We start from the raw sequence: 461,373 nt of genomic DNA, 5'->3' as shown, positions 1-461,373 counted from the left end.
CCAACGAAACGCCCGAGCTGATGCCGGCGCCGATTTTCTACGCGCACCGGCTGGTCGAACAGCAGACGCGGCTGCGCAAGCACAAGGACAACCCGCTGCCCTGGCTGAGGCCAGACGCCAAGAGCCAGGTCACGCTGCGCTACGAGGACGGCAAGCCGATTGCCATCGATGCAGTGGTGCTGTCGACCCAGCACGATGACGGCGTTGAGCTCGACGAGATTCGCGAGGGCGTTCGCAAGCACATCATCGAGCCGGTGCTGCCGGCAGAGTGGCTGCACGACAAGACCCGATTTCACATCAACCCGACCGGCAAGTTCGTCATTGGCGGCCCGGTGGGGGATGCCGGCCTGACCGGACGAAAGATCATCGTCGATACCTACGGCGGGATGGCCCGCCACGGTGGTGGCGCGTTTTCCGGCAAGGACCCGTCGAAGGTGGATCGGTCGGCGACCTATGCGGCCCGCTACGTGGCCAAAAACGTGGTCGCCGCCGGTCTGGCCGACAAGTGCGAACTACAGGTCAGTTACGCCATCGGGGTTGCCGAGCCCACATCGATTTCGGTGACCACCTTCGGCACCAACAAGATCGCCGAAGAGAAAATCGAGGCGCTCGTTCGCGAGCACTTCGATCTTCGTCCCTACGGCATTCTCAACGCGCTTGACCTGCTCCACCCGATGTATCAGGCGACCGCGACCCACGGTCATTTCGGCCGCCATCCCGAGGAAACGTCGGCCCGGGTGCGCCGCGACGGCAAGGAGGTGACCGATTATTTCACCACCTTCAGCTGGGAGAAGACCGACAAGGCCGAGGAACTGAAAAAGGCGGCCGGAATCTAGGGACGAGTGCCCGCGCTTCGGGCAATGACCCGGACTCATACGAAACCTGCGGTTTCGAAATCCCCCGCGTCATCACCCGAAGCGCTGCGAGGACATCGTGGGTCGGGGTCATATCCCCGACGCAGCAAAGCCGAAAAATCGACGAATTCACTAATGAGCAAACCGCATTGAGGACTGAAACCATGAGCGCCAAGGCAGAAGATGTAAGACAGGGTGTGCTGTTCGACGACAGTATCGCCTCGACGGAAAACAACTTTTTCATCGCCGATCCGAGCCTTGCCGGTTTCGGCCGCAAGGAAATCTCGATTGCCGAGACCGAGATGCCGGGCCTGATGCAGACCCGTGCCGAGTACGCCGACGCCAAGCCTCTGGCGGGCGCACGCATCGCCGGCAGCCTGCACATGACCATTCAGACTGCTGTGCTGATCGAGACCCTGATCGAGCTGGGTGCGGATGTACGCTGGGCCTCGTGCAACATCTACTCGACCCAGGACCACGCCGCTGCGGCCATGGTCGAGCGCGGCGTACCCGTTTTTGCCTACAAGGGCGAGAGCCTCGAGGAGTACTGGGAGTTTACCCATCGCATCTTCCAGTGGCCTGACGGCCAGACCGCCAACATGATCCTTGACGATGGCGGCGACGCGACCCTGTTGCTCAATCTCGGTGCACGTGCCGAGCAAGATCCCAGTGTGCTCGACAATCCGGGCAGTGCCGAGGAGCGGGCTCTGTTCGCGTCCATTGGCAAGCGGCTGGAGTCGAATCCGGGCTGGTATGCCAGCGCACTGTCGAATATCCAGGGTGTGACCGAGGAGACGACAACCGGTGTCAACCGACTCTATCGCATGCAGAAGGAAGGCACGCTGAAGTTTCCGGCGATCAACGTCAATGATTCGGTGACCAAGTCGAAGTTCGATAATCTCTACGGCTGCCGCGAGTCGCTGGTCGACTCGATCAAGCGCGCCACCGACGTCATGATTGCCGGCAAGACTGCCATCGTGTGCGGCTATGGCGACGTTGGCAAGGGCTCGGCTCAGTCGCTCAGAGCCCTGTCGGCCAACGTCTGGATCACTGAAGTCGATCCGATCTGCGCCCTGCAGGCGGCCATGGAAGGGTACAAGGTGGTCAACCTTGAAGACGAGGGCGTGGTCGAGGCCGCGGACATCGTCGTGACGGCCACCGGCAACTACAACGTCATCGATCACCACCACATGGAGCGGATGAAGAACGAGGCCATCGTCTGCAATATCGGCCACTTTGACAACGAGATCAATGTTGCCAGTCTCGAGAACTATGAGTGGGACGAAATCAAGCCGCAGGTCGACCACATCACCTTCCCCGACGGCAAGAAGATCATCCTGCTCGCGCGCGGCCGTCTGGTAAACCTCGGCTGTGCCACCGGCCATCCGAGCTTCGTGATGTCGAACAGTTTTACCAACCAGACCCTGGCCCAGATCGAGCTGTTCAAGCATGGCGATCGTTACGGCAACGAAGTCTACGTCCTGCCCAAGCATCTCGACGAGAAGGTGGCGCGCCTGCACCTGGAACGGATCGGGGTGCGCCTGACCGAGTTGACGCCCGACCAGGCTGACTACATCGGCGTTTCGGTCGAAGGGCCCTACAAGCCGGAGCATTATCGCTACTAGGCAAAGAAGGTTTCAGGGTTCAGGGTTCAGGTTTCAGGAAAGAGTGAACCGGGGCCCGCCCTGAAACCTGCAACCTGCAACCTGAAACCTTATGAGTGATTCGCAACTGAGTTTCGAGTTCTTCCCGCCCCGCAGCGATGAGCAGGTCAAGGCGTTTGGCCTGGCCCGGGACCGCCTGGCCGAGCTCCAGCCGGATTACATGTCGGTGACTTTCGGGGCCGGCGGATCGACCCGCTCGCGGACGCGCGAGACCGTGCTCGCGATCGAGCGCGAGACCCGGGTGCCGGCAGCGCCCCATATTTCGTGCATGTCCGAGGACACCGACAATATTCGCGAACTGCTCGACGACTATAGCCGGGCCGGCGTGCGAAGACTGGTGGTGTTGCGCGGCGACCGGCCTTCTGGCGGCGGGTCGGGCGTATTTGACTATGCCGTTGATCTGGTGCGATTCATACGCCAGCACTACGGTGACCGGTTCGCCATCGAAGTGGCCGGATATCCGGAGCACCATCCGGAGTCGCCGTCGCCCGAGAGCGACCTGCGTCACCTTGCCGACAAGGTCAGGGCCGGCGCCGACGGTGTGATCACCCAGTACTTTTTCAACGCCGAGGCCTACTTCCGTTTCGTCGACGAAGCACACGGGCTGGGTATCACCGTGCCCATTGTGCCGGGCATCATGCCGATCACCAACTACTCACGTTTGGCGCGATTTTCGAAGATGTGTGGCGCCGAGATTCCGCTGTGGATCCGCAAGCGGATTCAGGCGTGGGAGAAGGCCGGAGATCGTGACTCCCTGCTTGGATTCGGTGAACAGGTGATCACCGGTCTGTGCGAGCGGCTGCTCGACGGCGGCGCGCCAGGCCTTCACTTCTACACGCTGAACCGGTCTGCTCCCTCGCTACGCCTGTGCCGCAATCTGGGCCTGGGCGGACAGGCCGCCCGTGATGGCGTGCGCAAAGCCACGGCCTGAGCCGAATCTGAACCCGGCAGAGCTGCGGGAGACCGACGGGTCAGTCGCCTTCGCGGCGCACCCGCGGCGCGGAATCGGCCTCGGCCGGAACCTCGATCTCGATCGGGCTGCAGCACACGCTGCAGTCCTGGATCAGGATCTGACCGGCTTCGCCGGGATCGTGCTCCAGATCATTGGTGCTGCCACACCAGGGACAGCTGAACTGAAGGGGGTCAGTGAGCATCCGTGCCGTCATCCTCGCGATAGAGAAGGACCTGCAGCTGCCCGTCACGGTCGATGGCGGCGCGGTACATGCCGGTGGTGTTGAACGGCATGCTGATCTGGCCGTCCGGGTCGATCGCGATGACACCCCCGCTGCCGCCGGCGTCCACCAGCACCCGGTTGATCACTTCGTCAGCCGCCTCGGCCAGTGAAACCCCCTGGTAGCGCTTTCTGGCACAGATATCATGCGCGACGGCGTGGCGAATGAAAAACTCGCCGTGGCCGGTGCCCGACACCGCACAGCTTCGGTTGTCGGCATAGGTGCCGGCGCCTATGATCGGCGAGTCACCGACCCGGCCCCAGCGCTTGTTGGTCATGCCGCCCGTCGACGTGGCGGCGGCCAGATTGCCGCGCGAGTCCAGCGCAACGGCCCCGACCGTGGAAAACCAGCTCTCCGACAGCCGGGTGGCGGTTTGCGATTCAGCCTGAATGGATTCGAGTTCGCGCCGCCGGAAGTCGGTCATGAACCAGTCCTGATCCATCATTTCCAGCCCGGCCCGGGCCGCAAAAGTGATTGCGCCCTCACCGGTGAGCATGACATGGGGAGAATGCTTCATCACGGCAACGGCCGCGTCGATCGGGTGGCGAACGCGCTGTATGGCCGCAACCGCACCGGCTTCGAGCGTTTCGCCGTTCATGATCGAGGCGTCCATCTCGATGGTGCCGGTGTTGGTCAGCACCGCACCGCGCCCGGCATTGAATTCCGGCGCGTCCTCCAGAATGTGGATGGCGGCAACCACTGCATCCTGGCTGTGGCCGCCGTGGGTCAGCACCTCGTGCCCGGCACGGACCGCGCGCTCAAGCGCGTCGCGAATGGCTGCCTCACGCTCCGGCTCGAGCTGGTTGGGCGCAATCGTGCCGGCACCGCCGTGGACGGCAATGACCACGCGACCCTCAGCCATGGCCGCAGCAGACAGCACCAGGACGGCACAACAAACCAGCATTCTGTACATGAACCGACTCCTGCATGGACTGAACAATCAGCAACGTCGAGCGCAGTCTATCACTGCCGGTGAGCAAGCGCCCCGATTCGGTCCCGGCACGCAGGCTATACTGCATTCCCGTGCAAAACCTTGGAGACCGGGCCGATGCCGTTTGCCGCCACACTGTTTTATGCCGGACTGCTGGGCTTGATTCTGCTGGCGCTGTCCGCTCGCGTGGTCCGGGCACGCCGTTCCCTCGGTGTCGGGCTCGGTACGGGCGGCGACCGGCACCTCGAGTGCCTGATCCGTGCCCAGGCCAACTTCTGTGAGTATGTGCCGCTGACGGTGCTGCTGTTGCTGCTGCTGGAGGCATCGTCGCGGCTGCCCGGAGTGGTCATTCACATCCTCGGCAGCGCGCTTGTCGCCAGTCGCGTCCTGCACGGTTTCTGGGGGCTCAATCGCAGTGCCGGCACGTCGTTTGGCCGCTTCTGGGGTACCGCGCTTCACTGGCTGGTGCTGATGATTGCTGCGATTCTGGCGGTGGTGCTGGCGGTTTCGGGCTGAAGGCTTAATCAGCCCTCGGCCAGCATCGCTGCGACCAGCCGGGCGTAGAGCCGTTCGCGCAGGGATTGCGGCCGGCGCAGCCCGAGCTGCTCCAGTTCGTGGCCAAACATTGCCGGCCGTCCCTTGAGCAGCGCGCCGACAAGCCCCAGGCGGCTGTTCGAGCGTCGCTTCAGCCGCTGCAGGGCGCCAATCAACCGTTGTTCAACCGCAGTGAAGTCACTGCCGAACGGGTAGTCAGGAAAACGGTCCGCGGTCGCCGCCAAAGCAAGGTCGAGTCGGTCTGGCAGGTTGTGCCGGGCCTGATCGGGTATCTGCCAGGCCTTGTCGAGCTTGCCGGCCTGTTTGGCGCGCTGGACCAGCTCTTCCTGGAAGCGCGCGTCCGTGATCCCGATCAGCGCACGGATGCACTCCTCGTCGGTGCGGCCTCTGAGATCGGCGATGCCGTACTCGGTCACGACCAGGTCACGCAGATGGCGGGGAATGGTGGTGTGCGGATACTGCCAGACGATATTCGAGCTCGTCCGGCCATCGCTGCCGGTGCGCGTGGACCGCAGCATCAGCACCGATCGACCGTCGTCCATGGCATGCGCCATGGCGACAAAGTTGTACTGCCCGCCAACGCCGGATACGACCTGGTGGTCGGCCAGCCCGTCGGAGACTGCCGCGCCGGTTGCCGTGACCATCATGCAGGTATTGATGAAGCGCGCCCGCCTGCGCTGTGCGATCTCCAGCGCCTCCGATCCGCCGTAGAGCTGGTTGATTCGGCCGACGCCATGCATCCGGAAGCGCGGGCGTTCGCAGTCGTCGAGCTCGCGCAGGAATCGGTAGAAATCGCGGCTGCCCAGAAAGAACCCCCCATCCATGATCGCGCCGGTCCCGGCCGCGTCGACCGGTTTGCCGGCATTGGCCTGCTGCTGGCGCGCCAGGTCGTCGAACACTTCCCGTTTGAGGATGCCGGCACGGTACAGATGCATGAAACCATCCATGAACATCTCGCTGGCACCGTACAGACCCTGGTCGAGCGGCGCGCGGGACTCCAGCGGCAGCTCAGCCCCGCCGATTGCGCTGACCGCCTGACGGTAATCGGAATTGCGCTGATGGCGGAGGATCAGGGCGTTGACCAGGGCGTCGGACAGCGAGCCAATGCCGATCTGAAGGGTGCCACCGTCGGCAACCAGCCGACTGGCCTGTATTCCCACTGCGTGATCCTGCCTCGAAACCGGTGTGCGCGGGACGCCGAACAGCGGTTGTTGCGGATTGTCGTCAATGACCTGGTCAAAGAAATCGGCTTCCACCACTGCATCGCCGTACATGAACGGCAGGTCCGGGTGTCGCTGGCCGATGGTCATCCAGGGCCAGTCGGCCCGCTCGGTCAAGGCAGCGCGCAGGTCGAGAGTGACATCCGGGTTGCACGACAGGCTGTAGCGGCCGTCCTGCGGGCCGGCGACGAGCTGCAGCAGCAGGTTGATTCGGCGGTCGACCAGGTCGCGGGCCACGTGCGTGTAGTTAGAAGAGATGTAGCGACGCTGCATCAGCGGCTGACCCAGTGCGGCGCCGGACTGGAAGTAGAACTCGGTGACGGCGATGTTGTCGGGCAGTTGTCTGCGCTTGAGGTCGACCAGGTATTCCAGACGCGGGTAGTCCGGCCCGAAAAGACGTTCGACAATGGGAGCCATCAGGCGCTGTTCGAGCCAGTGGCCGGCCTCGGGCAAATCGAGCGATAGCGCGGTCACGATTTCCAGGCGAACCTCGGGATCTTCGCATGCACGCCGGTAGAACGCGTTGACGAGCCGGTTGGGTTTGCCGAGTCCCAGCGGCAAGCCCAGGACGATGCGGCGTCCGATGCGCGCGATGCTGCGCTCGACGAGTTGCTCATACCCGGTGTCGCTGCTGGTGTTCATGTTCACGCCGTCTCCTGGTTGCAGCCCCAACCCTGGCCGGGGCGGCAATTGTCACTGCCCGGCACGCCCGCCGGCCTGCCGAGGCGGTCAACCGTCGCCATGTCGCTGCGCCTGAAAACGAGCTTCAATGGTCACCCGCTGACCCGGACAATACGCTACCATCATTCGCGCGCCGGAAATCGCCTGCCGGCGGGTTGCTTCGGCGCACTGCTCCCCATGAACCGGATCACGGGATTGATTGCATGAGCTACTACCCGCTATTGAAGCACGCCCACATCATGCTGGCTTTGATCAGCGGGCTGGGTTTTGCCCTGCGCGGATTCGTGCAGGTGGTACTCGATCGTCCGGTGTCGCACCCGGTGATCCGCGTGACGCCCCATATCATCGATACCCTGCTGCTGGCATCCGGCATCACGCTGTGGCTTCTGGTTGGCTGGCCTTTCTTGTCCTGGCTTGGCGTCAAAATCACCCTGATCGTGGTCTACATCGTGCTGGGCATGCTGGCGTTTCGCGGCGGCCACACGCCCCGCGGCATTCTGCTCTATCTGCTTTCGCTGGTCGTATTCGTCACGATTGCCGTCATTGCCGTTCACAAACCGGCGCTTTACTAATGCGGTCACTAATCAGCAGACACTCAGTCGATTAGTGACTGCATTAGTAACCGCTGAGCAATGACCTATCGGCGCCGCCGGCGCCGCCGCACCATCGACGAGCGCATCGGGCGGGCGCGCTGGCTGTTCGAGTCGTCAGAGCCCGGGCCGGATTGGCGGGCATCTTCTGGTGTTTGTCCCGTTCGTCGCTCATCCCGGGGAGACGCTGCGGCGTCGTCCGAGATGCGCGGGTTTTCGGCCGGTCGAGTGCGGTTACCGGAATCCGTTTCGGTGCCGGCGGGGATACGATCGTCCGCCGAGCGGCCCTGAGCCGGTTTGCCTGCCGCTGCCTCGGCCGCGATTTCCGGCGCTGGCTCAGGCTCTGGCTTTGGCTCAGGCTGGCTGGCGCGATCGGTGGCACCGTGCGCAGGTCCGGCGCTGCCATCATCGTTTGCCGGTGGATCCCCGGCGCCGGGTACTTCCTCGCGGTCATCGGCTGTCGGCTTATCCGGTCCCAGTAGTGAACGCCCTTCAATGACGCAGTCGACGATGGTCTCGACGCCGCGTATCGCAACCAGGGCGTCGATGATCGCGCGCGGATCACCCAGGCTCTCGTCCGTGTCAGCCAGCAGATCGAGCCGATATCGACCATCGTGCTTGACCGGCTCGAGGTGATGACTTCTGAACGTCAGACCGGCGCGCGTGAGCGCCGAGACGGCCGCGGCCAGGATTCCGGAGCGGCGGCTCAGGGCCAGTTTGATGACAACTTCCGTCATGTGCGCATTACCCGTACATGGTTCAAACAGATTCGTTTATGGATCGGCCGGTGCCCGGGCAGCTGTAGCGCCTCGATGTTCCGCCCCCCTGGTGAATCTCGTCCGGCGGCTCGGGCTGGCCGGCTCCCTCTGTCGGCCGAATGCAGCGATTTCGATGCATATCCGGTACAAGTATAGGGTTGCTCGCGCGCGATTGCACGCTGGCCGATCGCGTCACCTCAGCCGAAAGCCTTCCTTTGCAGCCTGTTTTTACTTACAATCGTCCGATTTTCCGGGGTCGACCCAGCGTCGATCCCGGCCGGGCCTGCAGCTGCCCGGATCACCGTTTCTCAACCGGTCCGATTTTGGAGCAAAAATGAACCAGCTAATGATTCCCCCGGTTCTCGGGGTCGTGGGTCTGATCGTGGCCTACATTCTCTACCGCGTGGTGATGAGCTACCCGGCCATGGAAGGCAAGCCCAGCCAGATCGCCGTGATGATCCAGCAGGGCGCCTCGGCTTTCATGCGCCGCGAGCTGATCCTGATCGGCCTGTCGGTCGCCGTGATCTTCGTGGCCCTGTCGGTTTCGGGGCTGGGCATCCAGACCGCCGTATCCTTCCTGGTCGGCGCGGTCTGCTCGGCCCTGGCCGGCTTCTTCGGCATGTACGCGGCCACCCGCGCCAACGTGCGCACGACGAGCGCCGCCCATGAGTACGGCGCAGCCAAGGCCCTGAGCGTGGCCTTCTACGGCGGCTCGGTGATGGGCATGCTGGTCGCCTCGCTCGGCCTGCTCGGCCTGGGCACCCTGTACGTGGTGTTCGGCGCCGATCCCGAAACCGCCCATCGTATCCACGGCTTCGGCATGGGCGCCAGCGTCGTCGCGCTGTTCTACCGTGTCGGCGGCGGCATCTTCACCAAGTCGGCCGACGTCGGCGCCGACCTGGTCGGCAAGGTCGAGGCCGGTATCCCCGAGGACGACCCGCGCAACCCGGGCGTGATTGCCGACAACGTCGGCGACAACGTCGGTGACGTGGCCGGCATGGGTTCGGACATCTTCGAATCCTACTGCGGCGCCATGATCGCCACCGTGGCCCTGGCTACCGTGATGGTGCAGCAGGCCGGCGGCGGCTACGTCGAGGGTCTGGGCGAGGGCTCGGCCATCATGGCCCTGCCGCTGCTGCTGGCTTCACTGGGCCTGGTCTGTTCAATCGGCGCCATCGGCCTGGTCAAGGCCGCCTCCGGCAAGAGTCCGGAAGTCGCGCTGCGCACCGGCACCATGTCGGCCGCCATCGGCTTTATCGTGCTGGCGTTTTTCCTGATCCAGTACCTGGGCATCGAAACCGGCGTGTGGTTCGCCGCGCTGATCGGCGCGGTCGGCGGCATCGTCATCGGCCTGTCGACCGAGTACTTCACGGCCGGCAAGCCGGTGCGCGAGATCGCCCGCGCGGGCGAGACCGGCTCGGCCACGGTCATCATCGCCGGCCTGTCGACCGGCATGCGCTCGGTCGTCATACCGGTGCTGTCGATCTGCGTGATGATCTTCGTGGCCAACCAGAGCGCCGACCTCTACGGCGTGGGTATTGCGGCCGTTGCCATGCTCGCCACCGTCGGCATGACCATGGCCATCGATGCCTACGGCCCCATCGCCGACAACGCCGGCGGCATTGCCGAAATGGCCGGCCTGGGCGAGGAGACGCGCAAGATCACCGACTCGCTCGACGAGCTGGGCAACACCACGGCGGCCATCGGTAAGGGCTTTGCCATCGGCGCCGCCGCCATGGCCGCGCTGACCATCATCTCGGCCTACATCGCCGAAGTCGCCCATCGCCTGCCGGGCTTCGCCCTGGAGATCTCCGATCCGAACGTGCTCATCGGCATGTTCATCGGCGGCATCTTCCCGTTTTTGGTCGCGGCCATCACCATGACCGCCGTCGGCGACGCCGCCTTCGAAATGATCACCGAAATCCGCCGCCAGTTCCGCGAGATACCGGGTCTGCTCGAGGGCAAGGCCGAGCCGGACGCGCCGCGCTGCGTCGACATCGCCACCACCTCGGCGATCAAGCGCATGCTGCTGCCGGCCGCCCTGGCCGTGCTCGGCCCGGTCGTGATCGGCTTCGGCCTGGGCGCCGAGGCACTCGGCGGCATGCTCGGCGGCGCCCTGCTCGGCTGCGTGCTGCTGGCGCTGACCATGGCCAATGCCGGCGGCGCCTGGGACAATGCCAAGAAGTACGTCGAGAAAGGCAACTTCGGCGGCAAGGGCTCGGACACCCACAAGGCCAACGTAGTCGGGGACACCGTCGGCGATCCGCTCAAGGACACCTCGGGCCCGTCGATGAACATCCTGATCAACGTCATGGCCATCGTCAGTCTGGTGATCGCACCGCTGCTGACGCACTGATCGGGTAGGTCAGATTTGGTGCATTGGAAACGCGGCCGCTGGCCGCGTTTCCTTGATGTGCGGGGTGATGACGCAGAACAGAACGAACGCAGCGCGTCAGAAGATTCCAGATCTCAAGCATCCGGTCACAAACAGATTCCAATGACCCAATCGAACAGCGAAGACGTCCGTAGGTCGGGGTCGCATCCCCGACGGACGAGGCCAGGGTTCCGTTCCATCATTCAATCATTGGACCCTGGTCATTCCGGGGAATCCGGTCAGCTTGCAGTGACCCAATCGGGAAGGCGATGCCAAACGGTCTTGAGTTCGCGCATGTGCCGGCGATAGTCGGGGCAGAGTTCGGCGACGCGTTGCCAGAAATCCGGCGAGTGATTCGGATGCTCGAGATGGACGAGCTCGTGGATCAGAACATAACGGCAGGCTTCGGGGGAGCAAAACAGCAGCCGGGCGTTAAGTGAAAGATTACCCTTCGAGGAGCAGCTGCCCCAGCGTGATTTCTGGTTGCGAAAGCTGAGCCGACCGTAGGTCATGCCGTGCGCCTGCGCCAGTGCTTGGATCCGAGGGGTCAGCGCATGGCGCGCGCGATTTTTCAGCCAGCCATGAAGCTGCCAGACGACAGCTTCGATGGGCTCGTTCGCGGGCAACTGCAAGAGCAACTCCGCTGTATCGGGGCCCTGGCCACAGAGCTCGCCGCTGGCCTGCCCATGCACCACGCGCCAGGTCTCTCCCACTGCCGGCAAGTCAATACGCGCCGGGCGAAGGCTGAAGATGGCCGGGTCGCGTCCCGCCCTGGCGCGGGCCAGACGCTCGCGCACGGCCCTGATCCAGTCCTTGCGGGCCGCCACGAAGCGGTCGATCTCACTGTGCCGCAGGTGCTTCGGTGCGGTGACCACCAAGGAACCGTCGCACTCGACACGCAGCCTCAGACGTCGGGCTCGGGGATGGCGGAGCAGGCGGTAGGACATCGGGGAGGTTTCAGGGTCCAGGGCCATGATCAGGGTTCAGGTCGGCAGCCGATGGGCGGTGGGGGCGGCTTGGTCGCGCAGCCGGAATCTGCGTAGGTCGGCGTCGCATCGCCGACGGACGACCTCTCGGATTTGCACACGCATCAGACGGCCTGGAGGATTTGTACACACATCAGCTACGCGCGTTCAAGGTTGATACGTTGTCCGTCGCGGATGCGACCGCGACCTACGCGTGTTCAAGACTGCCTTTTTGTCCGTCGCGGATGCGACCGCGACCTACGCACGCCGTGCGGGAACATCGCGCGGCAGGTTGGCGTCAAACTGGCGACCGCAACCTGCGCGGGTCACATCTGGCGGGACTGCGATACCATACCGCCAAATCAAGACCTTTGCGCGTTGAAGATTACCTTCTCGTCCGTGCGTTTTTCCTGAACCCTGAACCCTGAACCCGTCTTGTCATTCTGAATGATCCAACTCTCAGGCATCACCCTGCGCTACGGACCCGAGCCCTTGCTGGCCGACGCCTCGGCCACCATCCATGCCGGCCAGAAGGTCGGACTGGTCGGCGCCAACGGCAGCGGCAAGTCCAGCCTGTTCAGCCTGCTGCTCGGCGACCTCACTGTGGATCAGGGCGAAGCGTTGGTGCCCGATGACTGGACCATCGGCTGCATGGCGCAGGAGATCGGGGACCTGGACCGACCGGCCCTCGAGTATGTGATCGACGGCGATCGACGCCTGCGCGCCGCCGAGGCCGAGCTCGAGCAGGCCGAAGCCGACGGGGACGGGCACGCCATTGCCGAGGCGCATGCGCTTCTCGATGAGACAGCCAGCTACACGGCACCGGCGCGTGCCGGATCGCTTCTCAACGGACTGGGTTTTCCTGCCGATGTGCACGACAGGCCGGTTCGGAGTTTCTCGGGCGGCTGGCGCATTCGATTGAGCCTGGCGCGAGCCCTGATGTGCCCGTCGGATCTGCTGCTGCTCGACGAGCCAACCAACCATCTTGATATGGAGACGGTGATCTGGCTGGAGGACTGGCTGAGGCGCTTTGCCGGAACCCTGGTGGTCATCTCGCATGATCGCGATTTTCTCGACAACGTGGTCGAGCGTATCGTCCATATTGAGCATCGGCGGCTGCACAGCTACAGCGGTGGGTACAGCGATTTCGAGCGCCAGCGCGCCGAGCGCATGGCGCAGCAACAGGCAAGCTATGCCAAGCAGCAGCAGCAGATTGCGCATATGCAGCAGTTCGTCGACCGCTTCCGCGCCAAGGCGACCAAGGCGCGCCAGGCCCAGGCCCGACTGAAGGCCATCGAGCGCATGGAAAAGGTCGCGCCGGCGCATGCGGACTCGCCCTTCGATTTTGTCTTTCCCGAGCCGCCGCGGGCGGCCAATCCGCTTGTGCACCTGGAGAACGCGAGACTGGGTTACGGCGATGTGATCGTGCTTGACGAGGTTTCGGTCGGCCTCGGGCCAGGAGACCGTGTTGGCCTGCTCGGAGTCAATGGCGCGGGCAAATCGACACTGGTGCGTACGCTGGCCGGCGAACTCAATCCTATCAGCGGCCGACTGACCCGGGCCCGAAATCTGCGCATCGGCTATTTTGCGCAGCATCAGCTCGAGCAGCTTGACGCCGGCGCCAGCCCGCTCGTCCACCTGCAGCGGATTGCCCTGGAAGAGCGCGAACAGAACCTGCGGGACTTTCTGGGCGGATTCGACTTCCGCGGCGATACGACGACCGATCCGGTTGGCCCGCTGTCAGGTGGCGAGAAAGCGCGGCTGGTTCTGGCTCTGCTGGTCTGGCAGGCCCCCAACCTGCTGCTGCTCGACGAGCCAACCAACCACCTCGATCTCGACATGCGTCACGCCCTGACCGTGGCCCTGCAGGGCTTCGAGGGCGCAGTCGTGACCGTCTCCCATGACCGCCATCTGTTGCGCCACAGCGTCGATGACTACTGGCTGCTTGCCGATGGCCGGGTAATGCGCTTTGGTGGCGATCTCGACGCCTACCGCGGCTGGCTGCAGACACGCTCGGCAGAGGCTACCAAGTCTCGCAGGGCCGATACCGACGGCCTCAGGGGCCGGCGAAGTCAGGGGCGAGAGCGTGAACAAATCAAGCCGCTCAGAAACCGGGTTGACCGGCTTGATCGCGAGACCAGCCGTCTCAGCGGCGAGCTGGCCAGGCTCGAAGCCATGCTTGGGAATCCGGAACTCTACGCGCCCGGTCAGCAGCAGCGGCTCGATGCCCTGATTCAACAGCAAACGGTCCTGAAACAGCAGCTTGGAGCGCTCGAAGTCGAATGGATGGAGGCCGCCGAGGCGCTGGAGATGGCCTTGGCCGAGCAGTAACCGGAGCGGGTCTGCTTGTCTGCCCGGCATTGATCCTTTATGTTGAGCCGTCGAATCGCCGAGCGTGAACGGATCCGCGACTGATTGACATGACGACCCTGCTTGCCATTGGCGACCTGCACCTCGGTCGTCCCAGCGTCGCGCTGCCGAGCGATCTCGGTCAGCGTTCGGATGAGCTGGGTCCGGAGGTTGCATGGAAACGCTGTGTCGACCTGGCCATTGACCGGCGAGTCGACGGCGTCTTGCTGGCCGGTGATCTGGTCGACCGTTCGCGTGATTTCTTCGTCGCCTATGGCCAGCTCAAGAAGGGGCTCGAACGCTTGCTGGATGCGGGCATCCCTGTGATCGCGGTTGCGGGCAATCATGACACCCACGTGTTGCCGCGCCTGGCCGGCGAGCTGCCGGGCCTGAATGTGCTCGGTGCCGGCGGACAATGGCAGCGCTATCAGCTTGATGATGTCATCGTCCTTGGCTGGTCGTTTCACGAATCTCGGGTCAGGCACAGTCCTCTGAAAAGTTTGAAACTCAAGCCCGAAAAGGGGCCCGTAGTGGGGCTTCTGCACTGTGATCGTGATCGTTCCGGCAGCGTGCACGCGCCGGTCTCGAGCGCTGAGCTCGAACAGGCGCCGGTCGATGCCTGGCTGCTCGGACACATCCATCAGCCCGACCAGCTGGATGTCGATCGCCCAATCGGCTACCTGGGTTCGGCCACAGCGCTGCGTGCTTCGGAAACCGGAGCGCGTGGACCATGGCTGTTTCACATCGGCGGGGGCGCCATTGCCGCTGATCATGTGGCGCTGGCGCCCTTGCATTACGAAGCGCTCGATATCGACTGCTCCGACCTGCCCGGTCCTGAAGCGCTGTCGGAACGCCTGATTGGCGTGTGTCGGGAAACCGTCAGCCGCCTGCAGGAGCGCGAGATGCCGCCGACAGCGCTCGGGCTGCGCGTCACGTTGAGCGGGCGGCATGATGATGCCGCAGGAATGGCTGACGAAGCCGGGCGCCTGGCAGAAGAGACGCGCCATTGGCAGGAAGCAGAGACAGCGTGCTTTGTTCAGTCGATGAGCTGCGCAGTGCTGCCGCGCATCGACCTCAGACGCCTGGCCAGCCAGGACGACCCCTGCGCGCTGCTGGCCAGGCGCCTGCTGGCTCTGGAAGATCCCGAATGCGAGGAATACGCGCGCCTGGTTGAGCTTGGCCGCAGGACATTGGTGCCGGTGGTCCGCTCGCGCGAATTTGCGGCGCTAGGACAAGACCTGGACGACAGCGCCGTTGCCGCCTGGCTGGAGCGGGCAGGGCGGATCGCGCTGGCACGCCTGCTCGGGCAGCGGCGAGCGACACGATGAAGCTTGAGCGCATCGATATACGCAGCCTGGCCGGACTGGATGAACCGGTCGCCATTCGCTTTGCCACAGACGGCGTCAATTTCATCACCGGCCCGAACGCATCGGGCAAGTCCAGCATCATTCGCGCCGTCCGTGCCCTTCTCTATCCCGAGCTGACCGAGGACTTTTGCCAGGTTCGAGCGCGCTGGCACATAGGCGAGGCGCTCGTTGACAGTGAGCGCCATGGACGGACCGTGACCTGGACGGATGGCACCCGCCCGATGCCGCCGCCCCAGCTGCCCCCGGCCGAAAGCATCGGAGCCTATCTGATCAGCTCCGAAGACCTGACCCATCTCGGTTCCACGGACAGTCATATTGCGGCCGCCATTCGCACCATGCTGGCCGGCGGTTATGACCTCGACGAACCCGTCGCCACGCCGCCCCTGGCGCCCGCAGCGCGCCCGCAGAAGCGCGCTCGGGAGCTGGCCGAGCTTGGCCGGCGCATCGAGGAAAAGGAGCGGGAGTACGAACGACTCACGGAGGCGGTCGACAGTCTGGCCACATTGAAAGACGAGCTCAGGCGAACCGCGGAGGCAGCGCGCCGGCTTGAGGCCTGTGAAGACGCGCTTGCGCTGGCTGATGCCGTGGCCAGACGCACCGCGCTCGAGCATACCCTGATCGAGGAGTTCCCGGGCGGCATGGATCGCCTGAGCGGTGACGAGCTCTCGCGTCTGGACCAGGCGGAGGAGCGAATTGCCGAGCGCCGCGGCGAGCACGAATTGGTACAGACCGCCCTGACGCGTGCGTCCGGCAAGCTCGAGCGCGGTGGCGGGGTCGATCCGCAGCAGCTTGAAGCGGTGCAGTCGGAGCTGGCCTCTGCCCGCGACCAGCTGGCCGAACTGGAGCGGCGGATCGAGCAACAGGCGGTCGCACTCGAACGTGCCGATGAGGAGCGATCGATCGCCGCAAAGCGGCTGGGTGCGCGCAAGATCACGGCGCTGCCCGAGATCTCGCAGCAGATCCTCGAGGAGATCGAGCGCTATACCGATCGGGTGCTGGCGCGGCGCGAGAAGATCCGTGCGCTGTCGGGAGAGCTTGCGCGCGTCCATGCCCCGGTCAGCGACCAGGGGGTGCTGCCGGACGCCCTGCGGCAGGCACGCGACGCGCTCGCCGACTGGCTCGAGCTGAGCCGCCTTTCGCCGCTTGAGGGCGTGCTCTGGGGCGGGTTGACCGTGTCATCCGGGCTGGCTGGCTGGCGTCTGCTGGGACCGCAGGATGTGCCGGCGCATCCGGAGCTTGTGCTGCTGATCCTGGTTGCGATGGGGGTGCCGCTGGGATTGAGCATTCGTTTTGTCATGCGATTCCGCGCGCTGGGCCAGGCCCGGGCGCAGTTTGAGCAGACCGGTGTCGAGGCGCCGCTGGGATGGAGCGAAGGTGAGGTTGAAACGCGTCTGGAGCGGCTCGAAAAAGAGCTCGAGCTGGCCACACACCAGGCCGTGCAACGGGAACGAACAGCCGATATACGCGAGCGGCTCAATCAGGAACGCGATCTGTTCGAGCAGGCGCGCAAACGGCTGGAAGAATGCACGGGAAAGCTGGGGCTTGATCCGGACAGCCGGCTGGAAACCGGGTTTTTGCTGTGGGCGCGGCACCTGCAGGACTGGCAGCAGGCCGATTGTGCCTTCAGACAGCATCGGGACGAGCTGGCTCGCGCGCGCGAGCAGCATGCGGCCTGCCGCCGGCGCGTCGGCGAACTGCTGCATCGCCATGGCATCGAAGATCCGTCCGAGATCACCAGCCGCAACCTGTCTTCACTGATCCATCAGCTGGCGCCCCGCATTCGTGCCAACGCCGAGTTGCACAATGAGATCAAGGCGAGCAGGCACCGACTCAAGGAACTGGAAGCCGATATCGAGACCCTGCAGGGCCGGGCGCGAGCCGTCTATGAGCAGGCCGGTGTCAAACCCGGGGCACGACGCACTCTGATCGAGCGTCTGGAGAAATTCGAGGAGTGGCGCCAACTCGAGCAGCAGCGACGCGAGCTGTCGACCGAAATCACCCGTCTGGAACAGCGCCTGTCAACGGATGGCGAGTTGCTGGAGCAAGCCCGCAGTCAGCAGCGCGAGGCGTTATCGGAGCGACGTGACGGGTTGGCCGCCGAGGCCGCAACTCGCGATGACATCAATCGTCAAATTGCCTCGATTCAGACTCGCCACGAAGACGCCATCGAGCGACACGAGCTGACCGCGCTGACGCACCAGTATGAAAGCCTGCGCCTGGCGCTTGGCGCCGAGCTCGAGCGACACTTGCTCTCGGCGGCCGGCAAGGCCTTGCTCGATGATGTGCGTCAGGCCCATCAGGCCGACAACGAGCCGGCGGCGCTGCGCGCGGGCGCGCGATGGTTTCAGCACTTTACACACTATCGCTATCGGCTGTTGTTCGAGCAGGGCCGTTTTGCCGCGTTCGATGCGCGCGCTGAACGCGCTGTGGACCTGGCCGAGCTGTCCACGGCAACTCGAGCGCAGTTGCTGCTGGCGCTGCGCCTGGCGTGGATCGAACAGGCCGAACGCAATCGGGAGCCGCTGCCGGTGTTCCTGGATGAAGTATTGACCACCTCCGATCCGGATCGCTATCGTCAGGTGGTCGAGTCGATACAGGAGATTACCGCTGCGGGACGCCAGATGTTCTACCTGACCGCGCAGCCTGGAGAAGCGGCTGCCTGGTCGGAGTGGCTCGGCGAATCTGCCGCGCCCTGCGTGATCGACATGGCCCAGGTGCGACGCGATCAGGTGGCGCCGCTCGAATTGACCATGCCCGACAGCGAAGCACGCCGTCGCGACGTGCCGCAGCCCAACGGCCAGTCGCCTGTCGACTGGGCGCGGCAGGCCGGCATCAACCCGATCAATCCATGGCTGGGCACGGGCGAAGTCAGCGTGTTTCACCTGTTGCACGATGATCTTGCGCTGGCCGCACGGCTGATACGCCTGGAGCTGGGGCGTATCGGCGAACTGACCGGCTACCTGGAAGCCGATTGCGATGAGGCCGTGCTTGACGCCGCAACCCGGAAGCAACTGGGGCAGCGCTGCCACGCCGCAAGTCGGGTGCTCGACGACTGGCGTCGTCGCCATCACCGGCCGGTCGACGCCGGCGCGCTCGATGCATTCGGCCAGATCAGCGATACGTTCATGCCGCGCGTGCTCAAGCTGCTTGAGGCAGTGGGCAATCATCCGGTTGCGCTGGTCGAAGGGCTGCGCGAGGGTCGGGTGGCGCGCTTCCGCTCCGACGTCACCGATGCACTCGAGCAATGGCTTGAGGAAAACGGCTACCTGGCCACAGTGACTGATGACCCGGCCATCACTGCCGCCGAGCTGGCCAGCCTGGCCGGACTCAAGCCTGAAAAGGCCGCCGAGCTCAGGGAGTGGATCGTCAGCGCCATCGATGACCCGCTCTCGGGAGTCGGCGACTGAAACGGTCTGCGGCCGCGTGGCCAAGAGCTCCAGCGCCAGGACATTCTGAACCCGTCGACCGGTGCCGGATCAACAAGGATCAAAGGTTCCGCCCGTAGAACAACTCCTGCATTTCCTTGCGCAGGCGCCGTTCAATCCGGTTGCGTTCGCGCTTTTCGAGCTGGTCGGCGTCGATACCGAACAGGTAGTTGTCCAGGTCGAAGTGCTTCAGTCTCATTTTGGTGTGGAACAGGTTTTCCTGGTAGACGTTGACATCGATCATCTCGTAGGCCTTCTTGGTATCGCGACTGAAGTAGTCCTGAATCGACGTGATCTTGTGATCGATGAAATGCTTGCGTCCACGCACGTCCCGGGTGAATCCGCGCACGCGGTAATCGACCGTGACGATGTCCGACTCGAAACTGTGAATCAGGTAGTTAAGCGCCTTGAGCGGCGAGATCACGCCGCAGGTGGCCACGTCGATATCGGCCCGGAAAGTACAAATGCCGTCGTCGGGATGGCTTTCCGGATAGGTATGAACGGTGATGTGGCTCTTGTCGAGATGACCGACCACCGATTCGGGCAGCGGTCCGGGTGCGGCCAATCCGGCGTCGATGCTGTTGTCGACCGGCTCCTCGGCGATCAGCATGGTCACACTGGCGCCCTGCGGCTCGTAATCCTGGCGGGCGATGTTGAGAATATTGGCGCCGATGATGCCGGCCACGTCAGTCAGAATCTGCGTCAGACGTTCGGCGTTGTAGGCCTCATCGATGTAGGCGATGTAATCCTTGCGCTGCGCTGCGGTGGTTGCGAAACACAGATCGTAGATATTGAAGCTCAGTGCTTTGGTCAGATTGTTGAAGCCGTGGAGTTTGATACGACGTAAGACCATGGTGTGGGGAACCTGTCGCGCGGCTGAAGCCGGTCATTATCGACGATGGAACGGGCTTGTTTCCAGTCCACCCGACATGCGAAACCATGCCGGTAAACTGCGCCTTCGTTTGACGTATGTCACAGACAGGGGCAGAATTGTCCCATTGAAAGGATTTCTGGCACCTATGCCGGCTGATCAAACCACAACAAGACCGATAACAATGCGCGAATTCCAGTTCTATCCGATCGATCGTGAGGCCATGGATCGATTTCTCTCGATCTGCGAGCGTCACCAATACCCGGCCAAGACCACCATCATGCGCCCGGGCGATTCCGGTGAAAGCCTGCTTTATCTCATCGAGGGGTCCGTATCCGTTTCGACTGAGGGTGAAGACGGCCGTGAGCTCATACTGAGCTATCTCAATCCGGGTGACTTCATTGGCGAAATGGGCCTGTTCATGAAGCCGACCCAGCGCGAATCACTGGTGCGCACCCGCACGCGCTGCGAAGTGGCCGAGGTGTCCTACGCACGCCTGCGCGACGCGCTTGACAATGCGCTGCGGTCGCATGCCATCGACATCCTGACCGCGATTGGCTCAAAGCTGGCGCAGCGTTTGCTCTACACCCGGCGCAAGGTTTACCACCTCGCCTTTCTCGATACCCAGGGGCGTGTAGCCAAGGCGCTGATTGATCTGTGCGGAGAGCCGGACGCCATCTCCCACCCCGAAGGCACCCAGATCCGGGTCACACGACAGGAACTCAGCCGAATTGTGGGCTGCTCGCGCGAAATGGCCGGGCGAGTGATGAAGAATCTCGAGGAAGAAGGCATGATCCGGGCATCAGGCAAGACGGTTGTGGTGCTCGGGACCTACAAGGGTCCGCCCGGCTGATTGCGCTGCCGCATCGGGATCGGTCAATGCGGCGGGATGGCCGGCCATTCCCGCCGTAATGCCTCACCACAACAGCAGGACCACCACTGCTGCCACGGCAGCCAGCCCGACCCATGGCAGCCATTTCTTCCAGCTGGCCGCGCCGCTTTGTTCGCCGGCGTCGGGGTCGTGAAAAATGAACTCGACGCGCCCGAACCGGATTCGGTCACCGCTGCCGACGGGCGCATTGGAGACCTTTTCGTCGTTGACGAAAGTACCGTTGGTCGAAAGCAGGTTGACCACGTGCCAGCCGCGGCTGTCCTGAACGAGCCTGGCGTGTTCCGACGAAACGCTGGCGTCATCCAGGCGGATGTCGCAGCGTTCAGCGCGCCCGACCAGCACGCGTGCCGATGGCAGCCTGATTGACTGACCGCTGACCGAGGCACTGACGCCGGTCAATTCGGCGCTGCGGCCGTGCCCTTCACCGGCGCTTGCCTCGCTGATCAGCTTGTCGACTTCATCACGGCTGAAGACCTGCGTGCCCTGAGGCCCCTGGTCCTTGCCGCGCCGCTTTTCCGGTCTTTCATGCTCACTGTTCACGATCATTCCCTCCATGCTTCCAGAATTTCAGACCGAACGGCCAGCGCCGGCGTTGCCGAGCCATCTGCAGTTGTTTCGGGGCATCGATCACGACGACCGAGACATTGTCGCGCGCACCGGCGGCCATTGCTTCGTCGAGCAGCTCACGCACGATGTCCCTGGCCGACGGCTGTTGACGGATGATGGCGGCGATTCGGCCGTCCTCGAGCTCTCCGGACAGGCCGTCGGAACACAGGACGATGATGTCATCCGGCTGCCAGCGTCCACGCGTCATATCGATTCGTGGATCGTCCGAGCCCGACAGCCCGAGACAGTCGGTGAGTACATGGCGCTGCGGGTGACGGGTGGCCTCATCGGGCGTTAACGCACCCGAGGCAACCAGAACGCCCGCCACGTTGTGATCGTGGGTCAGTCTCTCGAGTCGCTGGCTGGCCGGTGCGTAGCGATAGGCACGGCTGTCGCCTACCCAGCAGATCTCGTACTCCTGGCCCTGTTCGGCCAGGGCAACGATCGTGGTGCCCATGTCATTGAGCTCGGGGTGGTCGCGCTGCTCTTCTCGAATGGCCTGGTGAGCCGCCATCACTGCTGTTTGCAGCCCATCGCCGGCGACAAAGCGCTGGTGCACGGTGTCGCGTGCGATCGCGCTGGCCCGGGCGCCGCCCGCGTGCCCGCCCATGCCGTCGGCAACCAGCCACAGCCCCAGTGTTTCGTCGGCCAGGACAGCGTCCTGATTCTCGAGTCGCACCTTGCCGATGTCGCTGACCGATGCTGATCGCGCTAACGGTTGTTGTGCGGAACGGCCTGTCATCATCTATTTATAGCGTAAAATTCTGATCAAAAGCACCACATGCCGGCAACTTTCGCCCGGACTTCGTCCAGAATAGCCGATTTAGGCAATCGGCAGCCAGTGGCCGCCTGACTTCGGAGCAGTGATGACCCAGCACTTTCGCGCTTGCCAATCGGGCTTGCCGGCCCGCGTTCCGGTGCCCATGCCGCGCGCGGGATCTGGTTTTCGGGGTCGGCCGGCTTGTCCCGAATTGCTTGCGTGATGGTTGAGCAGGCTGCAGGAAGCGATCGCGGCTCGGCTTGGCATGTCTGCAAGTTCGGCGGCAGTTCAGTGGCGGAGGCGGCCAACTGGCCCCGAATCGCCGAGCGGGTGCGGGAGGCCCTGGACCGGAAGCAGCGAGTGATTGTGGTGGTGTCGGCCCTTCGCGGCGTGACCGATCTGCTCCAGACGGCGGTTGATACCCGTGATCCGGCCATGCGATCTTCGATTGTCGATGAGGTGCGGACGCGTCACCGCGCGCTGCTGGCCGAGCTGTCCTTGCCGGAGACATTGCTCGATCGCCGGATCAACCCGTTGTCGGATCGACTCGAGCAAGCGGGTTCGAAGGCGCTTTCGCCGGCCGATCAAGCTCATATTCTGGCGGCCGGCGAACTGCTCGGCAGCCGGCTGGCCGTTGCCGTGCTGGAGTCGTCCGGACTGCCGGCGTGCTGGCTGGACCCGGGTGAGGTGCTGACTGCGCAGACGGTGCCCAATTGCAGCGAGCGGGCAGCCTACCTGGCGGCCCGGTGCGCGGCCGGGCCGGACTGGGCGCTGTCGGTGCGACTGGCTCAGCGCCCGCCGGTGCTGGTGATGCCGGGCTTTATCGCCGCCAACCCGCAGGGTGAGCTCGTGCTGTTGGGTCGTGGTGGCTCCGACATCTCGGCGACCACGGTCGCGGCGATGCTGGATGCGGGCCGAGTCGAAATCTTCTCCGACGTGCCCGGTCTGTTCTCGGCCGATCCACGACGTGTACCGGGCGCACGTCTGCTCAGGCAGATCGGATTTCGCGAAGCCCAGGAACTGGCTGCCATGGGCGCCAGAGCCCTGCATCCGGCGGCCCTGATTCCAGCCCAGACCCACGGCATCGAGATCCGGATGCGTCAGACCGACCGGCCCGACATCCAGGGTACTTGCATCACGCCCGCCGCCCGCGATCACGGCGCCCAGGTCAAGGCCATCGTGCAGCGCAAGCCGATCACGCTGATCTCGCTCGAGGATATCGGCATGTGGCAGCAGGTCGGCTTCCTGGCCGCGGTCTTCGAGGTATTTCGCCGCCTGGGCTTGTCGGTCGATCAGGTCTCGACCTCCGAATCCAATGTCACCCTGACGCTTGATCCGGGCGCAAACGTGGCCGATCCGGTCACTCTGGACGTGCTGTCGCTCGAGCTCGGCAAGTTGTGCAGGGTCGAGATTCTGCCCGACTGCGCGACGGTCAGTCTGGTCGGTCGCGGTATTCGTACCATTCTTCACCGCCTTGGCCCGGCCCTGGAGGTGTTCGAACAGCGTCGGATTTTCCAGGTCAGTCAGGCGGCCAACGATCTCAACCTGACCTTCGTCGTCGAGTCGCGTCATGCCGAGCGCCTGGTGCAGCAACTGCATCAGCAGGTCATACCCGGTGGCGTCGGCGGCGACTCGGTCTTCGGCCCGACCTGGGAACAGCTGTTTCGCAACGACGCGGCAACGGTGCGTCCATCGCCGTGGTGGCAAGCCAAGCGTGGGCGACTCATCGAGCTGATGGAGGGCCGAGACAGCGCCTACGTCTACGATCTCGAATCCGTACGCGGCGCCTGCGAACGTCTGTGTTCGCTCCATTCCGTTGACCGTGTGCTCTACTCGATGAAAGCCAATGCCCACCCTGCCATCCTGCAGACGGTGATCGACAGCGGGCTGGGCATCGAATGCGTATCGCTGGCCGAGGCAAAGCACGCGCTCGGCCAGGTCGAAGGGCTCAAGCCGCGCGACCTGCTGTTCACGCCCAACTTCGCACCGCGCGAGGAGTACCGCCAGGCCGTGGCAATGGGTCTACCGCTGACCATCGACAACCTCTACGTGCTCGAGCACTGGGGGGCAGACTTCGCCGGGCAGTCCGTCTTTTTGCGTCTCGACCCCGGCTCGGGCCTGGGCCATCACAAGCTGGTGCGCACTGCCGGCAGCCATGCCAAGTTCGGCATTCCGCTGGCCGACATCGAGCGCGCCAGCCGGCTTTGTCGGGCCCATGACATCCGAATCCGCGGCCTGCACGCCCACACCGGCTCGGGCATCATGCATCCCGACAACTGGCATCGCAGCCTGGAAACGCTCGGCGAAGCGGCGCGGCAGCTCGAGGAGGTCGAGATCATCAACCTTGGCGGTGGCCTGGGCGTGCCCGATCGCCCTGACGAACTGCCGCTGGACACCACGGCCATGGATGGCGGACTGGCGCAGCTTAAAAAACAGCTGCCGCGCCCGATCCAGATCTGGATCGAACCAGGACGTTACGTGGTCTCGCCGGCCGGCGTGCTGCTGGCGCGTATCACCCAGACCAAGGGCAAGGGCGAGGTGCGCTACATCGGTGCGGCGACCGGCATGAACTCCCTGATTCGGCCCGCCCTTTACGGCGCCTGGCACGAAATCGTCAACCTCACCCGCCTGGACGAACCCGGCGACCAGGTCTACAACGTGGTCGGGCCCATTTGCGAGACCGGCGACATTCTCGGGCTCGACCGCCTGTTGCCTGAATCCCGCGAGGGCGACGTGCTGCTGATTGCCAATACCGGCGCATACGGCGCGACCATGGCCTCGAACTACAACCTGCGCGAGCCGGCCGGAGAGATCATTCTCAACTGATCCGCTGACCCGGCGCACGCCGGGTCGATCTGCCGGGACCGCCTGCCGCGAACTGTCCGGGCAGTCGGGCCGGCGTGATGATCGCACCCCGTCATCCCCGTCATCACGAGAGCGCTGCCAGCCTTCGATTGAGTGAAGTCCATCACGGGTTTTTCTGAGCGTCACCAATGAGTCAGAAGCGTGACATCTGCGCTGTATAGGCTGCGCGTCCTGCAACTCGAGCAAGGGGATCGACGCCATGCAATCCGATGGACAGCGACGGGCCCAACTGGTCGCGGCTCTGTGGAACCTCAAACAGGCGGTCAAGAAACACCCACTGCCCGGGATTCCTTACATCCACTTCAACACACTGCTGCGTCAGCCCTCCTACCGGCGCGAAATCCTGGATGCCGCCAATCGCGCCGACAACGAAGAGCTCCGCAGGCTGGCCGCCGAAGCCGAAGCACTCGACACCAACGACTCGACCCTGCTCAACCCAGACGACAAGCGCTGGCTCGAACAGCGTGACCGCGAGATCGCAAGCGCCTATACCGAAGCGCTGGACAAGGCCGGCCGCATCAAGCGCCGCTATGCACTGCTGGCCGGTAGCGTCGTCCTGTCGGTGGTGGTCACCATCGCGGCATGGGTCGCCTGGCAGCAGCTCAATCGCGAGCATATCGTCAGCGGCTCGATTGCGGGTGAAGTCCGGTGGACGGCCGATAAGCGCAGCTACACCCTGGACGGCGTGGTCATGGTCGAACCCGGCAGCCGACTGACGATAGACCCGGGCGTCGTGGTCAAGGGCCGCCCCGGATCGGCGCTGATCGTGGCCCGCGGCGGTTTTCTGCACGCCAAGGGAACGCGTACCCTGCCCATCGTGTTTACCAGCGCCCAGGAACCGGGCATGCGTCAGCCCGGCGACTGGGGCGGCGTGGCTCTGCTCGGTCGTGCACCGATCAATGCCGGCGCGTCGATTATCGAAGGCTTTCCCTCCAGTGACCCGCGCGGCGCTTACGGCGGCAGCGATCCGGGTCATGCCTGCGGCGTGCTCGAGTACCTGCGCATTGAGTATGCCGGTTTCGAGGCCTTTGCCAACAACGAACTCAACGGTCTCACTCTGGGCGGCTGTGGCTCCAACACCGTGATCAATCACATCCAGGTCCATCGCGCGCTCGATGACGGCGTCGAGGTCTTCGGCGGCACCGTTGATCTCAGTCATATCCTGGTCAGCCAGGCTGCCGACGATGCGCTCGATTGGGACGAGGGCTGGACCGGCCGCCTGCAGTTCTTTATCAGTCAGCAGACCGATTCTGGCGACAACGCCTGGGAGGGCGACAACCAGTCCAACAACTCGAATGCCACACCCCGTTCATCACCGACCATCTACAACGCGACGCTGATCGGGGGCAACCGCGGTGCCCAGCGTGCGATGACGCTCAGGACCGGCACCGGCGGGCACTTTGCCAATGTCATCGCCAGCGGGTTCTCGCTGGAATTCGCCGATCTGCGCGGAACAGTGACGCCGTCGCTGATCGATAGCGGCGAGCTGACCTTCGATACTCTGCTGGTGCACGATATCGGCGACACACACACCAGCAGCGGCTTCACCGACGAGTCCGGCGACAGCGATGACGACGGCGGCTTCAACGAAGCCGACTACTTCCTGAATCAGTTAGAGCACTTCTACCTGCGTTCATCCCTGCGCATTCCGACCGCCAGTCGGTCGGCCCGGCAGCCCGCTTTCACGCCAGACGGGCAATTCGAAGGTCGCGCAGCATCACCGCCGAAGGGCGAATTCTGGGACGAATCGGCCGTTTATCCGGGGGCCGTGGCACCAGGCAACGAACAGCCCTGGTATGACGGCTGGACCGCGTTCCCGACCGAATAGCGTCAGGACGGAAAGACCCAAAAGGTCACGAACAGGTAAACCGCGTAGGCCAGCAGAAATGTTGCGCCCTCGATGCGACTCAGACGGCGGCCCGTCCACAGCATGACCAGGACGGCCACGCTGCTGGCCAGCAGGACCCACTGGTCGAAGACCACCAGTCTGCGAGGGAAAGGCAGGGTCTGGAGCAAGGAAGAAACGCCGAGAATCCCGAGCAGGTTGAACAGGTTGCTGCCCAGGATGTTGCCGACTGCCACGTCCACCTGGCGCCGGATGACGGCCAGCAGCGACACGGCCAGTTCGGGCAGGGAAGTGCCCACCGCCACCAGGGTCAGGCCGATGACGGCTTCCGACACGCCCAGGTCGCGCGCCAGGGCAACCGCGCCGATCAACAGCACGCGCGAGCCGGCGATCAGCAAGACCAGGCCGCCGATGATGGCGAGCGTGATGTAGGGCACTGAATGGTCGGCGCTCCCCGGTACGGCGTCCGGGTCGACCTCGCGGACGTTTTCGGCTTCCAGGCGCTTCTCGCTGCGATACGCCCAGGCCAGGTAGGCGGCCAGGCCGGTCAGCAGGATGAGTCCGTCGACTCGTCCCAGGGCGACGCCTCCGGCCAGCAGGATAAACAGGCCGCTGACGGCCACGCCCGAGACGCCGTCCCTCGACAGGCCCAGCGGCGTGACCGGCAAGGGGCGCACGACCGCGCAGAGGCCGAGAATCAGCAGCACGTTGGCGATGTTGCTGCCGATCACGTTGCCCAGGGCGATGCCCGGCTGGTTGATCAGCGCTGCGTCCACACTGACCACCAGTTCGGGCATGGAGGTGCCGAAGCCGACGACCAGCAGACCGGTGAGCAGGGTGCTGATCTGCAGGCGGCGCGCAAAGCCGAGCGCGCCGCTGATCAGCAACTCGCCGCCGGCGGTAAGCAGCCCGATTCCGAGGAGCACCAGGAACAGGTCAAACCACATCGTTCATGCTCCGGTTTCAGTTCAGAAAGCGTGGCGTCACCTTTCGCCCCGCGCCACGGCGGGCGGCCGGCAGATCAGGCGATCGAGCCATGACCGGCGCCATCTGGCCATACTTGAAACCAGGACCGTTAGGGCACTCAGCGTCAGGGTGATTGATACGGCTCGCTCCTGTTCCAGCGCCCAGCATTCTACACTGCCGCAGTGTCCCACCTTGAAGCCGGCTGCCGATCAGAGCTATTCTCTCCAGGACAATCCAATTCAATGAACTGCCGCCAAGAAGCAGCCAGGAGGGAGCAATCTCATGAACCAGCCAGATTCCACCGGGCCATCCCCGGCGTCTCGAACAACGCTCGAGTTTCGCGGCGGCAAGGCGCTGAGCGCCCTGCCGATCCTGTTTTTCATCTTCTGGGCCATTTTCCAGTCCGGCCTGCTCGGTATCAGCGCCACCGGCGGGCTGATCGTCGGCATGCTCGTGGGGCTGATCCTGGGCATGCTGTTTGTCAAGGGCGACTGGAAGGGCTATGCCGACACGGTCTTCGAGGGCATGGCCCAGCCGGTGGCCGTGACCGCGATCGTGGCCTGGTTGTGGGCCGGGATGTTCGCCGGTACGCTGCAGGTTGGCGCCTTCGTCGACGGCCTGGGATGGCTGGCCGTGGCCGCGGGCATCGGCCCGCTGCTGTTCCCGGCCATCACCTTTCTGCTGGCGGCGCTGCTGGCGACCGGGATTGGAACCGGGTACGGTACGGTGATCGCTTTCGTGGCCCTGTTCTTCCCGGCCGGCGTGGCGCTTGGCGCCGACCCGATTCTGATGTTCGGCGCGATCCTCTCCGGCGCGGTGTTCGGCGATAACCTGGCGCCGGTCTCGGACACCACCATTGTCAGCGCGGTCACGCAGGATTCGGACGTCGGCGGCGTGGTCGCCAGCCGCTTCAAGTACGCCATCATCGCCGCGGTGCTGTCGCTGATCGCGTACGTGATCGCCAGCGCCATGTTCAGCGGCAGCACCATTGCGCCGGAAGTCGCTGAAGCCTTCCGGGCGCAAACCGCTCCGGCCGGATTGCTGCATCTGTTGTCCATGGGCGTGGTCATCTTTACCGCCATTGCGGGGCGACACATCATCGAGGCCATTTCCTGGGGCCTGATCGTGGCCATCATTGTCAATCTGGCCTTCGGCCTGGCGCCGGGCACCGACATGCTGGTGTTCAACGTTGCCGCGGGCGGCTGGGCGGCCGAAACCTTCGGTGGCTGGCCGCTGGTTGAAGTGGTTGCTGCGGCCGATGCAGGCGTCGGCGGCAGCCTCTACAGCGGTGCGCTCGGTTTCGCCGAACTGGCCGTGCTGATCCTGCTGGTCATTGCCGGCGCCCAGATCATGATGCGCGGCGGCGCCTTCCATGCGCTGGAAGCGTGGCTGCTGCGCACGGTGGCGAAAACCGTGCGGTCGGCCGAAATGGTCATGGTGACGGTGACCGCTTCGATCAATGCGGCGATTACCATCAATACGGCCGCCCAGATTGCGGTCGCACCCTACATCGCCACGATCGGGAAGCGCTTCAATCTCAATGGCTACCGACGCGCCAATATCCTCGATGCCAACACCTCGGCTCTGGGCTATATCTTTCCCTGGGCCGGGGGGGTGCTGGTTGGCTATACGCAAATGGTGGCGCTGGTCGACCAGTACGACTGGTTTACCAGCGACATGGTCGTCGCGCCTGTTCAGGCCTGGCCCTGGGTCTTCCACGGCTGGCTGCTGGTCATCGTCTTCCTGGTGTCGGCCTGGACCGGTTTCGGCCGCGAGTACACCACCGACCGCCTGAGCAACCGGAGTAACGAATCATGAGCAAGGGATTGTTCGCCAACTGGCGCTTTCGCACCTCGACCCCGTCATTCGAGCCGGGAGATCTGGTCGAGGTCTATCTGACCGCGTTTGATGCCTCAACGGGCGAGGGCGAGGCCCGCATCGGCGACAGCGTGCTGAAGGTCAGCGGCGCCACAGCCGACCAGGTCGACCGGCTGGTCACGCTGAGAGTCGCTTCATTCGACCCTCAGGGTGCCCGGGGTACGGCAGCAATGACCGGCGACTGAGGCCGTGCTCCCGCGGTGCGGCCGCCGGAACAACCTGAAACCGGGCCCGGCAAATGGCCATTCGGCAAGGCCGGCTGCAGCCCGCCACGGTCACGCTTCAGTCATGACGCTGGCCGGCAGGCAGTCCTGTCTGCCGGTCCCGGCAACCGGCGTGCCCTGATGAATGGATCCTTCCAGGACTCTCCGCACCCAGTCGGACGCAATGGCATGATGCGGCACTGGCGGCCACCGCGCTCGATCGGGCTGGTTCCGACAGGGCTGTTTGCGCTGGTCGTGCTCCTGACGTATGTAGCAACAGCGATTCTGGCCCGACAGCTGGTCGGCGCCGGGCCGCTGGCTACCATCTGGCCGCCCGCGGCGGTGGCGTTTTGCGCGCTGCTGATGGGCGGCTGGTGGATGGTGCCGGTGCTGGTCGTTGCCGATATGCTGGCCATGCGCCTGACCGGCCTGCCGCTGCTGCTGCTGGCTCATGTCGGGGGGATTGCGGGCCCGGTCATGGGCGTCGTGCTGTATCGACGATTGATCTCGCGTGCACCGGTTCCGCAGCGTCTTGGCGAAACGGCGCGCCTGATCTTTCTGGTGCTCCCGGCCATTGCCATGATCACAACCGTATTTGGCGTGATGGCGCTTCGCATGGGCGAGATGCTGGAACGCTTCCCGACCACCCTGGTGACAGCGGCCTGGCTGCTTGGCGATCTGCTTGGACTGATCGTGTTCACGCCACTGCTGATGGCGCTGTCGACGCGCTGGTGCGGGCTAGGTGGAAGCTTCGATACCAGGCGTCGCGGCCACCGCTGGGAGCCGGTCGTGGTCAGCGGGTTGGCCCTTGGGGCGCTGCTGGCCACCTGGCATCGGCCGACACTGGGACAGCTTGGCTGGCTGGCCGGATCGCCGGCGCTGGAGGTTGTTCCGCTGCTCCTGCTGATGTTCGTGCTCATGCTCTGGAGCGCGCTCCGGCTGTCGTCCCTGACCACGTTCATCATCGTTCCCTTGCTGGTGCTTGCAGGCCTGCGCATGGGCGTATCGAGTATCGCGCCGCTGGCCTCGGATGCCGTTATTGCCCAGTGGCTGCTGCTGCTGCCCACGCTGCTGGTCATGAGCGCCACCGCCTTGGTGATTGAAGCCGGTGATCGGGATCGGGAACAATATGAGCGGCGCTTGCGTTACCAGTCACGACACGATCCGCTGACTGGTTTGCTGAATCGAACGGCATTTGCCGAACAGGCGCGGGCCCGGCTGCAGGCGGATAATGGATCATCGTGGCTGCTGGGCTACATGGATCTCGATCAGTTCCAGTCGATCAACGATACCCTGGGTCACGGCAGCGGTGACGAGATGCTGACTGAGCTGGCCGGTGTGCTGCAGAAAACCCTGAATTCCGGCGATTGCCTGGCGCGACTGGGCGGCGATGAGTTCGGGCTGATCGTCCAGGGTGCCTGGGGCGGTGACGGGGAAGCGCGCATTCGCAGGATCCAATCGCGCATCGGCGAATTCAGGTTCGTTCGCGCCAGCCAGCACTTCTCGGTACGCGCGACGGTGGGCGTGACGCCGCTGGCCGGCGATCCGGAGGATTACGAACGCCTGCTGGGTACCGCCGATCTTGCCTGCATTGCCGCCAAGGAGAGCGGCGGCAACCGGATCCTGTTTACCTCGGGACCGGATCGCATCTATCGCAGGCTGACGGAAATGAAGCGCATTCCCCTGATTCAGCAGGCCATCGATGCCGATCGGATCTCGCTGTGTGAGCAGCCGCTGGTGTCGCTGTCCAACCCGGGACAGAAGCAGATGGTCGAGGTGCTTTGCCGTCTGCGCAACGACGACGGCGTGCTGCTGATGCCCGAGGCCTTCATTCCGGTGGCCGAACGGTTCGGGCTCATGCCCGCGATTGACCGTCTGGTCGTGCGCAAGACACTGAGCTGGCTGGCGACCACGCCCGATCCGCCGCAGCGCTGCTTCATCAACCTGTCGGCGGCCTCGGTCAACGATCCGGAGTTCACCGAATTCCTGTTTGCCGCCCTGGCGGCTCCGGGCGCCGACCCCGCCCGTCTCGGCTTCGAGCTGACCGAAACGGTGGCGATCAGTCATTACGCCACGGCCAGCAAGCTGATCGACCGCCTGCGCGCACTGGGTTGTCTGGTTGCGCTCGATGATTTTGGCACCGGCATGTCCTCGTTTGGTCATCTGCAGCAGCTCAATGTTGATATGGTCAAGATCGATGGTCAGTTCGTGCGCGACCTGACGGTGCGCCCGATCAACGAAGCCATCGTTCGGTCGCTGGCCCAGGTCGCCCGTAGTACCGGAATCTTGATTGTGGCCGAATGGGTTGAGTCCGCCGAGATTGCCGCCAGTCTGGATGAGATCGGAATCGACTACGCCCAGGGGTACCACTTCGGACGACCGGTCGGGATACGCTGACCCGACTGATCGAGCGGTCGTGGCCATGCCGCTGGTGTTCTGGGTTACTCTGCGCCCATCCATGGTTGCAGCGACAGTGCACAGACGATGACCAGTCAATACCAGGCGTCCGATATCGAGGTTCTGCAGGGCCTGGAGCCGGTCCGGCGGCGGCCTGGCATGTACACCGACACTGCGCGGCCCAATCACCTGGTTGCCGAAGTCGTCGACAACGCCGTCGATGAAGCGCTGGCCGGCTACGCCAGACACATCGAGGTAGTCCTGCACGAGGACGGTTCGGTGGAAGTGGCCGACGATGGCCGGGGGATGCCTGTCGATCCCCATCCGGAGCACAAGCTGCCCGGCGTGGAACTGATCCTGACGCGCCTGCATGCCGGCGGCAAGTTCTCCGGCAAGAACTACAGGTTTTCAGGCGGGTTGCACGGCGTCGGTGTGTCGGTTGTCAACGCGCTGTCGAAAAAGCTGGTCTGCCGCATCAAACGCAACGGGGAAGAACACGAGATCGCCTTTGCCGGCGGCGAGACCGAAAAACCGCTGAGGGTCATCGAATCAGTGGGCAAGCGAAATACCGGTACTCGCGTCCATTTCTGGCCGGATCCGCAGTACTTCGACTCGCCCAACATATCCCGTCCACGCCTGAAACACCTGCTCAAGGCCAAGGCCCTGCTCTGTCCGGGGCTGGAGGTCAGACTCGACGACCGGGCCGGCAATGAAACCGAAACCTGGCAATTCGAAGACGGTCTGCCCGACTATCTGACCGAGAGCCTGGACGGTCTTGAGCGGCTGCCCGAAACGCCCTTCACGGGTGATTTTTCCGGTGCCGATCAGGAGGCCGAATGGGCGCTGGCCTGGGTGCCCGAAGGCGAGCTGGTGCAGGAGTCCTACGTCAACCTGATCCCCACGCCGGCTGGTGGCACTCATACCAACGGTCTGCGCACCGGACTGATCGAGGCGCTTCGCGAGTTCTGCGAGATCCGCAGCTTGCTGCCTCGCGGCCTGAAGCTCGCGCCGGAGGATGCCTGGGAACGGCTGAGTTTCCTGCTATCGATCAAGCTTTCGGATCCGCAGTTTTCCGGGCAGACGAAAGAGCGGCTGAGCTCGCGCTCGGCGGCCAGTTTTGTCTCCGGTGTGGTCAAGGACGCGTTCACGCTCTGGCTCAACAAACACGTGGATTCCGGCGAGGCGATTGCGAAGCTCGCCATTGATAATGCACTCAGGCGACACCGGGCCAGAAAGAAAGTCGCGCGCCGCAAGGTCACACAGGGGCCGGCGTTGCCGGGCAAGCTGGCCGACTGTGCCTCGACCGATCTGGAAGAGACCGAGCTGTTTCTGGTCGAGGGTGATTCGGCCGGCGGCAGCGCCAAACAGGCCCGGAACCGGGAATACCAGGCAATCATGCCCTTGCGCGGCAAGATCCTCAATACCTGGGAGACCGATCCGGCCCAGGTGCTGCAGTCGCAGGAAGTGCACGACCTGGCGGTGGCGATCGGTGTCGATCCCGGTTGTGACGATCTGTCCAGGCTCAGGTACGGCAAGATCATCGTGCTGGCCGACGCCGATTCCGACGGCCTGCATATCGCCACTCTGCTCTCGGCGCTGTTTCTCAAGCACTTCCGTCCGCTGGTCGACGCCGGCCGGGTGTTCGTGGCCATGCCGCCACTGTACCGCATTGACGTTGGCAAGCAGACCTTCTACGCGCTCGACGCCGAGGAGCGCAGGGGCCTGCTGGCGCGCATCGAGGCCGAGCAGATGAAGGGCAGAATCACCGAGACCCGCTTCAAGGGGCTCGGTGAGATGAGTCCGCTGCAGCTCAGAGAGACCACCATCGACCCCGATACCCGCCGCCTGCTGCAGCTGACGGTTGATGACCCGGCCGGGACCGATGCGGTCATGGACATGCTGCTGGGCAAGAAACGCGCAGCCGACCGCCGCGCCTGGCTGGAAGAGAAAGGCAATCTGGCCGACGTGTCCTGAGCGATGCCGGTATCGTCCCGGGTCGTGGCGACAGTCAGCGGCTGTCCGGAGGCACGTCGGGCGCGAAGTCGAACGAGTCGTAGAACAGGCGCTCCTCGGGCAGACCTGCGCTCAGAAAGGCCCCGCGAGCCGCCCGGATCATGGCCGGGGGCCCTGACATGTAGACGTCATAGCCGGACAGGTCGCGATGGCGGCGCAGGACGGCTTCGTGCACCAGACCGGTATCACCGGTCCAGTCGGCATCGGGCTCGGTCAGCACGGGCACGTAGCTGAGACGCTGATGTGATCGCAGCCATTGTTCGATCAGGTCGGCGGCGTAAAGGTCAGCGCTGCAGCGCGCGCCCCAGAACAGCTCGATCGGGCGCGGATCGCCGGCATCAATCAGTTCTTCGATCATCGACTTGAGCGGGGCAAAGCCGGTGCCGCCGGCCATGAGCAGCGCGGGCCGCGGGCTGCTGCGGCGGAAAAAGAACGTGCCCAGCGGGCCCTCGAAGCGCAGAATCTCGCCGGTTTGCATGGTGTTGAAGACATGGCCCGTGAAGCCGCCCCCCTCGACGTGCTTGACGTGCAGTTCGATGAAATCGGGCTGCCCCGGTGGCGAGGCGATCGAGAATGCCCGGCGCTTGCCCTGCGCCAGCAGCACGTCGATATACTGACCGGCGAGGAACTGCAGGCGCGCCGCTGCCGGCAGCTTGAGGCGCAGGCGCATGACCTGCGCCGTGAGCCGATCCATGGATTCGACGCGTGCCGGCAGCAGTCGTACCGGGATTTCCTCGATCTGTTCGATTTCGCGCGCATCGATAACGACATCGCCTTCGGCGACGGCCTGGCAGCTCAGTATCTGGGCGTCGAACAGCTCGTCTTCGGTCAGCGCCTGCGGCGGGTTGAACGGATAGCAGACCCGGCCGTCGAGCAGCCTGCACTTGCAGCTGGCGCAGGTGCCGTTTCTGCAGCTGTAGGGCAGCACGATGCCCTGGCGCAATGCCGCCGCCAGTATGGTTTCGTTCCGGCCGGCCCGGAATCGGCGCTGGTTACCGGTGATGGTGATTTGTGCTGATGATCTGTCGTTCCTCACGCCAACGGCCTGTCCGGTTGATCGTCTCGCCATGATGCCAGATTGTGCGTCGAGACCGGATCCGGTGTCCTGCTGTGCTACGCTTCGCGCGGATCAAAAGGACAGCCAGAGTCTTGGAAAAGTGGGTCAAGCTGGTAACGGCCGATCATCCGGTCGAGGCCGGCTTTGTGCGCGGACTGCTCGAGGCGCAGGATATCGAGGTCCAGCTGCGCAGCATGGAGCTGTGGACGGCGGCCGTCGAGATCTACACGGCCGAGGGCGCACGCCCGTCCGTCTGGGTCAGGCCCGCCGATCTGGAGCGGGCGCGCGCGGTGCTCGAGAAGTCCCCAGCCGATGCAGGATCACCCTGGCACTGTCCGCGCTGCGGGGAGGCGCTGGAGGGCCAGTTTACCGCCTGCTGGCAATGCGGCTGCAGGCGCGAGGCAGAGGAATGACCAACGCGGCTGATCGCGAGCCGCCGTTTCGCGGCACCTGGCGACTGATCTGGCGCCTGCCGCTTTTTGGCCTGCACGCGCTGTTTGGGTTGCCGCTGACGCTGTGTTGCTTTTTGCCGGTGGTCCGGGGTCTGCCGGCTGGTGGCATGCCGCTCAGGCTGCGTGCCCACATGACCTGGCAGCGTTGGACCCTGCGTCTGTTCGGGGTTCGACTGCGCGTGACCGGTCGCCTGCCAGAGGGGCCCTGCCTGGTCGTGGCCAATCACATCAGCTGGCTGGATATCGTGATGTTGCAGTCGCTATGGCCCATGTGGCTGGTGGCCAAGTCCGAAATCCGTCGCTGGCCGCTGATTGGCTGGCTGGCCGAGCTGGGCGGCACGCTGTTCATCGAGCGCGGGCGTCTGGATTCGCGCCGGCGCGTTGGCCGACGCATGGCAGCCTTGCTGCGGCGCGGTCACACGATCGGCGTGTTTCCCGAGGGTGGAATTCGTCCCGAGCCGGGCGTTGGCCGCTTTCATGCGCCGCTTTTTGCGCCGGCTGTGCGCACGCGCGCCGCGGTGGTGCCGGTGGCCATTCGCTACCAGCGGGATGGCCTTGACCTGCACGAGGACGTGGTGTTTTCCAGCGGCGAGAGCTTTCCGCGCAATCTGCTGCGGCTGCTGGCCCAGCGGCCGCTGGACGGTCGTCTGTCGATCGGGACTGCCCTGCACGACTGCGCGCGCGGCCGGCGAGCGCTGGCCGAACAGTCCGCGGCAACGGTGAGGCGCCTGTATGCCGAAGGCTGAAGCACCCTTCGAACCGACCGGTCTGCTGGCCAGCCGCCACGTGCAGTCGGTGCTGACGTCGGGTCCCTGGCGTCGTCTCCGGGTGCGGCGTCAGGCAGCGGCCTTTCTCCATCGTTCGCAGCGCTGCATCGTCGAAACCCGGGATGGTACGCGTCTGCTCGGATTTTTCAATCATGCCCGGTCCCACCGTCGCGATGCCCTGGTGATCCTGCTGCATGGCTGGGAGGGGAGCGTCGAGTCCAATTATCTGCTGTCGAGCGCGCTGGCTTTCGACCAGGCCGGTTTCGACACCTTTCGCCTCAACTTCCGTGACCACGGTGAGTCGCACCATCTCAATGAAGGCCTGTTCCACTCCTGCCTGCTCGAGGAGGTTCTCGATGCCGTGGCGCAGATTTCCGCCCGCTATCGGCCGGGTCGCCCGGTCTACCTGGTCGGGTTTTCACTGGGCGGCAACTTCGCGCTCAGAATTGCACGGCAGGGCCCGGCCCGTGGCTTGTCGCTGCCTCGTGTGGTTGCGGTCAGCCCGGTCATTCGGCCGCGTCATGTGCTGGACGCGCTCGAGCGCGAACTGTCGATCTACGAGACCTATTTCGTGCGCAAGTGGCGGCGCTCGCTGAAGATCAAGCAGGCATTGTTTCCCGAGCGCTATCGGCTGGATGCTTGGTTCAAGCTCAAACGGCTGCGCGAGCAGACCGAGTGGCTGGTTGAACAACTCACCGAATTTTCCGATCTCGAGGCTTACCTGGAGGGTTATTCTGTCGCCGGCGACTATCTCGAAGGGCTCCGGACTCCGACGCTGATCATTACCGCCGAAGACGACCCGGTGATTCCCGCGGCGGATTTTCTTGGCCTGCCGCGCCTGCCGGCACTCGATCTGGAGATGCTGCGGCACGGCGGGCACTGCGGGTTTCTGGCCAACTGGCGACTGGACAGCTGGATCGAGCAGCGACTGACGGAAGAGCTATGCACGCTGACGGACAAATGATCAACGAGGCACGGCGCCTGTTCGAGGCCCGGCGCTATGACGAGGCAGAGCGCGCGTTGGGACAGGCCGCGGACCAGCTGGGTCGTCGCGCGGAGCTCGTGAGCATGATGGGCGTGTGCCGACACCTGAAGGGTGATGCAGACGGCGCCGTGGCGCTGCTGCGCGAGGCGGTCGAACTGGATGCCGATCAGCCGGAGAGCTGGTTTCAGCTCGGTCGCGTGCTGTTCGAGCAGGACCGACCCCACGAGAGCCGCGAGGCGCTGCTGCGCTGCGTTGATCTGGCGCCGAATCATGCGCGTGCCCGCGTTGCCCTGGGTCAGATCGCGCTGGCTGAAGGCCGCACGGACGCCGCCCTGGATGCGCTGCGAACGGCCCTGCGGGCCGACCCGGATAACGTTGTCGCCATGAGCCTGCTGGCGCGGCTTTTGACCGTGGACGGCAAGCTCGAGCAGGCGCACGAGCTGGCGGCGCGCGCGGTGCAACTCGATCCGGACGATGCCGGGGCGCAGCTTGCCATGGCGCAGGTGTTCAGGGCTCGCCGGCATCTCGATTTCGCCGAGCGCTGCCTGCGCAATGCGCTGGTGCAGCGACCCGGTGATGCCGAGATCCTGGTCGAGCTCGTCGGTGTGCTGCAGCAAGGTGGACATGACGGCGAAGCCTTGGCGCTGGTGGCCGGCCTGTCGGAGGCGCTGCGGCAGCGCCCGGACATCGTGATCAGCGAAGTGCGTAGCCTGCACCGCACAGGACGGCTGGGACCAGCCCGTGCCCGCCTTGAGGAACTGGGCCAGCGAGCCGAACTGCCGCCGCAGGCACGTGCCCTGCTGGCCGAGCTGCGGCTGGCCGGCGGGGATATATCCGGTGCGCTGGTGCTGGCCGCTGAGCTTGCGCCTGACCGGCCCGACCATGCCCGGCTGATCGAGGCCCTGGCGGCCGAGCGGCAGGCGGCCCACGATGAAGCCCTGGCGCTAGCCGAGGCACTGCTCGACAGCGAAGATCGGCACGTCAACCGCCAGGCCCGTCTGCTGCTCGGCCGCTTAGCCTTGCGCGGGACCGCTCATGCCCCGGGCCTGAACGCGTTGCGGCCCCTGGTCGATGCCGATCCCGGCGATTGGGCTGCCTGCTGGATACTGGCGGATCTGTACCAGCGCGCCGACGATCCTGCCGCGGCCGCAGCGGTGCTCAAGCGCTGGCTGCAGTCCGACAACCGCAGTGATCGAGTAACCCGGCAGCGTGTCCGAAACCGGCTCGGCGATCTGCTGGATCGCCTGGGGCAATATGAAGCAGCCGCCGAATGCCTGGTCGACTGCGGCTGGCGGCCGGCCCCCTTGGTTCACCAGCCTCAGCGCATCGCAAGTCACGATCTGGCCCGGGCGTGGATGGAAATCACGGCCTGGCCGTGGTCGGTCGAGCCAGTCGGGGACGGGCGCAGCGCGCCACTGTTCGTGGTTGGCTGGCCGGCCGGCGGACGTGAGGCCGTGCTTGATATCCTGGCCGCGCACCCGGGGACGGCGCTGCTGCCGGCAGCCGACGCAGACCGTCGCCTGCAGGTCCTGGGCGCAGCCGCTGATCCCGAAGCCCTGGCTGTGCTGGATGAAACGGCACTGAGGCTGGGCCGCAAGCGCTATCTTCGAGCTGCCCCGGTGCCGGATAGGCAGCGGGTCGAACCGGCCTGGCTGCAGGCGGCGGATCTGGCCGTGCTTGCCCGCTTGTTCCCGCAGGCTGCGGTAATCATCGTGCAGGCGGGCGCTGATGATCTGGAGCTGGCCTGGCGCCTGGCGGGATTTGACAACATCGAACAGATGCGCCGGGCGCAGGAACGCGATTCGGCGCTGCTGGCGCACCTGGCCGGACTGCTGCCGCTTGACTGGGAGTGGATCGAGCGTGCCGAGCTGGTCAAGGCGCCCGGCAGCGTTGCCCGACGCCTTGCGGCGCGGTTCGACCTGGGGCCGGTCGATGGCCTGACCGAGCGTCTTGGCCCGGCCGTTGCCGCCATGCGCCCCGATGGCCACTGGCGGCACTATGCCGGGCTGTTGCCTGCCGGCGATGCATGAGATTGTGTCGAAGCGTCACGCAAACGTCATGCCCGATAATGCCCGTTTCCGCTAACATGGGCCGGATCCCAGGCATGGTAATCGGCTTGCGCAATCTGCTGTCCGCTGTCCTGATCCTGCTGCTCGTATCGTGCTGTCCCGGACAGTCGGTTGACGAACGCGGCTGGCCGACCGAACTGGTGCTGGGGCTGGTGCCGGCGCTGGAGGCCGAGGCGCTGGTCGACAATCTCGAGCCGTTGACCGAGCATCTCGAGGCCGAGCTGGGTGTGCCGGTCAGTTCGTTCGTGCCGCAGGACTACACCGGCCTGGTCGAGGCACTGGGTTCGGGCCGGGCCGATATCGGCATGCTGCCGCCGTTCGCAGCCATGCTGGGTCAGCGGCGCTACGATATTGAAACCATCCTTGTTTCGGTGCGCAAGGGCGAGACGGGCTATCGCTCGCAGTGGTTTACCAATGACCCGTCAGTGTGTGCCGATGTTCCGGTCCTGACCGAGCGACGCTGCGAAACCCGGGTCAAGGGCAGGGCGGCGCGGACCGTGAAGTTTGCAGAATGCAGCGGCCACCTCGAGGCGATGCGCGGATCGAGCGTGGCGTTCGTTGATCCGAACTCCACGTCGGGGTTCCTGTTTCCCGCCGTGCAGCTCAAGGATCGGGGTATCGACTACAGCGACGATATCGAGAGCCTGTTCGTCGGCGGGCACGACGCCGCGGTGCTGGCGGTCTATGCCGGCGATACCCGCTTCGGCGTCAGCTACGATGATGCCCGCAACATGGTCTGTGACCAGTACCCCGACGTCGGTGAGCAGGTGATCGTCTTCCACTATGCGCCCATGCTGCCCAACGACGGCGTGCAGGTCCGGCCGGGGCTGCCCGACGATCTGGTCCAGGCCATCCGGAATGCCTTCATCGGCCTGGCCGAATCTCAGGCGCATCTGCCCGATGACCAGAAGGTGTTGTGGGTGCTCTATGAAATCGATGGCTTCGCGCCGCCGACCGAAGGCATGTACGAACCGGTACGCGCTGCCTACGAACTGATGCGTCAGTGAATCGAATTGCGTGGAGCCAATGATGCACAGCACTGAACAGGGTCGGGGCGCCATTCGCTTTGCCGGCGCCGGCGTGGTCTATCCCAACGGCACCGTCGGGATACAGGCGCTCGATCTCGAGATTGAACCGGGGGAATTCGTGGTCATTGTCGGATCGTCGGGGGCCGGCAAGTCAACGCTGCTGCGTGCGGTCAACGGACTGAACCGGCTCACGGCCGGCGAGGTGACGATCGACGCTGTGCCGGTGCCGCGGCGCAACGGGCGAGCGCTGCGCGAGCTGCGTGCTCGCGTTGGCATGATCTTTCAGGACTTCCGGCTGGTGCGCCGCATGACCGTCATGTCAAACGTGCTCATCGGCCGGCTGGCTCACGTGCCCGGCTGGCGTTCCATGCTTGGCCTGTGGCCGGCCGCCGACCGCGAGATTGCCCTGGATGCGCTCGAGCGTGTCGGCATTCCCGACAAGGCCTGGGTCAAGGCCAGTCAGCTTTCGGGAGGACAGCAGCAGCGCGTCGGCATTGCCCGGGCGCTGGCCCAGCAGCCCGCCATTATCCTTGCTGACGAACCGGTGGCCTCGCTCGACCCGGTCACGACCCATCAGATCATGAAGGACCTGGTGCGCATCAATCGCGAACTGGGTATCACCACGCTGGTGAACCTGCATTTTCTCGACCTGGCGCGCCAGTACGGCCAGCGACTCATCGGTCTAAAGCAGGGGCGGCTGGTCTACGACGGTTCGGCCCAGTCAGTCACCGATGATGATTTCCGTACCATCTACGGTCGCGAGTTCACTGCCGACGATGTGCTCGACGAGGACGCCGTGTGATGCCCGATCGACCGACACGCAACTGGTGGCTGATCGGTTTCGCGACCGCTTTTGTGATGATCATGACCGGGTGGTCGGCGCACGGCATTGGACTGTCGCTGACCAAACTGCTGTGCAACATTGCCGGCGGCAGCCGGCTGCTGCAGGAGTCCTGGCCGCCGGATTTCGCCTTCCTGCCGCGCCTGGCCGGTCCGTTCATGGAGACGATCAACATCGCCATCGTCGGCACCGTCATCGGCGCCATCCTGTCGATCCCGGTCGCCGTGCTGGCTGCGCGCAACCTCACGCTTGGCCGTATCGTCTGGTTTGCCGACCGCAACTTCATGAACGTGCTGCGCACGCTGCCGGATCTGTTCTGGGCCATGCTGTTTGCCACCGCGGTCGGTTTCGGGCCGGTGGCAGGCGCGCTGGCGCTGTCGGTGTTCACGATCGCGGTCATCTCCAAACTGTGGTCGGAGTCGCTCGAGGCGATCGATATGGGTCTACCCGAGGCGGTGCGTGCCGTCGGCGGCAGCTGGCTGCAGATGCTCCGGTTCGGCGCCATCCCGCAGGCGCTTCAGCACTACGTCTCCTACGCGCTGTATGCCTTCGAGCTCAACGTGCGCGCCTCGATGGTGCTTGGACTGGTCGGGGCCGGCGGCATCGGCATGATCCTGGAAACCCAGCGCGCCAACTTCGAATACGAACGCGTGACCCTGATCATCCTCGCGGTGCTGGTGGCGGTATTGATCATCGAGGAAATATCCGAGCTGATTCGGAAGCGGCTGACGTGAGTACGGTATCGATCAGGCCGCCGCGGCGCGTTGGCTGGGCCACCTGGGCGACGTTCATCGTCGCCGCCCTGTTCGTCTGGTCGCTGGTCGTCATCGAGTTCTCGCCGGGGCGCATGATCCAGGTGCCCGGCCAGGTCGCCCGTGTACTGTCGTTTTTCTGGCCGGTCGACATGGCCTATGGCTGGGACCGCGTGCTGCCGGCGATCATTGAGTCGATCCAGATTGCCTGGATCGGCACGCTCATCGCCGCCGTCCTCTCGCTGCCGCTGGCGCTTCTCGGCGCGCGCACTCTTTTTCCGCGCGTGGCCCGGGTTGTCAAACTCGTCTCGGCCACCGCACGCGCCTTTCCCGAGATTCTGCTGGCGATCTATTTCGTGCCCATTGTGGGTCTGGGCGCGTTTGCCGGCGCGCTGGCCATCGGCATTTCCTCAGTCGGTATGCTGACCAAACTGGGCGCCGAGGTTGTCGATTCGATCGACTTCGGGCCGGTCGAGGCGGTCGAGGCTGCCGGCGGCTCGCGTATCCTTGCGCTGCGCTATGCCGTGGTGCCGCAGGTGCTGCCCGAGATCGTCGCGCACTGGCTGTTCCGGTTCGAGCTGAACATCCGCGCCTCGGCGGTGCTCGGCGTGGTCGGTGCCGGGGGCGTCGGTGGCGTATTGCTGAACACGCTGCGCTATCGGCATTTCGAAAAGGCCGCTGCCGTGCTCATCCTGACCATCGTCGTCGTGCTGGTCATCGACATGATCTCCGGGGAAATCCGGCGTCGCATCATTCGCGGGTAGCCGGCGATGGTCCGTTGACCGCGGCTCGTCACCCGATGAGTATAATCAGGCCAAATCCCACAGGAACACGACACGATGCAGCGTTGGGTGATGCTGATGGCCGGCTTGCTGGCCACCTGGTCGGCCTTTGCCGAGTGGACCGGCGAAGGTGAGCTGGGGCTGGTGCTGGCGCGCGGCAACAGCGACAACGAGACCGTCAACGCGCGCCTGAAGCTGGTCTGGGAACGTGAGCAATGGGTCAACGAGACGATCCTGAGTGCCGTGCACTCGAGCGAGAGCGACGAGACCACTGCCAGCCGCTATGTGTTATCAAACAAGACCGACTACACCCTGAACAAAACAAGCTATCTGGCCGGCGTGGTTCGTTACGATCGCGACCGGTTTTCCGGATTCCGGTTCCAGTCTTCGGCTGCCGTTGCCTACGGGCGCCGCCTGATCGACAGCGAGGCGCATCGCCTGCGCGTGGAAATCGGGCCTGGCCTGAAATACGCCGAAAGCCGCGCCACCGGCGAATCGACGAGCGAGGCAATGCTGCGCGGCTACACGCAGTACACCTGGGTCATGTCCACGACCGCGAATCTGGACAATCGTCTGCTGGTTGAGGCGGCCTCGGACAACACTTTCGCCGAAAACGAACTGGCCCTGGAAGTGGCTATCAACGATCGCCTGGCGCTCAAGGCAGGCCTGGCGGTGCGGCACAATACCGATGTTGACCCCGGTCGCGAAAAGACCGACACACTGACCACGGCGAACCTGGTCTACCACTTCGGGCAGTAGGCCGGCCCCGCCGACCCCCGCGGCCATGAGCTACTATCGCTATCATCTGTTCTTCTGCACCAACCGTCGGCCGGATGGGGCTGACCGTCCGTCGTGCGGTCGCTGTGACTCGGCTCGCCTGCGCGGCTACGCCAAGGCCAGGCTCAAGGCGCTTGGCCTGACCGGCCCGGGCGGTGTGCGGGCGAGTACGTCGGGCTGTCTGGATCGCTGCGAGGAGGGTCCTTGCCTGGTGGTTTACCCGGAAGGAGTCTGGTATGTCTATATCGACGAGTCCGATCTCGATGAAATCATCGACTCGCATATCGTCAACGGCCGGCCGGTCGAGCGGCTGCGGCTGCCGGATGCCCCGGCCTGACTTGCCGGTTGCGGCAATCCTGACTCTGCTGTAGAATTCCCGCTCTTTGCTACAGTGTTTCTAGAGCGAGCGATTGCAGTCATGAGAACATACAGCGCCAGCGCGCGGGACGTGCGCCGTCAGTGGCATCTGGTCGATGCCGACGGCAAGACGCTTGGGCGGCTCGCCACCGAGGTGGCGCGTCGGCTGCGCGGCAAGCACAAGCCGGAGTACACGCCCAATGTCGATACCGGCGATTACGTCGTGATCATCAACGCCGGCAAGATTCGGGTGACCGGCCGCAAGATGAGCGACAAGGTCTATCACCGCCATACCGGTTATATCGGCAACCTCAAGTCGATCACGCTAGAAAAGCAGCTGGCCAAGCGGCCGGAGACGGTCATCGAGCTGGCGGTCAAGGGCATGATGCCGCGCGGTCCGCTCGGGCGTGCCATGCTCGGCAAGCTCAAGGTCTACGCCGGACCCGAGCATCCGCACGCGGCGCAGCAGCCGCAGCCCCTGGAACTGTAAAACGGCAGGACATTGGAAATGGCAACAGAACAGTATTACGGCACTGGTCGCCGCAAGACCTCCAGCGCCAGGGTCTTCCTGCGGCGCGGTAGCGGTCAGATCACAGTCAATCGCAAGCCTCTCGACGAGTTCTTCGGTCGCAAGACGGCGCAAATGATCGTGCGACAGCCGCTGGAGCTGGTTGAACTCGGCGACCGCTTTGACGTCAATGTCACCGTACGCGGCGGTGGCACGACCGGACAGGCCGGGGCCATTCGCCTTGGGCTGTCGCGTGCGCTGATGGAGTATGATGAAGCCCTGCGCGGGCCGTTGCGCAAGGCCGGGTTCGTGACCCGGGATGCGCGTGCGGTCGAGCGCAAGAAGATCGGGCTGCACAAGGCCAGGAAGGCCACCCAGTACTCCAAACGATAAGTGCGGAGGCGCCTCGATTCTCGTTCGTTGGGGATGCGACCCCAACCTGCGGGCACCGAGGCTGTCCGGGCGGCGCGAACGATCTCTTGGGGGATCGTCTAGTGGTAGGACTACGGACTCTGACTCCGTCAGCGGGGGTTCGAATCCCTCTCCCCCAGCCAGATACGGAAAAACCCGCCTCGAGCGGGTTTTTCCGTATCTGGCGGGGGGAGGGGCCCGATTCGTGAAATCCGATGACCTGATTTGGGACGGAATTACGCTTAATAGGGGTAGGGAACACCGAAACAGGCGTTTTCCGGATGCATTACGTCGGTCCACCGGCCGCGCCAAGGCGCGCTGACAAGCGCTTGCGGGTGGGTGGTGAGTACGCTACACTCGCCGTGCAAACGTTGACCGTAGCGACTCTGAGAAAGTTCCGGCGCAGCCGGAGGGCGTCGGTCGGCGTTCCGGTTCGAGGGTCGGCGAGCGGGCTGACACTGTCGGAACATCGACTTCGGTGCGCCAGGAATCGAGAGCTTCGCGCCGTCACATATCAACAAAGAGGTAATTGAACATGAACGTGATTCGCAACGGGTTCAAGCCCGCTTCGACTGTCAAAGCCCTGCTCGGCGGTCTGGCCGCGTCCGGCCTGCTTGCCCTGTCGCTCAACGCCCAGGCGCAGACCTGCGTGGTGACCAACTGGGATATCCAGACCAACCTGACCAACACCGATACGGGTACCCCGGCTGCCGGCAACCGCCGCTACGGCGGCCCCTGCGGTCTGCGTGTGCCGGTTGACGGTACGGCGCGCTTCCTGACCGACGAGTCACCGACCGCCGAGTCGACCTACATCGCGCGTTTCTACGCGTTTCTCGACAGCGCGGGCGCTGACCCGATGATCATTTACGCGGCCGGCGATGGTTCCACGGACCAGATCCAGGTCTGGTACAACTTCCCGAATGCGGGTGACCTGACGCTGCGCGTCAAGGACAGCACTGCTGGCAACAACGACCTGACCTTTAGCAGCGTTGGTACCGGCTGGCACTCGGTCGAGTTCGTCTGGGAGTCAGACGCCAGCGCAGAGGTTCGCTTTGCGGTCAATGATGACGACCCCCTCAATGACCAGACGATGACCGTCGACACCAGCGGGATCAGCATTGCCGAAGCCTTCCTGGGCAATCCCGGCGGCGTCAACACCGGCGGCACGATCGATTTCGATGATTTTGATTCCCGTCGGATTTCACGCCCCGGTCGTTTGTGCCGCGGCGACACTGACGACAACGTATCGATCAGCCTTGCCGACTTGAATGCGGTGGGCAACGAGGTGATTTCAGGCGGTACCGTGATTTCCGGTGGCCAGCCCGACTATGACGAGAATGGCGTAGTTGGGTTCTCGGATCTCAATAACATCTTCACGAACCACGTTCAGATCGGCAATTCCACCTGCGTATTCTGAGCCTGAAGCGTGCGGAATATCGGATTTTGATACCAATAGATGTTGGAGTAAGAAAAATGTTAAACGCTAATTTCAAGAGCTTGCAAGCCGCTTTCGCGGCCGTTACAGCCACCGGTTTCCTGCTGGCGGGGTCTGTGGCATTTGGCCAGGCGGAAATCACGGTGGGTACTGGCAGTGGTCCGGCTGCTGGAACCGCAGTGACGTCCATCGACTGGGTCGCTGGCAACAACGTCTCGGAGTTGCAGATCGAGATTCTCTACGACGATGCTGTCCTGACGCCCCAGAACGGTGGCGGCTCGCCGGCGCCCGTTAACGGATGTCTCAGTGGTCTGTCCGCACCGCACTCGTCATCCGCATTTACCGCATGTGTTATTGCCCCGGCGGGTCGCATCGTGCTGACGGTTCACAGCAACTTCACGCTTGCTGCGCTTCCGACAACGAACATTGGAACCATCACCTGGGATATCGCCCCTGGGGCCACTGTCCCCTCGACCGAGGTGCTTACGGCCAACGAGCTCGATGTGACCTTGACCGATAACACCAATCCGCCGCCTGCTACCGTATTCACTGCCATCAATGGCGAAGTGAACATCGTAGCCGTATCGGCCAACCTCAACGTCCAGCCGCCCAATCTCAACTTCGGCAACCAGCAGACCGGCACCTCGTCGGCGCCGCAGAACGTGACCATCTCCAACGACGGCACCGACGGAGTTGATCTGCAGGTTTCCGGCCTTGCGTTCGCCACGGGTACCCACTACTCCTGGGCTGACGTGGACTGCGGTCCCATCCCTTTTACGCTTGCCGACAGCGAGAGCTGTGATGTTGCGGTGACCTTTTCCCCGACGGCCGACGGTAACCATCTCGATACGCTGACGGTGACCAGTGACGCCGGAACGGTCACCAACGACAGCGTTGCGCTGGACGGCACCGGTGTGCCGGGTCCGCAGTCGACTCTGTCGGTCAGCCCCAGCCCGCTGGCCTTCGGGACCGTCGATCTCGGTGACATGCCCGACACCGGGACGATCACGGCCGAGAATACGGGTGATGCCGGCTCGTCCCTGACCATCAGCAGCGTCGGCTACGCCGGTGACACCCAGTTTTCGATTCTGACCGACAACTGCACGAGCGCGACCCTGAATCAGGGTGACACCTGCACCGTGGATGTCCAGTTCAACGCCGGCAGCAACGGCAGCTACTCCGGTACGGTCAGCTTCAGCAGCAATGCCGATACCAACCCCAATCCGGCCGTCAACGTGACTGGCACGGCCGATTCCGTAGCCAGCCTGAGCGTCAACCCGCCGTTTGGCCCGGTCAATCTGGGCAGCGGACCGTCGGGCTCGGCGCTGACCGCCAACGGCTCGATCACCAACTCAGGCTCTGCCTCCGGTGGTTTCTCATGCTCGCTCGGTGGTCCTGACGCCGCGATCTTCTCGACCAACCCGAGCCCGCTGAGTGGTACGGTGCCGGCCAGCGATTCGGTTGATTTTTCGATCAGCTGCAACCTGCCGGCCGGTGCGGCGGATGGCACGACATACAACGCCACCCTGACCTGCAGCAGCCCCGATGACCAGACCTTCAGCGGCACGCACGATCTGTCCTGCTCGGTGCTGAACTTCGTCGCCGTTCCGGTGCCGACCCTGCACAACTGGGCGCTGATCCTGATGGCCATGCTGATGCTGATCGCAGGCGGTCTGGGCATTCGGTTCTTCCGCGCCTGACCAGAGTGTGGGTCGAGGGTGAGTCACCCTCCGACCTGATCTGCTCGTAACGAAACCGCCGGGCACCGCCCGGCGGTTTTTTTTGATAGCACGGTACCTGCACGCCGGGTTGATGGTGACCTGTGGCCCATGTGTCCCGGTTGGAACAGGTTTAGAATCGGCGTCATGGCAATCGAGGCTTTATTGGAACGAGTCGGCAAGCTGGCCGAACTGCGTACGATTGAATGGCTGCGCTATGTCGGCGTGATGATCTGGCTGCTGGCCGCGCTGCCCCTTCTGCTGCTGCCCTGGCTCTGGCCGGCGCCCGAGCCGCCATCGGTTTACCGGATCACGGGCTGGTGGTCGGCAGCGCTGGTGTTTCTGCTGGCGCTGTGGCATCCGGTCGTGCGCCTGGAGCGCGCCGGACCATTCTGGAAGCGTGTCCTGGTGTTGCTGATCATGTCGGCTGCAGCGATATCGGTCAGCTATTTCACCGGCACGGGCATCGGCAGTCTGCTGATCATGCTGGTGGCCGCCTTGCTGCCGTGGATGTTGCCGATGATCATCGGTGTCATCTGGATCATGCTGATGGCCGTGGTCTCCAGCGTCTGGGTATTTCTCACGCCCTCGGCCAGCTGGCTGCTGGCGCTGGTGTTCTTCCTGATGAATCTCGGACTGACCTCCTTTCCCTTTATCGCCTCCCTGCTGGCCCTGCAGCAGATGAAGGCGCGGGCGGAGCTGCGTCGCGTCAATTCCGAACTGCTGGCGACCCAGTCACTGCTGACCGAAAACACGCGGATTGCCGAGCGAGTCAGAATCTCGCGCGAACTCCACGACCTGGTCGGACACCACCTGACGGCACTGACCCTGAACCTGGAAGTGGCCAGCCATGTCGGTGAAGGAAAGGCTCGTCGCCACACCGAGCAGGCCGCATCGATTGCGCGACTGCTTCTGTCGGATGTGCGGGAAGTGGTCAGTGACATGCGCCGGGACACCGAGGTCGACTTCCGTTATGCGCTGGAGACCCTGGCCTCGGGCGTTCCCGAACTGAACATTCACCTCGATATTCCGCCGGAGCTGTCCCAGACCGATCCGAAGCGAGCGCAGATTCTCCTGCGCTGCGCCCAGGAGTTGATCACCAATGCCGTGCGACACGCCGCGGCGCGCAATCTCTGGATCAGCGTGATCCAGGCCGACGACGGCCTGGTGCTGCGCGCCCGGGATGATGGCCGGGGTTCGACCAACCTGATCCCCGGAAACGGCATCATCGGCATGCGTGAGCGTCTCCGGGAACTGGGCGGCCGGCTGGATATTGCCACCCGGCCCGGGGCCGGCTTTCAGGTCAAGGCCTGGCTCCCGGCGGAGCAGGGCGGATGATCCGGGTCATGCTGGTTGACGACCAGACCCTGGTGCGCCAGGGCGTGCGCTCGCTGCTCGAGCTGGCCGACGACATCGAAGTGGTCGCGGAAGCCGCCGATGGGCAGGCGGCCATCGAACAGGTTCCGGCGGTCGGGCCGGACCTGTTGTTGCTCGACATGCGCATGCCCGGCAAGAATGGCCTGGACGTCCTGCAGGCGCTCAGCGCTGTGAATCGGTTGCCGCCAACCATTATCCTGACCACCTTCGACGACGACGATCTGGTGCTGGCCGGCGTGCGGGCCGGCGCCCGCGGCTATCTGCTCAAGGATGTTGCGCTCGAAGAACTGCTTGAGGCGGTACGCGCCGTGGCCGAAGGAAAAACGCTGGTCAAGCCGGCGGTGACTGAACGCCTGATGAAAGGTCTCGGGCAGATGCGGACCCGGTTCACCAGCCTGCCGCAGCCCGATCCGCTGACCGAGCGCGAAACGGAGATTCTGCGTCTGATGGCCGGCGGCTATTCAAACAAGGAGATCGCCGGTGCGCTGAACGTGGCCGAAGGTACGGTCAAGAACCACGTCTCCAACATCCTGTCGAAAATGGGCGTTCGTGACCGCACGCGTGCGGTGCTCAAGGCGCTCGAGGACGGCGTCATCTGACACGGGGCCTCCCGCCGCGCCGAGCGCCGGCGTTACAATGCTGCCACTGGACCGCACTGGAATCATCATGATCCGAAAGTTCCTTCTTGTCATTGGCCTGGCTGCTTTCCTGGCCGGATGCGAAGCCAACGATCCCGCCACTGGCGAAACCACCGAATCGGTGCCCCGTCAGGCGCCTGCGAGCGACTACGATGCCGGCCCGGAAGCGGTGGACCTGCCGACGCTGCCTGACTCCGGCCTGAACATCCAGCGCCTGCGCGACTGGATATCGACCCTGGCCTCGGATGAGTTCGAAGGGCGCGCACCGGGCACGCGCGGCGAACGTCTGACTGTCGATTTCCTGGTCGAGCAGTTTCACGGCATGGGTCTGCAGCCCGGCTACGGCGAGAGCTACCTGCAGCCGGTGCCGATGATCGAGCTGACCAACGCCGAGCGCAGTGATCTCGAGGTCAGTTTTGGCGAAGACGAGATGACGTTGAGCTACCCCGAACAGATGGTGATCAATTCACGTCGGCTGGGAACCGACCCACACGCCATCGAAGACTCGGAGATCGTCTTTGTCGGCTATGGAATCGTGGCCCCGGAGTATGACTGGAACGACTATGCGGGGCTGGACGTCGAGGGCAAGACCGTCGTGATCCTGGTCAACGATCCGGGCTTTGCCAGCGGCGACGAGAACCTGTTCAACGGCCGCGAAATGACCTACTACGGTCGCTGGACCTACAAATACGAGGAGGCGGCGCGACAGGGCGCGGCCGCCGCCCTGGTGGTACACGAGACCGAACCGGCCTCCTATCCCTGGCAGGTGGTGATCAACTCCTGGTCGGGTGCCGAGTTCGTGCTGGCCAGCGACCGCAATGCGCCGCGCGTGGCCCTGGAGGGCTGGCTGACCGTTGAGGCTGCGCGCGAGCTCTTCACAAGGGCAGGGCACGACTACGACGAGCTCAAGCAGCGTGCCGGTCAAGCGGGATTCGACTACGTCAGCCTGGATGCCGAAGCGAGCGCCCGTGTTCGCAACAGCGCGCGCTCGGGCACGTCCTACAACGTGCTGGCGCTGCTGCCGGGCCAGCAGCGCCCGGGCGAGGCGCTGATTTACATGGCCCACTGGGATCATCTCGGCCGCAACCTGGCACGTCCGGGTTCGGACGGGATTTACAACGGTGCGGTTGACAACGCCTCGGGCACGGCTGGCCTGCTGGAGCTGGCCCGACTGCATGCCGAGGCCGGCGCGGCGGCGCGATCCGCCCTGTTTGCCGCAGTCACGCTCGAAGAATACGGGCTGCTCGGCTCACGCCACTATGCCACGGAGCCGGTTTTTCCCCACGGCCAGACGGTCGCAGCAATTAACCTCGATGCCATGTCCGTGCTTGGACCCACGCATGACGTGACCGTGATCGGATACGGGTCGTCCGAGCTCGAGGACCTGCTCTCTCTCGCCGCCCGGCGGCAGGGCCGTCATATCGAGCAGGAACCCAGCCCGGAAGCCGGTTACTACTACCGTTCTGACCATTTCAACCTGGCCAAGGTGGGCATTCCGGCGCTTTATGCCAAGGGCGGCGTCGATCATCGCGAGAAGGGCCGGGAGTACGGTCTGCAGTGGCAGGCAGAATATCGCGCAGAACGCTATCACAAGACGGCCGATACCTACAGCGAGGACTGGGACCTGCGCGGCGTGGCCGAGGACCTTGAACTGTTCTACGTGGTCGGCCGTACAGTCGCCGACAGCGAAGCCTGGCCGGAGTGGTATGCGGGCAACGAGTTCAAGGCGGTTCGCGAACAGAGTCGTGAGTAGGTCGGGGTAACATCCCCGACGGACGAGATGCGAGGTTTGAACACACGTAGCTACACATGTACAGATCTTCTACGTCGTCCGTCGGGGACATGGCCCCGACCTACGCGGGCTGACGGGCCCGGATCATGGCCCGAAAATACGCCGGGAGCGACGGGATCGGTGACAGAGTCTACGCTCGCCCCACGTCGGAGTCCTGCGGCGAGTGCAGATATTCGCTGTCTTCGGCCGACTGCATGACCAGGTTGACCAGTTCCTCGACGCGTTCACGGGCCGTGGTCAGGTCTTCGTCGGTTGGCGGTTGCTCGGGCTGGCGCGCGTACAGCCAGAAGTGCACGGCGCCGGCGATCAGGCCGTCGGCCAGCGCCCAGGGATCGGCGTCGGTATGCGCCTCGGCCAGTTGGTTGCCCAGATCGACCACGGCATCGGCGGCCGCGTCGAACAGCTGGTCGTCATCTTCCAGCATGATGTTTCTCCAGTAGTTGCCGGTCGCGCGCCGGATCGGGGTGACGGCTCGTATTCAGCGCGGTGATGGCCTTTTCGGCCCGCTGCTGACCGTAATCAATCACCTCCCGGGCACGGTGGAATTCGTGTACCAGGCAGGTGTTCTTGGGAATCGTGATGACCAGATCGGAGCGGAAGATCGCCATGTGATGACGCGCAATGGCCGCCTCCATGATGTCCAGCGCCCGCATCATCACTGCCATCAAACCCGGCCGCGATGCGTTTTCGTCGTCCTGCTTCTTGTTCTGATCACTGTCGCGCCAGCCGTTCATGAATTCACGGACCCGTGCCATCATGCCGCTGCTGTCGTCGCTGTCCCTTTCCGCTTCGGCCTCTCCGAGCGGAGCAGGATACTCTGACGGACCATTGACGTCCGTGACCACCGTCCATTGATTCATGGCACGCAGGGTCGGCGCAATCGGTACTGGATTGAGAATCCCGCCGTCGACCAGCGTCCGCCCGCGATAGTGATGTGGCCTGAATACTCCGGGAATGGCGATCGACGCCCGGATGGCGTCGAACAGCGGACCGCGATCGAGCCAGACCTCACGACCCAGATCCAGATCCACCGCCACGGCCGTGAAATCGATATCGAGCTGTTCGATATCAAACTCGCCGATCATATCCGAGAGGTGGTTGATAATCTTGCGGCCCTTGATCAGTCCACCCCCGGAAAAGGTCCAGTCGACCAGGCCAAGCACGTCCGACTGCTCCAGGCCGCAGACCCACTCCTCATAGGCATCAAGGCGTCCGGCCGCGTAGATTCCGCCGACTAGCGCGCCCATCGAACTGCCGGCCACGGTGCGTATTTCGGCCCCGGCCCGCTCCAGCGCCCGGATCACACCGATATGCGCCAGTCCGCGCGCGCCGCCGGAACCAAGTACCAGCGATATGCTCGTGTCCTTGAGCGGCCGCTCGTTGGCCAGATGGGTGTCAGGCGCGTCCATGGTCGGGTTCTAGTGTACCGGAGCGGGCCCGCCCGGGGTCAGCTGTGTACTTCGGGCACATCGAATGCCTGCCGCACCCAGGCCAGGTAGGCCTGGTCGGTCGACACGATCTTGCCCGGTGAGTCGGACAGCTTGACCACCGGCTGGCCGTTGCAACCGGTCATCTTGATGACGATGTTGATCGGATCGACGCCGGTATCGTGGGTCAGGTTGGTACCGATGCCGAAAGAGACATTGGCCCGATCGCGGAAGCGTTGCCAGATTTCGGCCGCCCGCGGAATGTTGAGCGAATCGGAGAAAATCAGGTTACGGGTCCTCGGGTCGACACGGTTGTTGCGGTAATGCTCGATCATGGCTTCGGCCCATTCGAACGGGTCGCCTGAGTCCTGTCGTGCCCCGTCGAAGAGCTTGCAGAAATACATGTCGAAGTCGCGCAGAAAGGCCTTCAGGCTGTAGGTGTCCGACAGCGCGATGCCGAGATCACCCCGATACTCGCGCGCCCAGACCTCGAAGGCGAAACGCTGTGTCTCGGCCAGGCGTGGGCCCAGCGCCTGACAGGCCTGAATGAACTCGTGCGCCATCGTGCCGATCGGTACCAGGTCCAATGCGCGGGCCAGGCGCACGTTGCTGGTGCCGCGCAGGCTGCCGGGGATTTCGCGGGCCAGGGTGGTCACCACCTCGTCGTGCCACTCCCGCGAGAAGCGCCGGCGGGTGCCGAAGTCGGCGAAGACGAACTCGTCCGGGCGGTCGAGGGCGCGCACCTGCTCGATCTTTTCGCTCAGGCGCCGACGGCCTTCTGTCAGATTGTGGTCGGCATAGGCGTGGCGGCTGTAAAGCTCGCTGATGATCGCCAGCAAGGGCACCTCGAACAGAATGGTGTGCAGCCAGGGACCGCGGATTCGAATCGCGAGCTGGCCATCGGATTCGCCGATGTCGACGAAGCGGGACTGCAGGTGGAACAACCGCAGGAATTCAATGAAATCGCTCTTGATGTAGCGCTGGCTGGCCAGGAAATTGAGCTCTTCAGGTCCCAGCCCCAGCGCGCACAAATGCGCCAGCTCGCGTTCCAGGTCCTGCTGCAGGGGCCGCAGGTCGACGTCATTTGTCCGGCACTTGAAGTGATACTCGACCTCGGCCCCGGGAAACTGGTGGAGCACGGCCTGCATCATCGAAAACTTGTAGAGGTCCGTGTCGAGCAGCGACTCGATGATCATGCCGCCGGTTCCAGATCGCCAACGTCATGGATGGTCTCGATGCCGGCTTTGCGCATGATCGCGAGCGCCTGGCTGACCGAGTCCTTGGCGATGCCGCGGGTCGCCGCCAGATTAAGAATGACCCGGAAGCCGGCTTCTCGAAGCTGCAGCGCGGTGGCCTTGACGCAGTAGTCGGTGGCCAGCCCGCCGACCAGCACATGGCTGATTTCGCGCGTCTGCAGCCACTCGATCACGCCGGTGCTCATCCGCTCGGCAATATCGTGGTAGCAGGCACCGTAGGGGTGCATGTCCAGTTCAACCCCTTTCCAGACGAAGAAGTCATAGTCGGCCGGACGCGGCAGGCCGGGTACCAGCTCGAAGCCCTCGGTGCCCGGCACGGCGTGAACCGGCCAGTGCTCCTCGACGTTGTCGCCTTCCACGCCCGGCCGGCCGATTTTGTCGGGATCATCGGTGACCCAGACCGCCTCCGGGCTGTGCGAATCTTTCGAGCCCAGGCGCCAGCCGGCCATTTGCGCCTGGCGGTTGAGTTCGGGGCCAATGGTGTCGCCCTCCTCGACGGGTAACTCGTCTGGACACAGCGGGGTGAAAGTACGCTGTGCATCGACGTCGAAGCTGGCCACGTATCGTTTTTCGGGCAGTTTCATGGGCGTGTCTTGGTTTACGGGCTGTTACAGGCCTAGATGCGGTTGCTGGGTCCGCAAGCCAAGCCCTGCGCGGACTTCATTTCCGGCAAGCATGCCGGCCGCGACCGGATGGCGCAGTCCGGAAACCCGATCGCTAATGTCTTTGTCTCATTTCGCGCATCAGGGCTTGATTGCGCCGCTGGCCCCGGGGATCCTCACAAACAGTTCTTCCTGGCAGTCGGCGTAGTCGATCGGACAGTCGATCAGGTCCACGCCGGGACGGTCGATGCATTCGGCCAGCAGCCCATGCAGGTGATCGGCCGACTCGACCCGATGGCCTTTCGCGCCGTAGCTGTTGGCGTAGGCGACGAAATCCGGATTGCCGAAGCCGAGGCCGTAATCGGGCAGGCCCATGTCTTTCTGCTTCCAGCGAATCATGCCGTAGGCGTCGTCTCGCAAGACCAGAACCACCAGGCCGAGCCCCAGGCGTACCGCGGTCTCGAGCTCCTGGGAGTTCATCATGAAACCGCCGTCGCCGCAGATGGCCAGGACCTTGCGGTTGGGGTGTACGAGGCGTGCGGCCATGGCCACCGGCAGCCCGGCGCCCATGGTCGCCAGCGCGTTGTCGAGCAAAAGGGTATTGGGCCGCGTGGTGCGGTAGTTGCGCGCAAACCAGACCTTGTACAGACCATTGTCGAGGCTGACGATGCCGTCTTCGGGCATGGCCTCGCGTACGGCGTGGACGACCCGCCGGGGATGAACCGGAAACGGGTCCAGGCCGCGTCCGCGATCCAGGTCCTCGAGCATCGCGGTTCGAACCCGGTGGGCGAACTCGAAATCCCAGTGCGCCTGAACCTCAAGGCTCCTGTCGATCTGCCAGACGGCATTGGCGATGTCGCCGGTGACCTCGAGCTGCGGGAAGTAGACCGGATCGACCTCGGCGGAAAAGAAGTTGACGTGAATGATGGTGCGTCGGCCCTCGCGCATGAAAAACGGCGGCTTTTCGACGACATCGTGTCCGATGTTGATGATGCAGTCGGCATTTTCGATCACCCGGTGGGCATAGTCGCCTTCCGACAGCGCCGCCGTGCCCATCCAGCAGTCGGTTTCCCCGACCACGCCCTTGCCCATCTGCGTGCTGACGAACGGGATGTTCGTATGGTCGATGAGGCGGCGCAGCATGCGCGAGGTGAGCTTGCGGTTGGCGCCGGCGCCGATCAACAGCAGCGGCCGCCTCGCCTTCTCGATCGCGGCCACGGCCCGCTCTATGGCTTTTTCCTCGGCGACGGGACGGCGCGTAAGGCTGGCCTGGACCGGCAACTCGTCGGTCTGTTCCTCGGCCACGTCCTCGGGCAACTCCAGATGCGTGGCGCCCGGTCGCTCTTCGGCGGCCTGACGGAATGCCTCGCGCACCCGTGACGGGATGGTGGCCGCCGAGACGATCTGGCGCGTATACCGGGTCACCGGTCGCATCAGGTCGACCACATCGATGATCTGGAAGTGGCCCTGTTTGGAGGTCTTGATCGGCTTTTGGCCGGTGATCATCACCAGCGGCATGGCGCCGAGTTCGGCGTAAGCTGCCGGGGTGACCAGGTTGGTCGCTCCGGGCCCCAGCGTTGACAGGCAGACCCCCGGTTTTCCGGTCAGGCGGCCGTAGCAGGCGGCCATGAAGCCGGCACCCTGCTCGTGGCGGGTCACGATCAGCCTGATACTGGATTCGCGCAGGGCTTCGAGCAGCGCGAGATTCTCCTCGCCGGGGACGGCGAAGACATACTCGACCTCCTCGTTTTCCAGGCAGCGGACGAACAGTTGCGCAGCATTCATAAGTCTATGGTGCCCGATCGCGCATCAATTCGCCAGTGGGCCATGCGGCTAAATGGCATGGACCACTAGCTCGTGGCTTCGGCCTCTTTTCCGGCAATCATGCCGTGGCTTTCGCGTCCGGTGATGCGCTGCATCATGCGCACGAAGTCGTCGCCGATCAGGTAGAGGATGGGGATCAGGCCCAGCGTGATGACCGTAGCGAAGAGAATGCCAAATGCCAGCGACGTGGCCATCGGGATAACGATCTGCGCCTGCAGACTGGTCTCGAAGAACACGATCGGCGCCAGGCCCAGGAACGTTGTTGCCGAGGTCAGGATGATGGCGCGGAACCGGGCGCGGGCGGCCTTGATGGCGGCGTCGATACGCGATTCGCCGGCCCGGCGGTGGCGATTGACGAAGTCAACCAGAATCAGGCTGTCGTTGACCACGACACCGGCCAGCGCAACGATCCCGAAAAAGCTCAGCATGCTGACCGGAATGCCCAGCAGCCAGTGTCCGACGACCGCGCCCACCATGCCAAAGGGAATCACCGACATGATCAGTAGCGGCTGCAGGTAGGAGCGCAGCGGAACGGCGATCAGCGCGTAAATCAGAAACAGGGCGAGGCCAGTGCCCATGAGCAGATCATCGCGCACCTCCTGCTGGCTGCGCGTCGCGCCCGATACCCGGTAGCTGACGCCGGGATAGCCGGCCAGGATCTCCGGAATGTGCTGCTCCTGCAGCTCGGTCGTGATCCGGCCCGGTTCGGCCACGTCCTTGTCGACCCGGCCGGTCACGCTGATCGAACGCAGGCGGTCGAAACGGCGAATGACCGACGGGCTGCTGCCGACCCGGATGTCGGCCACGGCGCCGAACGGCACTTCCGAACCGTCGGCAGCGCGGATTCGCATGGCCTCGAGATAGCCTTCCGAGGTTCGCTGCTCGCGCGGATAACGCACCATGACGCGAACGTCGTCCTGGCCGCGCTGGATGCGCTGGACTTCCTCGCCGAAGAACGCCTGTCGAACCTGGCGGGCCAGGTCCCGCTGGCTCAGGCCCAGCACCTCAGCCTCCGGTTTGATTTCCAGCTGCAGCTCCTTCAGACCGCCCTCGAAGGAATTGCGTACATCGTACGTGCCCTCGAACCCTCGAACCCGGCGTTCCAGCTCGGCGGCGGCCGCCTCGAGCTGGCCGAGATCGTTGCCGACCAGCTGAAATGAAATGTCCGGCCCGCCGCCTCCAGGTCCGCCGCCGGCATTGCCGATGCGCAGCGCACGCGCGCCGGGGATCTGGCCGACGGCTTCACGCCATTGGCGCTGGAGCTCGTTGATGGTAACCGGACTGTCTTCCCGCTTGGTCAGTTCCACCAGCATGCCGCCTGAGGTATCCGACCCGGACCAGGCAAACACGGTGCGCACAAGTGGTGCGGCAAGCGCATACTTGTCCTGCAGTGCCTGGTCTGTGGCGGCAAGCTTCTCGGCCAGATAGTCGATGTTGGCATGTGTCACGTAGGCGGGCGTGCCTTCGCTCATCTCCAGTTCGACCTGCATGAAGTCACCGGCGAAGTCGGGGAAGAACACCACCCGCATGGCGCCGCTGACGATCAGGCCCAGCGACAGAATCAGGATGGAAATAAAGAGCGCCAGAGACAGATAGCGGTTGCGCAGCATCGCCCGCAGCGCCGGGAGATAGAAGCCGTCGACAAAGCGGAACAGACCGTCGGAAAACCGGCGCTGGAAGCGGATGAAACGGTTGGTCGTATCCGGCTCGAACGCCTTGACCCGCATATGTGCCAGGTGAGCCGGCAGGATCAGCTTGGACTCGACCAGCGACATGAACAGGCACAGCACCACCACCCAGCCAATGGCGGCGAAGAACTGTCCGGAGATTCCGGAGATCATCAGAATGGGCAGGAAGGCGGCAATGGTCGTCAGAACGCCGAAGGTAGCCGGAATGGCGACCTTGTAGACCCCGTTGACCACGTTGTCGACCGAGTGTCCCCGTTCGCGAATCTCGGTATAGGCCGACTCGCCCATGACGATCGCGTCATCGACCACGATACCCAGCACGACCAGAAAACCGAACAGGCTGATCAGGTTGATGGTCACACCGAAGGCCGGCAGCGTCCACAATGCACCGAGAAAGGCGATCAACAGGCCGACCATCACCCAGAAGGCCAGCTTCAGTCGCAGGAAAAGCGCCAGAATCAGAAACACCAGAACGGCGCCGGCGACCAGATTCTTGCCCATCATCTCCATGCGGCCTTTGAGGTAGTAGGAGATATCGGCCCACCAGTCAACGCTCAAGCCCGGTGGCAGTTGCTGCTGCTTTTCTGCAATGTAGGCGCGCACCGCCTCGGACACGGCCAGGGCGTTCTGCTCGCCTACGCTCATTACCCGGATTGCCGTGGCGGGCTGGCCGTTATGGCGGGCATAGCGTTCGCGCTCGACGAAGCCGTCGCGAATGGTGGCGATATCGCGCACCAGTACGCGTGAACCATCAGGGTTGGAGCGAACCACGATATCCTCGAAGTCACGTCCCACATAGGCCTGGCCGACCGTGCGAACCAGCACATCGCCGCCAGCGGTCTCGATCCGTCCGCCGGGCAAATCCAGCGAGGACTCACGAATTGCCTGGGCAACTTCGCCCAGCGTGAGATCGTAGGCGCGAAGTGTTTCCTCGCGGACTTCGATGCCGATCTCGTAGGCCCGCGTGCCGACCAGTTCGGCACGGGTGACATCTGGCAGGGCGATAATCTCGTCGCGAATCTGGCGCGCCGATTCCTTGAGCGTTCGCTCGTCGACATCGCCGAACACCGAGACCCAGATGACTTCCTGGGTCCATGTGTTGCGCTGGTAGACCGGGCGTTCGGTTTCGGCCGGAAAGGTCGATATGGAGTCGACCCGGGTCTTGATCACGTCGAGCACCTCGAGCACGTCGAAGTCCTGATCGACCTCGATCTGGACGCTGCCGGATCCCTCCCGTGCGGTGGCCACCATTTCCTTGATGCCCTCGACGTCCTGGATGGCCTCCTCGATCTTGATCAACACCCCCTGTTCCACGTCCCGGGGCGTGCCGCCGCGGTAGGGAACGCTGACGGTGACGTAATTGGTTTCGATCCTCGGCTGGATTTCCTTGGTGATGGTGAACGCCGTGGCGACACCGCCGAGCAGCAGGCACCACATCAGCAGATTGGCCGCCACCGAGTTGTGAGCGAACCAGGCGATGATGCTGCCGTACCAGTTACGTTCAGATTTCATGCCGGCCCGCCTGTTTGCGCAGCGACCTCTGTTTCCTCCCCGGCCGGCAGGATCCGCAGTTCCGGGTCTGTTCCGGTGCTCTCACGCACGTTCAGGCGGGTGCCCGGAACCGGCGTGGTGATGGCGGTCGTGATCACCCGTTCATCGGATTCGATGGAATCAGCCAGGTAGACGCGTTGTGGCGTCTTGCGAACGACCGTGACCGGCCGGATCTGCAGGCGATTTTCAGCATCGGCAATGAACAGCCGATCGCCATCGCGAAGCGCTTCGCGCGGCAGCTCGATCAATCCGGCAGCCGATCGCCCTTCTATTTCGGCGCGCACGTAGGTGCCCATCGGCAGCGGTACCGGCTGGTCGCTGCCCAGCAGGCCGTAAGGGTCTTCGATGCGCACGACCGCATAGGTCAGTCGTGTGGTCTCCTCGACCACGCCTTCCGTGCGCACCACTTCACCGCGCCAGCTGCCGCGCTGACCGCCGACCTCGGCGAACAGCTCAACGCTCGGACCCGGCTGGTCATCACGGCCCGGCCGCGGCAGGTTGACGAACGACAGATCCCGATCGGGCAAGGGCAGTCGCACCTCTGCCACGTCGACAGCAAACGCCTGCCCCAGCGTGCTGCCGGCCGTCACGTACTGACCGGTACCGACCGAACGCGATCGCACCATGCCATCGTAGGGCAGGCTGATGCGCGTTCGCTCGAGATTGCGTTCGGCCCGGGCCGTGGCCGCCTCGGCAGCCAGAACGGCGGCCCGCGCCTGATCGAGCTGGGGAATGCGCAATACCAGGGTCGGGGGGTCGCGATCGCTGCCATGCATTTGTTGCCAGTCGCGTCGTGCCTGTTCGGAGCGGGCCTGTTCATCGGCCAGTCGGGCCCGGGCGGCAGCCAGGTCGGCCTGGGCCTGCTTCAGGGCCGTTTCGTAATCGCTGGGATCGATCTCGACCAGCACCTCTCCGGCGCGGAAGAAGCCGCCGGCCACGAAGTCCTCGGAGATCGCGATCACCTTTCCGCTGACCTCGGAGACCAGGCTGGTTTCCGTTCGTGGCTGCACCGAACCCTGGGCCTGCACGGTAAAATGCGCACCGGCCGGTTCGGGGACAATGGTGTCGACGGGCATGGCCGTTTTCTCAGACTCGCGCTCGGGCGGCGTGGGTCGGTTCATCGCCAGTACCATGACTACGGCGATCGATACGACAATGAGCGCCGGCGGCAGCAGGATTCGGAGCAATTTCTTCATGGCAACGGCGCGTTCCTGATCACGATAGTTTGAGGCAGGGCATCCATCAGCCTGCAGTCTGCCATTGCGCGTCGGCGGCACACACGTGCCAAAAGGCATGGATTGTGGCTGCCGCGCATTCGCGGCCTCGCGATGACGGGCTTTCGGTTAGACTGATTCAGGTTGACTCCATTTTGGTTCATGAATCATCAAGTCCACATCAAGACCCCCGGCGAGATCGAGGCCATGCGTGTGGCCGGCCAGCAAGCCGCCAGCGTGCTGGCCATGATTCGCGAGCACGTGCAGCCGGGTGTGAGTACCGGCGAACTTGATCGCATCGCGCATGAATACATCGTCGACGAACTCCACGCCGTGCCCGCGCCGCTGAACTACAAGGGGTTTCCCAAGTCGATCTGCACTTCGGTCAATCACGTGATTTGTCACGGCATACCCGGCGAGAAGGTGCTCAAGGACGGGGACATCATCAATATCGATGTGACCGTCATCCAGGACGGCTGGCACGGTGATACCTCGAAGATGTTCTATGTCGGCGCCCCGTCGGTCAAGGCGCAGCGCATCTGCGAGGTGGCGCATGAGGCGCTGGTGCGCGGCATTGATACGGTTCGCCCCGGCGCGACGCTCGGTGACATCGGTCATGCCATCCAGGCCTACGTCGAAAACCAGCGCTGCTCTGTGGTACGCGAGTATTGCGGTCACGGAATCGGGCGCGGCTTTCATGAGGCACCCCAGGTGCTCCATTACGGGCGCCCGGGCGAGGGCCTGCGGCTGGAACCGGGCATGACCTTTACCATCGAACCCATGGTCAATCTCGGCAAGCGCGACACCCGGCTTCTGCCTGACGGGTGGACCGTCATTACCCGCGACCGAAGCCTGTCAGCCCAGTGGGAACACACCATGGCCGTCACTGACGACGGCGTCGACATTCTGACCCGGCTACCCGACGATCCGCTGTGAAAGACCGGCTCAGCGCGGTCCCCGCCACCCGCAACTGTCTTGATCTGGCCGCGCTGGTGCGCCTCGACGCCGATCCGACCACGCTCAGCGAGGCGCTCGACCGGGCGCGTGCCGCGGCCGACACCGAGCTGCACCGATTGTTCGACCAGGGTACGGAAATCGGGGAGCTGGTTCACGCTCGCGCCTGGGTTGTCGAACAGCTTGTTCTGAATGCCTGGGAGCGCCTGGCGCCGGCTGACGGTGGTCTGGACCTGTGCGCTGTCGGTGGGTTCGGCCGCGGCGAACTGCATCCGCACTCGGACGTCGATCTGCTGGTGTTGCGCGCGGACGGCGATGATGCGCCGGTCGAGGCGCTGGAGCGCTTTGTGCGCGTGCTCTGGGATGCAGGCTTTCACCCCGGCCACAGCGTTCGGAATGTGGCGGAGTGCGTGGAGGCGGCCGGGCAGGATGTGGGCGTGGCTACCAACCTGATGGAGTCTCGCCTGATGGCCGGCGCGGGTCAGTTGTACGCGCGCATGCGCGAATTGACCGATGCGCCGGCACTGTGGCCGGCCGAGGCTTTCTACTCCGCCAAGGTCGAGGAGCAGGAAGCGCGTCACGCCCAGTTCGAGGACACCGTATACAACCTCGAGCCCAACCTCAAGGAAGGGCCGGGCGGGCTGCGTGACATGCAGATGATTGCCTGGGTGACGCGCCGTCATTTCGGTACGTCGACGCTGCACGGCCTGGTCGAGCACGGGTTCCTGAGCGAGCGTGAGCACGAGGACCTGGTCGCCAGCCGCAATCACCTGTGGAAGCTGCGCTGGGCCCTTCATCGGGCAGCCGGACGAGCGGAGGAGCGCTTGCTGTTTGAATACCAGCGCCGGCTTGCCGAGCGCTTCGGCTTCGGTGACTGCAGTGACGATAACCGACCGGTCGAACAGTTCATGCAGCGCTATTACCGCAACGTCATGCAGGTCGCCCGACTCAACGAGCGTCTGTTGCAGACCTTCGACGAGGAACTGCTGGTCGGCCGGCGTCACCTCCCATCGGCGGAAATCGATCATCATTTCCGGATCCACCATGGCTACCTCGAGCTCAAGGATGCGCATGCCGTGGTCCAGGATCCCTCGCTGCTGATGCGCATGTTTCTGGTGCTGTGCGACCATCCGGACATCCGCGGCGTGCGGGCGACCACGATCCGCACTGTCCGCGAACACCTCTATCTGATCGACGAGCAGTTCCGCAGTGACCCGCAGATCCTCGACCAGTTTCTGGCGCTGCTGCGGCGCAAGCGTCGCGTCTACAGCCAGCTTGCGCGCATGAATCGCTACGGCGTGTTAGCTGCGCTGCTGCCCCCCTTCGGCCAGATCACCGGGCGCATGCAGTTCGATCTGTTCCACGTCTACACCGTTGATCAGCACACCCTTTTCGTGATTCGCAATCTGCGTCACTTTGCCCACGCCAGGCATCCGGATCGGTTCGCGCGCGCCATCGAGATCTTTGGCAACATCGAGCGGCCCGAAGTGCTCTACCTGGCAGCGCTGTTTCACGATATCGCCAAGGGACGCGGCGGCGACCACTCCGAGCTCGGTGCCGGGGATGCGCGTGAATTCGTTGAGCGGCTGAGCATGCCCGAGGCCGATCGCGACCTGGTCGTCTGGCTGGTCGGCAAGCATCTGCTGATGTCGCGCACCAGCCAGCGTGAGGACATTTCCGACCCGGAGGTTGTCAACGCGTTTGCCAGCCAGGTTGGCGACCAGCGTCATCTCGACCATCTGTTTGTACTTACCGTGGCCGATATCGCCGCGACCAGTCCCAAACTCTGGAACTCCTGGAAAGACAGCTTGTTATGGGAACTCTATACCGCCGCCACCGCGGCACTGCGGCGGGGGCTGGAGCACCCGGTCGATCGCCAGGCCAGCCTGGACGAGACACGTGCCGAGGCGCTGGCCGGGCTGACGGATCAGGGCCATGAATCCAGCGCAATCGAGGCGCTCTGGCGCGGGCTGCCGGATCGCGCCTTTCTGCGCCTCGATGCCGACCAGCTGGTCTGGACCACTGCCCGTGTACTGGACGATGACCGGCGGCCGCTGGTTGCCTGTCGCGAGCTGGCTGACAAGGAAATCACCGAGGTCTTCGTGCATGCCGACGACTTTGCCGGGCTGTTTGCGGTGGTTGCGCGCGAGCTCGACCGCATGCAGCTCAACGTGCTGGCAGCGCGGGTGGTCACCACCGCGGATGCGCGCAGCTGGGATATTTTTCAGGTCATGGATGCGAACAACCAGCCGCTCAACCGCTCGGATGCCGAGCGCCTGCGCTGCACGCTGGCCGAACAGCTCGGCACCCGTCAGGTTCGCCCGCTGCCGCCGCGCCCCGTACCGAGGCGACTTCAGCCGTTCATGGGCCGGGCCGAAATCAGGCTCTCGGCCGGCGAGCGCATGACCGAGCTGGAGATTGCCGCCACCGACCGGCCGGGGCTGCTGTCGGCCATTGCCGAGGCGCTGGTGGCGCAGCACCTGCGCCTCCACGACGCGCGCGTCGCGACCTTCGGGCAGCGCGTCGAAGACGTGTTCACGATCACCACCAGCGATGGCCGGCCCCTGGATCGAAACGCCTGCGATGCGCTGGAGCGCGAGCTGCGCGGGCGGCTGGATGTATGACGGGAGGGTAGGCGACAGGCGACAGGTGGTAGACGGTCATCGGTGGAGTATCATGATGATGACCACAGACGCATGGACGAGGTACGGAACCGGCATATGCGCCGTGACATCCGCCGACCCGTCGCGAATACGATCGCGGCCTGGGCCCGTGATTCCGTAGGTCGGGGCCGCGTCCCCGACGGACGGGGTCCGGAACCGGCAAACGCGCCGTGACATCCGCCGACCCGTCGCGAATACGATCGCGGCCTGGGCCCGTGATTCCGTAGGTCGGGGCCGCGTCCCCGACGGACGGGGTCCGGCACCGGCAAACGCGCCGGGACATCCGCCGACCCGTCGCGAATACGACCGCGGCCTGGGCCCGTGATTCCGTAGGTCGGGGCCGCGTCCCCGACAGACGAGGTCCGGAACCGGCAAACGCGCCGGGACATCCGCCGACCCGTCGCGAATACGATCGCGGCCTGGGCCCGTGATTCCGTAGGTCGGGGCCGCGTCCCCGACGGACGAGGTCCGGAACCGGCAAACGCGCCGGGACATCCGCCGACCCGTCGCGAATACGATCGCGGCCTGGGCCCGTGATTCCGTAGGTCGGGGCCGCGTCCCCGACGGACGAGGTCCGGAACCGGCAAACGCGCCGGGACATCCGCCGACCCGTCGCGAATACGATCGCGGCCTGGGCCCGTGATTCCGTAGGTCGGGGCCGCGTCCCCGACGGACGAGGTCCGGAACCGGCAAACGCGCCGGAACACCCTACGGACACACAGACACACAGACACACAGACACACAGACACACAGACACACAGACACACAGACACACAGACACACAGGCGCAGACCCCCGATGCTCAACCAACCCGACAAGCTCAAGACAGCCATCGAGACGGCCTGGAACCGGCGGGCCGAACTCGGTCCTGCCACCGCCGGCAGCAAACTGCGCGGACAGATTGATGCCTGTCTGCAGGGCCTGGAATCCGGCGAGCTGCGCGTGGCTGAACCGGGCGCGCACGGCTGGGTCGTCAACCAGTGGCTCAAGCAGGCCATTTTGCTGCATTTCCGCATGACCCCCAATCGGGTGATGGACGGCACGGTAAGCCATTACTACGACAAGGTAGACCTGCGGTTTGCCGATGAATCGGACCGGCCGGAGGCAAGCGGGGCGCGCATCGTGCCGACGGCCACGGTGCGCCGCGGCGCACACATCGGCGACGACGTCGTGTTGATGCCCAGCTACGTCAATATTGGCGCCTTTGTCGGCGCGGGCAGCATGATCGATACCTGGGCCACGGTCGGCTCCTGCGCCCAGATCGGTTGCGGCGTGCATATCTCCGGCGGCGCCGGTATCGGCGGCGTGCTGGAGCCGCTGCAGGCCAATCCGACCATCATCGAGGACGGCTGTTTCATTGGCGCGCGCTCGGAGGTGGTCGAGGGCGTGATCGTTGAGAAAGGGGCGGTGATTGGCATGGGGGTGTTCCTGGGCCAGTCGACGCGCATCTACAACCGTGAGACCGGCGAGGTCACCACCGGCCGGGTACCGGCCGGGTCGGTCGTGGTCGCCGGCAGCCTGCCGGCCCAGGATGGCAGCCATAGCCTGTATGCCGCCGTCATCGTCAAGCAGGTCGACGAGAAGACGCGCTCGCGCACTTCCGTCAACGAGCTCCTGCGTAGCGTCTGACACGGTCGATCAAAATCGCATGGCCCGTTTTCCGGGCCGTTTGCGCACGCATGAACAGGACCACGAACGGAACCTGTCGGAATGCGTACCCCCATCCTTGTTGCGGCGCTGGGCGCTGTCCTGTTCTTCCCTTCCGCCCGGGCGGCCGAAATCTGCGCGACGTCGAGTGCGGGTCTGGAGTTCGCCCTCGCGGCAGCGGCCGGAAACGGTGAGTCCGACACGATTCGCGTGACCACCGGCACCTTCGATACGCCTGCGGGCGGGTTCGAGTACCTCGCGGCCGCGACGGAAAACTTCGACCTGACGATTTCCGGCGGCTGGAGCGAGTTCTTCGGCAACGACTGCGGGCAGCAACTCGAGGGGCCTCCGAATACCGTACTCAACGGACAACTGACCGATCGGATCCTGAGAGTGGATCTGGCCAGCAGCGGGGACTTCACGGTATCCCGCTTGCGTTTCGTGAACGGCTTCGCCGCAAACGCGGCGCGAGGCGGCGCGATGTCCGTGCGCGCGGATACCGGCTACAGCGGTACAGTTTCGATCGAGCGCAACCAGTTCTTCAACAACGAAGCGCGGCTGGGTGGCGCGGTCGAGTCCGTCATCTCGGGGACCGGCGCAGTCCAGGTGCACGTCATCAACAACCTGTTCCGCCTCAATCGCGCCCGCGAATCCGGAGGCGCCGTGGATCTGTCCTTGAGCGGGGGCGATGCCGGGCCGTTTCTTGCCCGGCTGACCTTCGTCAACAACACCGTGGTCGACAACTTCTCCGACGAAACGGGCGTTTCCCAGGTCGGCGGCGTCCAGTTGCTCGGCGACGTGCCGGCCAGGTACATCGTCAACAACAATTTCTGGGGAAACGAGGGCTACGATTTCCGGATCTTCGGCGAACCGACCTTTGTCCTTCGTAACAATAACTATGGCAATGCCGTTTTCGGCCCGACCAGCAGCGAGGGCGGCAATATCAGCACCACTCCCGCCTATGAGCCCTGTGACGGCTTTCTCTGCTTCAGCGGCGTGCCGCTACCGGATTCAGCGCTGCATGACGGCGGGCGGGAACCGGCCATGCTCTCGCCCTGGACGCCAGGTGCCGCGGACTACAGAGGTCTGCCGCGTATCAATGAAGCAAGTGTCGACATTGGGGCTTACGAGTCTCACTCGCGGCTGTTTGCCGATCGGTTCGAGCCATGAGGGCTGCACTGCTCAAACTGGCCGCGGCAGTCGTCCTGCTCTTCGCGTCTTCGTTCGCGTCCGATGCGTGCGCCGTTCAGTTCTGCGTCGATACGGAGGCCGAACTGAGCGGCGCGCTGGTGGTGTCGCAAATAAACAGTCAGCAAAACGAGATTCGACTGGTCAGCGGCAGCTACACCATGCCGGATGGTTGGTCGAATTCCGGCACCAGCCCATTTCCGCAGGCGTTGAAGCTTTCGGGAGGTTGGAACAACGACTGCAGTACGCGCGTAACTGTCAACCCGTCTTCGACCACGATTCAGGGCCAGTCCAGCAGCAATTCTCGCTGGCTTTTCACGGCTGAAGCATCGCTCATCATCGACGGTCTCAGTTTCGTCCAGACTGCCGGCCTTGTGCTTGCTTCGCCTTTTGACTGCACACCATTCGGCCAGGAATTCCTCATCCGGCGCGTACGTGTAAGCAACAGCATTTCGGGTGTCGGTCTATGGTCGTCGATGACTGCCTTTACATCCTGTCACGACGTTCGAATCGAGAACAGCCTGGTCGTCGATGGTGCACTCAACGGCATAGAGATCCAATGCTTCAATAACGCCCTGGGCGACTATCGCCTGATCAACAATACCGTGCGCGATCACGGCGGCGTTGATTTCGTGGCAACGTATGATTCGCAATCCTGCGCCGGCAACTCGATCGGGGCGGATTCGCTGCACAACAATGTATTCGGCAGCATCCAACTGGATGCGAATACGCCGCGTGCACACAACAACATCTATTCATCGCTTTCAAGCTTGAACGGTGGTGGCTTCTTCTCCGGATCCTCGGACAACCTGGTCGGCGATCCGCAGCTCGATCCGGTCAACTATCGCCCTGTCGAACCCGGCTCGCCGGCGATCAACTCCGGCACCTCGAATGTGCCGGGCGGCCTGCCGGCAGCGGACATTGCAGGTGACCCACGTACCATCGGCGGCATTCCGGATCGGGGTGCTTACGAATCCTCGGTCGTGCCGCCGGGGCCGTTCGTCCTGACCGTGACCAGCAATGCCAACAGCGGCACAGGAACGCTGCGTGAAGCCATTGGCCAGGCCAACGCAAGCCCCGGCCTGAACCTGATCCAGTTCGACATCCCTGGCACCTGCCCGCGCTTGATCACGCTGGCCGCACCCCTGCCGGACCTGACCGAAGACGTGATCATCAATGGCTTCAGCCAGCCCGGCTCCGCCTGGAATACGTTCGATTTCGGCAACAACGCGAACCTTTGCATCGGCGTCGTGGGCTCGCAGCTTGTCGAGGTGCCTTACGCTTTGCGCGTGCCAGCCAACTCTTCGGCCACGCTCAAGGTGCGTGGCATCGGCTTTGGCGGGTTCGACGACGGCGGCGGATTGTTTGGCGAGGCGGCGATCTACCTTCAGGGTGGCAGCGGTCACGAGATTCAGGGCAACCAGTTCGGCGGGCCCTTCCACGCCACCACGCTGGCCGGCAACAGCGAAGGCATCCGGCTGATGAACAATGCCACCTCGGCGCTGATCGGCGGGTCCAGTCCGGGCCATCGCAACACGATTTCCGGCTCGTCGCTTGCCGGTGTGCACGTCATAGGCTCGGCCAGCGGCGGCCACCAGATCGTCAACAACTACATCGGCACCAATCCGAGTGGGGTGTCCGCCGTGGGCAATCTCGACGGCATCCGGCTGGTGCAGAGCGCCGACAACGACATACTGGACAATCTGGTTTCGGGCAATACCCGCGACGGCGTGGTCATCGTCGGTGAGCAGGCCACCTCGAACCTGGTCGCCGGCAATCGTATCGGCGGGCGAAGGGGCGGGTTCTACCTGTGTGGTGTGCCGCCCCTGCCAGCGTGCCCGCCGACGATGACCAACCGCAAGGGTATTTTCATTGACAGTGGTGCCAGCAATAACACGATCGGTGTCGGTGGGGTGGACGGTGCGCCCAACCAGATCCGGTTCAGCACCCAGCACGGGATCCGGATCCTGTCGGGCACCCGCAATCGCATGCTCAGTAATACGCTGTGGGACAACGGCTCCGTGGCGTCGGAGTATGAAATCGACCTCGGTTCGTTCGGCTTCGATCCGGTTGACGCCGACTGCGGCGCGGTCGCCGATGCAAAGGCCAATCGCGGCCAGAACCGGCCGGTGCTCGAGTCTGCGCTGGGCGGCGCGTCCGAACAATCGGTCGTTTTCGCCGGCGAGCTGAGTTCCTGCACGCACGATGGCGGCTTCAGCTCGGTCTACCGCATCCAGCTTTTCGCGAGCAATGCGTGTGACGGCAACGGGGCCGGTCCCGGGCAATACTTCCTCGGTGACGTCAACGTCGTCATGCCCGGCCCAGTGCAGACCGACACGACCGTTGCCTTCAGCGGTGAACTCGAGCATCCCTGGCTGGATCTCGAAGGGAAGTACATCACGGCAACCGCGACCGACCTGCTGGGCAACACCTCGGAGTTTTCGCAGTGCGTCCAGGTCCAGGCCCCGGATGCACTGTTCCATGACCGCTTCGAGCAGTAGCATGGCGGCCGCTTGCCTCCCCAGCGCGCCGGGCGTAGTCTGGTGCCAACAAGCCGGTCGGGGCCTGAGCCGTGAATGGATCGAACTCCTCTCGTGCTTCGTTGACGGAGCTTCTCGACGACACCGTCAGCGGTCGCCGGGAGTCCTTCGACGAAATCTTTGCCGCCGTCTACGAAGAACTGCGGCGTCTCGCTCATCACCAGTTGATGGGCGGTTGGCGCAAGTACACCCTCGACACCACGGCCCTGGTCCACGAGGCCTACCTGAAGCTGATCGATTCCGCTACGGTGACAGAACGTCACCGCGGCTACTTTTTCGGCGCGGCCGCACGCGCCATGCGTCAGGTGCTGGTCGACGCCGCCCGGCGGCGTCAGCAACTCAAGCACGGGGCCGGGCGCGACGACCTGACCTACGATGACGAGATTTCTGGCACCGAGGCCTTCGCGGCGGAGCTGATCATGCTCGACGACAGCCTGGAAAAACTCGCCGACAGCTACCCGCGCCAGGCGCGGGTCGTTGAATGCCGGTTTTTCGGCGGTCTGACCATCGAGGAGACCGCCGTCGCGCTCGATCTTTCCCGTCGCACCGTGATCCGGGACTGGGAGCTGGCGCGCGCCTGGCTATTCCGTCACGTCGGAGAAGGTGCCTTTCCGGAGTTGGTCAATGATGGCCCCGGACGACCGGCTCGCTGAGCTGTTCGCCGAGCTGAGCCACCGGGATGCGGCCAGCCGCACCCGTGCAATCGACGATATTCGCGCGCGCGAACCCGGCCTGGCCGCCGAACTCGAGTCGCTTCTGTCCGCGCACGATACGGCCGACGGCTTTCTCGAGCCGCTGGATCAGGATCGGGTGGCCGGCCTGATGCGAATCAGCGAACGGCTGGACACGCCCGAGGCAGCCGGTCCATTCCGCTTGGTTTCGGAGATCGGCAGGGGCGGGCTGGGCGTGGTGTACCTGGCCGAGCGCGAGGGTGCGGATTTCGAGCAACGCGTCGCCGTCAAGCTCCTCAAGCGCGGCATGGACAGCGACCTGATCATCCGCCGCTTCCAGGCCGAGCGGAGAATACTCGCCTCGCTGGATCATCCCAACATCAGTCGACTGATCGACGGTGGCGTGCTCGCCGACGGCCGCCCGTGGTTTGCCATGGAGTACATCGAGGGCACACCGCTGACCGAATGGTGCGATGCGCGATCCCGGCCCGTCGAAGCCCGCGTCGAGTTGTTCGAGCAGGTCTGCCGCGCCGTGCAGTTCGCCCATTCGAGACTGGTCGTTCACCGCGATCTGAAGCCGGCTAACATCCTGGTCACCAGAGATGGCACGGTCAAGTTGCTGGATTTCGGCATCGCCAAGCTGCTGGACGAGGATGGCGGTACAACCGACCTGACCACCGCCGGAATGCGCGCCATGACGCGGGACTACGCCGCACCTGAGCAGATTCGGGGCGAGCCCGTGAGCGTGGTCACGGACGTACACGCACTCGGTGTCGTGCTCTACGAACTGTTGGCCGGAACCCACCCTTACCGTCGGCCCGATCAGGGGCGTGAGGCGTTGACCCGTGCCATCTGCGATACCGAGCCAACGCTTCCTTCCGCGGCCGCGCGCCCTGGCTCGTCCACGCGGTCACTGCGCGGCGATCTCGACGCCATCATCATGACGGCGATGGCCAAGCGGCCGGCCGATCGATACGGATCGGCCGAGGCCATGGCCGAGGACCTGCGGCGTCACCTCGACGACCTGCCGATCCGTGCCCGGCACAAGACCGCAGGCTACCGGGCGGCACGTTACCTCCGGCGTCATCGCTGGGGCGTGTCTGCGACGACGGCCGTGGTCGTAGCCCTGGGCGTCGGCTTGTTGATCGCCGCCTGGCAGGCGCATGAGGCTCGCGAACAGGCAGCCAGGGCGACTGCACAGGCCCAGCGTGCCGAACAGGTCAGCAATTTCCTGACCGAACTGTTCGAGGTCAATGACCCCGATATCAATCGCGGAGAACGGATCACAGCGCGGGAACTGCTCGAACGGGGTGCCGAACGGATCGATACCGAGCTGGACGGGCAACCCGCGCTGCAGGCCGAGATGGCCGGTCTGATCGGTGACATCCACCTGCGGCTGGGAGAATACGACCGCGCCGAGTCGTTGATTGACCGGACCCTGACCCTTGTCGATCCGGATGAAGACCGACTTGTCGCAGCACAGTGGCTGCGTCTGCGTGGCCTGGTCGATCAAAGACAGGGCGAGTACGAGAAAGCGCTGCAATGGTATGACGAGGCCGAGTCAAGGCTGAGGCCGGACGACGATCCAATGCTGTCGATCGGCTTGCATTCCGATCGGGCCTCCACACACATGGAACAAGGCAACCTGGCTGCGGCCGAGGAAAGCTTTCGTTTGGTCATCGAAAGAATGGAGGCGGAACTGGGTCCCGATGCGGTGGAATTGGCCACTGTGCTCAATAACTATGGCTACTTGCTGTGGAAACAACTGGACCGGCCCGGCGAGGCGGGTCCGGCGTTTGAACGGGCCCTGCGCCTGTCCCTGGAGCACAACGGCGAGATCCACTCCCTGACGGCTAGCATTGCCTACCAGCTGGGTTGGTATCTCTCGGAGCAGAGCGAATTTGATCGGGCCGAGGCAATGCTGAGCCGCAACCTGGAGGTCAAGGCGCTGCTATGGGGGGATGACAGCGAGAACTACGCGCATACCCTGGTGGCCTATGGAAACTTCGAATCGGACCGCGGCCGGCCTGAAGCGGCGATCGAATCCTACCAGCAAGCCCATGAGATTTATCTCGCGCGTCGGGGTCCGGACCATGTCTATCCGTCCTATCCGCTGCACAATATCAGCCTGCGATACTACGAAACGGGCGATTTCCAGAAAGCGTTGGACTACGCCGATCAATGCCTGCAGATTCGACGCCGCGCCCTGGATGAGGGCAACATCCTGATATCGAGTGCGCTGCACGCACGGGGCCGCGCGCTGGCCGGGCTGGAGCGCTACCCCGAAGCTCGCCTGGCGTTCACCCAGGCGCTCGATATTCGCCAGGCGCAGCTATCCGACAGCCACCGACAAACGCAGGAAACGAGGCTGGAGCTGTTGCTGGCCGACATTGCCCTGGACGGGCCTGACCAGCACACGGCAACGGCAAGAGGGCTGTTGGCCAGCCTTCCGCCGGACAGCACCGTGCTGAACGAAGCGTCCGACCGGCTCCGGGCGGCCGGCATCAGGCTCGACTAGTTGGTCACGCGGAGGCGCTGGACGGGGTTCGGGGCGGGCCAACGGTGAGGCCGGGATTCACCGCAAGCGTCAGTCAGTCTGGACCTTCCGGTCGCCAATGAACACGTAGTAGAGCAGCGGAACCAGCAGCACGGTCATCACCGTCGACACCGCCAGGCCGAAGATCAGCGAGATCGACAGGCCGTTGAAGATCGGGTCGGGCAGGATGAAGGCCGCACCCAGCATGGCCGAGATCGCGGTCAGCGCGATCGGCTTGAGCCGTACCACGCCGGCCAGCACCACGGCGTTCTCGAGTGATTCACCCTCGTCGAGCAGCTGCCGGATGAACACTACCAGCAGGATGGAATTGCGCACGATGATGCCGGCCAGCGCGATCATGCCGATCATGCTGGTGGCGGTGAACTCGCGCCCGAGCAGGGCGTGGCCGGGCAGGATGCCGATCAGGGTCAGCGGAATGGGCGCCATCACGATCAGCGGGATCAGGTAGGCGCGGAACTGCGCGACCAGCAGCAGGAAGATGACGAACACGCCGACCGCGTAGGCCAGGCCCATGTCGCGGAAGGTCTCGTAGGTGATCTGCCATTCGCCGTCCCATTTCAGCGCCGGCGTGCCCGGCCAGTCGGGCTGGTTGATCCAGTACTGCGCCGGTGCGTCGGCCTGGTCGTGGAGTTCCGAGGCCAGGGCGAACATGCCGTACAGGGGCGAATCGATCTCGCCGGCCATGTCGGCGGTGACGTAGGTGACCGGCAGCAGGTCCTTGTGCTGGATGATGCCCGGCCACTGTGACGATTCGATCGTGGCCACGTCGGCCAGGCGGATCATTTCACCGGCGCGGCTCATGACCGGTAGCGACATCAGGGCCGCCGGCTGCGCCTTGTCGCCCTCGTCGAGGATCACGCGGATCGGCACGGCGTGCTTGGCGCCGGGGTCTCGCAGGTAGCTGATGCTGCGCTCGCCCAGGGCCACGGTCAGGGCGTCGACCACCTGGGCCTGGGACACGCCCAGGGTGGCGGCGCGGTGACGGTCGACGATGACCTGCCAGCGCTCGGTCGCCGCGGTGACCGTGGTGTCGATGTCGACCAGGCCGTCGATGCCCGCCATCTGCCGGGCCAGGGACTCGGCCACTTCGGCGCGCGCCTCGGGCGTGGGGCCGTAGACTTCGGCGACCACCGGCGAGAGCACCGGCGGGCCGGGCGGGACCTCGACGATCTTCACGGCCGCCCTGAAGCGCTGGCCGATTTCGGCCAGCGGCGCGCGCAAGTCCAGCGCGATATCGTGCGATTGCCGGTCCCGATCCTCGACCAGGTTGATCTGCAGGTCGCCGTGGTAGGGCTCGCCTCTGAGGTAGTACTGGCGCACCAGGCCGTTGAAGTTGATCGGCGATGCCGTGCCGGCGTAGGCCTGCCAGTCGGCAACTTCATCGACGTCGGAAAGATAGTCGCCCATGTCCATGAGAACGCGCAGGGTCTCTTCCATGGGCGTGTGCTCGGGCATGTCGATCACCACCTGCAGCTCCGACTTGTCGTCGAAGGGCAGCATCTTGAGAACCACCGCCTGGAAGAACAGCAGCAGGGCCACCAGCAGGGTCAGCCCCACGACGCCGCCGGCCAGCAGCCAGCGGTTTTTCCGGTTGTCGCCGAGAACGGGGTGAACAGGGTCGAAAAGATGCCGCGCAGGCGCGGGTTGACGCCCTCGGTCGAGCTTTCCTGGCGCTGGTCTTCGTGCCCGTCGGATCCGTGATCGCGCCGCAGCAGGCGCACGGCCAGCCAGGGCGCGAGCACGAAAGCCACCACCTGCGAGAGCACCATGCCGGCCGAGGCATTGATCGGGATCGGGCTCATGTAGGGGCCCATCAGGCCGGTGACGAAAGCCATCGGAATCAGCGCGGCCATGACCGTGAGCGTGGCCATGATGGTGGGCGTGCCCACCTCGTCGACCGCCGCCGGGATGACCTCGCGGATGGGCCGCTTCGAGATGCTGATGCGGCGGTGGATGTTCTCGACGATGACGATGGCGTCGTCGACCAGGATGCCGATCGAGAAGATCAGGGCAAACAGCGACACCCGGTTGAGCGTGAAGCCCCAGGCCCAGGAAAACACCAGTGTCACGAGCAGGGTAACCAGCACCGAGATCCCGACGATCATCGCCTGGCGCCAGCCCATGGTGGCCAGCACCAGCAGGATCACGGCGACGGTGGCCGAAACCAGGTCGCGGATCAGCGAGCGGGCCTTGTCCGAGGCGGTTTCGCCGTAGTTGCGGGTGATCAGCACCTCGGTGTTGTCGGGAATGATGCGGCCTTTCAGGATGTCCAGCCGGTCCTTGACGGCGTCGGCAATGTCGATCGCGTTCTCGCCGGGTTTCTTGGCCACGGCCAGGGTCACGGCCGGATACACCTCGCCCGGCTCGCCGGCGCCGCCCGGGCCGAAGCCGAGCATGACGCTCTGGTCGGGGACCGCCTCGCCGCGACGCACCTCGGCGACGTCGCCGAGGCGAACGGCGGTGTCGTCGTGCATTCCCACCACCAGTCGGCGCACCTGTTCGGCGGTCTCGAGCAGGCTGCCGGGCTGCAGCGGAATCGATACCCCGTCGCGCACCACGCGCGACTCTCCGCCAGCGCTGTTGGCCGCCTGGACGGCAGCGCGAATATCGGCCAGGGTCAGTCCGTAGCCGGCCAGCCGGGCCGGGTCGAAGACCACCTCGACGCGGTCGGGCACGCCGCCGACGGTGTAGACGTCGCGCGTGCCCGGCACGCGCTTGAGGGCGACTTCCAGGGTGTGGGCCAGGCGGGTCAGCTCCTCGCCGCTCTGATGGCCGTCGGGATCGTAGAGCGTGAGCGTCACGATCGGGACGTCGTCGATGCCCTTGGGCTTGACCACCGGTTGCCCCGCGCCGAGGTCGGCCGGGAACCAGTCGCTGTTGGAATAGACCTTGTTGTAGAGGCGGATGAGGGCATCCTGCCGGGGAATGCCGACCTCGAACTCGACGGTGATCACCGCCTGGCCCTGGCGGGAGGTCGAGTAGACGTGTTTGACGCCCGAGATCTCGTCGAAGATCTGTTCGCCGGGATTGGTGATCAGGTACTCGACTTCCTCGGCACTGGCGCCGGGAAAGGGCACGAACACGTCGGCCATGGTGACGTCGATCTGCGGCTCTTCCTCCTTGGGCGTGATGGCCACCGCGAGCAGGCCGGCAATGACGCCGACGGCGGCCAGCAGCGGCGTCAGGCGCGAGTCCTGGAACGCGCGCGCAATGTGTCCGGACGGGCCCATGCCGGGTTTCTGCCGGCTCATTGCGAGCGGCTTCGGGCGAACAGCGTTTCGGGATCGAGGGCGACTTGTTCACCCTCGGCCAGGCCCGACAGCACTTCCAGGCGCTGGTCATGATCATCGCCCTGGCGCGCGCCGATGCGAACCTGGCGCAGCCGGGGCTGGCCGGAGTCGGCGCGCACGAACACCGCGCGCAGCTCGCTGCGCCTCAGCAGGCTTGCGGCCGGAATCCACAGGGCTTCGCGCCGCTCGACCGGTAGCAGGACGCGCACCAGCTGGCCGGGGTAGGCCCCCAGGTCACCATTGTCGATCGTGATGCGAACCGTCACGCCGTGGCCGGGTGCGCTGGCGAAGGGGAAGCGGGTGATTTTGCCCAGCGACAGTTCCCGGCCGTCGTCGAGCAGGACGCGCGGGTCGCTGCCCTTCTCGTCGATCCGGTCGACGTAGCGCTGGGGCACCGAGGCGACGACGCGCAGGGGATCGAGCGCGAAGCCGCTGAGCAGCGCCTGGCCGGGCCGCACCGACTCGCCGATCTCGACGTGGCGGGCGGTGATGATGCCACCATAGGGCGCGGTGACGCGCGTGTAATCGAGCTGCTCGCGGGCCTCCCCGATGGCGCTGCGGGCGCGCGCCACGCGTGCGCGGGCGGCATTGAGCGCGTTGCGGGCCTGGTCCAGGTCGGACTGCGAGGCGACGCCGCGCTCGGCCAGGGGCTCGATGCGCTGGTAGCGCTGGCGCGCGTCCTCCAGGCCCGATTCGGATTCCTCCAGGTTGGCCTGCGCCTGCTCGAGCCGGGCGCGCTGTTCCGTGTCGTCGAGCCGGGCGATGAGTTCACCGGCCCCGACAAGGTCGTCGACGTCGTAGGGCAGCTCGACGATGGTGCCGGCGGTCTGGGCCGACACGGTGCTTTCCTGGACGGCTTCGATCCGGCCGTCGAGCCGCACCGACTCGACCAGGCTGGCCCGCTCGACCGTGACCCATTCCATGGCGGCGGTCGGAGCGGCGTGGGCCGCCGCCCAGGCGGCCATCGCGGCGATTGAAAGAAAGCGGCTTTTCATGACGGACCCCATGCGACAGTGCTCATATATTAGCATTATACGATATAGTGACACCCCCGCGCCGATCAAGCGTCTGATAATCGAAATCGACGGTCGGTTGCTGGTGAGCTTCGACGAATCCGTGAAGCCGGCGTTGTAAACTGGGAGAATGAAAGCGATCACCGAGCGACCGATGCTGGGCGCGGTCACGCGCGAACAACGCCAGGCGCGCGAACGCGAGCTCTCGCCGCTGGCAACGCGTTCGGTCGACAGTCGCGGCCGTGCGCTCGACGAGGCGCCCGATCCCTACCGCACGGAATTCGAGCGTGACCGCGACCGCGTCCTGCACTCGAAGGCCTTTCGCCGGCTCAAGCACAAGACCCAGGTCTTCATCAATCCGGAAGGCGATCACTTCGTCACCCGCATGAGCCACACGCTGCAGGTCACCCAGGTGGCGCGTGCGCTGGCCGTGGCCCTGGGCGTAAACGAGGTGCTGACCGAGGCCATCGGCCTGGGTCACGATTGTGGCCATACGCCGTTCGGGCATACCGGCGAGGCGGCGCTGTCAGACTACGTCGCCGACGGCGAATGGTTGCATTCGGCTCAGGGCGTGCGCATTTTCGAGGTGCTCGAGCCGCGCAACCTGAGCTGGGAGGTGCTCGACGGCATTCGGGCGCATACCTGGCGGGTCAAGCCACCGCCGCATACGCCCGAGGGCTGGGTTTGCCGCTTCGCCGACCGCATTGCCTATCTCAATCATGACCTGCACGACGCGCTGCGCGCCGGGGTGATCAGCGTCGCGGATCTGCCGCTCGGCATCACCGAAGTGTTCGGCCCGCTGAACGGCCGCAGCTGGATCAACGTCATGATCGAGGCAGTCATCGATGAGTCGTGCAAGCGCGGACGAGTGGCGATGCAGGCCGATGTGCTGCTGGCCATGCAGCGATTCCGCGAGTTCATGTTTGAGCGCGTCTACCTGCGTCCCGAATCCCAGGCGCAAAACGATCGGGCCCGTGGCGTCATTCACCAGCTGGTCGAGCACCTGCTGGCCCATCCGGACCAGATTCCCGACAGCTACCGCATCAACGACGCCGATCCCCTGACGCAGGTGCTCGACTACGTTGCCGGCATGACCGACCGCTACGCGCTGAATTTGCACGACCAGCTGTTTCGCCCGCGCGGCCTGGTCTGAACCCTGAACCCTGAACCCTGAACCCTGAACCCTGAACCCTGAACCCTGAACCCTGAACCCTGAACCCTGAACCCTGAACCCTGAATCCTGAACCCTGAATCCCTCCACTATATTGCCTACGGCTCCAACCTTCACCCGATGCGGCTGGAGCAGCGCCTGGGATCGTGCCGGCTACTCGGCACGCTGCGCCTGGAGGGCTGGCGACTGGTCTTCGACAAGCGTGGCGCTGATGGCTCGGCCAAGGCCAACCTGCGCCCGGCTCCAGGCAGTGATCACGCCGCCTGGGCGGCAGTCTATGCCGTGGAGCGTGATCGCCTGGAGCTGCTGGATCATTTCGAAGGCTGCGGCCGCGGCTATGAGACGGTTCGTTTCGAAATCGACATGGGGCGTCAGACCCTGGAGGCGCTGGCCTACCTGACGCCGTCGCAGTGGACCACGCGTGCGATGCGGCCCTATCGCTGGTATCGTGAACTGGTTGCTGCGGGTGCGCGCTTCCACGGCTTTCCCGCCGACTACGTCAGCCGGCTCGCCGGGCAGCCGGTCTCTGATGATCCGGACTCGCAGCGTGCCTCGGCCCGGCAGGCGCTGCTCAGGCAGATCAATGACCACAGGCGATGAATCCGGACTGCCGGCATGGGATCGCTGGCGACGCGCGCAGCGCCCCAGGCTGATTGCCGCGCGCAAGGCACTGCAACCGGACGACCGTCGTGACCGTGACCGGAACATCGATCACTGGCTGGCCACCGGTTTCGGTCCGGTTTCCGGACGTACGGTCGGATTCTGCTGGCCGTTTGCGGCCGAGCCCGAACCGCGCTTTGCTATTCGCCGCTGGCGCGCCGGCGGCAGCCGCGCCGCACTGCCGGTGGTGCAGGCGGCGCGGCGCCCGTTGCTGTTTCGTGAATGGTGGCCCGGTGTAGCCATGGCCCGCGGCGTCTACAACATTCCCTATCCGATAGACACCGGGCCGGTCACGCCCGAAGTCATGCTGGTCCCGGTCAATGGATTTGACGCCGGGGGCTATCGCCTGGGTTACGGCGGTGCATACTTCGATCGAACCCTGGTCGCCATGCGCGCACGTCCGATCTGCATCGGGCTGGGCTATGAAACCGCGCGGCTGGAGAGCATCGATCCGCAACCCCACGACATCCCCTTCGACTTCATCGTCACCGAGGCGGGGATCGAGCGGCGCGAGGGCGGGCGACTGCATCCGGTCACACCGTCGCAAGCAGAACAGTTTCTGGTCGCGCACGGAATGGTCGACCGGACGCCAGTCTGATAGGTTGACCCCAGGTTGAGCGGGATACCAGCAGGCATGGGCGCCAAGATCATCGACGGCAGGAAGGTGGCCGGAAAGATCCGGTGTCAGGTCGGGCAGGACATCGAGACCTGGATGGCCGATGGGCATCGCAGACCGTTTCTCCAGGTCATTCAGGTCGGATCGGACCCGGCGTCAACGGCGTACATCAGCGCCAAGACGCGGGCCTGCGGGGAGGTGGGTATTGCGTCGGCCACCTGCCGCCTGCCCGATACCGTATCGGCCCGCCAACTGGTCGACACGATCGAAGGCTTCAACCAGGACGAAGACATAGACGGGATTTTGCTTCAGCTGCCTTTGCCGGGGCATATTCAGTCGCATGATGTCATCGAGCATATTGACTTTCGAAAGGACGTCGACGGCTTTCATCCGATCAACCTGGGCCGGCTTTCCATCGACCGCCCGACCTTTCGTTCCTGTACCCCGGCTGGCATTCTGGAGCTGCTCAGCCATTACTCCATTCCGGTCAAGGGCCAGCACGCGGTCGTGGTCGGCGCCAGTCATATTGTCGGTTCGCCCATGGCAGTGATGTTTTCGCGGGAAAACAGCACCGGAAAGGCCACCACGACGATTTGTCACAAGTTCACGCGGGATCTGATCCGGCACACCGTGATGGCCGACATCCTGGTAGTGGCGGCCGGCCAACCCGGGCTGGTTCGCGGCGAGATGGTCAAGGAAGGCGTGGTGGTCATTGATGTCGGCATCAATCGCGTGACCGACGCATCCAGGAAAAAGGGTTATCGCCTGGTCGGCGACTGCGACTACGGCAGCGTGGCCGCCAAGGCCGGCTGGATGACGCCGGTTCCCGGCGGCGTTGGTCCAATGACGGTCGCCATGCTGATGAAGAACACGCTGCTGGCAGCCCGCCGCTCGATCTATCCGGACAGCTGTGCGCAGGCCCGGCATGGCATGCTTTGATCCAGATCTGACGTGGTCCATTCAGCAGGTGTCGCTTTTGGGCAAGTTCGTGCTTGTTTCGCTCTCTAGTATTAACCCTGAGTCAGCCTTTCTTTGAGGCTTACGTTGCGCGGACCGGGTGACCTGCGCCAGCGCGCATGTCAAACGGCAATTCAGGTGGACAACCGGGCCATCGTTCAAGATCGAGGTAGACAGGCATGATCAAGCTCAAAGACCGAAACGTTCCCGTCAATACCCGCAACAGCGGCGACGACGGAATGCGCATGTTGATTGATACGCGCATCCGCAAGTCACCGTTCTGGCACAAGTCGCTGGAAGCCGGCTGCTGGTGCTGCACGGTGTACAACCACATGTACCACCCGCGGGCCTATGCCAGCCCCCAAGAGGGGGGACTGATGAAGGAATACGAACACCTGACCAAGCATGTGTCGATGTGGAACGTGGCCGTCGAGCGCCAGATCTGCGTCAAGGGACCCGACGCGATCAAGCTGGTCGACTACGTGATCACCCGGGACGCCTACAAGAAATTACCGGTTGGCAAGGCACGCTACGTCATTCTGTGCAACGAGCAAGGCGGCATCATCAACGATCCCGTGCTGCTGCGCGTGGATGAGGACGAGTTCTGGTTCTCGATTTCCGACACCGACGTGCTGTTCTGGCTGCAGGGTATCAACGTCGGCGGGCGGTTCGATGTCGAGATCAAGGAGATCGACGTTTCGCCCCTGCAGATACAGGGGCCGAAATCCAAGGACATGATGGTCGACGTGGTTGGCGAAAAGGTGCTGGAAGTGCCCTACTACGGGTTGATGGAGGCCGAAATCAACGGTGTCAGCGTGGTCATTTCGCGCACCGGGTTCTCGGGTGAGGTCGGCTACGAGGTTTACGTGCGCGAGGCAACCGAACATGCCGAAGCCATCTGGGACCACCTGCTCGAGGCCGGCAAGCCCTACAGCATCATGGTCATCGCACCAAGCCACATCCGGCGCCTGGAAGCCGGGATTCTCTCTTATGGCCAGGACATGGATATCGAGACCAATCCCTTCGAGGTGGGTCTGGACTGGCAGGTTGATCTCGACAAGGGCGACTACGTCGGCAAGCAGGCCCTGGCCAGGCTCAAGAACGAGCCGCGCGAGCAGCTGCTGGTTGGCATGCGCGTCGGCGGCGAGAGGATCACCTGGTATAACGAAGATTACTGGCCGATCATTGACGGGTCCGGCAAGGAAGTCGGTTTCGTGACCAGTGCCTTCTATGCGCCGCAGAAAGAAAGCAACATCGCCATGGGTTTTGTGCCGCCCGAGCTGGCTGCCATGGGCACCAGGCTGACCGTTCGACTGCCTGAGAAGTACGGCGGTGACGCCGACGCCGAAGTGGTGCAGAAGCCCTTCCTCGATCCGGAGAAGAAAATTCCGTCGACGCGATTTACCCAGGTGGCCGCGGTGTTCTGACGCGAGCCGACGGGATGTTTGCAGCGAGACAGGCCGGAGCTTTCCGGCCTTTTTCGTATCCGGGGCCGGTGCGGCCGCACCGGCTACAGACTAGTGTACCCCGTCACTCATCTTGTAACTTATAGAGCGCCGTACAAGCCCGAGCGCAAGGCGGCGCTCGCCGGGAAGGGTGGTCACTTTGCAAGAGCGCCAACGCCGCGATCGGGCTTGTACGGCGCTCCCTGTCGGGCGAGTGCCTCAGGGGCCATCTGCGGCGTTGCGATTGCTTGACGTAGCCCCACTATGCCGGCGCAGTCGCGCCTTGCATCTGGCCCCTGAGGCACTCGCTATAAGTCACAAGATGAGTGACGGGGTACACTAGGCCAAGGCCCTGTCCAGCTCGTCGAGCGCCTCCGACCAGTCCTGGACCAGGCCGTAGTCGGCAATCTGGAAAATCGGGGCCTCGGCGTCGTTGTTGATGGCGACAATGACCTTCGAGTCCTTCATGCCGGCCAGGTGCTGGATGGCGCCGGAAATGCCAACGGCAATATACAGGTCGGGCGCCACGATCTTGCCGGTCTGACCGACTTGGTAGTCGTTGGGGACGTAGCCGGCATCGACCGCCGCGCGTGATGCGCCGACTGCCGCGCCGAGCCGTTCGGCCACTCGCTCGAGCTTGTCGAAGGCGTCGCTGCTGCCGAGACCGCGTCCGCCCGAAATCACGATTCTTGCGCTGGTCAGTTCGGGCCGGTCACTGATGGTGAGATCCTCGCTGCCAAAGGCAATGCCCTCGACCTGCGGCGGGGTGAATTCGATGGCCGCAATATCCGCCTGCCCTCCCTTCGCTGCAGGCTCGAAGGCGGTGCCGCGGACGGTGATCAGCTTGATCGAATCGTGGCTGCGAACCGTGGCAATGGCGTTGCCTGCGTAGATCGGGCGCACGAAGGTGTCGGCATCGACAACACCGGAAACATCGGAAATCGGCTGGACATCGCGCAGGGCGGCGGCGCGCGGAATGATGTTCTTGCCCCAGGTCGAGGCCGGCGCGAGGACATGGCTGTAGTCGCCGGCCAGCTCCGCGACCAGCGGTGCAAGCGTTTCGGCCAGGCCGTGATCGAACTGCTCATGGTCGGCCAGTAGCACCTTCGAGACCCCGGCAATGCCGGCCGCCGCCTCGGCCGCGCGGCGACAGTCGTGCCCGGCTACCAGTATGTGCACTTTGTCGCCGAGCTCGCACGCGGCGGTTACGGTCGGCCATACAGCGGCGGCAATCGAGGTGTTGTCGTGTTCGGCAAGAACCAGCATGTTCATTTCAGCTTCCTAATGCGGGGCGCAGGTTTCAGGACAGTCATATCGTTCCGGCTTCCCTGAGCTTGTCGACCAGTTCACCGATGCTGCCGACAAGCTCGCCCCCCTGGCGCTCGGGCGGCCGCCTGACCGAGAGCGTCACGTAGCGCGGCCTGATGTCCACACCGAGCTCGTCCGGGGTGCGCTGCTCGATCGGTTTGCGCTTGGCCTTCATGATGTCGGGCAGCTTGGCAAATCGCGGTTCGTTGAGCCTCAGGTCCACCGTGATGACGGCCGGCAGGGAGAGAATCAGCGTCTGCAGCCCACCGTCGATTTCGCGCGTGGCCGTTGCCCTGCCGTCGTCGATCTCGAGTTTCGATACGAACGTGGCCTGCGGCCAGCCGGTGAGGCCGGCCAGCATCTGTCCGGTCTGGTTGTGGTCGCCGTCGATGGCCTGCTTGCCCAGGAGAACCAGGTCGGGATCCTCGGCCTCGATGACTCGAGCCAGCAATTTGGCAACCGCCAGCGGCTGCAGTTCATCGCCTTCGTGGACGATATGGATCGCCCGATCGGCGCCGACGGCCAGGGCATATCTGAGTGTGTCCTGAAATGCCTGTGGTCCGGCCGAGACGGCGATGACCTCTCCGGCCATCCCCGCTTCTTTCAGTCGCACGGCCTGCTCCAGCGCGATTTCACAGAATGGATTCATCGCCATCTTGACGTTTTCGGTCTCCACGCCGGTTTCGTCGCGCTTGACGCGGACGTGGACGTAAGGATCGATGACGCGTTTGACGGGGACCAGGATCTTCATGTTCGTTCCTCTGTTGCAGGTGCTTATTCCATCAGGCCACGAGCTGCTCCGGCGGCCCCTGACCGCGACAAGCACAGCAGGGCACCGGACACCGCGGGCGTTCGACAAGCCGTGGGCGCCGAAATGCAGCCCCTTCTGGCCAGGATCGCCAAAGCCGACTGCTTAAGAAACTCCTTAAACATCGCGCAGCTTCCGGTTCTCGGGGTCGTACGGGCTTTCCGGAATGATCGTGACCCGATGACGATTTCCGAGAATATCCATTTCCAGCTCGGTGCCGACCCCGGCCAGGGAAGGCCGCACCATGGCAATGGCGTAGGACTGGTCCAGGCGATAGCCGTAGCCGCCGGTGGTGGCGCGACCGACCAGTTCACCGTCCTTGTAGATCGGATTATTGCCGACCGGATCGGCGTCCTCGACGTCGTGGACTTCCAGCATCACCAGCTGGTTGTCAAAGCCGCGCTCCTTCCATTTGATCAGCGCATCGCGGCCGATGAAGTCGCCCTTGTCGAGCTTGATGAAGCGATCGAGCCCGGATTCCAGCGCGGCGTATTCGATCGACAGCTCGTGGCCGGGCATGCGGTAGGTCTTTTCGATGCGCATGCCCTCCATGGCGCGGATGCCGAACGGTCTGATGCCGAGCTCGGCGCCGGCTTCCATCAGCGCGTCGAAGACGTGGTTTTGCATTTCGATCGGGTGGTGCAGCTCCCAGCCCAGCTCGCCGATGAAGTTCACCCGCAGCGCCTTGACCGGCGCCATGCCGATGATCACGTCGCGGCCGGTCAGCCAGGGGAATGCTTCGTTGGAGAAGTCGTCGGCCGAGACGCGCTCGAGCAGTTCGCGGCTGTTCGGGCCGGCCACGACCAGCGTGCCGAGCTGGGTGGAGAGATCGTCGAAGCGCACCGAGCCATCGTCGGGCATGTGCTTCCTGACCCAGTCGTGATCGATGCGGGTGTAGACGCCGGCCGAGACGGCGTAGTAGCAGTGGTCGGCTTCCTTGTGCAGCGTGAACTCCGAATGCACGCCGCCGTGCTGGTTGAGCGCGTGGCACAGTGCAATGCGGCCGTCTTTTGTCGGCACCTTGTTGGCCACCAGCCGGTCGAGGAATTCGCAGGCGCCTGGCCCGGAGATGCGCGCCTTGGCGAACGCGGTCAGATCCAGCAGCCCGACGTTTTTCATCACGTTCTGCGCTTCGTTGCGCGCGTGCTCGAACCACTTCGAGCGCCGGAACGACCAGTGGTCTTTCTGTTCCACGCCTTCCGGCGCGAACCAGTTGGGCCGTTCCCAGCCGTAGCGGGCGTGGAACACGGCGCCGAGCGCCTTCATCCGGTCATAGCACGGCGCAGTCTTCAGCGGCCGACCGGCCGGTCGTTCCTCGTCGGGATAGTGAGTCGTGAAAACGTTCTCGTAGGCTTCCTCGTTTTTTCTGATGAGATAGTTGCGCGTGGCATAGGGGCCGAATCGGCGCGGGTCGACGCCGAGCATGTCAATGGTTGGCGCGCCCTCGACGATCCATTCGGCCAGCTGCCAGCCGGCCCCGCCGGCAGCGGTGATGCCGAAGGAATGACCCTCGTTGAGCCAGAAATTGGGCACGTCCCAGGCCGGTCCGATGATCGGGCTGCCGTCGGGCGTGTAGGCAATGGCGCCGTTGTAGATCTGTTTGATGCCGGCCTCGCCGAAGGCGGGAACGCGATTGATCGCCGACTCGATATGCGGCTCGAGCCGCTCGATGTCGTCCTGGAACAGTTCATACTCGGCATCCGGGTCAGGACCATCCACGTAACAGGCCGGCGCGCCTTTCTCGTAGGGGCCGAGCAGCAGACCGCCGGCTTCCTCGCGCATGTACCACGAGCCGTCGGACTCGCGCAGCACGCCCATCTCCGGTTCGCCACGTTCGTGTCGGGCCTGAATGTCGGGATGCGGTTCGGTGACGATGTACTGGTGCTCGACCGGAATGACCGGAATGTCGAGCCCCACCATGCGCCCGGTCTGGCGGGCGAAGTTGCCGCTCGCCGAGACCACGTGCTCGCAGGTGACCTCGCCGGCATCGGTGATGATCGTCCATTCACCCGAGGCCGAGCGCTCAATGGCCTTGACCGTCACTCCACGGTTGATTTCGGCGCCGCCGGCGCGCGCCAGCCTGGCAAAAGTCTGGGTCAGGTCCGAGGGCTGGATGTAGCCGTCGTCGGGATGCCGAATGGCGCCGATCAGGCCGTCGGACACGGCCAGCGGCCAGATGTCGATAACCTCCTCTGGTGTGAGGAACTCGACCTTGACGCCGATGGTCTCGGCCACCCCGGCGTACTGGCGGTATTCGTCCATCCGGTCCGGGGTGGTTGCCAGTCGGATGTTGGACACGCGCCTGAGGCCGAGTTCGTGGCCGTCTTTTTCCTGCAGCGCGGTGTAGAGTCTGACCGAATACTTGTGGATCTGGCCGACGCTGTAGCTCATGTTGAAAAGCGGCAGCAGCCCGGCGGCGTGCCAGGTCGAGCCCGAGGCCAGCTCGCGGCGTTCGAGCAGCATCACGTCCGACCAGCCCTTGAGCGTCAGGTGATAGAGGGTGCTGACTCCGACGACGCCGCCTCCAATGACGACCACGCGTGCGTGTGATTTCATGATTCGACTCCGTGCGTGTTTTCGTGAATGACCCCGATGTCGTACTCGAGTCCGGCATCGAACAGCCACTTCAGCGCGTACTCGGCGAAGGAGCGGCGCATCTGGATGGCATATCGCCTCTCGCCGCTGCGGTGCAGCATGACGTCGGCCTGGGCCAGGCGGGTCAGCGCCATGTCGCCAACGGCGAAGGCGCGTGGGTGCAGGTCCAGCGAACAGCCTTTCATCAGCACGTCGACGGCCCGCTCGCCTTCGAGCAGCAGCGTCGTGTAGTAGTCGCTGAGGTCGACCAGGCTCGAGTCGCCGTCGGCCAGCGCGTCGTCAAGGGCGGTAATCAGCGCCTCGCGCCGGTCGTCCGGGGCCACAATCAGCCAGTGATCGACGCGCTGCCAGAAAACGGTCAGGTTGGCGCTCTCGGTTGCGCGATTGGGTGTGTCGTCCAGGGCCAGACCGAGCAGCGGCCCGATGCGCCGGTTAAGCGCATCCAGCGGTTCGATCGCACGCAGCATGAGGCGCGCGGCAAACGGTGATTCCGACAGCCTCGGTCCGGCACCCGCGCTGTGCCGCGCGGCCAGTTCGGCCAGTGCGCCAGCGAGCTGACTGTGCGGCCTGAGTGTGGCTTCAGCCATGCAGGCGCTCTCCTTCCGGGTCGAAAAAGACCGGGTCGACGACCTCGACTTCGGCGCGCCCGTCGCCGGTGTCGACCACCAGTCGCTCACCCTTGCGCGACAGCCCGCCGGCGACCAGCGCCATGGCGAAGCCGCGCTCGAGGTTGGGGCTGTAATAACTCGAGGTCACATGACCGAGCATCGGTACCGGCGGCGTCGTGGTCGCGCCCGGCTCGAGCACATGGGCGCCTTCCTCGAGCACCAGGTTCGGATCGCCGGGGTAGAGCCCGACCAGCTGCTTGCGGTCTTCACGCAGCATGTCGGCGCGATACAGTGAGCGGCGGCCGATGAAGTCCTTGTTCTTGCTCACCACCCAGTCCATGTTGAGATCAAGTGGCGTGATGGTGCCGTCGGTGTCCTGGCCAACGATGATGAAACCCTTCTCGGCGCGCAACAGATGCATGACTTCAGTGCCGTAGGGCGTGATGTCGAACTCGGCACCGGCGCTCATCACCGCTCGCCACAGCGCCAGCCCGTAGCGCGCCGGCACGTTGATCTCGAAGCCCAGTTCTCCGGAGAAGCTGATTCTGAACACGCGGGCCGGAACGCCGCCGCAGACATGACCCGAGGTCCAGGCCATGAACGGCATGGCATCTTTGGATACATCGATATCATCGACGAGCTTTTCCATCACCCGGCGCGAATTCGGCCCGGCCATGCTGGCCACCGCCCACTGGTCGGTGACCGAGGTCATGCGCAGCTTCAGCCTCGGCCATTCGGTCTGATGCCACTCCTCCAGCCAGGCCATGACCCTGGCTGCGCCGCCGGTGGTGGTGGTCATGTGGAAATGGTCTTTGCTGATGCGCGCGGTCACGCCGTCGTCCATCACCATGCCGTCCTCGCCGAGCATCAGGCCGTAGCGGCACTTGCCCGGCGCCAGCTTCAGCCAGGCGTTGGTGTAGATGCGGTTGATGAATTCGGCCGCGTCGGGGCCGCGGATGTCGATCTTGCCCAGCGTCGAGCCGTCAAGCACGCCGACCGATTCGCGCACTGCCCTCGCCTCGCGCTGCACGGCAGCGTGTTCGCTCTCCCCGTCACGCGGGTAGCAAAACGGGCGTTTCCACTGGCCGACGTCTTCGAACACCGCACCGTGTGCTTCGTGCCAGTCGTGCATCGGCGTCTTGCGCACCGGCGCGAGGAACTCGCCGGTGTTGCGCCCCGCCAGGGTGCCGATGGTCGCGGGCGAGTAGGGTGGCCGGAAGGTGGTAAAGCCGATCTCGGGCACGTCGAGTTGCTGCTGGCTGGCCAGGATGCCCAGCGCGGTAACGTTGCCGACTTTACCCTGATCGGTGCCCATGCCGGTGGTGGTGTAGCGCTTGACATGCTCGACCGAGCGGTAGCCCTCTGTCAGCGCCAGCTTCAGGTCCTTGGCGGTGACGTCGTTTTGCAGGTCGACCCAGGCGCGCTTGTTCTTGTCCGGTACCGACGAGGGCAGCTCCCAGGCCGGCTCCAGGTCGAGTCGGTTTGCTGGAGTTCCGGGGGCGGCCGGGATTGCCAGCGGCGGTCCGTCGAAGCCGGCCGCGCGCGCCGCGGCGAGACCGACATCGGCAGCATCGACCAGTGCCTCGGTCAAGTCGAACAGACCGCGCGCACCCCCGGTCGGATGCAGGCCGCGTTGCTCGGCCGCAGCCGGCACAAAGCTGGCCAGGGTTTTATCGAATCGAAGTGGCCCTTGCAGATGCGAAAACAGATGCACCACCGGGTTCCAGCCGCCCGAAGCGCACAGCAGATCGCAACGGAGGGCTTCGCCACCGCGTCCGGGCTGGCCGTTAGCGCCGACCGGCTTGACCTCGACGGCCCGAATACGACCGCGGCCGCAGGTGCCCACGGCAGTGTGTCCGGCCAGCACGCGGATGCCCTTTGACTGGGCCCGCTCGACCAGCCTCAGCGGCGGCTCTGGGCGGGTATCGATGATCGCCGCGACTGTCGCCCCGGCCTCGGCCAGGTCGAAGGCGGTCTGCCAGGCGCTGTTGTTGTTGGTCAGCACAGCCGGCTGGCAACCGGGGAGCACCCCGTAGCGGTGTAGATAGCTGCGCACGGCGCCGGCGAGCATGATGCCGGGCCGGTCGTTGAGGTGGAACACCAGGTGACGCTCGTTCAGCCCCGTCGCCATCACGGCTCGCGCCGCCCGCACCTGCCAGAAACGCTGTCTGGGGACGTGCTGCGGCCGCTGTGCTGGCGGCAGGTGATCGGTCACTCGCTCGACCAGGCCGAAAAAGCCGTCATGGTAGGCGCCGAACACCGTGGTGCGCGACAGCAGCGTGACGTTGTCGCGCTCGGCCAGTGAGGCGATACGCCGGGCGATCCAGTCATCGGTTGCCGGCTCGTCAAGCAGACGGCCGCCGAAGCGGTCACGCTCGTCGGCGAGGATGACGCGGGCGCCGGTTCGCGCGGCTGCCTCGGCGGCAATCAATCCGGTCGGCCCGCCGCCGGCCACCAGGACCTCGCAGGTCTGATAGCGGTGCTCGTAGCGGTCGGGATCCGGGCCGGCCGGCGCTCGCCCCATGCCGGCGGCGTGCCGGATGATTCGTTCATAGAAGTTCCACAGCGCCGCCGGGGCCATGAAGGTCTTGTAGTAAAAGCCGGCCGGCAGCAGTGACCAGAACCAGTCGTTGATCGATTGCAGGTCGAAGTTCAGCGCCGGGCGGGCGTTCTGCGAGCGCGCGACCAGACCGTCGTAAAGCTCGACCTGGGTGGCGCGCAGATTGGGCTCGGTGATCGTTTCATCAGGCCCGACCTGCACCAGTGCGCTGGGCTCGGTGACGTCGGCGGTCAGGATTCCGCGCGGCCGATGGTACTTGAAGCTGCGTCCGACCAGATGGACGTTGTTGGCCAACAGCGCGCTGGCCAGCGTGTCGCCAGGATGGCCGGTCAGCCGCCGCCCGTCGAACGTGAATTCGACGCATCGCTCGCGGTCGATACGGCCGCCGCTCTTGAGCCGGTTTTCCTGGCGGGAGAATTGCATGTCAGTCTCCGTGCGCCCCTGGCGGCGTTTCATCCATGCGGTAGACCGCCACGAACTCGTCGGTGGCGGTGTTGCGCAGCGCGTTGAACCACTGGCCGCAGCCGTGCACGTGCACCCAGCGTTCTGCGTGCACGCCGAGCGTGTTGCTGCGCATGAACAGGTAGTCGGCCCACTGCTCGTCGCTCATGGTTTCGCTGTCGGTCGGCCGCACGATATGCGCTTCGCCGCCGCAGCTGAACTCGCGCTGGTCGCGCTTACCGCACCAGGGGCACTCAATCAGGAACATACAGGCGCTCGTTCAATCGAGGCTTGGACAGCGCACGAGACGTTGTTTTTTCGGAATACGCCATGCTGCGATGAATGGTGACTGTGGCGACTTCGTGGCCGGATCGGATGGCGATCACTCGCTTCGGTTCGACGCGTGGCGAGGCCCTCTGCGAGTGATCGCCACCCGATCCGGCCGGCATTGAGCCACTTCTGGGCGACCGGGGTTCCGGTTGGCGCTATCCCGGTCGGATGCGATCGGGGTTCTTGCGTGTTGCGAGATTCGAACATGATTGGCTGAACCTTCAGTGCGCGACCGCCGCGGCGCCGTGCTCGGCGACCAGCGCGCCGGTCGAAAAGCGCTCCAGCGAGAACGCAGCGTTTTTCCGGTGCGGCTCGTCTCGGGCGATGGTGTGGGCGAACAGGTGGCCGGAGCCGGGCGTGGCCTTGAAGCCGCCGGTGCCCCAGCCGCCGTTGACGTAAAAGCCCTTGACCGGCGTCTTGCAGATCAGTGGCGAGGCATCCGGGCACACGTCGACGATGCCGGCCCACTGGCGCATCATGCGCACCCGGCTGACGATCGGGAACATCTCCTTGAGCGCGCAAAGCTGCTCCTCGACGATGTTGAAGCCGCCGCGCTGGGTATAGGAGTTGTAGCCGTCGATGCCGGCGCCGATGACCAGTTCACCCTTGTCGGACTGGCTCAGGTACACGTGTACCAGATTGGACATGACCACCGTGGGCATGACCGGTTTGAGCGGTTCTGAGACCAGCGCCTGCAGCGGGTGAGACTCGATTGGCAGGCGCAGTCCGACCATGCCGGCCAGGACGGAGGTATGCCCGGAGGCAACGATAGCGACCTTCTTCGCCCGAATCCTGCCGCGGGTCGTATCCACGCCCGTGACCGCGCCGTTTTCGCGGAAGATGTTGGTGACCTCGCACTGCTGGATGATGTCGACGCCCCGCTCATCGGCGCCGCGGGCATAACCCCAGGCCACCGCGTCGTGGCGTGCCACGCCGGCCGATTTCTGGTAGCTGCCGCCCTGGATCGGGTAGCGAACGTCGCGGGAAATATCGATGATCGGACAGACGGCCTTTACGCCGTCGGCGTCCAGCCACACCGAATCGATGCCGTTGAGACGATTGGCGTGCACCCGGCGCCTGATGTCCCGGGCCTCGTTCTGTTCATGGGCGAGATTGATGACGCCGCGCGGGGAGTACATCACGTTGTAGTTCAGCTGCTGGCTGAGTGTCCGCCACAAATCGAGGGCGTGGTCGTACATCTTTGCGCTGGCGTCTTCGAGATAGTTCGATCGGACAATCGTGGTGTTGCGCCCGGTGTTGCCGCCGCCGAGCCAGCCTTTTTCGAGCACGGCCACGTCAGTGATGCCGTGTTCCCTGGCCAGGTAGTAGGCGGTGGCCAGACCGTGGCCACCGCCACCGACAATGACAACCTCATACTCGCGCTTCGGCTCGGGATGCCGCCAGACTCGCGGCCAGTTTCTGTGGCCCGTCAATGCGTGGCGAAGCAGCGTTAGCGCGGAGTAGCGCTTCATGACTCAGAACAGGCCGATGATCTGGTCGGCATCATCCAGGCCGATCACGTTGGCAGCCGGCTCGCGCGGCAGTCCGGGCATGGTCATCATGTCGCCACAAACGGCCACCACGAATCCGGCACCGGCGCTCAGCCGCACTTCGCGGACGTTAATGACGTGGTTGACCGGTGCGCCTTTGAGATTGGGGTCGGTTGAAAAGCTGTACTGGGTCTTGGCCATGCACACCGGCAAATGGCCGTAGCCGACGTCCTCCCACTCCTTGAGCTGGCGCACCACGCGGGCCGGTGCACTGACGCCGCTGGCGTGATAGAGCTCGGTGGCGATCGTCGAGATCTTGTCGAGCAGTGGTGTATCGTCAGGATACAGCGGGCGGAAGCGGGCTTGTCCACTGTCGGCCAGTTCGGCGACGCAGGCGGCCATTTCCTCCGTGCCGTGGCCGCCCTCGGCCCAGTGCCTGCAGATGAAGGCTTTGACTCCCAGGCGCTCGCAGAATCCGGTGATCGAGGCAATTTCCTCTTCGGTGTCGCCGCTGAAGTGATTGATAGCCACCACCGCCGGCACGCCGAACCGCTTCAGGCTCTCGATATGGCGGCCGAGGTTTTCCAGGCCCAGGCTGACCGCGTCCACGCTGGGCTTTGCCAGGTTCCTGGCCGTCACTCCGCCGTGCATTTTCAGCGCCCGCACGGTGGCGACCAGCACTGCGGCCGCCGGTTCCAGACCCCCCTTGCGACACTTGATGTTGAAGAACTTCTCCGCTCCCAGGTCGGCACCGAAGCCGGCCTCGGTAACGACGTAATCCGACAGTCGCAGCGCGGTTTCGGTTGCCATTAGCGAGTTGCAGCCATGGGCGATGTTGGCGAATGGCCCGCCGTGAATGAAGGCCGGGGTGTTCTCCAGGGTCTGGACGAGGTTCGGCAACAGCGCGTCCCTGAGCAGCACGGTCATGGCCCGGTGCGCCTTGAGATCGCGCGCGGTGATCGGCTCGCGGTCCCGGCTGTAGCCAACGACGATGTTGCCCAGCCGCTCTTCCAGATCACGCAGGTTGCGGGCCAGACAGAAGATCGCCATCACCTCGGATGCGACCGTGATATCGAAACCGGTCTCTCGCGGGTAGCCGTTGCCGACCCCGCCCAGCCCAGAGACGATATGGCGCAGGTTGCGGTCGTTCATGTCCATCACGCGTTTCCACGTCACCCGGCGCACATCGATGTCGAGCGCGTTGCCCCAGTGGATATGGTTGTCGAGCACGGCGGCGAGCAGGTTGTGCGCCGTCGAGATGGCGTGGAAGTCGCCGGTAAAGTGCAGGTTGATCTCTTCCATCGGAACGACCTGGGCATAGCCGCCGCCGGCTGCACCACCCTTCATTCCGAAGCAGGGACCGAGACTGGGCTCACGCACGCAAATCATCGACTTCTTGCCAATGCGCGACAGACCATCACCCAGCCCGACGGTGGTCGTGGTCTTGCCTTCCCCGGCCGGGGTCGGCGTGATGGCCGTGACCAGAATCAGCTTGCCATGCGGTCGGTCCGCGAGCTCACGCAGGAAGGTATCGTCGATCTTGGCGATATGGTGACCGTAGTGACGCAGTGCTTCCGGCGGAATGTCGAGTTGCTCGGCAACCTCCTTGATCGGCTTCTTGTCGGCCCTGCGGGCGATTTCGATATCGCTGATCACCTTGTGGGCCTCGGCTGGCGCGTCAATGCCTGCGACTTCCTGGGCCAGGCTGAATACCTGGTGGTTGGCTGCTTCCTGGGTCATGTCGCCGCCTCATGTGTGGATGCTCGTGTACTTGTAATCTGTCACACCCGGGTCGGCCAGTGCCGTCCGCCGGCGACACGTTGTTTTCTATTTGCGACTTCGTGCGCAATTCTTCATACTGACCCGAACGGAGGATGCCGGCGTGCTGCGGCAGCGGTCGAGTACCGAAAACCGGACCCTGCACCGGGCGCTGCCGGTGACCTGTTCAACGGCCGGGTCGTTGCGGCCCGGTACCGACGAATGCCCTTGAAGGGTCTGGAGATCGAATGGATGTCGCAGCCGGGAGCTGAAGTTCGACAGTCGCGCAGGGGCACGGGCTCGAAGAGCCTGTCGGCGCGCCTGGGTACCGGAAAGGCCAGCCTGCAGCGGGCCAGATTCATCGCGTTCTACCTCTATCCCAACTTCTCGATGATCGCCTTTGCCTCGGCAATCGAGGCGCTGCGTCTTGCCAATCGGGTCGTCAAGAGTCAGCTCTATCAATGGGCCATCATCAGCACCGAGGGCGGCCAGGTGCAGGCCAGCAACGGCACGTTGATCTGCGTTGACCAGTCTGCCGCGGAAAGTCGCATTACGCCCGGGAAGGATGTGGCTTTCGATTATGCCTTCGTGGTCAGTGGGCTGGGCGTGCAGAACTTCAGCGACAAGGCGGCCGAGAGCTGGCTGCGCGTTCAACAGCTTCAGGGCTGCCGGATCGGTGCCCTGTGTACCGGTGCCTATGTGCTTGCGCGCGCCGGTTTGCTCAGGCACCACAAGTGCGTCATTCACTGGGAAAAGCTCAACCTGTTTCGCGAGCACTTTCCGGACGTCGACGTGTCGGCCGATCTCTATGAGGTCGACGATCGTGTTCTGACCTGTGGCGGGGGGACCGCATCGCTTGACCTGATGCTTTACCTCATTCGCGAAGAGCACGGTCAGGATCTGGCCTGGGCCGTCTCCGAGCAATGTCTGATCGATCGCATGCGCAACCCGCATGATCATCAGCGACTGCCGCTACAGGCGAGGCTGGGAATCCAGAATAACAAGGTGATTTCCGCCATCGAGATCATGCTGGCCAACCTGCAGGAACCGCTCAGCCTGGAGGCACTGGCCGAATACATCGGCCTTTCACGACGTCAGATGGAGCGGCTTTTCGAGGCCCACATCGGCCAGTCGCCGGCCCGCTATTACCTGAGCATGCGCCTGGATCGGGCCCGACATCTGCTCTACCAGAGCGATATGAATATCCTCGATATTGCCCTTCGTTGTGGCTTTGTTTCGGCCTCGCATTTTTCCAAGTGCTACAAGGAGATGTACGGCAAGTCGCCGCGCGAGGAGCGCAAGCTGGCGATGGGGTAGTGTCTACCCGGTCACGCGAAAGCCGGTCCCGAAGCGGTTCATCTCGAAGTGGCCTTTCTCGATGGCGTTGAGAAAGCGCATCGTCTGCTTGATGCCACCGAAATTGTAGAAATGGGCGCGGGTGATCGGGCAATCGGGCGTGTCGTGGTAGTAACGTGCCAGGGCGGTGATGATGCCGTCGGGTGTGCTGATCGAATTGGCGCGCAGCAGATTGAGGCCCTGCTTGCGCAGGAAACGCAATGAGCGATTGACCCCGCACATGCGTGAATACCTCAGCAGTGTGTTGATCCTGGCCGGTCCCGGGAAGCCGATATTGACCGGCAGCTGATTGCCCCATTCGCGAATCTGCTCGAGCCATCCCAGGACAACGGCATCGTCCAGCGTGAACTGGGTAACGATGTACATGTGGACGTTGTTGTGGCAGGCAAAGCTGTTCTTGTACTGGAGCGCCTCGCGGATCTTCTCGTCCGGGATGTCGTTGTTGCCGCCGGGATGTCCGGCCACACCGATCGAGCGCAGCTCGAAATGCTGAAACAGGCCGGTGCCGAGCATGTCGATGGTTGATTCGAATTCGCCGATTGGCCTGTCGCGGCTGCCGCCGACCAGGAGTACGTCGCGTACATCGGCCTCGTGACGCAGGCGCGCCAGGGTGTCGTGCAACTGCTCCGGCCCGGTCAGACTGCGCGCCGCCAGGTGCGGAATCGGTTCCATGCCGTCGCGCCGCAGGTCAATGGCCGACTGCACGATCTGGTCGGTGGTGTTGTTGGGCAGGTGGGTAATGAATACCCGGCGGCCGTAGTTCATGATGTCGGCGAACGAGTCGATCTTGTTGAGGACGCCAGCCGTCAGCTCCAGTGACGCATTGGTCACGAAGTACTGGACCTGTGCCTTGAGCGCGTCGTGATCGGGCAGGAAATGGGTCGCCAGGCTCATGGTCGCCACTATACGCAGGACCTGCCAGACAAAGCATTCCGAAAGCGTCTTTGGCAGGGGCAGGCGTGACGGAAAAAGGCAAGTTGCAGCTTTCGCCGCGGTTGTTTTGCGTCCGGTCCCGGGCTGTGATAGCGTCGCCTGCAGGGCGATCTTCACGCATCGCGAAGCACCTGGAGAAACGGGCATGAAGACAAGAGCCGCCGTGGCCTTCGAGGCCGGCAAGCCGCTGGAAATCGTTGAGCTGGATCTGGCCGGGCCGCGCCAGGGCGAAGTGCTGGTTGAACTCCGGGCGACCGGCGTGTGCCATACCGATGCGTTCACCTTGTCCGGCGATGATCCGGAGGGGTTGTTCCCCTCGGTGCTGGGTCACGAAGGCGCCGGCATCGTGCGTGAGGTGGGGCCGGGCGTGAGCAGCGTCAGGCCCGACGATCACGTCATCCCGCTCTACACGCCGGAGTGCCGGGAGTGCGAGTACTGCCTGAACCCGAAGACCAATCTGTGCCAGGCCATCCGCGAGACCCAGGGCAAGGGGCTGATGCCCGACGGTTCCAGCCGCTTTTCGCTCGACGGCAAGCCGATCCATCACTACATGGGCACCTCGACCTTTTCCAATTACACGGTGCTGCCGGAAATCGCGGTGGCCAGGATTCGCTCCGACGCGCCGTTCGACAAGGTCTGCTATATCGGTTGCGGGGTGACGACCGGTATCGGTGCGGTGGTCAACACCTGCAGGGTCGAGCCGGGCAGCACCGCCATCGTGTTCGGCCTCGGTGGCATCGGCCTCAATGTCATCCAGGGCCTGCGCATGGTGGGGGCGGCGCGCATCGTCGGTGTCGATCTCAATCCCGACAAGCGCGACATCGCCAAGTCCTACGGCATGACCGACTTCGTCAACCCGGACGAGGTCGATGGCGATCTGGTCGGCCATCTGGTCGAGCTGACCGGTGGTGGCGGCGACTACACCTTCGAGTGCATCGGCAATGTTCGGACCATGCGCCAGGCGCTCGAGAGCGCGCACAAGGGCTGGGGCATGAGCTGCATCATCGGCGTGGCCGGTGCCGGGCAGGAAATCTCGACCCGTCCGTTCCAGCTGGTCACCGGCCGGCGCTGGGTCGGTACCGCCTTCGGCGGCGCCAGGGGCCGCACCGATGTGCCGAAAATCGTCGACTGGTACATGGACGGCCTGATCGACATCGACCGCATGATCACCGCCAAACTGCCGCTCGATCGCATCAACGAGGCGTTCGACATGATGCACGAAGGCAAGGGCGTGCGGACGGTGATCGAGTATTGAAGGATCGATATCCGGCCGGCGCTGCGCTTCTCGGCTGCGTCAAGGTCGCACCCTCGCGATCCGGCCGGCCGCTCGGTACGAATCGATCACCGTTGAATGGGTTGGGAGAGTAAGCATTGCAAACGATCAAGCAGCACAAGGTATTCGACGGCTGGCTGAAAGTATGCCGGCATGATTCATCGGCCACCGGCAGCCCGATGGAATTCGCCGTCTGGCTGCCGCCGCAGTCCGAAGACGGTCCGGTGCCGGTGCTCTACTGGCTGTCGGGCTTGACCTGCACCTGGGAAAACTTTGCCGCCAAGGCCGCCGCCTTCGGCCCGGCGGCCGAGCACGGCATTGCCATCGTCATGCCTGACACCAGCCCGCGGGGGTTGGGTCTGCCCGGCGAAGATGGTGACTATGACTTTGGCAGCGGCGCCGGTTTCTACGTCGATGCCACCGTTACGCCCTGGGCCGATCACTACCGGATGTATACCTACGTAACCGAGGAGCTGCCCGGCCTGGTGGAATCGCAGTGGCCGCTGGACGGCAAGCAGCGCGGGATCTTCGGTCACTCCATGGGCGGTCACGGGGCGCTGGTGTACGCGCTGCGCAAGCCGGATCGATATCGCTCGGTCTCGGCGTTCGCGCCCATTGTCAATCCGGTCGACGTGCCCTGGGGACAGAAGGCTTTTTCCGGATATCTCGGTGCGGATCAGTCAGCCTGGGCGGCCTGGGATGCCTCGCGCCTGATCGGCAATTCGTCCTGGGACCGGCCGATCCGCATCGATCAGGGCGAAGCCGACGACTTCCTCGGCGAACAATTGCAGCCGGAAGTCTTCGACAAAGCCTGCAGCGACGCCGGCGTGCCGCTCGAACTGCACCGGCATGACGGCTACGACCACAGCTACTACTTCATCGCCACGTTCATGGCCGACCATCTCGCCTGGCACGCCCGCCAACTCCAACCCTGAACCCTTAACCTTTCATAACCTCGTAACGGCCTCGCGCACCAGCGCATGGAGCTGCACGGCCTCGTCAGTACCGGCAAACTCGATCAGCTGGCCGCGCATGGCTGGCGGCCAGAATTTCTTCAGGTGGTCGGCAACGCCCTCGACCGCCTGGGTGTGCGGGTAAGGCTCGAAAAACAGCGCAATCTGATTGACCTTGTGCACCAGGCGGTCGTCGTCGAGCAGTTTCGTGGTCGGGGTCATGCCTGCAGCGATGCCTCCATGAAGACCGGATCGGCCACACGATAGCCATGACAGAACACGGTAAAGGTGGCCTGCCGGGCCAGGGCCAGCAGGGTCAGATTGTGGCGTTCGGCCAGATCGACAGCGAAGGTGGTTGGCGCCGAAATCGCCGCCAGCATCGGCATGCCCATCTGCACGGCTTTCTGCACCATCTCGTAGCTGCAGCGGCTGGTGATCAGGCAGAAGCCCTCGCCAAACGACAGCCCGGCGCGGGCCATGGCGCCGATCAGCTTGTCGAGCGCGTTGTGCCGGCCGACGTCTTCACGCACGATCCGGATCGCGCCGTCGGGCGTGCACCAGGCCGCCGCGTGAACCGCGCCGGTCGCGCGCTTTTCCGGCTGAAACCCGTCAAGTCGCTCGAACGCGTCGTAGACCGCTGCGGGCTGGACGACGAAGTCGCTGTCGGGCACCCGCGGCAGCTCGGGCACGGCCTGGTCGAGGCTCTCGACCCCACACAGACCACAGCCGGTACGCCCGGGCAGGTAGCGGTGCTGGTCGAAGATCGCCTGGAAGCGTTCGTGCGGAATGGTCATGCGCAGCACGATCCCTTGGTCGGCTTCCACGGCTTCGATCGACTTCAGCTCCCCGGCTGACGTGAGGACGCGCTCGCTCAAGGAAAAGCCCAGTCCGAAATCGGCCAGGTCAGCGGGCGTGGCCATCATGACCACATGCGACAGGCCCTGGTAGACCAGCGCGACCGGCGTTTCCACCGCCACGGTGTGCGCGCCCTCGATGGCGTCGTCACCGCGGTGGCGGCGGATCGGCAGCGTGGCGTGGGCCGGCTTGATCGATGTCATGACTTCAGGTGGTCTCCGGCTCGATGGCGGCGGCGTGCGCGAGTTCCGCCTCGCTGAAGTAGGTTCTCTGCCATTCGGAGTAGCCGACGGCGGGAGTCACTTCGGCTGCAGTGACCTTGTATTCCGGGCACTCGGTGGCCCAGTCCGACAGCTCGGTGGTGACCACGTTGGCGCCGGTTTCGGCGAAGTGGAAGGTGGTATAGACCACGCCGGGTTGCATGCGGTCACTGAATCTGGCCCGCAGCGTGGTCTGGCCGATGCGGCTGGCCAGCTCGACCAGCTCGCCGTCGCGGATACCGCGCTGCTCGGCGTCGTGCGGATGGATTTCCAGGATGTCCTCACTGGCCCACAGAGCGTTGGGCGTGCGCCGGGTCTGGGTGCCGACGTTGTACTGCGACAGGATGCGACCGGTGGTCAGCAGCAGCGGATACTTGCGCGATGTGCGCTCGGTCGTCGGCACGAAGGCGGTGATCATGAACTTGCCCAGGCCGCGCACGATCCGTTCGACGTGCATCACCGGCGTGCCTTTCGGTGCCTGGTCGTTGCACGGCCACTGCACGCTGCCGAGTTCATCGAGCTTTTGGTAGCTCACGCCGGCAAAGGTCGGTACGGTGCGGGCGATCTCATCCATGATCTCGGACGGATGGCTGTAGTCCATCGGGTAGCCGAGGGCCCCAGACAGCGCGCAGGTGGCCTCCCAGTCGGCCTTGCCGCCGAGCGGCTCGAGCGTCTTGCGCACGCGGTTGATGCGGCGTTCGGCATTGGTAAAAGTGCCGTCCTTTTCCAGGAACGACGAGCCGGGCAGCATCACCCGGGCAAAGCGCGCCGTTTCATTAAAAAAAATGTCCTGGACGATGACGCAGTCCATGGCCTTGAGACCGTCGATGATGTGCTGGGAGTTGGGGTCGGACTGGACGATGTCCTCGCCCTGGATGTAGAGCGCCTTGAACTGACCGGCAATGGCGGCATCGATCATGTTGGGAATGCGCAGTCCCGGCTCGGGATCGAGCTCGACGCCCCACTCGCGCTGATAGATCCCGCGCGTGGTCTCGTCGCTGACGTGGCGGTAGCCCGGGTATTCGTGCGGGAACGAGCCCATGTCGCACGAGCCCTGCACGTTGTTCTGGCCCCTGAGCGGGCTCACACCGACGCCCGGGCGGCCCAGGTTGCCGGTGGCCATGGCCAGGTTGGCCATGCCCATCACCATGGTCGAGCCCTGCGAGTGTTCGGTTACACCCAGACCGTAGTAGATGGCCGCGTTACCGGCGCTGGCGTAGAGTCTGGCAGCCTGGCGCACCTGATCGGCTCGTACGCCGGTATGGGGTTCCATCGATTCCGGCGAGTTTTCCTCGCCGGCGATGAAGTCCTTCCAGACCGCGAAGTCCTCGCGATCGCAAAAGCGTTCCACGTAGTCTTGATCGACCAGGCCCTCGGTGACCACGACGTGGCCGAAGGCGTTGATCATCGCGACGTTGCTGCCCGGTTTGAGCGGCAGGTGATGATCGGCCTTGACGTGCGGGGTGCGCACCAGATCAATGCGCCGCGGGTCCATCACGATCAGGCCCGCGCCCTGGCGCAGGCGCCGCTTCATCTGCGAGGCGAACACCGGGTGGGCGTCGGTCGGATTGGCGCCGATGACCATGATGACGTCGGCGTGCCGGACCGAATCGAAGTGCTGGGTGCCCGCCGAGGTGCCAAAGGCGGTTTTCAGGCCGTAGCCGGTCGGTGAGTGGCACACTCGCGCGCAGGTGTCGACGTTGTTGGTGCCGAGCGCGGCGCGCACCATCTTCTGGACCAGGTAGGTTTCCTCGTTGGTGCAACGCGACGAGGTGATGCCGCCGACGGCATTGCGGCCGTAGCGCTGCTGCGCTTGCTTAAGCTCGCGAGCGGCGTAGTCGATGGCCTCGTCCCAGCTGACCTCGCGCCAGTCCTCGTCGATGGCGTCGCGGATCATCGGCGATGTGACGCGATCGGGATGGGTGGAGTAGCCGTAGGCGAAGCGACCCTTGAGGCAGGAATGGCCGTGATTGGCCTGGCCGTCCTTGTAGGGCAACATGCGCACGATCCGGCCGTCCTTCTTCTCGGCCTTGAACGAGCAGCCCACGCCGCAATAGCCGCAGGTGGTGATCACGCTTTCGCCGGGCATGCCCGCCTCCTCGATCGACTTCTCCAGCAGGGCATCGGTCGGGCAGGCCTGCACGCAGGCGCCGCAGGAGACGCATTCGGAGTCGAAGAAGGAATTGTCCTGGCTGGCGACGATCTTGGAGTCGAAGCCGCGGCCCTGGACCGTCAGGGCGAGGGTGCCCTGGACCTCGTCGCAGGCGCGCACGCAGCGCGAGCATACGATGCAAGCCGCCGGGTCGAAGCGGAAGTAGGGGTTGGAGTCGTCGACTTCGGCATTCTGGTGATTGCGCCCGTCGCGGCCGTAGCGGATTTCCCTGATCCCCAGCTTGCGGGCCAGCTCGGTCATCTCGCTGCGGCCGTCGTCGGGCAGTTCCTCGGGGTGGTCCGAGAGATACAGCTCCATCACCCCGCGCCGGAGTTCGGTGAGCCGATCGCTTTCGGTCGACACCACCATGCCGTCGTCGACTGGCGTGTGGCACGAGGCGGGATAGCCCCGCTGACCCTCGATCTCGACCAGACACATTCGGCACGAGCCGAAGGCCCGAAGGCTGTCGGTGGCGCACAGTGCCGGCACGTCGATGCCGGCCTCGCGTGCCGCGCGCAGTACTGACGTGCCCGCGGGGACGGTCACGCGGTGCCCGTCAATGGTGAGATTGACCGCCTTTTGTGCGCTTGACGGCGGGGTGCCGTAGTCCGTCTCGATCAGCCTTGCCATGCTCTCTCCTCCTGCCCGCGAATATCGCTTGCGGGACTTCAGGCGTCGGCGGATTGCGTCGACGCGTTGACCGCTTTATTACTAATGCGGTCACTAATCAGCAGGCTCTCAGCTTGCCTCTCAGCGTTCGTGGCAAGGCGTCGGTGCGCAGGTGTAGCGGGCTCTACATCAAGCACCGACAACACAGTCCACGGACGCTGAGAGGCAAGCCCTTCGGGAGCTTCGTAGCCGGTCACCGACTGCGTTCCACTCGCTTGACATAGGCCCACTATGCCTGCGCTCGCGCGCCTTGCCGGTGACCGGCTACGAAACTCTGGGTGTCTGCTGATTAGTGACCGCATCAGTAATAAGACCGAAATCCTCGGGAAAATGCTCCAGTGCGCTGAGCACGGGATACGGAATCAGGCCGCCGTGGGCGCACAGCGAGCCGTGAATCATGGTGTCGCACAGGGCTTTGAGCAGCGCCGTGTTGCCGGACCGGTCGGTCCCGGCGATGATTCTGTCGATGGTCTCGACGGCGCGCGTGGTGCCGACGCGGCACGGCGTGCACTTGCCGCAGGACTCGACGGCGCCGAATTTCATGGAAAAGCGCGCCATGCGCGCCATGTCGACGGTATCGTCAAACACCACCACACCGCCGTGACCGACCATGGCGCTGGAACCGGCGAAATCCTCGTAGGTGATCGGCAGGTCGAGCCGGTCGGCGGAAAGAAACGGGCCCAGCGGCCCGCCGCACTGGACCGCGCGCACCGGCCGGCCCGAGGCGGTGCCGCCGCCGATCTCCTCGATGAGTTCACGCAGCCCCAGGCCGAAGTCGAGTTCGTACAGGCCGGGATAGCGGATGTTGCCGGCCAGCTGGATGGTCAGCGTGCCCAGCGACTTTTCGCACCCGAACCGGGCGTAATCGGCAGCACCCTTCTCGAAGATCACCGGTACGGTGGCCAGGGAGATGACGTTGTTGACCACCGTGGGCTTGCCGAACAGGCCCTCGATGGCCGGCAGCGGCGGCTTATATCGGATCATGCCGCGCTTGCCTTCCAGTGACTCCAGCAGCGCGGTTTCCTCACCGCAGATGTAGGCCCCGGCACCCATGCGCAGCTCCAGCTCGAACGCCTGGCCGCTGCCGGCCACATCCGGGCCGAGCCAGCCGGCGTGGTATGCCTTGGCGATGGCGGCGTTGAGTACGTTGCGGGCGTGCGGGTATTCCGAGCGCAGGTAGATATAGCCCTGGCTGGCACCGGTGGCCAGTGCGGCGATGATCATGCCCTCGATCAGCGAGAACGGATCGCCTTCCATGATCATGCGATCGGCAAAGGTGCCGCTGTCGCCCTCGTCGGCATTGCACACGATGTACTTCGGTTCGGCCTGGCAGTCGAGCACGGTCTGCCACTTGATGCCGGTCGGGAAGGCCGCGCCGCCCCGGCCGCGCAGGCCCGATGCCTTGACTTCGTCGACGCGTTGCCGGGCGCTCATGCTTAAGGCCCGATTGAGGCCGATGAAGCCGCCGTGGGCGCGGTAGTCGTCGAGATCGAGCGGATCGATCCAGCCGCAGCGCGCGAAGGTCAGGCGATTCTGCCGCGCCAGGGCCGGAATCTGTGCTGTCGGGCCCAGACACAGCGGATGATCGCCCGGGAAACCGCGCTCGACCAGCCCGGAGACGTCGTCGATGGTGACCGGTCCAAACGCGATGCGCCGGCCTTCGCGTTCGATTTCGACCATCGGCTCGAGCCAGAACAGGCCGTGGCTGCCGTTGCGCACGATCTTTGCTGCGGGATCAGCCACAGCCAGCGCCCGGGCGAGCTCGTCAGCGCCCAGCGAACAGGCCGAGGCATCGCCTGGCACGTACAGCCGGGTGGCGACGCTCATGGCGTATCGTCCTGGTTGCCGATGAGTGCATCGAAGCGCGCTGGCGTCACGCGCCCGTGCAGGGTCTCGTCGATCATCACCGCCGGTGAGCAGCCGCAGTTGCCCAGGCAGTAGACCGGCTCCAGGGTGAAGCGGCCGTCACTGGTGGTTTCATGCCAGTCCACCCCGAGCCGCTCGCGCGCGTGCTCCTCGAGCCGGTGACCGCCAACGGCCTGGCAGGATTCGGCGCGACAGATCCTGACCACGTGGCGGCCGGGCGGGGTGGTCCGGAAGTCGTGGTAGAAGCTGATGACGCCATGAACCTCGGCGCGCGACAGGTTCAGGCTTCGGGCGATATCGGCAACGATGGCCGGGTCGACGTAGCCAAAGCGGCCGACCAGCGCGGTGAGGATGGGCATCAGTGCACCCGGCCGGTCCTTGAGTGCGTCGATCATCGCCCGTGCCGTTTCGGCGTTCCAGGGGATGAAGGGCGTGGCGGCGAGCTCCTGTGACATAAAGCTGTGCCCTTCAGTGGTCCAGTCAGAGCGAGGGTAAAACAAAACATATCCCGAGGGAAGGGCAGTGGGTCGAATCCCCCAGGGGGCGGGTTCGTCGGTCCGGGACGACCGCAGAGTGAACTTTGCGGTGACTGATCGCCAGTCGTTTCGGCTTCTCGGTTGCCGCGAATGGTCTGATCTGGTAAGGTTTTTTTAACACTTTCGGCGCAACAGAGGGAGGAACGCCCAGAATCAGGATCCTGACACGTTCGGTCGATCAAGCTTGACCATATTACGGCCGTTCCTCTGTCTGGCAGGCTAACTCGTGTATTCAGACCACCAGAACAGGAGAACAATCATGAATATGAAATGGTGCAGCTGGCTTTCCGCTGTCCTGTTGCTCGGTGCGGTTACGACCGCGCAGGCATCGGGCAGTGATGAAGAGGCTGAAATGCTGAAGCGTCAGATCGACGCCATGCAGCAACAACTCATCGAAATGCAGCGGCAGCTCGATCAGCTGCGGGCCGAGCGCGATCAGGAGGCCCGGGAGCGCGAGCAGATGGCCTCACGCATTGCCGACGTCGAAGCGCGCGAAGCCGACGAGGAAGAGGTGCGCGAGATTGCCGCCGCAACCTATGACGAGAAAAAGGCATCTCAAATCAATGTAGGCGGCGCGGTCCGATTCCAGTACGTGCTGGAGGACTACAATGACACCAGCAAGGACCAGGAAGGCACGTTCGAGATGGATACCGTTCGCCTGAACTTCGACGGCACGGTTGGCGACGTGATTCTGTCTGCCGAATGGCGCTGGTACCAGTACATGAACGTCATCCACCATGCCTGGGCCGGCTACGATTTCTCCGACACCCTGCAGGGTCAGGTCGGCGTTCACCAGGTGCCCTTTGGCGTGACGCCATACAACTCCCACAGCTTCTTTTTCAGCTCCAACTACTACCTGGGGCTTGAAGACGACTATGATTTCGGCATCAAGCTGATCCACGATGACGGCCCGCTGAATCTGCAGGGCGCGTTTTACTGGAACGACGAGCTTGGCGGCTCCGACAGCTACCTCGGCTTCGATTTTCTTGGTGGCTCCAGTCTCGACTCGCCGTTTGGCCTGAACGATCGCTACTCCTATGACATCGTTGGCGTGCGCGCCGACGGCGAAGGGACCTTTGCCAACCCGGGCCAGTTCGCATTCGATTCCAACATCCTCAACCTGCGTGGCGCCTACACCTTCGGTCATGACACCGACTACAACACCGAAGTCGGCGTGTCGCTGCAGTATGGTGATGTCGTAGACGGCACCAGCAGCAGTATCGGCGATCAGTCGGCCTATGCGGCCCACCTGGTCGGCAACTACGGCGCCTGGAATCTCCAGCTGCAGGCCACCAAGTACGAATACGACATGGACAACGGCGCCACTCGCATGGCCGTCGGTGCCTACGACTTTTTCGACACGATTGCCGCCGAGGCGACGACCTATACCGCCAACGTGGCCTACAACATGCCGGTCGAATGGGGTCCGGTCAGCTATGTCACCTTCTATAACGACTACTCGCTGATCACCGACAAGTCAGGTGGTCTGGAAGATACATGGATGAACGTCACCGGTGCCTCGGTCACCGCTGGTGGCCTGTTTACCTACTTTGACTTCATTTTTGCCGAGAATCAGCCGTTTGTCGGCGGCACAATGGACTCGACCACGGATCCCGGATCCAACTTCCGCTTCAATATCAATTTCGGCTACTACTTCTGACCGGTCGTGAAGTACTCGGGCCCAGCGCGTCAGCGTCGACTCGTTCAGGTCGGCGCGATCGTTGGGCCCTGTGCTTTTGACGGGAAACAAGAAATGCAGGGAGAACGAAATGACAAACCCACATGATCCGAACAAACCGGACGAGATCCGGCAGATCGAAGCAATCTACGACACCGACTATCAGGTTGGACAGGACAATGTCTCGGCGATGGGGATGGATCTTCATCATCCCGTTTTGCCATCAGTGCTGCGCTGATTCTTCTTTTTGTCCTGCTCTCCCTGGTCTTTCCGGACGTCTCCAACGAAACGCTGAACGCCACGCGCGTCTGGATTGGCGAGCAGTTCGACTGGCTGTTCCTGACGGCCGGCAACATCTTCGTCTTGTTTTGCCTGGCGTTGATCATCTTGCCGGTTGGCAAGGTTCGGCTCGGCGGACAGGACGCAACGCCTGAATTCAGCCTGCTTTCCTGGTTCGCGATGCTGTTTGCGGCCGGCATGGGCATTGGCCTGATGTTCTGGGGGGTGGCCGAACCGGTGGGCTACTTCACCGACTGGTTCGGAACCCCACTCAACGTTGGTGGCGGCGATGACACGGCCGCACTGGGTGCAACCATGTACCACTGGGGTCTGCATCCCTGGGCGATGTACGGAATCGTGGCACTGTCGCTGGCCTTCTTTGCCTACAACAAGGGCATGCCGCTGACCATCCGTTCGACCTTCTATCCGCTGCTCGGCGATCGGGTCTGGGGCTGGTTCGGTCACCTTATCGACACGCTTGCGGTGCTCGCGACGCTGTTCGGTCTGGCCACTTCGCTTGGCCTTGGCGCGAAGCAGGCCGCCAGCGGCATGAGTTTTCTGTTCGGCGTGGACAGCGGGCTGATGACTCAGGTTGCGATCATCACCGGTGTTACGGCCGTCGCTGTGATCTCGGTCGTGCGCGGTATTCACGGCGGCGTGCGCGTGCTCAGCAACATCAATATGTTCGTGGCGCTGGTGCTGCTGCTCTTCGTGATGTTTGCCGGCGGTCTGATCGCGTTCCTGTCCAATGCGGGCACGACCATTTCCGGCTACCTGCAGTACCTGCTGCCGCTGAGCAACCCGATCGGTCGTGAGGATGACACCTTCTACCACAGCTGGACGATCTTCTTCTGGGCCTGGTGGATTTCCTGGTCACCGTTCGTCGGTATGTTCATCGCCCGCGTGTCCCACGGCCGTACCGTGCGCCAGTTCATGACTGCGGTGCTGATCGTTCCGGTCATAGTAACCGTGATCTGGATGACGGCCTTTGGCGGGAACGGAATTGACCAGGTCAAGGACGGTGTCGGTGCCCTGGCTGATGGCATCGGTGATTCCTCGATGGCCCTGTTCCAGATGCTCAATGAAATGCCAATGGCCTCAGTCACCTCGTTCCTGGCCATCGTGCTGGTGCTGGTGTTCTTCATCACCTCGTCGGACTCCGGTTCCCTGGTGATTGACTCGATCACCGCCGGCGGCAAGCTTGATGCCCCCGTGCCACAGCGAATTTTCTGGGCCGTAACCGAGGGGGTCGTGGCCGGCGTGCTGTTGGCCGTCGGCGGTGATGCGGCGCTGAATGCCTTGCAGGCCGGAGCGGTCAGTACCGGGCTGCCTTTCGTCGTGATCCTGCTGTTCATGTGCATCAGCCTGGCCAAGGCACTCAATCACGAACTGATCCTGATCAAGCACGGCTCGCCTGCGGCCGCCTGAGCGGGTTACGACTCGAAAAACAGCCAACAATACAAGTACAACAACAGGCGACTCGAACCCCGTGCACTGCGCGGGGTTCTTTTTTCCGACGTGCGCGACGACGGCACGGGATTGCCAGTCGTCGCCGGCCGCGCTAGGATACGAACTTGCGGCGGGCGTCGTATAATGGCCATTACCCGAGCTTCCCAAGCTCGTGATGAGGGTTCGATTCCCTTCGCCCGCTCCAACTCCTGCTTTCCGATGCCGTCTAGCCCGCATTATTCATGAATCGCCGCGATGATTGCGCAGGGGATTGTTCGCACAGCGGATTTTCCGACCGAGCGGAATACCAGGCTGTATTTCCGAGGGAAGAAAATCCGCTGTGCGGACATGGCCCACTAGGCCAACGCTTCCCCAAACGCCAGCACGCTCTCCTCGAGCCCCTTGAGGTCGTAACCCCCCTCCAGCGAAGCGACCAGGCGGCCCTTGGCATGTCGGTCGGCCAGTGACTTGAGTTGTTCACCGATCCAGTAGAAGTCCTCGTCCTTGAGCTGGAGCCGGGCGAGCGGATCCCGCCAATGGCCGTCAAAGCCCGCCGAGATCAGGATCAGTTCTGGCGCAAAGGCGTCGATGGCCGGCAACAGCTGGGCCAGCCACGCCTCGCGAAACTCGTTGCTGCCCGACGCTGGCGGCAGGCCGGCGTTGACCACGTTGCTGGCTGCTGGCTGCCGCGGGTCGCCAGTGCCTGGGTAAAGCGGCCACTGATGGCTCGAGGTCAACAGCATGCGAGCGTCTCCGGCAAGGATGGCCTCGGTGCCATTGCCGTGGTGGACATCGAAATCGCACACTGCAACGCGCTCGATCGCGTGCGCTGCCAGTGCATACGCGGCAGCGACCGCCACAGAACTGTAGAGACAAAACCCCATGGCGCGGCCCGACTCGGCGTGGTGGCCCGGCGGACGCACGAGTGCCAGCGCTGCTGAATGCGTGCCGCTGGTTGCAGCATCGACGCCTGCGCAGACGGCACCGGCAGCCAGTCTTGCCGCTCGCAGGGATCCGGGCCCGAGATGGGTATCAGGATCCAGAGTCATCGACTGACCGGCCGCGTCGGCCGAGTTCAGGCGATCGAGGTAGCTGCGGGTATGCACGCGCTCGAGCTGCTGTGTGCTGGCTTCGACCGCGTCGCTCCAGATGGCGCTGGCGATCTGTCGGGCGCCCCGAAGTGCTGCTTCGAGACGTTCCGGTCGTTCCGGGTGACCCGGAGGCGGCCGGTGCCTGAGGCAGTCGGAGTGGCTGATAATCAACAGCGACATGGCTGGCTGCGGTTCAGGCGTGCTTGCGCTCGTGATTCCAGAGCACTTCTCCAGCGCCGCTGGCACGCGCCAGCGTGCGGGCAATCACGAACAGCAGATCGGACAGTCGATTGAGATAGCGAATGACGGGCGTGTTGACTGGCTCGCAACCAGCCAGTTCAATGACGCGTCTTTCGGCGCGCCGGCAGACGGTTCGCGCCAGATGTGCGTTCGCTGCCGCCACTGATCCACCGGGAAGAATGAATTCCCTGAGCGCGGGCAGGTCTGCGTTCAGGCGATCCAGTTCGGATTCCAGTCGACCGACATGATCGTCGTTCATCATCTCGCTGCCGGGAATGCACAACTCCCCGCCGAGGTCGAACAGATGGTGCTGAACGTCGAGCAGCAGGCTGCTGATTTCCGGTGCGGTTTCGATGCTGGCAACGACCACGCCGATCACCGAATTGAGTTCATCGACGGTTCCGTATGCCTCGACGCGCAGACTGTCCTTGGTGGTGCGACTGCCGTCGCCGAGCCCGGTCGACCCGTCATCGCCGGTACGCGTGTAGATTTTCGAGAGCCGATTACCCATCGCTGCATTATATCGTCACTGATCACGGGGCGGCAGCCACGAGACATCCCGGCCCCTTCTGCGTTACTCTCATGGTCCTGTCCCCGCCTCGCCAAAGGAGTCGTGTCATGTCCCGGACTGCGTATCCCTATTATCTGGCCAACCAGGCCGTGTTCGCCAACGAGGACCTGGAAGTCACCGACAAGCACACCGGCGAGGTTGCCTACCGCGTTGCGCTGGCCCACGACGAGGAAGTTGACCGGGCGGTCGCCGCAGCGCTCGAGGCGACACCGGCCATGGCGACGCTGCCCGCGCACCGGCGACGGGATGTGCTCAGGCACTGCGTGCAGCGCTTTCGTGAACGCCGCGACGAACTGGTCGAGGTGCTGATCGTCGAGGGAGGCAAGGTCATTACCGACGCGAAAGGCGAGGTTGGCCGTTTGATCGAGACTTTCGAAATCGCGGCTGAAGAGGCCACCCGCATTGGTGGCGAAGTGCTGCCGATGGACATCACCCCGCGCGCGGAAGCGTTCATCGGGATGTGGAAGCGCGTGCCGATCGGACCGGTCTCGTTTATCACGCCGTTCAATTTCCCCTACAATCTTGTCGCGCACAAGGTGGCACCGGCGATTGCGGTCGGCTGCCCGTTCGTGCTCAAGCCGGCCGAGAAGACGCCTGTCGGCGCGCTGCTCATTGGCGAGATCCTGGCCGAGTGCGATGATCTGCCGCCGGGCGCGTTTTCGATTCTGAGCGTCAATCGTGACGAGGCCGCCCGGTTCACCGAGGATGAACGGCTGAAGCTGATGAGCTTTACCGGGTCCGACAAGGTCGGCTGGATGCTGAAGTCGAAGGCCGGCAAGAAGCCGGTGGTCATGGAGCTCGGCGGCAATGCCGCCTGCCTGGTCGATGCCGATGCCGATCTGGCAGATGCGGTTGACCGCATTGTTTTCGGCGCTTTCTACCAGTCCGGCCAGAGCTGTATCTCGGTGCAGCGTGTGCAGGTCCACCAGTCGATCTATGACGATTTCCGCGACCGCCTGGTTGAAAAGGTTGCCGCCCTGAAGGGTGGTGATCCACGTGACGAAGATACCTTCATCGGCCCGCTGATCAGCGAAGATGATGCCCGGCGGGTCGTGGAGTGGATCGAGGAGGCAGTCGATGCCGGTGGCCGGCGCCTGGTCGGCGGCGAGCGTGAAGGATCGGTGGTGCGTCCGGCGGTTCTCGAAAACGTCCCTTCGGAGTGCAGGGCCTACAATGAGGAAGTATTCGGGCCAGTCGTTGTGCTCGAGCCTTTCACCGATTTCGATGCCGCGCTCGACAAGATCAATCAGTCGCGTTATGGCTTGCAGGCCGGCTTGTTCGTTCGCGATATCGGCAAGATTCGGCGCGCCTGGGACAGCCTCGAAGTTGGCGGCGTCGTCATCAACGATATACCGTCGTTCCGCGTTGACCATATGCCCTACGGTGGGGTCAAGGACTCCGGGCTGGGCCGCGAGGGGATCCGTTATGCCATCGAGGACATGACCGAAATCCGCATGCTGGCCATCCGCGATGTCTGATTTCGGCCGGATCGAAACCCACGTAGGTCGGCGTTACATCCCCGACGGACGACATTTCATCAACCGCCACCCGGCTCTCATGCGTGTCCTCCGCCTGGACTCAAAGGACGTGTAGATCCCGGTGGAGACAACCGAAGCCTCGTCCGTCGGGGTTTGATCGACCTTTCTACACCTGGCCGGTTGATTCCGGTCTCGAGCGACCCCACTCCTGTGGATAACTCGAATATCAGCAGGGGAGTCAGCCTCTTATGCGAATGGACAAGTTGACTGCACGGTTCCAGCAGGCCCTTGGCGACGCGCAGAGCCGAGCGCTTGGAATGGACCACAATCTGCTTGAGCCGGAACACGTGATGGTGGCCCTGCTCGACCAGGAAGGTGGCGGCGTACGCGGTCTGCTGGCCCGCGCCGGTGCGCAGGTCGATCAGTTGCGTTCTGCTCTGGGCAAGAGACTCGATGGTATGCCCAGAGTCACCTCAGACCAGGCCGGACAGATCAATCTGTCCAATGATCTGGGCCGGCTGCTCAACCTGACCGACAAGATCGCGCGGGATCGGGGTGATGCCTATATCGCCTCCGAGCTGTTTGTGCTGGCTGCCCTCGAGGCCAAGGTCGAATTGACCAGGCTCCTGCACCAGGCCGGGGTCACCAATAAGGCCGTGGAGGAGGCCATCGAGTCGGTGCGCGGTGGCGAGACGGTCGACGATCCCAACGCTGAAGACACCCGCGAGGCGCTGAATAAATACACCATTGATCTGACCGAGCGCGCCGAGCAGTCGCGCCTGGATCCGGTCATCGGCCGCGACGAGGAAATCCGCCGCACCGTCCAGGTGCTGCAGCGCCGCACCAAGAACAACCCGGTGCTGATCGGCGAGCCCGGCGTGGGCAAGACCGCCATCGTCGAGGGCTTGGCCCAGCGCATTGTCAACGGCGAGGTGCCCGAGGGCCTGAAGAACAAGCGCGTGCTGATGCTCGACATGGGCCAGCTGATCGCCGGCGCCAAGTACCGCGGCGAGTTCGAGGAGCGGCTCAAGGCCGTGCTCAACGAGCTCAAGCGCGAGGAAGGCAGGGTCATCCTGTTCATCGACGAGATCCACACCATGGTCGGCGCCGGCAAGGCCGAGGGCGCGATGGATGCCGGCAACATGCTCAAGCCCGCGCTGGCCCGCGGCGAGCTGCACTGCGTCGGTGCGACCACGCTCAACGAATACCGCGAGAACATCGAGAAGGACGCCGCGCTCGAGCGCCGCTTCCAGAAGGTGCTGGTCGAGGAGCCCAGCGTCGAGGACACCATCGCCATCCTCAGGGGCCTGCAGGAGCGCTACGAGGTCCACCACGGCGTCGATATCACCGACCCGGCGCTGGTGGCCGCCGCGACCCTGTCGCATCGCTACATCACCGATCGCAAGCTGCCCGACAAGGCGATCGACCTGATGGACGAGGCGGCCAGCCGCATCCGCATGGAGATCGACTCCAAGCCCGAGGTCATGGACCGGCTCGAGCGCCGGCTCATCCAGCTCAAGATCCAGCGCGAAGCCTTGAAGAAGGAAACCGACGAGGCTTCGAAGAAGCGTCTGGCTGATCTGGAGGAGGAAATCAACGAGCTCGAGCGCGAGTTTGCCGATCTCGACGAGGTCTGGAAGGCCGAGAAGGCGTCGGTGCAGGATGCCACGCACATCAAGGAAGAACTCGAGCGCGCCCGCGCCGAGCTCGACAACGCCCGTCGCGCGCAGGATCTGTCGCGTATGGCCGAGCTGCAGCACGGGCGTATTCCAGACCTCGAGCGTCAGCTCCACGAGGCTGAATCGAGTGAGGCGACTGACCACTTTCAGCTGTTGAGAAACAAGGTCACCGAGGAAGAAATCGCCGAGGTGGTCAGCCGCTGGACCGGCATCCCGGTCTCGAAGATGCTCGAGGCCGAGCGCGACAAGCTGCTCAAGATGGAAGCCGCCCTGCACGAGCGGGTCATCGGCCAGGACGAGGCGGTCAAGGCCGTCGCCGACGCCATCCGGCGCTCGCGTGCCGGCCTGGCCGACCCCAACCGGCCCAACGGCTCCTTTCTGTTCCTGGGCCCGACCGGGGTGGGCAAGACCGAACTGTGCAAGTCGCTGGCGAACTTCCTGTTCGATACCGAGGACGCCATGGTGCGCATCGACATGTCGGAATTCATGGAAAAACACGCCGTGGCCCGCCTGATCGGTGCACCACCGGGCTATGTCGGCTACGAGGAGGGCGGCTACCTGACCGAAGCCGTCCGCCGCCGGCCGTACTCGGTGATCCTGCTCGACGAGGTCGAGAAGGCCCACCCGGAAGTGTTCAACATCCTGCTGCAGGTGCTCGACGACGGTCGGCTCACCGACGGCCACGGCCGCACGGTCGATTTCCGCAACACCGTGATCGTGATGACCTCCAACCTGGGCTCGGATCGCATCCAGGCGCTGGCCGACTCCGAATACGAGGCGATGAAATCGGCAGTGATGGACGTTGTCGGCCGGCACTTCCGGCCGGAGTTCATCAACCGCGTTGATGAGATCGTGGTCTTCCACCCGCTCGACCGCGCCCAGATCCGCGAGATTGCCGCGGTGCAGATCCAGTACCTGGAGAAACGCCTGGCCGACCGCGAAATCGGATTCGAGATCAGCGATGCGGCGCTCGACCTGCTTGGCGAGGCCGGCTTCGATCCGGTCTACGGTGCCCGGCCGCTCAAGCGCGCGATTCAGAACCGGCTTGAGAACGCCCTGGCGCAGAAGATCCTGGCCGGCGAGTTTGGTCCGGGCGACAACATCCGGGTCGATGCCCTGGAGGGTGAGCTGCAGTTTTGCCAAACAGCCGGAGCGGAGGCTGCTGCAGCGGGCTGAGACCGCCCTGAACAGCCGCCATCGAATGCTTGCCCCGCGTGAGGACGGGTCGGGCGTCGGCTGAGCCCGGAAGACTGTCGGGCCGACGCTATAATGTCGACTCTTTCACGGCTGGTGCGATGGAGGCGTCTGATCATCGGCAGGCTGAAGATTCTGACGCCGCTACTGCTGGCGGCCATGGTCCTTGGACTGACCGGTCGATCGGTGGAATTGACGCTACCGATGGTCCTGAGCAGTGCGGCTGACGCATTTGCGCTGACCAACCGCCAGCTTGGGCTGTTCGCGATGGCCGAAGTGCTGGGCGTCACGCTGGCTTCTGCCAGTTCAGTCTGGTGGCTGCGCCACACCCGCCCCGCACAGCTGGCAATGATCGGCGTGCTGGCTTTTGTGGTCGGCAATGCGATCACGCCGTTTGTGTCCCCCGACTGGTTGATTACTGTGCGCTTTCTCACAGCGCTCCTGGGGGAGGGTGCGCTGCTGATTGTCGCTACCTCGCTGTTGGGCAGCGCTGCGCAGGCCAGCCGCGTCTATGCGCTCTACATGGCCGCACAAATGGTGCTGGGCGCACTCCTGCTCGGCCTGCAGGGAGAGCTGGCCAGTCGATTCAGCCTGCTCGGGGTCATGGCAAGCCTTGTGGGACTCGGCCTGATCACCTTGCTGGCATTGCCTGGCGTGAGCCGCGCCAGTAACCGGGATCCGGATCAACCAACCGGTGCGTGGCACTCGGGTCAACCCACGCGCCGTGCGACACTGCTGCTGGTGGCGATGGGTTTGTTTCATGTCGGCGTGGGCGGCGCCTGGGCGTTTCTGCAGCAGCGCGGCGTTCAGCTCGGTCTGGATTTTGGCACCGGTGGCTGGATGATGAGCTTCATCATGTTCAGCGGTCTGGCTGGAACCGGCCTGGCCGCGCTCGGCGGCTCCGCACTGGGCTACAGACTGCCGTTCTGGCTGGGCTCGATCGGTCTGGCCGTGGGCAGTGTGCTGGCGGGTCTGGTCGACAACCTGTTATGGTTTGCCGCCGGAGGCACATTGATCATGGTTGGATGGAACCTGGTCGTTCCCTACCAGATTGCAGCGCTGGGCCGGCGTGGTCCGGTCGCCGGGCAACTGGCGCTGGTGCCGGCCTGCCAGGGCGCCGGTCTGGCGGCTGGACCCATGCTGGTCGGGTGGCTGGCCGGTGACGGCCACTTCGCGGCCATGGCCGGCGTCAGTGCCATCAGCGCCGCTCTTGCGTTGATGGCCGGTATCGGAGGATTACGCATGATCTTGCCGGATGAAGAAAAGGGCACGTGAACGCCGGATTTTACGAACTGCGACTGGCACCGATTGTCAGCGACCTCAGTCAGGTCGTTGTCTCGCTGGGGCTGATCAGCGTATCCGCAGGGTACGTCAGCGCGATCATCGGCGATACCTCGCTATTGCATACGCAGGCGTTCTGGCTGCGGTTGGTCTTATTGCTGGCCACCGTGAGCTTCACCTGCTATGCCCTGCTCGGCTACGTCGCCGACATGACCGCTGGTGCCAATACCACTTGGGCAGCCGACACCCGTTCGCCGGCGCGTATCATCGTGCTGTTTCTGGTCGATCTGGTCATGCTGGGGCTGCAGGGCTGGATGTATGGGGTGTTGCTGGTCATCGACATCGCCGATATCGGAACGACCGAAGTGGCCCGGTCATTCGACTTCGAGCTTACCCACCTGGTGATGCTTGCGGGGTTGGCGGCAGCCTGGCATGCCACAACCTTCCTCTGGCATCTGCTGGCCGGATCCCCGATCCGCGGTCAGCTTTCGCATCTGTTGTTTCTGCTCGCCTTCGGCGGCCTTGCCCTGGCCGCTGCGGGCTGGGAACTCGCCGAGCCGGACGGTCAATGGATCTGGGCGCTTGCCTACACCGCCGTTGTGCTGGCGCTGTTCTTTACGCGTGGCCGGACGCTGGTTCGCCAGGCGCTTGAAAGTGACAGGCGGCACCCGGCCGAGAATCATTACCGATGAGCGCGTTTTGTAGCCGACATTCAGACCTTCCGGCGCCGCTGCTCACGGCGGGCTGCTGATTGAGGTTTTCTTCAAGTATGCCTTTGCCAGCCGGCTGCGATTCATTACACTGAAGTACTGCGCACGATGACTGAACGTACTGAAACCCAGCCCATCCGCTATGTCGAGCCGGTGTTCCGCCCGCCCAGCGAGGCCCACTCGCTGATTCTGCCGGTGACCGACGGCTGTTCGTGGAACCGGTGTACGTTCTGCGACATGTACACGGCGCCGCAGAAAAAATTCCGGGCGCGCAACGAGGCCGAGGTGCTGGAGACCATCCGGCGCTGCGGGGAGCAATTCGGTTCGCGGGTGCGGCGGATCTTCCTGGCCGACGGCGATGCCCTGGTGCTGCCGACCCATCGATTGATGCGCATTCTCGAAGCGATTGCCGAGCACATGCCCTCGGTCGAGCGGGTATCCAGTTACTGTCTGCCGCGCAATCTCAAGCGAAAGTCCCTGACCGATTTGACCGGCCTGCGTGAAGCGGGTTTGCAAATGGCCTATATCGGTGCCGAATCCGGCGATGACGAAGTGCTGGAGAAAGTCAACAAGGGTGAAACCTTTGATTCCACCCGCGCCGCACTCGACCGGCTTGGCGAGGCCGGCATCATGCGCTCAGTCATGATTCTTAACGGACTGGGCGGTGCGGTCATGTCGCGTCAGCACGCCGAGCACTCGGCCCGGCTGGCCAACGCCACGCAGCCGGAGTACCTGGCTACACTGGTCGTCAGCTTTCCGATGGGTGAGGAACGCTTCCGACAGGGTTTTCCCGAGTGGGAGCCACTCGACCGCGTCGGGCTGTTTCGGGAGATGCGCCGTTTTATCGGCGCACTCGAACTCGACAACACCGTGTTTCGCTCCGATCACGCCTCCAACTGGCTGGTGCTCAAGGGCAGGCTCAATGCCGACAAGTCACGCCTGCTCGAACAACTGGAGCAGGCCATTCAGCAGCCCGGGCGCGCGCCGCTCCGGCCCGAGTGGGCGCGCGGACTGTAATGAAGCGGCTTGTACTCATTGCTCATGATCCTTCACCAAACACTCGGGCGATGGTGCAGGCCGTGCTCGAAGGCGCTTCGGATGGCGCTATTGACGGGGTCGAAGCCCATCACGTTCGGCCACTGGACGCGAACGCCGATTTTGTAATGGGTTCGGATGCGGTGATTTTCGGTACCACCGAGAACCTGGGCTACATGAGCGGCGCGCTGAAGGACTTCTTTGACCGCTGTTTCTATGATCTGATCGACAAGACCGACGCGATGCCTTATGCGGTGTTCATCCGGGCCGGCAAGGACGGCACCGGAACTCGTCGGGCGATCGAGAGCATCTGTGGCGGGCTGAACTGGAAGCCGGTGCAGGATTCGCTGATCTGCCGCGGCCAGTGGGACGACGCGTTTCTCGACCAGTGCCGGGCGCTTGGCATGGTCATGGCGGCCGGCCTTGAAGCAGGCATCTTCTGACCCGCTCAACAGTGTTGCTGCCAGCCCCCGCTCCCGTCTTCGGCCCCTTCCCCTTCCCCTTCCCCTTCCCCTTCCCCTTCCACCTTTCGCCTTTAGCCTTTAGCCTTTAGCCTTTAGCCCCCCACCTTTAGCTTCCTACGATTTACCATCTCCCCATGTGCCTGATCGCTTTCGCCTTTACACCCGGACAGGATCGTCACCTGCTACTGGCGGCCAATCGGGACGAGTTTCACGCGCGGCCGACCCGGGCCATGGCGTGGTGGGACTGGCCGGACGGGCCGCTGGCCGGGCGTGACGAGCAGGCCGGTGGCACCTGGCTGGCCGTGAGCCGGGACGGGCGCTGGGCGGCGGTGACCAATTTTCGTGATCCGCGCGCCGATAACGGTCAGCGCTCGCGCGGCGAGCTTCCGGCCGACTTCATTTCAGGTCATCGCTCGGCTGAAGAGAATGTGAAAGCCGTCCACGACCGGCGTGCCGACTATGGGCCATTCAACCTGCTGGCCGGCGACCCTGGGTCCTTGTGGTACTGCTCGACCCATGCAGAGCCGAGAGCCGTCAGTCCGGGTGTGCACGCCTTGTCCAACGGCCTGCTCGACGAGCCCTGGCCCAAGTCCCGGCACGTGGCGACGGCGCTTGGGGGCTTGCGGCCCTCGGCTGAAATCGATCCGGGTCGCCTGTTCGACCTGATGGACGACCGCGCCATCGCGCCAGATCGTGAGTTGCCGGAAACCGGTGTGGGCGCCGAGCTGGAGCGTTTCCTGTCGCCTGCGTTCATCGTCGGCGAACGTTACGGGACCCGCTGCACCACCATACTGTCGCTGGCCCAACGCAGTCTGGCGGCCGAGCGCAGTTTCAGCGCCGGTGGTGGCGCAGTTGGCGAACTGCGTTACGGGTTCGGGAGATAACGGCTCGGACACGCGGTCGCACGGATGGGCGAACCGACGCGCTACAACGCCTCCGAGGCAAAATCAGCCAGTCTGGAACGTTCACCACGTTTGAGCGTAATGTGACCGGCATGCGCCCAGTTCTTGAAGCGGTCAACCGCAAATGTCAGCCCCGACGTGGTTTCGGTCAGGTACGGTGTGTCGATCTGTTCGACGTTGCCGAGGCAGACGATCTTGGTGCCCGGGCCGGCGCGTGTGATCAGCGTCTTCATTTGCTTGGGCGTGAGGTTCTGGGCCTCGTCGATGATCAGGTAGCGGTTGAGGAAAGTGCGTCCGCGCATGAAGTTGAGCGAGCGGATCTTGATGCGCGAAGACAGCAGTTCGCTGGTGACGGCGCGCCCCCATTCGCCGCCGTGGTTGTCGACATCGGTCAGAACCTCGAGGTTATCGGTCAATGCCCCCATCCAGGGCGTCATTTTTTCCTCTTCAGTGCCGGGCAGATAGCCGATTTCGTCGCCCACCGAAACGGTTGCGCGGGTCATGATGATCTCGCGATAGAGCTTGTCATCGAGCGTTTGTGACAGGCCGGCGGCCAGTGCCAGCAGAGTCTTGCCGGTACCGGCAGTGCCGAGCAGGGTGACAAAGTCGATGTCGGCATCCATCAGGAGATTCAAGGCGAAGTTCTGCTCCGGGTTTCGCGCATGGATGCCCCAAACGCCGTGCTGGGAGCGCCGGAAGTCGCGCGCGACCTCAAGCACGACCTCACGGCTGCCGACGCTGCGGACAATAGCTTCCATGCCGTTGCTGCCGTCAAGCCGCAGGCACTGATTCGGGTACCACTGGTCACCGTCAAGCTGCCCGATGCGATAGTAGGTTCGTCCGTTGTCGGTCCAGGAATCCTCGGTGTTGTGCGCTTCCCAGAACGAGTTGTCCAGTTCGCGGATGCCGGAGTAGAGCAGGCTGAGGTCGTCAAGGGCCCGGTCGTTGTAGTAGTCCTCCGCGGTGATGCCGTGGATCGCCGCCTTGATGCGCAGGTTGATGTCCTTTGAAACCAGAATGACCTGAACATCTTTGTGCTTGCGCTTGAGGCTGAGGGCGGCGAGCAGGATCTCGTTATCGGCCAGCGAGCGATCGCCGACCAGTTCCTGGCCGTTTTCGAAGCGCTCGGTCTGGAAGTGCAAGCGGCCGGTACCGACGTTGAGCTTGAGCCCGTCCGGTTCGACCAGCGCAACGCCCTGTTCCAGGTCACTGCCCGGCGACATCATCTGTCCGATAAAGCGGCTGACCTGGCGGACGTTGCGCGCGACTTCGGACACGCCCTTCTTGGCCCGGTCGAGCTCCTCGAGCACGATCATCGGCAGAAAGACATCGTGCTCTGCGAAGCGGAACAGGGCAGTCGGATCGTGCATCAGCACGTTGGTGTCAAGCAGGTACAGGCGCCGGCAATCAGCCATGGTGATGGCTCTCCTGGTGGTGGACGGTGGGGCTTCGGTCAGCGCAGCGAGCGGACGGCTTCGAGCACATCCTCAACGTGGCCGGGCAGGCGAACCTTGCGCCATTCCCCGACCAGTTTGCCGCTGGCGTCGAACAGGAACGTACTGCGCTCGATACCCATGACCTTGCGACCGTACATGTTCTTTTCCCGAATGACGTCGAAATGACGACATAACACTTCGTCCGGGTCGGCGATCAGCGGAAACGGAAAGCCGTGCTTGGCCGCAAACTTCTCGTGGCTGGTGAGGGTGTCCCGTGACACTCCCAGAATTTCACAGCCCAGCGAGCGGAACGTGTCGTAATGGTCGCGGAAGGCTTCACCCTCCCGGGTGCAACCCGGGGTGTTGTCGCGCGGATAAAAGTAGACGACGAGCGGTTTCCCGATCTGTTCCTCGAGACGGATCTGACGGTTGCCGGTGGCGTCGAGAGGGGGGGATGACAAGACGATGGTGGATTCGGTCATTGAACGTAAAATATTTGTTTAATCAGCGATTTGTGGTTTTTGAGCGGCCCGATCCGGGCGCCTGATGCGTTACACTACCAAAAGGCCCACGCCCGGACGCGGCGCGCGCTGCCATTGTCGCACAAGGAAGAATGCGAAATGTTCAAGGGTTCCCTGGTTGCCCTGGTCACGCCAATGCAGCCGGATGGCGCAATCGATTTTCCGGCCTGGCGGCGGCTGATCGACTGGCACCTGCAGTCCGGTACCGATGGGCTGGTCGTCGGCGGCACCACCGGTGAGTCGGTCAACCTGACCGGCGAGGAATTCAGTCAGCTGCTGGCCACAGCCGTTGAGCAGGTCGCCGGCCGGATTGCGGTCCTGGCCGGTACCGGCAGTTCCTCGACCGAACAGACCGTGACGCGAAGCCGCCTGGCCGCAGACCTGGGAGCCGATGCCGCGCTGGTGGTCACGCCGGCCTACAATCGTCCCACCCAGCGTGGACTGATCGCCCACTTCACCACCGTGGCCGACAGTGCCGGACTGCCGATCGTGCTCTACAACGTGCCGTCGAGAACGGCCGTGGACCTGCTTCCTGAAACCGTCGCAAAGCTGGCCGGGAATGCCGGCATCGTTGCCATAAAGGAAGCCGTCGGCGACGCCGGGCGACTGGCCGCACTGCTCGATACGGGGCTGGCGGTGTTGAGCGGCGATGATCCAAGCTGCTGTCAACGCATGCTCGAAGGCGCCAGCGGCGTCGTGTCGGTGGCGGCCAATGTCGTGCCGGAAGCTGTAGCGGAGCTGTGCGCCCTGGCGCTGCAGGGCCGGGAGGACGGGGCGCGGAGAATCGACGGCGGTCTGCGCGAGCTGTACGCGTTCCTGGCAATCGAACCCAACCCCGTGCCGGTGAAGTGGCTGCTGGCTGAAAGCGGCTGGATCCCGCCGGGCCTGCGCTTGCCTCTGGTGGTGCTTGATCGGCCGTACCAGGCGCAGGGGCAGCAGCTGATCGAACAATTGGCGCTGGACGCCAGGCCGGATCTTGCCTAAACTGCGGGGCTGTTTCACCGACTGCTACGTCTGCACTGGCCTGTACCCGTGCATGACGGCCGCCTGTGCGGATTCGGTAGCCGAGCCTTTGTCATGAAAACCGCATTGAAGGGGCATATGAACCCAGTTCGACCTGCATACATCCTGCTTGCGCTGTCGCTGATTGCGCTGCTGGGCGGATGTTTCAACCGTGACCGCCAGCCGGTTTATGTCGCCAGCCAGGAGGTCAAACCGATTGAAGTGCCGGACGATTTGAGCGCGCCGGACACGCGGCGGCTGTTCGAGGTGCCCGGCTATTCCTTGCCGGAGCTGGCCGCACAGGGTGACCAGGAAGTGCCGCCGCGCGTGTTGTCGAGTTCGGAAGCCGAGCGCTCACGCTCGCACATCCGGTTTGGACCGACCGGGCTGTATCTCGCCGTCGAGGATGAGGTCGACAGCGTCTGGCGGCGGCTCGGTTTTACGCTCAACCGGGCCGGCATGAGCGTTCGAGAGGTTGACGAGGCGCAACGCCGCTATCGATTCCGGCTCGATCACGAACCGATCGTCGCCGAGCCCAGCGGGTTTGCACGCCTGGCCTTCTGGCGCAGCGACGAGATAATCGACTACAGCGGTGAATACATCGCCGAGGTGGAAGGCGAGAGCGCCAGCCGCACCCGGGTGCGGCTACTCAATCCCGACGGCAGCGTGATCGAGATGGAGCGTGCGGAGTTTGTCCTGGACAAGCTTCGCGAACGCCTGGGGTGAGTGGGTCATGCTGCCCGGGGACGGGCCGGCATTCAGCGCTCCAGGTACTGCAGCTTGTCCGGAACATCCTCCCACTGGCCGGCGTCATCCGGCGGCGGCTTCATTTCCGTGATGACCGGCCACTGCTGGGCCAGCTCCGCGTTGATCTCCAGAAACTGGCGCTGGTCGTCGGGTACGTCGTCTTCAGGGTAAATGGCCTGGACCGGGCATTCCGGTTCGCACAGCGTGCAGTCGATGCACTCTTCCGGGTCGATGACCAGGAAATTCGGGCCTTCGTGAAAGCAGTCGACCGGGCAGACTTCCACGCAGTCGGTGTACTTGCACTTGATGCAGTTCTCGGTCACAACGAATGTCATGGCGTGATTGCCCCGCTCGGTGGCGGCCGTGGCGGCCGCAGGATGCTAAACTACTGGAAACGATGATTGATTCTATCAGTTCGTTTCAGTCTTGTTGACCGCTCGAATCGGTCCGGGCGAACACCGACACCAAAGCTGGAATCCCGCATATTGCCCTCTGACCAGACCAACACCATCCCCGAATCCGTTCACGGTATTGTTCCCGGTCGCATCAGCCCGGGCGCCATCAAGGTCGTCGAGCGGCTGCAGCAGGCCGGATATCATGCCTACGTGGTTGGCGGCAGTATTCGCGATCTGGTTCTCGGACATGAGCCGAAGGATTTTGACGTGGCCACCAGTGCCACCCCCGAGCAGGTGCGCGAACTGTTCAGAAACGCGCGCCTGATCGGTCGGAGGTTTCGCCTGGCGCATGTGCGCTTTGGGCGCGAGATTGTCGAAGTCGCCACCTTTCGCGGCGGTGGCGACGGCAGTGATGACGAACACCGGGAGGTCGAGCAGGGCCGGCTGGTGCGCGACAACGTCTGGGGCTCGGAGGTCGAGGACGCTCGGCGTCGCGATTTCACCGTCAATGCCCTGATGTATGACCCGCAAACGGCCACCATACGCGATCATGTTGACGGCTATGCCGATCTTCAGCGACGGCGTCTGCGCCTGATTGGGGACCCGGTCACGCGCTATCGGGAAGACCCGGTTCGTTTGCTGCGAGCCGTGCGCTTCGCGGTCAAGCTCGATCTCGAGATGGATCCTGCCACCGCCGAGCCAATCTCAGGCATGGCCGGATTGCTTGCCGATATTCCGCCCTCGCGCCTGTTCGAGGAGATTCTCAAGCTGTTCATGGGCGGATGTGCCTGGCCGACCTTCCAGGCGCTGGTTCGCTACCGCCTCTGGCAAGAGCTGTTTCCCGGGCTGCTCGATGATCCGTCCAGTCCGCCGGTGCTCATTGAGCAGGCGCTGCGAAATACTGATCAGCGCGTGCGCGATGGCCTTCCGGTCACGCCGGGTTTTCTGTTTGCCGCGCTGCTGTGGCCGCGCGTGCGCGTGCGTGCCACGACGTTGATTGATGGGGGCGTGCCGCCGGTCGAGGCGCTGGCAGAAGCCGGTGAGGGTGCCATCGTGGCTCAGGCCGAACGCGTTTCCATACACCGACGTTTTTCCGGCATGGCCAAGGAGATCTGGTGCATGCAGCCGCGTTTCGAGAAGCGCCGCGGCAAGCGTGCCCTGCGCCTGATGTCGGAACGGCGGTTCAGGGCCGCCTATGACTTTCTGTTGCTGCGTGCCCTGGAGAATCCCGAACTGCAGGAGCTGGCAGACTGGTGGACGGAGATTCAAGAGGCCGGTCCCGAGGAAAGCAAGGCCGCGGTCCATCCTGCGGGCAGTCGCAAGCGACGACGGCCGCGGCGCCGCAAGGTGGCCGGTTGACGCGCGCCTGGATTGGACTGGGTGCCAACCTGGGCGAGCGTGGCGCTGCCATTGCCCGCGCGCTGGCAGCCCTGGATCAGACGCCGGCCATTGCCGTTGCAGTGGCCTCATCGGCCTGGCGAACCCGGCCCTGGGGCGATCCGGACCAGCCGGATTTCATCAACGCGGTGGCCGCGGTGGACACAACGCTGAGTGCACACGAGCTGCTGGCCCGGATGCAGTCGATCGAGCAGGCACTGGGCCGAAAGCGCTCGGTCAGACGCTGGGGTCCGCGGGTGATTGACCTGGACTTGCTGCTGTTCGGTCGGCAGGTCATCGACCGCCCCGGTCTGGTCGTGCCCCATCCGCGCCTGGCCCAGCGTGCTTTCGTGCTGATCCCGCTGGCCGAACTGGCCCCGTCGCTGCGGGTTCCGGGTCAGGGGCGGGTTGACCGGCTGGCCGCAGCACTGGACGATAGCGAGCGGGCAGCGGTGGCGCCGGAACCTGCGCTCGAGCTGCCTTTCAGACACCAAGCACGGATCGATTCTCATGGATGATAGCCACAAAGTAACCGTTCCCGAACTGGCCCGCATGAAGACCCGGGGGGAGGCAGTGGTCATGCTGACTGCCTACGATGCCAGTTTTGCCAGTCTGATCGATGCCGCCGGTGTCGATTGCGTGCTGGTCGGTGATTCCCTGGGCAACGTCATTCAGGGACGCGACTCGACCCTGCCGGTAACGGTCGACGACATGGCCTACCACGTCTCGGCTGTCGCGCGCGGCCTGCAGCGGGCCCTGCTGATCGGCGATCTGCCCTTTCTGAGCTACCACGATCACCGCAGCGCCATGCGCTCGGCCGGTGCGTTGATGCGCGCCGGAGCCGAAATGGTCAAGCTTGAAGGGGGTTCAGCGGTGGTGCCGGTGGTCAAGGCCCTGGTTGAACAGGGCGTGCCGGTCTGTGGGCACCTCGGGCTGACGCCGCAGCATGTCCATCGCCTTGGCGGCTATCGCGTCCAGGGTCGAGATGAAGCGCTGGCCAGCGCCATGAAATCAGATGCCCGGGCGCTGGTCGAGGCGGGGGCCGGCATGCTGGTTCTCGAGTGTGTGCCGACGGCGCTTGCCGGAGAGATTGCCGGCTCGCTGTCGATACCGGTCATCGGAATTGGCGCCGGGGACGAGGTCGACGGCCAGGTGCTGGTGCTCTACGACGTGCTTGGGATATCCGGCGGCCACCGGCCGCGCTTCGTCAAGGATTTCATGACCGATAGCGGCAGCATCCCGGCAGCGCTGAGCGCCTATGCCGAGGCCGTCCGGCAACATCGTTTTCCCGGCGCCGAACACGCCTACACGTGAGCATCACGGTTGTTGACACGCTGACCGAACTGAGAAGGCGGCTCGCAGTCTGGCGTGATAGCGGCACGCGTATCGGCCTGGTGCCGACCATGGGTAATCTGCATGACGGCCATCTGACCCTGGTTGAACACTGCCTCGATCTGGCTGACCGCAGCGTGGTGAGCCTGTTTGTCAACCCGACGCAGTTCAATCCGGGCGAAGACTACGAGGCCTATCCGCGAACGATCGAGGAGGATCTGGCGGCGCTTGAGCGACAGGGCTGCGACCTGGCCTGGATACCGTCGGTTGAGACGATGTATCCCCTGCCCGAGGCATTTCGCCTGCACGTACCCCCAGCCCTGGCCGACTGTCTGTGCGGTTCCAGCCGGCCGGGTCATTTCGACGGCGTCGCCACCGTGGTGCAGCGGTTGTTCAACCAGGTTCAGCCGGACCTGGCGGTGTTCGGTGAGAAGGACTATCAGCAGCTGCTTGTCATCCGCCAGATGGTACTCGATCTCGCGGTCCCGACCGATATCGTGGGCGTTGCCACCGTACGAGAGCCTGACGGGTTGGCCATGAGTTCGCGCAACGGCTATCTTGACGAGCAGCAGCGCCGCGCCGCGCCGACGCTCTACCGCGTTCTCGCAACGATGGCCGCGGGGCTGGCCGCCGGCAAGGAATTCGAAGCGCTGCAACAGCGGGCACTGGAAGAGCTGCAAGCGAACGGCTTGAGACCGGATTACCTGGAATGGCGCTCGGCCGCGGATCTGGGCACGCCCGGGCCGGATGAGCCAAGCCGGGTATTTGGCGCCGCATGGCTGGGGAAGGCCAGACTGATCGACAACGTTGCGATCCCGTAGGTCGCCGTCGCATCCCCGACGGGCGAAACTAGTGGTCCTTCAACCTGATAATTTAGGGTTCAGCGTTCCTGTAGCGCTCCACTGCAAGGCGCGCCGCGCAGGGAATGGCCGTAGCCCTTGCCAAGCGGCGGAACGCAGCAGCGGAGCGCTACAGGAGCGCCCGAAGGGTTGGCCTGTCAGCGTCCATGGCTGCGTTCCGGCTCTTGTAAAGGGCTATGGCCATTCACTGCGAGCCGCGCCTTGCCCTGAACGCTGACAGACCAACTGAACCCTAAATTATCAGGTTGAAGGACCACTAGTGTACCCCGTCACTCATCTTGTGACTTATAGAGCGCCGTACAAGCCCGAGCGCAAGGCGGCGCTCGCCGGGAAGGGTGGTGCCCTTTGCAAGAGCGCCAACGCCGCGATCGGGCTTGTACGGCGCTCCCGGTCGGGCGAGCGCCTCAGGGGCCATCTGCAGGGCAGGCGAAGCCGCATGGCGGCATTCGCGAAGCGAATAAAGCCTTGCGAGCGCAGCCGTCGCCCGTGTTGCGATTGCTTGACGTAGCCCCACTACGCCAGCGCAATCGCGCCTTGCATCTGGCCCCTGAGGCACTCGCTATAAGTCACAAGATGAGTGACGGGGTACACTAGCCCGCATTATTGATGAATTCACTCGCGCCCTTGCTTGCGCCTTGTCCGCACAGCGGATTTTCCTCCCTCGGAAATACAGCCTGGTATTCCGCTCGGTCGGAAAATCCGCTGTGCGAACAATCCCCTGCGCAATCATCGCGGCGATTCATGAATAATGCGGACTAGAGAGCCTGGGCACACGCAGTGACGCGTGTACGAGTCCGGGATGTCGCCGCCGGTCAATCCGGATCAGGACCCGCCCAGTGCCGCCAGAGATCGCTGAGCAGATCCGTCAGCCCTTTCCCAGCGAGCGTCGGCTCCTGATCCAGGCAAGAATGTCCTCCCACTGTTCCCAGTCAACCCAGGCCAGATACGGAGGCAGATCGGAGACCGACAGCCCGCGCTCGAAGGCGCGGACGTAGTTCATCGAGTCACGCAGCTGGCCAACGACCGGCACCCGGAATCCGTCCATGAATCCAGTCAGTTCCCGATAGACGATGGTCTGTGGGCGAACGCGATTGGCGATCAGCGCGACGCGGCAGGCTCCGTCCTGAATCGGCTTGAGCTCCAGCAGGTGATCGAGAAATCGCCAGGCCGCGCGCATGTCAACGTGCGAAGGCAGAATTGGCACCAGCAGACTCTGCGATCGCCGAACCACATTGCCAAGCTCGTTTCCGACGATGCCGGCCGGCGTGTCCAGCACCAGGGTATCGATTCCGGTCGGGGCACGCAGCTGGCCCCGGTGCGGCTCGGCGGCAACGATTTCCGGATAGTCTTCCGATCGCAGACCCAGCCATTCTCTGGCTGATTGCTGCGGGTCCATGTCGCCCAGCGCAACGCTGTGGCCCTCCCAGGCCAGGGCGGCCGCCAGGCCGGTTGCGATGGTGGTCTTGCCGCATCCCCCCTTGGCATTGACAACGGCGATTGTGCGCATGTCTCAAGCCCTCCGTGATGAGTCTTTAGAGCGGTGTGATCAGCGCCGTCTGGGGTCGGGCAGTCCCGAGTGCAATAGCCAGCGCTCCCGCTCGGCGTCATAGCGCCACTCCTCCACGTGCAGGATGACGCGTTCCCGCAACGTGTGGTTATGATACAGATGGATTCTGACGCTTCGCTGGATCACCAGATTGTCGGCATCGGTCAGGACCTGCTCGACGCGGTACTGGCTGACGCGAAACTGCTTGAGCCGTTCAAGGTCGATTCTGGGGATGGGATGGGCCGCCAGCCATTCGGGATGCATCAGATCAATCAGCGAATCATACTGGCTCCAGCGCACCAGCGATTCCCAGCGATCCATCGCGTGCTGGCCCTCGCGCATCACATCCTTGCTGCCGCCGCAGGCGGCAAGGCCGATCAGCGCCAGCGCAACGACGAGAACAATCTTGCGGTTCATGGCACCACCCCACGTGGTCGATCAGGATCTGAGTGCAGCATACTTGGCTGAAAGCGTTGCCGCCACCTGGCCGCGAAACACCGCCTCCGGCTGCAGCGTCATACCGGCGCGATCGCTTGCTTCCAGCTTCCGGACAAAGCCGTCGGCAACCGCCGCGTTCGGCCAGTGACACCGCACCTCGAAATCACCGTCGACCGGCAGCAGAAAGCGCAGCTCGCAGTGGCCGATGACCAGGTTGGCCGCGATCCCGGCCCGGTGAAGCAGCAGGCGCGGCAGGGACCACCCCGCCAGGATCAGGGCCGAGGCCAGCGATCCCCCGAATGCCGTACCTTTGTCGTTGATATTGGGCGGCAGCGGCAGGGAAAGCGCAACGCCGCACTCGTCGAGCTGCACGACCTGCAGCGCCATCGCCCGGGCAAGCGGAATACTGCCGGTCAGCACCGATTGCAGCCAGCGTTGATCGTCGTCGTATCGGCCACCGTCGTTCATGCCGGCATTGTACCCGGCCTGTCTGCCTGCTTACGGTGTGGGTGATCGTTGACCGGGCTCACGTAGAATAGGTGCCATGCCATTTCTGACGGCCAACCGACCCGCGCTGCCATTCGTGGCGCGTACGCTGATGCCGCGTGAGGTGGCGACCAATGCCGGTATGGCCGTGGCGCTGGGCGCGCTCGAGGGGGGACTGGTGGGGGTTGTGGTCAAGACCCAGTTTGACGGCGTGGCCCACTCGGTCTGGGTCAACCTGGCCGTGGCCCTGGTCGCCGGCGCGCCGGCGTTCGCCAACGTCGTGAGCCTGTGGATTTCCGGCCTCGCCGAGGGCCGCAACAAGTCCACCTGGGTCGCGGTGCTGATGGCAATGACGTCCGGTTTCCTCATGCTCATGGCGCTGGCGCCGGACTCACCGGCCGGCCTGGTGCTGGTGACTGCAGCCATGATCATGGCGCGCCTGGCCTGGGCCGGCGTGATCACCCTGCGCGCTGCAATCTGGCGCGCCAATTTTCCACGCCAGGTTCGTGCCCGCATCACCGGCTGGATTACGATCATCTACTCGCTGATTATCGCGGCCGTTGCTGCAGCAATCGGTCTGCTGATGAGCTGGTGGCCGGAGGTCTGGCGTCTGGCCTTTCCGCTGGCCGGACTGGCCGGCCTGTTCGCCGCCTGGCGCTATCAGGCCACCCGTGTGCGCCAGGGCCGGCGGCTGCAGCGAGAGGAGCTGACGCAGCGCAGCGGGCGGATCGGTGGACAGCTGCGTGCGGCACTGACCATCCTGCGCAATGATGTCTGGTACCGTCGCTACATGCTGACCATGTTTGCCTTCGGTAGCGGCAATCTGATGGTCATTGCGCTGCTGGTCGTGCTGCTCAACGAGCAGTTCGGATTCGGCCGTTTCGAGCAGGTACTGATCACCACTGCGCTGCCGCTGATCACCCTGGCGATTTTCACGCCGATCTGGGCCAGGCGGCTCGACGCCGCGCATATTCTGGACTACCGGGCGCGGCAGGCCTGGATGTTCGTGATGGCCCTGCTGCTGTTCATGTGCGCGTCCATGGCCGGACTCGACATGCTGTTCTGGGCCGGGGCACTGGCGCTGGGCATGGCATTTGCCGGCGGAAAGCTGGGCTGGAATCTGGGCCATAACGACTTTGCCAGCGATGAACAATCGACGCTTTACATGGGTATTCACGTCACCCTGACCGGTATTCGCGGCCTGCTCGCGCCCCTGATCGGTGTTGGAATCTATCAAGTGCTTGAGGGCACAAGCGAGGGTCTGGGTCGCTATGTGCTGGCGTTTCCGTTTCTGCTGACCTTCGGTGGTGCGGTCACGTTCGTGCTGCTGGCACGGCGGTTTCGGCGCGAGCGGTCGGTCGCATGATGCTGCCCGGCTCGATGCTGCTGGCGCTGGCTGCCGGATCGCCGCTGCTGGAGCCGGTTCGGGTCGTCGCCCGCGACATCCGGCCAGAGCGGATGCAGGCCACCGCCGTCCTGGACGAAGGCGATATCGCGGCGCTCCGACCGACCCATCCCGCCGAGGTGTTTGCCCGCCTGCCGGGAACCTGGATCACGCGCGGCAGCGGTCAGGAGCACCTCTCCGCGGTCCGTTCGCCGATTCTGTCCGGCGCCGGTGGATGCGGCGCGCTGCTGATTCTCGAGGAAGGCGTGCCGATCCGGCCGCCGGGGTTCTGCAACGTCAACAATCTGTTCGAGGTCAATCTGCTGCAGGCTGCATCGATCAGCGTGCTGCGCGGGCCTGGCGGCCTCGGCCATGCCTCGGGCGGGCTGCACGGCGTGATTGACGTGCGCACCCGCTCGCCGCAGGCGGGACTGCACAACGCGGTTCGAGTCGAAGCCGGCAGCGATGATTACTATCGGGGCGAACTGCGGCTGACCGCGCCGCTCGGCGGCGGTGAGCTGGCCATTGACGCCAATCTCACCGAGGCCGGCAGTTTCCGTGTTGACGAGCGCTACGAGCACCAGTTCCTGACCGCCCACCACGTTATCCCGATCGATGGCGGGCAGTGGTCGACGGTCCTCTCCGTCGCACGTCTGGATCAGGATACCGCCGGTTTTATCCTGGGCGAACGCGTCTATGCCGACCCGGATCTTCGGCGGCAGAACCTGAATCCCGAAGCCTTTCGCCGGGCCGATGCCCAACGCTTGATCAGCCGCGTCGACTGGTTGAGCGCCGACGGGACGGAGTCCCGGCTGACCGGTTTCGCGCGGCGCTCGGACATGGATTTCCTGCAGCATTTCCTGCCTGGCAAGCCGCTTGAGGAAAACGGCCAGGTCTCGGCCGGCATGCAGTTCGACCGCTCGAGCCCGGCGGTTTTCGGCGAGTTTGAGTGGGGCGCCGACGCCGAGTTGTTCAACGGCTTTCTTGATCAGGCCCAGGCCGGTCCGGCCGAGGGTGTGCCCGAGCCCGTGGCCGCCATTCGCCCGTCGGGACGGCACTACGACTACGACGTCGACGGTCATCGACTTGGCGGCTACCTCGCCGCCGCTTTGGAGCCGGCTTCGCGCTGGTGGCTGCGCGCCGGGGTACATGCGGACTGGATTCGTTACGACTATGATAATAATCTGGAGCCGGGCAACCTGACCGACACCGGCCAGGCCTGCGGATTCGGTGGCTGTCTGTACAACCGGCCGGCTGACCGCAGCGACGACTTCTTCGAACTGGCCCCCGAATTCACCCTCAGCCGTGACTTCGACGGTGGCCGGGCCTGGCTGCGCATCGCGCGCGGCTTTCGTGCGCCCCAGGCGACCGAGCTCTATCGCCTGCAGCGCGGTCAGGACGTTGCCGATCTTGATCCTGAAACGCTTGACGCCGTCGAGCTGGGCCTGCGCGGTCGCACTGCGCAGCCCGGCGGGCTGAGCTGGGAGCTGGTCGCCTTCTACCAGCGCAAGGACAATTTCATCTTCCGCGACGCCGAGGGCTTCAACGTCAGCGATGGCCGCACCGGCCATCGCGGCATCGAGTTCGAGCTTGCCCAGGCGCTCACGCCGGCGCTGACCGCGGCCGCCCGAGGAACCTACGCCATTCACTGGTACCGCTTCGATCGTGACCTCGGCGGCGAGCGCATCATCCGCGGTCGCGACATCGCCTCGGCGCCGCGCGAGCTGGCCAGTGCCGATCTGACCTGGCGGCCCGACGAAGGCTGGCTGGCGCAGCTGGCCGTGGAAGTCAACGGCGGCTACTGGCTCGATGCCGAGAACATGCGTCGCTATGGCGGCCACACGCTGCTGCACGGCTTCCTCCAGCGTCGCTTCGAGGAGCGCTGGACGGTTTCGCTTCGGGTGCGCAATCTCACTGACCGTCGCTATGCCGAGCGCGCCGACTTCGCCTTCGGCAACTTCCGCTATTTTCCCGGACCGGGGCGCAGCGCCTTCGTGTCGATCGAGCGCGGCTGGTAGCAATTCAGCCGTCTGCGCGTCGATCGGGACGCCTTCGAGTGGCGATGAAGTGTTCAGCAAACCTCTGAACAACGCTGCGCGGGCGCATCTGCGCCGCTTCGGCAGAGGGCGGCACGGGTCGGTGAAACCCCGTATAGCCGGGTGAACGGTGGCGTGTTACAAACACCGCATGATCGAAACTGCGGGTGAAGCCTGATGCGCGAGCGAGAAGTGGACGTGGCAGTCATCGGCGCCGGTACCGCCGGACTCGTTGCCTGGCGGCAGGCGTCCAAATACAGCGAGGATGTGGTGCTGATCGAGGGCGGCCCCTACGGCACCACCTGTGCGCGAGTCGGCTGTATGCCCAGCAAGCTTTTGATCGTTGCCGCCGAAGCCGCCTTCGAGGCAGCGCACGCCGATCGCTTCGGTATCCGCGTGGGGCAGGTCGAGGTGGACGGCAAGGCCGTGCTCGATCGGGTTCGGGTCGAGCGCGACCGTTTCGTCGGTTTCGTGCTTGACTCGGTCGACAGGATTCCGGCCGGGCAGCGCATTGAAGGCCTGGCACGCTTCGAGGACGACGAAACGCTGATTGTCGGTGACCATACGCGCGTGCGCGCCGGTCGTATCGTCATCGCCACCGGCTCGCGCACCCATATCCCGGGGTTTTTGGAGCAGGCCGGCGAGAGGCTGGTCACCAGTGACGACGTCTTCGAGTGGCCGGACCTGCCGGAATCGGTGGCGGTGTTCGGCCCTGGAGTCATCGGTCTGGAGCTCGGTCAGGCGCTGTCCAGGCTGGGCGTTCGCGTTCGCATGTTCGGCGTTGGCGGCGCGGTCGGGCCGATCCAGGACGACGAGATCCGGCGCATCGCGCTGGAGACCTTCAACGAGGAGTTCCCGCTCGATCCGGATGCACAGGTCGATGCTGTCGGCGAGACGAACGACGGTGTCGAGATTACCTTCACCGTTAACGGAAAGCCGCGCACCGAATGCTTTGAGTACCTGCTGGCCGCCACCGGCCGCCGCCCGAACGTCGATGAGCTGGCGCTCGATAAGACCTCGCTGGAGCTGGACGAGCGCGGCATGCCGGGCTTTGATCGCTTCACCATGCGCTGCGGGGATTCGCACATTTTCATCGCCGGCGACGCCAACAGTGACCTGCCGCTGCTGCACGAAGCCGCTGACGAGGGGCGTATTGCCGGAACCAACGCCGGCCGCTATCCTGACGTCCGCGTCGGTCATCGGCGTACGCCGCTGGCGGTCGTGTTCACTGATCCGCAGATCGCCACGGCCGGTCGCACCATCCAGCAGACCGCCGAGCATTGCCGCGGCTGCTTCGAGGTGGGCTCGGTGGATTTTGCTGATCAGGGCCGCAGCCGCGTGATGGGCCGGAACCGTGGCCTGCTGCGGGTCTACGGGGAGCACGGCACAGGGCGTTTCATGGGGGCGGAAATGTTCGGGCCGGCCGCTGAGCATATCGGCCACCTGCTCGCCTGGTCGGCCCAGCAGCGGCTGCGAGTCAGCGATATGCTTGACATGCCCTTCTACCACCCGGTGATTGAAGAGGGGCTGCGCTCCGCGCTCCGGGATCTCAACCACAAGCTCAGAATCGGCCCGGCCATTGAAGACCGCTGCCTGGAGTGTGGTCCGGGCGACTGAGCACCTGCCGAGGAGAACAAGCGCATGCCGTCGAATTCTTTTTACTTGCTGGTGCTCATCATGCTGCTGACGGCGGTTCAGGCTGTCGCCGAGGATGACGATCAATATCCGCTGGCCATCGATGGGTACAGCCCCGTGGCTTACTTCACCGAGGGTGAGGCATTGCGTGGATCGGCGGAGTTCGTGGCAACCTACAACCAGCGCAGGTATTATTTTCGTAACGCCGAAGAGCGGGCTGCCTTCAAGGCTGACCCGCGTCGCTACGAACCGCTGTTTCCCGATCACTGCCCCTACAACCTTGCATTGGGCCGCGCGGTGGCGATCGACCCGACGCGCTTCAAGATCACTCATGGGCACCTGCTGTTGTTCCACCGTTCCGACGAAATGGACGGGCTGGAGCAGTGGAACGAGCACGAAGACGAGGCCGCACTGATCGAGCGGGCCCGCGGCAACTATGAGCTGTTTCGGTTCTGATTGATGGTCGCCGGGGGTGCGGGCGAACGGGCCTCGCCGGGCGCCGGTTTTCAACACGGACGTTCAAGAGCCGCTAAACTGTGATGTTAGCCGGTGCGGCTGAAGCCCGTTCCGGCGTAACCGACGCGGGAATCAGTCGCTTGAAAGACGGGACCGACAGGGATACTGACGCCGAAGACCGGACGATTGCATGCTCCAGGAATCGGCCGGACGCCGAGACGCATGACGCCTGCCTGGTGGTCATCCGCGGTGCACGGCTGGGTTCGCGCCTGGTGCCGGACAGCGAGTCCCTGGTCATCGGTCGTGACATCACGGCAGATTTTCAGATATCCGACCGCAGTATCTCCCGTCGACATTGCCGCATCGTGCGCGACGATGGCCGTTTCTGGGTCGAGGACCTGGGTTCGACCAACCACACCTATCTCAACGACGAGCGCATCGAGCGCGCGCCCCTGCGCGACGGTGATCTGGTGAGAATCAGCCAAACGGTGCTGAAGTTTATCGATGAGTCCAATATCGAGGCGGGCTATCACTCGGAACTGCATGAGAGCACGATCCGTGACGCGTTGACCGGTCTCTACAACCGTCGGCATGCCATGGCGGTACTCGACACCGAAATTGCTCGCGTGAAGCGTGACCCGGCCCATGAGCTCTCGCTGGCGATTCTCGATATTGACCTGTTCAAACGGATCAATGACGAGCACGGCCACCTCACCGGTGATGGCGTGCTGCGAACCATCGCCCGGCTGGCGGAAAGCCGTGTGCGGGCCAGCGACACGATGGCGCGCATCGGCGGGGAGGAGTTCATCCTGATCCTGCCGGATACCGGGCGGGACCAGGCCGTGCAGCTCGCCGAGTCGGTGCGTCGGACGGTGGAAGAGGAACCGTTCGACATCGGCGGAACACCAACCACCATCACCCTGTCGGCAGGAGTCGCCCAATGGCAGGCGCAGATGTCGGCGGTCGGCCAGCTGCTCAAGGCGGCCGACGAACAGCTCTATCGCGCCAAGAGCTCCGGTCGCAACCGGGTCTGCGGCCCGGAGTAGCACCTGCTGCCCGGCAGCCGGGCACCCGGTCAGGGACGTCGGGCCGGCGGGTCAGGTGGCAATGCCGTAGGCGTCGAGCAGCGGATCGATACGGGCCTGACGGCCGCGGAAGGCGCGCCAGGAATCCCGCATCGGTCGACTCGATCCAACGCCGAGGATTTCCCGGCTCAGCCGCCGACCTGTTTCGGCGCTGAACAGGCCGTTCCGCCGAAACAGCCCAAAGGCGTCGCGAGCCAGCAGCTCGGCCCACAGATAGCTGTAGTAGCCAGCGGCATAGCCGCCGTCGAACAGGTGGGTGAAGCTCATCAGGTAGCGATTGTCGTCGGGCATGGGCAGCACCGCGATCCGGTCGTGAACAGAGCGCATGACGGCCAGCGGATCCTCGCAGGGCTGCGTGTGCAAGCTCAGGTCAACCAGCGCAAACTCGATCTGGCGCAGCAGCGTCAGCGCGCCGTGGAACCGGCGGTCGGCGAGCAGGCCGGAAAGCAGCTCGTGCGGCAGTGGCTGGCCGCTGTCGACGTGATGCGCGAAGCGCTGCAAAGACGCCGGTTCCCAGCTCCAGCCTTCCATGAGCTGGCTCGGCATTTCGACCGCGTCCCATTCGACACCGCTGATTCCGGCCACGGCCGGAATGTCGATACGGGTCAGCACGTGGTGCAGGCAATGGCCGAATTCGTGAAACAGCGTGACGACATCGTCATGCGTGAGCAGACTGGGGCGGCCTGCGGCGGGTGGCGCGAAATTGCAGGTCAGGAAAGCGACCGGTCGCTGCAGCTGACCGGCCATGCGCATGCGCGATCGACACACATCCATCCAGGCGCCGCCGGACTTGCGCTGACGGCTGTAGGGGTCGAGATACAGACCGGCAATGGTGGTGCCGTTGGCGCCGATGACGTGGTAGTAGCGCACGTCCGGGTGCCAGGTCTCGATGGACGGATCAGCCCTGAAGCGAAGCCCGAACAGCCCGGCGGCGATGCCGAACAGGCCGTCGAGGACCCGACCGAGCTCGAACCATGGCCGGAGCATGTCCTGATTGATGCCCAGCTGCCGATGCCGCAGCTTTTCGCTGTAGTAGGCGATATCCCAGGCTTCAAGCGGTGCAGGCGCGCCCAGACCGGCGGCGAACCGGTTCAGCTCGTCGAGCTGTGCCTGCGCGCTCGGCCGCGCGCGTTCGGACAGTTCAAGAAGAAAGGCTTCGACCTGCCGTGCGCTGGTGGCCATTCGCCGGGTCAGGCGCATGCCTGCATAGTGTTTGAAGCCCAGCAGGTTCGCCTGCTCATGCCGCAGGGCCAGCATTTCGCGGATGACCGGGCCGTTGTCGAATTGCCCGGCGTTCGGGCCGGCGTCGGAAGCCCGGCCGGAATGGGCGCGGTAGTAGCGTTCACGCAGACCTCGATCGTCGGCATAGGTGATGATGGCACGGTATGCCGGCCAGGACAGATCGGCCAGCCAGCCGGGCTTGCCGGCGGCCCGCGCCATGCCAGCGAGCAGTTCGAGCTCCGATGCGGGCAGGCCGGCGAGTTGCCCGGCGCCGGTGAAATGCTCGCTCCAGGCTTCGGTGGCGTCGAGCACCTGGTTGCCGAAGCGGTTGCCAAGTTCGGACAGGCGCAGGCTGACTTCGCCGAAGCGCCTGCGTTCGGTCTCGGGCAGATCGACGCCGCTGAGGTGGAAGTCTGCCAGCTCGTGTTCGATGGTTGCTCTCAGGGCGGCGTCCTGCTCGGCGAAGTCCGGTCGCTGAGACAGTGCGTTGTAGGCCGCCCACAGTTTGCGGTTCTGGCCGCGTTCGGTATGAAAGCGAGTGAGCGGTTCCAGGCAGGACTGGTAGGCGGCGCGCCACTCCGGTGTGCTGTTGACTGAGTGCAGGTGCGAAACGGTCGACCAGGTGTTGGCCAACGCGTTGTCGGCCCGCGACTCGGTTTCGACCACGCCGGCGTAGTCGACCGGGTCCCCCGGTGACTCGACCTGCGCGATGGCCCTGCGGTATTCGTCCAGCCGCTGTTCGAGAGCCGGCAGCGCCTGTTCCGGGCGGATACGGGAAAAGGCCGGCAGTCCGTTTTTCAGCAGTGGATTGGCATCGGTTTCGGTATCGTTCACCGAACGGCCCGGATGCGCTGCGGCTCGTCGGCGAGTTCCTCGAGCAGATCCTCGATGCGTTCGAAAGCCTCGGTGAGCTGTTCGGCCTCGGGCAGCAGGGTGATCCGGAAATGATTGCGTTCGGGGATATTGAAGCTCGAGCCGGGCACGATCAGAATATGCTTGTGTTCGAGCAGTTCGGCGGCGAATCGGTGGTCGTCGAAGTCGCCGAAGGCTTCTGTGCGTACTGAGGGGAAGGCATACATCGCACCCATCGGTTTGACCAGCTCGAGGAAGCGGCTTTTCTCGCACGCCCCGATAACGGCCTGGCGCGATTCAAACAGGCGGCCGTCCCGTCCGACCAGATCGGCGATGGACTGATAGCCACCAAGCGCTGTCTGCACCGCCCACTGCCCCGGCACGTTGGCCGAAAGCCTGAGCGCGGCCAGTTTTTCGACCGCGAGCATATAGGCCTCGGCCCGCTCAAGTGCGCCGGTAAACACCGCCCATCCCACGCGCCAGCCGCAGGCGCGGTAAACCTTCGACAGGCCGCCGAAGCTCACGCACAGGGTCTCCGGCGCGAGCGGCGCCATCGGCACGAAGCGCGCGTCCTCGTAGCAAATGCTGTCGTAGATCTCGTCGGAGAAGATGATCAGGTCGTGGCGCGTGGCCAGATCGGCCAGGGCCTGCAGGGTCTTCTCCGGATAAACCGCGCCGGTGGGGTTGTTGGGGTTGATCACCACGATCGCACGCGTCTTCGGCGTGATCTGTTCCCTGATTCTTGCGACATCGGGGAGGAAACCGTCCGCTTCCCGGCACTGGTAATGGACCGCCTTGCCGCCGTTGAGAACGACGGCGGCGGTCCAGAGCGGATAGTCCGGTGCCGGCACCAGCACCTCGTCGTTGGGCTCGAGCAGCGAGCGCAGGGTCAGATCGACCAGTTCGGACACGCCGTTGCCGACCACAACCTGGTCGTAGCGGGTGTCGGTCAGCCCGCGCGACTGGAACTGCATGGCCACCGCCTCACGGGCCGGGAAGATGCCGGCCTGCGGACCGTAACCCTCGGAGAAGGGCAGGTTGCGGATCACCGCGCGGCGCATGGTCTCGGGCGTGCGGAAGCCGAACGCGCCGGGGTTACCGATATTCAGGTGCAGGATGTCATTGCCCTGCTGCTCGAGCTCACGCGCACGCCGTGCCAGCGCGCCGCGAATCTCGTAGCGCACCGCCTCGAGCCGACCGGCGGTCTGGAATGACGGTTTCATGGAGACAATCATACCGTTTCAGGCCGCTTGCCGGAATGTGGGATGGTGTCCGGGGGTGGAGGGTCTGTCCTGTTTTCAGGATTCAGGGCAGAAAGTAACGCGTCGGTGCGGATGCGTTAATCTTTGCGGTCTGAAATGTCATTACGCACCGAGGAATCTCCCGATGACAAGAGCGCTCCTGCTGGCCGTCTGCCTGACGCCGCTGGCGCTGGCCCAGAGCCAGACGCCTTATCCCGCTCCCGTGCCTTCGCCGCTGGCCGGGCTGGAGTATCCGCATTCACTGTTTCCGGGAGCGGCTGAACACGATCCGGATATTCCGCTGCCGCGCTCCGTTTTGGGTTTCCCGGTGGGAAAGCGGGTGGCGACCTCGGCGCAGATTCTCGAATATGCACGACGGGTGGCTGAAGCCTCGGTTCGGGTCGAACTGGTTGAATACGGCCAGACCTTCGAAGGGCGGACGCTGGTCTACCTGGTCGTCTCCTCGCCGGACAACATCGCGCGCATCGACGAGATCCAGGCCGGCATGGCGGTGCTGGCCGACCCGCGCGACTCGGATCCGGCCGAGCGCGAGCGTCTGATCGACGAACTGCCGGCCGTGGGCTGGTTTGGCTACTCCATTCACGGTAACGAAAGCTCGGGTTCGGACGCTTCGCTTGCGGTCCTCTACCACCTGGCCGCCGATCGCTCCGAGTCCACACGCTCGATGCTCGAGGATCTGGTCGTCGTCATCGACCCGAACATGAATCCCGACGGGCGCGAGCGTTTCGTCAATGGCGTGACACAGACTCGCGGCGGGCAGCCGAGCGTGGACGACCAGTCACTGGTGCACACCGGCTACTGGCCCTACGGGCGCGGCAACCATTACCTGTTCGACCTCAACCGCGACTGGCTTTATGCCCGCCAGCCCGAAACGCGCGGCCGCATTCCACATATCATCGACTTCAAGCCGCTGTTGTTCGTCGACATCCACGAAATGGGCTCGCAGGACACCTACCTGTTTTCGCCGCCGCGCGCGCCCTACAACCCGCATCTGCCGCACCAGGGCAGCGATATGGGCAACCGGTTCGCCGAGGATCAGGCCGCGGCTTTCGATGAATTCGGCTACCCCTACTACTCGGGCGAGTGGAACGAGAACTGGTTCCCGGGCTACTCCGACGCCTGGGCGGCGCTGCGCGGCGCCCACGGCATTCTCTACGAGCAGGCGCGCGTCGCGGACGACGGCGTGCAGCGGCCGACGCACTTGCTCAGCTACCGCCAGTCGGTGCACCACCAGGTGCTCTCGACCCTGGCCAACCTCCAGACCCTGCTTGAGCATCGTCGCGACATGCTGGTTGCATTCGCCGAGGACAAGGCCTCGCTGGTCGACCCCGGCGCGCCCTATGGCAACCGCAGCTTCGTTTTCCTGCCGAGCGACAATCAGGGGCGGATGAACGACCTGCTGGCGTTGCTCGCAATCCAGGAGATCGAAACCCATCGCCTGACCGAAGCGGTCCGCGTGGCGCGCGCCACCGATCGTCTGGGCCGCGAGCAGCGCGAATTGACGCTGCCGGCCGGCAGCATCGTCATTCGCAATCGCCAGCCTGAGGCGCGTCTGGTCGCGGCCCTGTTCGAGTTCGATCCGCACATCAGCGAATCGGCCCTGAAAGCCGAGCGCGAGAGCATCCTCAAGCACGGCCGCAGCACGCTCTACGACACCACCGGGTGGAACATCCCGATGGTATTCGACCTGGAGGCCTACAGCGTGCCCGAGCATCTGGCACGCAGGCTCGAGCGCATCGATCCGGCTCGCGAAACCGGCTTGGCCGAGACGCGCGAGGACGCCATTGCACTGGTTGCATCCGGCCACGACGACCGTAGCGTGGCCCTGGCCGCCCGACTGATGGAGCGCGGCATTCACGTGCGCGCCAATACGCGCGAATCCGAGCTCGACGGTTTTGCCTTGCCGATCGGGTCGATTGCGATCACGCGAGACGATAATCGCCAGGCGGAGCACTGGCAGGACACGGTCTCCGCGGCGGCAGGCGAACTCGGTCTGGCCGTGCAGGCCGTCGGCCATGGCCGGGCGCCGGGTGAGAAGGCCGATCTCGGGGGCGGCTACTGGCAGCTGCTCGAGCAGCCGAGAATCGCCCTGATGGGCCGTGGCAGCACCAACATGCTGGATTTCGGAGCGGTCTGGTACCTGCTCGATCATCGCGTCGGCATTCGCCACAGCCATCTCGACGAAAATCGTGCTGGCCGGGCCGACCTGCGTCGCTACAACGTCATCTACCTGCCCGACCGCTGGGGCGATGCGCTGCCCGAAGGACTGCCGGACGAACTGGCCGAATGGGTCAAGTCGGGCGGCACCCTGGTGGCTGCCGGCAGTGCGGTACGTGCGCTGAGTGCCGGCGAGGAACCCATGGTGTCGGTGCGCAGGTTGTCGCAGGTGGTCGCAGACGATCTCTCGGGCTACCAGGACGCACTCCACCGCGAGTGGCTGGCGGCCAGGAGTGCTCTGCCGGCCGATATCTGGGGTCACGCCGCAGACGGCAACGCCGACCATCCCTGGCAATCGATCGAGGCCGACTGGCCCGCACCCGAAGAACGCAAGCGACGGGATGAATGGCAGAAACAGTTCATGCCCTCCGGGGCATTGGTGGCTGCCCGCGCTGACGCCGAACACTGGCTTGTCGCCGGGACTGGCGGGTACCTCACCGGGCTGTTCTCCGACTCGCCGGTGCTGATGAGCAAGCCACCGGTCGAAGCGCCGCTGCGCATTGGCGTCTACTCGGATATCGACAGGCAGTCGCGCCGGATTGGCTGGGCACCGGTGCCAGCGGGACAGGAGCTCAGGGTTCGCGCTGGCGGTCTGCTGTGGCCCGAAGCCCGTGAACGAATCGCCAGCGCAGCACTGGTTGTGCGGGAGCCGGTCGGCGACGGGCAGGTCATTCTGTTTGCCCATCCACCGGCGTTTCGAGCGGTGCAGCTGGGCGCCATGCGTGTGCTCGAGAACAGTCTGATCTACGGCCCCGGGCTGGGCGCCCGTCAACCCCTGAAGCTCTGATTGCCGTTGGCTGTCGGTCGAGCCACAACGTGAAAGCGGATCATGACCGGATCAGCCACGCGCAGCGCACCACCCGCAGCACTGAATGGTTCGATGTCGAAGTCGCTTTGCCGAATGATGATGCGCCCGGTCGCGCTGAGTGCCTGATCGCTGATGTGCAGTGCCACCGGCACGGTCAGTTCGCGCGCCGTTTCCTTGATGGTGACCTGCAGCCTGATGTCAGGCTGCCATTTCGGGCCGCTCAATGCCAGGGCGCGAACCCGGATGAACGGATGGCTGGCGGCATCGAGCTGTTCTCGCGCGATCAGGTTGCGGCGCGTTGCTTCTATGGCATCCGGGTCGATGTCCGGATCGAAGCCCTCGGCCAGTCGCCAGTCCGGCCGATCCAGCTCCATGGCGCGGACGTCAATCGACAGCTCCAGCGCCGAAGACTCGAAGGGCTCTGCCAGCACCACTCGGCCGTCGACGACGTGACCGCCAATGACATGCGGATGGCCCAGGCGGGCCATGGGTCCATCCGGGTAGACGACGACACGGATCTCGGAGTGTCGGCTATCAACCACGAACTCGCGTCCTGCAGGCAGCGCAGGTCGACCGTGCCCGGCCGGCCGGGTCTGCGCGGCCGGCTCCACGGGCGAGGGCAGCGTCTGACAGCCTGTCAGCAGCAGCACGCTGGTCGCCAGCACTATTAACCCGGCAGCAGTGCGCATTGCTGCCGGGTGAACAAATAAGCCTGTCTGCGAGAAAATGACGGCGGCTTCATGGCCATACTATAGTCTGCCCCCCGGGGCCAGGAGAACACAATGCCGGTGCCGTTTCGCAACACCAAGAGCGCATATGGCGTGATCAGCCAGACGTTTCACTGGCTGATCGTGGCGCTGCTCATTGTCCAGTATGCTTGGGCCTGGCGCATTGACGGGGTCGACGGCATTCGGGCCCGGCTCGAGCTGGTCACGCAGCACAAGACCATCGGGATGAGCGTTTTGATACTGGCCGTGCTTCGCTTGCTCTGGCGGATGTTCAATCGACCGCCGCCGCTGCCGGCCGGCATGCCGCGCTGGGAATCGTTGGCGGCCCGCGCCGGTCACTGGATGCTCTATGGCTTGATTATCGCGGTGCCCCTGTCGGGCTGGGCCTATTCCTCGGCGGCCGGTTACGGCGACTACTGGTGGGGGCCGGTGGATTTTCCCGGCATTGCGCCCACCAGCGAGGCGCTGGAGGATCTGTTCCACGAGATCCACGAGTGGCTGACGACGACGCTGGCGGTGGTGGCCATCGGCCACACGCTGGCCGCGCTGAGACATCACTTCTGGCTCAAGGACGATGTAATGACAAGGATGCTGCCGACATGGCGAAGAAACTGATGGTCGCGGGGCTCACCCTGCTGATGCTGCCGGGCCCGGCCCTGGCCGATTGCTTTCGTGCCGACCAGGACAGCGGCCGAATCGAGTTCACCGGCGTGGTCGAGGGCCATGCCTTTACCGGCGAATTCGGCGAGTTCGAGGTGTCGCTTTGCATGAGCGGCCCTGACCTGACGGCCGCGGAGATCAGAGTCGTGGTCAAGACCGCATCGGCCGACACCGGTAACCGCCAGCGTGACAATGAGCTGCACGGCGAGAACTTTTTCCATGTCGAGAAATACCCGGAGGCCATCTGGGAAAGCGACACGATCAGAGCCGGGACCGAGGGTTTCGTCGCCGACGGCACGCTGACGCTTCGCGGCATCACGGCTGACCAGGCGGTGCGTTTGAGCCTGTCCGACGGCGCGCCACCGATCCTCTCCGGCAGCGCCGAGGTCCTGCGCCTGGACTGGAATGTGGGTACCGGCGACGAGGACTTCGAGGACACCGACTTCATCGGCAACCGTGTCGATCTGGCTTTCGAGCTGCAGTTCGTCGGGGATGCGACCCCGACCGACTGACCGGTCGCCTCGAGGCCTGTTCGAAGCGGGTTCGTCGGGGATGCGACTCCGACCTGCTGACCGGATCCCCGGCCTACTCTTTGGCCACGCCAAGCCGCTTGTGCATGATCGGCGAGGTTGTGGTGTACTGCACGAACTGACGGGCTTCCGGGTAGATGTATTTTTGCGCTCCGAAAGCGGCCAGTGCGGCCTCGTGGAAGCCCGACAGGATGAGCTTCTTCTTGCCCGGGTAGGTGTTGACGTCGCCGATGGCGAACACCCCCTCGATCGAGGTCTGGAACCGCTCGGTGTCGACCGGCAGGTGCTTTTTTTCCAGCGCCAGCCCCCAGTCGGCGATCGGGCCCAGATCGGGTGCCAGGCCCCAGAACACCAGCACCTCGTCGCCGGCGACGGTGAACTCGTTGCGCTCGAGGTCCATCAGGTCGAAGCTGACAAACCGGCCGTTTTCGCTGTTGACCCGCGTGATAATGCCCTGACGCTCGCGCACCCTGCCTTCGGCGGCCAGCGCGCGCACCTTCTCGGCGGAGGCCGCCGCACCCCGGTACTCCTTGCGCCGGTGGATCAGCTCCACCGAATCGGCGATCCCGGCCAGGTCCATCGTCCAGTCCAGCGCCGAATCACCGCCGCCGAGAATCAGCAGGCGCTTGCCGCGAAACCGCTCGCGCTCGGTGACCCGGTAGTGAACCTGGCCGCTGGTGACTTCATCGATGCCGCGGGCCCGGAGCTTGCGTGGCAGAAACGCGCCCAGTCCGGCGGCGATGATGACCGCGCCGGCGTCGAATTCCGTGCTCTTCGAGGTCACTACGGTAAAGCGCCCGTCCTCTCGTTTTTCGAATTTTTCAACGCGCTGGCCCAGATGGATGCCGGCGTGGAAGGGCTCGATCTGCTGCATCAGCTTGTCGATCAACTGCTGTGCGCCGATCACCGGCCAGCCGGGAATGTCGTAGATCGGTTTTTCCGGATAGAGCTCGGCGCACTGGCCGCCGACCTGCGGCAGGGAGTCGACCAACTCGGCCTTCAGGCCCAGCAGGCCGAGCTCGAACACCTGGAACAGGCCGACCGGGCCGGCGCCGACGATGACCGCATCGGTCTGGATTGTCATGGTTGGCTCCGGATGTGTGGCGGTGGATTCTGGATTCGGGATCCTATGATAACCGCGGTGGGTAAGCTTTCCGGTTCCCGGTTCCCGGATTGCGATATGCTGCCGCCCGGAACCCGGAACCCGGAACCCGGAACCCGGAACCCGGAACCCGGAACCCGTAAACCGTAAACCGTAAACCGTAAACCGTAAACCGCCCAACCAATGCCCGAGCAGCAACGCGATATCCAACTCCACCCGGAATGGCTCGAAGTCCTGGGCGCCGAATTCGATCGCGACTACATGCAGCGCCTGCGCGCTTTTCTGCTCGAACGAAGCCGGGCCGGGGCGACGATCTATCCGCCGGGGCGACAGATTTTCAACGCGCTCGATTCCACGCCGCTGTCGCGGGTCAAGGCGGTGATCCTGGGTCAGGATCCCTACCATGGCCCCGGCCAGGCGCACGGGCTTTGCTTTTCCGTGCGCCGGGGCGTTCCTCCGCCGCCCTCACTGGCCAATATCTTCAGGGAAATCGAGTCCGATCTCGGCTACCCGCCGCCCGGGCATGGTTGTCTTCAGGCCTGGTCCGAGCGCGGGGTGTTGTTGATCAATGCCGTCCTGACCGTCGAGCGAGGCAATCCCGGTGCCCACCAGGGCAAGGGTTGGGAGTTGTTTACCGATGCCGTGGTCAATGCCGTCAACACCCGGCGCGACAACGTCGCCTTTCTGCTCTGGGGCAGCCACGCCCAGCGCAAGGGCGCCGGCATTGACACCGGCCGGCACCTGGTTCTCAAGGCCCCACACCCTTCGCCGCTCTCGGCCCATCGCGGTTTCTTCGGCTGTCGCCACTTCTCGAAGGCCAACGAGTGGCTGGAAAGCCGTGGCGTGGGGCCGGTCGACTGGCGCTTGTAGCGTCGGTCCGGTTCAGCCCAGCCTGCGACGGGAGGCCGAGCGAAAGCCGAGATAGATGCCGACCAGGGCGAGAATGATACCGGCCAGGTCCAGGGCGTCGAGCTGCAGCCCGAACCAGAGCAGGTCCCATACGACGGACGCCGAAGGCTGGATCAGCAGCAGCAGCCCGACGATCCCGGCCGGCAGCAGCGGCATGCCGCGGGTGATCAGCAGCCAGCCAATGACCTGGCAGAACACGCCCAGGCCAATCAGCGACAGCAGCGACCCCGTATCCGGTATCGCAAATCCATGTCCCTCGCCAATGTTGACCGCCGCCAGGATGATGCCGCAGCACACGGTGACCTGGGTCAGTCGCGCCTCGGCTCGGACACCGGGATGACGAATCTGAAAGCCACGCAGGCTGAGAAGGTACAGGCCGTAGGCCAGCGCGGTCAGCAGCCCGAAGATGACGCCGAGCCGGTAGTCGCCGGACAACTGGCCCCAGTCACGACCGAACAGCAACCACAGTCCCAGCATCGCCAGCCCCAGTCCGCTGGCAAAGCGCCATCCCAGGCGCTCGCGCAGCCAGACTACGCCAATGGCGGTGAGCATGAAGACCTGGAAGTTGGCCAGGAGGGTGGCCAGACCGGGACCGATATAGGCGATCGACTGGTGCCAGAACCAGATATCGAAGGCAAAGAAAACGGCGATCAGAAGCGAGCCGGTCCAGTTCTCGCCCAGCCCCCGGCGCATGTTCGGGCGCAGCGCCAGCAATAGCGCCAGGGCGACGGCGCCAAAGAACATGCGGTAGAAACCCGACGTCGTCGGGGCGACGTCGGCCAGGCGTACGAACACCGCTGAAAAACTGATCAATACGGCACCAGCGGTCACGTAGAGCGCGGATTTCAGCGGTGATCGGCTCATTGCCTGTCCTGACGTGCAATTCTGGGGGCGTCCGTGCCGATGCCGCAGGCGCGTTGCACCAACGTATCGTGCAGCGGCCTTAGCCGTTTGGTCAACGAGAATCCCAGTCCGGCCAGTCGTCGACCGTAGCCGTTGCGGGCGGTCAGCTCATTGATGGCGTGCAGGCTGCCGCCCATCAGCCGGCCGTCAGACAGCCGCCAGCGTTCATAGCGATCGAGCGCCGGGAACGGTGCCTTGGTGGCGTTGGTGTGGTCGAACACCTCGGCCAGCGCCGCGGCATCGGCCAGCCCCAGGTTCAGCCCCTGACCGGCCAGCGGGTGGACGCTGCGCGCTGCGTCGCCGAGCAACACCAGCCGGCCACTGACCAGTCGTCTGGCCTGACGACGCACCAGCGGCAGCGCGTGGCGCTGGCCGGCCGAGGTGATGTTGCCCATCGGACTGTCCTGGACCGCGTTGAGTTCGGCCACAAAACTCCGTGAGCCAAGTGCGCGCAGCTGGTCTGCGCGGCGGTGGTCAACTGACCACACGATCGATGAGCGACCATCCGGCAGCGGCAGCAGGGCCAGCGGACCTGCCGCGCCGAAGCGCTGCCAGGCCAGACCCGGATTGGCGCGTTCGGTGGTGACATGGCAGACCAGCGCCTGCTGGTTGTAGTGCCACTGAGCGGTATCGATACCGGCCAGCTGTCGCAGCCGGCTGCGCGCGCCATCGGCAGCAACGAGGATCTCGCAGCGAATCTCGCTTCGTTGACCGGCAGTGGCCTCGCCCAGCGTCAGACGCATTCCACCGTCGCACCATTCGTGGGAGACAACCCCGGCCGGGTGCTCAATGATCGTGACGCCGGCCTGCCGCAGGCCCTGCCAGGCTGCATGCTGAAGGGCCGGTATCTCCACGATCCAGCCGAGCTGATCGAGCCCATGTTCGCTGGCCAGGAACTCGATCTGCCCGGAACCGGCGCGCACCTCCATGCGGCTGAATGATGCGATGCGTTCGCGCGACAGGTGGTCCCATATTCGCGCGGCCGCAAGGATGCGTCGGCTGCCCGGGCTGATGGCGACTACGCGCGGGTCGAGTGCCTCGCCGGCTGGTGGCATCGGGGCCCGGCGCTCGATCAAGGCAACGGAAACACCACGGTGCGCCAGCAGCGCCGCCGCGCACGCACCCGCCGGCCCGCCGCCCACAATCACGAAGTCGTAACGGTTCACGAACTCATCAATCGCTCGATTTCGACGCGCTCGCGGGTCATGGCGCGCGTCAGGACCTCGGGCGCCTGCGCGCTGACGCGAATGTCGTCCTCGATGCGGATCCCGGTGCATCGAAATGCGGTCGGGATATCGTCGCCGTCATCGATGTAGAGTCCGGGTTCGACGGTCACCACCATGTTCTTCTCGAGCAGGCGCGGCTGCTCTTCGATGCGGTAGTCACCCACATCGTGCACGTCCAGGCCAAGCCAGTGCCCGGTCTTGTGCATGTAGAAGCGACGGTAGGTTTCCTGCTCGAGGTGAGTTTCAAGACTGCCTTCCAGAATTCCAAGCTGTATCAGGCCGTCGGTCAGGACCCGCACAGCGGCCTGGTGAAAGGCGTCGTACGGTCGCCCCGGACGGACTTCGTCGATGGCGGCGGATTGGGCGGCCAGGACCACATCGTAGAGGTCGCGCTGCGCTCCGGAGAAGTGCCCGCTGACCGGAAAGGTGCGCGAAATATCGGCGGCGTAGCCCTGGAATTCACAGCCGGCATCGATCAGCACCAGACCATGGTCGGGCAGGGGGGCGCGGTTGTCGATATAGTGCAGGATGCAGGCGTTGGGGCCGCCGGCGACAATGGGCAGGTAGGCCGGCTCGCAGCCGTTTCGGCAGTACTCGTGGAGCAGCTCGGCCATCAATTCGCACTCGTTCATGCCAGGCCGGCAGAATCGCATGGCGCGCTCGAGGGCGCGGGCGGAAATATCGGCGGCCCGGCGCATGCAGCGGATCTCGTCGCGCGACTTGATCAGGCGCTGCTCGTGCAGCAGCACCTCCAGCGACACGATCTCGACGGGTCCACGCGCACCCTTGTGAACGGTGCGCGTTCGATTGCGCCAGCTGATGATGCGCTGATCAAAGGTGGCGTCTTTCCCGACCAGATGGTAGATGCGGCTGCAGCCCTCCATCAAGCCGGGCAGGATCTCGTCGAGATCGTCAATCGGAAAGGCATCGTCCATGCCCAGCTGGTCGCGGGCGCCTTCGAGACCCAGGCGCGGGCCGTCCCAGCGCTCGCGCTCGGGATCGCGTTCGCGCGCAAACAGGAGCTGTTCGCCCGCTTCGCGGCCCGGCCGCAGCACCAGCAGGGCATCCGGTTCGTTCAGTCCGGTCAGGTAGTGAAAGTCGCTGTCCTGACGGTAGCGGTAGGCGCTGTCACCGTTGCGGCGCCGTTCGGGTGCAGCGGCCAGCAGCGTGATGCTGCCATCGCCGGTCTCCAGCATCAGACGCCGACGACGCCTGGCGAACTCATCCTGCCCGATCATGACCGGGTCAGGCTTTCCTCGCGCAGCAGCAAGACGGCCACTCGCACGAATTCCACCAGTTCAGTGTAGGCGCCCTCTTCGGCTTCCTGGTCGGATTCGGGGTCGGTGGCCGCGCGGGCGATCTGCTCGATCATGCGCAGTGCATCGCCACCCTCGTCCGAGCCGACGGTTGCGCCGGCCGCACCGAAACCGGTCAGAAACCCGGCGCACCAGTGGGCCAGGCACTGGGTGCGTTCTTCGAGCGGACGATCTTCCGTGGGCAGGAGCGGCTGGAAGGTCAATTCGCTGGATGCGAGTTCGCTCTTGAGCTGATCGAGTGCCGGGCCGAGCTGGTCGAGAATGCGATGAGAAGTCCAGTCGCCAACCTGCAGTGCCGCCAGGTGGCCGGCCAGTTCGTGCCGGTCCTGGTGCGGTCTGGCGGCCAGCAGGCCGGTGACGACGGCGTGCGTCTCGGCCACGCTGGCTGGATTGCGATCCGCGGCCAGCGCCAGCAGCCAGGCCAGTTTGGATTCCTGTTCCGTGGTCATCGTTCGCGGCTTGACAGTCGAGCCCGCAGTGTATCACTGTGGTTGACAGACGGGATCCGCACGACGGTTGTGCAACCACTACATAAGGTTCTATGATTAAACCCTTGTAAATACGGGAATCAGGGAACATGGATTCGCTGGAGCAAACGAGCAACATGCTGGATCGGGTGCAACAACGCATCGGGGAACTGATTGCAAGGCTCGATCAGCTCGAACAGGAGAACAATTCCCTGCGTGCCCGCCAGGAGACGCTGGTCGCCGAACGCGCGACGCTGGTTCAGCGCAACGAGGAGGCCCGATCGCGGGTCGAAGCGATGATCGAGCGCCTCAAGACGCTCGAAAACACGGGATAGCAGGCGATGAATGAGGCAGTACCCGAACCGGTCACGGTCCGTATCCTCGACCGTGAGTATCGCGTCATGTGCACCCCGGAGCAGCGACGCGAACTGATGGAATCCGCGCTCTTCCTCGACCAGCAAATGCGCGGCATCCGCGATTCCGGCAAAGTGTCTTCGATCGACAAGATCGCGGTCATGGCGGCACTGAATCTCGCCGAAGAGGTGCTGAAGCTGCGTCAGTCGCTGCTCGACCGGCGAGAAAGGGTCGATCAGCGGGTGCGCGATCTGGCCGATCAGCTTGATAGCGCTCTTCAGCGGGACTAGACTAGGAGGCAGGCGCTCTCTGCGGTGTTCGCCAGCAGGAACGTAATATGCCTTGTCCCTACGTATTGACCTCGGGATGGCGACTTTTCGGCTGGTGTGCATATTCGCTTTACCGCGAATCGCCTGAAGGCTGGAAGAGCCAACCCACCTGAACCTCTGGTTCAAGGTCACCGACCTGCAGCGGCACAGGCGGAGAGCGCCGCTTCCCTGTTCTGGAGTCGCCATGCCTGGCGGCAAGGCCGCTCGAATAGCTGTCTGGCGAGCGATGCATCGACCCATGGACCAGAATACAGATCCGGCTGACCGCAAGGCCAGGCTGCGCCAGCGTCTGATTGCCGAAAGACGTCGGCTGCAGGAGCCGCAGCGGCGTCAGCTCGATCGCCGCATCTGTGCCCATCTGCTGCGCCTGCTTGAAGACCGGGATGTGGTGGACCTGGCAGCCTTTGTGCCGGCCAACGGCGAGCCTGACCTGATGCCGGCGCTGTCTGCACTGCATCATGCCGGTCGGCGCATCTACCTGCCGGTCGTCGAAGGCTCCGACATGGAGTTTCGGCGCTGGCATCCGGGTGTGGTGATGCGCGCGAATCGTTACGGCATACCTGAGCCGCTGGATGGCGAGATCTGCCCCAACGATCGCCTGGAGCTGGTGCTCCTGCCGCTGGTGGCTTTTTCAGCTACCGGAACCCGGCTCGGAATGGGTGCCGGGTTCTATGATCGGGCCTTCGAATTCTGCATCGAACATCCCGAGGCCGGCCCGCTGCTGGTCGGTGCCGCGTACAGTCTGCAGGAGATCAACAGCCTGCCAGCGCAGCGCTGGGACGTGCCGCTGCACGCAGCCATCACCGACAAGGGACTCCGGTGGTTCGCGTAAAACGCTTCGGCCGTCGGAATGCGATCTACAATCGTGCCGGGTTACTATCTGGCCGAGGCACCACTCATTCGGGGAGACGATGAATTGCTGGCTGATGAAATCCGAACCCGACGCATTCAGCATCGATGATCTGAAGGCGGTCGGCACCGAGCCCTGGGACGGCGTGCGCAACTACCAGGCGCGCAATTTCATGCGCGACGACATGTCCCCGGGTGACCCGGTGTTGTTTTACCACTCCAACTGCAAGGAGCCTGGCGTCGTCGGGATCGCCGAGGTGGCCAGCAGGCCGTATCCCGATCCGACCCAGTTCGACCCGGAATCAAAGTACTTCGACCCCGGGAGCGATCCGGACGATCCGAGGTGGATTCTGATCGATGTCGCCTACAGGCGCCACCTCAAGCGGGTGATTGGGCTGCGCGAGATCAAACAGCACGCCGACGCCCTCGAGGGTCTGCCCCTGATCAGGCGCGGCAATCGCCTCTCGGTCATGCCGGTTGCGAGGCACCACTGGGACTATATGCTCGAACTGGAGAAGCCATGAACCAACAGAAACTCAAGAGTGAAGCGGCACGTGCGGCCCTGTGCTACGTCGAAGACGGCATGCTGCTCGGCGTTGGTACCGGCTCGACAGTCAATGCGTTCATCGATGGGTTGGCTGCTTCCGGCATTCGCCTCGAAGGGGCGGTATCGTCTTCGGAGGCGACGACCCAACGTCTGCAGGCCATTGGAGTGCCGGTCATTGACCTCAACCAGGCTGGCGATCTGGCGCTGTATGTCGATGGTGCTGACGAAGTCGACCCGCATCGGCGGCTGATCAAGGGTGGGGGTGGGGCATTGACCCGTGAAAAGATCATTGCCGAGGCCAGTCGGAAGTTCGTCTGCATCGTCGATGAGAGCAAGTGTGTCGACGTGCTGGGCGAGTTTCCGCTGCCGGTTGAAGTGATTCCCATGGCGCGCGCCCTGGTTGCCCGCAAGCTGGTCGCTATGGGGGCGCGCCCGGATCTGCGTGCGGGGTTTACGAGCGATAACGGCAATCCGATCCTCGATGTGCGCCGCCTTGATCTGGTTGACCCGCTTGGCGTGGAAAGCGAGATCAACCAGTTGCCTGGCGTGGTCACCTGCGGGCTGTTCGCGCGCCGACCGGCCGATGTCGTGCTGGTTGCACGCGAGTCCGGCGTGGAAACCCGCGTGGCCGACGACAGGGCCTGAACGATGGGGCCTGAAAGCGCCTGTGACCTGGACGGGCTGCGGCGGTTTCTGCGTCAGGCCGGCATGCAGGGCCTGATCAATCCGGCCGCTGCCCGCTCCCGACTCAATGCTGTCGATCAGCTGGCCGCCGGTCTGACGGCCGACGAGCGCCGTGATCTGCGGCAGGTTGATGTCGACGCGCTGGTCGCTCGTTTTCACAAGCTCGAAGGGGAGAGCATCCGGCCGGAGGCGCTGGATATCTATGCCCAGCGTCTGCGTATGGCGCTGACCGATTTCCTGACCTGGCTGGAGCAGCCGGACGGGTTTGTCAGCGTCGGCCAGGAGCGGGCACGGGCCACCCCGCGCCGGGCCCAGGAGCCCGGCAAGGCCGATCCGACCCAGGATGCTGCCGAGCGCATCGTGCTGCAGGCGACCGAGAATCCGACCAGCATTGTTCCGGTTCCCATTCGTGATGACGTGACCGTGTACGTCGCCAATCTCCCGATCAACCTCAGCCCGGAAGAGGCTGACCGCATTGCCCGCATCATTCAGGCGTTTGCCCGCACTGATTCGGATGAGCCGTCGTCGTGAACCGCTTCCTGCTGGTGTTGCCGATGGTACTGTTCGGCGCTGCCGCTGCCGGGCTGTGGTTTTATCTGATCGCAGTCGAGGCCAGCGGTCCGTTTCACGACCAGCTGCTGCCCGAGCTGATCGGCCTGTGCCTTGACGGGTTTATCCTGGTCGGGTTGCTGACCCTGGTTCAGCACGTGCGCGAGGCCAACCGCAAGCGCGAACTGCGCCTGAGCCTTCGCGGTTCGTTTCGCAGCCTGCTGTCGCGACTCGATGTTGCCTTCCTCGAGCCCTACCAGGAGCCGGTATCGGCTCGCCGGCTCGAGCGCGACATCACGCTGGTCAGCGAGCTGCTCGAAGCCCTGGCGAGAAAGCGCCCGGATCTTGATAGCCTCGTCGCCCTCAAAGGCGATGCGCGTGAAGTCTTGCCGCTGGCCCGTGACCTGGTTGCAGTCGCCGCCCAGCTCAGCGTGATGCACATGAATTGGTGGGTGGCCATCGTCGACGCCATTCGCGCTATCGCCGAGGCCCCGGACCGGCAGGCGCTGGAGCGGGCGGTCCACGACCTGCTGGTCAATATCCAGGAGTTCGATCGGCTCGAATACTGAGGCCGGGGTCAGCCGTCGTCGATTATGACGCAGTCGCGCCCGGCTTTTTTCGCCCGGTACAGTGCGTTATCAGCCCGCGCCAGCCATTTCGACCAGCCTTCTTCCGGGTTCAGCACGGCAGCGCCGGCCGAAAAGCGAAGCGGTCCCTCCGGGCCCTCGACGGTGCCGCTGAGACGTCGATGCAGGTCGGGCAATGCGGTGCTGGCCGTCCGGGCGTTCATGCCGCGCAGCAGCACGACGAATTCCTCGCCGCCCATCCGGTACAGACCGTCTTCCGTGCGCAACGCTGCCGAGACACTGGCCGCGAAGCGTTCCAGAGCCCGGTCGCCGGCCTCGTGGCCATGGTTGTCGTTGATCTTCTTGAAGTGATCCAGGTCGAGCACCATCAGCGTGCTTTCGCCGTCATTGCGACGATGCTCTGCAATCGTGGCTTCGAGGTGATGCTGCATCAGCCGGCGATTGCCGGCCCCTGTGAGCGGATCGAGCGTGGCCAGCTGTGACAGCTGGCGGCGCTGGCGTCGAAGCTGGCCGGTGAAGACCAGCCCGAAACCGCTGATCAGCACGGCGACTGCCAGCCAGCTGACCTGCTGCAGCATCGACTCGAACAGCTCAACCTGGACACCCAGGGTGACGATCAGGGCGGCATTGAGGGTAACGGCAAGCCACCGGGGCAGAAGCAGAAAATTCACCCACAGCACCAGGTAGCACCAGAGCAACCCGTTGGTGCTGACCAGCAGCGCGCTCATCAGGCAGGCGGCGGTGGAGACGATACCGAACAGTATCAGCGCGTACCTGGCGTAGCGCCGGAAGCGGCCCAGCACCAGGGCCGATGCCAGCATAAGCACGATAATGGCGTTGGTCAGGCCGCCACTGTAGTCGCCAGTGACGAACCGATAGACTGAAAAGGCAGCAACCACCACGGCCGTGGTTCCGCCGATGTAGTTCATTACCGACAGCTCGATGCTGCGGGGCCCGAGCCCGGACGGCCAGCTGCTCTCGTCGCGGTGATTCGTCGATTCGTGGAGGATGTGTTTCAAGCGCCGCCCCCTGGTTGGCTTCTAGAAGCGGCAACGGCAACCGCCTCTGCACTGCAATATGCCATAGCGCAGTTGAACCGGCAACTGCCTGCAGGGGGCACCAAGCAGCGCGCGCCTTCAGGATTTCCGGCTATGCCGGCAAACCGTCCAGGTACTGCCGCCGGATGGGTCATGCGAACCTGCGGCACGGACATCGAGACAGACGGGGTGTTTTAGAATGGCCGCCATGAGCGTGTATGACCACCGGCTGTGCGTGGCGCCAATGATGGACTGGACGGACCGCCACTGCCGCTATTTCCACCGCCTGCTGGCCCCGACGGCCTTTCTCTATACCGAGATGGTCACGGCTGATGCCGTCCTAAACGGCGATCGCCGGCGCCTGCTGGGCTTTGATCCGGCCGAGCGACCACTGGCGCTGCAGCTCGGCGGCAGCGATCCGCGCACGCTGGCGGCCAGCGCCGCAATCGCTGCCGCCTATGGCTATGACGAGATCAACCTCAACGTCGGCTGTCCCTCGGACCGCGTTCAACGCGGGCGCTTCGGTGCCTGTCTGATGAAAACGCCGGCGCTGGTCGAGCAGTGCGTTTCGGCCATGCAGGCAGTGGTAGCCCAACCGGTGACCGTGAAGACGCGCATCGGGGTCGATCAGTACGACAGCGAAGCGTTCCTGCTCGACTTCGTCGGCCGGCTGGTCGAAAGCGGGCTGCAGACGCTGATCGTGCATGCTCGCAAGGCCTGGCTGGAGGGTCTCAGCCCGAAGCAGAATCGCGAGGTTCCGCCGCTCGATTACGAACGCGTGGCGGCCGTGGCGCATGCCTTCCCGGATCTGGAGATCATCCTGAATGGCGGTATTCGCGACGTCGAGCTGGCGCTGGCGATGATGCAGCGCTTCGACGGCGTCATGCTCGGGCGTGCGGCCTACCGGGATCCCTGGATTCTGGCCGAGCTGTCTTCGCGGCTGGGTCAGCCGGCACCACCCTCGCGCGGGGCGGTCGTGGCGGCGATGGTTGGCTATGCCCGCGACCACCTGGCCGGTGGCGGTCGGCTGCAGCAGATCGTCCGTCACATGCTCGGCCTGTTTCGCGGCCAGCCCGGTGCCCGCCGCTGGCGCCAGGTGCTCAGCCAGAACATGCATCGCGCCGACGCCGGGCCCGAGCTGCTGTATGCGGCCTGCCCGGAGCCGTCCGGGGGCGCCGGCCCCCGCAAACCCGGGGAAGGCAGTCGCGCCCGTGCCGAGTCGTTCAGCGGTTCCCTGGCCGAATGACCGGTTTGCAGTCGATCGCTCAGAAAAAGGGGATTTGAACTGGCGCGCAAGTGGTCTAACATTGGCAACCTTTTTTGTTTTCGGGAGTAGTCCTGTGATTGTTCAGGATGCCGCAGAGTTTCGCGCGCAGATCGATGCTGGCTGGCTGAACAACGACAGCCTGGCCGTGCCGCGCGCGGTGTTTCTGGTCGAACCGACCGACTTCAGACTCAGCCGGCAGTCTGCGCGCGACAACACCTACATGGATCTCAGTGTCGACGTCGATCCGGCCCGTGCGCTTGACCAGCATCGCCGCCTCAGCGAGCGCATTTCCGCCTGCGGGGTTCCGCTGATCCGCTTCCCCGGGTTCGCTGAGACCCCCGATGACGTCTTTCCCAACAACGTCTTTGCCACGCGGCCGGGCCGGCTGATCATCGGCGCCATGCTTTATCCGGAACGGCAGCGTGAAGCGGCGCGTACCGACATTCGCGCGTTTTTTCGCGACCTGATGGGCTACGAGGAGATCGACCTGTCCAACCGTGACCTGGTTGCCGAACTGACCGGAGCGCTGGTGCTTGATCGGTCGCACCGGATTGGTTATTGCGGTCTCACCCGGCGCGTCGATGAAGCAGGCTGTCTGGCCATGCATGAGGCGTTCGATCTGGCCCTGACCTTCCGGTTTGACCTCAATCCGGACGAATACCACACCAATGTGGTCATGGCGATACTGGCTTCCCGGGCGCTGGTGATCTGTCCCGATGCCTTTGTCGACCCGGCTGTGCCCGAAGCCATCGCCTATGCCTACCCCGGTCACGTTCTCGAGCTGAGTGCGGCTGAAAAGGAGGCGTTTGCCGGCAATTGCATTGCGGTCAATTTCAGTGATCTGTTCCTGAGTCAAACGGCCCTGGATGCGCTTGCGCCGGAAAAGATCCGGGCGCTGGAGCGCTGGAACTTCAAGATTCACGGCGTCGAGCTCGACGAGATCGAAAAGGCTGGTGGCAGCCTGCGCTGCTGCGTTGCCGAGATCTATTAAGGAGCCTCTTACATGGACACCGCCCATTTTGCAAACGCCGTTGATCTGGAAGAGGAAGGTTCGATTGCACTCTTACATCCGGCCTGTAGTCGGGACTGATATCCCTGGCCCCTATGGTGTTCGCCGACGGGTCCCTATCTGAATAGCGAAGTCTTGGCTTCAAGAGGTTCCTCGGGTTTGGCCCGTCGCGGTCCGACCTGTCTTTCCATCTCATCGGTGCTGGCAATCGTGGTGGTGAACTCTCCTGTGTTTTTCCTCGGCCCGGGTAGTGGGGGCGCTGCTAGTGTACCCCGTCACTCATCTTGTAACTTATAGAGCACCGTACAAGCCCGAGCGCAAGGCGGCGCTCGCCGGGAAGGGTGGTGCCCTTTGCAAGAGCGTCAACGCCGCGATCGGGCTTGTACGGCGCTCCCGGTCGGGCGAGCGCCTCAGGGGCCATCTGCGGCGTTGCGATTGCTTGACGTAGCCCCACTACGCCGGCGCAATCGCGCCTTGCATCTGGCCCCTGAGGCACTCGCTATAAGTCACAAGATGAGTGACGGGGTACACTAGAGCGCCATGGGGCGATATCGTTCCTGACGGGTCAGCAACGCCCAGGCTACACGGGCATTGTGATTGGCCAGGGCGACTGCGGCCACATTGGGATGGCGTCGCTCCAGAAGTCTCGCCAGCCACGGGTTGCCGGGTGGTTTTCCGGCGGCCGTTCGCGCTCTCAAGTGACGCACGACGGCCCGGGCACCGTGGATCAGCAGTGTCCTGAGGTAGCGATCGCCCCGTTTGCTGATCCCCAGTAGTCGCTGGCGACCACCGGATGAGTCCTGCCGAGGCACCAGACCCAGGTAGGCGGCCAGTTCCCGCCCGTTGCGGAACGCTCGCCCATCACCAATCGCTGCCGCCAAAGCGGTGGCGGTCATCAGGCCAATGCCGGGGATCTCGGCCAGGCGTCGGCTGGCGTCGCTGTTGCGATGCCAGGTCTCAATCTGGTGTTCGAGTGCTTCAATGCGCTCATCCAGGGCTTGAAATTGCTCTGCCAGGGTGGCCAGCAGGTTGCGCGCCATCATGGGCAGCTCGTTGTCCCCGTCTTCCAGGACCTCCGGCAACCGCCGGCGCAGCACGTTGGAGCCAACGGGCACGGTGATGCCGAACTCCATCAGCACCCCACGTATGTGGTTGATCAGTGCGGTGCGTTGACTGACCAGCAATCGGCGGCTGTGGTGCAGGTGCAGTGCGGCCTGCTGCTCGGGCGATTTGGGCGTGACAAAGCGCATGCTGGGTCGCTGCACCGCTTCACAGATCGCCTCGGCATCGAGCGCGTCGGACTTGTTGGACTTGAGGTAGGGCTTGATGAAGCGTGCGGCCATGGGCCGGACCTCGTGACCGAGCGCGGTCAGCTTGCGAGCCCAGTAGTGCATGCCGCCGCAAGCCTCCATACCGATCAGGCAAGGCTGAAGGCGAGCGAAGAAAGGCAGGACCTGCGCCCGCCGCAACTGCTTGCGGCAGACCACCTGCCCGCCGTCATCCACGCCGTGTACCTGAAAAACGTTCTTTGCCAGGTCCAGACCGACTACGGTAATCTTGTCCATGGACATCGTCCTCCTGCGTGAGTTGATTGTTACCGACCCAACTGTGGCACATCGCGATGCCGAAGTCAGGAGGGCGGTGTCCATACCATCTGAACAACTCTGCGCGGAGTTGTTCAGAGGCTCCCTAAATCGTGACGCCGTTCCGGATTGCGGGACCTGGACTCGGCCAATTCAGCACCGATTAATCCCGCCGCGCTAGAATCGGTGCCTGACTGAACGATATGCTGCCATGAGCCGACTGCTCCGAAATGTCCTGATCGCGATTTCCCTGGCCACCGCGCTGGCCGTGTCAGCCTGGGCCATCACGCTGGAGGAAGCTGCCGCGCGCGTGGCCCGCGAGTACGACGCAAAGGTTGTATCCGCGCAAACGGTCGAGCGTGACGGGAAGCGTATTCACGTGATCCGGATTCTTACTCGCGAGGGCGTGGTGCGCACCATACGCGTGCCTGCCGACGAGGATTGAGGCAATGCGCATACTGGTCATCGAGGACGAAACCGAACTGCGCGAACTGCTGGGCCGGGCGCTCAAGCGCCAGGGCTTTGCCGTCGATCTGGCCGCCAACGGCATCGACGGGCTGCACCTGGCCACGGAGTATCCGATTGACCTGGCCATCATCGATCTGGGCCTGCCTGATCGCAGCGGCATGGAGATTGTCGATGAGCTGCGCCGGATGGAGCGCAGCTATCCGGTGCTGATTCTGACCGCCCGCTCGGAATGGCAGGACAAGGTCGAGGCGCTCGAAAAGGGCGCCGACGATTACGTCACCAAGCCGTTCCGGATTGAAGAGCTGATGGCGCGGGTGCAGGCCCTGTTGAGGCGCTCGGCCGGGCTCGCCAGCCCGAACGTCACTCTCGGCCCGCTGAGCGTCAATCTGTCCAGCCAGGACGCACGCGTCGAGGGACAGCGACTGGAGCTGACCGGTTTCGAGTACAAGGTGCTCGAGTACTTCGTGCTGCACCCGGGCCAGGTCGTCTCCAAGATGGAGCTCAACGAGCACCTCTATGACGAGGACGCCGATCCCGACAGTAACGTCATTGAAGTGATTATTGGCCGGTTACGGCGCAAGCTGGACCCGGACGGCCAGTGGCAGCCGATCGAAACCCTGCGCGGACGCGGCTATCGATTCCGGGCCGATGCCGGCTGAAACCGGTGGCCGGGGCCGGCGACGACTGGCCGCCACACCGCTGTTGTTCCGTCTTCTGGCTGGCGCTGGCCTGGCGCTGCTGCTGGCGCTGGCAATTACGGGCCTGGCCATCGACCGTGCCTTCGTGGGTGCTGCAGAGGACGCGATGCGCGAGCGTCTCGAGTCCGTGGTCTATCTCATCCTGTCGACGGTTGAAGTCGACGCGACCGGCCGACCGCACAGTCCGGAATCGTTGGCGGAGCCGCGCCTGAATCGCCCCGGGTCGACGCTGCATGGCGGTGCGCGCACCCCGTTCGGTTCATGGTCATCACCATCGCTGGTTGGCGTTGTCGACCCGCCGCAGGCGCCCCTGCTGGGGCGCAACGAGACGATTTTCAGCGGTCTTCAGGAAGGCGGCGCCTGGCACATATTCGCCCTCGGGCTGGGATGGGAGCAGGTCGACGGTCGCATTATCGAACTGACAATCTGGGCGGCCGAGGATCCCAATCGGCTGAAGATGCAGCTGTCGGGCTTTCGCGCGGACCTGGGCCGCTGGCTTGGCCTGGCCGCGGCCCTGATCATTGCCGTGCAGGGCGTTTTGCTGTGGCTGGTGCTGCGCCCGATGCGAAGGGTGGCCAGTGAGATTCGCGAGGTCGAAGCCGGCCGTCGCGAGCGTCTGGGCGGCGTCTATCCGCCCGAGCTGCGGCCGTTGACCGATAACCTCAATACGCTGCTCGACAGTGAACGCGACAATGCGCGCCGGCATCGTGAGGCCCTGGCGGATCTGGCCCACGCGCTCAAGACGCCGCTGGCCGTGGTGCGCGCCCGGCTGGAATCGTCCGCCGCTGCCGTGCCGGAGCTGTTCGAATCGCTTGACGATATGGATCAGATGATTCGTCGTCAGCTCGAGCGGGTTGCGCGCTCGACCCGTCGCGCGCTGCCGCCGGCAGTGCCGATCGTGCCCGTCGCCAGGCGCCTGGCCGGCTCGCTGCAGCGTCTGCATGTCGCCGACGGGCTGTCGATCGACGTCCAGGGCGACGAGACCCTTGCGGTGCGCATCGACGAGCGCGATCTGTGGGAACTGTGCGGCAACCTGATGGACAATGCCGCCAAGTACGGCCGTGGACGCATCAAGGTCGCCGTTCGGGGCGGTCCCCCAGGTTGCGGAGGGGATGGCGTGATTCTGGATATCGAGGATGATGGCCCTGGCTTTCCCGCGGGCCAGTTCGAGCAGTTGAGCGAACGCGGAAGGCGCGGTGACGAACGGCGGGACGGCCAGGGGCTGGGCCTGGCCATCGTCCGTGAGCTGGTCGAGGTCAATGGCGGTCGCATCGAGCTCGGCAGCAGCCGGCTTGGCGGTGCTCGGGTACGAGTGCGTTTTCCGCAAACGCGCTATGCTTCCCGCCCATGAGTGAGCGAGACGCCATGGGCAGACTGCTGGACATCATGATCCGGTTGCGTGACCGGCAAGCCGGGTGCCCATGGGATATGCAGCAGACCTTTCGCACGATTGCGCCCTACACCATCGAGGAGGCGCACGAGGTGGCCGATGCCATCGAGCGTGATGACCTTGAAGGTCTGCGCGACGAGCTGGGCGATCTCCTGTTCCAGGTCGTCTTTCATGCCCGCATGGCCGAGGAGCAGGGGGCGTTCACCTTCGACGACGTAGCACGGGCGATTGCCGACAAGCTGGAGCGCCGTCATCCGCACGTGTTCGGTGAAACTGAATATGCCTCGGCCGAAGTCCAGACCGCGGCCTGGGAAGACATCAAGGCCGCCGAACGCAGCGAGCGGGGCGAAAACGACGACAGTGCCCTGGCCGGCGTTTCCCGCGGCCTGCCGGCGCTGCGGCGCGCGGTCAAGCTGCAGAAGCGTGCCGCGCGCGTCGGCTTCGACTGGCCTGACATCGAGCCGATCTTCGGCAAGCTGGCCGAGGAGTCGGCCGAACTCCGGCAGGCGATTGCTGCCGGCGACGAGGACAATGTCGAAGAAGAGATCGGTGATCTGCTGTTTGTCATCACCAACCTGGCACGGAAACTCGAAGTGGATCCGGGCGGCGCGCTGCGGCGCAGCAATTACAAGTTCGAGCAGCGCTTTCGGCGGATGGAGGCTCTGGCGCAGGAGCGCGGGCTGACGCTGTCCGAGCTCGATGCCGGGGATCAGGAACAGCTCTACCAGGTTGCCCGGCGTCAGCTCAACCAGGCCTGACAGGCGACTTCGGTCCGGACCGCCGGGCCAAGGGATGGACGCCTTGGCGCTGCTGCCGGAGTTGGTGTATCGTCCGGTCATGGACCGGACAGCGACCCCAATGTGAGCAGCGAGCGCGACCGGCAGGCCACCGAGCTGGTCCGGGAGCTGGCCAGCCTGGAGCCGCGTCAATGCAGCGAGCGCCTGGAGTCCATTCGTCGCGACGATCCGGGGCTGGCCAACGCCGTGACTTCGCTGATGAACAGTCCCGAAGGTGACCACGCCCGGCAGTCGGCTTCAGTCCCGGATGGGCAATCCTGGATCGGGCGGCGGCTCGGGCCGTGGCTGCTGGTGCGGCGGATCGGCCAGGGCGGCATGGGCGAAGTGCTGCTCGCCGAACGGGCCGATGAGCGGTTCAGTGCGCGTGCCGCGATCAAGCTGGTGCGCATCGGCCCGGGCAAGGAGACGCTGCTGCAGCGGTTTCGTGCCGAGGGTCAGATTCTGGCGCAGCTCGATCACCCCGGCATCGCCCGCCTGCTGGATGCCGGCGCCACCGAAGAAGGCTGGCCCTACCTGGTCATGGAGTTCGTTGATGGCGAAACCATCGACCGCCATTGTCTGCGCACCGATTGCTCGCTGCGGCGCCGCCTTGACCTGTTTCTTCAGGTGTGTGATGCGCTGGAGCACGCCCATGCCGCGCTCGTGATTCACCGCGACCTCAAGCCGTCGAACATCATGGTCACCAGCGAGGGTCGCGTCAAACTGCTCGATTTTGGTATTGCCAAGCTGGTTCAGCCGACCACCGGAGAAACCGGCCATCGCACGGAAATGGCACTGACGCCGGCCTATGCCAGTCCGGAGCAGCTGCGCGGCGAGCCGACAACCACCGCGACCGATATCCATGCGCTCGGCCTGCTGCTGTATGAACTGCTGGCCGGTCGCAGCGCCTTTGCCGGAGCGGCAGACGGGACGGCGAGCTGGGCCAGGCGCATCGTGGCTGAAGCGCCGACGCCGCCGAGCAGCGCACTTGAGGGGGATCCTTCGCGAGCCCGGGCTATTCGGGGGGATCTCGATGCCATTGTGCTCAAGGCGCTTGAGAAGAAACCGGAGAAACGCTATCGCTCGGTCGAGCAGATGGCCGCCGACCTGCGCCGACATCTTGCCCGCTACCCGGTCCTGGCGCGCCAGGGTAACGCGCTCTACAGGCTGCGCCGCTATGTTTCGCGCAATCGTCTGCCGCTGGCGGCCGCCTGTGGCGTGGTCGTGCTGATTGCGGCGAGTATGCTGGCCGTCGTTCATCAGGGCCGAGTTGCGCAGGCCGAGCGAAGCCTGGCCGAACAGCGCTTTTCCCAGGTGCGGACCCTGGCCAACAGCATGCTGTTCGATATCTACGACGAAATAGCGCGATTGCCTGGCGCAACCCGTGCCGGCGAAAAGCTGGTCAGCCAGGCGCTGAGCTACCTGCAGTCGCTTGCCGAACACTCCAGTGACGATATCGAGCTGCTTCGGGAGCTGGCCTACGCCTACGAGCGAGTCGGCAATATCCAGGGTAACCCCTATCTCAACAATCTGGGTGATACCGCCGGCGCGCTGGCAAGTTTTCGGCAGGCGCTGGCCATGCGTCAGCGGGTCGTCGATCAGATTGAAGCCGTACCGGCCGGCGAGCGCCGCGAGGTCTACCGTGAGTTGGCCAGCGCACATGACCGCATCGGCGAGGTGCTGGCCTGGACCGGTGACCCGGGGGGGGCCCGGCAGGCGCATCTGGAGGCCCGCACCATTCGCGCCGAACGCCTTCCGGGCGCCGATGAGGATCCGGTTGTGGTCCGTGACTTGGCCACCTCGGATTTCAAGCTTGGCCAGCTTGAGCGCAACATGGGCAATCTCGAGCAGGCCCGGGCGTACCTTGACCGGAGTGCAGCAGGCTTCCGGCGCCTGCACGGCTACGATCCCGACGATGCGCATGCCCTGGGCGCCCTGAGTATCGTGCTCAATCAGCAGGGCGATCTGGCGCTGGCCGCGGGCGAGGGCGAGCGCGCCCATGAACTGTACCAGGAGTCCTATCGGCTCGGTTCACTGCGTGTGCAGGCCCGGCCTGACGATGCCGAAGCAGCGCGGGACCGCCTGATCAGCCTGTCGCGTGTCGGTGATGCGCTCACCGTTATGGGTGAGCACGAGCGCGCCCTTCGCGTTCACGAACAGGTCTACGAGCAAACGCGCCGGATGCTGGACAGCGACCCGGACAGCCGTCGGCTGCGGCGTGATCTGATCGTGGCCGACAACAAGCTGGCTGCCACCCACCGCAGCATGGGGCAGCTGCCGCAGGCGGCGGCCCGCATGTCGCGGGTCATCGCCAGTTCCGAGGCCCTGGCAGCCGGGGACAGCGCCAATCTGGCGGCGCAGATCGAGCTGGCGCGGGCGTTGCGCCGCAGCGCGGAGATTGCCGTCGAGGCCGAGAGCACCGCTGTTGCGGTCGACTTTCTCGAGCGTGCCGCAGCCCTTCTGGAGCAGCAGCGAACCCTGCACCCGGACAGCGAAGAAGTCGACGCTGAACGGATGGAGGTGGCTCGTGTTCGGCGTCGAATCGACTGAACCGGCCGCCTGCCGACGATTGGCGTCGGCCGGGGTCAGTGCCGTGACGGGCTGCCGCGCCCGGTTACCAGGCAAATGATCTCCTCTGCCAGATGGTCGGTATCGAGCGGACCGTCGGGCCGGTACCAATAGATGGTCCAGCCCAGTGCGCCGGTCAGCAGGCGACGGGTGATGAATGGGTCGGCCCTGATCAGGCCGGCCGCGCGCGCCGCCTCGAGCGCCTTGAGCCAGATCCGCTCATAGTCCTCGCGCAGCGCCAGCACCCGCGTCTGGTTCCCTTCTCCCAGGCTGTGCCACTGAAAGAACGCCACGGCCACGCCGTCGCGGGTGTCGCCGTGGAGCAGGTCCAGCTCGGTCCGGACCAGTGCGCGCAGGCGTTCGAGCGGAGCAGTTGCCGAGCAACCTGCCGCCTGCAGCCTTTCGGTCATGGCTTCGATGGTGGTGGTCATGACCGCCATCAGAATGTCTTCCTTGCTGGCGAAGTGGTGGAACACGCTGCCGGACAGAATGCCGACGGCGTCTGCCAGCTGGCGCACCGAAGTGCGCTCATAGCCGCGCTGGCGAAACAGCCGCGCGGCGGCGGCAATCAGCCGGTCTCGGCGGTCATCAAGGCGCGGTGTTCGATTCATGGTCCAGCTTGCCGACGGGCTTCCAGCATGGCGCAATTCTAGAGGATGCTTGTCAACCAAGCAAGCGCTTGGTAGACTAGCGCCACCATCCTTGTACGGCACCGGCATAGCGCATGGCTCACGACCGCACGATTCGAATTGGCTGCGCCTCGGCGTTCTGGGGCGATTCACAGACCGCCGCGGCCCAGCTGGTGGATCAGGGCGATCTTGACTACCTGGTGTTCGACTACCTGGCCGAAGTCACGATGTCGATCCTGGCCGGCCAGCGCATGAAGGATGCCGGTGCCGGGTATGCGCGCGACTTTGTCGACACCGCCATGACACCGCTGCTTGGCGAGATCGCCGGGCAGAAACTGACCGTGATCGCCAACGCCGGCGGCGTCAATCCGCTGGCCTGTCGTGATGCACTCGCCGCAGCCTGCGATCAGGCCGGCGTCAGGCTGCGCATAGCCGTCGTGCTCGGTGATGATCTGTCCCGGCGCCAGGACGAACTGCGCCAGCTGGGGCTGCGTGAAACGCACACTGGCCGGGAACTCCCGCCGTTTCTGGTCAGCGCCAACGCCTACCTTGGAGCGCAGCCGGTCGCAGCCGCGCTGGCTGAAGACGCCGATGTGATCATCACGGGGCGAGTGACCGACTCGGCGCTGGTGCTGGGTGCGCTGGTGCATGAATTCGCCTGGGAATGGGACGACTTTGATCGCCTGGCCGCCGGTTCGCTGGCCGGCCACCTGATTGAATGCGGCACCCAGGCCACTGGCGGCAATTTCACCGACTGGGACGACATTCCCGGCTATGAGCAGATGGGTTTTCCGATCGTGGAAGTCGCCGCCGACGGCCAGTTCGTGGTCACCAAGCCGCCGCAGACCGGTGGCCGGGTCACGCCGGCGACCGTCGGCGAGCAGCTGGTCTACGAAATCGACGATCCGCGTGACTACCGGCTGCCCGACGTGATCTGTGATTTCAGTGAGGTGACGCTGACCCAGGCGGGCAAGGATCGCGTGCAGGTCTCGGGCGCGCGCGGCCGTGCACCGACCGATACGCTCAAGGTCGCGGCAACCTGGCCGGACGGCTATCGCTGCGTAGCGCTGTTCATGATCGGTGGGCTGCAGGCAGCGGCCAAGGCGCGGCGGGTCGCGGAGGCCATTGTCGCGAAGAGTGAGTCGCTGCTGGCCGCTCAGGGTTTCGCGGGCCTGTCGGAAACGAGTATTGAGGTGCTCGGCTCGGAAGCGACTTACGGTGCGCGCGGTCGTCGCGACGATACCCGGGAGGTGGTCGTCAAGATCGGTGTGCGGCATCCTGAAAAGCGTGCGCTGGTGCTGTTTACGCGCGAAATTGCCCAGGCCGCGACCGCGATGGCGCCTGGCATCACCGGCTACGTCGGCGGTCGCCCGCAGGTCCATCCCCTGATCCGTCTGTTCAGCTTTCTGCTCCCGTCCGACCGGGTCCGGCCAACCGTGGTGATCGATGACCGGGAGCAGCCGGTGAAGCTGGTCGCAACGGCTGCCGTGACGGCGCTTCCCGGGGCCCATCCTCCGCCGCAGCCCGAGGGCAGCGCAGATGCCAGCGTGCCGCTGATTGCGCTGGCCTGGGCGCGCAGCGGCGACAAGGGCAATCATGCCAACATCGGTGTTATTGCGCGCCGGCCGGACTACCTGCCCTGGATCGCGGCAAGCCTGACGGAGCGAGCAGTTTCAGAGTGCTTTGCCCACCTGCTGGAAGGCCCGGTCCAGCGCTGGTACCTGCCGGGTATCAATGCGCTCAACTTCCTGTTGACCGACTGTCTCGGTGGCGGCGGCGTCGCCAGTCTGCGCATGGACCCGCAAGGCAAGGCATTCGCCCAGATGCTGCTTGACTGGCCGATTGCCGTTCCCCGGCACCATGCCGGGCAAGTCGAAGAACTGACCTTGAGGAAGACATGAACTATCGAAGCGTGTTTCGCGCCGACCTGTTTGCCGGGCGCACCGTGGTGGTGACCGGCGGCGGTTCCGGAATTGGCCGGTGCACGGCCCACGAGCTGGCTGCCCTGGGCGCACAGGTTGTTGTAGTCGGTCGCCGCTCCGCCCCGCTGGAGGCTGTGGTCGCCGAGATTGCCGAAGACGGCGGTCGGGCCGATCTGGGGGTCTGTGATATCCGCGACGCCGACGCGGTGGCCGGCATGGTAGCGGACATCATCGAGCGGCACGGAGCGATTCACGGCCTGTTCAACAATGCCGGGGGTCAGTTTCCCGCCCCGCTGGAGGAAATCAGCCCGAACGGCTTTGAGTCGGTGGTTCGCACCAACCTGACCGGCGGATTCCTGATGATGCGCGAGGTTTATCGTCGCTCGATGCAACGTCACGGCGGCGCCATTGTCAACATGCTGGCCGATATGTGGTCGGGCATGCCCGGCATGGCGCATTCCGGGGCTGCCCGGGCGGGCATGGGTAATCTGACCCGGACGGCCGCCGTGGAGTGGGCCCGGAGCGGAGTGCGGGTCAATGCCGTGGCGCCGGGCTGGATCGCATCCAGCGGCCTGGACACCTACGAGGGCGCGGCCAGGGCCCTGATACCCATGCTGGAGAAGTCCGTGCCCCTGAAACGCCTCGGCCGGGAGGACGAAGTCAGCGCGGCCGTGGTGTTTCTGCTCAGCGATGCCGCGGCTTTCATCTCCGGAGAACTGATGCGCGTTGACGGTGCCGGTTCGCTGGGCGGGCGTGTCTGGCCGCTGGCCGATCATGACCGCTCAAAGCCCTTCGATGCCTTTCACCGCGGCGAGCTGCCGGAGGTCCTCAAGCCATGACCGCGCTGCAATCGACCATCGATACTCGCGGCGATGAGTTTGTCGCCAACCGTGAGCAGATGCTCGAGCAAATTGGCCGGATCAAGGCGATACGAGACGCGATAGGCGAACGCGAGGACGGCGCTCGCGAGAAGTTTGAGCGGCGCGGGCAGCTGCTGCCGCGCGAACGTCTCGGCCTGCTGCTCGATCCCGGTGCCGCGTTCATCGAGCTGTGCGATCTGGCCGGTTACCGCATGTACGACGACCGCGACGGATCGACTGCCGGTGGTGGTTCGATCGCCGGCATCGGCGAGGTCGCCGGCATGCCGGCGGTAGTGACGGCCTCCAACAGCGCCATCAAGGGCGGCACGATTTCGCCGATCGGACTGAAGAAGGGGTTGCGGTTGCAGCAGATTGCGCTGGAAAACCGCCTGCCCATGATCAGTCTGCTCGAGTCCGGCGGCGCCAATCTCAACTACCAGTCCGAGCTGTTTGTCGAGGGCGCCCGGTCGTTCGCCAACCAGGCGCGACTCTCGGCGGCCGGTATCCCGCAGATCACTGTCGTGCACGGCAACGCCACCGCTGGCGGGGCCTATGTGCCCGGCCTGTCGGACTATGTGGTGATGGTTCGGGATCGCGCCCGCGTCTACCTGGCCGGGCCGCCGCTGGTCAAGGCGGCCACGGGAGAAGCGGCCGATGACGAGTCGCTGGGCGGAGCGGACATGCATGCCACCACCACCGGCACCGCCGAGTGGACCGCGGTTGACGATGCGGATGGTATTCGTCAGGCGCGCCTGATCGCCGGAACGCTCGTGCCGCGCTTTGGCAAACGGCTGTCCAGGCCGGATGCCGAGCCGCCGCTGTTCGATGCCGGAGAACTGCTCGGTATCGTACCGACCGACCCGCGACGGCCCTACGATGTGCGTGAGATCGTGGCGCGCCTGGCGGATGGTTCGATGTTTCTCGATTTCAAGCGCAGCTACGACGAGCAGACGGTGTGTGGCTTTGCGGCCATAGAGGGTCATGAGGTCGGCATGATTGGTAACAACGGCCCCATCACCACCCATGGGGCGACCAAGGCCGCACAGTTCATCCAGCTGTGCTGCCAGTCCGGCAGGCCGCTGGTCTACCTGCAGAATACGACCGGCTACATGGTCGGCAGTGACGCCGAGCAGCACGGCATCGTCAAGCATGGCTCGAAGATGATTCAGGCGGTGGCCAATGCGACGGTTCCCCAACTCACCGTGCTGGTCGGCGGCTCGTTTGGTGCCGGCAACTACGGCATGTGCGGACGCGGTCTGGACCCGCGCTTCATCTTTGCCTGGCCAAACGCGCGCATTGGTGTAATGGGTGGCGAGCAGGCGGCCCGGGTCATGGCCATCATTACCGAACAGAAGCATGCCCGCGCCGGTGAACCCGTCGATCCGGCCGTGCTGGAGATGATCACCGGGCAGATCCGCGACAAGATCGATGCCGAGTCGAGCGCGCTGTTTGCCACCGCCCGACTATGGGATGACGGCATCATCGATCCGCGCGACACCCGCCGCGTGCTCGGGCTTTGCCTGAACCTGTGTGCCGAAGCCGCCGTGCGCGAGCTTCGACCCAACAGCTTTGGCGTGGCGCGGTTTTGAGGTTCAAAAAGGCGAAAGGCGAAAGGTGAAAGGGAGAACTGGCAAACCTAATGAGTCAACGAACATGAAATGGACTGACGAACATCGCGAGCTGCGCCGCACCGTGGCACGCTTCGTGGAATCCGAAATCAACCCCCACGTTGATGCCTGGGAAGCGGCCGGCCGGTTTCCGGCCCATGAGCTGTTCGGGAAACTGGGCGAGTTGGGTCTGCTGGGCATTACCAAGCCCGAAGAGTACGGCGGCATGGGCCTGGACTTCAGCTATTCGATCGTGATGGCCGAGGAGCTGGGGGCCGCCCGCTGCGGTGCGGTGCCCATGGCCATTGGCGTGCAGACCGACATGGCAACACCGGCGCTGGCCCGCTTTGGATCCGCCGAGCTCAAGCGCGAGTTTCTCGCGCCCACCATTGCCGGTCGGATGGTGGTCGGTCTGGGCGTGAGCGAACCGCACGCCGGCTCGGATGTTGCCAATATCAAGACCACGGCCAAGAAAGCCGATGATGACTACGTTATCAACGGCACCAAGATGTGGATGACCAACGGCCTGCAGGCCGACTGGATCTGCCTGCTGGCCAAGACCGGCGGCGATAGCCGTCACAACGACAAGTCGCTGATCGTGGTGCCGACCGATGCCGCCGGAATCACCCGCTCCAGCCCGCTGGACAAGCTTGGCATGCGCTCGTCGGATACCGCACAGGTTTTTTTCGATGATGTGCGGGTGCCGCAGCGCTTCTGCATCGGCGAGGAAGGTCTGGGGTTCATGTACCAGATGCTGCAGTTCCAGGAAGAGCGCCTGTGGGGCGCGGCCAGCACGCTCAAGGGCCTGGAGTTGCTGATCAACGAAACGATCGACTATACCCGCAGCCGCACTGCCTTCGGCAAGCCCGTGCTCGAAAACCAGGTGGTGCACTACCGCCTGGCCGAACTGGCCACCGAAATCGAGGCGCTCAGGGCCCTGGTCTATTCGGCCTGCGAGGTCCACGTCGGCGGCGGTGATGCCACTCGCCTGGCGTCGATGGCCAAGCTCAAGGCCGGTCGCCTGTCGCGTGAAGTCGCCGATGCCTGCATGCAGTACTGGGGCGGTCAGGGTTACATGTGGGAGTCGGTGGTCGCGCGCGCCTATCGCGACAACCGCCTGGTCTCGATCGGTGGTGGCGCCGATGAAATCATGCTGGCGATCATCTGCAAGCAGATGGGCATTCTGCCGAAAGGCTAAAGGCTGAAGGCGAAAGGTTAAAGGGTGAACGGGATGGGGGTGGAAAGTGGAGGCGAGAAGTGTTTGGGGGCGCTTTGGGTTCGGGCCGGTTGGTTGGAACCCGCAGGCTGCCTTTGAGTGCCGTAAACCGTAAACAGTAGAAACAAGCCATGAAGACGTTGAAAACCCGGATTGAAAACGGTTGTTTTTGGATCACGCTGAATCGCCCGGAAGCGCGCAATGCGCTGTCGCGGCAGATGGTTGCCGAGCTGGAGCAGGCGATTGAGCAAGCCGAGAGCGACGGGGCCGTGCAGACCGTCGTGCTGGTCGGGGCCGGCGGGCACTTCTGTGCCGGGGCCGATCTGGCCGACATGGCTGCCGCACGGGTCGAGGCCGGCGACGATCCCGAGGCCATGGCGGCGATCAACCGCAGGTTCGGCCGTCTGATCGAAAGCCTGGATGCCAGCTCCAGGACGGTCGTGGCTGGCGTGGACGGTTCGGCTTTCGGCGGTGGTGTAGGGCTGGCCTGTGTGGCCGATGTCTGCTTGATGACGCGCCAGGCCAGACTCGGCCTGCCCGAGGTCACGCTGGGACTGCCGCCGGCACAGATCATACCTTTCGTCGTCGGTCGGGTCGGACTGTCTGAGGCTCGCCGCCTGGCGCTGACCGGCACGCGTATCCATGGCGACGAGGCCTTCCGCATCGGCCTGGCCCATGTCCTGGCCGACAACAGCGAAGCCCTGGAGCTCATGTTGACTCAAACCGTGGATCAGATCCGGCGCTGTGCGCCGGACGCCTCGCGACAGACCAAGGCGCTATTGCGCGCCACCGTCGACAGCCCGACCGCCGAACTCCTCGACCGGGGTGCCCGCATCTTCGCCGAAGCCGCAATGGGCGCGGAAGCCATCGAAGGCACTCGCGCATTCATGGAGAAACGCCGGCCCGACTGGCTGGAGGCGAGAAGGAAACCCGAATCCTGATGTCCTTTCATACCATCCTGATTGCCAACCGCGGCGAGATTGCCTGCCGCATCATCCGCACGGCGCGGGCGCAGGGTTACCGCACCGTGGCGGTGTACAGCCCGGCCGATGCCGATGCGCCGCACGTGCGACAGGCTGATGTGGCCGTTGCACTTGATGGCAATGCGCCGCGCGACTCCTATCTCGACCGTGAGCAGCTGCTGGCTGCCGCCAGGCGGTCCGGTGCCAACGCCGTCCATCCCGGCTACGGTTTTCTGGCCGAGAATGACGCCTTTGCCCGGGAGGTGATCGAGGCCGGGCTGGTCTGGATCGGACCGCCGCCGGAGGCCATTGCGGCGATGGGCAACAAGCGCCAGGCCAAGGCGCTGATGGAAGCCGCCCGGGTGCCTGTCATCCCCGGTGCGCGCGTGGCCGGTGACGATGCCGCAGCGCTGGAGCAGGCAGCGCTCCAGACCGGACTGCCGGTGATGGTCAAGGCGGCTGCCGGCGGCGGCGGCAAGGGCATGCGCCTGGTCGACGTCGAGGCCGATCTGGCCGAGGCCCTGCGTGCAGCGGCCAGCGAGGCGCGCAGCAGCTTCGGAAGCGATGAATTGATCATCGAGCGGGCGCTGGTTGATGCCCGCCACGTGGAAGTCCAGGTCTTTGCCGATGCGCACGGAAACGTCATTCACCTCGGCGAGCGGGACTGCTCCATGCAGCGTCGCCATCAGAAAATCGTCGAGGAGTGCCCGTCGCCGGCAGTCGATGCGGACCTGCGCCAGGCCATGGGTGAGGCAGCTATAGCTGCAGCGCGCGCGATTGGCTACGTGGGTGCCGGCACCGTGGAGTTCCTGCTCGAGTCAGATGGCCGGTTTCACTTTCTGGAGATGAACACCCGGCTGCAGGTCGAGCATCCGGTGACCGAACTGGTGACGGGTCATGACCTGGTCGCCTGGCAGCTCGACATCGCGACGGGCCGGGCGCTGCCGGTGGATCAGGACGACATCGTCATCCAGGGGCACGCCATCGAGGTGCGCCTTTACGCCGAGGCACCGGAGCAGGGTTTTCTGCCCCAGACCGGGCGGCTGCTGGCCTGGCGGGTGCCCGCCAGCGATGGCGTGCGCGTTGATTCCGGTGTGGCGGCCGGACAGCTTGTGGCGGCCTACTACGACCCGCTGCTGGCCAAGATCATTGCCAGCGGCCCGGACCGGGAGACTGCCCGGCGTCGCCTTGTGCGGGTCCTGGAAAGGACCGTAGCGCTGGGTTTGCGCACCAACCGTGCCGGATTGATCCGGGCCCTGAACCATCCGGAATTTGTTGCCGGAACCGTCACCACCGCGTTCGTCGAGCGCTATGGCCATGCCGTATTCGATGAACCGGATGCCGGCGAGATGGTCGCCGTCGGCGCAGCACTGCTCAGCGGCGCGGGCCGATCCGCCTGGGCAGCCGCCCGCGTGTCCCGTCGGCTCCGTCTGATCGTTGATAGCGGCAGCGGGCCGGTCGAGCGCATCGTTCGGGTCACGGGTGAAGGCGGCTGCCTGGTCGTCGAGCTTGACGACCGCCAGGTCGTTCTTGACGCGATTAGGCGGTCCGGTGGGCAGGTGGAGTATGTCACCGACGGCTGTCACCGGCGTTGCCGGTTCGTGGAGACCCGCCGGGGCGGCTGGCTGGCCGCCGACGCGACCGATGTGTTGCTGCATGATCTGACGCTGGCGCCACCGGACACGGCCAAGGCGCCGTGCGGGGAGGGACGGCTGGTCGCGCCCATGGACGGCACCGTCGTTGCAGTACTGGCCGAGGAGGGCGAGACGGTCTGTCGGGGCCAGCCGGTCGTGGTGATGGAGGCGATGAAGATGGAAACCACCTTGCGCGCCGATATCGACGGGCAACTCGCCTCACTCGGCCTGTCGGCTGGCGACAGCCTGCGCAAGGGCCAGACCGTCGCGGTGATCGAATCGGAAGCGGACCGCCATGACGACTGAGAACCGGATTCGATGGTCTTCGCTTGTCCGCGGCGCCCTGCCGCTGGTGGGTCGTCTGCCGCAGGTTGTGCGCGGACACCGGCTGACCAACACCGGAGCGGTCGACCGTCGTTACTCGATCGGCTCGGTGCTCGAGGACAATGCCCGCCGCCACGCCGACCGACCGGCGCTGCGATTCGAAGGCCAGGACATCAGCCACGCCGAGCTTAACGATCGTGCCAACCGTATCGCTCACCGGCTGGCCGAGGCCGGCATCGGCCACGGTGACCGGGTGGGCGTGCTGATGGAGAACGGCCCGGCGCTGATTATGTCTGTTGCCGGCATTGTCAAGCTGGGTGCGGTTGCAGTCGTGCACAATCACCGCCTGCCGCCGCCGGCGCTGGCGCATTGCCTGAACCTGGCGCCGGCACGCGTGATGATTGTCGGCGCTGACGCCGTGGGCACCTGGCAAGCCAGCGCTGACTTGGTCCGCGCGAGCTCGCCGGAAGCGCTGCTGTGGGTGGCGGACTGTCCGGACGATCGCCCGCCCGAAGGCTGGCGTGATTTGCTGGCGGAACTGGACGGCTATCCCTGCGTCAATCCGGCCGCAACGGCCGCGGTCCGGCTCGGCGATGAATGTTTCTATGTGTTTACATCCGGAACCACTGGCCTGCCCAAGGCTGCCGTCATCCGCCATATCCGCTGGATCAAGGCCATGGGCGCGTTCGGGTACATGGCGCTGGGTCTGAAACCCGGCCAGGCCCTCTACAACGTGCTGCCGTTCTATCACAACACTGCCCTGGCGGTTGGCTGGTCGGCCTGTGCCGCGACCGGCGCCTGTCTGGCCATCGGGCGACGCTTTTCGGCCTCGGGTTTTTTCGATGAGATGCGCGCCAACCGGGCCAGCGGTTTTGTCTATATCGGCGAGCTGTGCCGGTTTCTGCTCAATCAGCCGACCTCCGCGCGGGATCGTGATCACGCTGCCCGTGTCATGGTGGGCAATGGACTGCGGCCGGATATCTGGTGCGAGTTCAAGCAGCGATTCGGCATCGAGCGGGTCTACGAGCTCTACGGCGCCAGCGAGGCCAACATCGCTTTTTTCAATATTTTCAACCAGAACCGCACCGTGGGGTTCTGCCCAGCCGACTACGCACTGGTTGCCTGTGACCCCGAGACCGGCGAGCTGCGGCGCACGGCCGAGGGTTGGCTGATTCGGGTCGGGCCGGGCGAGGTCGGTCTGCTGATCGGCAAAGTGACCGAGTCCTATCCCTACGACGGCTATACCGATCAGGCGGCCAGCGAGGAAAAACTGATTCGCAATGCCTTCGAGTCAGGCGATGCCTGGTTCAACACCGGCGACCTGCTCATGGACCTGGGATTCCGGCATGCGCGCTTCGTCGATCGTCTCGGGGATACCTATCGCTGGCGCGGGGAGAACGTGGCCACGACCGAAGTCGAGTCGGTCGCCATGGCGCTGGCTGAAATCGAGCAGGCGGTCGCCTACGGCGTTGAAGTGCCCGGCGCCGAGGGTCGTGCCGGTATGCTCGCCTTCCGGCTGGCCCCTGCGGTCACGGTCGAGCGGGTCATCGCTGGCCTGGCCGAGCAGTTCCGCAACCACCTTGCTGATTATGCCATTCCCGTGTTTCTGCGCCAGGTCGAGTCGCTCGACGCCACGGGCACGTTCAAATTCGTCAAGGCCGATCTGAAGCGCGAAGGCTTCGATCGCGCGCAGGTCGAAGACCCGCTCTGGATCCGCCTGCCCGGTCACGACACCTACACGCCCCTGACTGACGAGCACGAGCAGAACCTGAAAAATGCCGACCTGGGATATTGAAGCGCTGAGGCGCAACCCCTGACCCTTAAACCGGAGAACCTCATGAACTATCAAACCGCAACCGCACTGTTCAACGATCTGGAAAACCGCTTCCAGGCTGGCGCAGCCGAGACTCTGGAGGCAACCTTCCAGTTCCATATCACCGATCTCGGAGACGACCAGCCGGCCGACTGGCTGGTGAAAGTCGATAACGGCAAGTGCTCGGTCGAGCCGGGGCAAGTCGACGAGCCAAGCGTCACGCTGACCATTGCCGAACCGGTGTGGCTGGAGCTCGGGCGCGGTGAAAAGGGCGCGCTGTCGGCTTTCATGTCCGGACAGATCAAGGCTGGCGGCAACGTCATGCTGGCGCAAAAGCTCGGCCCGGTATTCGGTTTCAACCTCTGAATCCGGAAAATGCACGGAGCATAAGGAGCCTCTGAACCACTCTGCGCGGGCGCGACGGGTCTTTGCGGGATGACCCGGTGTGGCTTCGGCGAGCGTGGTTTGGTCATTCCAAATGAGTGAGCCGAAACGCAGCGGGTTGCCCGCAAAGACCCGTCGCGCAGGGTTTCGTCGCAAATGCCGCATCTCGCGCGTTGCGCCCCTCGGCCGTAGCTACGGCTACTGTCACTCGAGTCGCACCACACGATCTGCGGCATTTGCGACAGAAACGCGCTCCGCGCAGAGTTGTCCAGAGGCTCCATAACTGGTTGAGCCGATCGCCAGAGTTGGCTATCATTGCCGGCTTGCTGTCGTCGGGCCGTTAGCTCAATGGTAGAGCAGTAGGCTTTTAACCTATTGGTTGAAGGTTCGAGTCCTTCACGGCCCACCATTCCCCGCTTCTGACTGACTATTAGTCCGGTGCCTGTTCAGGCGCCGACATGGTCGTGCGCGGGCCATGAATATGACGGTGACATGACACTATTGTTACAATGCCCCGCGATTTCGCCGCTGCCGTCAGCGGCAGCCTGTCAGAAGGGATCGTCCAATGTGTCCAACCGGCTACATCTCGCGGGTGTTCGGAAAATCCCCGGTGCGCCCGCTGCAGCAGCATTTCGAACAGGCGGCGTGCTGTGCGCTGGAACTGCCCAATTTCATTCAGGCCACCTACGCCGGTCAATGGGATGAAGCCGCCGCAAGCCGCAAGCGCATCGTCGAGCTCGAGCATGCCGCCGACGATCTCAAGCGTGAGCTGCGACTGAATCTCCCCAGCGGTTTGTTCATGCCGGTCGCCCGCACCGACGTGCTGGAAATGCTGTCGGTTCAGGACCGCATCGCCAACAAGGCGCGCGATATCTCAGGTTTGATGATGGGCCGCCGGATGCGGGTGCCCGATGCGCTTCAGGGCCTGTATCTGAGTTTTGTCGAGCGCAGTCTTGATGCAGTCCAGCAGGCGCGTAAAACCGTCAACGAACTCGATGAGTTGTTCGAGACCGGCTTTCGCGGCAGTGAGATTGATCTGGTGATGGGCATGATCAAGGAGCTCGACCAGATCGAGAACGACAGCGACAGCCTGCAGGTCGAGCTGCGCGCCCGACTGTTCGAGATCGAAAAGACGCTCCCCTCGATCGACGTCATGTTTCTATACAAGGTGATCGACTGGACCGGTGATCTCGGCGATCTGGCTCAGCGGGTTGGCAGTCGCCTGCACCTGATGATTGCACGCTAACTTGCATGGAGCGTGCACTTCAAATGTCCTCGGCGGTTCCTTGTTCGGGCCAAAAGCCGTTCCCGGTCAGCTCTGCAGCCCGTTCCCGGAGTCGGTCAGGAATCGCCTCCTTCCGATACCCGCCCTTGCGGCCATCGAGCGAACGCCTCAAGCATGCGGGATAGCCGATCACGCAAACCCGCGGCCCATGCACAGGAGTGGCCGAGACCCGAGCCGACAGGCCCGGCGCAGCCTGCCGGAGTTGCGCGGCAGGCGGGCGAGAATCGTGGTTCGGCCTGGAACGGCCCCGGGCCTTCCGGCATCATCCGGATCCGCCGCGCCAGCGGTTCCAGGCTCGGGGACGGCTGATGGAACTGGCCCTTCTCTATATCGGGCTGGCGGCTGCGTTTGGCCTGTTCATGGCCTGGGGTATCGGCGCCAACGATGTCGCCAACGCCATGGCGCCATCGGTGGGTTCCCGGGCCATCACCATCTGGCAGGCGATCCTGATTGCCGCCATGTTCGAGTTCGCCGGTGCCGTGCTGGCCGGCGGTGGGGTGACCAGCACCATTCGCAAGGGCATTGTCGATGCAAGTTTGCTGCACGACCAGCCCGAGTTGCTGATCCTGGGAATGCTGGCTTCGCTGCTTGCCGCCGGCACCTGGCTGCTGGTTGCCTCTGCCCGCGGCTGGCCGGTTTCCACCACCCACACGATCATCGGTGCGGTGGTCGGATTTGCGGCCATCGGAATCGGTGTGTCGGCCGTGCAGTGGGACCAGGTCGGACGCATCGTCATGAGCTGGGTGGTCAGCCCGGTCCTGGCCGGCGTGATTGCCTGGCTGCTGTTTACCAGCGTTCGGCGGCTGGTGCTCGAGCGCGCCGATCCGCTGCTTGCAGCGCGGCGCTACGTGCCCGCATATATCTTCCTGGTCGGTTTCTTCATGACCCTCGTGACCGTCTTCAAGGGCCTCAAACACATCGGCATCGAACTGACCGTTGGTGAATCCTACCTGCTCGCGACCAGCATTGGCGCCCTGATTGCAATCGTCGGTGCCGTCGTGATCATCCGTATCCCGGCGGTTGATCTGCGTGACACCGATTTCCATTTCTACACCGTCGAGCGGATCTTTGGCGTGCTCATGGTGGTCACCGCCTGCTCGATGGCCTTCGCGCATGGTTCCAACGATGTGGCCAACGCCATCGGTCCGGTTGCCGCCGTGGTCAGCATTGCCTTGAACGGCAGCGTCGAACAAAGCGCCATCGTGCCGGTATGGATCCTGGTGCTTGGCGGCGTTGGAATCGTGCTGGGACTGGCGACCTATGGCCACCGGGTGATCGCCACGGTTGGTAACAACATCACCGATCTTACGCCCAGTCGCGGCTTCGCAGCCGGACTGGCGGCCGCCGCCACAATTGTCGTGGCATCGGGAACCGGGCTGCCTATTTCAACCACCCATACGGTGGTCGGCGCCATTCTCGGTGTGGGCATGGCCCGCGGCATTGCCGCCATCAATCTCAAAACCGTCGGTTCGATTTTCATGTCCTGGATTGTGACCATTCCTGCCGGCGCGCTGTTGTCGGTTGCCTTTTTCGCGCTGCTGCGCATACTGTTCTGAGTCGCCGCCGGACACGCCGGCAGCCGCCACTACAGGGCTGGTCTTCGGGCATGGCATCAGCAGTCGCAAGCAATCAAGACGACATCCACCCGCGGCTGGTCTCGATCGTCCGCCGGCACATGGCCACCCGGTGGCGTCAGCCGATTCGCGCCCATACTCGCCAGGCCTTTGAGCAGCTGGCCCTGGGGATCGATGTCTCGCAGCCGGTCATTCTCGATTCCGGCTGCGGCACGGGCTGGTCGACGGTGCGGCTGGCGCGCGTTCATCCCGAGGCAGTGGTGGTCGGAGTCGACAAGAGCGAAGTTCGTCTGCAGCGCCACCCGCATCTCCCGGACAATGCCAGGCTCGTGCGGGCCGAGCTCGCCGATCTATGGCGCCTGATTCGGGCCCGCGGCTGGCCCGTGAGCCGCCACTGTCTGTTCTACCCCAATCCCTGGCCGAAGGCGGCCCATATCGGGCGCCGTTGGCATGCCCACCCGGTTTTTCCGATCCTGCTGCAACTGGGCGGAGAGCTGGAACTGCGCACGAACTTCGAGATCTACGCGCGTGAGTTTGCCCGCGCGCTGGCGCTGGCCGGAACCGTCGACGTGAGGGTGGTATCGTTCGTCCCTGATGAACCGGTCAGCCCGTTCGAGCGCAAGTATGCGCAGCGCGGGCACCGGCTGTTCAAAATTCATGCCGATCTGGAGGAAGTGCAACGATGAAAACAATTCGACTGCTCAGTGGCGGACTGGTCGCCACGCTGCTGGCCTCGCCGGTCCTTGCTGACGACCGACTGCAACAGGTGATCGCTGATCCCGACCGTCCCGAGGTCATGTCCGAACGGGATCCGTTTCGTCATCCTTACGAAACGCTGATGTTTTTTGGCATACAGCCGGACATGACAGTTGTCGAAATCTCCCCGGGCGGGGGCTGGTACACCGAGATCCTCGGCCCCTATCTCAAGGATGACGGACAACTGATCGCGGCACACTGGAACATGGAAGGCGACATTCCCGATTTTTACCGCGAGATTCGCGCCCGCTTTGACGCGCGCGTTGCCGATGCTGATCGATTCGGCGAGATCGATGTCATTGCCTTCGACCCGCCCGAGCTGGCTCGACTGGCCGAACCGGGCACGGCCGATATCGTGCTGACGTTTCGTAACGTGCACAGCTACATGGGTCGCGGTACCTGGAATGATGTGGTCGACGCCGCGCACGCGGCTCTCAAGCCCGGCGGCGTGTTTGGCGTGGTCGGGCACCGGCTGCCTGAGGATCGGCAACAGGATCCGGAGGCCGACTCCGGCTACGTCAAGCAGAGTGTCGTCGTTGGCAGCGTCGAATCGCGCGGGTTTCGCCTGGTCGAAGCCGCCGAGATCAACGCCAACCCGGCCGATACGGCCGACCATCCCAACGGTGTCTGGACCCTGCCGCCAGGCCTGCGCGTGCCGGACGGTGAAGATCAGGAGAAGTACCGCCAGATCGGCGAAAGCGACCGCTTCACCCTGAAGTTCGTCAAGCGTTAGAAGGACGGCTGCGGCGGTCAGGATTCGGGACTCCCGCGCCCGGTTCCTGATCGCCCGGCCGGCGGCCGCCACCAGGTACAAGGCAGCTATCCGCAGGCCCGACACGATGCCTGGCTCGTATCAGGCCGACATGACCGGGGCGCCGGCTGACGATATACTCGGTCTTCGAGACAGCCAGCGCTGCAGGCCTCCAAGAGGGCGACGATGAGCGATCCGGGCAGCAAACCACCGCCGGACGAAGGGACGTCGACCGAGGCTATGGGCGAGAACTCGCAGCCGGTCATTCCGCGCTGGATCGGCACCTACCATGTGCTGTCACTGTTGGGCGAAGGCGGCTTCGGAGCCGTCTACCTGGCCGAGCAGACCGAGCCGGTGCGACGGCGGGTTGCGTTGAAGGTCATCAAGCCGGGCATGGGCTCGGCAGCCGTGCTGGCGCGTTTCGAGGCAGAGCGCCAGGCGCTGGCCGTGATGGATCATCCCGGCGTTGCCCGCGTGTACGATGCCGGTTCCACCGAAAAGGGACAGCCCTACTTCGTGATGGAGTACGTCCGGGGCGTGCCCATCACCGAGCACTGTGATCGGCAGCGACTGGGTCTGAAGCAACGCATCGCGCTGTTCATTCAGGTCTGCGAGGCGGTTCAGCACGCCCATATGAAGGGCGTCATTCACCGCGATCTCAAGCCGGGCAACATCCTGGTCGAATATCAGGAGAGTTCGGACGGACTGCGCGTCATGCCCAAGGTGATCGACTTCGGCGTGGCCAAGTCCCTGGACCGGCCGCTCACCGACAAGACGCTGCATACCGAGATCGGACAGCTGATCGGCACTCCGGAATACATGAGTCCGGAGCAGGCCGGTACCAGCGGTCAGGATGTTGACACCCGGGCCGATATCTACTCGCTCGGTGTCGTGCTCTACGAGTTGCTGGCCGGAAGTTCGCCGTTTCTGTCTGGCACGTTGCGCAATGCCGGATTCGGCGAGGTGCTGCGCCTGATCCGCGAGGTCGAACCGCCGCGCCCGAGTACACGCCTGAGCGCAAGCGGGACGCGTCAGGGGCTCATGCGCAGAAAGACACAGGTGAGGTCCGATGCCGTGCAGGCACGGCTTGCGCATATCGCCCGTCAGCGCCGTACCGATGCGCGCAGCCTGCATCGGGCCCTCAAGGCCAATCTGGACTGGATCGTGATGAAGTGTCTGGAGAAGGACCGGGCAAGGCGATACGAGACCGCCAACGCACTGGCCATGGATCTCGGCCGTCATCTTCGGCACGAGCCGGTACTGGCCGGACCGCCGCGAATAGCCTATCGGCTGGGCAAGTTCATCCGCCGCAACCGCGTTCCGGTGGCGGCAGTGTCGGCCGTGCTCGCGTCGCTGGCCGTGGGGCTCGTCGGTGTTGCAATGAGCCTGGCCGAGGCCAACCGCCAGCGTGAATTGGCTGAAGCCGCGCGTGCGGAAACGGCGCAGAAAGCAGCCGAGCTTGAACAGGTGGTCGAGTTCCAGGCGAGCATGCTCGGGGACCTCGATCCGGAGCGTGTCGGCCGATCCCTGCTCGGTGAGATGAATCGCCAGCTGCGCGGGGCGCTTGAAAGCGAGGAATTGCCAGCCACTGAGTCGATCGTTATGGCCGGGGAGTTCGACGCTGCGGTTCGCTACCTCAATCCGACCGATATTGCCCGATGGCTGCTTGACGAGATGATTCTCGCCAGTGCTGTCGATGCCATCGATCGTGGCTTTCAGAATCAGCCACTGGTGGCGGCCGCGCTGCGCCAGACGGTTGGTGATGTCTATCGCGGTCTGGGCATGCTCTCCCCGGCGCGGGCGCAGCTCGACGCGGCGCTGGCGATTCGGACCGAGCAACTCGGGCCGTCGCACCCCACCACGCTTGCATCGCGCCGGGCACTCGGCGAGTTGATGCTCAACACCGATCAGCTTGACCAGGCCCTTGGTCATTTGATGGCCGCCGCCGAGGGCTTCCGGCGCCATGGCGGACAGACCGACCCCCAGGCGAACGCGGCGGCGATCAGCCTGGCGATGGTACTGCGGCGCCTTGATCGGCTCGACGAGGCGTTGGCTTATACCCGCCACGCGCTGGAGGGTTCGCTCGAGCGCGGCGGCCTGGACGATCCCCTGGCGCTGACCGCGACCAACTACCTGGGCGTGCTCTACGAGGCCATGGGAGACTGGCAGCAGGCAGAGACGCATTTCATTCGCGCTCTGGAGGGTCGTCGGCGCGTGCTGGGCGAGTTCGTCGGCGATACGCTGGTCTCCTACCAGAACGTTGGTCTGAACCTGTGGCGCCAGTACCGCCTCGAGGAGGCCAGTCCCTACCTCGAAAAAGCCGTCAGGCTGGCGCGCCGAATACACGGCGAGGACCATCCGGTCACGCTGCAGACAGCCACCAGTCTGGGTGCGCTGCTGCAGAGTCAAGGGCGTCTGGACGAGGCCGAAAGGCTGCTGGCACGAACGCATGAACTGTATCAGCGCACCCTGGGTGAGCAACACTACGAAACCCTCAAGAGCCTGGCCAATCTGGCGGCCGTGCAGCACAAGCAGGGCCGGCTGGCAGAAGCCGAGCGCACCTATCGACAGGCGCTGGCGGGATTTCAGGCGACCGTCGGCGCCGACGATCGCCTGACGCTGATTCAGTTGGGCAACCTCGGCGGCCTGCTGGCCGATCAGGGGAGATTTGAGGAGGCGGAAGGGTACCTGAAGGAAGCGGTCGATCGCGGCTTGCGCGCGCATGGCGCCGTTGATGATGTCGTGGTCTGGATCAACAACCTGGCCAGCATCATGCGTGACCAGGGCGAGTATGATGAGGCTCTGGGGCTGGCGGACCTGGCGATCACCAAGGCCCGGGAAAGTCTGCCGGAGGCTTATCTGGGTCGATTTCTCATGACCCGGGCGCGTATCCTCGGCGGTCTCGGGCGCTGGGCTGAGGCCACCGAGACCATGGAGGAAGCACATCAAATCATTTCCGGGGCGATGGGCGTCGGCAACGAGTGGGCCAGGGAGGCGGCCACGAACTTGGTCGAGTACTACCGGCAGTGGTCGATGATCGACCCGGCTGGCGGGCATGAGCGAAATGCCCTGCGGTGGCGAGCGGTTCTTGACGGGCGCCGCGCCGACGCCGAAGAGTAGCGACCATGTTCCTGATTGTCTCGCACGCGTCTGCATCTTCGGCGACAATTTCGACCCATGAGTGAAAAGAACATGATTTCCGGCGAATTCGAACAGCAACCCCTGCGCACCTACGCCGAGCGCGCCTATCTCGACTACGCCATGTACGTGGTGCTCGACCGTGCCCTTCCCAGCGTGTGCGACGGTCTGAAGCCGGTACAGCGGCGTATCGTCTACGCCATGAGCGAGCTGGGGCTTTCGGCCGCCTCCAAGCACAAGAAATCCGCCCGCACCGTCGGCGACGTCATCGGCAAGTTCCACCCGCACGGCGACTCGGCCTGCTACGAGGCCATGGTGCTCATGGCCCAGCCCTTTTCCTACCGCTACCCGCTGGTTGACGGACAGGGCAACTTCGGCTCGCCCGACGATCCCAAGTCTTTCGCCGCCATGCGCTATACCGAGTCGCGCCTGGCCCCGTACGCGAAGACCCTGCTGGCCGAGCTCGGGCAGGGCACGGTCGAGTGGGTGCCCAATTTCGACGGCACGCTGAAAGAACCGAAGCTGTTGCCGGCGCGCCTTCCCAACGTGCTGCTCAACGGCGGGCAGGGCATCGCCGTGGGCATGGCCACCGACATTCCGCCGCACAACCTCCGGGAAGTCGTCTCGGCCTGTATTCGCCTGCTCGAGGCGCCGAAGAAGACCACCGTGGCCGAACTGTGCGAGCACATTCCCGCCCCGGACTTTCCCGGCGGCCCGGAAATCGTCAGCTTGCGTGAGGATTTGCTGACTCTCTACGAGACCGGATCGGGCGGCATCCGCCAGCGCGCCAAGTGGGAACGAGATGGCGAGGAGCTGATCGTCACGGCGCTGCCGCACCAGGTTTCGCCGGCCAAGGTGCTCGAACAGATCGCCGGCCAGATGCAGGCCAAGAAGCTGCCCTGGGTCAGCGACCTCAGGGACGAGTCCGACCACGAGCATCCCACCCGCCTGGTCATCGTGCCCCGCAGCAACCGGGTCGATCTCGATCAGCTCATGGACCATCTGTTCGCCACCACCGACCTGGAAAAGAGCGCGCGCATGAACCTCAACGTCATTGGCCTGAACGGCCGGCCTGGCGTGCGCAATCTCAAGGACCTGCTCATCGAGTGGCTCGAATTCCGCCGCCGGACGGTGACCCGGCGCCTGGAGTTTCGTCTCGATCAGGTGGTCGATCGCCTGCATATCCTCGACGGCCTGCTGATCGCCTACCTCAACATCGACGAGGTCATTCATATCATCCGGAACGAAGACGAGCCCAGGCCCGTTCTCATGGAGCGCTTCGGCCTGACCGGTACCCAGGCCGAGGCCATCCTGGAACTGAAGCTGCGCCACCTGGCCAGGCTCGAGGAAATGAAAATCCAGGGCGAGAAGGACGAACTGGAGGCTGAGCGCGGGCAGATCCAGGATGTCCTGGACTCGCCTGGGAAACTCACCCGCCTGATTCGCGACGAATTGCTTGCCGATGCCGAAAAATACGGCGACGAGCGCCGCTCGCCGCTGGTCGAGCGCGCCGCCGCCCAGGCCCTGAAAGAAACCGACCTGGTGCCGTCCGAGCCGGTCACCGTGGTGTTGAGCGAGCAGGGCTGGGTGCGCTCGGCCAAGGGCCACGACATCAATCCGGAAGAGCTCAACTACCGCGCCGGTGACGCCTTCCTGTCAGCGGCCCGCGGCCGCAGTACGCAGATGGCCTGTTTCCTCGATTCCACCGGACGCAGCTACTCGGTGGTTGCCCACGAACTGCCCTCGGCGCGCAGCCTGGGCGAGCCGCTGACCGGGCGGTTCAGCCCCAGGCCCGGCGCTGTCTTTCGCAGCCTGGCCATCGGCGCGCCGGACGATCGCGTGCTGCTGGCCTCGGATGCAGGATACGGGTTCCTCACGCAGCTTGAGAACCTGCACACCCGCCAGAAGGCCGGCAAGCAGATGCTGACCGTGCCGGCTGACGCCGACGCCCTTCCCATTGCGCTGGTCAGTCAAGACGAGGAGGCCGTGATTGTCTGCGCCACCACCGAGGGCTACCTGCTGGCCTATTATCTGACCGAACTGCCGGAACTGGCCAAGGGCAAGGGTAACAAGCTGATCAATATCCCGCCCAAGGCGAAGAAGGCCGGCGAGAAGATGGCCGGCGCGATCGTCATCAGCAAGGGCGAAGACTGCCTGGTCTGGGCCGGCCAGCGTTACCTCAGAATGAGCTGGAGTGACACCGAAAACTACTGGGGCGAGCGCGCACAGCGCGGGCGCAAGCTGCCGCGGGGGTTCCAGAAGGTCACGCGGCTGTCGCTGGCCGATTGACATACAGGCGGCCGGCCCGCTAGAGCAACTCGACCTCCAAAAGCGCCTTGCGGGCCTGCCAGTCCGGTATGACGCGCTCCAGAAACGCGTGGAACTCGCGACCGTGGTCGTGATCTACCACGCGGCAAAGCTCGTGCATCTCGACCTGCTGGATGCACCGGGCCCGTCGCCCGGCCACGAACACGACCCGGTCCTCGAGTCGGCGTTTGACCTGCCGGCTGAAATCATCCAAGGCATCAAGGTCAGCCCGCCGGTGCTCAGGTCGATGCCCATGCTGTTATGCAACCGGTCGTGCAGAGCGTCGCCCCGGGCTATACTCGGCATTGCTGAAAGGGATTGGCTTAGTGGTACAGGGCCTGACCATGCATCGAATCCTCCTTGTTCTCTGGCTGATCTGCGGCTTTGGCGTGACGCAGGCGCAGACCATGCCGACCCACCCGGATCTGAGCTACGCGGTCGTCGGCGGCCGTGATCTGATGCTCGATCTGTACCTGCCGGCGAGCGGATCGACGCCCTTTCCGCTGCTGGTCTGGATTCACGGCGGAGGTTGGAGTGGCGGCGCCCGCTTCCCTGTGCCTGGCGCCGCCCTGGACATGCGTGACCACGGTTTCGCCGTGGCCTCGATCAGCTACCGGCTCAGCGGCGACGCGGCGCTGTGGGGCGGTGCGCCGGTGACTTTTCCGGCGCAGATACATGATGTCAGGGCGGCGATCCGCTGGTTGCGCGCGAGCGCCGCGCTGTACCAGCTTGATCCACAGCGCATTGCGGTCTGGGGCGCGTCGGCGGGGGGACATCTGGCCGCACTTGCCGGCACCTCGGGCAATGATCCCGAGCTCGAAGGCAGCGTTGGCGTTCATCTGGACCAGTCCAGTGAGGTACAGGCGGCGGTTGACTACTACGGCCCGACTGATCTGTTCATGATGAACGCCGACGTCACCACGCCTCCCGGCAGCACGATTGACCATGATGCGCCGAATTCTCCGGAATCACGCCTGATCGGCTACAGCCTGCCCGGTCAGGGCATCGGCGTGCTGCGCGCCAACATCGACAACCCCGCGCCGCCGTTCCCGGCGCTTGTGCAGAAGGTCGTTCAGGCCAATCCGCAGACCTGGGTCGATGCCGATGATCCGCCGTTCATGGTCGCCCACGGCACCGCCGACACCCTGGTGCCCTTTGGTCAGAGCTTGCGTCTGCTGAGCACGCTGAGTGCCTTCGGCCACACGCCAGTGTTCGTGCCGGTGGAGGAAGCCGGCCATGGTGGTTTCCCACCGCTCGTGGCCGACCAGGTCCATGCCTTCCTGCTGACGGTCTTGCAGCCGGAGGTGTTTGCGGATGGATTCGAGCCGTAGTCGCTTGGAACCCACTATTGCATAAAGGCTTTGCGGGTCAGTCTGAGCGTTTCGCGTTGTCTGGAAGAGATCAGCAGTCCATCAGGGCTGGCTCAGGATCAGCTCAGCGCGCGTGATAGTATTCTTGCTCAGGCCAGTGGTGAACGCGCATTGTCATGCCAGACGCCTTCAAGCTCGATGACATCGTAGTCATTCCTGACGAGCTGACGGTCTGCCGCTCCGGTCAACGCGTTACCCTCAAGCCAAGGTCCATGTCCCTTTTGTTGGTGTTGGTCAGCGAGCCTGGGCGCGTATTCAGCCGTGGCGAGCTCCTCGATCGCGTTTGGGGGGCGGTGGAAGTCTCAGATCAAGTGCTGACGAACGCCGTCTGGGAGCTCCGCCAGGCGCTTGGCGACTCGACAAAATCGCCGCGTTTTGTGTGTACGATTCCACGGCGCGGGTACAAGCTGCGATGCAAGCCGCAATCACTGACCGAGGTGGCCACCACCAACCGTCGACCCATGCTCCGAGCGACGGCGCTGGTGTCTTTGCTGTTACTCGCAGGAGCGATGCTGGCTTGGTGGTGGGCACAGCTTCAGCCAGGCACTCAGCCTCACCTCGACGTGGATCCGAAACTCCAGGCCTGGCAGTTCAAAACCGGTGGCGAGGTTCATACAGACCCTGTCGTCATCGACAACGATCTTGTCATTGGCTCCTATGACGGTTTTGTCTATCGCCTGTCCCTGACCGGCGAGGAACGCTGGCGTACCGATGTCAGTGCTCGCATCGAGCAGAATCTGGCCAGTGATGGCGAGCGCGTGTATGTCGTCGCCCTGGACGGCTACTGTTATGCCCTGGACTTGAAAAGCGGACGCGAACTGTGGCGCCGCAAGGTTGAATCCAACTCGCCGCCTGCGGCAACGCAATCCGGCGTGCTCATTGTCGGGCACGACCATGTGTTATGGCATCTGAACGCTGAAAGCGGCGCCAGCGAGCCCATCATCAGAAGTGTGGGTGTCGTACTGGTCAAGCCGCTGATGGTAGACCGGACCGCGATCCTGATCGAGGAAGACGGTCGCATCAGTGCCGTTGACCTGCAGGAGAGACGTCTGCGCTGGCGCAAACAACTGGAGGGCGCCGCGTCCAGCGCTCCCGTCGAATCCGAAGGCGTCATCTATGTAGGCACCGGCCGGGGCTACGTTTACGCGCTTGATGTGAAGCGTGGCACCGAGCTGTGGCGAGCACGCGTCTCGGCTCGCAATGCCAGCGGCATCGAGGCCAGCGTTCAGGCAGGTCGTGTTTTTGCAAGCTCGGGCGAGGGCGATCTGGTGGCAATGGATATGGCCAGCGGCGATGAGCTATGGCGGATTCGCGGTGACGGCTTTTTTTCGCCGCCGCGGTATGCCCATGGCGCGGTATTTGCTGGCAACGGTGATGGGCTGGTGTACGCTCTGGACGCCGCCGATGGCCGCGTTCTCTGGCTGTCTGAGGTTGGCGCCTGGTTGCTGACCCGTCCGGCCGTAGTCGGTGGCATGGTCATGATCGGTGATGCCGCCGGATACCTCAATGGATTGCCGCTGTCAGGCGGTCATCTATCCGTCAGGGGACGGCCGACGCCGGAGCCGCCAAAACCGGAATTGCTATGGTCTTTGAACCTGGGGGATCCCATCACGATTGCACCCACACATCATCAAGGCATTCTTTACGTGGCGGCTGGTGCATGGCTGGTAGCCGTGGATGCCGAGAGCCGCCAGGAGCTTTGGCGCTATCCAGCCCTGGGCGCCATCCACAGTCAGCCGGGAATTGGTGGTGGTCGTGTCTGGTTCACCACGCGCGCGCAACAGCTCATCGGGATTGACCTTGAAAACGAACTGGACGTCATTGAAGCCCGGCTGCCCGCGAACTCCATCAGCGGCCCCCTGTGGCTGGGCGACGGCGTGGCGTTTGGGGATCAATACGGCAACGTGCACCGTTTTGACGCCAGCGGCAGTCGCCGCTGGACGGTGCGGGTCTCGGAAGGATCTCATCCGGTTAACGCCGATCCTCTGCTGGTCGATGGCATGATCGTGGTCGGCTCATGTGATGGTCACATCTACGCGCTGGACGCTGGAAGCGGTGAGGTTGTGTGGCGCATTCGGTCAGGCGATTGCGTGGTCGCCGACACGGTTGCCGGTCTGGATCTGCTCTACACCGGCGACTACAACGGCCAGTTCGTGGCATTTGACCGCGAAGGCATGGAGCGATGGCGCTTTTCGACCGATGGCGAGATCTGGTTCCAACCCGCGGTCGCCGAGGGCCTGGTTGTCTTCGGCAACGGTGACTATCACGTCTACGCCCTGGATGCTGAAAGCGGCGAAGAGCGCTGGCGCTACCGCGCCGGAAACAGGACGCTGAGTGACGTTGTTCATTACCCCGGCCTTTTCATCGTCGGCAGCTATGATGGCTGTCTGTATGCACTCGCTGCCGAGACCGGCGAAGCCGTCTGGCGTTTTTGCAGCAAGCGTGAGCTGATCAATCCAATGCTGGTTGACGACTCCGTGATTGTCGGTGGCGATGATGGGGTGCTGTACGCGCTGCGTGCATCAGTCGATTGACCGCCGGAGGGAAACAGCAAGACACTCCGCGGTGCCTGCCAACGAGTGACGGCGGCCGCTCGCCGCTGGAATCGGCTCCAAATCATGCCCTGAGCATCTCCTGATGAAATCCTGAGGTCTTGGGCTGCGCTATCCCTTGAATATCAACCCAGTGCCCATTCAGGGGCAGAGCGTGGGGCATGTCGAATGAATGCAACGCACACGCAATCCGGGCCGAATCCGGGAGGAAAAAGACCAATGATCAGGGTCATTGCCTGCAGTCTCGTGATTCTGAGCTGCATTCCTGCCGCGGTGGTGGCTGATACGTTTACCTATCAGGGCAGGCTGGAGCAATCCGGTACGTCGGCAAACGGCGTGCATGATTTCCAGTTCGAGCTGTGGACGGCGCTCAACGCGGGTGATCAGGTCGGTGCAACGCTATTGGTTGAGAATGTCCCGGTCGTTGACGGGCTGTTCATGGCGGAACTGGATTTTACCGATCCGGCCGCGTTTGACGGTAACCGGCGCTGGCTGCAGATCTACGTCAAGGCCGATGCCGAGGCAGTCTACACGCCGCTGTCGCCGCGACAGCCCATCCACACAGCACCGTATGCCATTCATGCCCGGACGGTGGGCTGGGTTCCGGATACTGCCCTGTTCGGCACCTACAATGGTCAGCTCGAATTGACGCATCCGCTCAACTCGTTTTACGGCAGCGGTGCGGGACTGACCACGCTCAACGCCAGCCAGTTGACCACAGGCAGCGTTCCCGGCGGCGCACTCAACGGGACGTATGGCAATCCGGTAACGTTTACCAACGGTACGTTCATAGGAGACGGAGCGGGGTTGATCAACCTCGATTGGGGCAACCTGGTGAATGTGCCCGCAGGATTCGCAGACGGCGTCGACAATGATTCGGTGGTATGGCTACAAAATGGCAGCACTGCATACTACAGCGCCGGCCATGTGGGCATCGGGACCAGCGCCCCGACCCATTCACTCACGATCGCTGCGCCAAGTCAGAACGCTTTGCGGCTGATCGGTCCTCTCGGCAGTTTCGGCCACGGCGCCCGCCTGAACTTCGGCGACGGCGATTTTGCCTATATCGAAGAAGATCAAGACGACCGCCTGAAGTTCCGGTCCAGTCGTTTTGCCTTTGAGAATGGTTCTGTTGGCATTGGCACCGATTCGCCTTCGCAGCTGCTGCACATCATGGGCAATATGCCTTCATTGCTGATCGAGAATACGGCAGACACTCAGACATCATTACAGTTCCGGCGGCCCAGCGACGGTCCCGATGACTATTCGATCTCGGTCGGCGGGTCCGGCGAAATGACGACAAAGGTTGCCGGTTTTGAGGCCATCACCATTCGCCCGAGCTATCGTGCTGTCGGCGTTGGTGTGACGGCGCCCGCCGCCCAGCTGCATGTCGAGAACAAAGACCTCTCCAGACCGAGTCTGCTTGCCTATCACCAGTCCTGGTTCAACGACGTCCCGGCGATTTTGGGTGTCAACCGGCAGCAGAATGCCTACGGCGTGGGTGTCGAGGGCCGGGGAGCCTCGATTGGCGTGCTGGGCAGTGGCACAGGGTCACTTGATGTCGGTACGCAAGGCGGGACTCGCGTCGGCCTATGGGGCGAGACGTCTGTCCAGAATACGTACAACTATGGAGTCTACGCCTGGGCTGACAGCGGCACCGAGAACACCGGCATCTATGCCTATGCACCCGTCGGCGTCGGCTCAAGGGCGGCCTGGTTTGACGGCACGGTGATCACCAACGGTTTCCTTGGAACCTCCGGCGCTTCGCTTCGGATTGATCATCCTCTCGATCCGGAGAACAAGTACCTTTCCCACTCGGTTGTCCAGTCGCCGGACATGATGAACGTCTATAACGGCAACGTGACCACCGACGCCACCGGATACGCGGTGGTCACCCTGCCCAACTGGTTCAGCGCCCTCAATGGCGACTTCCGGTATCAGCTCACGACCATTCGTTCGTTCTCGCGCGCCATGATCGCCGAGGAGCTCGACCCGGCAACGAACACCTTTGTTATCCGGACCGAGGAGCCCGAGGTCAGCGTATCGTGGCAGATCACCGGCGTGCGGCAGGACGCATGGGCCGAGGCCAATCGCATCCGGGTGGAGGAAGACAAGGCCACGGCCAACCGCGGGCTCTACCTCGCTCCGAAGGCTTTCGACCAGCCGCCTGAAATGGGCATCGGTTGGCGCCATAGACGGGAAGCCATGGAAGCGTCCAGGCAGGCCTTGGCCGAGCAAGAGCAATGAGCCGGCCCAGTTCAGCAATGACGGTCCAACGAACGCCACACCGGAGGCCAAAGCGATGAGTCACTTAGCTGCCAGAATAATTGCCGCCGCCAGCACCCTTCTCGCCGGGCTGTTGATGCCTGTGCGCGGGTCTGCCCAGCTCGCCGAGAACCTCTCGCAACAGGAGCGCTGTGCCCGCTACGCTGAAGAGAGCCTTCACCAGGTCCATCGGGCCAGGGAAATGAACTGTGACGATGGTGGGCCGCGCTGGCTGGCTGACTATGACGCTCATTACGCATGGTGTCTGAGCCAGGACACCAGCACCCTGCAAGACGAGCTTGAATTCAGAGACAATGAGCTTGTGCGTTGCGAAACCGGTCGCAAGAAGGGCGAGGTGAAAGCGGCCCCGCCACCGACCATGGCGCCGCTCGACGAGGCCCGGATGATGGAGGGTGCCCTGGAAGTGGTGCCGCCAGCAGAGCTGAGCGCCAGCGCCCGTTGCCAGGCCTATACACTCACTGCCGTTGCTCAGCAGCGGCAGAACGAGTTGGAGCGCTGCGGTTACACCGGTTCAGCCTGGAGCGCCGATGCCAACATGCATCGCGCCTGGTGCGCCGATCAGGTTCCGGCCACCCTGGATGGCGAGACCCGGGCTCGCACGGCGGCCCTCCAGAGCTGTCTGGGCAGCGAGCCGGCCGTTGGCGGCAACGCACGCTGCACCGCCTATGCGGCCTCTGCCGTCGATCAGGCGACGACCCAGCAGACCCACAATTGCAACTTCTCCGGCGCGCGCTGGAGCACCGATTTCCTGCTCCATTACCGCTGGTGCCTCAAGCAGCGGGCGACCCAGCCTGAGGACCATCAGGCAGCCCGCAACCGGCAGCTCGCCGACTGTGGCGTGTCTGCCACGCCGATTCCTATTCCAATAATAAGCCCCTGAGCGAAAGGCAATCGAGTCTGCCCGAAGGAGCTGCATCATGAACAAGGTCGATTTCTCGATAAGCGTCGACCGGTCTGTTGGCGCCGGTCCCATGCTGCTCGTGGCAATGCTCCTGTGGGCAGCACCCAAGGTTGCAGCGGATCAGCTCCACCCGGGGTGCGAGCGCTACGCAGCAGCGGCTGTCGGTCAGCAGCAACAGAACCTGGAACTGGGCTGCGGTCTTTCCGGCCCGGCCTGGAATGCCGATCACAGGTCCCACTACAACTGGTGCATCCACGGAGAGAACTATGAGCGCTTCGCGGCCGCCGAGGAGCGTCGACGTGCCGAGCGGCTGGCCAGCTGCCGTTCGGCCGCGACGCCGCCCGGGCGCGTCCAGGATACGGCGTGCACCGACTACGTCGAGACCGCCGTGGGTCAGCATCAGGAAAACCTGGACCGGGACTGCGGCTTCACCGGGCCGCGCTGGAGCAAGGACATTCAAAGCCATCGCAATTGGTGCATGCGCGTCTCAGAGACCCAAAGGCGGCAGGAGCAAATGGCGCGTGAGCTGGCTCTTCAGCAACAATGTGCGCGTCGAATGGATCCAGGCCCGCCTGTTGTGGACGGATCGGATGTAGAGGGTCCTGCGGCCGGACGTCAGCAGGTTCGCTACGCGGGCCCTGCGCCGGAAGTGGTCGAACCCGGGAAAAACCAGTACGCCGCCATCTTTGTGCCCGTGGTGATGTACTACCTGGAGCGTTACTACGCCGGTACCCCGAACCAGTCGGATACCGACCGGGAAATCGCCCTGATCCTGAACGCCCAACCCAACGCCCGGATGCATCTCGAGCGGGCGCTGCAACGCTTCAAGGCACTGCCTGAGCTCACTCGCCAGTCCCTCTTCGACGAGGAGACGCTTGCGCTGACCTCGAACGCGGCCTTGCCGCTGGATGTCGGCGCCGTGCAGCAGCGGTTCAATAGCATCGTGGCCCCGCTGACAACCAGTCCGCCCGCATCACCGGGCCCGCTGGGCGCCCGGAATGCCTCGAAGTTTGCCAACCCGGACATCCCCGGCACTGAAGCCTATCAGATCGCGCTGAGTTGGCAGGACCGGGCCGACGACGAACACGGATACATGATCTACCGGGCTTTCAAACCGCGAGACAACCGTCAGCAGGCTGACGCCACGATCGAAATCCTGGACCGCGTGGGACCCGGCGTGACGACCTACGTCGACGTGCTCGCCAAGCCTGCCGACCAGGAAGATCAGTACTGCTATCAGGTGGCGTCGTATAAGCGAAGTCCCGTATCGCTCAGCGGGCAGCAACCGCAGCTATTGATCTCGGAGCGATCGAACATCGCGTGTGCGCCTTACGACCCCCTGCTTGCGCTGCCGCCGCCGGCCAAGGACACTGACGGCGACGGTCTGGTGGACCCGATCGACGAATGCCCATTTGTTCCCGGCAAGGCCTTGCACGGCTGCCCCGATCTCGATGATGACGGCATCCGCGACACGGTTGACCAATGCCCGACTGAGCCTGCCGATCCACCGAGCGGCGCCTACCCACCGAAGGCTGGATGCCCGATTCGGTACAACCTCCGCTGGCTGGGCATGAAGGTGTTAAACAATTCAATTTCGGCAAACCGTCCGAAACACTTCCACTATAACGAGCCACGCAACGACAGCCTTGGAGCTGGCGAGGAACCCTACCTGCACTTCGGTCTCCTGAACGGGCATCATCAGGGCATCCCGGCCTATGGCTCGACCCAGTGGTGCTGTGGTGAAGGCATCGATGTCGATAACAGGGCTGATTTCGAGCCGGATTCCGATATCAGTGGCGAGCAGCATCCGGCTGCGCTTGACACCTTGCGGCAGAACGGTCTGCAGGTCTTTCCCATTCATCCGGGCGTCCGCTTTGCACCGATCGACACGTTGGGCATGGTTATGACTGTCACGCTGATGGAGCGCGATGGAACGATCACCGTTTATCCATCTGCCGACAGCGACGCCGCCGGGGCAATTCTCAAGGTTGGCGGTTCGGTGGCTGGTGCGGTGGGAGGGTGCATGACCGGCGCCGGTTGCCTGGCCGGAGTCGCCGCTGCCTTCAAAGGCCTGATAGACACGGTATTCGGCTTTATGGCATCGGACCCGAAGCCGGTCGAAGTCGCGGATGAAGACGACTTCATGGGCAGCGATGTCTGGGTGATCACCCGCGCTGAAGCCCAGCAACGAACCAGCCAGAACGGCGCCTACGCTTTCCACTTCGTGGAGCTGCCAACGACGCAGTGGAAGCTGTGCAGCTACAAGCCCTGTGGCGCGGGCGGCGGCAGGATTGCAACCATGCGCGCGCGCCTCGATTTCTGCCTTTATCGGGAGGGGATCCCGGAACGCGAAATCCGCCAGCGTTGCCGCCCGTCATCCATGGTGCTTCCCTGGCCAATGGTGGGGTCGTCGCCTTAGCGTAACAACGGGAGCCCCGCCGGGCCGGGTCTTTCAGAGCCCGTGGCCAGCGCAGGCGAGTCTGCCCGAAGGAGCTGCATCATGAACAAGGTCGATTTCGCGATAAGCGTCGACCGGTCTGTTGGCGCCGGTCCCATGCTGCTCGTGGCAATGCTCCTGTGGGCAGCGCCCAAGGTTGCAGCGGATCAGCGCCATCCGGGTTGCGAGCGCTACGCAGCAGCGGCTGTCGGTCAGCAGCAACAGAACCTGGAACTGGGCTGCGGTCTCTCCGGCCCGGCCTGGAATGCCGATCACAGCGCCCACTACAACTGGTGCATGCACGGTGAGAATCATGAGCGCTTCGCCGCCGCCGAGGAGCGTCGACGTGCCGAGCGGCTGGCCAGCTGCCGTTCGGCTGCGACGCCGCCTGGACGTGTCCAGGATACGGCGTGCACCGACTACGCCGAGACCGCCGTGGGTCAGCATCAGGAAAACCTGGACCGGGACTGCGGCTTCACCGGGCCGCGCTGGAGTCCTGATTTCCAGGGGCACTACGCCTGGTGCCTGGACGGCGACAACCTCGAGCGCTTCGCGCCCGCCGAGCAGAAGCGGCGAGCCGAAGCGCTGGAAGCTTGCTCGACCGGCGGTGGCCTTGACGCACCGAATCCTGCAGCCCCGGCGGCGGGCCTTGTCCGGGTGTGGAACTCGAGCTGGGAGGAGGCTTGCAAGGCGCACTGCAGCGAGGAGCTTGCACCCGGGATCGTCTCCGCCTGCCTCGCTGACCAAGCGGCAGTCAACGGGGGCGTGGACTGTGCTGCAGAGGCCCGCGCGTTTTCCGGGCGATGCGCGCTGGAAAGATGCCGCCCGTTTCCTGATCTCGACAGCGCTCAGCTACTCAGATTGGCGCGGGCTGCGGCCTTGGAGTTTGAGGCGGTGCCGCTCCAACCGTGGGATAGCTTTGACTACCTGGGCCCGGACGGCAAGCCCGGCAGCCGCCTCGAGGTCTTCACCACGCTGCCCGGCGTCCCCGGCCGCGAGAAGATCGCAGCTCTGCTGTCGGCCGGCAAGACGGGATGGAACGGTTCTCGCTGGGAGGATCTCTTCCGCGCCGTCGAAATCGGCCGTGGCGACCTGTTGCCGCCGGTGCTGGGCTTTTGGCAGGGGCTACCGGCCGAGCTGGCTCTGGAAGCGGAGGCGGTCGGGCACTTGCAGCGCGAACTGGGCGCCACGGCACCGCAGCTAACGCGCCGTCACGGCACGGCGCTGTTTCCGGTGCTCGAGTTTTCCGACCCGAGCGGCCCCCTTTTCTTCTATACCTCCAGCGTGCGTTCCAGCCGCGTCCTCGAAATGTTGCCGCTGGTGACTCCGACGCCGACCCGGGAGGTCGTCGCCAAGCGGGTTCAGTTCCGTGGCGACTGGAACCGGCGCCTGGACGAGATTGACTGAGAGGGTTTGACCGATGAAACGAAGCCTGCCATGCCTGATCCTGCTTTGGCTGATCGCATCGACAGTCACAGATCCGGTCTGCGCACGCTGCATCCTCCATGAGCACGGCCCGAAAATGATCATCGACGGTGTTCAGTACCGCTACATCCGGGACTCCCTGGACAGCAGTCGGCAGATCGTGCTGGAGGCGGGTACACCGAACTACGCCCAGTCAGACTTTGCTGGCGACAACGACTGCGGACCGACGGCAGCCGCGATGCTTCTCGGCCACTGGGATGCCAATGGCTGGCCCTGCATGATCCGCGACGACGGACCGTACATCAGATCCGACCCGCAACCCGACAGCGGACTCGCCCGTCTGGTCCGGGCGCTACAGAAGGAGCTGCCCTACAGCGGTAGCATCGGCACACCGCCAGCGCGCGGCCTGGATCTGGTCAGCAGCGGCCTGCAGGAGGTTGTGCGCACCCGCGCCCCCGGCGCCAGCTGGCACACCGACGAAGACGAGTTCATCTCCTACTCCGACGTGCGTGCGGCGATCGACGCCGACCGGCCACTGATGTTCCTGGTGCGCGTTGGAGGCTGGGAGCTCTGCTGCGGCACGAACGCGCAGTGGGATGGCGCCGGCGGCAGGATTGGCTCGAAGTTCATCGACTGGCACTGGATGACGACGATCGGCTACCGTCACATCGTCGAGGGGGAACGCGTCTTCGGTGACTGTGTCGACTGGCTCAATGACGACGAGTTCTGGTTCATCAGCCGCGGCGGCTGGAATCGCGGCGGTGACTCCCGGATCTGGTACCACACCTACTTCTGGGACGCGGCGGATCTCTATACCGTCGAGGTGACGCCGGGAGGAGACGCCTCCACCTGTACAGACCCGGAGGACGAGGATGGTGACGGGCATGCCACAACCTACCCGAGCGTCGGGCGTTCCGCAGGCGACGATTGCGACGACGCACGAGCCAGCGTGTACCCCGGGGCGCCGGAGATCGCCGACGGCCTGGACAACGACTGCGACGGTTGGACCGAGACCGGCGCCTGGACCGGTGCCGGACCCTGCCCGGGCGGGCCCGAGGACGCGCGGTTCAGTCGCGGCAGCCCCACAGACCTCGACGCTCACGAGAACGGCGTCTACCTTTCTCGCCGTGCCGACTCGCCCCTGGCCATGGCCGTCGACTCCGTCCGGGGCTTCGTCGTCTCCTGGTGGGGGGACGGCGTGGCCACGACCGGGGATGCCAAGAACCTGCACAAGGTGAGCGATCACAGCGGCCCCCTGACATGGAAGCCCGCCGAGGGAAAACGACGCGAAGACCTCCTGGCCGTAGGCATGGGGACCTTCTTCCGGGTCTGGGCCTACTACCGGGACGGGACATTCAGTCACGGCACGCCGGAAGACCTTGGAGTTTTTGAGGCGCCCCGTCGCTACATCCTGCCGCGGGGCAAATCGCCCGATGACATCGTCGCTGTGGCCTACGATCCCGGCACCGGGCGAATGCGGGCCTGGTACCGGGACGGAACGATCAGTGAAGGCACGCCAGAGGATCTCGGTGCTTACTTGGAGGCAGCTCCTTACCAGACACCGAGCGGCCTTGGGCCGGCTGACATCATCGGTGCTGGGGGGCGGGGCGAGGGGATCACGTTATGGTACCGGCGCAAAATCTGCTGAGGAAGCAGATGGTGGACCCTGGCGAGCCGAAGCCCCCCGCGTGCAATCGCCACCCCTAAGCCACATGCATTCTATCTTGTTGCAGGCTTGCTGAACCAAGCAGCCGCACAACGCCGATTGGAACGCCAGTCATTCAGGACTGCTGTGCGCTTCAGATCTGTTGTTGCGCTGCTGGCGTTTCAGCCCGATTAGTCCGCCGGGACAATGTCGATTTTCCGCGACCGCTTTGAACGCTTTTTCATTTTGTTCGTCGAATGGACATGAGTCATACAAAACCCCGTCTGGTCACCGAGAACGTGACCTTCTTCGTTCTGATTGTCCTTCTTGGACTCGTTGCCGCGCCATTGTGGTGGTTTTTCCAGGGTTTCAGTGCCTGGACCTGGCTGGCTGCCGGCGTCTTCTGGGTGGTCAGCGGTCTGTCGATCACCGCCGGCTACCATCGTTTGTGGTCGCACCGCACCTACCGGGCGGGCAAGCCGCTGCGCGTGTTCTTTGCGATTTTCGGCGCTCAGTCGCTGCAGAATTCCATCCTGGTCTGGGCCGCGCGCCATCGCGTGCACCACCGCCATGTCGATGACGTCGAGCGGGACCCGCATTCGATCAGAAGGGGTTTCTGGCACGCTCACATGGGGTGGATGTTGCGCCACTGGCCGACCAGCAAGATCGACTATGAGGTTGTGCGCGACCTCAAACGTGATCCGGTGGTGATGTGGCAGCATCGCTGGTACTGGCCGCTGACCTGGTTCATGAACCTCGGGCTGCCCCTGATCCTGGGCTGGCTGGTCGGCGACATCGTCGGCATGGTGCTGCTCGCTGGCGCCTTCCGGCTGGCGTTTTCCCAGCAATGCACCTTCTTTATCAACTCGCTGGCCCATACCCTCGGTCGCCGCCATTACAGCATCGACAACTCCGCCCGCGACAGCGGCGTGGTCGCGCTGCTGACCTGGGGTGAGGGCTACCATAATTTCCACCACGCCTTCCAGACCGACTACCGCAACGGGATTCGATGGTGGCAGTTCGATCCCGGCAAGTGGCTGATCCGGTCGGCGGCCTGGTTGGGGCTGGCCGGCGGTTTGCGGCGTACGCCGGCGTTCAAGGTCCGTCGGGCGCGGCTGCAGGTCGAGTTCCGGGAACTGCAGGAACGCCTGGCCGGCAATCCGGCCGCGATGAACTGGGCCGATACGCTCGACCGCGAATACCGTCAGTTTTGCGAGACCGTGGCCCAGTGGCAGGCTGTTCAGGCTGATCGCTTCGCGGCCGGCAAGGCGGCACTGCGCGACCGGTGGTGTCGCACCGAGCTGGCTACACGCTACCGCGAGCTCGAATATCGACTCAAGATGCAGGCCCGCCGCCTGGCGACTCTCCGCCGCGTGGCTGCTCTCGCCTAGTGGGCCATGCGGCTAATTAGGTAACGCTCAGAGCCGCTGTGCTGGTGCGAATCAAGGCGCGTTTCGCAGGGAATGGTTGTTCCCTTTCCAAGAAACGCAACGCCGAGTCGCGCCAGCACAGCGGCTCCCGAAGGGCCGCCGCACAAGCGCCGTGGGCGGCGTTGCACTCGCTTGAATTGGCGATGGCCAGTCCTGCGCTCGCGCGCCTTGCCCACAACGCTTGTGCGACGGCTGAGTGTTACCTAATTAGCCGCATGGCCCACTAGCCGGACCATTCAGCATCCGGGTATTGGCGCTCCAGACTGAGTCATGAGCAGTCCGGTCCTGTGGGCCAGGCAACCCCGCGAGACAAGCTCCATGAGGCAATACTTCTGATCGTATTCGCAATAGTGCCGACTTGATGCTGGACAATTCTTGGGTTGACCATCTGAGGTTAGACTGACTCCTTGCCCAACTGGTGGGGCGAGGGATTCTTCCAATGCCCAGTCAAGATACACGGCGTCTGGTCCTGGCCGTTTCGATTGCGCTTGCTGCCTGGCTGATGCACGCAGCCAGTTCGCTCAGCCAGCAGCCGGCTGAAGCGGAGTGGGTGTGGGCGGCGGATGGTGACCGGGTGGTGTTCGAATTCGCAACCCCGCTGCTCGATCTGCACGGCATACGGGTCGGGGGCGAAAACGGTGCAACGGGGCGACTCGCGCTGCCGCTGGTGCCAGGCGGTGCTTTGCGCTACCAGACCGTTGGCGCCTCGTTCGAGTTTTTTATCGACGGCGGGCTGGAGCTGGGTGCCGGCGTGATGCTTTCTGTCGCCGATGCCGGCAGCGTCGAATTGGGCCGCCTGCGCCTGGAAGCGGCACCCGGACGGCTTCGGCTGCTGACCGCCGCCGGCCAGATCGCTTTCGTGCTGGTCGAGCCGCGGGTTCGAGTGGAACCGCAGTCGGGCCGTTTCACCCTGGACGGTGCAGGGCTCGAGTTGACGCCCTGGCTGGCCGGACGGCTGCGCAGCCCGTCGCTGTCTGGTGCGCAGATCGGGCGACTGACGCTGGCGGCACATACGCGCCAGAACAAACGCAGTGAGCAGCCGCTTGGCGCCTGCAGCGAACCAGTATGGCCTGGCACCGAGGGTGAGACCACAGACGTCGCGCTGGTCAGCATGGGCACCTATGCGCCCAACTGGGGCTGTGACGCAGGCTGCACCGGAAGCTCAACCCGCGCCACGACCTGGTGGTCACCCAGCGCCACGCTGGAAAACCAGGGCAGTACCGACGTGCCCTGGTACGACTGGCTGGGCAGCGGCAATAGCGCGCCCGAGCCACCCTACAACAACCGCCAGCATCCACTGCTGGTCTGGAATCTCTACCGCATCGATGCCGACAACCGGCTGGAACAGATCGGTGCTTCGGGAATCAAGCACGGCTATTACACGACCAATGTCTCGTGCACCTGTCCGGGTGGGCATGTGCTCTGGTCGGCCGGCAATACGCCCAATCAGGTCGGTTGTCGCGACACATACTCGGCCAGCAACAACAATGAGAACCGGCGTCTCGGACCGCGCAGCGACAGCCTGCCGGCCGAAGCGGTCTGGGGCCGATGTCGCTCCCTGTGGGATCCGGACTGTGACGGCAATACAACGGACCATGGGCTGGCGGCACCGTCCAATCGCATGACGGTGCGCGAGTCTGACCTGGCTGAATGGCTCAATCCCGAAGCCAGCTACTTTCTGGAAGCGTGGTATTTGATTCGTGACGACGAGGTGCCTGCCAACAACATGCGCCATGTCGAGGTCACAACGAGCTGGAACGGTAGCAGCTGGTCGGCGCTGTCGTTCGAAGGCGCGCAGTCTGCCGGCCCGTTCATCAATCGATGGGTTGCCCCGGGGATGACGGCCCTGGCGGCCAATCAACTGCTTGAAACCGCCAACGGTCGCGCCAGGCTGGCAGTGCGGGTCCGCCATCTCGAAGGGAACTGGTATCGCTATGACTATGCCTTGATGAACCTGGACTTTGCCGTCCCGGAAACGCAGGGTACCGAACCGGACCTTGAAGTCGTGAGCAATAACGGCTTCTCCGGTTTTGCCGTTCCCGTCACTGACGGCACGAACCTGAGCGATATCGAATTTGCCGATGGTATCCGTGAGGTGACCGAGTGGGCCTTCGGTCACACCGGGGGACAGGCAGTCTGGCAGGCGCCAGGGACGGCTGACACGCTAAACTGGGGTCGTCTTTTCCGCTTCGGTTTTTCGGCCGATCGGCCGCCGGTTGCGCTGCAGGCGCTGCTGACCACGGGTGCGGAAAACGATCGCTCCACCCATGCGGTCATGACGCTCGGGCCGGCTTTCGGTCTGATCTTCGAGGACCGCTACGAGGCCGAATAGACTCAGTGAGCCATCTGTTGCTGCGCCGTCCGGGCGCGGCGCGAGTCGGCCATGGCCGCAATCAGGGCCGGGTCGCCGGGTCGGGCCGTGCGGGCGCGTTGTAACAGTCGATCGGCCTGGTCGTACTCACCGCGAACCAGGTGCAGCCAGGCTCGCCTGAGCGGTATGTGCGGCCAGCGTGCCAGGCCCAGGCCGCCGTGATTCCAGGCATCGGCCTGTCGGTACCAGAACAGGGCATCCTGTGCGTCCCGCCGAACCGCGCCGGGCAGGAATTCAGCGCTGCCGCTGAGCACGATTTCCATCGGCACGGTAATGCGCCGGTCCAGCATTTCGGCGCGTTCCAGCGCCAGTCGCACCGTCAGCGAGTGAGCCAGCAGCAACATGGCGGCGGTAATGACCAGACTCCAAGCCATGCCCGCGCCAGTCTGTTGGCCGGACGCCTTGAGCGTGCGACCTGCAAAGCGCAGTCCGGGCCGATGCGCCAGACGATAGCCGAGCACGGCAAGAAAAGCCCCGATTGCGCCCAGCGTGACCGCCAGCAGCAGCGGAATCTGGCCATACAGGCCGCGTGTGCCGACTGCAGTGACCAGCATCACAAGGGCCGCCAGACCCTCCTCGCCCGCGGCCAGATCATAGTGGCGAATACCATCGCTCGGGCCGCGTGCCGCGGGCGGTCGTCCCGGCTTGAGAGCCAGTGCGTCGTGTGGACAGACATCAACGCAGTCGAGTGTTCGCATGCAGTCACGGTTGACCACGATCCCGTAGGTGCTGATCTCGTCATGCACGCGAACGCCTGCCGTGCACGCCGCTGTGCACAGCGCGCAGTCGTCGCAGCGGTCGCTGTCGACCGTGATGGCGACAGGCGAGAACCGGGCCGTCTGCTGAAACAGCCCGCCGTAGGGGCAGCCGTACCGGCACAGGCCGCGTGTGCCCAGGAAATAGACCATGGCAAAGCCGCTGAGCAGCAGGAACGGGATGGCGACCCAGATCGAAGGCAGCCCGGACCACAGTTCGCTTGTGCGCCAGCTTGCCGACCAGCCCTCGAACGGCGCGACCGGTCCAAGCCAGTCGGCAAGTGCCGGCCAGCTTGGCCTGATCAGCGGCAGCAACAGCTCGCGTTTGAACAGCGGCCAGACGAACAGGTAGAGGGCCAGCACCAGCGGGGCGTAACCGATCAGGCGCGCATTGAACTGTCGCGGCCGAATGCCGATGCGCCGAAGCAGCCAGCCGCAGGCGTCCTGCAGCGCCGCCATGTGGCAGGCCCAGCCACAGAAGAAACGGCCGAACAGCAGGGTGACCAGCAGCGCCAGGGCAAACAGCACGAAACCGGGGTTGACGACGCCGCGCTCGAGCGTGTGGGCGGCGTCGTCGAGCACGAAGCGTGCCAGACTGTCGCCGGTCAGCCACCAGTGCAGAACGTGAATCACGATCAGCGCGTTGACGCCAAACAGGGTCAGCGCCCGCCAGCGCCAGATCCGTGTGCCCGGCTTGCCTGGCATGGCCGGTTCAGGTCATGCCCGATTCGCGCCAGGCCAGGCCGAGCAGCCCGGCCAGCAGCAGGGTCAGGGCCAGAATCGCCCCGGTCGGTCCCGACAGGCTCGGTACCGATACCGCGCCCGCGGCACCCAGCAGACACACCATGGGACGGGGCGTTGCGCCGGGGCCGGGCCACTGCGCGTCGAGGCTGTCGAAGTCCTCGCAGGTCACGCGGCCGTCACCGGTAAAATCGCCGATCAGGCAGCGATCGGTCACGGCTGTTTCGGACTCGAAGCAGGCCAGCATGGATTCGGCATCAGACGGATCGAGCGCGCCGTTGTCGTTGAAATCACCGCGCACGAACGGGCTGGTTGCGGCCGCGACCTGACCCATGATCTCCGGTGGTGAACGGCCGGATTCCTGCCACAGGGCATAGAGCGTATCGCCCCAGTCATCGCTGATGTTGTTGTCGCGCAGCTCCTCGATGTACTGGCGTGTCGCGGTCTGGTACCAGGCGGTGACCTCAACCCGGTCGGCGCCGTCGGGAAGACGGAAATAGACATCGTCCCAGTACTGCCCGTCGGCATAGTCGCGCCCGACCACCGGAGCGCCACCCAGCTCGAAGTCGCTGCGGTCGAATCCGCGCGGGGGTATCCGGGTGTCCTTGACGATCGTGTCGGCCAGGGCCATGTGCCCGGTCGGTCCGGGTGCCAGCCCGGTCACTGCGGCGGCATCCTCGGACAAGCCGACGACCATCTCGTAGACCATGGTCCATTCGGTATCGAGCTCAGCCTGGAGTGGATCGTAGCCGCCGTACTCGATGAGCAGTTCATCGCTGGCGTTAAATACCCGCACGTTGAGCCAGGCGCGTCGTCCCTCGATGTGTCCGGTCGGGAGCTTGTGACCGGTTTCGTTGAACAGTCGCACGCGCAGCGCGCCCCCGACTTCCTCCAGCGCCAGCGACGCGGCCCGTCCAAGCATGTCGCGCGAGCGTGCCATGCCGGCTGCGATGGCCTCGGCATCCACGTCCGGATCATCGGCGAAATGCCGGCCGATGATGTCCAGCGTCCAGACCGATGCGCCGGCGAATTCGTGCGTGCGCAGGTCGGATCGTTCCGGACCCATGATGGCAGCCCGGCCGGCAGTACGCGGCATGTGACAGTCCTGGCAGCTGGACACCACGCTCACTCCGTCTCCGCCAAAGCGCCCGCCCATGTCGACGCCGCCGTCGGCGAAGGCTGACAGTTTCCATTCCGTGTAGGTGCGCTCGAGCGGAAACTGCATCCAGGGATCTTCGTCATCGACCGGCGTATCCAGGGCGTTGTAGCGCCAGGTTCCGTCGCCCTGGCGCGAGACGGCAACGTTTCCGACGTCATGACAGGTGCCGCACAGCGCGCTTTCGGTGTGAAACGGCGACAGCTCGCGCTCGTGGTAGGGGGAGGCGTCGGGTCGTGTCCCTCGGCGCACGCCGTCGGGGTCGATCACGAACATGGCGTTGGCATAGTATTCCGGCACGGACTCGAGCGCGGCCAGCACGGTTTCGTCGCGTACAGGGCTCTCGCCGGCCACGTAGTCGGGGTTGACCAGCGAATGACAGAAGTGACAGTCCACGCCCTGGCGGTCGCTGTCGCTCAGAGCAGCGCTTTCGCTTGCGAGCGCGTTGCCGCTGATCACCGATTTGGGCACATGGCAGCGCAGGCAGTAATAGCCGACGTTTTCGGCGTCCTGGTTGGCCGTGGCCAGCTGCGCGAAGAACAGCGGATTGCGGCCGGCATGCGCCATCTTGCTGCCGCGCCAGCTGTTGACCGGGGCGGTGTCCTGTTCGCTGATCTGGTGGCAGGATGCGCAGTGATCGGCCTCCAGAAACGCGCCCGGGTGTGCGTCGCCGACCTGTGTGCCGGAGACTTCGAAATCGGTCAGAGTGGTGGGAATCGGTGTGGCCTGCAGGACGCTGCCGGCCAGCAGCGCGGCAAGCCCCCCCAGGCGAAGCCAGCAGCTGACAGGAGTGGGCTGCCGGTTGATTGCGCTGGATTCAGTGGACATCATGAATCGGCTGTCTCGTTGAAGTCAGATACGCTCATTATGACCGCCCGCGGCGCAGCGGTCACCTCTGGCGAGAACCGGCATGCTGGCCGATTGCGTCCGGGGCCACTGGGGCACGGTGTCGGGAGAATCTTGGTAACATGTCAGAAAGGTACGTGCCGAGGCGCACGGATCGCCGCAAGGGGCCGGATTCAAATGCGGGAAGACCCATGACAATGAAAGCAATCTGCACGACTTCAGCACAACTCGTCACACTCACCCTGCTGATGGCGGTGGCAACGGCCTCGGCCGGGCAGCCGACAGCCAGGGACGATCGGCTGGCTCTGGCTGCACAGCTGGTCGAACTGCAGCGTCTTGAGGCGTTTTATGAAGCCGAGTGGGAGTTCCAGATGGAGTTGATGGAAGGCGAAATGCAGGACCAGCCGGAGGTCGATTGGGGCATTCCCGAGGGGTACATGGAGGTGCTGCGTGAGCAGCAGGTCGACGGACAGGTCAGTGACTGGATCGAAGCCTGGGCACAGGCCCTGGACGCCGAGCAGCTCAGACAGCGCATCGTGTTCCTGCAGCAACCGGACGCCCAGGCCTGGGTTGCCGACCGGCTCGAAGCTTATCCGTTCTTTCTCGAGGCGATGGCCACGCGCGCCGAGGCGGTCATGGAAGTGCTGGTGGAAGATGCCGCGGGAGCGGTCGCTGACGAGGGCAAAACCCCGATGGCGCTGGCCGATCTGCCGCCAGTCGTTGACACCGGGCTCGATGAAGTACTGTCATTTGTCCCTGGTGCCCGGGTCGAGGCAAGCCTCGACAGCGAATACGGGGAGCGGGTTCGCGTGCCGGCAAAACATGCGGCCATTGTCGAGGTGTTTGCCGATCTGGAAGTCCAGCTGGTGCCTGACGGCCAGGAGAACGCACGCGTGTCCCGGGTGACCGGCGAGCGTGGGTTTGCCGGCACGCGTGCCTGTCAGGAGGCGCTGGCCGGGCTTGAAACGGCCCTGGTCAAGCATTTCCCTGACTCCGAAACGACCGATTGCGGCACGGTTCGCTACCTGGCTGCCGGTGGCGATATCCGGATGAATCTGTCTTGCCGCGACCAGAAGGCGCTCGGCGGCAGCCGTCTGCGGTTGTCGGTGACCCACCAACCGACCCAGGACGCCATGCACCAGCGTTTCATGACCCAGGTCGAGCGCACCAGCGCAGACGCGGGAGCGGCTGAGACTGATCCGGCCCAATCGGCTGAGGACTGAGGTTCCCTGGGCGCGGCTTCACGGTCTGACAGCACGGCTCGCCCGGCGCGCTCGGGCCGTATCAGCCTTCGCCGACCAGTCGCAGTTCGCCGTGCCGCGGCAGGTAGATTGCGGTTCTGATGTCGCTCTCGCCCATCTGCTCGAACAGGCGCCTGTAAGTTTCCAGCTGCGCGCTGTAGCGTCCGGCTTCCTCGCTGAGGAAGTCCTCCAGGTCGCTGCCCTCGTGGTAGCCGGACTTGTAGTCGATGATCCAGCGTGTGCCCTCGGCGTCGATGAAGGTGCGGTCGATGACGGCGTTGACCAGCTGGCCGTCGATCACGCCTGAAAGCGGCAGTTCACAGGCCGCCTGGCGATGGTGCGCGCTGAGAATCCAGCGGCCGGTTTCGCTGTTAAGCGTCCGCTCGAAGGCCTCGCGGATGGGGCCGACGGTGGTTTCGAGATCGCGACTGCCGGTGCCCATTGCCCTGAGCAAGCCGGGGATCCGATTGCGCAAAGAGGCATGGTGCTGCTCGTCGAGATTCTCGACGCCGATTTGGCCGACGCGTTCGAGCAGGCGATGGAGCACCGTGCCCATACGCCGCACCTGGATGCCGGCCCAGTTGAACTCGACTTCGACTTCGCGCTCGCGCGGCGGCAGGGCTGGGCGCCAGGCCAGGCGATCGCCGATCGGCGGCTGCCAGTCGCTGCGGATTCGGCGCAGAAACTGGTCCGGCAGCTGGCCGGCATTCGAATCGCTGTCGGCCGGTTCCGGTGAACGTTCAAGCGCGCTCAGGAAATCCTGGCTGCAGGTCGGCCACAGATCGGCGAGCAGGCTGCCCGAGCCCGGCTTGATTTCATCGCGCGTGGAATCGAGCGTGGCCGAAAGCACCAGCCGTTCGCGCGCCCGTGTTGCGGCGACGTATAGCAGGCGCTGGTGCTCGTAGGCTTCGCGCTGCTTTTGTTCATCGCGGATCAGTTTGATCAGGTTGGTGTTGTCGTCCTGGTCGGACGCTCTCAGCGGCGCGATCAGCACGCGCTCCTCGCCGGACTCCGGGGTAAAGGGCAGCCAGTAGAGCAGCCCGCGGTTGCTGCCGCCGGTGCCGCGGTCGAGACCGGGCAGGACCACCAGGTCCCATTCCAGGCCCTTGGCGCCGTGCATGGTCAGAATCTCGAGCCGGATATCGTCCCGCCGCGGATCGCCTTCGGTGTACTGCTCGTCGAGCAGTTCCATGAAGGCGTTCCAGTCGGCCAGCAGGCCTTGTTCTTCGGCCGCCGACAGGGTGTCGAGATAGGCGGCGGCATCGCGCTGCTCTGACGCCGGCCGTTTTGTTGCCTGCGGCCCGCCCAGCCGCGTCCAGGCGCCCTCCACCAGATCGCGCATGGAGCGCTTGCGCCACTGGCCGCTGGCGCGCTCGAGCGCTTCGAATACCCGTTTGGCGCGGCGCTGACCGTCTCCGGACAGGCGCTTGAGGGCGTCGGCGTCGTCGGTGGAACGGCCGTCCCCGGCGAGGGCGTGCAGGTCGGCAAGCGTGAGTCCGCACACCGGCGAGCGCAGCACGGACAACACGGCCGCGGTGTCGGCCGGATTGGCGATGGCGCGCGTGATGGCCAGCAGGTCCTGCACCACCGGCCGGGTCAGCAGGGGGTCGAGCTTGACGGCTCGGTAGGGTATCGCGTGGCGCTCCAGGGCCGGCAGGATGTCGGCTAAATGCGAGCGTGCCCGCACGATGATGGCCGCCGAAAAGTCCGGGTCGTCGCGGCGGTCTTCGAGCGCTGCGGCGACGGTTTGGGCCACGGCCTCGGCTTCGCCGGCCCGGTTGGGTTGGGCGAGAACGTCGACCCGGCCGCCGGTATCGCGGCCCGCTTCTGAAGGGGCGTAGCTCACCGCGCCGGCCGAAATGTCCTCGGCTTCGGGAAAGATCGGGCCGAGCGATGTGTTGACCCAGTCGACGATCTCGGCGCGCGAGCGGAAGTTTCGCGTCAGACGGCAGGACTCGACGGTCTGAGCCGCGATGCCGCGCTCGCGCGTGCGCATGAACAGCCCGACTTCGGCCTCACGGAAGCGATAGATTGACTGCATGGGATCGCCGACCAGAAACAGGCTGCGCTCCTCGCCGGCCTGCCAGCCGCCGACGAGCTTTTCCAGCAGGTGGTACTGGCCCCAGTTGGTGTCCTGGTATTCGTCGACGAGGATGTGTTTGATTCTTCGGTCCAGGTAGAGCGCCAGGTCGGTATAGCCCGTCTCCTCGTCGCCCAGGCCGCGCAGGGCGGCCGCGCCGATACCCGCGAAGTCGCTCTGGCCGGTCTCGGCGAACACCAGCTCGAGTTCAGCGGCGGTGGCTTCGAGCACCCGGACCAGCGCGGCAAGTACGTCCCACTCGGTGTCCCCGTAGCGCGGCTCGGGCAGGGACCGGGCGCGGTCGATCCAGCCGGCGAGCCCGTCGTCGTTGCGCAGTGCATCGAGCATGGCCACGATACGATCCTTGTGCTCGCTTTTGGCCGGGAATCCCTGTTTCTTGTTGGGCGCGGCGCGCCAGCCGCCATTTTTAGTCAGCAGGGTAAAGCCCAGAGCGCGCCAGCCCGGCAGGTCATCCGCATCAGCGCCGGGCAGGTCGGTCAGGTCATTGCAGTCATCGAGGGGCGAGGCCACGCCCTCGGCCTGCAGGCTGGCGGCGGCATCGCGCAGGCACTTGAGCAGTGATTCGGGGACGATTTGAGCCGCAAGCAGCCCGTTCTCGAGAGCACCACGAGCCGACTGGAGCTGATCGGCTACCACTTCGTGCAGCGTCCGCTCGAAGACCTCACGTTCGGGCCGGCCGCTCATGCCCAGTGCGCGCAGCCACTGCTCACGCTTGCCGAGCAGTTCGACCAGCAGATCCTCGATATCTTGGCTGCGGTTGTCGCGCCAAAGCAGCAGGTGCCTGACGTCCTCGGCCAGCTCGTCGCGGCCTTCGGCGCGCACCAGCAGGCGGCGTGCGGCCTTGCGATACAGCACCCGGGCGTTTTCGGCCGGCGCGGGCACGGGGCCGAGCTGGCTGGCCACCGGCATGGTCCGGGCCAGGTAGTGGTTGAAGCTGTCGATAGTGCGAATGAGCAAACGCTGCGGATTATCCAGCAGGTCCCACTCGGCCACCTTGTCGGCTACGGCCCGCGCCTTGGTCAGCGCCGCTTCCTCGTGGGCCCCGCCGGCCTCGTAATCGGGTTCGAGAAACTGCAGGATGCGCTCGCGCATCTCCGCGGCGGCCTTGCGCGTGAAGGTGATTGCCAGTATCTCTTCTGGCGCCTCGACGACGCCGAGCAGGCCGAGGTAGCGCTCGACCAGCAGGGTCGTTTTGCCCGAACCGGCCGGGGCCTGAACGATCACCGAGCGCTCCGGTTCGACGGCCAGCTGGCGCGCTCTCGAGTCACTCATCGTCGGCCTCCGGCAGGCTGACCCGCTCGTTGATGCGGCAAAGGGCGTGGAGATGGCAGTATTTGCAGACCTGGTTGTCGCGCGGATGGACTTCGGCCCGACCGGTTCGGAACCCGGCAGCCAGGGCCTCGAGCCGTTCGCGCCAGTCGTCGACCAGCGACGACCAGGATTCGACGTCCCGGAATTTCGACCGGCCCCCGATCTCGCCGACGACGTGCAGGCCCGGAATGCCGGTGTCGGTCCCCGCCAGGCCGTCAAAGCCCATGCTGTCGGGCCGCAGGCGGGCGAAGGCGATGGCAACCGGGTGCGGCTGAAGGCCAGTGGCGTAGGCGGGTAACTGCACGTCGGCCAGACGCGCCTGCGGTGCCCACTTGCCGTGCCGGGCATCGCCGGTCTTGTAGTCGAGCACGATGGTACCGCCGTCCTGGATCTGATCGATGCGGTCAATCTTGCCGTTCAGGCGGAGGTGGTCGAAGATCAGCTCGATATTCGCCTCCCGCGCCGCGACCGAAAATGCCCCACGCCTGATTTCGATGGCCAACCAGCGGCGCAGGGAACGGTCCAGGCACTCGGCTTCCAGGGCCCGGCCCGCTTCACTGAGCACCAGTGGACTGCGCCGTTCCAGCCTTGCCAGGGCCGTGTCGCGGGCGGCGGCGATGCGCCCATCGAGTTCCGTCTCGTCAAGGGCGTCAAGCGCGGCGAGGCCGTCGAGATCGCTCCAGAAGTGCTCCAGGGCCCAGTGCACCAGACTGCCGCGGTCGCGCGCGTCAAGGCCTGGGCGCGGCGGCGTCAGGTCGCGCGCATTCAGTCGCGTTTCGGCGAACGCCTTGAACGGGCAGTCGGACTGGCGCTGCAGCACCGAGATACCGCCACGGACCTTGCCGCCCGGGTGCTCCGGAGCCATGACGTCCTCGATGGGTGCTTCCATCTGCGCCGGCTCGATCGATCGGACTTCAGCGGTCTCTTCCACACAAGTGCCGGACAGCAGCGGAGTGAGATGGCGCCTTTCGTCGTCGTTGCCGCGGCTGAAGCTGCCGGAGACTGCCGGTGCGGCCCGCATCAGGCCGGCCAGCTCAGCGCGCGCCCGTTTGAGCGCGCCTTCGGCGGTTGCGGCGGGCACAGCATCCTGGAGGATGGCCGGTATAAAGGGGTCGCGCCTCGTCGGCCCCGGCCAGGCCTGGTGATCCAGTCCCGTCACCCGGACTGCGTCGAAGCGCGAGCCCAGCGCTTCCTCCACACCCAGGATTTCAACAGGCGCACCCGGATTGCGCTCGCGAAACGTTGCGGCGCTGGCGCGCTCGCTGAGCTGGCGCAAGGCTTCGATACGTGCGAGCGGCCGCTCAACGACCAGGTCGAGTGTGCTGAAGTCCTCGAGCAGGTCGTGGAAGCGCTGCAGGACCTGGTATTCGCGGCTGTCGAGTCCGCGTCCACGGCCGAATCCGAGCGCTTCGAGTTCCTTCTGGAAGCGCGCCACCCACTCGGACGGCAAGCTCCTGTCGTGGTGTTTTCGGCGCAGCAGTTCCCACTCGGCAAGGTGAGCCGAAAGCCGCTTCGCGCCGCTTTCGCCAGCCTGCCAAGTTAGTTGGCCGACGCGCAGCCAGTAGGGTTGGTAGCGGATGGTGGCGGCCAGTGCGCCGGCACGGGAGCGAGACTCGACTTCCCAACCGCCCAGGAACGGGCATCGAATCACTTCGGCAACCTGCGGCTGGCTGATGCGGTGCGGGTCGAGCTTGAGCAATGACAAGGCGTCAGCCACCAGCGGCCAGCGCGCCAGGGGCGGTCCAAGCGACACGTGCCACGGTTCGTCGCGGTCGGCATCCAGCGCGAAGCTGCCGGGGGCGAAGGCCCGGCGGAAAACCCGCTCGACCGTAGCGAGTTGCTCGCGCAGTCCCGGCACGACAACGGCAATGCGCTGGTCGGGACCTGCTTCCAGCCGGCCACGAGCCCAGGCTGCTGCGGCCAGCAGTTCGTCCGCCTCCTCGGTGTGGGCGGTCACTTTCTCGGGCAGTTGCGCCTTTCCGGGCGGCGGGTCGCGGTGGATGTGCGTGCCGGCTGCTTCGGCCGCGTCCAGTATGGCGCGCTGCAGCGGCGTCAGCGGCAATTCGAAGCCTGACAGCCGGATGGCCGCCGGCAGCGCAATGTCGCCGGCCTCGATCAGGGCAGGCAATTGGCTGGCGAAGCGCCATTCGTCGATCAGGCCCTTTTGATCGCACATCTCCACAAACCGGCGGGTCCACGCGCGGAAATGCCGGCTGTCTTCGCTGAGCATCAGATTAGGCCAGTCGGCGGGCGCGTCGATGCAGTATTCGTGAATGAGCCGCCAGCTTGCAGCGGCCATCTCGGCTACCCTGGGTTCACCGATGAACACGTCGCGATCGATGACCGACTGCCACAGCATCAGCGCGTGGTCGGCCGTGATTGGCACCCGCTCTTCCTCGCCGGCCAGGAACGCGTCGTTGCGCAGCTGCGCCAGCCAGGCCGGAAAGGCCAGCACCGGCGGCCGCAGCCAGGCGCTGGCGCCATCGGCGATCCGCACACGCGCCAGGCGCAGGTTTTCGGACCGGGCCAGGCGGGTGGTGGGCGTCAGGATCGTGGAATTGGAAGCCGGCTCGCCACTCATGACCCGGCATTATGCCTAATTGATTCTCAAAACCCGAGAACCGCAGCAGCAGGATAGGACAGGGTTATGAACGGGTCAGCTTTTCGATTCGAGCGCGACTGGCCGCAGGCGCGTACGCTGCGTCTTCGCCTCGATGACCGGCCTTGAGGTAACGTCTGCTCGCTATCCGCTCTCCATCGTGAAAACCGATGGAGTCAGCGCAGTGATCCATGGCGCGTTGAACAGGGGATGGGTTTGACGGCGCTTACGTTGGACGGAATAACCGCGGCTGGAAAAACGTCAGACATTACAGTGTGTGTACGATTGTCCCACCAGCCAAACCGTGGCAAGGCCATGAAACGATTGATGACTCAACATTTTCTCGCGCTCATGTTGGCCCTGTCGATGGCGGGACCCGCGTTCGGCCAGGTCGGGTGGTCGCAGGACTTCAACCGGCCGGGCCTGAATGGCCGGGTGTTCGCGCTGGGCGTCCACGACGGCGAGCTGATTGCCGGCGGGCTCGAGTTCGAGGCGCGCGGGAGTGCGCTTTCGCACGTGGCGCGTTACGACGGCCAGGATTGGCGCCCGCTGTCAGGCCCATCGGGCGAAGGGGTCAGCGGACTGGTCCGGGCCATGGCAAGCTACCAGGGCGAACTTGTGGTTGCCGGTCGTTTCAGCGCCGCCGGGGGGGTTCCGGCCAGCAGCGTGGCGACCTGGAACGGCACCTCGTGGCGCGCGCTGGGCGATGGGCTGGAGCTGAGCTGGGCGGCCGAGGCCACGGTGTTCGCACTTGAGGTTTTCGACGGCGAACTGTATGCCGGCGGGCTGCTGGATACCGCCGACGGCCAGCCGGTTGCCGGAATCGCGCGCTGGGACGGCACGTCCTGGCGGCCGGTCGGCGACGGCGTACACGGCGGATTTGAACCGAAGGTGCTGTCGCTGGAAGTCGATCCTGTCGCCGGAGTGTTGTACGTGGGCGGCGAGTTCGAGAATGCTGGCGGGGCGTCCTCGGTTGCCAACCTTGCGGCCTGGGACGGTACCAACTGGACTTCCGTCGGGACTGGCATCCCGGGTCCGGCGGGAACGGGCGTCCACGCGCTGAAGCTGTTCGAAGATGCGTTGTGTGCCGGCGGCAACTTCCACCTGTCCGATCCGCCGACGGCCCGTCGGGTGGCCTGTTTTGATGGTCTGGCCTGGCAGGGACTGGGCCAGGGTATTCCGGACTGGGACATCTCGGCGGATGTGTCCTCGCTGGAAGTTTTCGCCGGCAGCCTGTATGTCGGCGGCGACTTCATCGAGGTTGACGGACAGGGCGGGGTGCCCAGCCGAGCGGTGGCGCGCTGGGACGGGACCAACTGGCACAGCGTTGGCGGAGTTGACGGCAGCGACCTGTCGACCACGGCCATCGCGATGACCGTGCATGACGGTCGGCTGGTCGTGGGTGGCGAGTTCAAGTGGGCTGGTGCGGCGCTGCCGCTGGATTACGGTACGGCCACGGTCAGCTGGAACATTGCCGCCTACGATGGCGGGCAGTGGCAGGCACTTGGAACCGGGCTGGGCCTGTTGTCCGGGCCGACGAAATTGATCGAGACACCCTATGGGCTGATCGGGATGGGCGCGTTTTTTACCGCCGGCGATCAACTGGTCGGGCGCATCGCGCGCCTGGGGTCCGGCGGCTGGGAGCAGTTCGCGACCTTCGACAATGCCGTGTGGGACGCCACGATGTGGAACGGCGACCTGGTCGTGACCGGCGACTTCACCGCGGTCGATGGCCAGCCGGTCACGGCCATCGCGCGTTATGATGGCGCCGATTGGCATGCCATCGGAAACGGCAGCGGAGGGGATGCCGTGGCGGTCTTCGACGATCAGCTCTATGCCGGCGGGCTGGGCGGCGTGCGCCGATGGAACGGTAGCACCTGGGAGAGTTTCGGTCCCCAGTTGTTCGGCCAGATCAACACGATGCGTGTCCACGCCGGGCGCCTGTTCATGGGTGGCGACTTCGGGGACGGAAACGGCATTTATAGCGATGTCGCGGCCTGGGACGGTGCCGATATGGACGACCTGGCCGGAGGGATGAACGGCGGGGTTTCAGTGCTCTATAGCCGCGGCGACGAGCTGCTGGCCGGCGGCTATTTCTCCGAGGCCGGCGGGCAGCCGGCCGAACGGCTGGCGGTCTGGGACGGGAACGTCTGGAGGCAGTACCGCGACGGCGTGGCCGGAATGTCGGTGGAAGCCCTGATTGACTATCAGGGCATGCTCTACGTCGGTGGCAATTTCACGACCTTCTGGGGCCATCCGGCCAGCTTCCTGCTGCGCGACAATGCCGGCACCTGGGAAGGGCTGGGCACGCTCGACGGATTCCCGCGCGATTTCCTGATCGACTCTACTACCGGCCAACTGTGGATGGCCGGGGTGTTCGACGCCATCGATGGAATTCCCAGCCACGGGTTGACGCGTATGACTGACAGTACGACCGACCCGATCTTCCACGCTGGCTTCGAGGCTCTTGTGTCCGGCCGTTAGTGAGTATTCACCCGATGCGCAAGTGGACATGCCGGGTTGGCAAGCACGCTTGATCCATGAGTTTCTAGCAACGCTGCGCCTGCGTGGCGTCAACAGCCCCGAGCAACTGATCGGCCTCTGCGATCGTATTCGGCCAGTGCGGCGAGAAGCGCAGCCAGCCGTCGGGGCTGGCGCAGCTGATGCCGTGCTCGGACAGGGCTCTAGCCCACGCCGGTGCCTCCCCTGGGTTGGCCGGACGCACGCTGAGGATGCCAGAGCGCCCCGACGGATCGGTCATGCGCGAGCTCTCTAAGCCGCGCTCGATCAGACCGGGCTCGACGCTATCGTGCCAGGCCTGGACATGGTCGAAGATTGCCGGAACGCCGAGCTCGCTGATCAATGCCAGGCTGGCTTCCAGCCCGGCCGCGGCCAGGGTGTTGGGCGTACCGGCTTCGGCCATGCGCGCGCCTTTGTGAAAGGGGCGGTCGTAGCGCAGGTGACCGGGGCCCTTACTGAGGAACGCAAACGCGTCCTGGTGACTGAGCCATCCGGCGACCGCCGGCTGCAGGCGTTCGGCCGCGTCCGGCCGCGCGTAAAGGGCGGCCAGTCCTTCCGGCGCCATCAGCCACTTGTGACTGCCGGCGGTCAGGTAGTGGATACCCATCTTTTCGACATCCAGCGGCACGATGCCCATGGCCTGGATGGCATCGACGAACAGCTCGCTGCCGTGGCGGCGGCAGAGCTCGCCCATGCGCGCCAGCGGCATTCGCTGACCCGTGGTGAACTGCACCGCGCTGACGGCAACCAGGCGCACGCCGGTGCGGAGATGATCCTCCAGCGCCTCGAGCGCGGTGCCGCGATCGACGCGGAAGGCCTCGGAATCCATCCACACCAGCTCCAGCCCGTGGCGCCGCGCGGCCTGCTGCCACGGAGTGATGTTGGTGGGAAACTCACGGTTGAAAATCAGCACCCGATCGCCGCGCTGCCAGGGCAGGCTCAGCGCAACCGCCAGCACTCCGGCCGAGGTGTTGGGCACCAGCGCCACGTTGGTGGCGTTGGCGCCGATCAACCCGGCAAGCTTCCCGCGCAAACGCTCGCGCCGTGCGGTTTCTTCGCCGTACCAGGCCATGCCCCGGCACGCATAACCGTCCAGGGTGGCCTGCACGGCCTGGCGAACCGGGAGGCTCGGCGGCGACAGGGAGGCGTGGTTGGCGTAGACCGTCGGCTGGAGTTCGGGAAACAGTTCGCGACTGCCGAGTTCGGCACGGTATGCATGATCGGGTGTTGCGGTCACTGGTGGTGCCTCTCCGGTGCAGTGTGTGGGTTGGTCTTGATACCGGTCTGTGCCTGAACCGCCCCTGGACGCATTCCTTGCCGGATGAGTTGGCTCAGGCCTGCGGTGCTGTCGCCCGGTCCGATCAGGGTGCCACCGTTGACGCGAAGCCGCCTCGAGCGGACCGGCCAAAAGGGACGTGGCAATGCCCGCTGCCGCAGGAGGTGCCATACTTCAGACAGAGTTCTTACCACGGACTCAAGCTGCGATGAAAATGATGATGATAACCGGCCCACTGGCTGCGGCGTTCTGGCTGTTTGGCACTGGTGCAGTCATGGCCCAGAATCTGGACGACGTCGAGAACGGTGTCGAGTCGCTGACCGAATCGGTCCACATGCTGACCGGGGCCGGCGGCAACATCGGCCCGGTCGCGGGCGATGATGTCGCCTTTCTGATCGACGGTCAGTTCGCGCCGCTGACCGACAGGATCCTCGAGGCGGTGCGTTCGGTGACCGACCAGCCGGTCAGGTTCGTCCTCAACACCCATTTCCACGGTGATCATGCCGGGGGCAATGAGAACATGGCAGAAGCCGGTGGACTGATCGTCGCTCACGACAACGTGCGTGAACGACTCTCGACCGAGCAGGTCAGCGAGTTCTTCGGTCGCACCACGCCGGCGGTGCGGATACGCGGATCATTCCCGGTCACGGCCCGATGATTGGCCGCGCACAGTTGATGGAGTATCGCGACAGGCTTGCGACAGTGTAGCGGCGATTGATTGCACGCGTCGAGGCTGGGGAAAGCCTGGAGACCCTTCCGGCCGCCGGCATTACCGCCGAGCACGACGAACAATGGGGGCGGGGCTTCATATCGCCGGAGCGCTGGGTCGCGCTGCTTTATCGTGACGTGCAACGCCAGGATTAGCGATCTGGTCGCTGCCCCCGTCAGACGGCCAGGAAGCAAACGGGAAAATCCCTGAATGTCGCGGTCGATCCGTGAAACTGCTCCAAGAGCCATCTCAGGGGTGGCTCAAACCCGGTGAGCGGCAAGGCAAGTCAAATCAAATGCTTCGAAGGTGGTCGCCGCAGGTTGCTCGGCCAGCATGCGGTCGGCGACGAGCGGGGCGAGTAGCCGATAGGCCGTGGCCGCCAGGTTGGACTCGAGCTAGGGTCTGGACCCGCATTGGAAGCACTCACGCAGCCCTCGGCCTGCCCGAATTCGTTTGGGCGCCGGCGTGCTAAGCTTTTGGTGGATACACAAATAGAGTCTTGATGTTCAGGGGAGTGGTCATGAATCGTTTTTCCGTGGCGCTGTTGCTGCTGCCGTTGTGTGCGTTCGTGCAGGCCCAGGACGCTGCCGAACCTTCACCGATCGTTTTCATCTACGATTCCAGCGGTTCGATGTGGGGTCAGATCGACGGCAAGGCCAAGGTCGAGATCGCCCGCGAAGTCATGGCCAATACACTCGGTAATCTGGCCGATGGGCAGCGCGTGGGCCTGGTTGCCTACGGCCATCGCAGCGAGGGTGACTGCCAGGACGTTGAAACCCTGCTGAGCGATGCCGAGCCGTCGGCGATACCGCCGGCGCTGACCGCCATTCGCCCGCTTGGCAAGACCCCGCTGGCCTGGTCGGCCACGCAGGTCATCGAGCGGCTCAAGCAGAACCGGGAAAAGGCAACGGTCATCCTGCTGACCGACGGCATCGAGTCGTGCGGAGGCAATCTGTGCGAGGTGGTGGGCGAGGCCAGGGACAATGGCATCGAGTTCATCCTGCATATCGTCGGCTTTGGCTTGCAGGCCGACGAGACCGAGGCGTTGCGTTGCGCGGCGCAAGCCGGCGGCGGGCGCTATTTCGATGCCGACAATGCCGAACAGCTTTCGGCCGGCCTGGACGAAGCCACGGCCCAGACGGTGGATCTGGTGGCCAACGTCAGCGTGAAGGTGAGCAAGAACGGTCAGCCGCTCGATGCCGCAATCAAGGTCTTCTTGCCCGGCGAAAGCAAGCCCGTCGAGCATGCACGCAGCTATCACGACGGCGCCTCGTTTTTTCTGCCGGCCGGCACATACGACCTGGAAATCCATGCTCTGGAGAATACCGACTTGAGACCGATCTGGCTGCGCGGCATCGAGATCAGCGAGGACGAAATCAGCGAACACGAGGTGCGCTTCGATGCCGGAACGGTCCGCGTCAACGTGCTCAATAACGACCAGGGCTGGGATTCGTTGGTCAAGCTGCTCGATGGCGATGAGGTGGTCGCCCAGACCCGCACCTACGGTCGTCCGTCGGACATGCAGGTGCCCCCGGGGCGCTATGCCATGCACATCAAGGCTTTGACGGTGGAAGGCACGACAACCACTTTCGATCGCAGCGGCATCGAAGTCCGGGCCGCCGAAATCAGTGAAGTGGTCCATGCCTTTGCCTCGGGCATCGCGATGATCGGGGTCAGCATGGGCGATGAGTTGGTAGACGCGGTGGTCACCATCCGCGACCAAGACAGCGGCCAGCGGGTCGCCGGCTCGCGCACCTACACCAGCGCCGGCTCCAATCCGCGCCAGTTTGTTCTCACCCCGGGAACCTATACCGTCGAGTACTCGACCCTGGGCAAGCACAAGGGCCACAGCGATTCGTTTGAGATCTCGGTGCTGCCCGACGAGACCTCCGAGCGCCTGATCGAACTGCAATAGCCCTAGCACGCATTATTCATTAATTCACTCGCGCCCACGCAGAGTGGTTCAGAGGCTCCCTAACGCGCTGATCGATCGGCCGAGCCGCTTCAGTCCTCGGCCAGGCTCTCCAGCAGTTGGTCAATGGCCGTGATCCAGGCCGGATCGACCGATGTGGCCCCTGCGTAGATGGTTCGCGCCTGGCCGGCATGGGCGCGGGCTTCGGCGTGCCGACCGGCTTGTTTGAGCACGATCGCCAGGGCCTCGTGCGCCTTGCCGATGCGGGGGTGACCCGCTTCGTATCCGTTTTCGGCGACCTCCAGTGCCAGGCGGGCGTTGGCTTCGGCCAGTTCCAGGTCGCCGTTGAGGGTTTGCAGCCGGGCCAGGTTGAATAGCGCGGTGGCCGTTTGCGGATGAGACGCTCCCAGCGTTTCGCGGCGGATGGCGACCGAGCGCTGCATGGCCGTCAGCGCGTCGTCGAGTCGATCCATCCGGTAGTAGAGTAGCGCCAGGTTGTTGAGCACGATGGCGTAACTCGGATGGTTTTCGCCAGTGGCCCGGCGCTGCAGCGCCATGGTGTGTTCGAAGGCGTCCAGTGCCGCTTCGTTCTGCTCGAGACCTTCCCGCGCGGTCGCCAGGGTCGACCAGATCGCCGCCCGGGTCTCGATGCCGGTCTCTTTGACCGTTTCGGCCAGCGTTCTTGCCTGTTCGGCCAGGGCTTCGCTTTGCTCGTAGTCGCCGGCGTCGATCAGCATGGCCGCCCAGTTGGCCAGCACGTTGACCCGCAAGACCTCGGCGCGGTTGCCATCGACGCCCTCGAGCAGTTCCAGCGCCCGTTCAAAATGCGCGGTGCCGGTCTCGAAGTCGCTGCCCCACCAGGCCACGATGGCCAGGCCGTCGTGGGCCTCGGCGCGCTCGACCGGGCCGCCGTGGGCGCGGCGCAGGGCCAGGGCTTGCTGCAGTTGTTCGCGGGCCGTGTCGATCTCGCCGAGATTCTGCAGCGCGTAACCGATCGCGTAGCGCATATCCGCCTCGAGTGCCGGCTGGCCGGCAAATCGTTCATCGATGCTCTCGATCGCCAGCTTCAGCGCGCCGGCCAGGGTTGGCGTCTCGGCGTTCTCGAACGGATCGGCGCGCTGGATCATCTCGGTCAGGAACTCGGTCGCCGACGCGGCTCGCCGGGCCTCGAGCCGGGCCAGTTCGCGCTGTCGCTCGACCGCGGCCAGTGCGGCGAGCAGCAACACGAAGGCCGCCGCCGTGACCGACACCCCGGCGCGGTGGTGCGAGATGAAGCGTCCGGTGCGGTACAGACGCGAGGCGCCCCGCGCGTGCACGGCCTTGCCCGACAGAAAGCGTTCGATGTCCTCGGCCAGCGCGTCGGCTGACGGGTAACGCTGCGCGGGTTCCAAGCGCAGCGCCGTCATGATGATGCGGTCGACATCGCCGCGCAGCCGGCGCTTGAGGGTCCGGGCCGGCGGCAGGCCGGCCGGTGGTGGCGATTTGCGCCGGGCCACCAGGGTGCTGGGATCCTGCGGCACGGTGGTGCAGACCGTGCGCTCCATCTGGCCGGGCGAAAGCCCGGCGATCTGATAGGGCCTGGAGCCGGTCACCAGTTCGTAGAGCAGTACGCCGAGCGAGTAGACGTCGGACACCGGGCCGATCAGTTCGCCGCGCAGTTGCTCGGGGCTGGCGTACTCGGGGGTCAGCATCTGTGCGCCGGCGCGGGTCTGCGGCAGGTCGATGTGGTCGAACGCAGCGTGTTCCAGGATCTTGGCGATGCCGAAGTCGATCAGGTGCGGCTGTCCGGCTTCGTCGACCAGAATGTTGCCGGCCTTGATGTCGCGGTGCACGACGCCGCGGCAGTGCGCCAGGTCGAGCGCCTCGCACACCGACTGGATCAGCTGCAGGCGACCGGGGAGGTCGATGCCGTGGCGGTCGCAGTAGCGGGTGATCGGCTCGCCGCGCACGTATTCCATGACGACGTAGGCGGTGCCGTCGTCGGTTTCGCCGCCGTCGATGACCCGCGCGATGCCGGGGTGGTCGAGTGCCGCGAGAATTCGTCGCTCGGCGTCGAATCGTGCCGCGGCGTGGCGGTCGAGGTGGGCGGCGTCGTAGAGCTTGACCGCCACCTGCTGTTCGTAGGCGCCGTCGGCGCGGTGGGCCCGGTAGACCCGGCTCATTCCGCCAATGGCGATTTCCTCGTCGAGTCGCCAGGGACCGAGCCGCTCTCCCACACGCTCCGGGCCCGGCAGCGCCGGGCCGTCTTCGAGAAAGCCGCCGCTGTCGCGGTCTGCGGACAGTAGCGCGAGAACGCGCTCGCGTACTTCGGGCCGGTCCGGGCATCGAGCCGCCAGCCATTCGAGGCGACTCGATTCCGGCTGCTCGAGGCAGTCGGGCAGGAGCCTGAGGGCAGCCGCGTCCGGATCGTCCGGCAGGTCGCGCCCGTGCCCCGAATCGCTCACGCGCCGCCCCCGGGCTCCGAGTGCTTGCCCAGTTCGAGGAACAGCCAGGAACGGGCGGCACGCCAGTAGCGATGGACGGTCGCCGGCGAGATATCCATGACGGCAGCGATCTCATCGCTTGTCAGGCCGCCGAAATACTTGAGCTCCACGATTCGGGCCTGTTTCTCATCAAGCTGCTCAAGACGGGTGAGCGCCTGGTCGAGCGCCATCAGATCGACGGACTGGTCGGCTTCGCCCATGGCCTGCAGCAGCAGTGTCGGCGACTCCGGTGCCTGGCGCTTGGCTGCCTGCCGGCGCCGGCCGCCGTCGATGATGATCTGGCGCATGGCGCGCGCAGCCACGGCAATGAAGTGGGTCCGATCCTGCCAGGAAACGGCTTCGCCCTGCACGATCTTCAGGTAGGCCTCGTGAACGAGAGCGGTGGGTTGGAGGGTATGGCCGGCACGCTCGCCGGAAAGGCGTACTTGCGCCACCTGGCGAAGCTGCGCGTACAGCCGTTTCATCAACTCGTCGCCGGCCGACCGGTCGCCCTGCGACCAGCGTTGCAGCACCTGCGTGATCTCACCGGGTCTTTCGGCCACGTTTTCCAGGCCGTCGGCCTGCCCCTTCATTTTTCGTAGTCGTCGAGCCAGTCTAGCTTCGTGGCTGGTCCGCGACAAGCGTTGTCGCGGACCTGTTGGTCCTGATGGCCGTGACAGAAAAGGCCCGGCCATTGCGCTTTTGATGGTAGGTAAGCTGGACTTGAGTCTGCCGCCATCATTGAGCAGGGATCAAGTCATGGCGCGCGACCTAAGCAACTTCGAGGGCTGAACAGCCCCAGCAAGCCGGAGCCGCAGAGGCGGTTCTTTGTAAAGATGCGAACCATCCGACAAAACGGCACAGAGAGGTCGAATGTATGCCCGCAAACCGGTGGGTTCTCGTCACGTCAGCTATAGTCACAATGCTGCTCTCGTCAGCGAATGCCGGTGAGGGCTGCCGCTGGGATGACGTATTCAGCGACAACGCGCCCGACAACGTTGTGCGGGCGATGGCAGTTCACGACGACGGCCGCGGGCCGGCGCTTTACGCGGGCGGCGGATTCAGCCAGGTGGGCGGTCAGGCGATGTCCCGCATCGCCCGCTGGGACGGCACGGCATGGGAAACACTCGGCGACGGCGTCAATGCCGATGTGGAAGCCCTGGCCGTGTGGGACGATGGCACCGGTCCGGCACTGTATGTCGGCGGCCGCTTTACCGAGGCCGGTGGCGAGCCGGCCAATCGCATCGCGCGCTGGGATGGCAGCACATGGACGGCGCTCGACAGTGGTCTCGACGGCGACGTCCTGGCACTGGCGGCCTATGATGATGGCACCCGCTCCAGGCTGTACGTGGGCGGTCGATTCACCGTGGCAGACGGCCAGCCGGCAACATTTCTGGCCGCGTGGGACGGAACCGGCTGGTCCCCGGTCGGCGGCGGAACCAACGGCTTCGTGTTCGCGCTGCAAGCGGCGGACAACGGCTTTGATCCCGTCACCGAAGATACCGATCACCGCTTATGGGTCGGCGGGCTGTTCCAGCAGGCGGGCGAGACAGCAGTCAGCAATATCGCCGAGTGGGACGGTGACCGCGATCGCTGGTTCGGGCTTTCCACCGGGACTGACGACATCGTCCGCGCTATTACCCAGCGCACCGAGGGCGACGACGAGGTGCAGTACATCGGCGGCGATTTCAACCAGGCCAATGTGATCGCGTTCCACATCGCGAAATATGCCCTGACTCAATTCATCGAGCCCGGTGACGGCACCCTGGGTGATGTCAATGCGCTGAGTGTCTTCGATGATGGCACCGGCCCGGGCGTCTACGCGGCCGGCGAATTCCAGAGCGCCTCGGGGACCAGCGCCAACCGGATTGCTCGCTGGGATGGTACCGCGTGGTCGGCACTGGATGCCGGCCTGTCGGGGGATGTACTCGCCTTGGCCCCGTTCGGCAGCGGCAGCGAGCGGTCGCTTTACGCCGGCGGCTGGTTTCTGTTCGCGAACGGCCAGCCCTCGCCCCGGATCGCCCGTTGGCTGTGCGCCGACCCATTGATCTTTTCAGACTCGTTCGAGGCCCCGCAGGACTGAGCCAAGTTGCCCGCTTTCAGCCTGTTGGTCCGGGCTGCTGCGACTCTCAAAGCAAGGATTCTCGCCAACCGATTGACAGTAACGGCGCAGCTTTTTCGCTTCTGTGAGTGAATGTATCTCCACGCGGAGGAACGATGATGTGCTTTCGTTTTTCTTCTATCGCGCACGTTGGTGCAATGGCCGTGCTGGCAGCGACCTGGCTCCTGTTCGACGGGTCAGCGGCCATGGCGCAGATCGAACGCGTCAGCACCGCGCTGGACGGCACGGAGGCCAACCACAACAGCTACGAGGCCGCGGTCTCGGATGACGGGAGCGTCATTGCCTTTCGATCGAGTGCCGACAATCTCATTGCCGGTGACGACAACGATTTGCCCGATGTCTTCGTTCGGGACTACGGCCTTGGCACGCTCGAATGGGCCAATCTCGACCTCGACGGGACGCCGACCAACACGGCGCTCTACCGAAACGCCTTCTTCCCCTCGGTGTCCGATGACGGCTCCCGCGTCAGCTTCAGCATCTATCCGGGCGTGACCCATCTGAGCATCCGCGATCGGATCGCGGACGCGACGACGGAAATCCTGATGGGCGGTTCCGGCCGCGAGCGCGAGGAGCCGCAGATTTCGGGCAATGGACGGTTTCTGGTCTTCCATAGCCAGGTCGACTTCCAGGGCGTGGAGCCGGCCACGGTCAGACCGCTTGACGACAACGACAATGCCGCCTTCGACGTTTTCCTCTATGACATCGATGGCGCCGGGACCATCGCACTCGAACGAATCAATCGCCCGGACTTCAGTTCAGACCCTTCCTGCATCGGCGCCGTGCCGCCGGATTGCCCCGAGGGGAACGGAGACTCAATGTCTGCGAGCGTATCGGACGATGGCGCTCGAATCGCCTTCTATTCCTACGCCACCGACTTGGTCCCCGATGACAGCAACGGCCTGGAAGATGTGTTCGTCAAATTCCGATTCGACGGCCAGGGCATGCCCGTCGGCATTGCCGGCCCGCTGATTCGCGCCAGCGTCGCCAGCGACGGCACCCAGGCCGACGGGGACAGCTACGATCCCGTACTGTCCGGAGACGGTGAGTTCGTGGTCTTTCGTTCCCTGGCGAGCAATCTGGTGCTCGGCGACACCAACGGGGTCTGGGACATCTTCGTCCACGAAATCGCGACCGGCCTCACCCAGCGCGTCAGTGTGGCGTCTGACGGTACCGAGGCCGATCGCGGCAGCTTCTCGGCACAGATATCCGACGACGGCCGATTCGTGGTCTTTCGCTCCAATGCGTCCAATCTCGTGGCTGACGACAGTAACGAGCGCTTCGATATTTTCGTTCACGATCGCGATACGAATCAGACCGCACGCGTCAGTATCCCGGCCGGTGGTGGGGAAGCCGACAACCACAGCTACCTGCCCGCCATCACCGGCGACGGCCAGTGGATCGTGTTCGAGTCCGACGCTGCGAATCTCGTCAGTGGTGACAACAATCGCGCCCGCGATATCTTCCGCGCAGCCAATCCACTTGCCACTGCGCTGGGCAATGCTACGGAGGGCCGCTGATATGCGCACTTTCCGATTTATTCTTACAACGCTTGCCGTGGGCGTGTTGTTCGCGGCCCAGAGCGCTTCGGCGCAGATCGAGCGGCGCTGTGTGCTGAAGGTCGATCGCTTCGAGGACCCGACGAATCTGCCGCAGTTTCATCCTGTTTTTGACCAGGTGCTGACCGCCGACGGCTTGCTGCAATTCGATATCGACACGAGTTCTCCGATCGACCAGGCCGGGCTGAATTTCCGCTTGGTCCAGGCCCCGCCCGGCATGACCATCGACACGGCCACGGGTGTGGTGAGCTGGCAGCCCGACGAGCTGCAGGTCGGCGTGATCTCGGCCACCGTGCTGGTTACCGACACCGACCAGCGGCGCAATCGCCACACCTTCTGCGTTGAGGTCATCGATGACTCGGCCGGTCCCCTGATCGACGACATCGCCGATGCGAGCATCCTGATTGATGAACCCTTCAGCGTCGATGTCGACGCCACGGACCCCAATCCCGAAGATCTGCTGACCTACAGCCTCGACCAGGCGCCGCCGGGCATGACGATCGACGGCCTCAGCGGACTCATCGTATGGACCCCCTCGATCGCTGATATCGGCGTCAACAACGTGGTGGTGCGGGCCACGGACGACAGCGGCCAGCTCGACACGGAGACCTTCGCCCTGAATGTGCTGCTGGCCAACGCATCGCCGGTCATCGATCCGATCGACGATCGCGGTGCTCGACCGGGTATCAACGTGGCCATCCAGGTCACGGCGAACGACCCCGATGACGTGGTCCTGACCTATCGATTGCTCGTTCGTCCGGCCGGGATGCAGATCGATTCCGACAACGGGCTGATCGCCTGGGTGCCCGTCGGCCAGCAGCTCGGAAACCACGCGGTCACCGTCGAGGTTAGCGACCCACAAGGCTTCAGCGATCAGACCAGCTTCGAGATCTTGGTGGACTTCAATCGCCCGCCCATAGCGGTCGATGACGGCGCCTATCGGGTCGAACGTGGCGAGACGCTCAATGTTCCCGCACCCGGTGTGCTGGGCAATGACGTCGATCCGAACGACGACGCACTGGCCGCCCAGCTCGTCACCGGGCCGACGCAGGGTTTGCTGACGCTGAACGCCGACGGCTCCTTCGACTACACGCCGAATGTACCAACGGGAACGATCGGCTTCGTCGCCGCACTGGAGTTCATGACCCCCAACAACGGGGGGACGCTTGCGCCGCCGCTGGTCGCAGACGTGAACGACGACGGTCGTACGGACGTGGTCACCCAGGTCAGCAACGGGGTTGCCGGCAGGAACATCTTCGTGATCAGCAGCCCGGACACGGGCGAACTCATCGCGACCAGCCCCCCGCTCGATCGCGGTGTGGTTAACTATTCCGGCAAGGCCGTGGCGGACATCGACCTGGACGGCTATGTCGAGATCATCTCGATCGGCGGCGAAGGCTCGGATCTTCCCCCGGACATGAACAAGATCTTCGCCTTCGAACACGATGGCACCTTCAAGTGGGAAAGCGAGCAACTGGCGGAACGGTACTTCGTCGAAGGCATTCGCGCGGTCCACGGCGACGGGAGAATCAACGGGGCGCAACCGACCATTGCCGACCTCGACCAGGATGGCACGCCGGAGATCATCGTCGGTCATGGCGTCGATGCCGACGGCACGAGCCAGGACGGCGTCGCGGTGACCGTCTTCGACAACCAGGGCATGAAGCTGTTCACCAGCTATGCCCGCGGCATCCGTCGCGGCGGCGACTTCATGCGCGCCGAAGTGGTCGACCTGGATCTCGATGGAGACCCCGAAATTCTTGTTGGCTCGGCCGCGTTCTCTCATGACGGCGCATTGCTCTGGAAACTGAACGACATCGATAACTTCCAGCGTCGGGCCACACCCACCGCGGCCAACCTGGACAGTGATCCCTACCCGGAATTGGTCATGGCCGGCACAAGCACTTCTGAGACGGTCGCCTCGAACCACGACGGAACGCGGCTCTGGACAGCGCCTACGGTCTTCAACTTCCAGACCTTCGAAGCCGAGCTGGTCGTCGCCGACGTCGACGACGACGGTCTGGTCGAGGTGCTGGTCGTCGGCAACAACGGGTTTTCACCCGCGAAGCTGGAAGTCCTCAATGGTCATGACGGCTCCCTGAAGTGGGAGTATCCCAGCGATGGTAGTGGATTGAGTCTGGGGACGGTTTTGCCGACCGTGTTCGATCTGGACGGCAATGGCGAAACGGAAATCCTGCTGTTCGGTTTCCAGCCAAGGTTATTGTGGGTGCTGGAAGGCGAGACCGGCCAGCTGATCCAGGCGTTCGATCTCGGCCTCGGCAACCCGCCGGCCGGGGAAACCCCTTTCTTCGCCGATGTCGACAACGATGGCGCCTCCGAATTGTTGATGAACGGCACAAACCGCTTCGGACCGAGCTCGGCCTACTGGGTCTTCGAATCCCCCGGTGACAACTGGGCGCCGACGCGTCCGATCTGGAACCAGTGGAACTACCACGTCACCAACGTCAATCCCGATGGCACCATTGCTCGCTTCGAACAAGCGCACTGGCTGCTGAACGGCCTGAACCAGAATCGCCTCAATGGCAGGCTCCCGGAAGAACGCGTCGAGGAGAGCGACTTCTTCGAGTACGCCGCCTTCGACGGCGAGCTGACCTCCAACGTGGCTCGCGTCGACATCGATGTGTTGCCGCCGAACGCGCCGCCGCGCATTCTGTCGACACCCTTGAGGTTGGCCTCTCCCGGCTTCGATTACGTTTATCCGGTGCTGGCCGTCGATGCCGATCCAGGCGAAGTGCTGACCCTGTCCATTGCCGAAGGGCCGAGCGGCATGTCCATCGATGCGCTGAACCAAGTGATCTGGACGCCCGGCAGCGGCGACCTCGGTCCCCATGTGGTGGTTGTGGATGTGGTCGACTCGATCGGCTCTCGTGCCAGCCAGAACTATGTGCTGGAGGTGGTACCGCCGGTGACCGTTCCGAACGTGGCGGGCCTCACGGAAGCGCAGGCCGTGACCGACCTGCACGATGTCACGCTGGAGGCCAGCCCGATCCAGCCCGTCTTCAGCGACACGATCCCGGCGGGTGCTGTGGCGGCACAGCTGCCTGCAGCGGGCAGTACCGCGGCGGCGGGCAGCCGGGTTCGAATCGACGTTTCCCAAGGTCCGGTGCCGATCAACGTACCGCGCGTTCTGGGGCTGACTGAGGCGAATGCGCTGGACAGTCTCGCTCAGGCCGGATTGAATGCGGGCATGGTGGTCTGGGTCAACGATCCCCTGATTCCGCGCGGCGTGGTCGCGGCACAGGACCCGCCACCGAACGCACCGGTGCCGCCGGGCAGCGCCATCGACCTGACCCTGTCCGGTGGACCGCGCGCGAGTCTGGTCGTGGATCCTCCCGTGATTACCGCCGGCGACACCGCCACGGTTTCCGTGGAAGTACGCGATATCGACGGCACACCGCTGGATCCGCAACCGGCGGTCAGCCTGTCGCTGGTGATCGATCCGGAAACCAACTTCGGCACGCCGCCGTCGCTCGCAGGCTCGTCGATCCTGACCGCGCCCGATACGCAGGGCGGCTTCGAACTGGTGGCCAGTTACAGCGTCCGTGGCGGTGAGTCGATCAGCACGCCGGTGGCTGCACTGGCACCGGTCAGCGAGGGTCCCAGCGGTGATCTGTATTCGAATTTCGCTCGGCAGCTCGACGAGTTCGGGGACCTGGTCACGGCACTGCAGGCCGCCGTACTGGCGAACGACCTGCCGACGATCGTTCTCATCGATCAGGCCCTGGCCGATTTGGAAGCCGCCATCGACCTGCGCCGCCTGCGCACCATGACCGTGATCGCCCCGGAAGGCGGCGTGCCGCCCACGCCAGCCCAGGCCATCGACGGCGGCCTGCCCGTGTCGGCCGAGGACGGCGCCTATGGCGAGGCGAGCCTGGATCTGTTGGGCGCTGCTCGAAACGCTGGATCAAGTCATGCGCGAAGGTACCGCCCCGGACCTGGTCATCAACCAGCTCAATCAGGATCTGATGCAGACCGCAGCCGCCCTGGACGCGCTCGATCCCTCCGTGCCGGGCGTGCTGGGGGCTTCCGGCGCGATCATCGCGATCACCGGCACCTTCACGCCACGACTGCTGGTGGCCGATATCCGGGCACTTCGCCAGGAACTGGCCGATGCGGGACTGACGGGCGAGAACGCCATCGGCGCGCCGCGCTTTACCCTGCTCGGCCTGATGAGTGCCACGCGAATCCGCAACAACATCATCAAGGATTTCTACGTCCCCTACATCGTGGACGTGGCCACCTCCATGGGCTCGATTATCGCCGCCGACTTGTTACAGAACTGGGTGAATGATTCATCGGTGGTCGGCATCATCACGGGTTCCAGCCTGGCCATCCACGTCTTTGAAATCCCCAATTCGGTGATCGAGGGCTTTGGCTTCGATCCGACACTCAGCCCCAACAATTCGGTGACCATGATCGGCCCCAGTCTGCTCGATGCGGCGCAAAATGCGGCATCGGGCCTGTCCTCAGCGTCCGACCTCAAGCAAGCCAACACGGCCATGGACTTTGTCCAGGGCGTCCTCGATGATGCCGACGCGCTGGAGCAGGCCTGGAACGACGCCAACTCGATTCCCCGGGGTGTGGCCACGGGCTGCATCCTCGACCTGACGCCCGGCTGCGGCCAGTTGCGATTCCCGGACGGCTTCACGAGCGTGTACGAATCCGATGGTGGGCTGAGCCTCCCGGCCTCCGTGCTGATCATCACCCGCAACCTCAAATCGGGTGGGTCGGCGGTGATTACCGCCAACTTCGTGCCGACGCAGGCGGAATAAGGATATCGGCACATTGTTGGTATGATCATGGCCGGTCTTGAACCTGAAGAGTGATCGGCATGATTCGACGAGTTGTCTGGCCGGCCCTGGCTGCCGCATTACTGTTTGCCGCCCCCGGGGCGGCCGCGCAATCGATGGATGAGGTCGAGATCGGCGTCGAATCGATCAACGATGGCGTCCACATGCTCACCGGCCGTGGCGGCAACATCGGCCTGGTGGTCACCGAAGACGGCGCCTTCCTGATCGATGACCAGTACGCGCCGCTGACCGACAGGATCCTGGCCGCGGTGGGCTCGGTGACCGACCAGCCGGTGAAGTTCGTGTTCAACACCCACTGGCACGGCGATCACACGGGCGGCAACGAGAACCTGGCAGAGAAGGGCAGCCTGGTGGTCGCGCACGACAACGTGCGCGAGCGCATGTCCACCGCACAGGTCATGGAATTCTTCGGCCGCACAACGCCGGCTTCGCCCGATGCCGCACTGCCGGTGGTCACCTTCAACGACGAAGTGACCTTCCACCTCGGCGGCCACACCATCAACGCCTTCCACGTGCCCCATGCGCACACCGACGGCGATTCGGTGGTGCATCTGCCCGAGGCCAACGTCATCCACGCCGGCGACACCGTCTTCTACGGCCTCTATCCCTTCGTCGACGTCGACTCCGGCGGCAGTCTTCCGGGAATGATTTCGGCGGTCGAGCGCATTATCGAAATGGCCGACGAGAACACCACGATCATTCCCGGGCACGGCCCGATCATCGATCGCGAGCAACTGCTCGGCTACCACCAGATGCTGGTCACGGTCCGGCGAAGGCTGGATGCGGCCATCGATGCAGGCAGGAGCCTCGAGGACATCCAGGCGGCCGGTATCACTGCGGAGTTCGACGAGCAGTGGGGCGGCGGCTTCATTCCGCCCGACCGCTGGGTCGAGCTACTCTATCGCGGTGCGACGGAAAATCCCTGATCGCCCGGTAGAATGCCACCAGGGATTGAAACCCGGCACTTGGCAAAGTGCTATGGTCGCGGCGATGCCATTGCGTGATTTTGCGCATGTTGCCCGGAGGGCCGCAGAATGGACTATTCGAAGCACACCGTGTTACTGCCATTCCTGGTGCTGATATTCAGCCTGGTCGGATGCGGCGAGGACGCCCCGCAGGAAGGTGGGGACCGCGCACAGGCACAGCAGGAGTCAGCGCCGGCAGAGGCTTCTGAAACGCAGCCGGATACGGTCGAGGGGAAGGCCGAAGTCGTGCCGCAGGCGAGCGGGGAGCGATTGATCGACGTCATCGCAAGCGACTTCTCCATCGAGGCACCCGAAACGCTGGATACTGGCTGGTACACCATGCGCCTGGACAACCAGGGCCGGCAGACCCACTTCGTCATCATGTACCGGCTGGTCGAAGGCAAGACCATCGGGGACCAGCGCCGCGAGGTGGTGCCGGCATTCGATGAGCTGATGGCGGGCCTTCGTTCCGGGGAGATCGAAAAACAGGACATCCCCGCCTTCCTGGGCGAGAACATTCCCGAGTGGGGGCTCCAGATGACTTACGTGGGCGGCGTGGGTCTGGTGGCGCCGGGCAGGACGGCACAGTCCAGTTTCATGATTCCGGAGCCGGGCACCTACCTGCTGGAGTGCTATGTCAAGTCGCCGGACGGAAGCTGGCATACGTCCATGGGCATGCTGACCCAGGTCGAAGTGGTCGAGCCCGGCGGCGAAGGCACCGAACCCGAAGCCGACACCACGATCGCGCTCTCGAATGACGGAATCGAGGCGCCGGATACGCTGTCTCCCGGTAAAAGGACCATCCGGGTCGATATCGACGCTCGTTCCGACCCGTTCACGCCCTATGACGTCCACCTGGCGAAGCTGGACGACGGGTCCAGCCTGGACGATATCGTGTTCTGGATGGACTGGCGCAATGTCGGAGGCCTGCGTGCACCCGCTCCGGTGGAATTTCTCGGCGGCGTCGAGCGCATGGAAGCCGGACGCCATGGCTACATGAGCGTTGACCTCGCGCCCGGCCGCTACCTATGGATATCGGAAATCAACGCGTCGGACATGCACAGGGTCTTTACGGTCGAGTAAGGGGAACGGTCGTCCGTCGCGGAAGCCGCCGCGACCTGCTCGATTTTCGAAGGGGCGTGCCGTACAGCGTGGATGCCGCCGCGGCTGTCGCGCGGTAGCGGTTTCGCGTAGCATTAAGGCATGACGCTGTCCTATACCGCAAGGGCCGACAGCGACATCCGCACGGTCGCCCAAACCCGGCCGGGCGACTGGAAGCCGTTATCCGTCAAAGCGTATCGTACCGATGGTGCTGTCGTTGTCGACGGGACGATCACGCTGTATGTCGTGGAGAAAGCCAAGAAAAAAATGATGACCAGGATCCTTCTGACCGTGGCGATTGTGGGGTTGCTCGGTGCATTCGGCGCCGCGGCGGCGCTCATGCTGGCGACCGACTGGCTGACGCCGTGGTGGGGCTGGAAGCCGCTGCCGGACCGAACCGCCCCGACGCACCAGACCTTCGAGCCCGAGTACCGGGGGTTCGCCGCGCTAGCGACGCAGGCGCTGGTCGAGGAGCGCGCGCGCATCGGCGCGCCGTCGCTGTCGGCGGCCGTGGTGCTGGAGGACTCGCTTGTCTGGGCCGGGACTGCCGGTTGGGCCCGAGTTGACCCGCCGGAACCGGCGACGACGAAAACCGTCTATCGGATCGGCTCGACATCCAAGGCCGTGACCGCGACCGCAATGGCCCGTCTGGTAGCAAGCCGACAGCTGGACCTCGATGCGCCTATCGAGCGCTACGTGGAGACCGTACCGAACCCGCAGTGGGCGAGCCTGACCCCGCGCCAGCTTGCCTCGCATACGGCCGGGCTGCCGGGCTACGCCGAGAACCGCGACTTCCCCGGCGTTTGGCAGACGATCCGACTGGCGCGTTCGTTTGGCGGCGTCGAAGAGGCGTTATCGGTTTTCGACGGCACACAGTTGCTGTTCGAACCAGGTGCCGGATTTCATTACTCGTCGTTCGATACCACGGTCAACGCGTGGGTCATGGCTTCGATTACCGGCCACCGTTATCCGATGCTGTTGCGCGAGCTGGTGCTGCACCCGCTCGGGCTTATCGATACCGGCGTCGAGCGCGCGGGCGACCTGCCCGATACAATCGCGAGTTTTTACCGAGTCGCCGGCGGCCGGGTTCGCCCATGGCGCGACGTCGACCTGAGCCTGAAGTGGCCGGGCGGCGGACTGCTGTCGACGTCCACCGATCTGGCACGGCTGGGAAGCGCATGGCTCGATGAGTCGTTTCTGCCAGCGAGTTTGCGCGAGGATTTCTGGACACCGGTCCGGCTGGTCTCGGGAGAGGTCAACGAGCAGTCCTATGCCATGGGCTGGCGGGTAAACCGGTCACGGCGAATCGAGCTCGACGGTGGGCCGGTACGCGAGGTCCACCATGGTGGCGTATCCAAGGGCGCGATGAGCTGGCTGGTGGTCTACCCCGATTTGGAACTGGTTGTAGCAATCAACATCAACGCGCGCGCCGAGTCGTTTGGCGATTTTGCTGCAGCGGAAACCCGGCTGACTCGACTGGTGATCGCGCACATGCTGCAGCCGGAACCGGCACCCTGAATCGCTTGTGTGACGGCATTGCCTGTGACAAGGTGAATCCATGGGCGGGAACCCGCAAGACTGGAGCCGAGCAGCGCGACCAAAGCCGCGGTCGCGACCCTGCGGGCTTGTTCAGAGGTTCTTTGAGCGATCACTCGCCCCGGGTACCGAACCAGATGAAGTGCCGCGCCCCCTTGCCCTTGCGATAAGGGCGCACCACGCGCTCGTCGACGCGGAAACCGGCCTGTTTCATGCGCTTGACGAACAGCCGGTCGGGCCCGGCCGACCACACCGACAGCACGCCGCCGGGCCGCAGCGAACGCGCGATGGCCGATAGTCCGGCGGCCGAGTAGATCCAGTCGTTCTCGCGCCGGATCAGCGCCTCGGGCCCGTTGTCGACATCCATCATGATCGCGTCGAAGCCCGACTCGGGCTTGCGGATCAGGTCGCTGACGTCGCCGACGTAAACCGTGGCTCGCGGATCGGACAGGGGGTGCCCGGCGGGCTCTCCCATGAAGTCGCGATTCCAGTCGACGACTTCCGGTACCAGTTCGGCGACCACCACTTCAGCATCGGCCCCGGTCGCCTCCAGCGCCGAGGCCAGCGTAAAGCCCATGCCCAGGCCGCCGATCAGCAGGCGCGCATTCTGCGTGCCCTTGATTCGCTCGCAGGTCAGCTCGGCCAGCGCCTTTTCAGAGCCGTTGACGCGGCTGTTCATCAACTCGCCCCGACCGGGAATGGTGATCGAGAACTTCACGTCGTGCCGGTAGAGCAGCATCTGCTTGTTCGTGTCCGGGATGGTGGCGGTGCCGAGGAGGACGGAAGGTTTCATGCTGCCGTGCGGATGCGCTGAGTGTTTGCTGATTAGTGACCGCATTCGTAAGTATAGTCGACCCGGAGCAAGCACGCCCATCCAGCCTCTCGGCATCGTCGATGGGGCCTGTGCCGCACGGGTTGACAGTCGTTGGAAAGTCATGGCCTGCAGCGTGTAACCTGTAGGCCGGCTTCAGAACTCGACGATTGACCATGCCGCGATTCCCGAACATCACCGAGTCCGCGCAGGGCGTGAAAGGCTCGGTTTATTCCGGACTGAAGAACAAGCCCGCCTCAGGCAGGCCCCCGGTGCCGCTGCATATCGGCGATACCTGGATGGAGCCGGCCGAGGGTTGCCGGATGCAGGATCTCACCGTCAATGACCATCCGGGCATGCACCGCTACTCGCCGGTGCCGGGCTACCCCGAGCTGCGGGATCGCATCGCCGAGGTCCACGGCGAGCGCAGCGGCATCCGGACCGAATACGGCCAGGTGCTGGTCACAGGCGGCGCCACGGCTGGCCTGGCCGCGATGGTCGGCGCACTGGTCTCGCCCGGTGAGGAGGTGCTGCTGGTCGCTCCTTACTGGCCGCTGATTGCCGGCAGCGTCAGAGCCTTCGGCGCCAGGCCGGTGGACGTGCCGATGATGACCGAAGTGAAAACTGCCGAAGAAGCCGTAGAGCGCCTTGAGCAGGCGCGAACCGAGAAGACCGTGGCGGTCTACTGGAACACGCCGCACAACCCCACCGGTCGCCTGCTGCCGCGCGACTGGCTGGATGCCATGTGTGCCTGGGCGCGAAAGCATGATCTATGGGTTTTCTCCGACGACGTCTACGAGGACTACGTCTACGAGGATGCGCACGTCTACACCCGCTCGATCTCGCCGGCCAACACCATCTCGGTGCATAGCTTCTCGAAGGCCTTCGGCATGGCCGGCAACCGCTGCGGCTATCTGACCGGCCCCGATGAAGCCATTGATGCCATCAAACGCATCATGACCAATATCAACTACTCGGCCTGCTCGGCCTCGCAGCTGGCGGCGCTCAACGCCCTGAACGGCGCTGCCGACGACTGGGTTGCCGGCGCACGCGCCAGGTACGCCAGGCTTGGATTCGACGCCGCGGCCGCCCTTGGGCTGCCGGCACCGGAAGGCAGCACCTTCCTGTTCGCCGACGTATCCAAAGCCCTTGACGAGCGTGGCCTCGGCGGTTTCCTCGGCGACCTGGCCGAGGCCGGTGTCCTGGTCGCGCCTGGCCCGAGTTTTGGCCCATACCCGAACCATGTCCGAGTCTGTTTCACCGCTGCTGCACCCGCCGAGATCGAGCGTGGAATCGCCATTCTGGCCGAACACGTCCAGCGCTGATCAGCCGCTCTGTCCGGCGGGGGATGTCGGGCCGGACGGCTGGGAAAAAGGAAGCCGGCGGTTCGCGCGGCTTCGTGGTTGGAGCCCGTAACGGGCGTGTTGCCAACGCCAGTCGGCTTTCGCTGCGTCTCTTGAGGCCTGTCAGACCGATGGCGGGTGCCGGCGGCACCGGGCGTGCGCCGATCAGGACACTGGCGGCGGGTGTCTGCGGTCGGCAACTGGGCATCGGTCCGTGGAATCATCGGGTCCTGACCCTGTTCTGTCACCAGTCGCCAGAATCTCTCAGCTGATGTTTTAACCGGATGCCAGGGTCGTGCCGGACAGTACAAAACCGGCCCAGTAATAGGGGTGTGCGGTACGTCTGTCGCGACGCATTTCGAGCTGGGCGGCCGCCAGGGCAGCAGCCGGGCTGTGATTCCCGGCCAGGAGATGTTCGTAAAAGGATTGCATGAACAGAGCGGTGCGCTGATCGTCGATTTTCCACAGGGTGCTGATCACTTCGCCTGCGCCGGCCACCAGGAAGGGGCGCGCCAGGCTCAGTGCGCCCTCACCGCCGCTGATCGGTCCCAACCCTGTTTCACAGCCGCTGAGCACGACCAGGCGAGCGTCCAGCTCCAGCTCGGCGATTTCCTGCGGCCTGAGCAGCGCCGGACCCATGCTGCCTTCATCAGCCAGGAGCAGCGCTGACAGCGAGGGGTAGCGCAGGTCGACCAGGCCGTGTGTGGCGATATGCACCGTCGGGTAGCCGCGAAGCCCGCCCTGGCTGAGAAACTGCCGGGACGCCTGAATGCCGGTGAGAACCCGGACCGAGGTGTCTGCCGTTTGAAGACGACCCAGCGTTTCGGCCTCGCGCGCGGTCCCCGGCAGCCGGCTGAGCAGGTTGTCGCGTACCAGGCGACCCAGCAGGCTGTCGGCGGGCAAGCCGCCGTATCCGGGGCTGCCGCGCTGCCAGCCCGGATCCGCCAGAACGAGCAGCCGCTGCTGTGCCGGCGATGAGTCGTCTGGTGGGCGCAGGGCGGGGGATTCAGCGGCCAGCAGCGTGCGGACCGAAGCCTGGTCGATCAGGATGCCGTCGCCAAGCGGTAGTACCGCGAACGGCAGGGCATGCAGCACGCCGTGCGGGCGAATCAGCACCTGGTCGGCTTGTTCGAGGGCCGTGGCCACCGGTTCGAGCAGGCGGTTGCCGAGACTGCCGGCCAGCCGGTCGATGGCGCCCAAGGCCTGGCGCGGGTGGCTGACACGCCCAAGGAGCTCTCTTGCTTGCTGCTCGATCCCGGACGGGTCGGCCAGCTCGAGCAGCTGCCGGTCACTGGCGCTCACGGCCCACAGCAGCAGGCGATCAGGCAGCAGATAGTAGTCGAGCAACAGCTGACCGTCCTGCAGCTGCCGCTGAAGGGCCGTGATCGGCGGCATTGGCTGGACCGGCTCGGTCTCGAGCAGCTGGCGCAGGCGCGTTTCGACCCGGTCGATTCGAAGCTGGAGCGCGGTGGCGGTCTCGTCAGCACGGGTGCCGGTCTGGTTGCCGGACAACCGTTGACGGTGCAGGCGGGACACCAGGTCGGCGTGCTTGTCGAGCAGTTCGCTGCGCTGTGCCTCCGAGCGACTGCGCTGGCGTGCGCGAATCAGGTTGAGCAGCGCCCCGGCCTTGCTGCGCGACACGGCAAGCCAGGCCTCGTCGGCCCGTCCGGCGGCGACCAGCAGGTTGACGTGGCGAGCATCGATGCGCGCCAGCGTGGCACCCAGACCCACTTGCCGAGCGTCGGCCAGCGGCTGGTGCCGCAGCGTCTGGGCGCGCTCGAATGCCGCGTTGCTGAATCGCAATCGGACCTGCATATTGTCGGCGTGGACCTGGTCGAGCGCCTCGAGCGACAGCAGCTCGTAGAACACGTCTTCGGTGTCGCGGAAGACCTTGAGTGCCTGCATCAGCAGCGGTTCGGCTGCTTCCGGCTCACCGCTGTGTACGAGCGCCAGCGCCAGGCGGTAGCGCACTCTGGCGATTGCGCCGATATCGTCTTGTCCGGTGATTTCGGCGTGGACCGCCTGCTGGGCCCGCAGCGCCGGGCCGATCTGTCCGGCCATGAGCCGGGCGTGCGCACGCTGGCTTCGCGCAAGCAGGAATTTCAGTCCGTCCGGGTCGTTTTCGACCAGGGCCAGCGCATCGTCGAGCGTGTCCACCGCTGCCGGGTAGTCGCCGGCCAGATGGAGCAGCTCGGCCAGGTGCTGATGGCTGCGCCAGCGTGCTTCGAGATCCTCCGGTGCCAGGTCGATCGCCTGTCGGGCCAACTGGTGCGCGGTGTCGCGATCGTTCAGATGCGAATAGAGGTGGCTCAAGCGGATGCGCACCTCCGACATCCAGCGGCGCGCCCCGACCGCATCGAATTGCTCCTTCGCTTCGAACAACAGCAGCAGCGCCTTGTCCAGCCGACCCTGCCGCAGCATCAGGTGGCCCAGGTTCTGGCGGGCCTGGGCAGCGCCGAGCGCACGGTCGGTATGCCCCTCGAGGGCAAGGTAGTTGTTCCAGTAGCGCTCGGCCAGATCGACTGCGCCCTGGCGCCGGCGCACGATGGCCAGGTTGTTGAGCGTATTCAGCGCCCAGGTCAGCTCGGCCGCATCGTCGTCACCGGCCATTGCGGCGGGATTCGGGTCGGCCGCCCGCAGGTCGACCGGCCCCTGCAGGATGCTGAGCGCAGAATCGAGGTGCTCGGCGGCCCTGTTCAGTCGATTCTGGCGCAGATGCAGCAGGCCCAGATTGTTGTTCACCGCCGCTACGGAATGGCGATCGTCGAGCTCGAGATACATTGGCAGCGCGCGGTCGAACCACCCGGCAGCCTCCTCGAGCTCGCCGCGCCGCAGGGCGGCCAGCCCGAGCGAATTGCTGGCCGCGGCACGTCCGGCGAGGTCCCCTGTGTCGGCAAAGCCCGCAAGTGCGTGCCGGTAGTGATCGCTTGCCTCGGCCAGCCGGTCGGTGGCCCGGGCGTAGGACGCATATTCGAAGTGCGCTACGGCCTTCCAGCTGCTCAGCCCGGCGTCCCCGAGCGCCTCGATGGCCTGTCGGAAATGATCGGGCAGTGCCGCCTCGTCGCCGCCATGCTCTCCCAGGTAGTCGGCCAGGCGCGCGTTGATCGCGGCGGTCAGCGCATCGACGGCGTCGGCGGGCATCGGGTCGGGACAGACCTCGAGCGCGACATCCTGCGGTTCGACGGGCCGGTCCCCGAGCGCGCGGAAGCGAATGCTCAGGCCATCCGAGGCCGGAGGCCTGAGCAGGTAGCGGCCGTCGCGGCCGAGCCAGCTGCCGGCCCGCCAGACGATCCGGCCATCATTGTCGACGTACTCGGCAATCGCGTCGAGCCCCAGATTGCGGGCGCTGAGGCAGATGATACCGGGACCGAACCACTGTTCGGTATCGATCGTGAAGCCCGATGCGCCGGCAGGGGCAAGAGCGGCTGCGGCCGCCAGGGCGATCGAGCAGTGACGACCAGCTCGCGGCATCCGCTCAGCCCGCGCGGGGCGCTGGCGGCCCACAGGGGACGGATCGGGCGGTTCCGAACGCCATCACGGCAAGCTGCCGCGGCTCAGCCTTCGCCGTCGCTGCCGGTGCCGTGACCGTCGCCCGGCGGTGACATGATGCGCCCATCGTCCGCATCCGGATTAATGGTCTGGATGGACCAGTAGACCAGCCGGTCGAGCGTGCACTGCGCCTTGATTTCCGCCTCTTCCAGCTTGTTTGGCGCGGCAGATTCGGAAAACCAGCTGGCGCAGGTGCTGGCGGGGTCGCCGGATTGGCCGGCGTGGCGCAGCAGCACCAGGTGCAGGTTCTTCATGCCATCGAAATCCTCGAAGCTGGCGGTCAGTTGCGGAAACTGACACTGGCCGGATCGCTGACACAGGCTGATTTCGCGCAGGGGAAACTGCAGAAAGACCGGCGGGTTTTGCTTGTGGATACTCAGCACGAGATCGCCGTGCTGGTTCAGGTCAACGCTGAAGCGGTCCGGCGGCACCAGATCCTGCGTGCTCTGGCAGCGGGCACCGGTGATGTTGCTGCGGCAGATTTCGACCACCCAGGTGCTGCCGAGCAGGGTTGAGTCGGCCCGGGCGGTGGCGAACAGGCCCAGGCAGGCGGCGCAGGCCAATAGCTTGATCGAGTGATTGAGCGGCATGGGTCATTCCTCCTTGGCGCTATAGGTTTTGAGCAGTTGTCCGTCGCCGGAGCGAACGTGGATGGCCTCGATGCTTTCAACCTCTGGCAGCAGGATGGTGATATAGCCGCGTTCATCGGGTTGTTGCCGATCCCAGGTCATCGAACGTGTCGCGGTGATCAGTTCGAGCTGAAAGTCATGGCCGGTGTAGAGCGAAACATCCAGTTCAATCAGGGCCGGCCCGCTGTGCCGGCTCAACGCAGCGCCGAGATCGGTCTCGGCGGCCAGCACCGAGCGCTGCTCGAACAGCGTCACGACCGGGATATCGATCTGCGGTGCGCGCAGTTGGTCGAGCTGGTGCTTGAGCGATAGCGCATAGGCGCCCAGACCCAGTGCCGCCGAAGCCAGGGTGGCTGCCAGTGGCCAGTGAACGCGGTTCGACCCGCTGCGGGCACCGGACGTCGAGCGCTGCCGGGGCGATCGACTCAGGTCAAACCGATGGGACAGGCCTTGCTGCAGTAATTGCTCGATCTGGATCCGCTCGAATAGCTCATCGTCGTCGAGCAGCGCGATCTCGATCTCGCGAACCGTTTCCGGGTCGGCCTGGCCGCGCAGGTAGTCGCGCACCTGGCGATCGGATATGCGGTGCCGCCGGGTCATGGCGTACTCCGTCCGGGTGTCTTGACTGTTACTGTCATGATCGCCCTCGTTCTCTCATCGAATGGTCAACTGCTGGCCCAGGCGCTCGGTGAGCAGCTGGCGGAAACGCTGCCGGGCACGGAAGAGCACGCGATCGAACTGGGCGGGCTTCAGCGACAGCGCGGCGCAGATCGAGGTTTTGGGTTCCTCGCCGAGATAAAAGCGGCGCAGGATGTCGCGGTCGCGTTCTTGTCCCAGTTCTTCGAGCAGGCGCCGGACCAGTGCGGCGAGCTCGTCGCGCTCGATGCGATCGGTCAGCGGACAATCGGCCGTTGCCGCCCGCTCGATTGCGTCGACGTCGGGGTGGGTGTTGCGGCGGAAATAGGTGCGTGCTTCACCGCGCGCCAGGTTGATGGCGGTTTGATGGAGAAAGGCGGCAAGCCTTGTCGGGTCGTCCAGGCCGCTGTTGCGCAGCCGTTCGATGACCACCAGCAGCGCTTCCTGGCGGAGATCGGCAGCCAGAGAGGGCTCGCGCACATGGCGTCGCAGAATGAACTCGAGCCGGGGGCCGTAGCGGCGCGCCAGCGCTTCTTCGGCGCTCCGGTCTCCCTGCCGGATTCGGAGAGCCAGTTCGATCGGCTCCGGCTCGGCCTGCTGTGAATCGCTCACCCGCCGTTCGTTCCTGCTTCAGATGCCCGCATGGTCCCTCAAACGCAAACGGTATGCATGTTTGAATCCTATCACGCGACTCGATGACTGCAGCAGCCGATCTGCCCGTCATGACCGGATCCCGGCAGAAACAGGCTGAATTCAGGCAGCGGCTCGCTGGAGGCGATCATGAACTGCCGCCCAGCCGGGACCGTCGGGCGGACGCTGGACCAGAATGCGTTCGGCACCGACCGCATCGAGCGCGCGCAGTGACGCATACAGCCCCCGCGCATAGGCTGCCGGATCGGACGGCAGCGACCGCCAGGCACGGAACTCACCGGGATCGGTCGTGCTGTCAAGCGCCAGGACAGCGGCGCCCGAATCGGCCCGGGACAGCACAACAGCGTCGACCAGTTCGATGCGGGTCTCCGGCGCATAGTGCGAGGCCAGTCGGCCTGATGCCCGCGGGCCTTCCAGCGGGTCGGCGACCCGGGGCGACATGCCCAGAACCCGGCTGATCTGTTCGATGCCGATCATGCCGGGCCGGAGGATGCGCGGGCGCGCGGTGCTGCAGTCGACGATGGTCGATTCGACCCCAACCGGACATGGCCCGCCGTCAACGACCGCGGCAACCGCATCGCCGTCCGAGAACTCCGCGACGACATGATCGGCGCTGGTCGGGCTGATGCGGCCGAAGCGGTTGGCTGAAGGTGCGACCACGGCGCGACCGAAGCGTCCGAGCAGGCGCAGCGCGATCGGGTGGCCGGGGACGCGCACGCCGACCGTGTCCTGGCCGCCGGTGATCATGTCGGCAACGCCCCGCGTTCGCGGCAGGATCAGGGTCAGCGGGCCAGGCCAGAATGCCTGCGCGAGTTGTCGGGCCGTGGCGGGTATCTCGGCTACCCAGGTATTCAGGCTGTCGATGTCGGGCAGGTGGACGATCAGCGGATGATCGGCCGGGCGCCCCTTGGCGGCAAAGAGGCGCTGTATCGCCCCGGCATTGGCGGCATCGGCGGCCAGGCCGTAGACCGTTTCGGTGGGAATGGCGACCAGTTCGCCCCCTCGCAGCAGGGCGGCTGCGCGATCCAGATCATCGTCACCCGTACCGAGCCGGATCACGAGGAGAACTTCTGCGGTCGCAGCACTTCGACGTCGGTCAGCGTCAGAATCATGGCGTAGTTGTCGTAGTAGCGCTCGCGCAGATGCGCTGCGATCCGGCGTGCTGTGGTCTCGTCGCAGATGATCTCTACCCGAATATTGCTGTCGGCCTCCCAGCCGGCCTTGCGCACGCCTCGCTGACCCCTGCCGCGGGCGTTGGCAATGGTGTAACCGGGTGCGCCGAGCTGCTCCAGGTCGCGGGTCAGGTGAGTCTCCAGCGCGGCTTCGGTGATCACGGTCAGCAGTTTGCGACGGAATTCGGGGTCGGTCGTCATGGCCGGGAGCCTCCTAAAGGATCTGGTGAATGTAGTTCGACAGCCGCCAGTAAAGTGGAATGCCGACGATGACGTTGAACGGAAATGTAATGCCCAACGATGCAGTCAGCGACAGCGTTGGATTGGCTTCGGGCACGGAAATGCGCATGGCTGCGGGCACGGCGATATAGGAGGCGCTGGCGATCATCACCGCCATCACCATGGTGCCGCCGGCGGTAAACCCCATCAGTTGTCCGGCCAGCGCGCCCACCAGCGCGCCGAACAGCGGCATGATCAGACCGAAGCCGACCAGGAACAGACCGTAGCGGCGCAGGCTGCCGGCACGCGCCGCGGCGATCAGTCCCATTTCGAGCAGAAAGATGGCCAGAATGCCCTTGAACAGATCCACGAACAACGGTTCGATGGACACCAGCCCCTCGGGATCGGACAGCCAGCCAATCAACAGACCACCGATCAGCAGCACGATCCCCTTGCCCAGAAAGACCTCGTGGGCAACCTTGCCCCAGCGGGTGTCACGTGTGAAACCACGCGCCAGCACGATCCCGACCAGAATGGCCGGAATTTCCAGGACGACCAGCAACAGCGGCATGTGTGGCTCGTAGGGAATGTTGCGGGTGGTCAGCCAGGCGATGGCCACCGCGTAGGTGCCAACGCTGACTGAACCGTAGTGAGCGGCAATGGAAGCGGCATCGGGGCGGGCAAATCGGCCCACATGACGCAGCAGCGGAAATGCAACCAGCGGCAGCACCAGGCCGATCGCGATGGTGACCAAGATGTCGGGCGCCAGTTCCAGAAACGGCTGCCGCTGGAGCTCCATGCCGCCCTTGAGTCCGATCGACAGCAGCAGCAGGATGGACACCAGTTCGTAGACGGCCGAGGGTAGCCGCAGTTCCGATTTCAGCAGTCCGGCGGCCAGGCCCAGCAAGAAGAACAGGATGATCGGGTCCATTGTCGCTCAATGGGTAAGGAGTCGATGGGGAAATTCTAGTGTACCCCGTCACTCATCTTGTAACTTATAGAGCGCCGTACAAGCCCGAGCGCAAGGCGGCGCTCGCCGGGAAGGGTGGTGCCCTTTGCAAGAGCGTCAACGCCGCGATCGGGCTTGTACGGCGCTCCCGGTCGGGCGAGCGCCTCAGGGGCCATCTGCGGCGTTGCGATTGCTTGACGTAGCCCCACTACGCCGGCGCAATCGCGCCTTGCATCTGGCCCCTGAGGCACTCGCTATAAGTCACAAGATGAGTGACGGGGTACACTAGCCCACTAGGCCGCTGACGAATGGGCACCGGGCGTGGCTTTTCTGCGCAGCAGCAGCGAGGCTGCGGCCACGCCCACCAGGCCAATCATCGCGCCGGGCATGGCGCCCTGGACCAGGGCCGCGCCCAGGCCGGCCAGCAGCACCGTTCCGCCCGCGACAACGGCGAGGGTTGAATCGGCGCCAGGCACTTTCGGCCTGCGGCGTGTTTCGATCCATGCCACCGCGGCCAGCACTGGAACGACCATCAGCAGGCACAGGCCGATCCACCACAATCGACCGGCCCAGAAACCGGCTGCGCCAGGCAGGCCGGCGTCAATCGGCGCGCCGATTGTCTCGCCCAGCCAGGCAGCCGGCAGTTCAGCCAGCTTGTGCCACAGATAAAGGGGCATGCCGAAGGCGCCAAGAAAGGCAACCGTTCCGGCCAGGCGCTCGCGGTCGAGCAGCCAGCGTGCCGGCCGCTCGCACAGCAGGACCAGGCCGACCTGAAGCCACATCACGCCGATCAGCGCCAGGGTTGGCGGCAGCATGTTGCTGTTGCCGTCCAGATCGACGCCGACCATGCCAACCGGGTATCCGCTGAGTATCGATCCGTACAGCCAGCTGCCACCCAACAGGACCAGCCCCAGGCCGCACAGCGCGCCGCGAAAGCGTTGCCTGTGCCAGGCGATACCAAGTTGCTGCGGCAGCAGCCAGACGACAATCGCGTTGACCCAGCCGATGCCACCGTCGGTGCCCGTGACCCGCGCACCCAGTGTCGGCCAGAGTGTCGGCCAGTAGGCCCCGGCGCGAATGACGTCCACCGCGCCGGCAATAAGGATCAGACCGATAACGGCGCCAAGCCCGAAGCGCCGATCGGCCCGGATGCCAAGCGGCAGCAGCGCCTGGATGACCAGCAGCATGATCAAAAACCACAGGTGGATCGTCAGCGATTCGTTGAAATTGCCCAGTAACCGTCCGCCTGAGAACCTGGCCAGGACTGCAAGCAGGGTCAGGGCGACGAGGTAGGTCACGGTTGGCCGTGCCAGCCGCAGGGCTCTGTTACCCCACCAGTGCAGCTGCGAATGCCCGTGGGCCAGGCGCCGCGCGACGCCATCGGCGCTGACCGCGGCCGACACGAACACGAACAGCGGCACCACCTGCACTGCCCAGGTCAGAAAGCCGGCGGCAGGCCAGAGCTTGAGCAGGTGATCAGTGGCTACCAGGGTTCCGCCCTCCATGCGCGGCAGAGTGGCGATCCAGTGGCCAAAAACGACAACGGTCAGCGCCAGTGCACGCAGCGCGTCCGGATAGATGTCGCGGCGATCATCGCTACCAGGCGATGCCATAATCCTCGCCGAAATCGCTGGCCGCGCCCTGCATCGTGCCGTTGTCAGAATCAAACCAGATGGCGGTGGTCGGGTTGTAGACGCGATCGACCACTTCGACGCGGTAGCCCATCTTCTCGAGCTGTTCGCGGGTGTGCGGTGTGGTCATCTCGCGCGGGACTTCCAGCCGGCCGGGTTCGGCCTGGTGCGCGCCGAAGCTGCTCTGCATCTGGTAGCTCATGATGTTGCCCCGGCCCTCCGCGGCCTGCTGGACGTTCATGTCCCACTCGACCATCGCAAGGAAGAACTGGAGCAGATTCTGATCCTGGGTATCGCCACCCTGGACCGAGAACGCCAGCAGCGGCTTGCCGTCTTTGAGCGCCATCGACGGCGTGAGCGTTACCCGCGGACGCTTGCCGGGCGCGACCACGTTGTAGGGATTGAGCGCCTCGTCGAGGACGAAGCTCTGCATGCGCTGGCTCAGGCCAATGCCGGTCTCGCCGGCGATGAAGGCCGGTATCCAGCCACCCGACGGGGTGACCGAGACCACCCAGCCGTCTGCGTCCGCGGCCTGGATCGAGGTGGTGCCGGCGCGAAAGGCTTCATCCGCAGTCAGGATGTTTGCCTGCTGAAAGCCTTCTTGTCCCGCGGCATCCGCCGCCGGCGGGTTGAGCCGCCAGTTACGCCGCAGCGCCTCATGCGGGTTGTCGCCGGCCTGGAAGCGATAGGGATCGCCCGGGATGTAGTCGGTCAGGTTGCGATCGGCCGGTATCAGCTTTCGTCTTGCGGCGGCGTATTCTTTCGACAGCAGACCTTCGACCGGTTCTGCCGGCGGGGTGTAGGGATCGCCGTAGTAAAAGTCACGGTCTGCGAAGGCCAGGTTCATGGCCTGGTAGAGCGTGTGGATATAGCGCGTGGAGTTGTAGCCCATGGCCTTGAGGTCAATGCCCTCGAGAATGTTGAGTGCCTGCAGCATGACCGGGCCCTGCGTCCAAACGGTGAGCTTGTAGACGTCGATGCCGCGGTAGCTGGTGGATACTGGCGCCTCGAACTTCATCTCCCATCCGGCCAGGTCTTTAAGGGTGAACAGGCCACCTGCCTCACGCGTAGCGCGCACGATTTCCTCGGCGATATCACCGGTATAGAAGCGGTCGTAGGCGGCCTGGATGGCCGCCTTCCGGGTTTGGCCCGTTGCCAGGGCTTGCTGCTCGGCCTCGACCAGTTTTCGCAGCGTCGCGGCGAGGTCGGGTTGGCGGAAAATCTCACCCTCGCGCGGGGCGGCGCGCCGATCCGGGTTGTCCGGGTCGTGGTGGGGCAGGAAGACCCTGATCGAGCTTGGCCACCGCTCGATCACCTCGCGGCGACGCTCCATGTTGTCGGCCTGGGACTTTTCGATCGGGTAGCCGTCGGCCATGTCGATGGCCGGCGCCAGCACCTCAGCGAGGCTCAAACGCCCGTATTCGGCGACCATCTGCATCAGCGCGCCGGGCGTGCCCGGGGTGGTGGCGGCGAGTGGCCCGAACTCGGGCGGGTAAAGCATTCCCTGCTCACGGAAAAACGCCGGTGTTGCGCCGGTTGGCGCGATGCCGAGGCCGTTGACTCCGATCACCTCGCCGGTCTCGGGGTTGTAGATCAGCGCCTGGGTTTCGCCGCCCCAGCCAAGCGTGTCCCACATGGTGGCGGTGGCCGCGAGCATTGCGGCTGCCGCATCCACGGCGTTGCCGCCGCGCTCGAAGATCCTGGCGCCGGCAGTAGCGCCCAGCGGCTTGCCGGTAACTGCGACCCATGCCTTGCCATGCAGGATCGGCTTGGCGGTGTTCTGGGCGGCGGCAGGTATGGCGAGAGTCAGCGCAAAGAGGAACACGGCAAACGTGTGCTTCGGCAACGATATGGAAGCGGGCATGATGATCTCCGGCTGGTGCAGATTCGCTGATCTTAACCCGGCGGGATGGCACAGACAGGCGATTCGGCTGCCAGCAGGATCGGCCGGATTCAATCTCCCCCGAGATGGTCCGGACCGTAGGCATAGTGGTCCTCGACCGCATCGAGCGCGCGCCGGTAGGCCGGGCGGCGCTGAAAGCGGCGCACATAATCGGCGATGTGGGGATAGTCTTCGGCCGGAACGGCGCGTCCGAGCGCGGCTTCAAGCGGGAAGCTCATCTGGATGTCTGCAGCGCTGATGGCATTGCCCAAAAACCATTTGCGATCGGCCAGGTGGGCTTCGACAAAGCGGCAGTGGGTTCGGATCTGGCCGCTGGTGAATGCCTTGTCGACCTGATCGGCGATGCCGGCAGCAATCGGTCGGACGAAAAACGGAGCGCTGCTGCGTACCTTGCTGAAAATGAGTTGGACCAGCAGAGGTGGCATCAGTGAGCCTTCAGCATAATGCATCCAGTAGTCGTAATCCCAGTAGTCGGCGTCCCCCGGATCGCGGGTCCATGGATCGTTGCCGTAGCTGCGGGCGAGGTAGTCGATGATGGTGCCGGATTCGGCCAGTGTTCGTCCGTTGTCGGTGATCACCGGAGACTTGCCGAGTGGATGAACCTCGCGCAGTTCGGGCGGGGCGAGGTTGGTTCCGGGGTCGCGCTGGTAGTAGTGAATCTCGTAGTCGACGCCCAGTTCCTCGAGCAGCCAGAGCACCCGCTGCGAGCGCGAGTCCTGGAGATGATGCAGTACGATCATGATGATGTCCTCGAGTCGGTCACGCCTGGCATGGTAGCGTGATGTGATGGAACGTATTGCGAAATTCGAAAGCCGGTCCGAGGCGGAGGAGCGCGCGGCCTTCCTGCGTTCACGCGGCATTGCCGCGCACGTTACCGACATGACATCGCTACGGCTCAATCTCGCCCACCAGGGGCGCTTTCGGGCAGCTCTGTGGGCGATTCTCCCGCATCAGTACGAGGATGCAGCCGCGCTGCTTGCTGATCCCGAGCATCAAGTGGAAGCACCCCTGAGTGCCGAAGCACTGGCCCGGCTCGAGGACCAGGGTGGAGAGCGTGCGCGACGAGCGATGCTCCGGGGACTGCTGGTGATTGCTGTCGTGCTGTCGGCGCTGGTGGCGCTGGTCGTTCGTTTCGGCGGTTGATGAACAGTTTCAGCCGGTATCTCGGCGCCCGGCGGTGCTTCACGGGGCCTGGCCTTGCGCCAAATCCAATGAGACCCTATAATAGCGAGCTCGATTGCGGGGTGGAGCAGTCTGGCAGCTCGTCGGGCTCATAACCCGAAGGTCGCAGGTTCGAATCCTGCCCCCGCTACCAGGTTTCTGGAGAAGAAGAAAGCCCCTGGTACCAGGGGCTTTTTTCGTTAAGAGCTGCAGACGTCACCGCGGCAGCGTTGCTGGAGGATGCTTGTGGCCGTCACCGACAAACTGGAAACGCTGGTCGTGCCGCTGATCGAGGATCTCGGCTACGAATTTGTCGGGCTGGAGTACCTGTCCAATCCGAAGAATCGGCTGATTCGCATCTATATCGATCGGCCGGACAGCGGCATTGGCGTGGATGACTGCGAGCGCGTCAGCCATGAGGTCTCGGCGCTGCTCGACGTCGAAGATCCCGTCAAGGGCCAGTACACGCTGGAGGTCTCTTCGCCGGGCATCGAGCGGCCGCTTTTCGAAGCGGCGCACTATCTTCGGTTTGTCGGCGAGGATGCGCGCGTCGTGCTGGCTGTGCCCATGGCCGGTCGGCGCAAGTTCAATGGCCGGATTGTGGGTGCCGACGACCAGCAGGTCAGACTGGAGGTTGACGGCGAGATCGTGGCGCTGCCGCTTGAAGATATTCAGCGTGCGGCGCTGGCGCCGGATTTGGATGCGTTGCTCAGACAGCAGCGCAAATCGTGACAGCAAATTCAATTGGATTGCGGAACCAGGCAGAGATGAACAAGGGCAAGGAAATCCTTCAGGTCGTCGAGGCCGTCTCCAACGAAAAGGGCCTGAGCCGGGAGACGATCTTCGAGGCCATCGAGGCGGCGCTGGCTTCGGCAGCACGTCGCCGGCATCCCGAAGATATCGATGTGCGTGTTGCCATCGACCGCGACAGCGGACAGTACGAGGCCTTTCGGCGCTGGGAGGTGATCTCGGACGATGAGGATGAAGCCGAGCTCGAATCGGAAGATCGTCAGATTCGCTTCAGTGAGGCACGCAAGCTCGATGCCGATCTTGAGGTTGGTGATTTCATCGAGGAACCCATGGAGCCACCCGAATTCGGCCGTATCGCGGCGCAGGCTGCCAAGCAGGTTATCGTGCAGCGTGTACGGCAAGCCGAGCGCGCCCAGGTCGTCGAAGCCTACCAGCATCGCATCGGCGAGCTGATCAACGGCCAGATCAAGCGTATGGAGCGAGGGGGGATCATGCTGGACCTGGGCGAGAACGCCGAGGCCTTCATCCCGTCGCGTCATACCATTCCGGGTGAAACGGCGCGCATCAACGACAGGGTGCGCGGCTATCTCTACGAAGTGCGACCCGAGGTACGCGGGCCACAGCTGTTTGTCAGCCGCACGATGAAGGAATTTCTGGTCGAGCTGTTCAAGCTGGAAGTGCCCGAGTTTGGCCAGAATCTGATTGAAATCAAGGGTGCGGCCCGCGATCCGGGTCGGCGTGCCAAGATTGCCGTGCACGCTCTGGATGATCGTACCGATCCGATTGGAGCCTGTGTCGGCATGCGCGGTTCGCGGGTACAGGCCGTTTCCAATGAGCTGGCCGGCGAGCGGATCGACATCATTCTGTGGGATGAGAACCCGGCGCAGTTCGTGATCAACGCAATGGCCCCGGCCGAGGTGCATTCGATTGTCGTCGATGAAGACGCCGGCTCGATGGATATCGCCGTCGAAGAGGAGAACTTGTCCCAGGCCATTGGTCGCGGTGGACAGAACGTGCGCCTGGCATCGGAGCTGACCGGCTGGACGCTCAACGTCATGACCATCGAACAGGCCGAACAGAAGAGCGAATCCGAGACGCGGACCATTCTCGAGATGTTCAAGGAGAAGCTCGATGTTGACGAAGAGGTGGCATCGATTCTGGTCCAGGAAGGGTTCACCAACGTTGAGGAAGTGGCCTACGTTCCGGAGTCTGAACTGATCCAGATCGAGGAGTTCGACGAAGCGGTGGTTGCCGAATTGCGGCAGCGCGCCCGGGACGCCTTGCTCACGCAGATGATTGCATCCGAGGAGGAGCTTGAAGAGCACCGCCCGGAACAGGATTTGCTGGAACTCGATGGCATGACCGAGCAGCTCGCGTTTCGGCTGGCCGAACAGGGCATCCGCACGCGGGACGATCTGGCAGAATGCGCGGTTGACGAACTGGAAGATATCAAGGATCTCGACCCAGAGCTTGCCGCCGATCTGATCATGAAGGCGCGTGCTCACTGGTTTGCCGAGGAATAAGAGAGGATCGAGGAAGGAGCACATGTCTCAGGTCACTGTTACGCAACTGGCTGAAGTGCTGGGTGTCGACGTCGAACGCTTGCTTGCCCAGCTCAACGAGGCCGGCATTCAGGTCGATGATCCGGATGCCGCGGTGACCAATGACGACAAGATCAAGCTTTTGTCGTACCTGCGCTCCAGCCATGGCAAGGGCGACGTCGAGGAATCGACCCGGCCAAGCAAGGTGACGCTCAAGCGCAAGAGCATCAGCGAGCTACGGGTGCCGACTGGCGGTGCTGGCCGGACGCGCACGCGGGGCGCGGCACCGTCACGAACCGTCAACGTCGAGGTACGCAAGCGACGCACCTACGTCAAGCGAAGCGATATCGCTGAACAGGAACGCGCTGATCCCGAGCGTGAGGCGGCTCAGCAAGCGCTGGAAGCCGCCCGCCGTGAACGCGAGGAAGCAGAACGCCTCGAGCGCGAGGAAGCTGAGCGCAGACAGCGCGAGCAGGAGGAGCAGGCGCGCGCGGAAGAGGAAGAGCGCAAGCGGCGCGAGGCTGAGGAAGAAGCCCGCCGCAAGGAAGAGGAACGGGCCCGCGCTGAAGCCGAAGCGCAGCAGCGTGTCGAGGAGAAGGTGGCGCGCCAGGCCGCGGAGAAGGAAGCCGAGCGCAAGGCCGTCGGGGAGCGCACTGGCGCAGAAGAAACGGCGACTCGTTACGGCCGCAAGGAATTGCACATCGCGCCAAAAAGCAAGCGGCGCAAGCCGCGCCGCAAGGGTGGGCGGGGCAAGATGGCCAGTGTCGCTACCGAGCATGGCTTTCAGAAGCCCACCGCGCCGGTCAAACGCGAGGTCGAAATTCCCGAGACCATTACCGTGGGTGAGCTGGCCAAACTGCTGGCGGTCAAGGCCGGCGACCTGATCAAGGTGCTCATGAACATGGGCACGATGGTGACGATCAATCAGCCGCTCGATCAGGAAACGGCCATTCTGGTGGTCGAGGAAATGGGTCACGAAGCACGGCCGGCCGAAGAAACCGACATCGAACAGGAGCTCGCGGCAGAAGACGAGGCGGCTGAAGGTACTGAGGTCCCCCGACCGCCGGTCGTCACGGTCATGGGGCATGTCGACCACGGCAAGACATCGTTGCTTGACTACATCAGACGCAGCCGTGTGGCTGCCGGAGAGCAGGGAGGAATCACCCAGCACATCGGCGCCTATCACGTTGAAACCGAAAACGGCGTGGTGACCTTCCTGGACACGCCGGGGCACGCGGCATTTACCTCGATGCGCGCGCGCGGGGCGCAGGCGACCGATATCGTCGTGCTGGTCGTGGCTGCCGATGACGGGGTCATGCCGCAGACCAAAGAGGCGATTCAGCACGCTCGCGCGGCAGGTGTGCCGCTGATCGTGGCGGTCAACAAGATGGACAAGCCGGAGGCCGATCCGGACCGCGTCAAGTCCGAACTGGCCGCCGAAGAGGTGGTGCCCGAGGACTGGGGCGGTGAAGAGATCTTCGTGCCGGTTTCGGCGGTCACCGGCGAGGGCATCGACAAGCTGCTTGAGTCGATCCTGCTGCAGTCGGAGGTGCTCGAGCTCAAGGCCGTGCCTGATCGTCGCTGTCGCGGCGTGGTGGTTGAATCGGCCCTGGACAAGGGGCGCGGTCCGGTGGCGACGGTTCTGGTTCAGGACGGCACGCTCAAACGTGGTGACATGATACTGGCCGGTGAGGAATACGGTCGCGTTCGGGCGATGTTTGACGAGACCGGTGAGGCGATCGAACAAGCCGGCCCGTCGATTCCGGTCGAAGTGCTGGGTCTGTCGGGTGTCCCCAACGCCGGTGATGACGTCATCGCCGTGGCCGATGAACGCAAGGCCCGTGAGGCAGCCGGGCAGCGCAAACAGACCGCGCGTGAGGGGCGGCTGGCGGAAAAGCAGGCCGCCAAGCTGCAGAACCTGTTCGATCAGATGGGCGAATCCAGCGGCGAGGAACAGGCAGTCAATCTGGTGATCAAGGCCGACGTCCAGGGGTCGGTCGAGGCCTTGAGAGATGCCCTGACCCGACTGTCGAACGAAGAAATCAGGGTCAACGTCATCGCCTCCGGCGTGGGTGGTATTACCGAGTCGGATGCAAGCCTGGCCCAGGCCTCCGGTGCCATCATCATCGGCTTCAACGTGCGCGCCGATGCCAGTGCCCGCAAGATCATCCAGGAAGCCGACCTGGACCTGAACTACTACAGCGTGATCTACGATGCCATTGACGACGTCAAGAAGGCCATCTCCGGGCTGCTGGGTACCGAAACCAAGGAGCAGATCATAGGTCTGGCCGAGGTCAAGGACGTCTTCCGCTCGTCCAAGCTGGGCGCGATCGCCGGCTGTCTGGTCGTCGAGGGCGCGGTCAGGCGCGCCAACCCCATTCGCGTACTGCGTGACAACGTGGTGATCTTCGAAGGCGAGCTCGAATCGCTGCGACGCTTCAAGGATGACGTCAGCGAAGTCCAGGCCGGAACCGAGTGCGGGATTGGCGTCAAGCAGTACAACGACGTCAAGCCGGGCGACCAGATCGAGTGCTTCGAGCGGATTGAAGTGCAGCGTACACTGGACGAATGAACCATTCCCGCAGTGAGCGCGTCGCCGGGCTGCTGCGGCGTGAAATTGCAGAGATCCTTCAGGGCGAGTTCGAGTACGAGCTGCCGGCCGGCCTGATCAGCGTGACTGACGTCGAGGTGTCGCGGGATCTCTCACACGCCAAGGTTCACGTCGCCGTACTCGAGATCGAGCAGGCGCCGGCGATCATCGCTTTTCTCAACGAGCACACCGGTCAGGTACGTCACCAGCTGGGTCGGCGAATTCGCCTGCGGGTGACGCCGACGCTGAAATTCCTCCACGACACCTCATCGGAGTCCGGCGAGCGGATCGAGCAGTTGCTGGCCGCATCGAAGCGACGCGGCTAAGAGCTAAGGAGCCTCTGAACAACTCTGCGCGCCGGCGCAGAGTTGTTCAGAGGCTCACTAAGGGCCCGCGCATAGTTGTTTCGGGGCTCCCTAAGGGCAGCTGGCCTGCTCGGTGTCGTAGACCCGCATGATGTCGTAGGCGCCGGCGCCGAAGCCGGCCAGCGAATTGAACGTGACGCGGCCCCCGCCGCAGTCCTCGAACACGATCGTCAGCGTGCCCCAGGACTCGGTGATCACATCGGCAGGTGAGAAATCGGGCCCGAAGCTGGGGCCGGTGACCCGACTGAGCGTCATGTGCGCGCTGTTGCCGCTGAAATCGGGATCCGTGCCGATCAACCACATCTGATTGCCGTCGAAATCGTAGGTGAACCAGATCACGACCAGCGTGCCGTCGTGCTGGGTGACGTCGATCATGAAGCCTTCGCCGTCATGGCCGACGACCGACCAGTTGCCGCCAATGCCGCGGATGCGTGTTTCCGCCTCGATCGTCACCGCAACCCGATCTTTTCGGACCGTGTCCAGCGGCGGCGTCGTGCCTTCGGTCTGGACGATATCCGCGCAGGGTCCGTCTCCGAGGTTGTAGAACAGACTACCGCTGGGCGAGTCGAGCAGCTCCTGGCTAAAGGTGACCGTCGACCCTTCGGTCACGGTTGCGCTGCCGAAGTCAAAGGTGATCTCGGCGCGGGTTCCGCCGGTTCCGGTATTGAAGGTCCGGGTTCTGGGGCCACCGATGATGCGCCCGTCATAGGTGTTTTCCCGCGCCGTCATGCGGACCGTGTAGGTGCCGGCCGCTGGCATGTGATAAGTCATTGTCACCTTGTCGAGCTCGCGCGCCGGGAAGTTCTCGACGTAGAAACCGCGGGTCAGGTTATCGCCAGAAGAAGAATTGGCAGGACAGTTGTAGAGCGGCGCGATCACGCCGGATCCAGAGACAAGCAACAACTGCGTCACGAGCCCGCGCGTGGCGACCTGATCGGCCGTGCTGCTGGCGTGGTCCCAGGCAACGGCGTGGCCCAGCCCGCGGTTGTCGGCGTCGAACTCTGCGCTCACGCCGGGCGGGCAGTTTTCGGCGGTCAGCTCGATCAGCAGGTTGCCGTCGGCCGGATCGAAGTCGAACGGTGCCTCGATGGGGATCTCGAAATCGAACGCGGTCGGGGACCCGCCGGCGGTTGCGCTGGCCACCAGGTCGCCGGTGAAAACGACGGTCGTGTCGGCACCGAGATTGTTGTCGAACACGCTGCTGATCGTTGTCGGGGACGCAGCGGTCGACGCCAGCCGCACCATGCTGCCGGGAAACGTCAATGGCCCGACGTCGCCTGGCTCGGAAGCGTCCAGGCGAAATGCGATGGCGCTGATGCGACCGCCACCGACGCGATCGCCCTCGATGACCTGCTGGTACCGGAACCCGTCGGCGCACTCGGAACTCGCTCCGAAGGGGGTGGTGGTGGCGCGGTTGCCGTCACTATCAATGGCTTGGTCAGGAACCACGGCGATAAACGCAGCGCCGAACGCCCAGCCGGAAAGCAGCAGCAGTAATACGGCTGCCGGCAAATAAAGGCCTGTCATTCGCTTCAAGAGGTGTGGATTGTGTTGCCTGGCGTGCATCCGTTGCATGTGGATCGACCTCCATGATGTCGTATCACATTAAACTGTTGCCGCCGCAACCGCCGCTGATGCAGGCTGCCGGACGGCTGATTCGGTCAAGTATTCTGCCCCCACCCGGCGCATCCTGATTTGTGCTGCTTATAACATTTTGTATCAATTGATGCAAACCAGTCATCGCCCAACTGGCGCTGATCGCGCGCCGCATGGCAACGATTATTGCGGTTCTGCCAGACACTGCGCATGCTATGCTCTGCGGCCCGTTTTCAAGGCGCGCATCCTGCCCAGTCATCCGTGATCGGCGCATCGCCAAACGACGGCGCCGGCCCATGCGCCGGCGGGGCAGAGCGGTGCGGGCGAGCGTCGCTGTTTTCGCTGAGGCCGGTCGGGAGACTACCGTGACGGATCGACGAGAAGAACTGCTGGGGTTTCTTGCTGCACTGGGTGCCTTTGGCGTCTGGGGCCTCGCGCCGCTTTACTTCAAGCTGCTGGGACACGTCCGCGCCGATGAGATTATCGCCCATCGTGTGATCTGGTCGCTGCTCTTTCTGGCGCTGTTGCTGTTGCTGCGTGACGGCCGCCGTGCGCTGAAGCGGTTGCACGTGTCACGCCGGGTGCTCACCGCGCTGGCAATCAGCGGCACCCTGATTGCCGTGAATTGGCTGACCTTCGTCTACGCCGTCAATACCGGCCGGGTCTTGTCGACCAGTCTGGGTTACTTCATCAATCCGCTGGTCAATGTCGTGCTGGGCATGATCGTGTTCCGGGAAACACTCGGCCGGCTGCAGTCAGCCGCTGTCGTGCTGGCGGCCGTTGGCACGGTCTACATGACGGTGCGCGTTGGGCAGTTTCCGTGGATTGCGCTGACTCTGGCCGGCAGCTTTGCCGCCTATTCCGTGGTTCGAAAAAAAACCGATGTCGGGCCCATTGTCGGACTGTTCTGGGAGACACTGATCCTGGCGCCGTTGGCGCTGGTCTGGCTCTACGGGCTGGCGGGACGGCTTCAGCTCGAGTTTGATCCCGCAGATATCGCCGAGACCGCGCTGTTGATCGGCACCGGTCTGATCACCCTGGTGCCGCTGGTGCTGTTTGCCGCCGGCGTGCGGCGCCTCAGGCTCAGTACCATAGGTATCATGCAGTACCTGGCACCAAGCATGACGTTCTGCCTGGCCGTGTTTCTTTTCGGCGAGCCGTTTACCGTTGACCACGCCATTACGTTCGGCTGTATCTGGACTGCGCTGGTCATGTTTTCCTGGGCCGGATGGAGCCAGGCCAGACGGGCCCGCATACCCGTCTAGACGCGGTCAATAATTGTGTAACGCGATTTGAAAGTGGAGGTCTCAGTTGATACTCGAGCAATACCCGCCAATTCTCGTTTGCTGCGCGGGTCGGGAGCGTGCCGGTGACTGACGCCGATCAACGGCCTGCGTCGCGCCAGTTCAGCTCGCTGCGGTCCTTGCGGCCATTCGTGGCGCGTTATCGACTGCAGATCGGCCTGGCCGCCCTGTTCCTGCTGATATCCGCAGCCGGTGCACTGGCCATTCCGGCAGCGGTCGGGCAGGTGATCGATCGCGGCTTCATGGCTGATGACATCGCCCGGATCAACCGCTGGTTCTGGCTGCTGTTCGGCGCTGCGGCAACGATGGCCGTCGGCGGCGGGCTGCGTTTTTACTGGGTCAGCTGGCTTGGCCAGCGGGTCGTGGCGGATATTCGCAAGGCTGTCTACCGGCGGGTACTGGCCATGAGCCCGGAGTTCTTCGCCACCACGCGCACCGGTGAGGTGTTGTCGCGGCTCAATACCGATACCACTCTGGTCGAGACGCTGGTCGGTTCGACCGTGTCGTTCGGCGTTCGCAATCTGGTCATGCTGGTGGCCAGTGCCATTGCACTGATCGTGACCGCGCCTTCGCTGGCCGGCGTCATCGGCCTGTTGATTGGCATCATCATTATGCCGGTCATGGTTCTGGGCCGCTGGGTGCGCCGCCTGTCGCGCAGCGCCCAGGACCGGGTTGCGGATTTCTCGGCCATCGGTGATGAGTCGATCAACGCGGTCCAGACGGTCCAGGCATTTGCCCAGGAGGCGCGTGAACAGCAGCGCTTTTCGTCAGCCGTTGAGGCTGCTTTTGCCGCGGCACGCCGCCGGATCGGCGCCAGCACCCTGTTGATCGTATTGATCATCCTGATGACTTTCGGTGCCGTTACCTTCGTGCTGTGGCTGGGTGCGCGATCGGTGCTGACGGGCGGCATGAGCCCCGGTCAGCTCGGCCAATTCGTGCTGTATGCTGCCATTGCGGCGGGATCGACTGCCAGCCTCAGCGAAATCTGGAGCCAGCTGCAGCGGGCCGCAGGCGCAATGGAGCGACTGGCGGAGCTGCTCGATGCCGAGCCGGCCATTCAATCGCCGAGGCAGGCGGTTGCGCTGCCGGCTGGACCGCTCGGTGTCTGTTTTGATGCGGTGAGTTTCGCCTATCCGACGCGCCCGCAGGAGCCGGTGCTTGACCGCCTGTCGCTGAGCATACCGCCTGGTGAAACGGTGGCGGTCGTCGGCCCGTCAGGTGCCGGCAAGTCGACGCTGTTCCAGCTGCTGCTGCGTTTCTATGACCCGGATGCAGGTCGCGTGCAGGTTGGCGGTATCGATGTGCGCGAACTCGACCTGACGGTGCTGCGTCGCAGCGTTGGCATTGTGCCGCAGGACGTCGTGGTGTTCTCGGGGTCGGCCGCCGACAACATTGCCTACGGGGTTGAGCAGTTCGATGACGCGTGCATTCGCGCCGCGGCCCGGGCCGCACATGCTGACGAGTTCGTCGAGCGCTGGCAAGACGGGTATGCCACCTTTCTTGGTGAGCGCGGCATTCGGTTGTCTGGCGGCCAGCGACAGCGCATTGCCATTGCCCGTGCCCTGATCAAGGAGCCACCGCTGCTGCTGCTCGACGAGGCCACGGCCAGCCTGGACGCGGAGAGTGAACGCCTGGTTCAGGAAGCCCTCAACGATGTCGGAGAGAACCGGACCGTATTGGTCATTGCCCACCGGCTGGCCACCGTGCGCCGCGCTGACCGCATCATTGTTCTCGACCAGGGCCGGGTGGTTGCCGAGGGACGCCACGACCAGCTGGTCGAGCAAAGCCCGCTGTATGCCAGACTGGCGCGACTGCAGTTTCTCGACGGGACCGTCTCGGAGAATGTCGCTGGTTGAGCTTCTGTCCTCGCAGCAGCGCGGGTGGTGAATCAGGCGGGTTTATAACGACCAGTAGCGAAACTTCTGGCCGCCGACAGTGGCTTCGGCCATCAAGCCGCCGCGCGACATGATGAACACGGCCACGCCGCGTTCATAGCTGGTGGTTGCTGCTGCGCCAGCCGTGGCGGCGACGGCGGTTGCCTGGGCCGAAAACTCGAAGTTCTCGCGCTGAAAGCTGCGCAACGCCGATTCATCGCGGAAAAAAATCACCTGGCTGTAGGACTGTGCGCCGATCTGCGCACCGATGGTTGCCTGGGACACGCTGGTGCGGCCCACCGGCTTGCCCTGTTCGTACACGATGCCCCGGCCGAACCCGCCGCCAACCCAAAAGCCACCTTTGCCGATATCGGGGAAAACCGCGTAGCCGTAGGCCTGATCAACCCAGCGCTGCAGGTCGGGGTCACGGTCGACGAAGCGCTGCAGCGCGGCGCGTGAGTCGGTAATCAGAGAGTCGTTTGACGGGCTCGTGGCACAGGCGGCTATCAGCCCGATGGTGAACGCCGTAAGCGCGAGGCGAAGCATGGAAATCGACTTGAACATGAGCGATGACTCCGGATGAGACCAAACCGGTTCGTGGTCGGTGCCACGGGCGATGATAACGACTTGCAGACGTAGTATAGTAAATCCTCGGGCCGAGTCGATCGTGAAAGTTCTTCCCGGTCAAGGGGCCCGGGGGAGTGAAGCCGATGAAGTTGACCGGCAGCTATGCGCTCAAGGTGGCGATGATATATGCCGCTGCGGGCGCGCTGTGGATATTCTTCAGCGATGCCGCGCTGCGTGCGATCACTGACGATCCCTTCCTGATGACCACGCTGCAGACCTACAAGGGCTGGGTGTTCGTGCTGGCCAGTGCCATTCTTGTGTTCTGGCTGAGCTGGCGCGCGCTCGAGGATCAGGCTGGCCTGATTCGCCAGCTGCGCCAGAGCGCGGTTGTGTTCGAGCGCACCCACGATGGTGTGATCATCAGCGATCATCGACAGCGCGTGGTCTCGGTCAATCCCGCGTTTCAGGCGTTGATCGGGCGTTCCCAGCGTTCGCTCGAGGGCATGGAGCTGTCCCTGCTCATGTCAGATCGGCACGATCGGCGTTTTTTCGCGCGGATCAACGGCGAGATGGCCGATTGCGGCTACTGGAACGGCGAGATCTGGATGCAGTCCGCCGACGACGGCGAGCGCCCGTTCCTGGCTACGGCGACACGTATTGGCAGCGATGATCTCGGCAATAACCGCCATGCATGGATCTTTACCGATATCGAGGACCTCAAGCGTGCTCACCGCAGGATGGAGCGCCTGGCCTATCATGATGCCCTGACCGGCTTGCCCAACCGCCTGCGCCTGCAGGAGACGCTGCGCGGATTGCTGGATCGTGAACCGGATGATGATCGTGTGCTGGCCGTTTTCTACATTGACCTTGACCGGTTTCGCAACGTCAACGACAGTTTCGGCCATCCGATCGGTGACGATTTGCTGGTGTTGGTGGCGCGACGACTTCGCAACGGTTTGCCCGCGGCTGCCGGCTTGGCGCACCTGGGTGGCGACGAATTCGTGATGTATCTGGACAATGCCGGCAATGCCGGCCAGATCTCGGATCTCGCGGCCGCGACGCTTCGATCCATTTCCGAGCCCTTCCTGCTGGCCAACCAGGCTGAGGTTTACGTCAGCGCCAGTATCGGAATATCCCTGTTTCCGAAGGACGCATCGACGGTTACCGAGCTGCTGCAATACTCCAACGCGGCCATGTATCAGGCCAAGGAGTCGGGCCGCAACACCTGGCATTTCTTTTCATCGGGGCTGGTCAAGACGGCCAGTCGCCGTTTGCAGCTCGATGCACATCTTCGCAGCGCACTGGACGCGGGTGAGTTTGTCTTGCACTACCAGCCGATCATCGGCGTTTCGGACGACTACCGCGTCGGCGGGGTGGAAGCCCTGCTGCGCTGGCAGCCGGCCGGCGGCGACCTCGTTCTGCCGTCAGAATTCATTGCCGCCACCGAGGAGAGTGGACTGATCGTTCCGATCGGAGACTGGGTGCTGCGCGAAGCCTGCCGGCAGGCAGCCGACTGGCAAGCGACCCTCGGGAGATTGCCGGTTGCGGTCAATCTGTCGGCACGGCAGTTCCAGACCGGCAGGCTGGTCGATCATGTCGAGCGGGTGCTGGCCGACACGGGTCTGGATCCCGGATTGCTGCATCTCGAGATTACCGAGTCCATGCTCATGGAGCAGCTGCGCGCCGGCCGTGACGTGATCAAGCGCCTGCGTGCGATGGGGGTTCACGTCTCGCTCGACGATTTTGGAACCGGCTATTCCTCGCTGGCTTATCTGAGAACGCTGGATCTCGATACGCTCAAGATCGACCGCTCGTTCATCCGGGACCTGGTTGTCAACACATCCAATCGCGATCTGGTCTCGGCCATCATTCGCATGGCGCACCGGCTGCGGCTCAAGGTGGTTGCCGAGGGGGTCGAAACGCTCGAGCAGCTCGATATTCTAACCGCTGAACGCTGTGACTGTTTTCAGGGTTATTTCTTCAGCCAGGCCGCACCGGCAGAAGAAATCGCCGGTCTGGTGGTCGACCCGATCCGGTTCAGGCAGATGCTGCAATCACCTGGGTCGTGACGGCGGCGAAATGACAAGCACTGCCGCCGAGAACAAACAGGTGCCAGACGGCATGCGCATAGGGCAGGCGGCGCGCATGGTAGAACAGGGTGCCGGTGGTGTAGAGCAGGCCTCCGCCGATCAACCATGCCAGAGCGGCCGGTGTCAGGGCCTGGGCCAGGGGTGCAAAGGCGATGATGGCCAGCCAGCCCATGCCGATATAGGTCGCCGTCGACAGGCGCTGATAGCGCCCTGTAAAGAACAGCTTGAGGACGATGCCAATCACGGCCAGCCCCCAGATGACGCCAAACAGGGACCAGCCCCAGCCGCCGCGCATCGCCGCCAGGGTAAACGGCGTATAGGTGCCGGCAATCAGCAGAAAGATGGCGCAATGATCGAGTATTTTAAGGCGTGATTTCCAGCGTGCTGAACGCGCCGAGTGATACAGCGTCGAGGCGGTGTAGAGGAGCACCAGCGAAGCGACGAAGATCGATACGCTGATGACCTCCCGCACGCCGGCCATCAGTGAAGTCAGCGTGATAAGTACGGCACCGCCACCAATCGACAGGATAACGCCAAGCCCGTGCGTCAGCGCGTTGGCGATTTCTTCGCGATAAGTCTGCGGCAGCGGGTTCATGGGCGAAATGATAGCAAAGCCGACGGCTGCTGCCCATCTGGAGTAGGATGCCAAAACACGATTTGTGAGGGAAAGATCCCATGCGACTTGTAAGCCTTGCGGGCCTTGCCCTGTTTGTCCTGGTGGCCTGCCGGCAGGAATCACCCGTTTCCGGCGCGGCAGGGCCGGCTGGCCAAGCTGATTCGGTCGGGCCGGATGTGAGCACGGAGCAGGCGGCACCGGCGCACCCCGAGGCTGCTTTCGAAGTGCTGGCGCAGTCGCTGATTGACGACATGCTGACGCTCAATCCGGAATGGGCGATCTATCAGGGTGACTACGCCAAGGCCGATCGGCTGACCATTCCAGACGCTGAATATCGCGGTCGCGCTGATGCTTTCCTGAGTGACGCGCTGGCTCGGCTTGCCGACTTCGATCGCCTGGCCCTTTCGCCGCATTCGAGGGCGGACTACGACCTGCTCGAGAATCACCTGAGATCGATGCAGTGGTACCTGAACACCTATCGTGGCTGGGAGTGGCAGCCGTCTCGCTACAACGTAGCCGGACCGATCGGTGTGCTCCTCAATACCGAGTTTGCGCCACTCGAACAGCGACTGGTTCTGATCGGGCGTCGGCTGGACAACGTGCAAGCCTACTATGACGTGGCCCGGCGCAGCCTGCAATCACCGACGTTGCAGCACACCGAGCTGGCCATTCGCCAGAACCAGGGCGCACTGGCGCTGTTTGAATCAATCGCGACCCGTGCCGCTGCCGCCGAGCTGTCAAACGAGCAGCGCAGGACGCTGGATGAGCGCATCGCCAGCGCCCGCAGCGCCGTCATCGACTGGATTGGCTGGCTTGAGCGGTTGCGCGATGAGCTGGCCGATGCCGGTCATGCGCGTTCGTTTCGGCTTGGGGAGATGCTCTACGAGCAGAAGTTTGCCCTGGATATCCAGTCTGCGTTCAGTGCAGCGGAGCTCTATCAGCGCGCGCTCGCCGAAAAGGCGCGTCTGCACGCGGAAATGGACGAGCTGGCGGTTGAGCTGTGGCCGCGCTATTTTCCGGATGAACCGCTGCCCGACGCACCCCTGGAGCGCATCTCCGGCCTGATTGAGCGGCTCTCGGACGAACAGGTCCCGCTCGAGGGATTCATCGACGAGATACGCCGCCAGATCCCCCGGCTGGCTGAATTCGTGCGCGCCAACCGACTGCTCGAGCAGGATCCCGACAAGCCGCTGGTGGTGCGAGAGACGCCGGAGTACATGCGGGGCACCGGCGCGATTGCCTCGGTCAGCGCGCCGGGGCCGTTCAACCCGGGCGCTGAAACCTACTATAACGTGACGCCCCTTGAGTCCTATGGCCCCGATCAGGCCGCGAGCTATCTGCGCGAGTACAACCAATGGATGCTTCAGATACTCAATATCCACGAAGCCATCCCGGGGCACTACACCCAGCTCCTGCACGCCAACCGGTCACCGAGTCTGGTCAAGAGCCTGTTCGGCAACGGGGCGATGATCGAAGGCTGGGCGGTCTATGCCGAGCGCATGATGCTTGAGCAGGGCTGGGGCGACCATGCGCCCGAGCTGTGGCTGATGCACGGCAAATGGCTGCTGCGGGTGGTGTCCAACGCAATACTTGACTACTCGGTCCACGTGCTCGGCATGGAGCGCGATGAGGCCCTTCGCATGATGCAGGAAGAGGCGTTCCAGGAGCGCTCCGAGGCAGAGCAGAAGTGGCTGCGCGTCACGCTGAGCCAGGTTCAGCTGACCTCTTACTATGCCGGCTACGCAGAGATACGGGACCTGCGGGAGCGCCGCCGGCAGATCGAGGGCGATGCGTTCGACCTGGAAGCCTTCCACAACGAGTTTCTGAGCTTCGGCTCGGCTCCGGTGGCAACCATTGCCGAGCTGATGACCGACTGAGCATCCGCCTGTCCGGGCGCGGGCCGTGTCGGGCGGCTCGAAGCCGAGTGGCTCCCTGTGGTCGACAAAATTCCGGACCTGGTCCAGGGTCTGGAGCCCTTGCGTTGTGAGAGTCACGATCATCCTCCGATGATCCCGGACCCCGAATCGCCTTCAGGCTCACTTCTCGTTGGAAACGCGTGCCCCGTTCAGGCTCATGTGTCATTGGACAAGGCTACACCTTGAAAACCGGTCCTGGCCGGCGTAATCTGGAAAAGGCAATGGTTTGAGCCGGGCCGGGAGGCCGGTCCGGGTGGCAGTCAGGGTTCCCGCCGGGGGTGGGGAGGGAGGCGCGGTGTTCCGCTCGCTCGATGCGTTCACATTGGTATTCGTGGCGGCGCTGTGCGCGCTGTTTCTTGCGGTGGTCATGACCGGCATCCATCTGGCGGGCAACCGCGAGCGCGCGGTGCGCGACTGGGCGCTGGCCGGCGTGTTCTTCTGTGTCGGGCATCTCGTCGGACTGCTGACCATGGTGCCGGCGAGTCCGGCCGTATCGGTGATCGGGCTGGCCCTGGCCAATGGTGCCATTGCGCTGGGACATGGAATGGTGCTGCTGGGCATCCAGGATCACCTGCGCCGGGATCGCTCGACACGGGCGGTCGTCCTGCTTGGCCTGCTGGTCGTCCTCCTGATCCTGACCGTTCCACTGATGCAGCACAGCGTGTTGCTGCGCGTCGGTTTGATTTCGATGCTTTACACGGCGATCGCCGCGATGTCGGCATGCTGGTTATTCCAGGGCGACGATCGGCCGCTCAGGCGCTATCGGGCAGCGGTCGCCGCAGTGCTGATTGGCTATGCCGGATTCCTGTGCCTGCGCTTCGCCTATCTGCTGCTCGACTACGATCTTGCCGGGCAGCCGGAGCGCAGTCCGGTGCTGGCGCCAGTATTTCTGGCCAGCGTGCTGTTTTACCTGGGCCTGGCCGGTGCACTGGCGCTGCTGCTGTTTCGCTACAAGGAGATTCACCTGCAGTATCTCGCGCGACACGACGCCTTGACCGGGCTGCTCAACCGCTACTCGCTTGAAGACGTCGCTGAGCGTGAGCTGATTCGTGCCTCGCGCAGCCAACGGCCGCTGTCGGTGGTTGCGCTGGACCTGGACTGGTTCAAGCAGGTCAATGACGGCCATGGCCACGCTGCCGGTGACTTCGTGCTGCGCAGTGTCGCCCGCCGCCTGCGTGCCACGGTGCGGGATGCCGATATCGTGTTTCGCATCGGCGGTGAGGAATTTCTGGTGCTGTTGCCGGACGCCGGCATGTCCACAGCCCGGCAGGTTGCCCAGCGCCTGCGCCATGCGCTGGCCGAGCATCCGGTGGAATTCCGCGGGCGATCCATTGTGGTCACGGCCAGCTTCGGGATCACGACCCTGCAGCACGACAGCGACGATTGGGACGCCCTGCTTCGGCGTGCCGACCGGGCCGTTTACCGGGCCAAGGAAAACGGTCGCAATCGTGTCGAGACGGAAGGCCGGTCGTCGGTGACCACGCTGGCATCGGCCTGATCCGGCGATGCGAGCCTCAGGTGCCGGGCGGTGCTTGGATGAGTGCGCCGAGTTCGTCGGTCCTGGCCCTCAGCAAGGCAGTGTCACCGCGGGTTTCGACGTTGAGCCGAATCACCGGTTCGGTGTTGGATGTGCGCAGATTGAAGCGCCAGCGGGTGAACTCCAGGCTGATGCCGTCGGTGCGGTCGACATCGGGATGTTCGGCCTGGTAGTGGGTCAGCACCCGATCGATCACGGCCCCGGCATCTTCGACCTGGAAATTGATCTCGCCGCTGCAGGGGTAGGCCGCAATTCGTGCGTCAACCAGGTCGGCCAGTGACTGACCAGTCGTGGCGATGCGTTCGGCCAGCAGCAGCCAGGGAATCATTCCGCTGTCGCAGTAGGCAAAATCGCGGAAGTAGTGATGGGCCGACATTTCGCCCCCGTAGAGCGCATTCTCGCGCCGCATTCGCTCCTTGATGAAGGCATGGCCGCTCTTGTTGATCAGGGCGCGACCGCCGGCGGCAGTCACTTCCTCGAGGGTGTTCCAGGTCAGTCTGGGATCGAGAATGATCGCTTCTCCCGGCGAACGCTCGAGCAGCTGGCGGGCGAACAGGCCGACCAGGTAGTAGCCCTCCACGAAGCGGCCGCGATGGTCGAAAAAGAAGCAGCGATCGTAGTCGCCGTCCCAGGCAATGCCAAGATCAGCGTTGTTATCGACGACCGCCCTGGCCGTGATGTCCCTGTTTTCCGGCAGCAGCGGATTGGGTACGCCGTTGGGAAATCGCCCGTCGGGCCTGTGGTGCAGGCGCACGACTTCGAACGGCAGGCCTTCGACGATGGCATCGAATGCCGGACCGGCACAGCCGTTGCCGCTGTTGACAACCAGCCGCAGCGGCCCGAGACGCTGCCGGTCGATCATCGAACGCACCCGCCTGACGTAACCGCTGAATGCGTCGAGCGGCCGGTGGGTGCCTCGACGGCCGGTCGAGCGGAATTTCTCACCGGCCGCCAGCAGGTGCTCGATATCACCCAGTCCGGAATCACCGCTGAGCGGAATGGCGGACTCCCGCACCATCTTCATGCCGTTGTAATCGGCCGGATTGTGGCTTGCCGTAACCATGATGCCCCCGCCCATTTCCTCCAGGGATGCGGCGTGATAGACAACTTCGGTGCCGCACAGGCCGATATCGCGCGTATCGACACCGGCTTGATTGAGGCCCTCGGCCAGCGCCGCGGCCAGGGCTTCGCTCGACGGGCGCATGTCACGACCGATGGCCACCGGGCCGCCGGGGCGGACGACGTGCGCATACGCCTGGCCGATTCGGCGCGCCAGATCCTCGTTGAGCTGATCCGGAACGCGACCGCGGATGTCGTAGGCCTTGAACGGCGAGTCGGGCAGGGTGAGCATGTGATCGGGCAGGGGGTGTGTGAAACGACGCAATCCTAACCGAATTGCAGATCCCGGGGTTACGGTTTGGTTAATATGGTCGCTGAAAGCAGGAGGTGTCGCCATGTTCGCACGCAGCTATCCGTATATCGACGAAAAAGGCCGGCCGGCGGAATATGTTGACCGCAAGCGCAGCCTGTGGCTGCTTTCGGTCGTCTACCCGCTGTTTCCGGTGGCTGCCGTCTGGCTTCATCACGTCACCGGCAGCGAGTGGCTGCTGATTGCGCCGATCATCTTCAGCTACGGACTGGGTCCGCTGCTGGACTGGGCATTCGGTGAGGACCAGAGTAATCCACCCGAACAGACGGTACCGGCGCTCGAGAACGACTACTACTATCGTGTGCTGACCTGGTTGACCGTGCCCCTGCATGTCATCTCGCTGGTCGTCGCAGTCTGGTGGGCGGCAACCGCGGGGCTGAGTCTGCCGGGCTGGCTGGCGCTGGCGGTGGTTGCCGGACTTGCTTCCGGGCTGGCCGTCAATACCGCACACGAAATGGGACATAAGCGCAGCGCAATCGAGCAGTTGCTGACGCGAATCGCGCTGGCCGTTCCGGCCTATGGCCATTTCACGGTCGAGCATAACTTCGGTCACCACAAGCATGTCGCCACGCCGGACGACTGCGCCAGCGCCCGCATGGGTGAGTCGATCTATCGCTTCGCGCTGCGCGAAATACCGGGCGGACTGCGGCGCGCCTGGCGCATTGAAAGCTGGCGTCTGCGTCGCCGCGGCCACCGGCCATGGGGCCTGCGCAACAGCATCATTCAGTCATGGCTGTTGAGCGTGCTTCTGCAGGGGTCGCTGATTGCGGTGTTTGGCGGCACGACCCTGCTGTTTTTGCTGATTCACAATCTGGTGGCCTGGTTCCAGCTCACCAGTGCCAACTACGTGGAACACTACGGATTGCTCAGGCAGCGACGTCCGGACGGCAGTTACGAACGCTGCCAGCCGCATCATTCATGGAACAGCAATCACATCTTTTCGAATCTGCTGCTGTTTCATCTCGAGCGTCACTCCGATCATCACGCCAATCCTGTTCGGCGCTACCAGTCGCTGCGTCACTTCGATGACCTGCCGCGCCTGCCGACCGGCTATTTCGGGATGTTCTTGCTGGCCTACGTGCCGCCGGTTTGGTTTCGGGTCATGAATCCGCGTCTGCTTGCCTTGCCCCACGTGGCCGGATGTCTCGATCGGGTCAACCGCTGAATTCCGGGATTTCGCAAGCGCGGCCAGTGATGGGCAGTATCAACCGGTCAGGGGCCACGGGAACGGCCCGGCCCCGTGATGTCGCTCCTGCAAAGGGCGCCACCCTCCCCGGCGAGCGAGGCCTCGATTCGAGCGATTCCCGAAGTCTCGGAGTGCAATCTAGTGTACCCCGTCACTCATCTTGTGACTTATAGTGAGTGCCTCAGGGGCCAGATGCAAGGCGCGATTGCGCCGGCGTAGTGGGGCTACGTCAAGCAATCGCAACGCCGCAGATGGCCCCTGAGGCGCTCGCCCGACCGGGAGCGCCGTACAAGCCCGATCGCGGCGTTGGCGCTCTTGCAAAGGGCACCACCCTTCCCGGCGAGCGCCGCCTTGCGCTCGGGCTTGTACGGCGCTCTATAAGTTACAAGATGAGTGACGGGGTACACTAGATTACCGCCGGGCCAATAATGATGGTGATACCATTGACAGGTTTTCAAAACGGGCAACGCACCAGCATGTTTGACCAGAGCTTTCAGATTTCGGGATTCGATGACGAGCTGGCCGACGCGCTGCGCGCCGAAGCGCAGCGCCAGGAAGACCACATCGAGCTGATTGCCTCGGAAAACTATGCCAGCCCCCGCGTCATGCAGGCGCAGGGATCGGTTCTGACCAACAAGTACGCGGAGGGCTACCCGGGCAAGCGCTACTACGGCGGTTGCGAATACGTCGACATCGCCGAGAACCTGGCCATCGAGCGCGTCAAGAAGCTGTTCGGCGCCGGTTACGCCAATGTCCAGCCGCACTCGGGCTCGCAGGCCAACCAGGCGGTCTACCTGGCCCTGCTCGAGCCGGGCGACACGATCCTGGGTATGGATTTGTCTGAGGGTGGTCACCTGACCCACGGCTCGCCGGTCAACTTTTCGGGCAAGGTCTTCAACGCCGTCCACTACGGCCTGAATCGCGGAACCGGGGAGATTGATTATGAGCGCATGGCTGAGCTGGCCCGGGCGCATCGGCCAAAAATGATCATCGGTGGCTTCTCGGCCTACTCACGGGTGGTCGACTGGGCGAGGATGCGCGAGATTGCCGATGCCGTTGGTGCCTGGTTCATGGTCGACATGGCGCATGTCGCCGGTCTGATTGCCGCCGGCGTCTATCCCAATCCCGTGCCCCATGCACATGCTGTGACTTCGACCACGCACAAGACGCTGCGTGGACCGCGAGGCGGCATCATCCTGGCCTCGGGCGAAGACGAAAAGCTGGTCAAGAAGTTTCAGTCGCTGGTTTTCCCGGGCTGCCAGGGCGGGCCGCTGATGCACGTGATCGCCGCCAAGGCGGTCGCCTTCAAGGAGGCGCTGTCTCCGGAATTCAGCGACTATCAACAGCGCGTCGTCGACAACGCGCGCGCCATGGCGGGCGTGACGATGGACCGGGGATACCGGGTCGTGTCCGGCGGCACCGACAACCACCTGTTTCTGATCGATCTGATTGAGACCGACATCACCGGCAAGGATGCCGAGGCCGCGCTGGGCCGGGCCAACATAACGGTCAACAAGAACACCGTGCCGGGCGAGCCTCGTTCGCCGTTTGTCACCTCCGGTCTGCGCATTGGCACCCCGGCCTGCACGACACGCGGCTTCACTGAAGACGACTGCCGCGAACTGGCCGGCCTGATCTGTGATGTGCTCGACCACATGGGCGATGCGGCGGTTGAAACGCGGGTGAAGGAGGCGGCACTCGAGCTGTGTCGGAAGCATCCGGTTTATGGCTGAGCCCGGTGTCCGCTTTCCGGTTGACGGTTTCAGGCACTACGCCGGGGAACGACGGGCAGACCTGGCCGGATGCGGGCCGTGCCTGGCTGCTGCGACGAGAGACCCTGCCTTCGGCATGTTGTGCGGATTCCGCGGCAGGGCCGTTGGTCAACGCCTGATGGCTGCCGCCCGGAAACCGGAAACCGTAAACCGGATGGCGTAGCTGCATGTGGTGCCCTTTCTGCAATCACACCGAGACGCGTGTCGTTGACTCACGACTGGCCTCTGACGGCTTTCAGATTCGCCGCCGGCGTGAGTGTGCCGGCTGCGGCGGGCGTTTCAATACCCTGGAGGTGCCGGCGCTCAAGGCCCCCAACGTGATCAAGGCCGACGGGTCACGCGAGGCTTTCGATGAAGAAAAGCTTCGGCGCGGCATGCTCAAGGCGCTCGAGAAGCGCCCCGTGGAAACCCAGCAGGTCGAACGTGCCATTCGCCGGCTGGTGCGCCGGATCCGTACACTGGAAGAGCCCGAGGTATCAAGTCAGCAGCTGGGTGACTGGGTGGCCAGCGAGCTGTCCCGACTCGATCAGGTCGCCTACGTCCGCTTCGCCTCGGTTTATCGCCGCTTCGAGGACGTCCAGGCGTTTCGCGTGGAAATCGAGCGCCTCGAGCGCGAAAACCCCGGCATGATCGATCGCCGCCAGATATCCCTGCTCGAAGATGGGGATTGATCACGCTGCGCTGCCGGGCGCCCGGGCTGTCGATCCGGGGTCGGCCGGTCATCCATGAGGTTTTCTGCCAATGATCACCGCTTCATGGCCGAAGCGCTGCGTCTTGCGCAGCGCGGGCGACTGACCGCTGACCCGAATCCGGCTGTTGGATGTGTGATCGTCGCCGGAGACGAGCCGGTGGGTCGCGGCTGGCACCGCTCGGCCGGGGAGCCTCATGCCGAGACGCTGGCCCTCCAGCAGGCCGGCGAACGCGCACGAGGCAGCAGCGTCTACGTCACGCTTGAGCCATGTAGCCATCAGGGCCGGACACCACCTTGCGTCGAGGCGCTGGTCGACGCCGGCGTCGCCGAAGTGATCACGGCCATGACCGATCCGGACCCGCGCGTGTCCGGTGCCGGGCACGCACGGCTGGCACGCACCGGTATTCGCGTCCGCAGCGGTCTGATGGAGGCCGAGGCCCGTGAGCTCAATCCCGGATTCATCAGCCGCAATGAACGCGGGCGGCCGTGGGTGCGCGTCAAGCTGGCCGTCAGCGTTGACGGGAGGACTGCCGGCGCGGATGGCCAGTCACGCTGGATCACTTCGCCGTCGGCACGCGCCGATGTTCAGTATTGGCGAGCGCGGTCATCCTGCATCCTGACCGGCATTGGCACGGTACTGGCCGATAACCCGCGTCTTAACCTGCGTCTGCCGGGGGTAGAGCGAACGCTGTTGCGCGTGGTTGTCGACTCCGCAGGCCGGTTGCCCGCTGATGCAAGACTGTTCGGATTGCCTGGTCCGGTGATCGTGGCCAGCCTCGTGCCGAAACCTGATCCGGCGGTCAACGCAGAATGGTGGCAGTTGCCCGGCAGCGACCAGCAAGTTGAACTGGAAGAGCTGCTTCGGGCTCTGGGCGGGCGCGGCGTCAACTCCGTCCAGGTCGAGGCCGGTCCGACCCTGTCCGGCGCGCTGATGGCGGCCGGCCTGGTCGACGAGCTGCTGATCTACCAGGCCGCCTGCGTCATCGGGCCGGGTCGACCGATGCTGACGATACCGGGGATGGAAAAGTTCACGCAGCGCCTCCATCTAACGGCCATCGAAAGCCGCCGGGTCGGGCCGGACTGGCGGCATCGTTTCCGACTGATCGATCAACCCAGCGCAGACGCATGTTCACCGGAATAGTTCAGGCCATCGGCCAGGTCAGCGAAATCGAGCCAGGACAGGACGGCCGCCGCATCGTTGTCCGTTGCCCGCCGCTACACCCCGACCGGTGGCAGATTGGCGATAGTGTTGCCGTGGCCGGGTGCTGTCTGACGGCCGTGGCACTGGCGCCGGACTCGTTTGCCGCCGAGCTGTCGGCCGAAACACTGGCGCGCAGCAGCCTCGGCGGACTGAATCAGGGAGACCCGGTCAACCTGGAGCCGGCGCTGGCGGTCGGTGAGCGCCTCGGTGGACACCTGGTCAGCGGTCACATCGATGGTCTGGCCGAGGTGGCCGATCGGCGTGACCGGGACGGCCATGCGCGTCTGCGCTGTCGCGTGCCGGCACCCCTGGCCCGATTTCTTGTGGTCAAGGGATCCGTGACCGTCGATGGCGTCAGTCTGACGGTCAATGCCGTTGACGGTTCGGAATTCGAGGTCAACTGTATTCCACACACCCTGGGGTCGACCACGCTGGGCCGACTGCGGACCGGCGATCCGGTCAACCTGGAAGTCGACCTGGTGGCGCGCTACCTGGATCGACTGCTGCAGCAGCGAGGCGCCGATGAGCTTTGATTCGGTTGAAGCGATTCTTGCCGACATCCGCGATGGCCGGATGGTGGTGATGCTCGACGATGAAGATCGCGAGAATGAGGGCGACCTGGTCATGGCCGCCAGCCTGACCCGCCCCGAAGATATCAATTTCATGGCCCGCTACGGGCGCGGTCTGATTTGCCTGTCGCTGACTCGAGAGCGCTGTCGCCAGCTGGGTCTGCAGCTCATGGTGCGAGAGACCGATCGCCACCACCAGACCAATTTCACGGTCTCGATCGAGGCGGCAACCGGCGTGACCACCGGCATCTCGGCCTATGATCGCGCCCATACCATTCGTACGGCAGTCGCGCCCGACGCCCGGCCGCAGGATCTGGCGCAACCCGGCCACGTATTTCCCCTGATGGCCCAGCCCGGCGGCGTGCTTGCGCGCGCCGGTCACACCGAAGCAAGCATGGATCTGGCCCTGCTGGCCGGGCTGGAGCCGGCCGGTGTTCTGGTCGAAATCCTCAACGAGGACGGCACGATGGCCCGCCGTGCCGAGCTCGAGCGGTTTGCCGCAGGTCATGGTCTGAAGATGGGCACGGTCGCCGATCTCATTCGCTACCGTCTGGGCACCGAGCAGAACATCGAGCAGGTGCACTCGCAGCGGGTCGGAACGGCGCACGGGGATTTCGATCTGCGGGTATTTCGCGACCGCATCAATCGTCGTCTGCACTGGGCGCTGCTGCGCGGCGGAATTCGGCCCGATGAGCCGTTTCCGGTGCGCGTGCACGTACCCGAGCTGCTGGGCGATGTGCTCGGCATCACACGCCCCGGATTCGGCATGCCGCTCGATGCCGTACTGGCCGACATTGCCCGACGTGGTCGTGGCCTGGCGCTGGTGCTGGGCTATGATGAAGACGACCAGGCTCGTCTCGACGGCTTGGTCGGCGGCAGTCGGGCGACCGACGGCGAGCCGGCGAGTGGTCGGGATCGTGCTGCGCGCGAGCTGCGCAGCTACGGCATCGCGGCCCAGATCATTGCCGAACTGGGTATCCGTCGGATGCAGGTCTTTGGCGCGCCGAAGCGACTTCACGCGCTCGATGGTTTCGGCCTGGAAATCAGTGAGTACGTCGTGCCCGAAGGCGAGGAGTAACCAGCTGACATGAACGATCCCGAGCACCCTGAACTGCCGGCCGATGTGCGCGTTACGCTGGTCGTGGCGCGCTTCAACCGCTCGATTACCGACCATCTGATGGCCGGCTGCCGTGAGGCGCTGCTGGCAGGCGGCGTCGACGCGTCCCGGGTGCGGGTGCTAAGGGTACCGGGTGCCTGGGAGTTGCCCCTGGCCTGCCGGATGCTGGCCCGGCAGGGAGGGCAGGACGTAATCGTTGCGCTTGGCGCAGTGGTGCGTGGTGAAACCGCGCATTTCGATTTTATCAGCGCCGAGTGCGCGGCTGGCCTGCAGCGGGTGATGCTCGATACGGGCGTGCCGATTGCGTTTGGGGTGCTCACGACTGAAAACGGCGAGCAGGCCATGGAGCGGGCCGACCCCAAGCGCCGGAACAAGGGGCGCGAGGCGGCTCTGGCGGCTCTGGAGATGGTGGCTCTGGGGCGCAGGCTGTCGCCGTGAGCGGTCGGCGGCGGTCGGTACAGCGGACCTTCGAGCCGCGGCGCCGAGCACGCCGGCGCGCGCTGCAGGCGCTTTACCAATGGCAGCTCAACGACGACTCCTCGTCCTCGATCATTGCCCAGTTTCGCGAAGAGCAGAACTTCGACGGCGTGGACGTTGACTATTTCGAGTCCCTGGTACACGAGGTCGTCGCCAATCGCGAGGCGCTGGATCGCAAACTGGCGCCGTATATTGCCCGGGTCGATGCCAGTCTGGACCAGATGGAACGCGTGATCCTGAGGCTGGGTGCCTGCGAGCTGGCCCATCACCCGGAAGTGCCGTATCGGGTGGTGCTCGATGAGGCGATCGAGCTGGCCCATCGTTTCGGTGCCGAACAGGCCCATACCTTCGTCAACGGCGTACTCGATCGACTGGCGGCCAGCGAGCGACCCGCCGAGCATCAGCCAGATGCCGGAGATGGGTGAGTTCGGTCTGATCGAACGGATTCGCCAGCGCAGCCGGGATCAGTTCGGCGCGGTGGTCGGCATCGGTGACGATGCTGCCGTGCTCAGGCCGACAGCAGGCTGCGATATTGTCGCGACCACCGACAGCCTGATCCCGAAACGCCATTTCATGCCGGACTGGCCGGCGGCCGATGTGGGTTACCTGGCGATGCAGTCGAATCTCAGCGACCTGGCGGCGATGGGTGCGACGCCGCGCTGGGCACTCTTGGCCCTGACTCTGCCAGAATACGACCGGCACTGGCTCGATGCCTTTCTCGATGGCTTTCTGGAAGCGGCACAACCGCATGCCGTGGGGCTGGTCGGCGGCAACCTGGCGCGCGGCAATCTCAATGTTTGCACGCAGCTGATCGGCGAGGTTGATCAAGGCCGGGCAGTCACACGAACCGGTGCCCGGCCAGGCGACCGGCTGGTCGTCACCGGAACGCCGGGCGATGCGGCTGCGGCGCTGGCGCTTGGCCAGCGCAGCCCTCGTGGACTGACTGAACGGCTGCGACGGCCGACCGCACGGATGATGGCCGGTGCCGTGCTTGCCCGGCAGGCCCGGGCGATGATTGATCTGTCCGATGGCCTCACTGCCGACCTTGGCCGTCTTCTGACGCCGCCGCTCGGCGCCGAGCTGCGGCTCGATCAGTTGCCGGCTTCGCCTGCCCTGGAGCGGGCAATCAATGATCCCGAGCGTCGCCGTGAGCTGCAGCTGGCTGGCGGCAGCGACTATGAGCTGCTTGTCGTCTTGCCTGGCGATCTCGACATGAACCTGGTCGAGCTGTCGCATCAGGCCGGCGTGAGTCTGACCGAGATTGGCCGGGTCACCGATTCCGGCCGCCTGATCGGTTTGCTGTCGGGCCAGGCCCCGGTCGAGATTGCCGGTCGGGGCTGGGACCACTTCCGCGATGAATAGGATGCAGACCCGACGCGTCGCCCTCGGGAGTCTTGACGGCTGGCTGGCATTCGGTTTTGGCAGCGGGCTGTCGCCGGTTGCGCCCGGCACGGCCGGCAGTCTGGTCGCGGTTGTTCCCGCGCTGGGACTGGCCTGTCTGCCGATGCCGCTGGCCCTGGCCTGTGTTGCGCTGGGGTTCGGGTTCGGCGTCTGGCTGTGTGCCCGGGTGGGCCGCCGGCTCGGCGTGCACGATCATAGCGGCATCGTCTTCGACGAGTTTGTTGGTCTGTGGCTGGTGCTGGTCCTCTTGCCCTTCGAGTGGCCGTGGTGGCTGGCCGGGTTCGCGCTGTTCCGCCTGTTCGATGCGGCCAAGCCATGGCCCATCGGCTGGCTCGACCGCCACGTGCACGGCGGTCTTGGCGTCATGCTCGACGATGTGCTGGCCGCGCTCATGAGCCTCGCGCTGCTGCTGCCGGCAGCGGCCTGGCCGAGCGCGGGCTGATCGGCCCAAGTGCGATCATGCGGTGCCGGCGCGTTGGCGTCAGCCTCATCCGGCCTCGAAAGCCCCGGGGATCCAGCGCAGCGCGTCCGGCGTGTCGTCGATGCCGACTACATCGAAACGACAGGCGTGGTTCTGCCATTCGGGATGGGTCATCAGGAAATGGGCGGCCGCGCGTATCAGGCGCTGCTGCTTGCGATAATCGACGCTGTCAATACTGTCGACCCGTGCGCCAGGGCCGCGCAGGCGCACCTCGACGAATGCCAGCACCCGGGTGTCGGGCGCCGTTGGGTCGAGCATGACCAGGTCGATTTCGCCGCTGCGACAGCGATAGTTGCGCTCGACGAGTTCGAGGCCGCGGGCGAGGAGATACGCTTCCGCCGCCCGTTCGCCGCGCTGGCCACTGTGCTGTCTGGACATGCTTGCCGGTTTATGGCCAGGGCTGCGCCCGACCGCTCCGGATCTGGACCGGGCGGACCTGGCGCTGGATGTGGACGCCGTCTGCCAGGTTAAGGCGGCCGAGCATGCCGGGCAGATAGAGCGCCGGATCGGCCTGCATCAGATCGAGCCAGGGGACCAGCGCCATCGCGTCGCGGCCGAGCGCGTGCAAACGTGACAGGGTGGCGTTGTCGAGCTCCGGAAAGAGAGTCAGGGCGCGCTGGCGCAGTGCGCCGGCAGCGGTGGTATCGATAAACCAGGGCGGCAGGGGCGTGACAATCCCGTCGAGATCGCCGTCGCGTCCGGGCTCAGGTGCCCCGTCGACGATGTATGAGGGCGCCATCACGGTGATGTCGGCCGCGCCAAAGAAATTCAGCTGCGGACGAATCTGGCGACCATCCGAGGCGCGCGCGGCCAGAAAGATCAGGTCAATATCGGTGCGCCGCTGTTCGACCGCCTCGAGTTCGCCGATGACCCGCTGCAGCCGCGCAATACGAGCCTCGGAACGATCAATCTGCAGGGCATCGCGCAGCAGGTAGGAGTGATCGGATGCGGCGGGGTCGTAGATGCGATCCTCCACGACGGTTCCGCCTCCGAGCGTAAACGTTTCAGAAAATGCGCGCGCGACCCGCTCGCCCCAGTCGCTGTACTGGGCCAGGATGACTGCGCGACGATGACCGGTCGCCAGCGCTTCGATGGCCAGCATCTCCGCTTCTTCCTCTGGCGGCAGCGCCAGCGTGTTCAGGCTGCCGAACGGCAGATCGTCTGTTCGATCCGGGCGGTTGAGCAGCAGGGTCGGAATCAATCCGGCGTCCGGCATGGCCCACAGCGTGTTGACGTGCCTTCGGTCGAGCGGTCCGATCAGAAAATCCGCGCCCGTCTCGCGGGCATCGAACCAGACCGGGATGACCGCACCTTCAGCTGCCGGCAGTGCATGGAACTCAAGCCGCGGTCGTCGAGTTGGCGGTAGCGCCAGCCATCCGGCAAGCAGGCCCTCACGCACGGCCTGGCCCGGCGCGTGCAGCGGCGAGTTGCGATCGGGCAGCATGACGGCGATTCGCTCGGGCAATGGTCGGGTCTGGCGCCAGGCGGCAATCCAGCGGCGGGCTGCAGCTGCGTCGAATGCCGCGTCCGGCCAGCGCCGCTGCCAGGCGGCCAGCGCTTCGCCGAGCCGGTCGTCATCAAGCAGCACCTCGCGGGCGCTGATGACCAGGTCGAACCAGGGCATGGCCTCGGTATGCCCGGCAACATCCAGCAGGGTGGTTTCAAGCTCGGCCAGCGGATGTTCGATCAATAGTGCGAGTGACATTTCCGGCTCGAAGTGGCCGCTGTCGATGGCCTCGAGCAAGGCATTGACCGAGGCCCGCGCCGGCTGCGCCTCCAGTCGGGCCAGCCTGCGTTCCAGCTCGGCGTGGCGCTCGGTCAGTTCCGGGGTCAGATGTTCGGCGCTGGCGGCCAGTAACCAGCCGGCGTTGGCCAGGCGTCCGCGCATCATGGCCAGTTCGGCGCGAGCCAGGTCGAGACGGGCCCGTTCCGACAGCTCCAGAGATGTGGTATCGATGTTTCGCAGCGACTCGGCCGCCGCAGTATCGTCGCCGGCCTCGAGCCAGGCCTCGGCAGCGAGAATGCGCAGCAGAGCGGCCTGGTCGGGCCTTTGCTGCACCAGAGCGAGATAGGCCCGGGCCGCTTCGGCGTGTTGCCCGGCCTGGCTCAGCGCTGTGGCGGCGGCCAGTGCGGGGTCTTCTCCGGGCGTATCCGGACGCAGCTCGGGGGCGGTCGGCGCGCAGGCCGCGGTCAGCAGCAGCAGGGCAAGCACGGGGCCGAATCTGAACGCCATCATGCCCGGCATGATAAACCACCCGTTGAGCGGGCAGGCTTACAATGCATGTCATGAGTGACCAGCCTGAACAAAATGATGGCCGCGGCACGCTGTGGATCGTCGCCACGCCGATCGGCAACCGGGCCGATCTGGGCGATCGGGCGCGGCAATTGTTGTCCGGGGTGGCGGTGATTGCGGCCGAAGACACGCGCGTCAGCCGGCGCCTGCTGGTGCCGGGAAGCACCAGTGGCACGATGGTGAGTCTGCATGAACACAACGAGACCCGGATGGTGCCGGAGCTGATCGAGCGACTCGCCAGCGGTGACGATGTCGCGCTGGTCAGTGATGCCGGAACGCCGCTGATTTCCGATCCCGGTTATCGGCTGGTCAATGCCGCGCACGACGCCGGCCTGAGGGTTCGCACGGTGCCCGGACCGTGCGCGGCGGTGGCCGCGCTGTCGGTATCAGGCCTGGCTTGCGACCGCTTCTACTTCGAGGGGTTTTTGCCAGCGCGTAGCGCGCGCCGCCGCCGCCGCCTGTCCGAACTGGCCGGCCAGCCCGATTCGAAGATCTTCTATGCGCCAGCGCGTGATCTGGTTGCCGTCCTGGCCGATCTGGCCGACGTGTTCGGCCCCGAGCGACAGTGCTGTCTGGCGCGTGAGCTGACCAAGCGGCATGAAACGGTTCAACGCCTGCCGCTTGGGGCGATGGCGCAATGGGTGGCCGACCATGACCAGCAGCAGCGCGGTGAGGCCGTGCTGGTTGTTGCCGGCAGCGAGCGTGCCGATCCGGCGGTCGATATTCGACGACTGGCCGCGGAACTGAAAGAGGAGCTGCCGCCATCGCGCGCCGCCCGGGTGCTTGCACGCGCAACGGGGCTTGATCGCCAGGCGGCCTGGACCCTGATCGAGGCCGGCCGGGTCGATGATGGCGCGCAGTCGGCCGGTGTTGCCGGAAAGCCGTCCGGCTGATCCGAATACCCCGATTGTCATATGCATCTGCTCATCTTGCTGATTGTCCTCGCCGGCGTGATCGCCCTGCCGCAGTGGTGGGTCAAACGGGTGCTGAAGCGGCACCTGCAGCCCCGCGACCGCTATCCAGGCAGCGGGGCCGAGCTGGCCCGCCATCTGCTCGACCGGCTCGGACTGGATGCCGTTGGCGTTGGGCGCGCGCAGCCGGGACAGGATCATTACGATCCGCACGAACGAATGGTGCGTCTGAGCCCGGAACACCATGATGGACGATCTCTGACCGCCGTGACCGTCGCCGCGCATGAAGTGGGTCATGCGGTGCAGCATGCCGACGGCTATCGGCCCTTGCTGTGGCGCACCCGATTGGTGGAGTGGTTACAGCGGTTCCAGCGCATTGGCGTTGTATTGCTGGCGCTGGCGCCGGTTGCCGTGATTGCCCTGCGACTACCTCGCGCCGGGCTGGTTATGCTGGTGCTGGCCGCAGCGGCACTGGCCTCGGGGATTGTCGTTCATCTGCTCACGCTGCCTGCCGAGCTGGATGCCAGCTTTCGACGGGCGTTGCCGCTGCTCGATCGCGGCGGCTATCTGCGCTCGGAAGACCGCCGGCCGGCTCGCCGGATTCTGACTGCTGCGGCCCTGACTTACGTGGCTGGCGCGCTGGTCGGGCTTGTCAACTTCTGGTGGTGGCTGCGTCTGCTGCGGCCCTGACTGATGCCGGAATGAGGCCGCACGATCATGCCCGGCTTTGGGTGTTGCGTCGTTCGGAACAAGTGGGAGCCGGCCGGTAAGCCGGGTTCTGTCGTGGGCAGTCATTCGTCTGGGACGACTGTCGCCAGTCGCCTCTAGCGGCCTACCCGGATGCGGCGCGGGCCACGCCATGGCATCCCTATTTGGCCTTGCTTCGGGTGGGGTTTGCCGTGCCGTCACTGTTGCCAGCGACGCGGTGCGCTCTTACCGCACCTTTTCACCCTTGCCTGTGCCTTGCGGCCATCGGCGGTGTCTTTTCTGTGGCACTTTCCGTCAGTCCGGCTACGGACTGCCCAGGCGTTACCTGGCACCCTGCCCTGCGAAGCCCGGACTTTCCTCTGCCCCGCTACCCCATCCCGCCGGACCTGGTGCTGCCGGCGGGATGGGGTAGCGGGGCAGCGACTGCCTGGCCGGCTCCCGGTCGGATTATCTCACCTTTCAGGAGTGCCTGACCACAGACCGTTCAACGGCCGCGCTGCAGGCGATCGCGCGTGAGGTGCTCGGCGATCAGGGAGCGAAAATCCTCCATTTCGATGCCGCGGGTATAGCGATATCGGCCGTCGTCGACCGGCGCCAGGAAATCCGATTCGATCCTGCGTTCGCGCTGGATGCTGGTCATGTCGTCGAGATCCACGAAGGCGCCTGGCCCCTGGAAGTCGAATTCCCGCACCAGCGCTTCAGCCTCGTTGCCGAGGTCGAATTGCCGGATTGGCCAGCGCACCGCATAGCGGTTGTCGGCGGTAATCAGCACCGGCAGTGAGCAACCGTCAGGGTGACCGCGCAGCTCGCCTTCGTCCTCAACCAGAAACAGCAGATAGCGCGGCAGCTCGTTCCACAGCTTGGCTTCGTCGAAGTAGCACGTGCCTTCCCCGAAACCTTCCTCGGTGACTTTGAGCCGTTCGGCCGGCTGCGGCACCTTGTAGGGCAGCAATACGTCAAACCAGGTCTCGCCGGATACGGGAATGCCGCGCCGCTGCTCGTAGTCGAAAACGTTGAGCTGGGCCAGGACGATCCAGTCCGATTCGGCAGCGACTTTGGCAAGCGGGCGCGGCGTTTCGTCAGCCGGGCCTGGCGCTGACGCGGTCAGTAGCGCCAGCAGCGCAAGATAATGGAAGATCGGCTTCATGCCTCTCAGATTGTGGCATGACCGTGGGAGTTCAATCGCCATTGTGCAGGACAGAGCGATCCTCGCGCCCGGTCAGGGACTGGCCGGTCAGGATTCGCTGGCCGGTATGCAGGTCGTCGCGCCAGGACGGGAACGAGCCCGGGACGAGCAGAATGACGGTTGAGCCCCAGTGAAATCGACCCAGCTCATCGCCGCGCCTGAGCGCCAGTCCGTTGATACGTCTGACGCGCACCTTGCGCCCCGGCCGTCGGTCGCCGAGCCCCCCCCATACGGTTTCGATGCCCGATACCAGCATCGCTGCGACCATGACAACAGCGACGGGTCCGTGATCGGTTTCGAGCATGGTGACCATGCGTTCATTGCGCGTGTAGAGCCCGGGAATGACCCGTGCCGTGGTATCGGAGACGCTGAACAGCCGGCCCGGAATGCGCACCTCCTCCACCACCTGTCCGGAAATCGGGGCGTGCACCCGGTGGTAGTCGCCCGGGGCGAGATAGATGGTGATGAAATGACCGTCGGTGAATGCGGCCGCGCGTTGTTCATCGCCGAGCAGAGCCGTCGCGGTGTAGTGCTGTCCCTTGGCCTGAACGAGCGTGCTGCCGTCCAGCCGTCCCCTCTGGCTGATGGTGCCGTCGCAGGGGCTGATCAGCCGGTGCCGGCTGTCGGCCAGGGGACGCGCGCCGCGTTTGAGTGCGCGGGTAAAGAAATCATTGAAACAGGTGTAATCGTCAGGGTTGCGTCGCTCGGCTTCGCCCAGGTTGACGCCGTAAAGACGCACGAACAGCCGCACGAACGGCCGGTACATCCAGCCAATGCGGCAGGTCGACAGAAACCAGGCCATCGCCGTGAGCAGCTTGTGCGGCAGCAGATATTGGGGCCACGCCACCAGACGATCTGTCAGCGCGGGCATCATGCGTGATGGTTCCGGATGCAGCGAGTCACCGCGCCAGCGAAAACAGATCGGCCGCAAGCCGATCCTTGTCCAGCGGCGGGGGGAAGCGCCCCCGCAGACGGCCGCGAGGATCGATGACCATCACCGAGGCGGAGTGATCGACGCTGTAGTAGCCGCTGTCCGGGTCCGGCTCGCCGAGAAAGTAGACTGCGCCGAGGCTGCGTGTGAACTGCTCGAGCGCTTCCTTGGTGCCGGTCACGCCAACAAAATCCGGGTGAAACCAGCTGACGTAGTCTTTCAGTGTATCGCCCTGGTCGCGTTCGGGGTCGACTGACACGAAAATTACGCCGGGCGGTTTTTCAAGTCCCATGGTGTCGAGATCCCGGCGGATTTCAGCCAGCAGGGCCAGAGTATCCGGGCAGATGTCGGGGCAGTTGGTGAAGCCGAAAAACAGCAGCGACCATTCACCCAGCAGGTCGTCCGGCACGAATCCGGTGCCGTCGGCTGTTGTCAGTTCGAACGCGCTCAGCTCACGCGCCTCTGGAAATGGTTGAAAGGCCAGGAATTCCCGGGTGCGGTCCATCAGGACCGACGAGACGGCGATTCCGGCGGCGATAGCCAGAATCATCACGGCCAGCAGCATCAGGACTCGACCGTGAATGCGGTGGTGGGCTGGGGCATTGATCATGGCGACATTATACGTCCATGCGGCGTTGATGCAGTGCTGTCCATCCGGCAGGCGGCGTGAGCAAGATTTGCTGCAGTCTCCACTAAAGCCGCCTTTCGCTGCCCTGGTGCCGGGGCGCCCAGCACGGCTGAATGCGATCTGCATTGCTGCCGGCTTAATATGACTGCAGCTTGTCGAGCGTGTTCCGGTCGAGCATGAACACGCCGTCGCCGCCGTGCTCAAACTCCAGCCAGGTCAGTTCATGGGCAGCGAGCATGCGGTCGACGGCTTCGGCCGCCTCCCCCACTTCGCAGACCAGAATGCCGGTCTCGGCGAGATGCTCCGCTGCCTCGGCAAGAATGCGACGGACCAGGTCGAGGCCATCGTCGCCGGCGGCCAGGGCGATCGACGGCTCCCAGCGAAACTCCGGGGCCAGCGTAGCCATCGACGCCTGCGGTACGTAAGGCGGATTGGCCAGGATGAGATCGTAGCGTTGCCCGGGGAGCGCCCTGAACAGGTCCGAGTGAACGGCCCGGACGCGCTTGCCCAGGCCATGCCGGCGGATATTGCGTTCAGCGACAGCAAGCGCATCGGTGCTGATATCGACCGCGTCGACGGTGACCTGCGGCCAGTAGTGGGCCAGTGCAACTGCCAGACAGCCGCTGCCCGTGCCGATATCCAGGGCCCGTCGCATACCGGCCGGATCCAGCCATGGGCGAAATCCGTCCACAATCAGTTCGGCCAGCGGTGAGCGTGGTATCAGCACCGAATCATTGACGGCGAAGGACAGGCCGGCAAACCAGGCTTCATGGGTCAGATAGGCCAGTGGCTTGCGGCTGGTGACGCGCGCGTCGAGCAGCTGGTGAAAGTGGCTAAGCTCCGGTCCGGTGACCGGCCGGGAAAACTGCCCGGGGTCGAAGTCCGGTGCCAGCTTGAGCGCCACCGAGGCCATCCAGCAGGCCTCATCAAAGGCATTGTCGGTGCCGTGGCCGAAGACCAGGCCGGCCGCTTCCATGCGCTCTGCTGCCTGGCGAACCAGCGTTTCCAGGTGGATGCCGGAATCGTTCATGCTGGCGTCGCTCCTGTTGCCGGGGGATTACTCGACCGTGACCGACTTGGCCAGGTTGCGGGGCTTGTCCACGTCGGTGCCCTTGAGCAGCGCCACATGGTAGGCGAGCAACTGCAGCGGAATCGTTGCGATGATTGGGCTGAGCGGATTGTCGAGGCCGGGTACGCGCAGATTGATGATGCCGTCGCCATCGTCGAAAGCCAGGGCCTGGTCGATGAAGTTGATCAGGCGGCCGCCGCGCGCATGCACTTCCTGCAGATTGGCCCTGAGCTTGCCGAGCAGGTGATCGCCCGGCGCGACAGTGACGACCGGCATGTGCTCGTCGACCAGCGCGAGTGGCCCGTGCTTGAGCTCGCCGGCCGGGTAGGCCTCGGCGTGAATGTAGCTGATCTCCTTGAGTTTAAGGGCCCCTTCCAGGGCTACGGGGTAGTGTGCGCCCCGGCCGAGGAACAGGGCGTGATGCTTGTCCTGGAAACGCTCGGCCAAGCGGCGGACCTCCGGTTCCAGGTCCAGCGCTGCGGCCACCCGGCCCGGCAGCTCGCGCAGTCGCCTGACCGCAGTGCGTTCGTCTTCGGCCGGCAGGACATGGCGTGCCCCAGCCAGCGCCAGAGTGAACCAGTACAGCGCCGCCAGCTGGGTGGTGAAGGCCTTGGTCGAGGCCACGCCGATCTCTATGCCAGCTTGGGTCAGAAGTCTCAGTCCGGCCTCTCGCACGAGCGTGGAACCCGGCATGTTCGACAGCGCCAGGGTTTCCAGATAGCCGTTGTCGCGGGCGAAGCGCAGCGCGGCCAGGGTGTCAGCAGTTTCCCCGGACTGCGAGATGCCGATAAACAGAGTGTTTGGCGGTGCGATCGGCGTGCGATAGCGGTATTCGCTGGCAACCTCCACAGTGACTGGCACGCCGGCAATGGACTCCAGCCAGTAGCGGGCAATCAGTCCGGCGTGATAGCTGGTGCCGCAGGCCACGATGTGAATGCACCCGATGCGCGGCAGCACGTCGACTGCTTCGGGGCCCAGTGCTTCGGCAAGGACCCGGTCGTTGCCGATCTTGCCGGCGAGCGTATTGGTGATCGCCTCGGGTTGCTCGTGAATTTCCTTGAGCATGAAGTGGCGGTAGTCGCCCTTGCTGGCGATCTGGTCCTCGTGAGCGTAGAGTTCGATGGGGCGTTCGCGCGTGTTGCCCTGACGATCAAATATCTCGATCCGGTCGCGGTCGACGCGGGCCAGGTCGCCGTCTTCGAGGTAGATGAAGCGATCGGTGACTTGCAGGAGAGCCAGCGGGTCGGAGGCGACAAAATGCTCCTCGCTGCTGACGCCGATGACCAGCGGTGAGCCGATGCGCGCCAGGTAGATCGCTTCCGGGTCGACCGGGGCAATGCAGGCGACCGCGTAGGCGCCCTCGAGTTGTCCGATGGCACTGACGAATGCACCGCGAAAGTCGTCGATCCGGTCCAGTTCACGGGTAATCAGGTGCGCGATGACTTCGGTGTCGGTCTCGGAATGGAACTCGAAACCGGACTCGATCAGCCCGGCACGCAGTGAGTCGAAATTCTCGATAATGCCGTTGTGCACAAGGGCCAGCCGTGCCCTCGAGGTATGCGGATGGGCGTTGCACTCGCTTGGCCGACCGTGCGTAGCCCAGCGGGTGTGGGCGATTCCAGTGTGGCCGTGCAGCGGCGATTCATCCAGCGACCGGGCCAGCGTCTCGACTTTGCCGACGCAGCGGCGAAGCGCGATCTGCCCGTCCTCGAGAACGGCGACACCGGCCGAGTCGTAGCCGCGATACTCCAGCCGCCGCAATCCTTCGAGCAGGATCGGCATGATATTGCGTCGGGCAGTTGCACCTGTGATTCCACACATGACCGTCAGACGACTTTTCGCACGCAGTCTCGGGGCACTTCGATCTCCTTTTCCCGATTGAGCAGACTCATCAGCACGATGACCCGCTCCTTGCCGCTGCTGGCACGAAAAACAGCTCTCATCCCGGCCAGCGCGCCGTCAGTGATCTCGACGGGATCATCAGGCTTCATCTCCTGGACGCCGGTGATGTCGACAGCCCCGGCGGTGGCGTGTTTATCCCGGAGTGCTGCCACGAAATCATTGGGCACAACGGGAAACTGGTCGCCGAAACGCACCAGTCCGATGACGCCACGGGTCGAGCGAATGGTGCTCCAGTCGTCTTCGAACGCGGCCAGTGAAACAAACAGATAGCGCGGAAACATCGGCTCGACGCGCACGCTTGAATGCCCGTGCCGGCGCCATCGGGTGCGCACGCGCGGCAGAAAAACCTCGAATCCCTGGTTTTCCAGATGCGCCTCGGCGCGACGCTCTTCCCGCGCCTTGCAGTACACCGCTCTCCACGCAGACTGTGCCATGTCCTCCTCGATATAGCCGCATCTCCGATTCATGAATTCTAACGCATTGCCTGTTGCCGCCGGCAGTCAAGGCGTCAATCGGCGCCGATTGCCTGAAGCGTACGCGGAATCCCGTGATCAGCACGCAGTATATTGTTCAGGAAAGGGATTTCTCGATGACGCGCAGCGGCCGGCAGCACGGCCAAGGGGGACAAATCTGCGGGCGGCCAGGCGACAAGTGAGGGTGCGCGCAATTCCATGGGATGTTCGGGCTAGAATAGTACGCTCAACGGCACATCTGTTTCAGGACAATGGCGATGAAGATTCTGGTCACCCTCAAGCGGGTGGTGGACTACAACGTGCGCGTTCGCGTGAAGTCCGACGGCTCGGGCGTCGAAACCGAGGGCGTGAAGATGTCGATCAACCCATTCGATGAGATCGCGCTTGAAGAGGCGCTGCGCATCAAGGAGGCCGGAAATGCCGAGGAAGTCATCGTCGCCTCGATCGGGCCGGACGAAGTGCAGCAGCAACTTCGCACCGGACTGGCGATGGGCGCAGACCGCGCCATCCAGGTATCGAGCAATCAGGCTGTTTCGCCGTTGACGGCAGCGCGTGCGTTTCTGAAACTGGTTGAACGCGAACAACCCGGTATCGTCTTTCTGGGCAAGCAGGCCATCGACGATGACAACAACCAGACCGGTCAGATGCTGGCCGCGCTCTGGGACCGGCCGCAGGCGACCTTCGTCTCGAAAGTCGAGCTGGCCGACGGCAAGGCTGCGGTCGCGCGCGAGGTGGATGCCGGGCTGGAGTGGATTGAAGTCGACCTGCCGGCGGTCATGACCTCCGACCTACGTCTCAACGAGCCGCGCTTCGTGAAGCTGCCGGAGATCATGAAGGCCAAGCGGAAGCCGCTCGATACGTTCTCGCTTGATGAACTCGGCGTCGAGCGTGTGGCCGATATCGAAAGCACTCGCTTCGAGCCGCCGCCGCAGCGCGGTGGCGGCAAGAAGGTCGAGAACGTCGACGAGCTGGTGGCTGAACTCAAGAACAAGGGACTGTTGTAATGTCGAGAATCCTGATCATTGCCGAGCATGACGGAGAGACCCTCAACGCAGCCACCGCCAAGACGGTCACGGGCGCCCGGGGTTTCGGCATCGACAGCATCGATGTGGCGGTCTTTGCCAAAGACCCCGACGCGGTAGCCGGACAGACCGCCCGGCTCGAGGGCGTGACCCGGGTGCTGGCGATTGCCGATGCGGACTTTGAGCGGCCGCTGGCCGCACGCCTGGCGCCGGAAATCAAGGCCCTGGCCGGCGACTACACGCACCTGCTGGCGCCGTCGACCACCTTCGGCAAGGACCTGTTGCCGCGGGCCGCGGCGCTGATCGGGGTCAACCAGGTTTCCGATATCCAGGAGGTGATCGACGAGCGTACCTTCAAGCGTCCGATCTATGCCGGGAACGCCATTGTTACGGTCCGGGTGAACGGTGACGGCCCGGTGGTCGCGACCATTCGTACCGCCTCCTTTGCCGCCGCCGGCGAGGGCGGGTCGGCCGATATCGTTTCGCGTCAGTCACAGACCGGCAATCCGGGCCATACCCGGTTTCTGAAGCTTGAGGGCGGTGACGGCGAGGGCCCGGATCTGGCCAGCGCCCCGATCGTGGTCTCTGGCGGGCGCGCGATGGGGTCGAGCGAGGGCTTCGAGATCATCTACTCGCTGGCCAAAACGCTGGGCGCGGCCGTGGGTGCCTCGCGTGCCGCGGTCGATGCCGGCTATGTACCCAACGAGTTGCAGGTCGGTCAGACCGGCAAGATCATCGCTCCGGACCTGTACTTTGCGATTGGCATCTCCGGCGCCATCCAGCATCTGACCGGCATCAAGGATGCCGGCACCATCGTGGCCATCAACAAGGATCCGGAAGCGCCGATCTTCGAGGTCGCCGATCTGGGTCTGGTCGGTGACCTGTTCGAGATCGTTCCGGCGCTGGAAAACGCGCTGTCTGACTGAAAACGATGACAGTCGGCCGGTTGGCTGCTGCACAAAGCTGGGGTATGGTTATACCGGAGGGTTGATCGGGGGAGTGCGGCTTTGCCGGATACCGGAGGTCGGTGCTTGTCGATCTGGATTCGAATAGTCGTTGTGGTCATTGGCCTGGCGCCGATGCCGCAATGGCTGGGTGGCGCGACCGTGCAGGCCCTGACGCCGGACAAGGCCTTTCACCAGTACGTGAAAGATGTCTGGAGTATCGAGGAAGGACTGGCCCAGATTACCGTAGCAGCGCTCGCCCAGGGTCCTGATGGCTATATCTGGGCCGCCACACAGGCAGGCGTGGCCCGGTTTGACGGGGTCCGCTTCACGACGTTCAACCCGGGCAATACGCCAGCGCTGCCGGGCATGCTCGTGCAGGCATTGTTTTTTGATCGCCAGCAGCGTCTCTGGATCGGCACCTACAAAGGCGTGGCGCTCTTTGATGGCGCCGGGTTTCAGCGCATCGAGCGGAAATCCGGAGAGACAATTGACGTATTCGGTTTTGCCGAGGACCATGTCGGACAGCTGTTCGTAGCATCCGATGCCGGTCTGCTGAGGTTTGACGGCGAACAGCTCGTTCGGCGGTCGGATGATCCGCAAGCCAGCCTCAGGTCGGTGTTCAATGATGGTCAACGGCTGTTGGCGGGCGGTTACGGCGAGGTCTATGAGCAGCGCGCCGGGCAATGGCAGCGCCAGCCTCTGTCAGAGTCACTGTCATCGGCGCTGGTGACCGGGTTTTTCCGCTACGACGGCCGCGTGCTGGCGACCAGCACGCGTGGACTGCTGACGCTCGAGCAGGGCAAGTGGTCGCGCTTCGAGCTGTCGGGAATGAACAACGATCGCGTGATCGAAGCGGCCTATGTCGACCGTGACGACAACCTGTGGCTGGCCACCGTTGCCAACTTCTACCGCGTGCGTGACGGCCGGATCGTGGAGGTTGTTTCCGATCGGGCGCCCTTTGCGCACAAGAACGTTTTGGCGATGCTCGAAGACCATGAAGGCAACCTGTGGCTGGGCTCGCGCTGGGATGGCCTGGCCCGTCTGTGGAATGGATGGGTGTTTCGCTATGATCGTCCGGAAGGGCTGCATAGCAGCCTGGTCTGGTCGGTCGCGCGCGATGATCAGGGCAACATCTGGACGGGCACCATGGACGGCCTGGCGGTGTTCAGGAACGGGCGGTTTGAACAGCTGACACGAGGCCGCGATCAGCCACACCCCCATGCCTATACGCTGCTGCCCGAACCGGAGCGCGTATGGGTCGGCACCCGAACCGGGCTGTTTGTCTGGAATCGCCTTGAGCGGCGCATGGAGCAATGGCCGGAATTCGCAGCCCTGGCCGGGTCACAGATCAACGGCATCCTGCATCGCCGAGACGGCAGCTACTGGCTGGCAACGACCAGCGGTGTCTGGCGCTTGCACGACGGCACGCTCGAGGCGGTGCCGGCCATCGATGAGGAACGCTGGAACGACGCCCGTGTGCTGCTCGAGGGGCGTGACGGTGTGCTGTATGTAGGCAGCCGCCGCGGCGTTTATCGACACGTCTCTGATGAAGGGCTGCGCCGCGTGCCCGGCGCGGCTGAAGGTCAGGACGTGACCGCATTGCTCGAGCTCGAGGACGGCAGGCTCGTTATTGGCACCATGGACGAGCGCCTTTGGATCGGGCGCCCCGGCGACTGGCAGGAGTTCGGTACCGAGCACGGGCTGCCGGTCAATAGCGCGTTTGCGCTGTTCGCTGACCGAGGCACTCTGTGGGTTGCCGGCATCCGCGGGATTTACGAGCTGTCACTGGACGCCGTTGATCAATGGCTCGACGGGTCGATTGGCCATCTGCCGGCGCGCATGGTGCTCAATGAACGCGGAGACGTGCCGGGCGCGCAGAAGGGTTACTGCTGCAACGGTGCCGGCAACGCCAAGGGTTTCATGCACCGCGGTGAAATGTGGTTGCCAACCCGCGGTGGTGTTGTTCATCTGGTGCCGGATCGTATCGAGCGTAATCCCCATCCGCCGGAAATCCGGATCGATCGCGCTCGCGTTGCCGGTCGCTGGCAAAACCTGTCACCCGGACAAACACTGCAGCTCGATGCCCGGCAACGTGATCTCGCCTTCCAGTTCGCCGTGCTCAGTTTTCAGGATCCCGTCAGCATACTGGCCGAGTTTCGCCTGCTCGGCTACAGCAATCAGTGGCAAAGGCTCGATCAGCCGATGCAGCGCCAGATTGTCTACACCAACCTCCCCGGCGGCGATTATCGCCTGCAGGTTCGAGCCAGCAACAACGCCGGTGTCTGGTCGGACGGAGCCGCTGAGCTCGGTTTCCGCATCGAACCCCTGCTGTGGGAGACTCGCGCGTTCCAGTTCGGTCTGCTTCTGGCGTTGTTGCTTTTGATCTGGCTGGGATTCAACTGGCGCCTGGGCAAACTGCAGCGCCAGCGTCAGCGGCTTGAGCAGACCGTAACCGAACGCACCGAGGCCCTGCGACAGGCCAACGACAGTCTGCGCGACTACAGCCGGCGACTCGAGACCGCCAGCATGACCGATGCGGACACCGGCTTGTTCAATCGTCGCTATCTGTCGGCGCAATTGCCTTCGGATCTATCGCATTTTCACCGGCAGCTGTCGAGTGACGGCGCGGAAGACCGGTCGATCGTTTTCATGATGCTGACCGTCGATCAGGCCGATGCCAACAACGCGTCATCGCAAGCTGCAGCCTGTGAGGACACCCTTCGACAGTGTGTCGCCTTGATCCGCGAACAGGTGCGCAATGCTGACTACCTGGTGCGCTGGAGCGAGAACACCCTGCTGCTGGTTCTGCGTCCGACACCTGCAAGGGAGTCGACGCGTATCGCAAGTCGGCTGCTGACGGCCATCCGCACCAGCGAATTGATCGCCGCGCGCGGAATGGCATCGACACCGACCGCTTCGCTCGGACTGGTGGAATATCCGGTCTTTCGCGATCATCCTGCAGCACTGGACTGGGAGCAGGCGGTGATGCTGGCCGGCAAGGCACTCGACCATGCCCGCCGCCAGGGTGGCGATCGGTGGTGCCGGTTGCGCCCGACGTCGCTGATCGAACCGGCCACGCTGATCGATCGTCTCGGCGAGGCTGCAGATGTGCTGCAGTCCGCTCGTCAAGTCACGCTGGAGACCGGATCCTGACTCGCGCGCGCCTGTATCTGCTGGCTGCCGTGTCGGCCATTATCGTCCTTGGGCTGGCCGCCTCGGTTTTCGTCTACAACGCTGCTCAGCGGGTGGGCCAGCGCAACCAGGATCTGCCCCAGCGATCAGTGGTTGACCTTGGCGAACTGGCCGGACTCTGAGACCCTGCTCGGCGAGGCCAACGCTGCCTTACAGTCCACCCACCTTGAGCGCCTGGGCTGCCCGATGGCGCAGGTTTACCACTACGCCCGGCCGATGCCTCGGGGCGAGTTCGAGCAATGGGTTCGCGATCGGCATCCGTCCGGCGGCGAGCGTTGACGCGCGTTTTCGCGCCTGCCCGCTTCAGTCATCACCACCGAATCCGCCGCCGCCCGGGGTGCGAATCACGAAAAGGTCGTCAGCTTTCATGTCGGCGTGGTCGCTGCCGGTCAGCTGGTCTGTGCTGCCGTCGCCGCGCTCGATCCAGGCCTCACCCGTGACTCCGTCGCCACCGCCTTCGATGCCGGACGGGGCGATCACGCGTGAGTTGGCCAGCACCGCCACGGTCATCGGCTCGAGGAAGCGGATACGGCGCTCCGCGCCGTGGCCGCCGCGCCATTTGCCCTTGCCGCCGGAGTTGTCGCGCAAGCCGAATGATTGCAGCCGCACGGGAAAGCGCGTCTCGAGGATTTCCGGATCGGTCAGTCGCGAGTTGGTCATATGCACGTGCACTGCGTCGGCACCGTCGAAGCCGTCACCGGCCCCGGCGCCGCCGCACAGGGTCTCGTAGTGCTGGTAGCGTTCGTTGCCAAAGGTCACGTTGTTCATGGTGCCCTGGCTGTTGGCAAGCACGCCCATGGCCGCGAACAGGGCGTCGGCGACGACCTGGCTGGTTTCGACATTGCCGGCGACCACTGCTGCCGGGTGGACCGGGGCAAGCAGGCTGCCCTCGGGAATGACCAGGTCGATCGGCTCGAGGCAGCCGTCGTTGAGCGGTATGTCGTCGGCGACCAGGGTGCGGAGCACGTAAAGCACGGCGGCGCGAGTCACGGCACGCGGGGCGTTGAAGTTGTCGGCGGTCTGCTCGCTGGTGCCGGTGAAGTCGATCCTGGCTCGACGTGACCCGCGATCCACGCTCACGCGCACTTCGATGCGCGCGCCGTTGTCCATGTCCTTGCGCCAGTGCCCGTCGTCGAGCCGGTCGATGACGCGCCGGACCTGTTCGGCGGCATTGTCCTGGACGTGGCCCATGTAGGCGCGCACCACCCCGAGGCCGAACTGTCCGACCATGGATCCGAGCTCTCGAATGCCGCGGTTGTTGGCGGCGAGCTGGGCGCGCAGGTCGCTGAAGTTCTGGTCGATGTTGCGCGCGGGGTGTTCGGCGCCGGTCAGGCGCTCGCGCAGCGCGTCTTCGCGGATGCGCCCGCCGGCCATGATTTTCATCGGCGATATCAGGACGCCTTCCTGGTCGATGTGGCTGCTGTGCGGCGGCATGGAGCCGGGCGTGATGCCGCCGATATCGGCGTGATGGGCGCGGCTGGCGGTGTAGAATAGAAGCCTGCCGTCGTCGTCGAAGCAGGGGCTGACCACGGTGAGATCGGGCAGGTGAGTGCCGCCGCGATAGGGGTCGTTGAGCAGCCAGGCATCGCCCGGCGCCATGTCGTCGCCGAAGGTCTCGATGACGGCGCGCACGCTCTCGCCCATCGAGCCCAGGTGCACGGGCACGTGCGGGGCGTTGGCCACCAGTGCGCCGTCGGCATCGAACAGCGCGCAGGAGAAGTCCAGGCGCTCCTTGATGTTGGCCGACCAGGCGGTTTGCTGCAGGGTCGCGCCCATGTGCTCGGCGATGCTCATGAACAGGTTGTTGAAGACTTCCAGCAGCACCGGATCGGCACGGGTGCCGGGATCGATCGTGGTTTGTGCCTGCCCGGCCCGGCTGACGATGAGATGACCGCGGCGGTTGAGTTCGGCCGCCCAGTCCGGCTCGACGACGACCGTGGAGTTGGCCTCGATGACGATGGCCGGGCCGTCGATGCGCTGGCCCGGCAGGAGCTGATCGCGCTCGAAAACCGGCGTGTCGGGGCGTGGTTTCCCGGCCATAAAGGTCTCGACCCGGGCCATCGGTTGGGGCGATGAATCATCGCCGTCGGCGAGTTCGGGTTCGTCGCCGAGCGCCTGGCTGCGACCGATGGCCTCGACCACGCCGGCCTCGACGGTCAGTTCGCGATCGTCCATGGTGAAGCCGAACTGCTGCTTGTGCGCCCGGTTGAAGGCTTCGGCCATGGTTGCGGCGGCGTCGAAGTCGACCAGCAGGGTGGTGTCGGTGCCGGCATAGCGCACCTGGCAGCGCCGCCGGATGGCCACGGCCTCGTCATCAATCCCCTGCTCGGTCAATTCACGCAGCGCGTCGGCGCCGGCTTGTTCGAACGACTGCTTCAGCGGGTCGATCAGTCCCTCGGCGAGCCGCTTGTTGACGCTGAACTCGCGCATGGCGGTGATATCGGCCAGTCCCATGCCATAGGCCGACAGCACCCCGGCGTGGGGGTGAATGAGCACGCGCTCGATGCCGAGCTCGTCGGCCACCCGGCAGGCGTGCTGGCCGCCGGCGCCTCCGAAGCAGTTGAGCGCGTAGCGCGTGACATCGTGGCCGCGACGCACCGACACCTTCTTGATGGCGTTGGCCATGTTGGCCACGGCGATTTTGAGAAAGCCTTCAGCGACCTCGACCGGCCGGCGCTCGTCGCCGGTGGCCTGGTGAATCTCACGGCACAGTTGGTCGAACTTTTCGCGCACCACGTCGGCATCGAGCGGCTCGTTGGCTTCGGGTCCGAACACGCGCGGGAAGAAGTCGGGCTGGAGCTTGCCGAGCATGACGTTGCAGTCAGTCACCGTCAGCGGCCCGCCGCGGCGGTAGCTGGCCGGGCCGGGGTCGGCGCCGGCCGAATCCGGGCCGACGCGGTAGCGCGAGCCGTCGAAGTGCAGCTTCGAGCCGCCACCTGCGGCCACGGTGTGGATTTCGAGCATGGGCACGCGCAGGCGCACGCCGGCGATGACGGTCTCGAAGCTGCGCTCGAGTTCGCCGGCATAGTGCGAGACATCGGTCGAGGTCCCGCCCATGTCGAAGCCGATGACGCGCTCGAAGCCGGCCAGCGTGGCCGTGCGCGCGCAGCCGACGATGCCGCCGGCCGGGCCCGACAGGATGGCGTCCTTGCCGGCGAATCTGGTCGCCTCGGTCAGTCCGCCGTCGGACTTCATGAACTGGAGCCGCACCTCGCCGAGCTCGCCGGCCACCCGGTCGGCGTAGCGCTTGAGCACCGGCGACAGGTAGGCGTCGACCACCGTGGTGTCGCCGCGGCCGATGAATCGGATCAGCGGGCTCGCCTCGTGCGACAGGCTGATCTGGCCGAAGCCGAGCTCGCGGGCGATCGCGCCGACGCGCGCTTCGTGCTGCGTGTAGCGGTAGCCGTGGACGAAGACCACGGCAAGCGCCTTGATGCCCGTCTGGCGCAGTGCATGGAGTTTCCGGCGGACCGAATCGTCGTCGGGTTCGACGATCACGCTGCCGTCGGCATCGATTCGCTCGTCGATCTCGACGACGCAGTCGTAGAGCTGCTCGGGGCGGCGAATGTCAAGCGCGAAGATCTCCGGACGCGTTTGGTGGCCGATAAACAGCGCGTCGCGAAATCCACGTGTGGTGATCAGGGCGGTGGGCTCGCCCTTGCGCTCGAGCAGCGCGTTGGTGGCCACGGTAGTGCCCATGCGCACGTGCTCGATGCACGCATCCGGCATCGGCTCGCCGTCGTCGAGCTTGAGCATGCGGCGGATGCCCTCGATGGCCGCGTCCTCGTACTGCTCGGGGCTGTCGGAGAGCAGCTTGGCCGAGCGCATTTCACCGTCGGGCGCGCGCGCGACGATGTCGGTGAACGTGCCGCCGCGGTCGATCCAGAACTGCCACTGCCCACGGGTTGTGGCGGTCATTGCGGGCTTCCTCCAAGGCTGCGGCCTTCCAAGATAACAAACCGGAGAGCGGGTCGGGCTGCATCCGGCTGACCGACCGCGGGACGGCTTATTGCCGCGACTCGCCGGCGCCAGTCACCCACGGTGCGTCCACCGACCGCAACGCACTGATCGTCCCTGCAGCCCGCGGAAATACTGCTCTCCGGGCTTTCATCTCCGAAAAGGTATGCAACGTTGGGGTTTACTGGTTGACCAGGTGTCTGCGGACTCAGGACTTGAGCTTGTATCCGGTCTTGACCATCCGGCCGATCAGCGTCAGGCACACGGCGATGAACACCATCAGGGCAGTCAGACTGATCCAGATGCTGACATCGCCGGCGCCGAAGAAGCAGTCGCGGAAACCGGAGACGATGTCAATGATCGGATTGAACGGCGTGACTGTCTGCCAGGTTGCTGGCAGCATGTCGATCGAGTAGAACACGCCTCCGGGAAAAGTCAGCGGGGTGACCACCAGCATCGGAATAAACTGCAGCGCCTCGAAGCCTTCGGCCCAGATGCCGATGATAAAGCCGGCCAGGCTGAAGGCGAAGGCGACCAGTAGCAGAAGGCCGACCGCTTGGCAAGTCCGCCGATAGTCGCCGACGATGTCGTGTCCGCCCACGAGCACGGTGTCGGCGGTCGGGGTGACGATGCCGCAGATGATGTTGATCAGGGTCGTCTTGCCGGCGCCGTTGGGGCCGAGCAAGGCAAACAGCTCACCAACCCGCGCTTCGAGATTAACTGCCTCAAGCGCGACCAGGCCGTCGCCGTAGGACTTTCCGAGCTGGCGAATCGAGAGCATGAAACGTGCCTGGCGCCATTCTGGGACGCGCTGATTATACGCGTCGCGGTAGCCTGGATTGACCGCTGATCGAGCTTCAAGGGAACCGGCACCATGCCGATGTCGACCGCTGCGGATTCTCATGTTTTGAGAACGGCCTGTGAAACGCTGACTTGGATGAGCGCCTCTCCGATCCGCATGACGCTGGACCGCTGGTTTGCCGAGACGATCGGCACGCCGACCTCGATACAGGTCGCGGCCTGGCCGGTGCTGCGAACAGGTCGCGACGCCATGCTGGTCGCAGCGACCGGTCAGGGCAAGAGCCTGGCGGCCTGGCGGCCCCTCGTCGAGCGCCTGGTCCACTACCAGCCGCGCTGCCGTGGCGTCAGGGGACTGCATATCGCTCCACTCAAGGCACTGGCGCGTGACATGACCCGGAATCTCGCGCCCCTGCTCGAAGCGGCGGTGCCGAGCGCTGGCCGTCTGCTGAATATCGCCCTGCGCTGCGGCGATACCACGCGAGGAGAGCGCGAGCGACAGCGGCGCGATCCGCCCGATATCCTGTCGACGACACCGGAATCACTCTACGTGCTGCTTGGCAGTCGCGCCGGCCGGGAGATGCTGGCCCCGGTCGAGGGCGTGGTCGTCGACGAGCTGCATGCCTTGGTCGGAAGCAAGCGCGGCGCGCATCTCACGCTGTCGCTGTCGCGCCTGGATGCCCTGACTGGACGGCCCGCGCAGCGAATCGGGCTGTCGGCCACGGCCTGCCCTGACGATGAGCTGGCTGCGTATCTGACCGGCGGGCGCCCGGCGGCAGTGATCGCGCCGGACAAGCCCGGCAGCGTGTGTCTCGAACTCGAGCTCGGCGGACCGGCGTTGGGGCCGTATCCGACCGCCTGCCTGTGGGAGTGGATCCATGAGCGGATTGCCGAACTGGCGCAGGCTCGGGGTTCACTGCTGGTCTTCTGCCAGACCCGTGCGCGGGTCGAGCGCACCGCTGCGGCTCTGGATGAGCGCCTGGCCGCTGCGGGGCTGGTCGGGCAGGTCGGGGTGCATCACGGCAGTCTTGATGCGGGCCACCGCGAGACGGTCGAAGGGCGGTTCAAGGCCGGCCAGCTCAGGGTCCTGGTCAGCAGCGCGTCACTGGAGCTCGGACTGGATCTCGGGCGGGTTGATCGGGTCTGCCAGATTGGCGTGCCGGGCTCGGTCAACCTGGTCCGTCAGCGCGCCGGACGCAGCGGTCACCGACCGGGGCGACGGCCCTGCATGCACCTGTTTCCGTTGACGCTCAACCAGCTCGTCGAGACCCGGGCTCTGGCCGATCTGCTCGAAGACAGGCAGGTTGAAACGGTTCCCATGCCGAACGCGCCGCTGGATGTTCTGGCTCAGCACCTGGTGGCGATGATCGCATCCGGAACCGATCGCGTGTCCTCACTGCACCCGGTGGTCCGGGCGGCCTGGCCGTATCGTGGTCTGCCCGGGCGGATGCTGGACCAGTTGCTGGGCATCCTGGCTGCGCGACTGGACTGGATGCCGGAACCCCAGCACAAACCACTGATCCGGCGCCGGTCCGATGGCGGCTGGGCGGCGGAATCGGGCGCCGCGCGGCTGGCCCTGGTCAACGCCGGCACCATTCCCGAGTACTTCGAGTACGCGGTCGTTCGCGCCGACAGCGGCGATCGCGTCGGTCGTCTCGACGAAGAGCTGTGCTTCGAGTCGGTCCCGGGCCAGGTCATTCAGCTCGGGTACCGGCCGTGGCGGATCCTGCGCATCGAGACCGGCCGCGTCGTTGTCGAGCCGGCCGATCAGGAACCGGCCGGGCTGCCGTTCTGGCTGGGGGAAGGGCAGGGGCGCACGCCCGAGGTGGCATTGGCCATGCAGACCTTGCCCGGGTGTCCACGAAAGCTGCACCCGCAGGCGCGCCAGATGCTGGCCGAGTCGCATGCGCTGCTCGGGGCGCTGCCGTCGCCTGACCGGCTGATCATCGAGCGGGTCATCGACCCGGGCGGCGACGGGCACGTCATGCTGCATACATTTGCCGGTGCGCGCATCAATCGCGCCTGGGGGCTGGCGCTTAGAAAGCGCTTCTGCCGGCAGTTCAACTTCGAGCTGCAGGCCGCAGCCACCGACGACGGCGTCCTGATCTCGCTGGGTGTGACCAGCCGTTTCGAGCTGGCCGAAGTGGCCGGCTTCGTGCGTTCGCATCACGTTGTCGATGTGCTGACCCAGGCGCTGCTGGATACGCCGCTGTTCGTCACGCGCTTTCGCTGGTGCGCCAACAATGCACTGGTGCTGCTCCGGCACGATCTGGATGGTCCGCTACCGGCGCAGCGCCAGCGCAATCAGGCCGAGAACCTGATCGCCTGCGTGTTTCCCGATCAGCTGGCCTGCCTGGAGAATCTCTCGGGGCCCCGACAGGTGCCTGATCATCCGCTGGTGCAGCAGGCACTGGCCGACTGTCTCAACGACTACATGGATGTGACGGGCCTGCAGCATCTGCTGAGACGCATCGAGACCGGCGATCTGCGTATCCACGCCGTTGATACGCCGCGGCCTTCGCCCCTGGCCGAAGCGCTGATTCATGCCCCCGGCGGCAGCTACCTCGATGAGGCCGACGCCGAACTGCGCCGGACGCGCAGCTTCGAGCGTCCGGCCTCTAGCGCCACCATCGGTTGGTCCGTCGCGGGCGGTTCGCCGACGGCCCGCGATCAATCCGTATTGCCACCGCCCGATGCCTGCAGGCTGGCCGTTCGGCAGCCCTCGTGCACAGCGCTGGAGGCCTTGCTGGTTGAAGCTGGCTATCTGACTTGTCGCGAGGGTGAATCGGGTGTCGGGCTGCGCAGCCCGGTGCCCGGTGGTGGCTGGACACACTGGTTTTCGCGCCTGCTGCGTGAAGGACGTGCGGTAACGGTGACCAGCCGCCTCAACGCGCAGCGGTTATGGGTGGCGAGCCGACGACTGGACTGGCTCCGGACGCTGGACCCTGGGCTGCGGCCATGTCCGGCCCCGACAAACCTGCCCGGTGACCCGATTCCTGTCAGGCATGCTGATATTCGCGCCTGGTTGCTCGCCGGCCGCAGTCAGATCGACGGCGATCAGGCGACCGAAAGCATGGCCGCGGGTCTCTGCCCGCCGCCCGAAACAGGTGTCCGCGATTCGCGCCGGCGGCAGTATTCGGGTTGATCATCTGACGCTGTCGGCGCCCGGTCATTCAGCCTGACTTCAGGCAGATTGCGGTACAAAGGTCGCGCCAGGCCCCGTTGGGGCCGCAAGGAGACCACATCATGAACATGTACCGCGCCGTAATAATCGCCGTTTTGCTGGTTGCAGGCCTGGCCGTTTCCAACCGGGCAACAGCCGAAGAGCCGCTGTTCACCCAGGCCGAGCTCGACCAGATGCTGGCACCGGTTGCGCTCTATCCCGACTCGGTGCTGTCGCACGTGCTGATTGCCGCCACTTACCCCCTGGAAGTGGTGCAGGCAGCGCGCTGGCTTCGGGAACGCCCCGGGCTGCGAGGTGAAGAAGCCGTCCGTGCGGCCGCGCACATGGGCTGGGACGCCAGCGTTCAGGCGCTGACTGCGTTTCCCGAATTGCTGGCGCGGATGGATGCCGACCTGGACTGGACTCAGCGTCTGGGCGATGCGTTTCTCTACCAGGAACAACAGGTGGCAGACAGCGTGCAGTACCTGCGTTCCCAGGCCTATGCCCAGGGGCATCTGCGCTCTAATGACTACGTGCGGGTGGTGCGCGAGACGCGCTACATCTATATCGAGCCGGCGCAGACCCGTGTGGTCTACGTGCCGTACTATGACCCGCGCGTGGTCTACACACACTGGCGCTGGGCCGCCTATCCGCCGGTTTGGTGGCACCGCCCCTCTGACTACGTGGTAAGGTTTGGCTTCTATTGGGGGAGCGGTCACCTGGTGGCCACCAGCTTCTTCCATCGCGCCTTTCACTGGCCGCGTCGGCAGGTGGTCGTGCACCACCATCACCACCATTACGATCACAGCGCCCGCACCATCCACTCCGGCCGTCAGCTGGTCCATGCTGCCGAGGTGACGCGTTGGCGTCATGATCCGCAGCATCGGCGCGGCGTGCAGTATCGCGCCGAGGTCCACACGCAGCGGCTGGTCAGCCGTGACCAGGGCGTGGGCCGCGGCAGCAGGGCGTCGATCCGGCACGCCGCTGGCGGTGACAGCCAGGTGCGCGCTACGACTCGCAATCGTGCATCGGCTGCAGCCAGCCGCGCGTCGGCGACTCGCATCCGAAGCGCTGCTGCATCGGCCTCGGCGCGTCAGCGAAGCAACGAAAGGAGTTCGGCACGCAGCTATACCTCGTCGACGACTGCCCGGCGGTCGTCGCAGACGGGCCGGGCCGTGCGGGGCGACAATCGACCGTCCCCGGCCGTAAGTCGCCAGCAGTCGTCTCGGTCGCGGCATTCAACGGACTCGGCCGACCGCAGCACGTCAACCAGGCGCGGAAGCCGGCAGCCGTACACTTCGGCGCGTTCGGCGCCAAGGGATGGTCTCGATCGCTCGATCGGTGAGCGACAGGGAGCGGCCTCGCGCGGCGGTTCGAGTCGCGCTGCCGTGCGACCGGGAAACGGCACGGTTGGCCGGACGCCCGGCCAACGAGCCCCGTCCCGATCCGTTGAGCGTATCAGCGCCCCGGTTGGCGCAAGGCCCGATTCCGGGCCGGTGCGGCGAAGCGCTCCACGCGGCAGGTCGTCCGGTCCGGCAACCCGTGTCCGTGAGCGCGTTGCGCCGCGGTCGGGTTCCGGGCACCGGGCGACCGCCAGCCGGCGCTCGTCAACCAGCCCGGCTCGCGCAGCTGCAGCGCCAAGGCAGGCACAATCGGCACCGGCGACGAACAGGCGGTCATCACCGGAGCGGTCGTCCTCGCGGTCGATCGGTCGGGTCGGTGCAGGATCGGCGAACGCCAGTGCGCGATCCGCACGCGGCTCGAACGAGCGACGGCGGCGCTGATCGACGGCTATGAACAGTCTGCGCCGTCGGCCAGTGTCAGGCGGCTCACCGAGACGCTGCCCTCGCCGTGGGTCGGCGAGCTGTAGCTGAACTGACCGCTGCTGCAGTCGTTGAAGCGCACGGTCAGCGTGCCCCATTGTTCGAATTCGCCAACCGGTGGAGGCATCAGAAATCCGACGCCGTCGCCGATGCCCGGATGGATCAACATATCGAGGGTGACCTCGGTTGCTCCGTATTCGAAGGCGGCAATTCCGATCATCCAGATCTGCCGATCCTCGCCGAAGTCGTACCAGTAGACGATCAATAGCGGGCCGTCGCCGCTGGACGCGTCGTTGGCAATTTCGACATTGAAGCCAACTCCCGGATTGGCGCTGTCGAACCAGGACGCCGTGTGCAGCGGCATCAGCGGAAACCCTTCGCCGTCAATCTCGACCGCGCGGCGGATCGCCGGCGGACTGACCGGAGCATCGCTGAAGGTGCCGTTGCTCAGGCTCTTGACGCCGGTGCGCAGCTGCTCGATGGCGGTGACGGTGTTCGAGCCCGACACGACGTGGCCGAAGACGGTGAAGTCCCCGTCGAGGAAATCGTTGACTGCGGTGTTGATGTAGAACTGGGCCTGGGCCGAGTTGACGTTGCCGCCAGCCAGCGCCATGGCAATGGCGCCGGGCTCGTTGAGCAGACCGTTCCCGGCTTCGCTCAGGATGGCCGGGTGGGTGGGTGCGCGATGCACGAATTCGCGGTCGAAGCCCCCGCCCTGGATGACGAAGTCCTCGATCGTGCGGTGAAAGACCAGGCCATCGTAGAAGCCTTCGTTGACGTAGGTCAGGAAGTTGCCCGTGGTATTTGGTGCCAGGGTCGCGTCCAGCTCCAGGATGATCGGGCCGAGGTCGGTATCGAGCCAGACGCGCGGGTTCTGGGCGCTGACGCTGCTGGCGGCAATGGCAAAGCTCAATAGCAGTGCAGAACGGAGTGCTCTTGTCATGACGTATTGCAGGTCCTGTGAAGGCAGACGCTGCAATCTAACCGCTTTTCCGTGTGTCTGTCGAGTGGTGCCCTGATGTCCCGGTTCGGGGCCACCGTCGTGATCAGCAAAAATCCCGCGATGCCGGGGCAAGGTTCGGCAATCGGTGATCCTCGCAGGCAATCTGCCGGGCGATCAGATGCTGCGTGTGCCGGGCGTTTTGCAGCCGGCCCACGACGCGCAGAATGCGCCCCGCAAGCACTTCTCGGCGATAGCGCTCGGCCAGCTTTGGCCACACGATGACGTTGATGATGCCGGTCTCGTCTTCCAGCGACAAAAAAATGACGCCCGAGGCGGTTCCGGGTCTCTGGCGATGGGTCACCAGACCGGCCGCCTCGATACGACTGCCGTCGCGAATGGCCGGCAAATCACGGGCCAGGCGCAGGTGCCGGCCGAGCTGCGGTCTGAGCAGGGCCATCGGGTGATGGTTCAGGCTCAGCCCGAGGCTGATGTAGTCGTCGGTCAATTCCTGCCGAGGCTGCGGCAGGCGCAGTTGCGGCCGAGACTCCGCGATTGCCGCCCCGGCCAGCAGATCGCCCTGTACACGTGCGCCCAGTGCCGCCCAGCGTGCCTGATGGCGGTGGCCGGCCAGCCCCCTGAATGCGCCGGCATCGGCCAGGGCACGCACCTGACCGCGGTCGATGCCGGCACGTTCGACCAGATCATCGACGTCGCGAAAGACGCGTTCGGACCGAGCCGTGACGATGCGTTCAGCGGTCTCGACTTTCAGTCCCTTGACCAGCCGCAGGCCCAGGCGAACGGCCGGACAGGGCATTGGTTTGTCGGGTGATGAACGGGCTGAAGTTCCAGCCTCGTTGGGTGAGGCCTCCAGTGCGCAGTCCCATTGGCTGCAGCGGATGTCGACAGGGCGCACTGCAACACCGTGGCGGCGGACATCGTTGACGATCTGTGCCGGGGCATAAAAGCCCATCGGCTGGCTGTTGAGCAGCGCGCAGGCGAAAGCGGCCGGGTGATGGCACTTCAGCCAGGCCGAAAAATAGGTCAGCAGGGCGAAGCTGGCCGCGTGTGACTCGGGAAATCCATAATCACCGAAGCCGCAGATCTGGCGGTAGAGCCGTTCGGCGAACTCGCGCGTGTAGCCGCGTTCGAGCATGCCGTCGATAAGCCGGTCGCGAAACGGCTCCAGTCCGCCCCGGCGTTTCCAGGCGGCCATGGCCCGCCGGAGCTGGTCGGCCTGGCCGGGGCTGAAGCCGGCGGCGACGATGGCGATCTGCATGACCTGTTCCTGGAAGATGGGAACGCCCAGCGTGCGTCGGAGTACCGACTCCAGTTCCGGTCCCGGATAGGTGACCTGCTCAGGATGAGCGCGGCGTTCCAGATAGGGATGGACCATGTCACCCTGAATCGGACCGGGCCGAACGATGGCGACCTCGATGACCAGATCATAGAAGCAGCGCGGCCTGAGCCGCGGCAGCATGGCCATCTGCGCGCGCGATTCGACCTGGAAGACGCCGACGGCATCGCCGCGACAGAGCATGTCGTAAGTCTCGGGGTCTTCCCGGGGGATTGTGGCGAGGGTCAGGGCCGGGGCCGCTTGCGTGACGGACGCGGCCTGGTGATGCCGGTTTACCAACGCCATGGTCTTGCGGATGACCGTCAACATGCCGAGCGCCAGACAGTCGACCTTGAGCAGACCGAGAGTCTCGAGGTCATCCTTGTCCCACTGGATGATGCTTCGTCCGGCCATGGCGGCATTTTCAACCGGCACCAGATGATGCAGGGGCTGGTCGGCGATGACCATGCCGCCGACGTGCTGCGACAGATGGCGCGGCAAACCGACCAGTTCGCGGGCCAGCGTCATGAGCTGCCGCGTGACGGGCGCTTCAGGGTTGAGTCCGCAGTCCTGAAGATGTCGGGGCCAGTCGGCAGGCGTATCCCACCAGGCCAGGGAGCGCGTCAGGCGATTGAGTCTGGCCGGATCCAGTCCGAGCGCGCGCCCGACGTCTTTCAGCGCGCTCTTCGGCCGATAGCGGATGACGGTAGCGGCCAGCGCAGCGCGTTCGCGCCCGTACTTTTCATACACGTACTGCAGCACTTCCTCACGCCGCTCATGCTCGAAATCCACGTCGATGTCCGGCGGCTCATCGCGCTCTTTCGAAATGAAGCGCTCGAACAACAGCTGCTGCCTGGCTGGGTCGACCTCGGTAATGCCCAGGCAGTAGCACACCGCCGAGTTGGCCGCCGAGCCGCGCCCCTGGCACAGGATGCCGCGTGAGCGGGCAAAGCGGACCAGATCGTGTACGGTCAGGAAGAAGGCCTCGACACCCATCTCCCCGATCAGCTTCAGTTCCCGTGCCACCAGAGCACGAACCGCATCGGGCACACGCTCACCGTAGCGGCTGCGCATCCCGGCCAGGGTCAGCTGGCGCAGATGCCGGGCCGGGCTGAGCGGTGGCGGCACCAGTTCCTCGGGATAACGGTAATCGAGCTGATCGAGCGAAAACTCGCAGCGCTCTGCAATATGCAGGGTCTCGGCCAGCCATCCGGACGGATACAGCTTTTCCAGACTGGTGATCGGCCGCAGATGACGTTCGCCATTGGCGGCCAGGGCCAGGCCGCATTCGGCCACCGGGCGACCCTGTTCCAGGGCGGTCAGCACATCGAGCAGCCGCTGGCGCGATCGATCCGGCATGCGGATATCGCCGCAGGCCAGGCAGGGCAGCGCGTGGCTGCGTCCAAGACGCATGAGGCGATCGAACCAGTCCCGTTCGCCGGGTACCAGCAGACGGGTGGCGCCGATCCAGAGGCGGTCCCCGAACAGGCCTTTCAGATGGCTGGCGCATTGGCGTGCTGCCTTGTCTGTTTGCCGGAAGTGCGGTTTCCAGATGACGCAAACCTCATCAAGCGCGTCTTCCAGGTCTTCGGGCAGCACCCGGTACTGTCCCTTGGGCGCGCGCCGGCGGGCGCGGGTGATCAGGCGGCAGATCTGACCATAGGCGCTGCGGGTGGGTGCCAGCAGCACCAGGTGGGGGCCATGGTCGACCTGAATTTCGGTGCCGATGATCAGGTGCAGACCGCTTTCCCGCGCGGTTTCATGGGCACGAACCACGCCGCCCACTGAGCAGGTATCGGTCAGGGCTAGGGCCCGGTAACCGAGTCGGGCAGCGCGTGTCACCAGCTCGTCGGGACGCGCTGCGGCGCGTCGGAAGCTGAAGGCTGACAGGGCATGCAGTTCGGCGTAGGCAACCATGGATTGATTATATAAATTTACAGTTACTCGGGGGTGCTGCCTGCCGGTGCGTACTTTATGGCGCTCTATAAGTTACAAGATGAGTGACGGGGTACACTAGCGACAGTGCCGGATTCAGGAGTTGTCGTGACTGAACATGCCCGGGCGGCGCAGACCGAGGTGACGGAATTCCTCGCCGAGCTGAAAGGTTCGCCGGACCTGATGGATCACATACTTCCGCTGGTCTATGACGACCTGCGGGAGATTGCGCGCTGCCAGCAGGCCCGGTTCGGAGCCACGCCGACGTTGCAGACTACGGAACTGGTCCACGAGGCCTTTCTCAAGCTCCGCCATTCGGCGACCGACAGCATTCGTGATCGCAAGCATCTCAAGCGTCTGGTCTCCATGGTCATCCGGCAGCTGATTGTCGATCATGCGCGCAGCAAGCTCGCCGCCAAGCGTGGTGCCGGGCAGAGACACCTGACCCTGAACGAAGAGCTGGTCAGCGACACCAAGACCAGCGCGCAGACCGTGCTGCTCATCGAGGATGCGCTGGGTCGGCTCGAACAAGCCGATCCTCAGCTGGCCGAGGTGGTCACGGCCCGCTTTTTCAGCGGCATGACTTCCGACGAGATCGCCGACATGCTCGATGTCTCGGTCCGCACGGTACAGCGCTACTGGGATCGGGCGCGCGCCTGGCTGCTCGTCGACATGCAGGACTGATGGCCCGCCGCATAGCCCGCTTGCGCCTGACTGCCGCGCGCCGTCGCCTGCTCGACCGCTTGCTGGAGCAGGCGCTGGATCTTGACGGCGAGGCGCGTCGGCGATTCGTCGAGCAGTGTCAGGCGCGCGCACCGCGCCTGGGCAGATGGCTGGAGAAACTCCTCGATGCGACCGATGAGCCGGCAGGAGCAGTCGATCGTTCCGTCGCTCACTGGGCCGATCAGGCCCTGGCGACGCGTCAGGCCACCGGCGCAGAGCCCTTGGCTGGTGGTACGCGGCTCGGGCCGTGGCGGCTGCTCGAGCAGGTAGGGGTCGGCGGCATGGGCGAAGTCTATCGGGCCGAACGCGCAGACGGCAGTTTCGACATGCAGGTGGCGGTCAAGCTGATTCGCTCACGTTCGGAATTGCTCGCGCGCCTGCTTTCATCCGAGCGTCAGACCCTGGCTCGCCTCAATCACCCGGGGATCGCGCGCCTGCTCGATGGTGGCACAGCCGGCGACGGGCGGCCTTATCTGGTCATGGACTGGATCGAGGGCGAATCACTGAATCAATGGCTGGAGGATCATCAGCCATCCCCCGAGCGCTGCCTCGAGCTGTTTGCGGACATCTGCGATACCGTCGCCGCGGCGCACCGCGAGTTGATTGTCCATGGTGATATCAAGCCATCCAATATCGTGATCACGCCGGACGAGCGTGTCTGCCTGCTTGATTTCGGAGTCGCGCGCTTGCTCGACCAGCGCGAGGGCATCGATCTGCCGATGGCCTTGACGCCGGGGTTCGCCGCGCCCGAGCAGCTTGAGGGCAAACCGATATCGACGGCGGCTGATATTTATTCGCTCGGCGCGCTGCTGCACTCGATCGTTTTCGGGCAGACGCCCGGAAAAGGTGAGCGCAGGCTGCAGCCGCCCTGGGATCACTATCCGCGACATCGTGATCTGATTGCCATCATCGACAGCGCGATGACGGCCGATCCGGCCGACCGCTATGCCACGGCCAATGCCCTGGCCCTTGAGCTGCAGCGCCTGGGATCGGACTGGCCGATCCGCATGCGGCGCGCCGGCCCGCTTGAGCGGCTGCGATGGTGGAGCCGCCGGCATCGCGCTGCCGCGCTGGCCGGTCTGGCGCTGATTTTCAGCGGGATTGCCGGCGTCTCTGCAGTCGCCTGGCAGGCGCGTGTGGCATCGGTGGAGCGGGACCTTGCCCAGGCCGAAGCGGCACGCTCGGAGGCCTTGCGCGAGCACCTGACGCTGCTGTTTCGTGAAGTGGGCAGCCTGAGCGAAGATGCGGAGGAACTGACCGCCCGCGAGCTGCTTGATCGCACGGCGCAGGTGGCCGACGACTGGCTGGCCGACGATCGGGCGCTGCGTCAGCAAGTCAAGATCGTGCTGGCCGAGATCATGATCGCGCTCAACGACTACTCGGCCGCCGAGCCCCTGCTGGCCGGTTTTCTCGACGGCGATCAGGAACAGTTCGATCCGCTGCTTCGTTCCATTGCGCTGCAGGATATGGCCCAGGTCCATCATCGTCGCGGTGAAGTGAAGGCGGGCCTCGATCTGGCGGACCGTGCCGTGGAGATACTCGAGTCGTTTCCGGGCGCACATCCGGCCCGCCTGTCGGATGTGCTGCAGGTGCGTGGTCGCCTGTATCGCGATCTGGGACGTCTGCAAGAGGCGCTGACGGACCTGAGCCGCGCACGTGAGCTGGCGCTGCAGGTCTCATCCAGCCCGCGCCCGCTGATGGCGCGAGCCGAGAACAACCTTGCCATTACGCTGTTGATCGGGGGGCAGACGACCAAGGCGATTCGCCACCTCGAAGCGGCCGAGGCGCTCTGGCTGGCGCTTGGGCGAGAGGAATCGAGTAACGCTCTGGCGGTGACAGCCAATCTGGCATCGGTGCTCAACCGGATCGGGCGCAGCCGCGAGGCCGAGCAGCGACTGCGCCGGGTGATTCGGCTGCGTCAGGCGCATTATGGTGAATCGGCGGCCATGGCCGCCGCCCGACTGGCGCTGGGGCGTCTGCTGGTGGTTCGCGGTGCGCTGGATGAGGCTGAGCAACAACTGCGAGGCGCGCAGGATATCTTTGCCCGCTTCGTCGGCGAAGGCACGCCCGACTATGCCGCAGCACTGCTCGGTCTGGGTGAGCTGGCCGAAGCGCGCGACCGTTTTGGCCAGGCGCGCGCCCATTTTTCGGCGGCCGACGATATCATGCGTTCGCTGCTCGGTGATGCCCATCCCTACACGTTTCAGACCGAGTTGTCGGGCCTGCGTGCAAGCCGGTTGGCGGGCCATGCGCTGGATGCCTCGGCGCTCGATGAACTGGTCGAGCGCACGGCCCAAGCTGGCGGACTTGGGCAGACCGCCCACGCCGAAGCGCTGTGCGAACAGGCTGGTGCAGCCTACGCGCAGAATCGCTACGGGCGCGGTTTGGAGTCGGCCCGAAGGTGTCTGCGTCTGCTACGCGGACTGGGTCTGGACGGCTGGCGACGGATCGAGGCCCGGGCCCTGGTGCGCCTGGGTGAGGAAGCCGCCGGGATGGCACCGGCCACCGGGGCGCTCGACGGTCTGATCGCGCGGCTTGCCGAAGCAATGTTCCCCGACCATCCGCGCGTGATGTGGCTGCACGACCAGGTGCGGCGGATGGACATCGACGGCGGTTGATATGGGGCGCGTGCAGGCGGAGACTGGCGCAATGTTGCTGATTTGGCCTTGAGTTCGGACCAGCTGGCCTTTATTGAGGCAGGAGACCAGGTCACCGGATTTGCTGATGCAGTTCAAGGACTACTACAAGACCCTCGGCGTGGAGCCGGAGGCCGATGCCGACGAGATCAAGCGCGCCTATCGGCGACTGGCGCGCAAGTACCATCCGGACTTGAACAAGGAATCGGGCTCGGAGGATCGATTCAAGGAAGTCGGCGAGGCCTGGGAGGTACTCAAGGACCCGGACAAGCGCAAGCAGTACGATCAGCTGCGGCGTGGCGGCTGGCGTCAGGGCGATGATTTTCAGCCGCCGCCGGACTGGTCGGGCGGTTTCCGTGATGTCGGCGGCGGTGGCCGCAGCCGCGGTTTTGGCGGCGGCTTCTCGGATTTCAGCGAGTTTTTCGAGAACCTGTTCGGCGGCGGCGGCATGGACGACCGCCGCGGTGGGCGTCGCGGCGGCCGGGGGCAGGACGTTCACGCGCGCCTGGTCATCGACCTCGAGACCGCCTATTCCGGAGGCAGACAGCGGATCACGCTGAGTCGATCCGGTGCCGACAGCCGTTCCCCGAATCGCGAGCAGCATCTCGATGTGCGCATTCCTGCCGGCGTGCTGCCAGGGCAGCAGATTCGCCTGGCCGGGCAGGGCGAGCCTGGCCATAGCGGCGCTCCCGCCGGCGACCTGTATCTGGAAATCGATATTCGGCCGCATCGCCTGTTCGAGCTGGAGGGCCGCAACGTGCATCTGACCTTGCCGATCGCGCCCTGGGAGGCGGCGCTGGGCGCCGGCGTGGACGTGCCGACCCTGGGCGGTCGGGTCAGCATGAATATTCCGGCCGGCGCGTCAAGCGGCAAGCGATTGCGGCTCAAGGGGCGGGGTCTGCCGGGCAAGCCACCGGGCGACCAGATCGTCATCCTCAAGGTGGTCGTGCCGAAGCCGACCAGTGACCGTCAGCGTGAACTGTACGAGGCGCTTCGCCGCGAGCAGCCCTTCAACCCGCGTGACGACATGGAGGTAAGCGCATGAACGAGCGTCGACCTGGCATGGACATCGAACTGATCGATCACGAAGTGGCGCTGGAGATCGGCGAGCTCTGCCGGGTCTGCGGAATCAGCCGTGATCGCATCATCGAGTGGGTGGAGGAAGGTGTGGTCGAGCCGCAGGATCGGCAGTGGCGCCGCATCCCGGCCAGCCAGATGCGCAGAATCCGTGTGGCGCTGCGCCTGCAGCATGACTTCGAGCTGGAAACCCCGGCGTTGCCTCTGGTGCTTGATCTCCTCGATGAAGTCGAGGCCCTGCGCCGCCAGCTGAGAGTGTTGCGACGCATGGTCGACTAGTGGGCCATGCGGCTAATTAGGTAACGCTCAGAGCTGCTGTGCTGGTGCGAATCAAGGCGCGTTTCGCAGGGAATGGTTGTTCCCTTTCCAAGAAACGCAACGCCGAGTCGCGCCAGCACAGCGGCTCCCGAAGGGGCGCTGCACAAGCGCCGTGGGCGGCGTTGCACTCGCTTGAATTGGCGATGGCCAGTCCTGCGCTCGCGCGCCTTGCCCACAACGCTTGTGCGACGGCTGAGTGTTACCTAATTAGCCGCATGGCCCACTAGCCATGCATAATGAGCGCTCCGTTTGCCAGGAGCGCATCGTGCCTGACTCAACCGCATCCTCGCCCTACCCGCATCTGCTGCGCCCGCTTGATCTGGGGCACGTCACGCTGCCCAACCGCATCCTGATGGGATCAATGCACACCGGTCTGGAGGATCGGGTGTGGAACTGGTCGCGACTGACGGCCTATTTCGTTGAACGGGCGCGCGGCGGTGCAGGCCTGATGGTGACCGGTGGAATCGCACCCAATCGGCGTGGCAGCCTGGCGCCCCTGGCCTCCAAGCTCACCAATCGAATCGAGGCACGGCGTCATCGCCGCATGACCGAAGCGGTGCACCAGGCCGGCGGCCGGATCTGCATGCAGATTCTCCACGCCGGTCGTTATGCCTACCACCCGTTCTCGGTCGCGCCGTCGTCGATCAAGTCGCCGATCACCCCGTTCCGGCCGCGCGCGCTGTCTTCAAAGGGCGTCGAGAGACAAATCGGCCATTTCGTGCGCGCGGCACGTCTGGCCCAGGACGCCGGTTACGACGGCGTCGAGGTGATGGGCTCGGAAGGCTATTTCATCAATCAGTTCCTGGTGCCGCGCACCAATCATCGAGACGATGACTGGGGCGGGGCATTCGAAAACCGAATGCGTATTGCCATCGAGATCGTCCGGCGCACGCGCGAGGCGGTGGGAAACGCGTTCATCATCATCTATCGACTCTCGATGCTCGACATGCTGGCCGACGGCAACAGCCGCGACGAGGTGGTGGCGCTTGGTCAGGCCATCGAGCGGGCCGGGGCGAGCATCATCAACACCGGTATTGGCTGGCACGAGTCCCGCGTCCCGACCATCGCAACCATGGTGCCCCGAGCGGCTTTTACCTGGGTCACGCGCACATTTCGCGACGCCATCAGCCTGCCGCTGGTGACCAGCAACCGCATCAACATGCCGCACACGGCCGAGTCGGTGCTGGCGCGGGGGGACGCTGACCTGGTGTCCATGGCGCGGCCCTTTCTGGCCGATCCGGAGTGGGTCAACAAGGCGGCGGCCGGTCGCGCCAGCGATATCAATACCTGCATCGCCTGCAACCAGGCCTGCCTGGATCATGTGTTCGAAAACAAGGTGGCATCCTGTCTGGTCAATCCGCGGGCTGCGCACGAAACCCGACTGGTGATCCGTCCGGCCCGCACGCCGCGGAAAGTGGCAGTGGTCGGGGCGGGCCCGGCCGGGCTGGCGGCAGCTACGACTGCCGCCGAGCGCGGCCATCGGGTGGTGCTGTTCGAGGCCATGGACCGCATCGGCGGACAGTTCAACATGGCCATGCGCATCCCCGGCAAGGAGGAATTCGTCGAGACCGTTCGTTATTTCGGTCGCCGCATCGGCCAGGTCGGTGTCGAGCTCCGCCTGAACACAGGGGTCGAGCCTGAATCACTGATTGAAGGCGGCTTCGACGAGATCATCGTGGCGGCCGGCGTGCTGCCGCGTGACCCCGGAATTCAGGGACAGAATCATCCGTCGGTGCTGGGTTATGTGGATGTGCTCCTGCATCGTCGTCCGGTCGGCCCACGGGTGGCGATCATCGGCGCCGGCGGCATCGGCTTCGACATGGCCGAGTTTCTGGTCCACGATGAGCCGTCCGAGCGGCCCGACCCGGACCGGCCGGATGCGGATGCGTTTCTTGCTCGCTGGGGTGTGGATCGTACGCTGGCCCGCCGCGGCGGCGTGCAGGGCCTCAAGCCTGACTTCGGGCCGCCCGCGCGCGAGGTCTGGCTGCTGCAGCGAAAGACCAGCCGCCACGGCAAGGATCTCGGCAAGACCACCGGCTGGATTCACCGGGCCTCACTCAGGCATTACGGCGTTCGCATGCTTGGCGGTATGCACTACGAAGGCATCGACGACAATGGATTGCACGTTCGTATCGATGACCAGGCGCAGGTGCTGGCGGTCGACAATGTCGTCATCTGCGCCGGACAGACCTCGCGCACCGAGCTGGTCGCGCCGCTGCAGGCGGCCGGATTGAGCGTTCACCGAATCGGCGGCGCGCATATTGCGACCGAACTCGACGCCAAGCGGGCCATCGATGAAGGCACGCGGCTGGCAGCCGCGCTATGACGTGAGTCCGGGTCGCAAACCGACGGCCCCGGTTCAGGGCTGAAGGAGCCTGGCCCCCGGGCTGTCGACCGGACTGACATGGACGGTGGTCCGCAGGCCACGGGCTGTAAAGGCAGCGGCCATGCCATGACCAGCGGCTTCGGCCCCGGCCCGGTCCTGGCACCAGGCGAACACGCTTGGACCGGCGCCGGAAATCGACCCGCCGAGGGCGCCACTGGCCAAGGCAGCCGCCTTGACCTCGGCAAAACCCGGAATCAGCGGTGCCCTCGCAGGTTCAATCAGTTCATCGATCAGGCCGTCCGCGATCAGCTCCAGATTGTCGGTAAAGCAGCCACTCAACAGCAGCGCCAGTCTGCTGTGCTGGGCGACGAACTGGCCGATCCGGTAGTTGCGTTCCAGTGCCGCACGTGCCGCGCGGGTTTCGACACGACAGTCGGGGTGGACCACCGCGGCATGCAGGCCGGCGGGCACGGGTATGCGGACGATGCGATGGGCGGTGGCCAGTACCAGTCCGCCGACCAGTTGCGGCGCGACGTTGTCACCGTGGGCTGCGCCGCTGGCGACCCGCTCTCCGGCCAGCGCGAATGGATAAAGCGCCTCGCGCGCCAGCGGCTGGTCGAACAGCGCATTGGCCGCTACAACGGCGGCCACGGCAGAGGCCGCCGAGCCGCCCAGGCCCGAGCTGAGCGGTATGCCCTTGTCAATCTCCAGGGCCACTCCAAACGGTGCCTGACGGTGCTCGAGCAACGCCGCGACCGCCTGTCCGGCCGTATTGGCTTGCGGGTCATGCGGCAATTCGGTCACGATCCCGGAGACGGCGTCGATACAGACGCCAGTCTTTGGGGTTCTGATGGCCGTGACGCGGTCGGCCGGCCCTTCGATGACGTGCCCGAGCAGGTCAAAACCGACCGCGACATTGCCAACGCTGGCCGGTGCACTGGCGGTCGCGCGCTGAGTGCTCACGGTCGCCCACCCAGGCCCTCGACGACGCGCAGCAGATCGGCGAACACGCCGCCGGCAGTGACCGCCGGTCCCGCGCCTGGTCCCTGTACGATCAGCGGATTGTCGCGATAGCGTTCGGTGGTGAAGGCGACGACATTGTCGGTCAGGGCCAGGTGGGCAAAGGGATGGTCGCCGGGCAGGCTTTCGAGCCGCACTTCGGCTTGGCCCGCGGCGTCCAGGCTGGCGACAAAACGCAGAACCCGGCCCGCTCGCCGCGCCTGCTCAAGTCGCTTGTCCATGGCTGGGTCGTAGGCTGCGAGGCCCGCCATGAACGCATCGATGTCGCAGTCTTGCAGGGCGTTTGGGGCCAGCGATTCGATGGAAACATCGTCGAGAGAGATCTCCATTCCCATTTCTCGAGCCAGGATCACGAGTTTGCGGGCCACGTCGGTGCCGGACAGATCATCGCGCGGATCCGGTTCGGTATAGCCGGCGTCGCGCGCCTCGGCGACCAGTGCCGAGAAGGGCGTGCCGGGCTCGAAGCGGTTGAATAGCCAGGCCAGCGTGCCGGAGAAAATACCGTCGATGCGCTTGATCCGGTCGCCCGTGTCGATCAGATCACACAGTGTCTGAATCACTGGCAGGCCGGCACCGACCGTGGCCTCGTAGCGCCAGCGTGCCCCGCTGCGCGCCGCCGCGTCGCGGATCTCGCGATAGCGCTCGAGCGGGCCGCTGCCGGCGTGCTTGTTGGGGGTGATGACATGAATGCCGCGCGCGAGCCAGTCGGCGTAGTGGTCGGGCGGCGTCTCGCTTGCGCTACAGTCGATGAGGATGCCGTGAGGCAGTTCTCCGTCGGCGATGTGGGCGGCCAGTGCATCGAGCGTGGCCGGTTCCGGGCTGTCACCGAGCGGTTGCTGGGGATCGATGTCGTCGATGCCGGCAGCCGACAGGCGCATCAGGCGGGAACCGGCGACGGCGCGCAGGCGCAGATCGATGCCGCGTTCGCCCAGGAGTCGCTCGCGCGCCGCCATCAGCTGCGCCAGCAGCGCGCGGCCAACCTGACCGGGGCCGATCAGTCCGACCGAGACGGTCTGATCGGACAGGTAGAAGCCGGCGTGAACGGCCTTGATGGCGCGTGCAGCGTCGTCTTCGTCAATGGCCACGGAAATGTTGCGCTCCGATGCGCCCTGGGCGATGGCACGCACGTTGACACCGGCGCGGGCCAGGGCCAGGAAGAGCCGGGCGGCGATGCCCGGCGTACCGGCCATGCCCTCGCCGACGATGGCCAGTACGCGGATATCGGGCAGGTCGAAGACCCGCTGAATCAGCCCGTGCCGGATTTCCCGTTCGAACGCCTCGCGCAGCACCTCGACGGCGCGTGCGCGCTCGCTGCTGTCGACCACGACGCAGATGGAATGCTCCGATGAGCCCTGCGAAATCATGCTGACCGATATATCCGCCCGGTGCAGCGCCGAAAAAACGCGTTCGGCGGTCCCCGGTACGCCGATCATGCCGGTGCCCTCGATCGTGATCAGCGCGCGCTGATCAACGCCGGAAATGCCCTTGACCGGTGGATGGGGGTGGCCCCCGGCATCGATTCGGGTTCCCGCCAGTTCCGGCTTGAAGGTATTGCGCACGAATACCGGGATATGGGCCTCCAGGGCCGGGGAGAGCGCCTGTGGATGGATGACACGGGCGCCGAAATAGGCCAGCTCAAAGGCTTCGCGATAGGACAGGTGCCCGAGCACCTGAGCCTGAGGCACCGCTGCCGGATCGGCCGACAGAAGTCCATCGACGTCGGTCCAGATGTGGACCGCATCGGCCTCGAACAGACGGGCGAAAATGGTGGCTGAATAGTCGGAACCGTTTCGGCCGAGCACGGAAATGCGGCCGTCGCTGTGACGGCAGACAAAGCCGGTGATGACGTAGCGGCTGGCCGGGTGGCGGGCTGTCCAGCGGTCGAGCAGACGTTTGCTGGCCGACCAGTCGACGGCTGCCATCATTGCGGTCGGTCGAACCCGCAGCACTTCGCGCGCGTCGATGACAAGCGCCTGGTGACCGCTTGCCTGCAGCCGGGCAGCAAGCAGTTCGGCAGTGCAGATCTCACCCAGGCCGGCAATCAGTTCGACCGCCTCGAGAGGTGCCGTGCCCATCAGGGCGAGGCTTTCGAGCAGCTGACCGAGTCGTTCGAAGCGCCGGCTCAAGGCGTCGCGCAGCGCGGTGTCCGATTGGGTCAGCGCAGCCGCCGTGTCGAGATGATGGCGCCGCAGCGCGGTGAGTTGTCCGAACCAGTCATCCTGGTCCCGGGCGGCGTCCTGGGCCAGGCCGATCAGACGGTCGGTGACCCCGGCCATGGCCGAAACCACGATGCCCTGAGCGGCATCGTCCCGGCCCGCGACCAGTTCGGCGACATGCATCAGGCGATCAGCATCGCCCAGGCTGGTGCCGCCAAACTTGTGGATTGTCCAGCGCATGCTTGCTGCGCGCTCCCTGCGATACGTTCTTCAACGCAGTGTAGCCTTGATCGCTGTCTGGTTTGACGGCGATTGCGGTAGCATACGCCAGCGCGGTCCCTGGCCGTCTGCCGGGCGCGCGTGAGCCACCTTGGAGCCGGACCATGCAGGACAAGCAAGAGATCGTCAGTAACTGGCTGCCGCGCTATACCGGTACAGCAATCGGCGACTTCGGCGACTACGTGCTCCTGACCAATTTCGATAACTACGTCGAGAAGTTTGCCGCACTTGCCGGGTCAGACGTGCGCGGCCGTGACCGTCCCATGCGCAACGCCACGGCTGACGGCATTACCATGATCAATTTCGGCATGGGCAGCGCCAATGCTGCTACGGTGATGGACCTGCTCAGCGCCGTCGCACCGCGCGCCTGTCTGTTCCTGGGCAAGTGTGGCGGGCTGAAAAAGAAAAACCGGCTCGGCGATTTGATTCTGCCGATCGCCGCGATCCGCGGTGAAGGGACCTCCAGCGACTACTTTCCCCCGGAGGTGCCGTCGCTGCCGGCGTTCACTCTGCAGCGAGCGGTTTCGTCAACGGTCCGTGACCACGGAATGGACTACTGGACCGGCACGGTCTACACCACCAACCGGCGGGTGTGGGAGCACGACAGGGGATTCAAGAAGTACCTGCGCAGGACCCGTTGCATGGCCATCGACATGGAGACGGCGACGATTTTCATTACCGGGTTCGCCAACAGCATTCCGACCGGTGCCCTGCTGCTGGTCTCCGACCAGCCAATGATTCCGGAGGGGGTCAAGACCGATGCCTCCGACCGGGTCATTACGCAGCGCTTCGTCGATGCGCAGATTGCCATCGGCATCGATGCGCTCAAGGAGATTCGCGACGAAGGCCGCTCGGTCAAGCACCTGCGCTTTGACTGAAATGAGCGGCCATGCCCGCGATGCCGGTTCGGTGCAAGCGCGCGACCCCTGTCCCGGCCGGACATCGCGTCTCGGCGCCTGTCACCAATGGCACAGGCAGACGTCGACGGCTTCTGGCATGATGCCTCGGCTGTGACCCCTTTTATGGACAATGGATAATGACCAACCAGTGGATACTGATTCTGATGACCACACTGCTGACGGCGATGCCCGCCATGGCCAACGATGAAGATCCGTGGCTGTGGCTGGAGGATGTCGAAGGCGAGAACGCCCTGGCCTGGGCCCGCGGACAGAATGAGCGCTCGCTGACCGAGCTCAAGTCACATCCGCTGTTCGAGCCGATCCACGAGCGTGCGCTCGAGATTCTGACCTCCGGGGATCGCATCGCCTATCCGGCCCTGCAGGGCGGAGAAATCTACAACTTCTGGCGTGACGACACGCACGTGCGAGGCATCTGGCGCAAGACGACGCTGGCGCGCTATCGCAGCGATGTCCCGGACTGGGATGTGATCCTCGATATCGATGCACTGGCCAGGGCCGAGGACGAGAACTGGGTCTGGGCGGGTTCGAGCTGTCGCTATCCCGACTACGATCGCTGCCTGATCGGTCTGTCGATTGGCGGTGCTGATGCGGCGGTGCGTCGGGAGTTCGATCTGGAAACGCGCGAGTTCGTGGACGACGGCTTCGTGCTGCCGGAATCGAAAAGCTCGATCAGCTGGCGCGACCGCGACAGTGTCTGGCTCGGTCCGGCCTTTTCCGATGAGCAGGTCACCGATTCGGGCTATCCGCGCAGCGCGCGCATCTGGCGGCGCGGCACGCCGATCGGGGACGCCGAGCTTGTCTTCGAGGGCGAGCGCGGTGACGTGGCCGTCTGGCCGATGCGGCTGTGGGACGGTGATGATCACTACGACCTGATCATCCGCGCCGACAGCTTCTTTACCCGCAAGTACTATCTCTATCGGGGCGGCGAGACGCATCGGGTCAAGGTGCCGCATGATGCCGAGCTGGCCGGGTTGATCAACGGCCAGCTGATCATCGATCTCAAGTCCGACTGGGAGATCGACGGGATTACCTTCAGCCAGGGCGCGCTGGTCGCCGGGCCGATGGAATCATTTGTCGGCGATGCCGAGCCGAAGCTGTCGCTGGTTTTCGAGCCGAATGAGCGCCAGTCGGTGGCCGGCGTGAGCACCACCGACAACACGGTGATCGTCAACGTGCTCGACAAGGTCATCGGCCGACTGGTGCGCTTCTCTTACGACGACACCGAAGGATGGCAGCGGACTGATCTGGACGCTCCCGACATGGGGGCGATCTCGGTGGTCACCGCCGACGATCGTTCCGACCGCTTCTTCTATAACTACACCGGTTTCCTGACGCCCTCGACCCTGTTCGAGGCTGACGCTGCTGCCGATACCCATCGTCAGGTGCGTGCAGAGCCGGCCTGGTTCGACAGCACCGACATGAACGTGGCGCAGCATGAAGCGGTCTCGGCCGACGGTACGCGCATCCCGTACTTTGTCGTCATGCCGGCTGGTTTCGAAGCCAATGGACGTAACCCCACACTGCTGTCAGCCTACGGCGGTTTCGAAGTCTCGCGCACGCCGTTCTACTCCGGCGTGACCGGGTCGGCCTGGCTCGAGCGCGGCGGTGTATTCGTGCTGGCCAATATCCGCGGCGGCGGGGAGTTCGGCCCGAACTGGCACCAGGCGGCACTGAAGGAAAACCGCCAGCGCGCCTTCGACGACTTGATCGCGGTCGCCGAGGATTTGATTGAGCGAAACATCACCGCACCCGATCATCTCGGCATCCAGGGCGGATCGAACGGCGGTCTGCTGGTCGGGGCGGTGATGGTGCAGCGTCCGGAGCTGTTCGATGCGGTGGTCTGCCAGGTACCGCTGCTTGACATGAAGCGCTTCCACAAGCTGCTTGCCGGGGCGAGCTGGATGGCCGAGTACGGCAACCCGGATGATCCCGGCCAGTGGGCCTATATCCGTGAATACTCGCCCTACCAGAACGTCTTGGCCGATGCGGAGTATCCGCGCGCCTTTTTCACCACCTCCACGCGCGACGACCGCGTGCATCCCGGTCATGCCCGCAAGATGGTCGCGAAGATGCTCGACCAGGGCCACGACGTGCTCTACTACGAAAACATCGAAGGCGGCCACGGCGGCGCGGCCAACCTCAAGCAGCGCGCCTACATCTCGGCCCTGATCTACGCCTATCTGCACGGCCGGCTGGCCGGCGGCGAGGAGAGTGGGCAGGGCCCGGGCGGGTCCTGATTGCAGCTGGAGCCGCGTGCGGGTACCGGATCGCGCTCATACGAAACCCCCGGTTTCGAAATCGCGCGACCCGGCACCCGCACCGCCTGTAATGCCCTGATCGTGCTTCCGCCTGATAACTTGCAACCGGTAATGCGGGCCCCAAGGTCTGGAACTCGACCCCCGGGAACCGGTCAAACCGGGCGACAGGCAAAACGGGACCAGATCGATCCCCGTTTTGCGAATTGTGGCTTCAGTTGGTATCATTGAAGTGCTCTAACAGGAGGAATGCATGACCAAGGAACTCGTACCCAGTCATCTGCTCGCACCAGCCGGAACCGGCTCGCTGGATGCCTATATCCAGGAGGTCAATCGCATTCCGGTCCTGAGCCTGGAACAGGAGCAGAGCCTGGCCCGCCGCTATCGCGACGAGGACGATCTTGATGCCGCGCGCCAGCTGGTCATGTCGCACCTGCGTTTTGTGGTGCACGTCGCGCGCGGCTACTCGGGCTATGGTCTGCAGCTCGGTGACCTCATCCAGGAAGGCAATATCGGCCTGATGAAGGCGGTCAAGCGCTTTGATCCGGACCAGGGGGTGCGCCTGGTCTCGTTTGCCGTGCACTGGATCCGGGCCGAAATTCACGAGTTCATTCTCCGCAACTGGCGCATCGTCAAGGTCGCGACCACGAAGGCCCAGCGCAAGCTGTTTTTCAACCTGCGCAAGCAGAAGAAGCGCCTGGGCTGGCTCAACCAGTCCGAGGTCAACGCGGTGGCCGACGATCTGGGTGTCAAGCCCGAGGTGGTCATGGAAATGGAGTCGCGTCTGGCCGGCCAGGACATTGGCTTCGACATGTCGGTTGACGATGACGAGTCGACCTATATGGCCCCGGCAGCCTATCTCGAGGGGTTGGCGGCCTCACCCGACGAGGCGGCCGAAGCCGACGATTGGGAACAGCACCATCACAACCTGCTGTTTGACGGCATCGAAAACCTGGATGACCGCTCGCGCGACATCATCCAGAGTCGCTGGCTGATGGACCCCAAGACCACGCTGCAGGAACTGGCCAACAAGTACGACGTCTCGGCCGAGCGCATTCGCCAGCTCGAGGCGGCGGCGCTGAAAAAGCTCAAGGCGCGATTTGACGCCTGAGCGGTCCAGCACCGCCACCCGTGGGGTGGCATGCCCCGGCCCATATCGTCAGCGCTGGCGCGCATGCATCACGAATCAATAGGCGACAGCAGGTCGGGGTCGGTGACGAGATTGCGCACGCCATGCCCGCCCGCCTCATCGAAAACGTTATCCCGGCACCAGCGAGCGACCGATGCGATATCCACTCGCAGCACTTCAGGCCTCACGCTCCAGGTCACCTGAAAAGGTGAGCCCTGCTCGTTATAGTCGGGGCCGGTGGTGGACCCGGCGTACTGTATCGGCTGACCGGTATCATCCGGAATGTTGAGCGCCTGATGATAGCCGGCGACCATGCCGACCTCGGTCAACTCAATGAAATTCCGGGCGGTCGTGTCATTGACCAGAACATAAACCTGGGTTTCGACACGCAGCTGCGGGTTGCCGGTTGTCTCGCTCAGACAGGCTCCAAGGGTGGGGCCCGGCTGCACCTGGGCGGTGGAGTAGACGTAGTGCAGCTCAATGGTGTCGCCGGGTGACAGCGCGCCGTTGTCGGTCGGGCAGACGGGCTGGGCAATCGGCGTGAGTTCGGCGTTGGTGAGTTCTCCGGAGTAGCGATACCCGGTCCCGTAACCCCGCCCGTCGCCGTTGCCTGCATGGGTCGTGAATTGACCACCGCGATGCTCGGCGTGGGTGTGGAAGTGGATGTTGCACAGATTCATCTGGCCGTAGGCGGGCGCCAGCGAGAATACCCTCGCGTTGTTGCCCGCGACCGAATCGATATCGCGAGGCGATTGCGGACCGAAACCGGCGCCTTCGGTGTTGCGGGCCAGCGCTTCACGCTGTTGTGCAATCACACGGTCAGGCACCTGGGTATTCGTGCTGTGATCGTCGGCCAGGGTCGGTAACGGCAAGGTCATGATCGCGACCAGCACACCAATTCGTCCAGTTCTCATACAGGCTCCTTGAGTTTTCTGAAAGGGCGGCCCGATGCCGACTGCAGACTGGTTGTCAGCAGCGGCCCGGTCCATTGCGCCGGCAGTCAAGCCGGAATCAGCCAGGGAGCCCCAGAACGACCCTGCACAGGCGCGACGGCGACTTTGCGGGAGGCTCCGGCTTTTTTGACTGAAGCGCGCTCCGCGCAGTGTTGTTCAGCGGTTCCCTGAATGGCTGAAGCCGTTGATCAGTGCTGATGAGCGGCGTCGGATTGAAAAATAGCAGACGCATGTGAACGCTAGTGGGCCATGCGGCTGATTAGGTAACACTCAGAGCCACTGTGCTGTGTGCAAATCAAGGCGCGTTTCGCAGGGAATGGTTGGTCCCTTTCCAAGAAACGCAACGCCGAGTCGCGCCAGCACAGTGGCTCCCGAAGGGCTGCCGCACAAGCGCTGTGGGCTGCGTTCCGCTCGCTTGAATTGGCGATGGCCAGTCCTGCGCTCGCGCGCCTTGCCTACAACGCTTGTGCGACGGCTGAGTGTTACCTAATTAGCCGCATGGCCCACTAGCCGCAGTCGGCGGCCAGGTCAGACGCCGCGTCGCAGCCAGTCACTGACTCGAAGCGGTCGGAGAACAGCTGTGCCGGCAATCCGGTGGGTGTGGCAAAGAACTCGAGCGCAGGGCAATCATCGAGCGGTTGGCGCTGCCCAGCCGGTCCGGCCAGTCTACCGAGTAGATCCGGCTGCCGTCGCCGAACTGGAATGGACCCAGCCTGGCGAAGATCGAGCCGCCTGCGCCCTCGGCGGTGTGGCCGCCGGCCGGCACGCGGGCAGGTATTCATGGCGTCCACTCGGGCTGGAGATTCTCACCGGGAATGTTGCACGAATTCGCTGCGGGGCGTCAAACCCGGCCCGTCCGGTCTTCCGGTCCCGGTTCGGGGTGCTGAGGCAAGCCGCGGCGATCAGGCCTGCAGTGAGCCGATCAGCTGTGGTTCGGGGTCCAGTTCGATGCCGAATTCATTGCGCACCGCAGTTGTGATCTCGTCGACCAGACCGACCAGTTGCCGGGCGGTGGCGCGACCGTGGTTGACCAGAACCAGCGCATGCCGGTGGTAGACGCCGGCGTCACCGACGCGCCGGCCGCGAAAGCCCAGCCTTTCGATCATCCAGGCCGCAGCGAGCTTGACGCTTCCATCCTGCGTCGACCAGTGTGGCAAGGTGGGGAACTGGCGCAGCAGTTCGCTCGCCTGAACGGCCGTGACAACCGGGTTTCTGAAAAAACTGCCGGCATTGGGCAGTCGCGCCGGATCGGGGAGCCGATGGCGGCGCAGACGCATCACGGCCGCGGCCAGCTGGCGGGCGCTGGGCTGCCGGATGCCGGCACAGTCGAGAGCCCTGGCCAGGCTGGCGTAACGGGTATCGGGTCGGAAGCGTGTCGACAGACGCAAAGTAACCGAAGTGATCAGAAACCGGCCCGGTTCAGCTGACCTGAAACGGCTGTCGCGGTAGTTGAAGGCGCAGTCGCCAGGCGCGAGGCTGACAAGGCGCCGTTCCTGCCGGTCCCACGCGCTGAGGCGCTCGAACACGTCGGCCAGTTCCACGCCGTAGGCGCCGATGTTCTGCATTGGCGCCGCTCCGACCGAGCCCGGAATCATGACCAGGTTTTCCAGTCCGTGCAAGCCGCGTTCGATGCAGCGGCGCACCAGCCCGTGCCAGTTCTCGCCGGCCGCCGCGGTGACCAGCACATCGTCGCCACTGGATTCAAAGGACACGCCCGAGAGGCGGTTGAGGATCACGCGGCCGGCAAAGTCACCGAGAAAGACCGTATTCGAACCGCCGCCGAGCACCAGGTCTTGGCTGTCCGCCGGGGGCATGGCGTTGAGTTGTTCGGGCGAGTCCAGAACGATCAGTTCTGCCGCGCGTGCCGGCAGTCGGAAGGTGCTCAGCGACGACAGGTCCGCCAAGCGGTGGGTTTCAGCCCGCTTCATCCGGGGCATCCCAGGCACGGAGGCACTCGGCAATCAGCGTCGGGCCGCGATAGATGAACCCGGTGTAGATCTGCACCAGGTCAGCCCCGGCTCGCCGCTTGTCGGCGGCGTCCTGTCCCGAGGTGATGCCGCCCAGCCCAATGAGCGGAAAGTCCGGGCCCAGCACCGTTCGGGCCACAGCCAGCGCATGGTCGGCAGCCGCCTTGACCGGCGCACCGCTCAGGCCTCCGGCTTCGCCGGCGTGGCGGTGATCCGCAACGGCCGACCGATCCAGGGTGGTGTTGGTGGCGATCAGGCCATCGATGCCCGAGTCGGCGACCACCTCGAGAGTCGCCTCCAGCCCCCCTGGCTCCCAGTCGGGCGCAATCTTGATCAGCAACGGCCGGCGAACGTCATGCTCATCGACCAGCCGGTCACGCAAGCCGGTCAGTTCGGCCAGCAGCTCGGTCAGCGGTCCGGTGTTCTGCAGATCACGCAGGTCGGCCGTGTTCGGTGAGGAGATGTTGACGGTGATGTAGTCGCAATACGGAAACACCCGCTCCAGGCAGTAGCGGTAATCATCGACTGCTTTGTCGACTGGCGTGTCTTTCTGCTTGCCGATGTTGGCGCCGACGATTCCTTCGAAACGGCGCTGCTGCAGGCGTTCGACCAGGTGGTCGACGCCCTTGTTGTTAAAACCCAGGCGGTTGATCAGGGCCTGGTGTTCGGGCAGCCGGAAGAGCCGCGGTTTCGGGTTTCCGGGCTGCGGCTGCGGGGTGACCGTGCCGACCTCGACAAAACCGAAGCCGAGCTGGCCCAGTGCATCAATGTAGTCGCCGTTCTTGTCCAGGCCGGCTGCCAGCCCGACCGGATTGGCAAAGCTCAGGCCCAGCACCTCGACCGGCACGGTCGGCGGGCAGCCGGCCAGCAGCCGCGGCAGGCCAACAAGCCGTCCGGCCGACAGCGCATTCAGGGCGATGTCGTGGGCGGTCTCCGGGGGAAGGAGAAACAGGCCGTTGCGGAGCCATTGATACATGACGGCGATTTACGGTTTACGGTTCAGGGCAAAGCGGCTTTCGCGCGTCTGCCACAGTCCGCCCGTAAACCGTGAACCTGTCACTCACAGATCGAATTTGATGCCCTGGGCCAGCGGCAGTTCACGCGACCAGTTGATGGTGTTGGTCTGTCGGCGCATGTAGGCCTGCCAGGCATCCGAACCGGATTCGCGACCGCCTCCGGTTTCCTTCTCGCCGCCGAAAGCGCCGCCGATTTCCGCCCCCGAGGTCCCGATGTTGACGTTGGCGATACCGCAGTCCGAGCCCCGATGTGACAGAAAGTACTCGGCGTTTCTCAGGTCGGTCGTAAAGATGGAGGACGACAGACCCTGCCTGACGTGGTTGTGCTTTTCCATTGCTTCCTCAAGAGTCCTGTAGGCAATCACGTAGAGAATCGGCGCGAAGGTCTCTTCCTGCACGATCTCCCACTCGTTCTCGGCCTTGATGATGGTTGGCTCGACGAAAAACCCTTCACGCTCGATTCGTTTGCCGCCGGTCAGCACCTTGCCCCCGGCTTCGCGGGCGCGGGCCACGGCCTGCTCGAAACGCCGGACGGCATTCTCGTCGGTCAACGGTCCCATCAGGGTGTCAGGATCGAGCGGATCGCCGATTCGGACCTGCTGGTAGGCCTTGACCAGCACCTCCGTGACCTGATCCTCGATCGATTCATGGACGATCAGGCGGCGAGTGGTCGTGCAGCGCTGTCCTGCGGTACCGACTGCCCCGAACACGATGGCCGGCACAGCCAGGTCCAGATCGGCCGTTTCGTCGAGAACGATGGCGTTGTTTCCGCCCAGCTCCAGCAGGCTCTTTCCCATGCGGGCCGCGACCCGTTCCCCGACCTGACGCCCGATCTGGCACGAGCCGGTAAACGACATCAGATCCACGCGTTCATCGTCGACGAAGCGTTGCGCCAGCTCGTGGCCGGGTTCCATGAACGAGGTAAAGACAGGCGGCACATCGGTGTCAGCCAGGGCTTCGTTGACGATGTTCTGAACCGCGGCGCAGCACAGCACCCCTTTCGGCGATGGTTTCCACACCGTCGCATTGCCGCAGATTGCCGACAGCAGGGCGTTCCAGGCCCATACGGCGACGGGAAAGTTGAATGCGGTCACTACCCCCACCAGGCCCAGGGGGTGCCACTGCTCGTACATGCGGTGCCCGGGGCGCTCGGAATGCATGGTCTTGCCGTAGAGCATGCGCGACTGGCCAACCGCGAAATCGCCGATGTCGATCATCTCCTGGACCTCGCCGTCGCCCTCGGCCTTGATCTTGCCCATCTCCAGCGCAACCAGCGAGCCGAGCGGATCTTTGTAGTCGCGCAGCGCCTGCGTCACCCGCCGAACGGCATCGCCCCTCGCCGGTGCCGGCACCATCTTCCAGGCCTCGGCGGCTTCCAGCGCCGTTCCAATCACCTTCTCGTAATCGGCATTGCTGGCGCCGCTGACCCGCGCGATGACCCGGCCGGTTGTCGGGTTGATCGACTCGACAACATGCTCCTCGCGGGTTTCCGACCACTGCCCCGGGCCAAAACAGGCGCCCGGATTGAGGCTGGACAGTCCGAGACTTTCAAGCAGGCTCTGATGATCATTCATGGTGATTTCTCCCTTGCTCTGTGCGCAGTTTAAAACAGACTATTATCGCATCGTTGCGATCACCGCGGCGGCAGCGGGCGTGATATTCTCTTGCCGGAACATCCTGATTGATTTCACGAAACTATCCGGCCGGGACGCGGTCTCTTTCAGTGCGTGCCCGGCCGCCCTGATCCAAGGACGGGAACGGCCCTGATGGGCGAACGGGAAATTGACCAAGAACTGGTAGAGCGTGTCCAGAATGGAGACAAGAAGGCTTTCGATGTGCTGGTTGGCAAGTATCAGCACAAGATCGTCAGCCTTATCTCCCGCTACGTGTCCGACCACGCCGAAGCGATGGACGTTGCCCAGGAGGCTTTCATCAAGGCCTATCGCGCCATGCAGCGATTTCGGGGTGACAGCGCTTTTTACACCTGGCTGTACCGGATTGCCATCAATACAGCGAAGAATCACCTCGTTGCGCAGAACCGGCGGCCGCCGCTGTCGGACGTTGATGCTCAGGATGCGGAACAATTCCAGGTCGACACGCGTCTCAAGGAGCAGGACTCGCCGGAGCATGAATTGCTCAAGGAGGAAATCGAGCGCACGATTCACGAGGCCATCGCCGACCTGCCGGAGGATCTGCGAATTGCCATCACGCTGCGCGAGATGGAAGGCATGAGTTACGAAGAGATCGCGACCACCATGGATTGTCCCATCGGTACGGTTCGCTCGCGAATTTTCAGGGCGCGCGAAGCGATTGATACGCGGCTGCGCCCGCTGCTAGACAATCAGTGAATTGAATGGAATGGCATGACTGAATCCAATCGGGAATACCTGTCCTGTCTGATGGACGGAGAACTTGACCGCAGTGCGCGTCGATTCTTGCTGCGTCGGCTGGCTGATGACGCTGAAATGAAGGCGACCTGGCAGCGCTTTCATCTGGTGCGGGCCTGTCTGCATCAGGAAAACTTCGCCACGGCCGATCTGTCCGAACGCGTCTCCTCGGCCCTGGACGGGGAGGCGCTGGAAGCATCCCCCGGCCGCTCCGGGCGATGGCTGCGGCCGGTTGCCGGCAGCGTTATCGCGGCCAGCGTTGCGCTAATGGCCATTGTCGGCATCAACTCCACGATGCTTGAACAGGAGGCGGATCGCTCCACGCAGTCCGGGCCGGGTTTTGTCAGTCAGCCGACCTCGCTGGACCGGTCGTTCAACCAGTCGGCTGTACCGGTCAGCTACTCGGAGCAGCCGGCTGACGTGCGTCAGCGAATTGGCGGCTATGTGCTGCGCCATCATCAGGCAGCGGGCGGTGCCGGCTTCGTTGCCTATGTGCCGCTGGTCACCGAGATGGCCGAGGCGGGAGCGAACGACAACGATGTGGCCGAGGAGTCTCCTGTCGATGCGGTTGAGTCCCGCTAGTCCGCTGTCGACAGGCCTGGGTCCGCTGCTGGCCGGCCTGGTGTTGGCGATGCCGGCCGCGGCCGCGTCGGAAGACAGCGTTCAGCACTGGCTCGACCGCATGTCACGGGCGGTCGAGACCCTCAACTACCGCGGCACGCTGGTTCATGTCCGCCAGGGGCATGTCGATACGCTGCGCGTCATTCATCGTGCTGACCAGGATGGCGTTCGGGAGCGTATCTATTCCATTGACGGTCCGCCCCGGGAGGTGCTTCGCAACGGTAACAGCGTACGCTGTGTGCTGCCCGGAGACCAGCCGCTGCTGCTGGAAAGCCAGCTGTCGGGGCGCTTGCTGCCGAGCCTGCCGGTCAGTCGCCTGATCGGGCCGGATTCGGCCTATCGCATGCGTCTCGGGGGTCGTCAGCGGGTCGCCGGCATGATGACTCGGGAAATCGAGATCGAGCCGCGCGATGCCTATCGTTACGGATCGCGGGTCTGGCTGGAAGAGCAGACCGGTATGCTGCTGCGCTATGCGGTGATCGATCGCCACGGCAACCATCTCCAGCAGTTTTCGTTTACCGAAATCGAGCTCGGGGTGCCAATCAGCGATGCCGAGCTGGAGCCCGAGCTTGACGGCACCCTGCACAGCCTGGCCATACAGTCACAGCAGGCCCGGGAGCGATCAGTGATCAGCGCGGCGGGGCGCATGGCGGCGCGCCCGCGCGTGCCGGGCGGCTATCGCCTGATCCGCGCCGGTCAGGGCCAGAGCGAGAGCAGCGTGGAGTTCGAGCATCTGCTCTACAGCGACGGCCTGGCCAGTTTCTCGATCTACATCGAGCGTGCCGATGACGCAGCGCTGTCCGGCCGAATTGACACGGTCGGGCCGATTCACGTCTATTCTGCTCAGTCCGGTGGCTATCAGTTCACCGTTGTCGGCAAGGTGCCCGCTGCAACGGTTGATTTCGTTGGCCGCCAGCTGCGTCGCAGCGGGGGCGCGGGCGCTCGTTTGCGCCGTTGAGCGAACCCCGCGACCGTGACATCGCGTATCTGGCAGAAGGCGCGGGTTACGGGGTCTCGGGCCGGTTATCTCACGCTCCAATTTGCTTCGCCGGAAGCCTGCCGGCGCTGTCGCCAGGGCCGCGGCTGCGGCGGCGGGTTGTTTGGTGCCTGGCTGGGGTCGAGTGCCCCGATCGTCGAGGTCGCCGCCGGGGATTCGGTGCGGGTTGGCGACTGGGTGCGGGTCGGCTTCGACACGACGTTTCTTGTGCGGGCGGCGCTGCGAGTCTACGGGCTGCCGCTGGTCGCCTTTCTGCTCGGTGCCGGGCTGGCGCACCACATGCTGGCAGACAGCACGTGGCGGGACCCGGCCGCACTGGGTGCGGCGCTCCTGGCCTCGGCGGTTGCCTGGTGGCTGGCCGGACTCGCCTGTCCAACGGCGAGGCCGGCGATTGAACACTTGTCCTGTGAGGCTGTCGACACCACCTCTTGCAGAAGTCCTGATCCGCAATGAATGGAGTCACTATGCTCAACAAAACCTTGTTTGCCCTGGCCACTGCGCTGGTGCTGGTCTGCCAGGCGGCCGATGCCGCGCGCGGGGATTTCACCGACCTGGTCGAACAGTCGATTCCGGCAGTGGTTAACATCGAGACCGCTCGGTTCGGCGAGCGACCGGATGATGCTTCTGGCAGTGAAAGCCAGCTGCCGGAGGATATGCCGGAGTTCTTTCGCCGCTTTTTCGAGCAGCCATTCGGCGACGGTATGCCGCGCGGTCGACCGGACCGGCGTGGTGGCGGCTCCGGTTTTATCATCGATTCCGATGGCCTGGTGATCACCAATCACCACGTGATCGAAGGCGCCGACGAGATCCTGGTGCGACTGGTTGATCGGCGGGAGTTCGAAGCCGAGCTGATCGGATCGGACCCGGAAACCGATATTGCGCTGTTGCGGATACCGGCCGACGATCTGCCGACGCTGGAGTTCGGCGACTCCAGTTCGGTCAGGCCGGGCGAGTGGGTGATCGCCATCGGCTCACCGTTTCAGTTCGAGCAATCGGTAACGGCCGGAATTGTCAGCGCAACCGGTCGCACACAGGGTGCACAACAGCAGTATGTGCCGTTCATTCAGTCCGATGTCGCCATCAATCGCGGCAATTCCGGCGGGCCCTTGATCCGCACCGATGGTTCGGTTGTTGGCATCAATTCCTGGATTCTCAGCTCACACGGCGGCAATATTGGCCTGTCGTTCTCGATTCCGAGCGAGATTGCCAGGAATTCTGTCGAGCAGCTGCTCGAGCACGGCAAGGTCTCGCGCGGATTTCTCGGCGTCGTGCTCGAGGAAATCGATCGTGACAAGGCCGATGCGCTCGGCCTGGACCGGCCCAGCGGGGCCCTCATCAACGATGTGGCCCCGGGGACCCCGGCCGAAGCGGCCGGGCTGCAGGTCGGCGATGTCATCCTGGCCTTCAACTCGCGCCCGATCGAGCGTTTTTCGGAGCTCCCGCCGCTGGTCGGGATGCAGCGTCCGGGCACTGAGGTCGAGCTCGAGCTGTGGCGCTGGGGTGAGCGCAAGACGGTGACCGTCGAGCTCGGCGAGCGCGACGATGAAGCAATCGCCCGGCAGGGCGGTGAAGGCGGTCCGGTGGTTCCCAGCAACGCGCTCGGTCTGGTCGTCGAGCCGCTCGACGGGGATCTGCGCCGACAGTTTGGCAATCCGGACGGCGGCGTGCTTATTACCGAGGTCGAGAGCGACAACGCCTATCGTGCCGGCGTGCGGCGCGGCCAGGTGATCCTGATGATCAACAACGAGCCGGTCGCCGGCATTGAGGATTTCGGACGTATTGTTGATTCCTTGCCACCCGATCGTTCCGTGGCGCTGCTGTTGCAGGCGCGCGGCGGCAACACCTCGTTTGTTGCCTATCGGCCCGAGCAGGAGCCGGCGGAGTGACGCTGGCCGGCCAATGGCCGGTATAATCCCCGCTTTTGTAATACGCCCCCGGCCCCGGCCGGGGGCGTTGGCCGCTGTCCGATGACCGAAATCCAGCGAATCCGAAATTTCTCGATCATTGCCCATGTTGATCACGGCAAGTCGACGCTGGCCGACCGGTTCATTCAGGTCTGCGGCGGGTTGAGCAACCGGGAGATGGCCGAGCAGGTGCTCGATTCAATGGAGCTGGAGCGTGAGCGTGGCATTACCATCAAGGCTCAGTCGGTCACCCTGGACTACGTTGCCGATAACGGACAGACCTACCAGCTCAATTTCATCGACACACCGGGTCACGTCGACTTTTCCTATGAGGTGTCGCGTTCCCTGTCGGCCTGCGAAGGAGCGCTGCTGGTCGTCGATGCCGCCCAGGGGGTCGAGGCCCAGAGTGTCGCCAACTGCTATACGGCGGTCGAGCAGGGTCTGGAAGTGATTCCCGTGATCAACAAGATCGATCTGCCCGCGGCGGATGCCGATCGTGTACGCCACCAGATCGAGGACATCATCGGGATTGACGCATCCGAGGCCCTGCTGGTCAGCGCCAAAACCGGTGAGGGCGTCCGTGAGACGCTCGAAGCCCTCGTGCGGCGGATCCCGCCTCCGGAAGACCGCAGCGAGGGCCCGCTCAAGGCGCTGATCATCGACTCCTGGTTCGACAACTATCTTGGAGTCAATTCGCTGGTCCGCATCAAGCAGGGAAAGCTGCGGCGCGGCGAGAAGATCTTCGTGATGTCGACCGGCGAGGAGTATCAGGCCGACCAGATCGGCATCTTCACCCCCAAGCGCACACCGTCCCCGACGCTTCATTGCGGCCAGGTCGGTTTCATTGCCGCCGGCATCAAGGAGGTTCATGGCGCGCCGGTGGGCGACACGATCACCAGCCTGAAGTCGCCAACCGAGCAGCCACTGCCCGGCTTCAAGCCGCTCAAGCCACGCGTGTTTGCCGGCATCTTTCCGGTTGATTCCTCGGACTACCCGGACTTGCGCGAAGCGCTCGACAAACTCCAGCTCAACGACTCGGCGCTGCAGTTCGAGCCGGAAACGTCCATGGCCCTGGGGTTCGGGTTCCGGTGCGGCTTTCTGGGCATGCTGCATATGGAAATCGTGCAGGAGCGCCTTGAGCGGGAGTACGATCTCGACCTGATCACGACCGCACCGACGGTGATCTACGAACTGGCCATGACCGATGGCGAGATCCGGCCGCTGGACAATCCCTCCAGCCTGCCGCCGGTCAATCAGATTGCCGAGGTTCGAGAGCCGATCATCATGGCCAATATCCTCGTGCCCCAGGAGTATGTCGGCAACGTGATCGGCCTGTGCGAGGAAAAGCGGGGCGCCCAGCGCGATATGCGCTTTCTCGGTGGTCAGGTCCAGCTGAGCTACGAGCTGCCGTTGTCAGAAGTGGTGATGGATTTCTTCGATCGACTCAAGTCGGTCAGCCGCGGGTTTGCCTCTTTCGAGTATGATTTCCTTCGCTACCAGGCCGGGCCTTTCGTTCGGCTGGATCTGCTGATCAACGGCGAACGGGTCGATGCCCTGTCGACCATCGTGCACCGCGATCAGGCTGAGCGGCGCGGTCGGGAGCTGGCCGAGCGCATGCGCGAGCTGATTCCGCGACAGATGTTCGATATTGCCATTCAGGCGGCCATCGGCTCACACATCGTGGCCCGCTCGACGGTCAAGGCCTATCGAAAAAACGTCACCGCCAAATGCTATGGCGGTGATGTCACCCGCAAGCGCAAGTTGCTGGAAAAGCAGAAGGCCGGCAAGCGCCGAATGAAGCAGGTCGGCAAGATTGAAATCCCGCAGGAAGCCTTTCTGGCGGTACTGCGAACCGACCAGGAGAAATAACAACGATGAATCTGGATTTCGCTCTGATCCTGACCGTGCTCACGCTGGTCGCCGGTCTGTTCTGGCTGCTTGAGCGGCTGTGGCGAAAACGGCGCGGCGAAGACGCCTCCGATACGAGTTCAAACATTCGCAAGACGGTCGAGCTGGTCGGATCGCTGTTTCCGGTGCTGCTGCTGGTGCTGGTGTTCCGGTCCTTTCTGTTCGAGCCGTTCAAGATCCCTTCCGGATCAATGATTCCGACACTGTGGATCGGCGATTTCATCGTCGTCAACAAGTATGCCTACGGTCTGCGCCTGCCGGTGCTCAACAACAAGATTGTCGACATTGGCGAGCCGCAGCGCGGTGACATTATCGTTTTCCGTTTTCCCGAAGACGAGCGAATCAACTACATCAAGCGCGTGGTCGGATTGCCCGGCGACACCATTTCGTATCGCAACAAGGTGCTCTACGTCAACGGCGAACCGGTCGAGCAGCAGCGGGTCGGGCCATGGTTGGGAGAAGGGCTGAACCGGAATCCGCCGGGCACGCGACCGGTCAAGCGTCTCGAGCACCTGACCGAGGAGCCGCATCCAATCGTGATTTATCCGGAACGTCCGAATCGCTACATCGACTCGGTGGTCGTGCCGGCCGGCCATTATTTTGTAATGGGCGACAATCGTGATCAGTCGCTTGACAGCCGTGCCTGGGGATTTGTGCCCGAAGAAAACCTGGTGGGCAAGGCCGTACGTATCTGGATGCACTGGGACTGCTCGCGGGGGTGTATCGACTTCGGCAGAATCGGTGATAGAATTCATTGACAAGGGCTTGGGCCAGAGGGAAATTCAACGATGAGGGCATTGTCCAACCAGCGCGGACTGAGCTTGCTGGGATTCATGTTTCTGCTGGTGCTGGTGTTGTTTTTCACCTACATCGGCATCAAGCTGGTACCGATCTACCTCAACCACATGTCGGTGACCAGCGAAATGAAGGCGATTGCCTCGGAGCCGGGTTCGGCCAACAAGCCGCCCAACACGCTCCGACGCGAACTGCTGACCCGACTGGATATCAGCTACGTCGACTACGTCAAACCGCAGCACGTAACCATTGAGCGCGGCGATGGGGTTCGGCTGGTCGTCAGCTACGAAGTCGAAACCCATCTGATCGGCAATATCGACGCGGTGGTGCGCTTTCATCGTGCCGAACCCCTCCGGAACTGACGAGATCACTCGACTGCCCGGTATCGACTACCGGTTTGCCGATGCATCGCTGCTTCGCCGTGCCTTGACCCATCGAAGTCACGGTGGCCGCCACTACGAGCGGCTGGAGTTTCTCGGTGACGGACTGCTCAGTTTCGTCATTGCCGAGCAACTCTACAGCCAGCGGCCGCATGCCAACGAGGGTGACCTCAGTCGCCTGCGTTCGCGCCTGGTGCGTGACTCCACCCTGGCCGAAATCGCCCGCGAGCTGGGCCTGGGAGACCATCTGCACATGGGTCCGGGCGAACTCAAGAGTGGCGGTTACCTGCGCGAGTCGATTCTCGCCGATGTGTTCGAAGCGCTGATCGGCGCTGTCTTTATCGACGGAGGATTCGCTGCTGCCAGGCAGGTGATTGTCGAGATCTTCCAGCCTCGCATCGAGACGCTACCGGATGCCGACGCGCTGAAGGATCCGAAAACCCGGTTGCAGGAGTTGCTGCAGGCGCGCGGCCACGACCTGCCGACCTATGAAGTGGTCTCGGAGCAAGGCGCCGACCACGCCAAACGGTTTCGCGTCGCCTGCCGTGTGGATGCCCTGGCAGAGCCGGTGTGCGCCGAGGCCGGCAGCCGACGCAAGGCCGAGCAGCGGGCGGCGCGCGAAATGCATCGAGTGCTGCTCGAGCATCTCGACGGCTCCGGCCACGATCCTGGTGGCTGAGGCATGGGCTCGTCGCCGCGATCCGGTTATGTAGCACTGCTGGGCCGACCCAATGTCGGCAAGTCGACCTTGCTCAACGCACTGGTCGGCGAGCCGGTCGCGATCGTCACGCATAAACCCCAGACCACGCGGCACCGCATCACGGGAATTGTCAACCGTTGTGAAGGGCAGGCGATCTTCGTTGACACGCCTGGTCTGCATCGGCGCCGCGACCACGCGCTCAATCGCCGCCTCAACCGAGCCGCTTCCGACGTGCGGGCCGAGGTTGACGTGATCGTCGTCGTTGTGGATGCGCGCCGCCTGACAGACGAAGACGAGATGGTGCTGGAACTGGTCGAGCGGCTGGAGGTGCCGCGCATCCTGGCTTTCAGCAAGATCGACCTGCTCGATCGCCGGGCGCTGTTGCTGGAACGGACCGAGCAGCTGACCGGGCGGATCGAGTTCGATGCCGTTGTCTACCTGTCGGCGCATCGCGGCGAGGGGCTCGATGCGTTGCTCGAAGAAGTATTTCGGCGGTTGCCGGCGGGCGACCCAATCTTCGAGTCCGACCTGTTCACCGATCGATCCGAGCGCTTTCTGGCCGCAGAGATGATTCGCGAGCAGCTCATGCTGCAGCTGCATCAGGAGTTGCCCTATGGCCTGACCGTGATCATCGAACGCTTCGAGCATGCGCCCTCGCGTCTCGAGATCGATGCCCAGATTCTAGTCGACAGCGATCGACACAAGGGCATGGTGATCGGCCGCGGCGGACAGGTTCTCAAGCGGGTCGGCACCCGGGCGCGGCGAAAAATTGCCGAGCTGCTCGGTCAGCGCGTCCACCTGGAGCTGCACGTCAAGACGCATGCCGGTTGGCTCGATGATGACGGTGCGCTTGATGATCTGGGTTTCTGACCGTCCAGATATCGGCGGTTCACGCGGTGGCGGGGTTTGTGTAATGCTTGGCGCATGAGCCGGATCGAGGAGGAGCCGGGGTGGATACTGCACCGCCGGCCATGGCGGGAAACCAGCCTGCTGATCGAGTACCTTGGCCGCGATGCCGGGCGGGTCGGGTTGGTTGCGCGCGGGGCGCGCGCACCGCGTTCGGCCTGGCGTGGCCTGGCCGAACCGTTCTCTCCGCTCAGCGCAGCCTGGACTCGGCGCGGTGAAATGGGCACGCTGGTGACGCTGGAGTCGGCCGGCCGGCGTCTTGTGCTTGCCGGACGTGCGCTGTGGTGTGGACTGTATGCCAACGAGCTGGTGCTGCGTCTGCTGCCGCGTGACGATCCGCATACTGCCATCCACGATGACTATTCGCGGCTGATCGGCGCCCTGGCCGCAGGCGAGCAGGCCCAGTCGATCCTGCTGCGCCGATTTGAGCTGGACTTGTTGACCGCGCTCGGTGTGGCCCCTGATCTGCAATACGAGGCCGTGAGCGGAGCGGAGATCCGCGGCTCGGATCTGTATCGACTGGATCCGGAAGGGGGCCTGATCAGGGTCGACCGGCCGGGTCGCAGTGTGTTTTCGGGCGCGGTCATCCAGGCGCTGCGCGACGGCACGGGGCGCGACCTCGATGACATGCGGCAGGCGCGGATGTTCATGCGAGAGCTGATTGATTACCATCTGGGTGGAAGGCCGCTTGAAACGCGGCGACTGTTTCGCGGCGAGCCCAATCCAGGACAAGGACGAAAGACATGACCGGAGTATTGCTGGGCGTCAATATCGACCACGTGGCCACGCTGCGCCAGGCGCGGCGGGGCCGGGAGCCCTCGGTGGTGCACGCAGCGCTGGTGGCCGAGCAGGCTGGCGCAGACGCGATCACCATTCATCTGCGCGAAGATCGCCGTCATATCCAGGATCGCGATGTGCGCCTGCTGTCCCAGACGATTGCGACGCGCATGAATCTGGAGATGGCGGTGACCGACGAGATGCTGGCGATGGCCGAGCAGATCGGACCGGCCGATGTCTGCCTGGTACCGGAGCGGCGCGCCGAGTTGACGACCGAGGGTGGCCTGGACGTCGCGGCCGAACCCGAACGCGTCAGCCGGGCCTGCGAACGCCTCGCGTCAGCCGGGATTCGCGTCAGCCTGTTCATTGACCCTGAGCTGAAACAGCTCGAAGCGGCCGTGACGGTCGGAGCCCCGGTGGTTGAACTGCACACCGGCCGGTATGCCGACGCCCGGGGTGCAGGCGTGGGTGCCGAGCTGTCACGGCTGCACAAGGCAGTCGAGGCCGGTCGCCGCCTGGGCCTGGTCGTCAACGCCGGCCATGGCCTCAATTATCATAACGTCGGGCCGGTCGCGGCACTGAGCGGCATTGCCGAACTCAACATCGGGCACGCGATCGTCTCGCGCTCGGTATTCGTGGGGCTGGACGCTGCCGTTCGCGAAATGAAGCGCTTGCTCACGGCGGCGCGATCTACGGATCGATAGCGCGTCGGCGCAGCGTTGAGCAGCGGCGCAGGGCGCCAATCGTTCCGTGTGCGATTCGCAGCAGGTTGACGTAAGCGGTGCCTGGCGAGCTGTCCAGGCCATCGAGGAGTCGCTGACGCAGCATCCGGCAGGCCTGCGCCAGGCGGGTCGCGCCGGCGTAACCGCTGGCACCGGCCCACTGGTGCAACAGATCGGCGGCGGCCTGATGGTCCGCGCATCCGATCATGCCGTCGAGCAGCGGCAGCTTGCCCTCGAGCTCCTCGATCAGCATTGTCTGCATCCGCCGGGCAAGCTGTTCGTCGTCATTGGCCGCGGCCAGCGCGCGTGCCGGGTCGACCAGACAGGTCGTGTTGGCTGGCTGCTCGCGTTCAACGGCGTTCGCAACCGAAGCGGGCAGGAACAAGCGCTCGATGGCGCTGATCAGTGCGCGGATCGTGATTGGCTTGGTGAGATAGTCGTCGAATCCTGCTTGCAGCAGCCGGGCCCGCTCCTCGGGACGGGTGTCGGCGGTCAGTGCCACGATGCGCGCGTGTGCGGAGCGGTGACCCAGATCGCGTATGCTGTTAGCGGTTGCAAGTCCGTCCATGCGCGGCATGTGCAGATCCAGGATGATGACGTCAAACTCGCACTGTCGACAGCGCTCGATCGCCGAGGGTCCGTCGGCGGCCAGCTCCACGCTGGCGACTGCGGCTTTCAGCCCCGCGCCGAGGAATTCACGGTTGATCGGATGATCATCGACCACCAGCACCCGCAGGTTTTCCAGGGAAAAACCGGATGATTGCTGCGCGTTCATGTCGCAAGGATACCGCGCTCGCTGGTTGCAGCCAACGCTTGCTGGCCGGCAGTCTTTGTCTGCTTGCCTTGGCCCTGACCGTCGCACCGGTGCAGGCGGCGCGACTCGATCTCCAAAGCGGTCCGGGACAGGCAGGTCCGGTTCACTGGCAGTCGATCGGCATGCTGTTCGAGCCCGTGGACAAACGCTGGCAGGTCCGTGTCGAAGGCCTGATGCTGCAGCCCGCAGGCCGCTCCCTTGGCAACCTGATGGTCGACTGCGCGGACGGCAGCCTGGCGCACGGCATGCTCGACTGCCGCAACGGCCACTGGCAGTGGCAGGCGGAGGACGGCGGCGACCCGGTGCGCGGACAACTGGTCATCGAGGCCCGGGATGACGGCTTGCAGCTGGCGCCGGTTGCCGGCCTGTCGATCGAAATCCGATGGCCGCAGGAGCAGTCGCCGTCGTCACTGACAGCCACGTTCAGCGAGATGTCGCTTTCGGCGCTGCCGGATGTGCTGCGTCGTTCCCTTGGATTGAGCGTGCTGGAGGGCCGGGTTGACGGCGAGTTCGGATGGCTCGCAGGAGGCGTTCATGCCGATCTGGTGCTTTCGGACACGGGCTTTGACCGCAGCGATGGCTGGCTGGCCGCGGCCGGCCTGGATATGCAGTTGAGCGCGCAGCTCGAACCTGACGGCGAGGCGACCGAGTTCGCTGTGCGCCTGCAACAAACGGCCGGCGAACTGCTGGCCGGCTCGCTTTATCTGCCCCAGCCCGGCGGTGTCGTGTCGATGGAGCTTGTCGGGGCGGTTTTCCGGGACGGCATGGTGGCACTCGAGAGGATACAGTTCCGCGATCCGGCCGGTCTGGCGCTGGATGCCGCAGCGCAGATCCGGCCCACACCCGAACCGAGTCTGTCAAAAGTCGTTGTCGAGCGGCTTGATGTCCAGCTCGAACAGGCCTGGCCGCGCTGGGCCGAAGGCCTGGTGGCGAGCCACGGACTGGACAACCTCGCGGTCAGCGGCCGAGCAGCAGCCAGTGGGATCTGGCAGGACGGACAATTGAGGCGTCTGGCACTGGATCTGGACGATGTCTCCGTGGTCGATCCGGACGAGCGCTTTGCCCTGACCATGGCCGACCTGCGCTGGCATCAGTCGACGGACGGCGGTTCGGCGACACTGGCCTGGGATGCGCTGGAGCTGCTGGGGCTGCCGTTCGGACCGGCCGAGCTGATCGCCGAGCGGCCCGGTGACCGCTGGCGGCTTTCGCAGGCGCTGCGGGTGCCTCTGCTCGACGGTGCGGTTGTCATCGATGCCGTCGATGCGATGCGGGACGCCGGCGGTGCGCCCGTGCTGACCGTGGATGCCCGGGTCGAGCCGCTTAACCTGACGGCGCTGACGCGCCTGCTTGGCTTTCCCGAGTTTGGCGGTACGCTGTCGGGGCAGTTTCCAGGGGTCGTCTTGCAGGCGGGCGTCATTGCCTTTACCGGCGGGATCGAGATCCGGGCGTTTTCAGGCCTCATTGCGCTCAGGGAGCTGGTCATCGAGCGACCTTTCGGGACGTTGCCGGCCCTGGCGGCGCAGGTTGATGCGACGCGGCTGGATCTGGCACAGGTAACCGCCGCATTCGATATCGGTCATATGGAAGGTGAACTGTCGGGCTGGATGCACGATCTGCGGTTGCTGGACTGGCGCCCGGTGGCCATGGATGCCCGCTTCTTTACCCATGACGATGCGCCACAAAGACGCATCAGCCAGCGTGCCGTGGAAAACCTCTCCAGCCTCGGTGGCTCGGTCGGTGGCGCACTCGTATCGAACACCATCCTGCCGATGTTCGAAACGTTTCCCTACGAACGGGCCGGTCTGGCCTGTCGGCTGTCGAACAACATCTGCCATCTCGACGGCGTGGCGCCGCACGAATCGGGCGGCTTCTACATTGTCGAGGGGCGCGGGTTACCGAGGCTCAATATCATTGGTCACCGTCGCCTGGTTGACTGGCCGCGCCTGATCGCCCAGCTGGCAGACATGGTGGCGGGATCCTGAGCCCGGACGCACTGGTCGCGCACCGTTCAGGGGTCGCCCGCTTCGCCGTCGTCGTCCTCGTCGATCAGTTCCAGTTCGCCAAAATCGACATTGCCTCCAGCAGCATTGAACATCAGATTGCTTTCGAACTGCATGATCTGGTGGAAATCCCACTTGGCTCTTCACTGAATCGTGTGGGTGGCGTTCATTTCTGGACCGCCGCCGGGTAGAGGTCGAGGCCACCCAGGTGAAAGTAGATGGCAGCCTTGAACCGCTCCTTGTTCCGGAAGCCCCGGGCATCACGCTTGATTTTCTGGATCTTCGTGTTGAAGCCCTCGGCCCGGGCGTTGGTTGCACCGGTCACCACAGCCGTCACGATGCCCTCAAGATGACGCTTGACCATTCTGGCGACCTTCTTGATCGGTTCCAGGCGCGATCGGATGGCCCAGCCATACCAGCTCATCCAGGCCTTGCGCGCCCAGCCTCGGCGCTTGTAGCCCCACAAGCACATCGCGTGGGTCTTGATCGCCCAGGCCCGGGCCGTCTTCAGGTTGGCGGCCTTGAGTTCCTTGAGGCGGCTCCAGTTCGTGTCGGTCATGTTGTCGGGATGCTGCAGCCACAGGTAGCGGCTCTTGCTCAGAAGCGAGCCACCTTCAGCGGCCAGCAGGGCCTTGTGTTCACTGCGGCGAACCTTGTCGACGGCGTCGCCGAGATGCTGGGCGACGTGGAACTTGTCAAAGGCGATCTTGTGCGCAGCACCCGGCACATGCGCCATCGTGGCGTCAATGAACGGGCCCCACATGTCCATGGTGACCGTGCGCAGGCCGGCCAGCGTTTCAGCCGGTTGCTCGACGTACCAAGCCCCCAGCGTCTCGCGCTTGCGGTCGTCAGCCACATGCAGCACCCGATCGCCACTGCTGATCACGGTCACATACTGGTGCCGACGTTGAAACGCCGTCTCATCAATGCCGATCGAGTCCGGAAAGGCCTGGCCGCGACGCGCCAGGCCGCGCGCCACCGCACGCTCCTGGACACCGCTGACCGCCGACCAGCTCAAACCCAGCTGCTCGGCCACCTCCGAAATCGTGCCAATCTTGAGCCAGTCAATCACCAAAGCCTCAAACAGCGCGGTCAGCCGAGAGTTGCTCTCCGCCCAAGGCACCGGGACTTGGTGAACGCCGTGCTCCGGACACCGAACGCGCGGCACTTGCGCGACCAGCCAGGTCTTGTACTGGCAGGTATCCAAGTGTCGCCACTTGCGCTCACGGGTGTCGTAGCCCGGGCAGCGCTGCGCGCACTTCGGACAGGCCAAGCCCTCTCCGGAATGTCGGATATGGACGGTCACACCGGCTGCCGGCAGGTCGACTTGCACTTCAGAAACCTCCCACGGCGTCTGGATACCCAAAATCTGACGGTAAAGCTCGCGGTCGTGCATGGGACTGGACTCTCAGCAGGGCCAGCCCGTAGGCTATCCGAACCGGTCAGCCCACACAAAACCGGGAAGAGTCTCCCACTTTTCCGGCGCGTAGAACTCGGTGCCCTTGCGCGGCACTCCGCTGCCATCGTAGACGGTGAGCATGGACAGAAAACCCTGCGATCCGGTGCGCGAGCCCGTGGCGCCACGCAGCTCACGGCGCATGGCGCGCTGAACGCGCGGCACCTTGACGGCGTCACCGTAGCGCGGCACCAGCTCCTGTTCGTAGATGGCGCGCGCCTGCTGGCGCTGTTGCTCGTCGAGCATCGCATACAGGTCGTCGGCGGTTTCCACAAACTGCGGGTAATCACGTTCGGCCGACAGCTCCAGCCACGCCCAGGCCCGAACGGGATCGAACTCGGTGCCTTCACCGCGCAGATGCATGACGCCCACGTTATACTGCGCGAACTTGTCCGCCCATCGCGCCGCTTCCAGGTAGTGCATCAACGCGGTTTCGTGCATGCCGGCGGCGTAGGCCCGGGCGGCGCGCGTCATCGCCTCAGCGCTCGGGGTGTGTTCGTGGAACGGGTATTTCACCGGGCCACCTTGATGGGCGCAGCCAGCGGAAAGGAGCAGCAACACCGCGGCGACGGCAAGCCGGACCGGGGACATCCAGGTGGACTGAAATGGGTGTGGTAATGCCTGAAACATGGATCGTCTTGCGGTTTTCATCGGTGCGATCAGCCTATCATACAAGCCGCAAGGGCGGGCCCGCTCAGCCGGCTTGATCGTCTGTGACCGGACGCACTTCGACCTTGCGGATGCGCTTGTCGACCACGTCCACGATGGTGAACAGGTACTCGCCAATGCGCAGACTGGCGCGGCCCTCGGGCAGCGATTCCAGATGTTCGAGAATCAACCCGTTGAGGGTCTTTGCTCCGCTGGTCGGCAGGTTCCAGTTCATGCGCCGGTTGAGCATGCGCAGGGCGGCGCCACCGTCGACGATCCAGCTGCCGTTTTCAAGCTTGCGGATCAGCCGCTGACGGGAGCTGCCCTCGGCAGTGAGTTCGCCGACGATTTCCTCCAGTATGTCGTCGAGCGTCACCAGCCCCTGAATGTCGCCGTATTCGTCAACGACCAGCGCCAGACGCCGCTCGCGACTTTGAAACTCCATCAGCTGTTGAGTCAGGGGGGTGCCCTCGGGAATGTAGTAGGGCGGCCGGACGGCACGCTTGAGTACGGCCAGATTGAGCTGGTTGCGGGTCAGATGGGGCAGGACAGAACGGATGTGAAGCAGCCCGGTCATGTTGTCGAGGTCCTTGTTCCACACCGGTAGCCGGGTGTAGATGCTCTGGGTCAGCGTTTGCAGGATGTCTTCCCAGGGGGCGTCCAGATCGATGCCGATAATGTCCTGGCGCGGCACCATCACGTCGTCAACCGTGCCGTGCTCGAGATCGAGGATATTGAGCAGCATCTGGCGGTGGTTGAGCGATATGTGCCGGCCGCCTTCCTTGACCAGGCTGCGCAGTTCCTCGCGGTTGAGGGAGTCGTGGGGGCTGTGTGACTTGTGGACGCCAAATGGCCGCAGCAAGACCGCGGCCATGACGTTGATCAGCCAGACGACCGGGTAGAGGATGCGCAGCAGGGGCGTGAGTACATAGCTGGCCGGGTAGGCGATGCGCTCGGGATGCAGTGCCGCCAGCGTTTTCGGCGCCACCTCGGCGAAAATCAGGATCACGCCGGTCAGGGCCAGGGTCGAGATCCAGATGCCCGACTCACCGAACAGCCGCAGGGCGATGACGGTTGCGATCGATGCAGCCAGGATGTTGACCAGATTGTTGCCCAGCAAAATCAGCCCGAACATGCGGTTGGGCTTGGCCAGCAGACGCAGCGCCAGGCGCGCGCCGCGCTGGCCGGTCTGGGCCTGATGGCGCAGGCGGTAGCGGTTGAGCGCCACCAGACCGGTTTCGGAGCTGGAAAAAAAAGCCGACAGAACGATCAGCACGCCGAGCAGGACAAACAGCGTGACCAGTGAAACTTCAGTCACGATAGCGGGCCCGCCGCGGGCGCAATCCAGCTGCGATCCAGGATCAGTTCGAGCACCAGCTTGCTGCCAAAATAGGCCAGCGCCAGGATGATCATGGCCGCCAGCGTCCAGCGAATCGCGCGCTGCCCGCGCCAGCCGAGGCGATAGCGCCCCAGCAGCAATGCGCCGAACAGCAGCCAGGACACAATGGACAAGGTGGTCTTGTGCACGAGATGCTGGGCAAACAGGTGGTCGATGAACACGATGCCGGTTGCCAGGCTGACTGTCAGCACTACCCAGCCTGCTGTGATCAGCCGGAACATGATGGTCTCGATGACGGCAAGCGGGGGCAGACGCTCAAGCTGCGCCATCGGCCTTGGATGGCGCAACACGTATTCCTGGGCGGCCAGCAGCAGCGCGTTGATGGCGGCGATGCTCAGCAGGCTGTAGGCCAGCAGCGAGGTCAGTACGTGAGTCTGCATGGTGGTCGTCAGGTGAGCCAGCAGCAGCGGTTCGGCCGGCAGCAGCCATTGCGCCATCAGGCAGACGGCGGCGATGGGAAAGGCAATGATGCCGGCCTCGGGTGTCCGTAACCGCAATCCCGACAGCAGTACGACCGCGCTGACCAGCCAGGCAGTCAGCGACAGGGTGTTGAAGAAGTTGGCATCCCACCGTCCGGCGACGGGAACCGAATGCACCAGCCAGACGGTGTGGACCAGGATCGCGGCGCAGGCGATCAAAATGCCCATACGACGCAGGCCCCGACGCTCGCGCACGGCTCCCAGCGCCAGGCACAGGCCGGCGCCAAGATACAATGCGATGGCCAAGGGAGCGTAAATCAGATTGAATTCCAACGATCAGCGCCTGGATTGTGCGGTACCGGAGACAACCCCAGTATAATGACATTGGTGCTCATTTCGTAACTGCGTGTGATGTTTGACCAGCTCAGCCAACGCCTGACCGGCTCGCTCCAGCGCCTGCGCGGCCGTGGTCGCCTGACCGAAGACAACATCCGCGAGGCCATGCGCGAGGTGCGCATCGCCCTGCTGGAAGCCGACGTTGCCCTGCCGGTTGTCAGGGACTTCATTGCCCGGGCCACCGAACGCGCAGTCGGCCAGGAGGTTGTTGGCAGCCTTCAGCCGGGGCAGGCGCTGGTCAAGATTGTCCACGAGGAGCTCAAGCGTGTTCTGGGCGAGGAGCAGGCGCCACTCGCGCTCGACCGTCAGCCACCCGTCATCATCCTGCTGGCGGGACTGCAGGGTGCCGGCAAGACCACCACGGCCGGCAAGCTGGCGCGCTGGATCAGCGAGCGGCACGGCAAGAAGGCGATGCTGGCCAGCTGCGACGTTTACCGGCCGGCCGCCATCGATCAGCTTCAGACACTGGCCGAGCAGGTCGGCGCGCCGTTTTTCCGTGGCGATCCGTCGGCCGGAGCCGTCCGTATCGCCGAGCAGGCAGCGCAGCATGCGCGTACACAGTTTGCCGACGTACTGATTCTCGACAGCGCTGGTCGTCTGGCCGTTGATGAAGCCATGATGGAGGAGATCCGCGCTGTACATGTCGCGGTCAAGCCTGCCGAAGTGTTGTTTGTGGTCGATGCCATGACCGGCCAGGATGCGGCCAATACGGCGCGGGCCTTTCACGAGGCCCTGCCGCTCAGCGGCCTGGTGCTGACCAAGTCCGACGGTGACGCACGTGGTGGTGCCGCCTTGTCGGTTCGGCAGATCACCGGCGCGCCGATCAAGTTCCTCGGTACCGGCGAGAAGCTCGACGGCCTGGAGGCGTTTCATCCCGACCGTCTGGCGTCCCGCATCCTGGGCATGGGTGATGTGCTCAGCCTGGTCGAGGAGGTCGAGCGCAAGGTTGATCAGCAACAGGCGCGCAAGCTGGCCGGCAAGGTCGGCAAGGCCAGCCGCCGATTCGGCCTGGACGATTTTCGCGACCAGCTGCTGCAGATGGACAAGCTCGGGGGCATGGGAGCTTTGATGGACAAGTTACCGGGCATGGGTAACTTGCCGGAAGCGGTTCGTTCGCAGATGGACGATCGGCAGACTCGGCGTATGGTTGCCATCATCAACTCGATGACTCCCCAGGAGCGGCGATTCCCCGACATCATCAGGGCCTCGCGCAAGCGCCGGATCGCCAGCGGATCCGGCCTGCCGATCCAGGACGTCAATCGCCTGCTCAAGCAGCACAAGCAGATGCAGAAGATGATGAAAAAAGTGGGCAGCAAGCGGGCAATGGCCAAGATGATGAAACGCCTGCCCGGCGGGATGCCGTTTCAGTAGGGCTTGAGCCGGCCTGTATGCAGCTGTCCTCCCGGCGGGCGCCGCCGCGGGCAGGGTGCGTGCTGGCGGACGCCCGGGCAGGCCTTGGGTCGGGCATGGCCAACTCTCGACCCATCCGGCCGGTCCCGACGCAACGTGCGGCGGTGGATGGCAGTGATGTAAACTCACCGGCGATGATATCGTTGATCCTCTTGCTTGACTGCGCAGGACGTGCGGCCCCAATCGTGCCCGGCTCCAATCGCGACGACCGGGCCGCGGGCGGCAGCATCCTGATTTGGATGCTTTCATGACCCAGGCCGCTGCCTCCGACGTGCTGGTCATCGGCGGCGGGCTGGCCGGGATCGTCACGGCGCTCGAGACCTTGCGGGCCGGACACTCGGTGACCCTGGTTGACCGTGATCTGCCCGGGCGCCTCGGCGGTCTGGCGTTGTGGGCCTTCGGCGGCATGGCTCTGGTCGGCACGCCTGAGCAGGCCAGGGCAAGGATCCCCGACACACCCGAACTGGCCTTGCGTGACTGGCTGCGTTTCGGCGAGCTTGATCCGAACGATCGCTGGTCGCTGGCCTGGGCCGAACACTACGTCGAGCGCTCGCGCGCCGAGGTCTACGACTGGCTCATCGACCAGGGTTTGAAATTCCTGCCGGCGGTCAACTGGGTCGAGCGCGGCCGTTTCGGCGACGGCAATTCCGTGCCGCGCTACCACATCGTCTGGGGCACCGCCCGCGAGCTGGCTCGTCGCATGATCGCGGCACTGCGCGCGGCCGACTCCGGTGGGCGCTTGACGGTGCTGCATCGTCACCGTGTTGTCTCGATCGACCACGAAGCCGGCCGGATTGGCGGCGCTTCGGCGATCGATGAGGATCGCGCTCGGACAGTGCGCTTGCGCGCACCTCGCATCGTCCTGGCGACGGGCGGTATCAACGGCAGCCATGAGCAGTGCCGCGCCAACTGGCCGCGAAACCGACCCTTGCCGAAGACCATGCTTAACGGCGCGCATCCCTTCGCCGACGGAAAACTACATCATTTCGTGGCCGACAGATTCGATGGCCGCATCGTCAATCCCGGCGAGATGTGGAACTACGCCGCCGGATTTCCGCATCCCTTTCCCCACTTTGAAGGCCATGGTTTGTCGACCATTCCGTGCAAGTCCGCGCTGTGGCTTGATCACCGGGGCCAGCGCATCGGCCCCGAACCGCTGGTGACCGGTTTCGACACGCACTGGCTGTGCCAGCGCGTGGCCGAGCAGGAAAAGCCCTGGACCTGGCATCTGCTCAACCGCCGCATCGCACTTACGGAATTCGCTATCTCCGGGGCGGAGCACAACCCGTCCATCCGCGACAAGCGTTTTCCGGCTTTCGTGAAGGAGTTGCTGCTGGGCAACCACCGCCTCTACCAGCAGATGCGCCGCGAAAGTGACGACTTTCTGGTTGATGACACGCTTGCCGGCCTGGCGCAGAAGATGAATCGGCAGACCCGCTCGCACGACATCGATCCGGCCACGCTCGAGGCAACCGTTAACGACTTCGACGCCAATTTCTCGAAAGGCAGTGCGCTCGGCAACGACGATCAGATCCGCCGCATCCTGCACGCACGCCAGTGGGGACCGGACAAGCTCAGAACCTGCAGACCCGCGCCGCTGAAAAAGAAAGGGGCTGGGCCATTCATCGCCATCCGCATGCAGCTGATCACCCGCAAGAGCCTGGGCGGGCTTCGCACCGACCTGGATAGCCGCGTGCTCGACGGTGCAGGCCGGCCGATCGCCGGCCTGTACTGCGTAGGCGAGGCGGCCGGCTTTGGCGGGGGCGGTTGCAACGGCAAGCGTTCGCTGGAAGGCACATTTCTGCCCGGCTGTATTCTGACGGCGCGGGCGGCGGCACGTTCGATCGGTTCCGGTGGCTAGCACATGATTCGAGGCGTTCCGGCCACCATCGACGACTACAGCAAACGGGCGCGTGGGCGCCTGCCTCGTTTCCTGTACGACTACTATGCCGGCGGTTCCGGCCGGGAACAAACGCTGGCCGCCAATGCCGCCGACTGGGATGAAATCAGGCTCCGCCAGCGTGTGCTGATCAATGTTGAGGCCATTGAGACCGGCACCACTCTGGCCGGCGAGGCATTTGCGATGCCGCTGGTCCTGGCGCCGATCGGCCTGGGCGGCATGGCCGCGCGTCGTGGTGAGGTCCAGGCGCTCGCCGCCGCCGAGGCGGCCGGAGTGCCGTTCACGCTCTCGACGGTCGGCATCTGCGGGATTGACGAGCTGTCTGTCGCTGCCGAGCGGCCGTTCTGGTTTCAGCTCTACATGATCCGCGATCGCGGCATTGTCGAGTCGGTGATTGATCGCGCCTGGGAGGCTGGCTGCCGAACGCTTTTGTTCACCGTCGATTTGCCCATGCCCGGCCCGCGCCATCGTGACACCCGCAATGGTGTGGCTGTGCCCGGTCTGCGCCCGAAGCTGATGAAAATGGGCCAGCTGCTCTCACGTCCCGGCTGGGTATGGGATGTCGCGCTGCGCGGCAAGCCCATGAGCCTGGGCACGATGAATCCGCACGTACCGGCGGCCAGCAGTCCCGACGCGTTTCGCAAATGGATCGACACCCAGTTCGATCCGACCGTCACCTGGGCCGATATCGAGTGGCTGCGCGACAAGTGGCGGGGGCGCCTGATCATCAAGGGCATTTTCGATGTTACCGACGCCGAGCGTGCAGTCGCCGTCGGCGTGGACGGCATCGTGGTGTCCAATCACGGCGGCCGCCAGCTTGATGGCGTGGCCTCGACCGCAAGCAAGCTGCCGGATATCGCTCGGGTTGTGGGCGAGCATACCGAGGTGCTGGTCGACGGTGGCATCCGCAGCGGTATCGATGTTTATCGTGCCCTCGGCCTGGGCGCCCATGGCGCGCTGATCGGCCGTGCCTGGGTCTGGGCCCTGGCCGGTGGGGGTCGAACCGGTCTGGACCGAATGCTGGCCGGCATGCGCGAGGAACTGCGCCTGGCCATGGCTTTGACCGGCGTGAAGCGCATCGCGGACATTGGTCCCGACTGCCTGGACACAAGCCCGCATTATTCATGAATTCACTCGCGCCCTTGCTTGCGCCTTGTCCGCACAGCGGATGTTCCTCCCTCGGAAATACAGCCTGGTATTCCGCTCGGTCGGAAAATCCGCTGCGCGAACAATCCCCTGCGCAATCATCGCGGCGATTCATGAATAATGCAGGCTAGGAAATAGAGGACGAAACCATGCCCAACGGCGCCCAAGCCCTGATGAAGACTCTGGCTGATGCCGGCGTCACTGTCTGCTTTTCCAACCCCGGCACCAGCGAGATGCACTTCGTCGCCGCGCTCGATGACGAGCCGCGCATGCGCGCCGTGCTGGCGCTGTTCGAGGGTGTGGCCACGGGAGCGGCCGACGGCTACGCGCGGATGGCCGACAAGCCGGCTGCCGTGCTGCTGCACCTGGGCTGTGGTCTGGGAAATGGCCTGGCCAACCTGCACAATGCGCGCAAGGGCAAGGTGCCGGTGGTCAATATCGTTGGTGACCATGCGACCTATCACCAGCCGCTCGACGCCCAGCTCCAGTCCGACATCGAGACCGTGGCGCGAAACGTCTCGCCGAACTTCGTGCGCAGCGCGCAGAAGACACAGGGCCTGGGCCGCGATGCCGCCGACACCATCGCCGCGGCGGTTGGCCCGCCAGGGCAGGTTGCCACCCTGATCCTGCCGGCCGACGTATCCTGGGGGGCGGGTGCTGAGCCCGCAACACCGGCGGCGTTGCAGCAACCCGAAGCCACCGACGACGAGACGATCGAGCAGATCGCCAGGGCAATCGGCAGCGGCGGCAAGGCCGCGCTGCTGCTTGGCGGCCGCGCGCTGCGCGAGGAATCACTGGTCGAGGCCGCCCGGATCGCTGCCCATAGCGGCGTCAAGGTGTTTTCCGAGGTCTTCCCGACCCGGCTCGAACGCGGTGCCGGTCGTCCGGCAGTCGAGCGCCTGGCGTACCTGGCCGAACTGGCCAGCCTGCAGCTGTCGGGATTCGATCATCTGGTCCTGGTTGATGCGAAGGAACCGGTATCCTTCTTCGCCTATCCCGGAAAGCCCAGTGAACTGGTGCCTGACGACTGCCAGGTCCATGTCCTCAGCACGCCCGAACAGGATGGCCGCGCCAGCCTGGAGAAACTGGCCGCTGCGCTGGGTGCCGACAAGACCGAGCCCGAGCGTCAGACGGCCGGCCGTCCCGACCGCCCGCGTGGGCGCTTGAGCGCCGAAAAGGTCTGCAAGGCCGTCGGCCACCTGTTGCCGGATAACGCCATTGTGGTCGACGAGGCCAACACTTCGGGTCTGATGCTGCCGGTCATGACCGCCGGCGCCCCGGCCCACGACCTGCTTACGCTCACCGGCGGTGCCATCGGTCAGAGCCTGCCGAATGCCATCGGCGCGGCCATCGCCTGCCCCGACCGCCCGGTGCTGGCCCTGGTCGGCGACGGCTCGGCCATGTACACCAACCAGGCGCTGTGGACCATGGCGCGCGAACACCTCGATATCACCGTGGTGGTGCTGGCCAACGCTGCCTATTCCATCCTCAACGTCGAGCTCGAACGCGTTGGCGCGCGCGACAGCGGTGGCCCCAAGGCTCGCTCCCAGCTTGACTTGACCGGCCCCCGGCTGGACTTCGCCCGCCTGGCCCAGGGCATGGGCGTGCATGGCGTGCGCGCCGATACGGCCGACGCTTTCTGCACGGCGATGGAATACGCCTTCGCTCATCCGGGCCCGCACCTGATCGAGGCGGTCATTCCGGAATCTCTGAACAAGACCAAACGCCGCGTCCTGCCTTGGCTTTTGCGCTCCATTCCGAAAATGCCCAAACCCATGGCGCGTGCGCTGAAGCGAAAACTGGCACCCTGATTTAGCTGTCCGGGCAACAGTACCCCAACGTTGCATAAAATTTCGGACCAGAATCGCTACGCTGCCCGGTATAGCAGCATTTCCGCGGTCTGTACTCGCGTTGCCAATCCTCACGTAGGGTGAAGCTACGCTCCGGTTGGCAACACTCCGTGCAGCCCCCGGAAATACGACTCTCCGGGCTTCTGAATCCGAAGTTTTATGCAACGTTGGGGAGTACGATCAGCTTTCTGAGCGATTTCACGATCGAGTTTCCTGACGGCACCATCATTCAGATCGACGTGGTGCAGATCAATGACGGCATTCCCGTTACCGGTCCAGGCGGTGGGGATGCCTTTGAATGCGAGATTGACGGCAATACGATCAGATGTCAGGTCGATGGAGGTTAAGCTGACTCCGATCCGGATTGAACGGGGGTCCAGCTGACAGAACCCGGTGGATTGCCCGGCGAGCAAACTGCCATTGCGTTTTGGTCTGCGCAGACCTGTTCAGGGGTTCTTCAGCCGGTCAGGACATAGATGCCGTCGGCGTGGACTTTGTCCTTGAGGTTGGGTTCCGTGACCACTGCCCCTTCATAGACATAGCCGATCGGCGTCCCGATCGATCGGTCGACGCACCGCTTGATGACGTCGGCCCATTTTTGCTCTTCAATCTTCATTTCAACCAGCACGCAATCGTTACCTTCGCTGTCAAACAGGCTTTCAATGACGCGCTCGATGCCGGGGTAGAAAAGCGCCCGGGCAATCAGGCCCGGGAAGGCGCGAACGGGCATGACCACACCGCTGGCGCCGGCATTACGAATTCGATCATGGTTTTGCGGATTGATGACCTCGCTTATCAGCGGACCATCGTAGCCGGTTTCCCTGACTCGATGAACCGTATCGAACGTCAGCGCATCATCATGAGCAAAGGTAGTTCCAAGCGGATCAGTGGCAAGCACCAGAACACCCCTCGCTTCGCGAATATTGGCATCTTCCAGAGTTTCCGGATCATCTCCGCGGCCGGCCTGAAGACGCACATTGAGCGCCTGTAAAGCCTTTGGCAGCCCGTTGTCATAGTCCTCGGTGATCACCAGAAAATCCAGCCGCTCATTTTCCACCATGAACCTCTCGAGCTGGTGGCTGGAAGGTTTAGCGGCGATCAATTCTCGAATCATCCGCTCCATGAAACGCGTGCGATTATGAAGCGGGGTATTGATGATGACGATGTGTCCAGACATGTTCCAAATCCATTCACCGATCTGCTTGAGCCGCGCACGCTCGCTGCGATACTCAAAAAACAGCCCTGCACCCTGGGCCACAATAAACACCCCGCCAGCATACAGCAAGAGCATGGTCGAAAATTGCCCTTCCGGCGTGGTCGCAGTCACATCGCCATAGCCAACCGTGGTCACAGTCGTCGTCGTCAACCAGATGGCAGTCCACAGGTCCAGCTCCTCGAAAACCATCATGGCAATTACGTGCAGCGTCAGGATGAAAGCGCCCATCATGGCAATACGAATCACTGCAGAACGCTTGCTGGCCCGCCCTCTCGGGACTTCGCTGTTCAGATACAGATCGGTCGGCAATCACCATAGAAGCCAGGGGTATCAGCCTCGACAACAGGCTGGATGCAAGCGTTCAATCAGTGGTCTTGCCCAATGGCACATGAGCTTGCAGGCTATAGGGAGCAGTGGAGCACTGTCGTGACGCTCGGAACCCGGTTTCTGCCAAGACCAGGGTAGATCAGGGCTGTTTTCGAAGACCGCACAGCGCCGGGCCTCGAACCATCTGGTCGTGAGGCTGTTCATGACTGGATCGCCGCTGTAGCAGGCCTCCAGCACGTTTCGATGACGCCGTTTGCCGGGATGCATAGCGCGACTGAATGCGATCTAGTGGGCCATGCGGCTAATTAGGTGACACTCAGAGCCACTGTGCCGGTGCGAATCAAGGCGCGTTTCGCAGGGAATGGTTGCTCCCTTTCCAAGAAACGCAACGCCGAGTCGCGCCGGCACAGTGGCTCCCGAAGGGCCATAGCACAAGCGCTGTGGGCTGCGTTCCGCTCGCTTGAATTGGCGACGGCCAGTCCGGCGCTCGCGCGCCTTGCCCACAACGCTTGCGCGACGGCTGAGTGTGACCTAATTAGCCGCATGGCCCACTAGATAATCGCCAATAGTGACGGTCTGCTCGGGCGGTCATCCACCAAACACCAGGCGATAGGCAAGACCGATCAGCACGGCTATGCCCAGCGTGCGGAGCATGCCAAGGCGATAGCGGAACAGCGCGATGAACGCCCCCAGGGCAATAGCCAGCGCCACGGCGTCGAGCGTCGAGACCTCGGGCAACAGGATCCGCAGGCTGCGCCAGTGGCGTTCGCCGACGTCCTCAAACAATGTATGCAGCGCAAACCACACCGCCAGATTGAGCACGACGCCGACCACAGCCGCGGTGATGCCGGACAGCGCCGCGGTGAGCGATACGTTGCCGCGCAGCCGTTCGATATAGGGCGCGCCGAGAAAGATCCACAGAAAACAGGGCACGAAGGTTACCCAGGTGACGAGCAGCGAGGCCAGCGCTCCGGCCAGCATGGGGTGCATGGTCGCGAGCATTCCGGCTTCGGCAGCCCGGTAGGCGCCCATGAAACCGACGAACTGGACGACCTGGATCAGCGGGCCGGGCGTTGTTTCGGCCATGCCCAGGCCGTCGAGCATTTCGCCAGGCAGCAGCCAGCCATGGACATCGACGGCCTGCTGCGCGATGTACGCCAGCACCGCGTAGGCGCCGCCGAAGGTGACCACGGCTGCCTTGCTGAAAAACACGCCTTCCTGGACAAACACGCTGCTTCCGCCCAGCGTCAGACCCAGCACGACCAGCGGCGTAAACCACAGCGCAAGGCAGATGCTGGTGACCGCAAGCGCACGCTTCGCCGATGGTGCTTGTCGGTCCTGACCCCCATCCGACAGCGCGTGACTGTCGCCATCGGCCTCGTGCAGGCGAATGACCACGAAATGCTCCTGGCGCCAGCGAGCGCCGATAAAACCGACCAGTGCCGCAGCGATAATGATGAGCGGGAAGGGAACCTCGAACACAAAGATCGCGATGAACGCCAGGGCCGCGATGGTGACCATGGCGGCATTCTTCAGCGCGCGCCGGCCGATCCGGAAGACCGCCTCGGCGACGATCGCCATGACCGCCGGCGCCAGGCCGTAGAACAGCGCATCGACAAACTGCAGCTCGCGATAACCAGCGTACAGCACGCTCAGTGCCAGGATGGCGACAAAACCGGGCAATACGAACAGCACCCCGGCCACGATGCCACCCCAGACCCGGTGCAACAGCCAGCCGATATAGATGGCCAGTTGCTGGGCCTCGGGCCCGGGCAGCACCATGCAGTAGTTCAGTGCATGCAGAAACCGGTTTTCGCCGATCCAGCGCTTCTCATCGACGAGAATGCGATGCATCAACGCAATCTGCCCGGCCGGGCCGCCGAAACTCAAAAGTGCGATCCGGCTCCACACAGCTAATGCTTCGCGGAAAGATATGCCATGATCGGTCGCCGGGTTCGATCCGGCGTCTTCGCCAGGCACTGTCCCGGGAGAACCCTCGGCGCTCACCGGTCAATGAACCGCAACGGCCGATTCACTTGGCAGAAAACCGGAAATGATCGGTTCGACAAAGGCGCGCAGATCCCTTTCGAAGTCTTGCCAGTCGGGCGGAAGGTCGTGATTGGCATCGTACTCAGTATACCGGGTCTTGGCGCCGATCCGCCCCAGCTCGCGCCCGTGGGCCACGGGTATGATGTTGTCGCGGCGTCCGTGCATGACCAGCACCGGGGTATCCAATGCCTTGAGTGCGTCCTCGGTGCGAAAGCGGTCACGCACGATGAAGCCCGGTATCCCGAAACGCCAGAACATGCTTTCCAGGCTGGTGAAAGTGGACTCGAGAATCAGCGCCGCCGGCTCACGCGCGAGGGCAAGCTCGGCAGCCACAGCGCCACCGATCGAACGGCCGTGAAGCATGATCCGGTCTGGACGCACGTCGGCGCGTCTGGCCAGCCGGTCGTAAAACGCAGCCGCGTCGCGCACGACCGCCTCGCGGCTCGGAGCGCCGCCCGATCGGCCGTAGCCGCGGTACTCGACGAGGAGCGTACTGACCCCCCCAACGGCTGTATAGCTCGGCAAACTCCAGCACGTGATCGATCACTTGGTTGTTCCCGTGCAGAAACAGCAGAGCGGGACCCGGGTTATCGGGCCCCCGGTCCTGCCCGGGGAACAGCCATGCCTCGACCCGATCTCCGTTTTCCGTCTCGACCCAGAGGACCTCGGCACCTGGTGGAACCGGCCGATCCACTGCTTCTTCTGCGCTCATCGGCCAGACGAACTGGTGCTGAAATATCCAGGCAAAGCAGACAGCCAGGCAGTAGACCGCCAGCAATACCGCCGTGAGCTTGGAAACGATGCCGGACCCCTGTGGATAGCCTTTCGGATTGGGCGAAGATTGCCAGCCAGAAACTACAAATCCGTGACTGCAGCGGTCTTGAACAAACCCGGAGTACAGTAGTGCGCCGCTATTGGGCCTGCATGACCCGGTTGCGCCCTGCACTCTTGGCCGCGTAGAGGGCCTGATCGGCGCGGCGCAGCAGCGTCTCGAAACCGGGCTCGTCCGGGGTGGCCTGTGCGACGCCTGCCGACAGCGTCCAGCCCATGCCGTCCAGCCGTTCCCGCGCGGTGATTGCCCGCAGGTTTTCGGCCAGTTCTGCCGCGCTTCCCAGTGACTGGCCCTCGAGCAGGATCAGGAACTCCTCGCCGCCGATGCGACCAACCTGGCCGTTCGCCGGCTCGACCAACTGTCGCATCAGCTCCGCCATGCGCTTGAGCACGGCATCGCCCTGCGCATGACCCCGGGAATCGTTGATCTGTTTGAAAAAATCGATATCGACCAGGATCACCGACAACGGCGCCTTGCTGCCCTGCCGCTTGTGCCAGATTCTGCTTGCCAGACGCTCGATATGGCGCCGGTTGCTGATGCCGGTCAGTGCGTCCTGTTCTGCCACCCGTCTGAGCTCGAGGCTGAGGCGATCGTTGCACATCAGGGCAAACCCCAGCGTAGCAACAGCAGGACCGAGTGCGGCAACGCCGTAGAAGGCTGCCTGTATGAGATTGATCTGGTCGGCATCCGGCATGCGTTCACGCCCGAGGATGAGCACCATGCCAACGCGGGCGAGCAGCACTGCGCTTGCGAGGGCAAAAATGATGGTCACCACCCAGTGGCTACGGGCACCGGAACGTAGCTGCTGACCGGCCTTCAAGGCTGTCGCCGCGCCCACGGCGAATATCACGCCCAACAGCGCGGTGTTGACGGTCAGGCGTATGAAACGGTCGGGTTGAAGCAGGCCGAAAATAATGGAAACGATAACGACGGCCAGGGCAGCCGCCAGGGGTGCAAGCAGGCGTTGACTGTTGCCGCTGAATCGGTTCAAAGCCTGGACGCACTCGGCCAGCCCGAGAGCGATCAGGGCATTGGAGGCCAGCATGGAAACCAGCGGCGGCCACTCGTTGCGCAGCGCCAGCAGCAGCCAGCCGATGGCCAGCATGACTGCGCCCCGCGCCCAGATCGACAGGCTGCCATGAAGTGCCGGGTGCTGGCCGCGCACGGCCATGATCAGACCCAGCGCCAGCGACAGGTTGACCAGGGCCGCGGCGCTGACCCAGGTCGGAATGTGCAGGGTCAAAGAGGCCATCTCACCTGATCGTTGAGCAGGCAGGCCAGTTGATCCATGCCGGCCCCGGCCGGTAGCCTCAAGTCTGCGACGACCTGCTGATTGCCGGCCCTCAAAAGCATTTCTCCCCTTGGTTGGCTGGCGCCAAAGAGTCTCCGGTTATGCCGCTATCATCCCGCCCCGAGCCGGCGTCTGCAAGCAGAATGTCTGCTATTGGCGGTTCAGATTAGCAACGACGGAACCCAGCAGGTCCGCCGCGGCGGCACCAGGCCCGGCATCTGTGGCGTTTTGCCTGACCGTGATCGCTGACCACGGCGATGAGCCCGCTGTACCGATAACAGTGGCTCGGCCATTGCCAGCTTCAGCAGAGCGTGCCGCCGGCGTGGTGGCTATTCGGTCAACTCGAACCGATCCCTGAATACGGGCGTATCCGAGAAAACGCTCAATAAATCAAGGCCGAATCCACCGCCCGCACTCACGAACGGAACCGATTCATGCACCAGTCCGTCATAGCCCAGCACAATGGCTTCTTCTTCCTCGACAGCCCAGGTGATCGCCGCTTCGTCCACGTCCAGTTCGATCCGCACGCTGCCCGACAGCGGGGAGGCCGCCGGGTGGTTTATTCCTCTTTGGGATCGTCCGGGACGCGGCCGATCGGGGATTGCCGAGCGGATCACTGAGAAAACGGTAAGGAATCGTTGATGACTTGATCCGCGTTTTGCCGGAGTCTCTTGCCAAAAACCTGTTGAGATTGATCCAAGAAACGTGCGCCAGCCTGCACGATGGTCCGAAAAGGTTCGTTGCCGTGCCTTTGCGGGCCGGTTGGATAAGGAGAGAACCGATGAATACGATGCTTCAGTGTGGTCTGCGCAGTGCGTTGTGCGCAATGGTGGTGCTGTGGAGCGGGTGCCTGTCAGCCCAGGCGCTGACCCCGACGTTCACCTATCAGGGCGAGCTCAGTGAGTCGGGCAGTGCGGCCGACGGTGCCTATGACTTTCGATTCCGGCTTTTTGATGCGGCCAGCGGGGGCGCGCAGGTGGGCTCTGAGGTGACGGTGTCGGCGGTGGCGGTCAGCGGGGGTCTGTTCTCGGTGCCGCTGGACTTTGGTCCTGCGGCGCTGTCGGGGGATCGGCGCTGGCTGGAGATTGGGGTTCGCCCGGCCGGCGGCGGCAGTTACCAGACGCTCAGTCCGCGCAGTGAGGTGACGGCGGCGCCGTATGCCTGGGCGGCGGCGGTGGCGCTGGCCGATTCGGTCGGCAGCGCCAGCGTGATCGACGGTTCTGTGGGCAGCAGTGACATTAACGCCGGCCAGGTCCAGCGCCGGGTCAGCGCCACCTGCCCGGCCGGGCAATCCATCCGGGTGATCAACCAGGACGGCACGGTGGTCTGCGAGGCCGACGATGTGGGCAGTGGCGACATCACCGCGGTCAATGCCGGGGCGGGGTTGAGCGGCGGCGGGACCAGCGGCGCGGTCAGTCTGGCCCTGGACACCGGGTTCAGCGACGGCTTGTACTGGCGACTCGGCGGCAATGCCGGCACCAACCCGGCGGTCGACTACCTGGGCACCAGCGACAACCAGCCGCTGGTGCTGGGCGCCAATGGCCTGCACCTGGCCTTTTGGCAGGCGATGCCGCTGACTGGCCCGGCCGGCGGCTTTACCGCCAATGTGGTGCTCGGCGGCCCAAACAATTTCATCGACGCCGGCGTGCGCGGGGCGACGATCGGCGGCGGCGGGGTGCCGATTGGGGACAGCGACCCGGACTATAGTGGCGAAGCGCCCAACCGCGTGACCGACCACTACGGCACGATCGGCGGCGGCTATGCCAACCAGGCCGGGGACGATGCGGGAGATATAAGCAATCGGCCCTTTGCAACGGTCGGCGGTGGTCAGTCCAACATCGCCAGCGGGTGGGGCGCCACCGTCAGCGGTGGTCTAATCAACAGCACCAGTGGAAGCTCGAGCACCATCGGAGGCGGTTGGGGCAATACCGCCAACGGCTGGTGGAGCACAGTCGCCGGTGGTCAGCTCAATATAACCAGCGGGGACTGGAGCACCGTGGGCGGCGGTGATTCCAACACCGCCAGTGGGCATCAGAGCACAATCGGCGGCGGTTCTAACAACACTGCCAGCGTGGGCAATACCACCATCGGCGGTGGCGAATCCAATGCCGCCAGTGGGCAAAGCAGCACCGTTGGTGGTGGCGGCGCCAACACAGCCAGCGGGAATTTCAGCACCGTTGCCGGCGGTTGGAGCAACGCCGCTGCCGGTGATTTCAGCTTCGCCGCCGGGCGCCAAGCCCAGGCCAACCACGCCGGCAGCTTCGTCTGGGCCGACAACCAGCCCTATACTTTCTCGACTTTTTCCGACAACGGCTTCAAGGTCCGCGCCACCGGCGGCGTGCGCATCGTGGTCGGTATCGACGACACCGCCCCTGGCCCGGAGACCGTGCCCACCTGGCAGTGCACGTTCAGCAACGGCGGGAGCTGGACCTGTTCGAGCAGCCGGGACTTAAAAGAAAACCTGATCGAAGTCGACGCCAACCGGGTTCTGGACCTCGTAACCCGGCTTCCGGTGTATCGCTGGAACGGCCGGGGGCAGGATCCGGGCATCACCCACATGGGCCCCACGTCGGAGGACTTTTATGCCGCCTTCGGCCTCGGCGACGACCAGCGCGCGATCGCCACCATCGACCTCGACGGCGTCGCCCTGGCCGCCATCCAGGGCCTGGCGGCGGAAAACGTGGCGCTGCGCGAAGAAACCGAAACACTGCGCTCGCGCCTCACCGCAACCGAGCAATCCCTGGCCGAGATGCGCACGCGCCAGGACCAGGAATTGGCCAGTATGCAAGCCGAGCTGGCGATGCTGCGCGAGATGATCGCGCCGCAGATGGCCGCGACCGCGCGGTGAGCCGGTGGCTGCCCGCCGCCATTCGCGACCGGGTTGGTTTGGTGCAAATGGCGGTCGGCCCTGAAGGGCCTCCTACAAGGCCTTCTACCGGAATGGTCGTTCATGTAGGAGCGCCTTCAGGCGCGATCGGGTTTGGCACCCACCGGCGCGATCGGCCCCAAAAGGGCCTCCTACAGGCTCCCGTACAGGCGCTCCAAACCATTCACAGTGGGGTACATCGATGAACAATCTGTTATCCAGGCGTCATTCCGGATCGCGAGCTTATGCTCAAGGAACCGTTTGCCTGGCGAGCCCGAAAAGGGGCGAGCTGCCGGTTTTTCTGGCCGCGCTGGCCCTGCTCGCCGGTTCAGTGCTCGCCCAGCCCGCAACCGACCACCCACGACTATGGATTCGTTCCGGTGACCTGACCGAGCTGCGTTCTCGCGCTGTCGGCTCGAATCCGCTGTGGGCCGACGGCCTCGCACCGCTGGCTGTAGCCGCCAAACAGCACATGGATGACGGGCTTGTGCCAGGCGCCGACGATGGCGGCATCACCTGGGAGCAATATCCGACGGAAATGTATGCCGAGCTGTTTGCCTTTCTCTCGCTGGTTGACGCCTCGTCGAGCGCCCGCGCCGATTACGCCCAGAGAGCCAGAACCCTGCTCATGCACATCATCGATCAGGCCGCGCCCGGCCAGGCGGATGCGCCATTCCGCTATGACGGGTTTTCGACCTATGACCGGTCGCGCTGGTGGGGTGAGGCCTTTGGCCTGACGGTCGACTGGATCTACCCGACGCTGAGTGCGCAGGACAAGGCGACCATTCGCCAGGTCTTTTTGCGCTGGTGCGCCGAAAACAAGCTGGCCGACACCACGGACTACAACCACCCCGAGCCGGTGGACGTGTTCAACGATCCTGCGCTGCTGGCCGACCCGATGCGGGTGCGCTGGTCGATCAACAATTACTATCTCGCCCATTTGCGCAACATCGGTCTGATGGCGTTGTCATTCGACGCCGGCGATGACCCCGGCGGCGAGCTGACCGGCTATCTGGAAACCGCAACCGGGGCCTTTCTCTACGTGACCGATCACCTGCTGCGCAATCAGGCCAGCGGCGGGTTTTCCCCTGAAGGCTTCCAGTACGGCCCCGACGCACTGGGCTTTCTCGCTCATTTTCTGCTGGCGCTGCATACGTCCGGTCAAGATGATCCGCTGGTCTGGGGTCCGCAGGTGGTGTGGGCCGGCCATCCGTTCTGGGAAGACGTAGCGCCGGCGTTTTTGCATTCCTTGAGTCCGGCCCGGGTGACTTATCCCGACACCAGCTGGATCGGCGAGGTTTATCAGCCTGCCTGGTACGGCGATGGACAGGAATACTGGCTGCACGACGCAGTGTCCCTGTTTGCGCCGATGGGGTTGCATGCCGATTCGGTGGCCAATTCAAGCCGCTCGAACGCAGCCCGCTGGATCCAGCTGCATACGCCACCGGGCGGGGTCGGGTCCGACCCGTGGGCCGATCTGGCTGACCGGATGGCCGGCGTCGAGTCTTTCCGCGACGCCATGCTCTACTTTCTCCTGTTCGACCCGAACGATCCCCTCCCGACAGACCCGAGAAACGGCCTGGCCAGCGCCTTTCATGCCCCGGGTACGGGCCGGCTGCTGGCGCGCACCGGGTGGGCTGGGACCGACTCGTTGTTCACGTTCTACCTCGGGTCTGCCTACGTTGACCATCAACTTGCCGAGGGCGGGCAAATCGAACTGTATCGGGACGGCGAATGGCTGACCAAGGGTCGAGTGGGCTGGGATGGTGCCTCGGAGCTGTGCACCATCGGTCGATCCGATTACCACAACACCCTGGCCGTGGAAAACGCCGTCGGCGATCTTACTCCGGGCGACTGGCTCTATGGCTGTCAGCAAAACGGCTCGCAGTTCATGCAGGTGCCCGACGGAGAGGGTGAGATCCTGGCCGTCGAGGTCAATGACGAATTCGTCTACGTTCAGGGCGAGGTGACTGATTTGTACAACGCTTCGGGCAATAACTCTGACGATGTTGCCCATGTCAGCCGCTCGCTGGTCTGGCTCAAGCCCGATCATCTCGTGGTCTATGATCGGGCGGAAACGACCGCGCCCGGCTTCAAGCGCTTCTGGCTTAACCTGCCTGCCACCGGCACTTTGACCGGCAGCCGGTTGCAAGTCGATACGCCCGGCGGACAGCGTCTGTTTGTCCACGCGCTGCAGCCATCCGGGGCACTGCAATCGGTGTCGGCCAGTGAACCGTTGCCCGACGAGGTGGCGGTCGAGGAGCCAATGAGCCATCGTTACCTGGCCGAGGCGTCCGGTGAGCCGTCAAGCACGCGATTCCTGCACGTCATCGAGGGTGCCGATGGCGGTGCCCTGCCGACGACTACCACGCTGGTCGAAAGTACTTCGGGGACCGCCTACGCCGGGGCGATCACCGGGAGCACGGCAGTGCTTTTCCCCGTCTCGATCGATGCCGCGTTTACCGACACCGGTTTCATTGTTCCCCAGACGACCGACACGGTGCTGTTGGCCGGGCTCGAGCCGGCGACTGGCTATTCGGTTTCGCTTGAGGCCGATCGCGGCGGTCTGGCCGTTTTGGTTCTTCCGGGTGGCAGCCTCCAGACCGGAACCGGAGGCGTGCTGCGCGTGGATGTCGAGGCACATGCGCAGGGGATCATTTTTGCCGACCGTTTCCAGTAGGGCGCCGTCAGGTGCGACTGGCATTCGGTGGGTGCACAGGGCTCCGATGCCGGGCCCGCTTGACTGGTTTTTGTGAGTAACTGGAGGATCTTGCAATGAGACGATTGGTCATCCTGATCAGGATAGCTGTGCCGACTGCGGCCCCGTTGATTGTGGGGGTTTTCATGCAGGCATTTACCATAGCCGCACAGGCCGACGTCACCTATGGCCTCGTAGCCCACTATGCCTTCGAAGGCAATGTGCTCGATGGCAGCGGCAACGGCAACCATGGAACCGGGTTTGGCGACATCGACTTTGTCAGCGGCGCATTCGGGCAAGCCGCATCTTTTGACGGCCTGGACGATTACGTTCAGACGCCTCGCTCGATTGCCGGCGATTTCAGTGTGGCCATCTGGTTACGAACCACCCACAGCGCGCCGGCAGGTTCTTTCTGGTTCGAGGGCCTGGGTCTGGTCGACGGAGAAGTTTGCGGCAGCCCGAGCGGTGGGGATTGGGGCATTGCCCAGCTCAACGGCGGCCAGATCTCCTTCGGCGGTACAATCGCGCTGGACGCAGCAGTAACGATCAACGACGGTGTTTGGCACAGCGTCGTTCTGACGCGCGAATCGGGGGGTGTAGCCAACCTGTACGTTGATGCGAACCTGAGCGCTTCCGGGGTGACTGGCGCGCTCGCGCTCGACGCTCCACCGTGGATTGGTCTGGGCAACAATCCGTGTGATGTCGTTTTTAATCGCAATTGGTATAAAGGCCAACTCGATGAAGTGCGTTTCTACAACCGTGCATTGACCTTTCCCGAGGTTCTTGAATTGAGCGAGCCGCTCTTTGCCGACCGGTTCGAGGGCTGGTGAACCAGTTGGGCCCTCGGCGAGCCCGGGTTTGGCGCCCTGGTTCCCGGTCCAAATGCTGGTTTGCCCTGCAATGGCCGTCAGCCCATACTTTAACCCGGCAGCAATGCAGATTGCATTCAGCCGTGCTGTGCATTCTCCAATGGCGGCGTTAGCGAAACTAGCTGCAGGCCCACTACAGCGGCGTTTCGCTGCCTTGCTGCCGAAGCGCACGCTGAGGCTCAATGCGATCCACATTCGTGCCGGGTTGATACCGAAGACCCCATCATTTGAGAGGATGGAGTCATGAACGACAAGAGAAGATACAGCCTGGAAGTCCGGGAAAGAGCCATTCGGATGCTGCGCGAGCAGGGACTGGTCTCTGGTCATCTCCGAGCCCATTGATCTTGATCGCATTCAAAGCAACTCGATTGCCCGGGCCGGACCGACGCAAAGCTCATGCCGTCGCGTCCGCGGGCCCGCTTGGGGATTTCCGGATTTCCCGGCGGGAGTCGCCGGTTGCCGTAGTTTTTTGGGCGATCGAGGCACTTCCAAAACACTGAGTAATCGGCTATGATTTCAGGTTTGCCGAATTCCGCAATAACATGCCATGGTGCCGGTGCGGCGCCATGGTGAATCAGGAGAGGATATGGTCAAGATTCGTCTGAGTCGTGGTGGCGCCAAAAAGCAGCCTTACTACCACATTGTGGTGACCGACAGCCGCAACGCCCGCGACGGTCGCAGCATTGAACGTCTGGGCTTTTTCAACCCGGTCGCGCGCGGCCAGGAAGAGCGCCTGCGCCTGGATACCGGGCGTGTCGATTACTGGGTCGGGCAGGGCGCCCAGGTATCGGAGCGCGTCAGCAAGCTGGTCAACGAAGCACGCCGGGCGGCTCAGCCGACTGTGTGATGAACACCGGCGGGGTGCGTGAGTCGGTCGTCATTGGCCGGTTCAACGGTCCCTGGGGCGTGGCCGGCTGGGTGCGGGTGTATTCCTTTACCCGCCCGGCAGAGCGCGTCTTTTCCTATCAACCCTGGCAGATCGGGCAGTCCGGTCGGTCCGTTGTTGTCGAGCAGTGGCAGCGTTCCGGGCCGCGGCTGGTCGCGCGGATCGAAGGCGTGGATTCCCCGGAAGCCGCTGCCGCGCTGGGGCATGCCGAGATCATGGTGGACCGGAATGCGCTGCCGGAACCGGAAGATAACCACTACTACTGGAGCGACCTGGTTGGCCTGGAGGTCGTCAATCTTGAGCAGCATGTCTACGGACGCGTTACCGGCCTGCTCGAAACCGGGGCCCACGATGTACTCGAGATTCGACAGGATGATGCGGGGGCGGTACTGATTCCTTTTGTGACGGATCGTTTCGTGCGCCAGGTCGATCTGGACGCCGGCCGCATCGTTGTCGACTGGCCCACAGACTGGGTCGGGCCGGAATGATTGGCCGCATCGATGTCATCACCCTCTTTCCCGACTGGATCCAGGGCCTCAAACAGCTGGGGTTGACCGGCCGGGCGCTGCAGCAGGGGCAGGTCGAACTGAGATGCTGGAATCCGCGTGATTATGCCCCCGGCGCGCACCGCAGCGTTGATGATCGGCCGTATGGGGGTGGACCCGGCATGGTGATGCGCCCCGAACCGCTGGCACTGGCGATCGAGGCGGCGCTTGCCGACGATTCGCCCGCGCCGGTCATCTGCCTGAGTCCGCAGGGGCGCCGACTGGAACAGGCCGGCGTGCAGGAACTGGCGCAGCGTCAGCGCCTGATCCTGGTTTGCGGACGTTACGAAGGCATCGACGAGCGCGTCATGGAAACCCTGATCGACGAGGAATGGTCGGTTGGTGACTACGTCCTGTCGGGTGGCGAGCCGGCTGCTGCGATCCTGATCGACGCGGTGGTGCGTCTGCGGCCGGGCGTGTTGGGGCACGAGCTGTCGGCGGCTCAGGACTCTTTTTCCGAGGGCCTGCTGGATTGCCCCCACTACACCCGGCCCGAGCGCTGGCGCGGTCAATCGGTGCCTGAAGTGCTGCTCGGCGGCGACCATGCCCGTATCGAGCAGTGGCGGCACGCCCAGGCGCTCGAACGCACCCGGCGTCGGCGGCCGGATCTGGTACCGACAGAGTCGCGGGGCGCGGGTGACCCTTCGCGTCGACCGGTAGCGACGGCAAAAAACCGAGACAAATGCTAGAAAACACGTTACAATTGAACGCTTGATCTGATCGGGTTGGGTCAGCGGAGCATCATCAGGAAGAGACAGCCATGAGCAATATCATCGACGAAATCAACCAGGAACAGACCGAGCGTGAAATCCCCGATTTCGCTGCCGGTGATACCGTGGTGGTCAATATCTGGGTTCGTGAAGGGGATCGTCAGCGACTGCAGGCATTCGAGGGCGTGGTGATCGCCAGGCGCAACCGCGGCGTCAACTCGGCGTTCACGGTACGCAAGATCTCACATGGAACCGGCGTTGAGCGCGTCTTCCAGACTTACAGCCCGCTGATCGAGTCCATCGCGGTCAAGCGTCGCGGCAAGGTGCGTCGCGCCAAGCTGTTCTACCTGCGCGAGCGCGAGGGCAAGGCGGCACGCATCCGCGAAAAGCTCGGCAGCCGCAAGCGCAGCACCGCCTGACCGGATACACTAGCCCGCATTATTCATGAATTCACTCGCGCCCTTGCTTGCGCCTTGTCCGCACAGCGGATTTTTCTCCCTCGGAAATACAGCCTGGTATTCCGCTCGGTCGGAAAATCCGCTGTGCGAACAATCCCCTGCGCAATCATCGCGGCGATTCATGAATAATGCGGGCTAGCCGGCTTCCGAGGCCTTGGTCGTCGAGGCTCTGATTCCCTGATCCTGACCGGGTTTTGCCGATCCTGCTGGGTGGTCTGCCCTGGCGTGTGCGGCCGACCGACTGTCCTGCGACTGAATTCGGCTGTTTCCGTTGAAGCGCGCACCGGGCTCGATGACCAGTTCGCCGACGGTCACGTCGCCATCGACCTGCCCGCCGGCCACGATCTCCAGTCTCTTGGCCTGGATGCTGCCGTCGAAGCGGCCACTGATCACCACACGCTCACCGGCCAGTTCGCCTTCGATGCGACCTCGTTCGCCGACAGTGACCTCGGCTGTCGACTTCACGCTACCCTTGAGCGCCCCGTCGACATGCAGGTTATCGCTCAGGGTGATGTCGCCGACAAACTCTGAACCGGCTGCGACGACGGTCGTTCCGCTGCGATCGTTGCTGTCCGCACGACCTCGGCCAATGATTCCCATTGAACTCGATCCTCCTGGGTGAACAAACCATCATACTCCTCCAGCGACCATTTCAGGAATGGAGCCGGATCGAGCTGACGCTGGAGATAGCGCACTTCGTAGTGCAGGTGGGCAGCGGTTGATGCGCCGGTGCTGCCGGAGTAGCCCAGCAGATCACCTCGTTTGACATAGCTGCCGGCGTGAACCTCGATCTGGTCGAGATGCCCGTAGATGGTCGAAAAGCCGTAGTTGTGGACCAGCTTGACCATTTTGCCCAGGCCCGAATCTCGGTGGAAGGCGGCCCATTCCACGACGCCGTCTGCGGTCGCGTGGATCGGCGTGCCGCGCGGGGCGCGCAGGTCGACGCCATGGTGCATGGCATCGCGCTCCTGAATGGGATGCAGCCGCATGCCGTAACGGCTGGTTACGGTCTCCGAGGTCACCGGAAAACCGCTTGGGACCGAGCGTAGCATCAAGCGTTTTTCCAGGGCCGTCTGTCCGGCATCCGAAATACGCTGGACCAGCGAGCGTTCAGGCGAAGCCTCGAGACTGATGAGCCGCTCGATATGGTCGACCTCAGCGCCGAGCGCGGCCAGCTCGCGCTGGCGGCGATCGAGCTCGCGCTGCAGGTCATCGCGAACCCGGACCAGGCCCTGCTGGCCCGCGACGGCGGCGTCCCGTTCGGCGCTCAGCGTGTCAAGCTGCCCATCCATGCGGACCACCTGGCCGGTCAGCACTGCGATGGCTGCCGCCCCGATGACGAGCGCCAGCGCTAGCACGGCCGCGCCGGCCGCCAACTGTCGGCGCGCCCGATGACTGAGCCTGAAATGCCGGGCGCCGCGGTAGGTGGTGATGGTAATGAAGTGATCTTGCCGCATGTTGTGTCGGTTCTTGGAGTTTTCCCGCTGCGCGGGGCGACGGGCCGCCAATTATGCGAGGCCAGCGGCCAGGATGCAAATGCGGATCGACCGACGGGCAAGGCCCACGGTCATGGCCGGGCCAGTGTAAGAACCGTGCTGCATTTGCCCGGAGCCTCAGGGTCGCCGCTGATCGGGTCGATAGCGGCTAGAATGGCGTCTGTTGCAAGCAAGGAGCAGGCTCCGATGTTGTTGAGATTCAGTCTTCCAGTCGCGCTGGCCCTGATGCTGGCTGGCTGTCAGGACGATTCACGACCCGATGGTGCGGCCGAGTCGCGGGTGGCCGAGCCGGTCGAATCGACTGTCGCCGAGCAATCGGGCGAAGCCGGTGATGAATCCGCGACGAACGTTGCGGCACCTCGCCCCGAGATCTACGTCGAGTACACGCTCGAGGCCGATCTGTCGCATCTGACCGACGGCCAACGCCGGATGATCGGCGTGCTGATCGAAGCCAGCGAGATCATGGACGATCTGTTCTGGCGCCAGGCCTTTGGTGATCGCGGGGCGCTTCTCGACGGAATCGATGATGAACGCATGCGCCGCTTTGCCCGGATCAACTACGGCCCGTGGGACCGGCTGGCCGGCAACCGGCCGTTCGTACCCGGGTACGGTCCGAAGCCAGCCGGCGCCAATTTCTATCCGGCCGACATGAGCGACGCCGAGTTCGAGGCCCTGGACGATGAGCGAAAGGATGATCTCTATACCCTGATCCGCCGCGACGCGGCCGGCGAGCTGGTGGTCGTGCCCTATCACGAGGCTTTTTCCAAGGAACTTGAGCGTGCTGCCGAACTGCTCCGACAGGCTGCCCGGCTGGCCGAAAGCGATGCCTTTGCCGACTATCTGCGCTTGCGGGCCGAGGCGCTGCTCAGCGACAACTACCAGCCCTCCGACATGGCCTGGATGGATGTCAGGGATAATGAAATAGAGCTGATCTACGGACCGATTGAAACCTACGAGGATCAGCGCTACGGCTACAAGGCTGCGTTTGAATCGTATGTGCTGATCAAGGATCTCGAGTGGAGCGAGCGCCTGGCACGCTTCGCCGATTTCCTGCCCGAGCTGCAGCGCAACCTGCCTGTGCCGACTGACTATCGTGCCGAGCAGCCGGGCAGCGATGCCGAGCTCAACGCCTATGACGCTGTCTACTACGCCGGCGATTCCAACGCCGGCTCCAAGACCATCGCCGTCAACCTGCCCAACGACGAGGAGGTGCAGCTGGCCAAGGGTACGCGCCGCTCACAGCTCAAAAACGCCATGCGCGCCAAGTTTGACAGAATCCTGGTGCCGATTGCCGATGTGGTTATCGCCGAGGATCAGCGCCAGCACATCACCTTCGATGCCTTCTTTGGCAATACGATGTTCCACGAAGTCGCTCACGGGCTGGGGATCAAGAATCTGGTCTCGGGAGAGGACACGGTGCGCGCCGCCCTCAGGGAACACGCCAGCCCGCATGAGGAAGGCAAGGCCGACGTACTGGGTCTGTATATGGTGCGGGAACTGCACCGGGCCGGTGAGATCGAGGGCGATATCATGGATTACTACGTCACCTTTCTGGCCAGTATCTTCCGCAGCGTGCGCTTCGGAGCATCCAGCGCCCACGGCCGGGCCAACATGATGCGTTTCAACTACTTTCACGATCTGGGCGCGTTCGAGCGCGACGACAGCGGCCACTACCGAGTCGTGCCTGGGCGCTTCAGCGAGGCCATCGATGCGCTCTCGCGGGAGATCCTGGTCATGCAGGGCGACGGCGACTACGACAAGGCCGGGCGGATGCTCGACGAGCTGGGCCTGATTGGCGTACAGCTGCAGTCGGACCTGGATCGCATCGATGAGGCCGGCATACCGGTCGACGTCGTGTTCAGGCAGGGCAAGGAGGTCCTTGGGCTGGACTGAGCTTGAAACGCGGGGCGTTTGCGCCCATCTGCAGCACTGGATTTTCATAATTGCCTGATGCTGCCATGAGTGACGCAACCGCCCCGGAAACCCGTCGTTTCGACACGGAGGTCCATCAGCTGCTCAAGCTGATGGTCAACGCGCTGTATTCCAACCGCGAGATTTTTCTGCGCGAGCTGATTTCCAACGCGTCGGATGCCAACGACAAGCTCAGGTTCGAGGCGCTGACCAGCGATGCGCTCAAGGGGCTCGATCAGGATCTTGCAATCGAGGTCCGTTTTGACGCGCAGGCGGGTACGCTGACGGTGGCCGATCGCGGAATCGGCATGAACCGCGAGGAAGTGATTGCCAATCTTGGCACCATTGCGCGGTCGGGGACGAGGCAATTTCTGGAATCGCTTTCAGGCGACAAGCAGCAGGATGCTTCGCTGATCGGCCAGTTCGGCGTTGGTTTCTACTCGGCTTTCATCGTCGCCGCCGAGGTGACCGTGGAGACGCGCCGTGCCGACGAGCCGGCAGCCAGCGGCGTTCGCTGGACCTCCACGGGCGAGGGCGAGTATCGGCTCGAGCCCGTCGAACGCGAGGCCCAGGGCACGACCATTACCCTGAAAATGCGCGACGATCATGCGGATCTGCTCTCCCAATGGCAGCTCAAGCGGATCATTCGCCACTACTCCAACCACATCGCCTTTCCGATTCGTCTGGTCGAGGCCGGCAAGGAAGATGATGCCGAGACGGTCAATGAGTCCAAGGCGCTGTGGGCGCGCGCGAAGGCGGAGATCAGCGAGCAGGAGTATCAGGAGTTCTATTCCAGCCTGACCGGTGATCCGGAAAAGCCGCTGAGCTTTGCGCATCACCACGTCGAGGGCAGTCAGCGCTACAGCCTGCTGCTCTACCTGCCGTCGCAGGCGCCGTTCGATATGCTGATCAACCGCGACGAGCGCGAGGGCGTGAAACTCTATATCCAGCGGGTGTTCATCATGGACGCCGCCGAACAGGTCGTGCCGCGCTACCTGCGCTTCATGCGGGGGGTGATCGACTCGGCCGATCTGCCGCTCAATATCTCGCGCGAAATCCTGCAGGACAATCCGCTGGTTCGGAAGATCCGGGCGGCAGTGATCAAGCGCTCGCTCGATTTGATCGAAAAGCTGGCCGGGGAAGGTGGCGAGTCCTGGGAGAAGTTCTGGAACACCTTCGGCAGCGTGCTCAAGGAAGGCGTGATCGAGGACTTGGAGCAGCGCGAGCGGATCGCTTCGCTGCTGCGTTTTGCGTCGAGCGGGTCTGACCGCGAGACCGTCGGGTTGGATACCTACATCGGCAACATGGCCAAAGACCAGGACACCATCTGGTATCTCACGGCAGACAGTCTGAAAGTGGCGCAGAACTCGCCGCATCTGGAAGCTTTCCGGAAGCGCGGCGTCGAGGTGCTGCTGCTGACCGACCGTATCGACGAGTGGCTGGTCGCCCACCTGAACGAGTACAAGGGCAAGTCACTCAAGTCCGCCGCCAGCGCCAGGCTTGATCTGGATGGAGCGCAGCCCGAGCCGGATGAGGCGGCAAAGAAGCTCGCCGGACGGATCAAGAAGGCGCTGGGCGAGCAGGTCGGAAACGTGATTGCCGGTTCCCGCCTGACCGACTCGCCCGGCGTGGTCGTCACCGATGATAATGCCATGAGCCTGCAAATGCAGAAAATGCTTCGGCAGGCTGGCCAGGATGTGCCGGATAGCAAGCCGAACCTCGAGATCAACGCTGACCATCCGCTGCTGGCGATGATGAATGCTGTGGACAGCGAAAAACGCTTCGGTGAACTCGCGCAGTTGCTGTTCGACCAGGCCCTGCTGGCCGAGGGGGGTGAGTTGGCGGATCCAGCCGGCTACGTCCGCCGGGTCAATACCCTCCTGGTCGATGCACTCGGCAAGGGTGGCGGGGACAAGGACGACCATGCCGCCTCGGTCTGACGGCGAGGCGCTCGCGCTGGCCGCCACGGGCTGGCGCGAGCGCCTGGCCCGCCGGGTCGAGGGGCCGGCCTTCAGTCGTTTCATCATCGCGCTGATCATCGTCAACGCCGTCGTTCTCGGCCTGGAGACTTCTCCGGCCGTGATGGCGCGCTTCGGCGAGGTGCTCGTCGCCCTCAATACGGCCATCCTCGGCGCGTTCGTCATCGAGATCGCGCTCAAGCTCGTCGCCTTCGGGCCGCGTTTTTTCAAGTCCGGCTGGAACCTGTTCGATTTTTTCGTCGTGGGCATCTCGCTGGTGCCGACGGCCGGCCCACTGGAGATCCTGCGTGCCCTGCGTGTGCTGCGGGTGCTTCGCCTGCTCTCCCAGGTTCCCAAGCTGCGGGTGATCATCGAGTCGCTGCTGCGCGCCCTGCCGGGCATGGGCTGGACAGCACTGTTGCTGATGCTGGTCTTCTATGTTTTTGCCGTGATGGGCACGATGCTCTTCGGGCAGCAGTTCCCCGAGTACTGGGGTAGCCTGGGCCGCAGCCTGTTCGCGCTGTTCCAGATCATGACGCTCGAGTCCTGGTCGTCGGGCATCGCCCGGCCGATGATGGAAGCCTATCCCTGGGTCTGGGCCTATTTCGTGCCCTTTATCCTGGTCTCGAGCTTCATGGTGCTCAACCTGTTCATCGCGATTATCGTGACCGCGACCCAGTCGATCCACCAGGACGAGGAGGACCTGGAGCGGCGAGCGCTGCTGGCCGAGTTGCGCGCCATCAACGAACGCCTGAAGCGGCTTGAAGGGAATGACGGGTAAGGGGAGCTGTGACGTAGGTCGGGGCCGCGTCCCCGACGGACGAGGCTCGGGGTCGGCACACGTGCCGGGACGCTCTCCGACCCGTCGCGGATCCGACGTCGGCCCACGAACGGGGTTCCCTCCATAAAGTAGGTCGGGGCCGCGTCCCCGACGGACGAGGCTCGGGGTCGGCACACGTGCCGGGACGCTCTCCGACCCTGTACACTGGTACGAACGGACGCACAGACATGGCAGAAGCCGTACGACTTGACAAATGGCTCTGGGCGACACGCTTTTTCAAAACGCGCGGACAGGCCCAGCAAGCGATCCGGGGTGGCAAGATCGCAATCAACGGCGCTTCGCCAAAGGCTTCCCGTCTGGTCCGTTGTGGCGATCGACTCGAGATCACCAAAGGCGATCTGCGCTTCGAGATCGTCGTCGCCGAAATTGGCGAGAAGCGCGTGTCCGCGCCCCTGGCACAGGCCATGTACACCGAGACCGAGGCCGGCCGAATCGCGCGCGAGCGGAAGCTGGAAGAGCGACGCCTGGAGCGATCAGCCGGTGCGGCAACGGCCCGGCGGCCGGACAAGCGCGAAAGGCGTCAGCTGCGCAAGATCAACCGCGGACAATAGAGCCGGGAACCGGCCAACTGGACCAAACCACAGAGTCAGTGGCCCATCGGACCGGGTCGACTCATTGAGAAGCACCGTACCCTTTCGGCAGCTCAATTCGTCCCTGCTTCAGGATCGGCTCCAGCATCTCCGGGGCGAGTGGCCTGGCAAACAGGTAGCCCTGGACCATGTCGCAGCCCATGTCGCGGGCCGCCCGGAACTGCGCTTCGGTCTCTATGCCCTCGGCGATGGTCTTCAGCCCCATCGCGCGGGCCAGCAGAACGATGGTCTCGACAATGTTGGCGTCGGCTGGATCGTCAACCATGTCGCGCACGAACGACTGGTCGATTTTGAGCGTGTCGACCGGCAGTTTCTTGAGCTGACTCAGTGAGGAGTACCCGGTTCCGAAGTCATCAATCGATACCCGGATATGGTGCGCCTTGAGCTCGGCCAGCTTGGCAACGTTCTGTGTGGCGTTGCTCATGACCGTGCTCTCGGTGAGTTCGATCTCGATCACTCTCCCGTCGAGTCCGTGCTGTTCGAGGGTGGTGAGTAGCCCGGCGGTCAGCTGCGGCAGCTCCAGTTCCTGGGCCGAGAGATTGAGCGAAACTCGCACATCCATTCCGCGCCCGCGCCAGCGCTCGACCTGGCGACAGACCTGCTCGAGCATGCTGGCGCCAAGCGGGTTGATCAGACCGGTTGCCTCAGCCATCGGAATGAATACATCCGGAGGAATCTGCTCATCGCCGGGCCGTGGCCAGCGCGCCAGTACTTCAAGGCAGCAGATCCGGCCGGAATGCGCTTCGACGATGGGCTGGTAATACGGGATGATCTTGCCGCTGTCAATGGCCTGGCGCAACTCGCGCTCGAGATTGACGCGCTCAAGGACATTGGAGGCCTGTTCCGGTTGAAACAGACAGCAGCCGCTGTGCTGGTCCTTGGCGCGATACATCGCGATATCCGCATGCTTGAGTAATTCGGCCAGCGTGGTGCCGTGTTCCGGAAAGCTGACCATGCCAATGCTGGCACTGATGCGGGTACTCATGCCGCTGATCTGGAAGGGCGCTTCGAGCGCCTCCACGATGCGGCCCGCCACACTGTGCATGCGCTCAATGTCTGTATCGGGCAGCAGAAACGCAAACTCATCGCCGCCAAGCCTTGCAACCGTGTCGGTCTCACGCAGGCAGGTGCGCAGGCGCCGCGCGACCTCGGTCAACACGCGGTCACCCATTTCGTGACCCTGGGTGTCGTTGATATCCTTGAAGCGATCCAGGTCCATGTACATGACGCCCAGCGGCTTGCCCTGCCGACTGCAGGACTCGATCATGCCGGTGGCGTTTTCCTGCAGCAGTCGGCGATTGGGCAGGTCGGTCAGCAGGTCGTAACGCGCCAGGCGTTCGATCTTCTTTTCGTTGCGCTTGCGCTCGGTGATGTCGTTCCAGACGGTATGAATGATTTCGCGCCCGTCGAGCTCGATCGGCGTGAGGGTGACTTCCACCGGGAAATCCTCGCCGTCGGAACGTTTGTGCACCCATTCGAATCGGTGAAAGCTGTTTTCTTGCGCTGTGCGAATCATTTCGAGGGCCTTTTCGGCAGACGGCCGTCCGTCGGGCTGGTACTCCGGCGATACGCCCCAGGGTGGCACGGGCAGGATGTCGCGCTTGCTCTGGCAGCGCAGCATGCGCACCGCGGCCGGATTGCAGTCAATGAACTGATCTCCGTCGATCAGCAACACGGCGTCTTCCGAGGCCTCGAAGACCTGGCGGAAAAGCCGGTCATGGCGTCTTTCGCTGTAGTCGTCATCCTGCTCGACGATGCGCTCGATTCGCATCAGCGCGAACCGGTCCTTGTTATGGCTGAACGGTGACAGCTCGATGCGCACGTCAATCAGACTGCCGTCGGCGCGACGCAGGCGGGCTTTGATCCGTCGGGCGGGTTCCTGGCCGGCGAAAAGCCGATTCAGTTGCTCCACCAGCGCCGAGTCGCCGCCGTTGAGGAGAAGGTGGCCGAACGCCTGGCCTGCCAGCTTACCGGAGTCTGACCCCAGCAAATTCACCAGTCCCCGGCTGGCGTGGCACAGGCCACCTGCGTCGTCCACAACGGCCAGGCCGCCATCACGCTGCAAGCGCTCTAGCCCCTCCTGTTCAGGTGAACTGCCGGAATCTGGCATGTCCATCGTTTCCCGGCCCGCAGGCAGTTGATAACCCTCGATGTGTCCACTCCGCATGTGCTCGCTGGACACTCCAGGTTGGCATAGTGTCAGCGAAGCTGACGGCGGTCAAGCAAGCGCCGATGCGTTTTCCCTATACTCATGACTCCCGCTCTGCGCTGTTGGCGACGACACCTCAAGTTCTGATGTCCACCCGTAACCGGCCGTTGTTGATCGTGCTGCTGCTGATTGCTCTTGCGGCGCGGTCACTGATTGGCAACGGCTATATGCCATCGGACACCAGCGGTATCCGCTTGTGTACGCCAGAGGGCATGATCGTAGTCACGGTCGATCCGGAGTCCGGAGAGATCGTCGAAAGCGAGCAGTCATCTTCCGAGTGTCCCTGGGCGTGGGCATTTTTCACCGCCGTCCTTCTGCATCCCGGGCCGATGCGGGTCCAGGCGGCTTTTCCGCGGTGGCTACCCGAGCGTCCGGTAACGCAATGCAGCGAACGCGGGCCGCCGCCCTTGCCGCCGGCCCGCGCCCCACCTGCCCCCTCTTGCACCAGCTGAACGAACCCGAATGAATCGGCCGGTTCTCCGCGAGCCGGCCGGCCCATCATTGCAAGAGGAACAAATCGATGAACAAGCAGATCTCGGGCGGCCTGCTCGCCGCCCTCGCATGTCTGTCGGCCTGGGCCGACGACGACCGCCCGGTCGACGCCGAGGTCGTCGAGACCGCGGATCAAGCCGGCGTAAAGCTCGAGCCAGCGTGGCCGCTCGTGCTCGAGCCCGTGGTGGTCACGACCGCACTGATGACCGATCCCTACAGCGTCAGCAGCGATCCGCGACAGCCGCGTTTGCCGCTGCCGGCGCACGATGGCGGTTCTTACCTGAAGTCCATCCCCGGCTTCTCGCTCAGCCGCAAGGGCGGCACCAGCGGCGACCCTGAACTGCGCGGACTGGGCGGTTCGCGCCTGAACATCCTGCTCGACGACGCCGCCATCCTCGGCGGCTGCGGCGGGCGCATGGACCCGCCCACGGCCTACGTCTACCCGGAGTCCTTCGACCGCATCGAAGTCATCAAGGGCCCGCAGTCGGTGCGCTACGGCGCCTCGGCCAGCGGCGTGGTGCACTTCGACCGCGATACGCCCCGCTTCGACGACCCCGAAATCAGGGGCTATGGCTCGACCACCGTGGGACGTTTCGGCCGCCGGGACGGGGTCGGTGAGGTGACTGCTGGTTCTGAAAGCGCCTATGCACGCCTGACCGGCACCTTCTCCGAGCAGGACGACTACAGCGACGGCAATGGCCGGGAGGTGCATTCGCGCTACCAGCGCTGGAGCGCCGGCGGCGTGTTCGGCTGGACGCCGGACGAAAACACCCTCGTCGAGGCGAGCATCGACCGCAGCGACGGCGAGGCCGCCTACGACGACCGGAAGATGGACGGGACGCGCTTCGGCCGCAGCGGCTACAGCCTGCGCGCCCGGCGCGCGAACCTCAGCGACTGGTGGCGCGAGCTGGAGTTCATGGCCTATTACAATTACGTCGACCACGTCATGGACAACTACACCCTGCGCGAGCCGCCGATGATGCCGATGGTCGGCTACCCCGACCGGCGCACGCGCGGGGCGCGCCTGAACGCCGAGTTCCAGCCGGCGCGAGACTGGCTGCTCAGCGCCGGCCTCGACTGGAGCGACAATCTGCACGCCAACAATTCGCTGATGGGGCCGGCTGTCGAGCGCTTCGGCAGCGTGCCGCGCGAGGACAACGCCGAGTTCACCGATTTCGGCGCCTTCGTCGAAGCGTCCCGGCGCGTTTCGCCGCGCGGCCGCGTCACCTTCGGCCTGCGCGTCGATCACGGCCAAGTCGAAGCGCTGAGCGAAGACGGTTTCGGCGGCGTGGCGCCGGGAACCGAAGACAGTGACGACCGCGTGAGCGGTTTCGTTCGCTACAGCCACCAGCTTGCCAGCCGCCCGGTCACTTTCTACGCCGGGCTCGGGCGGGCCGAGCGATCACCGGACTTCTGGGAACGCCGGCGGGTCTTCGCCCTGGAAAACGAGGTGCTGACGCAGTTCGACCTCGGAGCCCGCTACGAGGGGCCGCGCCTGACCGCCAATCTGGCGCTGTTCTACGGCGAGTTCGAAGATTTCATCCTGATCGCGGCGCCCGGCCAGCCCGGGGCGGAAGCGCGCAACGCCGAGGCCGGCACCTACGGCGGCGAGGCCGATGTGCGCTACCGGATCACCCAGCAGCTGGCGGTGGTCGGCACCCTGGCCTGGGTGCGCAGCGACAACGACAGCGACGACCGGCCGCTGGCGCAGACGCCGCCGCTGGAGGGCACCCTCGGGCTCGACTTCGATGACGGGCGCTGGTTCGGCGGCGCGCTGTGGCGAGCGGTGGCCAGCCAGGATCGCATCCATGCCGGCCACGGCACGATCTACTCGCTCGACACCGCCGAAACCCCGGGCTTTGCGGTCTTGTCGGTCTACGGCGGCCGTCACTTCGGCCGGGCCTGGACACTGACCGGCGGCATCGACAACCTGTTCGACCGCTACTACACCGGGCACCTGCAGCGCGGCTCAGCCGACCTCGGCGCGGCCGCCTCGCGGATTGCCGAACCGGGCCGCAGTTTCTGGCTGCGTTTGAGCAGGCGTTTCTGATTGGATCGTCTGTGCCGGGATGGTGCAGGGTGTCGGCCCTGGAGATTGGCCGGCACCCGATCGGGTCCGGGTGACATTGAGTGATGAACAGGGCGGGCGCAGCGCAAGATCCGGCGAGCCCGGCCGGGATTCCCCCGGCCGGCCGTTTCGCCTTCCTGGCGGCCTTGAGCTCCTCGTTCGGGCAGACCTTCTACATCGGCCTGAGCATGAGCTCATGGCGCCGGGCATGTGCTGCCTTAAAAAGCACCCCTGAATCGCGCCATATTCAGCTTGCCTGATGCGTCCGTGGCATGGCACGGGCGAGGATGACGGGTGTAAGTGTTCGGCGCAAGGGCCTTCCGCGGAAGGCCCGGCGTGTACTGCATGAGGCCTCAGGCTGCCTCGGCAGTGCCTTGCTGGATTTCGGTTTCGGTGGCCTCACGCACGCTTCTTACAGCGACGCTGAACTTGAGTACCTGGCCGGCCAGCATGTGGTTGCCGTCCACGGTGACGGTGTCATCGCCGACCTCGCGCACCACGACGGTCATCGGGCCGGCATTCGATTCGGCCCGGAAGCTCATGCCGGGCTCGACCTTGTCGACACCGGCAAAGGCCTCGCGCGGTACAGCCTGAACCAGCTCGTCGCGGTAGGGGCCGTAGCCTTCCTCGGGCTCGACGGCGACTTCCAGCTCATCGCCCTCGGTCTTGCCTTCGATGGCCTTTTCCAGGCCCGGAATGATGTTCTGGTGGCCGTGGAGGTAAACCAGTGGTTCGCGTCCTTCGGAGCTATCGATAACCTGACCGTCGTCGCCGGTCAGGGTGTAGTCGATCGACACGACGGTGTTGTTGGCAATCTGCATGTAAAACCTGAAACGTAAAATGAACGCATTAGGATAACATCTGCCTGCATCATGCGCCCGGAATCAGGGTCAGTGCCCGCCGGGGCGAGACCGTGCGACCAGCGCTTCGAGCGGCGCGTCCGGCCCCAGATTGCCGAACAGGCCACCGCGATTACCGTGGACCAGCCGGGCGACGATAAACGTCTCCGCAACCGTGTCATTGCCGGCCTCGAGCAGAACTGCCGCCTGCAGCGTTACGGCAATCGCCTCGACCATCCGGCGCGCCTCGAACTCCGCTCGCTCGCTGTTGCCCAGCATCTGCCCGATCTCTTTGAGAGCAGCAGCCAGTGCCGGGTGGTCACCGGCATGCGGTTCGACGAAATCGCGAAACGCGTCGATGGTTTCAGGTTCACGGTCAATCGCCCGAAGTACGTCGAGGCACTGAATATTGCCGGAGCCTTCCCAAATGGCGTTGACCGGTGCCTCGCGAAACAGCCGCGGAAGCATGGATTCCTCGACATAGCCATTGCCGCCAAGGCATTCCATGGCCTCGTAGCACAGCCCGACGGCACGTTTGCACAACCAGTACTTGGCTACCGGCGTGGCCAGCCGGGCGATCCGTTCCGAGGCTGCGTCGGTGCCGGCGCGCTCGAAGCGGCCGGCCAGGTGCAGGGCCAAAACCAGCGCTGCTTCGCTTTCAAGCGCCATGTCGGCAAGCACGTTCTGCATCAGGGGCTGAGCGCTGAGGCACCGGCCAAAGGCCTGCCGGCCGTCACAGTGATGAATCGCCTCGGAAAGGGCCTGGTGCATCAGCGAGGCCGAGCCGATGGCGCAGTCGAGGCGGGTCTCGGCGACCATGCGGATGATGGTGGCCACGCCGCGGCCAGGCTCGCCCACCATCACGCCCCAGGTGCCCGGAAACTCGACCTCGGCCGAGGCGTTGGAGCGGTTGCCGAGCTTGTCCTTGAGACGAATGAGATGGAACGGGTTGACGCTGCCGTCCGGACAGAAGCGGGGCACCAGGAAACAGCTCAGCCCTTCCTCGGTCTGGGCCAGCGTCAGGAACGCGTCGGACATTGGCGCGGAGCAGAACCACTTGTGGCCGACCAGTAGATACTCCTGTCCCGGTCCCCGTGTCGCCAGTGGCGCGGCGCGGGTGGTGTTGGCGCGAACATCTGAACCGCCCTGTTTTTCGGTCATGGCCATGCCCAGGGTGGCGCCCTGTTTTTGTTCGGCCGGCAAGAATCGCTGATCGTACGTTGCCGCCAGCACGCGCGGCTGCCATTGCTCGGCGACGTCGGGCTGCAACCGCAGGGACGCCAGGACCGCGTGGGTCATGGTCATGGGGCACATGGTGCCCGCTTCGAATCGGTTATGTAGATAGATCATGGCCGAGCGGGCGACGCGAGCCCCGGGTTCGCCGCTCCAGGTCAGGGCCGACAGTCCGTGGCCGATGCCCAGCGCCATCAGCTGGTGGTAGGCCGGATGGTAGTTGACCTGGTCGATACGGTGACCAAATCGATCGTGCGTATCCAGCTCGGGTGCATGGCGATTGGCTTCAAAGCCCAGACGAGCGACTTCGTCGGCAGCGAGGGCGCCGTAGTCGCGCACCTGCTCGGCATAGCGGCCGCCGCCTTCGCGCTGCAGGGTTTCGCGCAGCGCAGGGTGCTGGTCAAAGGGGTTGTAATCGCTCAGCGGATCGGGCTGGTTGATGACTTCATGGGTTGGCGATATGCGGTTGCGCGTCGCATTGTTCATATTCGGCTCCAGAGACTCCTTACGGTCAACTGCACGCGCGGTGAATCGGCCGCTACGTGTAATCCACTATACTGAAACATGAGTTCTCAAGTTTAGTATTCCGGCCATGCGTTTAACCCAGTACACTGATTTCTCGCTGCGCGTGCTCATCTATCTCGGGCTCAATGGCGATCGCCGTTGCACCATTCGGGAAATCTCCGAGGCTTATGCGATTTCGCGAAATCACCTGATGAAGGTGGTTCAGCAGCTGGCTGCCGAGGGTTATGTTGAATCGGCCCGGGGTGTTGGCGGCGGGCTGATGCTGGCCGCTGCTCCCAGGCAGCTCAACGTTGGCCGCATCGTGCGTGTGATGGAACCTGATCTGGGGCTGGTCGAATGCATGCGCGAAGGCAACCGGTGCGCAATCACCGAAGCCTGCCGGCTGGCCGGAATGCTCGATGAAGCGCGACAGGCCTTTCTCGGCGTCCTGGAGGCCTACACGCTCGCCGACATTCTCACCCCGGAACGCCGGCCGGCACTCCAGCGGCTACTCAATATCCGCGTCGAAACGGCGTGAGTGCCGCGTCTGGGATGGGCCCGTTCGTGGGCGCAATCCGATTCAATAACAGTTCTTGGAAGTTTTCGTATCCTTCCGTTTTCGCTTGAAATTTCACATTCAAGCGTGCATGATTAGCGCAACCGTCAAGCTGTATCGGGGTCAACGATGCGGAATTGGACCATTGCCATCGCGCTGCTCGGGGTCGTGTCGGCCGGTGCTGCAACCGCCGGCGAGGTCCGCAACCTTCGCGTCTGGGCGGGCCCGGACAGCACGCGAGCGGTGCTGGACCTGGACCAGCGCGTGGAATATCGCCTGTTCACGCTCGACAATCCGGCGCGTGTGGTGGTCGACATCGAACGGGTGGGTCTCGGCAGTGATCTGGCTATTGATGAGGAGCACAGCGGCGTAATCGCCGGGGTGCGTCACGGAATCCAGGGCGGGCACGACCTGCGAGTTGTGTTTGACCTAGATGCAGCGGCCCGACCGCAGAGTTTCCTGCTCGATCCGGCCGGCAAGTACGGTCATCGCCTGGTCATCGACCTCTACCCGGAAGGCGCTCAATCGCCGGGCGAGCGCGTGCGTGAAGCGGTCCGGTCGGCGCGGGATGGACAGCGCGACATGATCGTTGCAATCGATGCCGGCCATGGGGGTGAAGACCCGGGTGCAATCGGTCCTTCAGGCACCTATGAAAAGACGGTCACGCTTGCACTGGCGCGTGATCTGGAGCGACGCATCAATGATGAGCCGGGCATGCAGGCCGTGCTGATTCGAACCGGTGACTACTACGTCCCGTTGCATGAGCGCTATGATCGGGCCCGCAAGGCCGAAGCGGACCTCTTCCTGTCGCTTCATGCCGATGCCTTTCGCGATTTTCGCGTGCGCGGCAGTTCGGTCTACGTGCTGTCGCGGCGGGGTGCCTCCAGTGAGGCGGCGCGCCTTCTGGCCAGAAGCGAAAACCGCGCTGACCTGGTTGGCGGGGTCAAGCTCGATCGGGGCGATGATGTACTCAGTTCGGTGCTGCTTGATCTGTCGCAATCGGTTGCGCTCGAGTACAGCAATGCCGCCGCCGAACAGATCCTGCAGCGCCTCGCCCGCGTTGGCAAGCGTCATCGGTCGCGGGTCGAGCGCGCCAACTTCGTTGTGCTGCGTTCGCCGGACGTGCCCAGCGTGCTGGTCGAGGTCGGTTTCATCAGCAATCCGCAGGATGAGCAGAACCTCACTTCACAGTCCCACCGTAGCGCCATCGCACAAGCAGTCCTCGACGGCGTTCGCGCCCACTTCCATGAAACCGCCCCGCGGGGCACCTGGATCGCCGCCAATCGGCCGGTGGATCGTCATGTTGTCCAGCGCGGTGACACCCTGGGCGTGATTGCGCAGAAGTACCGCACCAGCGTGGCCCGGCTCCGACAGGCCAACGATCTGGAGGGCGATGTGATTCATCCGGGGGCGGTGCTTGTCATTCCGACCGGGTCGTAAGCCACGAGTCGCGTGAGCCGCTGAATCCGAGTCGCGCTGCGCGCGGCCCGGGCAGTGGCCTTGTGCTTGTTCGCGACGGGTCCTGCCATGCCAGTCCGCGAGCGCTTATCATGGCCCCTGGCGCAGTATTCGGAACTCATGCCTGATGAAGGAAGCGACCGCCCGGGCCGGCGCAAACATCGCGCTGGTCAAGTACTGGGGCAAGCGCGATCGGCGGCTCAACCTGCCGGCGGCCGGTTCGATCTCGGTCACGCTGGCCGGACTGGAGACGCGTACGACGGTCATTCCGGACCCTGCCCTGAAAGCCGACTGCCTGTTGATCGACGGGGACGAACAACCGGTTGAGCGGGTCAGCGCAGTGTTGGACCTGATCCGCGCGCAGGCCGGTATCGCGACGTTCTGCCGCGTTGAGAGCAGCAACACCTTTCCTACCGGCGCGGGCCTGGCGTCATCGGCATCGGGCTTTGCCGCCCTGGTCGTCGCCGCGACGCACGCTTTCGAGCTGGAATGGCCGGCCGCCAGGTTGTCGGAGCTGGCGCGTCGCGGATCCGGATCGGCGGCCCGGTCGATATTCGGCGGCTTCGTCGAGATGACCGCCGGCGAGCACGCCGACGGGTCCGATGCGGTGGCCCGGCCCCTGCTCGAGGCTGCCGAGTGGCCGCTGGAGGTGGTGGTGGCCGTCACGGACACCGCCAGCAAGGCCGTGAGTTCGCGCGATGGCATGTACCACACGATGCACACCTCGCCCTTTTACCCCGCCTGGGTGGCGTCGGTGCCGGCCGACCTGGAAGCTGCCCGGGACGCCATTGTCCGGCGTGATTTTGAACGGCTGGCCGAGGTATCCGAGCACAGCGCGCTGAAAATGCATGCCTCGATGATGGCGGCCCGGCCCGGGCTGGTGTATTGGAATGCGGCAACGCTGGCCGCCATGCAGCGCGTGCGAGAAATGCGCGTGTCCGGATGCGGCGTGTTCTTCACCATTGATGCCGGTCCCCAGCTCAAGGCCGTGTGTTTGCCCGGTTGCGGACAGCAGGTGGCCGAAGCGCTGTCGGATGTGGCCGGCGTGATCGGCATCCGGCAGGTCGGCCTCGGTGCCGGTGCGGCGGTGCTCGGGTGAGCGGGGGCATCGAGGCTGAGGCGCCCGGCAAGGTGGTGCTGCTTGGCGAGTACGCAGTCCTGGAGGGGGTCGGCGGACTGGCCATGGCCGTCGATCGGCACGCACGCGTAAACTTGCGTGTCCTGCCGGGCAGTTCCGGCAGAATCTGCGCACTGCAGCTGGCCATTCCGCCAGTCTGCTTCGAGCTGTCGCCAGTCGGCAACATGCGCTGGAAGACGCCGCACCGCGGCGCATTTGTCACCACAGCCGGTCTGGTCGAACGTCTGCTGTCGGATCGGATCCAGCGGGGCGCCCGGCTGTCGGGTTTCGAGCTGACCATCGATACCGAAGCGCTGTTCATGCGCCGGGGTAACGAGATGACCAAGCTCGGTCTGGGCTCGAGCGCGGCGCTGACGGTGGCGGTGGATGCCGCGTTGCGCCGCGCGTTCCCTGTGTCCGGCGAGCATGTCGAGTCGTTCGCAACGCGGGTAGAGCGATTGCGCCGAACGGTGTGCGGCGTTCAGGGTGGCCATGCCAGCGGCATTGATCTTGCCGCCAGTCTGGCCGGCGGGCTGGTTGACTATCAGTTGCGAGGTGATTCGGTGATGCTGGAGCGTCGAAATCTGCCGAAAGGTCTCGCCATGCGGTTTGTGTGGACTGGCCGGCCGGCCTCAACCAAGATGCTGCTCGGCCACTGGGCTGAGGCGCGACGGCGGAATCCGGCTGCGGTAGCCGGGCTGATTCGCGAGATGGCCGCGTCGGCCAGTAGCGGCCGGCGGGCGGTGGCAGACAACGATACCGCTGAATTGGTTGAACAGATCGGTGTCTACGGTCGGATTATGGGTAAAATGAACGATTTGATGCCGATTCCAGTGTTCAGCGAGGCTCACCGGCATGCCGCGCGCGGCGCAAACCGCCTGGGGCTGGTCTACAAGCCCTGTGGTGCTGGCGGTGGCGATCTCGGCGTTGCCGCATCGACCGACCCTGACCGGTTGGCCCGATATGCCCGGTGGTTGTCGGGTACCGGTATGATGCCGCTGTCGCTGGCTGTTTCACAGCGCGGCCTGTGGCCGCATGACGAGTGAATGAATGATGGAGCGATCCAGGATTCCGCAGTTCTACAAGATGTCGGTGCCTGAGCGGGTGCGCACGGTACGCGATCGCGGTCTGCTTGGACCGGAGGATTGTCAGGTTCTCCAGTCGGGCCGACATACGCTGTCGATTCAGCTGGCCGACAAGATGATTGAAAACGTCATCGGCGTGATGGGACTGCCGGTTGGCCTCGGCCTGAATTTTCTGATCAACGGCAGGGAATACGTTGTGCCACTGGTCGTCGAGGAGCCGTCGATTGTGGCGGCGCTGAGCTCGGCGGCCAAGCTGGCGCGGGAGGCCGGGGGGTTCCGGGTTGAGAGCATGGAGCCGCAGCTGATCGGTCAGGTCCAGGTGGTCGATGTCGCCAGTCCGGCTCGCGCGCAAGCGGCGCTGCTGCAGCGCAAGGCCGAGATACTGAACCTGGCCAACAGCCTGCATCCGAAAATGATTGCGCGCGGAGGCGGGGCGAAAGACCTGGAGGTTTTCGTTCACCCCTCCCAGGGGCCCGGTGGAGACATGGTCGTGGTCCACTTGCTGGTCGATACCCGCGACGCGATGGGCGCGAACCTGGTCAATACGATGTGCGAAGGCGTGGCTTCGCTGGTCGAGACCATTGCCGAGGGACGGGTCTTTCTGCGCATTCTGTCCAACCTGGCCGACCGCTCCCTGGTCAAGGCACGCGTCCGCATCCCCACGCGGTTGCTGACTGGCAAGGGCTTTGACGGGGAGCAAGTCCGCGACGGCATTATCGTGGCCAATGATTTTGCCCGGGTCGACCCGTACCGCGCGGCCACCCACAACAAGGGCATCATGAACGGTATCGATGCGGTTGCCCTGGCAACCGGCAACGACTGGCGGGCGATCGAGGCCGGCGCCCACGCCTATGCTGCCCGCGGTGGTCGCTATGCCGGGCTGACTCAGTGGTACAAGGACGATCACGGCGACCTGGTCGGTGAGCTGGAGATCCCGATCAAGGTCGGCACGGTTGGCGGGCCTTTGCAGACCAATCCTACTGTTGCGCTCAACCTGCGCCTGCTGGGCGCTGGCAGCGCGCGCGAGCTGGCCGAAGTGATGGGGGCGGTTGGTCTGGCCCAGACCTTCTCGGCACTGCGTGCGCTGGTCACCGAGGGCATCCAGCAGGGCCACATGACGCTGCACGCGCGGTCGGTGGCGACTGCCGCCGGCACGCCGCCGGAACTGTTCGATACCGTGGTTGAACGCCTGATCGCCTCCGGAGAGATCAAGATCTGGAAGGCCGAGGAGATCATTGCCGAGGTGCGCTGCCAGTCCGACCCGCACTGCCGGGCAAGCGCCGATCGCGTCGAGGACACGCTGGAAGGCGAACGACTGGGCGCCGGGCACGGCAAGATCATTCTGCTTGGTGAACATGCCGTTGTCTATGGCCGGCGGGCGGTGGCTGCGCCCATTCCGCTGGCCATTCAGGCACGGGTGGAGGATGCGCGCGAAGGCGTTGAGCTGATCATTCCGCGCTGGGGCGTCGAGCAGCGACTGGAATTCAACGCCAAGAGACCGCAATCCTTTGCCCGCTCCATGGCGCGCGTGCTCGAGGCGCTGGGCCTGCAGGGGCGCGGTATGCGTATCGAAGTCTTTCCAAATGTGCCGCGCGCAATGGGGTTGGGTGGCTCGGCTGCCCTGGCGGTCGCGGTGATCCGCGCGATCGACGCCCATTTTTCACTCGGGCTGGACGACGAGCGGGTCAACGAAATGGCGTTCGAGTGCGAAAAGGTGGCTCACGGCACGCCATCGGGTATCGATAATACGCTGGCCACCTGGGGCGAGTTTCTGTTGTTCCGCAACGGCGAGCAGCCGCAGCGGGAGGTCATCGAGGTGGCAGAGCCGCTACCGATCGTCATTGGCATGAGTGGCGTCGAGAGCCTGACCGCACGCACCGTTGCCCGTGTACGCGAGGCCTGGAAGAAGAATCCGGCACTGTATGAGCGAATCTTCGACGAGATCGACACCCTGGCTGGACACGGCCTGGACGCGCTCAAAACCGGCGATTTCGAGACCCTGGGCGAGATGATGAATGTCTGCCAGGGTTTGCTCAATGCCATGCAGGTGTCGAGCTGGGAGCTGGAAGAACTGATACAGGTTGCGCGCAACAACGGGGCGGTTGGCGCCAAGCTGACCGGTGGTGGTGGGGGGGGCTCGATCATCGCGCTGTGCCCGGAAGACAGTGCCAGGGTGGCCCAGGCGATTCGTGCCGCCGGCTACAATGCGCTGGAGGTCCAGATCGGTGGCGCTTGAACAGGCGGGCCCGGCACGTGCGGTGTCATCGGATGCCGAGCCGCTGATTCTGGTCGACGAGCAGGATAATCCGATCGGCACGCTGTCCAAGGGCGCCTGCCATGACGGTGACGGCGTTCTTCATCGCGCGTTCTCGATTTTCTTGTTCGACGATCAAGAGCGCCTGCTGGTGCAGCGACGCGCCGGCGACAAACGGCTGTGGCCGCTGCACTGGGCCAACAGCTGCTGTTCGCACCCGCGTGCCCGTGAAAGCATGCCCGAGGCCACTGCGCGGCGGGTCAATGAAGAAATCGGCGTTGATGCCGAACTGGAGTTCATCTACAAATTTCGCTACCAGGCGCGGTATCTGGATCTGGGCTCTGAACACGAGCTGTGCTGGGTCTATGCAGGCCGCACGACCGAAGACGCGGTCCGCCCCAATCCTTCGGAAATCGCCGACTGGGCGTTTCTCTCGCCCGCACAGGTCGATGCCCTGGTTGCCGATAACGAGGCAGCCGTAGCGCCGTGGTTCCGGTTGGAGTGGCGCGAGCTTCGCCGAACCTGCTGGGACCGGATCGAGGTGTTGCTCAGAGCGGATCCGTGAGGCGCCGTGAGCCGAGGGCACGTTTCCGACCGATAAGATGTCGCTTGTCTGCGCCGGCATCTACCCGCATATCCCATCCGAACGTGAAGCACGCGCAAGGTAGGCGCGGTGGCTGACGAAACCTCGTCCGTCGGGGATGCGGCCCCGACCTACACAATGGTCTGACGGGGATGCGATCCGGGCTCGGTCATCCGTCGGGGCTGCGACCCCGACCTACACAATGGTCTGACGGGGATGCGATCCGGGCTCGGTCATCCGTCGGGGATGCGACCCCGACCTACACAATGGTCTGACGGGGATTCGATCCGGGCTCGGTCATCCGTCGGGGATGCGACCCCGACCTACTTGATCGTCTGACGGCGATTCGACCCCGGCGTGTGCAGGTCGTGTGCCGGCATTTAAGCCTCGTCCGGCGTGGCAAGCTTGAAGCCCATGCCCTGGACGGTGTGAAGCAACTTGATCTCGAACGGACGGTCGATTCCCTTGCGCAGGTTGTACATGTGGCTTCTGAGCGTGTCGGAGTCGGGCAGGGTGTCTCCCCACAACTCGTTTTCAATCTGCTCGCGGCTGACAACGCGCGGTGATTCGCGCATCAGCACCTTGAGAATGCGGATCGCCGTGGGGGACAGATCAATGCGCTGACCGGCGCGCTCGACGCGCATCAGGCGCGGATCGAAGATCAAATCTCCGACCTTCAACTGACCCTCGCCGATTTCACCGCGGGCGCGCCGGATCAGGGCTCGCAGCCGGACCAGCAGCTCTTCGGATTCGAACGGCTTGACCATGTAGTCGTCAGCGCCGGCATCGAAGCCCTCGATCTTGTCGTCGAGCTGGTCCCTGGCGGTCAGCATCAGGATGGGCGTGCCGTCGCCGCGGTCACGCAGACGCTCGGCAACGCGAATGCCGTTGATGCGCGGCAGCATCAGATCGAGCACGATGGCATCGTACTCGTTGTCTTCCATCAGATTGAGCGCAATGGCACCGTCGGCAGCGTAGTCGCAGGCGTAGCCGGCGTCCTCCAGATAGGCGCCGATGGTAGCGGCCAGGTCGTCGTGGTCTTCAACCAGCAGAATCGTGGCGTTGGGGTCGTCGGACATTGAAGGGCTCCTTCACATTTGTGAATAGGAGCAGATTACGAAGCGGCTGTCAATGGGGGGTGAAGGGTTTCGGTTGTCGGATTCCGCGAACTGTTCGGCGGTCGTCTGCCGGGATGCGATCCCGGCCTGTGCGATCGGCCAGTGACCTATCGCTTCATGTAGTTGAAGAATTCCTCATTGGTCTTGGTGACCTTGAGCTTGTCGAGCATGAATTCAATGGCCTGGGCTTCGTCCATGGGCTGCAGGATACGCCGGAGAATCCAGGTCTTTTGCAGCTGGTCGTTGCCGACCATCAGTTCCTCGCGGCGGGTGCCGGAGCGGTTGATGTCGATAGCGGGATAGACGCGCTTCTCGGCGATCCTGCGGCTCAGGTGGATTTCCATGTTGCCGGTGCCCTTGAATTCCTCGTAGATCACTTCATCCATCTTCGAGCCGGTGTCGACCAGGGCCGTGGCGATGATCGTCAGACTTGCGCCACCCTCGATGTTGCGCGCCGCGCCGAAAAACCGCTTGGGTCGCTGCAGCGCATTGGCGTCAACCCCACCGGTCAGGACCTTGCCTGAAGATGGCACCACGGTGTTGTAGGCGCGCGCCAGGCGGGTTATGGAGTCGAGCAGGATGATGACGTCGTGTTTGTGTTCAACCAGGCGCTTGGCGCGCTCGATCACCATATCGGCGACCTGGACGTGCCGGGATGCCGGTTCGTCAAAGGTCGACGAAATCACCTCGGCATCGACGCCGCGTTCCATTTCGGTCACTTCTTCGGGTCGCTCGTCAATCAGCAGGATGATCATGTGCACTTCCGGGTTGTTGGCCCGGATCGCCGTGGCAATGTTCTGCAGCATCATGGTTTTTCCGGCTTTGGGCGGGCTGACGACCAGGCCTCGCTGTCCCTTGCCGATCGGCGCGATCAGGTCGATGATGCGCCCGGTGATGTCTTCGGTCGAGCCGTTGCCGCGTTCGAGCTCCAGCTGCACGCGCGGAAATTCCGGCGTCAGGTTCTCGAACAGGATCTTGTTCTTGGCCGCCTCGGGCTTGTCGTAATTGAGCTCTTCGACCTTGAGCAGCGCGAAGTAGCGCTCGGACGACTTGGGCGGCCGAATCTTGCCGGCAATGTAGTCGCCGGTGCGCAGATTGAAGCGGCGAATCTGCGATGGCGAGACGTAGATGTCGTCGGGCCCGGCCATGTAGGAGGCTTCGGCCGAGCGCAGGAACCCGAATCCGTCCTGGAGGATTTCGAGCACCCCGTCGCCGTAGATCGCTTCCTTTTTCTGCGCCTTGGCCTTGAGGATTGCGAAGATGACGTCTTGCTTGCGCGATCGGCCCATGTTCTCGATGCCGAGTTCCTCGGCCATGGCGACCAGCTCTTGCGCGGATTTTCTTTTCAGTTCAGTCAGGTTCATTGGAATTCTTTTCCAGGAATTGAATGCAGGGCGCCGCGGGTAGACGGGGAGGTCCACCGGTCGCGGCGACCGGAACATAAAATGATCAGGCTCTATCGCATGTGCCCCGGCAGGGTAGAAAAATCGGGATATCTGAGTCGGTCGGACGGAGGCCCGCCGCTGATGGTGCGTACGTTAGCACCAAATTCGTTCCGCGTCCAGCCGGTGCCGACCGGCCGGTCGGAGCTTCAGATGGTATCGTCGACGAAGGCCTTGAGGGCAGACTTGGTCAGTGCGCCGACCTTGGTTGCCTGGTGCTCGCCATTGTCGAAGATCATCAGCGTGGGGATACCACGGATCTTGTAGCGGCTGGTGACCTGCTGGTTTTCATCGATATTGAGCTTGGCGATACGCAGGCGGTCGCCGTATTCGTCAGCCAGTTCGTGCAGCAGTGGCTCGATCATCTTGCACGGGCCACACCATTCGGCCCAGTAGTCGACCAGCACCGGCTGGTCGGCCTTGAGAACCTGCTCATCGAAATCGCTGTCGGTCACGTGGATGATGTTGTTGCTCACGGTGATTGAAACTCCTTAAAAAAAAGAGACTGCGGTGGCCGCACCGTCGACGCCGCGTCGACAGGCGAACAGACGTCAACCAGTCTACTATGATAACGTGCACGCTTCGGAGTTCGGTAGCCGCGGTCGGGTACCCGCTCCGCTACCGCCGAAATCAAGGCGGACCCAGCGTTTTTCAAGGACAATGCACCAATTGAGCGATTCTTCCGATACCCAGCGGGTACTGACCGATACACGGTTCGACACGTTTCAACTCGATGACCGCATTCAGCGCGGACTGGCCGAGGCCGGTTTCGAGTTCTGTACGCCAATTCAGGACCGCACGTTGCCGCTGGCGCTGGTCGGCCGGGACGTGGCCGGCCAGGCGCGGACCGGCACCGGCAAGACTGCCGCGTTTCTGCTAACCATTTTCCACAAACTGTTGTCCTCGGACAGCCCCGAGCAGCGCGGCCCCAACCCGCGCGCTATTGTCGTTGCACCGACGCGGGAGCTGGCCATTCAGATCCATCGTGACGCCGAGCAGCTCGGTCGGTTTACGGGGCTGCGCAGCATCCTGACCTATGGTGGTGTCGATTACGGCAAGCAGCGTGACCAGATCGCCGCCGGCGTTGACCTGCTCATCGGGACGCCGGGTCGTCTCATCGACTATCTCAGGCAGGGCGTCTACAGCCTGCGCCATATCGAGGTGGCGGTGCTTGACGAGGCCGACCGCATGTTCGATCTCGGCTTCATCAAGGATATCCGCTTCCTGTTCCGCAAGATGCCGCCGGTCGAGCGTCGCCAGACGCTGATGTTCTCGGCGACCTTTCCGCTCAAGGTGACTGAGTTGGCCTACGAGCACATGAACGACGCCGAAACGATTCGCTTCGAGGAGGAGCAGGTCACGAGCGACCGGGTGCGCCAGGTGGTCTACTACCCGGCCAATCGGGAAAAGCTGCCGTTGCTGGTCCAGCTGCTTCGCGCCTGGGAGGACGGCCATGTGATGGTGTTCGTCAACACCCGCCACGAGACCGAGCGTGTTGCCCGCACACTGGAGGCCAACGGGATCAACGCCGCCATGCTCTCGGGCAATGTCCCGCAAAGAAAGCGGCAGAGCCTGCTCAAGCGCTTCCATGGCGGCGACATTGACGTGCTGGTGGCGACCGATGTGGCTGCCCGGGGCCTGCATATCCCCGATGTCAGTCACGTGATCAATTACGACCTGCCCCAGGATGCGGCGGACTACGTGCACCGGATCGGCCGCACGGCGCGCCTGGGCGCTACCGGCGACGCGGTCAGCTTCGCCTGCGAGGACTCTGCCTTTTATCTGCCTGAAATCGAGGAATACATCGAAATGACGCTGCAGGTCGAGGCCCACGATCCGGATGATCTGCCGCGGCTGGAGCGACCGGCGCCGTACAGAAAAAGCAATGGACACAAAGGCAAGGGCGGTGGTCGTCGCGGTGGCCGGAGGCGCGGAGGGGGTCACGGCAAGAGCGCGTGAGCGCCCGCAGCGGGGATTGTCGGGGTGCGGCGGGTTCAAAACCCGCCGGATGACTCCGAAGGCGGCTCGGTCTGTGCTAATCTCCTGCCAGATATGACCGCGGAGCATTCCGTCCCTTGTCCGATGTGATCTCGCCGCTTTGGTCCGGACGACTGGCGCTCGTGACCAGCCTGGTGCTCGCGCTGGCCATCGTCTGGCTGCTGGTGCGCATGGTCTGGTTGCTGGTGGCCGGGGTCGAGGTCACGCCAGCGCCAATGCCGCCGGTGCCGCAGGTCATTCCGAGCGTAGCCGGGGGCAGCGGCGAGTTTCGCTGGGATCTGTTTGGCCGCACAAGGCCGCGTCCGGCAATGACTTCGGTCGCTCCGGTTTCGAACAGCCGTTTGCGGCTCAAGGGCGTGGTCGCCGGCCGCACCGCCTACGCCATTATTGCGGGTGAGAAAGGCGCCGAGGAGGTCTATCGCGAGGGCGATGAGTTGCCGGACGGCGGCCGGGTCGATACGATTGAGCCGCGTCGGGTGCTGATCGTTCGCAACGGTCAGACCGAATCCCTGGCGCTCGACGACAGCCCCGCGGCGACGCAGACCTCGGCAAGCCGGTCTTCGAGCGCCGTGCCGGAGGGCGGCGCCCCGCTGCAAATGCCCGGTATCCGGGGCTTCCAGGCGCCGGCCGGGGTGAGTGTGGCCGGGCTGGCCGATCTCACCGGCTCGCTCGGTATCGATGCCGGAAAGCTGGCCGGTGCGGTTACGGTCATGCCGGTTTCCGGCGGCGGTTACCGGGTGCGTCCGGGCCGTGACGCGCGCCTGTTTGCCGAACTGGGACTGCAGGTCAACGACATCGTCAAGGCGGTCAACGGCCAGCCGCTGGAGTCGCGCGCCGCCGTTCAGAATCTGTTCTCCGACGTGCTCGGCGGCGGGGAAATCACCATCACCGTTCAGCGCCAGGGGCGGGAAGTTACCCTGCGTCCGGACGTCGCAGAGATCCTGGAGAGTCTTCAGCAACCATGAAATGCCGACTGATCTTGCCAACACTGCTTTTCCTGCTGACCCTGCCGCTTGCAGCCGAGGATGGTCACGTCCTCAATTTCAAGGATGCCGATATTCGCGCCATGATCGCGGCTGTTGCCGATATGACCGGGCGCAGCATCATCATCGATCCACAGGTGTCGGGGCGCGTTACCGTCATGTCATCGCAGGCCCTGTCGAGCGATGAGGTCTGGGACGTTTTCCAGTCGGTGCTGCGCGTACATGGCTACACCGCGGTCAGCGACGACCACACGGTACGGATCGTGCCCGATGTCGCCGCTCGCCAGGACGGACGGGTTCCGGTCGATGACATGCACGCAGCCGGGGACGATCCGGTCACGCGCATCATCACGCTCGAGCACGTCGACGCCGGCGAGGTTTCCCAGCTGCTGCGCCAGCTGTTGCCGCAATCGGCCTATCTGGTCCACCACGCCGGCTCGAACAGTCTGATCGTCAGCGACCGGGCCGTCAACATCCGCCGCATCGAACGGATCATCGAGCGGCTCGATGCCGCGGCCGACCAGGACATCGAGGTCATCAGGCTGTCTCACGCCGACGCCGCCCAGGTGGCGCAGATGGTCAAGCGTATCTACCCGGGCGCCAACGAGGCCGAGCCGATCGTCGCCGACGAGCGGACCAACACGGTCATTCTGGCCGGTGAGCCTGGCCGACGTTTGCGGCTGCGGACCCTGATCAGTCACCTGGATACGCCGCTGGAATCCGAGGGCAGCACGCAGGTGATCTACTTGCGCTACGCCACGGCCGACACGCTGGTACCGGTGATCGAGGGCGTTCTGGATCTCGACGAGTCCGACACCGGCGGCGCCCGGGTTCAGGCCCATGCCGACACCAACGCGCTGGTGGTTACTGCGCCGCCTTCACTGTTTCGCAGCATCGAGTCGGTGGTTCGTCAACTCGACATTCGTCGGGCCCAGGTGCTGGTCGAGGCGATCATTGCCGAAGTCGCAATGGATACCAGCCGTGAGTTGGGCATCCAGTGGCAGTTCTTCGAAGACGACGAGCGCGGCTTCTTCGGCGGCACCAATTTCCAGAGTGGCGGGCGAAACATCCTGAATCTCAGTGCGCTGGGTGCCGACGAGGAGGGCAGTCTGTTCCTGCCGGGCGGTGGCCTGAATCTGGGTTACGTCGGCGGCCGGACCAGCCTGCTCGGCGTGGAAATGCTCGAAATCGGCGGCCTGGCGCGGGCGCTGGCCAATGACAGCAACAGCAATGTTTTGTCGACACCGTCCATTGTCACTCTCGACAACCATGAGGCGAGCATCAACGTGGGTCAGGAGGTTCCGTTCCTGTCGGGCAGCTTTTCGACCCAGGGCATTGCCACCGGAGAAGGTCAGGTCAACCCGTTCCAGACCATCAACCGCGAAGAGATTGGCATCAAGCTCAACGTCACGCCGCATATCAACGAAGGCGACATGATTATTCTCAATATCGGCCAGGAGGTCTCGACTCTGGCCCCATCGGCCGGGGCGGTCGATCTGATCACCAACAAGCGCACGATCTCGACCCGGGTGATGGTGCCCGATGGCGCCATCCTGGTGCTCGGAGGATTGATCAGCGACGATGTGCAGGAAGGGCGCGAGGAAGTGCCCGGGCTGGGACGTATTCCCCTTATTGGTGAATTGTTCCGATACCGGACCAGCAGCAACGTCAAGCGCAACCTGATGGTGTTCATTCGGCCGCAGATCCTGCGTGATGAAGCGCTGATGGAGTCGGTCTCGCGCTCGAAGTACAGTCGCATTCGCAATCTGCAGCTTGAACAGCGCAACCGGACGCGAGGCATGACGCCGGCCGAGGACATGCCGCTCCTGCCCGAGCTGGAAGCGTTTCTGCAGTCACCACCCGATGAGCAGTGATTTTCGACCCGGCTATGGTTTTGCGCGCAAGCGCGGTGTAACCGTCGTCGGCCCTGACGCCGACGGACAGTTGCGCCTGGCTGCGCGCGAACCGGTTGATATCGCCGCGGTTCAGGAAGTGCGCAGGCGAATGGCCGGTCCGGTTCGGCTGGAGCGCTTGAACGCAGCCGATTTCGATCAGCTGGTGGTGCGCCTCTACGAGTCCGGAGACGAAGCTGCGCGGCAGGTTGCCGATGATCTGGGCGACGACCTCGACCTGGCGCGGCTGGCCGAGGACCTGCCCGAACCGGCCGATTTGCTGGAAAGTGAGGACGATGCCCCGATCATCCGCTTGATCAACGGGGTGCTGACTCAGGCCATTCGCGAGGGGGCGTCCGATATCCATCTGGAGCCGTTCGAGGAACGGCTATCCATCCGCTTCCGGGTGGACGGTGTATTGCGCGAAGTGATGTCGCCAGCGCGCGGGCTGGCCGGACTGATCACCTCCCGGATCAAGGTCATGGCGCGGCTCGATATTGCCGAGAAACGGCTGCCGCAGGATGGCCGGATCGGCCTGCGCATTGCCGGCCGTCCGGTGGATGTGCGTGTCTCGACCCTGCCGTCAAGTCACGGCGAGCGCGTCGTGCTCAGGCTGCTCGACAAGCAGGCCGGGAGGCTGGATCTGGCCGAACTGGGCATGGATCCGGCCACGACCGAGCGCATGGCCGGGCTGATCGCGCGCCCGCACGGTATTTTGCTGGTGACCGGGCCGACCGGTTCGGGCAAGTCGACCACCCTGTACGCCGCGCTGATGCGCCTCAACGACCGCAGCCGCAACATCATGACCGTCGAGGATCCGATCGAGTACGACCTCGACGGCATCGGTCAGACCCAGGTCAATCCAAGAGTCGATCTGACCTTCGCGCGCGGCCTGCGCGCGATCCTCAGGCAGGATCCCGACGTGGTCATGGTCGGGGAGATCCGCGATCTGGAGACGGCCCGTATTGCGGTCCAGGCCAGTCTGACCGGACACCTGGTCTTGTCGACTCTTCATACCAACAGCGCGGTTGGCGCGATCACACGTCTGGTCGACATGGGCATCGAGCCGTTCCTGCTGTCGTCGAGCCTGATCGGGGTATTGGCGCAGCGACTGGTGCGCGTGCTTGACGCCGAACTCAGTGAGCCCTACGAGATTTCTGCCGCAGAACTGAGCCGCCTGGGCTTGCCCGCCGGCCAACCGGCCACGCTGTATCGTCCGCGCGCCGGGCTTGGGGAGGGGCAGTCGGGTTATCGCGGCCGGACCGGTATCTACGAACTGGTGCCGGTCAGCGAGCGCCTGCGAACGCTGATTCACGACGGCGCCGCGGAGCAGTCCCTGGAGTCGCTGGCCCGGGAACTCTCGCCATCCATTCTCGAGGATGGATGGCGCAAGGCGCTGGCCGGCACGACCAGTCTCGAGGAGGTGTTGCGTGTAACGAGAGCTGCGTAGGTCGCGCATCCGCGACGGACGACAGGCCCGACCTGTACACGTGCAGCGATGTGTGGCCAGGTCTGAAACCTCGTCCGTCGGGGGTGCGACCGCCACCTGCGCGGGCTCTGATCCGACTCATCGGCAACCGATAACGAATGCAAGCGTACGAATACCAGGCATTGACTGACACCGGTTCGACCACACGTGGTGTGGTCCAGGCCGATAGCGCGCGTGCCGCGCGTGCCCAGCTAAGGGAGCGCGGCCTGATGCCGCTGGCTGTTGGTGCCGTCGAAGGCGAGCAGCGGCAGGCCTTTGCCGCTGCCGGATCCGGTCGCGAACGGGCGCTGCTGCTTCGCCAGATGTCGGCGCTGCTCAAGGCCGGCCTGCCGCTGGAAGAGGTGCTATCGGTGCTGGTCGAACAGTCCGACCGGGCACGCTCGCGTCGGCAGATCGGCGCCATTCGGGCGCGGGTTATGGAGGGTCAAAGCCTGTCGGCGGCGATGAGCGAGCATCCACGTCTGTTTCCGACGCTCTACACCGCATCGGTCGCCGCTGGTGAACGTGCCGGGCGACTGGACGTCGTGCTGGCGAGGCTGGCGGACTATGCCGAGCAGCGTGAAGTCATGCGCCGCGGTCTGACAGTCGCCCTGGTCTACCCGATGCTCCTGACCGGGGTTGCCGTCGCCGTGGTGTGGGGCCTGATTGGCTATGTGGTGCCGCGGGTGGTCGGGGTGTTCGAGCAGGCCGGGCAGGATCTGCCGCTGCTGACGCGAAGTCTGCTGGCCTTGTCGGATTTCATTGCGTCCTACGGCGTCTGGGTATTGCTGTCGCTGGCGGCGTTGACCGCCGTTGCGATGGCGGTGTTGGCGCGAACCGGGCCAAGACGGCGTTTTGACCGCTTGGTGCTGCGTCTGCCGTTGCTTGCCCGGCTCATGCGCGCGCGCGCGACGGCCACGCTGACCCGCACGCTGGCGATACTGACCGCCAGCGCCGTGCCGCTGGTCGAGGCGCTGCGGGTGGCCGCCGAGGTGCTGGGCAATCACCAGGCGCGCGCCGATATCCAGCGGGTGGCCGACCAGGTTCGTGAAGGGCAGTCGCTGTCGGGTGCGCTGACGACCGTGGACTGGCTGCCGCCCATGGCGCGTCGGCTGATTCACGGTGGGGAGCGTGCCGGTGAGCTGTCGCCGATGCTCGATCAGGCGGCCGTGTTGCAGGAACGCGATCTGGAGTCGGCCACCGAAGTCCTGCTGGCGGTGCTGCAGCCTCTGCTGATCCTGGTCGTCGGCCTGATCGTGCTGTATATCGTTCTGGCGATCATGCTGCCGATCATGAGCATCAGCCAGTTTGTCGGGTGATGATCTGATGATCGTGTTCGAGCAGGTCGCCAAGCGCTACCCCGGCGGCGTCCAGGCGTTGACCGACGTCAGCTTTTCGCTGCAGCGGGGTGAGCTGGCGTTTCTGACCGGACGCTCCGGGGCAGGCAAGTCCACGCTGCTCAAGCTGATCGCGCTGCTGGAGCGTCCGAGCCGCGGCCGGGTCATTTTCGACGGGCGCAACATCGGCCAGATGTCGCGCCGGCAGATTCCATGGCTGCGTCGCTGCATCGGAATCGTCTTTCAGGACCATGCCCTGCTGTCTGATCGCCGCATTTTCGATAACGTCGCCCTGCCGCTGGTCATTGCCGGCGCGCCCTACTCGGAGATCCGGCGGCGTGTGCATGCTGCGCTCGACAAGGTGGATCTGCTCGACAAGCAGCGCATGTATCCGCCGATGCTCTCAGGCGGACAGCAGCAGCGGGTCGGTATTGCTCGCGCCATTGTCGGCAAACCCCCGCTGCTGCTGGCCGATGAGCCGACCGGTAACCTCGACCCGGAGCTGTCAGCCGACCTGATGCAGTTCTTCGTGCAGCTCAATGAGCTGGGAACAACCGTTCTGATTGCCAGCCACGACCTGGACCTGATTCGCCGTTTGGGTCGGCGCGTGATGGTTCTGGACGATGGTCGCCTGGTCGATGAGGTCGAGGCGCGGCCGGAGCGCTCCGAATGAGGCACAGGCGCGGTGATCGGCTGCCCGGCGCGCTTGGCGCAGGCGGCCTGCGCGCCTGGGCGCGGCGGCATGCCTACAGTCTGTTGTCGTCGCTCGGCACGCTGATTCGCCAGCCGCTGGCTTCGATCATGACGATTGTGGTGCTGGCCATCACCTTGAGCCTGCCGTCCGGCCTGTTCGTGGCGCTTGACAACCTGGCGCGTATGACGGCGGACTGGGAGCGGCTCGACACGCTGTCGGTGTTTCTGGCGTCGGAGCTCGATGATGACCAGGCGCTTCGCATGGCGTCGCGCTGGAGCGCGCAGCCGGATATCGTGGCCGTCGATCCGGTCAGCCCGGCCCAGGGACTGGCCGAAATGGCCGGGCAGCTTGATTTGCCTGACCTGACCAGTCTGGTGTCGGACAATCCGCTGCCCTGGGTACTCGAGGTCACGCCCGCGCCTGCCGCCGACGTGCCCACCCTGATGGCCCGTTTGGAGGCCGACCCCCAGGTCGATCAGGTGATTGTCGATCTGCGCTGGCTGGAGCGCCTTGATGCGATGGTCGCGCTGCTCGAGGAGGTGGTTGCCTTGCTGGCGCTGCTGTTTGCCGTGGCCGTGGCCTTCATCGTCGGCAACACCATCCGACTCGATATCCAGCACAAACGCGAGGAGATCGAGGTCATGACGCTGGTCGGGGCGACGGGCAGCTTTGTCCGTCGTCCCTTCCTGTACTCCGGGCTCTGGTACGGGCTGGCCGGGGGGGTGCTGGCCTGGCTGATCATCAGAGTCGGGCTGCTCGCTCTGGCCGAGCCGGTTGATCTGCTCAGCGGTGCCTACGCCTCCGGTTTTGCGCTGCAACCGCCATCGATGGCCGTCAGCGCGATGCTGATTGGCGGCAGCGGTGCGCTCGGGGTTGCCGGGTCCTGGCTGGCCGTGGGCCGTCACCTGCGCCGGATCCATTCCGGGCGCTGAACAGGCCTGTTTGATCCGGTTGACTTGCGCTGCGACATCGGCGAGAATTGCGGGCTTCGTCTGGAATATCGGGTAGCCGGAAGCGAAATCGAGCAGGGCCAGATTTTCCGGAGGGGTACTCAAGCGGTCAACGAGGGCAGACTGTAAATCTGCTGGCTTAGCCTTCGCAGGTTCGAATCCTGCCCCCTCCACCAGAATTCGAGGTTTGGAAGAGCCACACGATCAGGCGGGTGTAGTTCAACGGTAGAACCTCAGCCTTCCAAGCTGATGATGTCGGTTCGATTCCGATCACCCGCTCCAGATATCGCTGCCCACGTAGCTCAGGCGGTAGAGCACTCCCTTGGTAAGGGAGAGGTCACTGGTTCAAGTCCAGTCGTGGGCACCATAGATTAGCGAACAATTCAAAAAGGCAAACAACGGAGTTTTGAGGCATGTCCAAGGCAAAGTTTGAACGCACCAAGCCGCACGTGAACGTTGGCACGATTGGTCATGTGGACCACGGCAAGACGACGCTGACGGCGGCGTTGACGAAGGTGTGCGCGGAAGCGCGCGGCGGCGAGTTTCGCGCCTACGACCAGATTGACAACGCGCCCGAAGAGCGCGAGCGCGGGATCACGATTGCCTCGGCGCACGTCGAATACGAGTCGGACAACCGTCACTATGCCCACGTGGATTGTCCGGGTCACGCTGACTACGTGAAGAACATGATCACGGGCGCGGCGCAGATGGACGGTGCGATTCTGGTGGTGAGTGCGGCTGACGGTCCGATGCCGCAGACGCGCGAGCACATTTTGCTGGCCCGCCAGGTGGGTGTGCCGTGCATTCTGGTGTATTTGAACAAGGCTGACATGGTTGACGACGCCGAGCTGCTCGAGCTGGTGGAGATGGAAGTTCGCGAGCTGCTCAGCGACTATGATTTTCCGGGCGATGACACCCCGATCGTGACCGGCTCGGCGCTCAAGGCGCTGGAAGGCGACGAGTCGGACATTGGTGTGCCGTCGATTCTGAAGCTGGTTGATGCGCTTGACGAGTATGTACCCGAGCCTGAGCGTGATCTGGACAAGGAATTTCTGATGCCGATCGAGGACGTTTTCTCGATTTCGGGTCGTGGCACGGTGGTGACGGGTCGAATCGAGCGCGGCATTGTCAAGGTAGGCGACGAGATCGAGATTGTGGGCATCCGGGACACGTCGAAGACGACGTGCACGGGTGTTGAGATGTTTCGCAAGCTGCTTGACCAGGGTCAGGCGGGCGACAACGTGGGTGTTTTGCTCAGGGGCACGAAGCGCGACGAGGTTGAGCGAGGTCAGGTTCTGGCCAAGCCGGGCTCGATCACGCCGCACACCAAGTTCGAGGCGGAAGTTTACGTGCTGAGCAAGGACGAAGGCGGCCGTCACACGCCGTTTTTCAAGGGTTACCGCCCGCAGTTTTATTTCCGGACGACGGACGTGACCGGTTCGGTGGAGCTGCCCGAAGGCGTGGAGATGGTGATGCCGGGTGACAACATCCAGATGACGGTCGAGCTGATTGCGCCGATTGCCATGGAGGAAGGTCTGCGCTTTGCGATTCGCGAAGGCGGCCGGACCGTGGGTGCCGGCGTCGTGGCGAAGATTATCGAATAAGCGGTTTACGGAGCACGGTAAATGGTTTACGGGACCGGCTCGAAGCGAACCGTAAACCGGAAACCGTAAACCGTAAACCGTAAACCGAGTTCCATAGGCGAGTAGCTCAACTGGCAGAGCAGCGGTCTCCAAAACCGCAGGTTGGGGGTTCGAGTCCCTCCTCGCCTGCCACTGAATCGAACAGAAGGCGACGAATGGCTGCCGAAAAGACGTCTCCACGCGACCACTTGTTGTGGGCCGTATCACTGCTGGTCCTGGCCGGCGGTATCTACGGTTTTTACTATTTCTCCGGCGAAGTCATGACGCTGGTGCGCGTGATTGGATTGCTGGCTGCGGTTGGCATTGCGGCCGCCGTATTCGGGCAGAGTACCCGGGGTCGGGATTTTTATTCCTTTTTGCGCGAGTCGGACGTGGAGCGGCGCAAGGTCGTCTGGCCCACGCGCGACGAAACGCTGCAGACCACGCTGATTGTCCTGGTGATTACGTTTATCGTGGCGCTGCTGCTGTTTCTGATGGATTCGCTGTTTGGCTGGATCGTTCGTCGCCTGATTGGCGCGGCCGGGGGCAGTTGATGGCGAAGCAGTGGTATGTCGTCCACGCGTATTCGGGTTTCGAGAAGACGGTCAAGCGATCGCTCGAGGAGCGCATCAGGCGCGCTGGCATGGAAGACCAGTTTGGCGAGATTCTCGTCCCCACCGAGGAAGTGGTGGAGATGAAAAAGGGCGTCAAGCGCAAGAGCGAGCGCAAGTTCTTTCCGGGCTACGTGCTGGTGGAGATGGAAATGAATGACGACACCTGGCACCTGGTCAAGGATGTGCCGAAGGTGATGGGTTTTATCGGCGGGCGTCAGGATCGCCCGGCGCCGATCAGTCAGGCGGAGGCGGACGCCATTTTGCAGCGGGTCCAGGAAGGCGTTGACAAGCCGCGTCCGAAGGTGCTGTTCGAGCCCGGCGAGATGGTCCGGGTCACGGAAGGACCGTTCAATGATTTCAGCGGTGTGGTCGAAGAGATCAATTACGAAAAGAGCCGGCTGCGAGTGGCAGTATCGATTTTCGGTCGCTCGACGCCGGTCGAGCTGGACTTCCAGCAGGTCGAGAAGCTGTAACGCAGCGCGTTGCTGTTGCTCGATCCCGGGCGCGCGATAGCGTCAACCGGGATCTCTTCCGGCGGGCTTCGAGCGACTTCGGGGCCGCGGGAAGGAAGGTTGTAGAGAGCCGGATGCGCAAGGCGCGATCCGGGAGCTGAACCAATACGGGGAGCCGGTGGTCTCACATGGCCCGGCGCTTGAACCCGAGGAGACGTAAGAGATGGCAAAGAAAGTAACGGGCTATATCAAACTGCAGGTGCCGGCCGGCCAGGCCAATCCGAGCCCACCGGTCGGGCCGGCACTCGGACAGCATGGTGTCAACATCATGGAGTTCTGCAAGGCCTTCAATGCCCAGACTCAGGATACCGAACCCGGGCTGCCGATTCCGGTGGTGATCACGGTCTACAGCGACCGCAGTTTCAGCTTTATCACCAAGACACCCCCCGCTGCTGTGCTGCTGCGCAAGGCCGCCAAGATCCAGAAGGGTAGCGGTGAGCCGAATACCCGCAAGGTGGGTACCGTCAGCCGTGATCAGCTCGAAGAGATTGCGCGCATGAAAGAGCCGGACCTGACGGCTGCTGATATGGATGCCGCGGTGCGCACCATCGCCGGCAGCGCTCGCAGCATGGGTCTGAACGTGGAAGGAGTCGAGTGATGGCCAGAAAATCAAAGCGGGTTCGTGCGATTCGCGAACAGATCGAGCCGGGCAAGGCCTATGCGCTCGACGAGGCCATTGGCCTTCTGAAGTCGTTCAGCAAGGTGAAGTTCACCGAGTCGGTGGATGTGGCCATTCGCCTGGGTGTGGATCCGCGCAAGTCTGATCAGGTCGTGCGCGGCGCGCTTGTGCTGCCGCACGGCACTGGTAAATCGGTACGCGTAGCGGTTTTTGCCCAGGGCGATAATGCCGACAAGGCCAGTGAGGCCGGCGCCGATATTGTCGGCATGGATGATCTGGCCGAAACCATCAAGGGTGGTCAGATCGATTTCGACGTTTGCATTGCGACGCCGGATGCGATGCGTGTTGTCGGCAAGCTCGGCCAGATTCTCGGTCCACGCGGTCTGATGCCCAATCCCAAGGTGGGTACGGTCACGACCGATGTCGAGACCGCGGTGAAGAACGCCAAGGCCGGCCAGGTGCAATACCGCACCGACAAGGGCGGTATCGTGCATACCACAATCGGCAAGGTCGATTTTGCGCCCGAGGCGCTGGGCGAGAATCTGACGGCCCTGGTCAGCGAACTGGTCAAGGCCAAGCCGCCGGCGGCCAAGGGCCAGTACCTGCGCAAGATCGCGGTATCGACCACGATGGGCCCGGGGCTGAGCGTGGATACGGGCAGTCTGGGCGTTTGAAACTGAAGGTTTCCGGTTTCAGGAAAAAAATTGGAGGAGGATTGGAGGCCAGGTGACAAGGAGCAGGAATCAGTGCAAGGCCGGAAGTGAGACACGAGGCTCACCAAGGCCCGCCCTGAAACCTGAAACCTGAAACCTGGAACCTTTCCTTCTTCCGGGCGTTCGCTTCCCTCAGGGGAGGTGCCCGTCCAAGACCGCGGGTCGCTTGCCGGACAGCCGGCAGCGTTAATGGTGCGAAAGCGTCGCCCGCGCAGATGGTGTCGCCCGATTATCCCGATACTGCGGGAGAAACGGCCACCAGAGGCCACGGCGGGAACGCTGTGGATTGGTAACAATCTCGAATGAGGTTGAAACTGAAAAGTTTCGCAAGACATGCCGAGTGTGTGACTGGCGCAGTCTGCCGGAGCACAGGAGCCGCAGCATTGCGGTATCCGGGCTGCCGGACGATGCCAGGCATATGCGCGGTCGTTTTGCGGAAGTTTTCTCAATGGAGGTAGCCAATGGCGCTCACACTTGAGCAGAAAAAGGCAGTGGTGGCGGAAGTGGCCGAAGTGGCCCGGTCTGCCCACTCTGCGGTCGCTGCCGAGTACCGCGGGCTGACCGTCAGCGAGATGACCGAGTTGCGCAGACAAGCGCGCAGCGAGGGCGTCTACCTGAAGGTGGCCAAAAACACGCTGGTGCGTCGAGCCGTTGAGGGTACCGACTTCGAATGCATGGCTGAGGGTCTTTCCGGTCCGCTGCTGTTCGCCTTCTCGACAGAGGATCCGGGCGCCGCGGCACGGCTGGTCAAGGATTTCGCCAAGACCAATGATCAACTGATTGCCCGCATGGTGGCGGTCGGCGCCGAGCTGCACGATGCCAGTGAGCTCGAGCGTCTGGCGTCGCTGCCGACGCGGGATCAGGCGATCGCCATGCTGATGGGCGTGATGAAGGCGCCGATCGAGAAGTTCGTTCGTACTCTTGCCGAGCCGCACGCCAAGCTGGTTCGCACGATTGCTGCGGTACGCGACAGCAAGCAAGCTGCCTGAATGTTTCATTTAATCGATCAATTTGTGATTCTGGAGTAACAAGCAATGGCCGTTTCAAAGGAAGATATTCTCGAAACCATTTCGAACATGAGCGTGATGGATGTTGTTGACCTCATCGAAGCCATGGAAGAGAAGTTCGGTGTTTCAGCAGCCGCACCGGTTGCCGTGGCCGCCGCTGGTGGTGCCGGTGGTGGTGAGGCCGAAGCCGCTGAAGAAAAGACCGAATTCGATGTTGTCCTGTCGAGCTTCGGTTCCAACAAGGTTGCTGTGATCAAGGCGGTGCGTGGAATTACGGGTCTGGGCCTGAAGGAGGCCAAGGATCTGGTCGAAAGTGCACCGGCTCCGATCAAGGAAGGCGCATCGAAAGACGAGTCGGAAGACATCAAGAAGCAGCTGGAAGAGGCGGGTGCGACCGTCGAGGTCAAGTAACCATTCCGCTTGCTGGTCTGTCTGCAACACAGCCGGGCTGGGTGTCCACGGGACGCCCGGCCCGCAGCTGTTTGTGACAGCTCCGCATATCGCTGCCCAGGCGTGAGTCGGGTGCCACGGCAGCATTGTAAACCAAGTCCCGGCAGACGCAACATCAGGTGGGATTGAAGCTCATGAGCTACTCCTTCACGGAAAAGAAGCGCATTCGAAAGGACTTCGGCAAGCACCCGCAGGTGCTCGAGGTGCCGTTCCTGCTGGCAACCCAGATCGAATCCTACAAGCAGTTTCTTCAGCTTGAAGTGCCGGTTGACGAACGCCGGGAAGTCGGTTTGCACGGGGCGCTCAACTCCGTTTTTCCGATTTCCAGCTATTCGGGCAACGCGGCCCTGGAGTACGTCAATTACGAGCTCGGTGAGCCGGAATTCGACGTGACCGAGTGCAAGCTGCGTGGCATGAGCTACAGCGCTCCCCTGCGTGCCAAGGTTCGGCTGATCATCTACGACAAGGAGAGTCCCGCAAGAAACAAGCGGGTCAAGGAAGTCAAGGAGCAGGACGTCTACATGGGCGATCTGCCGCTGATGACCGATAACGGCACGTTCATCATCAACGGCACCGAGCGGGTCATCGTCAATCAGATGCACCGCTCGCCGGGGGTGTTCTATGACCACGACAAGGGCAAGACCCATTCCTCGGGCAAGCTTCTGTATTCGGCGCGCGTCATTCCCTATCGCGGCTCGTGGCTGGACTTCGAGTTCGACCCGAAGGATTGCATCTTCACGCGAATCGATCGGCGGCGCAAACTGCCGGTGACCATCCTGCTGCGCGCGCTCGGCATGAGCGAAGAAGAAATGCTTGACTACTTCTTCGAAAAGACGAAGGTGACCCTGCGCAAGTCGGATGCGAAGATCAACCTCGTGCCTCAGCGCCTGCGGGGTGAAAATGCGCTGTTCGACATCGCCGATGGCGACGGTAACGTGATTGTCGAAAAGGACCGGCGAATCACGGCCCGCCACGTCAAGCTCATCGAGCAGGCCAAGGTCAAGACGCTCGACGTGCCTGATGATTATCTCATTGAGAAGATCCTGGCCCATGACGTCGTCGACACGGAATCAGGCGAGCTTGTCGCTCGGGCAAACGACGAGATTACCGAAGAGGTCCTCGCAGCGATGCGCGAGGCCGGCATCAAGCGCTTTGACGTACTCTACGTCAATGACCTTGATCAGGGACCCTATGTCTCCAACACCCTGCGGATCGATCCCACAAGCAATGAGCTGGAAGCGCTGTGGGAGATCTACAAGATGATGCGTCCGGGCGAGCCGCCAACCAAGGAAGCTGCCCAGAATCTGTTCAAGAATCTGTTTTTCTCGCCTGACCGTTATGACTTGTCCGCGGTGGGCCGGATGAAGTTCAACCGTCGTGTTGGCCGCAAGGAGATCGAGGGGCCGGGCGTGCTTGACCGCGACGATATCCTCGACGTGATTCGCGTACTGATCGATATCCGCAACGGTAACGGATCGGTTGACGACATTGATCATCTGGGCAACCGGCGTGTGCGCTCGGTTGGCGAGATGGCCGAGAACAGCTTCAGGATCGGGCTGGTGCGCGTCGAGCGGGTTGTGCGCGAGCGACTGACCACGGTCGAGAGCGAAGGCTCCGCACCGCAGGACCTGATCAATGCCAAACCGGTTGCTGCAGCCATCAAGGAGTTCTTCGGCTCCTCGCAGCTGTCGCAGTTCATGGACCAGAACAATCCGCTGTCGGAGGTGACGCACAAGCGTCGTGTTTCGGCCCTGGGCCCGGGTGGCCTGACCCGTGAGCGGGCCGGATTCGAGGTGCGCGACGTCCATCCGACCCATTACGGTCGGCTGTGTCCGATCGAGACGCCGGAAGGCCCGAACATCGGCCTGATCAATTCGCTGGCCTGCTATGCCCGCACCAACCAGTACGGTTTTCTTGAGACCGCCTACCGCAAGGTTGAGGGCGCCAAGGTCACCGACCAGGTTGAATATCTTTCGGCAATCGAGGAGGGCGACTACGTGATCGCCCAGGCCAATGCCGATCTGGACAACAACCGCAAGTTCAAAGACGAGCTGATCCCGTGCCGCTATCAGGGTGAGTTCACGCTCAAACGCTCCGACGAAGTCGACTACATGGACGTTTCACCGCGCCAGATCACTTCGGTGGCGGCGGCGCTCGTTCCGTTCCTTGAGCACGACGATGCCAACCGCGCGCTGATGGGCTCCAATATGCAGCGTCAGGCGGTTCCGACGCTGCGGGTCGACAAGCCACTGGTGGGGACCGGAATGGAGCGCGTGGTCGCGACCGATTCGGGTGTGACAACCGTTGCGTTGCGCGGTGGCGTGGTCGACCAGGTTGATGCGGGCCGCATCGTGGTCCGTGCCAATGAAGAAGAAGTCGGGGACAACGATCCCGGCGTTGATATCTACAATCTGGTGAAGTACCAGCGTTCCAACCAGAACACCTGCATGAATCAGCGCCCGCTGGTCAAGGTCGGCGATCGGGTCGCAAAGAAGGATGTTCTGGCTGATGGCCCGTCAACAGACCTGGGTGAGCTGGCGCTGGGGCAGAACATGCTGTGCGCATTCATGCCCTGGAACGGTTACAACTTCGAGGACTCGATCCTGATTTCCGAACGGGTCGTCCAGGAGGACCGCTTTACCTCGATTCACATCGAGGAGCTGACCTGCGTGGCGCGTGATACCAAGCTCGGATCGGAAGAAATTACCGGTGACATTCCCAACGTTGGTGAATCAACGCTGGCCAAGCTTGACGAGTCGGGCATTGTCTACATCGGGGCCGAGGTCAAGGCCGGTGACATTCTGGTTGGAAAGGTCACGCCGAAGGGCGAGGCGCAGCTGACGCCGGAAGAGAAACTGCTCCGGGCGATCTTCGGTGAAAAGGCTTCCGACGTAAAGGACACCTCGCTGCGAGTGCCGACCGGTATGGATGGTACTGTCATTGATGTGCAGGTCTTTACCCGTGAAGGGGTTGACAAGGACGCCCGCGCCATCTCGATCGAAAAGGACGAGATCCGGCGCGTGCGCAAGGACCTTGATGATCAGCTGCGGATCATGGAGGACGCCATATTCGCGCGCCTGCAGTTGGTGCTGGTGGGCAAGGTTGCCGACAAGGGGCCTGCCGGGCTCAAGAAGGGTGCCAAGATCACCCAGGCTTACCTGGACGAGCTCAAGCGTGATGACTGGTTCAAGTTGCGCATGCGCAATGACGAAGCCCAGGACATGCTGGAGCGCGCGGCGCGCCAGATCGAGGCCCAGCGCAAGGCATTCGAAAAGCGTTTCGATGAAAAGAAGGACAAGATCACGCGGGGCGACGAGCTGGCACCGGCCGTGCTCAAGATGGTCAAGGTCTATCTGGCGGTTAAACGCCGCATGCAGCCCGGTGACAAGATGGCAGGCCGTCACGGCAACAAGGGCGTGATCTCGACCATCGTGCCGACCGAGGACATGCCGTTCATGGAAGACGGAACGCCGGTCGATATTGTGCTCAATCCGCTCGGCGTGCCCTCGCGCATGAACATCGGACAGGTGCTGGAAACACATCTGGGTTGGGCTGCGCGCGGTCTGGGCAAGAAGATCCAGGCGATGCTCGAGGCCAACGAGAAGGCGGCCAAGGTCAGGCAGTTCCTGGGCGAGATCTACAACTCCGACCAGGCTGGCCGGGTCGACATGAAGCAGTTCTCCGATGACGAGGTCTTGGAGATGGCCGATAACCTCACGGGCGGAGTTCCGATGGCTACGCCGGTGTTTGACGGCGCTGCCGAAGAGGAGATCAAGAAGCTGCTGGCAATGGCCGATCTGCCGGAAACCGGTCAGACCACCCTGTATGACGGCCGTAGCGGCGACGCTTTCGATCGGCCGGTCACGGTGGGCTATATGTACATGCTCAAGCTCAACCATCTGGTCGACGACAAGATGCATGCGCGCTCAACCGGGCCGTATAGCCTGGTCACGCAGCAGCCGCTGGGCGGCAAGGCTCAGTTCGGAGGTCAGCGCTTCGGTGAAATGGAGGTTTGGGCACTGGAAGCATACGGTGCTGCCTACACGCTGCAGGAAATGCTGACCGTCAAGTCCGATGATGTGCAGGGCCGAAACCAGATGTACAAGTCCATTGTCGACGGCAATTATCAGATGACCGCAGGTATGCCGGAGTCCTTCAACGTGCTGGTGAAGGAAATCCGTTCGCTGGGCATCAATATCGAACTCGAAGAATCATCCTGATTTCTCAGAGGAGGCAGCAAGTGCGCGACCTTTTCAATCTGTATAAGCGTCAGAACCAGATCAGTAACTTTGACGCCATTCGCATCGGGTTGGCTCCGCCGGAGCTGATCCGCTCGTGGTCCTACGGCGAGGTCCGCAAGCCGGAGACCATCAACTATCGGACCTTCAAGCCCGAGCGCGAAGGTCTGTTCTGCGCTGCCATTTTCGGCCCGGTAAAGGACTACGAATGCCTGTGCGGCAAGTACAAGCGCATGAAGCATCGCGGCGTGAAGTGCGAAAAGTGCGGTACCGAGGTCACATTGACCAAGGTCAGGCGAGAGCGCATGGGTCATATCGATCTGGCCTCGCCGGTTGCCCATATCTGGTTTCTGAAGTCGTTGCCCAGCCGGATCGGGTTGATGCTCGACATGACGCTGCGTGACATCGAGCGCATTCTCTATTTCGAGTCCTACCTGGTGCTTGACCCGGGCATGACCGCGCTGGAGCGCGGCCAGTTGCTGACCGACGAGGAATACCTCGACGCGATGCAGGAATACGGTGACGAGTTCGACGCTCGGATGGGTGCCGAGGCAGTCTACGAGCTACTCAAGAACATCGATCTGGCCAGCGAGCTGGCCAAGCTGCGCGAGGAAATCGCTGCAACCAACTCGGAGACCAAGATCAAGCGCCTGTCCAAACGTATCAAGCTGATGGAGGCGTTCATCGACTCGGGCAACCGGCCCGAGTACATGATCATGACGGTGTTGCCGGTGCTGCCGCCGGATCTCAGGCCGCTGGTGCCGCTTGACGGAGGGCGTTTTGCGACCTCTGATCTCAATGATCTCTACCGCCGCGTAATCAATCGCAACAACCGCCTGAAGCGCCTGCTCGAACTCAACGCGCCCGACATCATCGTGCGCAACGAAAAGCGCATGCTGCAGGAATCGGTCGATGCGTTGCTCGACAACGGTCGTCGCGGCCGGGCGATTACCGGCACCAACAAGCGCCCGCTAAAGTCTCTGGCCGACATGATCAAGGGCAAGCAGGGTCGATTCCGTCAGAACCTGCTGGGCAAGCGGGTCGACTACTCGGGGCGCTCGGTTATTGTCGTTGGCCCGACGCTCAAGCTGCACGAGTGCGGCCTGCCCAAGAAAATGGCGCTGGAACTGTTCAAGCCATTCATCTTTTCGAAGCTGCAGCGCCGTGGGCTGGCCATGACCATCAAGGCGGCCAAGAAGCTGGTCGAACGCGAGGAGGGCGAGGTCTGGGATATTCTCGAGGAGGTCATCCGCGAGCACCCGGTGCTGCTCAACCGTGCCCCGACCCTGCACCGTCTCGGTATTCAGGCCTTCGAGCCGGTGCTGATCGAAGGCAAGGCCATCCAGCTGCACCCGCTGGTGTGCACGGCCTTCAATGCCGACTTTGACGGCGACCAGATGGCCGTGCACGTGCCGCTGAGCCTGGAGGCACAGCTCGAGGCGCGCGCGCTGATGATGAGCTCCAACAATATCCTGTCGCCGGCCAATGGTGAGCCGATCATCGTGCCTACCCAGGACGTCGTGCTTGGACTCTACTACATGACCCGCCAGATTGCCGGTGCGAAAGGAGAGGGGATGTCCTTCTCAAGCGTTGCCGAGGTCAATCGGGCCTACTCCAACCACAAGGTCGCGCTGCAGGCCGCCGTCACCGTGCGCGTGCGCCAGGTTGAGTTCGATGACGCCGGTAACGCGATCGAGTCTTACAGCCGATTCGAGACCACGGTCGGGCGTGCGCTGCTGCGCGAGATTCTGCCCGATGGTCTGCCGTTTGAGCTGGTCAACCAGGTGCTCAAGAAAAGGCAGGTTTCGCGGCTGATTGACGAGTGCTATCGCAAACTTGGACTGAAGAAGACAGTCGTGTTTGCCGACCAGCTGATGTACACCGGATTTGGCTATTCGACCCGCGCCGGTGTGTCGATCGGCCTTGATGATCTCCAGGTTCCACCTGAGAAAAAGGCGATCCTGGAGCGGGCTGAAAAGGAAGTTCTCGACATACAGGATCAGTATGCGTCGGGTGTGGTGACCTCCGGTGAGCGCTACAACAAGGTGGTTGATATCTGGTCACGCACCAATGAGGAAGTGGCCCGCGCGATGATGAAGCGCATTGGCAAGCGCATCCGGGTGGACAGCGAAGGCAATGAGGTCGAGGAAGATTCGATGAACTCGATCTTCATTATGGCCGACTCCGGGGCCCGTGGCTCCGCGGCGCAGATTCGCCAGCTTGCCGGCATGCGTGGCCTGATGGCCAAGCCCGACGGCTCAATCATCGAGACGCCGATCACGGCCAACTTCCGCGAAGGCCTCAACGTGCTGCAGTACTTCATCTCCACGCACGGTGCGCGCAAGGGCCTGGCCGACACCGCGCTCAAGACTGCCAATTCCGGTTACCTGACGCGCCGCCTGGTCGATGTGGCTCAGGATCTTGTGGTTATCGAGGAGGACTGCGGCACCGACCAGGGGCTGGAAATGCTGCCGATCGTCGAGGGCGGAGATATCGTCGAGCCACTCAGCGAGCGCATTCTCGGGCGCCTCGTGGGGCAGGATATCTATCGGCCCGATGCCGACGAGGTGCTGTGCCCAAGGGGCACGCTGCTTGACGAGGCCTGGGTCGAGAAGCTCGAGGAAAATAGCATCGACCGGGTACTGGTGCGTTCGCCAATTACCTGTGAAACGCGCCACGGTGTCTGTGCGGCCTGCTACGGTCGCGATCTGGCCCGCGGCTCGCTGGTCAACCAGGGTGAGGCGGTCGGCGTGATTGCCGCCCAGTCGATCGGAGAGCCGGGCACGCAGCTGACCATGCGGACTTTCCATATCGGCGGGGCGGCCTCCCGATCGGTGGCAATCGATCACATCGAGGTCAAGTCGTCGGGTTCGGTGCGTTTGTACAACCTCAAGTCGGTCGAGAATGCTGAAGGCAAGCTGGTGGCGGTCTCCCGCTCCGGCGAGCTGTCTGTCATCGACTCCCACGGCCGCGAGCGCGAGCGCTACAAGATTCCTTACGGCGCCGTGGTCAGCGTCAAGGAGGGCGACCAGGTTGAGGTGGGTCAGAACGTGGCCAACTGGGATCCGCATACCCATCCCGTGGTCGCCGAGCTTGCCGGTACCGCGAGTTTCCATGACTTCATCGCCGGCGTGACCGTTACCGAGGAGGTTGACGAGGTCACCGGCCTGAGCAGCATGGTGGTCACGGACCCGAAGAAACGCGGTTCGGAAGGCAAGGACCTTCGTCCGATGATCCGGCTGCTCGATTCCAAGGGCAAGCTGCTCAACATTCCCGGTACCGAGCAGCCGGCGCAGTACTATCTGCCGGCCGGAGCCGTGATCAACTGTGCCGATGGGCAGATTGTCAAGGTGGGGGATATCATCGCCCGCATCCCGCAGGAATCGTCCAAGACGCGTGATATCACCGGTGGTTTGCCGCGTGTGGCAGACCTGTTCGAAGCCCGCAAGCCCAAGGAGGGCGCCATTCTGGCCGAGGCCTCGGGCGTGGTCAGCTTCGGCAAGGAAACCAAGGGTAAGCAGCGGCTGGTCATCACCGACGAGCAGGGCGAGACCCATGAGGAGCTGATTCCCAAGTGGCGTCAGGTGCTGGTGTTCGAAGGTGAGCACGTGGCCAAGGGCGAGACGGTTGTCGACGGCGAACCCAATCCCCACGACATCCTGCGGCTGCTCGGCGTCGAGCGGCTGGCCGACTACCTGGTCCAGGAGATCCAGGATGTCTATCGCCTGCAGGGCGTGAAGATCAACGACAAGCACATCGAGGTGGTCATTCGCCAGATGCTGCGGAAGGTCGAGATCGTCGATGCAGGCGACAGCAACTTCCTGCGCGGCGAGCAGGTCGAGGGTACGCGGGCGCTCGAGGAGGCCGAACGCCTCGAGCAATCCGGTGCCGTCCGGCCAACCTGGCAGACGGTGCTGCTGGGCATTACCAAGGCCTCGCTGGCGACCGAATCGTTCATTTCAGCGGCCTCTTTCCAGGAGACCACGCGGGTATTGACCGATGCTGCCGTGCGCGGGACCGTCGACCACCTGCGCGGGCTCAAGGAAAACGTCATCGTCGGGCGCCTGATTCCGGCCGGCACCGGCCGGGTCACGGCCCAGCGTCGCAAGGAGCATCGCCACGAGGAAGCCGACGCCGAACTGGCCGCCCTGCTCAGAGCGTCAGAGGCCGAAGAGGCCAGGGTGGAGGAGTCGGCCGGGGACGAATAGTCTCCGGCCGGCCCGGTCCGGGCGCCGAGTCGGCAGTGCTTGACATGCCTGCTGCAACTCTTTAGAATTCCCGTTCTTCGGCAGGCCGGTTTTGCGGCCTGTCGTTTGTTTTCTTCAGACCCCGAACAGGTTATGGCGACGATCAATCAGCTGGTCCGCAAGCCAAGGCGGCCCAAGGAATACAAATCGAACGTGCCGGCACTGGAGGCTTCGCCCCAGAAGCGCGGCGTTTGTACCCGCGTCTACACCACCACGCCAAAAAAGCCGAACTCGGCCTTGCGCAAGGTGGCGCGTGTGCGATTGACCAACGGTTACGAAGTGACCAGCTACATCGGGGGTGAAGGCCACAACCTTCAGGAGCACTCGGTGGTGCTGATTCGCGGCGGCCGGGTCAAGGATCTGCCCGGCGTTCGCTATCACACGGTGCGCGGGAGTCTCGACACGGCTGGGGTCAGTGATCGCCGCCAGGGTCGCTCCAAGTACGGCGCCAAGCGTCCCAAGAACTGACGGATTGAACCATGTCCCGCAAGCACTCCAATTTTGAACGTGACATCATGCCGGACCCGAAGTTCGGCAGCGAAATGATCACCCGTTTCATCAACATGGTGATGAAGGACGGCAAGAAGTCCGTGGCCGAGCGCATCGTCTACGGGGCCATCGAGGAGATCGAGGGCCGCGGGCATGGTGAGCCGCTCAATGCCATCGAGCAGGCGCTGGATCACGTCAGTCCGGCCGTCGAGGTCAAGTCGCGACGCGTCGGTGGTGCGACCTACCAGGTGCCGGTCGAGGTGCGTCCCAAGCGCCAGCAGGCGCTGGCCATGCGCTGGGTCATCGACGCGGCCCGCAAGCGGGGCGAGAACACCATGCCGCGGCGTCTGGCCGGCGAGTTGCTCGACGCGATGGAAGAGCGTGGTGCGGCGGTCAAGAAGCGGGAAGACACCCATCGGATGGCCGAGGCCAACAAGGCCTTTGCCCATTACCGCTGGTAAGCACAAGTTATCGAGGTTTTCAGACGTGTCACGCAAAGTATCCATCGAGCGCTATCGGAATATCGGCATCATGGCCCACATCGATGCCGGCAAGACCACGACGACCGAGCGCATTCTGTTCTATACCGGCGTTTCGCACAAACTTGGCGAGGTCCATGACGGTAACGCCGTGATGGACTGGATGGAGCAGGAGCAGGAGCGGGGCATCACCATTACGTCGGCGGCGACCACCTGTTTCTGGAAGGGTATGGACCAGAACTGGCCGGAGTACCGTATCAACATCATCGATACGCCGGGCCACGTTGACTTCACAATCGAGGTCGAGCGGTCGCTGCGCGTGCTCGACGGCGCGGTTGCGGTTTTCTGTGCGGTTGGCGGCGTCGAGCCGCAGTCCGAGACGGTTTGGCGGCAGGCAAGCAAGTACGAAGTGCCGCGCATGGCGTTTGTCAACAAGATGGACCGGACCGGCGCCAACTTCCAGCGCGTGGTCGAACAGATCAAGAAGCGCCTCGGCGGCCGTCCGGTGCCGATACAGCTGCCGATCGGTGCCGAAGAACATTTCGAGGGCGTCATTGACCTGGTCAGGATGCGCGCGATTTACTGGGATTCGGAGAACATGGGCACGACCTATGAGGCCCGCGATATCCCGGCTGAGCTCGCGGACGAAGCTGCCGCGGCGCGTGAGTTCATGGTCGAATCGGCGGCCGAGGCATCCGAGGCGCTCATGGAGAAGTATCTCGAAGGCGGCGAGCTCAATGAGGAAGAGATCATCAGCGGTCTGCGCCAGCAGACCCTGGCCAACGAGATCGTGCCGGTGCTGTGCGGTACCGCGTTCAAGAACAAGGGCGTGCAGGCGCTGCTTGACGCTGTCGTCCAGTACATGCCGTCGCCGACCGAAGTCAAGGCGATTCGCGGCCTCAGCGAAAATGATGAGGAAGAAACGCGCCCGGCCGAGGACAATGCGCCTTTTGCTGCGCTGGCGTTCAAGATCGCCACGGATCCCTACGTCGGATCGCTGACCTTCTTCCGTGTCTATTCCGGTGTGGTCAAGGCCGGAGATACGGTTTTCAACCCGGTCAAGGGCAAGAAGGAGCGTGTTGGGCGTCTGCTTCAGATGCACTCCAACACGCGTGAGGAAATCAAGGAAGTGCTGGCCGGTGATATTGCCGCGGCTGTGGGGCTGAAGGATGTGACCACCGGAGACACCCTGTGTGACCCGTCCGATGTCATCACGCTGGAGCGAATGGAGTTCCCGGAGCCGGTGATTGCCGTGGCGGTCGAGCCCAAGAGCAAGGCAGATCAGGAAAAGATGGGTATTGCCCTGGGCAAGCTGGCCCAGGAAGATCCATCGTTCCGCGTGCATACCGACCAGGAGTCGGGGCAGACGATCATTCGGGGCATGGGTGAGCTGCACCTGGATATCATCGTTGACCGACTCAAGCGTGAATTCAAGGTCGAGGCCAATGTCGGCAAGCCGCAGGTCGCCTATCGCGAAACCATCCGGCAGGCAGTCGAGGCCGAAGGCAAGTTCGTGCGCCAGTCCGGCGGTCGCGGCCAGTACGGGCACGTCAAGATCCGGCTGGAGCCCAACGGCGAGGGTGGCGGCTACGAGTTCGTCGACCAGATTGTCGGTGGCGTGGTGCCCAAGGATTACATCAGCTCGGTCGGCAAGGGTATCGAGGAGGCCATGCAAAGCGGCGTGCTCGCGGGTTATCCGATGGTTGACATCAGGGCGACGCTGTTTGACGGCTCCTACCACGAAGTCGATTCGAGCGAAATGGCGTTCAAGATCGCCGGCTCGATGGCGTTCAAGGATGGTGCCCTCAAGGCCAGGCCGGTGCTGCTTGAGCCGATCATGAAAGTCGAGGTGGTCACGCCTGAAGATTACATGGGCGACGTCATGGGCGATCTTAACCGCCGCCGCGGCATGGTGCAGGGCATGGAAGATGCGCCTGCCGGAAAGATCATCCGTGCCAACGTGCCGCTGGCCGAGATGTTTGGCTATGCCACTGATCTTCGTTCGATGACGCAGGGCCGTGCCACCTACGTGATGGAGTTTCTCCAGTACGAGGAAGCGCCCAACAGCGTAGCCGATCAAGTGATGAAGAAGAGCGCCTGAGCCTGAAAGAACACGAAGAGGAAGAGCAGATATGTCCAAGGCAAAGTTTGAACGCACCAAGCCGCACGTGAACGTTGGCACGATTGGTCATGTGGACCACGGCAAGACGACGCTGACGGCGGCGTTGACGAAGGTGTGCGCGGAAGCGCGCGGCGGCGAGTTTCGCGCCTACGACCAGATTGACAACGCGCCCGAAGAGCGCGAGCGCGGGATCACGATTGCCTCGGCGCACGTCGAATACGAGTCGGACAACCGTCACTATGCCCACGTGGATTGTCCGGGTCACGCTGACTACGTGAAGAACATGATCACGGGCGCGGCGCAGATGGACGGTGCGATTCTGGTGGTGAGTGCGGCTGACGGTCCGATGCCGCAGACGCGCGAGCACATTTTGCTGGCCCGCCAGGTGGGTGTGCCGTGCATTCTGGTGTATTTGAACAAGGCTGACATGGTTGACGACGCCGAGCTGCTCGAGCTGGTGGAGATGGAAGTTCGCGAGCTGCTCAGCGACTATGATTTTCCGGGCGATGACACCCCGATCGTGACCGGCTCGGCGCTCAAGGCGCTGGAAGGCGACGAGTCGGACATTGGTGTGCCGTCGATTCTGAAGCTGGTTGATGCGCTTGACGAGTATGTACCCGAGCCTGAGCGTGATCTGGACAAGGAATTTCTGATGCCGATCGAGGACGTTTTCTCGATTTCGGGTCGTGGCACGGTGGTGACGGGTCGAATCGAGCGCGGCATTGTCAAGGTAGGCGACGAGATCGAGATTGTGGGCATCCGGGACACGTCGAAGACGACGTGCACGGGTGTTGAGATGTTTCGCAAGCTGCTTGACCAGGGTCAGGCGGGCGACAACGTGGGTGTTTTGCTCAGGGGCACGAAGCGCGACGAGGTTGAGCGAGGTCAGGTTCTGGCCAAGCCGGGCTCGATCACGCCGCACACCAAGTTCGAGGCGGAAGTTTACGTGCTGAGCAAGGACGAAGGCGGCCGTCACACGCCGTTTTTCAAGGGTTACCGCCCGCAGTTTTATTTCCGGACGACGGACGTGACCGGTTCGGTGGAGCTGCCCGAAGGCGTGGAGATGGTGATGCCGGGTGACAACATCCAGATGACGGTCGAGCTGATTGCGCCGATTGCCATGGAGGAAGGTCTGCGCTTTGCGATTCGCGAAGGCGGCCGGACCGTGGGTGCCGGCGTCGTGGCGAAGATTATCGAATAAGCGGTTTACGGAGCACGGTAAACGGTTTACGGGACCGGCTCGAAGCGAACCGTAAACCGGAAACCGGAAAGCGTAAACCGCGAGAGGCCCCACCGGGGCCGACGATCTCTCGGGATCGCAACGTGCCTGCCGAAAGGCGGGTGAACAGATTTTGATCTTTAACAGACTGAAGGCGTACGGCAATGGCCGAACAGAAAATCCGTATTCGTTTGAAGGGTTTCGATCACCGTCTGATCGACCGATCGACGCAGGAAATCGTGGATACCGCCAAGCGTACGGGCGCCCAGGTTCGCGGGCCCATCCCGCTGCCCACGCGCAAGGAGCGCTATACCGTGCTCATTTCGCCGCATGTCAACAAGGATGCGCGTGATCAGTATGAAATTCGCACTCACAAGCGGTTGCTGGATATTGTCGATCCCAACGACAAGACGGTTGATGCCCTGATGAAGCTGGATCTGGCTGCGGGCGTTGATGTGCAGATCAAGCTGTATTGATAGCGAGAAGAGCAATGGCAATCGGATTGGTAGGACGCAAACGAGGCATGACCCGCATCTTCACAGAGGACGGTAATTCCGTTCCCGTGACGGTGATCGAGGTCAGCCCGAACCGGATCACCCAGATTCGGGACGCAGAAAATGACGGCTATGCCGCGATCCAGGTGACCTGCGGCAACCGGCGTACGTCTTTGGTCTCCCGCCCCCTGGCCGGGCACTTCGCGAAGGCGGGTGTCGAGGCCGGCGAGGGCCTGTGGGAATTCCGCGTCGAAGGCGACGAAGGCGAGGGGCTGGAAATCGGCGCCGAGCTGACCGTCGAGCGCTTCGAGGCCGGCCAGAAGGTCGACGTGACCGGCACCACCAAGGGCAAGGGCTTTGCCGGCGTGGTCAAGCGGCACAATTTCCGCATGCAGGACGCCACCCACGGCAACTCCCTGTCGCATCGTGCGCCGGGCTCCATCGGCCAGTGCCAGACCCCGGGCCGCGTGTTCAAGGGCAAGAAGATGGCCGGCCACATGGGTGACGAGCGTCAGACCACTCTGAACCTGCGGGTCGTCAAGGTCGACAGCGAGCGCAACCTGCTGCTGATTCGGGGTGCCGTGCCCGGTGCCAAGGGTGGTCACGTCATGATTCGTCCGTCGATCAAGGCCTAAAGGAGAACGTCATGGAACTCGCAGTAACCGGCGGCAGCAAGATCGAGGTCTCCGAGGCCGTGTTCGGGCGGGTCTTCTCAGAGCCGCTCGTCCACCAGGTCGTCACCGCCTATCTGGCGGGTGGCCGCTCGGGAACGCGCGCTCAGAAAAACCGCTCGGCGGTCTCTGGCGGCGGGCGCAAGCCGTGGCGCCAGAAGGGCACGGGCAATGCCCGCGCCGGTACGATCCGCAGCCCGTTGTGGCGCAGTGGCGGCGTGACCTTTGCAGCCCAGCCGCGTGATCATGGCCAGAAGGTCAACCGCAAGCAGTATCGGGCTGCCATTCGCTCCATTCTGTCCGAGCTTGTGCGCCAGGACCGTCTGCTGGTCGTCGAGACCTTGAGCATCGACGAGCCGAAGACCCGGGCGGTTGTTGAGCAGCTCGCCAAGCTCGGGTTCGAGCGCGGCTTGATCGTCGACGTTGAGCTGGATACCAACCTTTACCTGGGTAGTCGTAATCTGCCCGCCGTTCAGGTGCTGTCGGTCGATGGGCTCAATCCGGTCAGCCTGGTGGCTGCCGATCAGGTGCTGATGACCGCCGGCGCAATCAAGAGGATTCAGGAGTGGCTGGCATGAACAGCGAACGCATCTACCAGGTCATCCGACTGCCGCACGTGTCGGAAAAGACGGCGCGGTTGCAGGCTGATTCGAACCAGTACGTGTTCGAAGTGCGCTCGGATGCAACCAAGTCCGAAATCAAGTCTGCCGTTGAAAAGCTGTTCGAGGTGGATGTCGAGCTGGTGCGTGTAATCAATGTCAAGGGAAAGCGCAAGAGCTTTCGCATGATGCCGGGTCGACAGCAGGGCTGGAAGAAGGCCTATGTGCGGGTCAAGAGCGGCCAGACAATCGAAGAAGTGCAGACGGACTAACGGAACAAGCCGGGAATCAGAATCATGGCAATCGTCAAGGCAAAACCGACATCACCGGGCCGCCGCGGGCGCGTGCAGATCAAGCACGACTATCTGTGGAAGGGCAAGCCGCATGCGCCGCTAGTCACTGCGCAGGGCTCGACGGGCGGACGTAACAACGCCGGACGCATCACCACGCGACATCGGGGTGGCGCGCACAAGCACCACTATCGCCAGATTGATTTCAAGCGCTGCAAGGACGGCGTGCGCGGCACGGTCGAACGCATCGAGTACGATCCGAACCGCAGCGCGCATATTGCGCTGATCAAGTATCTGGACGGTGAGCGTCGCTACATTCTTGCGCCACGTCATGTGCGCGCGGGTGATGAGATCCTCAGCGGTTCCGAGGCGCCGATCAAGCCGGGCAACGCGATGTCGCTGCGTTCGATACCGGTCGGCACACAGATCCACAATGTGGAACTCAAGCCCGGCAAGGGCGGCCAGCTTGCCCGTAGCGCCGGTGCGTCGGTGCAGCTGGTGGCGCGTGAAGGCCAGTACGCAACCGTGCTGCTGCGCTCGGGCGAGATGCGCAAGATCCACTGCCGCTGCCGGGCCACGATTGGCCAGGTTGCCAACGTTGAGCACAACCTGGAAAAGCTGGGCAAGGCCGGCGCGAAGCGCTGGCGTGGCGTGCGGCCGACCGTGCGTGGCGTCGCCATGAACCCGGTTGACCATCCACACGGTGGTGGTGAAGGCCGGACCTCCGGCGGCCGGCACCCGGTTACGCCTTGGGGGCAGCCGACCAAGGGCAAGCGCACCCGGGTCAACAAGCGCACCAGCAAGTACATTTCGCGTCCACGCAAGCGCAAGTAACAGGACATCAGTCATGCCACGTTCGATCAAGAAAGGGCCGTTTGTCGATCATCATCTGCACGCCAAGGTGCAGGCGGCCATCGAAGCCAACAGCCGACGCCCGATCAAGACCTGGTCGCGTCGCTCGATGATTCTGCCGGATATGGTCGGTCTGACCATTGCCGTGCATAACGGCCGGCAGCATGTGCCGATACTGATCAACGAGAATATGGTTGGTCACAAGCTCGGTGAATTTGCGCCGACACGGACGTTCAAGGGTCACAGTGGTGACCGCCGAACCAAGTAACGAAAGGTTGATACCGTGATGGAAACGACAGCGAGGCTCAAGGGAGCACGGATTTCGCCGCAGAAGGCGCGGTTGGTGGCTGATCAGATTCGCGGGCTGCCGGTCGAGCGGGCCGAGGAAGTGCTGACGTTCAGCAACAAGAAGGCCGCACATATCGTGCGCAAGGTACTGATGTCGGCCATTGCCAATGCCGAGCACAACAGTGGCGCTGATGTCGATGAGCTGAAGGTGCGCACGATCTATGTCGATGAAGGCCCGACCTTCAAGCGAGGCATGCCGCGCGCCAAGGGTCGTTTCTCGCGCATTCTCAAGCGAACCAGTCACATCACGATTGTCGTGGCAGAGGATTAATCATGGGTCAGAAAGTCCATCCAACCGGAATTCGTCTGGGAATTGCCAGGGACTGGAGCGCGAAGTGGTACGCGGAAGCGGATGACTTTGCCGAGTACCTCAATACCGATCTCAAGGCACGCGAGTTCCTGAACAAAACGCTGGCTCACGCCGCGGTCAGTCGAATCGAGATCGAACGTCCGGCCAAATCGGCCGAGATCACGATTCATACCGCCCGTCCGGGCATCGTGATCGGCAAGAAGGGCGAGGATATCGAACGGCTGCGGGCCAAGGTCAGCCAGATCATGGGTGTTCCAACGCATATCCGCGTCAACGAGATCCGCAAGCCGGAGCTCGACGCCAAGCTGGTTGCTGACAGTATTGCGCAACAGCTGGAGCGACGCGTCATGTTTCGCCGCGCCATGAAGCGGGCGGTCGGCAATGCGATGCGACTGGGCGCGCTCGGCATCAAGGTGCAGGTTGCAGGCCGTCTCAACGGTGCTGATATTGCCCGTACGGAATGGTACCGCGAAGGCCGTGTCCCGCTGCATACGCTGCGCGCTGATGTCGATTACGGCGTTGCCGAAGCAGCCACGACATACGGTGTTATCGGTATCAAGGTCTGGGTATACAAGGGCGAGGTATTCGATCTGTATGCCGAGAAACAATCGGAACAGGCGCCGTCCGGTGGCGGTGCCCGCAAGGAGAATTGATCCATGCTGCAGCCCAAGCGAACCAAGTTCAGAAAGCAGCAGAAAGGCCGCAATCGCGGGCTGGCGCATGTCGGTAACCGCGTCAGTTTCGGTGAGTTCGGCCTGCAGGCGACGACCCGCGGATTCCTGACTGCGCGTCAGATCGAATCGGCGCGTCGGGCGATTACACGTCACGTCAAGCGCGGCGGAAAGCTCTGGATTCGCGTTTTTCCCGACAAGCCTGTGACCAAGAAGCCGGTCGAGGTTCGCATGGGCAAGGGCAAGGGTAACGTCGAGTTCTGGGTCGCTCCGGTGCAGCCGGGACGAGTCATTTACGAGATTCAGGGCGTCAGCGAGGATGTGGCGCGTGAAGCGTTTCGCCGCGCTGCCGCAAAACTGAGTGTACAGACAGCCTTCGTGTCGAGGACGATGTAATGGAAGCCAGTGAACTGCGACAGAAGAGTGCCGTCGAGCTCCACGAAATCCTGATCGGGTTGCGCAAGGAGCAGTTCTCGCTGCGCATGCAGCATGGTACCGGACAACTCGGTGGGCCGCACGAGCTGCGACGGGTGCGCAAGGACATTGCACGGGTCAAGACTGTGCTTAACCAGAAGCAGGAAAGCAACGCATGAGTGGCGAAGATCGCAAGCAGCGCAGTCTGACCGGACGCGTTGTCAGTAACAAGATGGACAAGACGGTCACAGTGCGTCTCGAGCGCCTGGTCAAGCATCCGCTCTACGGCAAGTACATTCGCCGGTCCAGCAAGGTGCATGCCCACGATCCGGACAACAGCTGCAACGAGGGCGATACCGTTCTGATCGAACAGACTCGGCCCATGTCGAAAACCAAGGCCTGGCGCGTCATCGAAGTCGTCGAGCGGGCACAGTAATCGGAGCAAGTGTCATGATTCAGATGCAATCCAGGTTGTCGGCAGCTGATAACAGCGGAGCGCGCGAGCTGCAGTGCATCAAGGTGCTGGGTGGATCCAAGCGCCGTTATGCCAGCATTGGTGATGTCATCAAGGTCACGGTCAAGGATGCGATTCCGCGCGGCAAGGTCAAGAAGGGTGAAGTCTACAATGCCGTGGTCGTGCGCACTGCCAAGGGCGTGCGGCGTCGTGACGGTTCGTTGATCCGTTTCGACGGCAATGCCGCCGTGCTGCTCAACAACAAACTTGAACCGATCGGCACGCGTATTTTCGGGCCGGTCACGCGAGAATTGCGCACCGGGCAGTTCATGAAGATCGTGTCACTGGCCCCGGAAGTCCTGTAAGGAGTTCAATATGCAACGTATTCGCAAAGGCGACGAAGTGATCGTGATTGCGGGCCGGAGCAAGAATCAGCGCGGTCACGTGCTGAAAGTGCTCAAGGACCAGCGCTTTCTGGTTGAAAACGTCAACATGGTCAAGCGCCATCAGAAGCCCGATCCCCAGAGCCAGAAGCCTGGCGGCATTATCGAGCGCGAGGCGCCAATTGATGCATCGAACGTGATGTTGTACAACCCGTCGACCGGCAAGGGCGATCGGGTCGGGTTCAAGTTTCTGGAAGACGGTCGCAAGGTGCGCTTTTATCGCTCCACCGGCGAAGTCGTGGATATCTAAAGGCGAAAACAATGGTCAGGTTGCAGCAATATTACAACGATACCGTCGTCGGCCAGCTGACCGAACGGTTCGGCTATGCCAATCCAATGCAGGTGCCGCGTTTGCAGAAGATCACTATCAACATGGGTGTGGGCGAGGCCGTTGGCGACAAGAAGGTCATCGAGCACGCCGTTTCAGACATGACCAAGATCGCCGGTCAGCGGCCGGTTGTGACCAAGGCGCGCAAGTCGGTTGCGAGCTTCAAGATCCGGGACGATTACCCGATCGGCTGCATGGTTACGCTGCGCCGTGAGCGCATGTACGAGTTTTTTGACCGGCTGATCAACATCGCCTTGCCGCGGGTGCGCGATTTTCGTGGTGTTCCGCGCAAATCGTTTGATGGCCGGGGCAATTTCAATCTTGGAGTGCGCGAGCAGATTATTTTTCCGGAGATCAACTACGATCAGGTTGACGCAATTCGGGGTATGGATATCGCCATAACGACAACGGCAGCGACCGACGATGAGGGCGCTGCGCTGCTTGAGTCGTTCGGTTTCCCGTTCCGGGCGAAGTAAGGAGAGGACAGCAATATGGCAAAGATTTCAATGGTTGAGCGTGACGTCCGGCGAACCAAGCTGGTGACCCGTCACGCCCAGAAGCGTGCAGAGCTCAAGCGGATCATTGCCGACCCGGAAGTCGGTTTTGAGGAGAAGCAGGAGGCGATGCACAAGCTCAACAAGCTGCCGCGTGACTCCGCGGCAGTACGCCAGCGCAATCGCTGTCGACAGTCGGGTCGTCCGCGCGGTTATTACCGCAAATTTGGCCTGGGCCGCAACAAGCTGCGCGAAGCCGCCATGCGTGGCGATATTCCGGGCCTGCGCAAGGCCAGCTGGTAAGGAGAAAGGCATGAGCATGAGTGATCCCATTGCCGATATGCTGGCGCGCATCAAGAACGCGCAGGCGGTCAGCAAGCGCAGCGTCAGTATCCCGGCCTCGAAGGTGAAGGTTGCGATCAGCCAGGTGCTGAAGGACGAGGGCTATATCCGTGACTTCCAGGTCGAGGAACAGGACGCCAAGCACACCCTCGTGATTGATCTGAAGTACATCGAGGGGCGCGGCGTGATTGACCGACTGGATCGCTACAGTCGGCCCAGCCGGCGCGACTATTGCGGCAAGGACGAACTGCCACGCGTTCTCAATGGTCTGGGCGTGGCCATCGTCAGCACGTCGCGCGGCGTGATGACGGATCGCCAGGCACGCACAGAGGGGCATGGCGGTGAAGTGCTGTGCCTGGTCGCCTGATCGAGTTATCGGAGAAACGAACAATGTCGAGAATAGCCAGTGCCCCAATCCTGCTGCCCAAGGGCGTCGAGTTCAGCCACAGCGACGGCGTGGTCAGGGTCAAGGGCAGCAAGGGCGAGCTTGAGATGAAGCTGCACCCGAGCGTGTCCGTCAGTCTCGACGACGACACGATCAGTGTTGCGCCGCAAGAGGGCGGGACCATGGCGATGGCCGGGACGATGCGTGCCTTGATTGCCAACATGGTACATGGCGTCACCGACGGCTTCGAAAAGAAACTCGAGCTGCGCGGCGTTGGCTATCGCGCCCAGATGCAGGGCAAAAAGCTCAATCTACAGCTTGGCTTCAGCCATCCCATTGATTTCGATATCCCGGATGGAGTCAGCGTCGAGACACCGAGTCAGACGGAAATTCTGGTTCGGGGTAGCGACAAGCAGCTGGTTGGCCAGGTCGCGGCCAAGATTCGCGGTTACCGGCCGCCGGAGCCCTACAAGGGCAAGGGTGTGCGCTACGCGGACGAACGCGTCATCATGAAGGAAGCCAAGAAGGCTTGAGGAAAGGATCATGAAGGACAAGAATCTCTCACGGCTGAGAAGAAGCCGCAGGAACCGGGCCCGGATTCAGCGGTCTGGACAGGCGCGTCTGACCGTTCATCGTTCCGGGCGGCATATTTATGCCCAGATCATCGCCCCCGGCGGTGGCAGGACGCTGGCCGCGGCATCGACCCTGCAGAAGGACGTTGCCGAAGGCCTCAAGAGTACCTGCAGTGTTGAAGCGGCCGAGCTGGTTGGCCGAACGGTGGCCGAACGTGGCCTGGCGGCAGGCGTGGAAGCCGTGGCCTTCGATCGCTCGGGATTTAAATATCACGGGCGCGTCAAGGCACTGGCGGACGCCGCGCGTGAAGCCGGTCTGAAGTTTTAACGCATACGGAATCGATATGGCTAGAGACAACAGCACAGACGACCTGATCGAGAAGCTGGTTGCAGTCAACCGCGTGGTCAAGGTTGTCAAGGGCGGCCGTCAGTTCAGCTTCACCGCGCTGACGGTGGTCGGCGACGGCGAAGGCAAGGTCGGCTTCGGGTATGGCAAGGCGCGAGAAGTGCCGCTGGCCATTCAGAAGGCCATGGAACGGGCACGGCGAGACATGGTGCGCATCAGCCTCAACGAAGGCACGTTGTGGCACCCGATCAAGGCCAGTCACAGCGGTTCGAGAGTCTACATGCAGCCGGCCTCCGGAGGTACCGGAGTCATCGCTGGTGGACCCATGCGTGCGGTTTTCGAGGCTGTCGGCGTGCACGATGTGCTGGCCAAGAGCCTGGGATCCAACAACCCGATCAACCTGGTCCGAGCTACGCTGAAGGGTCTTCAGAGCATGGCGTCGCCGGAAAAAGTGGCGCTTAAGCGCGGCAAGTCGATTGAAGAGGTGCTCGAGTACCATGGCTAAGAAAAAAGAGTCAAGACTGCGCGTCACGCTGGTGCGCAGTGTCAACGGCACCATCGGCAAGCACCGTGAAACGGTGCGGGGCCTGGGCCTGAGGCGCATGCACCATACTGTCGAACTTGAGGGCACGCCGGCCATTCGCGGCATGATCCGCAAGGTTGACTACCTGGTGCGAGTCGAGGAAGCCTGAATCCGCAAGCTAGGAACATGGACATGAAACTCAATTCAATTCAACCGGCCAGCGGCAGTCGCCGAACACGCAAGCGCGTTGGTCGGGGTATCGGTTCCGGACTGGGCAAGACCTGCGGCCGTGGTCACAAGGGACAGAAGTCACGTTCCGGAGGCTTCCACAAGGTTGGCTTCGAGGGCGGGCAGATGCCGCTTCAAAGACGTGTGCCCAAAATCGGTTTCCGCTCGGCGGTTAACCGCTTTACCCGGGAAGTGCGCCTATACCAGCTGACAGCGCTTGACAGCGACGTGGTCGACCTGGAATCGCTCAAGGCGGCAGGGATTGTAGACAACGCGGCGCGGCGCGTGCGCCTGGTCTGCAAGGGTGAAATCGGTCGCGCGGTGACGGTGCGCGGACTGCACGTGACCGCAGGTGCCGTGCGCGCCATCGAGGCGGCCGGGGGCAAGGTCGAATAATGTCTCGCAGCCCGTCGGACATGGCCGGAATGCTTGGGGGTATAGGCCGGCTCAAGGAATTGCGTCAGCGCCTGTTCGTGGTGCTGGTCGCGCTGCTGGTATTCCGCTTTGGTACCTTCATTCCGGTGCCGGGAATCAACCCGATTGCGCTGGTCGAATTGATGGATATGACCAGTGGCACCATCGTCGACATGTTCAACATGTTTTCCGGCGGCGCCCTGGGACGCTTTTCCATCTTCGCGCTCGGGGTGATGCCCTACATCTCCGCGGCCATCATCATGCAGCTGATGAGCCATGCTGTCCCGCAGCTTCAGCAACTGCGCAAGGAAGGTGAGGCCGGCCGGCGAAAGATCACCCAGTACACGCGATATTTCACGGTCGTACTGGCGACGTTCCAGTCGTTCGGAATTGCTGTTGCGCTGCAGAGCCAGAGCGCCGGTGCGGGTCTTCCGGTCGTCATTGCCCCGGGCCCGGGATTCGTCCTCTCTGCGGTCATTACTCTTACGGCCGGAACGGTTTTTCTGATGTGGCTGGGTGAGCAGATCACGGAGCGTGGCATTGGCAACGGGATTTCCATTCTCATTTTTGCCGGTATCGTCGCCGAGCTTCCGCGGGCGGTCGGCTCGACGCTGGAACTGGTGCGCACCGGCCAGTTGGCCATCATCACGGCAACGTTTCTGCTCATTCTGGCGCTTGCCGTTACCGCCTTTGTGGTATTCGTCGAGCGCGGGCAGCGCCGAATCACGGTCAACTACGCGCAACGGCAGGGTCGGCGTGCCTATCGCAACCAGTCGACGCATCTGCCGCTGAAGGTCAATATGTCCGGTGTGATTCCAGCCATCTTTGCCTCCAGCCTGGTGCTGTTTCCGGCGACGATTTCGACCTGGTTCGGTCAGGCCGGATCGGCCGGCTGGCTGCAGAACATCGCCCAGCAGCTTACCCCGGGACAGCCGATCTACATCGCCCTGTACGGTGGCTTGGTGTTGTTCTTCGCCTTTTTCTACACGGCCATCGTGTTCAACTCGAAGGAAACGGCCGACAATCTCAAGAAGTCTGGTGCGTTCATACCGGGTATTCGTCCCGGCCGTCAGACCGCCGAGTACATCGATTATGTGCTCACGCGTATTACTCTGGTCGGGGCGACCTACCTGGTGGCAGTCTGCCTCCTGCCGGAGTTTCTGATCTTGCGCTGGAACGTGCCTTTCTATTTCGGAGGCACGTCTTTGCTGATTATCGTCGTGGTCACCATGGACTTCATGGCGCAACTGCAGGCGCACCTGATGTCGCACCAGTACGACAGCCTGCTCAAGAAGTCCAACCTCAAGGGCTACGGTAGTAGCGGTGTCGTGCGTCGCTAGGCGCCGTCAACGGAATGCGTTCGGAGAGAAGAAATGAAAGTTCAGGCATCGGTCAAGAAGATCTGTCGGCACTGCAAGATCGTGCGCCGCAAGGGCATCGTCTACGTGATCTGCAGTGATCCGAAACACAAGCAGCGACAGGGCTGATTCCGGCAGCGTTCGGCTGCCGGGCCTTGTAGGTAGAGCTAAAAGTCAGTACAATTGCCGGTTTGCGTTGATTCGGCGCAAACACGATGACGGAGCGAGTATATGGCACGTATTGCAGGCGTCAACCTGCCGGTTCAGAAGCATATCTGGGTGGCGTTGACTCATATTTATGGCGTCGGGCGGACCCGGGCGCTGGAGATCTGTGAGGCCACGGGCGTGGCGCCGGAGACCAAGGTGCGCGATCTGACCGAGGCCGAGCAGGAAAAGCTGCGCCAGGCGATTGGTGCGATGGCGGTCGAAGGGGACCTCCGGCGCGAGGTCTCGATGAGTATCAAGCGCCTGATGGACCTGGGCTGCTACCGTGGTCTGCGTCATCGACGCGGTCTTCCCGTTCGCGGTCAGCGCACCCGAACCAACGCACGCACCCGCAAGGGCCCGCGTCGTCCGATTCGTTGAGGTAAACGGTCATGGCGAAGCAACAGACTTCCAAAGGCAAGAAGAAGGTCAAGAAGACCGTGGTGGACGGTATTGCTCACGTGCATGCCTCATTCAATAACACCATCATTACGATCACTGATCGCCAGGGCAACACGGTGTCATGGGCCACCTCAGGCGGGTCCGGGTTTCGTGGTTCCCGCAAGTCGACCCCGTTTGCGGCACAGGTGGCGGCCGACAGTGCCGGTCGCGCCGCGCAGGAATACGGAATGAAGAATCTCGAGGTCCGGGTCAACGGCCCGGGACCGGGTCGGGAGTCGTCGGTACGCTCACTCAATGCCGTCGGCTTCAAGATCACCAATATCATCGACGTCACGCCGATTCCGCACAACGGCTGTCGTCCACCCAAGAAACGTCGCGTGTAATCCACCGGCAGGCAGACTGAGAAGCTATGGCTAGATATATCGGACCCACTTGCAAACTTGCCCGGCGCGAAGGTGTCGATCTGGGCCTGAAGAGCCCCGCGCGCGGCCTGGAGTCGAAGTGCAAGCTCAACCAGCCCCCGGGCCAGCATGGTGACAGTCGCAGGCAGCGGCTGTCGGACTATGCGCTTCAGCTGCGGGAAAAGCAGAAAGTGCGCCGTATGTATGGCGTCCTCGAGCGGCAGTTTCGTAATTACTACAAGGAGGCGGCGCGCCGCAGAGGTGCCACTGGCGAGAATCTGCTGCAGCTTCTGGAGAGCCGGCTGGACAATGTTGTCTACCGCATGGGGCTTGCAGTCACTCGCGCACAGGCGCGGCAGCTTGTCAGCCATCGGGCGATCGAAGTCAATGGCCAGGTCGTGAACATACCGTCCTATCAGGTTCAGGCCGAGGATCGTGTCGGCGTCCGCGAAAAGGCACGCAAGCAGCTCCGGATCCAGGAGGCTATCAACGTGTCGCGGGAGCTCGATCTCGTGCCGATGTGGATCGACGTGGACTTCGACAAGATGGAAGGGGTTTTCAAGACAGCGCCGGAGCGGGACGACTTGCCGCCCGACATCAACGAAAACCTGATTGTCGAGCTGTACTCGAAGTAATTGCCGCAGGTTTGCGGCAACGAAGACTGATTAAGCATTCGGAGAAGTATTTACATGTCAGGCCAGATCAGCGAACTAATCGGCACGATGCTCAAGCCGAAGGGACTCGTCGTCGACGAGCTTTCGCCGCGGCGTGCCCGCATCACGCTGGAACCGCTGGAGCGCGGCTTCGGGCATACGCTGGGCAATGCCCTGCGTCGTATCCTGCTGTCATCGATTCCCGGCAGCGCCATCAGTGAGGCGGAAATCGACGGCGTGCTGCATGAGTACACCGCAGTGGAAGGTCTTCAGGAGGACATCGTCGAGGTGCTGCTCAACCTCAAGGATATCGCGATTCGCATGCATCACCGCGACGAGGCGGTCGTCACGCTGAGCAAGGACAAGGCCGGGCCGGTGAAAGCCGGTGACATACAGCTCGACCATGATATCGATATCGTCAACCCCGAGCATGTCATCTGCAACCTGACCAAGGACAGCAAGCTGCGCATGCAGCTCAAGGTGACCCGCGGCGTCGGTTATCAGCCAGCCGCTGCGCTCAAGTTCAACGAGGAAGAGACGCGGACCATCGGCCGCCTCCAGCTCGATGCTTCGTATTGCCCGGTGCATCGAGTCGCCTACAGTGTGGAAAGCGCACGCGTGGCCCAGCGCACCGACCTCGACAAGCTGGTGCTTGATATCGAAACCAACGGCACCATGAGCTGCGAGGATGCGGTCAAGCTGGCCGCCGGAATCCTGGTGGACCAGATGTCGGTATTCGTCGATTTCGTGGCGCGTGAAAAGGACGAGACGGAATCGGCGAGCGAGACATTCGATCCGATTCTTCTGCGTCCGATTGACGATCTGGAGTTGACTGTCCGATCGGCCAATTGCCTGAAGGCCGAGCATATTCAGTACGTTGGCGACCTGGTCCAGCGCACCGAGACCGAACTGCTCAAGACGCCCAACCTCGGCAAAAAGTCGCTGACGGAAATCAAGACGGTGCTGGCCACCCATGACCTGTCGCTGGGGACCCGGCTTGAAAACTGGCCGCCGCCCTCGCTGGCGCGCAGCGAAACCTAAGGAGAACACCATGCGTCATCGTAAAGCAGGCCGAAAACTCAATCGGACATCGGCTCACCGTCGCGCCATGTTCCGGAATCTGGCTGCCAGCCTGTTCGAGCACGAAATGATCAAGACCACGCTGCCCAAGGCCAAGGAACTCAGGCGCGTGGCCGAACCACTGATTACCCTGGCCAAGGACGACAGTGTTGCCGCCCGCCGGCTGGCGTTCGATCGGCTGCGCGACAAGCGTGCGGTCGGCAAGCTGTTCACCGAGATCGGTCCGCGCTATCGGGAGCGACCTGGCGGCTACTTGCGCATTCTCAAGTGCGGGTTCCGCAGCGGCGACAATGCCCCCATGGCCTGGGTGGAGCTGGTCGACCGTCCGGATGCGCCGGGCAGTGAGCTTAACGACTGATTTCCGGAATGCGACGCCATGAACCGGAGGTTCAGCAAGCCCGGCCCAGTGCCGGGCTTTTTGATTGCCGTCCAGGGTCAGCGGCAAGTGTATGGTGATAGGCCGGATGACGAAAATCGATGACAACTGACGGAATTGTCTTGCTTGACAAGCCGGTCGGTATCACATCAAACGCAGCTCTGAGCCGCCTGAAGCGGAAACTGAGCCTTCGCAAGGCCGGTCACACCGGAACGCTGGATCCGATGGCCTCCGGACTGCTGGTTGCCTGCCTCGGGCAGGCGACCCGGGTAGCGGCCTACCTGCTCGATGCCGACAAGACCTACCAGGCCAGCGTGCATCTGGGGCTGGTCACCGACAGTGAGGACGCCGAAGGAGAGATCATCGGGCGGCATGAGGTCCCGGCGCTTGACCGCGCCGCGGTCGAAGCCGAACTGGCGCAGTTTAGTGGCAGGATCGAGCAGGTTCCGCCAATGCATTCGGCCTTGAAGCATCAGGGGCGCCGGCTCTACGAACTGGCGCGTGCCGGCCAGCAGGTTGAGCGCCCGGCGCGGCGCGTCGTGATTCATGAAATCGAGTTGACCGATTTCCAGCCGCCGGTCCTTTCGCTCCATGTTCGCTGCTCCAAGGGCACCTACATTCGGGCGCTGGCGCGGGATATCGGCGAGGTGCTCGGCTGCGGGGCGCATCTGAGTGCCCTGCGGCGTGTGGCCAGTGAGCCGTTCCATGTGGCGGATGCCGTGTCGCTTGAGGCGCTCGACCGGATGCCGGCCGAGGCGGTTCAGGCGCGAGTGCTGCCCGCCGATCGCGCCCTGCCACATCTGCCCGCGATCGAACTTTCTGTCGAGCCTGCCCGGCGAGTGCTACAGGGACAGAAACTCAGCGATCTGGATACAGCGCAGAAAGGGCTCGTGCGCCTCTATGCTGCGGGTCAGTTTCTTGGCATCGGAGAGCTGGACGGAGCCGGGCATCTGCGGCCAGTGCGACTGTTTCCGATACCCCTTGGCCCCGGGGGCCCCGGTCGGCAGTAACGGGCTCTAGCCCGCATTATTCATGAATTCACTCGCGCCCTTGCTTGCGCCTTGTCCGCACAGCGGATTTTTCTCCCTCGGAAATACAGCCTGGTATTCCGCTCGGTCGGAAAATCCGCTGTGCGAACAAACCCCTGCGCAATCACCGCGGCGATTCATGAATAACGCGGGCTAGCGGGCCGTCATTGCTTTTTGTCGACGCGTGCTCTCAGTGCATCGCTGAGGTGTGGTTCGATACACTGGCGCATCGCTGTGACCAGCTTGAACGGCGCTGCGAGGATATGTCCGGACTCCAGCCAGCGATCGCCGCCTGCGATGTCCATCACAACACCGCCTGCTTCCTGGACAAGCAGGGCGCCGGCGGCCAGATCCCAGGGCTTGAGACCCAGTTCCCAGTAGGCATCCAAGCGACCGCAGGCCACGTAGGCGAGATCCAGTGATGCCGTGCCGGCGCGGCGGATGTCTTCAACCTTGTCGAAAATGGCGCCGAACATGCCCTGGTAGGCCGCCAGCAGACGGCGTTTGCGAAACGGGAAAGCGGTGGCGACGACGGCGCTCGACAGCTCCTTGCGTCCGGAGACACGCACGCGCTGGCTGTTGAGAAAGGCGCCCTGGCCGCGGCTGGCGGTGAACATTTCTTCACGCAACGGATCGTAGACCACCCCCGCCTCGATGCGCCCCCGGATCTGCAGGGCGATGGAAATGGCGAAATGCGGGATACCGCGCAGGTAGTTGCTTGTGCCGTCAATCGGGTCGACGATCCACACGTGATCGCTCTGGCCGCTCTGCCCGCCTTCCTCGCCAAGAATGGCGTGGTCACGGTGGTGCCTGAAAATGTAGTCGCGAATGACCTGCTCGCAGGCGCGGTCGACCTCGCAGACGTAATCGTGCCGCGCCTTGCGTTCGACCGGTATGCTCTCCAGGCGGGAGCGGTACTTGGTCGCCAGCTGGCCCGCCTGGCGCGCGGCCTCGACGGCAATATTGACGTGCGGATTGGTCATCGCTGGAGCCGGCTCGGTGCCAAACCCGTAAGGATATAGGATTCTGTTGAACGGTGCCTGTCATCGAGCGCAGTCATGCCGATGCGTGCGCCGGTCCGGCCGCCAGGCGGCCGCATGTGCCCGACAGCGGTCGCGCGCGATGCGCGAGCCTGCGGTCCTGTTGTCGTGATTCCTCCGAGATCGAAGCGCTCGAGCGCCTGGTGACTGCGCCGGTGGCGGTAGAATCTGTCTCATGATCCATGCGGCAAACCATATCCGGATCGTGCTGGTCGGCACGACCCATCCCGGCAACATCGGCGCGACGGCGCGGGCCATGAAGGTGATGGGACTCGAGCGGCTCTGGCTGGTCTCGCCGTCACGTTTTCCCTCGGGAGAGGCAACGGCCCGGGCCTCCCACGCCGACGACATCCTGGCCCGTGCGGTGGTCGTCGACGACTTCATGCAGGCGATTGCTGGCTGTCCGCTGGTGCTGGGCGCGTCGGGCAAGCCATGGTCACTGCCGCAGCCGGCGATCGATCCGCGCACCGCGGCAGCCAGGGCGGTCGCCGAGGCCGGGCATCACGAGGTTGCCCTGGTGTTCGGACGCGAAAAAACCGGCCTGCACATCGACGAAATCAGGCATTGCCATTCACTCGTCAGCATCCCCACCAGCGAGCACTACGGTTCGCTCAATCTCGCCCAGGCGGTGCAGATCCTGGCCTATGAGGTCCACCTGGCCATGATCGGCGGCGGGCCTGGTGAGGTTCCGCCGTCCGACTGGGACCCGGTCGAGCCCGAGCGTCTGGAGTTTTTCTTTCGGCGCCTGGAGGAGTCGCTGCTGGCCATTCGCTTCCTGAATCCGCGCCAGCCCAAGCGCCTGATGCAGCGCTTGCGCCGGCTTTTCCTGCGCGCCAGACCCGATGAAAACGAACTGAATATCCTCAACGGCATCGTCTCACACACGCTGGGCGTGGCACGAGAGCGATCGGATGAGCAAGAGCACTGAGCCGGACGTCAGCGACGATCGCTACCGACGCATCTGGGAGGCCGTTGCAGGTATTCCGAGAGGTTGCGTGCTCAATTACGGTGCTGTTGCCCGGATGGCGGGGCTGCCTGGCAGGGCGCGCCTGGTTGGCCGGGCTCTGGGGCGCGCGCCGAAGGCAATGGCGCTGCCCTGGCACCGTGTCGTCAATGCTCAGGGCAGGATCAGTTTTCCTCCAGACAGCCGCAAGGCGGCCGAGCAGCGCCGGCGTCTGGAAAACGAGGGTGTGGAGTTCGATGGCGGGGAGATCGACCTCGATCGCTTCAGCCCGGAGCGGGCGCTGGATCGCATGCTGTGGGGCCCGGGCGGTTCGTAAGGAGAATCGGCGATTGCATTCTGCGCCGGCGAAACGCAGCGGATGCGGGGGCTGGCAGTTCCGCAGTAGACAGGGTCGTCAATCAGCGGGTTCAACCGCCGGCGTAGAAGGTCTGGAGCAGTCGAAACACCTCCGGTTCGTGTTGCCTGAGCCGGTCCGGCGCATCGAAGACATATTCGCTGCTAACGGCAAAATATTCTGCCGGCGATTCGGCGGCGTAGGGATCAATGGCGGGCGCCTGGCCCGCGTCAAGTAATCGACTGAGTCGCTCGAAGGCTTCCGAGAACGTCCGCGTCCAGTCGTCCGGATCCATCCCCCGGTGCAGCGGCGGACAGCCATCCATGTCGCCGCTCAACTGGTCAATCTGGTGCGCCAGCTCATGCACGACCACATCGAAGCCATCGCCCTGGGCGGAGTCCCTGACGTCTGACAACGACAGCACGACCGGGCCTCCTGCCCATGCCTCGCCAGCCCGCAGGTCGCGGCCATGACTGATGACACCGGTCTCGTCCTCGTATTCCGTTTCAGCGATGAACGCGCCGGGATACAGGATGAAGGTGTGAAAGTCGGCATAGGCGCTGATCCCCAGCTTCAGAATCGGTCGGGCAGCGAGCAGCGCCACGACCAGGCGATCATCGTCGCTGGGCTGGAAGTCGCCGGCGCCGATGAATGCCTTGCAGGCGAGTATTTCGGCGGCACGCTGGCGCAGGGCATCGAGCTGAATCCCGGCCAGGGACGGAAATCGCCGCGTAATGGCCAAAACTGCCGGTCGCGACGGCATGGCCGCATCGACCCGGCGTTGCCAGAACCGTTGGCGCCATTTCCGAAACATGGTGGCAGATGCCTTGGCCGGATCAGCTCGTATTATCGACGATTCGGACTGCCATCGGACGCCGGCAGGCAGGCTCACCGGCTTCCGGCCGATGCGGTAAGCTTCACCGCATGGCAACAGTACCCGGCCAAACCGAAAGCGATACCGTTGTTGAGCTGAGTGGCGCGCTGATCGCGCGTCGCTCGGTCACGCCTGATGATGCCGGCTGTCAGGATCTGATTGCACGCCGGCTCAAGGCGGCCGGCATGACGGTGGAATCGCTCGACGTCGAGGATGTGTGCAATCTATTCGCCCGGCACGGCCAGGGATCACCACACCTGATGCTGCTTGGGCATACCGATGTGGTTCCGCCGGGTCCGGAGGCCGACTGGTCCTCACCGCCGTTCGCACCCACTCTTCGCGATGGCAAGCTCTACGGGCGCGGTGCGGCGGACATGAAGTCGTCCGTGGCGGCATTCGTCGTGGCACTGGAGCAGTGGCTTGCCGCTTGTCCCGACCATCCCGGGACGATCTCCCTGCTTCTGACCTCTGATGAAGAAGGCTCCGCTCGTCACGGTGTGCGCGCCGTTGTCCCCTGGCTGGAGCGGCACCAGCTGCTGCCGGATGCCTGCCTGGTCGGCGAGCCTTCCGGACGCGATCGACTCGGAGACGTGATTCGGATCGGGCGACGCGGATCCATCCAGGCCAGCCTGAAGGTATTCGGCAGGCAGGGCCACACCGCCTACGCAGCGCCGCAGGACAATCCCGTGCATCGCGCCGCCCCCCTGCTGGCCGCGCTCGCGCGGCTCGAATTCGACGACGGCGACGAGCATTTTCCGCCGACTCGGCTGCAGGTTTCCAACCTGCAGGCCGGGACCGGCGCCGACAACGTCACGCCCGGTGAGCTGATCGTCATGTTCAACCTGCGCAACAACCCCAATACCGGTGCGGATGAGCTTGAACAGCGCCTGCGCAGGTTGATCGGTGACCTTGATCCGGGGCCGTACGAGCTGGACTGGCGCATTTCCGGTGAGCCCTTCGGGCCTGCAACCGGGCTGCTGCCCGGCGTGGTGCAAGCGGCCTGCCGCAGTGTGTTGGGCCACGCCCCGGCAGCGGACACCGGTGGCGGCACCTCCGATGGACGCTTTCTGGGCTCGCTCGGAATCCCGGTGGTCGAACTCGGGCCGGTCAATCGCAGCATTCACCAGGTCGACGAGCACATCGCCCTGGACGATCTGCGTCGCCTGCCCGGACTCTACCGGGCGGTCATCAATGGCTTTCTGAATGCGGCGGCTCAACCATGCGCATCATCCTGATCGTGCTGGCCGTAGTGCTGATCCTGCTGCAATTGCGCCTGTGGCAGGAGGTGCGCGAGGTGCGCGCGCTGCGCGAGATGGTCGAGCAGCAGCTCGCCGAAAACAAGGCCCTCGAACAGCGCAATGAAGCACTGGCCGCCGAGGTCGAGGACCTGCGTGCCGGCCTGGAAGCGATCGAGGAACGGGCTCGGTCCGAACTCGGGCTGATTCGCGAAGACGAGGAGTTCTACCTGATCGTCGACCCCGAAGAGGTCGATCCCGAGCCCTGAAATGGCCTATCAGGACGATTTCAGAGAGATTTCAGGCAGCGAGGCTTGCTACCGCAGCGGGTTTCATCGGATTCTGTTGACTCGATGATCTCTTCGCCATGCCGTAACTGATTCCGGGGCCAGGTGTTTGACCTACCGATTCGATGACTGCCGCTTCGATGCCAGTGACGGGCGACTGACCGGGCCGTCGGATGGCAGGGAAGTCACGCTGCGGCCGCAGGCCGGGCGCCTGCTCGAGTGTTTTCTCGAACATCCGGGCGAGGTGCTGGCCCGTGAGACGCTGTGCGCGGCAGTCTGGAACACGGGGACAGTGGTCGATTTCGAATCAGGTCTGGCCGCACTGATCCGTGAGTTGCGCCAGGCGTTCGAAGAGGTCGGGGCCAGCGCCGAGTTCATCGAGACGGTGCCGCGGCGCGGTTATCGCTTTCGCCCGACGGTAGACACGCACCGCCCAGGCTCGGGGGAGCGCTGGTTCGAATTCACTCGTCCGGGCCTGGTGCTTGCTCTGGTCATGATTCTGATCCTGGCCTCGGTCGGCGCGTTCTGGCTGCTGCGTCCCGCGTCATCGGTGAACGCGCCAACGCTGGCGATTCTGCCTTTCGAGCGCTTTGGGGCACCTGCACAAGGTGGGCGCGTCGAGCTGCTTCTGCCCGATACCATCCTGGCAGATCTTTGGGAAGTCGAGCTGGAGGGACTGGAACTGCTGGGACGGGTTGCCCTGAGACCCTACCGGGGGCGAGAAGATGTGGCTGAAGCGGTCGCCAGGGACCTTGATGTCAATCTCATCATGGAGGGGACCGTGACCCATCTCGACGGGCAGTGGCAGGTCAGCGCCCGGCTGCTGCAGATGCCCCGCGGGCGACTGCTCTGGGGCAGTGCCGGCAGCTGGTCGGGCGAGGCGCTGCCGATTCGGGAGGTGGCCGAAGCGCTGGTCGGTGATCTGGCTGCGGCCTGGCCGGAGCTGGCAGCCCGTTTGTGAAGGCTTTCAGCGGGATTTCAGGAAAATTCCGTTCCCGGTCCATGGATTTCAGCGCAGTGGCGGGGGCACACTGTGCTCGACTGAACTGAAATTGAGGAGTGCGCAAGATGAAACGACTGACCAGGCAAATCATGTTCGGGCTGGTGATACTCGCGGTTTCGGCAACGGCCGCTGCGCAAGTGATGCTGCCGACGACCACGCCGGGCCCGCATGCTGCACATATCAGCGGCGTGCTTGGCAAGGCCGGCAAGGAAATATTCGGTGTCCGCTTCATCGAGATCGACGGCCGCAACATCTTTCCCCGCTCGGAGATGTGGCTCAAGCCGGGATCGTACACGATCAAGGTGCTGATCGATGCGGCCCATAGCCGGAGACCGCCGCAGTTCAGCGGTCATCGCGAGCACCGGCGCCCCGACAGTTACAACGAGATCGAACTCGAGCTGGAGGCAGGAAAGACCTACGAGATCCGCGCCCGCTATGACCGCTCCGACGAGGCAGTGCCCTACCGCGTCATTCTGTACAAGGTCACGGAATAGGCCCGTGGCTGCCGTGCTCGGACTGGTTGCGACGAGGTGACCCCGTATGCCTGGGGAGAGCCGGTCACCCGCGGAGTCATCCGGCAGTCGCCGGAGGACTTCCGGGTGATCGAGGAGCTGGGCCATGAGCCGGACGGAAGCGGCGAGCATCTGTGGCTGTGGGTGGAGAAACGGGAGCGCAACACTGTTGATGTCGCTGTCGACCTGGCGCGCTGCGCCCAGGTTCATCCGCGCCGGATCGGTTTCGCCGGCCTCAAGGATCGCCGCGCCGTCACCCGCCAGTATTTTTCCATTCACCTGCCCGGACAAGCCGACCCGGACTGGAGCGGCTGGGACATTCCCGGCGTGCGCATTCTCGAAGGTCGGCGCTGTCTCCGCAAGATTCAGCGCGGCAGGCTGATCGGCAACCGCTTCGAGCTGGTCGTTCGCGCCGTGTCGGGGGCGCGTGATCGCATTGAGGAACGGCTCGTCCGGATCGCGGACGATGGCGTGCCCAACGGCTTTGGCGAGCAGCGATTCGGCGGCAACAACGTTGCCCGTGCCTATGCGCTGTTTCGCGGTGCGCTGCGCCGCAAGCCGTCCGGATCCAAGCGCGGATTCTATCTGTCGGCAGCGCGCTCGCTGATCTTCAACCGGATACTGGCTGAACGGATTGAACAGGGCAGCTGGAACGAGCTGATTCCAGGAGACCTGGCGGTACTCGACGGCTCGCGATCATTCTTTCGCGCCGATGCAAACGACCCTGAACAGCGTCGCCGGGTTGACGAACTCGATATCCACCCCAGCGGGGCGCTGGCCGGTGCCGGTGACAGCCCGGCCGGGGAAGCGGCCGCTGCTCTCGAAAACCGTCAGTTCGAGGCCCACCGGGAGCTGGTCGAGGGTCTGGCCCGGTTCGGTATGCGCCAGGAGCGAAGAGCGCTGCGCATGCGCGTTGCGGGGCTTGAATGGTCGTTTCCCGACGACTCGACTCTGCAGCTGGCCTTTTCGCTGCATACCGGCAGTTATGCCACCTCGGTGCTGCGCGAATTGGTCGATTATCAGACGGATCACAGCCAGTAGAAATACGCCGCGGCTGCCAGCGCGCCGGCGATGATCAAGGCCAGTGAGATCCACACGCCCCTGCGCTGCCGATGCGGCCCGGCATCCCTGAGAACGCTGGGCGGCCGCAGTCCCGGTGCCTGCAGCACGAACCGGTGTTCGCCGACGCGAATCTCGTCGCCCGATTTCAGCGGCCGGCGCTGGACCGGTTCACCGTTGACCCAGACCTTGCCGGCCGGCTCGAGCATCAGGGTATCGCCGTCGTAGACGATGCGCAGATGACGCCCCATCAGGTCGTCGAGACGGATGTCGGCGTCGTCGGCCGAGCCGATGGAAGTGTCCTGCTCCAGCGGGAAGGTCTGCCCGGTGTGCGGGCCGGAAGCGGCTTTGAGGCGGAATTGCATTCGTTTGACCAGCAGGTTGTCGGTTCAGGCCCGGTCGAGTGCGGTCGACAGGTCGTCGATAAGATCGTCGATGTGCTCGATGCCTACCGACAGCCGGATCAGCGTGTCGGTGATGCCGAGTTGCTCGCGTCGCTGTCTGGGCAGTGAGCCGTGAGTCATGATTGCCGGATGGTTCACCAGCGATTCGACGCCGCCCAGTGACTCGGCCAGCGCGAACAGGCGGGTGTTCTCCAGGAAACGTCGGGCACGCTCCAGATCACCCCCGATGTCGAAACTCACCATCCCGCCGTACCCGCTCATCTGCGTTGTCGCCAGCTGCTTTTGGGGATGCGTGTCCAGGCCCGGATAGATCACCGCCGCAACCTCGGGATGCTCGCTCAGCCAGTCGGCGATGCGCGCTGCATTGCTGCAGTGCGCGTGCATGCGCAGCGCCAGGGTCTTGACCCCGCGCATGACCAGGAAGCTGTCGAACGGCCCCTGAACGCCGCCGGCCGAATTCTGGATGAAGGCAATTTTCGCGGCAAGCGCTTCGTCGTTGACCACCAAGGCGCCGCCGACCATGTCCGAATGGCCGTTGAGGTACTTGGTCACCGAGTGCAGCACGATATCGGCACCCAGATCGATGGGCTGCTGCAGCATCGGCGTTGCAAAGGTGTTGTCGACCACCAGCCAGGCATTGGAAGCACGCGCCAGTTCAGCCATGGCCGCGATATCGACGATCTGTAGCATCGGGTTGGTCGGCGTTTCCACCCAGATCATGCGCGTCCTGGTCGAGAGGGTGGCGCGGGCGGCATCGGTGTCGGTCAGATCGACGAACTTGAACTCCAGCCCGGATGATTGCCGGCGCACGCGTTCGAACAAGCGCCAGGTGCCGCCATAGAGATCGTGCATGGCAACCACTTCGTCACCGGGCTGGAGCAGATGCATCAGGCTGTCGACCGCGGCCATGCCCGAGGCGAACGCGAAGCCGTGTGAGCCGCCTTCGAGGTCGGCAATACAGTCTTCCCAGGCCTTGCGCGTCGGATTGTGCGTGCGTGAGTATTCGTAGCCCTGGTGATCACCCGGGCTCTTCTGCACGTAGGTGGAGGTCTGGTAGATCGGGGTCATGATGGCCCCGGTCGATGGATCCGGCGCCTGGCCGGCGTGGATAACTCGTGTGGCGAGTTTGCTCATGTGCTTGGCTCGTTCGTTGATTCGTTGTCTTAACGGGCCGTCAAGACCCGACCAGGTCGGGGTCGCATCCCCGACGGACGACTAACGGTCTGCCCTTCGCCGCAGGTAATTGAGCAGATCCACGCGCGTGATCAGGCCGAGAAATGCGTCGCCGTCGAGGACAATGGCAACGTGGTCGTGCTCGAAGATCGGCAGCAGCTCGTCGATACCGGCGCTGACCTGGACCGACTCCAGCTCGCTTACCATGGCCGAGGAGATCGGCTCGGCAAAGCGTTCCTCCTGATTGTAGACGGCCATCAGCAGATCGGACTCGTCGATGATGCCCACAATGCGCTTGCCTTCGACGACCGGCAGCTGCGAGACATCGTAGAGCTTCATTCGCTTGTAGGCGTTCGATAGCGGCTCGTCCGGCCCCACCGTAATGGCGTCGTGGGTTGCAACCGGGCGGGCAATCAGGTCGCGCAGGTCGCCATGCTTGTCGACCTCCAGAAACCCCTGCTCCCGCATCCAGTAGTCGTTGTACATTTTAGACAGATACTTGTTGCCGGTATCGCACACGAACGTCAGCACCGTCTTGGGGCGGGTCTGCTCGCGGCAGTAGCGCAGGGCGGCGGCGACCAGCGTCCCGGTTGATGAACCGCCGAGAATGCCTTCGCTCCTGAGCAGTTCGCGTGCGGTCAGGAAGCTTTCCCGGTCGGAGATCGAGTAGGCCTTGCCCACGCGCGAGAAGTCGCTGATCGACGGCAGGAAATCCTCGCCGATGCCCTCGACCAGCCAGCCACCGGCATCGTCGCGGACCTTGCCGGTTGCGATATAGTCGGCCAGGATCGAGCCCTCTGGATCGGCCAGCACGAGCTCCAGATCGGGCGCGGCTTCGGCAAAATGGCGCGACAGGCCGGTAATCGTGCCGGACGAGCCCACGCCGACAATCATTGCATCAAGGGCATGGCCCATCTGCTCGAGAATCTCCGGTCCGGTCATGGTTTCGTGGGCCAGTGGGTTGTCGGAATTGCCGAACTGGTTGATGAAGTAGCTGTTCTCGGTCGTCTCGGCGATATGCGCCGCCAGATCCTGGTAGTACTCCGGGTGTCCCTTGCCGACATCCGAACGCGTCAGGATGACCTCGGCACCCATTGCCTTGACATTGGAAATCTTCTCACGGCTCATCTTGTCGGGAATGACCAGAATCAGCCGATAGCCCTTCTGCGCGGCCACCAGTGCCAGCCCCAGACCGGTGTTTCCGGCGGTGCCCTCGACAATAGTCGCGCCGGGCTTGAGGTCACCGCGTCGCTCGGCCTCCTCGATCATCTTCAGGGCAATGCGATCCTTGATCGAGCCGGCCGGGTTCTGGCTTTCCAGCTTGAGGTACAGGCTGCACGGCCCGGTATCGAGTCGGTTGACGCGTACGATCGGCGTGCTGCCAATCAGTTCGAGCGCGCTGCGGTAGTGTGTCATGGGCAGTGTGTCGTCGCGGATTTCAGCCCGCCACGATATCTGAGTCGCGGCCTTTGAGCAACCGCGGGCACGCTGTGTTGAGAGTTCGGGCAGGTTAGGGTCAGGCCCGGCGGCGTTCCCGCCGGGCCGCAAAAAGTCGGAGTGTGACGGATCAGGCGGCCTGCGACTGATCCATGATTCGGGCGAGCTGGTCCTTGGCCCGGAGCTTTTCTCGTTTGAGCTGCCTGAGTGCCAGGTCTTCCATCGGGGCGGTACCGGTTTCCGCCGCCAGTACCCGCTTTTCGAGCTGCTGATGATGGTTGTAGATGCGGCGGAATTCCTCGTTGTTCTTGAGCAGGATTTCCATTTGATCCTTGCGGTTTTCAAACATGGGCAGACTCCTGTTGCGTGAGACCTGATGAGACGGCGACGCAGGCGACGCCGAGAGAAGAGACCGCCCGCACCGGGGCGGCCCGTAGGAGAAGTCGGGAGGGGTTCTGGGCATCAGGACGTGGTGTGCATGGCCCGTCCTGTGGCCGCCTGAAGAGGCGAGTGGTTCACTCGAATGGCTCACCATGACACTGGTAGTTATAGCGCCAAGCGGTGGCAACTTCAAGTGCCCGGATCGCAGTCAGTCATTCAGCACGATGACATCGACACGACGATTGCGGCTGCGCCCCTCGGCCGTTTCGTTGCTGGCGATGGGGAAGTCCTCGCCCATGCCGATGGCCTGGATGCGGTCGGCGCTGATCCCCAGCCTGACCAGGGCGTCACGCACGGCTTCGGCACGCAGTCTGGAAATGCGCATGTTCGACTGGGCCGAGCCGGTGGAGTCGGTGTGTCCTTCGATCCGGATCGCCTTGTCGGGTTCGGTCTGCAGCAGTTCCACGACATCTTCAAGATTCTCTTGAGCCTCCGGCTGCAGCGTGGTTTCTCCGCTGGCAAACAGGACATCGCCGAGCGTGACCACCACGCCACGGTCGGTCTCGCGTAGTTCAAGGTACTCCAATCGCCGGCGCAACGACTCGGCCGTTTCGCTGGCGAGTTCCGCTTCCCGCCGCGCCAGTTCGATTTCGCTGGCCTGGGCCTCGGCCAGCCGGCGTGCCGCCTGGGCTTCCTCGCGTGCCTGCTGCTCGCGCCTTGCTGCTTCCTCGCGCAGCTCCTCGGCCGTCATGGCTTCGCGCCGCGTGCGGCTGATCTCTTCCTGGGCAGCCTGGCTGAGCATCAGGGCCTGTTCGGCTTCCCGCCTGGCCCGCTCGACCTCGAGCCGGCTGGCGCGCAGCAGCAGCTGAGTGCGCTGTGCGTCAATCTCGTCGATGCGCGCCAGCGCCTGAGCGCGAAAGGCTTCGGCGCGGGCGATTTCGATCCGCTTGGCGGCCAGTTCGATTCGGTGGGTCCGCTCGTTTTCGGGCAGATCGTCCTGCCCAGCAGCGCGAACCGCGCGTTCTGCTTCCGCCAGCGCCAGCGGCACGAGGCTCGACAGTGTTTGATCGGACCGGAACTCCTGCAGATCAGCGCGCAGATTGCGAAGTGCGGAGTCGTCGCGCGGCGGCTGCATGGCACAGCCGGCGACCGTCAGCACCAGGGCCAGGGCAGTCATGACGCAGGCTTTGCATGTCATCGGTCCAGCACCTCCTCGCCAAACACCTCGGCCAGATCGGCACGGATCTGCTCGATTTCGCGCTCCTTGCGCGCCAGTTCAGCCCGTGCCAGCGCAGCCCGCGTGCGTGCCAGGGCCAGCTGGGCCTCGATCTCGGCCTGGTCGGACAGCCGGCGCGCTTCATCTTCCCGGTCATCGCCAAGGGCCTGCTCGGCGGCCACCAGTCGATCATGGGCGAAGCGCAGTTCCAGCGGCGCGTACTCGTTCGCCCCGGCCGCCTCCGCCTGGGCGATGGCGCTGCGTGCGTTGTCGAGCACGGTCGGATCCGGTGGCAGTGTCGCGCAGGCGGCAACGAGGGCCAGGGCCATCAAGGCGGTCAGAGAATAAGTCTTCATCGCTGTTCAAGATATCTCATCGGGTGTTAAGGGGCCGGGTTGGTTTGCCCATCCGGCTGTCTGTCCGGTGCGGCGCGCTGAACGGCAGGCAGCTGCTCCAGTGCCGTGCAGACGCGCTGAATTTCGGGCAGACCGTCCATCCGGCACTCGAATCTCCGCGCATTATAGACTTGTGGCAGCAGACAGCAATCGGCCAGTCCCGGTTCACTGCCGTGACAGAATTCACCGGTCTGAGGGTTGTCGAGCAGGCGTTCCACCGCAGCCAGGCCGGTTTCGGTCCAGTGACGATACCAGCCCAGTTTGGCATGCTCGTCCAGCCCGGCTTTGCCGGTCAGGTACTTGAGCACGCGCAGGTTGTTGAGCGGGTGAATCTCGCAGGCGATGGCCTGGGCGATCATGCGCACCCGGGCGCGCTCGGCGCTGGCGCCTGGCAGCAAGGCAGGCTCCGGGTGGCGCTCCTCGAGATATTCGAGGATGGCCAGCGACTGGGTGATTACGGTCCCGCCGTCAACCAGGGTGGGCACCAGTTGCTGGGGGTTGAGGGCAGCGTAGTGGCCGCAATACTGCTCGCCACCGTCGCGCAGCAGATGAACCGGCCGGATCTCGTGGTCGAGACCCTTGAGGTTGAGCGCCATGCGCACCCGGTAGCTGGCCGATGAGCGCCAGTATGAATACAGGATCATGTTCGCGGATTTGGGCATGGGTTGCGGTTCCGGCTTTCGATTGGCCTATTGTGTACGGTTTCCGGTTTCCGGGCGGGCTTCGGATGGAGGAGGCCTTGCACCCCGCCGCTTCGAAGCCTTCAAGCGTGAGCGTTGTTCCTCATTGCCGAAGGCTCCCCGGAACCCGGAACCGTTCACCGTTCACCGCTCGTACTTAACCACCTTCTGCTCAATCGCACCAAAGATCGACTCACCCTGGTGTGTCTTCATCTCGATGCGGACCACGTCGCCGAACTGCATGAACGGGGTTTCGGGCTTGCCGTGGGCGATGATTTCAAGCATGCGCTTTTCGGCCAGGCAGGAGGCGCCGCGGCTGGTGTCCTGGTTGGCAATGGTCCCCGAACCGACCAGCGAACCGGCGGCCAGCGGTCGGCTCCTGGCGGCGTGGGCAACCAGCTCTGCAAAGCTGAACTGCATGTCCTCGCCGGCTTCCGGTCGGCCGAACAGCTCGCCGTTGAGGTGAGTCAGCAGCGGCAGGTGCAGCTTGCTGTCGCGCCAGGCCTCGCCGAGCTCGTCCGGGGTGACCGCGACCGGGGCCAGGGCCGAGCGGGGCTTGGACTGCAAGAACCCGAAGCCCTTGGCCAGCTCGGCCGGGATCAGATTCCGGAGCGAGATGTCGTTGAGGATCGTGACAAGCTGGATGTGGTCGGCACATTGTTCAGCGGCCGCGCCCATCGGCACATCATCGGTGATGACACCGATTTCCGACTCGAAGTCGATGCCCCATTCGGTCGAGGGCATGATGATTGGATCGTGGGGGGCCAGAAAGCCGTCGGACACGGCCTGGTACATCAGCGGATCGGTGAGGAAACTCTCGGGCACTTCGGCGCCGCGTGCCTTGCGCACCCGCTCGACGTGCGGCAGGTAGGCCGAGCCGTCACAGAACTGGTAGCAGCGCGGCAGCGGTGCAGCCAGGGCGTTGATATCGAGATCGAAGCTGCCCTCGGCAGTGTCATTCATCAACTCGTCGAACAGGCTGGCCAGGCGCGGCGCGGCCGCATCCCAGTTGTCCAGTGCGGCCTGGAGCGTGGGCGCGATATCCGTTGCGCGGATCGCGCGGGTCAGGTCGCGGTTGACGACGATCAGCGTGCCGTCGCGACCGCCTTCCTTTAACGTTGCTAGTTTCATGATCAGGTCACTTCGATTGGTTGGGACGTTGCATGCAGGGTAATGGCTTTGTTTACTGGGTTTCCGGTTTCCGGTTTCCGGTTTCCGATTTCCGGTTTCCGGTTTCCGGGCAGGCTTCGATCATCTCCCGTGTCAGGTTCCGGAATGAAAGATGTCTTCTGGCTTGACGACATCACGACGCTTCCCGAATGCGTCCCGTAAACCGGAAACCGGAAACCGTCCTTAGCGCTTGGGCTTCCAGCTGTCCACGTAGCCGGTCCACTCGATCTTTTCCGCCGCCGCCGTGACGTCGAGGGCGTCACGGGTATCGATCATCACCGCGACTTCTTCCGTCGCCTCGCTTTTCGGCCTGAATGCGTTGTCCATTGCCTTGGGGTGCGGGCCGTGGGTAAAGCCACAGGGGTGAAGCGTCATCATGCCAGGATGAATGTTATCGCGCGAGAAAAACTCGCCTGCATGGTAGAAGAGCACTTCGTCAAAATCGTCGTTGTTGTGGAAGAATGGCACCTTCAGCGCATCCCCCGACATTTCGAAGGGTCTCGGCACGAAGGTGCACACAACCAGCCGGTTGGCCACGAAGGTGGTATGGGCCGACGGCGGCAGATGGTAGCGATGGCTCATCAGGGGGCGAATGTCGCGCCAGTTGATCTTCACCGGCATCAGGTCGCCCTTCCAGCCCACCGCGTCAAGCGGATTGAAAGGGAAGGTGATCGTCGAGATCCGGTTGTGGCGCTTGACCTGGACCTGCCACTCGTCCTCGCCCTGCTGGGCGCGGAAGGCGTCGTCGATTGTCGGCGTGTCGAGCATGGCCGGGTCGAAGATGGCGTGCGGGCCGACCAGGCCTTTGTCGGGCAGCATGTAGCTGGAATTGGTCGCCTCGATCAGCAGTATTTCGACGGGACCGTCGGACTCGATGCGCCACATGGTGCCGCGCGGCAGCATGATGTAGTCACCGTCACGGAAACTCAGGTGGCCGAAGTCGCAGAACAGCTCGCCGGCGCCGTCGTGGACGAACAGCAACTCGTCGCCGTCGCCGTTGCGCACCAGGTGATCCATCTTTCCGTCGGCGTGCCAGCAGCGAAACCTGCAGTGCGCGTTGCCAAGCAGTTCGGCGGCCTGCCAGGGCGACCCGACTTTGTCTTCGAGGCGGGTCGTGTCGAAGGCGCGCGGCTGCAGCGGCCCTTCGAAATCAGTCCAGCCGGTCGGCATGTGCTGATGGTAAAAGTGCGTGGCCGGGCCGAAGAATCCTTCCTTGCCCATCTCGCGCTCATAAGTGTCCTCGGGCAGATTGGTATGCGCCTGCCGGCTGGCCCTGCCTTCCACCCTGGAATGGGAAATCCACTTCTTCATGACTGCCTCCGGATTGGCTGTCCTTGATGCATCCGATTCGAAGAGCCCCGGTTCGGCTCAGGCTCCAGCAGCAGTCATGCCCGCCCCTGAAGCCGAAAACCTGAACCCGGAAACCGTTCTTTAAAGGACTCCGCGCTTTTCCTGATCGCGCTCGATGGCCTCGAACAGGGCCTGGAAATTGCCTTCGCCGAAACCCTCGTTACCCTTGCGCTGGATGATCTCGAAGAAGATCGGACCGATATTGGTCTTGGTAAAGATCTGCAGCAGCTGCTTGTCGGGATCGTTGGGATCGGCGTCGATCAGGATGCGGTTCTTTCTCATCCGTTCGACATCTTCACCGTGACCGGGTATGCGTTCATCGATGACCTCGTAGTAGGTATCCGGCGTATCGAGAAAGTCAATGCCGTTGCCGTGCAGCGCTTCAACCGACTCGTAGATGTGATCGGTATACAGCGCGATGTGTTGTACGCCTTCTCCCTGGTATTCGTCCAGATACTCGTTGATCTGGCTCTTGGGATTTTCCGACTCGTTGATCGGGATTGAAATGCTGCCGTCGGGCGCAGTCATGGCCTTGGAGCGAAGCCCGGTCTGCTGCCCCTTGATGTCGAAGTATTTGACCTCGTAGAAGCCGAACAGACGCTCGTAGAACTCCGCCCAGTCGCCCATGTTGCCGTTGTAGACGTTGTGCGTGAGATGATCGACAAAGCTCAGCCCGACGCCCGCTGGGTGTCGGTCAACGGCCGGGTCAAACTCGAAATGTCGCTCCAGGTCTTCGACTCCGGCGGTCAGGTACAGCACGCTGCCGCCGATGCCGGAAATGCACGGGGAGTCGATGGCCAGCGTGTCGGGCCGATTGGAAACATCCTGTGCGCCGTTGGCGCGGGTCGACTGGTAGGCTTGTTGCGGATCAGCCACGCGCAGCGCAAAGCCGGTGCAGCAAGGCCCGTGCGCATCGGCAAAATCGCTGGCGAAGGAGTCGGATGTCTCGTTGACCAGGAAATCGATGCCCCCCTGTCGGTACAGGGTGACCGGCAGTGATCGGTGACGTGCAACAGCCGTGAAGCCCATCTTGTTGAACAGGTCGTGCAGCAGCGTCGCGTCAGGCGCCGCAAATTCTATGAACTCGAAGCGCTCGACGCCAAGCGGATTGGGGCGGGACTGCGTCATGATTCGGTCTCCTTGCAATATTGCGATTCGACGATTGGGCGATGTTCGGACGAGCCGGCGAGGAAACGACCTTGCTTCCTGCCTCTGATATTAGTTACATTTGTAACTGTTTTCAAGCCGTCGGCGCGATCGCAAATGCTCGATCTAGAGGAATTTCTGCCCTATCGACTCTCGGTGCTGTCGAACAGTATCAGTCGCGGTATTGCGCGCACCTACAAGCAGCGTTTCGGTATCGGCGTGACCGAGTGGCGTGTCATCGCCATCGTTGGGCGCTATCCCGGAGTCACGGCCACGGAAGTGGCCGACCGCGCGGCCATGGACAAGGTGGCCGTCAGCCGCGCGGTTGGCCGTCTGAGCGAGCATGGGCGACTGGAGCGGCGTGACAACCAGGACGACCGACGCGCCAAGCGCCTGTACCTGAGCGAGGCGGGACAGGCGATCCACGACGCCATCGTGCCGGCGGCACTGGCCTACGAGCGCGCCTTGCTGACCCGCCTGGGCGAACGTGAACGGGACGTATTTCTGAATTGCCTTTCCCGCCTGCTCGAGGCCACAGGCCCGGCCGACTGAACCGGTCCGCTCAGCCCGAGCCGTGTCGGGCTTGCGCCGCGGCAAGCAGCTGGCGTAGCTCGGCCCGGATTGGGCTGTCCACGGGCAGACGCCTGGCGTACAAGCCATCGGCCGACTCGACGGCCTGTCGGCATGCATCGAGCGCGGACAGATGGCAGGCGAGGCGCGCCTCGAGCCGTGCCACGGTCTCTTGCATGGCGGGTGTCGCCTCGCCGGACTGATCCAGCCCGCTGCGCGCTGCGGTGAGCAGGCGCCTGGCCTCTTCCGTGCGGCCCTGCTGCCGTCGCGCCTCGGCCAGCCAGGCGCGCGTTAAGGCCATTTCCTCACTCTGCCGGGAATCGGTGGCCTCGGCCAGCGACAGCGTGCGCTCGAGTGCCATGGCGGCCTCGTCGGCCTGGCCCATGGCCAGTTGCGTTCGGGCCCGTGCCCTGAGCTGATGCAGATAGCGCATGGAGTCCTCGCCCCACACCTCGCCAATGCGCTGCATTGCGCCGATGCGCAGCTCCATTGATTGCGCGTGCCGCCCCATGTGATGCAGGGCCTCGGCCATGTTGCCAAGCGTCAGGGCGACTGCGATGTGATCCTCGCCGTAGAGCTCGGCGAATGCCTGCGCGGACTCCTCCTGCAGATCGCGCGCGGCCGGGTAGTTGCCGCGCGCAAACTCGATGTTGCCGGTGTTCGACAGCGCCAGCGCGGTCTGGTGACTGCGCCCGCCGAGCAGCCGGCGCGACAGGTCGAGGTGTTCGCGGGCGACTTCGGCGGCAGGATCGAGCTCGCCCAGCTTGTAGTGGGCGATCCCGAGCCCGCCGAGCAGATCGAGCAGTCGCTCATTGCCTTCCGGATACAGCGGCCTTAATCCGTCGATCGCGGTGGTCAGGTGCTCCCGAGACTCCTCCAGGCGACCGGCGTAGCGCAGCGCTTGCCCCCGCACTCCCGCAAGGGTCAGGGAGAGCCGATGCCCGGCACCCAGCGTTTCGCGCAGTTCCGCTTCGTGCGTCTGGATGAGCTCGAGCGCCGTTTCGTGGGTTCCGTTCGTGATATTGAGTTCTGCTGCAATCAGATCCGTCTCGACCCGCTGCTGCAGTGGATCATCCGCTTGCAGAAACGCGCGAGCCTGGTTGACGACGACAAGCGCCTCATCGGTCCGTCCAACGTTTCCCAGCAGCGTGGCCAGCTGAGTCAGGGACAGGGCATGACGGCGCCGATAGGCGGGCCGGTCGCGGGTGACCGCGATGGCATCCCGAAGGGCCTGTTCAACGGCCGGATCGGACCCGCCGCCGCGTGTTGCGCGCAGGCGCAGCTGCTCGGTGCGTGCCAGCACCGTGTCCGGATGGTCCGGGCCGTGCTCGGCGAGGTAGAGCCCGGCTGCGCGTTGCTGAGCGTACTGCGCCGCCTCGTACTCGCCGATGCGCGCCAGCAGTCCGGCCATGGTCTCCGAGACCTGGGCCAGTACCAGCGGCTCGTCGGCCAGCGCCCGGGGTGCCTGCTCGGTTGCGCGCAGCAACACCCGGGTGCGCGGTTCGGCCACGGCATCGGGTGAATCGGGCACCAATGTTGCCAGAACGTCCTGCAGATAGCCAAGGGCAGCCGTCTTGCGCTGCGCCTCGCGCATCGCTTCCTGCGCCTGCCATTGAGCGGCGAACAGGCCCGCGAGCAGCGCCGCCACCAGCCCCACGCCCAGCGCGGTGGCCAGGGTATTGCGGCGCACGAAGCACCCGAGCCAGTACAGGCGCCCGCCGTTGCGCGCCGCAACCGGTCGGTGTTCCATCCAGTTGCTCAGATCGGTCCGCATCGATTCCACCGAGCGGTAGCGCTGGTCGGGGTTGATGGCCATAGCGCGGCGGCAAATGGCCTGGAGGTCGTGGTCGATGCCGAACCGGCGTGCGCCCGAGCGCTGCCCGGATTGCCTGGCGGACTTGCGTCGATTCAGCCCGGATGGCAGCGGTGGCTCGACACCGGCGGTGGCCGGCAAGCTCACTCGCTGACCGGTCGCCAGAACGTGGAGCAGCGCCCCGAGCGCGTAGACATCGTGCATGGTGGTGGGAGCGGCCCCGCGCAGGCGCTCCGGCGCGGTAAACCCCGGAGAGCAGTAGATACGGCCGTCAGACTCGCCCTGCGCTCGGTCCTGTACCAGGCGAGCGATGCCGAAGTCCACGAGCTGCGCGCGACCGGATTCTGACACCAGGATGTTGGCCGGCTTGATGTCGCAATGCACGATCTGGTGCCGGTGCGCGTACTCCAGGGCTTCGGCCACCTGGCAGACCAGCTCGATGCGCTGCTCAAGTCCGATTTCCCGCTCACGGCAGTAGCGATCGATCGGCTGGCCGTCGACATATTCCATCACCAGCCAGGAGTAGCCGTCGCCGCTCACGCCGCTGTCGATCAGCTGTGCGATACCCGGGTGCTGCAAGCGCGCCAGGATACGCACCTCCTCGATCAGCCGTTTATGTTCGGCCGAGTCGAGCCCGGCGGCATCGAGCAGCTTGATTGCCACCTTCTTGTCGAAGCGGCCATCGTTGCGATAGCCGGCGTAGACCGCACCCATACCCCCGCGCGAGATCAGTCGGTCGACGCGCCAGGGCCCCAGTTCGCGGCCGTGCCAGTCATGAGGGGGCGGTGGTGACTGGGTCTCCTGGCTGCCCAGTGCCAGCAGATCCGGGACCGGGCGGTCGAGCAGTTCGCATTCGGGTCCGGCGGCAAGCAGCTCGAGCAGCACGGCCCGGTCCGCGTCCGGCAAGCCGCTTCGGTCCAGATAGGAGTCGCGTTCTTCCGCCGCCAGGCCGATCAGCTGATCGAAGTGGTCCTGAATGCGATTCCAGAGCGGCTTGTCGATGTACATGGCCTTCAACTCCGGCTGTCCGGCGAAATCCCCTTGCTGGCAACCTATACTGCCGCAACCAAGCGTGTAAAGTCATTTCCACCAGGACCGGCCATGCCGCTCGAAGTCATCTACCAGGATCAGTGGCTGTGCGCAATCAGCAAGCCGTGCGGCATCATGGTCCACCGCAGCAGCATCGGTACCGATCGGCAGTTCGTGCTGCAGCGCCTGCGTGACCAGCTCGGGCAACGGGTCTGGCCGGTGCACCGGCTCGATCGCGCCACCTCCGGTGTGCTGATGTTCGCGCTCGACCGCGATACCGCGAAGTGGCTCGGCCGGGCATTCATGACGCGGCAGGTCGGCAAGTGCTACCTGGCGGTCGTGCGAGGCTGGACCGACCAGGCGGGCGAGATCGATCACCCCCTGGCGCGGCAGCGGCGCGCCGAGAAACAGCCGGCCGTCACCCGCTACCGTCTGCGGGCGCGCTGCGAGCTGCCCATCCCGGTCGGCGGTCACGAGACCGCACGCTACTCGCTCGTCGAGGCGATGCCGGAGACCGGCCGCCGTCACCAGATTCGCCGTCATTTCAAGCATATCGCCCACCACCTGATCGGCGATACGACCTACGGCGACGGCCGCCACAATCGCCTGTTCCGCCAGCACCTGGCCTGTCACCGAATGCTCCTGCACGCCAGCCGGCTGGAGCTGGATCATCCGAGAACGACCGGCCGCCTTCGCCTCGAGACGCCTCCGGACGGCGAGTTCGCCCGTCTTGCGCGGGACCTGTTCGACTGGCCAGTCGAAGGGCAGGAAGGCAAAATCGCGATGGCGCCTGCGATAGACTCATTGCCCGAACCCTGAAACCTGATCCCTGGACCAAATCATGCATATCCATTCATCGTTTGATGGCGGCAATATCGAGGTCGTTTCCGCAGATCGTCCCGACGACATCCGCCTCAGGATTCGCCCGGACGTTGGCGAACGCCACCTGCAGTGGTTCTATTTCCAGCTCGACGGGGCATCCGGCATCGACTGCCGCCTGCGCATCGAGAACGCAGCCGCTGTCTCCTATCCGGAAGGCTTCGAGGGCTACCGCGCCGTAGCCAGCACGGATCGGCTGCACTGGTACCGGGTCGATACCCGCCTTGAAAACGGACAGCTGATCATCGAGGACCGGCCCGAGGCCGATGTGGTCTGGTACGCCTACTTTGCGCCCTACAGCCAGCAGGATCATCAGCAACTGATTGCCGCCGCGCTCGAAGATGAGCGGGTGTCGGCAGAAACACTGTGCCTGACGCCCGATGGCCGACCGCACACCCTGCTGACCATCGGGCGCCCGGACGCGGACAGGCTGGCAATCTGGGTCATTGCGCGCCAGCATCCCGGTGAAACCATGGCCCAATGGTGGGTCGAGGGATTTCTCGACCGTCTTCTCGACCCTGAAGATCCCTCGGCACGCGCCTTGTTGGCGCTGTCGGTCGTCTACCTGGTGCCTTGCATGTGTCTGGATGGGGCGGTGCGCGGCCATCTGCGCTGTAACGCTCGCGGCCGCAATCTCAACCGCGAATGGGCCGAGCCGTCCGAGGACGACTCGCCGGAGGTCTACTTCACGCGCCAGAAGATGCACGCGACCGGTGTGGATCTGTGCTTCGACGTGCACGGCGACGAGGCGTTGCCCTACAACTTCATCGCCGGCGCCGAGGGGACGCCGTCCTGGAATGACCGCAAGCAGCATCAGCTCGACACCTTCAAGGGTCTGCTTGCAGCAATCAGCCCGGACTTTCAGACCGAGCATGGCTATGCGGTGGATGCGCCGGGCAGTTCGGATCTCAGAAAGAACACCGACTACATGGCCGAGACCTTCGATTGTCTGGCCATGACCCTGGAGATGCCGTTCAAGGACAACGCTGACCTGCCCATGCCGGACATTGGCTGGTCGCCCGGTCGCTGCCGTCACCTGGGCGCGGCCTGCGTGGACGCCTTCCGGCGGATTGTGCCGGAACTGAGGCGCTAACTCAGCCACTCATCGGCAGCCTGTGTGCCAGCGCCCGTCGATCAGGGCGTAGGCCAGTCGCCAGCGCAGCGGCCGACGCCCGAGCAAGTCATTGTCTGCGTTGGGCATCGATTGCGGCTCGCTGATGGTCTGCCAGTCTGATCGGTCGTCATCGCCTCACCGGGCTCAGCCAGCGCTCAGGTTGGCGGCCAGCAGCGCCTTGGCGCGCTTCCAGTCGCGCGCCGCGGTGCGCGCTGAAACTTCGAGCACCTCGGCAGCATCCTCGTTGGACAGGCCGGTGAAGAAGCGCAGCTCGACCAGACGGCCCAGCCGGGGATCGAGACGGTCGAGATCGTCAATCGCCTGATCGATATCGAGGATGTGATCCAGATCGGTAACCGTGGCGGTATCGTCGTCACCCAGTTCGACCTGCACCACATCGCCACCGCGCTTCTGCGCCAGACGGTAGCGGGCGTAGTCAACGACCATGCGGCGCATGGCCACCGCCGCCACGCCGAGAAAATGCCGCCGGTCGCGGAATTCGCTCTCCCCGGCGGCCAGGCGCAGCCAGACCTCGTGGACCAGTGCCGTGGTATTGAGCGTTGCCGAGGGAATGAGCTGGCGTTCGCGCCGCGCGATGCGGCGCAGCTCGTCGTAGAGCTGGCGCACCCGCTCGAGATCGCCGCCGCCGGGATCGAGTCCCGTCGGGCCGCCACGGGGCGGGCTGGAGCCTGAATCCTGAGCCATGGCCAAGATCGATTCGTGTTGTCCGGGCGCTCATTCTGCCGCATTCCTGCGCGCAAATCAGCCTGTCGTGTGCGCCATGGCACAAAAATCCCGGCAGTTGCGACTTACTGGATACCCGAATTGATCGAGGAGCATTTCATGAACCGATTCCTGGGCGCGGCAAGCCTGGTCTTTCTGCTGGCAGGCGGCTACAGCCATGCTTTTGTCGTCAATGACATTGGTGATGCCTCGGATGCCAATCCCGGTGACGGATTCTGCGATATCCCGATTGGCGGGCCGCCGCGATGCACGCTCAGAGCGGCGATTGAGGAGGCCAACGCATTTGGTGGCGGTCACCTGATCGAATTCTCGGTCGGCCTGTTTACGATTACGCCATCAACACCGCTGCCGACCATTACAACGAATGGGGTCACGATCGATGCCACCACGGCGCCGGGCTACAACAGCGCGGCAACATCCGTGCTGGACGCGACCCCGCTGGTGCGGCTGTCCGGCTCGGCGCTGAGTGGAACCACGGCCGACGGGCTGCGCGTGGCCAACGCCGCAGTTGTCCGGATCAAGGGCCTGGCAATCTACGACTTTCCCGATAACGGCATCGAGGCCATCAACTCGAGCAACGTCGAGATCGACTCCAACTGGATCGGCGTACGCCACGATGAAAGCGCTAGCGGCAATGGCGGCAGTGGCGTGTTTCTCAGCAACTGCGACATATGCACCGTTGGAACGAAAGCCGCCTTCTCGCCGACCCGTATCGTTGGTCGCGGCAACCTCATCTCCAGCAATGCCGAGGACGGCATCTTCCTGCAGCTCGGCGAGGACAGCCTGATTGCCGGCAACTACATCGGGGTGAGTCCTGCAGGCAGTGATTCCTTCGGCAACGCCGGCCACGGCATTCAGTTGCTCGGCCCCGACAACGTCATCGGCCTGGTGCTGAACTCCGAAATCAGCCCCAACTACATCGGCTACAACGGCGGTGACGGCATTCGAGCGATGACCGGGGGTCAGAAAATCTACATCAACCAGATCATGTTCAACAGCGGCAACGGGGTTGCGCTCAACGGCGCAAACAGCGAGATTGGCGATACGGTCAATCTCGACCGGCGCAATCTGATCGCGGCCAACGCTGGCCACGGCATTCATGTGGGCAATGCGCTGGCCAGCCACAACAACGCCATCGAGAACAACTGGATCTATGAGAATCTGCAGCGCGGCGTGCAGCTGTCGTCCGGATCCGGCAACACGATCACATCCAATCAGGTATTCAACAATGACAATGATGCCATCTACCTGGCCGACGCGAACAATGCCGTTGAGAGCAACAACATCGGCTTGCTCAACACAACGGTCGTCGGAAATGCCGCCAACGGGGTCGTACTGGCGGCGGGGGGCAACACGGTGGAGAACAACGTCATCGGCGCGGTTGATGATGATGGTGTGGACGTGGTCAGTGGATCAGGCAATGTGGTGAGCAACAACCTGATCGGCATGCGCAGTGACGGAACCGACATCGGCGTGGGCAACGCCGGCGTTCGCGTTCGCAATGGCCCGACGGACACCAGCATCAGCTACAACCGGATCGGCAACAACTTCGACGGCATCGCGCTCGAGGGCACTTCAACGCGCGTGTGCGGCAACTTCATCGGGGTGGGTGATGGCCTCCAGAATGCCGGCAATGCGTCCGAGGGCGTCCGGATCGACGGTGGCGGCAACCGCATCGGCGACCCGGACGCGGGCTGTGATGGCAACCTGGTCGGTTTCAACGGCTCGGACGGCATCCAGATTGCCGGCGACGCCAATATCGTGCGCTCGAATACCGTTGGCGGAGTGACTTTTTCGGATCTGGGCAACCTCAACGCGGGCGTGTTTGTCGCCAACGGCTCGGATCTGAACCTGATCCGCGACAATAACCTGCACCACAACGGCAACGACGGCATCCGGGTCGCCGGCGCGGCGGGCACGCGCAATCGCTTCGACTCCAACCACTTCGGCGAGAATGGCGATCGGCACATCGATCTGGGTGACAACGGCGCCACGGCCAACGACCCTGGCGATGGCGACAGCGGGCCGAACAATCTGCAGAACTATCCGGAGATCACCGGACTGGCCAGCATTGGCGGGCAACTTGAGATCCGCTATCGCATCGACAGCGCCCTGGCCAGCTCCAGTTATCCGCTGACGGTCGACTTCTACATCGAGACCAATCTGCAGCGCGATATCTACCGCATTCACCGCGACGTCTACAGCCAGACGCCAAATTCGACCCGGACCATCCTGATCGACCCGCCGTTTGCCGCGGGGCTGCTCAGTGCCCTGGTCATTGATATCGACGGAAATACCTCCGAGCTGAGCCCGCCGCTGCCCTACGAGGTCGTTCCGGCAACGGATGACCTCTTCGGCGACCGTTTCGAGCTGCCCTGACGCCAGCCGTCAGTCCAGCCGGGCCGGATCGACCAGTTCCAGGCGGCGATAGGCGATGCCGGCCTGGGTTCGGTTGCGCACTTCGAGCTTGCTGAAGATCTCGCTCATGTGCGCCTTGACCGTGCGTTCCTGGATACCGAGCTCGTCGGCGATCTGCTTGTTGAGCCGGCCTTCGGCGACCCGCTCGAGGACGCGAAACTGCTGCGGGGTCAGGCGGGCGAAGCGGGCGGCCAGGGCCAGGTCCTCATCGTCGGATTCGATATCGGCCACCGCGCGAGCCAGGTGCGGAGGCACCCATTCCTGGCAGCCCAGTACCGTATCGAGGGCCTGGGTCAGCTCGTCCAGGCCGGAGCTCTTGGGAATGAATCCGGCTGCGCCATGGTCCAGCGCCCGACGGATCACCCGCGGGTCTTCGTTGGCCGAAACCACGACCACGGCTACGGCCGGAAAATGACAGCGGATCGAGGCCAGCCCGGCCAGCCCCTGGTTGCCCGGCATATGCAGATCGAGCAGCAGCAGGTCAATGTCCTCATGCTCGTCGAGTCGGGCGGCGGTTTCGGGCAGATCGCGGGCCTCCAGGACGGATACGTCGCTCAGGCAGGCCGCCAGGGCTTGAACCAGCGCTCCGCGAAAGAGCGGGTGATCGTCGGCGATGAGGACTCGAGTGGTCATCGAACCAAGAACCGTTCCTTATTGCACCGTCCAGCCACCGTCGACGACGATGCACTGGCCGGTGATGTTGCGCGCGTCCGGCCCGATCAGAAAGGCGCAGATCCCGGCCAGCTCCTCGAACGAGATGAACACGCCCTTGGGCATGGGTTTGAGCATGATTTCGTCGACTACCCGGTCCTCGGAGATACCGTGCGTCCTGGCCTGGGCGGCGATCTGTCGTTCAACCAGCGGCGTCTTGACGTAGGTCGGGCAGATCGTGTTGATCGTGATGTCGGTATCGGCGGTCTCCAGCGCGACGACCTTGGCCAGTCCGGTCAGGCCGTGCTTGGCCGCGACATAGGCCGATTTGTAGGGGCTGGCGACCAGTGAGTGAATCGAGCCGATATTGACGATCCGTCCGAAATCCCGGGCGCGCATACCCGGCAGCACCGCCCGGGTCAGGCGCGCGCTGCCGACCAGCATGACCTGCACGAGCTGGTCCCACTGTTGCATCGGAAAGTCTTCCAGCGGCGCGACGTGCTGCAGGCCGGCGTTGTTGACCAGCACGTCGACCCCATCGTCCAGTTCGCCGATCAGGCGCTCGACGTCGTCGTCACGGGTCACGTCCAGCGCGAATGCCCCGGCCTGGCCGCCATCCTGTCTGATTTGCCAGGCGGTCAGTTCGGCAGCATCCTGGTCGAGGTCGCTGGCCAGAATCCGATGCCCGGCGCGGGCCAGTTCGGTCGCGATGCCGGCGCCAATGCCGCTGCCGGCTCCGGTAATCAGAGTGCGAAGTTGCCTGCCTTCCTGCCTGTGAGTCACTGACCGTCTCCTTCGATGCCCGGTGCCCTGGAGCAGAGCGTAGCAGAGCATGACCGCCGGTGAAGCTGTACGAAAGTCCATTTCAGCTGGCCGCATCGGTGCTGCTAGAGTACAGCCTGGTTGAGCCGGTATTCCTGTCATGACGCATCGACTGCTATGCATGCTGCTCGCGGTCTCGGCTGCCCTGGCCGGCTGTGAAGCACCCCGCTCTGATCGCGAGACGCAGACTGAAGCCTTTTCCAGGCCTGGTCTGGAAATCCGCAGCACGATCCATCGCGACGGTGATGACCTGCTGAGCGCTGGCCTGGGTCTGGACGGACTGGCTGATGCATTGCCGGGTGACGGGAAAGACGCAACGCCGGCAGGGCTGCGCCGGATGGCAATTCGCGCAGCCTGGAGCGGCCTGTATTCGTTCACGCCATCAGCAGGCCTGGGCGGCCTGCTTGAGCGGCTGCCGGCGGTGCCCGGTCGCGAGTTTCACGCCTTCGACCGCATCCCGGGCGCGTCGCAGCCGTTTCGCGTCATGCTCCAGCTGCCCGACGCATTCGACGTCGAGGCGCCCTGTCTGGTGGTGGCGCCATCGTCGGGATCGCGCGGCATCTATGGTGGCCTGCCGGTCGCCGGCCCATGGGCGCTGCCGGCCGGCTGTGCCGTTGCCTACACCGACAAGGGGGCAGGTACCGATTTCTTCGACTATGCCGACGATACCGGCACCGCACTGTCCGGCCTGCGCGTCGCTCGTGGTCAGGCCAGTCTCGGGTTCGAGGCGCCTGCGTTGAACGAGGCAACGGAGATCGACGGGGTGTCGGCCGAGGCGACCGTCGGCATGCCGCACGCCCACTCGGGCGATCATCCGGAGTCTGACTGGGGCCTGCACGTGCTGCGCACGGCGCGCTTTGGGCTCAACGTGCTTCAGCAGGAGTTTCCGCAGGCCTTCGAGCCCGGCAAGACCCGGGTCATCGCGGTCGGGCTGTCGAACGGCGGTGGTGCTGTCCTGCGCGCTGCCGAAGCCGACAAGACGCAGCTGCTCGATGCGGTCGTTGCTGTAGCGCCCAATGTTGTTCCGCCGGGCCTGCCCGCACTGTTTGACTACGCCACGCTCGCCGCGCTCTATCAACCCTGTCTGCTGGCCGATCTGGAGCGGACCGGCGATATGCCGTTGGGTCACCCGGCACTGGCGGCCAGCGGCGAGCTGCGCTGCGCCGCGCTGGCGCGCGCAGGGCTGCTGGAACAAGCCGATGCTGCGGCGGCACGCCGGGTGTTGCACGATGCGGGTTTCGAGCGCGGGGCACTGGATCAGTCGGCGGTCAACGTGCTGCTGGACTTGTGGCGCACGGTCGCAGCCAACTATGCATCCTCTTACCTGCGGCGGGGACCGTTCGACATGCCGTGTGGTTATGCCATGCAGGCCGCCAACGCGACGGCTTCCCAGCGCCAGGCCTGGTGGTCAACCCATTCGGGGGTGGGGCCCGGCGGCGGTATCGAGATGATTGACCGGCTTGCCGACGGGCAGGATCCGGCCCTGCCGGGACTGCTGTGTCTGCGCCGGCTGCAGACAGGAGAGGATGAAGCGGCGCGGCAGCTGGCCGAGGCCGTCGAGCGGACTCGTGCCACCGCCAGCGTGGGCAACGTCCCGGTGCTGGTTGTGCACGGCCGGGATGACGGGCTCATCCCGGCAGCGTTCAGCAGCCGGCCCTGGATCAAGCAGGCGCGCGCCAAGGGTGGCAACGTGGCCTACTGGGAAGTCGCCGATGCCCAGCACTTCGACGTGCTGGTCGGCGCGCCCGGTGTCGCCGGTCGCTACGTGCCGCTGCTGCCGTATGCCTGGCGGGCGCTGGATCGGGTGCGCGAGGTGCTCGACGGCGAAGGAGCGATGGGCCATGACCGCTTCATCAACCCGGAGCCGCCACCACCCGGCGAACCGTTGCGCTGGCAGGATCTGGGCCTGTAAGTCGTGATGATCAGCGCAATATACCGCGCTGCAGCATCGCCCGAGTGTAGAAGACCAGGAAGATGCTGATCACGGCGATGACGCCCGAAAAGATGATGCCCGTCGTTCCCATGATCTCGGCGCCGTTGGAGAGCAGGAAGTTCTCGAACGACGTTGCCAGCATGGCCAGCAGGGAGATGATGAACAGGCAGTAGGCAATTCGCCGCCGCAAGAGCATGGCCAGCGCTCCGAGCAGGGCACCCCAGGTGGCGATGCCCCAGGTGACCACGGCCCAGGCCGGAATGCCGTAGAAGAAGGTCAGCTGTTCCTCGCTGAATGCGGCCATATAGGATTCCAGCCGGATCTGCGTGGCCAGAAAGTCGAAGGCGCCGACGGCGTTCCACAGCAAAGCCACAACGCCGATGATCCAGAAATGCAGGGGAATCGTTGCTGTCGTGTCTCTAGTCATATCCGAGGCTCCAGTACCGGGTGGTATCGACGCGCCTGTCAGGACAGGCTGTCGATATTGTGCGCCGCCGGTCGAGTACAGACAAGTCAGCGCGAGCCGAGCACCAGCCGACTGTCGGGCTCTTTGAGCCGGGCGAGCCAGCGGCTGAAGACTGCGTCGGCCAGCTTGAGCGTCCCGGGCAGATGGCGCCGGGTCGCCAGCCGGATGTCTTCCGGTGCGCGTCCAAGCCCGGAAGCGGCCAGGTCATTGCGGTAGAACGGCAGGGTCAGCCAGCGTCGGATCAGCCGCTCATCGAGCTCGAGATGGAACTGGAAGCCCCAGGCCGACTCCCCGACCCGGAAGGCCTGACAGCCGCTGTTCGGGTGCTCGGCCAGGCTGACGCCTCCGTCGGGGCAGTCGAAACCCCAGTGATGCCACTGATAGACCGGGCGGGGCCGGTCCAGCGGTGCCAGCACCGGATCGGTCGCCGTGGCGGCGGTCGGATGAAGGGTATACCAGCCGATCTTCGGCTGCGGCGCGGGCCCGACCGCTGCGCCATGGACATGGGCAACAAGCTGCGCGCCCAGACAGATGCCGAGAACCGGCTTGTCTTGTTGCATTGCCTGCTCGATCAGCCGGCACTCGGTCAGCAGGTGTTTGTGGCGTTCGGTCTGGTCCACCTGCATCGGGCCGCCCAGTACGATCAGTCCCTGGTAGCGGTCCAGGCGCGGCTGCGCGTCGGGGTCACGCGCGAAATTGACATAGCGTATCCGGTGGTTGCGCTCACGCAGCATGGGGTCGAGCAACCCCAGCGGCTCGGCGGCAACATGCTGGAAGACGAGGACGCGGGCCATGCGCCAGAGTGTAGCCTGCCCAGCGCGCCAATGAGACAGGCCCTGGTCAGATCCGGCGCCTGGAGCCGATCGTCGCGCGGCCGCCAGCGCCACCTACGTCGACCTGATGGTGCCCGCGCTTGCGCTTAGCCACCGCGCCCAGTGCGGCGCCAGCGCCGGCGCCAGCCAGCGCCCGATATCGACCGGTGCGGGGCGCTTGCCTTCCAGCCAGGCGGCCAGTGTTCCGACCAGCGCTTCGACCTCCCCCGCCGGGTAGCGGCAAGGGTCCGGGTACTGTTCGACGTAACACAGGCCGTCGGGCACCAGCGGCAGCGCGCCGGCGCTGGCCGCCTCGAGCATGCCCAGACCCTGGAATTCGTGAATGGCGGTGCTCACCGCGATACCGGCACGGCCCAGCACGGCCCGATAGCGCTCCACGGGCAGCCGGGCGTCGACGACGATGCGTTCTGCCAGCTGCTCGCGAATCCTGCGCAAGGCCGGTGGTGTCTGGCGAGGCCGTTTGCCCAGCAGCGCGAGCCGGAATCCGACGCCCTGGTCGGCCAGGCGGCAGAGGGCCTCGGCGAACAGCTCCGGGCGCTTGTCGTACTCCCAGCGGTGATTCCACACGATCAGCCGCGGATCGCGCTTGCTGGCCGGCGGTACGGGTTCGACGGGCACGGGCAGGCGTTGACACTTCGCTGCCAGGCGCGACGTGAGGTTGC

Annotated in this window: 383 protein-coding genes, 8 tRNA genes, 2 other RNA genes and 2 pseudogenes (2 of these 395 only partly in view); 264 read left to right on the top strand and 131 right to left on the bottom strand. The window is 64.2% G+C overall.

Features of this window, described 5'->3' with window-relative positions; all coding sequences use genetic code 11:
- The 3 genes from HND55_13340 to metF form a co-directional block, all read left to right on the top strand.
- Positions 1-836, top strand: the 3' portion of a protein-coding gene (locus tag HND55_13340; protein ID QKK03560.1) for a methionine adenosyltransferase. Its footprint begins 382 nt before the window's first position; the window shows 836 of its 1,218 coding nt (coding positions 383-1,218); the start codon falls outside the window, past its left edge; it ends in the stop codon at positions 834-836.
- A 182-nt stretch (positions 837-1,018) separates the two neighbouring features.
- Positions 1,019-2,479 (top strand): adenosylhomocysteinase, encoded by a 1,461-nt coding sequence (locus HND55_13335; GenBank protein ID QKK03559.1) that lies wholly within the window; start codon positions 1,019-1,021, stop codon positions 2,477-2,479.
- 91 nt (positions 2,480-2,570) lie between these two features.
- Positions 2,571-3,449 (top strand): methylenetetrahydrofolate reductase [NAD(P)H], encoded by an 879-nt coding sequence (gene metF, locus HND55_13330; GenBank protein ID QKK03558.1) that lies wholly within the window; start codon positions 2,571-2,573, stop codon positions 3,447-3,449.
- Between the two features lie 40 nt (positions 3,450-3,489).
- On the opposite strand, the gene HND55_13325 is transcribed toward metF, so the two are convergent.
- On the bottom strand, positions 3,490-3,672 hold the full coding sequence (locus HND55_13325) for a CPXCG motif-containing cysteine-rich protein (protein QKK03557.1): 183 nt from the start codon (positions 3,670-3,672) through the stop codon (positions 3,490-3,492).
- The gene (locus tag HND55_13320; protein ID QKK03556.1) at positions 3,662-4,663 is read right to left on the bottom strand and encodes an isoaspartyl peptidase/L-asparaginase; all 1,002 of its coding nucleotides are present in this window, start codon (positions 4,661-4,663) and stop codon (positions 3,662-3,664) included. Before HND55_13320 ends, HND55_13325 begins: the two co-directional genes overlap by 11 nt.
- A 135-nt stretch (positions 4,664-4,798) precedes the next feature.
- Here HND55_13320 and HND55_13315 point away from each other — a divergent pair, with 135 nt between their 5' ends.
- Entirely contained in the window at positions 4,799-5,197 is a 399-nt protein-coding gene (locus HND55_13315; GenBank protein QKK03555.1) for an MAPEG family protein, read from the top strand.
- 8 nt (positions 5,198-5,205) lie between these two features.
- Here HND55_13315 and HND55_13310 read toward each other — a convergent pair whose 3' ends face one another.
- On the bottom strand, positions 5,206-7,098 hold the full coding sequence (locus HND55_13310) for an acetyl-CoA hydrolase/transferase family protein (protein ID QKK03554.1): 1,893 nt from the start codon (positions 7,096-7,098) through the stop codon (positions 5,206-5,208).
- A 242-nt stretch (positions 7,099-7,340) separates the two neighbouring features.
- Here HND55_13310 and HND55_13305 point away from each other — a divergent pair, with 242 nt between their 5' ends.
- The gene (locus tag HND55_13305; GenBank protein ID QKK03553.1) at positions 7,341-7,709 is read left to right on the top strand and encodes a SirB2 family protein; all 369 of its coding nucleotides are present in this window, start codon (positions 7,341-7,343) and stop codon (positions 7,707-7,709) included.
- Positions 7,710-7,774: 65 nt separating this feature from the next.
- Here the strand turns inward: HND55_13305 and HND55_13300 are convergent, their stop codons facing one another.
- Complete coding sequence (locus tag HND55_13300; protein QKK03552.1) at positions 7,775-8,464, bottom strand: hypothetical protein; 690 nt, start codon at positions 8,462-8,464, stop codon at positions 7,775-7,777.
- A gap of 355 nt (positions 8,465-8,819) precedes the next feature.
- On the opposite strand from HND55_13300, the gene HND55_13295 reads away from it, so the two are divergent.
- Positions 8,820-10,841 carry a sodium-translocating pyrophosphatase gene (locus tag HND55_13295; protein ID QKK03551.1) on the top strand — a complete coding sequence of 674 codons (2,022 nt, stop codon included), beginning with the start codon at positions 8,820-8,822 and terminating at the stop codon, positions 10,839-10,841.
- A 257-nt stretch (positions 10,842-11,098) separates the two neighbouring features.
- Here HND55_13295 and HND55_13290 read toward each other — a convergent pair whose 3' ends face one another.
- Positions 11,099-11,737: a M48 family metallopeptidase gene (locus HND55_13290; protein QKK03550.1), complete on the bottom strand. Its 639-nt coding sequence runs from the start codon at positions 11,735-11,737 to the stop codon at positions 11,099-11,101.
- Positions 11,738-12,271: 534 nt separating this feature from the next.
- Here HND55_13290 and HND55_13285 point away from each other — a divergent pair.
- The 3 genes from HND55_13285 to HND55_13275 all read left to right on the top strand — a co-directional run bounded on the left by HND55_13285 (position 12,272) and on the right by HND55_13275 (position 18,947).
- Positions 12,272-14,155 (top strand): ATP-binding cassette domain-containing protein, encoded by a 1,884-nt coding sequence (locus HND55_13285; GenBank protein ID QKK03549.1) that lies wholly within the window; start codon positions 12,272-12,274, stop codon positions 14,153-14,155.
- Between the two features lie 89 nt (positions 14,156-14,244).
- Positions 14,245-15,501: a DNA repair exonuclease gene (locus tag HND55_13280; protein ID QKK03548.1), complete on the top strand. Its 1,257-nt coding sequence runs from the start codon at positions 14,245-14,247 to the stop codon at positions 15,499-15,501.
- A complete protein-coding gene (locus tag HND55_13275) occupies positions 15,498-18,947 on the top strand; it encodes an AAA family ATPase (protein ID QKK03547.1) in 3,450 nt (1,149 codons plus the stop codon). The genes HND55_13280 and HND55_13275 overlap by 4 nt, the downstream gene beginning before the upstream one ends.
- A gap of 79 nt (positions 18,948-19,026) precedes the next feature.
- On the opposite strand, the gene speD is transcribed toward HND55_13275, so the two are convergent.
- Entirely contained in the window at positions 19,027-19,818 is a 792-nt protein-coding gene (gene speD, locus HND55_13270; GenBank protein ID QKK03546.1) for an adenosylmethionine decarboxylase, read from the bottom strand.
- Positions 19,819-20,059: 241 nt separating this feature from the next.
- Between speD and crp the strand changes: the two genes are divergently transcribed.
- The gene (gene crp, locus HND55_13265) at positions 20,060-20,689 is read left to right on the top strand and encodes a cAMP-activated global transcriptional regulator CRP (protein ID QKK04109.1); all 630 of its coding nucleotides are present in this window, start codon (positions 20,060-20,062) and stop codon (positions 20,687-20,689) included.
- A gap of 63 nt (positions 20,690-20,752) precedes the next feature.
- Here the strand turns inward: crp and HND55_13260 are convergent, their stop codons facing one another.
- Both HND55_13260 and HND55_13255 read right to left on the bottom strand, forming a co-directional pair.
- On the bottom strand, positions 20,753-21,274 hold the full coding sequence (locus HND55_13260; protein QKK03545.1) for an FHA domain-containing protein: 522 nt from the start codon (positions 21,272-21,274) through the stop codon (positions 20,753-20,755).
- On the bottom strand, positions 21,258-22,079 hold the full coding sequence (locus HND55_13255; GenBank protein QKK03544.1) for a serine/threonine-protein phosphatase: 822 nt from the start codon (positions 22,077-22,079) through the stop codon (positions 21,258-21,260). The genes HND55_13260 and HND55_13255 overlap by 17 nt, the downstream gene beginning before the upstream one ends.
- 234 nt (positions 22,080-22,313) lie before the next feature.
- On the opposite strand from HND55_13255, the gene HND55_13250 reads away from it, so the two are divergent.
- Together HND55_13250 and HND55_13245 are read left to right on the top strand one after the other, a co-directional pair.
- The gene (locus tag HND55_13250) at positions 22,314-24,920 is read left to right on the top strand and encodes a bifunctional aspartate kinase/diaminopimelate decarboxylase (protein ID QKK03543.1); all 2,607 of its coding nucleotides are present in this window, start codon (positions 22,314-22,316) and stop codon (positions 24,918-24,920) included.
- 238 nt (positions 24,921-25,158) lie between these two features.
- Positions 25,159-26,787: a hypothetical protein gene (locus tag HND55_13245; protein QKK03542.1), complete on the top strand. Its 1,629-nt coding sequence runs from the start codon at positions 25,159-25,161 to the stop codon at positions 26,785-26,787.
- Between the two features lie 2 nt (positions 26,788-26,789).
- On the opposite strand, the gene HND55_13240 is transcribed toward HND55_13245, so the two are convergent.
- Positions 26,790-27,752, bottom strand: a complete 963-nt coding sequence (locus HND55_13240) for a calcium/sodium antiporter (GenBank protein ID QKK03541.1) — start codon at positions 27,750-27,752, stop codon at positions 26,790-26,792.
- Positions 27,753-28,053: 301 nt separating this feature from the next.
- On the opposite strand from HND55_13240, the gene HND55_13235 reads away from it, so the two are divergent.
- The 4 genes from HND55_13235 to parE all read left to right on the top strand — a co-directional run bounded on the left by HND55_13235 (position 28,054) and on the right by parE (position 34,223).
- The gene (locus HND55_13235) at positions 28,054-29,589 is read left to right on the top strand and encodes a Na+/H+ antiporter NhaC family protein (GenBank protein QKK03540.1); all 1,536 of its coding nucleotides are present in this window, start codon (positions 28,054-28,056) and stop codon (positions 29,587-29,589) included.
- Entirely contained in the window at positions 29,586-29,834 is a 249-nt protein-coding gene (locus HND55_13230) for a hypothetical protein (GenBank protein ID QKK03539.1), read from the top strand. The genes HND55_13235 and HND55_13230 overlap by 4 nt, the downstream gene beginning before the upstream one ends.
- A gap of 207 nt (positions 29,835-30,041) precedes the next feature.
- Positions 30,042-32,249, top strand: a complete 2,208-nt coding sequence (locus HND55_13225) for an EAL domain-containing protein (protein ID QKK03538.1) — start codon at positions 30,042-30,044, stop codon at positions 32,247-32,249.
- Positions 32,250-32,336: 87 nt separating this feature from the next.
- A complete protein-coding gene (gene parE / locus HND55_13220; GenBank protein QKK03537.1) occupies positions 32,337-34,223 on the top strand; it encodes a DNA topoisomerase IV subunit B in 1,887 nt (628 codons plus the stop codon).
- A gap of 34 nt (positions 34,224-34,257) precedes the next feature.
- On the opposite strand, the gene HND55_13215 is transcribed toward parE, so the two are convergent.
- Positions 34,258-35,331: a CDP-6-deoxy-delta-3,4-glucoseen reductase gene (locus HND55_13215; GenBank protein QKK03536.1), complete on the bottom strand. Its 1,074-nt coding sequence runs from the start codon at positions 35,329-35,331 to the stop codon at positions 34,258-34,260.
- 80 nt (positions 35,332-35,411) lie between these two features.
- On the opposite strand from HND55_13215, the gene HND55_13210 reads away from it, so the two are divergent.
- The 18 genes from HND55_13210 (at position 35,412) to HND55_13125 (ending at position 51,969) form a co-directional block, all read left to right on the top strand.
- Positions 35,412-35,732, top strand: coding sequence for a DUF2007 domain-containing protein (locus HND55_13210; GenBank protein QKK03535.1), 321 nt, complete (start codon positions 35,412-35,414; stop codon positions 35,730-35,732).
- Positions 35,729-36,517: a 1-acyl-sn-glycerol-3-phosphate acyltransferase gene (locus HND55_13205; protein ID QKK03534.1), complete on the top strand. Its 789-nt coding sequence runs from the start codon at positions 35,729-35,731 to the stop codon at positions 36,515-36,517. The genes HND55_13210 and HND55_13205 overlap by 4 nt, the downstream gene beginning before the upstream one ends.
- Positions 36,504-37,502, top strand: coding sequence for an alpha/beta fold hydrolase (locus HND55_13200; GenBank protein QKK03533.1), 999 nt, complete (start codon positions 36,504-36,506; stop codon positions 37,500-37,502). The genes HND55_13205 and HND55_13200 overlap by 14 nt, the downstream gene beginning before the upstream one ends.
- On the top strand, positions 37,499-39,553 hold the full coding sequence (locus tag HND55_13195; protein QKK03532.1) for a tetratricopeptide repeat protein: 2,055 nt from the start codon (positions 37,499-37,501) through the stop codon (positions 39,551-39,553). Before HND55_13200 ends, HND55_13195 begins: the two co-directional genes overlap by 4 nt.
- 74 nt (positions 39,554-39,627) lie before the next feature.
- A complete protein-coding gene (locus HND55_13190; protein QKK03531.1) occupies positions 39,628-40,599 on the top strand; it encodes a phosphate/phosphite/phosphonate ABC transporter substrate-binding protein in 972 nt (323 codons plus the stop codon).
- A 22-nt stretch (positions 40,600-40,621) separates the two neighbouring features.
- Complete coding sequence (gene phnC / locus HND55_13185) at positions 40,622-41,422, top strand: phosphonate ABC transporter ATP-binding protein (GenBank protein QKK04108.1); 801 nt, start codon at positions 40,622-40,624, stop codon at positions 41,420-41,422.
- Positions 41,422-42,195 (top strand): phosphonate ABC transporter, permease protein PhnE, encoded by a 774-nt coding sequence (phnE, locus tag HND55_13180; protein ID QKK03530.1) that lies wholly within the window; start codon positions 41,422-41,424, stop codon positions 42,193-42,195. The genes phnC and phnE (HND55_13180) overlap by 1 nt, the downstream gene beginning before the upstream one ends.
- A complete protein-coding gene (gene phnE / locus HND55_13175) occupies positions 42,192-42,977 on the top strand; it encodes a phosphonate ABC transporter, permease protein PhnE (GenBank protein QKK03529.1) in 786 nt (261 codons plus the stop codon). The genes phnE (HND55_13180) and phnE (HND55_13175) overlap by 4 nt, the downstream gene beginning before the upstream one ends.
- 75 nt (positions 42,978-43,052) lie before the next feature.
- Positions 43,053-43,754: a DUF481 domain-containing protein gene (locus tag HND55_13170; GenBank protein ID QKK03528.1), complete on the top strand. Its 702-nt coding sequence runs from the start codon at positions 43,053-43,055 to the stop codon at positions 43,752-43,754.
- A 25-nt stretch (positions 43,755-43,779) separates the two neighbouring features.
- Positions 43,780-44,109, top strand: coding sequence for a (2Fe-2S) ferredoxin domain-containing protein (locus HND55_13165; GenBank protein ID QKK03527.1), 330 nt, complete (start codon positions 43,780-43,782; stop codon positions 44,107-44,109).
- 81 nt (positions 44,110-44,190) lie between these two features.
- A complete protein-coding gene (rplM, locus tag HND55_13160; protein QKK03526.1) occupies positions 44,191-44,619 on the top strand; it encodes a 50S ribosomal protein L13 in 429 nt (142 codons plus the stop codon).
- A gap of 18 nt (positions 44,620-44,637) precedes the next feature.
- Complete coding sequence (gene rpsI, locus HND55_13155) at positions 44,638-45,030, top strand: 30S ribosomal protein S9 (protein ID QKK03525.1); 393 nt, start codon at positions 44,638-44,640, stop codon at positions 45,028-45,030.
- Positions 45,031-45,117: 87 nt separating this feature from the next.
- Positions 45,118-45,191: transfer RNA gene (locus HND55_13150), tRNA-Gln, on the top strand.
- Between the two features lie 392 nt (positions 45,192-45,583).
- The gene (locus HND55_13145; protein ID QKK03524.1) at positions 45,584-46,465 is read left to right on the top strand and encodes a hypothetical protein; all 882 of its coding nucleotides are present in this window, start codon (positions 45,584-45,586) and stop codon (positions 46,463-46,465) included.
- Positions 46,466-46,662: 197 nt separating this feature from the next.
- Positions 46,663-48,183, top strand: coding sequence for a choice-of-anchor D domain-containing protein (locus HND55_13140; protein QKK03523.1), 1,521 nt, complete (start codon positions 46,663-46,665; stop codon positions 48,181-48,183).
- A 165-nt stretch (positions 48,184-48,348) separates the two neighbouring features.
- Entirely contained in the window at positions 48,349-49,539 is a 1,191-nt protein-coding gene (locus HND55_13135) for a sensor histidine kinase (protein ID QKK03522.1), read from the top strand.
- Positions 49,536-50,177 (top strand): response regulator transcription factor, encoded by a 642-nt coding sequence (locus HND55_13130; protein QKK03521.1) that lies wholly within the window; start codon positions 49,536-49,538, stop codon positions 50,175-50,177. Before HND55_13135 ends, HND55_13130 begins: the two co-directional genes overlap by 4 nt.
- Positions 50,178-50,244: 67 nt before the next feature.
- Complete coding sequence (locus HND55_13125) at positions 50,245-51,969, top strand: M28 family peptidase (protein QKK03520.1); 1,725 nt, start codon at positions 50,245-50,247, stop codon at positions 51,967-51,969.
- Between the two features lie 169 nt (positions 51,970-52,138).
- Here HND55_13125 and HND55_13120 read toward each other — a convergent pair whose 3' ends face one another.
- From HND55_13120 to HND55_13090, 7 genes are all read right to left on the bottom strand, one after another.
- Positions 52,139-52,432: a hypothetical protein gene (locus HND55_13120; protein ID QKK03519.1), complete on the bottom strand. Its 294-nt coding sequence runs from the start codon at positions 52,430-52,432 to the stop codon at positions 52,139-52,141.
- Positions 52,419-53,417, bottom strand: a complete 999-nt coding sequence (locus HND55_13115) for a serine protease (protein QKK03518.1) — start codon at positions 53,415-53,417, stop codon at positions 52,419-52,421. Before HND55_13115 ends, HND55_13120 begins: the two co-directional genes overlap by 14 nt.
- A 38-nt stretch (positions 53,418-53,455) precedes the next feature.
- The gene (pncB, locus tag HND55_13110; GenBank protein ID QKK03517.1) at positions 53,456-54,631 is read right to left on the bottom strand and encodes a nicotinate phosphoribosyltransferase; all 1,176 of its coding nucleotides are present in this window, start codon (positions 54,629-54,631) and stop codon (positions 53,456-53,458) included.
- Positions 54,628-55,275: an isochorismatase family protein gene (locus HND55_13105; protein QKK03516.1), complete on the bottom strand. Its 648-nt coding sequence runs from the start codon at positions 55,273-55,275 to the stop codon at positions 54,628-54,630. The genes pncB and HND55_13105 overlap by 4 nt, the downstream gene beginning before the upstream one ends.
- A gap of 159 nt (positions 55,276-55,434) precedes the next feature.
- Entirely contained in the window at positions 55,435-57,078 is a 1,644-nt protein-coding gene (locus HND55_13100) for an acetolactate synthase large subunit (protein ID QKK03515.1), read from the bottom strand.
- A gap of 65 nt (positions 57,079-57,143) precedes the next feature.
- Positions 57,144-60,317, bottom strand: a complete 3,174-nt coding sequence (locus HND55_13095) for an efflux RND transporter permease subunit (GenBank protein ID QKK03514.1) — start codon at positions 60,315-60,317, stop codon at positions 57,144-57,146.
- Positions 60,314-61,552, bottom strand: coding sequence for an efflux RND transporter periplasmic adaptor subunit (locus HND55_13090; protein QKK03513.1), 1,239 nt, complete (start codon positions 61,550-61,552; stop codon positions 60,314-60,316). Before HND55_13090 ends, HND55_13095 begins: the two co-directional genes overlap by 4 nt.
- A 180-nt stretch (positions 61,553-61,732) precedes the next feature.
- On the opposite strand from HND55_13090, the gene map reads away from it, so the two are divergent.
- The 7 genes from map (at position 61,733) to HND55_13055 (ending at position 73,752) form a co-directional block, all read left to right on the top strand.
- Positions 61,733-62,506 (top strand): type I methionyl aminopeptidase, encoded by a 774-nt coding sequence (gene map / locus HND55_13085; protein QKK03512.1) that lies wholly within the window; start codon positions 61,733-61,735, stop codon positions 62,504-62,506.
- On the top strand, positions 62,503-65,148 hold the full coding sequence (gene glnD, locus HND55_13080; protein QKK03511.1) for a [protein-PII] uridylyltransferase: 2,646 nt from the start codon (positions 62,503-62,505) through the stop codon (positions 65,146-65,148). Before map ends, glnD begins: the two co-directional genes overlap by 4 nt.
- Positions 65,149-65,986: 838 nt before the next feature.
- Entirely contained in the window at positions 65,987-66,817 is an 831-nt protein-coding gene (gene dapD / locus HND55_13075; GenBank protein QKK03510.1) for a 2,3,4,5-tetrahydropyridine-2,6-dicarboxylate N-succinyltransferase, read from the top strand.
- A gap of 81 nt (positions 66,818-66,898) precedes the next feature.
- Complete coding sequence (locus tag HND55_13070; protein QKK03509.1) at positions 66,899-68,005, top strand: hypothetical protein; 1,107 nt, start codon at positions 66,899-66,901, stop codon at positions 68,003-68,005.
- Complete coding sequence (locus HND55_13065) at positions 68,002-70,524, top strand: right-handed parallel beta-helix repeat-containing protein (protein ID QKK03508.1); 2,523 nt, start codon at positions 68,002-68,004, stop codon at positions 70,522-70,524. Before HND55_13070 ends, HND55_13065 begins: the two co-directional genes overlap by 4 nt.
- Positions 70,525-70,625: 101 nt before the next feature.
- A complete protein-coding gene (locus HND55_13060) occupies positions 70,626-71,216 on the top strand; it encodes a sigma-70 family RNA polymerase sigma factor (protein ID QKK03507.1) in 591 nt (196 codons plus the stop codon).
- Complete coding sequence (locus HND55_13055; GenBank protein QKK03506.1) at positions 71,188-73,752, top strand: tetratricopeptide repeat protein; 2,565 nt, start codon at positions 71,188-71,190, stop codon at positions 73,750-73,752. The genes HND55_13060 and HND55_13055 overlap by 29 nt, the downstream gene beginning before the upstream one ends.
- A 69-nt stretch (positions 73,753-73,821) precedes the next feature.
- Here the strand turns inward: HND55_13055 and HND55_13050 are convergent.
- Both HND55_13050 and HND55_13045 read right to left on the bottom strand, forming a co-directional pair.
- Positions 73,822-77,042, bottom strand: a pseudogene (locus tag HND55_13050) (efflux RND transporter permease subunit).
- Positions 77,039-78,076 carry an efflux RND transporter periplasmic adaptor subunit gene (locus tag HND55_13045; protein QKK03505.1) on the bottom strand — a complete coding sequence of 346 codons (1,038 nt, stop codon included), beginning with the start codon at positions 78,074-78,076 and terminating at the stop codon, positions 77,039-77,041. Before HND55_13045 ends, HND55_13050 begins: the two are co-directional and overlap by 4 nt.
- 172 nt (positions 78,077-78,248) lie before the next feature.
- Between HND55_13045 and HND55_13040 the strand changes: the two genes are divergently transcribed.
- The 5 genes from HND55_13040 to HND55_13020 all read left to right on the top strand — a co-directional run bounded on the left by HND55_13040 (position 78,249) and on the right by HND55_13020 (position 82,925).
- Positions 78,249-79,247, top strand: coding sequence for an HD domain-containing protein (locus HND55_13040; protein ID QKK04107.1), 999 nt, complete (start codon positions 78,249-78,251; stop codon positions 79,245-79,247).
- A gap of 138 nt (positions 79,248-79,385) precedes the next feature.
- Complete coding sequence (locus tag HND55_13035; protein ID QKK03504.1) at positions 79,386-79,865, top strand: gamma-glutamylcyclotransferase; 480 nt, start codon at positions 79,386-79,388, stop codon at positions 79,863-79,865.
- The gene (locus tag HND55_13030) at positions 79,849-80,523 is read left to right on the top strand and encodes a 5-formyltetrahydrofolate cyclo-ligase (protein ID QKK03503.1); all 675 of its coding nucleotides are present in this window, start codon (positions 79,849-79,851) and stop codon (positions 80,521-80,523) included. Before HND55_13035 ends, HND55_13030 begins: the two co-directional genes overlap by 17 nt.
- 36 nt (positions 80,524-80,559) lie before the next feature.
- Positions 80,560-81,480 carry a bifunctional methylenetetrahydrofolate dehydrogenase/methenyltetrahydrofolate cyclohydrolase FolD gene (gene folD, locus HND55_13025; protein ID QKK03502.1) on the top strand — a complete coding sequence of 307 codons (921 nt, stop codon included), beginning with the start codon at positions 80,560-80,562 and terminating at the stop codon, positions 81,478-81,480.
- A 197-nt stretch (positions 81,481-81,677) separates the two neighbouring features.
- On the top strand, positions 81,678-82,925 hold the full coding sequence (locus tag HND55_13020; GenBank protein ID QKK03501.1) for an aminomethyl transferase family protein: 1,248 nt from the start codon (positions 81,678-81,680) through the stop codon (positions 82,923-82,925).
- A 357-nt stretch (positions 82,926-83,282) separates the two neighbouring features.
- Here HND55_13020 and HND55_13015 read toward each other — a convergent pair whose 3' ends face one another.
- The 8 genes from HND55_13015 to HND55_12980 all read right to left on the bottom strand — a co-directional run bounded on the left by HND55_13015 (position 83,283) and on the right by HND55_12980 (position 94,823).
- Positions 83,283-84,215: an electron transfer flavoprotein subunit alpha/FixB family protein gene (locus HND55_13015; protein QKK03500.1), complete on the bottom strand. Its 933-nt coding sequence runs from the start codon at positions 84,213-84,215 to the stop codon at positions 83,283-83,285.
- A gap of 37 nt (positions 84,216-84,252) precedes the next feature.
- Positions 84,253-85,002, bottom strand: a complete 750-nt coding sequence (locus HND55_13010) for an electron transfer flavoprotein subunit beta/FixA family protein (protein ID QKK03499.1) — start codon at positions 85,000-85,002, stop codon at positions 84,253-84,255.
- A gap of 174 nt (positions 85,003-85,176) precedes the next feature.
- On the bottom strand, positions 85,177-87,615 hold the full coding sequence (locus tag HND55_13005) for a GcvT family protein (GenBank protein QKK03498.1): 2,439 nt from the start codon (positions 87,613-87,615) through the stop codon (positions 85,177-85,179).
- Positions 87,612-88,241: a sarcosine oxidase subunit gamma gene (locus HND55_13000; protein ID QKK03497.1), complete on the bottom strand. Its 630-nt coding sequence runs from the start codon at positions 88,239-88,241 to the stop codon at positions 87,612-87,614. Before HND55_13000 ends, HND55_13005 begins: the two co-directional genes overlap by 4 nt.
- Positions 88,234-91,245, bottom strand: coding sequence for a sarcosine oxidase subunit alpha family protein (locus tag HND55_12995; protein QKK03496.1), 3,012 nt, complete (start codon positions 91,243-91,245; stop codon positions 88,234-88,236). The genes HND55_13000 and HND55_12995 overlap by 8 nt, the downstream gene beginning before the upstream one ends.
- A 1-nt stretch (position 91,246) precedes the next feature.
- Positions 91,247-91,531 (bottom strand): sarcosine oxidase subunit delta, encoded by a 285-nt coding sequence (locus HND55_12990; protein QKK03495.1) that lies wholly within the window; start codon positions 91,529-91,531, stop codon positions 91,247-91,249.
- Positions 91,532-91,814: 283 nt separating this feature from the next.
- Positions 91,815-93,065, bottom strand: a complete 1,251-nt coding sequence (locus HND55_12985) for a sarcosine oxidase subunit beta family protein (GenBank protein QKK03494.1) — start codon at positions 93,063-93,065, stop codon at positions 91,815-91,817.
- Between the two features lie 3 nt (positions 93,066-93,068).
- Positions 93,069-94,823 carry a formate--tetrahydrofolate ligase gene (locus tag HND55_12980; protein ID QKK03493.1) on the bottom strand — a complete coding sequence of 585 codons (1,755 nt, stop codon included), beginning with the start codon at positions 94,821-94,823 and terminating at the stop codon, positions 93,069-93,071.
- Positions 94,824-95,093: 270 nt separating this feature from the next.
- Here HND55_12980 and HND55_12975 point away from each other — a divergent pair, with 270 nt between their 5' ends.
- Entirely contained in the window at positions 95,094-96,158 is a 1,065-nt protein-coding gene (locus HND55_12975) for a GlxA family transcriptional regulator (GenBank protein QKK04106.1), read from the top strand.
- Between the two features lie 3 nt (positions 96,159-96,161).
- Here HND55_12975 and HND55_12970 read toward each other — a convergent pair whose 3' ends face one another.
- Entirely contained in the window at positions 96,162-97,091 is a 930-nt protein-coding gene (locus tag HND55_12970) for a metFprotein (GenBank protein QKK03492.1), read from the bottom strand.
- 184 nt (positions 97,092-97,275) lie between these two features.
- Between HND55_12970 and HND55_12965 the strand changes: the two genes are divergently transcribed.
- Entirely contained in the window at positions 97,276-98,385 is a 1,110-nt protein-coding gene (locus tag HND55_12965) for an S-(hydroxymethyl)glutathione dehydrogenase/class III alcohol dehydrogenase (protein ID QKK03491.1), read from the top strand.
- A 116-nt stretch (positions 98,386-98,501) separates the two neighbouring features.
- Complete coding sequence (fghA, locus tag HND55_12960; GenBank protein QKK03490.1) at positions 98,502-99,338, top strand: S-formylglutathione hydrolase; 837 nt, start codon at positions 98,502-98,504, stop codon at positions 99,336-99,338.
- A gap of 12 nt (positions 99,339-99,350) precedes the next feature.
- Here the strand turns inward: fghA and HND55_12955 are convergent, their stop codons facing one another.
- From HND55_12955 to HND55_12935, 5 genes are all read right to left on the bottom strand, one after another.
- Positions 99,351-99,578, bottom strand: a complete 228-nt coding sequence (locus HND55_12955) for a formate dehydrogenase subunit delta (GenBank protein ID QKK03489.1) — start codon at positions 99,576-99,578, stop codon at positions 99,351-99,353.
- Positions 99,575-100,414 carry a formate dehydrogenase accessory sulfurtransferase FdhD gene (gene fdhD, locus HND55_12950; protein QKK03488.1) on the bottom strand — a complete coding sequence of 280 codons (840 nt, stop codon included), beginning with the start codon at positions 100,412-100,414 and terminating at the stop codon, positions 99,575-99,577. The genes HND55_12955 and fdhD overlap by 4 nt, the downstream gene beginning before the upstream one ends.
- Positions 100,415-100,418: 4 nt before the next feature.
- Positions 100,419-103,253, bottom strand: a complete 2,835-nt coding sequence (fdhF, locus tag HND55_12945; protein ID QKK03487.1) for a formate dehydrogenase subunit alpha — start codon at positions 103,251-103,253, stop codon at positions 100,419-100,421.
- A gap of 303 nt (positions 103,254-103,556) precedes the next feature.
- Positions 103,557-105,119 (bottom strand): formate dehydrogenase, encoded by a 1,563-nt coding sequence (locus tag HND55_12940; GenBank protein QKK03486.1) that lies wholly within the window; start codon positions 105,117-105,119, stop codon positions 103,557-103,559.
- Positions 105,116-105,613 carry a formate dehydrogenase subunit gamma gene (locus tag HND55_12935; GenBank protein ID QKK03485.1) on the bottom strand — a complete coding sequence of 166 codons (498 nt, stop codon included), beginning with the start codon at positions 105,611-105,613 and terminating at the stop codon, positions 105,116-105,118. Before HND55_12935 ends, HND55_12940 begins: the two co-directional genes overlap by 4 nt.
- Positions 105,614-105,953: 340 nt before the next feature.
- On the opposite strand from HND55_12935, the gene HND55_12930 reads away from it, so the two are divergent.
- The 3 genes and pseudogenes from HND55_12930 (at position 105,954) to HND55_12920 (ending at position 109,305) form a co-directional block, all read left to right on the top strand.
- Positions 105,954-107,354: a carbohydrate porin gene (locus HND55_12930; GenBank protein ID QKK03484.1), complete on the top strand. Its 1,401-nt coding sequence runs from the start codon at positions 105,954-105,956 to the stop codon at positions 107,352-107,354.
- Positions 107,355-107,463: 109 nt separating this feature from the next.
- Positions 107,464-109,079: pseudogene (locus HND55_12925) on the top strand (BCCT family transporter).
- A gap of 151 nt (positions 109,080-109,230) precedes the next feature.
- Positions 109,231-109,305 (top strand) — tRNA-Gly (locus tag HND55_12920).
- A 151-nt stretch (positions 109,306-109,456) separates the two neighbouring features.
- Here HND55_12920 and HND55_12915 read toward each other — a convergent pair.
- On the bottom strand, positions 109,457-110,365 hold the full coding sequence (locus HND55_12915; protein ID QKK04105.1) for a histone deacetylase family protein: 909 nt from the start codon (positions 110,363-110,365) through the stop codon (positions 109,457-109,459).
- A gap of 19 nt (positions 110,366-110,384) precedes the next feature.
- Entirely contained in the window at positions 110,385-110,942 is a 558-nt protein-coding gene (locus tag HND55_12910) for a cob(I)yrinic acid a,c-diamide adenosyltransferase (GenBank protein ID QKK03483.1), read from the bottom strand.
- 107 nt (positions 110,943-111,049) lie between these two features.
- On the opposite strand from HND55_12910, the gene HND55_12905 reads away from it, so the two are divergent.
- The 7 genes from HND55_12905 (at position 111,050) to HND55_12875 (ending at position 119,727) form a co-directional block, all read left to right on the top strand.
- Positions 111,050-112,480 carry an aldehyde dehydrogenase family protein gene (locus HND55_12905; GenBank protein QKK03482.1) on the top strand — a complete coding sequence of 477 codons (1,431 nt, stop codon included), beginning with the start codon at positions 111,050-111,052 and terminating at the stop codon, positions 112,478-112,480.
- 254 nt (positions 112,481-112,734) lie between these two features.
- Positions 112,735-115,335, top strand: a complete 2,601-nt coding sequence (clpB, locus tag HND55_12900) for an ATP-dependent chaperone ClpB (protein QKK03481.1) — start codon at positions 112,735-112,737, stop codon at positions 115,333-115,335.
- 93 nt (positions 115,336-115,428) lie between these two features.
- Positions 115,429-116,628 (top strand): hypothetical protein, encoded by a 1,200-nt coding sequence (locus HND55_12895; protein ID QKK03480.1) that lies wholly within the window; start codon positions 115,429-115,431, stop codon positions 116,626-116,628.
- Positions 116,625-117,326, top strand: a complete 702-nt coding sequence (locus HND55_12890; protein ID QKK03479.1) for a hypothetical protein — start codon at positions 116,625-116,627, stop codon at positions 117,324-117,326. The genes HND55_12895 and HND55_12890 overlap by 4 nt, the downstream gene beginning before the upstream one ends.
- A gap of 126 nt (positions 117,327-117,452) precedes the next feature.
- Positions 117,453-118,361, top strand: a complete 909-nt coding sequence (locus tag HND55_12885) for a radical SAM protein (GenBank protein QKK03478.1) — start codon at positions 117,453-117,455, stop codon at positions 118,359-118,361.
- Positions 118,361-118,822 carry a flavodoxin family protein gene (locus HND55_12880; protein QKK03477.1) on the top strand — a complete coding sequence of 154 codons (462 nt, stop codon included), beginning with the start codon at positions 118,361-118,363 and terminating at the stop codon, positions 118,820-118,822. Before HND55_12885 ends, HND55_12880 begins: the two co-directional genes overlap by 1 nt.
- A gap of 155 nt (positions 118,823-118,977) precedes the next feature.
- Positions 118,978-119,727: an NRDE family protein gene (locus HND55_12875; protein ID QKK03476.1), complete on the top strand. Its 750-nt coding sequence runs from the start codon at positions 118,978-118,980 to the stop codon at positions 119,725-119,727.
- A 41-nt stretch (positions 119,728-119,768) separates the two neighbouring features.
- Here the strand turns inward: HND55_12875 and HND55_12870 are convergent, their stop codons facing one another.
- Both HND55_12870 and HND55_12865 read right to left on the bottom strand, forming a co-directional pair.
- Entirely contained in the window at positions 119,769-121,160 is a 1,392-nt protein-coding gene (locus HND55_12870) for a PhoH family protein (protein QKK03475.1), read from the bottom strand.
- 38 nt (positions 121,161-121,198) lie between these two features.
- Positions 121,199-121,663 carry a peroxiredoxin gene (locus HND55_12865; GenBank protein QKK03474.1) on the bottom strand — a complete coding sequence of 155 codons (465 nt, stop codon included), beginning with the start codon at positions 121,661-121,663 and terminating at the stop codon, positions 121,199-121,201.
- Between the two features lie 138 nt (positions 121,664-121,801).
- Between HND55_12865 and HND55_12860 the strand changes: the two genes are divergently transcribed.
- Together HND55_12860 and bamC are read left to right on the top strand one after the other, a co-directional pair.
- Positions 121,802-122,686: a 4-hydroxy-tetrahydrodipicolinate synthase gene (locus tag HND55_12860; protein ID QKK03473.1), complete on the top strand. Its 885-nt coding sequence runs from the start codon at positions 121,802-121,804 to the stop codon at positions 122,684-122,686.
- 117 nt (positions 122,687-122,803) lie between these two features.
- A complete protein-coding gene (gene bamC, locus HND55_12855) occupies positions 122,804-123,430 on the top strand; it encodes an outer membrane protein assembly factor BamC (GenBank protein ID QKK03472.1) in 627 nt (208 codons plus the stop codon).
- 32 nt (positions 123,431-123,462) lie between these two features.
- Here the strand turns inward: bamC and HND55_12850 are convergent, their stop codons facing one another.
- Positions 123,463-123,786, bottom strand: coding sequence for a ferredoxin family protein (locus HND55_12850; GenBank protein ID QKK03471.1), 324 nt, complete (start codon positions 123,784-123,786; stop codon positions 123,463-123,465).
- 150 nt (positions 123,787-123,936) lie between these two features.
- Between HND55_12850 and pcnB the strand changes: the two genes are divergently transcribed.
- From pcnB to HND55_12830, 4 genes are read left to right on the top strand one after another with little or no spacing between them, the layout of a single operon-like run.
- The gene (gene pcnB, locus HND55_12845; protein QKK03470.1) at positions 123,937-125,205 is read left to right on the top strand and encodes a polynucleotide adenylyltransferase PcnB; all 1,269 of its coding nucleotides are present in this window, start codon (positions 123,937-123,939) and stop codon (positions 125,203-125,205) included.
- A complete protein-coding gene (folK, locus tag HND55_12840) occupies positions 125,202-125,741 on the top strand; it encodes a 2-amino-4-hydroxy-6-hydroxymethyldihydropteridine diphosphokinase (protein ID QKK03469.1) in 540 nt (179 codons plus the stop codon). The genes pcnB and folK overlap by 4 nt, the downstream gene beginning before the upstream one ends.
- A complete protein-coding gene (gene panB, locus HND55_12835) occupies positions 125,734-126,537 on the top strand; it encodes a 3-methyl-2-oxobutanoate hydroxymethyltransferase (protein QKK03468.1) in 804 nt (267 codons plus the stop codon). The genes folK and panB overlap by 8 nt, the downstream gene beginning before the upstream one ends.
- 2 nt (positions 126,538-126,539) lie before the next feature.
- Positions 126,540-127,376, top strand: coding sequence for a pantoate--beta-alanine ligase (locus tag HND55_12830; protein ID QKK04104.1), 837 nt, complete (start codon positions 126,540-126,542; stop codon positions 127,374-127,376).
- 904 nt (positions 127,377-128,280) lie between these two features.
- On the opposite strand, the gene HND55_12825 is transcribed toward HND55_12830, so the two are convergent.
- The 3 genes from HND55_12825 to HND55_12815 are packed head-to-tail and all read right to left on the bottom strand — an operon-like array spanning position 128,281 to position 129,867.
- On the bottom strand, positions 128,281-128,922 hold the full coding sequence (locus tag HND55_12825; protein QKK03467.1) for a ParA family protein: 642 nt from the start codon (positions 128,920-128,922) through the stop codon (positions 128,281-128,283).
- A gap of 39 nt (positions 128,923-128,961) precedes the next feature.
- Positions 128,962-129,378 (bottom strand): hypothetical protein, encoded by a 417-nt coding sequence (locus tag HND55_12820; protein QKK03466.1) that lies wholly within the window; start codon positions 129,376-129,378, stop codon positions 128,962-128,964.
- Between the two features lie 21 nt (positions 129,379-129,399).
- The gene (locus HND55_12815) at positions 129,400-129,867 is read right to left on the bottom strand and encodes a hypothetical protein (protein ID QKK03465.1); all 468 of its coding nucleotides are present in this window, start codon (positions 129,865-129,867) and stop codon (positions 129,400-129,402) included.
- 76 nt (positions 129,868-129,943) lie between these two features.
- Between HND55_12815 and HND55_12810 the strand changes: the two genes are divergently transcribed.
- The 5 genes from HND55_12810 to HND55_12790 all read left to right on the top strand — a co-directional run bounded on the left by HND55_12810 (position 129,944) and on the right by HND55_12790 (position 136,442).
- Positions 129,944-131,251: an MFS transporter gene (locus HND55_12810; protein ID QKK03464.1), complete on the top strand. Its 1,308-nt coding sequence runs from the start codon at positions 129,944-129,946 to the stop codon at positions 131,249-131,251.
- Positions 131,248-133,287 (top strand): TonB-dependent receptor, encoded by a 2,040-nt coding sequence (locus HND55_12805; protein QKK03463.1) that lies wholly within the window; start codon positions 131,248-131,250, stop codon positions 133,285-133,287. Before HND55_12810 ends, HND55_12805 begins: the two co-directional genes overlap by 4 nt.
- A gap of 195 nt (positions 133,288-133,482) precedes the next feature.
- Positions 133,483-134,922 (top strand): dihydrolipoyl dehydrogenase, encoded by a 1,440-nt coding sequence (locus tag HND55_12800; GenBank protein QKK03462.1) that lies wholly within the window; start codon positions 133,483-133,485, stop codon positions 134,920-134,922.
- Between the two features lie 24 nt (positions 134,923-134,946).
- Positions 134,947-135,396 carry a hypothetical protein gene (locus tag HND55_12795; protein QKK03461.1) on the top strand — a complete coding sequence of 150 codons (450 nt, stop codon included), beginning with the start codon at positions 134,947-134,949 and terminating at the stop codon, positions 135,394-135,396.
- A 140-nt stretch (positions 135,397-135,536) separates the two neighbouring features.
- A complete protein-coding gene (locus HND55_12790; GenBank protein ID QKK03460.1) occupies positions 135,537-136,442 on the top strand; it encodes a GGDEF domain-containing protein in 906 nt (301 codons plus the stop codon).
- A gap of 51 nt (positions 136,443-136,493) precedes the next feature.
- Here the strand turns inward: HND55_12790 and HND55_12785 are convergent, their stop codons facing one another.
- Positions 136,494-138,536 (bottom strand): M3 family metallopeptidase, encoded by a 2,043-nt coding sequence (locus HND55_12785; GenBank protein QKK03459.1) that lies wholly within the window; start codon positions 138,534-138,536, stop codon positions 136,494-136,496.
- Positions 138,533-139,789, bottom strand: a complete 1,257-nt coding sequence (locus HND55_12780) for an aminotransferase class I/II-fold pyridoxal phosphate-dependent enzyme (GenBank protein ID QKK03458.1) — start codon at positions 139,787-139,789, stop codon at positions 138,533-138,535. Before HND55_12780 ends, HND55_12785 begins: the two co-directional genes overlap by 4 nt.
- Positions 139,790-139,940: 151 nt before the next feature.
- Here HND55_12780 and HND55_12775 point away from each other — a divergent pair, with 151 nt between their 5' ends.
- Positions 139,941-142,820, top strand: a complete 2,880-nt coding sequence (locus HND55_12775; GenBank protein QKK03457.1) for a peptidase — start codon at positions 139,941-139,943, stop codon at positions 142,818-142,820.
- On the opposite strand, the gene HND55_12770 is transcribed toward HND55_12775, so the two are convergent.
- Positions 142,802-143,530 carry a YceI family protein gene (locus tag HND55_12770; protein ID QKK03456.1) on the bottom strand — a complete coding sequence of 243 codons (729 nt, stop codon included), beginning with the start codon at positions 143,528-143,530 and terminating at the stop codon, positions 142,802-142,804. The two genes, HND55_12775 and HND55_12770, sit on opposite strands and share 19 nt — an antisense overlap.
- A gap of 93 nt (positions 143,531-143,623) precedes the next feature.
- Between HND55_12770 and HND55_12765 the strand changes: the two genes are divergently transcribed.
- A complete protein-coding gene (locus HND55_12765) occupies positions 143,624-144,184 on the top strand; it encodes a cytochrome b (protein ID QKK03455.1) in 561 nt (186 codons plus the stop codon).
- Entirely contained in the window at positions 144,169-144,741 is a 573-nt protein-coding gene (locus HND55_12760; GenBank protein QKK03454.1) for a YceI family protein, read from the top strand. The genes HND55_12765 and HND55_12760 overlap by 16 nt, the downstream gene beginning before the upstream one ends.
- A gap of 73 nt (positions 144,742-144,814) precedes the next feature.
- Here the strand turns inward: HND55_12760 and HND55_12755 are convergent, their stop codons facing one another.
- A complete protein-coding gene (locus tag HND55_12755) occupies positions 144,815-145,843 on the bottom strand; it encodes an NAD(P)/FAD-dependent oxidoreductase (protein QKK03453.1) in 1,029 nt (342 codons plus the stop codon).
- Positions 145,844-146,044: 201 nt separating this feature from the next.
- Here HND55_12755 and ung point away from each other — a divergent pair, with 201 nt between their 5' ends.
- Positions 146,045-146,731, top strand: a complete 687-nt coding sequence (ung, locus tag HND55_12750) for a uracil-DNA glycosylase (protein ID QKK03452.1) — start codon at positions 146,045-146,047, stop codon at positions 146,729-146,731.
- Between the two features lie 12 nt (positions 146,732-146,743).
- Here ung and HND55_12745 read toward each other — a convergent pair whose 3' ends face one another.
- From HND55_12745 to HND55_12730, 4 genes are read right to left on the bottom strand one after another with little or no spacing between them, the layout of a single operon-like run.
- Positions 146,744-147,634 carry a DMT family transporter gene (locus tag HND55_12745; protein ID QKK03451.1) on the bottom strand — a complete coding sequence of 297 codons (891 nt, stop codon included), beginning with the start codon at positions 147,632-147,634 and terminating at the stop codon, positions 146,744-146,746.
- Entirely contained in the window at positions 147,631-148,839 is a 1,209-nt protein-coding gene (locus HND55_12740) for an NAD(P)-binding protein (protein QKK03450.1), read from the bottom strand. The genes HND55_12745 and HND55_12740 overlap by 4 nt, the downstream gene beginning before the upstream one ends.
- Positions 148,836-150,137 (bottom strand): M24 family metallopeptidase, encoded by a 1,302-nt coding sequence (locus HND55_12735; GenBank protein QKK03449.1) that lies wholly within the window; start codon positions 150,135-150,137, stop codon positions 148,836-148,838. The genes HND55_12740 and HND55_12735 overlap by 4 nt, the downstream gene beginning before the upstream one ends.
- Positions 150,134-150,664, bottom strand: coding sequence for a UPF0149 family protein (locus HND55_12730; protein ID QKK03448.1), 531 nt, complete (start codon positions 150,662-150,664; stop codon positions 150,134-150,136). Before HND55_12730 ends, HND55_12735 begins: the two co-directional genes overlap by 4 nt.
- A gap of 155 nt (positions 150,665-150,819) precedes the next feature.
- Here HND55_12730 and HND55_12725 point away from each other — a divergent pair, with 155 nt between their 5' ends.
- From HND55_12725 to HND55_12690, 8 genes are all read left to right on the top strand, one after another.
- Positions 150,820-151,017 carry a TIGR02449 family protein gene (locus tag HND55_12725; GenBank protein ID QKK04103.1) on the top strand — a complete coding sequence of 66 codons (198 nt, stop codon included), beginning with the start codon at positions 150,820-150,822 and terminating at the stop codon, positions 151,015-151,017.
- A gap of 6 nt (positions 151,018-151,023) precedes the next feature.
- The gene (locus tag HND55_12720; protein ID QKK03447.1) at positions 151,024-151,326 is read left to right on the top strand and encodes a cell division protein ZapA; all 303 of its coding nucleotides are present in this window, start codon (positions 151,024-151,026) and stop codon (positions 151,324-151,326) included.
- A gap of 13 nt (positions 151,327-151,339) precedes the next feature.
- Positions 151,340-151,526, top strand: a non-coding RNA gene (gene ssrS, locus HND55_12715) — 6S RNA.
- Between the two features lie 77 nt (positions 151,527-151,603).
- Positions 151,604-152,197: a 5-formyltetrahydrofolate cyclo-ligase gene (locus HND55_12710; protein ID QKK03446.1), complete on the top strand. Its 594-nt coding sequence runs from the start codon at positions 151,604-151,606 to the stop codon at positions 152,195-152,197.
- 79 nt (positions 152,198-152,276) lie between these two features.
- Entirely contained in the window at positions 152,277-152,738 is a 462-nt protein-coding gene (locus HND55_12705) for an EVE domain-containing protein (GenBank protein ID QKK03445.1), read from the top strand.
- Positions 152,735-153,406, top strand: coding sequence for a ribose-5-phosphate isomerase RpiA (gene rpiA, locus HND55_12700; protein ID QKK03444.1), 672 nt, complete (start codon positions 152,735-152,737; stop codon positions 153,404-153,406). The genes HND55_12705 and rpiA overlap by 4 nt, the downstream gene beginning before the upstream one ends.
- Before the next feature lie 3 nt (positions 153,407-153,409).
- Positions 153,410-153,976: a hypothetical protein gene (locus tag HND55_12695; protein ID QKK03443.1), complete on the top strand. Its 567-nt coding sequence runs from the start codon at positions 153,410-153,412 to the stop codon at positions 153,974-153,976.
- A complete protein-coding gene (locus tag HND55_12690) occupies positions 153,973-154,563 on the top strand; it encodes a hypothetical protein (protein QKK03442.1) in 591 nt (196 codons plus the stop codon). The genes HND55_12695 and HND55_12690 overlap by 4 nt, the downstream gene beginning before the upstream one ends.
- 8 nt (positions 154,564-154,571) lie before the next feature.
- Here the strand turns inward: HND55_12690 and HND55_12685 are convergent, their stop codons facing one another.
- Positions 154,572-155,600 (bottom strand): diguanylate cyclase, encoded by a 1,029-nt coding sequence (locus tag HND55_12685; protein QKK03441.1) that lies wholly within the window; start codon positions 155,598-155,600, stop codon positions 154,572-154,574.
- A gap of 217 nt (positions 155,601-155,817) precedes the next feature.
- Here HND55_12685 and dusA point away from each other — a divergent pair, with 217 nt between their 5' ends.
- Both dusA and HND55_12675 read left to right on the top strand, forming a co-directional pair.
- On the top strand, positions 155,818-156,864 hold the full coding sequence (dusA, locus tag HND55_12680) for a tRNA dihydrouridine(20/20a) synthase DusA (GenBank protein QKK03440.1): 1,047 nt from the start codon (positions 155,818-155,820) through the stop codon (positions 156,862-156,864).
- Between the two features lie 94 nt (positions 156,865-156,958).
- On the top strand, positions 156,959-157,876 hold the full coding sequence (locus HND55_12675; protein ID QKK03439.1) for an amidinotransferase: 918 nt from the start codon (positions 156,959-156,961) through the stop codon (positions 157,874-157,876).
- Positions 157,877-158,424: 548 nt separating this feature from the next.
- On the opposite strand, the gene HND55_12670 is transcribed toward HND55_12675, so the two are convergent.
- Positions 158,425-159,465: an IS110 family transposase gene (locus HND55_12670; GenBank protein ID QKK03438.1), complete on the bottom strand. Its 1,041-nt coding sequence runs from the start codon at positions 159,463-159,465 to the stop codon at positions 158,425-158,427.
- A 223-nt stretch (positions 159,466-159,688) separates the two neighbouring features.
- On the opposite strand from HND55_12670, the gene HND55_12665 reads away from it, so the two are divergent.
- From HND55_12665 to HND55_12645, 5 genes are all read left to right on the top strand, one after another.
- The gene (locus HND55_12665; GenBank protein ID QKK03437.1) at positions 159,689-159,922 is read left to right on the top strand and encodes a hypothetical protein; all 234 of its coding nucleotides are present in this window, start codon (positions 159,689-159,691) and stop codon (positions 159,920-159,922) included.
- Between the two features lie 4 nt (positions 159,923-159,926).
- On the top strand, positions 159,927-160,604 hold the full coding sequence (locus HND55_12660; GenBank protein QKK03436.1) for a response regulator transcription factor: 678 nt from the start codon (positions 159,927-159,929) through the stop codon (positions 160,602-160,604).
- The gene (locus HND55_12655; protein QKK03435.1) at positions 160,594-161,994 is read left to right on the top strand and encodes a hypothetical protein; all 1,401 of its coding nucleotides are present in this window, start codon (positions 160,594-160,596) and stop codon (positions 161,992-161,994) included. The genes HND55_12660 and HND55_12655 overlap by 11 nt, the downstream gene beginning before the upstream one ends.
- Positions 161,991-162,791 carry a nucleoside triphosphate pyrophosphohydrolase gene (gene mazG, locus HND55_12650; GenBank protein ID QKK03434.1) on the top strand — a complete coding sequence of 267 codons (801 nt, stop codon included), beginning with the start codon at positions 161,991-161,993 and terminating at the stop codon, positions 162,789-162,791. Before HND55_12655 ends, mazG begins: the two co-directional genes overlap by 4 nt.
- 102 nt (positions 162,792-162,893) lie before the next feature.
- Entirely contained in the window at positions 162,894-165,359 is a 2,466-nt protein-coding gene (locus HND55_12645; protein QKK03433.1) for a serine/threonine protein kinase, read from the top strand.
- A 35-nt stretch (positions 165,360-165,394) separates the two neighbouring features.
- Here HND55_12645 and HND55_12640 read toward each other — a convergent pair whose 3' ends face one another.
- Complete coding sequence (locus HND55_12640; protein ID QKK03432.1) at positions 165,395-165,988, bottom strand: TetR/AcrR family transcriptional regulator; 594 nt, start codon at positions 165,986-165,988, stop codon at positions 165,395-165,397.
- Positions 165,989-166,101: 113 nt separating this feature from the next.
- Between HND55_12640 and HND55_12635 the strand changes: the two genes are divergently transcribed.
- The 15 genes from HND55_12635 (at position 166,102) to parC (ending at position 186,521) form a co-directional block, all read left to right on the top strand.
- A complete protein-coding gene (locus HND55_12635; protein ID QKK03431.1) occupies positions 166,102-167,907 on the top strand; it encodes a DUF1446 domain-containing protein in 1,806 nt (601 codons plus the stop codon).
- Positions 167,904-168,767 (top strand): SDR family oxidoreductase, encoded by an 864-nt coding sequence (locus HND55_12630; GenBank protein QKK03430.1) that lies wholly within the window; start codon positions 167,904-167,906, stop codon positions 168,765-168,767. Before HND55_12635 ends, HND55_12630 begins: the two co-directional genes overlap by 4 nt.
- Complete coding sequence (locus HND55_12625) at positions 168,764-170,377, top strand: acyl-CoA carboxylase subunit beta (protein QKK03429.1); 1,614 nt, start codon at positions 168,764-168,766, stop codon at positions 170,375-170,377. The genes HND55_12630 and HND55_12625 overlap by 4 nt, the downstream gene beginning before the upstream one ends.
- Positions 170,378-170,441: 64 nt before the next feature.
- Positions 170,442-171,593 (top strand): acyl-CoA dehydrogenase, encoded by a 1,152-nt coding sequence (locus HND55_12620; protein ID QKK03428.1) that lies wholly within the window; start codon positions 170,442-170,444, stop codon positions 171,591-171,593.
- A 149-nt stretch (positions 171,594-171,742) separates the two neighbouring features.
- On the top strand, positions 171,743-172,552 hold the full coding sequence (locus HND55_12615) for an enoyl-CoA hydratase/isomerase family protein (GenBank protein ID QKK03427.1): 810 nt from the start codon (positions 171,743-171,745) through the stop codon (positions 172,550-172,552).
- Positions 172,552-174,513 (top strand): ATP-grasp domain-containing protein, encoded by a 1,962-nt coding sequence (locus HND55_12610; protein ID QKK03426.1) that lies wholly within the window; start codon positions 172,552-172,554, stop codon positions 174,511-174,513. The genes HND55_12615 and HND55_12610 overlap by 1 nt, the downstream gene beginning before the upstream one ends.
- Positions 174,503-176,326: a long-chain-acyl-CoA synthetase gene (locus HND55_12605; GenBank protein ID QKK03425.1), complete on the top strand. Its 1,824-nt coding sequence runs from the start codon at positions 174,503-174,505 to the stop codon at positions 176,324-176,326. Before HND55_12610 ends, HND55_12605 begins: the two co-directional genes overlap by 11 nt.
- A gap of 42 nt (positions 176,327-176,368) precedes the next feature.
- Complete coding sequence (locus HND55_12600) at positions 176,369-176,710, top strand: SCP2 sterol-binding domain-containing protein (protein ID QKK03424.1); 342 nt, start codon at positions 176,369-176,371, stop codon at positions 176,708-176,710.
- A gap of 352 nt (positions 176,711-177,062) precedes the next feature.
- Positions 177,063-177,137, top strand: a tRNA-Lys gene (locus tag HND55_12595).
- Between the two features lie 156 nt (positions 177,138-177,293).
- Complete coding sequence (locus HND55_12590) at positions 177,294-177,974, top strand: TIGR00153 family protein (GenBank protein ID QKK03423.1); 681 nt, start codon at positions 177,294-177,296, stop codon at positions 177,972-177,974.
- A gap of 347 nt (positions 177,975-178,321) precedes the next feature.
- Positions 178,322-179,569: an inorganic phosphate transporter gene (locus tag HND55_12585; protein ID QKK03422.1), complete on the top strand. Its 1,248-nt coding sequence runs from the start codon at positions 178,322-178,324 to the stop codon at positions 179,567-179,569.
- Between the two features lie 50 nt (positions 179,570-179,619).
- Complete coding sequence (locus HND55_12580) at positions 179,620-180,273, top strand: SAM-dependent methyltransferase (protein QKK03421.1); 654 nt, start codon at positions 179,620-179,622, stop codon at positions 180,271-180,273.
- Positions 180,270-181,076, top strand: coding sequence for a class I SAM-dependent methyltransferase (locus HND55_12575; GenBank protein QKK03420.1), 807 nt, complete (start codon positions 180,270-180,272; stop codon positions 181,074-181,076). The genes HND55_12580 and HND55_12575 overlap by 4 nt, the downstream gene beginning before the upstream one ends.
- Before the next feature lie 204 nt (positions 181,077-181,280).
- Positions 181,281-184,214 (top strand): serine/threonine protein kinase, encoded by a 2,934-nt coding sequence (locus HND55_12570; protein ID QKK03419.1) that lies wholly within the window; start codon positions 181,281-181,283, stop codon positions 184,212-184,214.
- Positions 184,215-184,271: 57 nt separating this feature from the next.
- On the top strand, positions 184,272-186,521 hold the full coding sequence (gene parC / locus HND55_12565) for a DNA topoisomerase IV subunit A (protein ID QKK03418.1): 2,250 nt from the start codon (positions 184,272-184,274) through the stop codon (positions 186,519-186,521).
- 19 nt (positions 186,522-186,540) lie between these two features.
- Here the strand turns inward: parC and HND55_12560 are convergent, their stop codons facing one another.
- A complete protein-coding gene (locus tag HND55_12560) occupies positions 186,541-186,660 on the bottom strand; it encodes a M48 family metallopeptidase (GenBank protein ID QKK04102.1) in 120 nt (39 codons plus the stop codon).
- 223 nt (positions 186,661-186,883) lie between these two features.
- On the opposite strand from HND55_12560, the gene HND55_12555 reads away from it, so the two are divergent.
- The 9 genes from HND55_12555 to HND55_12515 all read left to right on the top strand — a co-directional run bounded on the left by HND55_12555 (position 186,884) and on the right by HND55_12515 (position 202,917).
- Positions 186,884-187,870: an alpha/beta hydrolase gene (locus HND55_12555; GenBank protein QKK03417.1), complete on the top strand. Its 987-nt coding sequence runs from the start codon at positions 186,884-186,886 to the stop codon at positions 187,868-187,870.
- Between the two features lie 251 nt (positions 187,871-188,121).
- Positions 188,122-190,443, top strand: coding sequence for a PQQ-binding-like beta-propeller repeat protein (locus tag HND55_12550; protein QKK03416.1), 2,322 nt, complete (start codon positions 188,122-188,124; stop codon positions 190,441-190,443).
- A 237-nt stretch (positions 190,444-190,680) separates the two neighbouring features.
- Positions 190,681-192,708, top strand: coding sequence for a hypothetical protein (locus tag HND55_12545; GenBank protein QKK03415.1), 2,028 nt, complete (start codon positions 190,681-190,683; stop codon positions 192,706-192,708).
- 55 nt (positions 192,709-192,763) lie between these two features.
- Positions 192,764-193,627: a hypothetical protein gene (locus HND55_12540; GenBank protein QKK03414.1), complete on the top strand. Its 864-nt coding sequence runs from the start codon at positions 192,764-192,766 to the stop codon at positions 193,625-193,627.
- Positions 193,628-193,664: 37 nt separating this feature from the next.
- Positions 193,665-196,067 carry a hypothetical protein gene (locus HND55_12535; protein ID QKK03413.1) on the top strand — a complete coding sequence of 801 codons (2,403 nt, stop codon included), beginning with the start codon at positions 193,665-193,667 and terminating at the stop codon, positions 196,065-196,067.
- Between the two features lie 81 nt (positions 196,068-196,148).
- Positions 196,149-197,492, top strand: coding sequence for a hypothetical protein (locus HND55_12530; GenBank protein ID QKK03412.1), 1,344 nt, complete (start codon positions 196,149-196,151; stop codon positions 197,490-197,492).
- Between the two features lie 661 nt (positions 197,493-198,153).
- Entirely contained in the window at positions 198,154-199,158 is a 1,005-nt protein-coding gene (locus HND55_12525) for a hypothetical protein (GenBank protein ID QKK04101.1), read from the top strand.
- Positions 199,159-199,418: 260 nt separating this feature from the next.
- The gene (locus HND55_12520) at positions 199,419-200,546 is read left to right on the top strand and encodes an acyl-CoA desaturase (protein ID QKK03411.1); all 1,128 of its coding nucleotides are present in this window, start codon (positions 199,419-199,421) and stop codon (positions 200,544-200,546) included.
- 478 nt (positions 200,547-201,024) lie between these two features.
- A complete protein-coding gene (locus tag HND55_12515; protein ID QKK03410.1) occupies positions 201,025-202,917 on the top strand; it encodes a hypothetical protein in 1,893 nt (630 codons plus the stop codon).
- Between the two features lie 2 nt (positions 202,918-202,919).
- On the opposite strand, the gene HND55_12510 is transcribed toward HND55_12515, so the two are convergent.
- Together HND55_12510 and HND55_12505 are read right to left on the bottom strand one after the other, a co-directional pair.
- On the bottom strand, positions 202,920-204,416 hold the full coding sequence (locus HND55_12510; GenBank protein ID QKK03409.1) for a 4Fe-4S binding protein: 1,497 nt from the start codon (positions 204,414-204,416) through the stop codon (positions 202,920-202,922).
- Positions 204,417-204,423: 7 nt separating this feature from the next.
- Positions 204,424-206,439 carry a hypothetical protein gene (locus HND55_12505; GenBank protein QKK03408.1) on the bottom strand — a complete coding sequence of 672 codons (2,016 nt, stop codon included), beginning with the start codon at positions 206,437-206,439 and terminating at the stop codon, positions 204,424-204,426.
- Between the two features lie 206 nt (positions 206,440-206,645).
- Between HND55_12505 and HND55_12500 the strand changes: the two genes are divergently transcribed.
- Positions 206,646-207,677: a hypothetical protein gene (locus HND55_12500; protein QKK03407.1), complete on the top strand. Its 1,032-nt coding sequence runs from the start codon at positions 206,646-206,648 to the stop codon at positions 207,675-207,677.
- 61 nt (positions 207,678-207,738) lie between these two features.
- On the opposite strand, the gene HND55_12495 is transcribed toward HND55_12500, so the two are convergent.
- Both HND55_12495 and HND55_12490 read right to left on the bottom strand, forming a co-directional pair.
- Complete coding sequence (locus HND55_12495; GenBank protein ID QKK03406.1) at positions 207,739-211,068, bottom strand: UvrD-helicase domain-containing protein; 3,330 nt, start codon at positions 211,066-211,068, stop codon at positions 207,739-207,741.
- Entirely contained in the window at positions 211,061-213,688 is a 2,628-nt protein-coding gene (locus HND55_12490) for a hypothetical protein (protein ID QKK03405.1), read from the bottom strand. The genes HND55_12495 and HND55_12490 overlap by 8 nt, the downstream gene beginning before the upstream one ends.
- A 345-nt stretch (positions 213,689-214,033) precedes the next feature.
- Here HND55_12490 and HND55_12485 point away from each other — a divergent pair, with 345 nt between their 5' ends.
- A complete protein-coding gene (locus HND55_12485; GenBank protein ID QKK03404.1) occupies positions 214,034-216,190 on the top strand; it encodes a hypothetical protein in 2,157 nt (718 codons plus the stop codon).
- 64 nt (positions 216,191-216,254) lie between these two features.
- Here HND55_12485 and HND55_12480 read toward each other — a convergent pair whose 3' ends face one another.
- Positions 216,255-217,673 carry an aminotransferase class V-fold PLP-dependent enzyme gene (locus tag HND55_12480; protein QKK03403.1) on the bottom strand — a complete coding sequence of 473 codons (1,419 nt, stop codon included), beginning with the start codon at positions 217,671-217,673 and terminating at the stop codon, positions 216,255-216,257.
- A 43-nt stretch (positions 217,674-217,716) separates the two neighbouring features.
- Here HND55_12480 and HND55_12475 point away from each other — a divergent pair, with 43 nt between their 5' ends.
- The 3 genes from HND55_12475 to HND55_12465 all read left to right on the top strand — a co-directional run bounded on the left by HND55_12475 (position 217,717) and on the right by HND55_12465 (position 220,126).
- Entirely contained in the window at positions 217,717-218,160 is a 444-nt protein-coding gene (locus tag HND55_12475) for an MBL fold metallo-hydrolase (protein ID QKK03402.1), read from the top strand.
- A 56-nt stretch (positions 218,161-218,216) separates the two neighbouring features.
- A complete protein-coding gene (locus tag HND55_12470) occupies positions 218,217-218,366 on the top strand; it encodes a hypothetical protein (protein QKK03401.1) in 150 nt (49 codons plus the stop codon).
- A 365-nt stretch (positions 218,367-218,731) separates the two neighbouring features.
- The gene (locus tag HND55_12465) at positions 218,732-220,126 is read left to right on the top strand and encodes a VWA domain-containing protein (GenBank protein ID QKK03400.1); all 1,395 of its coding nucleotides are present in this window, start codon (positions 218,732-218,734) and stop codon (positions 220,124-220,126) included.
- Between the two features lie 89 nt (positions 220,127-220,215).
- Here the strand turns inward: HND55_12465 and HND55_12460 are convergent, their stop codons facing one another.
- Together HND55_12460 and HND55_12455 are read right to left on the bottom strand one after the other, a co-directional pair.
- A complete protein-coding gene (locus tag HND55_12460) occupies positions 220,216-222,567 on the bottom strand; it encodes a serine/threonine protein kinase (protein QKK03399.1) in 2,352 nt (783 codons plus the stop codon).
- Entirely contained in the window at positions 222,564-223,178 is a 615-nt protein-coding gene (locus tag HND55_12455) for a sigma-70 family RNA polymerase sigma factor (GenBank protein ID QKK03398.1), read from the bottom strand. The genes HND55_12460 and HND55_12455 overlap by 4 nt, the downstream gene beginning before the upstream one ends.
- A 284-nt stretch (positions 223,179-223,462) precedes the next feature.
- On the opposite strand from HND55_12455, the gene HND55_12450 reads away from it, so the two are divergent.
- The 6 genes from HND55_12450 to HND55_12425 all read left to right on the top strand — a co-directional run bounded on the left by HND55_12450 (position 223,463) and on the right by HND55_12425 (position 234,679).
- Entirely contained in the window at positions 223,463-224,668 is a 1,206-nt protein-coding gene (locus HND55_12450) for a hypothetical protein (GenBank protein QKK03397.1), read from the top strand.
- Between the two features lie 1,191 nt (positions 224,669-225,859).
- A complete protein-coding gene (locus tag HND55_12445; protein QKK03396.1) occupies positions 225,860-230,575 on the top strand; it encodes a PASTA domain-containing protein in 4,716 nt (1,571 codons plus the stop codon).
- Positions 230,529-231,056 carry a hypothetical protein gene (locus HND55_12440; GenBank protein QKK03395.1) on the top strand — a complete coding sequence of 176 codons (528 nt, stop codon included), beginning with the start codon at positions 230,529-230,531 and terminating at the stop codon, positions 231,054-231,056. Before HND55_12445 ends, HND55_12440 begins: the two co-directional genes overlap by 47 nt.
- A gap of 59 nt (positions 231,057-231,115) precedes the next feature.
- Positions 231,116-232,021, top strand: coding sequence for an MBL fold metallo-hydrolase (locus HND55_12435; protein QKK03394.1), 906 nt, complete (start codon positions 231,116-231,118; stop codon positions 232,019-232,021).
- A 108-nt stretch (positions 232,022-232,129) separates the two neighbouring features.
- On the top strand, positions 232,130-233,143 hold the full coding sequence (locus tag HND55_12430; protein ID QKK03393.1) for a hypothetical protein: 1,014 nt from the start codon (positions 232,130-232,132) through the stop codon (positions 233,141-233,143).
- 120 nt (positions 233,144-233,263) lie between these two features.
- Positions 233,264-234,679 (top strand): serine hydrolase, encoded by a 1,416-nt coding sequence (locus tag HND55_12425; protein ID QKK03392.1) that lies wholly within the window; start codon positions 233,264-233,266, stop codon positions 234,677-234,679.
- 130 nt (positions 234,680-234,809) lie between these two features.
- Here HND55_12425 and HND55_12420 read toward each other — a convergent pair whose 3' ends face one another.
- Positions 234,810-235,490: a hypothetical protein gene (locus HND55_12420; GenBank protein ID QKK03391.1), complete on the bottom strand. Its 681-nt coding sequence runs from the start codon at positions 235,488-235,490 to the stop codon at positions 234,810-234,812.
- Positions 235,491-235,684: 194 nt separating this feature from the next.
- On the opposite strand from HND55_12420, the gene HND55_12415 reads away from it, so the two are divergent.
- A complete protein-coding gene (locus HND55_12415) occupies positions 235,685-236,833 on the top strand; it encodes a pyridoxal phosphate-dependent aminotransferase (protein ID QKK03390.1) in 1,149 nt (382 codons plus the stop codon).
- 294 nt (positions 236,834-237,127) lie between these two features.
- On the opposite strand, the gene HND55_12410 is transcribed toward HND55_12415, so the two are convergent.
- The 10 genes from HND55_12410 to HND55_12365 form a co-directional block, all read right to left on the bottom strand.
- A complete protein-coding gene (locus HND55_12410; GenBank protein ID QKK03389.1) occupies positions 237,128-240,322 on the bottom strand; it encodes a CHAT domain-containing protein in 3,195 nt (1,064 codons plus the stop codon).
- An 83-nt stretch (positions 240,323-240,405) separates the two neighbouring features.
- Positions 240,406-240,990, bottom strand: coding sequence for a hypothetical protein (locus HND55_12405; GenBank protein QKK03388.1), 585 nt, complete (start codon positions 240,988-240,990; stop codon positions 240,406-240,408).
- 3 nt (positions 240,991-240,993) lie between these two features.
- Positions 240,994-241,629 carry a hypothetical protein gene (locus HND55_12400; GenBank protein ID QKK03387.1) on the bottom strand — a complete coding sequence of 212 codons (636 nt, stop codon included), beginning with the start codon at positions 241,627-241,629 and terminating at the stop codon, positions 240,994-240,996.
- Positions 241,630-241,683: 54 nt separating this feature from the next.
- Positions 241,684-242,277 (bottom strand): sigma-70 family RNA polymerase sigma factor, encoded by a 594-nt coding sequence (locus HND55_12395; protein QKK03386.1) that lies wholly within the window; start codon positions 242,275-242,277, stop codon positions 241,684-241,686.
- Between the two features lie 141 nt (positions 242,278-242,418).
- Positions 242,419-243,375, bottom strand: a complete 957-nt coding sequence (locus HND55_12390) for a threonylcarbamoyl-AMP synthase (GenBank protein QKK03385.1) — start codon at positions 243,373-243,375, stop codon at positions 242,419-242,421.
- Positions 243,372-243,689 carry a transcriptional regulator gene (locus HND55_12385; GenBank protein ID QKK03384.1) on the bottom strand — a complete coding sequence of 106 codons (318 nt, stop codon included), beginning with the start codon at positions 243,687-243,689 and terminating at the stop codon, positions 243,372-243,374. Before HND55_12385 ends, HND55_12390 begins: the two co-directional genes overlap by 4 nt.
- A gap of 13 nt (positions 243,690-243,702) precedes the next feature.
- Positions 243,703-244,638 carry a sodium-dependent bicarbonate transport family permease gene (locus HND55_12380; protein ID QKK03383.1) on the bottom strand — a complete coding sequence of 312 codons (936 nt, stop codon included), beginning with the start codon at positions 244,636-244,638 and terminating at the stop codon, positions 243,703-243,705.
- A gap of 311 nt (positions 244,639-244,949) precedes the next feature.
- On the bottom strand, positions 244,950-246,269 hold the full coding sequence (locus HND55_12375) for an acyltransferase (protein ID QKK03382.1): 1,320 nt from the start codon (positions 246,267-246,269) through the stop codon (positions 244,950-244,952).
- Positions 246,253-248,151, bottom strand: coding sequence for a gamma-glutamyltransferase family protein (locus HND55_12370; protein ID QKK03381.1), 1,899 nt, complete (start codon positions 248,149-248,151; stop codon positions 246,253-246,255). The genes HND55_12375 and HND55_12370 overlap by 17 nt, the downstream gene beginning before the upstream one ends.
- Positions 248,152-248,240: 89 nt before the next feature.
- Complete coding sequence (locus tag HND55_12365; protein QKK03380.1) at positions 248,241-248,930, bottom strand: glutathione S-transferase; 690 nt, start codon at positions 248,928-248,930, stop codon at positions 248,241-248,243.
- A 46-nt stretch (positions 248,931-248,976) separates the two neighbouring features.
- Between HND55_12365 and HND55_12360 the strand changes: the two genes are divergently transcribed.
- The 6 genes from HND55_12360 to rbfA all read left to right on the top strand — a co-directional run bounded on the left by HND55_12360 (position 248,977) and on the right by rbfA (position 254,558).
- A complete protein-coding gene (locus HND55_12360; protein ID QKK03379.1) occupies positions 248,977-249,333 on the top strand; it encodes a hypothetical protein in 357 nt (118 codons plus the stop codon).
- A gap of 95 nt (positions 249,334-249,428) precedes the next feature.
- Positions 249,429-249,505, top strand: a tRNA-Met gene (locus HND55_12355).
- A 92-nt stretch (positions 249,506-249,597) separates the two neighbouring features.
- Positions 249,598-250,083 carry a ribosome maturation factor RimP gene (rimP, locus tag HND55_12350; GenBank protein QKK03378.1) on the top strand — a complete coding sequence of 162 codons (486 nt, stop codon included), beginning with the start codon at positions 249,598-249,600 and terminating at the stop codon, positions 250,081-250,083.
- Between the two features lie 35 nt (positions 250,084-250,118).
- Positions 250,119-251,624: a transcription termination/antitermination protein NusA gene (nusA, locus tag HND55_12345; GenBank protein ID QKK03377.1), complete on the top strand. Its 1,506-nt coding sequence runs from the start codon at positions 250,119-250,121 to the stop codon at positions 251,622-251,624.
- A gap of 22 nt (positions 251,625-251,646) precedes the next feature.
- A complete protein-coding gene (infB, locus tag HND55_12340) occupies positions 251,647-254,214 on the top strand; it encodes a translation initiation factor IF-2 (GenBank protein QKK03376.1) in 2,568 nt (855 codons plus the stop codon).
- Positions 254,211-254,558, top strand: coding sequence for a 30S ribosome-binding factor RbfA (rbfA, locus tag HND55_12335; GenBank protein ID QKK03375.1), 348 nt, complete (start codon positions 254,211-254,213; stop codon positions 254,556-254,558). The genes infB and rbfA overlap by 4 nt, the downstream gene beginning before the upstream one ends.
- A 90-nt stretch (positions 254,559-254,648) precedes the next feature.
- Here rbfA and HND55_12330 read toward each other — a convergent pair whose 3' ends face one another.
- On the bottom strand, positions 254,649-256,133 hold the full coding sequence (locus tag HND55_12330; GenBank protein ID QKK03374.1) for a hypothetical protein: 1,485 nt from the start codon (positions 256,131-256,133) through the stop codon (positions 254,649-254,651).
- 356 nt (positions 256,134-256,489) lie between these two features.
- Here HND55_12330 and rarD point away from each other — a divergent pair, with 356 nt between their 5' ends.
- Both rarD and HND55_12320 read left to right on the top strand, forming a co-directional pair.
- Positions 256,490-257,458, top strand: a complete 969-nt coding sequence (gene rarD, locus HND55_12325; GenBank protein ID QKK03373.1) for an EamA family transporter RarD — start codon at positions 256,490-256,492, stop codon at positions 257,456-257,458.
- A gap of 104 nt (positions 257,459-257,562) precedes the next feature.
- A complete protein-coding gene (locus HND55_12320) occupies positions 257,563-259,353 on the top strand; it encodes an ATP-binding cassette domain-containing protein (protein ID QKK03372.1) in 1,791 nt (596 codons plus the stop codon).
- A gap of 42 nt (positions 259,354-259,395) precedes the next feature.
- Here HND55_12320 and HND55_12315 read toward each other — a convergent pair whose 3' ends face one another.
- Positions 259,396-259,917, bottom strand: coding sequence for a hypothetical protein (locus HND55_12315; GenBank protein QKK04100.1), 522 nt, complete (start codon positions 259,915-259,917; stop codon positions 259,396-259,398).
- A 164-nt stretch (positions 259,918-260,081) separates the two neighbouring features.
- On the opposite strand from HND55_12315, the gene HND55_12310 reads away from it, so the two are divergent.
- Entirely contained in the window at positions 260,082-262,007 is a 1,926-nt protein-coding gene (locus tag HND55_12310) for an EAL domain-containing protein (protein ID QKK03371.1), read from the top strand.
- On the opposite strand, the gene HND55_12305 is transcribed toward HND55_12310, so the two are convergent.
- Positions 261,976-262,623, bottom strand: a complete 648-nt coding sequence (locus tag HND55_12305) for a hemolysin III family protein (GenBank protein QKK03370.1) — start codon at positions 262,621-262,623, stop codon at positions 261,976-261,978. The two genes, HND55_12310 and HND55_12305, sit on opposite strands and share 32 nt — an antisense overlap.
- Before the next feature lie 80 nt (positions 262,624-262,703).
- On the opposite strand from HND55_12305, the gene HND55_12300 reads away from it, so the two are divergent.
- Both HND55_12300 and HND55_12295 read left to right on the top strand, forming a co-directional pair.
- Positions 262,704-264,521: a DUF885 domain-containing protein gene (locus HND55_12300; protein QKK03369.1), complete on the top strand. Its 1,818-nt coding sequence runs from the start codon at positions 262,704-262,706 to the stop codon at positions 264,519-264,521.
- A gap of 334 nt (positions 264,522-264,855) precedes the next feature.
- On the top strand, positions 264,856-266,058 hold the full coding sequence (locus tag HND55_12295; protein QKK03368.1) for a GGDEF domain-containing protein: 1,203 nt from the start codon (positions 264,856-264,858) through the stop codon (positions 266,056-266,058).
- 16 nt (positions 266,059-266,074) lie between these two features.
- On the opposite strand, the gene HND55_12290 is transcribed toward HND55_12295, so the two are convergent.
- On the bottom strand, positions 266,075-267,448 hold the full coding sequence (locus tag HND55_12290; protein ID QKK04099.1) for a phosphomannomutase: 1,374 nt from the start codon (positions 267,446-267,448) through the stop codon (positions 266,075-266,077).
- Between the two features lie 103 nt (positions 267,449-267,551).
- On the opposite strand from HND55_12290, the gene HND55_12285 reads away from it, so the two are divergent.
- The 10 genes from HND55_12285 (at position 267,552) to HND55_12240 (ending at position 276,382) form a co-directional block, all read left to right on the top strand.
- Positions 267,552-268,691 (top strand): alkane 1-monooxygenase, encoded by a 1,140-nt coding sequence (locus HND55_12285; protein ID QKK03367.1) that lies wholly within the window; start codon positions 267,552-267,554, stop codon positions 268,689-268,691.
- Positions 268,692-269,188: 497 nt separating this feature from the next.
- Entirely contained in the window at positions 269,189-270,445 is a 1,257-nt protein-coding gene (locus HND55_12280; GenBank protein ID QKK03366.1) for a serine hydroxymethyltransferase, read from the top strand.
- Between the two features lie 206 nt (positions 270,446-270,651).
- Positions 270,652-271,155 carry a transcriptional repressor NrdR gene (nrdR, locus tag HND55_12275; protein ID QKK03365.1) on the top strand — a complete coding sequence of 168 codons (504 nt, stop codon included), beginning with the start codon at positions 270,652-270,654 and terminating at the stop codon, positions 271,153-271,155.
- A gap of 54 nt (positions 271,156-271,209) precedes the next feature.
- On the top strand, positions 271,210-272,316 hold the full coding sequence (ribD, locus tag HND55_12270; GenBank protein QKK03364.1) for a bifunctional diaminohydroxyphosphoribosylaminopyrimidine deaminase/5-amino-6-(5-phosphoribosylamino)uracil reductase RibD: 1,107 nt from the start codon (positions 271,210-271,212) through the stop codon (positions 272,314-272,316).
- Positions 272,301-272,909, top strand: coding sequence for a riboflavin synthase (locus HND55_12265; protein QKK03363.1), 609 nt, complete (start codon positions 272,301-272,303; stop codon positions 272,907-272,909). Before ribD ends, HND55_12265 begins: the two co-directional genes overlap by 16 nt.
- A complete protein-coding gene (gene ribB / locus HND55_12260) occupies positions 272,899-274,023 on the top strand; it encodes a 3,4-dihydroxy-2-butanone-4-phosphate synthase (GenBank protein QKK03362.1) in 1,125 nt (374 codons plus the stop codon). The genes HND55_12265 and ribB overlap by 11 nt, the downstream gene beginning before the upstream one ends.
- Before the next feature lie 9 nt (positions 274,024-274,032).
- Entirely contained in the window at positions 274,033-274,500 is a 468-nt protein-coding gene (locus HND55_12255) for a 6,7-dimethyl-8-ribityllumazine synthase (protein ID QKK03361.1), read from the top strand.
- Positions 274,497-274,964 carry a transcription antitermination factor NusB gene (nusB, locus tag HND55_12250; protein ID QKK03360.1) on the top strand — a complete coding sequence of 156 codons (468 nt, stop codon included), beginning with the start codon at positions 274,497-274,499 and terminating at the stop codon, positions 274,962-274,964. Before HND55_12255 ends, nusB begins: the two co-directional genes overlap by 4 nt.
- On the top strand, positions 274,957-275,901 hold the full coding sequence (thiL, locus tag HND55_12245) for a thiamine-phosphate kinase (protein QKK03359.1): 945 nt from the start codon (positions 274,957-274,959) through the stop codon (positions 275,899-275,901). The genes nusB and thiL overlap by 8 nt, the downstream gene beginning before the upstream one ends.
- Positions 275,894-276,382 carry a phosphatidylglycerophosphatase A gene (locus tag HND55_12240; protein ID QKK03358.1) on the top strand — a complete coding sequence of 163 codons (489 nt, stop codon included), beginning with the start codon at positions 275,894-275,896 and terminating at the stop codon, positions 276,380-276,382. Before thiL ends, HND55_12240 begins: the two co-directional genes overlap by 8 nt.
- Positions 276,383-276,427: 45 nt before the next feature.
- On the opposite strand, the gene HND55_12235 is transcribed toward HND55_12240, so the two are convergent.
- Positions 276,428-276,799, bottom strand: a complete 372-nt coding sequence (locus tag HND55_12235) for a YraN family protein (GenBank protein QKK03357.1) — start codon at positions 276,797-276,799, stop codon at positions 276,428-276,430.
- Between the two features lie 10 nt (positions 276,800-276,809).
- Complete coding sequence (locus HND55_12230; GenBank protein QKK03356.1) at positions 276,810-278,657, bottom strand: penicillin-binding protein activator; 1,848 nt, start codon at positions 278,655-278,657, stop codon at positions 276,810-276,812.
- A gap of 50 nt (positions 278,658-278,707) precedes the next feature.
- On the opposite strand from HND55_12230, the gene rsmI reads away from it, so the two are divergent.
- Complete coding sequence (rsmI, locus tag HND55_12225) at positions 278,708-279,607, top strand: 16S rRNA (cytidine(1402)-2'-O)-methyltransferase (protein ID QKK03355.1); 900 nt, start codon at positions 278,708-278,710, stop codon at positions 279,605-279,607.
- Between the two features lie 21 nt (positions 279,608-279,628).
- Positions 279,629-280,315 carry a zinc metallopeptidase gene (locus HND55_12220; GenBank protein ID QKK03354.1) on the top strand — a complete coding sequence of 229 codons (687 nt, stop codon included), beginning with the start codon at positions 279,629-279,631 and terminating at the stop codon, positions 280,313-280,315.
- Positions 280,316-280,376: 61 nt separating this feature from the next.
- Here the strand turns inward: HND55_12220 and rnpB are convergent.
- From rnpB to rfaH, 7 genes are all read right to left on the bottom strand, one after another.
- Positions 280,377-280,772: RNase P RNA component class A (gene rnpB, locus HND55_12215), an RNA gene on the bottom strand.
- 45 nt (positions 280,773-280,817) lie between these two features.
- Positions 280,818-281,480, bottom strand: a complete 663-nt coding sequence (locus HND55_12210) for a hypothetical protein (GenBank protein ID QKK03353.1) — start codon at positions 281,478-281,480, stop codon at positions 280,818-280,820.
- A gap of 31 nt (positions 281,481-281,511) precedes the next feature.
- On the bottom strand, positions 281,512-282,393 hold the full coding sequence (psd, locus tag HND55_12205; GenBank protein ID QKK03352.1) for a phosphatidylserine decarboxylase: 882 nt from the start codon (positions 282,391-282,393) through the stop codon (positions 281,512-281,514).
- A gap of 25 nt (positions 282,394-282,418) precedes the next feature.
- Positions 282,419-283,060 carry an SCO family protein gene (locus tag HND55_12200; protein ID QKK03351.1) on the bottom strand — a complete coding sequence of 214 codons (642 nt, stop codon included), beginning with the start codon at positions 283,058-283,060 and terminating at the stop codon, positions 282,419-282,421.
- Between the two features lie 154 nt (positions 283,061-283,214).
- Positions 283,215-284,108, bottom strand: a complete 894-nt coding sequence (gene prmB, locus HND55_12195) for a 50S ribosomal protein L3 N(5)-glutamine methyltransferase (GenBank protein QKK03350.1) — start codon at positions 284,106-284,108, stop codon at positions 283,215-283,217.
- A 27-nt stretch (positions 284,109-284,135) separates the two neighbouring features.
- On the bottom strand, positions 284,136-285,968 hold the full coding sequence (glmS, locus tag HND55_12190) for a glutamine--fructose-6-phosphate transaminase (isomerizing) (GenBank protein ID QKK03349.1): 1,833 nt from the start codon (positions 285,966-285,968) through the stop codon (positions 284,136-284,138).
- Between the two features lie 5 nt (positions 285,969-285,973).
- Positions 285,974-286,483, bottom strand: a complete 510-nt coding sequence (rfaH, locus tag HND55_12185) for a transcription/translation regulatory transformer protein RfaH (GenBank protein QKK04098.1) — start codon at positions 286,481-286,483, stop codon at positions 285,974-285,976.
- A 296-nt stretch (positions 286,484-286,779) separates the two neighbouring features.
- Between rfaH and HND55_12180 the strand changes: the two genes are divergently transcribed.
- From HND55_12180 to HND55_12165, 4 genes are all read left to right on the top strand, one after another.
- Positions 286,780-287,526 carry an electron transfer flavoprotein subunit beta/FixA family protein gene (locus tag HND55_12180; protein QKK03348.1) on the top strand — a complete coding sequence of 249 codons (747 nt, stop codon included), beginning with the start codon at positions 286,780-286,782 and terminating at the stop codon, positions 287,524-287,526.
- Positions 287,526-288,470 (top strand): electron transfer flavoprotein subunit alpha/FixB family protein, encoded by a 945-nt coding sequence (locus tag HND55_12175; protein ID QKK03347.1) that lies wholly within the window; start codon positions 287,526-287,528, stop codon positions 288,468-288,470. Before HND55_12180 ends, HND55_12175 begins: the two co-directional genes overlap by 1 nt.
- Positions 288,471-288,575: 105 nt before the next feature.
- Positions 288,576-291,644, top strand: a complete 3,069-nt coding sequence (locus tag HND55_12170; GenBank protein ID QKK03346.1) for a diguanylate cyclase — start codon at positions 288,576-288,578, stop codon at positions 291,642-291,644.
- Between the two features lie 138 nt (positions 291,645-291,782).
- On the top strand, positions 291,783-291,962 hold the full coding sequence (locus tag HND55_12165; protein ID QKK03345.1) for a hypothetical protein: 180 nt from the start codon (positions 291,783-291,785) through the stop codon (positions 291,960-291,962).
- Positions 291,963-291,986: 24 nt separating this feature from the next.
- Here HND55_12165 and HND55_12160 read toward each other — a convergent pair whose 3' ends face one another.
- Entirely contained in the window at positions 291,987-295,601 is a 3,615-nt protein-coding gene (locus HND55_12160; protein ID QKK03344.1) for a 5-oxoprolinase, read from the bottom strand.
- A gap of 247 nt (positions 295,602-295,848) precedes the next feature.
- Positions 295,849-296,421 carry an ABC transporter permease gene (locus tag HND55_12155; protein ID QKK03343.1) on the bottom strand — a complete coding sequence of 191 codons (573 nt, stop codon included), beginning with the start codon at positions 296,419-296,421 and terminating at the stop codon, positions 295,849-295,851.
- A gap of 156 nt (positions 296,422-296,577) precedes the next feature.
- On the opposite strand from HND55_12155, the gene HND55_12150 reads away from it, so the two are divergent.
- Both HND55_12150 and HND55_12145 read left to right on the top strand, forming a co-directional pair.
- On the top strand, positions 296,578-299,583 hold the full coding sequence (locus tag HND55_12150) for a DEAD/DEAH box helicase (GenBank protein ID QKK03342.1): 3,006 nt from the start codon (positions 296,578-296,580) through the stop codon (positions 299,581-299,583).
- A 101-nt stretch (positions 299,584-299,684) separates the two neighbouring features.
- Positions 299,685-301,385, top strand: a complete 1,701-nt coding sequence (locus HND55_12145; protein ID QKK03341.1) for a DUF3300 domain-containing protein — start codon at positions 299,685-299,687, stop codon at positions 301,383-301,385.
- Between the two features lie 7 nt (positions 301,386-301,392).
- Here the strand turns inward: HND55_12145 and HND55_12140 are convergent, their stop codons facing one another.
- A complete protein-coding gene (locus HND55_12140; GenBank protein ID QKK03340.1) occupies positions 301,393-302,367 on the bottom strand; it encodes a hypothetical protein in 975 nt (324 codons plus the stop codon).
- A 103-nt stretch (positions 302,368-302,470) separates the two neighbouring features.
- Positions 302,471-305,617 carry an error-prone DNA polymerase gene (locus tag HND55_12135; protein ID QKK03339.1) on the bottom strand — a complete coding sequence of 1,049 codons (3,147 nt, stop codon included), beginning with the start codon at positions 305,615-305,617 and terminating at the stop codon, positions 302,471-302,473.
- A 126-nt stretch (positions 305,618-305,743) separates the two neighbouring features.
- Between HND55_12135 and HND55_12130 the strand changes: the two genes are divergently transcribed.
- From HND55_12130 to HND55_12110, 5 genes are all read left to right on the top strand, one after another.
- Positions 305,744-306,319, top strand: a complete 576-nt coding sequence (locus HND55_12130) for a sigma-70 family RNA polymerase sigma factor (GenBank protein QKK03338.1) — start codon at positions 305,744-305,746, stop codon at positions 306,317-306,319.
- The gene (locus tag HND55_12125; GenBank protein ID QKK03337.1) at positions 306,319-308,976 is read left to right on the top strand and encodes a serine/threonine protein kinase; all 2,658 of its coding nucleotides are present in this window, start codon (positions 306,319-306,321) and stop codon (positions 308,974-308,976) included. Before HND55_12130 ends, HND55_12125 begins: the two co-directional genes overlap by 1 nt.
- 106 nt (positions 308,977-309,082) lie before the next feature.
- The gene (locus HND55_12120; protein ID QKK03336.1) at positions 309,083-310,039 is read left to right on the top strand and encodes a DnaJ domain-containing protein; all 957 of its coding nucleotides are present in this window, start codon (positions 309,083-309,085) and stop codon (positions 310,037-310,039) included.
- Complete coding sequence (locus HND55_12115; protein ID QKK03335.1) at positions 310,036-310,350, top strand: MerR family transcriptional regulator; 315 nt, start codon at positions 310,036-310,038, stop codon at positions 310,348-310,350. The genes HND55_12120 and HND55_12115 overlap by 4 nt, the downstream gene beginning before the upstream one ends.
- 268 nt (positions 310,351-310,618) lie before the next feature.
- Positions 310,619-312,715 carry an NADPH-dependent 2,4-dienoyl-CoA reductase gene (locus HND55_12110; GenBank protein QKK03334.1) on the top strand — a complete coding sequence of 699 codons (2,097 nt, stop codon included), beginning with the start codon at positions 310,619-310,621 and terminating at the stop codon, positions 312,713-312,715.
- A 33-nt stretch (positions 312,716-312,748) separates the two neighbouring features.
- Here HND55_12110 and HND55_12105 read toward each other — a convergent pair whose 3' ends face one another.
- Positions 312,749-313,678: a homoserine kinase gene (locus HND55_12105; GenBank protein ID QKK03333.1), complete on the bottom strand. Its 930-nt coding sequence runs from the start codon at positions 313,676-313,678 to the stop codon at positions 312,749-312,751.
- Complete coding sequence (gene thrA, locus HND55_12100; GenBank protein QKK03332.1) at positions 313,675-316,131, bottom strand: bifunctional aspartate kinase/homoserine dehydrogenase I; 2,457 nt, start codon at positions 316,129-316,131, stop codon at positions 313,675-313,677. The genes HND55_12105 and thrA overlap by 4 nt, the downstream gene beginning before the upstream one ends.
- A gap of 143 nt (positions 316,132-316,274) precedes the next feature.
- Between thrA and HND55_12095 the strand changes: the two genes are divergently transcribed.
- The 3 genes from HND55_12095 (at position 316,275) to rpoH (ending at position 320,456) form a co-directional block, all read left to right on the top strand.
- Positions 316,275-317,048: an AMP nucleosidase gene (locus HND55_12095; GenBank protein ID QKK03331.1), complete on the top strand. Its 774-nt coding sequence runs from the start codon at positions 316,275-316,277 to the stop codon at positions 317,046-317,048.
- A 215-nt stretch (positions 317,049-317,263) separates the two neighbouring features.
- Positions 317,264-319,327, top strand: a complete 2,064-nt coding sequence (locus HND55_12090) for a S9 family peptidase (protein QKK04097.1) — start codon at positions 317,264-317,266, stop codon at positions 319,325-319,327.
- A gap of 271 nt (positions 319,328-319,598) precedes the next feature.
- Positions 319,599-320,456 carry an RNA polymerase sigma factor RpoH gene (gene rpoH / locus HND55_12085; GenBank protein QKK03330.1) on the top strand — a complete coding sequence of 286 codons (858 nt, stop codon included), beginning with the start codon at positions 319,599-319,601 and terminating at the stop codon, positions 320,454-320,456.
- A 68-nt stretch (positions 320,457-320,524) separates the two neighbouring features.
- On the opposite strand, the gene HND55_12080 is transcribed toward rpoH, so the two are convergent.
- The 4 genes from HND55_12080 to HND55_12065 form a co-directional block, all read right to left on the bottom strand.
- Positions 320,525-321,388, bottom strand: a complete 864-nt coding sequence (locus tag HND55_12080; GenBank protein QKK03329.1) for a hypothetical protein — start codon at positions 321,386-321,388, stop codon at positions 320,525-320,527.
- A gap of 941 nt (positions 321,389-322,329) precedes the next feature.
- On the bottom strand, positions 322,330-323,355 hold the full coding sequence (gene murB, locus HND55_12075; protein QKK03328.1) for a UDP-N-acetylmuramate dehydrogenase: 1,026 nt from the start codon (positions 323,353-323,355) through the stop codon (positions 322,330-322,332).
- Positions 323,342-324,370 (bottom strand): quinone-dependent dihydroorotate dehydrogenase, encoded by a 1,029-nt coding sequence (locus HND55_12070; GenBank protein ID QKK03327.1) that lies wholly within the window; start codon positions 324,368-324,370, stop codon positions 323,342-323,344. Before HND55_12070 ends, murB begins: the two co-directional genes overlap by 14 nt.
- Positions 324,371-324,454: 84 nt before the next feature.
- Complete coding sequence (locus HND55_12065; GenBank protein QKK03326.1) at positions 324,455-325,984, bottom strand: aldehyde dehydrogenase family protein; 1,530 nt, start codon at positions 325,982-325,984, stop codon at positions 324,455-324,457.
- Positions 325,985-326,176: 192 nt separating this feature from the next.
- On the opposite strand from HND55_12065, the gene rpoE reads away from it, so the two are divergent.
- The 12 genes from rpoE (at position 326,177) to pdxJ (ending at position 336,489) form a co-directional block, all read left to right on the top strand.
- Positions 326,177-326,758: an RNA polymerase sigma factor RpoE gene (rpoE, locus tag HND55_12060; GenBank protein QKK03325.1), complete on the top strand. Its 582-nt coding sequence runs from the start codon at positions 326,177-326,179 to the stop codon at positions 326,756-326,758.
- A gap of 15 nt (positions 326,759-326,773) precedes the next feature.
- Positions 326,774-327,379 (top strand): hypothetical protein, encoded by a 606-nt coding sequence (locus HND55_12055; GenBank protein ID QKK03324.1) that lies wholly within the window; start codon positions 326,774-326,776, stop codon positions 327,377-327,379.
- Positions 327,360-328,376, top strand: coding sequence for a hypothetical protein (locus tag HND55_12050; protein ID QKK03323.1), 1,017 nt, complete (start codon positions 327,360-327,362; stop codon positions 328,374-328,376). Before HND55_12055 ends, HND55_12050 begins: the two co-directional genes overlap by 20 nt.
- A 15-nt stretch (positions 328,377-328,391) precedes the next feature.
- Positions 328,392-328,868: a SoxR reducing system RseC family protein gene (locus tag HND55_12045; protein ID QKK03322.1), complete on the top strand. Its 477-nt coding sequence runs from the start codon at positions 328,392-328,394 to the stop codon at positions 328,866-328,868.
- Positions 328,869-328,879: 11 nt separating this feature from the next.
- On the top strand, positions 328,880-330,301 hold the full coding sequence (locus HND55_12040; GenBank protein QKK03321.1) for a DegQ family serine endoprotease: 1,422 nt from the start codon (positions 328,880-328,882) through the stop codon (positions 330,299-330,301).
- Between the two features lie 81 nt (positions 330,302-330,382).
- Positions 330,383-332,188 (top strand): elongation factor 4, encoded by a 1,806-nt coding sequence (lepA, locus tag HND55_12035; GenBank protein ID QKK03320.1) that lies wholly within the window; start codon positions 330,383-330,385, stop codon positions 332,186-332,188.
- A 5-nt stretch (positions 332,189-332,193) separates the two neighbouring features.
- Positions 332,194-332,985 (top strand): signal peptidase I, encoded by a 792-nt coding sequence (gene lepB / locus HND55_12030; protein ID QKK03319.1) that lies wholly within the window; start codon positions 332,194-332,196, stop codon positions 332,983-332,985.
- A gap of 30 nt (positions 332,986-333,015) precedes the next feature.
- Positions 333,016-333,384 (top strand): DUF4845 domain-containing protein, encoded by a 369-nt coding sequence (locus HND55_12025; protein QKK03318.1) that lies wholly within the window; start codon positions 333,016-333,018, stop codon positions 333,382-333,384.
- Positions 333,385-333,388: 4 nt separating this feature from the next.
- Entirely contained in the window at positions 333,389-334,081 is a 693-nt protein-coding gene (rnc, locus tag HND55_12020; protein QKK04096.1) for a ribonuclease III, read from the top strand.
- A gap of 3 nt (positions 334,082-334,084) precedes the next feature.
- Positions 334,085-334,972 (top strand): GTPase Era, encoded by an 888-nt coding sequence (gene era / locus HND55_12015; protein ID QKK03317.1) that lies wholly within the window; start codon positions 334,085-334,087, stop codon positions 334,970-334,972.
- Between the two features lie 54 nt (positions 334,973-335,026).
- On the top strand, positions 335,027-335,755 hold the full coding sequence (gene recO / locus HND55_12010; GenBank protein QKK03316.1) for a DNA repair protein RecO: 729 nt from the start codon (positions 335,027-335,029) through the stop codon (positions 335,753-335,755).
- Positions 335,752-336,489 (top strand): pyridoxine 5'-phosphate synthase, encoded by a 738-nt coding sequence (gene pdxJ / locus HND55_12005; protein ID QKK03315.1) that lies wholly within the window; start codon positions 335,752-335,754, stop codon positions 336,487-336,489. Before recO ends, pdxJ begins: the two co-directional genes overlap by 4 nt.
- Here pdxJ and HND55_12000 read toward each other — a convergent pair.
- Positions 336,476-337,282 (bottom strand): response regulator, encoded by an 807-nt coding sequence (locus HND55_12000; GenBank protein ID QKK03314.1) that lies wholly within the window; start codon positions 337,280-337,282, stop codon positions 336,476-336,478. The genes pdxJ and HND55_12000 overlap by 14 nt on opposite strands.
- Between HND55_12000 and HND55_11995 the strand changes: the two genes are divergently transcribed.
- Positions 337,264-339,303: a hypothetical protein gene (locus tag HND55_11995; protein ID QKK03313.1), complete on the top strand. Its 2,040-nt coding sequence runs from the start codon at positions 337,264-337,266 to the stop codon at positions 339,301-339,303. The two genes, HND55_12000 and HND55_11995, sit on opposite strands and share 19 nt — an antisense overlap.
- A 184-nt stretch (positions 339,304-339,487) precedes the next feature.
- Here the strand turns inward: HND55_11995 and HND55_11990 are convergent, their stop codons facing one another.
- The 4 genes from HND55_11990 to ccsA all read right to left on the bottom strand — a co-directional run bounded on the left by HND55_11990 (position 339,488) and on the right by ccsA (position 343,549).
- Complete coding sequence (locus tag HND55_11990; GenBank protein QKK03312.1) at positions 339,488-340,717, bottom strand: ISL3 family transposase; 1,230 nt, start codon at positions 340,715-340,717, stop codon at positions 339,488-339,490.
- Between the two features lie 33 nt (positions 340,718-340,750).
- Complete coding sequence (locus HND55_11985; GenBank protein ID QKK03311.1) at positions 340,751-341,293, bottom strand: sel1 repeat family protein; 543 nt, start codon at positions 341,291-341,293, stop codon at positions 340,751-340,753.
- Between the two features lie 178 nt (positions 341,294-341,471).
- Positions 341,472-342,743, bottom strand: coding sequence for an HlyC/CorC family transporter (locus tag HND55_11980; GenBank protein QKK03310.1), 1,272 nt, complete (start codon positions 342,741-342,743; stop codon positions 341,472-341,474).
- Entirely contained in the window at positions 342,740-343,549 is an 810-nt protein-coding gene (ccsA, locus tag HND55_11975; GenBank protein QKK03309.1) for a cytochrome c biogenesis protein CcsA, read from the bottom strand. Before ccsA ends, HND55_11980 begins: the two co-directional genes overlap by 4 nt.
- A 105-nt stretch (positions 343,550-343,654) precedes the next feature.
- Here ccsA and ffh point away from each other — a divergent pair, with 105 nt between their 5' ends.
- The 5 genes from ffh to HND55_11950 all read left to right on the top strand — a co-directional run bounded on the left by ffh (position 343,655) and on the right by HND55_11950 (position 350,292).
- Positions 343,655-345,010: a signal recognition particle protein gene (ffh, locus tag HND55_11970; GenBank protein ID QKK03308.1), complete on the top strand. Its 1,356-nt coding sequence runs from the start codon at positions 343,655-343,657 to the stop codon at positions 345,008-345,010.
- A gap of 286 nt (positions 345,011-345,296) precedes the next feature.
- Positions 345,297-346,910 carry an FAD-dependent oxidoreductase gene (locus tag HND55_11965; GenBank protein QKK03307.1) on the top strand — a complete coding sequence of 538 codons (1,614 nt, stop codon included), beginning with the start codon at positions 345,297-345,299 and terminating at the stop codon, positions 346,908-346,910.
- Between the two features lie 3 nt (positions 346,911-346,913).
- The gene (locus HND55_11960) at positions 346,914-348,077 is read left to right on the top strand and encodes an L-lactate dehydrogenase (protein ID QKK03306.1); all 1,164 of its coding nucleotides are present in this window, start codon (positions 346,914-346,916) and stop codon (positions 348,075-348,077) included.
- 167 nt (positions 348,078-348,244) lie between these two features.
- Positions 348,245-349,906, top strand: coding sequence for an acetolactate synthase large subunit (locus HND55_11955; GenBank protein QKK03305.1), 1,662 nt, complete (start codon positions 348,245-348,247; stop codon positions 349,904-349,906).
- A 149-nt stretch (positions 349,907-350,055) separates the two neighbouring features.
- Positions 350,056-350,292: a hypothetical protein gene (locus HND55_11950; GenBank protein QKK03304.1), complete on the top strand. Its 237-nt coding sequence runs from the start codon at positions 350,056-350,058 to the stop codon at positions 350,290-350,292.
- Between the two features lie 110 nt (positions 350,293-350,402).
- Here HND55_11950 and HND55_11945 read toward each other — a convergent pair whose 3' ends face one another.
- The 5 genes from HND55_11945 to HND55_11925 form a co-directional block, all read right to left on the bottom strand.
- Entirely contained in the window at positions 350,403-351,470 is a 1,068-nt protein-coding gene (locus HND55_11945; protein ID QKK03303.1) for a hypothetical protein, read from the bottom strand.
- A 606-nt stretch (positions 351,471-352,076) separates the two neighbouring features.
- The gene (gene chrA / locus HND55_11940; GenBank protein QKK04095.1) at positions 352,077-353,468 is read right to left on the bottom strand and encodes a chromate efflux transporter; all 1,392 of its coding nucleotides are present in this window, start codon (positions 353,466-353,468) and stop codon (positions 352,077-352,079) included.
- A gap of 30 nt (positions 353,469-353,498) precedes the next feature.
- Positions 353,499-354,062 carry an alpha/beta fold hydrolase gene (locus HND55_11935; GenBank protein ID QKK03302.1) on the bottom strand — a complete coding sequence of 188 codons (564 nt, stop codon included), beginning with the start codon at positions 354,060-354,062 and terminating at the stop codon, positions 353,499-353,501.
- A gap of 386 nt (positions 354,063-354,448) precedes the next feature.
- Positions 354,449-355,621 (bottom strand): GGDEF domain-containing protein, encoded by a 1,173-nt coding sequence (locus HND55_11930; protein ID QKK03301.1) that lies wholly within the window; start codon positions 355,619-355,621, stop codon positions 354,449-354,451.
- 368 nt (positions 355,622-355,989) lie between these two features.
- A complete protein-coding gene (locus HND55_11925; GenBank protein ID QKK03300.1) occupies positions 355,990-356,277 on the bottom strand; it encodes a hypothetical protein in 288 nt (95 codons plus the stop codon).
- Between the two features lie 164 nt (positions 356,278-356,441).
- Here HND55_11925 and HND55_11920 point away from each other — a divergent pair, with 164 nt between their 5' ends.
- The 7 genes from HND55_11920 to rplS all read left to right on the top strand — a co-directional run bounded on the left by HND55_11920 (position 356,442) and on the right by rplS (position 364,653).
- Positions 356,442-358,508 carry a hypothetical protein gene (locus tag HND55_11920; protein ID QKK03299.1) on the top strand — a complete coding sequence of 689 codons (2,067 nt, stop codon included), beginning with the start codon at positions 356,442-356,444 and terminating at the stop codon, positions 358,506-358,508.
- Positions 358,509-358,728: 220 nt separating this feature from the next.
- Entirely contained in the window at positions 358,729-361,206 is a 2,478-nt protein-coding gene (locus tag HND55_11915; GenBank protein QKK03298.1) for a hypothetical protein, read from the top strand.
- 95 nt (positions 361,207-361,301) lie between these two features.
- Positions 361,302-362,054: a LamG domain-containing protein gene (locus HND55_11910; GenBank protein ID QKK03297.1), complete on the top strand. Its 753-nt coding sequence runs from the start codon at positions 361,302-361,304 to the stop codon at positions 362,052-362,054.
- A gap of 625 nt (positions 362,055-362,679) precedes the next feature.
- Complete coding sequence (gene rpsP, locus HND55_11905; protein QKK03296.1) at positions 362,680-362,940, top strand: 30S ribosomal protein S16; 261 nt, start codon at positions 362,680-362,682, stop codon at positions 362,938-362,940.
- Positions 362,940-363,467, top strand: a complete 528-nt coding sequence (rimM, locus tag HND55_11900) for a ribosome maturation factor RimM (GenBank protein ID QKK03295.1) — start codon at positions 362,940-362,942, stop codon at positions 363,465-363,467. Before rpsP ends, rimM begins: the two co-directional genes overlap by 1 nt.
- Positions 363,464-364,213, top strand: coding sequence for a tRNA (guanosine(37)-N1)-methyltransferase TrmD (gene trmD, locus HND55_11895; protein ID QKK03294.1), 750 nt, complete (start codon positions 363,464-363,466; stop codon positions 364,211-364,213). Before rimM ends, trmD begins: the two co-directional genes overlap by 4 nt.
- Before the next feature lie 71 nt (positions 364,214-364,284).
- Positions 364,285-364,653 carry a 50S ribosomal protein L19 gene (gene rplS, locus HND55_11890; GenBank protein ID QKK03293.1) on the top strand — a complete coding sequence of 123 codons (369 nt, stop codon included), beginning with the start codon at positions 364,285-364,287 and terminating at the stop codon, positions 364,651-364,653.
- A gap of 174 nt (positions 364,654-364,827) precedes the next feature.
- On the opposite strand, the gene HND55_11885 is transcribed toward rplS, so the two are convergent.
- A complete protein-coding gene (locus HND55_11885) occupies positions 364,828-365,292 on the bottom strand; it encodes a polymer-forming cytoskeletal protein (protein ID QKK03292.1) in 465 nt (154 codons plus the stop codon).
- On the bottom strand, positions 365,196-366,149 hold the full coding sequence (locus HND55_11880; protein QKK03291.1) for a M23 family metallopeptidase: 954 nt from the start codon (positions 366,147-366,149) through the stop codon (positions 365,196-365,198). Before HND55_11880 ends, HND55_11885 begins: the two co-directional genes overlap by 97 nt.
- A 225-nt stretch (positions 366,150-366,374) precedes the next feature.
- Between HND55_11880 and HND55_11875 the strand changes: the two genes are divergently transcribed.
- The 4 genes from HND55_11875 to HND55_11860 all read left to right on the top strand — a co-directional run bounded on the left by HND55_11875 (position 366,375) and on the right by HND55_11860 (position 371,449).
- Positions 366,375-368,081, top strand: coding sequence for a Zn-dependent hydrolase (locus HND55_11875; GenBank protein QKK04094.1), 1,707 nt, complete (start codon positions 366,375-366,377; stop codon positions 368,079-368,081).
- A gap of 65 nt (positions 368,082-368,146) precedes the next feature.
- Positions 368,147-370,039 carry a molecular chaperone HtpG gene (htpG, locus tag HND55_11870; GenBank protein QKK03290.1) on the top strand — a complete coding sequence of 631 codons (1,893 nt, stop codon included), beginning with the start codon at positions 368,147-368,149 and terminating at the stop codon, positions 370,037-370,039.
- On the top strand, positions 370,023-370,838 hold the full coding sequence (locus HND55_11865) for an ion transporter (GenBank protein ID QKK03289.1): 816 nt from the start codon (positions 370,023-370,025) through the stop codon (positions 370,836-370,838). Before htpG ends, HND55_11865 begins: the two co-directional genes overlap by 17 nt.
- A 227-nt stretch (positions 370,839-371,065) precedes the next feature.
- On the top strand, positions 371,066-371,449 hold the full coding sequence (locus HND55_11860) for an RNA-binding protein (GenBank protein ID QKK03288.1): 384 nt from the start codon (positions 371,066-371,068) through the stop codon (positions 371,447-371,449).
- Between the two features lie 61 nt (positions 371,450-371,510).
- Here HND55_11860 and HND55_11855 read toward each other — a convergent pair whose 3' ends face one another.
- On the bottom strand, positions 371,511-373,598 hold the full coding sequence (locus tag HND55_11855; protein ID QKK03287.1) for an EAL domain-containing protein: 2,088 nt from the start codon (positions 373,596-373,598) through the stop codon (positions 371,511-371,513).
- A gap of 86 nt (positions 373,599-373,684) precedes the next feature.
- Here HND55_11855 and HND55_11850 point away from each other — a divergent pair, with 86 nt between their 5' ends.
- A complete protein-coding gene (locus HND55_11850) occupies positions 373,685-374,149 on the top strand; it encodes a hypothetical protein (GenBank protein QKK03286.1) in 465 nt (154 codons plus the stop codon).
- 68 nt (positions 374,150-374,217) lie between these two features.
- Positions 374,218-376,239, top strand: a complete 2,022-nt coding sequence (locus HND55_11845) for a TonB-dependent copper receptor (GenBank protein ID QKK03285.1) — start codon at positions 374,218-374,220, stop codon at positions 376,237-376,239.
- A gap of 371 nt (positions 376,240-376,610) precedes the next feature.
- Here the strand turns inward: HND55_11845 and HND55_11840 are convergent, their stop codons facing one another.
- Together HND55_11840 and HND55_11835 are read right to left on the bottom strand one after the other, a co-directional pair.
- Positions 376,611-377,078, bottom strand: a complete 468-nt coding sequence (locus HND55_11840) for a peptidylprolyl isomerase (GenBank protein QKK03284.1) — start codon at positions 377,076-377,078, stop codon at positions 376,611-376,613.
- A 69-nt stretch (positions 377,079-377,147) separates the two neighbouring features.
- Positions 377,148-378,815 carry a DNA alkylation response protein gene (locus HND55_11835; GenBank protein QKK03283.1) on the bottom strand — a complete coding sequence of 556 codons (1,668 nt, stop codon included), beginning with the start codon at positions 378,813-378,815 and terminating at the stop codon, positions 377,148-377,150.
- A gap of 106 nt (positions 378,816-378,921) precedes the next feature.
- Between HND55_11835 and HND55_11830 the strand changes: the two genes are divergently transcribed.
- The 6 genes from HND55_11830 (at position 378,922) to idi (ending at position 385,868) form a co-directional block, all read left to right on the top strand.
- Positions 378,922-379,371 carry an Rrf2 family transcriptional regulator gene (locus tag HND55_11830; GenBank protein QKK03282.1) on the top strand — a complete coding sequence of 150 codons (450 nt, stop codon included), beginning with the start codon at positions 378,922-378,924 and terminating at the stop codon, positions 379,369-379,371.
- A gap of 147 nt (positions 379,372-379,518) precedes the next feature.
- Entirely contained in the window at positions 379,519-380,829 is a 1,311-nt protein-coding gene (locus HND55_11825) for an AMIN domain-containing protein (GenBank protein ID QKK03281.1), read from the top strand.
- Positions 380,830-380,974: 145 nt separating this feature from the next.
- Entirely contained in the window at positions 380,975-381,946 is a 972-nt protein-coding gene (gene mvaD / locus HND55_11820; protein QKK03280.1) for a diphosphomevalonate decarboxylase, read from the top strand.
- Entirely contained in the window at positions 381,943-383,010 is a 1,068-nt protein-coding gene (locus HND55_11815; protein ID QKK03279.1) for a hypothetical protein, read from the top strand. Before mvaD ends, HND55_11815 begins: the two co-directional genes overlap by 4 nt.
- 4 nt (positions 383,011-383,014) lie before the next feature.
- Positions 383,015-385,285, top strand: a complete 2,271-nt coding sequence (locus HND55_11810; protein QKK03278.1) for a hydroxymethylglutaryl-CoA reductase, degradative — start codon at positions 383,015-383,017, stop codon at positions 385,283-385,285.
- Positions 385,254-385,868, top strand: coding sequence for an isopentenyl-diphosphate Delta-isomerase (idi, locus tag HND55_11805; protein QKK03277.1), 615 nt, complete (start codon positions 385,254-385,256; stop codon positions 385,866-385,868). Before HND55_11810 ends, idi begins: the two co-directional genes overlap by 32 nt.
- Positions 385,869-386,266: 398 nt before the next feature.
- On the opposite strand, the gene HND55_11800 is transcribed toward idi, so the two are convergent.
- From HND55_11800 to trxA, 3 genes are all read right to left on the bottom strand, one after another.
- Positions 386,267-386,965 (bottom strand): response regulator transcription factor, encoded by a 699-nt coding sequence (locus HND55_11800; GenBank protein ID QKK03276.1) that lies wholly within the window; start codon positions 386,963-386,965, stop codon positions 386,267-386,269.
- A gap of 146 nt (positions 386,966-387,111) precedes the next feature.
- A complete protein-coding gene (rho, locus tag HND55_11795; protein QKK03275.1) occupies positions 387,112-388,368 on the bottom strand; it encodes a transcription termination factor Rho in 1,257 nt (418 codons plus the stop codon).
- A gap of 227 nt (positions 388,369-388,595) precedes the next feature.
- On the bottom strand, positions 388,596-388,922 hold the full coding sequence (gene trxA, locus HND55_11790; protein QKK03274.1) for a thioredoxin TrxA: 327 nt from the start codon (positions 388,920-388,922) through the stop codon (positions 388,596-388,598).
- A gap of 184 nt (positions 388,923-389,106) precedes the next feature.
- Here trxA and HND55_11785 point away from each other — a divergent pair, with 184 nt between their 5' ends.
- The 53 genes from HND55_11785 (at position 389,107) to truB (ending at position 430,761) form a co-directional block, all read left to right on the top strand.
- On the top strand, positions 389,107-390,405 hold the full coding sequence (locus tag HND55_11785; GenBank protein QKK03273.1) for a DEAD/DEAH box helicase: 1,299 nt from the start codon (positions 389,107-389,109) through the stop codon (positions 390,403-390,405).
- 116 nt (positions 390,406-390,521) lie between these two features.
- On the top strand, positions 390,522-391,409 hold the full coding sequence (locus tag HND55_11780; protein QKK03272.1) for a hypothetical protein: 888 nt from the start codon (positions 390,522-390,524) through the stop codon (positions 391,407-391,409).
- Between the two features lie 14 nt (positions 391,410-391,423).
- On the top strand, positions 391,424-393,301 hold the full coding sequence (gene gspD / locus HND55_11775) for a type II secretion system secretin GspD (GenBank protein ID QKK03271.1): 1,878 nt from the start codon (positions 391,424-391,426) through the stop codon (positions 393,299-393,301).
- Entirely contained in the window at positions 393,291-394,769 is a 1,479-nt protein-coding gene (gene gspE / locus HND55_11770; GenBank protein QKK03270.1) for a type II secretion system ATPase GspE, read from the top strand. Before gspD ends, gspE begins: the two co-directional genes overlap by 11 nt.
- A 137-nt stretch (positions 394,770-394,906) precedes the next feature.
- Positions 394,907-396,106, top strand: a complete 1,200-nt coding sequence (gspF, locus tag HND55_11765; GenBank protein ID QKK03269.1) for a type II secretion system inner membrane protein GspF — start codon at positions 394,907-394,909, stop codon at positions 396,104-396,106.
- A gap of 7 nt (positions 396,107-396,113) precedes the next feature.
- A complete protein-coding gene (gene ftsE / locus HND55_11760; GenBank protein QKK03268.1) occupies positions 396,114-396,797 on the top strand; it encodes a cell division ATP-binding protein FtsE in 684 nt (227 codons plus the stop codon).
- Positions 396,794-397,750, top strand: coding sequence for an ABC transporter permease (locus HND55_11755; GenBank protein ID QKK03267.1), 957 nt, complete (start codon positions 396,794-396,796; stop codon positions 397,748-397,750). Before ftsE ends, HND55_11755 begins: the two co-directional genes overlap by 4 nt.
- Before the next feature lie 109 nt (positions 397,751-397,859).
- Positions 397,860-397,944: transfer RNA gene (locus tag HND55_11750), tRNA-Tyr, on the top strand.
- 32 nt (positions 397,945-397,976) lie between these two features.
- Positions 397,977-398,050 (top strand) — tRNA-Gly (locus HND55_11745).
- Between the two features lie 9 nt (positions 398,051-398,059).
- A tRNA-Thr gene (locus HND55_11740) sits at positions 398,060-398,135 on the top strand.
- Between the two features lie 46 nt (positions 398,136-398,181).
- On the top strand, positions 398,182-399,372 hold the full coding sequence (gene tuf / locus HND55_11735; protein ID QKK03266.1) for an elongation factor Tu: 1,191 nt from the start codon (positions 398,182-398,184) through the stop codon (positions 399,370-399,372).
- Positions 399,373-399,467: 95 nt separating this feature from the next.
- Positions 399,468-399,543 (top strand) — tRNA-Trp (locus HND55_11730).
- Positions 399,544-399,566: 23 nt separating this feature from the next.
- On the top strand, positions 399,567-399,944 hold the full coding sequence (secE, locus tag HND55_11725) for a preprotein translocase subunit SecE (protein ID QKK03265.1): 378 nt from the start codon (positions 399,567-399,569) through the stop codon (positions 399,942-399,944).
- Entirely contained in the window at positions 399,944-400,477 is a 534-nt protein-coding gene (gene nusG / locus HND55_11720; GenBank protein QKK03264.1) for a transcription termination/antitermination protein NusG, read from the top strand. The genes secE and nusG overlap by 1 nt, the downstream gene beginning before the upstream one ends.
- A 202-nt stretch (positions 400,478-400,679) precedes the next feature.
- Positions 400,680-401,114: a 50S ribosomal protein L11 gene (gene rplK, locus HND55_11715; protein ID QKK03263.1), complete on the top strand. Its 435-nt coding sequence runs from the start codon at positions 400,680-400,682 to the stop codon at positions 401,112-401,114.
- Entirely contained in the window at positions 401,114-401,809 is a 696-nt protein-coding gene (gene rplA, locus HND55_11710) for a 50S ribosomal protein L1 (protein QKK03262.1), read from the top strand. The genes rplK and rplA overlap by 1 nt, the downstream gene beginning before the upstream one ends.
- A gap of 500 nt (positions 401,810-402,309) precedes the next feature.
- The gene (rplJ, locus tag HND55_11705) at positions 402,310-402,837 is read left to right on the top strand and encodes a 50S ribosomal protein L10 (GenBank protein ID QKK03261.1); all 528 of its coding nucleotides are present in this window, start codon (positions 402,310-402,312) and stop codon (positions 402,835-402,837) included.
- A gap of 45 nt (positions 402,838-402,882) precedes the next feature.
- Positions 402,883-403,266, top strand: a complete 384-nt coding sequence (gene rplL / locus HND55_11700; protein QKK03260.1) for a 50S ribosomal protein L7/L12 — start codon at positions 402,883-402,885, stop codon at positions 403,264-403,266.
- A 173-nt stretch (positions 403,267-403,439) separates the two neighbouring features.
- Positions 403,440-407,525 carry a DNA-directed RNA polymerase subunit beta gene (rpoB, locus tag HND55_11695; GenBank protein QKK03259.1) on the top strand — a complete coding sequence of 1,362 codons (4,086 nt, stop codon included), beginning with the start codon at positions 403,440-403,442 and terminating at the stop codon, positions 407,523-407,525.
- 20 nt (positions 407,526-407,545) lie between these two features.
- Positions 407,546-411,751 carry a DNA-directed RNA polymerase subunit beta' gene (rpoC, locus tag HND55_11690; protein ID QKK03258.1) on the top strand — a complete coding sequence of 1,402 codons (4,206 nt, stop codon included), beginning with the start codon at positions 407,546-407,548 and terminating at the stop codon, positions 411,749-411,751.
- 132 nt (positions 411,752-411,883) lie between these two features.
- A complete protein-coding gene (rpsL, locus tag HND55_11685; protein QKK03257.1) occupies positions 411,884-412,258 on the top strand; it encodes a 30S ribosomal protein S12 in 375 nt (124 codons plus the stop codon).
- An 11-nt stretch (positions 412,259-412,269) separates the two neighbouring features.
- Entirely contained in the window at positions 412,270-412,740 is a 471-nt protein-coding gene (gene rpsG, locus HND55_11680) for a 30S ribosomal protein S7 (protein QKK03256.1), read from the top strand.
- Positions 412,741-412,765: 25 nt separating this feature from the next.
- Entirely contained in the window at positions 412,766-414,859 is a 2,094-nt protein-coding gene (fusA, locus tag HND55_11675) for an elongation factor G (GenBank protein ID QKK03255.1), read from the top strand.
- Positions 414,860-414,890: 31 nt separating this feature from the next.
- The gene (gene tuf, locus HND55_11670; GenBank protein QKK03254.1) at positions 414,891-416,081 is read left to right on the top strand and encodes an elongation factor Tu; all 1,191 of its coding nucleotides are present in this window, start codon (positions 414,891-414,893) and stop codon (positions 416,079-416,081) included.
- A 182-nt stretch (positions 416,082-416,263) separates the two neighbouring features.
- Positions 416,264-416,575, top strand: a complete 312-nt coding sequence (gene rpsJ, locus HND55_11665) for a 30S ribosomal protein S10 (GenBank protein ID QKK03253.1) — start codon at positions 416,264-416,266, stop codon at positions 416,573-416,575.
- Positions 416,576-416,589: 14 nt separating this feature from the next.
- On the top strand, positions 416,590-417,228 hold the full coding sequence (gene rplC, locus HND55_11660) for a 50S ribosomal protein L3 (GenBank protein QKK03252.1): 639 nt from the start codon (positions 416,590-416,592) through the stop codon (positions 417,226-417,228).
- 11 nt (positions 417,229-417,239) lie between these two features.
- Positions 417,240-417,842 carry a 50S ribosomal protein L4 gene (gene rplD / locus HND55_11655; GenBank protein ID QKK03251.1) on the top strand — a complete coding sequence of 201 codons (603 nt, stop codon included), beginning with the start codon at positions 417,240-417,242 and terminating at the stop codon, positions 417,840-417,842.
- Positions 417,839-418,135 (top strand): 50S ribosomal protein L23, encoded by a 297-nt coding sequence (gene rplW / locus HND55_11650; protein QKK03250.1) that lies wholly within the window; start codon positions 417,839-417,841, stop codon positions 418,133-418,135. The genes rplD and rplW overlap by 4 nt, the downstream gene beginning before the upstream one ends.
- Before the next feature lie 24 nt (positions 418,136-418,159).
- Positions 418,160-418,987 (top strand): 50S ribosomal protein L2, encoded by an 828-nt coding sequence (gene rplB, locus HND55_11645; protein ID QKK03249.1) that lies wholly within the window; start codon positions 418,160-418,162, stop codon positions 418,985-418,987.
- 13 nt (positions 418,988-419,000) lie between these two features.
- Positions 419,001-419,273, top strand: a complete 273-nt coding sequence (rpsS, locus tag HND55_11640; GenBank protein ID QKK03248.1) for a 30S ribosomal protein S19 — start codon at positions 419,001-419,003, stop codon at positions 419,271-419,273.
- Between the two features lie 18 nt (positions 419,274-419,291).
- A complete protein-coding gene (gene rplV / locus HND55_11635; GenBank protein ID QKK03247.1) occupies positions 419,292-419,624 on the top strand; it encodes a 50S ribosomal protein L22 in 333 nt (110 codons plus the stop codon).
- A 2-nt stretch (positions 419,625-419,626) separates the two neighbouring features.
- Positions 419,627-420,316 carry a 30S ribosomal protein S3 gene (gene rpsC, locus HND55_11630; GenBank protein ID QKK03246.1) on the top strand — a complete coding sequence of 230 codons (690 nt, stop codon included), beginning with the start codon at positions 419,627-419,629 and terminating at the stop codon, positions 420,314-420,316.
- A 3-nt stretch (positions 420,317-420,319) separates the two neighbouring features.
- Entirely contained in the window at positions 420,320-420,730 is a 411-nt protein-coding gene (gene rplP, locus HND55_11625; GenBank protein ID QKK03245.1) for a 50S ribosomal protein L16, read from the top strand.
- Positions 420,730-420,927, top strand: coding sequence for a 50S ribosomal protein L29 (gene rpmC / locus HND55_11620; GenBank protein ID QKK03244.1), 198 nt, complete (start codon positions 420,730-420,732; stop codon positions 420,925-420,927). Before rplP ends, rpmC begins: the two co-directional genes overlap by 1 nt.
- Entirely contained in the window at positions 420,924-421,184 is a 261-nt protein-coding gene (gene rpsQ, locus HND55_11615; protein ID QKK03243.1) for a 30S ribosomal protein S17, read from the top strand. The genes rpmC and rpsQ overlap by 4 nt, the downstream gene beginning before the upstream one ends.
- Before the next feature lie 14 nt (positions 421,185-421,198).
- Positions 421,199-421,567, top strand: coding sequence for a 50S ribosomal protein L14 (rplN, locus tag HND55_11610; GenBank protein ID QKK03242.1), 369 nt, complete (start codon positions 421,199-421,201; stop codon positions 421,565-421,567).
- 10 nt (positions 421,568-421,577) lie between these two features.
- A complete protein-coding gene (gene rplX, locus HND55_11605) occupies positions 421,578-421,895 on the top strand; it encodes a 50S ribosomal protein L24 (GenBank protein ID QKK03241.1) in 318 nt (105 codons plus the stop codon).
- A gap of 11 nt (positions 421,896-421,906) precedes the next feature.
- A complete protein-coding gene (gene rplE, locus HND55_11600) occupies positions 421,907-422,449 on the top strand; it encodes a 50S ribosomal protein L5 (GenBank protein QKK03240.1) in 543 nt (180 codons plus the stop codon).
- 15 nt (positions 422,450-422,464) lie between these two features.
- The gene (rpsN, locus tag HND55_11595; GenBank protein ID QKK03239.1) at positions 422,465-422,770 is read left to right on the top strand and encodes a 30S ribosomal protein S14; all 306 of its coding nucleotides are present in this window, start codon (positions 422,465-422,467) and stop codon (positions 422,768-422,770) included.
- 10 nt (positions 422,771-422,780) lie between these two features.
- Positions 422,781-423,176 carry a 30S ribosomal protein S8 gene (gene rpsH, locus HND55_11590; protein ID QKK03238.1) on the top strand — a complete coding sequence of 132 codons (396 nt, stop codon included), beginning with the start codon at positions 422,781-422,783 and terminating at the stop codon, positions 423,174-423,176.
- Between the two features lie 23 nt (positions 423,177-423,199).
- A complete protein-coding gene (gene rplF / locus HND55_11585) occupies positions 423,200-423,727 on the top strand; it encodes a 50S ribosomal protein L6 (protein ID QKK03237.1) in 528 nt (175 codons plus the stop codon).
- A 10-nt stretch (positions 423,728-423,737) separates the two neighbouring features.
- Entirely contained in the window at positions 423,738-424,094 is a 357-nt protein-coding gene (gene rplR / locus HND55_11580) for a 50S ribosomal protein L18 (protein QKK03236.1), read from the top strand.
- 16 nt (positions 424,095-424,110) lie between these two features.
- Positions 424,111-424,617 (top strand): 30S ribosomal protein S5, encoded by a 507-nt coding sequence (gene rpsE / locus HND55_11575; protein ID QKK03235.1) that lies wholly within the window; start codon positions 424,111-424,113, stop codon positions 424,615-424,617.
- The gene (gene rpmD, locus HND55_11570) at positions 424,610-424,804 is read left to right on the top strand and encodes a 50S ribosomal protein L30 (protein QKK03234.1); all 195 of its coding nucleotides are present in this window, start codon (positions 424,610-424,612) and stop codon (positions 424,802-424,804) included. Before rpsE ends, rpmD begins: the two co-directional genes overlap by 8 nt.
- Positions 424,805-424,827: 23 nt before the next feature.
- The gene (rplO, locus tag HND55_11565; GenBank protein QKK03233.1) at positions 424,828-425,259 is read left to right on the top strand and encodes a 50S ribosomal protein L15; all 432 of its coding nucleotides are present in this window, start codon (positions 424,828-424,830) and stop codon (positions 425,257-425,259) included.
- Positions 425,259-426,617: a preprotein translocase subunit SecY gene (gene secY / locus HND55_11560; protein QKK03232.1), complete on the top strand. Its 1,359-nt coding sequence runs from the start codon at positions 425,259-425,261 to the stop codon at positions 426,615-426,617. The genes rplO and secY overlap by 1 nt, the downstream gene beginning before the upstream one ends.
- Positions 426,618-426,650: 33 nt before the next feature.
- The gene (rpmJ, locus tag HND55_11555; protein ID QKK03231.1) at positions 426,651-426,764 is read left to right on the top strand and encodes a 50S ribosomal protein L36; all 114 of its coding nucleotides are present in this window, start codon (positions 426,651-426,653) and stop codon (positions 426,762-426,764) included.
- A gap of 102 nt (positions 426,765-426,866) precedes the next feature.
- The gene (gene rpsM, locus HND55_11550; GenBank protein ID QKK03230.1) at positions 426,867-427,220 is read left to right on the top strand and encodes a 30S ribosomal protein S13; all 354 of its coding nucleotides are present in this window, start codon (positions 426,867-426,869) and stop codon (positions 427,218-427,220) included.
- A gap of 11 nt (positions 427,221-427,231) precedes the next feature.
- The gene (rpsK, locus tag HND55_11545) at positions 427,232-427,624 is read left to right on the top strand and encodes a 30S ribosomal protein S11 (protein QKK03229.1); all 393 of its coding nucleotides are present in this window, start codon (positions 427,232-427,234) and stop codon (positions 427,622-427,624) included.
- Between the two features lie 26 nt (positions 427,625-427,650).
- Positions 427,651-428,277: a 30S ribosomal protein S4 gene (gene rpsD / locus HND55_11540; protein QKK03228.1), complete on the top strand. Its 627-nt coding sequence runs from the start codon at positions 427,651-427,653 to the stop codon at positions 428,275-428,277.
- 87 nt (positions 428,278-428,364) lie between these two features.
- Entirely contained in the window at positions 428,365-429,336 is a 972-nt protein-coding gene (gene rpoA / locus HND55_11535; GenBank protein ID QKK04093.1) for a DNA-directed RNA polymerase subunit alpha, read from the top strand.
- A 10-nt stretch (positions 429,337-429,346) separates the two neighbouring features.
- Entirely contained in the window at positions 429,347-429,733 is a 387-nt protein-coding gene (rplQ, locus tag HND55_11530) for a 50S ribosomal protein L17 (protein ID QKK03227.1), read from the top strand.
- Between the two features lie 119 nt (positions 429,734-429,852).
- A complete protein-coding gene (gene truB / locus HND55_11525; protein ID QKK03226.1) occupies positions 429,853-430,761 on the top strand; it encodes a tRNA pseudouridine(55) synthase TruB in 909 nt (302 codons plus the stop codon).
- A 182-nt stretch (positions 430,762-430,943) separates the two neighbouring features.
- Here the strand turns inward: truB and HND55_11520 are convergent, their stop codons facing one another.
- On the bottom strand, positions 430,944-431,762 hold the full coding sequence (locus tag HND55_11520; GenBank protein ID QKK03225.1) for an inositol monophosphatase: 819 nt from the start codon (positions 431,760-431,762) through the stop codon (positions 430,944-430,946).
- A 232-nt stretch (positions 431,763-431,994) separates the two neighbouring features.
- On the opposite strand from HND55_11520, the gene HND55_11515 reads away from it, so the two are divergent.
- Positions 431,995-432,747 (top strand): RNA methyltransferase, encoded by a 753-nt coding sequence (locus HND55_11515; GenBank protein ID QKK03224.1) that lies wholly within the window; start codon positions 431,995-431,997, stop codon positions 432,745-432,747.
- Complete coding sequence (locus HND55_11510) at positions 432,731-433,099, top strand: cysteine methyltransferase (GenBank protein ID QKK03223.1); 369 nt, start codon at positions 432,731-432,733, stop codon at positions 433,097-433,099. Before HND55_11515 ends, HND55_11510 begins: the two co-directional genes overlap by 17 nt.
- 91 nt (positions 433,100-433,190) lie before the next feature.
- On the opposite strand, the gene HND55_11505 is transcribed toward HND55_11510, so the two are convergent.
- Complete coding sequence (locus HND55_11505; protein ID QKK03222.1) at positions 433,191-433,931, bottom strand: hypothetical protein; 741 nt, start codon at positions 433,929-433,931, stop codon at positions 433,191-433,193.
- 110 nt (positions 433,932-434,041) lie between these two features.
- On the opposite strand from HND55_11505, the gene dapE reads away from it, so the two are divergent.
- The 5 genes from dapE to truD all read left to right on the top strand — a co-directional run bounded on the left by dapE (position 434,042) and on the right by truD (position 438,069).
- Positions 434,042-435,226: a succinyl-diaminopimelate desuccinylase gene (gene dapE, locus HND55_11500; GenBank protein ID QKK03221.1), complete on the top strand. Its 1,185-nt coding sequence runs from the start codon at positions 434,042-434,044 to the stop codon at positions 435,224-435,226.
- Positions 435,211-435,495, top strand: coding sequence for a cell division protein FtsB (locus tag HND55_11495; protein ID QKK03220.1), 285 nt, complete (start codon positions 435,211-435,213; stop codon positions 435,493-435,495). The genes dapE and HND55_11495 overlap by 16 nt, the downstream gene beginning before the upstream one ends.
- Positions 435,496-435,622: 127 nt before the next feature.
- Positions 435,623-436,474, top strand: a complete 852-nt coding sequence (locus HND55_11490) for a hypothetical protein (protein QKK03219.1) — start codon at positions 435,623-435,625, stop codon at positions 436,472-436,474.
- A 107-nt stretch (positions 436,475-436,581) separates the two neighbouring features.
- Positions 436,582-437,010: a hypothetical protein gene (locus tag HND55_11485; protein ID QKK03218.1), complete on the top strand. Its 429-nt coding sequence runs from the start codon at positions 436,582-436,584 to the stop codon at positions 437,008-437,010.
- A 36-nt stretch (positions 437,011-437,046) separates the two neighbouring features.
- Positions 437,047-438,069 carry a tRNA pseudouridine(13) synthase TruD gene (truD, locus tag HND55_11480; GenBank protein QKK03217.1) on the top strand — a complete coding sequence of 341 codons (1,023 nt, stop codon included), beginning with the start codon at positions 437,047-437,049 and terminating at the stop codon, positions 438,067-438,069.
- On the opposite strand, the gene HND55_11475 is transcribed toward truD, so the two are convergent.
- The 10 genes from HND55_11475 to hppD form a co-directional block, all read right to left on the bottom strand.
- Positions 438,057-438,452 (bottom strand): FHA domain-containing protein, encoded by a 396-nt coding sequence (locus HND55_11475; protein QKK03216.1) that lies wholly within the window; start codon positions 438,450-438,452, stop codon positions 438,057-438,059. The two genes, truD and HND55_11475, sit on opposite strands and share 13 nt — an antisense overlap.
- Positions 438,453-438,476: 24 nt before the next feature.
- Positions 438,477-439,625 carry a cystathionine gamma-synthase gene (locus tag HND55_11470; protein ID QKK03215.1) on the bottom strand — a complete coding sequence of 383 codons (1,149 nt, stop codon included), beginning with the start codon at positions 439,623-439,625 and terminating at the stop codon, positions 438,477-438,479.
- An 81-nt stretch (positions 439,626-439,706) separates the two neighbouring features.
- The gene (locus HND55_11465) at positions 439,707-441,080 is read right to left on the bottom strand and encodes a pyridoxal-phosphate dependent enzyme (protein ID QKK03214.1); all 1,374 of its coding nucleotides are present in this window, start codon (positions 441,078-441,080) and stop codon (positions 439,707-439,709) included.
- Positions 441,081-441,231: 151 nt separating this feature from the next.
- Positions 441,232-441,450, bottom strand: coding sequence for a YdcH family protein (locus HND55_11460; GenBank protein ID QKK03213.1), 219 nt, complete (start codon positions 441,448-441,450; stop codon positions 441,232-441,234).
- A gap of 240 nt (positions 441,451-441,690) precedes the next feature.
- Entirely contained in the window at positions 441,691-442,680 is a 990-nt protein-coding gene (locus HND55_11455) for an OmpA family protein (GenBank protein QKK03212.1), read from the bottom strand.
- Positions 442,677-443,054, bottom strand: coding sequence for a DUF4398 domain-containing protein (locus HND55_11450; protein QKK03211.1), 378 nt, complete (start codon positions 443,052-443,054; stop codon positions 442,677-442,679). Before HND55_11450 ends, HND55_11455 begins: the two co-directional genes overlap by 4 nt.
- Before the next feature lie 26 nt (positions 443,055-443,080).
- Positions 443,081-443,737, bottom strand: coding sequence for a maleylacetoacetate isomerase (gene maiA / locus HND55_11445; GenBank protein QKK04092.1), 657 nt, complete (start codon positions 443,735-443,737; stop codon positions 443,081-443,083).
- 180 nt (positions 443,738-443,917) lie between these two features.
- Positions 443,918-444,904 (bottom strand): fumarylacetoacetate hydrolase family protein, encoded by a 987-nt coding sequence (locus HND55_11440; GenBank protein QKK03210.1) that lies wholly within the window; start codon positions 444,902-444,904, stop codon positions 443,918-443,920.
- Between the two features lie 222 nt (positions 444,905-445,126).
- A complete protein-coding gene (locus HND55_11435; protein ID QKK03209.1) occupies positions 445,127-446,254 on the bottom strand; it encodes a homogentisate 1,2-dioxygenase in 1,128 nt (375 codons plus the stop codon).
- Between the two features lie 120 nt (positions 446,255-446,374).
- A complete protein-coding gene (gene hppD, locus HND55_11430; protein QKK03208.1) occupies positions 446,375-447,421 on the bottom strand; it encodes a 4-hydroxyphenylpyruvate dioxygenase in 1,047 nt (348 codons plus the stop codon).
- Between the two features lie 135 nt (positions 447,422-447,556).
- On the opposite strand from hppD, the gene HND55_11425 reads away from it, so the two are divergent.
- Positions 447,557-447,991: a MarR family transcriptional regulator gene (locus HND55_11425; GenBank protein ID QKK03207.1), complete on the top strand. Its 435-nt coding sequence runs from the start codon at positions 447,557-447,559 to the stop codon at positions 447,989-447,991.
- Between the two features lie 10 nt (positions 447,992-448,001).
- Here the strand turns inward: HND55_11425 and HND55_11420 are convergent, their stop codons facing one another.
- Entirely contained in the window at positions 448,002-450,830 is a 2,829-nt protein-coding gene (locus HND55_11420) for a serine/threonine protein kinase (protein QKK03206.1), read from the bottom strand.
- Between the two features lie 93 nt (positions 450,831-450,923).
- On the opposite strand from HND55_11420, the gene HND55_11415 reads away from it, so the two are divergent.
- The gene (locus HND55_11415; GenBank protein ID QKK03205.1) at positions 450,924-451,670 is read left to right on the top strand and encodes a pseudouridylate synthase; all 747 of its coding nucleotides are present in this window, start codon (positions 450,924-450,926) and stop codon (positions 451,668-451,670) included.
- A 22-nt stretch (positions 451,671-451,692) separates the two neighbouring features.
- A complete protein-coding gene (locus tag HND55_11410) occupies positions 451,693-452,823 on the top strand; it encodes a carboxypeptidase family protein (protein QKK03204.1) in 1,131 nt (376 codons plus the stop codon).
- A 165-nt stretch (positions 452,824-452,988) separates the two neighbouring features.
- Here the strand turns inward: HND55_11410 and HND55_11405 are convergent, their stop codons facing one another.
- A complete protein-coding gene (locus tag HND55_11405; GenBank protein QKK03203.1) occupies positions 452,989-453,549 on the bottom strand; it encodes a sigma-70 family RNA polymerase sigma factor in 561 nt (186 codons plus the stop codon).
- A gap of 138 nt (positions 453,550-453,687) precedes the next feature.
- On the opposite strand from HND55_11405, the gene HND55_11400 reads away from it, so the two are divergent.
- Positions 453,688-455,967, top strand: a complete 2,280-nt coding sequence (locus HND55_11400) for a right-handed parallel beta-helix repeat-containing protein (GenBank protein QKK03202.1) — start codon at positions 453,688-453,690, stop codon at positions 455,965-455,967.
- Between the two features lie 9 nt (positions 455,968-455,976).
- Here HND55_11400 and HND55_11395 read toward each other — a convergent pair whose 3' ends face one another.
- Together HND55_11395 and HND55_11390 are read right to left on the bottom strand one after the other, a co-directional pair.
- Positions 455,977-456,639, bottom strand: coding sequence for a response regulator transcription factor (locus tag HND55_11395; GenBank protein QKK03201.1), 663 nt, complete (start codon positions 456,637-456,639; stop codon positions 455,977-455,979).
- A gap of 18 nt (positions 456,640-456,657) precedes the next feature.
- Positions 456,658-457,491, bottom strand: coding sequence for a 3-hydroxybutyrate dehydrogenase (locus tag HND55_11390; GenBank protein QKK03200.1), 834 nt, complete (start codon positions 457,489-457,491; stop codon positions 456,658-456,660).
- 88 nt (positions 457,492-457,579) lie between these two features.
- Between HND55_11390 and HND55_11385 the strand changes: the two genes are divergently transcribed.
- Entirely contained in the window at positions 457,580-459,391 is a 1,812-nt protein-coding gene (locus HND55_11385; protein ID QKK03199.1) for a hydrogenase, read from the top strand.
- 10 nt (positions 459,392-459,401) lie between these two features.
- On the opposite strand, the gene HND55_11380 is transcribed toward HND55_11385, so the two are convergent.
- The 3 genes from HND55_11380 to HND55_11370 form a co-directional block, all read right to left on the bottom strand.
- A complete protein-coding gene (locus HND55_11380) occupies positions 459,402-459,839 on the bottom strand; it encodes a hypothetical protein (protein QKK03198.1) in 438 nt (145 codons plus the stop codon).
- Between the two features lie 86 nt (positions 459,840-459,925).
- Positions 459,926-460,672 carry a C26 family cysteine hydrolase domain-containing family gene (locus HND55_11375; protein QKK03197.1) on the bottom strand — a complete coding sequence of 249 codons (747 nt, stop codon included), beginning with the start codon at positions 460,670-460,672 and terminating at the stop codon, positions 459,926-459,928.
- Positions 460,673-460,765: 93 nt separating this feature from the next.
- On the bottom strand, positions 460,766-461,373 hold the 3' portion of the coding sequence (locus tag HND55_11370) for a DUF3524 domain-containing protein (GenBank protein ID QKK03196.1). 454 nt of this gene lie beyond the right edge of the window; only the last 608 of its 1,062 coding nucleotides appear in the window; the start codon falls outside the window, past its right edge — the gene reads right to left on this strand; its stop codon occupies positions 460,766-460,768.

Source organism: Pseudomonadota bacterium, from assembly GCA_013285445.1.
In the GTDB taxonomy this organism is placed as follows: domain Bacteria; phylum Pseudomonadota; class Gammaproteobacteria; order Xanthomonadales; family Wenzhouxiangellaceae; genus Wenzhouxiangella.
The sequence above is the reverse complement of the archived record's forward strand: the minus strand, read 5'-3'. Positions and strand labels throughout refer to the sequence as shown.

What these genes read in the sequence shown, in the direction of transcription:
- recO (QKK03316.1), top strand. Translation starts at nt 335,027, where the DNA reads ATGAGCCGGATCGAGGAGGAGCCGGGGTGGATACTGCACCGCCGGCCA.
- HND55_12590 (QKK03423.1), top strand. Translation starts at nt 177,294, where the DNA reads ATGTGTCCAACCGGCTACATCTCGCGGGTGTTCGGAAAATCCCCGGTG.
- HND55_13215 (QKK03536.1), bottom strand. Translation starts at nt 35,331, where the DNA reads ATGGCGAGACGATCAACCGGACAGGCCGTTGGCGTGAGGAACGACAGA.
- HND55_12415 (QKK03390.1), top strand. Translation starts at nt 235,685, where the DNA reads ATGCCGCGATTCCCGAACATCACCGAGTCCGCGCAGGGCGTGAAAGGC.
- HND55_12120 (QKK03336.1), top strand. Translation starts at nt 309,083, where the DNA reads ATGCAGTTCAAGGACTACTACAAGACCCTCGGCGTGGAGCCGGAGGCC.
- HND55_12305 (QKK03370.1), bottom strand. Translation starts at nt 262,623, where the DNA reads ATGAACCCGCTGCCGCAGACTTATCGCGAAGAAATCGCCAACGCGCTG.
- phnC (QKK04108.1), top strand. Translation starts at nt 40,622, where the DNA reads ATGCACAGCACTGAACAGGGTCGGGGCGCCATTCGCTTTGCCGGCGCC.
- HND55_12955 (QKK03489.1), bottom strand. Translation starts at nt 99,578, where the DNA reads ATGACCCCGACCACGAAACTGCTCGACGACGACCGCCTGGTGCACAAG.
- HND55_12885 (QKK03478.1), top strand. Translation starts at nt 117,453, where the DNA reads ATGACTGAACGTACTGAAACCCAGCCCATCCGCTATGTCGAGCCGGTG.
- rplX (QKK03241.1), top strand. Translation starts at nt 421,578, where the DNA reads ATGCAACGTATTCGCAAAGGCGACGAAGTGATCGTGATTGCGGGCCGG.
- HND55_12815 (QKK03465.1), bottom strand. Translation starts at nt 129,867, where the DNA reads ATGAACGACGGTGGCCGATACGACGACGATCAACGCTGGCTGCAATCG.
- HND55_12160 (QKK03344.1), bottom strand. Translation starts at nt 295,601, where the DNA reads ATGACCGCCACAACCCGTGGGCAGTGGCAGTTCTGGATCGACCGCGGC.
- HND55_13055 (QKK03506.1), top strand. Translation starts at nt 71,188, where the DNA reads ATGATGGCCCCGGACGACCGGCTCGCTGAGCTGTTCGCCGAGCTGAGC.
- HND55_13235 (QKK03540.1), top strand. Translation starts at nt 28,054, where the DNA reads ATGAACCAGCCAGATTCCACCGGGCCATCCCCGGCGTCTCGAACAACG.
- rplF (QKK03237.1), top strand. Translation starts at nt 423,200, where the DNA reads ATGTCGAGAATAGCCAGTGCCCCAATCCTGCTGCCCAAGGGCGTCGAG.
- HND55_11800 (QKK03276.1), bottom strand. Translation starts at nt 386,965, where the DNA reads ATGTCCGACGACCCCAACGCCACGATTCTGCTGGTTGAAGACCACGAC.
- HND55_11810 (QKK03278.1), top strand. Translation starts at nt 383,015, where the DNA reads ATGATGGAGCGATCCAGGATTCCGCAGTTCTACAAGATGTCGGTGCCT.
- rplQ (QKK03227.1), top strand. Translation starts at nt 429,347, where the DNA reads ATGCGTCATCGTAAAGCAGGCCGAAAACTCAATCGGACATCGGCTCAC.
- rplA (QKK03262.1), top strand. Translation starts at nt 401,114, where the DNA reads ATGGCCAGAAAATCAAAGCGGGTTCGTGCGATTCGCGAACAGATCGAG.
- psd (QKK03352.1), bottom strand. Translation starts at nt 282,393, where the DNA reads ATGATGCCCGCGCTGACAGATCGTCTGGTGGCGTGGCCCCAATATCTG.
- HND55_12265 (QKK03363.1), top strand. Translation starts at nt 272,301, where the DNA reads ATGTTCACCGGAATAGTTCAGGCCATCGGCCAGGTCAGCGAAATCGAG.
- HND55_12730 (QKK03448.1), bottom strand. Translation starts at nt 150,664, where the DNA reads ATGACCACGGAACAGGAATCCAAACTGGCCTGGCTGCTGGCGCTGGCC.
- HND55_11880 (QKK03291.1), bottom strand. Translation starts at nt 366,149, where the DNA reads ATGCGGCAAGATCACTTCATTACCATCACCACCTACCGCGGCGCCCGG.
- panB (QKK03468.1), top strand. Translation starts at nt 125,734, where the DNA reads ATGGATGATAGCCACAAAGTAACCGTTCCCGAACTGGCCCGCATGAAG.
- HND55_11400 (QKK03202.1), top strand. Translation starts at nt 453,688, where the DNA reads ATGAACCGATTCCTGGGCGCGGCAAGCCTGGTCTTTCTGCTGGCAGGC.
- HND55_11405 (QKK03203.1), bottom strand. Translation starts at nt 453,549, where the DNA reads ATGGCTCAGGATTCAGGCTCCAGCCCGCCCCGTGGCGGCCCGACGGGA.
- HND55_11825 (QKK03281.1), top strand. Translation starts at nt 379,519, where the DNA reads ATGCGGAATTGGACCATTGCCATCGCGCTGCTCGGGGTCGTGTCGGCC.
- HND55_12615 (QKK03427.1), top strand. Translation starts at nt 171,743, where the DNA reads ATGAAGACGTTGAAAACCCGGATTGAAAACGGTTGTTTTTGGATCACG.
- HND55_13225 (QKK03538.1), top strand. Translation starts at nt 30,042, where the DNA reads ATGATGCGGCACTGGCGGCCACCGCGCTCGATCGGGCTGGTTCCGACA.
- HND55_11475 (QKK03216.1), bottom strand. Translation starts at nt 438,452, where the DNA reads ATGCAATTCCGCCTCAAAGCCGCTTCCGGCCCGCACACCGGGCAGACC.
- secE (QKK03265.1), top strand. Translation starts at nt 399,567, where the DNA reads ATGGCTGCCGAAAAGACGTCTCCACGCGACCACTTGTTGTGGGCCGTA.
- HND55_12720 (QKK03447.1), top strand. Translation starts at nt 151,024, where the DNA reads ATGAATGAGGCAGTACCCGAACCGGTCACGGTCCGTATCCTCGACCGT.
- HND55_12495 (QKK03406.1), bottom strand. Translation starts at nt 211,068, where the DNA reads ATGAGTGACTCGAGAGCGCGCCAGCTGGCCGTCGAACCGGAGCGCTCG.
- HND55_12910 (QKK03483.1), bottom strand. Translation starts at nt 110,942, where the DNA reads ATGGGTAATCGGCTCTCGAAAATCTACACGCGTACCGGCGATGACGGG.
- HND55_12930 (QKK03484.1), top strand. Translation starts at nt 105,954, where the DNA reads ATGAATATGAAATGGTGCAGCTGGCTTTCCGCTGTCCTGTTGCTCGGT.
- rpoB (QKK03259.1), top strand. Translation starts at nt 403,440, where the DNA reads ATGAGCTACTCCTTCACGGAAAAGAAGCGCATTCGAAAGGACTTCGGC.
- HND55_12065 (QKK03326.1), bottom strand. Translation starts at nt 325,984, where the DNA reads ATGAATGATCATCAGAGCCTGCTTGAAAGTCTCGGACTGTCCAGCCTC.
- HND55_11995 (QKK03313.1), top strand. Translation starts at nt 337,264, where the DNA reads ATGATTGCTGCGCGTTCATGTCGCAAGGATACCGCGCTCGCTGGTTGC.
- HND55_13145 (QKK03524.1), top strand. Translation starts at nt 45,584, where the DNA reads ATGAACGTGATTCGCAACGGGTTCAAGCCCGCTTCGACTGTCAAAGCC.
- HND55_12610 (QKK03426.1), top strand. Translation starts at nt 172,552, where the DNA reads ATGTCCTTTCATACCATCCTGATTGCCAACCGCGGCGAGATTGCCTGC.
- HND55_11410 (QKK03204.1), top strand. Translation starts at nt 451,693, where the DNA reads ATGCATATCCATTCATCGTTTGATGGCGGCAATATCGAGGTCGTTTCC.
- HND55_11860 (QKK03288.1), top strand. Translation starts at nt 371,066, where the DNA reads ATGGCAGAAGCCGTACGACTTGACAAATGGCTCTGGGCGACACGCTTT.
- HND55_12870 (QKK03475.1), bottom strand. Translation starts at nt 121,160, where the DNA reads ATGGCTGATTGCCGGCGCCTGTACCTGCTTGACACCAACGTGCTGATG.
- HND55_12370 (QKK03381.1), bottom strand. Translation starts at nt 248,151, where the DNA reads ATGCCCGCTTCCATATCGTTGCCGAAGCACACGTTTGCCGTGTTCCTC.
- HND55_12805 (QKK03463.1), top strand. Translation starts at nt 131,248, where the DNA reads ATGATGCTGCCCGGCTCGATGCTGCTGGCGCTGGCTGCCGGATCGCCG.
- dapD (QKK03510.1), top strand. Translation starts at nt 65,987, where the DNA reads ATGCTCAACCAACCCGACAAGCTCAAGACAGCCATCGAGACGGCCTGG.
- HND55_12180 (QKK03348.1), top strand. Translation starts at nt 286,780, where the DNA reads ATGAAGATTCTGGTCACCCTCAAGCGGGTGGTGGACTACAACGTGCGC.
- rplD (QKK03251.1), top strand. Translation starts at nt 417,240, where the DNA reads ATGGAACTCGCAGTAACCGGCGGCAGCAAGATCGAGGTCTCCGAGGCC.
- HND55_12810 (QKK03464.1), top strand. Translation starts at nt 129,944, where the DNA reads ATGCCATTTCTGACGGCCAACCGACCCGCGCTGCCATTCGTGGCGCGT.
- HND55_12985 (QKK03494.1), bottom strand. Translation starts at nt 93,065, where the DNA reads ATGAAGCGCTACTCCGCGCTAACGCTGCTTCGCCACGCATTGACGGGC.
- rplM (QKK03526.1), top strand. Translation starts at nt 44,191, where the DNA reads ATGAGAACATACAGCGCCAGCGCGCGGGACGTGCGCCGTCAGTGGCAT.
- HND55_12135 (QKK03339.1), bottom strand. Translation starts at nt 305,617, where the DNA reads ATGGTTGCCTACGCCGAACTGCATGCCCTGTCAGCCTTCAGCTTCCGA.
- HND55_12500 (QKK03407.1), top strand. Translation starts at nt 206,646, where the DNA reads ATGACAATGAAAGCAATCTGCACGACTTCAGCACAACTCGTCACACTC.
- rarD (QKK03373.1), top strand. Translation starts at nt 256,490, where the DNA reads ATGCGCCGGCGGGGCAGAGCGGTGCGGGCGAGCGTCGCTGTTTTCGCT.
- ffh (QKK03308.1), top strand. Translation starts at nt 343,655, where the DNA reads ATGTTTGACCAGCTCAGCCAACGCCTGACCGGCTCGCTCCAGCGCCTG.
- HND55_13315 (QKK03555.1), top strand. Translation starts at nt 4,799, where the DNA reads ATGCCGTTTGCCGCCACACTGTTTTATGCCGGACTGCTGGGCTTGATT.
- HND55_13000 (QKK03497.1), bottom strand. Translation starts at nt 88,241, where the DNA reads ATGGCTGAAGCCACACTCAGGCCGCACAGTCAGCTCGCTGGCGCACTG.
- lepB (QKK03319.1), top strand. Translation starts at nt 332,194, where the DNA reads ATGAATCTGGATTTCGCTCTGATCCTGACCGTGCTCACGCTGGTCGCC.
- HND55_12550 (QKK03416.1), top strand. Translation starts at nt 188,122, where the DNA reads ATGTCCCTTTTGTTGGTGTTGGTCAGCGAGCCTGGGCGCGTATTCAGC.
- fdhF (QKK03487.1), bottom strand. Translation starts at nt 103,253, where the DNA reads ATGGCAAGGCTGATCGAGACGGACTACGGCACCCCGCCGTCAAGCGCA.
- HND55_13125 (QKK03520.1), top strand. Translation starts at nt 50,245, where the DNA reads ATGATCCGAAAGTTCCTTCTTGTCATTGGCCTGGCTGCTTTCCTGGCC.
- rpoA (QKK04093.1), top strand. Translation starts at nt 428,365, where the DNA reads ATGCTCAAGCCGAAGGGACTCGTCGTCGACGAGCTTTCGCCGCGGCGT.
- tuf (QKK03266.1), top strand. Translation starts at nt 398,182, where the DNA reads ATGTCCAAGGCAAAGTTTGAACGCACCAAGCCGCACGTGAACGTTGGC.
- HND55_12290 (QKK04099.1), bottom strand. Translation starts at nt 267,448, where the DNA reads ATGCTCACCCTGCCCGACTCGCCGTTCAAGGCCTACGACATCCGCGGT.
- HND55_13020 (QKK03501.1), top strand. Translation starts at nt 81,678, where the DNA reads ATGATCAAGCTCAAAGACCGAAACGTTCCCGTCAATACCCGCAACAGC.
- HND55_13305 (QKK03553.1), top strand. Translation starts at nt 7,341, where the DNA reads ATGAGCTACTACCCGCTATTGAAGCACGCCCACATCATGCTGGCTTTG.
- HND55_11835 (QKK03283.1), bottom strand. Translation starts at nt 378,815, where the DNA reads ATGAACAATGCGACGCGCAACCGCATATCGCCAACCCATGAAGTCATC.
- rplC (QKK03252.1), top strand. Translation starts at nt 416,590, where the DNA reads ATGGCAATCGGATTGGTAGGACGCAAACGAGGCATGACCCGCATCTTC.
- HND55_12200 (QKK03351.1), bottom strand. Translation starts at nt 283,060, where the DNA reads ATGATCAATGCCCCAGCCCACCACCGCATTCACGGTCGAGTCCTGATG.
- HND55_12630 (QKK03430.1), top strand. Translation starts at nt 167,904, where the DNA reads ATGAACTATCGAAGCGTGTTTCGCGCCGACCTGTTTGCCGGGCGCACC.
- HND55_13255 (QKK03544.1), bottom strand. Translation starts at nt 22,079, where the DNA reads ATGATGACAGGCCGTTCCGCACAACAACCGTTAGCGCGATCAGCATCG.
- glmS (QKK03349.1), bottom strand. Translation starts at nt 285,968, where the DNA reads ATGTGTGGAATCACAGGTGCAACTGCCCGACGCAATATCATGCCGATC.
- speD (QKK03546.1), bottom strand. Translation starts at nt 19,818, where the DNA reads ATGGTCTTACGTCGTATCAAACTCCACGGCTTCAACAATCTGACCAAA.
- gspF (QKK03269.1), top strand. Translation starts at nt 394,907, where the DNA reads ATGCAAGCGTACGAATACCAGGCATTGACTGACACCGGTTCGACCACA.
- HND55_12145 (QKK03341.1), top strand. Translation starts at nt 299,685, where the DNA reads ATGAACATGTACCGCGCCGTAATAATCGCCGTTTTGCTGGTTGCAGGC.
- HND55_13100 (QKK03515.1), bottom strand. Translation starts at nt 57,078, where the DNA reads ATGAATGCTGCGCAACTGTTCGTCCGCTGCCTGGAAAACGAGGAGGTC.
- rpsC (QKK03246.1), top strand. Translation starts at nt 419,627, where the DNA reads ATGGGTCAGAAAGTCCATCCAACCGGAATTCGTCTGGGAATTGCCAGG.
- HND55_11830 (QKK03282.1), top strand. Translation starts at nt 378,922, where the DNA reads ATGCGTTTAACCCAGTACACTGATTTCTCGCTGCGCGTGCTCATCTAT.
- HND55_12420 (QKK03391.1), bottom strand. Translation starts at nt 235,490, where the DNA reads ATGAAACCTTCCGTCCTCCTCGGCACCGCCACCATCCCGGACACGAAC.
- HND55_12450 (QKK03397.1), top strand. Translation starts at nt 223,463, where the DNA reads ATGCCCGCAAACCGGTGGGTTCTCGTCACGTCAGCTATAGTCACAATG.
- rplK (QKK03263.1), top strand. Translation starts at nt 400,680, where the DNA reads ATGGCAAAGAAAGTAACGGGCTATATCAAACTGCAGGTGCCGGCCGGC.
- maiA (QKK04092.1), bottom strand. Translation starts at nt 443,737, where the DNA reads ATGATCCTGTATTCATACTGGCGCTCATCGGCCAGCTACCGGGTGCGC.
- HND55_12780 (QKK03458.1), bottom strand. Translation starts at nt 139,789, where the DNA reads ATGATTGTCTCCATGAAACCGTCATTCCAGACCGCCGGTCGGCTCGAG.
- HND55_12230 (QKK03356.1), bottom strand. Translation starts at nt 278,657, where the DNA reads ATGATGGCGTTCAGATTCGGCCCCGTGCTTGCCCTGCTGCTGCTGACC.
- HND55_13040 (QKK04107.1), top strand. Translation starts at nt 78,249, where the DNA reads ATGCTGGGCGCGGTCACGCGCGAACAACGCCAGGCGCGCGAACGCGAG.
- HND55_12210 (QKK03353.1), bottom strand. Translation starts at nt 281,480, where the DNA reads ATGAAGCCGATCTTCCATTATCTTGCGCTGCTGGCGCTACTGACCGCG.
- HND55_12110 (QKK03334.1), top strand. Translation starts at nt 310,619, where the DNA reads ATGCATAATGAGCGCTCCGTTTGCCAGGAGCGCATCGTGCCTGACTCA.
- ribD (QKK03364.1), top strand. Translation starts at nt 271,210, where the DNA reads ATGAGGTTTTCTGCCAATGATCACCGCTTCATGGCCGAAGCGCTGCGT.
- HND55_12940 (QKK03486.1), bottom strand. Translation starts at nt 105,119, where the DNA reads ATGAGCGTCGCCACCCGGCTGTACGTGCCAGGCGATGCCTCGGCCTGT.
- HND55_12425 (QKK03392.1), top strand. Translation starts at nt 233,264, where the DNA reads ATGACGCTGTCCTATACCGCAAGGGCCGACAGCGACATCCGCACGGTC.
- HND55_12575 (QKK03420.1), top strand. Translation starts at nt 180,270, where the DNA reads ATGAAAACAATTCGACTGCTCAGTGGCGGACTGGTCGCCACGCTGCTG.
- HND55_12315 (QKK04100.1), bottom strand. Translation starts at nt 259,917, where the DNA reads ATGCTTCGCCTCGCGCTTACGGCGTTCACCATCGGGCTGATAGCCGCC.
- HND55_12660 (QKK03436.1), top strand. Translation starts at nt 159,927, where the DNA reads ATGCGCATACTGGTCATCGAGGACGAAACCGAACTGCGCGAACTGCTG.
- gspE (QKK03270.1), top strand. Translation starts at nt 393,291, where the DNA reads ATGAGCAGTGATTTTCGACCCGGCTATGGTTTTGCGCGCAAGCGCGGT.
- rplB (QKK03249.1), top strand. Translation starts at nt 418,160, where the DNA reads ATGGCAATCGTCAAGGCAAAACCGACATCACCGGGCCGCCGCGGGCGC.
- HND55_12665 (QKK03437.1), top strand. Translation starts at nt 159,689, where the DNA reads ATGAGCCGACTGCTCCGAAATGTCCTGATCGCGATTTCCCTGGCCACC.
- rplJ (QKK03261.1), top strand. Translation starts at nt 402,310, where the DNA reads ATGGCGCTCACACTTGAGCAGAAAAAGGCAGTGGTGGCGGAAGTGGCC.
- map (QKK03512.1), top strand. Translation starts at nt 61,733, where the DNA reads ATGAATCATCAAGTCCACATCAAGACCCCCGGCGAGATCGAGGCCATG.
- HND55_12490 (QKK03405.1), bottom strand. Translation starts at nt 213,688, where the DNA reads ATGAGTGGCGAGCCGGCTTCCAATTCCACGATCCTGACGCCCACCACC.
- rplS (QKK03293.1), top strand. Translation starts at nt 364,285, where the DNA reads ATGAGCAATATCATCGACGAAATCAACCAGGAACAGACCGAGCGTGAA.
- rplO (QKK03233.1), top strand. Translation starts at nt 424,828, where the DNA reads ATGAAACTCAATTCAATTCAACCGGCCAGCGGCAGTCGCCGAACACGC.
- HND55_12620 (QKK03428.1), top strand. Translation starts at nt 170,442, where the DNA reads ATGAAATGGACTGACGAACATCGCGAGCTGCGCCGCACCGTGGCACGC.
- HND55_12935 (QKK03485.1), bottom strand. Translation starts at nt 105,613, where the DNA reads ATGTCACAGGAGCTCGCCGCCACGCCCTTCATCCCCTGGAACGCCGAA.
- HND55_13095 (QKK03514.1), bottom strand. Translation starts at nt 60,317, where the DNA reads ATGAAATCTGAACGTAACTGGTACGGCAGCATCATCGCCTGGTTCGCT.
- HND55_12125 (QKK03337.1), top strand. Translation starts at nt 306,319, where the DNA reads ATGGCCCGCCGCATAGCCCGCTTGCGCCTGACTGCCGCGCGCCGTCGC.
- parC (QKK03418.1), top strand. Translation starts at nt 184,272, where the DNA reads ATGAGTGAAAAGAACATGATTTCCGGCGAATTCGAACAGCAACCCCTG.
- HND55_11855 (QKK03287.1), bottom strand. Translation starts at nt 373,598, where the DNA reads ATGCCAGATTCCGGCAGTTCACCTGAACAGGAGGGGCTAGAGCGCTTG.
- HND55_12405 (QKK03388.1), bottom strand. Translation starts at nt 240,990, where the DNA reads ATGCCGCTCAATCACTCGATCAAGCTATTGGCCTGCGCCGCCTGCCTG.
- HND55_12585 (QKK03422.1), top strand. Translation starts at nt 178,322, where the DNA reads ATGGAACTGGCCCTTCTCTATATCGGGCTGGCGGCTGCGTTTGGCCTG.
- HND55_12410 (QKK03389.1), bottom strand. Translation starts at nt 240,322, where the DNA reads ATGCCGCGAGCTGGTCGTCACTGCTCGATCGCCCTGGCGGCCGCAGCC.
- HND55_12990 (QKK03495.1), bottom strand. Translation starts at nt 91,531, where the DNA reads ATGTTCCTGATTGAGTGCCCCTGGTGCGGTAAGCGCGACCAGCGCGAG.
- HND55_13105 (QKK03516.1), bottom strand. Translation starts at nt 55,275, where the DNA reads ATGAAACTGCCCGAAAAACGATACGTGGCCAGCTTCGACGTCGATGCA.
- HND55_11470 (QKK03215.1), bottom strand. Translation starts at nt 439,625, where the DNA reads ATGAGCAAACTCGCCACACGAGTTATCCACGCCGGCCAGGCGCCGGAT.
- rpsQ (QKK03243.1), top strand. Translation starts at nt 420,924, where the DNA reads ATGAGTGGCGAAGATCGCAAGCAGCGCAGTCTGACCGGACGCGTTGTC.
- rplP (QKK03245.1), top strand. Translation starts at nt 420,320, where the DNA reads ATGCTGCAGCCCAAGCGAACCAAGTTCAGAAAGCAGCAGAAAGGCCGC.
- HND55_12430 (QKK03393.1), top strand. Translation starts at nt 232,130, where the DNA reads ATGGACTATTCGAAGCACACCGTGTTACTGCCATTCCTGGTGCTGATA.
- HND55_13070 (QKK03509.1), top strand. Translation starts at nt 66,899, where the DNA reads ATGCGTACCCCCATCCTTGTTGCGGCGCTGGGCGCTGTCCTGTTCTTC.
- rpsD (QKK03228.1), top strand. Translation starts at nt 427,651, where the DNA reads ATGGCTAGATATATCGGACCCACTTGCAAACTTGCCCGGCGCGAAGGT.
- HND55_12090 (QKK04097.1), top strand. Translation starts at nt 317,264, where the DNA reads ATGGCCAACGATGAAGATCCGTGGCTGTGGCTGGAGGATGTCGAAGGC.
- rpmD (QKK03234.1), top strand. Translation starts at nt 424,610, where the DNA reads ATGGCTAAGAAAAAAGAGTCAAGACTGCGCGTCACGCTGGTGCGCAGT.
- HND55_12095 (QKK03331.1), top strand. Translation starts at nt 316,275, where the DNA reads ATGCAGGACAAGCAAGAGATCGTCAGTAACTGGCTGCCGCGCTATACC.
- HND55_12695 (QKK03443.1), top strand. Translation starts at nt 153,410, where the DNA reads ATGGGGCCTGAAAGCGCCTGTGACCTGGACGGGCTGCGGCGGTTTCTG.
- HND55_11395 (QKK03201.1), bottom strand. Translation starts at nt 456,639, where the DNA reads ATGACCACTCGAGTCCTCATCGCCGACGATCACCCGCTCTTTCGCGGA.
- HND55_13045 (QKK03505.1), bottom strand. Translation starts at nt 78,076, where the DNA reads ATGAAAAGCCGCTTTCTTTCAATCGCCGCGATGGCCGCCTGGGCGGCG.
- rpsL (QKK03257.1), top strand. Translation starts at nt 411,884, where the DNA reads ATGGCGACGATCAATCAGCTGGTCCGCAAGCCAAGGCGGCCCAAGGAA.
- HND55_13205 (QKK03534.1), top strand. Translation starts at nt 35,729, where the DNA reads ATGACCAACGCGGCTGATCGCGAGCCGCCGTTTCGCGGCACCTGGCGA.
- HND55_12530 (QKK03412.1), top strand. Translation starts at nt 196,149, where the DNA reads ATGAACAAGGTCGATTTCGCGATAAGCGTCGACCGGTCTGTTGGCGCC.
- HND55_12760 (QKK03454.1), top strand. Translation starts at nt 144,169, where the DNA reads ATGGCGAAGAAACTGATGGTCGCGGGGCTCACCCTGCTGATGCTGCCG.
- HND55_12965 (QKK03491.1), top strand. Translation starts at nt 97,276, where the DNA reads ATGAAGACAAGAGCCGCCGTGGCCTTCGAGGCCGGCAAGCCGCTGGAA.
- HND55_12570 (QKK03419.1), top strand. Translation starts at nt 181,281, where the DNA reads ATGAGCGATCCGGGCAGCAAACCACCGCCGGACGAAGGGACGTCGACC.
- metF (QKK03558.1), top strand. Translation starts at nt 2,571, where the DNA reads ATGAGTGATTCGCAACTGAGTTTCGAGTTCTTCCCGCCCCGCAGCGAT.
- HND55_12555 (QKK03417.1), top strand. Translation starts at nt 186,884, where the DNA reads ATGCATCGAATCCTCCTTGTTCTCTGGCTGATCTGCGGCTTTGGCGTG.
- rpsJ (QKK03253.1), top strand. Translation starts at nt 416,264, where the DNA reads ATGGCCGAACAGAAAATCCGTATTCGTTTGAAGGGTTTCGATCACCGT.
- HND55_12970 (QKK03492.1), bottom strand. Translation starts at nt 97,091, where the DNA reads ATGAGCCTGGCGACCCATTTCCTGCCCGATCACGACGCGCTCAAGGCA.
- HND55_13285 (QKK03549.1), top strand. Translation starts at nt 12,272, where the DNA reads ATGATCCAACTCTCAGGCATCACCCTGCGCTACGGACCCGAGCCCTTG.
- HND55_11885 (QKK03292.1), bottom strand. Translation starts at nt 365,292, where the DNA reads ATGGGAATCATTGGCCGAGGTCGTGCGGACAGCAACGATCGCAGCGGA.
- rfaH (QKK04098.1), bottom strand. Translation starts at nt 286,483, where the DNA reads ATGGCACAGTCTGCGTGGAGAGCGGTGTACTGCAAGGCGCGGGAAGAG.
- HND55_12745 (QKK03451.1), bottom strand. Translation starts at nt 147,634, where the DNA reads ATGAGCCGATCACCGCTGAAATCCGCGCTCTACGTGACCGCTGGTGCC.
- HND55_11485 (QKK03218.1), top strand. Translation starts at nt 436,582, where the DNA reads ATGAAACGACTGACCAGGCAAATCATGTTCGGGCTGGTGATACTCGCG.
- HND55_12000 (QKK03314.1), bottom strand. Translation starts at nt 337,282, where the DNA reads ATGAACGCGCAGCAATCATCCGGTTTTTCCCTGGAAAACCTGCGGGTG.
- HND55_12635 (QKK03431.1), top strand. Translation starts at nt 166,102, where the DNA reads ATGGCTCACGACCGCACGATTCGAATTGGCTGCGCCTCGGCGTTCTGG.
- HND55_11425 (QKK03207.1), top strand. Translation starts at nt 447,557, where the DNA reads ATGCTCGATCTAGAGGAATTTCTGCCCTATCGACTCTCGGTGCTGTCG.
- HND55_11845 (QKK03285.1), top strand. Translation starts at nt 374,218, where the DNA reads ATGAACAAGCAGATCTCGGGCGGCCTGCTCGCCGCCCTCGCATGTCTG.
- HND55_12240 (QKK03358.1), top strand. Translation starts at nt 275,894, where the DNA reads ATGAATAGGATGCAGACCCGACGCGTCGCCCTCGGGAGTCTTGACGGC.
- HND55_12050 (QKK03323.1), top strand. Translation starts at nt 327,360, where the DNA reads ATGCGGTTGAGTCCCGCTAGTCCGCTGTCGACAGGCCTGGGTCCGCTG.
- HND55_11380 (QKK03198.1), bottom strand. Translation starts at nt 459,839, where the DNA reads ATGACTAGAGACACGACAGCAACGATTCCCCTGCATTTCTGGATCATC.
- crp (QKK04109.1), top strand. Translation starts at nt 20,060, where the DNA reads ATGGATCGATTTCTCTCGATCTGCGAGCGTCACCAATACCCGGCCAAG.
- HND55_12895 (QKK03480.1), top strand. Translation starts at nt 115,429, where the DNA reads ATGTCGACTCTTTCACGGCTGGTGCGATGGAGGCGTCTGATCATCGGC.
- rplW (QKK03250.1), top strand. Translation starts at nt 417,839, where the DNA reads ATGAACAGCGAACGCATCTACCAGGTCATCCGACTGCCGCACGTGTCG.
- HND55_12520 (QKK03411.1), top strand. Translation starts at nt 199,419, where the DNA reads ATGAGTCATACAAAACCCCGTCTGGTCACCGAGAACGTGACCTTCTTC.
- HND55_11930 (QKK03301.1), bottom strand. Translation starts at nt 355,621, where the DNA reads ATGGCCTCTTTGACCCTGCACATTCCGACCTGGGTCAGCGCCGCGGCC.
- HND55_13195 (QKK03532.1), top strand. Translation starts at nt 37,499, where the DNA reads ATGATCAACGAGGCACGGCGCCTGTTCGAGGCCCGGCGCTATGACGAG.
- HND55_11435 (QKK03209.1), bottom strand. Translation starts at nt 446,254, where the DNA reads ATGAAGAAGTGGATTTCCCATTCCAGGGTGGAAGGCAGGGCCAGCCGG.
- prmB (QKK03350.1), bottom strand. Translation starts at nt 284,108, where the DNA reads ATGAACGATTCCGGCATCCACCTGGAAACGCTGGTTCGCCAGGCAGCA.
- HND55_12800 (QKK03462.1), top strand. Translation starts at nt 133,483, where the DNA reads ATGCGCGAGCGAGAAGTGGACGTGGCAGTCATCGGCGCCGGTACCGCC.
- HND55_12850 (QKK03471.1), bottom strand. Translation starts at nt 123,786, where the DNA reads ATGACATTCGTTGTGACCGAGAACTGCATCAAGTGCAAGTACACCGAC.
- HND55_11465 (QKK03214.1), bottom strand. Translation starts at nt 441,080, where the DNA reads ATGACACACTACCGCAGCGCGCTCGAACTGATTGGCAGCACGCCGATC.
- HND55_13065 (QKK03508.1), top strand. Translation starts at nt 68,002, where the DNA reads ATGAGGGCTGCACTGCTCAAACTGGCCGCGGCAGTCGTCCTGCTCTTC.
- era (QKK03317.1), top strand. Translation starts at nt 334,085, where the DNA reads ATGGGCTCGTCGCCGCGATCCGGTTATGTAGCACTGCTGGGCCGACCC.
- HND55_11960 (QKK03306.1), top strand. Translation starts at nt 346,914, where the DNA reads ATGATTCGAGGCGTTCCGGCCACCATCGACGACTACAGCAAACGGGCG.
- HND55_13010 (QKK03499.1), bottom strand. Translation starts at nt 85,002, where the DNA reads ATGAAGATCCTGGTCCCCGTCAAACGCGTCATCGATCCTTACGTCCAC.
- HND55_13200 (QKK03533.1), top strand. Translation starts at nt 36,504, where the DNA reads ATGCCGAAGGCTGAAGCACCCTTCGAACCGACCGGTCTGCTGGCCAGC.
- phnE (QKK03530.1), top strand. Translation starts at nt 41,422, where the DNA reads ATGCCCGATCGACCGACACGCAACTGGTGGCTGATCGGTTTCGCGACC.
- rpmC (QKK03244.1), top strand. Translation starts at nt 420,730, where the DNA reads ATGGAAGCCAGTGAACTGCGACAGAAGAGTGCCGTCGAGCTCCACGAA.
- HND55_12440 (QKK03395.1), top strand. Translation starts at nt 230,529, where the DNA reads ATGGGCTCGATTATCGCCGCCGACTTGTTACAGAACTGGGTGAATGAT.
- HND55_12995 (QKK03496.1), bottom strand. Translation starts at nt 91,245, where the DNA reads ATGCAATTCTCCCGCCAGGAAAACCGGCTCAAGAGCGGCGGCCGTATC.
- mvaD (QKK03280.1), top strand. Translation starts at nt 380,975, where the DNA reads ATGAAGGAAGCGACCGCCCGGGCCGGCGCAAACATCGCGCTGGTCAAG.
- trmD (QKK03294.1), top strand. Translation starts at nt 363,464, where the DNA reads ATGATTGGCCGCATCGATGTCATCACCCTCTTTCCCGACTGGATCCAG.
- HND55_12455 (QKK03398.1), bottom strand. Translation starts at nt 223,178, where the DNA reads ATGAAGGGGCAGGCCGACGGCCTGGAAAACGTGGCCGAAAGACCCGGT.
- HND55_12175 (QKK03347.1), top strand. Translation starts at nt 287,526, where the DNA reads ATGTCGAGAATCCTGATCATTGCCGAGCATGACGGAGAGACCCTCAAC.
- HND55_11915 (QKK03298.1), top strand. Translation starts at nt 358,729, where the DNA reads ATGAACAATCTGTTATCCAGGCGTCATTCCGGATCGCGAGCTTATGCT.
- HND55_13335 (QKK03559.1), top strand. Translation starts at nt 1,019, where the DNA reads ATGAGCGCCAAGGCAGAAGATGTAAGACAGGGTGTGCTGTTCGACGAC.
- HND55_11755 (QKK03267.1), top strand. Translation starts at nt 396,794, where the DNA reads ATGAGGCACAGGCGCGGTGATCGGCTGCCCGGCGCGCTTGGCGCAGGC.
- HND55_12605 (QKK03425.1), top strand. Translation starts at nt 174,503, where the DNA reads ATGACGACTGAGAACCGGATTCGATGGTCTTCGCTTGTCCGCGGCGCC.
- HND55_13015 (QKK03500.1), bottom strand. Translation starts at nt 84,215, where the DNA reads ATGAACATGCTGGTTCTTGCCGAACACGACAACACCTCGATTGCCGCC.
- HND55_12150 (QKK03342.1), top strand. Translation starts at nt 296,578, where the DNA reads ATGAGCGCCTCTCCGATCCGCATGACGCTGGACCGCTGGTTTGCCGAG.
- HND55_12515 (QKK03410.1), top strand. Translation starts at nt 201,025, where the DNA reads ATGCCCAGTCAAGATACACGGCGTCTGGTCCTGGCCGTTTCGATTGCG.
- HND55_13295 (QKK03551.1), top strand. Translation starts at nt 8,820, where the DNA reads ATGAACCAGCTAATGATTCCCCCGGTTCTCGGGGTCGTGGGTCTGATC.
- pdxJ (QKK03315.1), top strand. Translation starts at nt 335,752, where the DNA reads ATGACCGGAGTATTGCTGGGCGTCAATATCGACCACGTGGCCACGCTG.
- HND55_13280 (QKK03548.1), top strand. Translation starts at nt 14,245, where the DNA reads ATGACGACCCTGCTTGCCATTGGCGACCTGCACCTCGGTCGTCCCAGC.
- HND55_12905 (QKK03482.1), top strand. Translation starts at nt 111,050, where the DNA reads ATGTCCCGGACTGCGTATCCCTATTATCTGGCCAACCAGGCCGTGTTC.
- HND55_12475 (QKK03402.1), top strand. Translation starts at nt 217,717, where the DNA reads ATGATGATGATAACCGGCCCACTGGCTGCGGCGTTCTGGCTGTTTGGC.
- HND55_12735 (QKK03449.1), bottom strand. Translation starts at nt 150,137, where the DNA reads ATGATCGGGCAGGATGAGTTCGCCAGGCGTCGTCGGCGTCTGATGCTG.
- HND55_13005 (QKK03498.1), bottom strand. Translation starts at nt 87,615, where the DNA reads ATGAAATCACACGCACGCGTGGTCGTCATTGGAGGCGGCGTCGTCGGA.
- HND55_13165 (QKK03527.1), top strand. Translation starts at nt 43,780, where the DNA reads ATGAGCTACTATCGCTATCATCTGTTCTTCTGCACCAACCGTCGGCCG.
- HND55_12025 (QKK03318.1), top strand. Translation starts at nt 333,016, where the DNA reads ATGAGGGCATTGTCCAACCAGCGCGGACTGAGCTTGCTGGGATTCATG.
- HND55_12545 (QKK03415.1), top strand. Translation starts at nt 190,681, where the DNA reads ATGATCAGGGTCATTGCCTGCAGTCTCGTGATTCTGAGCTGCATTCCT.
- parE (QKK03537.1), top strand. Translation starts at nt 32,337, where the DNA reads ATGACCAGTCAATACCAGGCGTCCGATATCGAGGTTCTGCAGGGCCTG.
- HND55_12710 (QKK03446.1), top strand. Translation starts at nt 151,604, where the DNA reads ATGGACCAGAATACAGATCCGGCTGACCGCAAGGCCAGGCTGCGCCAG.
- HND55_11955 (QKK03305.1), top strand. Translation starts at nt 348,245, where the DNA reads ATGCCCAACGGCGCCCAAGCCCTGATGAAGACTCTGGCTGATGCCGGC.
- HND55_11460 (QKK03213.1), bottom strand. Translation starts at nt 441,450, where the DNA reads ATGTTTGAAAACCGCAAGGATCAAATGGAAATCCTGCTCAAGAACAAC.
- HND55_12300 (QKK03369.1), top strand. Translation starts at nt 262,704, where the DNA reads ATGCGACTTGTAAGCCTTGCGGGCCTTGCCCTGTTTGTCCTGGTGGCC.
- HND55_11505 (QKK03222.1), bottom strand. Translation starts at nt 433,931, where the DNA reads ATGTTTCGGAAATGGCGCCAACGGTTCTGGCAACGCCGGGTCGATGCG.
- HND55_12510 (QKK03409.1), bottom strand. Translation starts at nt 204,416, where the DNA reads ATGCCAGGCAAGCCGGGCACACGGATCTGGCGCTGGCGGGCGCTGACC.
- HND55_13170 (QKK03528.1), top strand. Translation starts at nt 43,053, where the DNA reads ATGCAGCGTTGGGTGATGCTGATGGCCGGCTTGCTGGCCACCTGGTCG.
- HND55_12040 (QKK03321.1), top strand. Translation starts at nt 328,880, where the DNA reads ATGCTCAACAAAACCTTGTTTGCCCTGGCCACTGCGCTGGTGCTGGTC.
- HND55_11420 (QKK03206.1), bottom strand. Translation starts at nt 450,830, where the DNA reads ATGTACATCGACAAGCCGCTCTGGAATCGCATTCAGGACCACTTCGAT.
- tuf (QKK03254.1), top strand. Translation starts at nt 414,891, where the DNA reads ATGTCCAAGGCAAAGTTTGAACGCACCAAGCCGCACGTGAACGTTGGC.
- HND55_12380 (QKK03383.1), bottom strand. Translation starts at nt 244,638, where the DNA reads ATGGACCCGATCATCCTGTTCTTCTTGCTGGGCCTGGCCGCCGGACTG.
- bamC (QKK03472.1), top strand. Translation starts at nt 122,804, where the DNA reads ATGAACCCAGTTCGACCTGCATACATCCTGCTTGCGCTGTCGCTGATT.
- HND55_12360 (QKK03379.1), top strand. Translation starts at nt 248,977, where the DNA reads ATGGAACGTATTGCGAAATTCGAAAGCCGGTCCGAGGCGGAGGAGCGC.
- HND55_11520 (QKK03225.1), bottom strand. Translation starts at nt 431,762, where the DNA reads ATGACCAATCCGCACGTCAATATTGCCGTCGAGGCCGCGCGCCAGGCG.
- HND55_13120 (QKK03519.1), bottom strand. Translation starts at nt 52,432, where the DNA reads ATGCTGGAAGATGACGACCAGCTGTTCGACGCGGCCGCCGATGCCGTG.
- HND55_12705 (QKK03445.1), top strand. Translation starts at nt 152,277, where the DNA reads ATGAATTGCTGGCTGATGAAATCCGAACCCGACGCATTCAGCATCGAT.
- HND55_13190 (QKK03531.1), top strand. Translation starts at nt 39,628, where the DNA reads ATGGTAATCGGCTTGCGCAATCTGCTGTCCGCTGTCCTGATCCTGCTG.
- HND55_12580 (QKK03421.1), top strand. Translation starts at nt 179,620, where the DNA reads ATGGCATCAGCAGTCGCAAGCAATCAAGACGACATCCACCCGCGGCTG.
- rpoE (QKK03325.1), top strand. Translation starts at nt 326,177, where the DNA reads ATGGGCGAACGGGAAATTGACCAAGAACTGGTAGAGCGTGTCCAGAAT.
- rpsH (QKK03238.1), top strand. Translation starts at nt 422,781, where the DNA reads ATGAGCATGAGTGATCCCATTGCCGATATGCTGGCGCGCATCAAGAAC.
- HND55_12825 (QKK03467.1), bottom strand. Translation starts at nt 128,922, where the DNA reads ATGCGCACAATCGCCGTTGTCAATGCCAAGGGGGGATGCGGCAAGACC.
- HND55_13240 (QKK03541.1), bottom strand. Translation starts at nt 27,752, where the DNA reads ATGTGGTTTGACCTGTTCCTGGTGCTCCTCGGAATCGGGCTGCTTACC.
- HND55_12435 (QKK03394.1), top strand. Translation starts at nt 231,116, where the DNA reads ATGATTCGACGAGTTGTCTGGCCGGCCCTGGCTGCCGCATTACTGTTT.
- rpsK (QKK03229.1), top strand. Translation starts at nt 427,232, where the DNA reads ATGGCGAAGCAACAGACTTCCAAAGGCAAGAAGAAGGTCAAGAAGACC.
- HND55_12975 (QKK04106.1), top strand. Translation starts at nt 95,094, where the DNA reads ATGTCGCAGCCGGGAGCTGAAGTTCGACAGTCGCGCAGGGGCACGGGC.
- rplR (QKK03236.1), top strand. Translation starts at nt 423,738, where the DNA reads ATGAAGGACAAGAATCTCTCACGGCTGAGAAGAAGCCGCAGGAACCGG.
- HND55_12070 (QKK03327.1), bottom strand. Translation starts at nt 324,370, where the DNA reads ATGTATCAATGGCTCCGCAACGGCCTGTTTCTCCTTCCCCCGGAGACC.
- HND55_11515 (QKK03224.1), top strand. Translation starts at nt 431,995, where the DNA reads ATGATCCATGCGGCAAACCATATCCGGATCGTGCTGGTCGGCACGACC.
- HND55_12255 (QKK03361.1), top strand. Translation starts at nt 274,033, where the DNA reads ATGAACGATCCCGAGCACCCTGAACTGCCGGCCGATGTGCGCGTTACG.
- mazG (QKK03434.1), top strand. Translation starts at nt 161,991, where the DNA reads ATGAGTGAGCGAGACGCCATGGGCAGACTGCTGGACATCATGATCCGG.
- HND55_12860 (QKK03473.1), top strand. Translation starts at nt 121,802, where the DNA reads ATGTTCAAGGGTTCCCTGGTTGCCCTGGTCACGCCAATGCAGCCGGAT.
- HND55_12155 (QKK03343.1), bottom strand. Translation starts at nt 296,421, where the DNA reads ATGCTCTCGATTCGCCAGCTCGGAAAGTCCTACGGCGACGGCCTGGTC.
- HND55_11920 (QKK03299.1), top strand. Translation starts at nt 356,442, where the DNA reads ATGAATACGATGCTTCAGTGTGGTCTGCGCAGTGCGTTGTGCGCAATG.
- rsmI (QKK03355.1), top strand. Translation starts at nt 278,708, where the DNA reads ATGAGTGACCAGCCTGAACAAAATGATGGCCGCGGCACGCTGTGGATC.
- HND55_12385 (QKK03384.1), bottom strand. Translation starts at nt 243,689, where the DNA reads ATGACGACCGACCCCGAATTCCGTCGCAAACTGCTGACCGTGATCACC.
- pncB (QKK03517.1), bottom strand. Translation starts at nt 54,631, where the DNA reads ATGATCATCGAGTCGCTGCTCGACACGGACCTCTACAAGTTTTCGATG.
- HND55_12310 (QKK03371.1), top strand. Translation starts at nt 260,082, where the DNA reads ATGAAGTTGACCGGCAGCTATGCGCTCAAGGTGGCGATGATATATGCC.
- HND55_12540 (QKK03414.1), top strand. Translation starts at nt 192,764, where the DNA reads ATGAGTCACTTAGCTGCCAGAATAATTGCCGCCGCCAGCACCCTTCTC.
- HND55_11455 (QKK03212.1), bottom strand. Translation starts at nt 442,680, where the DNA reads ATGACATGCAAAGCCTGCGTCATGACTGCCCTGGCCCTGGTGCTGACG.
- HND55_12655 (QKK03435.1), top strand. Translation starts at nt 160,594, where the DNA reads ATGCCGGCTGAAACCGGTGGCCGGGGCCGGCGACGACTGGCCGCCACA.
- clpB (QKK03481.1), top strand. Translation starts at nt 112,735, where the DNA reads ATGGACAAGTTGACTGCACGGTTCCAGCAGGCCCTTGGCGACGCGCAG.
- HND55_12880 (QKK03477.1), top strand. Translation starts at nt 118,361, where the DNA reads ATGAAGCGGCTTGTACTCATTGCTCATGATCCTTCACCAAACACTCGG.
- ftsE (QKK03268.1), top strand. Translation starts at nt 396,114, where the DNA reads ATGATCGTGTTCGAGCAGGTCGCCAAGCGCTACCCCGGCGGCGTCCAG.
- HND55_12480 (QKK03403.1), bottom strand. Translation starts at nt 217,673, where the DNA reads ATGGCACCTCCTGCGGCAGCGGGCATTGCCACGTCCCTTTTGGCCGGT.
- HND55_12525 (QKK04101.1), top strand. Translation starts at nt 198,154, where the DNA reads ATGACGACGATCGGCTACCGTCACATCGTCGAGGGGGAACGCGTCTTC.
- murB (QKK03328.1), bottom strand. Translation starts at nt 323,355, where the DNA reads ATGAAGCGGGCTGAAACCCACCGCTTGGCGGACCTGTCGTCGCTGAGC.
- HND55_12055 (QKK03324.1), top strand. Translation starts at nt 326,774, where the DNA reads ATGACTGAATCCAATCGGGAATACCTGTCCTGTCTGATGGACGGAGAA.
- HND55_12140 (QKK03340.1), bottom strand. Translation starts at nt 302,367, where the DNA reads ATGACAAGAGCACTCCGTTCTGCACTGCTATTGAGCTTTGCCATTGCC.
- nrdR (QKK03365.1), top strand. Translation starts at nt 270,652, where the DNA reads ATGTGGTGCCCTTTCTGCAATCACACCGAGACGCGTGTCGTTGACTCA.
- HND55_11510 (QKK03223.1), top strand. Translation starts at nt 432,731, where the DNA reads ATGAGCAAGAGCACTGAGCCGGACGTCAGCGACGATCGCTACCGACGC.
- hppD (QKK03208.1), bottom strand. Translation starts at nt 447,421, where the DNA reads ATGACGCAGTCCCGCCCCAATCCGCTTGGCGTCGAGCGCTTCGAGTTC.
- HND55_11385 (QKK03199.1), top strand. Translation starts at nt 457,580, where the DNA reads ATGACGCATCGACTGCTATGCATGCTGCTCGCGGTCTCGGCTGCCCTG.
- HND55_13260 (QKK03545.1), bottom strand. Translation starts at nt 21,274, where the DNA reads ATGATCGTGAACAGTGAGCATGAAAGACCGGAAAAGCGGCGCGGCAAG.
- HND55_12875 (QKK03476.1), top strand. Translation starts at nt 118,978, where the DNA reads ATGTGCCTGATCGCTTTCGCCTTTACACCCGGACAGGATCGTCACCTG.
- HND55_11450 (QKK03211.1), bottom strand. Translation starts at nt 443,054, where the DNA reads ATGAAGACTTATTCTCTGACCGCCTTGATGGCCCTGGCCCTCGTTGCC.
- rpoH (QKK03330.1), top strand. Translation starts at nt 319,599, where the DNA reads ATGACCAAGGAACTCGTACCCAGTCATCTGCTCGCACCAGCCGGAACC.
- rpsP (QKK03296.1), top strand. Translation starts at nt 362,680, where the DNA reads ATGGTCAAGATTCGTCTGAGTCGTGGTGGCGCCAAAAAGCAGCCTTAC.
- lepA (QKK03320.1), top strand. Translation starts at nt 330,383, where the DNA reads ATGACCGAAATCCAGCGAATCCGAAATTTCTCGATCATTGCCCATGTT.
- HND55_13300 (QKK03552.1), bottom strand. Translation starts at nt 8,464, where the DNA reads ATGACGGAAGTTGTCATCAAACTGGCCCTGAGCCGCCGCTCCGGAATC.
- HND55_12485 (QKK03404.1), top strand. Translation starts at nt 214,034, where the DNA reads ATGACTCAACATTTTCTCGCGCTCATGTTGGCCCTGTCGATGGCGGGA.
- HND55_11965 (QKK03307.1), top strand. Translation starts at nt 345,297, where the DNA reads ATGACCCAGGCCGCTGCCTCCGACGTGCTGGTCATCGGCGGCGGGCTG.
- HND55_11375 (QKK03197.1), bottom strand. Translation starts at nt 460,672, where the DNA reads ATGGCCCGCGTCCTCGTCTTCCAGCATGTTGCCGCCGAGCCGCTGGGG.
- HND55_12770 (QKK03456.1), bottom strand. Translation starts at nt 143,530, where the DNA reads ATGCGCACTGCTGCCGGGTTAATAGTGCTGGCGACCAGCGTGCTGCTG.
- HND55_13135 (QKK03522.1), top strand. Translation starts at nt 48,349, where the DNA reads ATGGCAATCGAGGCTTTATTGGAACGAGTCGGCAAGCTGGCCGAACTG.
- HND55_12600 (QKK03424.1), top strand. Translation starts at nt 176,369, where the DNA reads ATGAACTATCAAACCGCAACCGCACTGTTCAACGATCTGGAAAACCGC.
- HND55_12080 (QKK03329.1), bottom strand. Translation starts at nt 321,388, where the DNA reads ATGAGAACTGGACGAATTGGTGTGCTGGTCGCGATCATGACCTTGCCG.
- nusG (QKK03264.1), top strand. Translation starts at nt 399,944, where the DNA reads ATGGCGAAGCAGTGGTATGTCGTCCACGCGTATTCGGGTTTCGAGAAG.
- secY (QKK03232.1), top strand. Translation starts at nt 425,259, where the DNA reads ATGTCTCGCAGCCCGTCGGACATGGCCGGAATGCTTGGGGGTATAGGC.
- HND55_12505 (QKK03408.1), bottom strand. Translation starts at nt 206,439, where the DNA reads ATGATGTCCACTGAATCCAGCGCAATCAACCGGCAGCCCACTCCTGTC.
- HND55_13320 (QKK03556.1), bottom strand. Translation starts at nt 4,663, where the DNA reads ATGTACAGAATGCTGGTTTGTTGTGCCGTCCTGGTGCTGTCTGCTGCG.
- HND55_13325 (QKK03557.1), bottom strand. Translation starts at nt 3,672, where the DNA reads ATGCTCACTGACCCCCTTCAGTTCAGCTGTCCCTGGTGTGGCAGCACC.
- HND55_12670 (QKK03438.1), bottom strand. Translation starts at nt 159,465, where the DNA reads ATGTCCATGGACAAGATTACCGTAGTCGGTCTGGACCTGGCAAAGAAC.
- HND55_12865 (QKK03474.1), bottom strand. Translation starts at nt 121,663, where the DNA reads ATGACCGAATCCACCATCGTCTTGTCATCCCCCCCTCTCGACGCCACC.
- folD (QKK03502.1), top strand. Translation starts at nt 80,560, where the DNA reads ATGGGCGCCAAGATCATCGACGGCAGGAAGGTGGCCGGAAAGATCCGG.
- nusA (QKK03377.1), top strand. Translation starts at nt 250,119, where the DNA reads ATGAACAAGGGCAAGGAAATCCTTCAGGTCGTCGAGGCCGTCTCCAAC.
- truB (QKK03226.1), top strand. Translation starts at nt 429,853, where the DNA reads ATGACAACTGACGGAATTGTCTTGCTTGACAAGCCGGTCGGTATCACA.
- rplL (QKK03260.1), top strand. Translation starts at nt 402,883, where the DNA reads ATGGCCGTTTCAAAGGAAGATATTCTCGAAACCATTTCGAACATGAGC.
- HND55_12980 (QKK03493.1), bottom strand. Translation starts at nt 94,823, where the DNA reads ATGACCCAGGAAGCAGCCAACCACCAGGTATTCAGCCTGGCCCAGGAA.
- HND55_12115 (QKK03335.1), top strand. Translation starts at nt 310,036, where the DNA reads ATGAACGAGCGTCGACCTGGCATGGACATCGAACTGATCGATCACGAA.
- HND55_12775 (QKK03457.1), top strand. Translation starts at nt 139,941, where the DNA reads ATGACAAGAGCGCTCCTGCTGGCCGTCTGCCTGACGCCGCTGGCGCTG.
- HND55_12235 (QKK03357.1), bottom strand. Translation starts at nt 276,799, where the DNA reads ATGTCCAGACAGCACAGTGGCCAGCGCGGCGAACGGGCGGCGGAAGCG.
- dapE (QKK03221.1), top strand. Translation starts at nt 434,042, where the DNA reads ATGGCAACAGTACCCGGCCAAACCGAAAGCGATACCGTTGTTGAGCTG.
- HND55_12820 (QKK03466.1), bottom strand. Translation starts at nt 129,378, where the DNA reads ATGAACCGCAAGATTGTTCTCGTCGTTGCGCTGGCGCTGATCGGCCTT.
- rplN (QKK03242.1), top strand. Translation starts at nt 421,199, where the DNA reads ATGATTCAGATGCAATCCAGGTTGTCGGCAGCTGATAACAGCGGAGCG.
- idi (QKK03277.1), top strand. Translation starts at nt 385,254, where the DNA reads ATGCGCTGGAGGTCCAGATCGGTGGCGCTTGAACAGGCGGGCCCGGCA.
- HND55_12220 (QKK03354.1), top strand. Translation starts at nt 279,629, where the DNA reads ATGCATCTGCTCATCTTGCTGATTGTCCTCGCCGGCGTGATCGCCCTG.
- HND55_12535 (QKK03413.1), top strand. Translation starts at nt 193,665, where the DNA reads ATGAACAAGGTCGATTTCTCGATAAGCGTCGACCGGTCTGTTGGCGCC.
- HND55_13130 (QKK03521.1), top strand. Translation starts at nt 49,536, where the DNA reads ATGATCCGGGTCATGCTGGTTGACGACCAGACCCTGGTGCGCCAGGGC.
- rplV (QKK03247.1), top strand. Translation starts at nt 419,292, where the DNA reads ATGGAAACGACAGCGAGGCTCAAGGGAGCACGGATTTCGCCGCAGAAG.
- thiL (QKK03359.1), top strand. Translation starts at nt 274,957, where the DNA reads ATGGGTGAGTTCGGTCTGATCGAACGGATTCGCCAGCGCAGCCGGGAT.
- HND55_13030 (QKK03503.1), top strand. Translation starts at nt 79,849, where the DNA reads ATGACCACAGGCGATGAATCCGGACTGCCGGCATGGGATCGCTGGCGA.
- rpsG (QKK03256.1), top strand. Translation starts at nt 412,270, where the DNA reads ATGTCCCGCAAGCACTCCAATTTTGAACGTGACATCATGCCGGACCCG.
- rpsE (QKK03235.1), top strand. Translation starts at nt 424,111, where the DNA reads ATGGCTAGAGACAACAGCACAGACGACCTGATCGAGAAGCTGGTTGCA.
- HND55_12365 (QKK03380.1), bottom strand. Translation starts at nt 248,930, where the DNA reads ATGATCGTACTGCATCATCTCCAGGACTCGCGCTCGCAGCGGGTGCTC.
- rpsS (QKK03248.1), top strand. Translation starts at nt 419,001, where the DNA reads ATGCCACGTTCGATCAAGAAAGGGCCGTTTGTCGATCATCATCTGCAC.
- HND55_11990 (QKK03312.1), bottom strand. Translation starts at nt 340,717, where the DNA reads ATGCACGACCGCGAGCTTTACCGTCAGATTTTGGGTATCCAGACGCCG.
- HND55_13275 (QKK03547.1), top strand. Translation starts at nt 15,498, where the DNA reads ATGAAGCTTGAGCGCATCGATATACGCAGCCTGGCCGGACTGGATGAA.
- HND55_12765 (QKK03455.1), top strand. Translation starts at nt 143,624, where the DNA reads ATGCCGGTGCCGTTTCGCAACACCAAGAGCGCATATGGCGTGATCAGC.
- ribB (QKK03362.1), top strand. Translation starts at nt 272,899, where the DNA reads ATGAGCTTTGATTCGGTTGAAGCGATTCTTGCCGACATCCGCGATGGC.
- HND55_12725 (QKK04103.1), top strand. Translation starts at nt 150,820, where the DNA reads ATGCTGGATCGGGTGCAACAACGCATCGGGGAACTGATTGCAAGGCTC.
- HND55_11865 (QKK03289.1), top strand. Translation starts at nt 370,023, where the DNA reads ATGCCGCCTCGGTCTGACGGCGAGGCGCTCGCGCTGGCCGCCACGGGC.
- rpsM (QKK03230.1), top strand. Translation starts at nt 426,867, where the DNA reads ATGGCACGTATTGCAGGCGTCAACCTGCCGGTTCAGAAGCATATCTGG.
- HND55_12560 (QKK04102.1), bottom strand. Translation starts at nt 186,660, where the DNA reads ATGCACGAGCTTTGCCGCGTGGTAGATCACGACCACGGTCGCGAGTTC.
- HND55_12640 (QKK03432.1), bottom strand. Translation starts at nt 165,988, where the DNA reads ATGAATCGAACACCGCGCCTTGATGACCGCCGAGACCGGCTGATTGCC.
- HND55_13090 (QKK03513.1), bottom strand. Translation starts at nt 61,552, where the DNA reads ATGAAGAAATTGCTCCGAATCCTGCTGCCGCCGGCGCTCATTGTCGTA.
- rpsN (QKK03239.1), top strand. Translation starts at nt 422,465, where the DNA reads ATGGCAAAGATTTCAATGGTTGAGCGTGACGTCCGGCGAACCAAGCTG.
- dusA (QKK03440.1), top strand. Translation starts at nt 155,818, where the DNA reads ATGGCCGCCATGAGCGTGTATGACCACCGGCTGTGCGTGGCGCCAATG.
- htpG (QKK03290.1), top strand. Translation starts at nt 368,147, where the DNA reads ATGAGTGACGCAACCGCCCCGGAAACCCGTCGTTTCGACACGGAGGTC.
- HND55_13245 (QKK03542.1), top strand. Translation starts at nt 25,159, where the DNA reads ATGCAATCCGATGGACAGCGACGGGCCCAACTGGTCGCGGCTCTGTGG.
- HND55_12465 (QKK03400.1), top strand. Translation starts at nt 218,732, where the DNA reads ATGAATCGTTTTTCCGTGGCGCTGTTGCTGCTGCCGTTGTGTGCGTTC.
- HND55_11390 (QKK03200.1), bottom strand. Translation starts at nt 457,491, where the DNA reads ATGCTCTGCTACGCTCTGCTCCAGGGCACCGGGCATCGAAGGAGACGG.
- HND55_12755 (QKK03453.1), bottom strand. Translation starts at nt 145,843, where the DNA reads ATGACAATCCAGACCGATGCGGTCATCGTCGGCGCCGGCCCGGTCGGC.
- rbfA (QKK03375.1), top strand. Translation starts at nt 254,211, where the DNA reads ATGAACCATTCCCGCAGTGAGCGCGTCGCCGGGCTGCTGCGGCGTGAA.
- HND55_11415 (QKK03205.1), top strand. Translation starts at nt 450,924, where the DNA reads ATGCCGCTCGAAGTCATCTACCAGGATCAGTGGCTGTGCGCAATCAGC.
- fdhD (QKK03488.1), bottom strand. Translation starts at nt 100,414, where the DNA reads ATGACATCGATCAAGCCGGCCCACGCCACGCTGCCGATCCGCCGCCAC.
- HND55_11785 (QKK03273.1), top strand. Translation starts at nt 389,107, where the DNA reads ATGCACCAATTGAGCGATTCTTCCGATACCCAGCGGGTACTGACCGAT.
- HND55_12795 (QKK03461.1), top strand. Translation starts at nt 134,947, where the DNA reads ATGCCGTCGAATTCTTTTTACTTGCTGGTGCTCATCATGCTGCTGACG.
- infB (QKK03376.1), top strand. Translation starts at nt 251,647, where the DNA reads ATGTCTCAGGTCACTGTTACGCAACTGGCTGAAGTGCTGGGTGTCGAC.
- rpsI (QKK03525.1), top strand. Translation starts at nt 44,638, where the DNA reads ATGGCAACAGAACAGTATTACGGCACTGGTCGCCGCAAGACCTCCAGC.
- HND55_11495 (QKK03220.1), top strand. Translation starts at nt 435,211, where the DNA reads ATGCGCATCATCCTGATCGTGCTGGCCGTAGTGCTGATCCTGCTGCAA.
- HND55_12625 (QKK03429.1), top strand. Translation starts at nt 168,764, where the DNA reads ATGACCGCGCTGCAATCGACCATCGATACTCGCGGCGATGAGTTTGTC.
- rpiA (QKK03444.1), top strand. Translation starts at nt 152,735, where the DNA reads ATGAACCAACAGAAACTCAAGAGTGAAGCGGCACGTGCGGCCCTGTGC.
- HND55_11875 (QKK04094.1), top strand. Translation starts at nt 366,375, where the DNA reads ATGTTGTTGAGATTCAGTCTTCCAGTCGCGCTGGCCCTGATGCTGGCT.
- HND55_12375 (QKK03382.1), bottom strand. Translation starts at nt 246,269, where the DNA reads ATGGCATCGCCTGGTAGCGATGATCGCCGCGACATCTATCCGGACGCG.
- rimM (QKK03295.1), top strand. Translation starts at nt 362,940, where the DNA reads ATGAACACCGGCGGGGTGCGTGAGTCGGTCGTCATTGGCCGGTTCAAC.
- HND55_12280 (QKK03366.1), top strand. Translation starts at nt 269,189, where the DNA reads ATGTTTGACCAGAGCTTTCAGATTTCGGGATTCGATGACGAGCTGGCC.
- HND55_11440 (QKK03210.1), bottom strand. Translation starts at nt 444,904, where the DNA reads ATGAAACTAGCAACGTTAAAGGAAGGCGGTCGCGACGGCACGCTGATC.
- HND55_11910 (QKK03297.1), top strand. Translation starts at nt 361,302, where the DNA reads ATGAGACGATTGGTCATCCTGATCAGGATAGCTGTGCCGACTGCGGCC.
- HND55_13230 (QKK03539.1), top strand. Translation starts at nt 29,586, where the DNA reads ATGAGCAAGGGATTGTTCGCCAACTGGCGCTTTCGCACCTCGACCCCG.
- rpmJ (QKK03231.1), top strand. Translation starts at nt 426,651, where the DNA reads ATGAAAGTTCAGGCATCGGTCAAGAAGATCTGTCGGCACTGCAAGATC.
- HND55_13035 (QKK03504.1), top strand. Translation starts at nt 79,386, where the DNA reads ATGCGGCTGGAGCAGCGCCTGGGATCGTGCCGGCTACTCGGCACGCTG.
- HND55_11840 (QKK03284.1), bottom strand. Translation starts at nt 377,078, where the DNA reads ATGCAGATTGCCAACAACACCGTCGTGTCGATCGACTACACCCTGACC.
- ung (QKK03452.1), top strand. Translation starts at nt 146,045, where the DNA reads ATGCCCGAGCAGCAACGCGATATCCAACTCCACCCGGAATGGCTCGAA.
- rplE (QKK03240.1), top strand. Translation starts at nt 421,907, where the DNA reads ATGGTCAGGTTGCAGCAATATTACAACGATACCGTCGTCGGCCAGCTG.
- HND55_13115 (QKK03518.1), bottom strand. Translation starts at nt 53,417, where the DNA reads ATGGACGCGCCTGACACCCATCTGGCCAACGAGCGGCCGCTCAAGGAC.
- HND55_12285 (QKK03367.1), top strand. Translation starts at nt 267,552, where the DNA reads ATGTTCGCACGCAGCTATCCGTATATCGACGAAAAAGGCCGGCCGGCG.
- rho (QKK03275.1), bottom strand. Translation starts at nt 388,368, where the DNA reads ATGAACCTGACTGAACTGAAAAGAAAATCCGCGCAAGAGCTGGTCGCC.
- HND55_13310 (QKK03554.1), bottom strand. Translation starts at nt 7,098, where the DNA reads ATGAACACCAGCAGCGACACCGGGTATGAGCAACTCGTCGAGCGCAGC.
- HND55_12400 (QKK03387.1), bottom strand. Translation starts at nt 241,629, where the DNA reads ATGACCCGGCGGCACCGCATATCCGATCGCCAGGTGCGCGACTACCTG.
- thrA (QKK03332.1), bottom strand. Translation starts at nt 316,131, where the DNA reads ATGCGCTGGACAATCCACAAGTTTGGCGGCACCAGCCTGGGCGATGCT.